The sequence below is a fragment of the Symbiopectobacterium sp. Eva_TO genome (genome assembly GCF_053848865.1).
The window spans coordinates 1-395,570 of record NZ_JBSPEY010000005.1; the positions used below are offsets into that span (position 1 = coordinate 1).

At 51.6% G+C, this 395,570-nt stretch carries 290 protein-coding genes, 9 tRNA genes, 134 pseudogenes, 1 riboswitch and 1 other annotated feature; of the genes and pseudogenes, 185 read left to right on the forward strand and 248 right to left on the reverse strand.

The genetic code is table 11. The features are described from left to right. The first annotated feature begins 232 nt into the window (after positions 1-232). Together ACWWJF_RS25385 and ACWWJF_RS25390 are read left to right on the forward strand one after the other, a co-directional pair. Complete coding sequence (locus ACWWJF_RS25385) at positions 233-403, forward strand: hypothetical protein (protein ID WP_455871286.1); 171 nt, start codon at positions 233-235, stop codon at positions 401-403. A 66-nt stretch (positions 404-469) separates the two neighbouring features. Then, positions 470-1,921: an aspartate:alanine antiporter gene (locus ACWWJF_RS25390; RefSeq protein WP_455871469.1), complete on the forward strand. Its 1,452-nt coding sequence runs from the start codon at positions 470-472 to the stop codon at positions 1,919-1,921. Between the two features lie 28 nt (positions 1,922-1,949). Here the strand turns inward: ACWWJF_RS25390 and ACWWJF_RS25395 are convergent. The 4 pseudogenes from ACWWJF_RS25395 to ACWWJF_RS25410 form a co-directional block, all read right to left on the reverse strand. Further along, positions 1,950-2,176 (reverse strand): annotated as a pseudogene (locus tag ACWWJF_RS25395) (transposase); the annotation flags it as partial. A 25-nt stretch (positions 2,177-2,201) separates the two neighbouring features. Continuing rightward, positions 2,202-3,369 (reverse strand): annotated as a pseudogene (locus ACWWJF_RS25400) (IS3 family transposase). Positions 3,370-3,443: 74 nt separating this feature from the next. Then, positions 3,444-3,974 (reverse strand): annotated as a pseudogene (locus ACWWJF_RS25405) (helix-turn-helix domain-containing protein); the annotation flags it as partial. Continuing rightward, positions 3,971-5,121 (reverse strand): annotated as a pseudogene (locus tag ACWWJF_RS25410) (IS256 family transposase). The pseudogenes ACWWJF_RS25410 and ACWWJF_RS25405, both read right to left, overlap by 4 nt. A gap of 284 nt (positions 5,122-5,405) precedes the next feature. Between ACWWJF_RS25410 and deoR the strand changes: the two are divergent. Beyond that, positions 5,406-6,179, forward strand: coding sequence for a DNA-binding transcriptional repressor DeoR (gene deoR, locus ACWWJF_RS25415; RefSeq protein ID WP_455868304.1), 774 nt, complete (start codon positions 5,406-5,408; stop codon positions 6,177-6,179). Here the strand turns inward: deoR and ACWWJF_RS25420 are convergent. The 7 genes and pseudogenes from ACWWJF_RS25420 to ACWWJF_RS25450 all read right to left on the reverse strand — a co-directional run. Further along, the gene (locus ACWWJF_RS25420) at positions 6,176-7,345 is read right to left on the reverse strand and encodes a serine hydrolase (RefSeq protein ID WP_455868371.1); all 1,170 of its coding nucleotides are present in this window, start codon (positions 7,343-7,345) and stop codon (positions 6,176-6,178) included. The genes deoR and ACWWJF_RS25420 overlap by 4 nt on opposite strands. 306 nt (positions 7,346-7,651) lie before the next feature. Continuing rightward, complete coding sequence (locus tag ACWWJF_RS25425; protein WP_455868303.1) at positions 7,652-8,311, reverse strand: methionine ABC transporter permease; 660 nt, start codon at positions 8,309-8,311, stop codon at positions 7,652-7,654. Then, positions 8,304-9,320, reverse strand: a complete 1,017-nt coding sequence (locus ACWWJF_RS25430) for a methionine ABC transporter ATP-binding protein (RefSeq protein ID WP_455868302.1) — start codon at positions 9,318-9,320, stop codon at positions 8,304-8,306. The genes ACWWJF_RS25425 and ACWWJF_RS25430 overlap by 8 nt, the downstream gene beginning before the upstream one ends. 84 nt (positions 9,321-9,404) lie before the next feature. Then, positions 9,405-10,256, reverse strand: a pseudogene (locus ACWWJF_RS25435) (MetQ/NlpA family ABC transporter substrate-binding protein). A gap of 573 nt (positions 10,257-10,829) precedes the next feature. After that, positions 10,830-11,218, reverse strand: a pseudogene (locus ACWWJF_RS25440) (transposase); the annotation flags it as partial. After that, positions 11,217-12,385, reverse strand: a protein-coding gene (locus ACWWJF_RS25445; RefSeq protein WP_455868301.1) for an IS3 family transposase whose coding sequence is annotated in 2 segments (ribosomal slippage) — positions 11,217-12,130 and positions 12,130-12,385 — 1,170 coding nt in all. Because the reading frame shifts where the segments join, the coding sequence is not laid out codon by codon here. The gene ACWWJF_RS25445 and the pseudogene ACWWJF_RS25440, both read right to left, overlap by 2 nt. A gap of 77 nt (positions 12,386-12,462) precedes the next feature. Then, a pseudogene (locus tag ACWWJF_RS25450) lies at positions 12,463-13,086 on the reverse strand (IS110 family RNA-guided transposase); the annotation flags it as partial. A 71-nt stretch (positions 13,087-13,157) separates the two neighbouring features. Here ACWWJF_RS25450 and ACWWJF_RS25455 point away from each other — a divergent pair. Further along, positions 13,158-13,730 (forward strand): annotated as a pseudogene (locus tag ACWWJF_RS25455) (glutathione S-transferase N-terminal domain-containing protein); the annotation flags it as partial. Between the two features lie 40 nt (positions 13,731-13,770). Here the strand turns inward: ACWWJF_RS25455 and ACWWJF_RS25460 are convergent. Then, positions 13,771-14,904 (reverse strand): PQQ-dependent sugar dehydrogenase, encoded by a 1,134-nt coding sequence (locus ACWWJF_RS25460; RefSeq protein WP_455868300.1) that lies wholly within the window; start codon positions 14,902-14,904, stop codon positions 13,771-13,773. A 231-nt stretch (positions 14,905-15,135) separates the two neighbouring features. Between ACWWJF_RS25460 and rimO (ACWWJF_RS25465) the strand changes: the two are divergent. The 3 genes and pseudogenes from rimO (ACWWJF_RS25465) to rimO (ACWWJF_RS25475) form a co-directional block, all read left to right on the forward strand. Then, positions 15,136-15,696, forward strand: a pseudogene (gene rimO, locus ACWWJF_RS25465) (30S ribosomal protein S12 methylthiotransferase RimO); the annotation flags it as partial. 124 nt (positions 15,697-15,820) lie between these two features. After that, entirely contained in the window at positions 15,821-17,152 is a 1,332-nt protein-coding gene (locus tag ACWWJF_RS25470) for an IS4 family transposase (RefSeq protein WP_455868299.1), read from the forward strand. A 2-nt stretch (positions 17,153-17,154) separates the two neighbouring features. After that, positions 17,155-17,286 (forward strand): annotated as a pseudogene (gene rimO, locus ACWWJF_RS25475) (30S ribosomal protein S12 methylthiotransferase RimO); the annotation flags it as partial. A 57-nt stretch (positions 17,287-17,343) separates the two neighbouring features. Here rimO (ACWWJF_RS25475) and ACWWJF_RS25480 read toward each other — a convergent pair. Further along, on the reverse strand, positions 17,344-18,378 hold the full coding sequence (locus tag ACWWJF_RS25480; protein ID WP_455868298.1) for an IS481 family transposase: 1,035 nt from the start codon (positions 18,376-18,378) through the stop codon (positions 17,344-17,346). 101 nt (positions 18,379-18,479) lie between these two features. Between ACWWJF_RS25480 and ACWWJF_RS25485 the strand changes: the two are divergent. Continuing rightward, positions 18,480-19,148 (forward strand): annotated as a pseudogene (locus ACWWJF_RS25485) (radical SAM protein); the annotation flags it as partial. Positions 19,149-19,479: 331 nt separating this feature from the next. Continuing rightward, positions 19,480-20,196: an outer membrane permeability protein SanA gene (gene sanA, locus ACWWJF_RS25490; protein ID WP_455871470.1), complete on the forward strand. Its 717-nt coding sequence runs from the start codon at positions 19,480-19,482 to the stop codon at positions 20,194-20,196. Positions 20,197-20,290: 94 nt separating this feature from the next. Here the strand turns inward: sanA and yeiB are convergent. The 3 genes and pseudogenes from yeiB to folE form a co-directional block, all read right to left on the reverse strand. After that, positions 20,291-21,330: pseudogene (yeiB, locus tag ACWWJF_RS25495) on the reverse strand (DUF418 domain-containing protein YeiB); the annotation flags it as partial. Between the two features lie 9 nt (positions 21,331-21,339). Further along, positions 21,340-22,671 (reverse strand): IS4 family transposase, encoded by a 1,332-nt coding sequence (locus ACWWJF_RS25500; protein ID WP_455869047.1) that lies wholly within the window; start codon positions 22,669-22,671, stop codon positions 21,340-21,342. 626 nt (positions 22,672-23,297) lie between these two features. Continuing rightward, the gene (folE, locus tag ACWWJF_RS25505; RefSeq protein WP_455871287.1) at positions 23,298-23,966 is read right to left on the reverse strand and encodes a GTP cyclohydrolase I FolE; all 669 of its coding nucleotides are present in this window, start codon (positions 23,964-23,966) and stop codon (positions 23,298-23,300) included. A gap of 649 nt (positions 23,967-24,615) precedes the next feature. Here folE and ACWWJF_RS25510 point away from each other — a divergent pair. Then, a protein-coding gene (locus tag ACWWJF_RS25510) for an IS1 family transposase (protein WP_455871288.1) occupies positions 24,616-25,310 on the forward strand; the annotation gives its coding sequence in 2 pieces (ribosomal slippage) (positions 24,616-24,859 and positions 24,859-25,310; 696 coding nt in all). 18 nt (positions 25,311-25,328) lie between these two features. Here ACWWJF_RS25510 and ACWWJF_RS25515 read toward each other — a convergent pair. Continuing rightward, positions 25,329-26,687: pseudogene (locus ACWWJF_RS25515) on the reverse strand (amino acid permease); the annotation flags it as partial. Positions 26,688-26,830: 143 nt separating this feature from the next. Continuing rightward, entirely contained in the window at positions 26,831-27,703 is an 873-nt protein-coding gene (gene yieE / locus ACWWJF_RS25520) for a DNA-binding transcriptional regulator YeiE (RefSeq protein WP_455871289.1), read from the reverse strand. A 114-nt stretch (positions 27,704-27,817) separates the two neighbouring features. Here yieE and ACWWJF_RS25525 point away from each other — a divergent pair, with 114 nt between their 5' ends. Then, entirely contained in the window at positions 27,818-28,879 is a 1,062-nt protein-coding gene (locus ACWWJF_RS25525) for a YeiH family protein (protein ID WP_455871290.1), read from the forward strand. A gap of 113 nt (positions 28,880-28,992) precedes the next feature. Beyond that, complete coding sequence (gene nfo, locus ACWWJF_RS25530) at positions 28,993-29,835, forward strand: deoxyribonuclease IV (protein ID WP_455871291.1); 843 nt, start codon at positions 28,993-28,995, stop codon at positions 29,833-29,835. Between the two features lie 57 nt (positions 29,836-29,892). Here nfo and fruA read toward each other — a convergent pair whose 3' ends face one another. The 4 genes from fruA to ACWWJF_RS25550 all read right to left on the reverse strand — a co-directional run bounded on the left by fruA (position 29,893) and on the right by ACWWJF_RS25550 (position 35,253). Then, positions 29,893-31,581: a PTS fructose transporter subunit IIBC gene (gene fruA, locus ACWWJF_RS25535; RefSeq protein WP_455871292.1), complete on the reverse strand. Its 1,689-nt coding sequence runs from the start codon at positions 31,579-31,581 to the stop codon at positions 29,893-29,895. Between the two features lie 3 nt (positions 31,582-31,584). Next, on the reverse strand, positions 31,585-32,538 hold the full coding sequence (gene fruK / locus ACWWJF_RS25540) for a 1-phosphofructokinase (protein WP_455871293.1): 954 nt from the start codon (positions 32,536-32,538) through the stop codon (positions 31,585-31,587). Then, positions 32,535-33,665, reverse strand: a complete 1,131-nt coding sequence (gene fruB, locus ACWWJF_RS25545; RefSeq protein WP_455871294.1) for a fused PTS fructose transporter subunit IIA/HPr protein — start codon at positions 33,663-33,665, stop codon at positions 32,535-32,537. The genes fruK and fruB overlap by 4 nt, the downstream gene beginning before the upstream one ends. A gap of 380 nt (positions 33,666-34,045) precedes the next feature. Continuing rightward, positions 34,046-35,253, reverse strand: a protein-coding gene (locus ACWWJF_RS25550; RefSeq protein WP_455870574.1) for an IS3 family transposase whose coding sequence is annotated in 2 segments (ribosomal slippage) — positions 34,046-34,932 and positions 34,932-35,253 — 1,209 coding nt in all. Because the reading frame shifts where the segments join, the coding sequence is not laid out codon by codon here. Positions 35,254-35,340: 87 nt separating this feature from the next. Here ACWWJF_RS25550 and ACWWJF_RS25555 point away from each other — a divergent pair. Continuing rightward, positions 35,341-36,204 (forward strand): annotated as a pseudogene (locus tag ACWWJF_RS25555) (IS3 family transposase); the annotation flags it as partial. 59 nt (positions 36,205-36,263) lie between these two features. On the opposite strand, the pseudogene ACWWJF_RS25560 reads toward ACWWJF_RS25555, so the two are convergent. Next, positions 36,264-36,815, reverse strand: a pseudogene (locus tag ACWWJF_RS25560) (integrase core domain-containing protein); the annotation flags it as partial. 126 nt (positions 36,816-36,941) lie between these two features. On the opposite strand from ACWWJF_RS25560, the gene ACWWJF_RS25565 reads away from it, so the two are divergent. After that, positions 36,942-38,273 carry an IS4 family transposase gene (locus ACWWJF_RS25565; protein WP_455869047.1) on the forward strand — a complete coding sequence of 444 codons (1,332 nt, stop codon included), beginning with the start codon at positions 36,942-36,944 and terminating at the stop codon, positions 38,271-38,273. Here the strand turns inward: ACWWJF_RS25565 and ACWWJF_RS25570 are convergent. Continuing rightward, a pseudogene (locus tag ACWWJF_RS25570) lies at positions 38,274-38,777 on the reverse strand (helix-turn-helix domain-containing protein); the annotation flags it as partial. Between the two features lie 146 nt (positions 38,778-38,923). Further along, positions 38,924-39,285, reverse strand: a pseudogene (locus tag ACWWJF_RS25575) (transposase); the annotation flags it as partial. A 173-nt stretch (positions 39,286-39,458) separates the two neighbouring features. On the opposite strand from ACWWJF_RS25575, the pseudogene ACWWJF_RS25580 reads away from it, so the two are divergent. Then, positions 39,459-39,641: pseudogene (locus ACWWJF_RS25580) on the forward strand (MFS transporter); the annotation flags it as partial. Here ACWWJF_RS25580 and ACWWJF_RS25585 read toward each other — a convergent pair. Next, a pseudogene (locus ACWWJF_RS25585) lies at positions 39,640-40,804 on the reverse strand (IS3 family transposase). The pseudogenes ACWWJF_RS25580 and ACWWJF_RS25585 sit on opposite strands and share 2 nt — an antisense overlap. Positions 40,805-40,962: 158 nt before the next feature. Here ACWWJF_RS25585 and mtr point away from each other — a divergent pair. From mtr to yejF, 9 genes and pseudogenes are all read left to right on the forward strand, one after another. Further along, the gene (gene mtr, locus ACWWJF_RS25590) at positions 40,963-42,213 is read left to right on the forward strand and encodes a tryptophan permease (RefSeq protein ID WP_455871295.1); all 1,251 of its coding nucleotides are present in this window, start codon (positions 40,963-40,965) and stop codon (positions 42,211-42,213) included. A gap of 131 nt (positions 42,214-42,344) precedes the next feature. After that, positions 42,345-42,917 carry an elongation factor P-like protein YeiP gene (gene yeiP, locus ACWWJF_RS25595; protein WP_455871296.1) on the forward strand — a complete coding sequence of 191 codons (573 nt, stop codon included), beginning with the start codon at positions 42,345-42,347 and terminating at the stop codon, positions 42,915-42,917. 75 nt (positions 42,918-42,992) lie between these two features. Then, a pseudogene (locus ACWWJF_RS25600) lies at positions 42,993-44,004 on the forward strand (CobW family GTP-binding protein). 9 nt (positions 44,005-44,013) lie between these two features. Further along, positions 44,014-44,715, forward strand: coding sequence for a phosphatase PAP2 family protein (locus ACWWJF_RS25605; protein ID WP_455871297.1), 702 nt, complete (start codon positions 44,014-44,016; stop codon positions 44,713-44,715). Between the two features lie 416 nt (positions 44,716-45,131). Then, a complete protein-coding gene (mepS, locus tag ACWWJF_RS25610) occupies positions 45,132-45,707 on the forward strand; it encodes a bifunctional murein DD-endopeptidase/murein LD-carboxypeptidase (RefSeq protein ID WP_455871298.1) in 576 nt (191 codons plus the stop codon). Between the two features lie 328 nt (positions 45,708-46,035). Continuing rightward, positions 46,036-47,844, forward strand: coding sequence for an extracellular solute-binding protein (locus ACWWJF_RS25615; protein ID WP_455871471.1), 1,809 nt, complete (start codon positions 46,036-46,038; stop codon positions 47,842-47,844). Positions 47,845-47,853: 9 nt separating this feature from the next. Beyond that, positions 47,854-48,948 (forward strand): microcin C ABC transporter permease YejB, encoded by a 1,095-nt coding sequence (locus ACWWJF_RS25620; protein ID WP_455871472.1) that lies wholly within the window; start codon positions 47,854-47,856, stop codon positions 48,946-48,948. Beyond that, positions 48,945-49,970, forward strand: coding sequence for an ABC transporter permease (locus ACWWJF_RS25625; RefSeq protein WP_455871299.1), 1,026 nt, complete (start codon positions 48,945-48,947; stop codon positions 49,968-49,970). Before ACWWJF_RS25620 ends, ACWWJF_RS25625 begins: the two co-directional genes overlap by 4 nt. Position 49,971: 1 nt before the next feature. Next, complete coding sequence (gene yejF / locus ACWWJF_RS25630) at positions 49,972-51,567, forward strand: microcin C ABC transporter ATP-binding protein YejF (protein WP_455871300.1); 1,596 nt, start codon at positions 49,972-49,974, stop codon at positions 51,565-51,567. A 36-nt stretch (positions 51,568-51,603) separates the two neighbouring features. Here the strand turns inward: yejF and ACWWJF_RS25635 are convergent, their stop codons facing one another. The 3 genes from ACWWJF_RS25635 to rsuA all read right to left on the reverse strand — a co-directional run bounded on the left by ACWWJF_RS25635 (position 51,604) and on the right by rsuA (position 54,478). Continuing rightward, a complete protein-coding gene (locus ACWWJF_RS25635) occupies positions 51,604-51,963 on the reverse strand; it encodes a YejG family protein (RefSeq protein ID WP_455871301.1) in 360 nt (119 codons plus the stop codon). 458 nt (positions 51,964-52,421) lie between these two features. Then, a complete protein-coding gene (locus ACWWJF_RS25640; protein WP_455871302.1) occupies positions 52,422-53,603 on the reverse strand; it encodes a Bcr/CflA family multidrug efflux MFS transporter in 1,182 nt (393 codons plus the stop codon). A 173-nt stretch (positions 53,604-53,776) separates the two neighbouring features. Further along, on the reverse strand, positions 53,777-54,478 hold the full coding sequence (gene rsuA / locus ACWWJF_RS25645) for a 16S rRNA pseudouridine(516) synthase RsuA (protein ID WP_455871303.1): 702 nt from the start codon (positions 54,476-54,478) through the stop codon (positions 53,777-53,779). Between the two features lie 227 nt (positions 54,479-54,705). Here rsuA and ACWWJF_RS25650 point away from each other — a divergent pair, with 227 nt between their 5' ends. From ACWWJF_RS25650 to rplY, 5 genes and pseudogenes are all read left to right on the forward strand, one after another. Beyond that, positions 54,706-54,945, forward strand: coding sequence for a YecH family metal-binding protein (locus ACWWJF_RS25650; protein ID WP_430358952.1), 240 nt, complete (start codon positions 54,706-54,708; stop codon positions 54,943-54,945). Positions 54,946-54,948: 3 nt separating this feature from the next. Beyond that, positions 54,949-55,269 (forward strand): annotated as a pseudogene (locus tag ACWWJF_RS25655) (DEAD/DEAH box helicase); the annotation flags it as partial. Positions 55,270-55,397: 128 nt separating this feature from the next. After that, complete coding sequence (locus ACWWJF_RS25660; protein ID WP_455868936.1) at positions 55,398-56,729, forward strand: IS4 family transposase; 1,332 nt, start codon at positions 55,398-55,400, stop codon at positions 56,727-56,729. Between the two features lie 4 nt (positions 56,730-56,733). Next, a complete protein-coding gene (locus ACWWJF_RS25665) occupies positions 56,734-58,188 on the forward strand; it encodes a DEAD/DEAH box helicase (protein ID WP_455871473.1) in 1,455 nt (484 codons plus the stop codon). A gap of 172 nt (positions 58,189-58,360) precedes the next feature. Further along, a complete protein-coding gene (gene rplY / locus ACWWJF_RS25670) occupies positions 58,361-58,645 on the forward strand; it encodes a 50S ribosomal protein L25 (RefSeq protein WP_455871304.1) in 285 nt (94 codons plus the stop codon). Between the two features lie 134 nt (positions 58,646-58,779). Here the strand turns inward: rplY and ACWWJF_RS25675 are convergent, their stop codons facing one another. Then, entirely contained in the window at positions 58,780-59,820 is a 1,041-nt protein-coding gene (locus ACWWJF_RS25675; protein WP_455868694.1) for an IS481 family transposase, read from the reverse strand. A gap of 133 nt (positions 59,821-59,953) precedes the next feature. After that, the gene (yejK, locus tag ACWWJF_RS25680; RefSeq protein ID WP_455871305.1) at positions 59,954-60,961 is read right to left on the reverse strand and encodes a nucleoid-associated protein YejK; all 1,008 of its coding nucleotides are present in this window, start codon (positions 60,959-60,961) and stop codon (positions 59,954-59,956) included. A gap of 166 nt (positions 60,962-61,127) precedes the next feature. On the opposite strand from yejK, the gene ACWWJF_RS25685 reads away from it, so the two are divergent. From ACWWJF_RS25685 to ACWWJF_RS25695, 3 genes are all read left to right on the forward strand, one after another. Continuing rightward, positions 61,128-61,355, forward strand: a complete 228-nt coding sequence (locus ACWWJF_RS25685; protein WP_291971954.1) for a YejL family protein — start codon at positions 61,128-61,130, stop codon at positions 61,353-61,355. A gap of 15 nt (positions 61,356-61,370) precedes the next feature. Continuing rightward, complete coding sequence (gene yejM, locus ACWWJF_RS25690; RefSeq protein WP_455871306.1) at positions 61,371-63,074, forward strand: LPS biosynthesis-modulating metalloenzyme YejM; 1,704 nt, start codon at positions 61,371-61,373, stop codon at positions 63,072-63,074. Positions 63,075-63,152: 78 nt separating this feature from the next. After that, positions 63,153-63,229 (forward strand) — tRNA-Pro (locus ACWWJF_RS25695). 151 nt (positions 63,230-63,380) lie between these two features. Here ACWWJF_RS25695 and ACWWJF_RS25700 read toward each other — a convergent pair. Together ACWWJF_RS25700 and ACWWJF_RS25705 are read right to left on the reverse strand one after the other, a co-directional pair. Continuing rightward, the gene (locus tag ACWWJF_RS25700) at positions 63,381-63,533 is read right to left on the reverse strand and encodes a YdgH/BhsA/McbA-like domain containing protein (protein WP_455871474.1); all 153 of its coding nucleotides are present in this window, start codon (positions 63,531-63,533) and stop codon (positions 63,381-63,383) included. Between the two features lie 22 nt (positions 63,534-63,555). Then, a pseudogene (locus ACWWJF_RS25705) lies at positions 63,556-64,250 on the reverse strand (IS1 family transposase). 44 nt (positions 64,251-64,294) lie between these two features. Between ACWWJF_RS25705 and ACWWJF_RS25710 the strand changes: the two are divergent. Continuing rightward, a complete protein-coding gene (locus tag ACWWJF_RS25710) occupies positions 64,295-64,579 on the forward strand; it encodes a hypothetical protein (RefSeq protein WP_455871307.1) in 285 nt (94 codons plus the stop codon). A gap of 44 nt (positions 64,580-64,623) precedes the next feature. Here the strand turns inward: ACWWJF_RS25710 and ACWWJF_RS25715 are convergent. The 3 pseudogenes from ACWWJF_RS25715 to ACWWJF_RS25725 form a co-directional block, all read right to left on the reverse strand. Beyond that, positions 64,624-65,450 (reverse strand): annotated as a pseudogene (locus tag ACWWJF_RS25715) (IS5 family transposase). A 393-nt stretch (positions 65,451-65,843) separates the two neighbouring features. Next, positions 65,844-66,678, reverse strand: a pseudogene (locus tag ACWWJF_RS25720) (IS5 family transposase). A 167-nt stretch (positions 66,679-66,845) separates the two neighbouring features. Then, positions 66,846-67,376, reverse strand: a pseudogene (locus ACWWJF_RS25725) (rhodanese family protein); the annotation flags it as partial. 121 nt (positions 67,377-67,497) lie between these two features. Here ACWWJF_RS25725 and ACWWJF_RS25730 point away from each other — a divergent pair. Next, positions 67,498-68,829, forward strand: a complete 1,332-nt coding sequence (locus tag ACWWJF_RS25730) for an IS4 family transposase (RefSeq protein WP_455871308.1) — start codon at positions 67,498-67,500, stop codon at positions 68,827-68,829. A 46-nt stretch (positions 68,830-68,875) separates the two neighbouring features. Here the strand turns inward: ACWWJF_RS25730 and ACWWJF_RS25735 are convergent, their stop codons facing one another. Continuing rightward, positions 68,876-69,178: an ArsR/SmtB family transcription factor gene (locus ACWWJF_RS25735; RefSeq protein ID WP_455871309.1), complete on the reverse strand. Its 303-nt coding sequence runs from the start codon at positions 69,176-69,178 to the stop codon at positions 68,876-68,878. A gap of 239 nt (positions 69,179-69,417) precedes the next feature. Here ACWWJF_RS25735 and ACWWJF_RS25740 point away from each other — a divergent pair, with 239 nt between their 5' ends. After that, positions 69,418-70,905 (forward strand): EmmdR/YeeO family multidrug/toxin efflux MATE transporter, encoded by a 1,488-nt coding sequence (locus ACWWJF_RS25740; protein ID WP_455871310.1) that lies wholly within the window; start codon positions 69,418-69,420, stop codon positions 70,903-70,905. 116 nt (positions 70,906-71,021) lie between these two features. Here ACWWJF_RS25740 and ACWWJF_RS25745 read toward each other — a convergent pair whose 3' ends face one another. Continuing rightward, positions 71,022-72,101, reverse strand: coding sequence for an MFS transporter (locus ACWWJF_RS25745; protein WP_455871311.1), 1,080 nt, complete (start codon positions 72,099-72,101; stop codon positions 71,022-71,024). Between the two features lie 77 nt (positions 72,102-72,178). Between ACWWJF_RS25745 and ACWWJF_RS25750 the strand changes: the two are divergent. Continuing rightward, positions 72,179-72,951 (forward strand): annotated as a pseudogene (locus tag ACWWJF_RS25750) (IS5 family transposase); the annotation flags it as partial. Positions 72,952-72,959: 8 nt separating this feature from the next. Here the strand turns inward: ACWWJF_RS25750 and ACWWJF_RS25755 are convergent. Continuing rightward, positions 72,960-74,167 (reverse strand): IS3 family transposase gene (locus ACWWJF_RS25755; RefSeq protein ID WP_455871475.1). Its coding sequence is split into 2 segments (ribosomal slippage): positions 72,960-73,846 and positions 73,846-74,167, totalling 1,209 coding nucleotides; the frame shifts between segments, so codons are not numbered across the junction. A gap of 91 nt (positions 74,168-74,258) precedes the next feature. Between ACWWJF_RS25755 and ACWWJF_RS25760 the strand changes: the two are divergent. After that, positions 74,259-74,375 (forward strand): annotated as a pseudogene (locus ACWWJF_RS25760) (IS5/IS1182 family transposase); the annotation flags it as partial. A 324-nt stretch (positions 74,376-74,699) separates the two neighbouring features. Here the strand turns inward: ACWWJF_RS25760 and ompX are convergent. Then, complete coding sequence (gene ompX / locus ACWWJF_RS25765; protein WP_455871312.1) at positions 74,700-75,209, reverse strand: outer membrane protein OmpX; 510 nt, start codon at positions 75,207-75,209, stop codon at positions 74,700-74,702. Between the two features lie 391 nt (positions 75,210-75,600). Here ompX and ACWWJF_RS25770 point away from each other — a divergent pair. The 4 genes and pseudogenes from ACWWJF_RS25770 to ACWWJF_RS25785 all read left to right on the forward strand — a co-directional run bounded on the left by ACWWJF_RS25770 (position 75,601) and on the right by ACWWJF_RS25785 (position 79,260). Next, positions 75,601-76,445 (forward strand): IS5 family transposase gene (locus tag ACWWJF_RS25770; RefSeq protein ID WP_455871313.1). Its coding sequence is split into 2 segments (ribosomal slippage): positions 75,601-75,946 and positions 75,946-76,445, totalling 846 coding nucleotides; the frame shifts between segments, so codons are not numbered across the junction. A gap of 91 nt (positions 76,446-76,536) precedes the next feature. Next, the gene (gene rhtA / locus ACWWJF_RS25775) at positions 76,537-77,418 is read left to right on the forward strand and encodes a threonine/homoserine exporter RhtA (protein ID WP_455871476.1); all 882 of its coding nucleotides are present in this window, start codon (positions 76,537-76,539) and stop codon (positions 77,416-77,418) included. Between the two features lie 427 nt (positions 77,419-77,845). Then, positions 77,846-78,100: pseudogene (dps, locus tag ACWWJF_RS25780) on the forward strand (DNA starvation/stationary phase protection protein Dps); the annotation flags it as partial. Between the two features lie 119 nt (positions 78,101-78,219). Beyond that, on the forward strand, positions 78,220-79,260 hold the full coding sequence (locus ACWWJF_RS25785) for an IS481 family transposase (protein WP_455868660.1): 1,041 nt from the start codon (positions 78,220-78,222) through the stop codon (positions 79,258-79,260). A gap of 77 nt (positions 79,261-79,337) precedes the next feature. On the opposite strand, the pseudogene ACWWJF_RS25790 reads toward ACWWJF_RS25785, so the two are convergent. Beyond that, a pseudogene (locus tag ACWWJF_RS25790) lies at positions 79,338-80,181 on the reverse strand (IS5 family transposase). Positions 80,182-80,260: 79 nt separating this feature from the next. Here ACWWJF_RS25790 and ACWWJF_RS25795 point away from each other — a divergent pair. The 3 genes and pseudogenes from ACWWJF_RS25795 to glnQ all read left to right on the forward strand — a co-directional run. Continuing rightward, a pseudogene (locus ACWWJF_RS25795) lies at positions 80,261-80,623 on the forward strand (transporter substrate-binding domain-containing protein); the annotation flags it as partial. A gap of 26 nt (positions 80,624-80,649) precedes the next feature. Next, on the forward strand, positions 80,650-81,309 hold the full coding sequence (gene glnP / locus ACWWJF_RS25800; protein WP_455871314.1) for a glutamine ABC transporter permease GlnP: 660 nt from the start codon (positions 80,650-80,652) through the stop codon (positions 81,307-81,309). Further along, on the forward strand, positions 81,306-82,028 hold the full coding sequence (glnQ, locus tag ACWWJF_RS25805) for a glutamine ABC transporter ATP-binding protein GlnQ (RefSeq protein WP_455871315.1): 723 nt from the start codon (positions 81,306-81,308) through the stop codon (positions 82,026-82,028). The genes glnP and glnQ overlap by 4 nt, the downstream gene beginning before the upstream one ends. A gap of 126 nt (positions 82,029-82,154) precedes the next feature. On the opposite strand, the gene ACWWJF_RS25810 is transcribed toward glnQ, so the two are convergent. From ACWWJF_RS25810 to ACWWJF_RS25835, 6 genes and pseudogenes are all read right to left on the reverse strand, one after another. Continuing rightward, a complete protein-coding gene (locus ACWWJF_RS25810) occupies positions 82,155-83,429 on the reverse strand; it encodes a M3 family metallopeptidase (protein WP_455871316.1) in 1,275 nt (424 codons plus the stop codon). A 72-nt stretch (positions 83,430-83,501) separates the two neighbouring features. Then, a pseudogene (locus ACWWJF_RS25815) lies at positions 83,502-83,936 on the reverse strand (ATP-binding protein); the annotation flags it as partial. Between the two features lie 166 nt (positions 83,937-84,102). Further along, a complete protein-coding gene (ybiB, locus tag ACWWJF_RS25820) occupies positions 84,103-85,071 on the reverse strand; it encodes a DNA-binding protein YbiB (RefSeq protein WP_455871317.1) in 969 nt (322 codons plus the stop codon). Positions 85,072-85,127: 56 nt separating this feature from the next. Then, positions 85,128-86,407 (reverse strand): annotated as a pseudogene (locus ACWWJF_RS25825) (helicase C-terminal domain-containing protein); the annotation flags it as partial. A gap of 67 nt (positions 86,408-86,474) precedes the next feature. Further along, positions 86,475-87,515, reverse strand: a complete 1,041-nt coding sequence (locus ACWWJF_RS25830; RefSeq protein ID WP_455868509.1) for an IS481 family transposase — start codon at positions 87,513-87,515, stop codon at positions 86,475-86,477. Between the two features lie 106 nt (positions 87,516-87,621). Further along, positions 87,622-88,382 (reverse strand): annotated as a pseudogene (locus tag ACWWJF_RS25835) (DEAD/DEAH box helicase); the annotation flags it as partial. Between the two features lie 181 nt (positions 88,383-88,563). Here ACWWJF_RS25835 and ACWWJF_RS25840 point away from each other — a divergent pair. Next, complete coding sequence (locus ACWWJF_RS25840) at positions 88,564-89,220, forward strand: AraC family ligand binding domain-containing protein (RefSeq protein WP_455871318.1); 657 nt, start codon at positions 88,564-88,566, stop codon at positions 89,218-89,220. A gap of 264 nt (positions 89,221-89,484) precedes the next feature. On the opposite strand, the gene ACWWJF_RS25845 is transcribed toward ACWWJF_RS25840, so the two are convergent. Then, a complete protein-coding gene (locus ACWWJF_RS25845) occupies positions 89,485-90,504 on the reverse strand; it encodes an IS110 family RNA-guided transposase (RefSeq protein ID WP_455871319.1) in 1,020 nt (339 codons plus the stop codon). 134 nt (positions 90,505-90,638) lie between these two features. Here ACWWJF_RS25845 and ACWWJF_RS25850 point away from each other — a divergent pair, with 134 nt between their 5' ends. Beyond that, positions 90,639-90,845, forward strand: a complete 207-nt coding sequence (locus ACWWJF_RS25850; RefSeq protein WP_455871320.1) for a helix-turn-helix domain-containing protein — start codon at positions 90,639-90,641, stop codon at positions 90,843-90,845. Between the two features lie 61 nt (positions 90,846-90,906). Then, entirely contained in the window at positions 90,907-91,548 is a 642-nt protein-coding gene (locus tag ACWWJF_RS25855; RefSeq protein ID WP_455871321.1) for a LysE family translocator, read from the forward strand. 191 nt (positions 91,549-91,739) lie between these two features. On the opposite strand, the pseudogene ACWWJF_RS25860 reads toward ACWWJF_RS25855, so the two are convergent. Next, positions 91,740-92,770: pseudogene (locus tag ACWWJF_RS25860) on the reverse strand (IS630 family transposase). 192 nt (positions 92,771-92,962) lie between these two features. Then, entirely contained in the window at positions 92,963-95,293 is a 2,331-nt protein-coding gene (bglX, locus tag ACWWJF_RS25865) for a beta-glucosidase BglX (RefSeq protein ID WP_455871322.1), read from the reverse strand. A 252-nt stretch (positions 95,294-95,545) separates the two neighbouring features. On the opposite strand from bglX, the gene ACWWJF_RS25870 reads away from it, so the two are divergent. After that, positions 95,546-96,232, forward strand: coding sequence for a glutathione S-transferase family protein (locus ACWWJF_RS25870; protein WP_455871323.1), 687 nt, complete (start codon positions 95,546-95,548; stop codon positions 96,230-96,232). Between the two features lie 72 nt (positions 96,233-96,304). On the opposite strand, the gene pbpG is transcribed toward ACWWJF_RS25870, so the two are convergent. From pbpG to ACWWJF_RS25885, 3 genes are all read right to left on the reverse strand, one after another. Beyond that, the gene (gene pbpG / locus ACWWJF_RS25875; protein WP_455871324.1) at positions 96,305-97,258 is read right to left on the reverse strand and encodes a D-alanyl-D-alanine endopeptidase; all 954 of its coding nucleotides are present in this window, start codon (positions 97,256-97,258) and stop codon (positions 96,305-96,307) included. Positions 97,259-97,461: 203 nt separating this feature from the next. Next, positions 97,462-97,860, reverse strand: coding sequence for an FAD-binding protein (locus tag ACWWJF_RS25880; protein ID WP_455871325.1), 399 nt, complete (start codon positions 97,858-97,860; stop codon positions 97,462-97,464). 13 nt (positions 97,861-97,873) lie between these two features. Beyond that, positions 97,874-98,718, reverse strand: a protein-coding gene (locus ACWWJF_RS25885) for an IS5 family transposase (RefSeq protein ID WP_455871326.1) whose coding sequence is annotated in 2 segments (ribosomal slippage) — positions 97,874-98,373 and positions 98,373-98,718 — 846 coding nt in all. Because the reading frame shifts where the segments join, the coding sequence is not laid out codon by codon here. Between the two features lie 237 nt (positions 98,719-98,955). Between ACWWJF_RS25885 and ACWWJF_RS25890 the strand changes: the two are divergent. Then, positions 98,956-99,960: pseudogene (locus ACWWJF_RS25890) on the forward strand (IS256 family transposase); the annotation flags it as partial. 50 nt (positions 99,961-100,010) lie between these two features. Here ACWWJF_RS25890 and ACWWJF_RS25895 read toward each other — a convergent pair. The 3 pseudogenes from ACWWJF_RS25895 to ACWWJF_RS25905 all read right to left on the reverse strand — a co-directional run. After that, a pseudogene (locus ACWWJF_RS25895) lies at positions 100,011-100,727 on the reverse strand (IS5 family transposase); the annotation flags it as partial. A gap of 265 nt (positions 100,728-100,992) precedes the next feature. Next, positions 100,993-101,998 (reverse strand): annotated as a pseudogene (locus ACWWJF_RS25900) (IS110 family RNA-guided transposase). A gap of 67 nt (positions 101,999-102,065) precedes the next feature. Next, positions 102,066-102,266, reverse strand: a pseudogene (locus ACWWJF_RS25905) (transposase); the annotation flags it as partial. A gap of 92 nt (positions 102,267-102,358) precedes the next feature. On the opposite strand from ACWWJF_RS25905, the gene ACWWJF_RS25910 reads away from it, so the two are divergent. After that, a complete protein-coding gene (locus tag ACWWJF_RS25910; protein ID WP_455871327.1) occupies positions 102,359-102,496 on the forward strand; it encodes a transposase DNA-binding-containing protein in 138 nt (45 codons plus the stop codon). Here ACWWJF_RS25910 and ACWWJF_RS25915 read toward each other — a convergent pair. The 19 genes and pseudogenes from ACWWJF_RS25915 to ACWWJF_RS26005 all read right to left on the reverse strand — a co-directional run bounded on the left by ACWWJF_RS25915 (position 102,461) and on the right by ACWWJF_RS26005 (position 116,427). Then, positions 102,461-103,792 carry an IS4 family transposase gene (locus tag ACWWJF_RS25915; RefSeq protein WP_455871328.1) on the reverse strand — a complete coding sequence of 444 codons (1,332 nt, stop codon included), beginning with the start codon at positions 103,790-103,792 and terminating at the stop codon, positions 102,461-102,463. The two genes, ACWWJF_RS25910 and ACWWJF_RS25915, sit on opposite strands and share 36 nt — an antisense overlap. 123 nt (positions 103,793-103,915) lie before the next feature. Beyond that, a pseudogene (locus ACWWJF_RS25920) lies at positions 103,916-104,206 on the reverse strand (S-methylmethionine permease); the annotation flags it as partial. A gap of 151 nt (positions 104,207-104,357) precedes the next feature. Next, positions 104,358-105,292, reverse strand: a pseudogene (gene dusC / locus ACWWJF_RS25925) (tRNA dihydrouridine(16) synthase DusC). A gap of 97 nt (positions 105,293-105,389) precedes the next feature. Further along, a complete protein-coding gene (locus ACWWJF_RS25930) occupies positions 105,390-106,778 on the reverse strand; it encodes an MFS transporter (RefSeq protein WP_455871329.1) in 1,389 nt (462 codons plus the stop codon). A 305-nt stretch (positions 106,779-107,083) separates the two neighbouring features. Continuing rightward, entirely contained in the window at positions 107,084-108,448 is a 1,365-nt protein-coding gene (gene rhlE, locus ACWWJF_RS25935) for an ATP-dependent RNA helicase RhlE (RefSeq protein ID WP_455871477.1), read from the reverse strand. A 197-nt stretch (positions 108,449-108,645) separates the two neighbouring features. After that, positions 108,646-109,443 carry an IucA/IucC family C-terminal-domain containing protein gene (locus tag ACWWJF_RS25940; RefSeq protein WP_455871330.1) on the reverse strand — a complete coding sequence of 266 codons (798 nt, stop codon included), beginning with the start codon at positions 109,441-109,443 and terminating at the stop codon, positions 108,646-108,648. Continuing rightward, on the reverse strand, positions 109,436-110,263 hold the full coding sequence (locus ACWWJF_RS25945) for an ABC transporter ATP-binding protein (protein ID WP_455871331.1): 828 nt from the start codon (positions 110,261-110,263) through the stop codon (positions 109,436-109,438). Before ACWWJF_RS25945 ends, ACWWJF_RS25940 begins: the two co-directional genes overlap by 8 nt. A 9-nt stretch (positions 110,264-110,272) precedes the next feature. Next, positions 110,273-110,470: an iron chelate uptake ABC transporter family permease subunit gene (locus ACWWJF_RS25950; RefSeq protein ID WP_455871332.1), complete on the reverse strand. Its 198-nt coding sequence runs from the start codon at positions 110,468-110,470 to the stop codon at positions 110,273-110,275. 26 nt (positions 110,471-110,496) lie between these two features. Continuing rightward, positions 110,497-110,586 carry a hypothetical protein gene (locus tag ACWWJF_RS25955; RefSeq protein ID WP_455871333.1) on the reverse strand — a complete coding sequence of 30 codons (90 nt, stop codon included), beginning with the start codon at positions 110,584-110,586 and terminating at the stop codon, positions 110,497-110,499. 70 nt (positions 110,587-110,656) lie between these two features. After that, positions 110,657-111,157 (reverse strand): annotated as a pseudogene (locus ACWWJF_RS25960) (IS5 family transposase); the annotation flags it as partial. Between the two features lie 179 nt (positions 111,158-111,336). Continuing rightward, positions 111,337-111,682: pseudogene (locus ACWWJF_RS25965) on the reverse strand (IS5 family transposase); the annotation flags it as partial. Positions 111,683-111,727: 45 nt separating this feature from the next. Further along, a complete protein-coding gene (locus tag ACWWJF_RS25970) occupies positions 111,728-112,120 on the reverse strand; it encodes an iron chelate uptake ABC transporter family permease subunit (protein WP_455871334.1) in 393 nt (130 codons plus the stop codon). Then, on the reverse strand, positions 112,113-112,409 hold the full coding sequence (locus ACWWJF_RS25975; protein WP_455871335.1) for an iron chelate uptake ABC transporter family permease subunit: 297 nt from the start codon (positions 112,407-112,409) through the stop codon (positions 112,113-112,115). Before ACWWJF_RS25975 ends, ACWWJF_RS25970 begins: the two co-directional genes overlap by 8 nt. Further along, the gene (locus tag ACWWJF_RS25980; protein ID WP_455871336.1) at positions 112,402-113,391 is read right to left on the reverse strand and encodes a FecCD family ABC transporter permease; all 990 of its coding nucleotides are present in this window, start codon (positions 113,389-113,391) and stop codon (positions 112,402-112,404) included. Before ACWWJF_RS25980 ends, ACWWJF_RS25975 begins: the two co-directional genes overlap by 8 nt. Then, on the reverse strand, positions 113,388-114,365 hold the full coding sequence (locus ACWWJF_RS25985) for an ABC transporter substrate-binding protein (protein WP_455871337.1): 978 nt from the start codon (positions 114,363-114,365) through the stop codon (positions 113,388-113,390). Before ACWWJF_RS25985 ends, ACWWJF_RS25980 begins: the two co-directional genes overlap by 4 nt. Further along, positions 114,355-114,561, reverse strand: a pseudogene (locus ACWWJF_RS25990) (TonB-dependent receptor); the annotation flags it as partial. The gene ACWWJF_RS25985 and the pseudogene ACWWJF_RS25990, both read right to left, overlap by 11 nt. Before the next feature lie 10 nt (positions 114,562-114,571). Continuing rightward, positions 114,572-115,416, reverse strand: a protein-coding gene (locus ACWWJF_RS25995; RefSeq protein WP_455871338.1) for an IS5 family transposase whose coding sequence is annotated in 2 segments (ribosomal slippage) — positions 114,572-115,071 and positions 115,071-115,416 — 846 coding nt in all. Because the reading frame shifts where the segments join, the coding sequence is not laid out codon by codon here. Between the two features lie 45 nt (positions 115,417-115,461). Next, positions 115,462-115,602, reverse strand: coding sequence for a hypothetical protein (locus tag ACWWJF_RS26000; protein WP_455871339.1), 141 nt, complete (start codon positions 115,600-115,602; stop codon positions 115,462-115,464). Between the two features lie 75 nt (positions 115,603-115,677). Beyond that, on the reverse strand, positions 115,678-116,427 hold the full coding sequence (locus ACWWJF_RS26005; protein WP_455871340.1) for a TonB-dependent receptor: 750 nt from the start codon (positions 116,425-116,427) through the stop codon (positions 115,678-115,680). A gap of 162 nt (positions 116,428-116,589) precedes the next feature. Between ACWWJF_RS26005 and ACWWJF_RS26010 the strand changes: the two genes are divergently transcribed. Next, entirely contained in the window at positions 116,590-117,921 is a 1,332-nt protein-coding gene (locus ACWWJF_RS26010) for an IS4 family transposase (RefSeq protein WP_455871341.1), read from the forward strand. A 6-nt stretch (positions 117,922-117,927) separates the two neighbouring features. On the opposite strand, the pseudogene ACWWJF_RS26015 reads toward ACWWJF_RS26010, so the two are convergent. Further along, a pseudogene (locus ACWWJF_RS26015) lies at positions 117,928-118,642 on the reverse strand (TonB-dependent receptor plug domain-containing protein); the annotation flags it as partial. 442 nt (positions 118,643-119,084) lie between these two features. On the opposite strand from ACWWJF_RS26015, the pseudogene ACWWJF_RS26020 reads away from it, so the two are divergent. From ACWWJF_RS26020 to ACWWJF_RS26060, 9 genes and pseudogenes are all read left to right on the forward strand, one after another. Next, positions 119,085-119,276: pseudogene (locus tag ACWWJF_RS26020) on the forward strand (TetR family transcriptional regulator); the annotation flags it as partial. Between the two features lie 94 nt (positions 119,277-119,370). Further along, positions 119,371-120,512, forward strand: a pseudogene (locus tag ACWWJF_RS26025) (IS3 family transposase); the annotation flags it as partial. A gap of 60 nt (positions 120,513-120,572) precedes the next feature. Continuing rightward, positions 120,573-121,741: pseudogene (locus ACWWJF_RS26030) on the forward strand (IS3 family transposase). Between the two features lie 127 nt (positions 121,742-121,868). Continuing rightward, a complete protein-coding gene (cecR, locus tag ACWWJF_RS26035; RefSeq protein ID WP_455871342.1) occupies positions 121,869-122,360 on the forward strand; it encodes a transcriptional regulator CecR in 492 nt (163 codons plus the stop codon). A 32-nt stretch (positions 122,361-122,392) separates the two neighbouring features. Next, positions 122,393-123,392 (forward strand): annotated as a pseudogene (gene hlyD, locus ACWWJF_RS26040) (secretion protein HlyD). Further along, positions 123,389-124,878: pseudogene (locus ACWWJF_RS26045) on the forward strand (ATP-binding cassette domain-containing protein); the annotation flags it as partial. The pseudogenes hlyD and ACWWJF_RS26045, both read left to right, overlap by 4 nt. 195 nt (positions 124,879-125,073) lie before the next feature. After that, positions 125,074-125,310 carry a hypothetical protein gene (locus ACWWJF_RS26050; RefSeq protein WP_455871343.1) on the forward strand — a complete coding sequence of 79 codons (237 nt, stop codon included), beginning with the start codon at positions 125,074-125,076 and terminating at the stop codon, positions 125,308-125,310. Beyond that, on the forward strand, positions 125,303-126,463 hold the full coding sequence (locus ACWWJF_RS26055) for an ABC transporter permease (protein WP_455871344.1): 1,161 nt from the start codon (positions 125,303-125,305) through the stop codon (positions 126,461-126,463). Before ACWWJF_RS26050 ends, ACWWJF_RS26055 begins: the two co-directional genes overlap by 8 nt. A 12-nt stretch (positions 126,464-126,475) precedes the next feature. Next, positions 126,476-127,582, forward strand: a complete 1,107-nt coding sequence (locus tag ACWWJF_RS26060; protein WP_455871345.1) for an ABC transporter permease — start codon at positions 126,476-126,478, stop codon at positions 127,580-127,582. A 23-nt stretch (positions 127,583-127,605) separates the two neighbouring features. Here ACWWJF_RS26060 and ACWWJF_RS26065 read toward each other — a convergent pair whose 3' ends face one another. The 9 genes and pseudogenes from ACWWJF_RS26065 to moaA form a co-directional block, all read right to left on the reverse strand. Then, positions 127,606-128,004, reverse strand: coding sequence for a type II TA system antitoxin MqsA family protein (locus ACWWJF_RS26065; protein WP_455871346.1), 399 nt, complete (start codon positions 128,002-128,004; stop codon positions 127,606-127,608). Position 128,005: 1 nt separating this feature from the next. After that, positions 128,006-128,159, reverse strand: a pseudogene (locus tag ACWWJF_RS26070) (type II toxin-antitoxin system MqsR family toxin); the annotation flags it as partial. A 160-nt stretch (positions 128,160-128,319) separates the two neighbouring features. Then, on the reverse strand, positions 128,320-129,030 hold the full coding sequence (locus ACWWJF_RS26075) for a Bax inhibitor-1/YccA family protein (protein WP_455871347.1): 711 nt from the start codon (positions 129,028-129,030) through the stop codon (positions 128,320-128,322). A 171-nt stretch (positions 129,031-129,201) separates the two neighbouring features. Then, positions 129,202-129,669, reverse strand: a complete 468-nt coding sequence (moaE, locus tag ACWWJF_RS26080) for a molybdopterin synthase catalytic subunit MoaE (protein WP_455871478.1) — start codon at positions 129,667-129,669, stop codon at positions 129,202-129,204. Between the two features lie 2 nt (positions 129,670-129,671). Beyond that, positions 129,672-129,917 (reverse strand): molybdopterin synthase sulfur carrier subunit, encoded by a 246-nt coding sequence (moaD, locus tag ACWWJF_RS26085; RefSeq protein WP_455871348.1) that lies wholly within the window; start codon positions 129,915-129,917, stop codon positions 129,672-129,674. Beyond that, complete coding sequence (gene moaC / locus ACWWJF_RS26090) at positions 129,914-130,399, reverse strand: cyclic pyranopterin monophosphate synthase MoaC (RefSeq protein ID WP_455871349.1); 486 nt, start codon at positions 130,397-130,399, stop codon at positions 129,914-129,916. The genes moaD and moaC overlap by 4 nt, the downstream gene beginning before the upstream one ends. A 16-nt stretch (positions 130,400-130,415) precedes the next feature. Beyond that, positions 130,416-131,260, reverse strand: a protein-coding gene (locus ACWWJF_RS26095) for an IS5 family transposase (protein ID WP_455871350.1) whose coding sequence is annotated in 2 segments (ribosomal slippage) — positions 130,416-130,915 and positions 130,915-131,260 — 846 coding nt in all. Because the reading frame shifts where the segments join, the coding sequence is not laid out codon by codon here. Between the two features lie 56 nt (positions 131,261-131,316). Continuing rightward, a complete protein-coding gene (moaB, locus tag ACWWJF_RS26100; protein ID WP_455871351.1) occupies positions 131,317-131,835 on the reverse strand; it encodes a molybdenum cofactor biosynthesis protein B in 519 nt (172 codons plus the stop codon). A gap of 40 nt (positions 131,836-131,875) precedes the next feature. Further along, positions 131,876-132,866: pseudogene (moaA, locus tag ACWWJF_RS26105) on the reverse strand (GTP 3',8-cyclase MoaA). After that, positions 132,854-133,003: riboswitch (molybdenum cofactor riboswitch) on the reverse strand. Its footprint overlaps the pseudogene before it by 13 nt. Before the next feature lie 84 nt (positions 133,004-133,087). Here moaA and ACWWJF_RS26110 point away from each other — a divergent pair. Then, a pseudogene (locus ACWWJF_RS26110) lies at positions 133,088-134,119 on the forward strand (IS630 family transposase). Between the two features lie 455 nt (positions 134,120-134,574). Continuing rightward, entirely contained in the window at positions 134,575-135,483 is a 909-nt protein-coding gene (locus tag ACWWJF_RS26115; RefSeq protein WP_455871352.1) for a gluconeogenesis factor YvcK family protein, read from the forward strand. An 18-nt stretch (positions 135,484-135,501) separates the two neighbouring features. Here ACWWJF_RS26115 and ACWWJF_RS26120 read toward each other — a convergent pair whose 3' ends face one another. Beyond that, entirely contained in the window at positions 135,502-135,936 is a 435-nt protein-coding gene (locus ACWWJF_RS26120; protein WP_455871353.1) for a glyoxalase, read from the reverse strand. Positions 135,937-136,109: 173 nt separating this feature from the next. Between ACWWJF_RS26120 and ACWWJF_RS26125 the strand changes: the two are divergent. Together ACWWJF_RS26125 and ACWWJF_RS26130 are read left to right on the forward strand one after the other, a co-directional pair. Continuing rightward, a pseudogene (locus ACWWJF_RS26125) lies at positions 136,110-137,270 on the forward strand (IS3 family transposase). A 3-nt stretch (positions 137,271-137,273) separates the two neighbouring features. Then, positions 137,274-137,561 (forward strand): annotated as a pseudogene (locus ACWWJF_RS26130) (integrase core domain-containing protein); the annotation flags it as partial. 39 nt (positions 137,562-137,600) lie between these two features. Here ACWWJF_RS26130 and uvrB read toward each other — a convergent pair. Then, a complete protein-coding gene (gene uvrB / locus ACWWJF_RS26135; protein WP_455871354.1) occupies positions 137,601-139,607 on the reverse strand; it encodes an excinuclease ABC subunit UvrB in 2,007 nt (668 codons plus the stop codon). Between the two features lie 981 nt (positions 139,608-140,588). On the opposite strand from uvrB, the gene ACWWJF_RS26140 reads away from it, so the two are divergent. Beyond that, positions 140,589-141,433 (forward strand): IS5 family transposase gene (locus tag ACWWJF_RS26140; RefSeq protein WP_455871355.1). Its coding sequence is split into 2 segments (ribosomal slippage): positions 140,589-140,934 and positions 140,934-141,433, totalling 846 coding nucleotides; the frame shifts between segments, so codons are not numbered across the junction. A gap of 33 nt (positions 141,434-141,466) precedes the next feature. On the opposite strand, the pseudogene ACWWJF_RS26145 reads toward ACWWJF_RS26140, so the two are convergent. The 6 genes and pseudogenes from ACWWJF_RS26145 to bioB form a co-directional block, all read right to left on the reverse strand. After that, a pseudogene (locus ACWWJF_RS26145) lies at positions 141,467-142,497 on the reverse strand (IS630 family transposase). Between the two features lie 124 nt (positions 142,498-142,621). Then, positions 142,622-143,272 carry a hypothetical protein gene (locus tag ACWWJF_RS26150; protein ID WP_455871356.1) on the reverse strand — a complete coding sequence of 217 codons (651 nt, stop codon included), beginning with the start codon at positions 143,270-143,272 and terminating at the stop codon, positions 142,622-142,624. A gap of 114 nt (positions 143,273-143,386) precedes the next feature. Next, complete coding sequence (gene bioD, locus ACWWJF_RS26155; protein WP_455871479.1) at positions 143,387-144,067, reverse strand: dethiobiotin synthase; 681 nt, start codon at positions 144,065-144,067, stop codon at positions 143,387-143,389. Then, the gene (bioC, locus tag ACWWJF_RS26160; protein WP_455871357.1) at positions 144,060-144,821 is read right to left on the reverse strand and encodes a malonyl-ACP O-methyltransferase BioC; all 762 of its coding nucleotides are present in this window, start codon (positions 144,819-144,821) and stop codon (positions 144,060-144,062) included. The genes bioD and bioC overlap by 8 nt, the downstream gene beginning before the upstream one ends. Next, positions 144,814-145,986 carry an 8-amino-7-oxononanoate synthase gene (gene bioF, locus ACWWJF_RS26165; protein ID WP_455871358.1) on the reverse strand — a complete coding sequence of 391 codons (1,173 nt, stop codon included), beginning with the start codon at positions 145,984-145,986 and terminating at the stop codon, positions 144,814-144,816. Before bioF ends, bioC begins: the two co-directional genes overlap by 8 nt. Positions 145,987-145,991: 5 nt before the next feature. Then, positions 145,992-147,029 carry a biotin synthase BioB gene (gene bioB, locus ACWWJF_RS26170; RefSeq protein WP_455871480.1) on the reverse strand — a complete coding sequence of 346 codons (1,038 nt, stop codon included), beginning with the start codon at positions 147,027-147,029 and terminating at the stop codon, positions 145,992-145,994. 195 nt (positions 147,030-147,224) lie between these two features. Between bioB and bioA the strand changes: the two are divergent. The 6 genes and pseudogenes from bioA to ACWWJF_RS26200 all read left to right on the forward strand — a co-directional run bounded on the left by bioA (position 147,225) and on the right by ACWWJF_RS26200 (position 153,719). Next, positions 147,225-148,447 (forward strand): annotated as a pseudogene (gene bioA, locus ACWWJF_RS26175) (adenosylmethionine--8-amino-7-oxononanoate transaminase). A 93-nt stretch (positions 148,448-148,540) separates the two neighbouring features. Then, positions 148,541-148,951: a CidA/LrgA family protein gene (locus ACWWJF_RS26180; RefSeq protein WP_455871359.1), complete on the forward strand. Its 411-nt coding sequence runs from the start codon at positions 148,541-148,543 to the stop codon at positions 148,949-148,951. After that, positions 148,951-149,448: pseudogene (locus tag ACWWJF_RS26185) on the forward strand (CidB/LrgB family autolysis modulator); the annotation flags it as partial. The gene ACWWJF_RS26180 and the pseudogene ACWWJF_RS26185, both read left to right, overlap by 1 nt. Before the next feature lie 72 nt (positions 149,449-149,520). Continuing rightward, a protein-coding gene (locus ACWWJF_RS26190) for an IS3 family transposase (RefSeq protein WP_455868400.1) occupies positions 149,521-150,689 on the forward strand; the annotation gives its coding sequence in 2 pieces (ribosomal slippage) (positions 149,521-149,776 and positions 149,776-150,689; 1,170 coding nt in all). Positions 150,690-150,954: 265 nt separating this feature from the next. Next, a pseudogene (gene cdd, locus ACWWJF_RS26195) lies at positions 150,955-151,841 on the forward strand (cytidine deaminase). A gap of 180 nt (positions 151,842-152,021) precedes the next feature. Beyond that, entirely contained in the window at positions 152,022-153,719 is a 1,698-nt protein-coding gene (locus tag ACWWJF_RS26200) for an NAD-dependent malic enzyme (protein ID WP_455871360.1), read from the forward strand. Positions 153,720-153,780: 61 nt separating this feature from the next. Here ACWWJF_RS26200 and gsiD read toward each other — a convergent pair. From gsiD to ACWWJF_RS26230, 6 genes and pseudogenes are all read right to left on the reverse strand, one after another. Then, positions 153,781-154,685: pseudogene (gene gsiD / locus ACWWJF_RS26205) on the reverse strand (glutathione ABC transporter permease GsiD). A gap of 9 nt (positions 154,686-154,694) precedes the next feature. Then, positions 154,695-154,850 carry an ABC transporter permease subunit gene (locus tag ACWWJF_RS26210; RefSeq protein WP_455871361.1) on the reverse strand — a complete coding sequence of 52 codons (156 nt, stop codon included), beginning with the start codon at positions 154,848-154,850 and terminating at the stop codon, positions 154,695-154,697. A 105-nt stretch (positions 154,851-154,955) separates the two neighbouring features. Beyond that, positions 154,956-155,495 (reverse strand): annotated as a pseudogene (locus ACWWJF_RS26215) (ABC transporter permease subunit); the annotation flags it as partial. A gap of 177 nt (positions 155,496-155,672) precedes the next feature. Further along, positions 155,673-155,975: pseudogene (locus ACWWJF_RS26220) on the reverse strand (glutathione ABC transporter permease GsiC); the annotation flags it as partial. Between the two features lie 137 nt (positions 155,976-156,112). Further along, positions 156,113-157,192, reverse strand: a pseudogene (gene gsiB, locus ACWWJF_RS26225) (glutathione ABC transporter substrate-binding protein GsiB); the annotation flags it as partial. 54 nt (positions 157,193-157,246) lie between these two features. Beyond that, complete coding sequence (locus tag ACWWJF_RS26230) at positions 157,247-158,578, reverse strand: IS4 family transposase (RefSeq protein WP_455871362.1); 1,332 nt, start codon at positions 158,576-158,578, stop codon at positions 157,247-157,249. Between the two features lie 107 nt (positions 158,579-158,685). Here ACWWJF_RS26230 and moeB point away from each other — a divergent pair. Next, positions 158,686-159,333, forward strand: a pseudogene (moeB, locus tag ACWWJF_RS26235) (molybdopterin-synthase adenylyltransferase MoeB); the annotation flags it as partial. A 191-nt stretch (positions 159,334-159,524) separates the two neighbouring features. Next, positions 159,525-160,124 (forward strand): nitroreductase family protein, encoded by a 600-nt coding sequence (locus ACWWJF_RS26240; RefSeq protein WP_455871363.1) that lies wholly within the window; start codon positions 159,525-159,527, stop codon positions 160,122-160,124. 45 nt (positions 160,125-160,169) lie between these two features. On the opposite strand, the gene ACWWJF_RS26245 is transcribed toward ACWWJF_RS26240, so the two are convergent. Both ACWWJF_RS26245 and modE read right to left on the reverse strand, forming a co-directional pair. Beyond that, positions 160,170-161,030 carry a lipid kinase gene (locus tag ACWWJF_RS26245; RefSeq protein ID WP_455871481.1) on the reverse strand — a complete coding sequence of 287 codons (861 nt, stop codon included), beginning with the start codon at positions 161,028-161,030 and terminating at the stop codon, positions 160,170-160,172. Between the two features lie 67 nt (positions 161,031-161,097). Further along, on the reverse strand, positions 161,098-161,889 hold the full coding sequence (gene modE, locus ACWWJF_RS26250; RefSeq protein ID WP_455871364.1) for a molybdenum-dependent transcriptional regulator: 792 nt from the start codon (positions 161,887-161,889) through the stop codon (positions 161,098-161,100). Positions 161,890-162,126: 237 nt separating this feature from the next. Here modE and ACWWJF_RS26255 point away from each other — a divergent pair, with 237 nt between their 5' ends. Beyond that, the gene (locus ACWWJF_RS26255; protein ID WP_455871365.1) at positions 162,127-162,276 is read left to right on the forward strand and encodes an AcrZ family multidrug efflux pump-associated protein; all 150 of its coding nucleotides are present in this window, start codon (positions 162,127-162,129) and stop codon (positions 162,274-162,276) included. A 28-nt stretch (positions 162,277-162,304) separates the two neighbouring features. Here the strand turns inward: ACWWJF_RS26255 and ACWWJF_RS26260 are convergent. Together ACWWJF_RS26260 and ACWWJF_RS26265 are read right to left on the reverse strand one after the other, a co-directional pair. Beyond that, positions 162,305-163,335 (reverse strand): annotated as a pseudogene (locus ACWWJF_RS26260) (IS630 family transposase). A 104-nt stretch (positions 163,336-163,439) separates the two neighbouring features. Beyond that, positions 163,440-164,030 (reverse strand): recombinase family protein, encoded by a 591-nt coding sequence (locus ACWWJF_RS26265; RefSeq protein ID WP_455871366.1) that lies wholly within the window; start codon positions 164,028-164,030, stop codon positions 163,440-163,442. 89 nt (positions 164,031-164,119) lie between these two features. On the opposite strand from ACWWJF_RS26265, the gene ACWWJF_RS26270 reads away from it, so the two are divergent. Beyond that, positions 164,120-164,788: a hypothetical protein gene (locus ACWWJF_RS26270; protein ID WP_455871367.1), complete on the forward strand. Its 669-nt coding sequence runs from the start codon at positions 164,120-164,122 to the stop codon at positions 164,786-164,788. On the opposite strand, the gene ACWWJF_RS26275 is transcribed toward ACWWJF_RS26270, so the two are convergent. Continuing rightward, complete coding sequence (locus ACWWJF_RS26275) at positions 164,705-165,313, reverse strand: tail fiber assembly protein (protein WP_455871482.1); 609 nt, start codon at positions 165,311-165,313, stop codon at positions 164,705-164,707. The two genes, ACWWJF_RS26270 and ACWWJF_RS26275, sit on opposite strands and share 84 nt — an antisense overlap. 302 nt (positions 165,314-165,615) lie before the next feature. After that, positions 165,616-165,909: a hypothetical protein gene (locus ACWWJF_RS26280; RefSeq protein WP_455871368.1), complete on the reverse strand. Its 294-nt coding sequence runs from the start codon at positions 165,907-165,909 to the stop codon at positions 165,616-165,618. 92 nt (positions 165,910-166,001) lie between these two features. On the opposite strand from ACWWJF_RS26280, the pseudogene ACWWJF_RS26285 reads away from it, so the two are divergent. The 4 pseudogenes from ACWWJF_RS26285 to ACWWJF_RS26300 all read left to right on the forward strand — a co-directional run. Continuing rightward, positions 166,002-166,253, forward strand: a pseudogene (locus tag ACWWJF_RS26285) (recombinase family protein); the annotation flags it as partial. A gap of 103 nt (positions 166,254-166,356) precedes the next feature. Continuing rightward, positions 166,357-166,845, forward strand: a pseudogene (locus tag ACWWJF_RS26290) (helix-turn-helix domain-containing protein); the annotation flags it as partial. A 180-nt stretch (positions 166,846-167,025) separates the two neighbouring features. Further along, positions 167,026-167,577 (forward strand): annotated as a pseudogene (locus tag ACWWJF_RS26295) (integrase core domain-containing protein); the annotation flags it as partial. Between the two features lie 58 nt (positions 167,578-167,635). Beyond that, a pseudogene (locus ACWWJF_RS26300) lies at positions 167,636-167,773 on the forward strand (recombinase family protein); the annotation flags it as partial. 1 nt (position 167,774) lies between these two features. Here ACWWJF_RS26300 and ACWWJF_RS26305 read toward each other — a convergent pair. The 6 genes and pseudogenes from ACWWJF_RS26305 to ACWWJF_RS26330 all read right to left on the reverse strand — a co-directional run bounded on the left by ACWWJF_RS26305 (position 167,775) and on the right by ACWWJF_RS26330 (position 173,046). Further along, a pseudogene (locus tag ACWWJF_RS26305) lies at positions 167,775-169,070 on the reverse strand (IS4 family transposase). A 15-nt stretch (positions 169,071-169,085) separates the two neighbouring features. After that, positions 169,086-170,164, reverse strand: a pseudogene (locus tag ACWWJF_RS26310) (IS3 family transposase); the annotation flags it as partial. Positions 170,165-170,278: 114 nt separating this feature from the next. Continuing rightward, positions 170,279-170,434, reverse strand: coding sequence for a hypothetical protein (locus ACWWJF_RS26315; RefSeq protein WP_455868661.1), 156 nt, complete (start codon positions 170,432-170,434; stop codon positions 170,279-170,281). 72 nt (positions 170,435-170,506) lie between these two features. Beyond that, positions 170,507-171,249, reverse strand: a pseudogene (locus tag ACWWJF_RS26320) (transposase); the annotation flags it as partial. A 181-nt stretch (positions 171,250-171,430) separates the two neighbouring features. After that, entirely contained in the window at positions 171,431-172,471 is a 1,041-nt protein-coding gene (locus ACWWJF_RS26325) for an IS481 family transposase (RefSeq protein WP_455871369.1), read from the reverse strand. Positions 172,472-172,626: 155 nt separating this feature from the next. Next, positions 172,627-173,046, reverse strand: a complete 420-nt coding sequence (locus tag ACWWJF_RS26330) for a hypothetical protein (RefSeq protein ID WP_455871483.1) — start codon at positions 173,044-173,046, stop codon at positions 172,627-172,629. Positions 173,047-173,286: 240 nt separating this feature from the next. Between ACWWJF_RS26330 and ACWWJF_RS26335 the strand changes: the two genes are divergently transcribed. The 4 genes and pseudogenes from ACWWJF_RS26335 to ACWWJF_RS26350 form a co-directional block, all read left to right on the forward strand. Next, positions 173,287-174,327 (forward strand): IS481 family transposase, encoded by a 1,041-nt coding sequence (locus tag ACWWJF_RS26335; protein ID WP_455871369.1) that lies wholly within the window; start codon positions 173,287-173,289, stop codon positions 174,325-174,327. A gap of 181 nt (positions 174,328-174,508) precedes the next feature. Next, positions 174,509-175,251: pseudogene (locus tag ACWWJF_RS26340) on the forward strand (transposase); the annotation flags it as partial. A 72-nt stretch (positions 175,252-175,323) separates the two neighbouring features. Then, a protein-coding gene (locus ACWWJF_RS26345; protein WP_455868400.1) for an IS3 family transposase occupies positions 175,324-176,492 on the forward strand; the annotation gives its coding sequence in 2 pieces (ribosomal slippage) (positions 175,324-175,579 and positions 175,579-176,492; 1,170 coding nt in all). A 13-nt stretch (positions 176,493-176,505) separates the two neighbouring features. Next, positions 176,506-176,865: pseudogene (locus ACWWJF_RS26350) on the forward strand (IS4 family transposase); the annotation flags it as partial. Between the two features lie 214 nt (positions 176,866-177,079). Here the strand turns inward: ACWWJF_RS26350 and ACWWJF_RS26355 are convergent. From ACWWJF_RS26355 to ACWWJF_RS26365, 3 genes and pseudogenes are all read right to left on the reverse strand, one after another. Next, the gene (locus tag ACWWJF_RS26355; RefSeq protein ID WP_455871484.1) at positions 177,080-178,099 is read right to left on the reverse strand and encodes an IS481 family transposase; all 1,020 of its coding nucleotides are present in this window, start codon (positions 178,097-178,099) and stop codon (positions 177,080-177,082) included. A 21-nt stretch (positions 178,100-178,120) separates the two neighbouring features. Next, positions 178,121-178,957, reverse strand: a pseudogene (locus tag ACWWJF_RS26360) (IS5 family transposase); the annotation flags it as partial. 180 nt (positions 178,958-179,137) lie between these two features. Next, a pseudogene (locus tag ACWWJF_RS26365) lies at positions 179,138-179,686 on the reverse strand (IS4/Tn5 family transposase DNA-binding protein); the annotation flags it as partial. A gap of 183 nt (positions 179,687-179,869) precedes the next feature. Here ACWWJF_RS26365 and ACWWJF_RS26370 point away from each other — a divergent pair. From ACWWJF_RS26370 to ACWWJF_RS26405, 8 genes and pseudogenes are all read left to right on the forward strand, one after another. Next, positions 179,870-180,004, forward strand: a pseudogene (locus ACWWJF_RS26370) (helix-turn-helix domain-containing protein); the annotation flags it as partial. Positions 180,005-180,096: 92 nt separating this feature from the next. Further along, positions 180,097-181,254, forward strand: a complete 1,158-nt coding sequence (locus ACWWJF_RS26375) for a tyrosine-type recombinase/integrase (RefSeq protein ID WP_455871370.1) — start codon at positions 180,097-180,099, stop codon at positions 181,252-181,254. 337 nt (positions 181,255-181,591) lie between these two features. Then, positions 181,592-181,702, forward strand: a pseudogene (locus ACWWJF_RS26380) (Arm DNA-binding domain-containing protein); the annotation flags it as partial. Positions 181,703-181,756: 54 nt separating this feature from the next. Continuing rightward, the gene (locus ACWWJF_RS26385) at positions 181,757-182,038 is read left to right on the forward strand and encodes a phage integrase central domain-containing protein (protein ID WP_455871371.1); all 282 of its coding nucleotides are present in this window, start codon (positions 181,757-181,759) and stop codon (positions 182,036-182,038) included. Between the two features lie 206 nt (positions 182,039-182,244). Further along, positions 182,245-182,844 (forward strand): annotated as a pseudogene (locus ACWWJF_RS26390) (site-specific integrase); the annotation flags it as partial. A gap of 31 nt (positions 182,845-182,875) precedes the next feature. Further along, positions 182,876-184,081, forward strand: a pseudogene (locus ACWWJF_RS26395) (IS3 family transposase). Positions 184,082-184,156: 75 nt separating this feature from the next. Then, the gene (locus ACWWJF_RS26400; RefSeq protein WP_455871372.1) at positions 184,157-185,545 is read left to right on the forward strand and encodes an MFS transporter; all 1,389 of its coding nucleotides are present in this window, start codon (positions 184,157-184,159) and stop codon (positions 185,543-185,545) included. Positions 185,546-186,471: 926 nt separating this feature from the next. Further along, the gene (locus ACWWJF_RS26405) at positions 186,472-188,376 is read left to right on the forward strand and encodes a collagenase (RefSeq protein ID WP_455871373.1); all 1,905 of its coding nucleotides are present in this window, start codon (positions 186,472-186,474) and stop codon (positions 188,374-188,376) included. 559 nt (positions 188,377-188,935) lie between these two features. On the opposite strand, the pseudogene ACWWJF_RS26410 reads toward ACWWJF_RS26405, so the two are convergent. Beyond that, positions 188,936-189,492 (reverse strand): annotated as a pseudogene (locus ACWWJF_RS26410) (IS5 family transposase); the annotation flags it as partial. 28 nt (positions 189,493-189,520) lie between these two features. Between ACWWJF_RS26410 and ACWWJF_RS26415 the strand changes: the two are divergent. Next, a pseudogene (locus tag ACWWJF_RS26415) lies at positions 189,521-189,646 on the forward strand (integrase); the annotation flags it as partial. Between the two features lie 96 nt (positions 189,647-189,742). Here the strand turns inward: ACWWJF_RS26415 and istB (ACWWJF_RS26420) are convergent. Together istB (ACWWJF_RS26420) and istA (ACWWJF_RS26425) are read right to left on the reverse strand one after the other, a co-directional pair. Continuing rightward, complete coding sequence (gene istB, locus ACWWJF_RS26420; RefSeq protein ID WP_455871374.1) at positions 189,743-190,498, reverse strand: IS21-like element helper ATPase IstB; 756 nt, start codon at positions 190,496-190,498, stop codon at positions 189,743-189,745. A gap of 14 nt (positions 190,499-190,512) precedes the next feature. Continuing rightward, on the reverse strand, positions 190,513-192,042 hold the full coding sequence (gene istA / locus ACWWJF_RS26425; RefSeq protein WP_455870264.1) for an IS21 family transposase: 1,530 nt from the start codon (positions 192,040-192,042) through the stop codon (positions 190,513-190,515). Between the two features lie 252 nt (positions 192,043-192,294). Here istA (ACWWJF_RS26425) and ACWWJF_RS26430 point away from each other — a divergent pair, with 252 nt between their 5' ends. The 6 genes and pseudogenes from ACWWJF_RS26430 (at position 192,295) to ACWWJF_RS26455 (ending at position 195,561) form a co-directional block, all read left to right on the forward strand. Further along, the gene (locus ACWWJF_RS26430; protein WP_455871375.1) at positions 192,295-192,849 is read left to right on the forward strand and encodes a tyrosine-type recombinase/integrase; all 555 of its coding nucleotides are present in this window, start codon (positions 192,295-192,297) and stop codon (positions 192,847-192,849) included. 98 nt (positions 192,850-192,947) lie between these two features. Then, a pseudogene (locus ACWWJF_RS26435) lies at positions 192,948-193,223 on the forward strand (tyrosine-type recombinase/integrase); the annotation flags it as partial. A 152-nt stretch (positions 193,224-193,375) separates the two neighbouring features. Further along, positions 193,376-193,693, forward strand: coding sequence for a helix-turn-helix transcriptional regulator (locus tag ACWWJF_RS26440; RefSeq protein ID WP_455871376.1), 318 nt, complete (start codon positions 193,376-193,378; stop codon positions 193,691-193,693). A 13-nt stretch (positions 193,694-193,706) separates the two neighbouring features. Further along, positions 193,707-194,471, forward strand: coding sequence for a hypothetical protein (locus ACWWJF_RS26445; RefSeq protein WP_455871377.1), 765 nt, complete (start codon positions 193,707-193,709; stop codon positions 194,469-194,471). A 303-nt stretch (positions 194,472-194,774) separates the two neighbouring features. Further along, positions 194,775-195,014 (forward strand): hypothetical protein, encoded by a 240-nt coding sequence (locus ACWWJF_RS26450; RefSeq protein ID WP_455871378.1) that lies wholly within the window; start codon positions 194,775-194,777, stop codon positions 195,012-195,014. Then, positions 195,007-195,561 carry an ORF6N domain-containing protein gene (locus ACWWJF_RS26455; RefSeq protein ID WP_455871379.1) on the forward strand — a complete coding sequence of 185 codons (555 nt, stop codon included), beginning with the start codon at positions 195,007-195,009 and terminating at the stop codon, positions 195,559-195,561. Before ACWWJF_RS26450 ends, ACWWJF_RS26455 begins: the two co-directional genes overlap by 8 nt. 39 nt (positions 195,562-195,600) lie before the next feature. On the opposite strand, the gene ACWWJF_RS26460 is transcribed toward ACWWJF_RS26455, so the two are convergent. Further along, positions 195,601-196,641 carry an IS481 family transposase gene (locus ACWWJF_RS26460; protein ID WP_455871380.1) on the reverse strand — a complete coding sequence of 347 codons (1,041 nt, stop codon included), beginning with the start codon at positions 196,639-196,641 and terminating at the stop codon, positions 195,601-195,603. Positions 196,642-196,842: 201 nt separating this feature from the next. On the opposite strand from ACWWJF_RS26460, the gene ACWWJF_RS26465 reads away from it, so the two are divergent. After that, entirely contained in the window at positions 196,843-197,775 is a 933-nt protein-coding gene (locus tag ACWWJF_RS26465; protein ID WP_455871381.1) for an Rpn family recombination-promoting nuclease/putative transposase, read from the forward strand. A 355-nt stretch (positions 197,776-198,130) separates the two neighbouring features. Here the strand turns inward: ACWWJF_RS26465 and ACWWJF_RS26470 are convergent, their stop codons facing one another. Together ACWWJF_RS26470 and ACWWJF_RS26475 are read right to left on the reverse strand one after the other, a co-directional pair. Next, positions 198,131-198,562, reverse strand: coding sequence for a transposase (locus ACWWJF_RS26470; RefSeq protein WP_455871382.1), 432 nt, complete (start codon positions 198,560-198,562; stop codon positions 198,131-198,133). A gap of 55 nt (positions 198,563-198,617) precedes the next feature. Then, positions 198,618-199,786 (reverse strand): IS3 family transposase gene (locus ACWWJF_RS26475; RefSeq protein ID WP_455871383.1). Its coding sequence is split into 2 segments (ribosomal slippage): positions 198,618-199,531 and positions 199,531-199,786, totalling 1,170 coding nucleotides; the frame shifts between segments, so codons are not numbered across the junction. Between the two features lie 133 nt (positions 199,787-199,919). Between ACWWJF_RS26475 and ACWWJF_RS26480 the strand changes: the two are divergent. After that, positions 199,920-200,774: pseudogene (locus tag ACWWJF_RS26480) on the forward strand (IS3 family transposase); the annotation flags it as partial. Between the two features lie 42 nt (positions 200,775-200,816). On the opposite strand, the pseudogene ACWWJF_RS26485 reads toward ACWWJF_RS26480, so the two are convergent. Beyond that, a pseudogene (locus ACWWJF_RS26485) lies at positions 200,817-201,434 on the reverse strand (Rpn family recombination-promoting nuclease/putative transposase); the annotation flags it as partial. A 207-nt stretch (positions 201,435-201,641) separates the two neighbouring features. Between ACWWJF_RS26485 and ACWWJF_RS26490 the strand changes: the two are divergent. Next, entirely contained in the window at positions 201,642-202,196 is a 555-nt protein-coding gene (locus ACWWJF_RS26490) for a metal-dependent hydrolase (protein WP_455871384.1), read from the forward strand. Positions 202,197-202,232: 36 nt separating this feature from the next. Here the strand turns inward: ACWWJF_RS26490 and ACWWJF_RS26495 are convergent, their stop codons facing one another. Beyond that, positions 202,233-203,156: an IS5 family transposase gene (locus tag ACWWJF_RS26495; protein ID WP_455868634.1), complete on the reverse strand. Its 924-nt coding sequence runs from the start codon at positions 203,154-203,156 to the stop codon at positions 202,233-202,235. A 60-nt stretch (positions 203,157-203,216) separates the two neighbouring features. Beyond that, a pseudogene (locus ACWWJF_RS26500) lies at positions 203,217-204,027 on the reverse strand (IS5 family transposase). Positions 204,028-204,429: 402 nt separating this feature from the next. Between ACWWJF_RS26500 and mltB the strand changes: the two are divergent. Further along, positions 204,430-205,575, forward strand: a complete 1,146-nt coding sequence (gene mltB / locus ACWWJF_RS26505) for a lytic murein transglycosylase B (protein ID WP_455871485.1) — start codon at positions 204,430-204,432, stop codon at positions 205,573-205,575. 3 nt (positions 205,576-205,578) lie between these two features. Here the strand turns inward: mltB and ACWWJF_RS26510 are convergent, their stop codons facing one another. From ACWWJF_RS26510 to ACWWJF_RS26520, 3 genes are all read right to left on the reverse strand, one after another. Beyond that, a complete protein-coding gene (locus ACWWJF_RS26510) occupies positions 205,579-205,938 on the reverse strand; it encodes a family 1 glycosylhydrolase (protein WP_455871385.1) in 360 nt (119 codons plus the stop codon). A gap of 110 nt (positions 205,939-206,048) precedes the next feature. Then, positions 206,049-207,200 (reverse strand): glycoside hydrolase family 1 protein, encoded by a 1,152-nt coding sequence (locus ACWWJF_RS26515; RefSeq protein ID WP_455871386.1) that lies wholly within the window; start codon positions 207,198-207,200, stop codon positions 206,049-206,051. 31 nt (positions 207,201-207,231) lie between these two features. Next, complete coding sequence (locus ACWWJF_RS26520) at positions 207,232-207,444, reverse strand: hypothetical protein (RefSeq protein WP_455871387.1); 213 nt, start codon at positions 207,442-207,444, stop codon at positions 207,232-207,234. On the opposite strand from ACWWJF_RS26520, the pseudogene ACWWJF_RS26525 reads away from it, so the two are divergent. Further along, positions 207,416-208,204, forward strand: a pseudogene (locus ACWWJF_RS26525) (helix-turn-helix domain-containing protein); the annotation flags it as partial. The gene ACWWJF_RS26520 and the pseudogene ACWWJF_RS26525 sit on opposite strands and share 29 nt — an antisense overlap. Positions 208,205-208,213: 9 nt before the next feature. On the opposite strand, the gene ACWWJF_RS26530 reads toward ACWWJF_RS26525, so the two are convergent. After that, positions 208,214-209,382, reverse strand: a protein-coding gene (locus ACWWJF_RS26530) for an IS3 family transposase (protein ID WP_455868400.1) whose coding sequence is annotated in 2 segments (ribosomal slippage) — positions 208,214-209,127 and positions 209,127-209,382 — 1,170 coding nt in all. Because the reading frame shifts where the segments join, the coding sequence is not laid out codon by codon here. 207 nt (positions 209,383-209,589) lie between these two features. On the opposite strand from ACWWJF_RS26530, the gene ACWWJF_RS26535 reads away from it, so the two are divergent. Beyond that, positions 209,590-210,930, forward strand: a complete 1,341-nt coding sequence (locus tag ACWWJF_RS26535; RefSeq protein ID WP_455871486.1) for an anaerobic C4-dicarboxylate transporter — start codon at positions 209,590-209,592, stop codon at positions 210,928-210,930. 63 nt (positions 210,931-210,993) lie between these two features. On the opposite strand, the gene gltP is transcribed toward ACWWJF_RS26535, so the two are convergent. Together gltP and ACWWJF_RS26545 are read right to left on the reverse strand one after the other, a co-directional pair. Continuing rightward, positions 210,994-212,313, reverse strand: coding sequence for a glutamate/aspartate:proton symporter GltP (gltP, locus tag ACWWJF_RS26540; protein WP_455871487.1), 1,320 nt, complete (start codon positions 212,311-212,313; stop codon positions 210,994-210,996). Between the two features lie 602 nt (positions 212,314-212,915). Continuing rightward, positions 212,916-213,788, reverse strand: a pseudogene (locus tag ACWWJF_RS26545) (LysR substrate-binding domain-containing protein); the annotation flags it as partial. Between the two features lie 91 nt (positions 213,789-213,879). On the opposite strand from ACWWJF_RS26545, the gene ACWWJF_RS26550 reads away from it, so the two are divergent. Further along, positions 213,880-215,087 (forward strand): IS3 family transposase gene (locus ACWWJF_RS26550; protein ID WP_455871488.1). Its coding sequence is split into 2 segments (ribosomal slippage): positions 213,880-214,201 and positions 214,201-215,087, totalling 1,209 coding nucleotides; the frame shifts between segments, so codons are not numbered across the junction. Positions 215,088-215,101: 14 nt separating this feature from the next. On the opposite strand, the pseudogene cbl reads toward ACWWJF_RS26550, so the two are convergent. Then, positions 215,102-215,221: pseudogene (gene cbl / locus ACWWJF_RS26555) on the reverse strand (HTH-type transcriptional regulator Cbl); the annotation flags it as partial. Positions 215,222-215,557: 336 nt separating this feature from the next. Here cbl and ACWWJF_RS26560 point away from each other — a divergent pair. The 4 genes from ACWWJF_RS26560 (at position 215,558) to ACWWJF_RS26575 (ending at position 219,783) form a co-directional block, all read left to right on the forward strand. After that, positions 215,558-216,237, forward strand: a protein-coding gene (locus tag ACWWJF_RS26560; RefSeq protein ID WP_455871388.1) for an IS1 family transposase whose coding sequence is annotated in 2 segments (ribosomal slippage) — positions 215,558-215,801 and positions 215,801-216,237 — 681 coding nt in all. Because the reading frame shifts where the segments join, the coding sequence is not laid out codon by codon here. Positions 216,238-216,525: 288 nt separating this feature from the next. Next, complete coding sequence (locus ACWWJF_RS26565) at positions 216,526-217,347, forward strand: AraC family ligand binding domain-containing protein (RefSeq protein WP_455871489.1); 822 nt, start codon at positions 216,526-216,528, stop codon at positions 217,345-217,347. 229 nt (positions 217,348-217,576) lie between these two features. After that, complete coding sequence (locus ACWWJF_RS26570) at positions 217,577-218,581, forward strand: IS110 family RNA-guided transposase (protein WP_455868344.1); 1,005 nt, start codon at positions 217,577-217,579, stop codon at positions 218,579-218,581. A gap of 263 nt (positions 218,582-218,844) precedes the next feature. Continuing rightward, complete coding sequence (locus ACWWJF_RS26575) at positions 218,845-219,783, forward strand: DMT family transporter (RefSeq protein ID WP_455871389.1); 939 nt, start codon at positions 218,845-218,847, stop codon at positions 219,781-219,783. 47 nt (positions 219,784-219,830) lie between these two features. Here ACWWJF_RS26575 and ACWWJF_RS26580 read toward each other — a convergent pair whose 3' ends face one another. The 9 genes from ACWWJF_RS26580 to hypC all read right to left on the reverse strand — a co-directional run bounded on the left by ACWWJF_RS26580 (position 219,831) and on the right by hypC (position 229,271). Then, entirely contained in the window at positions 219,831-220,331 is a 501-nt protein-coding gene (locus tag ACWWJF_RS26580; protein ID WP_455871390.1) for a TlpA family protein disulfide reductase, read from the reverse strand. Continuing rightward, a complete protein-coding gene (locus ACWWJF_RS26585) occupies positions 220,318-221,016 on the reverse strand; it encodes an ABC transporter ATP-binding protein (RefSeq protein ID WP_222160182.1) in 699 nt (232 codons plus the stop codon). The genes ACWWJF_RS26580 and ACWWJF_RS26585 overlap by 14 nt, the downstream gene beginning before the upstream one ends. A gap of 4 nt (positions 221,017-221,020) precedes the next feature. Then, positions 221,021-222,133 (reverse strand): FtsX-like permease family protein, encoded by a 1,113-nt coding sequence (locus tag ACWWJF_RS26590; RefSeq protein WP_264650817.1) that lies wholly within the window; start codon positions 222,131-222,133, stop codon positions 221,021-221,023. A 31-nt stretch (positions 222,134-222,164) separates the two neighbouring features. Continuing rightward, positions 222,165-223,469, reverse strand: coding sequence for an ABC transporter permease (locus tag ACWWJF_RS26595; RefSeq protein WP_455871391.1), 1,305 nt, complete (start codon positions 223,467-223,469; stop codon positions 222,165-222,167). 278 nt (positions 223,470-223,747) lie between these two features. After that, positions 223,748-224,767: an IS110 family RNA-guided transposase gene (locus tag ACWWJF_RS26600; RefSeq protein ID WP_455869238.1), complete on the reverse strand. Its 1,020-nt coding sequence runs from the start codon at positions 224,765-224,767 to the stop codon at positions 223,748-223,750. 143 nt (positions 224,768-224,910) lie between these two features. After that, a complete protein-coding gene (locus ACWWJF_RS26605) occupies positions 224,911-226,335 on the reverse strand; it encodes a Fe-S-containing protein (protein ID WP_455871392.1) in 1,425 nt (474 codons plus the stop codon). 81 nt (positions 226,336-226,416) lie between these two features. Further along, positions 226,417-226,947 (reverse strand): iron transporter, encoded by a 531-nt coding sequence (locus ACWWJF_RS26610; RefSeq protein ID WP_455871490.1) that lies wholly within the window; start codon positions 226,945-226,947, stop codon positions 226,417-226,419. A gap of 50 nt (positions 226,948-226,997) precedes the next feature. Continuing rightward, positions 226,998-228,917 (reverse strand): FTR1 family iron permease, encoded by a 1,920-nt coding sequence (locus tag ACWWJF_RS26615; RefSeq protein ID WP_455871491.1) that lies wholly within the window; start codon positions 228,915-228,917, stop codon positions 226,998-227,000. Between the two features lie 84 nt (positions 228,918-229,001). Continuing rightward, positions 229,002-229,271: a HypC/HybG/HupF family hydrogenase formation chaperone gene (hypC, locus tag ACWWJF_RS26620; protein ID WP_455871393.1), complete on the reverse strand. Its 270-nt coding sequence runs from the start codon at positions 229,269-229,271 to the stop codon at positions 229,002-229,004. 202 nt (positions 229,272-229,473) lie between these two features. On the opposite strand from hypC, the pseudogene ACWWJF_RS26625 reads away from it, so the two are divergent. The 4 genes and pseudogenes from ACWWJF_RS26625 to ymcF form a co-directional block, all read left to right on the forward strand. Next, positions 229,474-230,198 (forward strand): annotated as a pseudogene (locus ACWWJF_RS26625) (IS3 family transposase); the annotation flags it as partial. A 180-nt stretch (positions 230,199-230,378) separates the two neighbouring features. Further along, positions 230,379-230,822: pseudogene (locus ACWWJF_RS26630) on the forward strand (IS3 family transposase); the annotation flags it as partial. A gap of 366 nt (positions 230,823-231,188) precedes the next feature. Beyond that, positions 231,189-231,389 carry a transcription antiterminator/RNA stability regulator CspE gene (cspE, locus tag ACWWJF_RS26635; protein ID WP_455871394.1) on the forward strand — a complete coding sequence of 67 codons (201 nt, stop codon included), beginning with the start codon at positions 231,189-231,191 and terminating at the stop codon, positions 231,387-231,389. A 17-nt stretch (positions 231,390-231,406) separates the two neighbouring features. Then, positions 231,407-231,604 (forward strand): cold shock small protein YmcF, encoded by a 198-nt coding sequence (gene ymcF, locus ACWWJF_RS26640; RefSeq protein WP_455871492.1) that lies wholly within the window; start codon positions 231,407-231,409, stop codon positions 231,602-231,604. A 50-nt stretch (positions 231,605-231,654) separates the two neighbouring features. Here the strand turns inward: ymcF and ACWWJF_RS26645 are convergent. The 8 genes and pseudogenes from ACWWJF_RS26645 to ACWWJF_RS26680 all read right to left on the reverse strand — a co-directional run. Further along, a pseudogene (locus tag ACWWJF_RS26645) lies at positions 231,655-231,933 on the reverse strand (integrase core domain-containing protein); the annotation flags it as partial. Then, positions 231,934-232,968: an IS630 family transposase gene (locus ACWWJF_RS26650; RefSeq protein WP_455871493.1), complete on the reverse strand. Its 1,035-nt coding sequence runs from the start codon at positions 232,966-232,968 to the stop codon at positions 231,934-231,936. Between the two features lie 56 nt (positions 232,969-233,024). Then, a pseudogene (locus ACWWJF_RS26655) lies at positions 233,025-233,306 on the reverse strand (IS481 family transposase); the annotation flags it as partial. A 180-nt stretch (positions 233,307-233,486) separates the two neighbouring features. Next, a pseudogene (locus ACWWJF_RS26660) lies at positions 233,487-233,975 on the reverse strand (helix-turn-helix domain-containing protein); the annotation flags it as partial. A gap of 168 nt (positions 233,976-234,143) precedes the next feature. Further along, on the reverse strand, positions 234,144-235,475 hold the full coding sequence (locus ACWWJF_RS26665) for an IS4 family transposase (RefSeq protein ID WP_455871395.1): 1,332 nt from the start codon (positions 235,473-235,475) through the stop codon (positions 234,144-234,146). A gap of 124 nt (positions 235,476-235,599) precedes the next feature. Further along, positions 235,600-235,758, reverse strand: a pseudogene (locus tag ACWWJF_RS26670) (DUF542 domain-containing protein); the annotation flags it as partial. Between the two features lie 203 nt (positions 235,759-235,961). Further along, on the reverse strand, positions 235,962-236,192 hold the full coding sequence (locus tag ACWWJF_RS26675; RefSeq protein WP_455871396.1) for a hypothetical protein: 231 nt from the start codon (positions 236,190-236,192) through the stop codon (positions 235,962-235,964). 52 nt (positions 236,193-236,244) lie between these two features. Further along, positions 236,245-236,939 (reverse strand): IS1 family transposase gene (locus ACWWJF_RS26680; protein WP_455871397.1). Its coding sequence is split into 2 segments (ribosomal slippage): positions 236,245-236,696 and positions 236,696-236,939, totalling 696 coding nucleotides; the frame shifts between segments, so codons are not numbered across the junction. Positions 236,940-237,449: 510 nt separating this feature from the next. Here ACWWJF_RS26680 and ACWWJF_RS26685 point away from each other — a divergent pair. Next, on the forward strand, positions 237,450-238,076 hold the full coding sequence (locus ACWWJF_RS26685; RefSeq protein ID WP_455871398.1) for a response regulator transcription factor: 627 nt from the start codon (positions 237,450-237,452) through the stop codon (positions 238,074-238,076). Between the two features lie 93 nt (positions 238,077-238,169). On the opposite strand, the gene pgm is transcribed toward ACWWJF_RS26685, so the two are convergent. Together pgm and seqA are read right to left on the reverse strand one after the other, a co-directional pair. Then, entirely contained in the window at positions 238,170-239,813 is a 1,644-nt protein-coding gene (pgm, locus tag ACWWJF_RS26690; RefSeq protein WP_455871399.1) for a phosphoglucomutase (alpha-D-glucose-1,6-bisphosphate-dependent), read from the reverse strand. A 39-nt stretch (positions 239,814-239,852) separates the two neighbouring features. After that, positions 239,853-240,386 carry a replication initiation negative regulator SeqA gene (gene seqA, locus ACWWJF_RS26695; protein WP_455871400.1) on the reverse strand — a complete coding sequence of 178 codons (534 nt, stop codon included), beginning with the start codon at positions 240,384-240,386 and terminating at the stop codon, positions 239,853-239,855. Between the two features lie 221 nt (positions 240,387-240,607). Here seqA and ybfF point away from each other — a divergent pair, with 221 nt between their 5' ends. The 3 genes from ybfF (at position 240,608) to ACWWJF_RS26710 (ending at position 243,090) form a co-directional block, all read left to right on the forward strand. Then, positions 240,608-241,393, forward strand: a complete 786-nt coding sequence (gene ybfF / locus ACWWJF_RS26700) for an esterase (protein ID WP_455871401.1) — start codon at positions 240,608-240,610, stop codon at positions 241,391-241,393. Between the two features lie 174 nt (positions 241,394-241,567). After that, positions 241,568-241,864, forward strand: a complete 297-nt coding sequence (gene ybfE / locus ACWWJF_RS26705; protein WP_455871402.1) for a LexA regulated protein — start codon at positions 241,568-241,570, stop codon at positions 241,862-241,864. Between the two features lie 57 nt (positions 241,865-241,921). Continuing rightward, a protein-coding gene (locus ACWWJF_RS26710; protein ID WP_455868400.1) for an IS3 family transposase occupies positions 241,922-243,090 on the forward strand; the annotation gives its coding sequence in 2 pieces (ribosomal slippage) (positions 241,922-242,177 and positions 242,177-243,090; 1,170 coding nt in all). Between the two features lie 94 nt (positions 243,091-243,184). Here the strand turns inward: ACWWJF_RS26710 and ACWWJF_RS26715 are convergent. Continuing rightward, positions 243,185-245,038: pseudogene (locus ACWWJF_RS26715) on the reverse strand (methyl-accepting chemotaxis protein). Between the two features lie 314 nt (positions 245,039-245,352). Then, positions 245,353-246,047, reverse strand: a protein-coding gene (locus tag ACWWJF_RS26720) for an IS1 family transposase (protein WP_455871403.1) whose coding sequence is annotated in 2 segments (ribosomal slippage) — positions 245,353-245,807 and positions 245,807-246,047 — 696 coding nt in all. Because the reading frame shifts where the segments join, the coding sequence is not laid out codon by codon here. Between the two features lie 221 nt (positions 246,048-246,268). Here ACWWJF_RS26720 and fldA point away from each other — a divergent pair. Further along, entirely contained in the window at positions 246,269-246,796 is a 528-nt protein-coding gene (gene fldA / locus ACWWJF_RS26725) for a flavodoxin FldA (protein ID WP_455871404.1), read from the forward strand. A gap of 335 nt (positions 246,797-247,131) precedes the next feature. Continuing rightward, a complete protein-coding gene (gene fur, locus ACWWJF_RS26730; RefSeq protein ID WP_455871405.1) occupies positions 247,132-247,578 on the forward strand; it encodes a ferric iron uptake transcriptional regulator in 447 nt (148 codons plus the stop codon). Positions 247,579-247,654: 76 nt separating this feature from the next. Here the strand turns inward: fur and glnS are convergent, their stop codons facing one another. From glnS to ACWWJF_RS26750, 4 genes and pseudogenes are all read right to left on the reverse strand, one after another. Then, complete coding sequence (glnS, locus tag ACWWJF_RS26735) at positions 247,655-249,313, reverse strand: glutamine--tRNA ligase (RefSeq protein WP_455871406.1); 1,659 nt, start codon at positions 249,311-249,313, stop codon at positions 247,655-247,657. Positions 249,314-249,542: 229 nt separating this feature from the next. Next, positions 249,543-250,421: pseudogene (locus ACWWJF_RS26740) on the reverse strand (PTS transporter subunit EIIC); the annotation flags it as partial. Then, a pseudogene (locus ACWWJF_RS26745) lies at positions 250,415-251,108 on the reverse strand (IS1 family transposase). The pseudogenes ACWWJF_RS26740 and ACWWJF_RS26745, both read right to left, overlap by 7 nt. 57 nt (positions 251,109-251,165) lie before the next feature. Next, positions 251,166-251,814 (reverse strand): annotated as a pseudogene (locus ACWWJF_RS26750) (PTS transporter subunit EIIC); the annotation flags it as partial. Between the two features lie 302 nt (positions 251,815-252,116). On the opposite strand from ACWWJF_RS26750, the pseudogene nagB reads away from it, so the two are divergent. From nagB to ACWWJF_RS26810, 12 genes and pseudogenes are all read left to right on the forward strand, one after another. Next, a pseudogene (nagB, locus tag ACWWJF_RS26755) lies at positions 252,117-252,919 on the forward strand (glucosamine-6-phosphate deaminase). A 105-nt stretch (positions 252,920-253,024) separates the two neighbouring features. After that, positions 253,025-254,044: an IS110 family RNA-guided transposase gene (locus tag ACWWJF_RS26760; protein WP_455871407.1), complete on the forward strand. Its 1,020-nt coding sequence runs from the start codon at positions 253,025-253,027 to the stop codon at positions 254,042-254,044. Between the two features lie 346 nt (positions 254,045-254,390). Beyond that, positions 254,391-255,539, forward strand: a complete 1,149-nt coding sequence (gene nagA / locus ACWWJF_RS26765) for an N-acetylglucosamine-6-phosphate deacetylase (protein WP_455871408.1) — start codon at positions 254,391-254,393, stop codon at positions 255,537-255,539. Between the two features lie 77 nt (positions 255,540-255,616). Next, positions 255,617-256,840, forward strand: coding sequence for a DNA-binding transcriptional regulator NagC (gene nagC / locus ACWWJF_RS26770; RefSeq protein WP_455871409.1), 1,224 nt, complete (start codon positions 255,617-255,619; stop codon positions 256,838-256,840). A 280-nt stretch (positions 256,841-257,120) separates the two neighbouring features. Beyond that, positions 257,121-258,782, forward strand: a complete 1,662-nt coding sequence (gene asnB / locus ACWWJF_RS26775; protein ID WP_455871410.1) for an asparagine synthase B — start codon at positions 257,121-257,123, stop codon at positions 258,780-258,782. Positions 258,783-259,026: 244 nt separating this feature from the next. After that, positions 259,027-259,100, forward strand: a tRNA-Met gene (locus ACWWJF_RS26780). A 9-nt stretch (positions 259,101-259,109) separates the two neighbouring features. Further along, positions 259,110-259,194, forward strand: a tRNA-Leu gene (locus ACWWJF_RS26785). Between the two features lie 40 nt (positions 259,195-259,234). Next, positions 259,235-259,309, forward strand: a tRNA-Gln gene (locus ACWWJF_RS26790). A 152-nt stretch (positions 259,310-259,461) separates the two neighbouring features. Continuing rightward, positions 259,462-259,546: transfer RNA gene (locus ACWWJF_RS26795), tRNA-Leu, on the forward strand. A 40-nt stretch (positions 259,547-259,586) separates the two neighbouring features. After that, a tRNA-Gln gene (locus ACWWJF_RS26800) sits at positions 259,587-259,661 on the forward strand. A gap of 68 nt (positions 259,662-259,729) precedes the next feature. Next, positions 259,730-259,806, forward strand: a tRNA-Met gene (locus ACWWJF_RS26805). A gap of 6 nt (positions 259,807-259,812) precedes the next feature. Then, positions 259,813-259,887 (forward strand) — tRNA-Gln (locus ACWWJF_RS26810). Positions 259,888-260,247: 360 nt separating this feature from the next. Here the strand turns inward: ACWWJF_RS26810 and ACWWJF_RS26815 are convergent. From ACWWJF_RS26815 to ACWWJF_RS26825, 3 genes and pseudogenes are all read right to left on the reverse strand, one after another. Further along, positions 260,248-260,577, reverse strand: a complete 330-nt coding sequence (locus ACWWJF_RS26815) for an SMR family transporter (protein WP_455871411.1) — start codon at positions 260,575-260,577, stop codon at positions 260,248-260,250. Between the two features lie 76 nt (positions 260,578-260,653). Continuing rightward, positions 260,654-261,835: a 3-demethoxyubiquinol 3-hydroxylase gene (ubiF, locus tag ACWWJF_RS26820; RefSeq protein WP_455871412.1), complete on the reverse strand. Its 1,182-nt coding sequence runs from the start codon at positions 261,833-261,835 to the stop codon at positions 260,654-260,656. A gap of 29 nt (positions 261,836-261,864) precedes the next feature. After that, positions 261,865-263,196, reverse strand: a pseudogene (locus ACWWJF_RS26825) (IS4 family transposase). Between the two features lie 321 nt (positions 263,197-263,517). Here ACWWJF_RS26825 and miaB point away from each other — a divergent pair. The 5 genes from miaB (at position 263,518) to lnt (ending at position 269,541) form a co-directional block, all read left to right on the forward strand. Beyond that, positions 263,518-264,942: a tRNA (N6-isopentenyl adenosine(37)-C2)-methylthiotransferase MiaB gene (miaB, locus tag ACWWJF_RS26830; protein WP_438815206.1), complete on the forward strand. Its 1,425-nt coding sequence runs from the start codon at positions 263,518-263,520 to the stop codon at positions 264,940-264,942. A gap of 351 nt (positions 264,943-265,293) precedes the next feature. Continuing rightward, positions 265,294-266,364 (forward strand): PhoH family protein, encoded by a 1,071-nt coding sequence (locus ACWWJF_RS26835; protein ID WP_455871413.1) that lies wholly within the window; start codon positions 265,294-265,296, stop codon positions 266,362-266,364. Positions 266,365-266,372: 8 nt separating this feature from the next. Continuing rightward, positions 266,373-266,840 carry an rRNA maturation RNase YbeY gene (gene ybeY, locus ACWWJF_RS26840; RefSeq protein ID WP_455871414.1) on the forward strand — a complete coding sequence of 156 codons (468 nt, stop codon included), beginning with the start codon at positions 266,373-266,375 and terminating at the stop codon, positions 266,838-266,840. A 285-nt stretch (positions 266,841-267,125) separates the two neighbouring features. After that, positions 267,126-268,004 carry a CNNM family magnesium/cobalt transport protein CorC gene (gene corC, locus ACWWJF_RS26845; RefSeq protein WP_455871415.1) on the forward strand — a complete coding sequence of 293 codons (879 nt, stop codon included), beginning with the start codon at positions 267,126-267,128 and terminating at the stop codon, positions 268,002-268,004. Between the two features lie 7 nt (positions 268,005-268,011). Further along, positions 268,012-269,541 (forward strand): apolipoprotein N-acyltransferase, encoded by a 1,530-nt coding sequence (lnt, locus tag ACWWJF_RS26850; protein ID WP_455871494.1) that lies wholly within the window; start codon positions 268,012-268,014, stop codon positions 269,539-269,541. Positions 269,542-269,789: 248 nt separating this feature from the next. On the opposite strand, the pseudogene ACWWJF_RS26855 reads toward lnt, so the two are convergent. After that, positions 269,790-270,950, reverse strand: a pseudogene (locus tag ACWWJF_RS26855) (IS3 family transposase). 850 nt (positions 270,951-271,800) lie between these two features. Here ACWWJF_RS26855 and aas point away from each other — a divergent pair. The 5 genes and pseudogenes from aas to ACWWJF_RS26880 all read left to right on the forward strand — a co-directional run bounded on the left by aas (position 271,801) and on the right by ACWWJF_RS26880 (position 276,140). Further along, a complete protein-coding gene (gene aas / locus ACWWJF_RS26860; RefSeq protein ID WP_455871495.1) occupies positions 271,801-273,957 on the forward strand; it encodes a bifunctional acyl-ACP--phospholipid O-acyltransferase/long-chain-fatty-acid--ACP ligase in 2,157 nt (718 codons plus the stop codon). Beyond that, positions 273,954-274,151, forward strand: a pseudogene (locus ACWWJF_RS26865) (lysophospholipid transporter LplT); the annotation flags it as partial. The gene aas and the pseudogene ACWWJF_RS26865, both read left to right, overlap by 4 nt. Before the next feature lie 71 nt (positions 274,152-274,222). Continuing rightward, positions 274,223-274,477: pseudogene (locus tag ACWWJF_RS26870) on the forward strand (IS110 family transposase); the annotation flags it as partial. Between the two features lie 60 nt (positions 274,478-274,537). After that, positions 274,538-274,896, forward strand: a pseudogene (locus ACWWJF_RS26875) (IS1 family transposase); the annotation flags it as partial. Between the two features lie 75 nt (positions 274,897-274,971). After that, a protein-coding gene (locus ACWWJF_RS26880) for an IS3 family transposase (RefSeq protein ID WP_455868841.1) occupies positions 274,972-276,140 on the forward strand; the annotation gives its coding sequence in 2 pieces (ribosomal slippage) (positions 274,972-275,227 and positions 275,227-276,140; 1,170 coding nt in all). Positions 276,141-276,264: 124 nt separating this feature from the next. Here ACWWJF_RS26880 and ACWWJF_RS26885 read toward each other — a convergent pair. After that, positions 276,265-277,596 (reverse strand): IS4 family transposase, encoded by a 1,332-nt coding sequence (locus ACWWJF_RS26885; protein ID WP_455871416.1) that lies wholly within the window; start codon positions 277,594-277,596, stop codon positions 276,265-276,267. A gap of 110 nt (positions 277,597-277,706) precedes the next feature. Between ACWWJF_RS26885 and ACWWJF_RS26890 the strand changes: the two genes are divergently transcribed. Then, positions 277,707-278,258, forward strand: coding sequence for an AAA family ATPase (locus tag ACWWJF_RS26890; RefSeq protein ID WP_455871417.1), 552 nt, complete (start codon positions 277,707-277,709; stop codon positions 278,256-278,258). Positions 278,259-278,312: 54 nt separating this feature from the next. Here the strand turns inward: ACWWJF_RS26890 and fklB are convergent, their stop codons facing one another. Continuing rightward, positions 278,313-278,933: an FKBP-type peptidyl-prolyl cis-trans isomerase gene (gene fklB, locus ACWWJF_RS26895; protein ID WP_455871418.1), complete on the reverse strand. Its 621-nt coding sequence runs from the start codon at positions 278,931-278,933 to the stop codon at positions 278,313-278,315. A gap of 346 nt (positions 278,934-279,279) precedes the next feature. Between fklB and ACWWJF_RS26900 the strand changes: the two genes are divergently transcribed. Next, positions 279,280-279,936: a LysM-like peptidoglycan-binding domain-containing protein gene (locus ACWWJF_RS26900; protein ID WP_455871419.1), complete on the forward strand. Its 657-nt coding sequence runs from the start codon at positions 279,280-279,282 to the stop codon at positions 279,934-279,936. Between the two features lie 7 nt (positions 279,937-279,943). On the opposite strand, the gene ACWWJF_RS26905 is transcribed toward ACWWJF_RS26900, so the two are convergent. From ACWWJF_RS26905 to rpsF, 5 genes are all read right to left on the reverse strand, one after another. Beyond that, positions 279,944-280,321 (reverse strand): DUF488 domain-containing protein, encoded by a 378-nt coding sequence (locus ACWWJF_RS26905; RefSeq protein ID WP_455871420.1) that lies wholly within the window; start codon positions 280,319-280,321, stop codon positions 279,944-279,946. Between the two features lie 146 nt (positions 280,322-280,467). Continuing rightward, positions 280,468-280,917 (reverse strand): 50S ribosomal protein L9, encoded by a 450-nt coding sequence (gene rplI, locus ACWWJF_RS26910; RefSeq protein ID WP_455871421.1) that lies wholly within the window; start codon positions 280,915-280,917, stop codon positions 280,468-280,470. Positions 280,918-280,958: 41 nt separating this feature from the next. Beyond that, a complete protein-coding gene (rpsR, locus tag ACWWJF_RS26915; protein ID WP_000135199.1) occupies positions 280,959-281,186 on the reverse strand; it encodes a 30S ribosomal protein S18 in 228 nt (75 codons plus the stop codon). A gap of 4 nt (positions 281,187-281,190) precedes the next feature. Next, positions 281,191-281,511 carry a primosomal replication protein N gene (gene priB / locus ACWWJF_RS26920; RefSeq protein ID WP_222158074.1) on the reverse strand — a complete coding sequence of 107 codons (321 nt, stop codon included), beginning with the start codon at positions 281,509-281,511 and terminating at the stop codon, positions 281,191-281,193. Between the two features lie 5 nt (positions 281,512-281,516). Beyond that, the gene (gene rpsF, locus ACWWJF_RS26925; protein WP_455871422.1) at positions 281,517-281,909 is read right to left on the reverse strand and encodes a 30S ribosomal protein S6; all 393 of its coding nucleotides are present in this window, start codon (positions 281,907-281,909) and stop codon (positions 281,517-281,519) included. 369 nt (positions 281,910-282,278) lie between these two features. On the opposite strand from rpsF, the pseudogene ACWWJF_RS26930 reads away from it, so the two are divergent. Together ACWWJF_RS26930 and ACWWJF_RS26935 are read left to right on the forward strand one after the other, a co-directional pair. After that, positions 282,279-282,614, forward strand: a pseudogene (locus tag ACWWJF_RS26930) (glycoside hydrolase family 32 protein); the annotation flags it as partial. A 108-nt stretch (positions 282,615-282,722) separates the two neighbouring features. Beyond that, on the forward strand, positions 282,723-283,937 hold the full coding sequence (locus tag ACWWJF_RS26935; protein WP_455871423.1) for a glycoside hydrolase family 32 protein: 1,215 nt from the start codon (positions 282,723-282,725) through the stop codon (positions 283,935-283,937). 48 nt (positions 283,938-283,985) lie between these two features. Here ACWWJF_RS26935 and yjfP read toward each other — a convergent pair whose 3' ends face one another. After that, complete coding sequence (yjfP, locus tag ACWWJF_RS26940; RefSeq protein ID WP_455871496.1) at positions 283,986-284,768, reverse strand: esterase; 783 nt, start codon at positions 284,766-284,768, stop codon at positions 283,986-283,988. Between the two features lie 60 nt (positions 284,769-284,828). Beyond that, positions 284,829-285,269: pseudogene (locus ACWWJF_RS26945) on the reverse strand (IS3 family transposase); the annotation flags it as partial. A 59-nt stretch (positions 285,270-285,328) separates the two neighbouring features. On the opposite strand from ACWWJF_RS26945, the gene ACWWJF_RS26950 reads away from it, so the two are divergent. Beyond that, a protein-coding gene (locus ACWWJF_RS26950; RefSeq protein ID WP_455871424.1) for an IS5 family transposase occupies positions 285,329-286,173 on the forward strand; the annotation gives its coding sequence in 2 pieces (ribosomal slippage) (positions 285,329-285,674 and positions 285,674-286,173; 846 coding nt in all). An 11-nt stretch (positions 286,174-286,184) separates the two neighbouring features. Here ACWWJF_RS26950 and ACWWJF_RS26955 read toward each other — a convergent pair. Together ACWWJF_RS26955 and ACWWJF_RS26960 are read right to left on the reverse strand one after the other, a co-directional pair. Continuing rightward, positions 286,185-286,915: pseudogene (locus ACWWJF_RS26955) on the reverse strand (IS3 family transposase); the annotation flags it as partial. A gap of 68 nt (positions 286,916-286,983) precedes the next feature. Further along, entirely contained in the window at positions 286,984-287,265 is a 282-nt protein-coding gene (locus ACWWJF_RS26960) for a hypothetical protein (protein WP_455871425.1), read from the reverse strand. Between the two features lie 110 nt (positions 287,266-287,375). Here ACWWJF_RS26960 and ACWWJF_RS26965 point away from each other — a divergent pair, with 110 nt between their 5' ends. Together ACWWJF_RS26965 and ACWWJF_RS26970 are read left to right on the forward strand one after the other, a co-directional pair. Then, positions 287,376-288,707, forward strand: a complete 1,332-nt coding sequence (locus ACWWJF_RS26965) for an IS4 family transposase (protein ID WP_455871426.1) — start codon at positions 287,376-287,378, stop codon at positions 288,705-288,707. A 238-nt stretch (positions 288,708-288,945) separates the two neighbouring features. Further along, positions 288,946-290,096, forward strand: a protein-coding gene (locus tag ACWWJF_RS26970) for an IS3 family transposase (RefSeq protein ID WP_455871497.1) whose coding sequence is annotated in 2 segments (ribosomal slippage) — positions 288,946-289,210 and positions 289,210-290,096 — 1,152 coding nt in all. Because the reading frame shifts where the segments join, the coding sequence is not laid out codon by codon here. On the opposite strand, the gene ACWWJF_RS26975 is transcribed toward ACWWJF_RS26970, so the two are convergent. Together ACWWJF_RS26975 and ACWWJF_RS26980 are read right to left on the reverse strand one after the other, a co-directional pair. Continuing rightward, positions 290,093-290,380, reverse strand: a complete 288-nt coding sequence (locus ACWWJF_RS26975; protein WP_455871427.1) for a hypothetical protein — start codon at positions 290,378-290,380, stop codon at positions 290,093-290,095. The genes ACWWJF_RS26970 and ACWWJF_RS26975 overlap by 4 nt on opposite strands. A gap of 273 nt (positions 290,381-290,653) precedes the next feature. Beyond that, a pseudogene (locus tag ACWWJF_RS26980) lies at positions 290,654-291,499 on the reverse strand (IS5 family transposase). A gap of 296 nt (positions 291,500-291,795) precedes the next feature. Between ACWWJF_RS26980 and ACWWJF_RS26985 the strand changes: the two are divergent. Further along, positions 291,796-292,179 carry a YgiW/YdeI family stress tolerance OB fold protein gene (locus ACWWJF_RS26985; RefSeq protein ID WP_455871498.1) on the forward strand — a complete coding sequence of 128 codons (384 nt, stop codon included), beginning with the start codon at positions 291,796-291,798 and terminating at the stop codon, positions 292,177-292,179. A 99-nt stretch (positions 292,180-292,278) separates the two neighbouring features. Continuing rightward, entirely contained in the window at positions 292,279-292,587 is a 309-nt protein-coding gene (gene bsmA, locus ACWWJF_RS26990) for a biofilm peroxide resistance protein BsmA (protein WP_455871428.1), read from the forward strand. Positions 292,588-292,647: 60 nt separating this feature from the next. On the opposite strand, the gene ACWWJF_RS26995 is transcribed toward bsmA, so the two are convergent. From ACWWJF_RS26995 to ACWWJF_RS27015, 5 genes and pseudogenes are all read right to left on the reverse strand, one after another. Beyond that, a complete protein-coding gene (locus ACWWJF_RS26995; RefSeq protein ID WP_455868660.1) occupies positions 292,648-293,688 on the reverse strand; it encodes an IS481 family transposase in 1,041 nt (346 codons plus the stop codon). A 139-nt stretch (positions 293,689-293,827) separates the two neighbouring features. Next, complete coding sequence (gene rlmB, locus ACWWJF_RS27000) at positions 293,828-294,562, reverse strand: 23S rRNA (guanosine(2251)-2'-O)-methyltransferase RlmB (protein ID WP_455871429.1); 735 nt, start codon at positions 294,560-294,562, stop codon at positions 293,828-293,830. 61 nt (positions 294,563-294,623) lie between these two features. Continuing rightward, positions 294,624-297,072 (reverse strand): annotated as a pseudogene (rnr, locus tag ACWWJF_RS27005) (ribonuclease R). 41 nt (positions 297,073-297,113) lie between these two features. After that, positions 297,114-297,539 (reverse strand): nitric oxide-sensing transcriptional repressor NsrR, encoded by a 426-nt coding sequence (gene nsrR / locus ACWWJF_RS27010; RefSeq protein WP_438815307.1) that lies wholly within the window; start codon positions 297,537-297,539, stop codon positions 297,114-297,116. A 322-nt stretch (positions 297,540-297,861) separates the two neighbouring features. Further along, a pseudogene (locus ACWWJF_RS27015) lies at positions 297,862-298,478 on the reverse strand (IS1 family transposase); the annotation flags it as partial. Positions 298,479-298,597: 119 nt separating this feature from the next. On the opposite strand from ACWWJF_RS27015, the gene ACWWJF_RS27020 reads away from it, so the two are divergent. After that, positions 298,598-300,043 carry a phage terminase large subunit family protein gene (locus ACWWJF_RS27020; protein WP_455871430.1) on the forward strand — a complete coding sequence of 482 codons (1,446 nt, stop codon included), beginning with the start codon at positions 298,598-298,600 and terminating at the stop codon, positions 300,041-300,043. Between the two features lies 1 nt (position 300,044). Continuing rightward, a complete protein-coding gene (locus ACWWJF_RS27025; RefSeq protein WP_455871506.1) occupies positions 300,045-300,206 on the forward strand; it encodes a hypothetical protein in 162 nt (53 codons plus the stop codon). A gap of 3 nt (positions 300,207-300,209) precedes the next feature. Here the strand turns inward: ACWWJF_RS27025 and ACWWJF_RS27030 are convergent. From ACWWJF_RS27030 to ACWWJF_RS27045, 4 genes and pseudogenes are all read right to left on the reverse strand, one after another. Then, positions 300,210-301,372 (reverse strand): IS3 family transposase gene (locus ACWWJF_RS27030; RefSeq protein ID WP_455871499.1). Its coding sequence is split into 2 segments (ribosomal slippage): positions 300,210-301,132 and positions 301,132-301,372, totalling 1,164 coding nucleotides; the frame shifts between segments, so codons are not numbered across the junction. Beyond that, a pseudogene (locus tag ACWWJF_RS27035) lies at positions 301,297-302,169 on the reverse strand (IS4 family transposase); the annotation flags it as partial. The gene ACWWJF_RS27030 and the pseudogene ACWWJF_RS27035, both read right to left, overlap by 76 nt. A 114-nt stretch (positions 302,170-302,283) precedes the next feature. Further along, a complete protein-coding gene (locus ACWWJF_RS27040) occupies positions 302,284-302,808 on the reverse strand; it encodes an IS4/Tn5 family transposase DNA-binding protein (protein ID WP_455869660.1) in 525 nt (174 codons plus the stop codon). A 70-nt stretch (positions 302,809-302,878) separates the two neighbouring features. Beyond that, positions 302,879-303,031, reverse strand: a complete 153-nt coding sequence (locus tag ACWWJF_RS27045; protein ID WP_455868534.1) for a transposase — start codon at positions 303,029-303,031, stop codon at positions 302,879-302,881. A gap of 75 nt (positions 303,032-303,106) precedes the next feature. Here ACWWJF_RS27045 and ACWWJF_RS27050 point away from each other — a divergent pair. Then, positions 303,107-303,442: pseudogene (locus ACWWJF_RS27050) on the forward strand (portal protein); the annotation flags it as partial. A gap of 60 nt (positions 303,443-303,502) precedes the next feature. Here the strand turns inward: ACWWJF_RS27050 and ACWWJF_RS27055 are convergent. Then, the gene (locus ACWWJF_RS27055; RefSeq protein ID WP_455871431.1) at positions 303,503-304,543 is read right to left on the reverse strand and encodes an IS481 family transposase; all 1,041 of its coding nucleotides are present in this window, start codon (positions 304,541-304,543) and stop codon (positions 303,503-303,505) included. Between the two features lie 169 nt (positions 304,544-304,712). Then, a pseudogene (locus ACWWJF_RS27060) lies at positions 304,713-305,742 on the reverse strand (IS630 family transposase). A 153-nt stretch (positions 305,743-305,895) separates the two neighbouring features. Here ACWWJF_RS27060 and ACWWJF_RS27065 point away from each other — a divergent pair. The 3 genes and pseudogenes from ACWWJF_RS27065 to ACWWJF_RS27075 all read left to right on the forward strand — a co-directional run. Further along, entirely contained in the window at positions 305,896-306,579 is a 684-nt protein-coding gene (locus ACWWJF_RS27065; RefSeq protein ID WP_455871432.1) for a methyl-accepting chemotaxis protein, read from the forward strand. Between the two features lie 393 nt (positions 306,580-306,972). Next, positions 306,973-307,896 (forward strand): SPFH domain-containing protein, encoded by a 924-nt coding sequence (locus tag ACWWJF_RS27070; protein ID WP_455871433.1) that lies wholly within the window; start codon positions 306,973-306,975, stop codon positions 307,894-307,896. After that, positions 307,886-308,218: pseudogene (locus ACWWJF_RS27075) on the forward strand (NfeD family protein); the annotation flags it as partial. The gene ACWWJF_RS27070 and the pseudogene ACWWJF_RS27075, both read left to right, overlap by 11 nt. Positions 308,219-308,443: 225 nt before the next feature. On the opposite strand, the pseudogene ACWWJF_RS27080 reads toward ACWWJF_RS27075, so the two are convergent. Further along, positions 308,444-309,160: pseudogene (locus ACWWJF_RS27080) on the reverse strand (IS5 family transposase); the annotation flags it as partial. Between the two features lie 79 nt (positions 309,161-309,239). Here ACWWJF_RS27080 and ACWWJF_RS27085 point away from each other — a divergent pair. Then, positions 309,240-309,479 (forward strand): hypothetical protein, encoded by a 240-nt coding sequence (locus tag ACWWJF_RS27085; RefSeq protein ID WP_455868475.1) that lies wholly within the window; start codon positions 309,240-309,242, stop codon positions 309,477-309,479. Here ACWWJF_RS27085 and ACWWJF_RS27090 read toward each other — a convergent pair. The 5 genes and pseudogenes from ACWWJF_RS27090 to ACWWJF_RS27110 form a co-directional block, all read right to left on the reverse strand. Next, positions 309,426-310,064: pseudogene (locus ACWWJF_RS27090) on the reverse strand (IS110 family RNA-guided transposase); the annotation flags it as partial. The gene ACWWJF_RS27085 and the pseudogene ACWWJF_RS27090 overlap by 54 nt on opposite strands. A 37-nt stretch (positions 310,065-310,101) precedes the next feature. Beyond that, positions 310,102-311,309 (reverse strand): IS3 family transposase gene (locus ACWWJF_RS27095; protein WP_455871500.1). Its coding sequence is split into 2 segments (ribosomal slippage): positions 310,102-310,988 and positions 310,988-311,309, totalling 1,209 coding nucleotides; the frame shifts between segments, so codons are not numbered across the junction. A gap of 91 nt (positions 311,310-311,400) precedes the next feature. Continuing rightward, positions 311,401-311,781, reverse strand: a pseudogene (locus tag ACWWJF_RS27100) (IS110 family RNA-guided transposase); the annotation flags it as partial. Positions 311,782-311,846: 65 nt separating this feature from the next. Further along, a protein-coding gene (locus tag ACWWJF_RS27105) for an IS3 family transposase (RefSeq protein ID WP_455870461.1) occupies positions 311,847-313,015 on the reverse strand; the annotation gives its coding sequence in 2 pieces (ribosomal slippage) (positions 311,847-312,760 and positions 312,760-313,015; 1,170 coding nt in all). A gap of 86 nt (positions 313,016-313,101) precedes the next feature. Next, positions 313,102-313,305, reverse strand: a pseudogene (locus tag ACWWJF_RS27110) (transposase); the annotation flags it as partial. 39 nt (positions 313,306-313,344) lie between these two features. Between ACWWJF_RS27110 and ACWWJF_RS27115 the strand changes: the two are divergent. The 3 genes from ACWWJF_RS27115 (at position 313,345) to ybaK (ending at position 314,959) form a co-directional block, all read left to right on the forward strand. Continuing rightward, positions 313,345-313,521: an NfeD family protein gene (locus ACWWJF_RS27115; protein ID WP_455871434.1), complete on the forward strand. Its 177-nt coding sequence runs from the start codon at positions 313,345-313,347 to the stop codon at positions 313,519-313,521. A 114-nt stretch (positions 313,522-313,635) separates the two neighbouring features. Further along, on the forward strand, positions 313,636-314,451 hold the full coding sequence (locus ACWWJF_RS27120; protein WP_455871501.1) for a TraB/GumN family protein: 816 nt from the start codon (positions 313,636-313,638) through the stop codon (positions 314,449-314,451). A gap of 28 nt (positions 314,452-314,479) precedes the next feature. Beyond that, positions 314,480-314,959, forward strand: a complete 480-nt coding sequence (ybaK, locus tag ACWWJF_RS27125) for a Cys-tRNA(Pro)/Cys-tRNA(Cys) deacylase YbaK (RefSeq protein ID WP_455871435.1) — start codon at positions 314,480-314,482, stop codon at positions 314,957-314,959. 324 nt (positions 314,960-315,283) lie between these two features. Here the strand turns inward: ybaK and ACWWJF_RS27130 are convergent, their stop codons facing one another. The 4 genes and pseudogenes from ACWWJF_RS27130 to ACWWJF_RS27145 form a co-directional block, all read right to left on the reverse strand. Next, complete coding sequence (locus tag ACWWJF_RS27130; RefSeq protein ID WP_455871436.1) at positions 315,284-316,669, reverse strand: glycoside hydrolase family 28 protein; 1,386 nt, start codon at positions 316,667-316,669, stop codon at positions 315,284-315,286. A 225-nt stretch (positions 316,670-316,894) separates the two neighbouring features. Next, a pseudogene (ushA, locus tag ACWWJF_RS27135) lies at positions 316,895-318,031 on the reverse strand (bifunctional UDP-sugar hydrolase/5'-nucleotidase UshA); the annotation flags it as partial. Between the two features lie 32 nt (positions 318,032-318,063). After that, positions 318,064-319,271 (reverse strand): annotated as a pseudogene (locus tag ACWWJF_RS27140) (IS3 family transposase). An 87-nt stretch (positions 319,272-319,358) separates the two neighbouring features. Continuing rightward, positions 319,359-319,898 (reverse strand): annotated as a pseudogene (locus ACWWJF_RS27145) (metallophosphoesterase); the annotation flags it as partial. Between the two features lie 442 nt (positions 319,899-320,340). On the opposite strand from ACWWJF_RS27145, the gene ybaL reads away from it, so the two are divergent. Further along, positions 320,341-322,029 (forward strand): YbaL family putative K(+) efflux transporter, encoded by a 1,689-nt coding sequence (gene ybaL / locus ACWWJF_RS27150; protein WP_455871437.1) that lies wholly within the window; start codon positions 320,341-320,343, stop codon positions 322,027-322,029. 52 nt (positions 322,030-322,081) lie between these two features. On the opposite strand, the gene hemH is transcribed toward ybaL, so the two are convergent. Then, the gene (gene hemH / locus ACWWJF_RS27155) at positions 322,082-323,044 is read right to left on the reverse strand and encodes a ferrochelatase (protein WP_455871438.1); all 963 of its coding nucleotides are present in this window, start codon (positions 323,042-323,044) and stop codon (positions 322,082-322,084) included. Between the two features lie 652 nt (positions 323,045-323,696). Then, positions 323,697-324,865, reverse strand: a protein-coding gene (locus ACWWJF_RS27160) for an IS3 family transposase (RefSeq protein WP_455868400.1) whose coding sequence is annotated in 2 segments (ribosomal slippage) — positions 323,697-324,610 and positions 324,610-324,865 — 1,170 coding nt in all. Because the reading frame shifts where the segments join, the coding sequence is not laid out codon by codon here. Between the two features lie 197 nt (positions 324,866-325,062). Between ACWWJF_RS27160 and ACWWJF_RS27165 the strand changes: the two are divergent. The 4 genes and pseudogenes from ACWWJF_RS27165 to ACWWJF_RS27180 all read left to right on the forward strand — a co-directional run. Next, a pseudogene (locus ACWWJF_RS27165) lies at positions 325,063-325,266 on the forward strand (transposase); the annotation flags it as partial. 67 nt (positions 325,267-325,333) lie between these two features. Further along, positions 325,334-326,293, forward strand: coding sequence for an IS110 family RNA-guided transposase (locus ACWWJF_RS27170; RefSeq protein WP_455871502.1), 960 nt, complete (start codon positions 325,334-325,336; stop codon positions 326,291-326,293). A 70-nt stretch (positions 326,294-326,363) separates the two neighbouring features. Further along, positions 326,364-327,695: pseudogene (locus ACWWJF_RS27175) on the forward strand (IS4 family transposase). 89 nt (positions 327,696-327,784) lie between these two features. Then, positions 327,785-328,967: pseudogene (locus ACWWJF_RS27180) on the forward strand (IS3 family transposase). A gap of 183 nt (positions 328,968-329,150) precedes the next feature. Here the strand turns inward: ACWWJF_RS27180 and ACWWJF_RS27185 are convergent. Together ACWWJF_RS27185 and ACWWJF_RS27190 are read right to left on the reverse strand one after the other, a co-directional pair. Then, positions 329,151-329,980, reverse strand: a protein-coding gene (locus ACWWJF_RS27185) for an IS5 family transposase (protein ID WP_455871439.1) whose coding sequence is annotated in 2 segments (ribosomal slippage) — positions 329,151-329,635 and positions 329,635-329,980 — 831 coding nt in all. Because the reading frame shifts where the segments join, the coding sequence is not laid out codon by codon here. A 124-nt stretch (positions 329,981-330,104) separates the two neighbouring features. Continuing rightward, positions 330,105-330,344: a hypothetical protein gene (locus tag ACWWJF_RS27190; protein ID WP_455869101.1), complete on the reverse strand. Its 240-nt coding sequence runs from the start codon at positions 330,342-330,344 to the stop codon at positions 330,105-330,107. 76 nt (positions 330,345-330,420) lie between these two features. On the opposite strand from ACWWJF_RS27190, the pseudogene ACWWJF_RS27195 reads away from it, so the two are divergent. Beyond that, positions 330,421-331,140: pseudogene (locus ACWWJF_RS27195) on the forward strand (IS5 family transposase); the annotation flags it as partial. 395 nt (positions 331,141-331,535) lie between these two features. Here the strand turns inward: ACWWJF_RS27195 and yfaE are convergent. The 5 genes from yfaE to ACWWJF_RS27220 form a co-directional block, all read right to left on the reverse strand. Further along, a complete protein-coding gene (gene yfaE / locus ACWWJF_RS27200) occupies positions 331,536-331,796 on the reverse strand; it encodes a class I ribonucleotide reductase maintenance protein YfaE (protein ID WP_455871503.1) in 261 nt (86 codons plus the stop codon). Positions 331,797-331,800: 4 nt separating this feature from the next. After that, complete coding sequence (gene nrdB / locus ACWWJF_RS27205) at positions 331,801-332,931, reverse strand: class Ia ribonucleoside-diphosphate reductase subunit beta (RefSeq protein WP_455871440.1); 1,131 nt, start codon at positions 332,929-332,931, stop codon at positions 331,801-331,803. A gap of 86 nt (positions 332,932-333,017) precedes the next feature. Then, entirely contained in the window at positions 333,018-335,303 is a 2,286-nt protein-coding gene (nrdA, locus tag ACWWJF_RS27210) for a class 1a ribonucleoside-diphosphate reductase subunit alpha (protein WP_455871441.1), read from the reverse strand. 571 nt (positions 335,304-335,874) lie between these two features. Further along, entirely contained in the window at positions 335,875-336,597 is a 723-nt protein-coding gene (ubiG, locus tag ACWWJF_RS27215) for a bifunctional 2-polyprenyl-6-hydroxyphenol methylase/3-demethylubiquinol 3-O-methyltransferase UbiG (RefSeq protein WP_455871442.1), read from the reverse strand. Positions 336,598-336,709: 112 nt separating this feature from the next. After that, positions 336,710-337,878 (reverse strand): IS3 family transposase gene (locus ACWWJF_RS27220; protein ID WP_455868400.1). Its coding sequence is split into 2 segments (ribosomal slippage): positions 336,710-337,623 and positions 337,623-337,878, totalling 1,170 coding nucleotides; the frame shifts between segments, so codons are not numbered across the junction. A gap of 203 nt (positions 337,879-338,081) precedes the next feature. Here ACWWJF_RS27220 and gyrA point away from each other — a divergent pair. Then, positions 338,082-340,715: a DNA topoisomerase (ATP-hydrolyzing) subunit A gene (gene gyrA, locus ACWWJF_RS27225; protein ID WP_455871443.1), complete on the forward strand. Its 2,634-nt coding sequence runs from the start codon at positions 338,082-338,084 to the stop codon at positions 340,713-340,715. Positions 340,716-340,775: 60 nt separating this feature from the next. Here the strand turns inward: gyrA and ACWWJF_RS27230 are convergent, their stop codons facing one another. After that, a complete protein-coding gene (locus ACWWJF_RS27230) occupies positions 340,776-341,816 on the reverse strand; it encodes an IS481 family transposase (protein WP_455868660.1) in 1,041 nt (346 codons plus the stop codon). A 228-nt stretch (positions 341,817-342,044) separates the two neighbouring features. On the opposite strand from ACWWJF_RS27230, the gene rcsC reads away from it, so the two are divergent. Further along, positions 342,045-344,915 (forward strand): two-component system sensor histidine kinase RcsC, encoded by a 2,871-nt coding sequence (rcsC, locus tag ACWWJF_RS27235; RefSeq protein ID WP_455871444.1) that lies wholly within the window; start codon positions 342,045-342,047, stop codon positions 344,913-344,915. A gap of 78 nt (positions 344,916-344,993) precedes the next feature. Here rcsC and rcsB read toward each other — a convergent pair whose 3' ends face one another. Both rcsB and rcsD read right to left on the reverse strand, forming a co-directional pair. After that, positions 344,994-345,647 carry a response regulator transcription factor RcsB gene (gene rcsB, locus ACWWJF_RS27240; RefSeq protein WP_264627383.1) on the reverse strand — a complete coding sequence of 218 codons (654 nt, stop codon included), beginning with the start codon at positions 345,645-345,647 and terminating at the stop codon, positions 344,994-344,996. Positions 345,648-345,655: 8 nt separating this feature from the next. Beyond that, positions 345,656-348,316 (reverse strand): phosphotransferase RcsD, encoded by a 2,661-nt coding sequence (gene rcsD, locus ACWWJF_RS27245; RefSeq protein ID WP_455871445.1) that lies wholly within the window; start codon positions 348,314-348,316, stop codon positions 345,656-345,658. Positions 348,317-348,676: 360 nt separating this feature from the next. On the opposite strand from rcsD, the pseudogene ACWWJF_RS27250 reads away from it, so the two are divergent. After that, a pseudogene (locus ACWWJF_RS27250) lies at positions 348,677-349,882 on the forward strand (IS3 family transposase). On the opposite strand, the gene ACWWJF_RS27255 reads toward ACWWJF_RS27250, so the two are convergent. Continuing rightward, positions 349,846-350,088: a hypothetical protein gene (locus ACWWJF_RS27255; RefSeq protein ID WP_455871446.1), complete on the reverse strand. Its 243-nt coding sequence runs from the start codon at positions 350,086-350,088 to the stop codon at positions 349,846-349,848. The pseudogene ACWWJF_RS27250 and the gene ACWWJF_RS27255 overlap by 37 nt on opposite strands. 295 nt (positions 350,089-350,383) lie before the next feature. On the opposite strand from ACWWJF_RS27255, the gene ACWWJF_RS27260 reads away from it, so the two are divergent. Further along, positions 350,384-351,424: an IS481 family transposase gene (locus tag ACWWJF_RS27260; protein WP_455868660.1), complete on the forward strand. Its 1,041-nt coding sequence runs from the start codon at positions 350,384-350,386 to the stop codon at positions 351,422-351,424. Between the two features lie 222 nt (positions 351,425-351,646). Next, on the forward strand, positions 351,647-352,156 hold the full coding sequence (locus ACWWJF_RS27265) for a recombinase family protein (protein ID WP_455871447.1): 510 nt from the start codon (positions 351,647-351,649) through the stop codon (positions 352,154-352,156). A gap of 37 nt (positions 352,157-352,193) precedes the next feature. Here ACWWJF_RS27265 and ACWWJF_RS27270 read toward each other — a convergent pair. Continuing rightward, a protein-coding gene (locus tag ACWWJF_RS27270; RefSeq protein WP_455871448.1) for an IS3 family transposase occupies positions 352,194-353,413 on the reverse strand; the annotation gives its coding sequence in 2 pieces (ribosomal slippage) (positions 352,194-353,128 and positions 353,128-353,413; 1,221 coding nt in all). Next, positions 353,019-353,135: a sequence feature (AL1L pseudoknot), on the reverse strand. Its footprint overlaps the gene before it by 117 nt. 309 nt (positions 353,414-353,722) lie before the next feature. Next, a pseudogene (locus tag ACWWJF_RS27275) lies at positions 353,723-354,567 on the reverse strand (IS5 family transposase). 531 nt (positions 354,568-355,098) lie between these two features. Between ACWWJF_RS27275 and galE the strand changes: the two are divergent. The 3 genes from galE to ACWWJF_RS27290 all read left to right on the forward strand — a co-directional run bounded on the left by galE (position 355,099) and on the right by ACWWJF_RS27290 (position 357,737). After that, on the forward strand, positions 355,099-356,115 hold the full coding sequence (galE, locus tag ACWWJF_RS27280; RefSeq protein WP_455871449.1) for a UDP-glucose 4-epimerase GalE: 1,017 nt from the start codon (positions 355,099-355,101) through the stop codon (positions 356,113-356,115). A 19-nt stretch (positions 356,116-356,134) separates the two neighbouring features. After that, positions 356,135-357,178 (forward strand): galactose-1-epimerase, encoded by a 1,044-nt coding sequence (gene galM / locus ACWWJF_RS27285; RefSeq protein WP_455871450.1) that lies wholly within the window; start codon positions 356,135-356,137, stop codon positions 357,176-357,178. Between the two features lie 217 nt (positions 357,179-357,395). Continuing rightward, on the forward strand, positions 357,396-357,737 hold the full coding sequence (locus tag ACWWJF_RS27290) for a hypothetical protein (protein WP_455871451.1): 342 nt from the start codon (positions 357,396-357,398) through the stop codon (positions 357,735-357,737). A gap of 848 nt (positions 357,738-358,585) precedes the next feature. Here ACWWJF_RS27290 and ACWWJF_RS27295 read toward each other — a convergent pair. From ACWWJF_RS27295 to istA (ACWWJF_RS27395), 21 genes and pseudogenes are all read right to left on the reverse strand, one after another. After that, complete coding sequence (locus ACWWJF_RS27295; protein ID WP_455869202.1) at positions 358,586-360,253, reverse strand: terminase large subunit; 1,668 nt, start codon at positions 360,251-360,253, stop codon at positions 358,586-358,588. Then, positions 360,231-360,608, reverse strand: coding sequence for a phage terminase small subunit P27 family (locus ACWWJF_RS27300; protein ID WP_455869201.1), 378 nt, complete (start codon positions 360,606-360,608; stop codon positions 360,231-360,233). The genes ACWWJF_RS27295 and ACWWJF_RS27300 overlap by 23 nt, the downstream gene beginning before the upstream one ends. A 143-nt stretch (positions 360,609-360,751) precedes the next feature. Next, positions 360,752-361,210: an HNH endonuclease gene (locus tag ACWWJF_RS27305; protein WP_455869200.1), complete on the reverse strand. Its 459-nt coding sequence runs from the start codon at positions 361,208-361,210 to the stop codon at positions 360,752-360,754. Further along, positions 361,211-361,507 (reverse strand): head-tail connector protein, encoded by a 297-nt coding sequence (locus tag ACWWJF_RS27310; protein WP_455869199.1) that lies wholly within the window; start codon positions 361,505-361,507, stop codon positions 361,211-361,213. Beyond that, the gene (locus tag ACWWJF_RS27315) at positions 361,500-361,841 is read right to left on the reverse strand and encodes a phage head closure protein (protein ID WP_455869198.1); all 342 of its coding nucleotides are present in this window, start codon (positions 361,839-361,841) and stop codon (positions 361,500-361,502) included. Before ACWWJF_RS27315 ends, ACWWJF_RS27310 begins: the two co-directional genes overlap by 8 nt. Next, a complete protein-coding gene (locus ACWWJF_RS27320; protein ID WP_455869197.1) occupies positions 361,838-363,064 on the reverse strand; it encodes a phage portal protein in 1,227 nt (408 codons plus the stop codon). The genes ACWWJF_RS27315 and ACWWJF_RS27320 overlap by 4 nt, the downstream gene beginning before the upstream one ends. Continuing rightward, positions 363,049-363,600, reverse strand: coding sequence for an HK97 family phage prohead protease (locus ACWWJF_RS27325; RefSeq protein ID WP_455869196.1), 552 nt, complete (start codon positions 363,598-363,600; stop codon positions 363,049-363,051). The genes ACWWJF_RS27320 and ACWWJF_RS27325 overlap by 16 nt, the downstream gene beginning before the upstream one ends. A gap of 14 nt (positions 363,601-363,614) precedes the next feature. Further along, on the reverse strand, positions 363,615-364,805 hold the full coding sequence (locus ACWWJF_RS27330; protein WP_455869195.1) for a phage major capsid protein: 1,191 nt from the start codon (positions 364,803-364,805) through the stop codon (positions 363,615-363,617). A 497-nt stretch (positions 364,806-365,302) separates the two neighbouring features. Continuing rightward, positions 365,303-366,043: a hypothetical protein gene (locus tag ACWWJF_RS27335; protein ID WP_455869194.1), complete on the reverse strand. Its 741-nt coding sequence runs from the start codon at positions 366,041-366,043 to the stop codon at positions 365,303-365,305. Next, a complete protein-coding gene (locus ACWWJF_RS27340) occupies positions 366,000-366,215 on the reverse strand; it encodes a hypothetical protein (protein WP_455869193.1) in 216 nt (71 codons plus the stop codon). Before ACWWJF_RS27340 ends, ACWWJF_RS27335 begins: the two co-directional genes overlap by 44 nt. Before the next feature lie 77 nt (positions 366,216-366,292). Next, positions 366,293-367,315, reverse strand: a pseudogene (locus ACWWJF_RS27345) (helicase RepA family protein); the annotation flags it as partial. 162 nt (positions 367,316-367,477) lie between these two features. Further along, positions 367,478-368,317 (reverse strand): annotated as a pseudogene (locus ACWWJF_RS27350) (primase-helicase zinc-binding domain-containing protein); the annotation flags it as partial. Then, complete coding sequence (locus tag ACWWJF_RS27355) at positions 368,314-368,655, reverse strand: hypothetical protein (RefSeq protein ID WP_455870998.1); 342 nt, start codon at positions 368,653-368,655, stop codon at positions 368,314-368,316. The pseudogene ACWWJF_RS27350 and the gene ACWWJF_RS27355, both read right to left, overlap by 4 nt. Before the next feature lie 15 nt (positions 368,656-368,670). Beyond that, positions 368,671-369,249 (reverse strand): hypothetical protein, encoded by a 579-nt coding sequence (locus ACWWJF_RS27360; protein WP_455869192.1) that lies wholly within the window; start codon positions 369,247-369,249, stop codon positions 368,671-368,673. 183 nt (positions 369,250-369,432) lie between these two features. Next, positions 369,433-370,035 (reverse strand): ORF6N domain-containing protein, encoded by a 603-nt coding sequence (locus ACWWJF_RS27365; protein ID WP_455869191.1) that lies wholly within the window; start codon positions 370,033-370,035, stop codon positions 369,433-369,435. After that, on the reverse strand, positions 370,028-371,053 hold the full coding sequence (locus tag ACWWJF_RS27370; RefSeq protein WP_455869190.1) for a hypothetical protein: 1,026 nt from the start codon (positions 371,051-371,053) through the stop codon (positions 370,028-370,030). The genes ACWWJF_RS27365 and ACWWJF_RS27370 overlap by 8 nt, the downstream gene beginning before the upstream one ends. A 14-nt stretch (positions 371,054-371,067) precedes the next feature. Beyond that, a complete protein-coding gene (locus ACWWJF_RS27375; protein ID WP_455869189.1) occupies positions 371,068-371,478 on the reverse strand; it encodes a helix-turn-helix transcriptional regulator in 411 nt (136 codons plus the stop codon). Positions 371,479-371,528: 50 nt separating this feature from the next. Then, positions 371,529-372,740, reverse strand: a complete 1,212-nt coding sequence (locus ACWWJF_RS27380) for a tyrosine-type recombinase/integrase (RefSeq protein ID WP_455869188.1) — start codon at positions 372,738-372,740, stop codon at positions 371,529-371,531. Positions 372,741-372,898: 158 nt separating this feature from the next. After that, a pseudogene (locus ACWWJF_RS27385) lies at positions 372,899-373,084 on the reverse strand (glycogen/starch/alpha-glucan phosphorylase); the annotation flags it as partial. 98 nt (positions 373,085-373,182) lie between these two features. Continuing rightward, on the reverse strand, positions 373,183-373,938 hold the full coding sequence (istB, locus tag ACWWJF_RS27390) for an IS21-like element helper ATPase IstB (RefSeq protein WP_455868472.1): 756 nt from the start codon (positions 373,936-373,938) through the stop codon (positions 373,183-373,185). A gap of 14 nt (positions 373,939-373,952) precedes the next feature. Then, a complete protein-coding gene (gene istA, locus ACWWJF_RS27395) occupies positions 373,953-375,482 on the reverse strand; it encodes an IS21 family transposase (protein ID WP_455868471.1) in 1,530 nt (509 codons plus the stop codon). Between the two features lie 180 nt (positions 375,483-375,662). Between istA (ACWWJF_RS27395) and ACWWJF_RS27400 the strand changes: the two are divergent. Next, positions 375,663-375,800 (forward strand): annotated as a pseudogene (locus tag ACWWJF_RS27400) (alternative ribosome-rescue factor A); the annotation flags it as partial. Between the two features lie 45 nt (positions 375,801-375,845). On the opposite strand, the gene mscL reads toward ACWWJF_RS27400, so the two are convergent. The 9 genes and pseudogenes from mscL to ACWWJF_RS27445 form a co-directional block, all read right to left on the reverse strand. Further along, complete coding sequence (gene mscL, locus ACWWJF_RS27405; RefSeq protein WP_455871452.1) at positions 375,846-376,250, reverse strand: large-conductance mechanosensitive channel protein MscL; 405 nt, start codon at positions 376,248-376,250, stop codon at positions 375,846-375,848. A 119-nt stretch (positions 376,251-376,369) separates the two neighbouring features. Beyond that, complete coding sequence (gene trkA / locus ACWWJF_RS27410; RefSeq protein WP_455871453.1) at positions 376,370-377,746, reverse strand: Trk system potassium transporter TrkA; 1,377 nt, start codon at positions 377,744-377,746, stop codon at positions 376,370-376,372. 24 nt (positions 377,747-377,770) lie between these two features. Continuing rightward, positions 377,771-379,066: a 16S rRNA (cytosine(967)-C(5))-methyltransferase RsmB gene (gene rsmB, locus ACWWJF_RS27415; RefSeq protein WP_455871504.1), complete on the reverse strand. Its 1,296-nt coding sequence runs from the start codon at positions 379,064-379,066 to the stop codon at positions 377,771-377,773. A gap of 123 nt (positions 379,067-379,189) precedes the next feature. Then, a complete protein-coding gene (locus ACWWJF_RS27420) occupies positions 379,190-380,254 on the reverse strand; it encodes a phage integrase Arm DNA-binding domain-containing protein (RefSeq protein ID WP_455871454.1) in 1,065 nt (354 codons plus the stop codon). Then, positions 380,232-380,471 (reverse strand): excisionase, encoded by a 240-nt coding sequence (locus tag ACWWJF_RS27425; protein WP_455871455.1) that lies wholly within the window; start codon positions 380,469-380,471, stop codon positions 380,232-380,234. The genes ACWWJF_RS27420 and ACWWJF_RS27425 overlap by 23 nt, the downstream gene beginning before the upstream one ends. 319 nt (positions 380,472-380,790) lie before the next feature. Then, entirely contained in the window at positions 380,791-381,000 is a 210-nt protein-coding gene (locus ACWWJF_RS27430; protein WP_455871456.1) for a ParE family toxin-like protein, read from the reverse strand. A 183-nt stretch (positions 381,001-381,183) separates the two neighbouring features. Next, positions 381,184-382,352, reverse strand: a protein-coding gene (locus ACWWJF_RS27435) for an IS3 family transposase (RefSeq protein ID WP_455871457.1) whose coding sequence is annotated in 2 segments (ribosomal slippage) — positions 381,184-382,097 and positions 382,097-382,352 — 1,170 coding nt in all. Because the reading frame shifts where the segments join, the coding sequence is not laid out codon by codon here. 43 nt (positions 382,353-382,395) lie between these two features. Next, positions 382,396-383,016 (reverse strand): Rha family transcriptional regulator, encoded by a 621-nt coding sequence (locus tag ACWWJF_RS27440; protein ID WP_455871458.1) that lies wholly within the window; start codon positions 383,014-383,016, stop codon positions 382,396-382,398. 289 nt (positions 383,017-383,305) lie between these two features. After that, a pseudogene (locus ACWWJF_RS27445) lies at positions 383,306-383,611 on the reverse strand (Rha family transcriptional regulator); the annotation flags it as partial. A 113-nt stretch (positions 383,612-383,724) separates the two neighbouring features. Here ACWWJF_RS27445 and ACWWJF_RS27450 point away from each other — a divergent pair. Beyond that, entirely contained in the window at positions 383,725-383,910 is a 186-nt protein-coding gene (locus ACWWJF_RS27450) for a hypothetical protein (protein WP_455871507.1), read from the forward strand. A gap of 177 nt (positions 383,911-384,087) precedes the next feature. On the opposite strand, the gene ACWWJF_RS27455 is transcribed toward ACWWJF_RS27450, so the two are convergent. Beyond that, positions 384,088-384,840 (reverse strand): hypothetical protein, encoded by a 753-nt coding sequence (locus ACWWJF_RS27455; protein ID WP_455871459.1) that lies wholly within the window; start codon positions 384,838-384,840, stop codon positions 384,088-384,090. 470 nt (positions 384,841-385,310) lie between these two features. On the opposite strand from ACWWJF_RS27455, the gene ACWWJF_RS27460 reads away from it, so the two are divergent. Together ACWWJF_RS27460 and ACWWJF_RS27465 are read left to right on the forward strand one after the other, a co-directional pair. Continuing rightward, positions 385,311-386,234: an IS5 family transposase gene (locus tag ACWWJF_RS27460; RefSeq protein ID WP_455871460.1), complete on the forward strand. Its 924-nt coding sequence runs from the start codon at positions 385,311-385,313 to the stop codon at positions 386,232-386,234. A 469-nt stretch (positions 386,235-386,703) separates the two neighbouring features. Continuing rightward, on the forward strand, positions 386,704-387,144 hold the full coding sequence (locus ACWWJF_RS27465; protein WP_455871505.1) for a hypothetical protein: 441 nt from the start codon (positions 386,704-386,706) through the stop codon (positions 387,142-387,144). A 59-nt stretch (positions 387,145-387,203) separates the two neighbouring features. Here ACWWJF_RS27465 and ACWWJF_RS27470 read toward each other — a convergent pair whose 3' ends face one another. After that, positions 387,204-388,250 carry an IS481 family transposase gene (locus ACWWJF_RS27470; RefSeq protein ID WP_455871461.1) on the reverse strand — a complete coding sequence of 349 codons (1,047 nt, stop codon included), beginning with the start codon at positions 388,248-388,250 and terminating at the stop codon, positions 387,204-387,206. A gap of 116 nt (positions 388,251-388,366) precedes the next feature. Here ACWWJF_RS27470 and ACWWJF_RS27475 point away from each other — a divergent pair. Next, a tRNA-Lys gene (locus tag ACWWJF_RS27475) sits at positions 388,367-388,442 on the forward strand. Positions 388,443-388,501: 59 nt separating this feature from the next. On the opposite strand, the gene ACWWJF_RS27480 is transcribed toward ACWWJF_RS27475, so the two are convergent. The 8 genes and pseudogenes from ACWWJF_RS27480 to ACWWJF_RS27515 form a co-directional block, all read right to left on the reverse strand. Then, positions 388,502-389,077 carry a lambda exonuclease family protein gene (locus ACWWJF_RS27480; RefSeq protein ID WP_455871462.1) on the reverse strand — a complete coding sequence of 192 codons (576 nt, stop codon included), beginning with the start codon at positions 389,075-389,077 and terminating at the stop codon, positions 388,502-388,504. A gap of 163 nt (positions 389,078-389,240) precedes the next feature. Beyond that, positions 389,241-389,802 (reverse strand): annotated as a pseudogene (bet, locus tag ACWWJF_RS27485) (phage recombination protein Bet); the annotation flags it as partial. Then, on the reverse strand, positions 389,799-390,107 hold the full coding sequence (locus ACWWJF_RS27490) for a hypothetical protein (RefSeq protein ID WP_455868430.1): 309 nt from the start codon (positions 390,105-390,107) through the stop codon (positions 389,799-389,801). The gene ACWWJF_RS27490 and the pseudogene bet, both read right to left, overlap by 4 nt. Beyond that, positions 390,100-390,285: a hypothetical protein gene (locus tag ACWWJF_RS27495; protein WP_438816323.1), complete on the reverse strand. Its 186-nt coding sequence runs from the start codon at positions 390,283-390,285 to the stop codon at positions 390,100-390,102. Before ACWWJF_RS27495 ends, ACWWJF_RS27490 begins: the two co-directional genes overlap by 8 nt. A gap of 141 nt (positions 390,286-390,426) precedes the next feature. After that, on the reverse strand, positions 390,427-390,663 hold the full coding sequence (locus ACWWJF_RS27500; RefSeq protein ID WP_455868431.1) for a hypothetical protein: 237 nt from the start codon (positions 390,661-390,663) through the stop codon (positions 390,427-390,429). Next, the gene (locus ACWWJF_RS27505) at positions 390,660-390,863 is read right to left on the reverse strand and encodes a hypothetical protein (protein ID WP_455871463.1); all 204 of its coding nucleotides are present in this window, start codon (positions 390,861-390,863) and stop codon (positions 390,660-390,662) included. The genes ACWWJF_RS27500 and ACWWJF_RS27505 overlap by 4 nt, the downstream gene beginning before the upstream one ends. A gap of 106 nt (positions 390,864-390,969) precedes the next feature. After that, the gene (locus tag ACWWJF_RS27510) at positions 390,970-391,341 is read right to left on the reverse strand and encodes an antitermination protein (RefSeq protein ID WP_455868433.1); all 372 of its coding nucleotides are present in this window, start codon (positions 391,339-391,341) and stop codon (positions 390,970-390,972) included. Positions 391,342-391,865: 524 nt separating this feature from the next. After that, entirely contained in the window at positions 391,866-392,576 is a 711-nt protein-coding gene (locus tag ACWWJF_RS27515; protein ID WP_455871464.1) for an XRE family transcriptional regulator, read from the reverse strand. 128 nt (positions 392,577-392,704) lie between these two features. Between ACWWJF_RS27515 and ACWWJF_RS27520 the strand changes: the two genes are divergently transcribed. The 6 genes and pseudogenes from ACWWJF_RS27520 (at position 392,705) to ACWWJF_RS27545 (ending at position 395,427) form a co-directional block, all read left to right on the forward strand. Continuing rightward, positions 392,705-392,905, forward strand: a complete 201-nt coding sequence (locus tag ACWWJF_RS27520) for a transcriptional regulator (protein WP_455871465.1) — start codon at positions 392,705-392,707, stop codon at positions 392,903-392,905. 241 nt (positions 392,906-393,146) lie between these two features. After that, positions 393,147-393,479, forward strand: coding sequence for a hypothetical protein (locus tag ACWWJF_RS27525; RefSeq protein WP_455871466.1), 333 nt, complete (start codon positions 393,147-393,149; stop codon positions 393,477-393,479). A gap of 12 nt (positions 393,480-393,491) precedes the next feature. Next, positions 393,492-393,743, forward strand: a complete 252-nt coding sequence (locus ACWWJF_RS27530; protein WP_455871508.1) for a hypothetical protein — start codon at positions 393,492-393,494, stop codon at positions 393,741-393,743. Next, positions 393,730-394,627: pseudogene (locus ACWWJF_RS27535) on the forward strand (DNA replication protein). Before ACWWJF_RS27530 ends, ACWWJF_RS27535 begins: the two are co-directional and overlap by 14 nt. Continuing rightward, positions 394,611-395,141, forward strand: coding sequence for a DnaB-like helicase N-terminal domain-containing protein (locus ACWWJF_RS27540; RefSeq protein WP_455871467.1), 531 nt, complete (start codon positions 394,611-394,613; stop codon positions 395,139-395,141). The pseudogene ACWWJF_RS27535 and the gene ACWWJF_RS27540 overlap by 17 nt, the downstream one beginning before the upstream one ends. Positions 395,142-395,316: 175 nt before the next feature. Continuing rightward, on the forward strand, positions 395,317-395,427 hold the full coding sequence (locus tag ACWWJF_RS27545; protein WP_455871468.1) for a hypothetical protein: 111 nt from the start codon (positions 395,317-395,319) through the stop codon (positions 395,425-395,427). The last annotated feature ends 143 nt before the right edge of the window (positions 395,428-395,570 follow it).

A 395,570-nucleotide genomic window follows, 5' to 3' on the forward strand; every position in this document is an offset into this window, starting at 1 on the left:
AGGCTGGCTGTAACACAAACACCCAACTAAAAGCAGCACTCTTGCTACGCTTCAGGCAATTTATTTTCAGGAACGGATGGTACCTGTGCCGAATCACGCGCTTTCGCTGCCGGATTATTCACGACCTGTTCCGCCATTGCCCTAAAGTGAGTATTCTGAGTGAATGGCAATAAATTTAGCCCTTACCTTCATTAATATCAATAACTTACTAGTAAACAACACGTTACAGGCCATGAGTATAAACGTCGCTGAGTTGTTAAACGGGAATTACATACTGCTGTTATTTGTGGTGCTCTCATTGGGGCTGTGCCTGGGTAAAATACGGCTAGGCAGCGTTCAACTGGTTAATTCCATTGGTGTTTTAGTGGTGTCGTTATTATTAGGGCAGCAACATTTGCCATAAATACCGATGCGCTGAATCTTGGTTTTATGCTGTTTATTTTTTGCGTCGGTATCGAAGCGGGCCCTAATTTTTTCTCCATTTTTTTTCGTGACGGTAAAAAACTATTTCGCCCTGGCCTTAGTGTTAGTCAGCTCAGCGCTGGTGCTGGCACTGCTGTCGGGCAAGCTCTTCGGTTGGGATATCGGCCTGACAGCAGGCATGCTGGCGGGTGCAATGACGTCAACGCCCGTGCTGGTCGGAGCCGGAGATGCGCTGCGCAATGCTAACAGTGTCGACCCGCAGCTCAGCGTCGAGTTGGATCACCTGAGCCTTGGCTATGCGCTTACCTATCTGATCGGGCTGGTCAGCCTGATTTTTGGCGCGCGCTATCTGCCAAAACTGCAACATCAGGATCTGCCGACCAGCGCGCAACAAATCGCGCGCGAACGCGGTCTCGATCCCGACAGCCAACGTAAAGTGTATCTCCCCATTATCCGTGCTTATCGCGTCGGACCGGAACTGGTCGCCTGGGCTGACGGAAAAAATCTGCGCGAGTTGGGCATTTACCGGCAAACCGGCTGCTCCATTGAGCGTCTGCGCCGTAACGGCATTCTCGCCACGCCTGATGGGGATGCCACCTTGCAACTGGGTGATGAAATTGCGCTGGTGGGCTACCCGGATGCCCATGCTCGCCTCAATTCCAATTTCCGTGACGGCAAGGAAGTGTTCGATCGCGACCTGCTCGATATGCGCATCGTCACCGAAGAGATAGTGGTCAAAAATAACAACGGCGTCGGCAAACGTCTCAGCCAGCTAAAACTGACCGACCACGGCTGCTTTTTAAACCGAATCGTACGCAACCAGATCGAAATGCCCATTGATGATGGTGTGGTGCTGAACAAAGGGGATGTACTACAGGTGAGCGGCGATGCCCGGCGGGTGAAAAGCATCGCCGATCGCATCGGTTTTATTTCCATCCACAGTCAGGTTACCGATCTGCTCGCGTTCTGCGCCTTCTTTATCATCGGCATCATGGTCGGGCTTATCACCTTCCAGTTCCGTAACTTCAATTTTGCAATTGGCAGTGCAGCCGGGTTGCTGTTTGCCGGGATCATGCTGGGCTTCCTACGCGCTAACCACCCGACCTTTGGCTATATCCCGCAGGGTGCGCTGAATATGGTAAAAGAGTTTGGTCTCATGGTGTTTATGGCGGGCGTTGGCCTGAGCGCTGGCAGCACCATCGGCACCAGTTTTGGCTCCGTGGGCGTACAAATGTTGTTTGCAGGACTGGCGATCAGCCTGATCCCAGTGGTGATCTGTTTCCTGTTTGGTGCCTATGTGCTACGCATGAATCAGGCGCTGCTGTTTGGCGCCATTATGGGTGCGCGTACCTGTGCGCCCGCCATGGATATCATCAGTGATACCGCACGCAGTAATATCCCGGCGCTCGGCTATGCGGGCACTTATGCCATCGCCAACGTGTTGCTGACATTAGCCGGTTCGCTGATTGTCATTATCTGGCCTGAACTGCCGTTTTAAGGGTCTTCCCCGATCATGGTGGGAAGGCTCAGAACGCCATATCCAGCTTCCCGTAGTGGAACATCACTCCCAGCTTAAAGCGCTCCGGTTTCGGTATCCCCTGGCTTTTATCCTCAGCAGCCTGATCTTGCTGTTCAGTGCCTCCGCATTTCCGTTTGAGACTCTGTGTCGCATGGCATTCAGGATCCCGTACAGCCTTTTTCCTATCGTTTTCGCCGCGTTTTTCATCATGGGAACGTCACTGTTGGCCGCCAGCGCCAGCCATCTCTGCCTGTAGTGGTCAACTAATATTGGCCACCGCATTAGACTGTATGTAGAACAGTCGCTCAGATTCGTTTGGAGTTAAGCCGCCGTTATACCAGTGAGGCCGGATAGCGCTGTAATACCCCGTGATGTAGCGGATAATCGCGTCCTGGGCTTCGCTGAAGCTGTTGTAACCCTTTGTCGGCACCCATTCTGTCTTCAGGCTGCGGAAGAACCGCTCCATTGGCGCATTATCCCAGCAGTTACCCCGCCGACTCATACTCTGCTTTATCCGGCAGCGCCACAGGGCTTGCCGGTATTGACGGCTGGTATAGTGGCTGCCCTGGTCGCTGTGGAACATGACTCCTGTTGGTTGTCCCCGGAGTTCCCAGGCCATCTGCAACGCTTTAACTGTCAGCGCCGAGTCCGGCGACGTCGACATGGCCCAGCCCACCGGTTTGCGGGCGAACAGATCTAGCACCACCGCAAGGTAAGCCCAGCATTTGCCCGTCCAGATGTAGGTCACATCGCCGCACCAGACCTGATCCGGCGCGGTAACCGCGAACTGGCGGTTGAGATAGTTCGGTATTTCAACGTGTTCATTGCCGCCGCGTTTGTATTTGTGAGCCGGTCGCTGGCAGCTGGCGATACCCAGCTCCTTCATCAGCTTGCCAGCCAGCCAGCGCCCCATTTTGACACCAGAGCTGCCGGTGACGATGGTCGCGATACTTCGAGCGCCGGCAGAGCCGCCGCTGGCGTTCCAGGCTTCCATGACGCGACTACACTTAACCACGCGCTCACCGTCGGGTTCATTAGCGGAAGCCTGCCAGTGCCTGTAGCTGCTGCGATGTACCTCAAAAGTTTGGCACAACACCGTGACCGGTATCGCGCCCTCAGCCTGTCGACTACCGTGAACCGTTGAGTGAGTCCGACATTAAGAGCGCCGTAGCCTTTTTTAGGATTTCGTTCTCCATTTCAAGGCATTGGACTTTTTTCTTCATCTCACGCAGCTCGAGCTGTTCAGGGGTAAGAGGAAGTCCCGTTGGCGTTTTTCCCTGTCGTTCAAGGCGAAGCTTATTGACCCAGCGACTAATGGCAGAATGGCTGACATTAACCGCCTCTGCGGCCTTAACGTATGTGTAGCCGTGGTCGACAACCAGCTTTGCGGCTTCGAGCTTAAATTCCGCCGTAAAATGTTTACCCATGAGGTCACCTGTCGTGTTGATGAGGTGAGCATATCACCTCCGATCAGGTGGCCAGTATCAGTGTGCCACTACAGTCCATTGCGATCGGAGATCACCGTTATGTAACGATGCCCTTTTCTAAAGGCGACCTCATCCACATTCATATGACGGGAGGATAATGGCTTTTTTATCCGGGCAAGACCTCGCTTAACGGCCCGGATCATAATGCCGTCAACCGCATTCCAGCTGAGCTTAAGTTGTTTCCTGACAGCATCAACGGTGCTGATTTTCAGCCATGAGAGCACGAACGATTCGAACAGCAGCGTATACCGGCTGCCAGGCCCTGCCCACGGAACAGGCAACGTCTGGCAGCCATGCTCCGGACACATAATGCGGGGAACCTCTGCTTCAACCAGCGTGGTGAACTGGCAGGTATCGAGGTGCCGCCATTTACGATGACGGTGATCGTGAACAGAACAGGATTTACCGCAGGTCGGACAGGCTAACCGGGTGTTTTCAGCGATTCCCAAAGTGACAGAAACAGAACCGGCATTTTCATCGAGAGAAAGGGACCTTACCTGCCACGGAAGACCCTGTACATGATTCTGTGTAAATGCCTTTCTCAGTAGTGACCGTCCAGGCGGTCACCGAACTCGATAATAAAACGGCTCATTGCCATACGCCAGTCCCGCAGTGGCATCGTCCATTTCTGTTAGGCCGACTGAATTGCCAGCCACACCACCTTTTTCACTGCGTCGTCAGTCGGGAACACCTTGCGTTTTTTAATCGCATGCCGGATCACACTGTTCAGCGACTCGATGGCGTTGGTTGTGTAGATGACTTTGCGGATATCTGCCGGGTAAGCGAAGAACGTTGCCAGATTGCTCCAGTTCGTCTGCCAGCTCCGGCTTATCTGTGGATAGCGGCTGTCCCATGCGCTGGCGAATGCTTCCAGCGCCTGCTGGCCTGCTTCTTCCGTAGCGGCCTGATAGATGGCTTTCAGGTCGCGTGTGACGGCTTTGTAGTCCTTCCAAGAGACGAACCTCAGGCTGTTGCGTACCATGTGCACGATGCACCGCTGGATGCGGGCTTCCGGAGACACCGCGTTGATGGCGTCCTGGAAGCCTTTCAGACCGTCGACACAGGCGATGAGGATATCGTTCAGGCCGCGGTTTTTTAGTTCTGTCAGCACATTGAGCCAGAACTTCGCGCCCTCGTTTTCGGCCAGCCACATACCCAGCAGTTCTTTCTGGCCCTCGATGTTGATACCCAGTGCCAGGAACACGGATTTATTGATGACGCGACTGTCCTGTAGGACCTTCAGGATGATACAGTCAAGGTAAACAATGGGATAGACTGCATCCAGTGGACGATTTTGCCATTCAGTAACCTGTTCCATCACGGCGTCGGTGACCTTCGAGACCAGCGCCGGTGAGACATCCGCGTCATACAGCTCGTTGAACGCAGACGCTATCTCGCGGGTGGTCATCCCTCTGGCGTACAGGGACAGGATTTGGTTATCCATCCCGGTGATCCGGGTCTGGTTTTTCTTCACCAGTTGTGGTTCGAAGGAGCCATCACGATCGCGCGGAGTACGCAGTTCCAGCGGGCCATCGCCGGTGGTCACGGTGTTTGTGGAATAGCCGTTGCGGGAGTTGGCCCCCGGTTTGGGCTGATTTTCTTCAGCAGGCGATCGAATTGGCTGAGATCGCCAGGGGTTTTGAGATTTTTGGCCAGTTCGTTAGCCAGAGCCTGCAACTGTTTTTCGTCCATAAATTAACCTGTTTTTGATGTTGGATTGAACATATCAAAATCAGGCAATTACACAAATTTATGTACAGGGTCTATTCTTTAAATAAAACCGAACTTTTTCGCATGCAGGGCGTCTGAATAAGTGCCGCTGCTTTTCTTTGAAATCCCCTTATTGAGGAGCCCGTCGTTCCCGCCTTTTCAGGTTCAAGAATGATGGGCCTTTTCTTACCCACCAGACTTCTCTTTGCGACCCGATTCTATTGGATGATACTATTTAAGCCGAACTCACAAGGGATAACCACACGATGGAAACTCGGCGCGCAGCACGGATCAACAAACTGACTCAGGCATTGAAGAATGGCGATCGGCTGCACTTGAAACAAGCGGCAGAATTGTTGGGCGTATCCGAAATGACCGTGCGTCGCGACCTGAACGCCACGCCAGCCAGCGTGATTCTCTTGGGCGGCTACGTGGTTAACGATCCGCAGAGCAGCGCCATGGGTCACTACTTCGTGTCCGATCAGCAGAACCAGCAGGTGCCGGAGAAACGTGTGGCGGGCCGCCTGGCGGCACAACTGGTCGAGGCGGGCGACACCGTTTTTTTTGACTGCGGCACCACCCTGCCCTTTGTTATCGATGCCATCGATGAAGATCTGCCGTTTACCGCTGTCAGCTACTCCCTGAACACCTTTCTGGCGCTGCAAGCCAAACCCACTGCCAAAGTCATTTTGTGCGGCGGGGAATTCCACCCCGATAATGCGATTTTCACGCCGCTGACCCGACAGAGTGAACTGGACCCGATCTGCACCAACAAAGCGTTCATCTCGGCGGCAGGGGTCGATCTCAAGCAGGGAGCAACCTGTTTTAATTTTGCAGAGCTGGATATAAAACACCGGGCGATGGCGCTATCTCAGCGCACTATTCTGGTGGCCGACAGCAGCAAGTTTGGCCGGATACAGCCTGCCGCTATCGGCGCATTGACGCAGTTCGATACGCTGGTGACCGACTGCGCCCCGCAGGGCACCTATCAGGATTTCGCGCTCGACAACGGCATCATGCTGATCTATCCCGGCAGTTAAAACCAGCCGCCAAACCATTTGGTCAGGGTTAGCCATATCGCATCCCACAGTCGCCCGAACAGACCGGCTTCAGGAACGTCATCCAGCACCACCAGCGGTCGTTGGGCAATAACTTTGCCATCCAACTGGAAATCTACGGTACCGACTGCCTGGTTTTTCGCCAACGGAGCCTGTAGATGTGTCGACGTCAGAGTAAAACTGGCTTTCAGGTTGCGCATTTGCCCTTTAGGCACCGTCAGTGCGACATCGTCAGCAACCCCTAACCGTGCTTCACTCTGCGCACCGTACCAGACACGCTGTGTGGTAAACGTGGTATTGGCCTGAACTGGCGTGACTGTTTCGAAGAAGCGGAAACCCCATGTCAGCAGCTTTTCGCTATCGCGAAAACGAATGGCATCCGTTGGTGCGCCCAGGACCACAGAAATTAACCGCATGTTACCTTCCGTCGCGGATGCCACCAGATTGTGTCCAGCACCACTGGTATGCCCGGTTTTGATGCCGTCAACATTCAGGTTGCTGCTCCACAACAAACGGTTGCGGTTGGGCTGCTTAATGTTATTGAAGGTGAATTCTTTTTCTTTATGCAGGGCATACTCTTCCGGCACATCGCGAATCAACACCTGCCCCAGCAGCGCCATATCACTCGCCGTGCTGTACTGGCCAGCAGCATCCAGTCCGTGCACGGTGAGGAAGTGGGTATTGGTGAGGTTGAGTGATTTGACATAGGTGTTCATCAGGCTGACAAACGCATCCTGACTGCCCGCCACATAGTCGGCCAACGCAATGCTGGCATCATTGCCCGATTGGATAACGATGCCTTTATTCAGTTCCAAAACCGGAATTTTATCGCCGAGTTTCAAAAACATCAGCGACGATCCCCGCAGCACCGGATTACCCGTTGCCCAAGCATCTTTACCGACGGTAACCAGATCGTCTGGTTTAATTTTTTCCGTTTTTATCGTCTGACCGATAACGTAGCTTGCCATCATTTTCGTCAGGCTGGCGGGATCTAGTCGCTCATCCGCTCGCTGTTCCGCAAGAACCACGCCGCTGTGGTAATCCATGAGAATAAAGGCTTTAGCTTCGATCTGCGGCGCGGCAGGTGCCTGTTCGGCGTATACGTGTGGGGTTAGTGCCAGCCACAGCAGCGTTGCGCTGCATAGCATCAAGCGGGAGCACGCGGCCTTGGAAAATCGCGCCTGGGGGAAATGGGCCGTGGTGTTCATGCGTCCTCCATGTCGTAAGTCGTGCAGTTAATCTGATCAGATTTCGATATTCTTTGCAACGAATGGCAATAAGCTGTAAACGTTACCGCCCGCCGCCCGACAATGAAACGACCTACTCTGTAAAGATACTCAAAGAAATGAAAACGTCTAGAAAATACGCTGATTTATAAATACGTTATGAGAGTTTTCTCATGGAAGGAAGGGATAACCGGCAAGCGGCATGGACCGCTCGCCGGTAACAGAACGTTAGCGACGATCGCGTTTATCCGCACGCTTGGCAAACCAGTCACCCAGCATCTGCACCACTTGCACCAGAATAACCAGCGCTACCACGGTCACCACCATCACCTGCGTTTCATAGCGGTAATAACCAAAGCGGATCGCTAAATCACCGACGCCACCACCGCCCACAATACCCGCCATCGCGGAGTAGCCAATCAAGCTGACCAGGGTGATGGTCAGACCGCGCAACAAACCCGCCTTGGCTTCCGGCAGCAGTACGGTCGCAATAATACGCATTGGGCTGGCGCCGAACGCTTCGGCCGCTTCGACAATGCCGGGGTCGACTTCGCGCAGGGCGCTGTCCACCAGACGTGCATAAAACGCCATCGCCGCTACCGACATCGGCACCGATGCCGCCACCGGACCGATGGTGTTACCCAGCAAAATCTGGGTAAGCGGCAACAGCAACACCAGCAGGATGACAAACGGGATAGAGCGGATAATGTTGACCAAAATCGTGCTGCATAAATACACCGCACGGTTTTGCCAAAACAGGTTTCTGTCGGTGACAAAGATCAACAGACCCAAAGGTAGGCCTCCGACAATGGCGCACAGCGTCGCGATGCTGACCATCTGAAAGGTTTCGCCAAACGCAACGGTCAGGTCAAGCCAAAAATCACCCATGTAACACCTCCACACGCGCCGTGCGGGTCTGAACATAATGGATAGCGGCAGCCAGTTGCTCGCTATCCGTCGGGTGGGTCAATAACACCACCAGAATACCGAACGCACGGTTGCCAATATATTCAATCTTGCCGTGCAAGATGTTGACCGAAACGCCATAGCGCACTGCCACATCAGATAACACCGGCTGCTCGGCGGAATCGCCGATAAACAGGATTTTCAGCAACGTGCCTTGCAGCTCTTCTTTCAGGCGAGCGGGCAATTCCAGATTCAGCGTGTGGGAGACCAACTGTTGCGTGAACGGATGTTGCGGTGCAGCAAACACATCGGACACCTCACCTTCTTCCACTACGCGGCCTTGCGTCATTACCGCCATGCGATCGCACACCGTCTTGATGACGCTCATTTCATGAGAAATCAGCACAATGGTGATCCCCAGGCGCTGATTAATCTCTTTGAGCAGCAACAGGATGGCGGCAGAGGTTTCCAGATCGAGGGCCGAGGTCGGCTCATCGCACAGCAGCACTTCGGGATGGTTGGCAATCGCGCGTGCGATGCCGACGCGCTGTTTCTGCCCACCACTCAAACGGGAAGGATAGACATCCGCCTTATCGGACAATCCGACAAGGCTCAGCATTTCAGGCACGCGCTGGGCAATTTCCTGTGGAGATTTGCCCGCTGCTTTCAAACTGAACGCGACGTTTTCCGCCACGGTACGCGTCTGCATCAGATTGAAATGCTGAAAAATCATGCCAATGCCCTGACGAGCCCGGCGCAGCTCACTGCCGCTTAAATCACTGATCGTGACGCCATTCACCGTGACACTGCCGCTTGTCGGGCGTTGCAACAGGTTAATTGTACGCAACAGGGTACTTTTCCCCGCACCGCTGGTGCCCACAATCCCAAAAATTTCGCCCTGCTGGATACGCAAGCTGACGTTATCTACCGCCGCCGTTGCGCCCACTTTCCCCTGCGAAAAATTCACGCTAATCGCGTTGAGTTCTATCATCACCGATTATCTGTTTTATCCCGGCCAAAAACATTATCCCGGCCAAAGGCCGGGATAATAACACGCTATCGGACTTATACTGACTTACTGTGCGGCACGCGCCTTCATCCATTCTGGCTTCTGGAATTCACTGAACACGCTGCCCGGTGCGTTGATCGCAGCAGCATACTCCTCGGATTCCACTGCGGCTTTGATATCTTTGGCGAACGGCTTATCAATATCGTCCCCGCGCACGGCAATCACGTTTTTCAGGTTTTAGTCCAACGTTTCCAGCTTGAGCGCGGTGGACAGTTTCAGCCCAGCAGCAAACGCAAAGTTACCGTTAACCAGCGATGCGGTGACGCTATCCAGCGTGCGCGGCAGTTGGGCTGCTTCCAGCGGTTTGAATACCAGACCGCGTGGGTTATCAACAATATCTTTTTCTGATGCTTTAGTGGCATCAAGTTCCGGCTTGATGGTGATCAACCCGAGCGATTGCAAAAAACGCAGTCCGCGAGCCAGATTGGTCGCATCGTTGGACAACGTAATCACATCGCCTTTTTTCAACTCGTCCAGCGAGTGGATTTTTTTGGAGTAGAACCCCATGCTCGCCGTCGGCACGATGATCAACGTCTCCAGTTTCAAGCCCTTGTCAGCCGCAAACTTTTCCAGATAGAGCGAATGCTGGAACAGGTTGGCATCAATGCTGCCGTTTGCCAACGCCAAATTGGGCTGCACGTAGTCACTAAACTCACGTACCACCACTTTGTAGCCCTTTTTCTCAAGCTGCGGTTTGATGGTCAGATTTACCATGTCGCCATAAGGACCGGGTGCCACACCAAAGGTCAACGTCTGCGGATCGGTGCTGGCGAATGCCGTGGAAGTGCCCGCCACAAACGGCAGTGCCGAAAGAAGCGCTGCGCCCAGCAAAGCGCGAAAACGATGGGTCAAAGTCATTGTGGTTTCCCTGTTTTATATTGTGTACTGCATTATGAAAAATCCGCTTTGGGATGATAAAGATTAAATTGGCATATCTTTATGTCGGCGACACGTTAGCACAGGCAAGCCGGGATCAAAACAGCATGCTATTCAGGATGATAATTCCCTTTTCTTATCCCCCGCGCCGTTGAAAACCCGGTATAGTGGTTGGTGCTGTTGCTGCCGGGGCGTCAACGCGCGTCCTCCCATTCGCCATCAGAGGGTTATCATGCTTACTTTATGGGGCCGAGAGAATTCGAGTAATGTCAAAATCTATGGTCACCCCCATTTTTGCAACACTGATTTTTGACTAATGGTGGGCTTGCTTCAATCTATCCGGCGTCTCTGTGGGCGAGATGCCCGCGCCTCGATGAGTTCCGCGCCTGGTGAACCTGAAAAAGCCCTCGGCTTCAGTGAGCCATTTTTGTCGTCAGGTTTTTCAGCAGGCCGATATGCCTTTCATGTCATCAATAATCAGTCTTCGCAAAACCAGATAGGTAACTGCTGTTTAATTACTTAATAATCAGTCTGTTGATTTAGTTCTACATAACATCAGGCCTGATATTCATTGTGATTAGTTGTGATTGACCAGGCTATTCGCGCCAGTTTGTTTGCCAGAGCACAGGCGACAATATTTGAATGTTTGTTATCAAGTTGCCCCCGAACCCATTCAGCAAGCCTGCCCTGCTGATATTCAAGTCGCATCATGAACGAGCGGGCACATTGAACCAGAAGTTTGCGTAAATTTTTATCACCTCGTTTGCTTATCCCCAGCAGAGCGGTTTGCCTCCTGTGCTGTATTGTCGCGGTACAAGCCCTGTGGAAGCCGCAAAATCCCTGCTACATGAAAATTGTTTTCCATCGCCGAACTGTGATGAAAGTAAGCTGGCAGTAATCGGACCGACGCCTGGAATTGTCATAATTCGCTGTGTGTAGTGGTCAACTAATATTGGCCACCGCATTAGACTGTATGTAGAACAGTCGCTCAGATTCGTTTGGAGTTAAGCCGCCGTTATACCAGTGAGGCCGGATAGCGCTGTAATACCCCGTGATGTAGCGGATAATCGCGTCCTGGGCTTCGCTGAAGCTGTTGTAACCCTTTGTCGGCACCCATTCTGTCTTCAGGCTGCGGAAGAACCGCTCCATTGGCGCATTATCCCAGCAGTTACCCCGCCGACTCATACTCTGCTTTATCCGGCAGCGCCACAGGGCTTGCCGGTATTGACGGCTGGTATAGTGGCTGCCCTGGTCGCTGTGGAACATGACTCCTGTTGGTTGTCCCCGGAGTTCCCAGGCCATCTGCAACGCTTTAACTGTCAGCGCCGAGTCCGGCGACGTCGACATGGCCCAGCCCACCGGTTTGCGGGCGAACAGATCTAGCACCACCGCAAGGTAAGCCCAGCATTTGCCCGTCCAGATGTAGGTCACATCGCCGCACCAGACCTGATCCGGCGCGGTAACCGCGAACTGGCGGTTGAGATAGTTCGGTATTTCAACGTGTTCATTGCCGCCGCGTTTGTATTTGTGAGCCGGTCGCTGGCAGCTGGCGATACCCAGCTCCTTCATCAGCTTGCCAGCCAGCCAGCGCCCCATTTTGACACCGGAGCTGCCGGTGACGATGGTCGCGATACTTCGAGCGCCGGCAGAGCCGCCGCTGGCGTTCCAGGCTTCCATGACGCGGCTACACTTAACCACGCGCTCACCGTCGGGTTCATTAGCGGAAGCCTGCCAGTGCCTGTAGCTGCTGCGATGTACCTCAAAAGTTTGGCACAACGCCGTGACCAGGTATCGCGCCCTCAGCCTGTCGACTACCGTGAACCGTTGAGTGAGTCCGACATTAAGAGCGCCGTAGCCTTTTTTAGGATTTCGTTCTCCATTTCAAGGTATTGGACTTTTTTCTTCATCTCACGCAGCTCGAGCTGTTCAGGGGTAAGAGGAAGTCCCGTTGGCGTTTTTCCCTGTCGTTCAAGGCGAAGCTTATTGACCCAGCGACTAATGGCAGAATGGCTGACATTAACCGCCTCTGCGGCCTTAACGTATGTGTAGCCGTGGTCGACAACCAGCTTTGCGGCTTCGAGCTTAAATTCCGCCGTAAAATGTTTACCCATGAGGTCACCTGTCGTGTTGATGAGGTGAGCATATCACCTCCGCTCAGGTGGCTAGTATCAGTGTGCCACTACAGTGCAGTATCATCAGCTTTGATTGACTGATTTAATTCTGATTCCAGCGCTGTTATTTGCTCGACAAGGTAAAGATAGTGGGCATGTAACTTCATCAGCAGACGGCTCAGGTATGCGGGGATTTCGTGCTCAGCCAGCACCAGAGACAGTCGCTTTATTACCGCCTCGCCGATTGGCAGGCTTATCCCAAACTCCAGCAGAAAACCGTGGATCTGGTTAGTGGTTTTTACTTTATCTCTGATAAGAGATTCCCTGACCCGATGCAGTGCTCGCATCGCCTGCTGAACTTCCGTTTTCGGCTGAACAAAACGCATTGACGGCCGGGATGCGGCTTCACATATCGCCTCTGCATCAACAAAATCATTTTTATTGCCCTTGACAAACGGGCGCACAAATTGCGGAGAGATAAGTTTTGCTTCATGGCCGCTATCATTGATACGCCGCGCCATAAAGTGTGCACCGGCACAAGCTTCCATAACAACAACCGAGGGCGGGCACGTCGCCAAAAACTGCATTAGCTTTGTGCGCGTAAACTTCTTACGCAGAAGCGCTTTACCTGACTTATCCTGGCAATGAATATGAAAAGAATGTTTACCGAGATCGATACCAATAAGAGTAACGTTTTCCATGATGGCCTCTCCTGAAAGAAAAACACCCTGCCAGCGTACCGCTCACAGAGTGGGGGTGACCATCTCATTAAGTCCGCTGGCTCGCCGCAGAATTGGGGTTGAGTTATCAGCACATTCCAGCTGGCGGTCAGTTTGGCCGTAATCGCGAGGCGGATTATCTGGCGATGAACCCAAACGGGCTAATCCCCTGCCTGCAAGACTACGATCTGGTGTTGTGGGAATCCAATACCATCGTTCGTTATCTGGCCGCCAAATACGGTCAGCAGAGCCTGTATCTGGCCGATCACGGTCAGCGTGCCAATGCAGAAAAGTGGATGGACTGGGCAATATCGTTGGCCGTGCCGTTTGGCACCGTATTTATTGGCCTAGTGCGCACTGCGCCTGAACAGCGTGATGTTGCCCTGATTGCCAAACAGAAAGCAGAGTGCGAACGCCTGCTGGCTATCGCTGACGATGCACTCTCCCGTCAACCCTGGCTGCCCGGGCCGCCATTCGGTATTGGCGATATTCCTCTGGGATGTATCGCGTATGGCTGGTTTAACATGGACATCGAGCGCCCGTCATTGCCACATCTGGAACGCTGGTATCAGCAGTTGACCGCACGCCCCGCTTTCCGCGACACGGTCATGTTGCCGCTAACCTGATGCGACTTATCCGGCGCCATTCTCTAACGAAGTGCGCCGGTTATTTCAGCCCGACACGCAGCAATTTGCCATTGCTGTCATCGGTGAGCAGGTACAGGTAGCCATCCGGTCCCACCCTGACTTCGCGAATTCGTTCATTGCGATCCGCCAGCAAGCGCTCCTCAAACAGGATTCGATCACCCTCCAGCGTTAGGCGTATAAGGTTGCGCTCGGCCAACGTGCCGATAGACACCGAATTTTTCCACTGCGGGAAGCGCTCGTCCTGATAAAATGCCATACCGCTTATCCCTGGCGACTTTTCCCACACGTGCGCAGGATCGGCCATGCCCGGCACACAGGCTCCCTTCGCTTCCGGAATTTTCAGCCCAGAGTAGTTGATACCGTGCGTCGCCAATGGCCAACCGTAGTTTTTCCCGGCGGCGGGAAAGTTGATTTCATCGCCACCACGCGGACCATGCTCGTGCTCCCACAGGGTTCCGGTAAGCGGGTTAAAGGCCAGCCCCTGCGGATTACGATGGCCGTACGACCATATTTCGGGTCGCGCCCCGGCCTTGTTCACAAAGGGATTATCGACAGGGACTTTGCCTTCAGCCGTCAGTCGTACGATCTTCCCTTGCAGCTTATCCAGCGCCTGCGCGGTGGGTCGTTGGTTATTTTCACCGAGCGAGATAAACAGCATGTCGTTTTTATCGAAAGCCAACTTACCGCCAAAGTGATTACCGCTGGAGAGTTTGGGCTGTTGGCGGAAGAATACGGTGAACTGCTCCAAATGGCGATAATCCTCAGATAAACGCCCATAGCCCACGGCTGTACCCGCGTTGCCATCATCGCCCACTTCGGCAAAGCTCAGGTAAATACGACGGCTTTGTGCAAAATCCGGGGCTAAAGCGACTTCCAGCAAGCCTCTCTGAGATTTGGCAAATACCGCCGGTACGCCTTCAATCGGTGCAGAAAGCCCCTTTCCCTCCTGCCAGTGCCGCAATTGCCCGGCACGTTCAGTGATCAACATGCCATTATTTCCCGGCAAGAAGGCCAGTGACCAGGGGTGGTCCAGTTTATCTTGCAACTCGGTCACCGTAGGCTGTGCCGCCAGCAACGGCGTGGCCACAGTAAGCGCAAACAACAACAAACCGCGAGCAAGGGCAGTAACGATGCGGGTCAATGGAAACAGCATGGTAGGGCTCCTTGGCAAGGCATTTCACTAACTGTAGGCAGCGCGACCACGGCACGCAAAAAAAGCAGCGACGTTTTACTTTTCTTGACGTTAGCTCGTCCAGAACACGTAAATCGCGCACCTGATAGCACATGTCGCCACGTTCTCGCATTACCCCCACACTTAGCTGTATAATGTTTGCCGTAATGCCATTAAAATCCCGCGCTATTGATGCAAAGTGAGTAACGTTGAATGTCCCACACAAAAACACCTGCCGCCGCGCCGAAAGTCGGTTTTGTCAGTCTCGGTTGCCCGAAAAACCTGGTCGATTCCGAGCGTATCATGACCGAATTACGCAATGAGGGCTATCAGGTTGTGCCAACCTACGATGACGCCGAAGTGGTTATCGTCAATACCTGCGGTTTCATCGACAGCGCGGTGCAAGAGTCGCTGGAAGCCATTGGCGAAGCACTGAACGAAAACGGCAAAGTGATCGTTACCGGTTGCCTCGGTGCCAAAGAGAACCAAATCCGTGAAGTGCACCCGAAAGTGTTGGAAATCTCTGGGCCGCACAGCTATGAGCAGGTGATCTCGCATGTGCATCACTATGTTCCCAAACCGGCGCACGATCCCTTTACCAGTCTGGTCCCGGCGCAGGGCGTCAAGCTGACCCCCAAGCATTATGCCTATCTGAAAATTTCTGAAGGCTGCAACCATCGCTGCACCTTCTGCATCATTCCGTCGATGCGCGGAGATTTGGATAGCCGCCCCATTGGCAGCGTGCTGGATGAAGCCAAACGCCTGGTTGAAGCAACCTCGTTATACACAAGTCCGCAACGCCTTATATGCCAAGGGTTAGCGGGCTGAAATAGGCAGCCGGTGGGGTTGTAAATGAAGTGAAACCGACGTGTACTATCGCCATTTACGGCGCTGAAAAATGACACGGGATTCAGATGGCTGGGTACACCAAGAACTGGAAGGGGTAAATCTTGGTGACACGAGGCTAAATAAGCGTGCCAAAGGGCTTTTGATACGGCTGGCTGAGAATCCGCAAGCCAGCATTCCGCATGCGTGCCTCGGATGGTCTGAGACGCTGGGTGCTTACCGCTTCATGGAGAACCAAGCATTCGAATGGCGAGACATTCTGCAACCTCACTGGCAGCGTACGCAGGAAAGGATCCGAGAACACGAGGTTGTGCTGTGTATCCAAGACACTACCGAGCTTGACTTCAACGGGCAGCAAATCCAAGGCTTGGGTCCCTTGAACTACGAAGCCAGGCGTGGTCTGTACCTGCATCCGACCTACGCGGTCAGTCCGGATCGCGTGGGGTTGGGCGTACTGGATGCGTGGATGTGGGCAAGAGAGCCGAAGGATGCAGACGGAAAACGCGATGGGATCAAGGAGAGTACGCGCTGGCTCGAGGGATACGAGCGAGTTGCTGAACTCGCCTCGGAGTTGCCAAACACACGTCTGGTGTACTTAGCCGATCGCGAAGCGGATATCAAGGCGTTGATGCAGCTCGCTGATGACCTTGGCACTCCGGCTGACTGGTTGATCCGCTCGACTCATAATCGCAGTCTGGACTGTAATGAGAAGCTTTGGCAGAAGGTTGGAAAGACCGTGCCGGTGGGAGAAATCCAATTCGTTATGGCGGCTCGCGCGGGGCAGAAGGCGCGTACGGTGAAACAGGCGCTGCGCGTGAAGCGAGTGTCGCTGCGTTGCGGGTTGGCAGTGACTTGTGTGATAGCCAAGGAAATTGAGCCGCCAGCAGGCGTGAAGCCGGTCGAGTGGCGGTTGCTGAGCAATCGCGTACCTGAAGGACGAGAAGATATCGTGGAGCTGATCGACTGGTATCGGGCTAGATGGGAAATCGAGATGTTCTTCAATATGCTGAAGAACGGCTGCTGTGTCGAAGCGTTACAGTTATCGACCGTGGATCGCATTGAGCGGGCATTGGCGCTGTTCATGATCGTGGCATGGCGCATCGCCTATTTAATGCGTATGGGACGAACCTGTCCAGAGCTAGACGCAATGTTGTTCTTTGATTCCGACGAGACTCATGGAGCTTACCTACTGATGAACAAGCGTATGCCCAAGGGCCGCCCTAAGCTAAACGAAGTATTGCGCTTAGTTGCGCAACTCGGAGGCTTTCTTGCTCGAAAAGGCGACGGTGAACCAGGCGCAAAAACTATCTGGAAAGGCTTGCAGAAAGTAATGACGGCCGCCGAAACGCTACGCGCGCTCAGGCACGAACAGAGATGTGTATAACGAGGTGGGTTGAAGCGGGTGTGAAAGAGCTGCTGGTGATTTCTCAGGATACCTCGGCCTACGGTGCCGATGTGAAACAGCGCACTGGCTTCTGGAACGGACAACCGGTAAAAACCAGCATGGTCAGCTTATGTGTATTAGCTCAGACCTGATCTGACAGTTACCGGTTATTTATACAGGTGTCTGTCAGATTAAATCTGGTTCAGATTTTTTTCTGCCCAGACTCGTTTACCATCAAGTAACGTGGCCATTGGCGTACGCCCGCAGCACATTTTACCCTGATGAGTTCGCTCATTATTGTAATGCCACAACCAGTTGTCCAGATCCTTTTGTAGACTTTCTAGGTCCTCGTATAACGTCTTACGGAACGCAACCTGATAAAAATCCTGCAAAATAGTTTTATGGAAGCGCTCGCAGATACCGTTTGTCTGCGGAGACATCGTTTTCGTATGGTCTATATCGTTGATAGCCAAGTACAGCTGATAGTCATGTTGTTCCACTTTACCGCAGTACTCCGTCCCCCTGTCCGTCAGTATTCTTAGCATTGGCAGCCCCTGAGCTTCGTAGAACGGCAGCACGCGATCATTGAGCAGGTCGGCGGCAGAGATCGGTGCTTTACTCGTGTAAAGCTTGCAGTGCGCCACTTTCGAGTACGTATCCACGAACGTCTGCTGGTAGATACGGCCAACACCTTTCAGATTACCCACGTAGAAGGTGTCCTGCGACCCCAGATAACCCGGGTGAGCAGTCTCTATTTCACCACAGGCTTCGTCGTCGTGCGCCTTCTTCTCCAGTGCAGCGATTTGAGCATCAGTAAGTACGATGCCTTCTCTGGCAACTTTTTCCTCAAGTGCCTTCAGGCGCTTACGAAAGTTTTCCAGATCGTGTCGTTGCCAGATGGAGCGCACACCGCTGCCAGAAATGAAGACGCCTTTTTTACGCAGCTCATTACTGGTCCGGTGCTGGCCATGAGCCGGGAACTCAATGGCGTAATCAACAACCGCACGTTCAGTGGCTTCATCAGCACGGTTTTTCAGGTTGGGAACCCTGCGGTTTTGGTTAACCAGAGCGTCAATGCCGCCTTCTGCCGCCAGTTCCTGATAGCGATAAAACGTGTCGCGTGACACCCCCATGATTTTACAGGCTTTTGATACGTTACCGAGTTCTTCGGCGAGATTGAGCAGGCCGGCTTTGTGTTTGATGATGGGATTGTTAGTATGAAGCATGAGAGTTACCTCGTGTTTTGTATAAGGATTCGACACCCATATCAAAACCGGTAACTCTCAACCTTTCAAGGTCCAGTGTCAGATCAAGTCGCGACTAATACAGCTTATGTGAACAGCTTGCCTCACTGGGCGTGTGGGTGCGGTTGCACTATGTTTACCCCTATCCACACGTGGATGACGTGATCCCGTTGATGGCCGCAGGCAAGATCCTGCCCTATCTGGATATTCCATTGCAGCATGCCAGCCCGAAAATTCTCAAGCTGATGAAACGTCCCGGCGCGGTAGAACGCACGCTGGAGCGAATAAAACAGTGGCGCGCGATGTGTCCCGAGCTGACGCTGCGCTCCACCTTTATTGTCGTTTTTCCCGGTGAAACCGAAGAAGATTTCCAAATGCTGCTCGATTTTCTGAGCGAGGCACGGCTGGATCGCGTAGGTTGTTTCCAATACAGCCCGGTTGAAGGCGCAACGGCAAACGAACTGCCGGATCAAGTGCCGGAAGCGATCAAAGAAGAGCGTTTCCACCGCTTTATGGCGCTGCAACAGCGTATCTCCGCAGAGCGCTTGCAGGAGAAAATCGGCCGCACATTGCGCGTACTGATCGATGAAGTGGATAACGAAGGCGCGATTGGCCGCAGCATGGCCGACGCGCCGGAAATCGATGGCAGCGTCTACCTTAACGGCGAAACCAACATCAAAGTGGGCGATGTTGTTCAGGTGGTTATCGAACACGACGATGAATACGACCTGTGGGGCAGTCGGGTAAACTAACCGGGTCTTTTACAGCATAAACCGACCTGCTGACAGAATCACTTTACTCCTCGTCATCCTCGGCGAAAGCCGAGGATATCTGCGAGAATAAACGCGTTTCGTCTGTCAGGGATTCCCGCCTTCGCGGGAATGACAGAGATGGGTGCACTGTTTTAGCTAGGTTTCCCATCAACCTCTCCGGCTCGCTGGCCGTTTTTTTTTTTGCCTGCTTTTCGCGCATTCGCACAACAATCAATAATCGGCTATTACCTTGGCTATGGCTTGCTTACGCAAGACGGGTAAAGTAGCCTTTGTTCATGATCATTTTTCTCATTTTGATACCCGTATGAGCATATGGAAGCGCCTGATAGTCGGTTCAGGTATTGTTCTTTGCGTATCATTACTGTCAACATTCGCTCTGGACCGGTGGATTGGCTGGAAAACGGCCCCCTACATCTATGACGATTTAGCTGCACTGCCGGAGCGTCAAGTGGGAGTAGTGCTGGGCACGGCAAAATATTACCGTGTTGGCGCATTGAATCAGTACTACCTGTTCCGTATTCAGGGGGCTATCAATGCTTACAACGGTGGGAAAGTCAGCTATTTGCTGCTCAGCGGCGACAACGCGCTACAAAGTTATAATGAGCCGATGACCATGCGGCGCGATTTGATCGCGGCGGGCATTTCACCCAGCGACATTGTGCTTGATTACGCGGGGTTCCGCACGCTGGACTCCATTGTGCGCACGCGCAAAGTGTTTGATACCAACGATTTCACGATTATTACCCAACGCTTCCACTGTGAACGCGCGCTGTTTATCGCTATGTATATGGGCATTCAGGCACAGTGTTATGCGGTACCCTCACCGAAAAACATGATGACGATCCGGCTGCGTGAGGTGGGTGCACGACTAGGGACGCTGTTCGATCTCTACATTCTCAAACGCGAACCCCGCTTCCTTGGTCCATTGGTGCCTATCCCGGCAGAGCACAAAATTGCCAAGGATGAGCCTGATTATCCTGCTGTCCCCCCCCGAATTACTCAGTACGTTAGACAATCCACCCGCTGAAAAAGAGCATGACAGTAGCACCGACGCAAACGGCGCTAGCTCACCACAACAACCATAATGTGGGGCCACTATCAGACGAGGGTATCATGCCAGATTAGCGCGAAGGCCCGGCAACCAGCCTCGTTAAACGTCGCCATCCCCACTCCAGCGGACCTTGTTCGAAATTACGCAGCCAGTAGTGCGCCGCTAAACCGTTAATCAACCAGATAAACGGCACAATGCCCAGCAATTGCAAACGGTCGAACTGCATAAAACCGCCCCAGTGATAAAAGAATCGGGTGCAGATCAGCGTCTGCAACAGATAGCTACTCAACGCTATCCGTCCGATGTCTCCTATCCAGGAGGATACCCGCCATTGTCGTAACGTTGACCAATACCCGTAGCAGAGTGCCAGATAACCGATCGCCTGAATCGCCGCGGCAATATCGCGAGGAATTTGCAGCAACAGCCCTCTCCAGCGGTACTCCCAGGCAAGATGCCACTGCAACACCATGCCGACGGCATCAATCAACAATCCCCCTGCGATGAACCACAGCGCAACCTTGCGATAGTGCGCCGTACTGAATTCACCGCGCAGCCAACCGCTGCGCATCAACCCGGCCCCCAACAGCAACGAGCCTGCCAGCAGCCAACCGTATTGCACACCCAGCGACAATAAACTTTCGATCAGCAGATCCACACGATTGCGCCACGCTTCTACGCCCCCCAGTTGGAGCCAATAGGCCTCGTAGGCCATGTCTGCATCACCCGGCAACCAGTAACGCCCCGGCTCCGGGCTGAGAATCTGGCTTAACACCACCAGCATGCCAACGCCTACGGCGTACATTACCGCGCCCATACGTATCAGCATGCGGCTGCTATCCGCCTGTCGGATCATGGCGTAGCAGAGCAAGCCGATCAGGCCGTAATCCAGCAAAATATCGCCATCCCACAGAAAAACTCCGTGCAACAAGCCAATAAGCATCAACCAGAACAGACGCGCATGCCCCCAACGCGTACCTCGCGGCGGCAGCAGTTGTAAGCCTGCACCAAACAACAAGGCGAACAATGTCAGAAACTTCGCCTGCGCCAGCAGATCCATCACAGCCCAGGTAAGACACGCAGTGCGGGATAACCAGTGTAAGCAGGGTTAAGATCACCTCGTTATACACATCTCTGTTCGTGCCTGAGCGCGCGTAGCGTTTCGGCGGCCGTCATGACTTTCTGCAAGCCTTTCCAGATAGTTTTTGCGCCTGGTTCACCGTCGCCTTTTCGAGCAAGAAAGCCTCCGAGTTGCGCAACTAAGCGCAATACTTCGTTTAGCTTAGGGCGGCCCTTGGGCATACGCTTGTTCATCAGTAGGTAAGCTCCATGAGTCTCGTCGGAATCAAAGAACAACATTGCGTCTAGCTCTGGACAGGTTCGTCCCATACGCATTAAATAGGCGATGCGCCATGCCACGATCATGAACAGCGCCAATGCCCGCTCAATGCGATCCACGGTCGATAACTGTAACGCTTCGACACAGCAGCCGTTCTTCAGCACATTGAAGAACATCTCGATTTCCCATCTAGCCCGATACCAGTCGATCAGCTCCACGATATCTTCTCGTCCTTCAGGTACGCGATTGCTCAGCAACCGCCACTCGACCGGCTTCACGCCTGCTGGCGGCTCAATTTCCTTGGCTATCACACAAGTCACTGCCAACCCGCAACGCAGCGACACTCGCTTCACGCGCAGCGCCTGTTTCACCGTACGCGCCTTCTGCCCCGCGCGAGCCGCCATAACGAATTGGATTTCTCCCACCGGCACGGTCTTTCCAACCTTCTGCCAAAGCTTCTCATTACAGTCCAGACTGCGATTATGAGTCGAGCGGATCAACCAGTCAGCCGGAGTGCCAAGGTCATCAGCGAGCTGCATCAACGCCTTGATATCCGCTTCGCGATCGGCTAAGTACACCAGACGTGTGTTTGGCAACTCCGAGGCGAGTTCAGCAACTCGCTCGTATCCCTCGAGCCAGCGCGTACTCTCCTTGAGCCCATCGCGTTTTCCGTCTGCATCCTTCGGCTCTCTTGCCCACATCCACGCATCCAGTACGCCCAACCCCACGCGATCCGGACTGACCGCGTAGGTCGGATGCAGGTACAGACCACGCCTGGCTTCGTAGTTCAAGGGACCCAAGCCTTGGATTTGCTGCCCGTTGAAGTCAAGCTCGGTAGTGTCTTGGATACACAGCACAACCTCGTGTTCTCGGATCCTTTCCTGCGTACGCTGCCAGTGAGGTTGCAGAATGTCTCGCCATTCGAATGCTTGGTTCTCCATGAAGCGGTAAGCTCCCAGCGTCTCAGACCATCCGAGGCACGCATGCGGAATGCTGGCTTGCGGATTCTCAGCCAGCCGTATCAAAAGCCCTTTGGCACGCTTATTGAGCCTCGTGTCACCAAGATTTACCCCTTCCAGTTCTTGGTGTGCCCAGCCATCTGAATCCCGTGTCATTTTTCAGCGCCGTAAATGGCGATAGTACACGTCGGTTTCACTTCATTTACAACCCCACCGGCTGCCTATTTCAGCCCGCTAACCCTTGGCATATAAGGCGTTGCGGACTTGTGTATAACGAGGTGACTGAAGGCACGTCAGGAAAGCAAGACAAGCTCCGTGTCAGCGTGTGGCTATGTACCGTATTGCACCGTACAAACCGTATTCACCTTCCCATGGTAAAAATCCGGATGGGATAGACTGCCTACTTCAGACCATATCGTTATACACATCTTTTGGCCATTTTTTGAACAGGATGCTCAGAACCCCGTGAATTAAGGCATTCAAGCCATCCCATTGGCTTTTTGAGGTTCAAAATGCCACTCTGAGATAAACCCGTAACTCATTGATTAAACAGTGCGTTAGAAAGATGTGTATAACGATATGGGTTAAGATAGGCTGCTTTGGGCAGACCGAATGCGGTGATATTGAGCAATAAGATGCCCACAATACGGCAACGCCACGCACGAAATCCAACGTGGCGATACGGCGCGGCGATGACAGCGAGTGAGACTTCATAGGCGTTTGTGCCAATCCAATGGGACGCATGCCGCCGACAGCCACACCCGGTGGCTGCGGCACAACGATCAGTGCTGGTGGTGGCGCACGGCGCGCAAGAATTCCTGACGCGTATTCTGGCTCGATTTGAACAGACCACCCAGCGATGTGGTGGTCGTCGCACTGGTCGCATCACAAATACCGCGTGCCTTGACACAGTAGTGCACGGCATCAATCGATACTGCGACGTTGCTGGTGCCCAGCAGGGTTTGCAACGCGACAAGAATCTGCTGGGTCAAACGCTCTTGTACCTGCGGACGCTGTGCAAAAAACTGCACTATACGGTTGATCTTCGACAGGCCAATCACCCCTTCCTTCGGAATATAAGCGACGGTTGCCTTGCCATCGATGGTGACAAAATGGTGCTCACAGGTGCTGGTCAGTGTGATATCACGCACGGTAACCATTTCATCCACTTTCATTTTGTTTTCAATGATGGTGATTTTTGGAAAATTGGCATAGTCCAACCCGGCGAAAATTTCATCCACATACATTTTTGCGATGCGATGCGGCGTTTCTGCCAGGCTGTCATCTTGCAGATCGAGACTCAGCAGATTCATGATTTCGGTCATATGTTCGGCGATGCGCGCCTTGCGGGTAGCGGCATCCAGTAGCGCGCAGCGCAGCGGGGTTTCCAGACCGCGCGCCAGCAACGCTTCATGAACCAGCGCCGCTTCGCGACTCAACGTGGGGGTCATTCTCTTTCTTCTCCGGCAGGTGTGACATTCCAAGCGCGTTCACTCTAGTGGAGTGACGCAGGATTATCCAGGCTTTGTTGAATAATAGTGAGTCATGCTGTTTTGCCAAGCCACTTTTGGTAGAAAATGCTTGTCCCCTCAGGTGTACAGTTTTCTCATGAAGCCTAACTGCATGATTTTGCGTTGCGAGGATCCGTCGTTTCACTGGGCTGCCAGCATAAAATCTATTTATTCAACAAAGCCGATTATCCAGTGATTGTACTTAACGGGAGAGGAAAAGTGAAAGCATGATGATTTAGATTTAAAGCGGGTTGAAAGCAGAGTGTTAGCGCAAGACGAACCATGCCAGCGTGCTGATGTGAGTTGTTTTGCGCTAATTTTTTGTCCCATATATGCCCCATAGCCATCCTTGGCATTCACACCGAATTTTTACTCCATAACATGGCACATTACGTCACCGTACGACACGTGCACGGCACGCAGATCTTAGTGGTTGGAATCTGTGAACGATTGGTTTCATTGATGTGAATGAAGCGCCCGACATTACCACCGGACGCTATCATTTCAATTCACTACGGTGTTGCAGTAAACGGTAATGCCTTCAAATAGTTGGCTTTTGTGATATTCTGCCGCTATTTGAGGTTTCCACGTGGTTACTGTTTTTGTTCATTGCCCTCGCTGCCATTCAGATAAAGTTTATCGACATGGCCTTAGTCCAACTAAGCGCGAACACTTCCGGTGTCAGTGCTGTCGCCGTGTATTCCAGCTTACCTACCGCTATGAAGCGCGAAAGCCGGGAGTCAAAGAGCAGATCGTTGATATGGCCTTCAACGGTGCCGGTGTTCGCGATACCGCCAGAACGTTGAAAATCGGCATCAATACGGTCATCCGGGCTTTAAAAAGCTCTCTCCCCGCAGGATAACGTCTTCTCCCGTTGCTCACGCCGACGTCGCCCTTATCTGTGAACTTGATGAGCAATGGAGCTTCGTTGGCAGTAAGGCGCTACAGCACTGGCTCTGGTACGCTTACAATACCAAAACGGGCGGTGTTCTGGCCTACACTTTTGGCCCCCGAACCGATGAGACCTGCCGTGAATTGCTGGCTCTGTTGACACCGTTCAACATCGGCATGATTACCAGTGACAACTGGGGCAGCTATGCAAGAGAGGTTCCGAAGCAGAAACATCTGACTGGCAAGATCTTCACGCAACGCATAGAGCGCAATAACCTGACGCTCCGTACCCGCATTAAACGACTGGCGCGTAAAACGATTTGCTTCTCGCGCTCCGTCGAGATCCACGAAAAAGTCATCGGAGCCTTCATCGAAAAACACATGTTCTACTAATTGGAGTCATTACCCGGTGACGCCATACCAGTCAATGTTATCTTGCAAAAATGCCTGGTAGTTTTGTACCAGGGTGATCAGCAGACAAAGCACGAACGCGAAGATCGGCCCAATCGGAAAGAATCCCGAGCGGTATGGCAGCGCGTTAAGATCCAACCCTTGCTGCACATAGCCACGACGGAAACGATAGTGGCTAATTGCAATCCCCAGCCAGGCGATAAAACCGGTCATGCCGGAGGTATTCAGCAGCCAGGGGTAGACCGTTTGGTTACCAAACATCGAGGTCAGGAAACAGAGTCCCGCCACAACGGTGGTCGCATACAGCGCATTGCGCGGGACGCCGCCTTTCGAGAGTTTGGCAAACATACGCGGCGCTTTGCCTTCCTGCGCCAGAGTAAAGAGCATACGTGTTGAAGCGTACATTCCGGAGTTACCCGCAGAGAGCACCGCCGTCAGGATCACCGCATTCATAACCGCCGCCGCCGACAGCAACCCGTCATTCTGGAACACCAGCGTAAACGGGCTAACCGTAATGTCTTTTACATCATTACGCAGCAAGTTGTGGTCGGTATAAGGAATAATCAGGCTGATAATCAGAATGGCAAACACGTAGAACAGCAATATACGCCAGAACACCTGACGAATGGCACGTGGAATATTTTGCGCAGGATCTTTTGACTCACCCGCCGCTACGCCGATAAGCTCGGTCCCCTGGAAGGAGAAACCGACGATCATCGCCACGCCAATCATCGCGGAGAAGCCACCAGAAAAAGGCGCATCGCCAATTTGCCAGTTGTGCCAGCCTGCGTTCTCTTCACCGCGCAGAATGCCGACGATCATCAGCACACCAACGGCGATAAAGACCACGACGGTGACCACTTTGATCAGTGAGAACCAATATTCTGCCTCACCAAACCCTTTTACCGAGATGTAGTTAAGCAGAAACATCAATACTAAAAACAGGGCACTCCAGATCCAGCCGGAAACCTCGGGGAACCAGTAGCCCATCACCAATTGCGCCGCGACCAGATCGACAGCAATCGTCACCGCCCAGTTGTACCAGTAGTTCCATCCGAGCGCGAAGCCAAAGCCCTCTTCTACGTATTTGGCGCCATAAGTGGAAAACGAACCGGAGACGGGCATAAACGCGGCCAGTTCGCCCAGGCTGGTCATCAAAAAGTAGACCATCAGCCCGATAAGCGCATAGGAAAGCAGCGCCCCACCGGGGCCGGCCTGCGAAATGGTCGTGCCTGAAGCGACAAACAGTCCGGTGCCGATGGATCCGCCAATGGCAACCATGGTGAGATGCAGCGCTTTAAGCTCACGGCGCAGCGTAGGCGCGCCCTGAGATGTGCTATGTAATTGTTGCTGAGCCATAATATCCTGCGCTCTATCTAAAATGAGGCGGGATTGTAGCAAATCGTTTTCTACAGAATCGCTATCATTATCAAGTTATAAGAGAGCTTCATAACTGCCTCGCCATCATTAGCAATAAGAAAGTCGAATGGCCGCAGTCAACTCTACTTTGCTGGCTGACAGTATTCCAGAAAGCGTTGCAACACATTGGAAAGGTGTTTTTGTCTGTGGTGCACCAGATAAAGTGTGCGCACCAAGCGCGGTTGCTCCAGTTGCAACGCCACCACTGCTCCCGCAGCCAACTGATCGGCAATGACACGACGTGACAGGCAACTGATACCAATGCCGTGACGCACGGCATGCTTGATCGCCTCGGAGTTCCCCAACTCCATCACCAGTTTAAAATGGGGTAATTGTGCCAAGAGCTGGTGATCCAAGACTTCACGCGTGCCTGAGCCACGTTCACGCAAGATCCACGGTGCTTCTGCTAGCATCGGGACGGTAAGCGTCTGCTGTACGAGGGGATTCTCAGGGGCGCAAAAGACCACAAGTTCATCCTCCAGCCAGGGCTGCGTCACAAAATCCGGATGATGACAAGGCCCCTCGATAAAACCGAGATCGACGCTGAATTCCGACACCGCCGTCACCACATCCTGGGTGTTGCCCACGTGCAGCTCAAAAGGGATAGAGGGATAATCACGGCGATAGCGGGCAATCATGGCAGGCAACAGATAGTTACCAATGGTACTGCTGGCGAACACGCGTAACGCACCATTCTCTTGCTGGAACATTTTTTCTATCTCCAGCGACTGCTCCAGGATGGCCAACGCTTTTGGATAAAGCAATCGCCCATGCTCATTTACCACCAACCGCTTACCGACGCGATCGAACAGTTGTACGCCCAGTTGCGCTTCTAAATCCGACAACGCTGCGCTCACGGCAGACTGAGAAAGGGCCAGCATAACGGACGCTTGTGTGGTCGATCCGCTTTTCAGGACCTCTGCAAAAACTTCAAGTTGTCTTAACGTGATGTGCATAGTTAGCCCTTACCGGAAATAGCAATAGGTTATAAGCATATAATCAATTTCTCTTTTATGGCTACTCATCATAGGCTGTGTTCCAGGTTAGCTCGACTTCAAACAGGTATTACAATGGCATCTCTTTTTATAATTCAAGGTGATAAATCTATCCACCCGCTTTTACGCAAGCTACCTGGCCTGCTTTTTATTGCCCTTATGACCGCCGGGTTTCTGCAACTGGCCGCGCTCCCTTCGGTTGCCCACATGGGATTGGGTTCACTGACCCTTGCCATGGTGGGCGGCGCATTGATTGGCAACACGCTTTACCCACGCCTGCAACGCTACTGTGATGAGGGCGTTAATTGGTCAAAGCATCATCTGCTGCGTTTGGGCATTGTGCTATATGGTTTTCGTCTCAGCCTGCAACACATCGCTGCGCTGGGTATCAGCGGACTTGTTATTGATGCATTGATGCTGACATCCACTTTTCTTCTTGCCTGTTATCTCGGTAAAACCCTGCTTGGCCTTGATGACAAAACAGTATATCTCATCGGTGCAGGCAGCAGCATTTGCGGTGCCGCTGCGGTGCTTGCCACCGCGCCAACGGTCAAGGCAGAGGGCGACAGCGTCGCGATTGCTGTCGCCACCCTTGTCATCTTCGGCACTATCGCCATGTTTATTTATCCTTGTATCTATGCGCTGGCCGTGACTGGCGACTATTTGCCCATCTCGCCACAGATGTTCGGCGTTTATATTGGCTCTACCGTACATGAAGTGGCCCAGGTTGTAGCGGCAGGCCACAGCATTTCACCGCAGGTCGAAAACACCGCAGTGATTAGTAAGATGTTACGCGTCATGCTGTTGGCTCCATTTCTGATGCTGTTGGGGGGATTTCTGCAACGCCGCACCAGCAGCACAACAGAAAAAGCGCCAATGGCCTTCCCCTGGTTTGCCGTGGGTTTTATCGCCATAGCCGGGTTTAATTCGTTCCATTGGCTGCCGGATACCTGGTTAACCACCGTCAACCAGATCGATAATCTGTTATTGGCGATGGGCGCCTTGGGCGTGACAACCCGCCTCAGCGCCGTACGTCGTGCAGGTACCAAACCGTTGCTGCTGGCGCTATTACTGTTTATCTGGCTGATTGTTGGCGGTGCCACTATCAACCTTGGCATCACGGCGTTGTTGGCATAAATGCGCCTTTTGCGCGCCGCGCGGTTAGCATGTTGTTACGCTTTTTAGTTCAAGCGATCACCTTTGGTTAATAACAGTGGCATACTGTGCGCCAGAGCAATAAGGAGAACAGCATGAAATATGTAGGCGCACACGTCAGCGCTGCCGGCGGTGTGGATCAGGCGGTCATCAGAGCCCACGAACTTAAGGCAACCGCATTTGCCTTGTTCACCAAAAATCAGCGACAATGGCAGGCCGCACCGTTATCCGAAACGGTCATTGCGCAGTTCAAGGCCGCCTGCCAGCAGTATGGCTACCAACCGGGGCAGATCCTTCCGCACGACAGCTATCTGATCAACCTCGGTCACCCGGACACAGAGGCGTTGGAGAAATCACGCAGCGCTTTTATTGATGAAATGGCGCGTTGCCAACAATTGGGGCTGTCATTACTCAACTTTCACCCCGGCAGCCATTTAAAACAGATTGATGAGCGTGACTGTCTGGCACGCATTGCCGAGTCGATCAATATCGCTCTCAATGCCACTAAAGGCGTAACGGCAGTCATCGAAAACACCGCAGGCCAAGGCACCAACCTGGGATTCCGCTTTGAACATCTGGCGGCAATCATCGAGGACGTCGAGGATAAAACCCGCGTAGGGGTCTGCATTGATACCTGCCACGCCTTTGCCGGTGGTTATGATATCCGCACCGACGCCACCTGTGATGAGACCTTTGCCGAGTTCGATCGTACCGTGGGTTTTGGTTATCTGCGCGGCATGCACCTGAACGATGCCAAAAGTACCTTTAACAGCCGCGTCGATCGCCACCACAGTCTGGGTGCCGGAAACATCAGGCACACGCCCTTCCGCTATATCATGCGCGACCCGCGTTTTGACGGTATTCCCCTGATTCTTGAAACCGTGAATCCTGATATCTGGGCTGATGAAATTGCCTGGCTAAAGGCACAATCCGCATAAAAAAACGCCAGCCTTACGGCTGGCATTTATGCATTACGTTCAGTTTTTACTTACCGCTTACGCCGCTTTCACCAACTGTTCGTCAGGGCGTTTCAGCACGGCATACAGCAGACCCGCCACCGCAGTGCCCGCCAGAATCGCGAACAGGTAGCCCAGTACGGGCGTGATCGCTCCTGGAATCAACAACACAAACAGCCCGCCATGCGGTGCCATCAGGTGTGCGCCCACGGCCATCGACAGCGCCCCGGTAACAGCTCCGCCCAGAATACAGCACGGTAGTACGCGCATCGGGTCACGGGCAGCGTAAGGGATCGCCCCTTCAGAGATAAAGCACAGGCCGAGCACAAACGCTGCTTTACCACCTTCACGCTCGGACGCGCTGAATTTCTTCGCGGCCACCAACGTCGCAAGGCCCATCGCCAACGGAGGAACCATGCCTCCGGCCATAACGGCCGCCATCGGCGCGTAAATCTGGCTACTGAGCAGTGTGGTACCAAATACATAGGCCACCTTGTTCACCGGACCGCCCATGTCGGTACACATCATGCCGCCTAGGATTGCACCCAGAATCACTGCGTCAGCCGTGCCTATGGATTGCAACCAACTGGTCAAGCCCGTCAGGATCTTCGCCACCGGAGTACCTACCACGTAGATCATGATGAGGCCGGTAATGAGCGTCGCCACCAGCGGAATAATCAGTATCGGCTTCAGGGCTGACATGCTTTGCGGTAGCTTGACATGGTCGCTGAGCGCTTTCGCCAGGTAACCCGCCAGGAAGCCAGCTATAATGCCACCAAGGAACCCCGCGCCGGTACTCACGGCCAACATACCGCCGACCATCCCCGGTGCCAGACCGGGACGGTCAGCAATGGAGAATGCGATATAACCCGCCAACACCGGAACCATCAGAGCAAACGCGGAGCCGCCCCCGATCTTCATCAGGTGTGCAGCCAGCGTGCCTTCCTGTTTAAACGCCTCGATACCAAACACAAAAGAAAGCGCAATACATAAACCACCCGCCACCACCATCGGCAGCATATAGGACACGCCCGTCAGCAAATGGCAGTACGGTCCAGTGCCACCCTTTTTCTGTCCGGCACTGGCTGGTTGTGCACCGCTTTGCGCTGTTGGCTGGTAAACGGTAGCTTCCGCCTGCGCTTTATCCAGTTCCTGCGCCGTTTTTTTCAACGCAAGACCGGTTGAGGTGCGGTACATTTTTTTGCCGGCAAACTTCGACAGATCCATTTCAATATCCGCTGCCACGATAACCAGATCGGCCTGCTCGACTTCTTCCGACGTGATAGCGTTACCCGCGCCAACTGAGCCACGCGTTTCCACTTTCACCCACCAGCCGCGTTTTTTCGCTTCCTGCTCGATGGCTTCTGCCGCCATAAAGGTGTGAGCCACGCCGGTCGGGCACGCCGTCACCGCCACGATACGCGGCACTGAAGGTGCACTCACCGTAGCCGCCGCAGGGGCCTGATACGGCTCCGCCTTTGCTTTTGCCTGCGTCAGAAATTGTTCTGGCTGACTTGCTGCCAGTTCAACATCACCGACATACACCTTTTTGCCATTGAGCGCGCTGTCAGCAGACAGTGCACCGCCCAGGACTATCGCCAGTTCGCTTTCATCGATCTTGTCAGTCAGCGTCAGGTCCGCTTTCGCAGCCGCCGCGCCGAGCAGTTTTTTCACCAGGTGGCTTCTGGCAAGCCCCAGTGATTTATCTATTATCAGCAGCGTTTTCATGATCTATCTCTTGCTGTTAGTAATTAAGGGTTTCAGGTCGACCCGCGCCATCATCGCGGCCAACTGAGGTCGATCGGTAATGCCAACATTGCTTTGGCTTACGGCCAGCGCAGCCACTGCGGTTGCCAGTCGTAAGGTGTGTTCACTCGATTCACGCATTAACAGGCCATAAATCAATCCGCCGACCATGGAATCACCGGCACCTACGGTGCTGACAACATCGCAAGCCGGTGGCTTGGCCAACCAGGCATCCGAGGCATTAACCCACAGAGCACCTTCCGCCCCCAACGAGATTACCACATGAGCGATACATTGCTCACGCAGCGCATGGGCAGCGTCTACTACATCTTCCAGCGTGGGCAACTTGCGGCCAGCCCAGATTTCCAGCTCACGACGGTTGGGTTTCACCAACCAGGGCGCGGCTTTCAGCCCCGCTACCAGCGCCTCACGGCTGCTGTCGAAAATAATGCAAGGACATTGGGTCAGCAGACGTGACATCCAATCGGTAAACGCATCCGGATCGACGCCTGCGGGCAAGCTACCACTGACGGCAACCATGTCGAACTGCCCTAACCAACTGAGCGAGTCATTGACGAAGCGCTGCCAGTCTTGTTGTGTGACTTCGAACCCGGAGAAGTTGAGATCGGTCACTTCACCGGCCTTTTCTGTCAGCTTGACGTTGATACGCGTGCGACCGGGGACAACCTGAAAACGGTTGGTAATGCCCAGTTCGCTGAACAGTTGCTGAAAGCCGTCCTGATTGTCTTTGCCCAGAAATCCACCCACCGTGACGTCAATCCCGAGGTCTTTCAGCACTTTGGCAACATTAATACCTTTGCCTGCGGCGTGAAGACCCGCCGTTTGCACCAGGTTGACTTCACCCCGTTCAATTTCGGGGCAATATCCCACCAGGTCATACGCGGGATTCAGGGTAATGGTGGCAACTCGCCTGCTCATGCTGCGCCCTCTCCTAATCCAGAATTAATTGCTTCGCCAATCGCCGCCAATGCCTGTTCAGCATCGCTGCCCGCTGCGGTGAAACGCAGCTTATGGCCCTTTTTAACGCCCAGCGCCACCACCTTCATCAGGCTGCGCCCGTTGGCCGGCTTACCGGTACCATCAAGGTTGGTCACCGTGATCTCGCTGGTGAACTGCTTGATAACATTCACCAGCATGGTCCCCGGACGTGCGTGCAACCCGTGCTCGTTACGGATGGTGTAATCTGCGGTCAGCACATCGTTTTCTTCCGGTACGTCACTGGTCAGCAATGCCAGCAGCGTGGCAGCATCAGCATTCAGCAAGCGTTCAGCTTTCTGTGCGATCAATAGGTTGCTTAAATAATCGATAGGGGCCAACGCTTGTTCATCCGCAGCGGCAACCGTAATCAGCAGCGCCACCGGCTCGTCATAGGCGGTGAACGCGGTGACTGGGCGGCTTACAGCGACAGCACTCGCCAGATTGCCCTGTGCGTTATCGCTCAACCACACGCCTTGTCCCAGATAAAGCGGCTTCTGGCTGACGACCGCGCTGACAAACCCGGCATCAACGGCACCGATCCGCTGCAAACGACCCGCGTTCAGCGCTTGTAACGTCAGCAGGCTGTCCGTGGCAACGTCCAACGTGATCAACGAGGTATCAAAACGGAAATCCGCGCTCTGCTGCTCCCCCATCAGCAAACTGCGCAACTCTTCTGCTGACGCGGTTTTTGCCATACGCGCTGCAACGTTTTCGTCGCTCAGCACATGGGTTAGCTGACGCAATAACGCCAGATGTTCGTCCGAGCGAGCTGCGATGCCCAGCACCACATAGGCGGTCTCCTCTCCCCAGGCTATCCCCTGCGGAAATTGAAACACCTGAACACCGGTTTTCAGCACCAGATCGCGCGTATCAGTTGTGCCGTGTGGAATAGCAATACCACTACCTAAATAGGTCGACGTTTGCAGTTCACGCTGCAACATACCATCGACATACGCCGGGCTGACACACCCGGCAGCAGCCAGTGCGGCCGCCACTTGCTCGATAGCGTCCTGCTTATCGCTGGCAGCCGCACCCATATGAATATCTTGCTGTGATAACTGGAACATGACGCTCCTCTCCGCTTTTATTGAATCGTTTCAGCAAACAAATGAAGATATAAGGCCACGAATGGCAAACAATACAAAAAAAGGATTACTGAAACGTTTGACTGATTCTGGGCTTAATGTTGCTTTTATGCAAATATTCCACGTATTTCATGTGATGAATTTTTGACACCACGCACATTTTAGCTATTGAGCATGCTGAATTCATAGTAGAAAGTCGCACCAGCTGAAGGCTTGCTGAAGCAAAAAAGATGAAACACCTTTTCAGAAAGCGCACAGCCCGCGTAAAATACGCGCGCTGTGGTATCACTGTTTGCATTTTCTGACTCAAACGGCACTGACTCTCTGATCTTGACCCACCATCTCCGGACAGCTTTTGTATCTTAAGTTAACGATGCCCGCTGGCGCCGATATTCTCTTGGGGAGTTGTATCCCAGCGCACTGTGCGGATGGTTTTCATTGTAATGATTGAACGCCGCTGCAAGGTTCTTCAGCGCTGTTCGCACATCGGGTTTTGGCATGAAGGCGATGTAATCTTCCTTCATCGTCTTCACGAACCGTTCTGCCATGCCGTTACTCTGTGGACGGCTCACTGCTGTTGTGCAGGGCTCCAGATTCAGTTCTCTGGCGAACTTCCGCGTTTCATGCGCTGTGTACGCTGAACCATTATCCGTCAGCCATTGCACTGGTTTATCCGGCAGCGCGCTACCGAAGCGTTTTTCCACCGACCTCAGCATCACATCCTGCACGGTTGAACTGTCATAACCCCTGGTGCTCGCTGCCCAGTCTATGGCCTCCCGGTCGCAGCAGTCCAGTGCGAACGTCACCCGCAGCTTCTCGCCGTTGTCACAACCGAACTCGAAGCCATCTGAGCACCAGCGCATATCGCTCTCTGCTACCGCGATTTTGCCTTTATGCTCCCGCTTCGGACGTTCAGTTTTATCATGCAACAACAGCAGGTTATGCTCGCTCATTATCCTGTAAAGCCGTTTGGCGTTCACCGGTGGAAGTCCCTCTGCACGACGTTGCTTACGCAGGATACCCCACACTCGGCGGTAACCGTAACTGGGCATGTCGCTGATGATACGGAGGATGTCCGATAATATCTCAGCATCAGCTTCGTCATTACGCCGGTTGCTGCGCCTGTCCAGCCAGTCGGCAGAACGGTTAACCCGCAGTGACAGCTGCGCACGCGACACGCTCATGGCGCGGCTGACCAGAGCTATTCCCCGTCCTTTGGCAACAAGGGCGCGTGCGCTATCCATTTTCGCGACTGGCGGTACTCCACTGCTTCTTTGAGGATCTCAACTTCCATCGTCTTCTTACCCAGAAGGCGCTGTAGCTCCCGGACCTGCTTGAGGGCAGTCGCCAGCGCCGAAGCTGGAACCACTTCTTCTCCGGCCGCAACGGCGGTGAGGCTTCCTTCCTGGTATTGCTTCTTCCACTTAAACAAAAGGCTGGGCTGGATGCCATGCAGGCGGGCTACATGGGAGACGTTCATCCCCGGCTCCATTGTCTGCTGAATGATGGCGATTTTCTCTTGCGGAGTTTTACGCTTACGGACTTCTTGCCCTAACAGGATCCCGGTCATTTCAAAATTAGCATGATTGTTAGACATATATCTAAGCCTATCTCTTATCTGGAGATACAGCTACTGTCTGGTGTTACAGGGGGCTACATCATTGCCAAAGGACGGGGAATAGCTCTGGTCAGCCGCGCCATGAGCGTGTCGCGTGCGCAGCTGTCACTGCGGGTTAACCGTTCTGCCGACTGGCTGGACAGGCGCAGCAACCGGCGTAATGACGAAGCTGATGCTGAGATATTATCGGACATCCTCCGTATCATCAGCGACATGCCCAGTTACGGTTACCGCCGAGTGTGGGGTATCCTGCGTAAGCAACGTCGTGCAGAGGGACTTCCACCGGTGAACGCCAAACGGCTTTACAGGATAATGAGCGAGCATAACCTGCTGTTGTTGCATGATAAAACTGAACGTCCGAAGCGGGAGCATAAAGGCAAAATCGCGGTAGCAGAGAGCGATATGCGCTGGTGCTCAGATGGCTTCGAGTTCGGTTGTGACAACGGCGAGAAGCTGCGGGTGACGTTCGCACTGGACTGCTGCGACCGGGAGGCCATAGACTGGGCAGCGAGCACCAGGGGTTATGACAGTTCAACCGTGCAGGATGTGATGCTGAGGTCGGTGGAAAAACGCTTCGGTAGCGCGCTGCCGGATAAACCAGTGCAATGGCTGACGGATAATGGTTCAGCGTACACAGCGCATGAAACGCGGAAGTTCGCCAGAGAACTGAATCTGGAGCCCTGCACAACAGCAGTGAGCCGTCCACAGAGTAACGGCATGGCAGAACGGTTCGTGAAGACGATGAAGGAAGATTACATCGCCTTCATGCCAAAACCCGATGTGCGAACAGCGCTGAAGAACCTTGCAGCGGCGTTCAATCATTACAATGAAAACCATCCGCACAGTGCGCTGGGATACAACTCCCCAAGAGAATATCGGCGCCAGCGGGCATCGTTAACTTAAGTGTATTAGCTCAGACCTGATCTGACAGTTACCGGTTATTTATACAGGTGTCTGTCAGATTAAATCTGGTTCAGATTTTTTTCTGCCCAGACTCGTTTACCATCAAGTAACGTGGCCATTGGCGTACGCCCGCAGCACATTTTACCCTGATGAGTTCGCTCATTATTGTAATGCCACAACCAGTTGTCCAGATCCTTTTGTAGACTTTCTAGGTCCTCGTATAACGTCTTACGGAACGCAACCTGATAAAAATCCTGCAAAATAGTTTTATGGAAGCGCTCGCAGATACCGTTTGTCTGCGGAGACATCGCTTTCGTTTTCGTATGGTCTATATCGTTGATAGCCAAGTACAGCTGATAGTCATGTTGTTCCACTTTACCGCAGTACTCCGTCCCCCTGTCCGTCAGTATTCTTAGCATTGGCAGCCCCTGAGCTTCGTAGAACGGCAGCACGCGATCATTGAGCAGGTCGGCGGCAGAGATCGGTGCTTTACTCGTGTAAAGCTTGCAGTGCGCCACTTTCGAGTACGTATCCACGAACGTCTGCTGGTAGATACGGCCAACACCTTTCAGATTACCCACGTAGAAGGTGTCCTGCAACCCCAGATAACCCCACCTCGTTATACACAAGTCCGCAACGCCTTATATGCCAAGGGTTAGCGGGCTGAAATAGGCAGCCGGTGGGGTTGTAAATGAAGTGAAACCGACGTGTACTATCGCCATTTACGGCGCTGAAAAATGACACGGGATTCAGATGGCTGGGCACACCAAGAACTGGAAGGGGTAAATCTTGGTGACACGAGGCTCAATAAGCGTGCCAAAGGGCTTTTGATACGGCTGGCTGAGAATCCGCAAGCCAGCATTCCGCATGCGTGCCTCGGATGGTCTGAGACGCTGGGTGCTTACCGCTTCATGGAGAACCAAGCATTCGAATGGCGAGACATTCTGCAACCTCACTGGCAGCGTACGCAGGAAAGGATCCGAGAACACGAGGTTGTGCTGTGTATCCAAGACACTACCGAGCTTGACTTCAACGGGCAGCAAATCCAAGGCTTGGGTCCCTTGAACTACGAAGCCAGGCGTGGTCTGTACCTGCATCCGACCTACGCGGTCAGTCCGGATCGCGTGGGGTTGGGCGTACTGGATGCGTGGATGTGGGCAAGAGAGCCGAAGGATGCAGACGGAAAACGCGATGGGCTCAAGGAGAGTACGCGCTGGCTCGAGGGATACGAGCGAGTTGCTGAACTCGCCTCGGAGTTGCCAAACACACGTCTGGTGTACTTAGCCGATCGCGAAGCGGATATCAAGGCGTTGATGCAGCTCGCTGATGACCTTGGCACTCCGGCTGACTGGTTGATCCGCTCGACTCATAATCGCAGTCTGGACTGTAATGAGAAGCTTTGGCAGAAGGTTGGAAAGACCGTGCCGGTGGGAGAAATCCAATTCGTTATGGCGGCTCGCGCGGGGCAGAAGGCGCGTACGGTGAAACAGGCGCTGCGCGTGAAGCGAGTGTCGCTGCGTTGCGGGTTGGCAGTGACTTGTGTGATAGCCAAGGAAATTGAGCCGCCAGCAGGCGTGAAGCCGGTCGAGTGGCGGTTGCTGAGCAATCGCGTACCTGAAGGACGAGAAGATATCGTGGAGCTGATCGACTGGTATCGGGCTAGATGGGAAATCGAGATGTTCTTCAATGTGCTGAAGAACGGCTGCTGTGTCGAAGCGTTACAGTTATCGACCGTGGATCGCATTGAGCGGGCATTGGCGCTGTTCATGATCGTGGCATGGCGCATCGCCTATTTAATGCGTATGGGACGAACCTGTCCAGAGCTGGACGCAATGTTGTTCTTTGATTCCGACGAGACTCATGGAGCTTACCTACTGATGAACAAGCGTATGCCCAAGGGCCGCCCTAAGCTAAACGAAGTATTGCGCTTAGTTGCGCAACTCGGAGGCTTTCTTGCTCGAAAAGGCGACGGTGAACCAGGCGCAAAAACTATCTGGAAAGGCTTGCAGAAAGTCATGACGGCCGCCGAAACGCTACGCGCGCTCAGGCACGAACAGAGATGTGTATAACGAGGTGAGATAACCCGGGTGAGCAGTCTCTATTTCACCACAGGCTTCGTCGTCGTGCGCCTTCTTCTCCAGTGCAGCGATTTGAGCATCAGTAAGTACGATGCCTTCTCTGGCAACTTTTTCCTCAAGTGCCTTCAGGCGCTTACGAAAGTTTTCCAGATCGTGTCGTTGCCAGATGGAGCGCACACCGCTGCCAGAAATGAAGACGCCTTTTTTACGCAGCTCATTACTGGTCCGGTGCTGGCCATGAGCCGGGAACTCAATGGCGTAATCAACAACCGCACGTTCAGTGGCTTCATCAGCACGGTTTTTCAGGTTGGGAACCCGGCGGTTTTGGTTAACCAGAGCGTCAATGCCGCCTTCTGCCGCCAGTTCCTGATAGCGATAAAACGTGTCGCGTGACACACCCATGATTTTACAGGCTTTTGATACGTTACCGAGTTCTTCGGCGAGATTGAGCAGGCCGGCTTTGTGTTTGATGATGGGATTGTTAGTATGAAGCATGAGAGTTACCTCGTGTTTTGTATAAGGATTCGACACCCATATCAAAACCGGTAACTCTCAACCTTTCAAGGTCCAGTGTCAGATCAAGTCGCGACTAATACAACTTAAGATACAAAAGCTGTCCGGAGATGGTGGGTCAAGATCACCCGTCCTTTGGCAACAAGGGCGTGTGCGCTATCCATTTTCGCGACTGGCGGTACTCCACTGCTTCTTTGAGGATCTCAACTTCCATCGTCTTCTTACCCAGAAGGCGCTGTAGCTCCCGGACCTGCTTGAGGGCAGTCGCCAGCGCCGAAGCTGGAACCACTTCTTCTCCGGCCGCAACGGCGGTGAGGCTTCCTTCCTGGTATTGCTTCTTCCACTTAAACAAAAGGCTGGGCTGGATGCCATGCAGGCGGGCTACATGGGAGACGTTCATCCCCGGCTCCATTGTCTGCTGAATGATGGCGATTTTCTCTTGCGGAGTTTTACGCTTACGGACTTCTTGCCCTAACAGGATCCCGGTCATTTCAAAATTAGCATGATTGTTAGACATATATCTAAGCCTATCTCTTATCTGGAGATACAGCTACTGTCTGGTGTTACAGGGGGCTACATCACTCTCATCTTGCACGTTTTTTGCACGCGCGTATCTTCCATACGTTTTCTGACACACAAACGCACTGCCCTAGATTGTTAACTATGTCTATATTGAACTCCGTATTGCGGCGTCAGCCCGATCTGACCTCCTCTGCATTTCTGGTCATTGCTTTCCTGACCGGTATTGCCGTGGCATTGCAATTCCCAACGTTGAGCCTGTTCCTTTCGACCGAAGTAAAAGTAAACCCGCTGATGGTGGGGCTCTACTACACGGGTGTAGTGGTCAACTAATATTGGCCACCGCATTAGACTGTATGTAGAACAGTCGCTCAGATTCGTTTGGAGTTAAGCCGCCGTTATACCAGTGAGGCCGGATAGCGCTGTAATACCCCGTGATGTAGCGGATAATCGCGTCCTGGGCTTCGCTGAAGCTGTTGTAACCCTTTGTCGGCACCCATTCTGTCTTCAGGCTGCGGAAGAACCGCTCCATTGGCGCATTATCCCAGCAGTTACCCCGCCGACTCATACTCTGCTTTATCCGGCAGCGCCACAGGGCTTGCCGGTATTGACGGCTGGTATAGTGGCTGCCCTGGTCGCTGTGGAACATGACTCCTGTTGGTTGTCCCCGGAGTTCCCAGGCCATCTGCAACGCTTTAACTGTCAGCGCCGAGTCCGGCGACGTCGACATGGCCCAGCCCACCGGTTTGCGGGCGAACAGGTCTAGCACCACCGCAAGGTAAGCCCAGCATTTGCCCGTCCAGATGTAGGTCACATCGCCGCACCAGACCTGATCCGGCGCGGTAACCGCGAACTGGCGGTTGAGATAGTTCGGTATTTCAACGTCTTCATTGCCGCCGCGTTTGTATTTGTGAGCCGGTCGCTGGCAGCTGGCGATACCCAGCTCCTTCATCAGCTTGCCAGCCAGCGCCCCATTTTGACACCAGAGCTGCCGGTGACGATGGTCGCGATACTTCGAGCGCCGGCAGAGCCGCCGCTGGCGTTCCAGGCTTCCATGACGCGACTACACTTAACCACGCGCTCACCGTCGGGTTCATTAGCGGAAGCCTGCCAGTGCCTGTAGCTGCTGCGATGTACCTCAAAAGTTTGGCACAACGCCGTGACCGGGTATCGCGCCCTCAGCCTGTCGACTACCGTGAACCGTTGAGTGAGTCCGACATTAAGAGCGCCGTAGCCTTTTTTAGGATTTCGTTCTCCATTTCAAGGTATTGGACTTTTTTCTTCATCTCACGCAGCTCGAGCTGTTCAGGGGTAAGAGGAAGTCCCGTTGGCGTTTTTCCCTGTCGTTCAAGGCGAAGCTTATTGACCCAGCGACTAATGGCAGAATGGCTGACATTAACCGCCTCTGCGGCCTTAACGTATGTGTAGCCGTGGTCGACAACCAGCTTTGCGGCTTCGAGCTTAAATTCCGCCGTAAAATGTTTACCCATGAGGTCACCTGTCGTGTTGATGAGGTGAGCATATCACCTCCGATCAGGTGGCCAGTATCAGTGTGCCACTACACGTTTTACTGGCAGATCGACGATTTACTTAACCATAAGTTTTTTGCATCATTAAACTAGTACAATAACTTTACTTTGGAGCTGCAATGTCAGCCGACGTTTTTCCGCTTTCTCGTTCGCGCTCTGCCTTTGGCGGAGCCATGATCATTGCTGGCACTGCCGTAGGTGCAGGAATGTTTTCGATTCCGATCGTTACCGCCGGTGTCTGGTTTAGTGGCTCGGTGCTGTTGCTGGTTGCCACTTGGTTTTGCATGTTTGCCTCCGGACTGATGATCCTGGAAAGCAACCTGCACTACCCCGCCGGTGCCAACTTCCATACCATGGTGAAAGATCTGCTCGGGAAACACTGGAATACCCTGAACGGTCTGTCCGTGGCCTTTGTACTTTATATTTTAACCTATGCTTATATCTCAGCGGGTGGTTCAATCATCACGCACACGCTGGCAGATGTTTTTCCCATAGGGCACGCTACATCAGGGTTAATATTTTCTCTACTGGTTGCCTTTATTGTCTGGCTCTCCACGCGCGCCGTGGATCGGCTAACCACTCTTCTGATTGGCGGTATGGTGATTACTTTTGTGCTGTCAGTGAGCGACCTGCTCACTCAGGTCAACCACTCTCGTCTGTTGATGAGCGCGTCCGCGGATGCGCACTACTTTCCCTATGCACTGGCAGCGTTACCCTACCTGTTGGCCTCTTTTGGCTACCATGGCAATGTGCCCGGTTTGGTGAAGTACTATCACAAAGACGGGCGCACAGTGGCGCGCAGCCTGTTCTACGGCACCTTACTTTCACTGGCAATCTATTTACTGTGGCAGTATGTAATTCAAGGCAACATTCCACGTGAAGGATTTAAAGCCGTGGTCGCCGAGGGCGGCAACATCGGCAATTTACTTCAGCACATGGGCAACGCTGCGCAAAGTGCCTATCTAATCCCCTTGTTGAACGCCTTTTCTTATATGGCACTGGCCAGTTCGTTCCTCGGCGTATCCCTGGGACTGTTTGATTATATTCAAGACTCTTTTTCACTGGCAGATACACCACGAGGTCGAACACAGGCAGCCAGCATTACCTTTATTCCGCCAACGCTTGCCGCCTTGCTGTATCCGGATGGTTTTCTGCATGCCATCGGTTTCGCCGGGCTGGCGGCGACGCTGTGGGCAGTTATTATTCCCGCCTGTATGGTGGTCGCCGCCCGCAAGCGCTTTGCTCCTGATAGCACGACCTATCGTGCACCAGGTGGAATGTGGCTGGTGGTTCTCGTTCTGGCGTTTGGCGCCATTAACATCGTGGCGCACCTGCTTACACTATTGGGCGCTCTGCCGGTGTACGCCTGACCGACCTGCTATAAAATAGAACGACAGCGATGAATGCGCGAGAGGATGATAAAATGCCGCTTGCCTGAATTCAGCGGCGCGAGTAACGTGTCGCCACAAAAATGTCTTTTTCTTTATAACAGGGTTTTTTCATGGCAAGAGCGAACGAAATCAAACGTGGCATGGTGATCAATTACGGTGGCAAGCTGCTGTTGGTAAAGGATGTCGACATCCAAAGCCCCAGCGCTCGCGGTGCCAGCACGTTGTACAAAATGCGCTTCTCCGATGTACGTACCGGCCTGAAGGTTGAGGAACGTTTCAAGGGTGACGACATTCTCGATACCATCACCCTGACACGCCGTTTTGTCACTTTCTCCTATGTGGACGGTGATGAGTACGTCTTTATGGATGATGAAGATTATACGCAGTATATCTTCAAAAAAGAGCAAATTGAAGATGAACTGCTGTTTATACCGGAAGGCGGGATGCCGGGCATTCAGGTGCTGACCTGGGATGGACAAATCCTGGCGCTGGAACTGCCGCAAACGGTAGATTTGGAAATTGTAGAGACCGCACCAGGCATCAAAGGGGCTTCAGCCAGCGCCCGCAACAAACCGGCGACCATGAGCACCGGTCTGGTGGTTCAGGTGCCAGAATACCTGAGCGCAGGTGAAAACATTCGTATTCATATCGCCGAGCGTCGCTATATGGGCCGCGCCGACTAAGTCTCTCTCGCGCAGGTCATTGACTGACGCGCCTCTCGCCTCCCCCGTTTAATCGTATTTCCGGAGTCTGATGTGTTGACCAAAGTAAACCTGATCACTGGCTTTCTTGGCAGCGGCAAAACCACCACCATTCGCCACCTGCTGACACAAAAACCCGAAGATGAAGTGTGGGCGGTACTGGTCAATGAATTTGGTGAAATTGGCATCGACGGTGCGTTGTTGTCTGACAGCTGCGCTGTATTGAAAGAGATCCCCGGCGGTTGCATGTGCTGCGTGAACGGTCTGCCGATGCAGATTGGCCTGAATATGCTGCTGCAACAAAAGAAACCGCACCGCCTACTGATCGAACCGACCGGCTTAGGACATCCAAAGCAGATTCTTTCGTTGCTCACCGCTGAAAGTTATCAACCCTGGATCAGTTTGCAGGCATCACTTTGCCAGTTAGATGCACGGCAGTTACAGGACGCACGTTATAGTGAAAACGAAAACTTTCGCGATCAGTTAGCCGCGGCAGACATTATCGTTGCCAACAAGCAAGATACCTACAGCACAGACGACATCGCCGCGCTACAGCGTTGGCAGCAGGCCGAAGCAAGCGATCGCTCTATAGTGAGCGCCGCACAGGGTGAAATCGATGTGTCACTGCTTGATGAGCCACGCCGCAATACGCGCGAACTTCCTGATGGCGCGCACCATCATTCCCATGCTTCAGAACGTGGATTGGCCGCATTGCGCCTGCCAGGCGGCGAAGCCTGGCGCCGTGCACTCAATGAAGGGCAAGGTTACTTTGCCTGTGGCTGGATTTTCTCCCCAGAAACGCAGTTTTCCACGGCCGCACTGTTGGATTGGGTGCGGTCGACGCCGGTCGACCGCATTAAAAGGAGTGATGCGCATTCCCGAAGGTACATTGATTATCAATCGGCAGGGATTGGACCTGCATATTGAAACCAAACCGCTTCCCCCGCTAGACAGCCGAATTGAGTTAATTCACACCGCATCGGCACCGTGGAATCAGTTCCAAAGCCAGCTGTTGATTTCTCGTTTAAGTTTGCAGGAATGGGATAAAATTTTTTTCTTAATATTTTGATCTTGTTGCATGTCACAACGTCAGTTTTTCGCCATTCTACTGCTCAACGCAGCAGGTGTGGCGCTGTTCTTTTCCTGGTATCTTCCCGCTAATCACGGATTCTGGTTTACCCTCGACAGCGCCATCTTCTTCTACTTTAACCAGCACCTGGCAACCAGTTCGTTGCTGCTGTATATGGTCGCTATCACCAACAACCGCGCTTTCGATGCCTGTGCGCTCCTGGCGATGGGGTTACTTTATTTTTACCATTACCAGCGCGGGGATAGCACTGAACGCCAGCGTTTACTGATCATAGGTGTGGTCATGCTGATTACCGCCGTGGTGCTGAATCAGTTGGGCCACTTGCTGCCAGTACAGCACGCCAGCCCAACCTATTACTTTAGTGATATCAATCGGGTTGGCGAACTGACCGGCTGGCCGACTAAAGATGCCTCCCGCGACAGCTTCCCTGGCGACCATGGGATGATGCTGATGATTTACTCCGCTTTTATGCTGCGCTATTTTCCGCGCCGTTCATTTTTGATCTCATTGGTCATCGTGGTTGTTTTTACCGCACCGCGTGTCATGATCGGTGCCCACTGGTTTACAGACATCGCGGTGGGTTCCCTGTCTGTGGTTTTGGTGGCACTAAGCTGGTGGCTGATCTCGCCGGCCAGCGATGCAATGATTAATTTTTTGCATCGTTCATTACCAGCACGTTACCGTCGCTAAAACCCCCTCTTTAACGCACCGTCCCCCAACTACACCGGCATTCTGGCCTCAAGCGCCTGGATGCCGGGCTGCCATCTGGATGTCATCTGTTTGCGTTATGGTTACCGCGTTTTTTTAGGATAACTCCCATCCGCAAATTTACGATTTATTACATCATTAATTCTTATAAAGAATTTCCATAAAAAGGCTCGCAATCGCCGGAGCGTTAGGGTAGTCTCGGTAAAGTTTGAGTTTTACAGAACGCGGTTATTCTTGGAATGGAAGAAATTATGTGCGATTCCACACATTTTCATCCTCAAGTGGTTGGTCCAGGTAAAACTCTGTTTTAGTCTGACTCTCGTTTCGGCGTTTATATATGGCGTAGTTGCATACATGACGATGGTGGTCGTTAAGGAAATCAAGGGAACATAACGATAATGGTCAAATCTCAACCGAGCCTGAGATATATCTGGCGGGCAATTCCCGCGTTGGCGATGGCACTTGCGCTATCTGCCTGTACAAATACAGGATCTCATCAAGCACAAACTGATCGTTCTGCAATAAATGATAAAGACAGTCTTTTATTGCAGGCTTCTCAGGACGAATTTGAAGCCATGGTGCGTAACCTGGACATCAAATCCAAACTGATGGATCAATATGCCAGTTGGAAAGGTGTACGTTATCGTTTAGGCGGTGACAGCCGCAAAGGTATTGATTGTTCTGCCTTTGTTCAACGTACCTTCCGTGAACAATTTGGCATGGAACTCCCACGTTCGACTTATGAACAGCAAGAATCAGGCATTCAGGTTCAGCGCGGCAAACTTCGCCCCGGCGATTTGGTGCTGTTCCGGGCTGGTTCCACCGGTCGTCACGTTGGCATCTACATTGGTAATAACCAGTTTGTTCATGCCTCCACCCGTGCGGGTGTGATGATCTCCAGCATGGACGATGCCTACTGGAACAAACGTTATCAGGAAGGTCGCCGCATTTTCAGCAAAGGTGGCACCAGTTAACGGTATGACCAGTTAGTCACATTTCCCTTGATGTGCAAAACGAAACGAAAACAGAGAGCTGCTTAATCAGCGGCGTTTTTTTTATCATGATGAGGCATACACCAACCGCCGCGCTCCAGGCTGAACGTAACGCTTGATGAAAAGCTGTTCAACTCTCTGATATGAAGTAGGTTACGCGTAATTTTCATGGTAAAAAGGGACGGGCTGACCTATTACCCATAGGCGGCAACATCGGTTTGACCTATATTCAAGTGATCCAAATGAAAATCACTGCAACTTTGGTCTGATGCCAGATCATTGCACGGCTTTGCAGGAGAAACACAGCGCAATGCTAAAACGTGTGGCCACCCTGGCTTTGCTCGGTTCTCTTTGTTGGGGAGCCCTTGCCGACACCATCCAACAGAACACCTCGTTCGCCTTGTTGGGAGAGCCTAAATATCCCGAGGGATTCACGCATTTTGGTTACGTCAATCCTGACGCGCCCAAAGGGGGGTGCATCACGCTCAGCGCTCTGGGAACGTATGATAACTTCAACCGTTTTGCGTTACGCGGCGTGGCGGCTGAGCGTACCGAACGCCTGTACGATACGCTGTTTACTTCATCTGATGATGAGCCTGGTAGCTTTTACCCGCTGATTGCAATGCATGCACGCCATGCTGACGATTTTCGTTGGATGGAAGTGGAACTGAACCCCAAAGCCACGTATCACGACGGCTCACCGATTTTAGCCTCTGATGTGGCCTTCACCTTCACTATGTTTATGACGCAAGGGGTTCCACAGTTCCGCGTGGTGTACAAAGGCGTCACGGTGACCGCTATCGCGCCGCGCACCGTGCGGCTGGAAATGCCTGAGCCGGATAAAGAACGGCTGCTGGGACTGCTGACATTGCCCGTTATGCCTGAAAGTTTCTGGAAAAATCACAGTCTTGCCGATCCGTTGTCCTATCCCCCACCTGCCAGTGGCCCCTACCGCATCACCTCCTACCGCACCGGCCAATATGTGACCTACAAACGGGTACAAGACTATTGGGGTGCCGATCTGCCGGTGAATCGCGGTTTGAATAATTTCGACCAAATCCGTTACGACTACTATCTGGATGACAGTGTCGCGCTGGAAGCATTTAAAGCGGGCGCTTTCGATCTGCGTGTCGAAGAATCACCCAAGCTCTGGGCAACGCAGTATCAGGGCGGTAACTTCGCTCGGGGTTATATCGTCAAGCGCGATCGGACGAATCAAGCGGCGCAGGATACCCGCTGGCTGGTGTTCAATATTGAGCGTCCGCTGTTTCAGGATCGCCGCATCCGACAAGCCATTGGGCTTAATTTTGATTTTAACTGGATGAACAAGGCTTTCTATTACAACGCTTATCAGCGCGTTAACAGCCTGTTCCAAAACACAGAATATGCCGCGCAAGGTACTCCCAGCCCAGAGGAATTAAAATGGCTGGAACCGCTCAGGGACAAAATACCGCCTGAAGTCTTTGGCCCCAGCTTTCAACCACCAGAGAGTGATGGCAGCGGCTACGATCGCGCCCATTGGCAACAAGCCTTACAGTTGCTTGAGGATGCGGGCTGGGAATTGAAAAACCAGAAGTTGGTCAACCGCAAAACCGGACAACCGTTTACCTTCGAATTATTGCTCCCCAGCGCTGCCAACGTGCAGTACGTACTGCCGTTCCAGCAAAATCTCAAACGTTTGGGCATCGACATGAAGCTGCGCCTGATTGACAGCGGGCAGTTCATCAATCGTCTGCGTGCCCGGGATTTTGATATGCTCGCCCGCCTTTACCCGGCAAGAATTTATCCGGATGGCAACCTGAAATTTGGCTGGCATACCAAATACCTCGACTCAACCTATAACACGGCGGGCGTGAGCGATCCGGCCATTGATGCACTTATTGAGCAAATCGATGCGCATCAAGGCAATAAGGCGGAATTGCTGGTATTAGGCCGCGCGCTGGATCGGGTGGTGACCTGGAATCAATTTATGATCCCCATGTGGTATTCCAATCACGATCGCTACGCTTACTGGGATAAATTCGCCATGCCAGCAACCCGACCGGCCTATACGTTAGGGGTGGATAGCTGGTGGTACGATGCACAGCGGGCGCAGTCATTGCCGCCCGAACGCCGTTAAGGAGCCATGGTGGGAACCTATTTACTACGCCGACTTTTGCTGGTGATCCCCACGCTGTGGGCCATTATTACCATTAACTTTTTTATTGTACAGATAGCCCCAGGTGGACCGGTTGATCAGGCCATTGCCGCCATCGAAATGGGTAAGGGCAGCGGGTTTGGTGCCGGTGGCGGCATGGATGGGGCGATGGCGCGCAGCGGCGGTGGCACGCTGACCGTGGAAAATGCCTACCGTGGCGCTCGCGGGCTGGACCCAGAGGTGATTGAGGAAATCACCAAACGTTACGGGTTTGATAAGCCGATTCACGAGCGCTATTTCACTCTGCTGTGGAACTATGCCCGATTGGATTTTGGCGATAGCCTGTTTCGCGACTCCTCGGTGATGGAGCTTATCAAGCAGAGTATGCCGGTTTCTATCACGCTGGGATTATGGAGCACGCTGATCATTTATCTGGTCTCAATCCCGCTTGGCATCAAAAAGGCGGTCAAGAACGGTACACCGTTTGATACCTGGAGTAGTACCCTGATTATTGTCGGCTACGCTATCCCGGCGTTCTTGTTTGCCATCTTGCTGATTGTGCTGTTTGCCGGCGGCAGCTATCTGGACTGGTTCCCTCTGCGCGGACTGGTATCGAGTAATTTCGACACCCTGCCCTGGTACAGTAAAATCACCGATTACCTGTGGCACATCACGCTGCCCGTACTGGCAACGGTGATTGGCGGCTTTGCTACTCTGACCATGCTGACCAAAAACTCGTTTATGGACGAGATTCGCAAGCAATATGTGGTCACCGCACGTGCCAAAGGGCTGGACGAAAACAGCATTCTGTACCGCCATGTTTTCCGCAACGCCATGCTGCTGGTGATTGCCGGGTTCCCGGCGACCTTTATCAGCATGTTTTTCACCGGTTCGCTGCTGATTGAAGTGATGTTCTCACTCAACGGGCTGGGTCTGCTGGGTTATGATGCCACACTGCAACGCGACTACCCGGTGATGTTTGGTACGCTCTACATCTTCACGTTAATTGGTCTGCTGCTGAATATTGTCAGCGATATGACCTATACGCTGGTCGATCCGCGCATTGATTTTGAGGGACGCCAATGAGCCGAATCAGCCCAATAAATTTGGCGCGCTGGGCCCGTTTCCGCGCCAATCGCCGTGGCTACTGGTCACTGTGGATCTTTCTGGTGTTGTTTACCCTCAGCCTGTTCGCCGAACTGCTGGCCAATGACAAACCGCTGCTGGTGCGCTATGACAACCGTTTCTATACGCCATTGCTGGTGAATTACCCTGAAACCACCTTCGGCGGCCAGTTTGCCACCACCACGGATTTTCGCGATCCCTACGTGGCGGCGCGTATCGCGCAACATGGCTGGAGTATCTGGCCGCCGATCCGTTATCGCTACGATACCATTAACTATGCCACTACCCAGTCATTCCCCTCCCCGCCTTCCGGACTGAATTGGCTCGGCACAGACAGTCAGGGAAAAGATGTGGTAGCGCAAGTGCTGTACGGCTTTCGCATTTCCCTGCTGTTTGGGCTTTCACTGACCTTGTTCTCCAGCCTGATTGGCATTGTGGTTGGCGCAACGCAGGGTTACTACGGTGGCAGGCTCGATTTGTGGGGGCAGCGCTTTATCGAAGTTTGGTCGGGCATGCCGACCCTGTTCCTGATTATCTTGTTGTCCAGTGTTATCCAACCTGATTTCTGGTGGCTGCTGGGCATCACTATCCTGTTTGGTTGGATGAGCTTGGTGAGCGTGGTACGCGCCGAATTCCTGCGAACCCGTAATTTCGGCTACATTCGCGCGGCGCAGGCCATGGGGGTAAGCGATCGGGTAATCATGATGCGCAGTATGCTGCCTAACGCCATGGTCGCGACGTTAACGTTTCTGCCCTTTATTTTGTGCAGCTCAATCACTACCCTGACATCGCTCGATTTTCTGGGGTTTGGACTTCCAGTCGGCTCGCCGTCACTGGGGGCACTGCTGCTGGAGGGCAAGAACAATCTTCAGGCTCCCTGGCTCGGCATTACCGTATTTCTGGTGTTGGCAACCCTGTTGTCGTTACTGATTTTTATTGGCGAAGCGGTGCGCGACGCTTTTGATCCTAGCAAGGCACATTGATATGACCCCAACTCCGCTGTTACAGATTCAGGCTCTCAGCATCGCGTTTCACCAGGGTGAGCAGCTGCATCAAGTAGTGGATTCAGTATCCTTCAACGTCGAGCGCGGTGAAACGCTGGCGCTGGTGGGTGAATCCGGCTCGGGCAAGAGTGTCACTGCGCTGTCGGTGCTGCGTCTGCTGCCTTCTCCACCGGTTATCTATCCTCAAGGGGATATCCTGTTTGACGGCGAATCGCTGCTGCATGCGCCAGAAACACGGTTACGCGAACTGCGCGGCAACCGTATCGCCATGATCTTCCAGGAACCTATGGTGTCACTGAACCCGCTGCACAGCATTGAAAAGCAATTGATGGAAGTGTTGACGTTGCACCGTGCAATGACACGAGACGTTGCGCGCAGTGAAGTGCTTACCTGTTTGGACCGCGTTGGCATACGGCAGGCACAGACGCGCCTGAAAGACTTTCCTCATCAACTGTCGGGCGGTGAACGCCAGCGGGTGATGATCGCGATGGCCCTGCTGATGCAGCCAGATTTGCTGATTGCTGATGAGCCAACTACCGCGCTGGATGTCACCGTACAGGCACAAATCCTCACCTTGTTGCGTGAACTGAAACACGAGTTGGGTATGAGCCTGCTGTTCATCACGCATAACCTGAATATCGTCAAGCAACTGGCAGACAAGGTTGCCGTAATGCAGGGTGGGCGCTGCGTAGAACAAAATCGTTGCCGCGACCTCTTCGCCGCGCCGCAGCACAGCTACACACGACAGTTGCTGGATGCCGAACCCTCCGGTTCCGCGCTGCCTCTGCCGGATGATACGCCGACGCTGCTACGCGTAGAAAAACTCTCGATTTCATTTCCCATCAAGCGTGGCCTATTGCGCCGTACAGTGGCAGAAAAAACCGTCATCAATGGGTTGAATTTCACCTTACGTCGTGGCGAAAGTCTGGGACTGGTGGGGGAATCCGGTTCAGGGAAAAGTACTACAGGACTGGCATTGTTACGGCTCATCGCTTCACGCGGTAACATTGTTTTTGATGAACAACCGCTGCATCAATTTAATCGCCGTCAAATGTTACCACTGCGTAGCCAGATCCAGGTGGTGTTTCAGGATCCCAATTCGTCGTTGAATCCACGGCGCACCGCGCTGCAAATTATCGAAGAAGGGCTGGAAATGCACCAGAAGATGAGTGCCTCCGATCGAGAACAGCGGGTTATTGAGGTGATGCGCGAAGTCGGCCTTAATCCAGAATTTCGTCACCGCTACCCGTCTGAATTCTCCGGTGGCCAGCGGCAGCGTATTGCTATCGCCAGGGCGCTAGTGCTCGAACCCGCACTACTGATCCTTGACGAACCCACCTCGTCACTGGACAGAACCGTACAGACGCAGATTCTGACATTATTGAAAACCTTGCAGCAAAAACGCCAACTGGCTTATCTGTTCATTAGCCATGACCTACAGGTGGTGCGTGCGCTGTGCCATCAGGTTATCGTGCTGCGTCAAGGTGAGGTGGTAGAACAAGGGCGTTGTGAACAAGTTTTTTCCGCGCCTCAGAGCGCCTATACACAAGAACTGCTGCGTATGGCCACCCTATAGAGGCACACGCGCCATGTCATGGCAGAAGCATGGCGTTTAAAACGGATAGAGCGCACTCAGGGGTTCCGCGATGGCGACGCCCACATTTTTAAGACGACACAATGCTGTACTTTCATCATCACGGTGTAAAAACAGACAGGGTTCCCCTTCCCATTCCAACACGGCACAATCAATCTGAATTTCAGCCAGGGACTGGTTCAACTGACGTAAAATAACCCAGGCCATTTCACCGTCGTGGCTTAATAATTTAAAGCCAATCAGGTTGTTGTCCTCATCTCGTTCCCGCAGGGGAATAACGCTCAGCGGAATCGGTTCCACCTTGATACCAGCGAAGCCCGATAGCCAACGATAACTTTGCGGCAAACGATGCACTACCGAAAGTTGGAGAGTGTCCACTATTACTTTCCCTCAGGTATGATTATGGTGAACAAACGCAATGACATTGGCGTCAAAGAAAAAACGTTTACTCTTAGTGTCCGAATATGGCGGCACTGCTGGATGAGCATTTCTACAAGAACCCGCGTTGCAATAGTCATAAGTCACCCTTCTTAGCGAATGGAAATGATTGCAATACTGATTAATGCCACGTTGATCACATTTTAAGATTTTATAGGTTGCGCTATATTTAACGCTTTCCCTGCAATATCTCAACCCCTTTTATTTACATTGTTCACTTTTAAATCATACATTTTACATTTATAGAGCAACATTCCAAAAAAAGACAATGTGACATCGATAACACTTGACCGTGAACAAAAAGGAAAGATCAAAATAATGGAGCCCGACGTTGAAGGTCAGCAACGAGAGGGTTCCGTTTGCCGCATCACTGCGGCAAACGGAAAAAGAGGACGGAATCAGCGAGAGCGGGCTGCGTAACCGTAAAGCAGGAAGGCGGCAACGGAACAGAGTGACATGGAGACAATCATCGGCCAGGCGCTGGTAAAACTCACCAGTGACAGCAGGCTTCCGACCAGTGCGCCCATGCCAAAGCGTAGCGTGCCAGCCAGCGAGGACGCAGTGCCCGCCATATGCGGAAAATCATCCAGTATCACGGCCATGGCATTTGACATCACCATCGCAATACAGCCGACATAGATAGCCACTCCCAACACCAACGGCAAGAAGCCCAGATCCAACGCGTAGATAACCACCAATGCAATACCGACAGCGAACTGTATCATTAGCCCGATGCGAAACATCTGATTCGCGCCCAAGCGGCGCACCACACGGCTATTGGTGTAGGTGGTCAGGAACAGAAAGACCACGTTCAGGGCAAAGTAATAGCCGAAATGCTGCGGAGACACACCGTAGAGATCGATATAGACAAAAGGGCCAGCGCTTAAAAAAGAAAACATACCAGAAAACGAAAACCCGCTTGCCACCATGTAGCTAAAGACTTTTTTGTGGCGAAACAGCGAGGCGAAATTCCCGGCGGTGGTACGAAAATGGAACGGCTGGCGTTTTTCTACCGGCAACGACTCTTTGACAAAGCGCATCACCAGCACCGAGGCAATCAGTGACAGTCCGGCCAGCGTCCAGAAAATCGCATGCCAGCTAAACCATAGCAGCAACACGCCGCCCAACATCGGCGCCAACAGCGGTGCGACCGTCATGGCCAGCATCACAAATGACATCATGCGCGAAAATTCATCTTTGCCGAAGGTGTCACGCATCAGCGCATTAATAACCACCGCAGACGCAGCCGCAGACAAGCCGTGCAGCATCCGCAGCACGGTGAGCTGTTCAATGGTTTGCGCCAGCGCGCAGGCCACGCCAGCCAACATAAAGACCAGCGTTCCCCCCAGTATCACGGGTTTACGTCCCAGGCTGTCCGCCATCGGGCCGTAGAATAACTGACCGATAGCAAACCCCATGATGTAGCCGCTTAACGTCATCTGCACCTGGCCAGGTTCCACGCCGAACTCTTTGGCAATCACCGGCAGCGCCGGCAGATACATATCGATGGCAAACGGTGTCAGCATCGACAACAAGCCAAGAATAAAAATCAAGCCACTATGTGATGGCGCTTTCCCCACTGCATGTCTCCCAACGTGTTGCCCGCAAAACAAAAAAATTCACCGCAGCGGCAGGCCTCCACCACGGTGACGGTTGAAATAGGCTTGATGACCGGTTCAGCGGCGCATCGTGTTTACATCAGGTGGATGACGAGCGCATAACGCATACTGCATGCAGTATGGCGCAAATCGGCTCAATGCGGCAAAACGCTGTCCACTTCTTCTTCCGTCAATGCGCGATACTCGCCCGGCTCAAGCGTGTCATCCAGTGCAATGGCACCAATGCGCTCACGGTGTAACTCAACCACGCGATTTCCCACGGCGGCGAACATCCGTTTAACCTGGTGGTAGCGCCCCTCCCCGATGGTTAACCGGACCTGATGGTCATCCAGCTTTTCCAGTTGCGCGGGTTTGGTCAGCGATTTTTCACCGTGCAGTTGCACCCCCTGCTCAAACTGGTGTGCCGTATCCTCTGCCAGCGGCAGTTCGAGCGTGACCAGATAGGTTTTTTCACAGTGATGCTTGGGCGACGTAATGCGGTGCGACCATTGTCCATCGTCTGTCAGCAATACCAGCCCGGTGGTGTCAATATCCAGTCGACCCGCAGCATGCAGTTTGTGCGCAACTGGCTCATCGATAAAATAGAGAATGGTCGGGTGATCCGGATCTTCCGTTGAACACACGTACCCTTGCGGCTTGTTAAGCATGAAGTAGCGCGGGCCATTCTGCTGTACCAGCGCGTTGCCATCGAACTCAACCTGATGTTCAGGTGCCAATTTGAATGCGCCGCTTTTAACCACCTCACCATCAACGGTAACGCGCTGCGCACGCAGCTCCCGTGCTACCAATGCACGGCAGATCCCGAGTTGCTGGGATAAAAATTTGTCCAATCGCATGAGAAAATCAAGTGCCTGTCTGTGTTAAGGAAGGAAAATCATGTCGTAGTATAGCGAGTGATGACGATTGCTCCTAGAATGTCTGACGTTTTCCCCCATCTGTGATCATGGATACGCACAAAATGTGCGATTGCTTTTCATTAACCGTAGGCGAGGGTTCGCCCCTGGCGCATAAAAATATAGAATAAATACATCTTTTATTTTCAGGGTTATTACAGGAGCACACGATGTCATCTATTCACGGTCATGAAGTACTGCATATGATGCTGGATTCTGCCGAATCCTACACCACTGAGGGGCTGATTGCCGCCATTGAAGCGCGTTTCGGTGCCGACGCACGCTTTCATACCTGCTCCGCTGCCGACATGAGCGCGGCAATGCTGGTGGATTTTCTGGCAAACAAAGGCAAATTTATCCCACAGGACGCAGGGTTTAACACGGCAGCCAGCAAGATCTGCCAACACTAAGCCATGGCGTTCACCTTACGCCCCTATCAACAGGAGGCAGTTTTCGCCACACTGGCCTATTTTCGCCAACATCAACACCCTGCGCTGATCGTACTGCCCACCGGCGCAGGAAAGAGTCTGGTGATTGCCGAACTGGCGCGGTTAGCGCGAGGACGCGTGTTGGTGCTGGCGCATGTCAAAGAGCTGGTTGAACAGAATCACGCTAAATATTGCGCCTGGGGATTGGATGCCGACATTTTTGCTGCCGGACTTAACCAACGCCGCAGCGAAGGCAAAGTGGTGTTTGGCAGCGTGCAATCCGTGGCGCGAAATCTGCCTGCCTTTACCCACCTCGTTATACACAAGTCCGCAACGCCTTATATGCCAAGGGTTAGCGGGCTGAAATAGGCAGCCAGTGGGGTTGTAAATGAAGTGAAACCGACGTGTACTATCGCCATTTACGGCGCTGAAAAATGACACGGGATTCAGATGGCTGGGCACACCAAGAACTGGAAGGGGTAAATCTTGGTGACACGAGGCTCAATAAGCGTGCCAAAGGGCTTTTGATACGGCTGGCTGAGAATCCGCAAGCCAGCATTCCGCATGCGTGCCTCGGATGGTCTGAGACGCTGGGTGCTTACCGCTTCATGGAGAACCAAGCATTCGAATGGCGAGACATTCTGCAACCTCACTGGCAGCGTACGCAGGAAAGGATCCGAGAACACGAGGTTGTGCTGTGTATCCAAGACACTACCGAGCTTGACTTCAACGGGCAGCAAATCCAAGGCTTGGGTCCCTTGAACTACGAAGCCAGGCGTGGTCTGTATCTGCATCCGACCTACGCGGTCAGTCCGGATCGCGTGGGGTTGGGCGTACTGGATGCGTGGATGTGGGCAAGAGAGCCGAAGGATGCAGACGGAAAACGCGATGGGATCAAGGAGAGTACGCGCTGGCTCGAGGGATACGAGCGAGTTGCTGAACTCGCCTCGGAGTTGCCAAACACACGTCTGGTGTACTTAGCCGATCGCGAAGCGGATATCAAGGCGTTGATGCAGCTCGCTGATGACCTTGGCACTCCGGCTGACTGGTTGATCCGCTCGACTCATAATCGCAGTCTGGACTGTAATGAGAAGCTTTGGCAGAAGGTTGGAAAGACCGTGCCGGTGGGAGAAATCCAATTCGTTATGGCGGCTCGCGCGGGGCAGAAGGCGCGTACGGTGAAACAGGCGCTGCGCGTGAAGCGAGTGTCGCTGCGTTGCGGGTTGGCAGTGACTTGTGTGATAGCCAAGGAAATTGAGCCGCCAGCAGGCGTGAAGCCGGTCGAGTGGCGGTTGCTGAGCAATCGCGTACCTGAAGGACGAGAAGATATCGTGGAGCTGATCGACTGGTATCGGGCTAGATGGGAAATCGAGATGTTCTTCAATGTGCTGAAGAACGGCTGCTGTGTCGAAGCGTTACAGTTATCGACCGTGGATCGCATTGAGCGGGCATTGGCGCTGTTCATGATCGTGGCATGGCGCATCGCCTATTTAATGCGTATGGGACGAACCTGTCCAGAGCTAGACGCAATGTTGTTCTTTGATTCCGACGAGACTCATGGCGCTTACCTACTGATGAACAAGCGTATGCCCAAGGGCCGCCCTAAGCTAAACGAAGTATTGCGCTTAGTTGCGCAACTCGGAGGCTTTCTTGCTCGAAAAGGCGACGGTGAACCAGGCGCAAAAACTATCTGGAAAGGCTTGCAGAAAGTCATGACGGCCGCCGAAACGCTACGCGCGCTCAGGCACGAACAGAGATGTGTATAACGAGGTGGCCTTTACCCAGTTCTCGCTACTGATCATCGATGAATGTCACCGCATCAGCGATGACGATGACAGTCAATATCAGCAAATCATTACGCACCTGCGCGCACAAAACCCCGCACTGCGCCTGCTCGGCCTTACCGCAACGCCTTACCGCCTGGGCAAAGGCTGGATTTATCAATATCACTACCACGGCATGATTCGCAGTGATGAACAATGCCTGTTTCGCGACTGTATCTATGAACTCCCGCTGCGTTACATGATCAAACACGGCTTTCTGGTACCGCCGCAGCGCCTGGACATGCCAGTAGTGCAATACGATTTCAGCCGTTTGAGCGTGCAGCCCCACGGCCTGTTCAACGAAGCGGAAATCAACCGTGAATTACGACGGCAGCAGCGCGTGACGCCCCAGATTGTCAATCAGATAGTCAGCTACGGCACCGAGCGTAAAGGCGTAATGATCTTTGCGGCGACCGTGGAGCACGCCCGGGAAATACACGGTCTGTTGCCTTCAGAAAAAGCCGCTTTTATCAGCGGGGAAACCCCTGCCGCAGAACGCGATGCGCTGATCGCTGCCTTTAAGCAGCAACAGTTGCACTATCTGGTCAATGTGGCGGTGTTGACGACAGGCTTTGATGCGCCGCACGTTGACGTCATCGCTATTCTGCGCCCGACGGAATCCGTCAGCCTGTATCAGCAGATCGTTGGACGTGGCCTGCGCCTATCGCCAGAAAAAACGGATTGCCTGATTCTGGATTACGCAGGGAATCCCCATGATTTGTATATGCCGGAAGTAGGCAGCCATAAACCGCACAGCGGGAGCCAGCCGGTACAGGTGCTTTGCCCGCAGTGCGGTTTTGCCAACCTGTTTTGGGGAAAAACTACGGCGGAGGGTGATATCGTCGAACACTATGGTCGCCGCTGCCAGGGCTATGAAGAAGACGACAACGGTGTTCGAACGCAGTGCGATTACCGTTTCCGCTTTAAAGTATGCCCGGAATGTGGTGCCGAAAACGACATTGCCGCGCGCCGTTGCCACCAATGCGATCACATTATGGTCGATCCTGACGACATGCTAAAAGCCGCACTCAAGTTGAAATATGCCCTGGTGCTGCGCTGTAGCGGCATGCAGATGACGACCGGACAGGATGAGAAAGGTGAATGGCTAAAGATCACCTATGTTGATGAAGGCGGCGCGGACGTCAGCGAACGTTTTCGCCTGCATACGCCTGCCCAGCGCCGCGTATTTACTCAGCAGTTTTTACGGGTGCACCAACGTGCGCCGGGGCTAGTGCTGACATGGCAATCCGCACAGGATATCTTGCGCCAACAGGCCGCCCTGCGTGCGCCGGATTTTGTCGTGGCGCGACGCCAAGGCAAACAGCGGCAAGGCTTTTGGCAAGTGAGGGAAAAACTGTTTGATTATGAAGGCCATTTTCGCCGTGCCAATGAATTACGCTAGCTGGCGTAACACGGTTTCATTTGCCGCCACGCGGATATTCCGTTAGAATGCAGCCCGCTTTCGTCATGCAAAAGCAAATCTGTTCCATTGTGAATAACACATTCCATTGCGAATAACCTAACCTGTTGCTGGGTCGCCTGTAGCAGGTGTATTTTCTAAAATAGAGAAAATCATGATCACTATTAACGCAGAAGTACGTAAAGAGCAGGGTAAGGGTGCGAGCCGCCGCCTGCGCGCAGCCAGCAAATTCCCAGCCATCATCTACGGTGGTTCGGAAGCGCCGGTATCTATCGCTCTGGATCACGACAGCATTAAAAACCTGGAAGCTAAAGAAGGTTTTTACGGCGAAGTTCTGACCCTGGTTGTCGATGGTAAAGAAGAAAAAGTGAAAGTTCAGGCTGTTCAGCGTCACGCTTACAAGCCGAAACTGACTCACATCGACTTCGTTCGCGCTTAATCGTTTGGGGAAACCCGTAGGACGCTGCGAGTTTTCCTAGCAAGCAAGAATGTCGATAAGAAAAACGCCGCTTATGTGTATTAGCTCAAACCTGATCTGACAGTTACCGGTTATTTATACAGGTGTCTGTCAGATTAAATCTGGTTCAGATTTTTTTCTGCCCAGACTCGTTTACCATCAAGTAACGTGGCCATTGGCGTACGCCCGCAGCACATTTTACCCTGATGAGTTCGCTCATTATTGTAATGCCACAACCAGTTGTCCAGATCCTTTTGTAGACTTTCTAGGTCCTCGTATAACGTCTTACGGAACGCAACCTGATAAAAATCCTGCAAAATAGTTTTATGGAAGCGCTCGCAGATACCGTTTGTCTGCGGAGACATCGCTTTCGTTTTCGTATGGTCTATATCGTTGATAGCCAAGTACAGCTGATAGTCATGTTGTTCCACTTTACCGCAGTACTCCGTCCCCCTGTCCGTCAATATTCTTAGCATTGGCAGCCCCTGAGCTTCGTAGAACGGCAGCACGCGATCATTGAGCAGGTAGGCGGCAGAGATCGGTGCTTTACTCGTGTAAAGCTTGCAGTGCGCCACTTTCGAGTACGTATCCACGAACGTCTGCTGGTAGATACGGCCAACACCTTTCAGATTACCCACGTAGAAGGTGTCCTGCGACCCCAGATAACCCGGGTGAGCAGTCTCTATTTCACCACAGGCTTCGTCGTCGTGCGCCTTCTTCTCCAGTGCAGCGATTTGAGCATCAGTAAGTACGATGCCTTCTCTGGCAACTTTTTCCTCAAGTGCCTTCAGGCGCTTACGAAAGTTTTCCAGATCGTGTCGTTGCCAGATGGAGCGCACACCGCTGCCAGAAATGAAGACGCCTTTTTTACGCAGCTCATTACTGGTCCGGTGCTGGCCATGAGCCGGGAACTCAATGGCGTAATCAACAACCGCACGTTCAGTGGCTTCATCAGCACGGTTTTTCAGGTTGGGAACCCGGCGGTTTTGGTTAACCAGAGCGTCAATGCCGCCTTCTGCCGCCAGTTCCTGATAGCGATAAAACGTGTCGCGTGACACCCCCATGATTTTACAGGCTTTTGATACGTTACCGAGTTCTTCGGCGAGATTGAGCAGGCCGGCTTTGTGTTTGATGATGGGATTGTTAGTATGAAGCATGAGAGTTACCTCGTGTTTTGTATAAGGATTCGACACCCATATCAAAACCGGTAACTCTCAACCTTTCAAGGTCCAGTGTCAGATCAAGTCGCGACTAATACAGCTTATGCGGCGTTTTTCGTTTTCTGGTCGCTTATTTATCACCGCTGCTTAAACGGCGCTGTAGCTGATCGCGCAAATTCGGCGGCGTTCCTTTAATGGTAAGTGTGTCGGTTGTCGGATCCCAGAAGATACGCTCGCCCAGCAGCATGGCATCAAAGTTGATCGTCAACCCACCGCCACTGCCAGCAAACTTGGTCAGTTGGCGTAGCGTGCTGCGATCCGCCGGGAAACTCTCTTCCAATTCATAGCCCTGTTCTGAAAAAGCATGGAAGGTTTTCTCTCCCAACGGCGGTAGCTCCTGCGACAACGCAGCAACCTCTATCTCTTCCCCTGCCTGCAATTGTTCATTGCAATAGCTGTATACCTGCTGACGGTATTGCTGACGCTCGTTTTTATCCAACTGCGCATCGGCACAATAATCGTCTACCGCCTGCAACAGGCCGCGATTCTGCGCTTTGGCGTCAAGCCCCGCGCTGGCACCGAGGAAATCCATAAAGAAATCCGCGACCTTGCGCCCTACCCGCCCTTTCAGGAAGGTCAGATAGCGTTGAGATTCCGGGTTGGTTTCCCATTCTGTGAGATCGATACGCGCCACAATATCCGCATGGGGGATATCCAGATAGTGTGTGCTGCTGATATCCAACTGTTCATTGACGCGCATGCTGCTGCAACTGCTCAGCACTGCCACCAGCAGATACTCAACCGCCAGATAGCGGTATTGGCAGAACAGCACGATGCCCCCCTCCGCAAAGGGATATTTCGCCAGTTCATCACGCAACCGAGCGGTGGCCGCGCGACTAAACCCGAGGAAATCCTCCTCCCCTTTACGGCAGCCACGCAGTGCTTGGGCCAGTTCGCTCTGTTCCTCGAACACACCGTAGGCCTTGTTTTTCGCACTGTAGACGCGGTGCAACTCGGCCATCATCTCGTCAACGGCGGGGGTGGCATCCAATAACGAATCCCGTAACACCAACTCCAACGTTTGCTCATCACGTTTGACAAGCTGATGCAAGGCAATCTGGTCGATATCCAGACTCATGATAAACTCTCCTTTTGGCAAGGAGCGTATTCAAACACCAACGCAGGTCCCCTGCAAGAGAAAGCTTCCAGCCACCAGAGGTTGAGGCTAAAATGATAAAATTGCGGAAAACGTCAGGTCGTTACGGTAAGATATTCCCCTTTATCAGGTTGAGAATCGCCCTTTTATGGCACAATTATCCCGTTACAGTGACGAACTCGTCGAACAAGTGCTTTCCGAATTGGTAAGCGTATTGGAAAAACACCGTACCCCTACTGACCTCTCCTTGATGGTTTTGGGCAACATGGTCACCAATCTTATCAACACCAGCGTAGCACCGGAGCAGCGTCAGGTATTGGCTCGTTCTTTTGCTGATGCGTTGCAGGCATCCATCACTACCCATAACGCGCACTAACACCGACCAGAGGCTATGGTAAGCAACCGTCACAACTATCGCGAAAAAGTTTCCCAGATGATCAGTTGGGGGCATTGGTTCGCGCTATTTAACATCCTGTTGAGTCTGGGGGTGGGCAGCCGCTATCTGTTCGTGGCGGATTGGCCCTCGTCGTTACTTGGCCGTAGCTATGCCCTTGTCAGTTGGCTGGGGCATTTTAGTTTTATCGTTTTCGCCGTCTACCTATTGATTGTCTTTCCCTTGACGTTCGTGGTGATGCCGCAGCGTTTGCTGCGTTTTCTTTCCGCGGCGTTGGCAACCGCAGGTCTGACGCTGCTGTTGCTGGATATGGAGGTGTTTAGCCGCTTCCACCTGCACTTGAATCTCACCGTCTGGGAGTTGGTGATCAATCCAGAGCAAAGTGACCTGGCCCGTGACTGGCAACTGATGTTTATCGGCATCCCCGTGATTTTCATGGTTGAGATGCTGTTTGGCACCTGGTGCTGGCAAAAACTGCGTAGTCTGAACCGTCACCGCATTGGCATGCCGGTCGCCGCGGTATTTATCAGTGCGTTTTTCGCCTCACATATGATGTATATCTGGGCCGATGCCAACTTCTATCGACCTATCACCATGCAGCGCGCCACATTGCCGTTATCCTATCCGATGACTGCGCGACGATTTCTGGAAAAACACGGCCTGCTGGACGCTCAAGCGTATGAGCGACGCATTGCCCTACAGGGCAACCCTGAGGCGATTACGCTGGAATACCCACTGAACAATATTCAGTTCCGCGATGCCGGCAGCGGCTACAATCTGTTGATTGTGGTGGCAGATCAACTGCCGCTCACCCGTATGCCGCAGTTGATGCGTTTTGCAGAAGAGAACGTGCACTTCAGCAACCATTTCAATGTCAGCCAGAATGCCCAAAGCAGCCTGTTCAACCTGTTCTATGGCATCTCGACCACCTACATGGATGGGGTATTGAGTGCACGCACGCCATCAGCGTTAGTGAGTTCCCTGAACCAACAAGGCTATCAATTTGGTCTTTTCTCAAGCAACGGATTTGATAACCCGCTTTATCGCCAGGCACTGCTGTCAGACTTTTCGCTGTCAGTACCGGTAACTCAACGTGATGTTGATACCGTTCAACAGTGGCAGACGTGGCTGGAAACCGGTACGCAACCCACATCGCCGTGGTTCTCTTATATTGAGCTTGGCACCACTGGCACCCGAGCCCTAACGGATACTAAAGCCACCGATCAAAACATCAGCGCAATACTTAATACGTTGCAAAGCCAAGGTAAACTGGATAATACCGTCGTGATTATTACGGCAAAATCCAGCGAACAGGATAAAGGCAGCCGCTACCGTCGCTCACAGTGGCAGATCCCATTGGTGGTACATTGGCCGGGTACACCGGCGCAGAGCATCAGTAAAATGACGGATCAAAAAGACGTTATGGTCACGTTGATGCAGCGTTTGCTGCATGTCAAAACGTCCGCCACGGACTACTCGCAAGGGGAAGACCTGTTTGCGGCCCAGCGACGTAATAACTGGCTGGTGAACGGCAACCGCGGTGCGTTGATGATCACAACGCCAGAGCAGATCATCCAATTGGAAGCCAATGGCAGCTACGATGCCTACAACAGCGACGGTGAAAAATTGCGTGATGAAAAACCAAGTTTACCGCTGCTGTTACAGGTACTCACCAGCGAAAGGCGATTTATTGCCAACTAACTGCCTAAATCTAAAGCGATCGCGCCAGCAGGCTATTGCAATCGGTTCAGGAGACGGTAATATAGCGCCCCATAGCGTCGGCACGTAGCGCAGCCTGGTAGCGCACTGTCATGGGGTGTCAGGGGTCGGAGGTTCAAATCCTCTCGTGCCGACCAAACAATCCCAAGAAAACCAAGCTTTTGCGGTTGGTTTTTTTATGCTTGGAATTTGGCCGGGCAAGATGCCAGACGGCACACGTTGAACCTCCACGCACAAAAAAAGGAGCTTTCGCTCCCCTTTCTGGCAGATCAAAGCGCAATCTTGAAATCATTTGTACAGGATTTCGGTACCGCGCAGTTGATCGTTACCGGCTACAGAAACAATCTTGTACGAAGATGCGCCAGCTGCTTCCGCTTTTGCCGCTACCTGAGCTTCAAAGGCGCTCAGCGTTTCTGCACCGCTCACTTGCACAGTGCCAATGTCTTGCGGGTAATGACTCCAATTAGTAGAACATGTGTTTTTCGATAAACGCGCCGATGACTTTTTCGTGGATCTCGACGGAGTGCGAGAAGCAAATCGTTTTACGCGCCAGTCGTTTAATGCGGGTACGGAGCGTCAGGTTATTGCGCTCTATGCGTTGCGTGAAGATCTTGCCAGTCAGATGTTTCTGCTTCGGAACCTCTCTTGCATAGCTGCCCCAGTTGTCACTGGTAATCATGCCGATGTTGAACGGTGTCAACAGAGCCAGCAATTCACGGCAGGTCTCATCGGTTCGGGGGCCAAAAGTGTAGGCCAGAACACCGTCCGTTTTGGTATTGTAAGCGAACCAGAGCCAGTGCTGTAGCGCCTTACTGCCAACGAAGCTCCATTGCTCATCAAGTTCACAGATAAGGGCGATGTCGGCGTGAGCAACGGGAGAAGACGTTATCCTGCGGGGCGAGAGCTTTTTAAAGCCCGGATGACCGTATTGATGCCGATTTTCAACTTTCTGGCGGTATCGCGAACACCAGCACCGTTGAAGGCCATATCAACGATCTGCTCTTTGACTCACGGCTTTCGCGCTTCATAGCGGTAGGTAAGCTGGAATACACGGCGACAGCACTGACACCGGAAGCGTTCGCGCTTAGTTGGACTAAGGCCATGTCGATAAACTTTATCTGAATGGCAGCGAGGGCAATGAACAAAAACAGTAACCACGTGGAAACCTCAAATAGCGGCAGAATATCACAAAAGCCAACTATTTGAAGGAATTACCCGAAGATACTTTTCTGGTTAAAAAGTTTCTATCCACCTCCGCCGATAAGAATATCGCCATGGCCCACAAGGCCGGCAAAGGACCTCATCAAGCCTTGTACAAAACCCATTTCACCCACGCAGCACACGCCATCAGCGAATTTACCCTTAGCCTGCATGAAGGGGAAATGCTGATAGAAGATCGCACCTTGTTTCAGTGTGTTTCTATTGAGGGTAAAAATGTCGAACTGAAAGAGGTATTGGCGCCACGCGTCTCGATGAGAGCAGCGTAAAAATAGCGTCAATCTAGGCTTGTCCCTTAATTACATAACCTCTGTTAAAACAGGCGGATGCAGCCCCGTTTCAACATTGCCAGATAATTCCTCGCCGTTTTGTCGTAACGTGTCGCAATGCGACGGTATTCTTTCAGACGGCCAAAGCACCGCTCAACAACGTTCCGATTGCGGTAGGCGTCACGATCGAGCTTTGAACGACCATCCACCGCCATTTTTTCAGTGGATTTTCGGGAGATGACAGTTTTTATACCTCTGTTTTTCAGCTCGTTACGTAATACATGCCCGGAGTACGCCTTGTCAGCGAGTACCGCATGACCACGGCGTTTCATACTGCCGTTCTGGCGTTGAACACCAATACCGTCCAAAAGACGTAGTGCAAACTGACTTTCATGAGCCTGACCGGGGCTCAACACGATGTTTAACGGAAGACCACTTCCGTCTGTAGCCATATGGATTTTGGTGCCAAAACCACCTCGAGAGCGACCCAGCCCATTATCTCCGGTGATATCGGGATGTTTTTTTGAGCACCGGCAGCACATTTCAGCGCCCTGATATTGCTACCATCCAGCGCAGTCGCTGACCAGTCCAGGAGGCTATGGGCATCAAGTGATGAAAGTAACTTATTGAAAATAATGTTAATGACTCCCGATTTTGATCATCGGTTAAAGCGGTTATAAACGGTTTTCCATGGGCCGTATCGCTCAGGTAAATCACGCCATGGGGCACCAGAGCACAGCCCCCAGAACATGCCATTGATAATCATGCGATGCTCAGCCCATGGGCGTCCGGCCTGTGGTGTTGCTGGTTCAGCAGGGAGTAAGGGCTGGATGATAGCCCATGCTTCATCGGGAAGGTCGTAGCGAGCCATAGTTCAAAATGATGTAGAAACAAACAGTTAGTATAACTCATGGGATTAAGGGACACAGCCTAGCCTTACACCCTATGTCACTGACTTTTCTCGGCAAGCCGTGTCTGACCTGACGTAGCGCCAAAGCAAGATACCCGTCACAATCCAGAAAAAAAACTTCGTTTTATATTTTATGAACGGCGTTTTAAATTATATACTCCGCTCCGCCTTATAAGTAAGGTTCTAGGCTGTGTCCCTTAATTACATAACTTCTTGTAAAAGAGGTGGATGCAGCCCAGTTTAACCCATATCGTTATACACATCTTTCTAACGCACTGTTTAATCAATGAGTTACGGGTTTATCTCAGAGTGGCATTTTGAACCTCAAAAAGCCAATGGGATGGCTTGAATGCCTTAATTCACGGGGTTCTGAGCATCCTGTTCAAAAAATGGCCAAAAGATGTGTATAACGGATATGAGTTTAACCATCGACAGATAATTCCTCGCCGTTTTGTCATAACGTGTGGCAATACGGCGGTATTCTTTTAATCGGCCAAAACATCTTTCCACTACATTGCGATGACGGTAAGCGCCACTGGCGAACCGTGAGCGCCCGTCCGAAGCCATTTTTTCATTCGCTTTTCGGGGATGACTGCCTTTATCCCCTTTCGTTTCAGCTCGTTGCGTAGTGCATGCCCTGAATAAGCTTTGTCAGCCAGCACCGCATAACCACGACGCTTCATGCTGCCATTCTGGCGCTGAACACCAATACCGTCCAGAAGACGTAATGCGAACTGGCTTTCGTGAGCCTGTCCGGGGCTCAGCAGGATGTTTAACGGGAGACCACTTCCGCCTGTTGCCAGATGGATTTTGGTGCCAAAACCACCGCGAGAGCGACCAAGACCGTTATCTCCGGCGATATCGGGATGTTTTTTTGAGCACCAGCAGCACATTTCAGCGCCCGGATATTACTGCCATCCAGCGCCGTGGCAGACCTGTCAACGAGACCATGCGCATCAAGAGCAGAAAGTAACCTGTTGAAAATAATGTTAATCACACCCTATTTTGACCACCGATTAAAGCGGTTATATACGGTTTTCCACGGACCATATCGCTCAGGTAAATCACGCCATGGAGCACCTGAGCACAGAATCCAGAACATACCATTGATGATTTTACGATGCTCTGCCCATGGACGTCCGGCACGTGGTATTGCTGGTTCAGCAGGCAGTAAAGACTGGATGATCATCTATGCTTCATCGGGAAGGTCGTAGCGAGCCATAGTTCAATATACTGTGGAAACATACGGTTACTATAACTCAGGCAATTAAGGGACACAGCCTAGATACCTTTGCCCCGACTCCAGTCGGTTTTTTTTAGCTGAAATTGCCAGGGTTAGCACACCAGAGCACGGTTTCAGCCATTAAGGCCACTGCGCTTATTCCAAGGCATGTGCATCAGTAATCTGGCCATACCGCAAAATCCGCTGACACCGGCAAACACAAATCCTGCACCGATGAAACCGGCGACACTAAAAAAAGCCGGATGTAACGTGTACCCCAAGACAACACTTAGCAGTGTCAACCCGCCAGCAGCAATTTGTACCTGACGCATGACAGGCAGCGGTTGCGAGCGATCTACTTCAATCGGCAAACCCGCCTTTTTCCATGCGTTGAGCCCCCCTTCCAGCAAAAATGCGCGTTGATCGGGAACCAGTGTTGCTATCTGCTGTGCATACAGTTCGCAGCGCGCTCCCGATAAACAGTAAAAAATAACCGTTTTATTTGCAGGTAATGTTATTCCCGACGGCTCGCTGGCCAACTCCCCCAGCGAGTAAAGACGTGATTGCGGAATACGCTCACGCTGGAATTCTGCTATCTGGCGAATATCAACCATCAACGCCCCGTCAGCCTGGCGCTGCCGAGCCTCAACGGGGGAAAGATCACCTCGTTATACACAAGTCCGCAACGCCTTATATGCCAAGGGTTAGCGGGCTGAAATAGGCAGCCGGTGGGGTTGTAAATGAAGTGAAACCGACGTGTACTATCGCCATTTACGGCGCTAAAAAATGACACGGGATTCAGATGGCTGGGCACACCAAGAACTGGAAGGGGTAAATCTTGGTGACACGAGGCTCAATAAGCGTGCCAAAGGGCTTTTGATACGGCTGGCTGAGAATCCGCAAGCCAGCATTCCGCATGCGTGCCTCGGATGGTCTGAGACGCTGGGTGCTTACCGCTTCATGGAGAACCAAGCATTCGAATGGCGAGACATTCTGCAACCTCACTGGCAGCGTACGCAGGAAAGGATCCGAGAACACGAGGTTGTGCTGTGTATCCAAGACACTACCGAGCTTGACTTCAACGGGCAGCAAATCCAAGGCTTGGGTCCCTTGAACTACGAAGCCAGGCGTGGTCTGTACCTGCATCCGACCTACGCGGTCAGTCCGGATCGCGTGGGGTTGGGCGTACTGGATGCGTGGATGTGGGCAAGAGAGCCGAAGGATGCAGACGGAAAACGCGATGGGATCAAGGAGAGTACGCGCTGGCTCGAGGGATACGAGCGAGTTGCTGAACTCGCCTCGGAGTTGCCAAACACACGTCTGGTGTACTTAGCCGATCGCGAAGCGGATATCAAGGCGTTGATGCAGCTCGCTGATGACCTTGGCACTCCGGCTGACTGGTTGATCCGCTCGACTCATAATCGCAGTCTGGACTGTAATGAGAAGCTTTGGCAGAAGGTTGGAAAGACCGTGCCGGTGGGAGAAATCCAATTCGTTATGGCGGTTCGCGCGGGGCAGAAGGCGCGTACGGTGAAACAGGCGCTGCGCGTGAAGCGAGTGTCGCTGCGTTGCGGGTTGGCAGTGACTTGTGTGATAGCCAAGGAAATTGAGCCGCCAGCAGGCGTGAAGCCGGTCGAGTGGCGGTTGCTGAGCAATCGCGTACCTGAAGGACGAGAAGATATCGTGGAGCTGATCGACTGGTATCGGGCTAGATGGGAAATCGAGATGTTCTTCAATGTGCTGAAGAACGGCTGCTGTGTCGAAGCGTTACAGTTATCGACCGTGGATCGCATTGAGCGGGCATTGGCGCTGTTCATGATCGTGGCATGGCGCATCGCCTATTTAATGCGTATGGGACGAACCTGTCCAGAGCTGGACGCAATGTTGTTCTTTGATTCCGACGAGACTCATGGCGCTTACCTACTGATGAACAAGCGTATGCCCAAGGGCCGCCCTAAGCTAAACGAAGTATTGCGCTTAGTTGCGCAACTCGGAGGCTTTCTTGCTCGAAAAGGCGACGGTGAACCAGGCGCAAAAACTATCTGGAAAGGCTTGCAGAAAGTCATGACGGCCGCCGAAACGCTACGCGCGCTCAGGCACGAACAGAGATGTGTATAACGAGGTGGGGAAAGATAAGGTAGCGTTACCATGCTATTCCTCTCTTTCAAGGACAATAAATGTCTTTGAGCGTCGTGATAATGCGTTCCAGATCGTGGTTAGCAATCGCGTAATAGATGGTGGTGCCTTCGCGCTGAGCGATAACCAACCCTTCAGAACGCATACGCGCCAGATGCTGCGATGTGGCAGAAGGGCTTAAGCCGCAAACCTGCCCGAGTACGCCAGCGCTCACCTGGTGACGCTCTACCAACATACAAAGAATCAGTAAACGATTGGCATTCGCCATCGCCTTTAACAACAACGCAGCGTCATGGACACGCCGCTGCAATTCACTCACGGTATCCGGCATCGCTGATTATTTTAGAAAACCATTAATTAAGTAAATACTAAAATTACAATTAAAACAAATCAAGCGTTTTCTCTGAAAAGTGTGACAAGGGCTGGAGCATCTTTCGGTTGGCTGTTACTCTATTAAAATCGGTCCACTGTTTCAGATTTCTTCAGCACCTGACGTACTGTTGGGGGCGATCATTAGCCAGATCAACGTTTCCAGTAATAAAACAAGACACACTATCGCGACTTTGCGTGATGACACCAGCAGGTAGCGTTATCGCCACGTCGCTGTTGCTCAACCAGGCCTTATTCAGAATAATTTCAAAGCGGTGCATGAAAAACTTCTCTCGATTAGTCAATAGATATCACCAAACGGATTGGTACAAAAAACGGCACTCAAACCGTGTTCTGCTCTGGCGCGAGATCACACCGCTGGCCGTGCCCATTTTTATTGAGGGGCTATGCGTGGTGCTGATGGGGGTATTCAGCACCTTTCTTGTCAGTTGGTTGGGCAAGGAATCCATGGCCGCCGTGGGTCTGGCCGACAGTTTTAACATGCTCATCATCGCTTTCTTTACTGCTGTCGCACTGGGCACCGCGGTTGTACTGGCGTTCAGTCTGGGCCAACGTAATCGCAAACAGGCCCGTGCGGCAACGCGTCAGTCTATGTCTTTGCTGGTACTGGTCTCCTTTTTGTTGGTGCTGCTGATTGAATTGGCGGGTGAAGCCATTATTAATCTGATCGCCGGTTCAGCGGATCAGCATGTTAAAGCGTTGGCGCTGGTGTTTCTGCGGCAAACAGGGTGGAGCTACCCGGCAATGGCGATTGCCTTGGTCGGGTGTGGGGCGCTACGCGGGGCCGGTAATACCAAGCTGCCGATGTTCATAAACATCGGCATGAACATCTTGAACATTCTGATCAGTAGTGTGCTGATATACGGGATTTTTTCCTGGGATGGTCTGGGGTTCTATGGCGCAGGTATCGGCACGACGCTGTCACGCTATATCGGTGCGGTGTTTGTCATTCTTACGTTGATGCACGGCTTTAACGGTGCCCTGCGCATCCCGTTCAAATCCTATTTTGCGCCTTTCACTTACACGATTCTGTATGAAGTGTTAAGCATCGGTGTTCCTGCTAGCGTGGAATCCGTGATGTTTAATCTGGGCAAACTGATCACACAACGCTTTGTCGCCGGAATGGGCACAGAGGTCATCGCGGGTAATTTTATCGCCTTCTCTATCGCAGCACTGATCAACCTCCCCGGCAATGCCCTCGGGTCGACAGCAACGATCATCGTTGGAACACGCTTGGGTAAAGGGCAGATTTTTCAGTCGATTCGCCAGTTACAGTATATTTTTGTGCTTTCCAATATCGGCTTATGTATCATCGCCTTATCATCAATACCTTCGGCCAGTTTCTTGTCATCACTGTATACCAATGAGCCCGAAGTGATCGAGGTTGCCAAACAGTTGCTATGGTTGAACGCGCTTTGGGCAGCGGCCTGGGTAGTGCCTGCGGGCTTGAAGGGGGCAAAAGACGCCAGTTACACCATGTGGGTAGCCATGGCCAGTATGTGGGGATGCCACATTGTAGCAGGTTATATCCTCGGTATCTGGCTCGGTTTTGGCGTTATCGGCGTGTGGATGGGCATGTTCTTTGATTGGATCGTGCGCGGCCTGTTGTATTATCTCCGTATGGCCAGCGGCCGGTGGCTGTGGCGCTACCGACCTCCCACCGCTTAACACACGGTAGACATTATCGGCTTGACACTACAGTGCGCAGAAACCGGAACCGACGCGGAGTGCCTGAGGATTCGAGCACTGCCAGAGCCAAAATGGCAAGTAAGGCAGCGCTTACATTAGCGCCCGCGCGTTCTGTGAGTGCTTGATGGCCGAAAGCGAAATGCCATCACAATAAGCACGACAACGCCCCACGCCATGATCGTCCAGGCTTGCTCCAACCCTTCAGTGTGCTGTCGAATGACACCTGCGAGTGTAGGCATCACGCTTGCGAGGATATAGCCTCCGCCTTGAACAAATCCCATCAATCGATTTGTTTCTTGCACATTGGTTGCGTGATCGAGTGCAACAATTAGCGAAAGTGGAAACAGCGCCCCGATACCAATTCCGAGCAGAATCATCGCGACAAAAGCCAGGGACAGCGGTGCCACCAACAGCAGTATCATGCCTGACAGCAGTAACACCAGTATTGGCACCAGCAGCATACGTCGATCGGGAAAGCGGGAAATCAATGCGGAAACGGCCAACCCTGCACACACCTCGGTCAGCGTTAATCCCCCCAGCAAAAAGCCACTTTGCGCGGCACTCCACCCTAACTGCATGTAATAGGGTGGCAACCAGGCGAGCACCAGCGTATAAGCCCCCGTCCCTATCCCAAAGAACAGCATCAAGGTCCAATGTTGCAAACCGTGCGGCGCGGGATGATAAATCGCATTCTGCTCATGCTCCTCACGCGACGACGGCGCTTTGTACCAGACCAGCAGAGCGATAAATGCCACGCTCCCCCAACATGCCAACGCGCCAGACCAGCCAGCGATACCCGACAACGGTGAGGCCGTCGCCGCAGCAACGGCTGCCCCAGCCATAATCCCCGTAGTATAAAGTCCCATCAACAGACTGCTGCGCTGGAGAAAGAAGCGCTTGATAAACGACGGTACCAATGCCTGAATCAGCGCAATGCCTACACCGCCAAGCGCAGCACTCACCAAGAACCCAATGCGCGTATCCCAGGGAAAGCGCACCAGACAAGCAACCGTAATGATGGTAATGCCGAGCAGAATGCCGTGATACTCCCCCAGATGACATTGCAGCCAGCCGCCGTAAAGCTCGCAAATTCCCATTGCCAGGATGGGCAATGTGGTTAACAGGCCAGCCTGGCTGTCGTCCAAGCCAGTTGCCTGCTGAATTTGTTCAAGCAATGGGCCCACCACGGTTAGGCTGTGTCCCTTAATCCCATGAGTTACACTAACTGTTTGTTTCTAGATCATTTTTAACTATGGCTCGCTACGACCTTCCCGATGAAGCATGGGCTATCATCCAGCCCTTACTCCCTGCTGAACCAGCAACACCACAGGCCGGACGCCCATGGGCTGAGCATCGCATGATTATCAATGGCATGTTCTGGGGGCTGTGCTCTGGTGCCCCATGGCGTGATTTACCTGAGCGATACGGCCCATGGAAAACCGTTTATAACCGCTTTAACCGATGGTCAAAATCGGGAGTCATTAACATTATTTTCAATAAGTTACTTTCATCACTTGATGCCCATGGCCTCGTGGACTGGTCAGCGACTGCGCTGGATGGTAGCAATATCAGGGCGCTGAAATGTGCTGCCGGTGCTCAAAAAAACATCCCGATATCACCGGAGATAATGGGCTGGGTCGCTCTCGAGGTGGTTTTGGCACCAAAATCCATATGGCTACAGACGGAAGTGGTCTTCCGTTAAACATCGTGTTGAGCCCCGGTCAGGCTCATGAAAGTCAGTTTGCACTACGTCTTTTGGACGGTATTGGTGTTCAACGCCAGAACGGCAGTATGAAACGCCGTGGTCATGCGGTGCTGGCTGACAAGGCGTACTCCGGGCATATATTACGTAACGAGCTGAAAAACAGAGGTATAAAAACTGTCATCTCCCGAAAATCCACTGAAAAAATGGCGGTGGATGGTCGTTCAAAGCTCGATCGTGACGCCTACCGCAATCGGAACGTTGTTGAGCGGTGCTTTGGCCGTCTGAAAGAATTGATCTTGACCCACCATCTCCGGACAGCTTTTGTATCTTAAGTTAACGATGCCCGCTGGCGCCGATATTCTCTTGGGGAGTTGTATCCCAGCGCACTGTGCGGATGGTTTTCATTGTAATGATTGAACGCCGCTGCAAGATTCTTCAGCGCTGTTCGCACATCGGGTTTTGGCATGAAGGCGATGTAATCTTCCTTCATCGTCTTCACGAACCGTTCTGCCATGCCGTTACTCTGTGGACTGCTCACTGCTGTTGTGCAGGGCTCCAGATTCCGTTCTCTGGCGAACTTCCGCGTTTCATGCGCTGTGTACGCTGAACCATTATCCGTCAGCCATTGCACTGGTTTATCCGGCAGCGCGCTACCGAAGCGTTTTTCCACCGACCTCAGCATCACATCCTGCACGGTTGAACTGTCATAACCCCTGGTGCTCGCTGCCCAGTCTATGGCCTCCCGGTCGCAGCAGTCCAGTGCGAACGTCACCCGCAGCTTCTCGCCGTTGTCACAACCGAACTCGAAGCCATCTGAGCACCAGCGCATATCGCTCTCTGCTACCGCGATTTTGCCTTTATGCTCCCGCTTCGGACGTTCAGTTTTATCATGCAACAACAGCAGGTTATGCTCGCTCATTATCCTGTAAAGCCGTTTGGCGTTCACCGGTGGAAGTCCCTCTGCACGACGTTGCTTACGCAGGATACCCCACACTCGGCGGTAACCGTAACTGGGCATGTCGCTGATGATACGGAGGATGTCCGATAATATCTCAGCATCAGCTTCGTCATTACGCCGGTTGCTGCGCCTGTCCAGCCAGTCGGCAGAACGGTTAACCCGCAGTGACAGCTGCGCACGCGACACGCTCATGGCGCGGCTGACCAGAGCTATTCCCCGTCCTTTGGCAACAAGGGCGCGTGCGCTATCCATTTTCGCGACTGGCGGTACTCCACTGCTTCTTTGAGGATCTCAACTTCCATCGTCTTCTTACCCAGAAGGCGCTGTAGCTCCCGGACCTGCTTGAGGGCAGTCGCCAGCGCCGAAGCTGGAACCACTTCTTCTCCGGCCGCAACGGCGGTGAGGCTTCCTTCCTGGTATTGCTTCTTCCACTTAAACAAAAGGCTGGGCTGGATGCCATGCAGGCGGGCTAAATGGGAGACGTTCATCCCCGGCTCCATTGTCTGCTGAATGATGGCGATTTTCTCTTGCGGAGTTTTACGCTTACGGACTTCTTGCCCTAACAGGATCCCGGTCATTTCAAAATTAGCATGATTGTTAGACATATATCTAAGCCTATCTCTTATCTGGAGATACAGCTACTGTCTGGTGTTACAGGGGGCTACATCAGGCCGTCTGAAAGAATACCGTCGCATTGCGACACGTTACGACAAAACGGCGAGGAATTATCTGGCAATGTTGAAACTGGGCTGCATCCGCCTGTTTTACCAGAGGTTATGTAATTAAGGGACACAGCATAGAATCGGGCGCAGGTTTATTCCGAGCAGGAGAGTGGCGATAAAGAGAAATTGGCGTGAGTGCCTGGGGGAAGCGGGCATAAAATGATCCTGTGATGGCTATTTTAGCGCTGAGGGTTGTGTCATCAAAAATGCGACGGGTGCTTACTTTCTTAGCGCGTATTCTTGCATAAATTATCTTAACGTCAAGATAATAATCATCTACCCCCACACTACCGGTTCACTCCACAGACAAAAAAATCCGCCATGACGGCGGATTTTTATATGGCATCGTATTGCAGTTCAGAATCGATTTTCTGACCGCACAACACCCTTAGAAGCGGTAGCCTACGCCAACCGCCCAGGTGCCAACATCGACGCTACGGATACGGCTTTGCTCATAACCAACATCCAGGGCAACGTCCTGAATCGGGTTGAATTGCAAACCTGCACCGTAGGTGAAACCATAGTTATGGTTATTGTCGGTATCGTCTGCCGCATTGTAAGTGTATTTACCGTGGCTCAGGCCAATCACGCCATAGACGCTTGCCCAATCATTGATACGGTAAACCGGGCCCGCAGTAAAGCCCATGTATTGGCCTTTATTGTAGTAACCGTCGTTGGACTGGCTGTTTTCCAGATAGGTGAAGGAGCTGATTACGCCAACCTGGCTGTCATCAAACTCATAGCGGTATTTAAGGTTAAAACCTTTCGCTTTGTTCACCACGCCCTGGGCATCACCCTGAGCATATCCGGCGGATACGGTACTTTGGCCGGCGAATGCGGAACCTGCGTTTACTGCAAATACGCAAGCCAGTGCGGAAAGACACGCAAATTTTTTCATATACTGCCTCGAATTCATCTTATGAAAGAAGTTTAAGCAGACTTAATATAACAAAAAAACCTGATGTGCTGCGCATTAAATATTTATCAAACCGCTTATAGATGTAACAAAAATTTTCAATAAACACGTAACGGCATGATTTATAATCACTAAAAAATGCTGACCACGAAACTAAAATTAATTCCCACCCGACAGTAAAATACAGACAAATCTTAATGTTGCGTTCAGTTAATATACAGGCCGCAATTCATTCCACACCGTAAATAAATATATCGTAAATAAAAGTCAATTAAAGTAAGCGTAGTGCCGACAAATCATTTACACTGGATTAGGCTATGTCGCTTAATTGCCTGAGTTATAGTAACCGTATGTTTCCACAGTATATTGAACTATGGCTCGCTACGACCTTCCCGATGAAGCATGGATGATCATCCAGTCTTTACTGCCTGCTGAACCAGCAATACCACGTGCCGGACGTCCATGGGCAGAACATCGTAAAATCATCAATGGTATGTTCTGGATTCTGTGCTCAGGTGCTCCATGGCGTGATTTACCTGAGCGATATGGTCCGTGGAAAACCGTATATAACCGCTTTAATCGGTGGTCAAAATCGGATGTGATTAACATTATTTTCAACAGGTTACTTTCTGCTCTTGATGCGCATGGTCTCGTTGACTGGTCTGCCACGGCGCTGGATGGCAGTAATATCCGGGCGCTGAAATGTGCTGCCGGTGCTCAAAAAAACATCCCGATATCGCCGGAGATAACGATCTGGGTCGCTCTCGCGGTGGTTTTGGCACCAAAATCCATCTGGCAACAGACGGAAGTGGTCTCCCGTTAAACATCGTGTTGAGCCCCGGACAGGCTCACGAAAGCCAGTTCGCATTACGTCTTCTGGACGGTATTGGTGTTCAGCGCCACAATGGCAGCATGAAGCGTCGTGGTTATGCGGTGCTGGCTGACAAAGCTTATTCAGGGCATGCACTACGCAACGAGCTGAAACGAAAGGGGATAAAGGCAGTCATCCCCCGAAAAACGAATGAAAAAATGGCTTCGGACGGGCACTCACGGTTCGCCAGTGGCGCTTACCGTCATCGCAATGTAGTGGAAAGATGTTTTGGCCGATTAAAAGAATACCGCCGTATTGCCACACGTTACGACAAAACGGCGAGGAATTATCTGTCGATGTTGAAACTGGGCTGCATCCGCCTCTTTTACCAGAGGTTATGCAATTAAGGGACACAGCCTAGTGTGGAAAAAAACATAATTTATGGACGCCCTTTCTCACACCATCATGACTTCTTCCCTGTTTATCAAGGCCCAAAGGATGACCTTATCTGCTTTGCGCGGCTCGACGCTGTTGCCTGTTCTTCTTATCGTGATTGCGATGCTTTCCATCCAAAGTGGGGCCGCTTTAGCGAAAAACCTGTTTCCGCTGATAGGGGCTCCCGGCGTTACAGCGCTGCGCCTTGGGCTTGGAGCTCTGATTTTATGCATTGTTTTTAAACCGTGGCGCATGCGTATTCAGGGGAATCGATTACCGCTGCTGCTATACGGCCTGACCCTCGGTGGCATGAACTTTTTGTTTTATCTCTCTATTCGAACTGTTCCACTGGGTGTAGCGGTCGCGCTTGAATTTACCGGCCCGCTGGCCGTGGCCATATTTTCGTCGCGTAGGGCGCTTGATTTCCTTTGGATCCTTTTGGCACTAACTGGTATGTGGTTTCTATTACCGCTGGATAACGACATTGCCAACGTCGATATGCAAGGCGCGCTCTGCGCCATCGGCGCAGGTGCCTGCTGGGCGTTATATATCGTGTTCGGAAAAAGCGCAGGCGCTAACCATGGCCCGGCGACAGTGGCTATTGGCTCATTGGTTGCCGCTGTGGTGTTTTGCCCCCTGGGTGCTTATTTTGCAGATACTTCATTGCTCTCCCCAGCCATTCTGCCGCTTGGTATCGCCATCGCGATCCTCTCCACGGCACTACCCTACTCGTTGGAGATGATGGTACTGACCCGTCTCCCCGCCAAAACCTTCAGCACGTTGATGAGCATGGAACCCGCCATTGCCGCCCTATCCGGGATTCTGTTTCTCGGTGAGAACCTGTTGCTGACGCAATGGGTAGCGCTGTTTTGTATCATCGCCGCTTCCCTCGGTGCTACGCTCACAGCAAAACGAACACGCATCACTGATAGCGCCCAAAGCTGACACGCCCCCCTTCAGAATTCAATCGCGTTTCTTCTCTTGCAGGCGGCAGACTGCGGCAAGAGAAGGCCCCTTTCAGATATATTGCTTCGCAAATGACAGTGACGTCAGAATAGGCACAAGTTATTATAAGAGCTAAATAATTCTCATTCACTATCGTTATTTGCTATAATAATGACGTGGGATTTCTATAATAAAATCAGTCAAAAAGACATACACCTGCATAGTGCATGGGCAATTTCTATAATAGGTATTACCCATATCGTTATACACATCTTTTGGCCATTTTTTGAACAGGATGCTCAGAACCCCGTGAATTAAGGCATTCAAGCCATCCCATTGGCTTTTTGAGGTTCAAAATGCCACTCTGAGATAAACCCGTAACTCATTGATTAAACAGTGCGTTAGAAAGATGTGTATAACGATATGAGTACAACTGGGTGGCATCGCACTGGGTACAGTGCAGGTCATTAATAAAGAAACCTCGCTGAAAAGCTACCCGACCAATATCCACAGTGTACAGGATCATCTGAAAGCACTGGCGGAGCGTTACAGCGTTGTCGCAAACGAAATGCGCAGTGCTATTGCGAAAACAGAAGATGAAGACAGTGCGGATATGTTAACGGCAGCTTCTCGCGATCTGGATAAATTCCTGTGGTTTATCGAAGCCAACATCGCAGAATAACCGTGGCATTCTATAATTGTATTAGTCGCGACTTGATCTGACACTGGACCTTGAAAGGTTGAGAGTTACCGGTTTTGATATGGGTGTCGAATCCTTATACAAAACACGAGGTAACTCTCATGCTTCATACTAACAATCCCATCATCAAACACAAAGCCGGCCTGCTCAATCTCGCCGAAGAACTCGGTAACGTATCAAAAGCCTGTAAAATCATGGGGGTGTCACGCGACACGTTTTATCGCTATCAGGAACTGGCGGCAGAAGGCGGCATTGACGCTCTGGTTAACCAAAACCGCCGGGTTCCCAACCTGAAAAACCGTGCTGATGAAGCCACTGAACGTGCGGTTGTTGATTACGCCATTGAGTTCCCGGCTCATGGCCAGCACCGGACCAGTAATGAGCTGCGTAAAAAAGGCGTCTTCATTTCTGGCAGCGGTGTGCGCTCCATCTGGCAACGACACGATCTGGAAAACTTTCGTAAGCGCCTGAAGGCACTTGAGGAAAAAGTTGCCAGAGAAGGCATCGTACTTACTGATGCTCAAATCGCTGCACTGGAGAAGAAGGCGCACGACGACGAAGCCTGTGGTGAAATAGAGACTGCTCACCCGGGTTATCTGGGGTCGCAGGACACCTTCTACGTGGGTAATCTGAAAGGTGTTGGCCGTATCTACCAGCAGACGTTCGTGGATACGTACTCGAAAGTGGCGCACTGCAAGCTTTACACGAGTAAAGCACCGATCTCTGCCGCCGACCTGCTCAATGATCGCGTGCTGCCGTTCTACGAAGCTCAGGGGCTGCCAATGCTAAGAATACTGACGGACAGGGGGACGGAGTACTGCGGTAAAGTGGAACAACATGACTATCAGCTGTACTTGGCTATCAACGATATAGACCATACGAAAACGAAAGCGATGTCTCCGCAGACAAACGGTATCTGCGAGCGCTTCCATAAAACTATTTTGCAGGATTTTTATCAGGTTGCGTTCCGTAAGACGTTATACGAGGACCTAGAAAGTCTACAAAAGGATCTGGACAACTGGTTGTGGCATTACAATAATGAGCGAACTCATCAGGGTAAAATGTGCTGCGGGCGTACGCCAATGGCCACGTTACTTGATGGTAAACGAGTCTGGGCAGAAAAAAATCTGAACCAGATTTAATCTGACAGACACCTGTATAAATAACCGGTAACTGTCAGATCAGGTCTGAGCTAATACATAACACTAGGCTGTGTCCCTTAATTACATAACCTCTGGTAAAACAGGCGGATGCAGCCCAGTTTCAACATTGCCAGATAATTCCTCGCCGTTTTGTCGTAACGTGTCGCAATGCGACGGTATTCTTTCAGACGGCCAAAGCACCGCTCAACAACGTTCCGATTGCGGTAGGCGTCACGATCGAGCTTTGAACGACCATCCACCGCCATTTTTTCAGTGGATTTTCGGGGAATGACAGTTTTTATACCTCTTTTTTCAGCTCGTTACGTAATACATGCCCGGAGTACGCCTTGTCAGCCAGCACCGCATAACCACGGCGTTTCATACTGCCGTTCTGGCGTTGAACACCAATACCGTCCAAAAGACGTAGTGCAAACTGACTTTCATGAGCCTGACCGGGGCTCAACACGATGTTTAACGGAAGACCACTTCCGTCTGTAGCCATATGGATTTTGGTGCCAAAACCACCGCGAGAGCGACCCAGCCCATTATCTCCGGCGATATCGGGATGTTTTTTTGAGCACCGGCAGCACATTTCAGCGCCCTGATATTGCTACCATCCAGCGCAGTCGCTGACCAGTCCACGAGGCCATGGGCATCAAGTGATGAAAGTAACTTATTGAAAATAATGTTAATCACTCCCGATTTTGACCATCGGTTAAAACGGTTATAAACGGTTTTCCACGGACCATATCGCTCAGGTAAATCACGCCATGGGGCACCAGAGCACAGCCCCCAGAACATACCATTGATAATCATGCGATGCTCAGCCCATGGGCGTCCGGCCTGTAGTGTTGCTGGTTCAGCAGGGAGTAAGGGCTGGATGATAGCCCATGCTTCATCGGGAAGGTCGTAGCGAGCCATAGTTCAAAATGATGTAGAAACAAACAGTTACTATAATTCATGGGATTAAGGGACACAGCCTAGCATTCAGGGTGAACAGGATCTGACGGGCAAAGTAGTGGCAGTGAAAAGTGGTACCGGTTCAGTTGACTACGCCAAGGCCAATATCAAGACCAAAGAACTGCGCCAGTTCCCAAATATTGACAATGCTTACATGGAGTTAGGTGTCGGTCGTGCCGATGCGGTACTGCATGATACGCCGAATATCCTGTACTTCATCAAAACAGCAGGCAACGGTCAGTTTAAAGCGGTGGGTGATTCCATCAAGGCACAGCAATACGGTGTCGCCTTCCCGAAAGGCAGCGAACTGCGTGAAAAAGTGAATGCGGCATTGCAAACGCTGCGTGACAACGGCACCTATGCTGAAATTTATAAAAAATGGTTCGGCACTGAACCGAAATAATTGCCGTATCAGTCTGGAGAACGTTCATGCAGTTTGATTGGAGTGCCATCTGGCCTTCTCTGCCCCTTCTGTTAGAAGGGGCAAAAATGACCTTGCTGATTTCCGTGCTGGGTCTGCTGGGTGGCTTGGTTATCGGTGTCGTCGCAGGCTTTGCCCGCGTCTACGGGAGTTGGATTTCCAACAAGATCACGTTGGTGTTTATTGAAATCATCCGCGGTACACCGATTGTTGTACAAGTCATGTTTATTTACTTCGCCTTGCCGATGATCCTGACGTCGGTGCGTATCGATCCCTTCGCTGCTGCGATAGTCACCATCATGATCAACTCAGGTGCCTATATCGCGGAAATTACGCGCGGATCGGTATTGTCGATTCACAAAGGGTTTCGTGAGGCGGGTTTGGCACTGGGGTTATCAAAACGCGATACGCTACGCCATGTGATTGCACCGTTGGCGTTGCGCCGGATGTTACCGCCATTAGGCAACCAATGGATCATCAGTATCAAAGATACCTCGCTGTTCATCGTTATCGGCGTGGCGGAACTGACGCGTTCCGGGCAAGAAATCATTGCGGGCAATTTTCGCGCACTGGAAATCTGGAGTGCGGTTGCGGTAATTTACCTTGTCATTACCTTGGTACTGAGTTTCATTTTGCGTCAGTTGGAAAGAAAACTTAAGATTATATGATTGAATTCAAGAACGTTTATAAACACTTTGGTCAGACAAAGGTGTTGCATGACATCAATCTGAATATCAACCAGGGTGAAGTGGTGGTGATTATCGGCCCCTCAGGCTCCGGTAAATCCACGCTACTGCGCTGTATCAATAAGCTGGAAGAAATTACCAGCGGTGAGCTGATTGTCGACGGTCTGAAAGTGAACGATCCTAAAGTTGATGAGCGTCTTATCCGCCAGGAAGCGGGTATGGTGTTTCAACAATTTTATCTTTTCCCGCATCTGACCGTGCTGGAAAACGTAGCATTTGGTCCAATTCGCGTACGCGGAGCCAGCAAAGCGGAAGCCGAGAAGTTGGCACTGAAACTGTTGGCGAAAGTGGGTCTTTCTGAACGTGCGAATCACTTTCCGTCCGAACTTTCTGGTGGACAGCAGCAGCGCGTAGCAATCGCACGTGCACTCGCTGTCAAACCCAAACTGATGCTGTTTGATGAGCCAACCTCGGCACTCGATCCAGAATTACGTCACGAAGTACTGACAGTAATGAAAGATCTTGCGGACGAAGGCATGACCATGGTCATCGTTACGCACGAAGTGGGATTCGCTCATAAAGTCGCTTCACGGTTGATTTTCATTGATAAAGGCCGTATCGCCCAAGATGGCGACCCTGAAGAGCTGATCACCAATCCTCCCAGTGAGCGGTTGCGTGAGTTCTTGCAGCGTGTCTCCTGATACTGTCGCAAGAGTGCATTAAAAAAGGGGAGCACCTTACCGGGCTCCCCTTCTCTTTGTCACCGCCCCTTGCGTTGCCCACCGAAATCACCACGCGTCGGCCAGACACGCACCCGGTTTAGAGACTTACGCTGTATAAGGATATTCGCGTTCAATGAACGCCGCAAACGCCTCACACATCGCACTATCGCCATCCCGATTGTCTGCCAATATACGAGTACCATCGACAATACGAATGTGGGCATTCAAATCGGCATCAGCCACAGGTTGCGGATGCTGGGCAGCATGCAAGATAGCCGCTTGCGCCTGCTGCCACGCCTGCTCAATCGTCAAATTACAGGCCTCGGCCAGATACGCCGGATTGAACCCTTCGCCTGTCAAACTGCGCAGCGTGTCATCATGGCTGAAGCTGTTGCCAGGACGCCAGTAATGCAGAGCCAGATCCGGGCCAATGGCTGGGTTATCCGTAAGATAGCCATCGCGCTTAAGAAAGAAATGCCGCGTCTGCTCTACCGCCATCAGCGCCAGCAGATAACCTTGGTAGGAACAGGCTGATTCCATTGATAAAAGATGCGGGATGGCAATGGTAGGACGTGGGCTACCGCCAATGCCTAAAATACGCTGCTCGATGTCACGCGCCAGTTGTGTAATCGCTGCTGGCGTGCGTGCATCTTCATCCATGCTGTAAAGCTGCCATTCAAAGTAAGGCACCAGCAAAATGTGGCGCTCGTTAAAGGCACGCATTGGTTGACGCACAGCGATATCAGCTTTGATCAAGGCATCAGAGAGGACTTCGCCCTGGCGATTCTTAGCATAGCGCTTTAACCAGTCAGCGTCGTGCAGCAGGCTGTCGCAAAACATGGATTGCGTTTCCGCATATGCCATCGATGTAGGCGGGAATTCCTGCGAGAAGCAAGGTGCATTCTGACGAATATTGGCAAAATGCGCCGCATGACCACCTTCATGAAACAGGGTATTGATACCCGTAGCACCGCTGCCCACTTGATCAGGTTTAGCCAAACTGGTGAAATTGATTTTTGCTGGCAACCACTGCCCTTCCTGTACAAAGGGCGGAACCGGACCGTGCATAAAGCCATTTTCATACTTGTCTTTGCGCACCAGCAAGTCCAGTTGCATCTCTGCACCATTGAACCCGATGTCCAGTCGCTTAAAGCTGTTAATCCAGCGTTCTAACGAGGCCGAGAAAGGAAAGTAGGGATCCAGTTGGCGGGTGACATCTCCTGCACTGGCATAACGAATATTCCACGGTTGCAGCGCATTATCCCCTTTCTCGCTCGCCAGTGCGGCCAGACTGCGTGCATTCGCATCGCGCGTTTGCTCTTCAAAACGGTCCAGGATGGCAAACAACTGCTCAGTGCGTATTCGCATGCGATCGATCATCGATTCGCATCTAAGGTCGATCACGTTTTCGCATCGTAATCGATCACCCGGGAACCTAACTTTTTTATCGTTTTAGCGTGTTTCTTCTGCGCTTTCCACTGCCAGGCTATTTTTCCTTAATGATTCTCCCTGAAGCTCCACTCTGTGAGAGTTGTGGATCAGCCGATCCAGGAAGGCATCTGCCGCCGTCGGGTTTTCCATCACTCCGTACCATTGCTCCACCGGCAACTGGCTGATAAGGATCGTGCTGGTTTGCCCATATCGCTCTTCCGTTATTTCCAGCAAGTCATTGCATTGCCGCGTTGTGATAACTTCAAGACCAAGGTCGTCCAAGATAAGAAACTCTATTTTTTGAAGCTGTTTCAGTTGCTTAAGCCAGCTGCCGTCCAGTCGGCCCTGCTCAAGCTGATCCAGCAGCCGACCCATGCGCCAGTATTGAACGCTTCTCTTTTGCCGGCACGCCTGCTCGCCCAGGGCACAACCTACCCAGCTTTTTCCGCTTGTAGTGGCCAATATTAGTTGACCACTACATTGACCCCAGAGTCGATCAAAACGTCCGTCAGTAAACATCAAGCCACCTTGCTGCTCTCACTTACCACAGAAGTCAGGCTTAAAAAGGCGTTCTTAATCCTACCTTTTGAAATGATGACGTCAGATTTTACGTGCGGGCATTTTAGCCAAACCGTTTGCTAATGGTCGCCACCGCTTGTTCCATGGTAGGAGACATACCGCCAGCAACCAAACAGCAAGCAAGTTGCAAACGCAGGGCATAAGGTACTGCAATTTCCCCCGCCAGGCACTGCGCTGTCCAACGCGCAGTCGTCGCTACATCCCGGGCAATCGGCAACTTATCCGGTGCTACAACAATATCCTTACGCTGTTGTAGCACTACGCTGTGTTGCCCCCGAATAAACTGAATTTCAGGACATCGCTGCGGATTCGCATAGACCTCACCTTCCCTGCCGTGCATCAGCAACGCTCTGGTATCGATATCAAGGAAAAACTGATTAAGCCGAGTGACGTATTCCGGATGTGAGACGCTGGTCAAACGCAATGCCTCTTGCTCGCCAAACGGCGTCAACAATTTAGCCAGCGTATGACTGATATTGCGCACGCCCATGCGCCAGCGCAGTTGCAACTGTTTATCCAAGGCAGGACTCAGGACTGAAATCGGAATAAATACCGGGAACCCGTCATCAATCAATGACTGCGCCGCCTTGGCGCTACTCGCACTTTTCACCCCGAGCGCTTGCAAAATTTCCGCGCTGGTTACCCGCGTCGGGTCATTTTCAACGCCTTGAACCACCACTGGAAAGCCCAATTTAACCAGCAATAACGCCAGCAACGGCGTCAGATTGGGCTGGCGCCGCGCACCGTTGTAGCTGGGGATGACAATAGGCATCGGGCGACCCGCAGGCGCGTGCAAGCGCAATACCTGCTCGCTGGCTGCCTGATAGAAACCGCGCAGCTCTGCTTCACCTTCCCCTTTGATTCGCAAGGCAATCAGTACACCGCCCAGTTCCAGATCGGGCACATCACCTTGCAGCATATGACGATATAGCGAGTAGGCAGCGTCCTGATCCAAATCACGTGCGTGATTTTTCCCCCGCCCGATCTCTTTGATGATGGTGGTAAAGTCCATGCGTTCTCCCGCGAAAAAGACGATCGATCTCTTTCTGCAAAAATAGCATGTTTATATCAGGCTGGCACATCACGTTGTTCAATGGGGAATACCGGCAACGCCACCAACAGTTGCGCACCGTATCCCTTGGTCAACAAGCGTCTATCATAGATAACGATTTCACCAAAACAGGTGTTACTGCGAATCAAACGCCCAACCTGCTGGATCAGGTTAAATGAAGCGGCAGGCAGGCTTTGCACCACAAAGGGATGGCGTTTCTGACTTTTTAACCACTCCCCTTCGGTCAGGAGCACCGGGCTGTCAATCGGGGAAAGGCAATCTTATGAATATGCACTTGCGACAGCAGTTCACCTTTCAAATCCAGCCCTTCGGCAAAAGATTGCAAACCAACCAGTACGCTGACGTCGCCCGCCTCCACGCGTTGTCGGTGCAACGCAATCAGGCGCGAACGCGGCTGATCCCCTTGTACCAGCAGCATTAAGAGCAAATCGGTGACCTGTGAGAGAAACTGCTGCATCGATCTTTGGCTGGCGAACAACACCAGAATCCCTTTGTGCCCCTGCTGGGACAATGATTGGCGGAAAAAACGCGCCATTTCGGCAATATGTGGCACTTCATTTTCCAGCAAGGGTTCACAGTGCATTTTTGGGATCACCAGCTTGCCCTGCTGACAGTGGTTGAAAGGCGAATCCAGCGTGATAAAACGATCTCCCTCTTCTTCATCCAGGCCAGAGAGTTCTTTCAGCCGCTGGTAACTGTTCAGGGAGCGTGAGGTCGCGGAGGTCAGAACCACGTGCGAAACATTGCGCCACAGCAGTCGGTCGAGCTGGTCACAGACGCGTATTCCCGCACAGTGCAACGATAGCCGCCACTTCCCTTCGCGATATTCCCGATGCAGCCATTTAGATACCGGTGCGTTGGATACTTTCTCCAGCGCGGCCAAATGCCAGAGTTGCGTTTTACTCTCCAGATAACCCATGGCGCGGCTCATGCGCAAAAGCGCCTGATGAACCCGTACCAAATCGTGCTTGCCGGTTTTCTCCCCGAGATCGTGAAACAGGTATTCGGTTAAGCCGCGCAGGCCATCCGTTAGCTTATGCAGGCCGACAAACACCTGCCGCATCTCTTCCGGCATAACCCCCATCGGGAAGCGATATTCGCTTTCTTGTCCTTCCCCCTGGAGAAACAGCTCACTCATGGCAACAAATGCGGCGTTCTGCTCAATCATCTCCTCAATATGTGCCGTCAACCGTTCAGGGTTAGTCAGACGCGGCGGCGATTTTGGCGGGAACTGCGCCATACAGGTTGCCACCAGTTGGATCACACTGTCCATCTGCGCTTTAACTGTATTAGCTCAGACCTGATCTGACAGTTACCGGTTATTTATACAGGTGTCTGTCAGATTAAATCTGGTTCAGATTTTTTTCTGCCCAGACTCGTTTACCATCAAGTAACGTGGCCATTGGCGTACGCCCGCAGCACATTTTACCCTGATGAGTTCGCTCATTATTGTAATGCCACAACCAGTTGTCCAGATCCTTTTGTAGACTTTCTAGGTCCTCGTATAACGTCTTACGGAACGCAACCTGATAAAAATCCTGCAAAATAGTTTTATGGAAGCGCTCGCAGATACCGTTTGTCTGCGGAGACATCGCTTTCGTTTTCGTATGGTCTATATCGTTGATAGCCAAGTACAGCTGATAGTCATGTTGTTCCACTTTACCGCAGTACTCCGTCCCCCTGTCCGTCAGTATTCTTAGCATTGGCAGCCCCTGAGCTTCGTAGAACGGCAGCACGCGATCATTGAGCAGGTCGGCGGCAGAGATCGGTGCTTTACTCGTGTAAAGCTTGCAGTGCGCCACTTTCGAGTACGTATCCACGAACGTCTGCTGGTAGATACGGCCAACACCTTTCAGATTACCCACGTAGAAGGTGTCCTGCGACCCCAGATAACCCGGGTGAGCAGTCTCTATTTCACCACAGGCTTCGTCGTCGTGCGCCTTCTTCTCCAGTGCAGCGATTTGAGCATCAGTAAGTACTATGCCTTCTCTGGCAACTTTTTCCTCAAGTGCCTTCAGGCGCTTACGAAAGTTTTCCAGATCGTGTCGTTGCCAAATGGAGCGCACACCGCTGCCAGAAATGAAGACGCCTTTTTTACGCAGCTGATTACTGGTCCGGTGCTGGCCATGAGCCGGGAACTCAATGGCGTAATCAACAACCGCACGTTCAGTGGCTTCATCAGCACGGTTTTTCAGGTTGGGAACCCGGCGGTTTTGGTTAACCAGAGCGTCAATGCCGCCTTCTGCCGCCAGTTCCTGATAGCGATAAAACGTGTCGCGTGACACCCCCATGATTTTACAGGCTTTTGATACGTTACCGAGTTCTTCGGCGAGATTGAGCAGGCCGACTTTGTGTTTGATGATGGGATTGTTAGTATGAAGCATGAGAGTTACCTCGTGTTTTGTATAAGGATTCGACACCCATATCAAAACCGGTAACTCTCAACCTTTCAAGGTCCAGTGTCAGATCAAGTCGCGACTAATACACTTTAACATACGCTGGGGTAATGTTCCCCACCATTTCCAGCGAATCGCGCGCCACATCTGGCACGTGATGCCCTTCATCCAGCACCAACAGCAGATCTTTCGCGGCAGGCAGCACCGAATCGCTTTCCATCGCCGCCATCACCAGGCGTGATTGCTCACCACAACTTCTGTATTTTCAATCTCACGACGGGCGATAAAGAATGGACAGTCACGGTAATAGTGACAATTTTTACCCAGACAGTAGGCTTTATCGGTACTGAACTTACGCCACAAAGCATCGTCGATCGTCAGGCTGTAATGGTCGCGCATCCCGTCCCATTCATACCCTTGAAACGCTTTCGCCATCTTGAGACACGCCCCGCGCTCTTCTTTGCTGGCTGGCTCCAGTTCATCACTGAGAAATGCCAGCAAATCCCCTTGCGCGGTCTCGGAGGTCAACGCCGCCAGATTGCGCGGGCAGAGATAACGCGCCCGGCCAAAAGCGGCGGTGAAGGTGAGCTCAGGGATGAATTTTTTCAGCAGCGGCAGGTCTTTGGTGACAATCTGATCCTGCAACGCGATGTTGGCGGTGCTGATCACCAGCGTCTTGCTCTCTGCGCGCGCAATCGCAATGCCGGGAATCAGGTAGGACAAGGTTTTACCCACGCCGGTGGGTGCCTCGATAACCACGTGACGCGGGTACTCACCGGCCAGGGTTTTCGCCACTTCTGCGATCATCTGTCGCTGTGGAGCCCGGGAGATAAAATCAGGAATATGTTGTTGCAGCGCCTTATACTACTGGTCGATTTGCTGCTTGATTGTGGGAGTAAGCGCCATGCCATCTCAATGTCTGTCCAATTCTGCGACTATTGTCCCACAGACAGTGGCAAACGTCAGCCGTCATTCCCCTCGACAAACCTGCATGCAGCCAGTAGGGTAAAGCAAATCGTGATAAAGAGTCTTTTCCATGTCTGCGGTGTACCGCGTCAAACAAACGTATTGGTTTTCTCCGCGCCTGCCTCAGGTTGAATGCCGTTCGACCTGGTGTAGCAGTCAGGGGTATAAAACCCATTCGCACACCCAGCTCTCCCTCGGCCTGGTCGTGGCGGGCAGCACCGTCTGCCACTATCGAGGAGCAGAACATCTGTTGCGCGCCGGTGATATGGTGTTGATCGACCCGCATGCGCCGCACAGCAGTACCCCACTGCCCGGACAGACGCGCAGCTATCATATGTTTTACCTCGACGCGGCCTGGTGCCAGGCGCTTTTGGCCGAACAGTACGGGCAGCCGGTAGCCGCGCTCCATTGCCACCCCGTGCGCGTGCAAGATCACGCCCTGTTTAGCGATGGACTGCAACTGCTCAACAGCCTCTATCGCCACGATATAACCAGCGCGACACCACAGTTGAACACGCTGGTGTCCAGGCTGTTGTCGCGTTACTGCTCTGCACAACAGCCACTCGCGGAGCAATCCACCACGCGCTATATGCGCCAGCGCCTGCTCAGCAATTTGCAAACATCGCCGTCGCTGACCACGCTGGCACAGGAGCTGCACCTGCGCCGAGAAACGCTGGTACGACATTTCCGTGAAGATACCGGCATCACGCCCATGACTTTTATATGAACGCATCCCGTTTGCAAGGCATCCATTATTTTGACATTGACGGGTAGGTTGCAGCTTTATATCCGGCTTTTTTGCAGCCATAAAGCTGCGAGCCACTATGTAATCCGCTGACTCACGCCTCATTTCCTTAGCGAGCTTTAAGCTCAAAAAATCATTCAGGTTTAGCGAGTCCCGGTCTTACCTGTCTTTGTCATCACGCTGGCCACCAGAGCAACCTTTTTGCATTCACCCTTTTTAAGAGTAAATAGTTATCGGTATCAGCGATTAATAGGGCCTGATACTGACATGATTTTTATCGTACTTACGCTCATGGGCGGCTAGCGCCCACACAGTTCGCGCCAGCTTATTTGCCATCGCCACGATAGCCACACCGGTCGGACGCCGTTTTTTAAGTTCCGTTATCCATGGCCCAGGCTCTTTAGCAACTAACGAAGCGGCTCTTGCCCCATGGATAAACAGCGTTCGCAGATAGGTGTCACCACGTTTGCTTATCCCCAGCAGCCGAACTTTCCCCGCGGAACCCGTCTGCTTCGGCACCAGACCGACATAAGCAGCGAACTGTCTGCCGGATTTAAACGCTGAGGCTTCCCCCATGGTGGCAACTGCCGCTGTGGCGATTAACGGCCCCACGCCGGGAATTTCCATCAGCCGTTTACAGGTTTCGTTCTGCCGGGCCACGCTGTTAAGCTGTTTTTCAAGGCCATCTATCAGCATGTCCAGCTCATTCAGTCTGTTGTACTGGTCTTCCAGCACGGTGATGAGATACGGCGGCAGCTTCGTTTTCAGCCGCTCCAGTGCAGCCGGTAGCTCCCTGTCCATCGCTGCCCGACCTTTATGGATGATTTCGCCAAACTCCAGTAATGTTCCGTGCAGCGCGTTAATCTGTGCAGTTCTGAACTTCACCTGTTGTCTGCGTGAACGGTGCAGAACCAGTACCGATTGCTGTTCTTCCGTTTTTACGGCTATCGCCTTGCCTGGCTGCTGTACCGCCATCCAGATAGCGCGGGCATCCATGACATCATTCTTGTTGCCCATGACGAACGCCTTGACGAACCGTCCCTGCATCAGCCGGACTTTATGCCCCAGCTTTTCCAGTTCCCGGGCCCAGTGCTGAGAGCCTCCACAGGCCTCCATGCCAATCAGGCAAGGCTCCCGGTTACTGAAGAACGTCAGAAAATCCTTGCTGCGCAGCTGCTTGTCCACCACTTCACCTGTGTGCTCATTGACGAAGTGAACCTGAATCAGATGCTTTGCGATATCAACGCCAACCGGTGTATATTTCATGCTGTGGAGTCTCCAGTCTGAGGGAGCTTTATGCATCCCGTATTGGGCACCATGATGCCGGAAATCTGCGAGGCTCCACACCTGCCGACTTCACTCTTTCAACCATCATTCTGCTCCGCGCTTAAAGAGGTGGGATGCGTTCATTACATTTCCTTAATAATGCGCGTATTGAATATGCCAAAACACTGATTAAGCAAGGCGTACCGCTGGCCGATGCCGGATACCAAAGCGGCTTTAGCGATCAAAGTCATTTTCACAAAATCTTTGTGCTGCACACGGCGGCGACACCGGGGCAATATCAGCAAGCGAGTGGATCTCCGTCTGCCACGATCACTATTTGACAATCATTAGCTCAACAAGCTCACTAGACTTGGCCTCGTTTATTTCGTTGAGGTCATTGTTATGGTTATTAATACCCTGTTTCCTACCCATTTCCCCGCGCTCGCCTTAGCACATTTTGTCGCCTTGCTCAGCCCCGGCCCTGACTTCTTCTTGCTAGCGGCCTACGCGTTGCGCCACCGCCTGCGCGGCAGTATCGGAATTTGTATCGGCATCGCGCTAGGCAACGGCTGCTATATCCTGCTAGCCATTATGGGCGGTGCGGCCATTCAGCAAATGCCACAGATTTTTGTTCTGCTGCAACTCGCAGGGGCGCTGTATCTGCTGTGGATCGGCTCACAGCTAGTGCGCAGTTCGGCACGAACCACCGCGCTAGCGGTCACAGAGACGCAGCGCGTACCTTCACTGGTACATCAGTTGCTGCTCGGTCTGGGTTCTTCGTTGCTTAACCCCAAAAATATGCTGTTTTATATCAGCCTGATGGTCAGTATTCTTGGCCCATCCGTCACCCTGACACAACAAGCCGTCAGTGGCGGGTGGATGTTCAGTGTGGTATTACTGTGGGATATCGCATTAGCAGCGACGATAGGTCAACAACGGATACAAGAGACGTTGCAACGCTACCTTTATCTGATTGAACTCGGTGCAGGCGCTATATTGATGCTGTTTGGCGGTTATCTGTTGCTGGGTTTATGGCTGGGCTGACACGGTTAATCGTGTAGGCAGCTTGTTTCATACGCGATAGGCTTTATAATTTATGGCGATTAACAAAAGGATAGCTCTATGAACCTCGGCAAAATCGCCATGATCGGCGTGTTCTCATTGATGACGTTAGGCGGGATTAGCGGTCTGATGCTGGTCGGCTATATCATTCTAAATAGCTGTTCCTAATACCGCTACACTTTTGCCTGTCCATGTTTTCCACTGGGAAACGGGCTGACGGTTTCCATGAAGCGGCGAACCTTGTTCAGTCACTGCCACATTGAACAGCATTGATGATTGCGGGTAATGGTTTCATCCAACGCCTGCCATAACCGCTCTACATGATTTACCCATGGTGAGTACACCGGCTGATAAATAACCCTGAATTTCGGGTTTTCTTCCAGCCAGCGCTGCGTCTCCCGGCTTTTGTGAATAATGTAGTTATCAACTATCAGCGTGAGCGTTTTTGCCCGTCTGTACGTTGCTCTCAGATGCTCTAACATACTGATAAAAAACACGAACTTTTACTGTTTCCTCCAACATCGCTGACTTTTCCCGTCCCGCTGTGTAATGCACCCGCCAGATAATATTTCTCGTTCTGGCCCGGCGTCACGATGCGTTTCTGCTTCCCGCGAACCTGCCAGTCCGCGCCAATTTTGGGATTCAGATGAATATCCACTTCGTCTTCGTAAAAGACGGGATGTTCCGCGCTGCATTGTTCCAGCGCCATCGCGATGGCCTCCATTTTTTCTTCCTTATGCGGGTCGCGGATACGCAGCGTAGGAGCTGCGCGTCGCCACACCAGACCGGCAGAAGGCAGCCAACGGCGCACCGTGGAAGCATGCAACTGACAACCGGTTATCTCATTGATTTTTATTGCTAGCAGTTCCGTGCTCCAGCGCGAACGCTGATAGCCAAAATCATGAAGGGAACGCTTTACGAGCTGGATTAACAGTGCGCAGATCTGTTCAAACGGCCAGCGACGGCCACGACCGGGCCGCAGAGATTTGAGGCCTTCAATGCCGTACAGGGTGAGCCAGTTAATCCATCTGCCGATTGACGAACGGGCGCAGCAAAGCATTCTGGCGACATCGCTCACGCGCTCGCCCCGGTGCAACATCAGGATGGCGGTCAGCCTGCGGGCGTGATTCTTGTCACGCGTTTTATGGAGAGTTTTCTTCATCAGGCGTCGTTCGTTACGGGGTATCGGTGCTATGCTCGACATCGCTCAGTCCGGTTGATGATTTGGGATCTTTATCGATTGATCAGATCGCTCAACTCGGACTGAGTTCCCTTCAGGTGATCTACTATTCGGAACAGTTATTTAGTTCACGGCGGTTGATACCACCGCGCCAGCGATGCCGTTAGTGAAGGCGATCCCCGGTATAGGCCGAGGATCGTTAGTACGCGACGGATGTCAGAGCAACGTAAAGCTCTGTTGTTTCACACGTTGTGAATCCAGACCAATAAATACCTCAAACTTGCCCCGTTCGACAACCTGCTGCATTTGCGCATTGTAGAACTTCAGGTCATCTTCAGAGATAGTGAAGCTGATAACGCGGCTTTCACCCGGTTGCAGCATCACTTTCTCATAGCCACGCAGTTCCTTGACCGGACGACTGATAGACGCGACGACATCGTGCAGGTACAGCTGCACCACGGTTTCGCCTGCCCGCTTGCCGGTGTTTGTGACCGTTACGCTCGCTTTCACGCTGCCGTAACGTTTCATCAGCGGACTGGACATGCTCACATCCGACACGCTGAAGGTGGTATAACTCAAGCCGTAGCCAAACGGATACAGTGGGCCATTGGCTTCGTCATAGTAATGCGAGGTGTACTTGCCGGGATTCTCCGGCGTATATGGACGGCCAGTTGGCAAATGGTTGTAATAAATTGGGATTTGTCCAACGGAACGCGGGAAGGACATCGGCAACTTGCCTGACGGGTTATAATCACCAAACAGCACATCGGCGATCGCATTGCCCCCTTCCGTACCGCTAAACCAGGTTTCCAGCAGCGCATCCGCTTGCTGATCTTCGCGCACCAGCGCCAGTGGGCGACCGTTCATCAACACCAGCACCAACGGCTTGCCGGTGGCTTTGAGCGCGGCGATAAGATCGCGCTGGCTCTGCGGTAAATCAATCTTGGAACGGCTGGAAGCCTCATGGGCCATACCGGCTGCTTCACCGACGACCGCAACTACTACATCAGATTTCTTCGCCACCGCCACCGCTTCATCAATCATCTCTTGCGGCGAACGCGGGTCAACCTGTACCGCATCTTCGTATTGATTCAGGAAATCGATAATGCCTTTGTGATTACTGACATTAGCGCCTTTGGCATAAAATACCGTCGCGTCATTACCCACCGCAGTGCGAATACCGCGATACACGGTCACCGTTTGGCGCGCTAATCCGGCCGCAGACCAACTGCCCATGGTATCTCGCTTGCTGTCCGCCAACGGCCCCACCACCGCAATCACACCCGATTTTTTTAGCGGCAGAGTGTTGAGTCGGTTTTTCAACAACACCAGGCTGCGTTTGGCAACATCACGCGCCTCGGCACGGTGTAAGCGGCTTTCCGCATTGGTATCCACCGGATCGCTGCTGGCAGCGCCAAGCATGCGGTAAGGATCGGCAAACAGTCCCATGTCATACTTCACGTTCAGCACCTGGCGGCAAGCCTCATCCAGTTCTTGCATGGTGATAGCACCGTTTTTCACCAACTCAGGCAGGTACTTCACAAAGTACTCATCGCTCATGCTCATCGCGATGCCAGATTTTAGAGCAATGCGCGACGCGTCACGCGGATCGCTCGCTACACCGTGTTTCATCAGTTCTTTAATCGCACCGTGATCGGTGATGGTAATACCTTGGAATTTCCACTTATCGCGCAGTAAATCTTTCAACAACCAGCGATTTGCCGTTGCAGGCACACCATTGATGGAGTTCAGAGCGACCATCACACCGCCACTGCCGGCATCAATTGCCGCTTTATAGGGCGGCAAATAATCCTGAAACATACGCTGGGGACTCATGTCCACGGTGTTGTAATCGCGTCCGCCTTCCACCGCACCATAGAGGGCAAAATGTTTGACACTGGTCATCAGTGAATGTCTGTCGGTCGGTGCTTCGCCTTGAAACGCTTTCACCACCACGCGCGCAATTTGGCTGGTCAGCCAGGTGTCTTCCCCAAAGCCTTCCGATACCCGTCCCCAGCGAGGATCGCGGGTGATATCGACCATCGGCGCCCAGGTCATGTTTAGCCCATCTTCGGTGGCTTCATAAGCGGAGACGCGTGCGCTTTTTGCAATGTTGTTCATGTCCCAGGAAGAGGCTAACCCCAGCGCAATCGGGAAAATGGTTCGATGACCGTGCACCACATCGTAGGCAAAAAACAGCGGAATTTTCAGACGACTCAGTTCCATCACCTGATCCTGCATCGCTCGAATGTCCTGACGCGTTACCGTGTTGAAAATCGCGCCCACCTGCCCGTCTCTGATCATCTCGCGGATCACGTGTTTCGGGTTATCAGTTCCCACACTGATCAGGCGTAACTGCCCAATTTTTTCGTCGGTGGTCATTTTACGCAGCAGATCGGAGACAAAGGCATCACGCTGCGCCTGATGGGCTGCATTACTTTGTGCTGCATTGCTTTGTGCCGCAACAGGTACCGTGTTGGTCAGTTGCGCCCCGGCCGGAGAGCAGGCCAGGCCAATCGCAATCGTCAAAGAGGTAAGCAATTTCATTCGTTATTCTAGCCCAAGCATGCCGCACTCCACGTCATCGGGGAGCGCCTGTGAGGTTTGAAAATGACGTCAGTAACGTCGTCAAAATATCCAGCGCGTAATCATAATGTATTTGTTCTGATTGTCTTTAGTAAAAACTGAAAGAATTACGCAATTCTGCGCCATCTCTCATCTGCCGCGTGTCATTAGGCACATTTCATGATACTCCTACTAATATCTCGCACCGCTAAACTACCTGGAGCCTCACTAACGATGTATCAACTGCATATCGCCAATAAAAACTATTCCTCCTGGTCGCTGCGCCCCTGGGTATTGATGACCGCACTCGATATTCCTTTTACCGAACAGCTGACGCCGTTTAGCGCAGGTGCAGTACAAACCGCCTTCAAAGCCTTTTCTTCGACGGCAAAAGTGCCATGTCTGGTTGATGATAATCAGGTGGTGTGGGATTCGCTGGCGATTATTGAATATCTGGCTGAACGCCATCGCGGCGTGTGGCCCGAAGAGAATACGGCTCGTAACTGGGCCCGTTGTGCGTCAGCGGAAATGCACTCGGGGTTTACCGCGTTGCGCAACCAGTGTGCAATGAGCTGTGGTGTACGCGTAGCGATACCGGAACTGTCAGCGGCATTGCACGATGAGTTAGCCCGCCTTGATGTACTCTGGACAGAAGGCCTTACGCGTTTTGGCGGGCCGTTTTTAGCAGGGAATACCTTCAGCGCCGTGGATGCCTTTTTCGCGCCGGTGGTATTTCGCATTCAAACGTATAATTTACCGGTTTCATCCGCCGTGAATGGCTACTGCCAACACCTGTTAGGGCAACCCGCTATGCAACGTTGGTATACCAGCGCGTTAGCTGAAACCTGGCGCGAACCGGCGCACGAAGATGAAGTCACGGATAACGGCAAGCGTGTGGTGATAGAGGATTTTCGCGCCTGACGGCGAGGAACTGAACCCCGACGGAAAAGGTGTCCGTCAGGGGTTGCTACAAAGCGGCAGCGTTAAAACCCGTTATTCAATATCTGTTGTAACCCGTGCCACTTGACCCGGTGCACGTGAGGCTAGCGCTTTTTGCTTTTTATAGCTTAACGCGGCATCCGGTACTGCGGTTATTTGTCCGGTTTCCATCCAGCGGCTCAGACGGTTGGCATCTGCAAAGTGGGTATATTTACCGAATGCGTCCAGTACGACCAGCGCTACCGGTTTCTGATTGATCACGGTACGCATTACCAGACAATGGCCCGCCTGATTAGTAAACCCGGTTTTGGTCAACTGAATATTCCAGTCATTTTTGTAGACCAGATGATTGGTATTGCGAAACGGCAGGCTATAGCCCGGGTTGGTAAAGGTGGCGGTTTTCTCCTGCCTGGTGCTCAACTGGCTCAGCAGCGGATATTGCTTGCTGGCAATCAGCAATTTGACCAGATCGCGCGCGGTAGAGACGTTGTTAATTGACAGCCCCGTCGGTTCCACATAGCGGGTGTGCGTCATACCCAATGCTTTGGCCTTGGCGTTCATCGCGGCGATAAACGCCTGATAGCCTCCCGGATAGTGATGTGCCAGACTGGCAGCGGCGCGGTTTTCGGAAGACATCAGTGCCAGCAGCAGCATGTCACGGCGGCTGATCTGACTGTTCAGGCGAACGCGAGAATAAACCCCCTTCATTTCCGGCGTGTGGCTGATATCAACCGAGATCACTTCATCCAACGGCAAATTCGCATCAAGCACCACCAGCGCCGTCATCAGTTTGGTGACAGAGGCGATAGGAACCACCACATCCGGATTAGCGGAATAAAGCACTTTATTATCACGCAGATCGACCACCATCGCACTGCCTGAGGCGATCTCCTGATGTGTACTGTCAATAGCTGGCGCAGCCGTTTTCGCCAATACCGAGGGGGTGAATGTCATAGGTGCGGACAGCAGCAGCAATGCAAGCAGAGAAAACTTATGTTTTTTAATCATTATTCAACGTCTTAAATAAATAACGGTTACGGTATTGGTAACAACCCGGGCATTATAAGTTAGCGCTCGCCGCTACGCACTGCACAGAAGAAAAAGCTTTTGTGACAAAGTTTAACAGCGAGTATTCTTCCTGCTTAGGCGCTGAACGCAACAACACACAATAACGCCTGTGAACTACGTCACAGGCGCTGCGTTGTTGATGCTTATTTACCGGCTTTAATTTCTTTTACGGCTTCATCAGCCCCGATACGGCCAAAGGTCACGATATCCGCCAGTGAGTTACCGCCCAGGCGATTGGCACCGTGTACCCCACCCGCCGCTTCACCCGCCGCAAACAGGTTCGGTATCACCTTGCCTTGGTTATCGATTACCTGCGCTTTGCTGTTGATGGCGATACCGCCCATGGTGTGGTGGATGCCCGGTGTCACTTCAATGGCGTAATATTTCCCGGTATCCAACGCTTGCTTAAAGCTTTCACGGCCAAATTCAGTGTCTTTCTTCGCTTTCGCATAGCCAGTATAGGCCGCGAGCATTGCAGACAACTGTTTGGGATCTATCTTGATGGCCGTGGCAAGTGCCTCAACAGAATCACCTTCGAACACTAGGCTGTGTCCCTTAATTACATAACCTCTGGTAAAACAGGCGGATGCAGCCCAGTTTCAACATTGCCAGATAATTCCTCGCCGTTTTGTCGTAACGTGTCGCAATGCGACGGTATTCTTTCAGACGGCCAAAGCACCGCTCAACAACGTTCCGATTGCGGTAGGCGTCACGATCGAGCTTTGAACGACCATCCACCGCCATTTTTTCAGTGGATTTTCGGGGGATGACAGTTTTTATACCTCTGTTTTTCAGCTCGTTACGTAATACATGCCCGGAGTACGCCTTGTCAGCGAGTACCGCATGACCACGGCGTTTCATACTGCCGTTATGGCGTTGAACACCAATACCGTCCAAAAGACGTAGTGCAAACTGACTTTCATGAGCCTGACCGGGGCTCAACACGATGTTTAACGGAAGACCACTTCCGTCTGTAGCCAGATGGATTTTGGTGCCAAAACCACCTCGAGAGCGACCCAGCCCATTATCTCCAGTGATATCGGGATGTTTTTTTGAGCACCGGCAGCACATTTCAGCGCCCTGATATTGCTACCATCCAGCGCAGTCGCTGACCAGTCCACGAGGCCATGGGCATCAAGTGATGAAAGTAACTTATTAAAAATAATGTTAATGACTCCCGATTTTGACCATCGGTTAAAGCGGTTATAAACGGTTTTCCATGGGCCGTATCGCTCAGGTAAATCACGCCATGGGGCACCAGAGCACAGCACCCAGAACATGCCATTGATAATCATGCGATGCTCAGCCCATGGGCGTCCGGCCTGTGGTGTTGCTGGTTCAGCAGGGAGTAAGGGCTGGATGATAGCCCATGCTTCATCGGGAAGGTCGTAGCGAGCCATAGTTCAAAATGATGTAGAAAAAAAAGTTATTATAACTCATGGGATTAATGGACGCAGCCTAGTTTCTGTTTAAAATAGGTGTCAATGGTTTTATTCTGTTTAACCAGAGCGTCATTAAATATCACGTAAGCATGAGCATTGGGTTGTTTTAAAATGTTTTGCGAAGACCCTGTACATAAATTTGTGTAATTGCCTGATTTTGATATGTTCAATCCAACATCAAAAACAGGCTAATTTATGGACGAAAAACAGTTGCAGGCTCTGGCTAACGAACTGGCCAAAAATCTCAAAACCCCTGACGCTCTCAGCCAATTCGATCGCCTGCTGAAGAAAATCAGCGTTGAGGCTGCTCTCAACGCCGAAATGTCCCACCATCTGGGCTACGATAAAAATCAGCCCAAACCGGGGGCCAACTCCCGCAACGGCTATTCCACAAACACCGTGACCACCGGCGATGGCCCTCTGGAACTACGTACTCCGCGCGATCGTGATGGCTCCTTCGAACCACAACTGGTGAAGAAAAACCAGACCCGGATCACCGGGATGGATAACCAAATCCTGTCCCTGTACGCCAGAGGGATGACCACCCGCGAGATAGCGTCTGCGTTCAACGAGCTGTATGACGCGGATGTCTCACCGGCGCTGCTCTCGAAGGTCACCGATGCCGTGATGGAACAGGTTACTGAATGGCAAAATCGTCCACTGGATGCAGTCTATCCCATTGTTTACCTTGACTGTATCATCCTGAAGGTCCGGCAGGACAGTCGCGTCATCAATAAATCCGTGTTCCTGGCACTGGGTATCAACATCGAGGGCCAGAAAGAACTGCTGGGTATGTGGCTGGCCGAAAACGAGGGCGCGAAGTTCTGGCTCAATGTGCTGACAGAACTAAAAAACCGCGACCTGAACGATATCCTCATCGCCTGTGTCGACGGTCTGAAAGGCTTCCCGGACGCCATAAACGCGGTGTATCCGGAAGCCCGCATCCAGCTGTGCATCGTGCACATGGTACGCAACAGCCTGAGGTTCGTCTCTTGGAAGGACTACAAAGCCGTCACACGCGACCTGAAAGCCATCTATCAGGCCGCTACGGAAGAAGCAGGCCAGCAGGCGCTGGAAGCATTCGCCAGCGCATGGGACAGCCGCTATCCACAGATAGGCCGGAGCTGGCAGACGAACTGGAGCAATCTGGCAACGTTCTTCGCTTACCCGGCAGATATCCGCAAAGTCATCTACACAACGGCTTTGTTGAATAAATCAGAACTTGTAACGACTGTGCCCCAGGTCGATTGTTACGTGATGCGAATACTGTTCGGCATTCCTAATAGCGTGATCCGGTTAAGCGCTTTGACCATCGCCATGGCTTCACCCACCTGAGCATCGTAGTCACGCAGACTTAGATGACCACCCAGAAGCGTTTTGAACCGGAACATGGCCGTTTCAGCCACTGAGCGTCGGTGATAGCCCACTTTCTTTTTCCAGGTATCGTTGCTGCCGCTCAGGCGCTGATTTGCAACAGCGTGGTTACGCTCGTGGTAGTGGTCCGGCCAATATTGCGCCCCCCTTCGCGGCGGGATAAGCGGCCTTATTTTCTTCCTCAGCAGAGCATCATGGCAGTAACCTGTATCGTAAGCGCCGTCAGCCGATGCCTCTCTGATTTTCCGGTGGGTCTGGTTTATCAGTGCCGGTAGAGCCTGGGCATCAGTCGTACCACTGAGCGACAAATCCGCACAGATAATCTCATGCGTCGCACTGTCTACTGCCAGATGCAGCTTACGCCACACCCTGCGTCTGTCAGCACCATGCTGCCGGACTTTCCATTCGCCTTCGCCAAAGACCTTCAGGCCGGTTCCATCAATGACCAGATGTGAGATTTCACCACGGGTTGGCGTTTTTATGCTGATGTTCACTGTCTTTGCTCGCTTGCTGAGCAGCGAATAGTCTGGACAATGCAGCGACAATTTAATCAGTTTAAAAATCGAGTCAACAAAACCCTGTAAAGCCCTCAATGAATCTATGGTCACCCCCATTTTTGCAACACTGATCTTTGATTAATGGTGGGCTTGCTTAAATCTATCCGGCGTCTTTATGGCCAAGGATGCCCGCGCCACGATGAGTTTCGCACCTGATATTCCTAAAAAGACCATCGGCTTCATTGAGCCATTTTCATTTTTTGGTTTTATATCAGGCCGTCAGGCCGTTCATGTCATCAATAATCAGTCTTCGCAAAACCAGATGGGTAATTTCGTTAAATTGCTGACTGTTAGACCAGCATTACTGTTCAAACACGGTATTTCGTGTCGTTATTGCCCCAAGCTATTCGAGCTAATTTATTTGCTAATGCACAGCACACAACGCAAGAATGTTTCCTGCCCAACTGAGACCTTACCCAATCAGCTAATCTCCCTGATTGATGGTCAATTCTTAGGATAAATACCCGCGCACATTGAACAAGCAATCGGCGAAGGTTTTTATCTCCACGCTTGCTAATACCCAGCAGAGTATTCTTCCCTCCAGTACTGTATTGGCGGGGTACAAGACCGGTGGAAGCGGCAAAATTACGACTGTTTTCATATTGCTTGCCATCGCCTAACTGTGATGACAAAACGCTGGCTGTTATCGGTCCAACACCAGGGATGGTCATTAAATGCTGGCCAGTTTCATCTAGAGAGAGTGCCTGCCCAAGTTCTCTTTCGAGCTCTGCTATCTGCCCAACCAAATATTGGTAATGATCGTGTAATCGAAGCAGCAACTGTGCCAGATAAGGTGGCAAGTCATTATCAGCCAGAACAGCTGAAAGCCTTTTGATTACCGCAATACCTTTCGGCATGCTGATACCAAACTCCAGTAAAAAAGCATGCATTTGGTTAGTCGTTTTAACGTTGTCTCTGACCAACGACTCCCTGACGCGATGCAAGGCTCGCATAGCCTGCTGAGCCTCAGTTCTTGGCTGCACAAACCGCATGGAAGGGCGTGATCCGGCTTCGCATATTGCTTCGGCATCAACGAAATCGTTCTTGTTGCTCTTGACAAAAGGGCGGACAAACTGCGGAGAGATCAACTTTACTTCATGCCCCAGCTCACTGATCCGACGAGCCATAAAATGGGCACCGGCGCAGGCTTCCATTACAACGGTAGTAGGTGTACACGTAGCCAGAAACTCGATGAGTTTGGTGCGGGTAAACTTTTTCCGCAGTAATGCCTTGCCTGATTTATCCTGACAATGAATGTGAAAAGAATGTTTGCCGAGATCGATACCAATAAGCGTGACGTTTTGCATGATGGCCTTCTCCATAAAGAAACACCCTGTCAGCGTACCGCTCACAGGGTGGGGGTGACCATCTCATTAGGCCAAACACGCGTTTCATCATCAGGACTGTGGTGATGGCCATATCTGAGTAGTGGAGCGGTCATCCACGCCGTTCAGTAGTCGTTTTTTCCGTCCATGCAGCAATGGCTGATTCATCTAGCCATACGGTTAGAGAACCGCGCTGCTTGAGGGCCTTGTTATAGGACACCTCGTTATACACAAGTCCGCAACGCCTTATATGCCAAGGGTTAGCGGGCTGAAATAGGCAGCCGGTGGGGTTGTAAATGAAGTGAAACCGACGTGTACTATCGCCATTTACGGCGCTGAAAAATGACACGGGATTCAGATGGCTGGGCACACCAAGAACTGGAAGGGGTAAATCTTGGTGACACGAGGCTCAATAAGCGCGCCAAAGGGCTTTTGATCACCTCGTTATACACATCTCTGTTCGTGCCTGAGCGCGCGTAGCGTTTCGGCGGCCGTCATGACTTTCTGCAAGCCTTTCCAGATAGTTTTTGCGCCTGGTTCACCGTCGCCTTTTCGAGCAAGAAAGCCTCCGAGTTGCGCAACTAAGCGCAATACTTCGTTTAGCTTAGGGCGGCCCTTGGGCATACGCTTGTTCATCAGTAGGTAAGCGCCATGAGTCTCGTCGGAATCAAAGAACAACATTGCGTCTAGCTCTGGACAGGTTCGCCCCATACGCATTAAATAGGCGATGCGCCATGCCACGATCATGAACAGCGCCAATGCCCGCTCAATGCGATCCACGGTCGATAACTGTAACGCTTCGACACAGCAGCCGTTCTTCAGCACATTGAAGAACATCTCGATTTCCCATCTAGCCCGATACCAGTCGATCAGCTCCACGATATCTTCTCGTCCTTCAGGTACGCGATTGCTCAGCAACCGCCACTCGACCGGCTTCACGCCTGCTGGCGGCTCAATTTCCTTGGCTATCACACAAGTCACTGCCAACCCGCAACGCAGCGACACTCGCTTCACGCGCAGCGCCTGTTTCACCGTACGCGCCTTCTGCCCCGCGCGAGCCGCCATAACGAATTGGATTTCTCCCACCGGCACGGTCTTTCCAACCTTCTGCCAAAGCTTCTCATTACAGTCCAGACTGCGATTATGAGTCGAGCGGATCAACCAGTCAGCCGGAGTGCCAAGGTCATCAGCGAGCTGCATCAACGCCTTGATATCCGCTTCGCGATCGGCTAAGTACACCAGACGTGTGTTTGGCAACTCCGAGGCGAGTTCAGCAACTCGCTCGTATCCCTCGAGCCAGCGCGTACTCTCCTTGAGCCCATCGCGTTTTCCGTCTGCATCCTTCGGCTCTCTTGCCCACATCCACGCACCCAGTACGCCCAACCCCACGCGATCCGGACTGACCGCGTAGGTCGGATGCAGGTACAGACCACGCCTGGCTTCGTAGTTCAAGGGACCCAAGCCTTGGATTTGCTGCCCGTTGAAGTCAAGCTCGGTAGTGTCTTGGATACACAGCACAACCTCGTGTTCTCGGATCCTTTCCTGCGTACGCTGCCAGTGAGGTTGCAGAATGTCTCGCCATTCGAATGCTTGGTTCTCCATGAAGCGGTAAGCACCCAGCGTCTCAGACCATCCGAGGCACGCATGCGGAATGCTGGCTTGCGGATTCTCAGCCAGCCGTATCAAAAGCCCTTTGGCACGCTTATTGAGCCTCGTGTCACCAAGATTTACCCCTTCCAGTTCTTGGTGTCCCCAGCCATCTGAATCCCGTGTCATTTTTCAGCGCCGTAAATGGCGATAGTACACGTCGGTTTCACTTCATTTACAACCCCACCGGCTGCCTATTTCAGCCCGCTAACCCTTGGCATATAAGGCGTTGCGGACTTGTGTATAACGAGGTGGGCTGAGGTAGAGTGATGCATAAACGTGAAACGCTCCGGTTTCCGGCATCGCCACCGACAATTCCCCCAATGACAGCATCACCAGATACACCACTACCGCACCAATCAGATAGGCCAACAGCGTGCCCGCAGCACCCGTGGTGGAAATAATATAGCCGGTATTAAAAAACAGCCCAGTGCCAATAACGCCGCCCAATGAAAGCATGATCAGATGGCGCACCTTCATTGCACGTTTAAAGGTACCTGATTGCGCTGGGATTTCCGGAGTGGGTATTCTGAGCTGCTGCATGCGTTCCCTTATACGTATAGACGTCTAAACTTCCAAAATAGTCGTGTTATACCGCTCCGTCAAGAGGAAAGCAATTGAATATCCGTAAAGTGATTGATATAGGGAGAAAAAACCAACAGCGATGATATGAAAACAGTCAATACACGCTGCATCAGACCAGTGCGGCGATGGTTCGCCCAATGGCATCTGACGTGGTAAGAGTTCGAATTTGGCGAAACAGATCGTCGGCCTCAACATAAGCTTTGCGTAAATAACCGAGCCACTGCTTGGTGCGCGCCACGTGATAGATGCCAGTATCCCCCTGCTTCTCGAGCTGGGTGTAGCGCTGCAACAACGCGACCACCTCGGGCCAGGGCAGCGGCGGTGCATTGTATTTAATCACTTTACTCAGGTTGGGGACATTAAGCGCACCGCGCCCAATCATAATGTCCTGACACCCGGTAGCCGCGATACAATCCTGAGCGCTTTGCCAGTCCCAGACTTCGCCGTTCGCCACACCGGGATCGATAAGCGCTTACGAATTTCACCAATGGCCGCCCAGTTAATGCGCTCCGCTTTGTATCCGTCTTCTTTGGTGCGTCCATGAACCACCAACTCGGTGGCGCCCGCTTGCTGAACCGCATCTGCAATTTCAAATTGACGATCGCCTGAATCCCAGCCTAACCGAATTTTCACCGTCACTGGGAGATGGCGCGGCACCGCCTCACGCATGGCTTTCGCTCCCTGATAGATCAATTCAGGATCTTTTAGCAACGTGGCGCCGCCGCCGCTGCCGTTCACCAGTTTTGACGGGCAGCCACAATTGAGGTCAACCCCGTAGGAACCGAGCTCCACCGCGCGCGCTGCGTTCTCCGCCAGCCATTGCGGATACTGTCCCAGCAATTGAATGCGCACTTGCGTGCCGGAAGGCGTCCGGCTGGCATGATGCAATTCAGGGCAAAGGCGGTAGAAGGATTTGACAGGCAGCAGCGTATCTACCACACGTAAAAACTCGGTGATACACAGATCGTACTCATTGATGTCGGTCAGCAGTTCCCGCACCAAAGCATCGAGAACGCCTTCCATCGGCGCAAGAAGGATACGCATAACGCCATTAAGCTCATCAGGACGCCGCACGGCGCACCAGTTAAATCAGCCCGCCATGGTACTGAGGCGGGCAGGAAAAGCAAGCGTTACGCTGTCGCTAGCCTTTATCCGCGACCGAGGGATTGAAGGCCTGACGCGTAAAACTCAGCAGACATGCCAACGCCGCCGTGCCGCACCCCATATAAAGCGCATAGTAACGGCCCTGCATATCAAATCGCGCCAGCAACATGCCCACCAGCGCAGTGCCGCTGGACTGCCCTATCAGGCGCGCGGTGCCCAGCATGCCGCCTGCGGCACCGCTGCCTTGGCGCGGTGCCGACGTGACCAACAGGCGATTATTGGGCGACTGAAATAACCCGAACCCCGCGCCGCACAGAGCCATGCGCCAGACAATACCGGCCATGGTGGTGACGGGAGAAAGCTGGCTCAATGCCAACATCCCAACGGCGAGTAGCAGCAAGCCAACACCGCCCAGTATGGCGGGCGACATCCGATCGGAAAGCTTTCCTGCCACCATAGCCATAACGCCAGTTGCCAACGGCCAGGGCGTAATCATTAGCCCCACTTCGGCCGGCGTCAGTGCCAGTTCATGGTGAAACAGAAACGGCAGAGAAACAAAGGCCAGCATTTGCGTGGTGAAGGAAGCGATTGAGGTCGCCAGCGACAAACTGAACACCGGAATGCGCAGTAAATCAAACGGAAACAGCGGTGCTGTGGCAGACGCTTCCCGGCGCACCAACAGTAAGGTAGCGACCAGTGCCAACGCCAGTTGTCCACCGATCAGCACGGCATTGCTTTTATGACCGATGCTCTCAATGGCGGTAATGGCCAAACCTATAATCAGAGCGCTCAATATAGCGCTCACACCATCAAACGGCTGCTGGCTACGATCGTTATCCGGTAGACTGCGCATTGCCAACAGAATGGCCGCGAGGCCAAGGGGCAGATTGATGGCAAACAGCCACGGCCAGGTGGCGATGGATAAAATCCCCCCTACCAGCGTTGGCCCCACGGTGGCGGCCATAGCCACCACCAGCGAGTTAATACCAATTGCACCGCCCAGCTTGGCGCGCGGCACGATGTAACGGATTAACGCGGTGTTCACGCTCATCAGTCCTGCTGCACCGATGCCCTGCACCACGCGCGCCAACGTTAACAACGGCATGCTGTTCGCCAACATGCAGGCCAGAGACGACAGGATAAACAGGGTTAACCCGTACATATACACCGTACGATAGCCGTAAATTTCGCCCAAGCGCGCGAACGGGATCAGGCATACCAACACCGCCAACTGATAACCGTTGACAATCCAGATCGCGCTGGCCGCGCTAATGTTGAAATCCGTAGCAATAACCGGCAACGCCACATTGGCGACCACAGCATCCATCACTGCCAGCGTAATGCTGATGGCAATGGTCAACATGGCATAGTGGCGCTGCGGAGTCGGCAGACCATCTTCAGTGATACCGGGAGCGGCTGTTCTCATTATTCAGTCTTTATTCGGGCAAAGCGCGTCGGCTTGCGGATGAAGGCGAGTTAAGCAGCTTACTGATAATCCAGAGTAATGGGAAGCCTGTGAGAAGAGAGAAGGCTATGTCATGCAAAGCTATGCAACAGAGCGACAGCGCCCCTTGAAGTTCTGACAAACCCACCTAAAACAGTCATCCCCGCGCAAGCGGGAATCTCTGGCAGATGAAAAACCTGCGTTGGTTTAACAGAGATCCCCGGCTTTCGCCGAGGATGACGAGGGGCGAGTAGAGGGGAATAGCAGTTCCCCTGCGAAAAGCGGTATTACTCGCTTCTGGCGCGCGCCGGGCGACGCTGACCGTTACCCTGCGGGCGCGATGCGGCTGGTTTACCCTGGCCGCCACGGCGTTGTTCTCCAGAAGGAGAACCTTCGCCACTGCGCTGGCGGCGCGGTGCCGTACTGTAGCGTTCACTACCTGAACGATCGCCGCCACGCGGCGCACCGCGCTGGCTTTGGCGCCCATTTTGAATCGGCTCTGCCTTGATATTCGGATCAGGCTCAAAGCCCGGCAGTGCAATGCGTGGAATTTCGCGTTTCAGCAGTCGCTCGATATCGCGCAACAGCTTATGCTCATCGACACACACCAGCGACAGCGCTTCACCGGTAGATTCCGCGCGACCAGTACGACCAATGCGGTGCACGTAGTCTTCCGGCACGTTGGGCAGCTCATAGTTCACCACATGCGGCAGTTGGTCGATATCCAGACCGCGCGCAGCGATATCCGTTGCCACCAGCACCCGAATCGACCCTTCCTTGAAATTCGCTAACGCACGGGTACGAGCACCCTGGCTCTTGTTGCCATGGATAGCCGCGGCGGTAATGCCATCTTTGCCCAATTGCTCAGCCAGATGGTTAGCACCGTGCTTGGTGCGGGTAAACACCAGCACCTGCTGCCAGTTCTCTTTGCCGATCAGCAAAGAGAGCAGCTCGCGCTTGCGTTTTTTATCGACAAAGTGCACGTTCTGGGTCACCAGCTCCGATGGCGTATTGCGACGCACCACTTCGACCAACGCAGGTCGTGTCAGCAGCGTATTGGCCAGCGCCTTGATCTCATCCGAGAAGGTGGCTGAAAACAGTAGGTTTTGGCGTTTGGCGGGCAGTTTTGCCAGCACACGGCGAATGTCGTGGATAAAGCCCATGTCCAGCATGCGATCCGCTTCATCCAGCACCAGGATTTCGATACGAGAAAGGTCAACGGCATTCTGGTGTTCCAAATCCAGCAGACGTCCCGGCGTTGCCACCAGAATGTCGACGCCACCGCGCAGTTTCATCATCTGTGGGTTGATGCTAACACCGCCGAACACCACCAGCGAGCGTAAGCGCAGGTACTTGCTGTATGCCTGCACGTTTTCACCAATCTGAGCGGCCAGTTCACGGGTCGGTGTCAGGATCAATGCACGCACCGGGCGACGGCCTTTAACGTCACTGGGCTTGGCGCTTAGCAGTTGCAACAGCGGCAGGGTAAAGCCAGCGGTTTTACCGGTGCCCGTTTGCGCGCTGGCCATCAAATCCTGACCCGACAACACCACGGGAATCGCCTGGCGTTGTACCGGCGTAGGTTCACGATAGCCCTGTTCTTCAACAGCACGGAGAATATCGGCGCTCAGGCCGAGAGATGCAAAAGACATAAGAGAAAACAACTCCAGATCCACCCTGACCGAGCCAAAGCCGGTGCAGTTTCCAGGGGGAACATCAGGCGGGTTTGCTGAGCCACCATCAACCAAGGAATAACGACGTGAGCAACAACCACAATGAACGGGCACAAACTACGGTGCATAAGGTCGCTAGTGTAACAGAGATTTCACTTTCCTGATATGCCATCCGATTAGCGCTTATTCCTAAAAGGTAGCCGATGCGATTTATTGGGCATCAGCAAAGGACAGACTTGACAGAACTCCTGCGGCTGAGAGGCCTTATAGTAAAAACAGCAGGTACGACGAAAGCGGATCCACTCACCGTTCGCCGACACCCAGGTTAGCGGGCGAAAATAGACGGTAAGCGGATTGGCGTCCAATCCAAACAGTGCACCAGGAGCCTCGTGAACCACATAGTAAAAATCCTGTTTTACACGCGCTTCTGTCGCCGCATCAGAGGTTTGCATCCGATGTTCAAACAGTGAAAACAGCCGTACAGCGGTATTCTCCCACAAAATCCGTGACGAGAGGCCTGATGCCGCTGAGAGCACATGCCACAACGGCGTCAAATGTTGCGCAAATACGCCACGTAGCAGGGCATCACGCCAACTCGCGCGATCCAAATCCGAATGGGGCGTTGAGAGCGATAAATCGTCCATCACCATATGCGACTGCCAAAGATGTCCATCATGACGCGTATCCAACAGGCAGTTCGTCAGCGCCATGTTTAGCCCTTTGTTGTACATCGATAAGGGATAAAAGGCAGCCGCTGTAGTAAGAAAAGCCACGCGTTTGCTTAACAACGACGCGGTAATACCCAGCGAGGGGGCACCCAATCGTGGAGCAAGCTGTTGCAACATACGCTGGCAAGACGCCGGGAGTGTCGATACTGGCACCGCGCTGCTGAACGGATATTCCGACGTCGCAATCAGGTTAAAACGAGCGGCGAGATGTGCCCGTTCTTCGGCGTGAAAGGAAAGATCACGCATCGCACACGCTTTGCTGTTTCGGCGCATAACGCACCAGTGGAATACAGAGCGGCGTACCGAACACCGGGTCAGCGATGATGCGGCTATCGAGGTCGAACACCTTTTTAATCAGCGTTTCCGTCAGGATCGCCTGCGGCGCGCCTTGCGCAAATACGCCTCGCTGGTGAACCGCCACCATGTGATGTCCATAACGGCATGCCAGATTCAAATCGTGCAGTACCATGACGATGGTTTTACTGTGTTGTTCGTTGAGCTCTCGCAGCAAATCGAGCACCTCAATCTGATGCGCCAAATCGAGATAGGTGGTTGGCTCATCCAGCAGCAAAATATCCGTATCCTGCGCCAACGTCATAGCGATCCACACCCGCTGACGTTGTCCGCCCGACAGCGTATCCAACACCCGCTCGCCCAGAGCTGTCAGCCCGGTACTGTTCAGCGCCTGCTGCACTTTTTCTTCGTCCTGCGTCGACCACTGGCGTAGCCAACTTTGGTGAGGGTAGCGCCCCATAGCAACCAGTTGACGCACGGTTATGCCCTCTGGAGCGATCGGTGTCTGCGGCAAAATTGACAGCTTACGTGCGATGGCGTGGGTTGATTGGTGATGAATATCCGCACCGTTGAGCATGACACAGCCTGAGGTTGGCGAGAGCAGACGGGCAAAGGCTTTTAGCAAGGTGCTTTTGCCACATCCGTTGCTTCCGACAAATACCGTGATGCACCCGGCTGGCACCTGCAAATCCAGATGTTCAATAATCAGCTGCCGGTCATATTGCAACGTCAGTGCACGTCCTGAGAGCGGGAAAGGGTTTGGTGAATTCATCGTTATGCCTTAATGATGACGTTGCCGGATCAGTAAATAGAGAAAAAAAGGACTGCCCAACGCAGAAATAAAAATGCCTGCTGGCAAATCCAACGGTAAAAAGAGCGTACGTCCCACCCAATCTGCCACCACGACCAAATTGGCACCGATCAGTACCGTTGCCAGCGCACTGCCAACAAAGGCTCGACCCACCAGACGTTTCGCCATATGGGGGGCAATCAACCCCACGAAGCCTATCGCCCCGCATGGGCGATCGCGGTACCGGCCAGCGCAACACTCAGCAACAGCAATGCGCTACGCCGCCGCTCCAGCGCGGCACCCACACTCGTGGCAACATCGTCGTCCAACTCATGGATCGGTACATGGCGCGCCAGCAATACTAGGCTGTGTTCCTTAATTACATAACCTCTGGTAAAACAGGCGGATGCAGCCCAGTTTCAACATTGCCAGATAATTCCTCGCCGTTTTGTCGTAACGTGTCGCAATGCGACGGTATTCTTTCAGACGACCAAAGCACCGCTCAACAACGTTCCGATTGCGGTAAGCGTCACGATCGAGCTTTGAACGACCATCCACCGCCATTTTTTCAGTGGATTTTCGGGGGATGACAGTTTTTATACCTCTGTTTTTCAGCTCGTTACGTAATACATGCCCGGAGTACGCCTTGTCAGCGAGTACCGCATGACCACGGCGTTTCATACTGCCGTTCTGGCGTTGAACACCAATACCGTCCAAAAGACGTAGTGCAAACTGACTTTCATGAGCCTGACCGGGGCTCAACACGATGTTTAACGGAAGACCACTTCCGTCTGTAGCCATATGGATTTTGGTGCCAAAACCACCTCGAGAGCGACCCAGACCATTATCTCCGGTGATATCGGGATGTTTTTTTGAGCACCGGCAGGGCTTTGTTGAATAATAGGGAATCGTGCTGTTTTACTATGCCCATTTTGGTAGAAAATGCTTATCACCTCAGGCATTCCGTTTTCTCATGATGCTTAACTGCATGATTTTACGTTGCTGGAAACAATCGTTTTACTGGGCTGGTAGCATAAAATCTGTTTATTCAACAAAGCCCACCGGCAGCACATTTCAGCGCCCTGATATTGCTACCATCCAGCGCAGTCGCTGACCAGTCCACGAGGCCATGGGCATCAAGTGATGAAAGTAACTTATTGAAAATAATGTTAATGACTCCCGATTTTGACCATCGGTCAAAGCGGTTATAAACGGTTTTCCATGGGCCGTATCGCTCAGGTAAATCACGCCATGGGGCACCAGGCACAGCACCCAGAACATGCCATTGATAATCATGCGATGCTCAGCCCATGGGCGTCCGGCCTGTGGTGTTGCTGGTTCAGCAGGGAGTAAGGGCTGGATGATAGCCCATGCTTCATCGGGAAGGTCGTAGCGAGCCATAGTTCAAAATGATGTAGAAACAAACAGTTATTATAACTCATGGGATTAAGGGACACAGCCTAATAGCGGCGCGACTAGCGCCAGCCATCCAGTCAGAGACGTTACATCCTGCCAGTTAGCGCCGTAAACACTGCCGGTCAGCCAGATGTATGACGAGAGTGTGGTATTGAATGGGCTAAGCAGCAGCAACCCCGTCGCCACTGCCCCCATCAAGGCGGAGATTCCTACCCCGACCAATACCAGACGGTAAGGTGATACACCATGTCGCCAGGTCAGCAGGTAGATCAGCAGCGCCGTTCCCCAGGCTCCCGCAATAGCCGCCAACGGCATCCATTGCTGCCCGAGCATACCCGCGCCGAAAGAGAGAAAAGCGACGGCTGCGGCAGACGCGCCGCTGGTAACCCCCAGCAGATCGGGCGATGCTAACGGATTACGCACCAGACTCTGTAATATCAGCCCCGAAAGCGCTAATGCCCCCCACCATAAGCGCCAACACGACGCGAGGTAGCCGCAGTTCCCAGAGGATAAAGGCGTTACCTTCGATAGTCTGGTGCGGTGCCAACAGTATGTGCATCACCTCCCGCGGAGAGAGCGGCACAACACTTCGCGATAGCACCAAGAGTATCGTCACCAGCGTTACACCGAGCAGTGCAAGATTCCAGAGACACGCGCGGCTATCCACCCGACGAGACAACATGCCGATACGTAGCGAGTAAACGTTAGCCATGACGCGCCTCCCGCCGAACCAACGCAATAAAATAAGGGGCCCCCAGCACAGCGGTCATGACTCCCAGCGGCAGTTCATGCGGTAAAATCGCCACGCGTGCCACCATATCCGCCCAAAGTAGCAGACAAGCGCCCAGCAAGGCGCTAGCGGGGATCAGCCAACGGTGGTCGTGGGAACACAACCGACGGGCCATGTGTGGCACAATAAAACCAATGAAACCGATGTTGCCCGCAATAGCCACCGCACTGCCCGCCAACGCAATCACACACACGCCCATCAGTCCGCGAATCCATGCGGTACGCACTCCTAACCCGCGTGCCATGTCATCACCCGCAACCAAAATATTAATATGCGGTGCCAGTACCCTGCTGAATACCAACCCCACAACTACATAGGGAAGCAAGGGCATCAGCAGATCGCTCTCACGTCCAGCCACCGAGCCGGCCAGCCAAAACAGTACGCTGTCCAATCCGTCCTGATTGATCACCAACATCGCTTGGGTAAACGAGAGGAAAAGTGCCGTGATCGCCGCCCCTGCCAGCAGAATTTTCACAGGGCTTGTAGACCCACGACCCAACGAGCCGATGCCGAACACCAATCCCCCCGCGACTGCCGCACCGAGAAACCCGGACCACACCAATGTCGCCAGTGATGCAGCACCTATCCACACGCTGCTCAGGACGATAAAGAAGATCGCCCCGGCATTGACGCCGAATAATCCCGGAGAGGCCAGTGGATTGCGCGTCATCGCCTGCATCAGCACCCCGGCAACGGCCAGACTGGCGCCGACCGTCAGGGCCATCAAAGTGCGTGTCAGACGCGTGGTCTGCACCAGAATATGTTCAATTTGTGTCGCATCCGGGTGAAGCCATGCAGCCAGTACCACGCGCGGCGCGATCGGTTGCGCCCCGACCATCAGGCTGGCAAAGCAGGAGATGATCAACAGCAGCCCCCCGCCACATAACACCCACACAGGCCTCATGGCTTTGTCTCCGTAGGCAGTAGGCGTTGTGTGATCTCATCCAATATCCGGTTCGCACCTAAAATGCCTCCCGACAAACTCCAGGCCACACTGTCCACGGTGTAGACTTGCTCGCGTTGTGGGGCCGTCAGGCGTTGCCACAATGGGTGCACTGTCCAGGTGCGGTAAAGTTGCGTAACCGCCGGTTTTTCCGAGCGCATAAAGACAAAAAACAGATCGGCGTCCAGCACCGGCAAACTCTCTGGCGTACTCAGTTTGCGCATCACGCTGAGCGAATCTGCCTGCATTCCCGGCCAGATAAATCCCACTTTCGATAGTACTGAGCCGGCAAAGCTGCGTGCTAAATATTGACGAATATGGTCATCACGAAACTCAATCAGGGAAACACGGAGTGGCCACTGAGAACCATAATGAGCACGCAGGCGGTCGCGCAATACCGACACTCGCCCCTGCCAGGCGGTGAGCAAACCCTGTGCTTGCGTCTCCCTGCCCAGCGCCTGCCCCACCAGTTGTACCGTACGTTTGAATTCAAACACATCCTCCATCGCCACCGTGGGAGCGATCTGCGACAACAAGGTATACACCCGTTCATGGCGAAAACGTGATGCAATGATCAGGTCGGGTTTAAGCAATGCGATGGCTTCCAAATTCGGCTGCGTTTCCAACCCGACATGGGGCACATCACCTAACGCGCTACGCAAATAGCGATACGTCGGTTTTTCAATCCAGGAATCCACGACACCTACCGGCGTTATCCCCAACGCGACAGCCGTATCCGTTGCCCCCTGAAACAGGGTAACCACCCGTTTAGGCTGCCCGTTAATCACGGTTACGCCAAGCGCGTGTGACACCTGACGCGCCCAGCCTGTTGTAACCTGTAACGACAGGAACAGCAGCACCAACCATAACATCAGGTATCTTCCCATCCCGCAGCCACGGACCACGAGATGGGATAAGTGACACTTAGAAATCAATGGAGTAACCCAATGTCACGGTACGTCCACGCCCGGAGAAATAGCGGGTATTGGCCGCAGTCCCCAGTCCCACTGACTGCGAATAGTAGGTGATGTACTGTTTATCCAGCAGGTTAGCAACCGCCAGATTCACACGACCATAAGGCAGTTTGTAGCCGACGGCGGCATCCACCAGCAGATAAACGTCGAACCCTAGGCTGTGTCCCTTAATTACATAACCTCTGGTAAAACAGGCGGATGCAGCCCAGTTTCAACATTGCCAGATAATTCCTCGCCGTTTTGTCGTAACGTGTCGCAATGCGACGGTATTCTTTCAGACGACCAAAGCACCGCTCAACAACGTTCCGATTGCGGTAGGCGTCACGATCGAGCTTTGAACGACCATCCACCGCCATTTTTTCAGTGGATTTTCGGGGGATGACAGTTTTTATACCTCTGTTTTTCCGCTCGTTACGTAATACATGCCCGGAGTACGCCTTGTCAGCGAGTACCGCATGACCACGGCGTTTCATACTGCCGTTCTGGCGTTGAACACCAATACCGTCCAAAAGACGTAGTGCAAACTGACTTTCATGAGCCTGACCGGGGCTCAACACGATGTTTAACGGAAGACCACTTCCGTCTGTAGCCATATGGATTTTGGTGCCAAAACCACCGCGAGAGCGACCCAGACCATTATCTCCGGTGATATCGGGATGTTTTTTTGAGCACCGGCAGCACATTTCAGCGCCCGGATATTGCTACCATACAGCGCAGTCGCTGACCAGTCCACGAGGCCATGGGCATCAAGTGATGAAAGTAACTTATTGAAAATAATGTTAATGACTCCCGATTTTGACCATCGGTTAAAGCGATTATAAACGGTTTTCCATGGGCCGTATCGCTCAGGTAAATCACGCCATGGGGCACCAGAGCACAGCCCCCAGAACATGCCATTGATAATCATGCGATGCTCAGCCCATGGGCGTCCGGCCTGTGGTGTTGCTGGTTCAGCAGGGAGTAAGGGCTGGATGATAGCCCATGCTTCATCGGGAAGGTCGTAGCGAGCCATAGTTAAAAATGATGTAGAAACAAACAGTTAGTATAACTCATGGGATTAAGGAACACAGCCTAGTCCGGTATCATCAAAACTGCGGCTGAAGGCATAGTTGCCTTGGACAAACGTGTTCACCTTCTCCGTCCAACTTGCCGACCAACTGGCAATCACCCGATCCAGCGCGATATTCAGGCCAGTCATCTTTTTATCCAGTTTGCCATCACCATTGCTGTCGCGCTTACCTTCGGTATGGGCATAGGAAAGATTGACTTTATGCTACTCATTAATCTTATAACCGCTTCGGACCTCAACCCCTTGCACGCGGGTTTTCTCACGCTTGGAAACGAAATCGTCATCGCTGTTAAGCGTAACGGAATCCCCCAGTTTCGCGCTGGAACGGAAATAGCTGGCTTCAAAATCAACAGCCCCCTGCTGCACCCGTAAACCCGCCTCAATATTTTTGGTAACCACCGGTTTGACGTTATTCGCTCGGCTCAGATCGACACCTTCGGTGTCAATATCGCGCAGTGCACGTCCGACATCAGGCATGCCAAACCCTTCCGAGTAGTTGGTGTATTCGATTTCCGGCACATAGGTGCGTTTGGTCAGATAGAGATCCTGCTTGTTCTTATCGAGCAACACATCAAAACCCGCCGTCACTTTCAACGTATCTTCCAGAAGGTCGTCACGGGTGAGTGCGAGTTTTGCCCCAAGTTTGGAGGATACCGCGCGAGATTGATCGTACAGCGTTTTGTTGGGCGCGATGGTCGTGTCCTGAAACGATTGCGAATTGGTGGCACCTAACAGCGCTTCATACTCCTGGCTGAATAACAACGTCGAGAGTTTGAACCCCGCAAGATTGTTGTGCTCGTAAGTAAAACCCGTGCTCCACACACTGTTAAACGGCGCATCGCCCGGTGGCGTACCGCGCGCGGAGGTGGTCGGAATACCTTGCGCACGCACGCCATCGACGCTCAGGTAGTCATTTTCTCCGCTAATGTGGTAACGGTTGACACTCAATTGCACGCGCTAATCGTCATTAAGTCAGTACCCTACCTTGGCCCACCTCGTTATACACAAGTCCGCAACGCCTTATATGCCAAGGGTTAGCGGGCTGAAATAGGCAGCCGGTGGGGTTGTAAATGAAGTGAAACCGACGTGTACTATCGCCATTTACGGCGCTGAAAAATGACACGGGATTCAGATGGCTGGGCACACCAAGAACTGGAAGGGGTAAATCTTGGTGACACGAGGCTCAATAAGCGTGCCAAAGGGCTTTTGATACGGCTGGCTGAGAATCCGCAAGCCAGCATTCCGCATGCGTGCCTCGGATGGTCTGAGACGCTGGGTGCTTACCGCTTCATGGAGAACCAAGCATTCGAATGGCGAGACATTCTGCAACCTCACTGGCAGCGTACGCAGGAAAGGATCCGAGAACACGAGGTTGTGCTGTGTATCCAAGACACTACCGAGCTTGACTTCAACGGGCAGCAAATCCAAGGCTTGGGTCCCTTGAACTACGAAGCCAGGCGTGGTCTGTACCTGCATCCGACCTACGCGGTCAGTCCGGATCGCGTGGGGTTGGGCGTACTGGATGCGTGGATGTGGGCAAGAGAGCCGAAGGATGCAGACGGAAAACGCGATGGGCTCAAGGAGAGTACGCGCTGGCTCGAGGGATACGAGCGAGTTGCTGAACTCGCCTCGGAGTTGCCAAACACACGTCTGGTGTACTTAGCCGATCGCGAAGCGGATATCAAGGCGTTGATGCAGCTCGCTGATGACCTTGGCACTCCGGCTGACTGGTTGATCCGCTCGACTCATAATCGCAGTCTGGACTGTAATGAGAAGCTTTGGCAGAAGGTTGGAAAGACCGTGCCGGTGGGAGAAATCCAATTCGTTATGGCGGCTCGCGCGGGGCAGAAGGCGCGTACGGTGAAACAGGCGCTGCGCGTGAAGCGAGTGTCGCTGCGTTGCGGGTTGGCAGTGACTTGTGTGATAGCCAAGGAAATTGAGCCGCCAGCAGGCGTGAAGCCGGTCGAGTGGCGGTTGCTGAGCAATCGCGTACCTGAAGGACGAGAAGATATCGTGGAGCTGATCGACTGGTATCGGGCTAGATGGGAAATCGAGATGTTCTTCAATGTGCTGAAGAACGGCTGCTGTGTCGAAGCGTTACAGTTATCGACCGTGGATCGCATTGAGCGGGCATTGGCGCTGTTCATGATCGTGGCATGGCGCATCGCCTATTTAATGCGTATGGGACGAACCTGTCCAGAGCTAGACGCAATGTTGTTCTTTGATTCCGACGAGACTCATGGCGCTTACCTACTGATGAACAAGCGTATGCCCAAGGGCCGCCCTAAGCTAAACGAAGTATTGCGCTTAGTTGCGCAACTCGGAGGCTTTCTTGCTCGAAAAGGCGACGGTGAACCAGGCGCAAAAACTATCTGGAAAGGCTTGCAGAAAGTCATGACGGCCACCGAAACGCTACGCGCGCTCAGGCACGAACAGAGATGTGTATAACGAGGTGACCTTGGCCAACACATCGTAAGCGCGGGAATCCATGGTATCGCCCTGGGTATTATCCACACCGATGGCCCGGCCGTTACCATCAAGGTAAAGCCCTTGATTTTCATATCCCAGAGACACTAAGTAATCGAGTTTATCCACGCGACCATCGACGCGGTAAGTGGTTTTATAGCTGGCCGTTTCGCCCCGGATTTTCTCTGTGGGCAGAGTGGTTTGCACGGAAACATGCCGATTGAACGCCCCGTTTTCCGGGCGACGAGTGATCAGGTTAATAACGCCGCCAGTCGCCCCCCAAACCATTCGTGGCATTGGCCCCGTGAATAACCTCAATCCGCTCGATCATGGAAAAATCGATGGTATGCATTTCATGTCCGGTGGGGCGTAGCGGATTCGATTGTGGAATGCCATCGACCAAAATCAACGCCGACCGACCACGGAAGGTTTCACCGCTGCCGCTCATTTTTTGTCGGCTAGGAGAAAAGGCAGGCAACAAGTTACTCAACACTTGCGATGAATCCGATGTTACGCGCAACTGTTGCTCAATTTGCTGACGGTTGATAATGGTTACCATCTGTGGTGCTTTAGGCTGTTCCACGTTGGAACGCGACGCGCTGACCACCATTTCATCATTTCCTGCGGTTCGATTTGTACCTTCTGCATAAGCACATTGCGATACCCCCCAGACCCACGGCGCTGCCGCCAACAACATGCTCATCCGAATCACGCGCTCCTCCTGTTTTCACCTGGTAATGACACGCCGGGAACCCACATGGCCCGGCATAAAAAAATCCGCCCAACGCCACTCCGATTAGGAATGGCGTTGGCGGACAGAATTCATTGCTAGTGCACGGCCGGCCTTAAGCAGCCAGACCGTTGATGTTTACGCACTATAGATAATAAGATTGTTAATGGTAATTATTAACATTCAATAATAGTAATAACAAGTTTTACGCTATATTTTCGTTACACTAACAATCACATCTTTTTCATTACAAATTAAAGGGATATAGAAAATGTTTGTCGTCTGAAATCACCAATGCGGTACGCGCATCTGTCTAGAAGAAACAATCGCACCGATTAACTGAGAATCAGATCACATAAAAAACCCCAAAAACCACTAAATTTAATCATACGATTGATTGAATGGGGCTTATGCCATGCTTTTCCCGGCAACGTCGCCTACACGAGGCGACCACACCAAGCAACGACTGTTACAGGCAGCCCTTGAGGTGTTTGGCGAGTTTGGCCTGCAAGCCGCCACCACGCGCGACATTGCCCGCCATGCCGGGCAGAATATTGCCGCTATCACCTATCATTTTCACTCCAAAGAGGGGTTATATCGCGCGGTGGTGATGTAGCCCCCTGTAACACCAGACAGTAGCTGTATCTCCAGATATAAGAGATAGGCTTAGATATATGTCTAACAATCATGCTAATTTTGAAATGACCGGGATCCTGTTAGGGCAAGAAGTCCGTAAGCGTAAAACTCCGCAAGAGAAAATCGCCATCATTCAGCAGACAATGGAGCCGGGGATGAACGTCTCCCATGTAGCCCGCCTGCATGGCATCCAGCCCAGCCTTTTGTTTAAGTGGAAGAAGCAATACCAGGAAGGAAGCCTCACCGCCGTTGCGGCCGGAGAAAAAGTGGTTCCAGCTTCGGCGCTGGCGACTGCCCTCAAGCAGGTCCGGGAGCTACAGCGCCTTCTGGGTAAGAAGACGATGGAAGTTGAGATCCTCAAAGAAGCAGTGGAGTACGGCCAGTCGCGAAAATGGATAGCGCACGCGCCCTTGTTGCCAAAGGACAGGGAATAGCTCTGGTCAGCCGCGCCATGAGCGTGTCGCGTGCGCAGCTGTCACTGCGGGTTAACCGTTCTGCCGACTGGCTGGACAGGCGCAGCAACCGGCGTAATGACGAAGCTGATGCTGAGATATTATCGGACATCCTCCGTATCATCAGCGACATGCCCAGTTACGGTTACCGCCGAGTGTGGGGTATCCTGCGTAAGCAACGTCGTGCAGAGGGACTTCCACCGGTGAACGCCAAACGGCTTTACAGGATAATGAGCGAGCATAACCTGCTGTTGTTGCACGATAAAACTGAACGTCCGAAGCGGGAGCATAAAGGCAAAATCGCGGTAGCAGAGAGCGATATGCGCTGGTGCTCAGATGGCTTCGAGTTCGGTTGTGACAACGGCGAGAAGCTGCGGGTGACGTTCGCACTGGACTGCTGCGACCGGGAGGCCATAGACTGGGCAGCGAGCACCAGGGGTTATGACAGTTCAACCGTGCAGGATGTGATGCTGAGGTCGGTGGAAAAACGCTTCGGTAGCGCGCTGCCGGATAAACCAGTGCAATGGCTGACGGATAATGGTTCAGCGTACACAGCGCATGAAACGCGGAAGTTCGCCAGAGAACTGAATCTGGAGCCCTGCACAACAGCAGTGAGCCGTCCACAGAGTAACGGCATGGCAGAACGGTTCGTGAAGACGATGAAGGAAGATTACATCGCCTTCATGCCAAAACCCGATGTGCGAACAGCGCTGAAGAATCTTGCAGCGGCGTTCAATCATTATGTAGTGGCACACTGATACTGGCCACCTGATCGGAGGTGATATGTTCACCTCATCAACACGACAGGTGACCTCATGGGTAAACATTTTACGGCGGAATTTAAGCTCGAAGCCGCAAAGCTGGTTGTCGACCACGGCTACACATACGTTAAGGCCGCAGAGGCGGTTAATGTCAGCCATTCTGCCATTAGTCGCTGGGTCAATAAGCTTCGCCTTGAACGACAGGGAAAAACGCCAACGGGACTTCCTCTTACCCCTGAACAGCTCGAGCTGCGTGAGATGAAGAAAAAAGTCTAATGCCTTGAAATGGAGAACGAAATCCTAAAAAAGGCTACGGCGCTCTTAATGTCGGACTCACTCAACGGTTCACGGTAGTCGACAGGCTGAGGGCGCGATACCCGGTCACGGCGTTGTGCCAAACTTTTGAGGTACATCGCAGCAGCTACAGGCACTGGCAGGCTTCCGCTAATGAACCCGACGGTGAGCGCGTGGTTAAGTGTAGTCGCGTCATGGAAGCCTGGAACGCCAGCGGCGGCTCTGCCGGCGCTCGAAGTATCGCGACCATCGTCACCGGCAGCTCTGGTGTCAAAATGGGGCGCTGGCTGGCTGGCAAGCTGATGAAGGAGCTGGGTATCGCCAGCTGCCAGCGACCGGCTCACAAATACAAACGCGGCGGCAATGAACACGTTGAAATACCGAACTATCTCAACCGCCAGTTCGCGGTTACCGCGCCGGATCAGGTCTGGTGCGGCGATGTGACCTACATCTGGACGGGCAAATGCTGGGCTTACCTTGCGGTGGTGCTAGACCTGTTCGCCCGCAAACCGGTGGGCTGGGCCATGTCGACGTCGCCGGACTCGGCGCTGACAGTTAAAGCGTTGCAGATGGCCTGGGAACTCCGGGGACAACCAACAGGAGTCATGTTCCACAGCGACCAGGGCAGCCACTATACCAGCCGTCAATACCGGCAAGCCCTGTGGCGCTGCCGGATAAAGCAGAGTATGAGTCGGCGGGGTAACTGCTGGGATAATGCGCCAATGGAGCGGTTCTTCCGCAGCCTGAAGACAGAATGGGTGCCGACAAAGGGTTACAACAGCTTCAGCGAAGCCCAGGACGCGATTATCCGCTACATCACGGGGTATTACAGCGCTATCCGGCCTCACTGGTATAACGGCGGCTTAACTCCAAACGAATCTGAGCGACTGTTCTACATACAGTCTAATGCGGTGGCCAATATTAGTTGACCACTACATTACAATGAAAACCATCCGCACAGTGCGCTGGGATACAACTCCCCAAGAGAATATCGGCGCCAGCGGGCATCGTTAACTTAAGATACAAAAGCTGTCCGGAGATGGTGGGTCAAGATCAGTGGCAAGCGCTATTGCCGATGAAGTGGCGCACACCTATCTCCCTTTGCGCATAGAAATTACCGAGTACCTGCAACAGCCCGCAGGCACGCCAGAGCGTTACATGGCGTATTTGCAAAAACTGGTGCTGAACTTTACCCGGCTGATGACCAGCCCGGAAACGTTGCACTTCAGCCGCTTTATGTCGCGCGAACAGTTATCACCGACAGATGCCTATCCGCTGATGCACAAGCGCATTATCGCGCCCATGCATCAGTTGATGACGCAACTGGTCGCTGGCTACACCGGGCTAGACAGCAACGATCGTAGAACCGTTATCCACGCCCATGCGCTGATCGGTGAAGCGCTGGCATTCCGCTTTGCCCGGGAAACCATACGACTACGAGCAGGCTGGGACGACATTGGTTTAGAACAGAGTCTGGTGATTAACGACGTGGTGACACAACACATAGCGCTGGTGCTTGACGGCCTGAGAACCACACAACAGCGCTGATGCTTTTAGCCGGTCAAAAAGTGAAGCCTTCCATGAATAAAGTTAAATCGCGCGTGACCATTCTGGTGCTTTTACTGCTGGCAGCCGCACTCTACGCGGGCTGGGCGCACTATGCACGCCGTGACACGCCCATTAAACTGTACGGTAATGTGGATATTCGTACGGTGAATCTGGCGTTTCGCGTCAGTGGACGTCTGGCAACCTTGCAGGTGGATGAGGGGAACAGCGTTAAGGCAGGACAGGCAATCGCTGCGCTGGATACTGCACCACACCACAATGCGCTGCGCCAGGCTGACGCCAACGTTGCCAGCGCGGCGGCTCAACTGGCACTGCTTCAGGAAGGTTATCGGCGTGAAGAGGTTGCTCAAGTGCGTTCTCAAGTGGACCAAGCGCAGTCCGCCTATGAGTACGCCGACAAATTCTATCAACGCCAGCAAGGCATGTGGAGCAAGGGTGCCGTAGCACAAAATACGTTAGACGATGCCCGTTCGGCGCGTCAACAGGCACTTGCTACGCTGCAAGCTGCTAAAGAGAAATTGAGCCAGTTCGAAAGCGACAACCGTCCGCAAGAGATTGCCGCCGCCGAGGCGGCACTGGCACAGGCGCAAGCAGTACAGGCACAGGCCATTCTCGATCTGAGCGATACCACGCTTACCGCCCCTTCTGATGGCGTGATCCTCACCCGTGCCGCAGAAGCAGGCAGCATGCTCAGCGCGGGAGGTACCGTATTTACGCTCTCGTTAACCCGTCCGGTGTGGATTCGTGCCTACATTGATGAGCCACAGCTTGGGCACGCGAAACCAGGACGACAAGTGCTGATTTATACGGACAGCCGCCCAGACAGCCCCTACCACGGCACGGTCGGATTTGTGTCCCCCAAGCGCAGAATTCACCCCCAAAAGCGTAGAAACCCCGGCGCTGCGTACCGATCTGGTTTATCGGCTACGTATCATCGTGAACGATGCGGACGACCTGCTGCGCCAAGGGATGCCGGTGACGTTGCGCTTTGCTACTGATAGCGTAACGCCATGAACAGTCCCATGCCACGCATTACGCTGGATGGGGTAGAAAAAACCTTCCCTGACAGCACCACGCCCGCGCTGAAACCGCTGACCGCCACGCTTGATGCGGGTGCGGTTATCGGCTTAGTGGGGCCTGAGGGCGCGGGTAAGACCACGCTGATTCGTATGCTGGCCGGTCTGTTAACACCGAGCAGCGGGACTCTGCGCGTGATGGGGCTCGATCCGGTACAGGATGACCGGCAATTGCACGCCATCCTTGGTTATATGCCGCAGAAATTTGGGCTGTATGAAGACCTGAGCGTGATGGAAAACCTGACGTTTTACGCCGACCTGCGCGACATTACCGGCACACAGCGTCAGGAAATCTTTGAACGCTTGCTGACGTTTACCGACCTCGCGCGCTTTACCACGCGTCTGGCGGGAAAACTTTCTGGCGGCATGAAGCAGAAGCTGGGGCTGGCCTGTACCCTGCTGGGCCAGCCTAACGTACTCTTGCTGGATGAGCCGGGCGTCGGGGTTGACCCCATCTCACGACGCGAGCTGTGGCGCATGGTGCACGAACTCGCTGACGACGGTATGCTGATCCTGTGGAGCACGTCTTATCTCGATGAGGCAGAGCAGTGTCGTGATGTGCTGCTGCTGAATAACGGCGAATTGCTGTATCGCGGCGCGCCGCAAGATCTTACCGCCACCATGGCCGGTCGCTGCGTGCTGGCACATGCCGATGGCGTTGCACACCGCACGCTGCTGCAACAGGCATTGCAGCACCCCGCCGTCAGTGACGGCGTCATTCAAGGCAAATATGTGCGTCTGATGCTGAAGGCAGGCGCAACCCCGTCCAGCCTGTGTGACACACTGCCGCTGACGCCGGACGACATCGAAGCGACAGCCCCCGCTTTGAGGATGCCTTTATCGACCTGTTAGGCGGTGGCCCCAAGGGGGATTCCTCACTGGCACGCATTATGCCGTTCATTCCCGATGATGGCGATGACAAGGTGATCGAAGCCCGTCATCTGACCAAAAAATTTGGTGAATTTATCGCAACCGAGCGGGTCGATTTTACCGTGCGCCGCGGCGAGATTTTCGGGCTGCTCGGCCCCAATGGTGCAGGGAAATCAACCACCTTCAAGATGATGTGCGCGTTGCTCACGCCCAGTGAAGGCCATGCGCGCGTGCTGGGCATGGATCTTAAAATCAGCTCCGGCAAAGCGCGTCAGCATCTGGGCTATATGGCACAGAAATTTTCTCTGTACGGTAACCTGACGGTAGAACAAAACCTGCGCTTTTTCTCTGGCGTCTACGGTCTACGTGGCCGCCAACAACGCGAGAAAGTCGCGGCAATGACGCAGGCATTCAACTTTGCGCCGATAAGCCGACAAACGCCGGACGCCTTACCGCTTGGATTCAAACAGCGCTTAGCTCTGGCCTGCGCCTTAATGCACGAGCCGGATATTCTGTTTCTTGACGAACCCATCTCTGGCGTCGATCCCCTCACCCCATATCGTTATACACATCTTTTGGCCATTTTTTGAACAGGATGCTCAGAACCCCGTGAATTAAGGCATTCAAGCCATCCCATTGGCTTTTTGAGGTTCAAAATGCCACTCTGAGATAAACCCGTAACTCATTGATTAAACAGTGCGTTAGAAAGATGTGTATAACGATATGCCCTCACCCGCCGGGAGTTCTGGATGCACATCAACGGGATGGTCAGCCGGGGCGTGACTGTCATGGTGACCACTCACTTTATGGATGAGGCGGAATATTGCGATCGTATCGGCCTGGTTTATCGCGGCAAGCTGATTGCCAGCGGCACACCCGATGCCTTAAAGCAGCAGGCGGTTACGCCAGACATGCCCGATCCCAGCATGGAGCAGGCGTTTATCGCCTTGATTCAGTCCTACGACACGGAGAATGCCCATGACTAATGCCAACAGCAACCCCGTGTCGGACAGCACCGCCTTTTCCTGGCGACGCTTGCGGGCATTGTGTCGCAAAGAGAGCAAGCAGATTGTGCGCGATCCCAGCAGCAGTCTGATCGCCTTTGTCATCCCATTAATGCTGTTGTTTATTTTTGGCTATGGCATCAACCTCGACTCCAGTCGCTTACACGTCGGTATCCTGCTGGAAGAGCAGAGTGAAGCGGCGCGCGATTTAGCCCAAACCTTTGCCGCTTCACCCTATATTGAACCGACCATCAGCCGCGACCGCCAAACATTGATCCAGTTGATGCAAGCGGGGCGTATTCGCGGTTTGATCACCATTCCTGGCAATTTCGCCGAGCAATTGTCACAACCCGGAGGACTGGCCTCGATACAGGTGATCACTGACGGCAGTGAGCCTAATACCGCCAATTTCGTTTCCGGCTATGTGCAAGGGGTTTGGAAGGTCTGGCAGGAACAGCGTGCGTTGGCTCAGGGGGGCTCTTTTACGCAACCCATTGAGGTACAACTGCGCTATTGGTTCAACCCGGCAGCAATCAGCCAACACTTTATCATTCCCGGTGCCATCACCATTATCATGACCGTCATTGGTGCCATTCTGACCTCATTAGTGATTGCCCGAGAATGGGAGCGCGGCACCATGGAAGCACTGCTGTCAACGCAGGTTACGCGTGCAGAGCTGCTACTGGCCAAGTTAATCCCCTACTATGGCTTGGGCATGATAGCCATGGTGCTGTGCATGGTGGTGGCCGTCTTCGTGCTGCATGTTCCCTACCGTGGATCGCTCTGGATACTGTTTGGCATAAGCAGTCTGTTTCTTGCCTGTACCCTCGGTATGGGACTGCTGATTTCCACCCTGACACGCAACCAGTTCAATGCGGCGATGGTAGCGCTGAACGCTGCATTCTTGCCGGCGGTCATGCTCTCCGGGTTTATCTTTGAAATTGACAGCATGCCGGCGCTGGTACGCGCCGTCTCTTACATCATTCCCGCACGCTATTTCGTCAGTACGCTGCAAAGCTTATTCCTCACGGGTAACGTGGTCAGCATCTTGCTGGTCAATCTGGGCTTTTTAAGCCTTGCCACGCTGTTTTTCATCGGGCTGACCGCGTTAAAAACGCGGCGCAGATTGGATTAGGGAGGGATCGCAATGTTTTACCGCTTATGGACGCTGATCGTCAAAGAGCTACAATCGCTGCTGCGCGAACCGCAAACTCTCAGCCTGCTGGTTCTCCCGGTAGTGCTTCAGGTTTCTCTGTTCCCATTCGCCGCAACGCTGGATGTCACCAATGCCACCATCGCGATTTATAGCGAAGACAGTGGACCGGCATCGATTGAACTGACACAGCGCATCGCCAACGCGCGCACCTTCTCTCAGGTATTAACGCTGCGCAGCTCGCAGGCCATCGCGCCAACTATCGACAACCAGAAGGCGTTATTGCTGGTACTATTTCCGCCCGACTTCTCCCGCGACCTTGCCAACGGCAACAGTACCCCGCTTCAGGTCATTCTGGATGGACGGCGTTCTAACAGCGCGCAAATTGCGGCAAATGATATACAGCAGATAGTTCAGGAATATGAACGGGAGCTGATGGTGGGAACAACGCGAAACAACCAGAGCGAACTGGTGGTGCGTCACTGGTATAACCCGAATCTGAACTACAAGTGGTTTGTGGTGCCTTCGCTTATCGCCATGATCACTACCATCGGCGTATTGATTGTGACGGCGCTCTCTGTAGCGCGCGAGCGTGAACAGGGTACACTCGACCAGTTGCTGGTATCGCCGCTGGCAACCTGGCAAATTTTTATTGGTAAAGCGGTACCGGCGCTGATTGTCGCTACCGGTCAGGCTACCATCGTGCTGCTGGCAGGGATCTTCGCTTACCAGATTCCATTTGCTGGCTCACTGCTACTGTTTTATGCGGCGATGCTGCTGTACGGCTTGTCTCTGGTGGGATTTGGTTTACTGATTTCGTCGCTGTGCGCCACGCAGCAGCAAGCGTTCATCGGTGTGTTTGTTTTTCTGATGCCCGCCATCCTGCTCTCAGGCTATGTCTCTCCGGTGGAAAACATGCCGCTATGGTTACAGAATCTGACCTGGGTGAACCCCATCCGCCATTTTACTGACATCACCAAGCAGATTTACCTCAAAGGGGCCGATTTCAGAGTGGTATGGCACAGCCTGTGGCCACTGCTAGCTATCACTGCGACTACCGGCAGCGCGGCCTACGGGTTGTTCAGGCGAAAGATGTCGTAAAGCACCATCGGTTTTTGCTCAACTCAACCACAAATCTCATTGAGTAACTCTGGGTGGCGATCGAGAAGTTTCAGCAATTTCACCGTAGAAGGATGGGGCTGCGATTTTCCCGCTTCATTCCGGTAAAATGCGTTATCACCGCCACCAAATATCCGCCCGGCTTCTCGTTGCGATAATTCGAGTTTCTTTCGCACGTTCATGATATACGCCGGTTTGACCGTATCATTAATAATCGAATTCTTAAACTCGACCACTTTCGCCATGTACTCGGCCGACTCGGCTTTGTCCATCACAACTTCAGCACACTTAGGGCAATGCAACGCACGGATTTGCTGCAAAATCGTTTTTTTGCCACGCCATGAATAGGGAACATCTTTTACACGTTGTTCCATTTCGGCATCGCCACACTGAGGACATTTCATTCTACTTCTCCTTAAATAAGACGATGAGTACATCATCGATGTACCGTCACTTTTATATAACACCTGATACCCTTTATCGTCGGGCGGTACACATCCTGCCACACCGTATGATCGTGGTATGTAGTCATACTCTTGTAAAAATCCTGACAGGTCAGCGATTATTACTGCACACATGCCATCAAAAAATAATTACCAAGTAGGTTTTACAAGTTTCAACATCAACCATGCGGTAATGGCCAGGTTGCGCCCAAAAAAAACCCGCACGTTCTACGTGCGGGGCTATATACCCGTCATACTTCAAATTGCAGATGCGTATTAGCGGCGGTTGCCGAAAATGCGCAGCAGCATCAGGAACAGGTTGATAAAGTCCAGGTAAAGCGTCAATGCACCCACGATGGCATATTTGCGAAAACTGTCGCGGTCGTCAGCAGAGAGCTGCTCACCGATATTTTTCAGTTTTTGCGTGTCGTAGGCCGTCAAACCCACAAACACTACCACGCCGATATAGGTCACAGCCCACATCAAGGCATCGCTTTTCAACCAGATATTGACCAACCATGCCAGCACGATACCGATCAGGCCCATAAACAGCATGCTGCCCAGGCCGCTCAGGTCGCGTTTGGTGGTGTAACCATACAGGCTCATGGCACCGAACATCCCTGCCGTAATGACAAAGGTGCTGGCGATCGATTGCCCTGAATAGAGGATAAAGATGCTGGAGAGCGTCAATCCGGTCAACGCCGAATAGAGCATAAACAGCCCTGTCGCCACGCTACCGCTCAAGCGCTGCACCATACCGGAAATCACGAACACCAACCCCAACTGAGCAATGATCAGTCCGAAAAAGGTAATCCGGCTGGAAAAAACGAAACTCATTATCGCGGGGGATTGCGCCGCATACCAGGAAACAAACGCCGTCAGCAATAAACCGCAGGTCATCCAGCCATAAACCTGCGCCATATAAGCCTGAAGGCCGCTATTAGCGCATTCGACTATCGAAGCGCCTGAACGAGGGAACCGATACATGATACTACCCTTACGTTGCTGTCTGGCACCGCAGACAGAGATTGTGACTCGGGCGTGCATCGCCCACCATTGACAAGTGTATCACATGACGCAGTGTCGCATGTGGCGAAAATCACGCCAGCTTCAACGACCATTAATCAAATGAAAGAGGTGAAAACCAGCGAGCGTCAATTACCAACGTTCATCAGCGGCATGGTCACTGTCACGCGCATCCACCCAGCGATCGCCCTCCGACGTCGCTTCCCGTTTCCAGAATGGCGCACGGGTTTTCAGGTAATCCATAATAAATTGCGCAGCGTCAAAGGCCGCCTGACGGTGTGCGGCGCTCACGCCCACAAATACGATTTCATCGCCGGGATAGAGCGGTCCAACGCGGTGGATCACATAGACACGCGGTAGTGTCCAGCGTTCTCTGGCTTGCTCAACGATCTCCGCCAACGCTTTCTCAGTCATCCCCGGATAGTGTTCCAGCGTCAATGCACTCACATCGGAAGCCAGATTATGGTTGCGCACTTTACCGGTGAACGTGACCACAGCACCGTCTTCGTCACATTGAGCCAGCCACTGATAGGCCAGCCCCACGTCAAACAGCGCAGTGCCGACCTCAATCCGGGTTTCTGATTGTGGGTTCACTGGCATCATCAGCCTCCGGTTACCGGTGGAAAAAACGCCACTTCATCACCATCGCGTAGCGGGTGTGAAAGCTCGACCAACGTCTGGTTCACGGCTGTCAACAATTTGCCGGACTCCAACGCCAGCGCCCAGCGTTCACCGCGTGTGACCAACGTCTGGCGCAAATCCTCCACGCAGGAAAATTCCGCAGGAAGACTCAGCGAATCCGTTTGCGTCAGTTCACGAACCTGCGCGAAAAACAACACGTTAATCATTGCCCCTCCGCCTGAAAATCGCCGGATTTGCCACCGCTTTTTGCCAGCAAACGCACCGGGCCGATAACCATGTTTTTCTGCACCGCTTTGCACATGTCATAAATGGTCAACGCAGCTACCGAGGCAGCGGTCAGCGCTTCCATCTCCACCCCTGTTTTGCCGGTTAAACGGCACAGCGATTCGATGCGCACCCGGTTGTGCTCAGGCTCGGCTGTCAGCTCAACGGCAACTTTGCTTAACAGCAGAGGATGGCACAGAGGAATCAGTTCCCAAGTGAGTTTAGCTGCCTGAATCCCGGCAATGCGCGCGGTGGCGAACACGTCACCTTTGTGGTGCTGCCCATTGATAATCATCGACAGTGTTTGCGCTGACAGCGTGACGAACGCTTCCGCACGCGCTTCGCGCACCGTTTCGGCTTTTGCTGACACATCCACCATGGTGGCTTCGCCGGCGGCATTAATATGGGTGAACTGAGATGACATGATTAGGCTGTGTCCCTTAATTACATAACCTCTGGTAAAACAGGCGGATGCAGCCCAGTTTCAACATTGCCAGATAATTCCTCGCCGTTTTGTCGTAACGTGTCGCAATGCGACGGTATTCTTTCAGACGGCCAAAGCACCGCTCAACAACGTTCCGATTGCGGTAGGCGTCACGATCGAGCTTTGAACGACCATCCACCGCCATTTTTTCAGTGGATTTTCGGGGGATGACAGTTTTTATACCTCTTTTTTTCAGCTCGTTACGTAATACATGCCCGGAGTACGCCTTGTCAGCCAGCACCGCATGACCACGGCGTTTCATACTGCCGTTCTGGCGTTGAACACCAATACCGTCCAAAAGACGTAGTGCAAACTGACTTTCATGAGCCTGACCGGGGCTCAACACGATGTTTAACGGAAGACCACTTCCGTCTGTAGCCATATGGATTTTGGTGCCAAAACCACCTCGAGAGCGACCCAGACCATTATCTCCGGTGATATCGGGATGTTTTTTTGAGCACCGGCAGCACATTTCAGCGCCCTGATATTGCTACCATCCAGCGCAGTCGCTGACCAGTCCACGAGACCATGGGCATCAAGTGATGAAAGTAACTTATTGAAAATAATGTTAATGACTCCCGATTTTGACCATCGGTTAAAGCGGTTATAAACGGTTTTCCATGGGCCGTATCGCTCAGGTAAATCACGCCATGGGGCACCAGAACACAGCACCCAGAACATGCCATTGATAATCATGCGATGCTCAGCCCATGGGCGTCCGGCCTGTGGTGTTGCTGGTTCATCAGGGAGTAAGGGCTGGATGATAGCCCATGCTTCATCGGGAAGGTCGTAGCGAGCCATAGTTCAAAATGATGTAGAAAAAAATTATTATAAATCATTGTATTAATGGACACAGCCTAATTCGATTTCTTTAAATGGGTGAAAAAATTGCACGGTTTTTGCCGGGCATCCAACTGTTCCTGAATGATACGTTCCCAGGCGGTGCGACACGCACGTGTCGAGCCGGGCACGGCAAAAATAACCGTTTGGTTTGCCAGACCCGCAACAGCACGGGACTGAATGGTGGCGGTGCCGATATCCTCATAGGAGACCATGCGAAACAGTTCACCAAAACCGTCAATTGAGCGATCGAACAGCGGGGAGATGGCTTCTGGCGTGACATCGCCAGTGGTGAAACCAGTGCCACCATTGATCAGAATCACCTGCACCGTCTCGCTGGCAATCCAGGCGGTAACCTGCGCCTGAATCTGGTAGCGGTTCTCTTTGACAATGGCGCTGGCCACTATCTGGTGCCCGGCCTCTTGTGCCGCTTCGCGCAAATAGTCACCTGAGGTATCATCTTGCGCGGTACGACGCGCAGAAACGGTCAATACTGTAATTTGCAGCGGAATGAAGTCATCACTGACCTTGCTCATATCACACACCTCTTAACACGGAAAATCGCAAGAGTAGCTATCAGCCAACGATAAAAGAAAGGTTCTGCGTTATGCCGCTGTTGCCATCATGCAGGAAGTGGGTCTGTTTTTTCAGCGATAACCCACCCGCAATACGCAGCGCCAGATCGTCCATTTGACTATCCTCCGCCAACAGGTCGCGCAAGGGAATGCCCTGCTCGCCGAAGAGGCACAGGTGCAGGTTACCCACAGCGGACACGCGCAGACGGTTGCAGCTCAGGCAAAAATCTTTTTCGTAGGGCATGATAAGGCCGATTTCGCCCTGATAATCATCGTGCCGAAACACCTGGGCTGGCTCATCACTGCGGCCGCGCGGCGCCAGTTGCCAGCCCTGAGCCAACAATTTGTCGCGAATGACCGTTCCGGGCAGATGGTGACGGGCAAACAGCTCCCTTCCCTCTCCGGTTTCCATCAGTTCGATAAAACGCAGTTGGATGGGCCGGTCCTTGATCCAGTGCAGAAACGCATTCAGTTGATTATCGTTCACGTCACGCATCAGCACGGTATTCACTTTAACCTTGGCAAAACCGCAGTCAAAGGCAGCATCGATCCCGGCCATCACCTGATGAAACTTATCCTGCCCGGTGATCGCATGGAACTGACGCGCATCCAGACTATCGACACTAACATTCAGCGCCGTTAGCCCGGCATCACGCCATACTGCCACATCGCGCGCCAGCCGATAGCCATTGGTGGTCACCGCCAGGGTTTTGATCGAAGGATTTTCTCGGATGGCAGCTAAAATCTCGACAAAGTCACGTCTTAACGAAGGTTCTCCCCCCGGTTAAACGCACTTTTTCCGTACCGAGCGCAGCAAAAGCGCGGCTGACCCGACGGATCTAATCCAGAGAGAGAGAACGCTTGGTGGGTGCGCCAGAAGGCTGATAGCCATCAGGCAAACAGTAGGTGCAACGAAAGTTGCATACATCTGTGATCGAAAGGCGCAAATAATAAAACTTGTGCGCAAACGCATCCGTCAATTGACTTAGCATAAACACCTTTCCAAATTCGGGAAGCGCGGGCATTTCTCCCCTGCACCCTGGTGACCTCAAGGGTCACGGCCAGAGCACCGTATGACGCAGTCACTGCCACATCACTTAGGCACAAAGGCTAAATAACTGTTCCGAATAGTAGATCACCTGAAGGGAACTCAGTCCGAGTTGAGCGATCTGATCAATCGATAAAGATCCCAAATCATCAACCGGACTGAGCGATGTCGAGCATAGCACCGATACCCCGTAACGAACGACGCCTGATGAAGAAAACTCTCCATAAAACGCGTGACAAGAATCACGCCCGCAGGCTGACCGCCATCCTGATGTTGCACCGGGGCGAGCGCGTGAGCGATGTCGCCAGAATGCTTTGCTGCGCCCGTTCGTCAATCGGCAGATGGATTAACTGGTTTACCCTGTACGGCATTGAAGGCCTCAAATCTCTGCGGCCCGGTCGTGGCCGTCGCTGGCCGTTTGAACAGATCTGCGCACTGTTAATCCAGCTCGTAAAGCGTTCCCCTCATGATTTTGGCTATCAGCGTTCGCGCTGGAGCACGGAACTGCTAGCGATAAAAATCAATGAGATAACCGGTTGCCAGTTGCATGCTTCCACGGTGCGCCGTTGGCTGCCTTCTGCCGGTCTGGTGTGGCGACGCGCAGCTCCTACGCTGCGTATCCGCGACCCGCATAAGGAAGAAAAAATGGAGGCCATCGCGATGGCGCTGGAACAATGCAGCGCGGAACATCCCGTCTTTTACGAAGACGAAGTGGATATTCATCTGAATCCCAAAATTGGCGCGGACTGGCAGGTTCGCGGGAAGCAGAAACGCATCGTGACGCCGGGCCAGAACGAGAAATATTATCTGGCGGGTGCATTACACAGCGGGACGGGAAAAGTCAGCGATGTTGGAGGAAGCAGTAAAAGTTCGTGTTTGTTTATCAGTATGTTAGAGCATCTAAGAGCAACGTACAGACGGGCAAAAACGCTCACGCTGATAGTTGATAACTACATTATTCACAAAAGCCGGGAGACGCAGCGCTGGCTGGAAGAAAACCCGAAATTCAGGGTTATTTATCAGCCGGTGTACTCACCATGGGTAAATCATGTAGAGCGGTTATGGCAGGCGTTGCATGAAACCATTACCCGCAATCATCAATGCTGTTCAATGTGGCAGTGACTGAACAAGGTTCGCCGCTTCATGGAAACCGTCAGCCCGTTTCCCAGTGGAAAACATGGACAGGCAAAAGTGTAGCGGTATTAGGAACAGCTATTTAGGAGTCTGATTTCATCAAAGAAGAGTCTAACGTTACTCACGCATTACGTCACCCCAACATTCGTTATATATTTATTTATACATCTGATATATAAAGCTTTTCTCTTCCACAGGCTTTCAGCATAGTCGAAAAGAGGGGCTTTGTTGAATAATAGGGAATCGTGCCGTTTTACTATGCCCATGTTGGTAGAAAATGCTTATCACCTCAGGCATTCCGTTTTCTCATGATGCTTAACTGCATGATTTTACGTTGCTGGAAACAATCGTTTTACTGGGCTGGTAGCATAAAATCTGTTTATTCAACAAAGCCGAAAAGAGGCGTAAAAAATTGTCGTAAATCATCCTGAGGCAAAGATTTTTGGTTTTTTTCGCCTTTATGAGAGAAATCAGCTACCTTAGCCACGTGAATTCCCCCTCTTTTGCAAAAGGTCTCTATGCGCAATCGCACGTTAGCCGATCTCGACAAGGTTGTCGCGCTGGGTGGCGGGCACGGCCTTGGTCGCGTCATGTCATCACTTTCCTCATTGGGTTCACGACTCACCGGCATTGTGACGACCACCGATAACGGCGGTTCGACGGGAAGGATCCGCCGCGCAGAGGGTGGCATCGCCTGGGGGGACATGCGCAACTGCCTGAACCAACTGATCACCAGCCCGAGTGTGGCCTCCGCCATGTTTGAATATCGCTTCACCGGTAGCGGTGAACTCGCTGGACACAATCTGGGCAATCTGATGCTTAAAGCGTTGGATCATCTGAGCGTATGGCCGCTGGAAGCCATTAACCTGATTCGTGGACTGCTGAAAGTGGATGCGGTACTGATCCCGATGTCAGAACATCCTGTCGATCTGGTTGCTACCGACACGGGAGGAAACCAGATCTACGGTGAGGTGCAAATAGACAATCTGAATGCCCTACCACAGGAGTTGCAACTCCATCCCGTGGTCAAGGCGACGCAGGAAGCGATTGATGCCATCGACCATGCCGATGTGATCCTGATTGGTCCAGGCAGCTTTCTGACCAGCCTGATGCCTTTGCTGTTGCTGGACGATCTGGCGCGAGCCCTGCGCCGCACGCCAGCGCAGATGGTCTATATCGGCAATCTGGGACGAGAACTCAATCAGGCCGCTGCCCATATGACACTGGCACAAAAGCTCGCCATGATCGAAAACAAGGTGGGGCGTAAAGTGGTGGATGCGGTTATCGTGAGTCCACACACCTCGGTGCAGGGCATCAACGATCGTCTCATCGTACAGCAGCCATTAAGCGCGGCCGACGTGCCGCACCATCACGATCGCGAACTGTTGCGCCAGGCGCTGGAAATTACCCTGCAACGTCTAGGCTAACCGAACTACAGCCTAGGGCTATTCCCCGCGCAGCCACGGCGTATGGGTAACGCCAACCAGAATGCCTTCCGGGCTAAGGAAACGCGTCACCCACTGCCCCCACGGTTCGAGTCGGTTATCTACCAGCAAGGTATATCCCGCCCGTTTAACCGCCGCCGTGGCGGCCACCATATCAGCAACCTCAAACTCCAACCAGGTTTGCGGCACGGTGACGTCATCCGGCCAATGCTCAGTGCCGAAGCAGGATTGAATCGCCTGCACCAACGGCCACAGCGCGAAGTGCTTCACTCCATCGAGCGTATCGGCGACCAGATAATCGCTCGACTCCCCCAACGGTTTAAGCGGCAAATGTAGCGAGTCCAGATAGAGCGATCGACTGGACACCGCGTCCGCAGCGATCGGGCCGAAGCCCGCGATAAACAGTACATCTACATAGGGTATAGAAAATGTCATGTCGGCTCCTGGCGCGAAGGGAAATCAGGATACGGCGATAAATCGCTCACGTAATGTGTATTAGTCGCGACTTGATCTGACACTGGACCTTGAAAGGTTGTGTAGTGGCACACTGATACTGGCCACCTGAGCGGAGGTGATATGCTCACCTCATCAACACGACAGGTGACCTCATGGGTAAACATTTTACGGCGGAATTTAAGCTCGAAGCCGCAAAGCTGGTTGTCGACCACGGCTACACATACGTTAAGGCCGCAGAGGCGGTTAATGTCAGCCATTAGTCGCTGGGTCAATAAGCTTCGCCTTGAACGACAGGGAAAAACGCCAACGGGACTTCCTCTTACCCCTGAACAGCTCGAGCTGCGTGAGATGAAGAAAAAAGTCCAATGCCTTGAAATGGAGAACGAAATCCTAAAAAAGGCTACGGCGCTCTTAATGTCGGACTCACTCAACGGTTCACGGTAGTCGACAGGCTGAGGGCGCGATACCCGGTCACGGCGTTGTGCCAAACTTTTGAGGTACATCGCAGCAGCTACAGGCACTGGCAGGCTTCCGCTAATGAACCCGACGGTGAGCGCGTGGTTAAGTGTAGCCGCGTCATGGAAGCCTGGAACGCCAGCGGCGGCTCTGCCGGCGCTCGAAGTATCGCGACCATCGTCACCGGCAGCTCCGGTGTCAAAATGGGGCGCTGGCTGGCTGGCAAGCTGATGAAGGAGCTGGGTATCGCCAGCTGCCAGCGACCGGCTCACAAATACAAACGCGGCGGCAATGAACACGTTGAAATACCGAACTATCTCAACCGCCAGTTCGCGGTTACCGCGCCGGATCAGGTCTGGTGCGGCGATGTGACCTACATCTGGACGGGCAAATGCTGGGCTTACCTTGCGGTGGTGCTAGATCTGTTCGCCCGCAAACCGGTGGGCTGGGCCATGTCGACGTCGCCGGACTCGGCGCTGACAGTTAAAGCGTTGCAGATGGCCTGGGAACTCCGGGGACAACCAACAGGAGTCATGTTCCACAGCGACCAGGGCAGCCACTATACCAGCCGTCAATACCGGCAAGCCCTGTGGCGCTGCCGGATAAAGCAGAGTATGAGTCGGCGGGGTAACTGCTGGGATAATGCGCCAATGGAGCGGTTCTTCCGCAGCCTGAAGACAGAATGGGTGCCGACAAAGGGTTACAACAGCTTCAGCGAAGCCCAGGACGCGATTATCCGCTACATCACGGGGTATTACAGCGCTATCCGGCCTCACTGGTATAACGGCGGCTTAACTCCAAACGAATCTGAGCGACTGTTCTACATACAGTCTAATGCGGTGGCCAATATTAGTTGACCACTACATATCAACGATATAGACCATACGAAAACGAAAGCGATGTCTCCGCAGACAAACGGTATCTGCGAGCGCTTCCATAAAACTATTTTGCAGGATTTTTATCAGGTTGCGTTCCGTAAGACGTTATACGAGGACCTAGAAAGTCTACAAAAGGATCTGGACAACTGGTTGTGGCATTACAATAATGAGCGAACTCATCAGGGTAAAATGTGCTGCGGGCGTACGCCAATGGCCACGTTACTTGATGGTAAACGAGTCTGGGCAGAAAAAAATCTGAACCAGATTTAATCTGACAGACACCTGTATAAATAACCGGTAACTGTCAGATCAGGTCTGAGCTAATACACGTAATGCATGAATCTGGTCACGCAATGCAGTAGCTTCTTCGAACTCCAAATTCTGCGCATGCTTCATCATTTGGCCTTCCAGTTCACGAATCTTTTGCTCCAACGCTTTTGGCGTCAGTGCATGATATTCTGCGGCAGGTTCAGCGGCTTTACGACCGGTACGCCCTTTGCCTTTCGGCGTCGGTTGCCCCAATTGCAAAATATCGTCGATTTTCTTGTTAAGCCCGGTAGGCACAATCCCGTGCACTTCGTTGTACGCTTGCTGCTTCTCGCGTCGCCGCTCCGTTTCCTGAATGGCGCGCTGCATTGATGGCGTAATCTTGTCGCCATACAGGATGGCTTTACCATTAAGGTTACGTGCGGCACGGCCGATGGTCTGAATCAAGGAGCGTTCCGAACGCAGGAAACCCTCTTTATCAGCGTCCAAAATAGCCACCAGCGACACTTCTGGCATGTCCAACCCTTCCCTGAGCAGGTTGATACCCACCAGCACATCAAATTCGCCCAGTCGCAGGTCGCGGATGATTTCAACGCGCTCGACGGTATCGATGTCCGAGTACAGATAACGCACGCGCTCACCGTGTTCTTCCAGGTATTCGGTGAGATCTTCCGCCATACGTTTGGTTAAGGTGGTGACCAGCACGCGCTCGTTCAACGCAACGCGTTTGCGGATTTCAGACAACAAATCGTCCACCTGCGTCGCAACCGGACGCACTTCCAGTAGCGGGTCAAGCAGTCCCGTAGGCCGCACCACCTGATCGACGACATCACTGCCGGAATGTTCCAGTTCGTAATTGCCGGGTGTCGCCGAAACATAGATGGTTTGCGGTGCGAGCGCTTGAAACTCCTCAAACTTCATCGGCCTGTTGTCCAACGCTGACGGAAGCCGAAAACCATATTCGACCAGCGTTTCTTTACGCGCCCGGTCACCGCGGTACATGCCGCCCAATTGCGGGATCGTTACGTGGGATTCATCGATCACCAACAATCCATCGGCAGGCAGGTAGTCAAATAGCGTTGGCGGCGGCTCACCCGGCCCGCGTCCAGAAAGATAGCGCGAATAGTTTTCGATACCGGAGCAATAACCGAGTTCATTCATCATCTCAAGATCGAATTGCGTACGCTGTGTCAGCCGCTGTTCTTCCAGAAGTTTATTTTTTTCCAACAATACTTTGCGACGCTCAGCGAGATCCACCTTGATATCTTCCATCGCCTGAAGAATACGCTCACGCGGGGTGACATAGTGGGTTTTCGGGTAGATGGTATAGCGCGGCACTGTTTGTGACTGCTGGCCAGTAAGCGGATCGAACAGCGTCAGGCGTTCAACTTCTTCATCGAACAGCTCAACGCGCAACGCGATCTCATCGGATTCCGCCGGAAAAATATCAATCACTTCGCCGCGCACACGGAAAGTACCACGCGTAAAGGCCTGATCGTTACGCGAATATTGCAGTTCGGTCAGTCGGCGCAAAATCGAGCGCTGATCGATAATCATGCCTACCGTCAGGTGCAGCATCATTTTCAGATAGAGATCTGGATCGCCCAACCCGTAAATAGCCGAGACCGACGCGACCACCACCACATCGCGCCGCTCCAGCAGCGCTTTGGTGGCTGACAGGCGCATCTGTTCAATATGCTCGTTAACCGACGCGTCTTTCTCGATAAAAGTGTCCGAGCTAGGTACATAGGCCTCGGGCTGGTAGTAATCATAGTAAGAGACGAAATACTCAACCGCGTTATCAGGGAAAAACGCTTTCATCTCACCATAGAGTTGCGCCGCCAGGGTTTTGTTGGGCGCCAACACCATGGTGGGGCGGTTAAGATCCGCAATCACGTTGGCAATGGTAAAGGTTTTTCCCGAACCGGTTACCCCCAGCAACGTCTGATGCACCAACCCCGCCTCAAGCCCCTCTTCCAGCAGACGGATCGCTTCAGGCTGATCGCCTGAGGGGGTAAACTCGGAGTGCAGTTTAAAAGGTTTGCTCATGAACAACCTGCCAGAAAGTGGACCAAGCGTCGCGAAACCAGGCAACGCACAGTAACATTCAACAATAGTGTGAGGCGACAAGCATAGCACTAACAGTGCGCCTCAGAAATTCGTTTACCCACAGTATACTGGATATAAAAACAGCATCCAGTCATTTGTTGGCGAAAATGATGCGCGGAGTAAATCATCGGCCAGCGTAGGGCATTGGAAAGAGGAAAGCGAGCGCAAAAAGCGCTAACACAGCGTTACGCATTTATCCAGTTAAAAATGTGCTATTTATCCCCAGAATGCGTATTTGTCATAACAAAGTGGTTAGACCTGTGCTGTAAAAATATGCAACCGTCAGTCGGAGATAAACCGAGACTTGATTTTAATTAAATTACTGATTTATATCAATTAAATAAAAAAGCAGAGAATCACATCAACTCAACCAAAACCCGCGCCAATTCTCGCTTGCCACCGTTTTTCTAAACCTAATGCACATGGTTATCCACAGAAGTAGTGGATAACTCCCACAAGCCCGCATGCCTGCTGCTTTAGTGAAATATCTTATCGTTATGGGGTTGAGGGAAATCAGAATTTTTTTAGCGTTTTTGCAAGGATTTCACTTATGCATGGCTTTTAAACATTTTGCACAAAAAATCGTCTTGGCGCACAAACTGGCGAGTCGAAGCAAGAGACGCCAACTGAGAACAGAGTGGCAGGCATGGAGAGAATTTTACGAAGAAATAGTGTTCAACACTATCAACCAAGAGCCTATCCCAGATAGGCGTAATTGACGCGACCCGTCTGCGCTCTGCACAGTGCTCGAAATCCTCGCGCACTCGGTGTACGCTCCAGTTTCTACGCACTACTCGCGATCGCATCAATGATAGGCTCTCAATATGCTATTGAATAGAATCAGGCAGGTCAGAATGGCTAGTCTGTGTCCCTTAATCCCATGAGTTATACTAACTGTTTGTTTCTACATCATTTTGAACTATGGCTCGCTACGACCTTCCCGATGAAGCATGGGCTATCATCCAGCCCTTACTCCCTGCTGAACCAGCAACACCACAGGCCGGACGCCCATGGGCTGAGCATCGCATGATTATCAATGGCATGTTCTGGGGGCTGTGCTCTGGTGCCCCATGGCGTGATTTACCTGAGCGATACGGCCCATGGAAAACCGTTTATAACCGCTTTAACCGATGGTCAAAATCGGGAGTCATTAACATTATTTTCAATAAGTTACTTTCATCACTTGATGCCCATAGCCTCCTGGACTGGTCAGCGACTGCGCAGGATGGTAGCAATATCAGGGCGCTGAAATGTGCTGCCGGTGCTCAAAAAAACATCCCGATATCACCGGAGATAATGGGCTGGGTCGCTCTCGAGGTGGTTTTGGCACCAAAATCCATATGGCTACAGACGGAAGTGGTCTTCCGTTAAACATCGTGTTGAGCCCCGGTCAGGCTCATGAAAGTCAGTTTGCACTACGTCTTTTGGACGGTATTGGTGTTCAACGCCAGAACGGCAGTATGAAACGCCGTGGTCATGCGGTACTCGCTGACAAGACGTACTCCGGGCATGTATTACGTAACGAGCTGAAAAACAGAGGTATAAAAACTGTCATCCCCCGAAAATCCACTGAAAAAATGGCGGTGGATGGTCGTTCAAAGCTCGATCGTGACGCCTACCGCAATCGGAACGTTGTTGGGCGGTGCTTTGGCCGTCTGAAAGAATACCGTCGCATTGCGACACGTTACGACAAAACGGCGAGGAATTATCTGGCAATGTTGAAACTGGGCTGCATCCGCCTGTTTTACCAGAGGTTATGTAATTAAGGGACACAGCCTAAATAGCTGTTCCTAATACCGCTACACTTTTGCCTGTCCATGTTTTCCACTGGGAAACGGGCTGACGGTTTCCATGAAGCGGCGAACCTTGTTCAGTCACTGCCACATTGAACAGCATTGATGATTGCGGGTAATGGTTTCATCCAACGCCTGCCATAACCGCTCTACATGATTTACCCATGGTGAGTACACCTGCTGATAAATAACCCTGAATTTCGGGTTTTCTTCCAGCCAGCGCTGCGTCTCCCGGCTTTTGTGAATAATGTAGTTATCAACTATCAGCGTGAGCGTTTTTGCCCGTCTGTACGTTGCTCTCAGATGCTCTAACATACTGATAAAAAACACGAACTTTTACTGTTTCCTCCAACATCGCTGACTTTTCCCGTCCCGCTGTGTAATGCACCCGCCAGATAATATTTCTCGTTCTGGCCCGGCGTCACGATGCGTTTCTGCTTCCCGCGAACCTGCCAGTCCGCGCCAATTTTGGGATTCAGATGAATATCCACTTCGTCTTCGTAAAAGACGGGATGTTCCGCGCTGCATTGTTCCAGCGCCATCGCGATGGCCTCCATTTTTTCTTCCTTATGCGGGTCGCGGATACGCAGCGTAGGAGCTGCGCGTCGCCACACCAGACCGGCAGAAGGCAGCCAACGGCGCACCGTGGAAGCATGCAACTGACAACCGGTTATCTCATTGATTTTTATTGCTAGCAGTTCCGTGCTCCAGCGCGAACGCTGATAGCCAAAATCATGAAGGGAACGCTTTACGAGCTGGATTAACAGTGCGCAGATCTGTTCAAACGGCCAGCGACGGCCACGACCGGGCCGCAGAGATTTGAGGCCTTCAATGCCGTACAGGGTGAGCCAGTTAATCCATCTGCCGATTGACGAACGGGCGCAGCAAAGCATTCTGGCGACATCGCTCACGCGCTCGCCCCGGTGCAACATCAGGATGGCGGTCAGCCTGCGGGCGTGATTCTTGTCACGCGTTTTATGGAGAGTTTTCTTCATCAGGCGTCGTTCGTTACGGGGTATCGGTGCTATGCTCGACATCGCTCAGTCCGGTTGATGATTTGGGATCTTTATCGATTGATCAGATCGCTCAACTCGGACTGAGTTCCCTTCAGGTGATCTACTATTCGGAACAGTTATTTAGGTCAGCGCCATCCTGACTCGATTAAGAAAAAATCCCGCCTTCCCGAATGATATCGCTCATCTCAGCTTCAATATCTTGTAAGTACATATTTTTAATTATATCACTATCGAGATCGGCAAACCTTGTATTAGACACGCAAAGCGTTTTAAAATGATTAGAGACATCGCCATCATAACGATGATAGTTATAATCATAATAATAATAATCACTATCATCATCAGACTCAAAGTCAATTACATTCTCTTTATCAATGGTGTTTAACGCGTCCGCATCCTGCTTCCACTGTGTTGCAACTTGAAATTTAAACTTATCACCAGGAATCTCCCCTGTTGCCATATTTTTACCTTTACTGACTGTCACGGTGACCATACCGTTCTCATTATTATTACCCGGTAGGGTAAAGGTCACTTTATTACCCTGAATGTCATCCAGAGTAATAACCCCTGTTTTTGAACATTCATTCATGGCTTCTGGGGAGTTTATGAGCCGCATAATATTATTATCAATCTGATGATATAACGCCTTATTATCCCTTCGTACACCGCCGAAAGTGAAAAAATTAATAATATATTCCAGCAATCCCTTAGGAGATACAGCCTTATTTATCTCATCCTGATTTACCTCACCAGCGGCACATGCTGTAATATTGTATAATGAACTTATGCTAGCCATCATAATTCCCTTATCTGATAAAAAATACTTAACGAATAGGCGCACATTATTGTCAGACGGTTATATATCAGTAAGAAGGTTAATGCCGTATTTTTTGTTTCAGACAATAACGTGTCACACTGGCAGCAATCCAATATCCAGATACGTGCTCAAATCCTGCGTATAGTGTGCATTGACGTAGGGAATTTCGCCGAGCAGCGGCGCGGAAAGATGACGTTGCAGCGTATCCAGATAGTCTTGATGCCAGCGTCCGGTCGGTTGAATATCGTTAGCAATCCACCCCGCCAGCGTCAATCCTGCCTGCGTAACAGCCTGAGCCGTCAGTAACGCGTGATTGATGCAGCCCAATTTGATGCCCACCACCAGAATCACCGGCAATTGCTCGTGCTGTACCCAGTCGGCATACGTCTGCTGCACAGTCAGTGGCGTGAACCAGCCCCCCGCGCCTTCCACCAGCACCCAATCAGCCTTTTCGGTCAAGGCCGCCAGACCGCGCGACATCACCTCGAAATCGATGGGCTGCTGCTCAACCCGGCTCACGATATGCGGCGAGGTTGGCTCAAAAAACACCAAAGGATTGACCTCATCGTAAGTAAGCGACACGCTGCTGCACGCTTGCAAATGGCAAGCATCTTCATTACGAATGCCCTGTGGGGTCATATCTGCACCGGAAGCTACCGGCTTATAGCCCGCACAGCGATACCCTGCCCGTGCAGCAGTCTGTAGCAATGCGCCGCTGGCGATGGTTTTGCCCACTTCTGTGTCTGTTCCGGTAATAAACCAACGTTTAGTCACGATAAATAATTCCATAAACCAAATGATAACTGAGGGGAAAGCCGCCCGGTGCAGCAGGATAAACCTGCGCCAGCGCTTGTAACCGCCGCCGGGTAAGCAAACCGCGCGAACGATCGCCATGTAGCAAGGTGGCGCCAATCCCTTTCAACGAGTGCATCACATCTCTTACGGTCGCAAAGCGGTAGCTCAGCGTGTGCGGGTGGAGCCGATGACGATAAGGGCGACAGGCATCGGCGATTTGTGCCAACGGCAAAAAATCATTGACGCGTTTTGATCCATCCAAGCTCAGCCATGCTTGCGCCAGTTCGCCGAGGGAACCGTCAACCAGCGTAGAAAACACCACCACACCGCCGGGACGCGTGGCCCGATAACAGGCCGCAATCGCACGCGGCAGATCTTCGCACCATTGCACCGCCAGATTGCTGAAGCAAAGATCGATGCTGGCATCCGCTAACGGCAAATGTTCAATATCCCCTTGTACGTAAGCATCAGCACTGTGTTCAGTCACAGCCTGTTGCAACATGCCAGCAGAAAGATCCAAGGCGATCACCTGTTTACCCAGCGCGCGCCAGCGTTGACTGAAATGACCGGTGCCGCAGCCCGCATCCAGTATCCGTTGTCCGGCAAGCGGTAGCGCCAAGGTCATCAGATGCTCACCGCTGGTGCGTTGCAGTTCGGCAAATCGGGTGTAGCGCTGTGCCGCACGACCAAAAGCCTGCGCAATGGCCCGCTTGTTATGCAATTCATTATTCATTGACACCCTCTCCTTGCTCATACGCCACCGAGTGCAAAGCGGCAAGCAGACGGGCGATGTCATCATCCGTGTGGCTGGCAGTCAGCGTAATACGCAGCCGCGCACTACCGGGCGGCACGGTGGGCGGGCGCATCGCACTGACCCAGAGTCCCTGTTCACGCAGACGTTGTGCCACACGCAACGCGGCAGCATTGTCGCCGACAATCAACGGTTGAATGGCACTGTGGGACGGCATCAAGGTAAAAGGCAAATCCCCAGCTCCGGCGCGAAACTGAGCAATATGGCGGCCTAGCCTGTCACGTAGCGCGTCACCCTGCTGAATACAGGACAACGCCGCGCGTAATGCGCAAGCCTGGGCCGGTGGCATGCTGGTGCTGTAGATCAGATGACGGGCAAACTGCAAAAAATAGTCGGCCACCGATTCGCTGCACAACAGTGCAGCTCCGCTCACGCCAAACGCCTTGCCGAACGTCACGACCAGCAATTCGGGTTTTATCCCCTGTTGCCAGCAACTGCCACGGCCCTGCTGACCGCACACGCCTATCCCGTGTGCATCATCCACCATCAGCCAGGCGCCGTGCGCCTGCGTCAACGCATGCAGTGCCCCCAGCGGTGCGCTGTCACCGTCCATACTGAAAATACCTTCCGTGACGGCAAGGGTTTCGCCCGGGCAATCCCCTCCCAACAGGCGTTGCAGCGCTGCCGGCTGATTGTGCGCAAAGCGCCGCAGAGTGGCCGGTGACTGGGCGGCAGCTTCCAGTAATGACGCATGACTGAGTTTGTCCGCCAGAATGCGATCTTGTCCCTGCATCAGGGCGGCAACCATCGCTTGATTCGCAGCATAACCGGAGACAAACAGCAGCGCACGCGGGTAACCCAGCCATTGCGCCACTTCACCCTCCAACACCGCATGCGCATCGGTATACCCTGTGACATGCCCTGAACCGCCGCTGCCCACGCCATAGCGCGTTGCACCGGTTTGCCAGGCCTCAATAATGGCTGGATACTGGCTTAAGCCCAGATAGTCATTGCTGGAGAAATTCAGGTAGCGCTGCCCTTGCTGCGTCAACCAACGCCCACCGCCCTGATTAACAATACGTGAGCGATAAGCATCTTGCTCACGGCGCGCGATCAGCGCCGTATCTATGCGTTTTTGCCATCCCATAAGTGTTACACGGCAGCGTTATAGAACTGTTCAGTATCGGCTTCCAGCACCTGCTGCGCCAGCCGCATCTGCTGTTGGTTGTCACCGGCCTCCGTTTCCGTTTGCTGAGGATTGAGACCCAGTTTGCGAAACAGGATCAAATCCTTGTCTTCTTTCGGATTGGGGGTGGTCAGCAGCTTGCAGCCATAAAAAATGGAGTTGGCACCAGCCATAAAACACATGGCCTGGGTCTGCTCGCTCATCTGTTCGCGACCCGCAGACAGGCGCACGTGGGAGGTGGGCATCATGATGCGAGCGACGGCGATAGTGCGGATAAAATCGAAAGGTTCAACATCGTCGTTATTTTCCAGCGGCGTACCTTTTACTTTCACCAGCATATTGATCGGCACGCTTTCCGGCGGCGTCGGCAGGTTTGCCAGTTGCACCAACAATCCGGCACGATCACGCACCGTTTCCCCTAATCCGACAATGCCGCCGGAGCAGACTTTAATTCCCGCGTGGCGCACTTTGTCCAGCGTATCCAGTCGTTCCTGATAGGTACGGGTGGTGATGATGTTGCCGTAGAACTCCGGCGAGGTGTCCAGGTTATGGTTATAGAAATCCAGCCCGGCGTCAGCCAGTCGTTCTGCCTGATCGCCGTGTAACGAGCCTAACGTCATGCAGGTTTCCATCCCCATTTCCTTGACGCCTTTCACCATCTGTTCCAGATAAGGCATATCGCGCTCATGGGGATTTTTCCAGGCGGCGCCCATACAGAAACGGGTTGAGCCTGCCGCTTTAGCCTGACGCGCGGAATCCAGCACCTGCTCGACCTGCATCAATCGCTCCGCTTCCAGCCCGGTGCGATAACGCGCACTCTGCGGGCAATATTTGCAATCCTCCGGGCAGGCACCAGTTTTGATGGAGAGCAGTGTGCTGACCTGCACCTGACGCGGATCGAAATGCTGACGATGCACCTGCTGCGCCTCAAACATCAACTCTAAAAACGGTTTATCAAACAGTTGTTGCGCTTGCTCCAGCGTCCAATGAATACGTTCTGCCATATGGTTGGCCTCTTTGTTCGACAGGGTGTCATGCCGCCAGTGTGACATGAAAATGTGGCGTAAGTGTAAATGACAATGCTATACTGTCAACCAAATGAGTGTTAATTTAGTCTACAACACGGTTTATTGATAATATTGCTTTCGAACGCAGACCTGGAATTTGATCAACGCCATATCTGGCATCCTTACACCTCAATGACACACCCCCTTCCCTGTTATCCGGTGGTAGCGGCACACGGGTATCACCTGCAACTGGACGATGGGAGAGAACTGGTGGATGGCATGTCTTCCTGGTGGGCGGCGATCCACGGCTATAACCACCCGCGTCTGAACCAGGCCTTGCAGCAGCAAATAGCTCAAATGTCGCATGTGATGTTTGGCGGAATTACCCACCCTCAAGCCATCGAGTTATGCCAACGGCTGGTCACTATTACGCCTGCCCCGTTGGAGTGTGTGTTTCTGGCCGATTCCGGTTCGGTGGCCGTGGAAGTGGCGCTCAAAATGGCGCTGCAATATTGGCAGGCGAGCGTCGGGCGCACTTTTTGACCCTGCGTCACGGCTATCATGGCGACACCTTTGGTGCGATGTCGGTGTGTGACCCGCACAATGCCATGCACAGCCTCTATCAGGGATATCTGCCTGAACACCTGTTTGCCGATGCACCACGCAGCCGCTTTGATGGCGAGTGGTATGAATCTGATATCCAGTCGCTACGCGATATGCTGGAAACGCACGGTCATGATATCGCCGCCGTTATCCTTGAACCGGTGGTTCAGGGCGCAGGCGGAATGCGTATCTACCACCCCACCTACCTCAAGCGCGTGCGCGAGTTGTGCGATAACTACGGTATCTTATTGATAGCAGACGAAATAGCGACCGGATTTGGCCGCACGGGGACGCTGTTTGCCTGTGAACATGCCGATATAGCCCCCGACATTCTCTGTCTGGGTAAAGCGCTGACCGGAGGATACCTGACGCTGTCAGCTACCTTGACCACGCGTAACGTCGCAGACACCATCAGCAACGGCGAAGCGGGTTGTTTTATGCATGGCCCGACTTTTATGGCTAACCCATTGGCCTGTGCCGCCGCCAATGCCAGTCTTGAACTGCTGGCAGACGGGGAATGGCAGCCACAGGTGATGGCAATTGAGCGCCAATTGCGCGCTGAATTACTGCCATTACTGGATGCCGCGTTGGTGGAGGACGTGCGCGTTCTGGGCGCGATTGGCGTACTGGAAACCACACGACCTGTGAACGTGGCACGCGTGCAGCGCTTTTTTGTCGAGCTCGGTGTGTGGATCCGGCCTTTTGGTAAGCTGCTGTATGTGATGCCGCCCTATATTATCTCGCAACAGGCCTTAACACGCTTGACCCGCGCACTGCGTGACGCCGTACAGCGACCTGAATTGTTTCAATAACGGCGGGGAAAGTCAGCGGGAAAAACCTGTGATCTGTGGCACACCAAATTGATTAGCGCTATGATAATCGCCTCAGCTTATCAGGAACTTCCCATGCGTAATACGACAATCCTTTGCGAGCAGTATTTACGCGCTTTCGCACTTATTTATCTGTGTCTGTTCGCAGGTAATGCGATATCCGCGTTACTCCCGCTGACTATTCCCGGCAGCATTATCGGTATGCTTATCCTCTTTGCTCTGCTGGCTTCGCAGATCCTTCCTGCGCCTTGGGTAAAGCCCGGCTGCCATTTGATGATTCGCTACATGGCGCTGCTGTTTGTGCCTATCGGCGTGGGCGTCATGAATTACTATGATCTGCTGAGCAAGCAGTTTGGCCCCATCGTGGTGTCCTGTCTGATCAGTACGCTGGTGGTAATGCTGGTCGTCGGTTTTTGCACGCAGTTGATGCAACGCGAACACATCATCACCACGCACGAAACACCCGATGAGGAAGGGAAAAAATAATGTTGTCCAACATCTGGTGGTCATTACCCCTGACATTGCTGACCTTCTTCGCGGCGCGCAAGTTGTCGATAAAATGCAAAATGCCACTGCTAAACCCACTGCTTGTGTCGATGGCTATCCTGATCCCGGTATTACTGCTGCTCAATATCCCTTACGAAAACTACTTCGCAGGCAGTAAAGTGCTGAACGATCTGTTGCAGCCCGCCGTGGTGGCGTTAGCGTTTCCGCTCTATGAACAGCTTCATCAGATCCGTGCGCGTTGGAAATCCATCATCAGCGTCTGCTTTATCGGCAGTATGGCGGCTATTATTTCCGGTACGCTCATTGCGCTGTGGCTTGGTGCCACGCCCGAGATCGCCGCATCGGTGCTGCCTAAATCGGTAACCACGCCCATCGCCATGGCAGTCGCAAGCACCATCGGCGGCATTCACGCCATCAGCGCGGTCTGTGTGATTTTTGTCGGCATCCTTGGTGCGGTCTTCGGGCACACCCTGTTTGTAGTGGCACACTGATACTGGCCACCTGAGCGGAGGTGATATGCTCACCTCATCAACACGACAGGTGACCTCATGGGTAAACATTTTACGGCGGAATTTAAGCTCGAAGCCGCAAAGCTGGTTGTCGACCACGGCTACACATACGTTAAGGCCGCAGAGGCGGTTAATGTCAGCCATTCTGCCATTAGTCGCTGGGTCAATAAGCTTCGCCTTGAACGACAGGGAAAAACGCCAACAGGACTTCCTCTTACCCCTGAACAGCTCGAGCTGCGTGAGATGAAGAAAAAAGTCCAATGCCTTGAAATGGAGAACGAAATCCTAAAAAAGGCTACGGCGCTCTTAATGTCGGGCTCACTCAACGGTTCACGGTAGTCGACAGGCTGAGGGCGCGATACCCGGTCACGGCGTTGTGCCAAACTTTTGAGGTACATCGCAGCAGCTACAGGCACTGGCAGGCTTCCGCTAATGAACCCGACGGTGAGCGCGTGGTTAAGTGTAGCCGCGTCATGGAAGCCTGGAACGCCAGCGGCGGCTCTGCCGGCGCTCGAAGTATCGCGACCATCGTCACCGGCAGCTCCGGTGTCAAAATGGGGCGCTGGCTGGCTGGCAAGCTGATGAAGGAGCTGGGTATCGCCAGCTGCCAGCGACCGGCTCACAAATACAAACGCGGCGGCAATGAACACGTTGAAATACCGAACTATCTCAACCGCCAGTTCGCGGTTACCGCGCCGGATCAGGTCTGGTGCGGCGATGTGACCTACATCTGGACGGGCAAATGCTGGGCTTACCTTGCGGTGGTGCTAGATCTGTTCGCCCGCAAACCGGTGGGCTGGGCCATGTCGACGTCGCCGGACTCGGCGCTGACAGTTAAAGCGTTGCAGATGGCCTGGGAACTCCGGGGACAACCAACAGGAGTCATGTTCCACAGCGACCAGGGCAGCCACTATACCAGCCGTCAATACCGGCAAGCCCTGTGGCGCTGCCGGATAAAGCAGAGTATGAGTCGGCGGGGTAACTGCTGGGATAATGCGCCAATGGAGCGGTTCTTCCGCAGCCTGAAGACAGAATGGGTGCCGACAAAGGGTTACAACAGCTTCAGCGAAGCCCAGGACGCGATTATCCGCTACATCACGGGGTATTACAGCGCTATCCGGCCTCACTGGTATAACGGCGGCTTAACTCCAAACGAATCTGAGCGACTGTTCTACATACAGTCTAATGCGGTGGCCAATATTAGTTGACCACTACATTTGCGGAATCATGACCTCGCTGATTGCGCCTTTTATCTTTCCGCTGCTGGTACAACTGTTTCACTAGCGAGACAGATGATGCAGACGGCGCGATAATCGCCGCGCCGTTGCATTCTGCTCGACAATTTGAGATATATCACGCAGAATGCATCTTAATTTCAATAAGTTCACGTTCGACGAGATAATGATCACGATTTATTGATAGGCTACTTTTTACCCTGACAACAAACAATAATGGCAAAAAGAGTACATCGCTATGCATCCACGATATCACGCCCCTTTTGCACAATTTTCTGACACACTGCAACACGCCTTGCTACCAATACTTGAACGTCCTGACTTTGTCGGGATGTTGCTTGCTGACGACGTAACGACCCTTTGTACCCAATGCGATCTGACGCCAGAGACGTTAGCCTACGCCTTACTCCCCCTTGCGGCTGCCTGCGCCATTGCCCCTATTTCTCAATTTCAAGTGGGTGCCGTTGCTCAGGGCGAAAGTGGCAACCTCTACTTTGGTGCCAACATGGAGTTCACTGCCGTGCCGTTACAACAAACGCTGCACGCAGAGCAGAGCGCCATAGCCCATGCCTGGCTGCGCCAGGAGCTCGGTTTGACCAGTATCACGGTGAACTACACGCCCTGCGGGCACTGCCGTCAGTTTATGAATGAACTGAACCGGGCGAACACGCTGCATATCCACCTGCCGGGGCGCGAACCCGCGCAGTTGCACCACTATTTACCCGACGCTTTGGACCGCAGAATCTGAATATCACCACGCTGTTGATGGACCCGGTCAATCACGGACGCACCCTGCTCGATGCCGATCTGCTGGCGCAGACCGCGTTGGACGCCGCAAACCGTAGCCATGCGCCTTACAGCAATGCACTGAGCGGCGTCGCGCTGGAAATCGATCGCGGCACAGTGTATACCGGGCGCTACGCAGAGAATGCCGCGTTCAACCCCAGTCTGCCGCCGCTTCAGGTGGCATTGAACCTGATGAATCTGGCCGGTGAAGATATTCACAGTGTGCGCCGCGCGGCGCTGGTTGAGCCGCGCAATACCACCATCAGTCAGTGGGTGATGTTGCAAATTATTCTGGCGGAAGACGGGTGTACCGACGTACAGCAGCACTTTATCGACTGATACAGCGCACAAAAATGATGGATGAACCGGGGAGCATTGACAAAATATTGTGACGCAAGTCATGTGTAACTATTTTAATTAACATTTTCTGTACATATTTTGTGGGTAATTTAAGATCCGCGCTGTCATGTCGTGTCATTACCTAAATTCGTTTCTGTTACCCGAAGAGTAAGAAAAGTCATGGAATTAGAATACGAAAGCAAACGCGCCCTCTACATCCCTTATGCTGGCCCCATTCTGTTGGAATTCCCTTTGCTGAACAAAGGTAGCGCCTTCACCAATGAAGAGCGTGCCAACTTCAACCTGCATGGCCTGTTGCCTGAAGCCGTGGAGACCATTGAAGAACAGGCAGAACGTGCCTGGCGTCAGTATCAGGAATTCAAAAATGATATGGAGAAGCACGTCTACCTGCGTAACATTCAGGATACTAACGAGACGCTGTTTTACCGCCTGCTGGACGCACACCTGACCGAAATGATGCCGATCATCTACACCCCAACGGTCGGTCAGGCGTGCGAACACTTCTCAGATATTTACCGTCGTGCTCGCGGCTTGTTTATCTCCTATCCGAACCGTGAAAACATCGATGACATGCTGCAAAACGCCACCAAGCAGAACGTGAAGGTGATCGTGGTCACCGACGGTGAGCGTATCCTTGGCCTGGGCGACCAGGGCATCGGTGGCATGGGGATCCCTATCGGTAAACTGTCGCTCTACACCGCCTGTGGCGGCATCAGCCCGGCTTATACCTTGCCCGTCGTGCTGGATGTGGGCACCAACAACCCGCAGCGCCTGAACGATCCACTCTATATGGGCTGGCGCCACCCACGCATTACTGGCGAAGAGTACGATGACTTCGTAGAAGAATTTATTCAGGCAGTAAAACGCCGCTGGCCGAACGTGTTGTTGCAATTTGAAGACTTTGCGCAAAGCAATGCCACGCCGCTGTTAAACCGTTACCGCGATGAAATCTGCTGCTTTAACGACGACATTCAAGGCACCGCCGCCGTGGCGTTGGGCAGCCTGATTGCCGCCAGCCGTGCTGCTGGCACACAACTGCGCGATCAGACGGTCACCTTCCTGGGTGCCGGTTCCGCCGGTTGCGGTATCGCCGAGCAAATTATCGCACAGATGAAATCTGAAGGTCTGAGCGAAGAAGAAGCGCGTGCCCGCGTGTTTATGGTGGATCGCTTCGGTCTGCTGACCGACAAACTGCCGAACCTGCTCGATTTCCAGAGCAAGCTGGTGCAGAAGAGTGAATTGCTGATCGAGTGGGACGTTGCCAGTGACGCTATCTCACTGCTGGAAGTGGTGCGCAACGCCAAGCCGACTATCCTGATTGGCGTTTCTGGTCAGCCGGGTCTGTTCACGGAAGAGATCATTCGTGAAATGCACACCCACTGCGCACGTCCTATCGTGATGCCGCTTTCCAACCCGACCTCCCGTGAGGAAGCGCGTCCGGAAGATATTATCCGCTGGACCGACGGTGCAGCACTGGTCGCAACCGGAAGTCCGTTTGCGCCGGTTAAGCACAAGGACACGCTGTTCCCGATTGCTCAATGCAACAACTCCTATATCTTCCCCGGTATTGGCTTAGGCGTGTTGGCTTGTGGTGCCAAACGCATTACCGATGGCATGCTGATGGCCGCCAGCCGCGCATTGGCAGACTGTTCACCGCTTGCCAACAACGGTGAAGGTGCCTTGTTGCCTGACCTGAAAGACATCCAGGATGTGTCTCGCCGTATCGCGATGGACGTAGCAAAAGCCGCGCAGTTGCAGGGAGTGGCAGAAGTGACTTCCAGCGATACGCTGGCGAAGGCCATTACGCACAACTTCTGGCAACCGCAATACCGCAGCTATAAACGCACCTCGTTCTAAGCGTTTCTGTCACCTGAAACACAACGGCCCCGATAATGGGGCCGTTTTTATTTGTGTTGAGCTACGGGCGTAATTTGGGGTCGAGCGCATCGCGCAAACCATCCCCTAGCAAATTAAACGCCAGCACGGTCAGGAAAATCGCCAAACTGGGAAACAACGCCACATGCGGTGCCATTACCATATCAGCCCGCGCCTCATTGAGCATCGCCCCCACTCTGGCGTCGAAGGCTGCGCCCCGAGGCCAAGAAAAGAGAGGCTAGCCGCCGTAATGATCGACATGCCCACACGCATCGAAAAATAGACCACAATCGACGAAAAGGTGCCGGGAAGAATGTGCCGCAACAAAATGGTGCGGTCAGATGCGCCCAGGCTACGCGCCGATTCCACGTACGTTTGCTGTTTCAACACCAAGGTATTACCACGCACCAGACGCGCAAAGGCCGGAATGCTGAAAATCGCCACGGCGACAATCACATTGGGCATACCGCTGCCCATCACCGCCACCACGGCAATCGCCAACAGAATCCCCGGAAAGGCAAACAGCACGTCACACAAGCGCATAATCAGCCGATCCCAGATCCCTTCATAGTAACCGGCCACCAGCCCCAGCAATGTACCGATGATCATGCCCACCTCCACGGACAAGATGCCTGCCGCCAGCGAAATACGCGCGCCGAGCAGAATACGGCTGAAGATATCGCGACCCAGCGCATCAACGCCGAGCCAATGCAGCGAAGAGGGTCCCTCGTTCAAACGGTCATAATCGAAATAATTTTCCGCATCGAACGTAGCCAGATAAGGCGCAAGTAGCGCTACGACGATCAGTAGCAGCACAAACACGCCCGCCATCACGGCGGTGCGCTGCAACAAAAAACGTCGCCAAAACTCACCGAGCGGAGTGCGGATGGTGGTTTCCCGCAGCAGCGGCAGCGTTGCCAGCACGGCCTTACGTCGCCAATGTTTCATCGCGGTTCCTTATCGATAGCGAATTGACGGGTTGATTGCCGCATAAAGCACATCCACCAGCAGGTTAATGACAATAAACTCCAGTGAGAACAACAGCACCAATCCCTGAATCACGGAGTAATCGCGCATCTCCACCGCGTCCACCAACAAGCGCCCTAACCCCATATCGTTATACACATCTTTCTAACGCACTGTTTAATCAATGAGTTACGGGTTTATCTCAGAGTGGCATTTTGAACCTCAAAAAGCCAATGGGATGGCTTGAATGCCTTAATTCACGGGGTTCTGAGCATCCTGTTCAAAAAATGGCCAAAAGATGTGTATAACGATATGCCCTAACCCCGGCCAGTTGAACACTTTTTCCACCACGATAGACCCGCCCAGCAAAAAGCCAAACTGAAGGCCCATCATCGTCACCACCGGGATCAGCGCATTGCGCAAACCATGTTTGGTTATGACCAAAAATTTGCGGACCCCTTTGGCACGTGCGGTGCGCATGTAATCTTCTTGCAGCACATCGGCAAAGGAGGCGCGCGTGAAACGCGCCATCACGGCCGCAACGGCAGCGCCTAGGGTTATTGAGGGCAAAATATAGTGACGCCAGCTCTCCGCTCCGACGGTGGGTAACCAACCCAGCTCAACGGAAAACACCTGCATCAACAGCATCCCCAACGCAAACGATGGAAATGACAGACCGGATACCGCCAGCGTCATCCCCAGACGGTCAGGACAGCGATTGCGCCAGATAGCGGAAATCATGCCGATGCTCATGCCGAAGATAACGGCCCACACCATGCTGGTTAAGGTCATATCGTTATACACATCTTTTGGCCATTTTTTGAACAGGATGCTCAGAACCCCGTGAATTAAGGCATTCAAGCCATCCCATTGGCTTTTTGAGGTTCAAAATGCCACTCTGAGATAAACCCGTAACTCATTGATTAAACAGTGCGTTAGAAAGATGTGTATAACGATATGGGTTAAGGTAAGCCAAAGCGTCGGCAGAAAGCGGATGGCAATCTCATTGGCGACCGGGCGTTTAGAGGCCATCGAGGTGCCCAGATCGCCTTGCAACACATGGGTAAAAAATCGCCAGAATTGTTCGTAGAGCGGTCTATCCAAACCTAAATCCTGCCGAACCATGGCAATCACGGCAGCATCAGCCTCACGCCCCGCCATCAGGCGCGCAGGATCGCCTGGCAGCAGGTGTACAAACATAAACACCACGACCAGCACAATCAGCAAGGTGGGGATCATGCCCAGCAGCCGTTTGAGGAAGTAATTCAGCATAACAACATGATTATCCTTCTTGTTTCATTGTCTGGCATGGCGTTCTCTGCTCCCTGTTTTACACGCGGCGGCAACACGGAAATTACCAGGTTCTCAGCCGCGTCTATCACGCGGCTGAGAAAAAAAACCTGCATCACTTATTGCGCCAAATCAGCCTCATCAAAACTGAATGCGGTATCAGGCATCACGTAGAACCCACTCAGTTTCTTGTTGTTAGCTGAAACCAGCTGTTCCGTCACCAAAAACGCCCAAGGAGCATCCGCCCAGATTTTGTCCTGCGCGTCTTTGTACAGTTTTTCCTTCTGCGCGCGATCGTTGGTCTTCAACGCATTCGCCAGATCGGCATCCACTTGCTCGCTGCTGTAAAATGCCGTATTAAACAGAGCCGGCGGCCAGGACGCTGTGGCAAACAGCGGTGTCAGCGCCCAATCGGCTTCCCCGGTTGAGGCAGACCAGCCGGTGTAGAGCAGGCGCACACCGGTTTCCTTCACTCCCTTGCCTTCCACTTCGGCGGCACGCTGCCCGGCATCCATCGCCGTAACCTGCACTTTAATCCCTACCTGCGCCAGCTGCTGCTGGGTAAATTGCAGTACTTTCTGTGCCGTACTGTGGTTATGTGATGCCCACAGTGTGGTCGTAAATCCTTCCGGGTAGCCCGCTTCTTTCAACAGTTCACGCGCTTTTGCCGGATCATAAGGCCACGGTTGATACTGCTGCGCAAAATCGATGCTCTTTGGCAAAGGTCCCTGTGACGGAACCGCGTAACCGGAGAATGCTACCTTGATCAGCGCGTCTTTGTTGATGGCGTAGTTAATCGCCTGCCGCACCTTGATATTGTCAAACGGCTTTTGTGTGACGTTAAAGCTGATATAACGGTGCAAAATAGAGGGCGATATCACCACCGCCAACTGGTCATTTTTCTCCAGCACCTTGGCTTGCTCAAACGGCACCGGGAAAGCGAACTGCGCTTCACCCGTCTGGAGCAGCGAGGCACGCGTGTTGTTATCCACCACCGGACGCCAGGTAATACTGTCGAGCTTGGGCAGCCCCGCACGCCAATAACCGGAGAATTTCTCCACTTTCACATAGTCCGTCTGGTTCCAGGTGACAAACTTTTAAGGGCCGGTGCCCACTGGGTGAAAACCAATCTCCTTGCCATATTGCTGCAACGCGGCAGGCGAAATAATCACCGCCGCAGGGTGTGCCCACCTCGTTATACACAAGTCCGCAACGCCTTATATGCCAAGGGTTAGCGGGCTGAAATCACCTCGTTATACACATCTCTGTTCGTGCCTGAGCGCGCGTAGCGTTTCGGCGGCCGTCATGACTTTCTGCAAGCCTTTCCAGATAGTTTTTGCGCCTGGTTCACCGTCGCCTTTTCGAGCAAGAAAGCCTCCGAGTTGCGCAACTAAGCGCAATACTTCGTTTAGCTTAGGGCGGCCCTTGGGCATACGCTTGTTCATCAGTAGGTAAGCTCCATGAGTCTCGTCGGAATCAAAGAACAACATTGCGTCCAGCTCTGGACAGGTTCGTTCCATACGCATTAAATAGGCGATGCGCCATGCCACGATCATGAACAGCGCCAATGCCCGCTCAATGCGATCCACGGTCGATAACTGTAACGCTTCGACACAGCAGCCGTTCTTCAGCACATTGAAGAACATCTCGATTTCCCATCTAGCCCGATACCAGTCGATCAGCTCCACGATATCTTCTCGTCCTTCAGGTACGCGATTGCTCAGCAACCGCCACTCGACCGGCTTCACGCCTGCTGGCGGCTCAATTTCCTTGGCTATCACACAAGTCACTGCCAACCCGCAACGCAGCGACACTCGCTTCACGCGCAGCGCCTGTTTCACCGTACGCGCCTTCTGCCCCGCGCGAGCCGCCATAACGAATTGGATTTCTCCCACCGGCACGGTCTTTCCAACCTTCTGCCAAAGCTTCTCATTACAGTCCAGACTGCGATTATGAGTCGAGCGGATCAACCAGTCAGCCGGAGTGCCAAGGTCATCAGCGAGCTGCATCAACGCCTTGATATCCGCTTCGCGATCGGCTAAGTACACCAGACGTGTGTTTGGCAACTCCGAGGCGAGTTCAGCAACTCGCTCGTATCCCTCGAGCCAGCGCGTACTCTCCTTGAGCCCATCGCGTTTTCCGTCTGCATCCTTCGGCTCTCTTGCCCACATCCACGCATCCAGTACGCCCAACCCCACGCGATCCGGACTGACCGCGTAGGTCGGATGCAGGTACAGACCACGCCTGGCTTCGTAGTTCAAGGGACCCAAGCCTTGGATTTGCTGCCCGTTGAAGTCAAGCTCGGTAGTGTCTTGGATACACAGCACAACCTCGTGTTCTCGGATCCTTTCCTGCGTACGCTGCCAGTGAGGTTGCAGAATGTCTCGCCATTCGAATGCTTGGTTCTCCATGAAGCGGTAAGCACCCAGCGTCTCAGACCATCCGAGGCACGCATGCGGAATGCTGGCTTGCGGATTCTCAGCCAGCCGTATCAAAAGCCCTTTGGCACGCTTATTGAGCCTCGTGTCACCAAGATTTACCCCTTCCAGTTCTTGGTGTGCCCAGCCATCTGAATCCCGTATCATTTTTCAGCGCCGTAAATGGCGATAGTACACGTCGGTTTCACTTCATTTACAACCCCACCGGCTGCCTATTTCAGCCCGCTAACCCTTGGCATATAAGGCGTTGCGGACTTGTGTATAACGAGGTGGGCTTGGGTTGTGCCGCAGCACAGTACCTGGCAGCGGCGGGCACAGGACATTTGACGCTGCTGGATTTTGACACCGTTGCGCTTTCCAACCTGCAACGCCAGGTTTTGCAACGCGATGCACGTATCGATATGGCGAAGGTCACCTCTGCGGCTACGGAGCTGGCCGCGATTAATCCCCATATTTCACTCGAGTGCATTAACGACGATCTGGCGGATAAAGCCTTACAGGCGCTGGTAAACCGCCATCAGGTGGTACTGGATTGCACCGACAACGTAGCGATACGCGATCGTCTTAACCGCTTTTGTTTTCACAGCAAAACGCCGCTGGTTTCTGGTGCCGCAATTCGCATGGAAGGCCAGATCAGCGTGTTTACCTACGGTGAACAAGAGCCCTGCTACCGCTGCCTGAGCCGACTGTTTGGTGAAAACGCGTTAACCTGCGCCGAAGCTGGGGTAATGTCCCCGCTGGTTGGTATCATTGGTGCCTTACAGGCGATGGAGACGATCAAACTGCTGGCGCATTTTGGCGAACCGGCCGTCGGTCGGTTGGTATTGTATGAAGCCATGACCACACAGTTTCGCACGATTACGCTACCCAAAAGTCCACACTGTGAGGTGTGCGGACACTGATCTGGCTGCGGTAGCGCTGGATCCCCCCATAGGTTGAGCACATTTTTGCTTAGCAGCTATTCTTCTATTGTATATTGTATTGAGTTATCAGACTTGAACCTGTCACCCAAGGGTGCCAGAGTATCACGGGTATTTTGCGTCAAGGTTGCGAAATAACATCCTGATGAGGAATGATTAGAGGGGAATAACGCATGAGCAACGCATTTTTGCAGGCTATCAAGGTTCGCCGTTCCATCTACGCCATCGGTTCACATCTGCCGATTTCTGAAGAGAAAATCACCGAGATCGTCACTACAGCAGTCAAGCAGAGCCCGTCATCTTTCAACTCGCAAAGCTCTCGCGCCGTGATTCTGTTCGGCGCGCAGCATAAGAAACTGTGGGATATCGTCAAACATCAGCTCCAAAAAATCGTGCCTGCGGATGCTTTTGAGTCCACCGAAAAAAAACTGGCCTCATTTGCTGCGGGTGCCGGGACCGTGCTGTTCTTTGAAGATACTGACGTGATCGAGACGTTGCAAAAGCAGTTCTCGCTTTATGCAGACAACTTCCCTATCTGGTCTGAACACGGCACCGGTATCGCGCAGTTCGCCGTCTGGACCGCCTTGGCACAAGAAAACGTCGGTGCATCACTACAGCACTACAACCCGCTGATTGATGACGATGTGAAAAAAGCGTGGAATTTGCCCGCGCAGTGGAAACTGCGGGCGCAGTTACCGTTCGGCTCCATTGAGCAACCTGCCGGAGAGAAAACCTATATTGATGACGAAATCCGTTTTCGCGTTTTCAAATAAGGAATAAACCGCACAAACGTTCAGGGGCGTATTTACGCCTCTGAATCAGCGCGGAGCAAACACCTCAATGGCTTTCTGTTCAATGGTAAAATATGCCGGAGTGCGGCCAATCAGTTCACCATCCGCGTTGATATCGTGTGGTCGCCGGGTGTTCAGTATCAACTCTGTCGTGGAAAAAGCCCGCACCTGACGCCAACGCCCTTGAGGGCCATGGCGTAGAGATGGGATCAACGCAACCATCTGCCACCAATGGGTCACTTCAAGGCTGTAGACATCAAGCAGCCCGTCATCTGGCGCGGCACGCTCTTCTACCGCCATACCGCCACCATAAAAACGCCCGTTACCCACTGAGATTTTTATCGTTCTGACACGTTCGGCCATGCCTTCATGAACAATTTCCGCACGAAATGGCCGACTTTGGCGCAACAGCTTACAGGCAGCCAGCGCATAGCCAAGCGTTCCCCAGCGTTTTTTGGATTCAGCCGTCAGTTCACGCGCCAAAGCAGCAGAAAAACCGATACTGGACACGTTAAAGAACAGGTGACCGTTCACCTTTCCTAAATCTACAGCTCGACGGTGACCAGCAACGATAACAGAAATGGCATTTTTCAGATCGAAGGGGATACCCAGCGTGCGAGCAAAATCATTGGCCGTTCCCAGCGGAAGCACTCCCAGCGGCAATCCTGTCGCCACCAAGCCCGAAGCGGCCGCGTTCAGGCTGCCGTCGCCGCCCCCGACGATGACACTATCGACGCGATCGGCATAATGCTCGATCAATTCGCTGTAAGTCATCGTTAGGTCTACGTTGGGAACGATCACCCGCAGTCCCTGCGCCGTCAGCTGAGCCAGCACCTCTTTGCGTGCGCAGTCGCCCTTCCTTGATTTTTCAGCAAGTAATACTCTCAGAAATAAAGGGCATTGCCGTCATTGTCAAGCCGTTCGTATGGCGATTCCTGTCACGGGAGTTCAGCGATCAGCACAAGGTCGCGACAATCGCACGATCGGCATTAAAGCAGGCTGTCACCGCCATTCCCACGCGCAGTTTTTGCTGTGTAACCTGCTCGTTTGGCACCGTGGCGCAGAGTGTCTCGCCGCTTGCCAGTGCGATCAGCACTTCGCTGCTATCCTGTCCCGTTTCCAGCGATGACAGTGTGCCAGTCAGCTCGTTATCGGATTGCGGCCGTGTTGCTACGGCATCGTATACCGCAATCCAGGGCGCTTTAATCAACACCAGCACTTCTTTACCTTCATTGAGCCCCAATCGCTCGGCGCTCTGTTGGGTCAGTAATACATTCACCGCCGTCTTTCCATCGGCCAGCAGTACGCTCAGATGCTGCTGAACCGCGTCCCGACTGCGGGCTTGCACCGTACCAAAGAATTGGTTGCGGGCGCTGGTTTGCAGTGAAAAACGCGCGATGGCGGCCAGCAGGCTGTCCAGCGGCAAATTATCATCTTGCAGAACGTCAAACGCCTTTTGCTGTATTTGTGCCAGCAAATCATAGAGCTGAATCAATCGTTCGCCATAACGCGTCAGCGTGGCCCCACCGCAGCCTTTACCGCCGGTCATGCGCTCTACAATGGTCTGCTCTGCCAGTTGATTCATTTCGTTGATGGCATCCCAGGCGCTTTTGTAGCTGATACCTGCGAGTTTGGCACCTTGGCTAATGGAACCGGTGTGACGAATCTGTTTGATCAGCTCAATGCGTCGTGGGTCGGCAAAAAGACGTTGTTGTAATTTGAGTGTCAGAAGGATTTCAGCTTGCATGGTCACGGTCCAGGGAGATTAAAAAAGACAAAACCGAACGTGCGTGACGTTCGGTACAGCGCTATTGTCGCGCGTTTGAGCGGTGCGGGCAAACCGCACAAATGGTCACATTAATTCTTACAGTTACGGTACACTATTCACCATCACCCGTAATGATTTTTCGTTGCGGTACGTTGAGATTCGCGATGAATGTCGCGTGTATTGAGAAACGGACCGTTAGCGATAAGTGAGGTAAGCATGTTGGATTTGCTCAAAAGTCTGCTGTTTGCAGTTGCCATGGTGCCTATGATGATGGCGATCATCCTCGGTGCTATCTACGGTTTAGGCGAAGTATTTAATATCTTTTCCCGTATTGGCCATGCCGATGAACGCGTTGTAAGAAAGTAACCCCACTAAATAGCTGTTCCTAATACCGCTACACTTTTGCCTGTCCATGTTTTCCACTGGGAAACGGGCTGACAGTTTCCATGAAGCGGCGAACCTTGTTCAGTAACTGCCACATTGAACAGCATTGATGATTGCGGGTAATGGTTTCATGCAACGCCTGCCATAACCGCTCTACATGATTTACCCATGGTGAGTACACCGGCTGATAAATAACCCTGAATTTCGGGTTTTCTTCCAGCCAGCGCTGCGTCTCCCGGCTTTTGTGAATAATGTAGTTATCAACTATCAGCGTGAGCGTTTTTGCCCGTCTGTACGTTGCTCTCAAATGCTCTAAAATACTGATAAAAAACACGAAATTTTACTGTTTCCTCCAACATAGCTGACTTTTCCCGTCCCGCTGTGTAATGCACCCGACAGATAATATTTCTCGTTCTGGCCCGGCGTCACGATGCGTTTCTGCTTCCCGCGAACCTGCCAGTCCGCGCCAATTTTGGGATTCAGATGAATATCCACTTCGTCTTCGTAAAAGACGGGATGTTCCGCGCTGCATTGTTCCAGCGCCATCGCGATGGCCTCCATTTTTTCTTCCTTATGCGGGTCGCGGATACGCAGCGTAGGAGCTGCGCGTCGCCACACCAGACCGGCAGAAGGCCGCCAACGGCGCACCGTGGAAGCATGCAACTGGCAACCGGTTATCTCATTGATTTTTATCGCTAGCAGTTCCGTGCTCCAACGCGAACGCTGATAGCCAAAATCATGAGGGGAACGCTTTACGAGCTGGATTAACAGTGCGCAGATCTGTTCAAACGGCCAGCGACGGCCACGACCGGGCCGCAGAGATTTGAGGCCTTCAATGCCGTACAGGGTGAGCCAGTTAATCCATCTGCCGATTGACGAACGGGCGCAGCAAAGCATTCTGGCGACATCGCTCACGCGCTCGCCCCGGTGCAACATCAGGATGGCGGTCAGCCTGCGGGCGTGATTCTTGTCACGCGTTTTATGGATAGTTTTCTTCATCAGGCGTCGTTCGTTACGGGGTATCGGTGCTATGCTCGACATCGCTCAGTCCGGTTGATGATGATGCGGCGTGCGGTATTTGAAGCCAAAACGTGCGATAAATGGCAGGCTACTTTTCTTTCCATCAGTGCAACGAAATTACACTGTCATTTTTCATCAGAGGCACTTTGGTCTGTTTGAGTGGTACGATCAACGGGACAATATTTGTAGATGCTGGTCAATGAAACACCATACAGTAATGCAAGCTGTTTTCTGCTATGACCATTCGCCAATAATTTTTGAGCTTCCTGTTGCTGTGCAAAAGATAGCGACTGAGGTCTGCCGCCAATACGTCCCCTAATTATTGCTGCTGCTAAACCTGCCTTAGTACGCTCAACAATCAGTTCTCGCTCCATCTGTGCCAACGCGCTCATCACATGAAAGAAAAAACGGCCAGCGGACGTAGAGGTATCAATGGCATCCGTCAAACTATGAAAATGAATGCCTTCATCTTCCAGTTTGGATATTAAAGTAATCAAATGTTTAATGCTGCGACCCAGTCTATCCAACTTCCAGACGACTAAGGTGTCACCCGATTTCAGTGCATTTAACGCGCGTTTTAATCCGGGTCTCTGGTCTGTTTTTCCGCTGATTTTATCCTCAAAAATCTGCTCACAATTTGTACAAATGAGTGATTTTCGCTGTAAATCGGTGTTTTGGTCATTTTTTGACACCCTCATATAGCCTATTTTTGCCATTTTAGCCCCTTATCCTCCCTCTGAAAGCTTTGTTATCACTGGTTTTGGTCAAAATCTTAGCTAAATTGTCGAGTTAAAAAAACCTTGGTTTGTTAGAAACGGTAGATTGTGCAAAAAATGCACTGGATAAACGGACTGGAGGAACGGTCAATGGCGACATTATTTCACAGGGTGGTGTACTCTCACTGAAGGGGGATGATCGCAAGCATCTGGGTATTCATAATCAGGATGGTAGCGTTCGCATGTGGCTCTACAAAGACAAGGGCGGCGATGGCGTTCGACTAAACAACGGCAATGACGGTGGTGGTGAGTACGTTTTCCATAAAGACGGTGGTTTTCGTGCCCCTTCTTCGGTGTATGCCGGAGCTGCAAGGATAGCCCATGACGGCAATATCTACGGTAGCATGTGGGGCAATCAATGGCTGAACATTTACCTGAGAAATACCTTCCAGCCCAAAGGGGCCTACGGCCAACCGAATACGGCGAAGCGCGAGGTCAACGGATGGTGGAAATGCGGGGATACGGGGTTAATTATCCAGTGGGCGAGATACGGAAAAGACAAAGGGTCAGGGACATACGATTTCCCGCTGCCCATAAAGTTTTCCACCACAGGATTGTTCTGTATCGGCTATGCTGGCGCGGCGATAAACTTCTGGGCCTATGAGCAGTCCCAGTCAGCCCATCTGGTCGATAACGCGACCGTCAGGGTGACAGTGGATAACAGTCTTGAAACCGTGGTTCTGGCGATTGGTTTCTGAAGGAGGATCTGGCCAGTCGATATCCGTGGCTGCGCTGATATCGACACGGTTTAGCAGCACACGGTATTTTTTCCAGACCAGCAGTGCCGCTTTTTCGGCTTCTGTCGCCATGTCAATGTCTACCGCATCCTGCAACGGCGCTATAAATTTTCCTGCCTGTTCAAGTAGATAATCGCGTTTATGAGTCGCTTGCTCCCTGAGTTCATCTGCTGTATAAACGCGTGGAACAACCTCACCATCGATAAAACACCATTTTCGGTTAGGGGCCATCTCTTTAGGCCATTCTGATACTTCTGCTATGCTGCATCCTTCGGGACAGAAACCGCTGATATCGTAGCCCATCGAGCGTATAACTCCATCGGCTTCATACTCGACTTTCATCGTATCGGGCTGAAAGCTTTTCTGGCACTCATACCAGTCTTGATCATCTTCCGAGATAAGGAAAATCGCCCCAACAGCGTATTCTAGCGCTTTTTTATCAACATAATCAGTGTGATAGCGCTTAAAGTTTTTAATATTTTTCATCACATAAACCACACATTTATCCAGTTACCATTAACGTTTTTTTGTAGGATACGGCGCTGAACGAAATCTACATAGTTATCACCATTACCGTTATAGACACCAGTAATCACATAATGAGGTTCATCCCGATAGCCTGGCCCCTTCCATACCTGAACCCATATCGTTATACACATCTTTTGGCCATTTTTTGAACAGGATGCTCAGAACCCCGTGAATTAAGGCATTCAAGCCATCCCATTGGCTTTTTGAGGTTCAAAATGCCACTCTGAGATAAACCCGTAACTCATTGATTAAACAGTGCGTTAGAAAGATGTGTATAACGATATGACCTGAACCTCCTGCATATGCCCCAATCGAATATCTTTTACGAACGTAGTATTGACATAATCCCAAGTAGCGCGACCATTGACTTTGTTATCCACCCAGCCGCCTAAAGTCCCGCCCCAAACGGGTCCTGTCACATCACCGTTTTCGTGAAAGGTTGCGGTTCTGCCGCCCCACGAAATGGTTAAATTTTTACCGAGAGTGACACGTCCGGTGACAGTTCCACCCGTGCGTTTATCTAGTGCATTTTTTGCACAATCTACCGTTTCCAACAAACCAAGGTTTTATTGAATAGGAAATTTAGCTAATATTTTGCCCAAAACCAGCGATGACAAGGCTTTCAGAGGGAGAATAAGAGGCTAAAATGGCAAAAATAGGCTATATAAGGGTGTCAAAAAATGACCAAAACACCGATTTACAGCGAAAATAACTCATTTGTGCAAATTGTGACCAGATTTTTGAGGATAAAATCAGTGGAAAAACAGACCAGAGACCTGGATTAAAACGCGCGTTAAATTGCTTAAAAACGGGCAATACGTTAGTTGTTTGGAAACTCGATAGACTGGGGCGCAGCATCAAACATTTAATCGGCTTAATCTCTGAACTGGAAGATAAAGTGTATTAGTCGCGACTTGATCTGACACTGGACCTTGAAAGGTTGAGAGTTACCGGTTTTGATATGGGTGTCGAATCCTTATACAAAACACGAGGTAACTCTCATGCTTCATACTAACAATCCCATCATCAAACACAAAGCCGGCCTGCTCAATCTCGCCGAAGAACTCGGTAACGTATCAAAAGCCTGTAAAATCATGGGGGTGTCACGCGACACGTTTTATCGCTATCAGGAACTGGCGGCAGAAGGCGGCATTGACGCTCTGGTTAACCAAAACCGCCGGGTTCCCAACCTGAAAAACCGTGCTGATGAAGCCACTGAACGTGCGGTTGTTGATTACGCCATTGAGTTCCCGGCTCATGGCCAGCACCGGACCAGTAATGAGCTGCGTAAAAAAGGCGTCTTCATTTCTGGCAGCGGTGTGCGCTCCATCTGGCAACGACACGATCTGGAAAACTTTCGTAAGCGCCTGAAGGCACTTGAGGAAAAAGTTGCCAGAGAAGGCATCGTACTTACTGATGCTCAAATCGCTGCACTGGAGAAGAAGGCGCACGACGACGAAGCCTGTGGTGAAATAGAGACTGCTCACCCGGGTTATCTGCATATCGTTATACACATCTTTTGGCCATTTTTTGAACAGGATGCTCAGAACCCCGTGAATTAAGGCATTCAAGCCATCCCATTGGCTTTTTGAGGTTCAAAATGCCACTCTGAGATAAACCCGTAACTCATTGATTAAACAGTGCGTTAGAAAGATGTGTATAACGATATGGGTTATCTGGGGTCGCAGGACACCTTCTACGTGGGTAATCTGAAAGGTGTTGGCCGTATCTACCAGCAGACGTTCGTGGATACGTACTCGAAAGTGGCGCACTGCAAGCTTTACACGAGTAAAGCACCGATCTCTGCCGCCGACCTGCTCAATGATCGCGTGCTGCCGTTCTACGAAGCTCAGGGGCTGCCAATGCTAAGAATACTGACGGACAGGGGGACGGAGTACTGCGGTAAAGTGGAACAACATGACTATCAGCTGTACTTGGCTATCAACGATATAGACCATACGAAAACGAAAGCGATGTCTCCGCAGACAAACGGTATCTGCGAGCGCTTCCATAAAACTATTTTGCAGGATTTTTATCAGGTTGCGTTCCGTAAGACGTTATACGAGGACCTAGAAAGTCTACAAAAGGATCTGGACAACTGGTTGTGGCATTACAATAATGAGCGAACTCATCAGGGTAAAATGTGCTGCGGGCGTACGCCAATGGCCACGTTACTTGATGGTAAACGAGTCTGGGCAGAAAAAAATCTGAACCAGATTTAATCTGACAGACACCTGTATAAATAACCGGTAACTGTCAGATCAGGTCTGAGCTAATACAGATAAAGGCATTCATTTTCATAGTTTGACGGATTCTATCGATACCTCTTCGTCAGCAGGTCGTTTTTTCTTTCATGTGATGAGTGCGTTGGCACAAATGGAGCGGGAACTGATTGTTGAGCGTACTCAGGCTCACCTCGTTATACACATCTCTGTTCGTGCCTGAGCGCGCGTAGCGTTTCGGCGGCCGTCATGACTTTCTGCAAGCCTTTCCAGATAGTTTTTGCGCCTGGTTCACCGTCGCCTTTTCGAGCAAGAAAGCCTCCGAGTTGCGCAACTAAGCGCAATACTTCGTTTAGCTTAGGGCGGCCCTTGGGCATACGCTTGTTCATCAGTAGGTAAGCTCCATGAGTCTCGTCGGAATCAAAGAACAACATTGCGTCTAGCTCTGGACAGGTTCGTCCCATACGCATTAAATAGGCGATGCGCCATGCCACGATCATGAACAGCGCCAATGCCCGCTCAATGCGATCCACGGTCGATAACTGTAACGCTTCGACACAGCAGCCGTTCTTCAGCACATTGAAGAACATCTCGATTTCCCATCTAGCCCGATACCAGTCGATCAGCTCCACGATATCTTCTCGTCCTTCAGGTACGCGATTGCTCAGCAACCGCCACTCGACCGGCTTCACGCCTGCTGGCGGCTCAATTTCCTTGGCTATCACACAAGTCACTGCCAACCCGCAACGCAGCGACACTCACTTCACGCGCAGCGCCTGTTTCACCGTACGCGCCTTCTGCCCCGCGCGAGCCGCCATAACGAATTGGATTTCTCCCACCGGCACGGTCTTTCCAACCTTCTGCCAAAGCTTCTCATTACAGTCCAGACTGCGATTATGAGTCGAGCGGATCAACCAGTCAGCCGGAGTGCCAAGGTCATCAGCGAGCTGCATCAACGCCTTGATATCCGCTTCGCGATCGGCTAAGTACACCAGACGTGTGTTTGGCAACTCCGAGGCGAGTTCAGCAACTCGCTCGTATCCCTCGAGCCAGCGCGTACTCTCCTTGAGCCCATCGCGTTTTCCGTCTGCATCCTTCGGCTCTCTTGCCCACATCCACGCATCCAGTACGCCCAACCCCACGCGATCCGGACTGACCGCGTAGGTCGGATGCAGGTACAGACCACGCCTGGCTTCGTAGTTCAAGGGACCCAAGCCTTGGATTTGCTGCCCGTTGAAGTCAAGCTCGGTAGTGTCTTGGATACACAGCACAACCTCGTGTTCTCGGATCCTTTCCTGCGTACGCTGCCAGTGAGGTTGCAGAATGTCTCGCCATTCGAATGCTTGGTTCTCCATGAAGCGGTAAGCACCCAGCGTCTCAGACCATCCGAGGCACGCATGAGGAATGCTGGCTTGCGGATTCTCAGCCAGCCGTATCAAAAGCCCTTTGGCACGCTTATTGAGCCTCGTGTCACCAAGATTTACCCCTTCCAGTTCTTGGTGTAGTGGTCAACTAATATTGGCCACCGCATTAGACTGTATGTAGAACAGTCGCTCAGATTCGTTTGGAGTTAAGCCGCCGTTATACCAGTGAGGCCGGATAGCGCTGTAATACCCCGTGATGTAGCGGATAATCGCGTCCTGGGCTTCGCTGAAGCTGTTGTAACCCTTTGTCGGCACCCATTCTGTCTTCAGGCTGCGGAAGAACCGCTCCATTGGCGCATTATCCCAGCAGTTACCCCGCCGACTCATACTCTGCTTTATCCGGCAGCGCCACAGGGCTTGCCGGTATTGACGGCTGGTATAGTGGCTGCCCTGGTCGCTGTGGAACATGACTCCTGTTGGTTGTCCCCGGAGTTCCCAGGCCATCTGCAACGCTTTAACTGTCAGCGCCGAGTCCGGCGACGTCGACATGGCCCAGCCCACCGGTTTGCGGGCGAACAGATCTAGCACCACCGCAAGGTAAGCCCAGCATTTGCCCGTCCAGATGTAGGTCACATCGCCGCACCAGACCTGATCCGGCGCGGTAACCGCGAACTGGCGGTTGAGATAGTTCGGTATTTCAACGTGTTCATTGCCGCCGCGTTTGTATTTGTGAGCCGGTCGCTGGCAGCTGGCGATACCCAGCTCCTTCATCAGCTTGCCAGCCAGCCAGCGCCCCATTTTGACACCGGAGCTGCCGGTGACGATGGTCGCGATACTTCGAGCGCCGGCAGAGCCGCCGCTGGCGTTCCAGGCTTCCATGACGCGGCTACACTTAACCACGCGCTCACCGTCGGGTTCATTAGCGGAAGCCTGCCAGTGCCTGTAGCTGCTGCGATGTACCTCAAAAGTTTGGCACAACGCCGTGACCGGGTATCGCGCCCTCAGCCTGTCGACTACCGTGAACCGTTGAGTGAGTCCGACATTAAGAGCGCCGTAGCCTTTTTTAGGATTTCGTTCTCCATTTCAAGGCATTGGACTTTTTTCTTCATCTCACGCAGCTCGAGCTGTTCAGGGGTAAGAGGAAGTCCCGTTGGCGTTTTTCCCTGTCGTTCAAGGCGAAGCTTATTGACCCAGCGACTAATGGCAGAATGGCTGACATTAACCCATATCGTTATACACATCTTTCTAACGCACTGTTTAATCAATGAGTTACGGGTTTATCTCAGAGTGGCATTTTGAACCTCAAAAAGCCAATGGGATGGCTTGAATGCCTTAATTCACGGGGTTCTGAGCATCCTGTTCAAAAAATGGCCAAAAGATGTGTATAACGATATGACATTAACCGCCTCTGCGGCCTTAACGTATGTGTAGCCGTGGTCGACAACCAGCTTTGCGGCTTCGAGCTTAAATTCCGCCGTAAAATGTTTACCCATGAGGTCACCTGTCGTGTTGATGAGGTGAGCATATCACCTCCGATCAGGTGGCCAGTATAAGTGTGCCACTACACAACCGAACTCGAAGCCATCTGAGCACCAGCGCATATCGCTCTCTGCTACCGCGATTTTGCCTTTATGCTCCCGCTTCGGACGTTCAGTTTTATCATGAAACAACAGCAGGTTATGCTCGCTCATTATCCTGTAAAGCCGTTTGGCGTTCACCGGTGGAAGTCCCTCTGCACGACGTTGCTTACGCAGGATACCCCACACTCGGCGGTAACCGTAACTGGGCATGTCACTGATGATACGGAGGATGTCCGATAATATCTCAGCATCAGCTTCGTCATTACGCCGGTTGCTGCGCCTGTCCAGCCAGTCGGCAGAACGGTTAACCCGCAGTGACAGCTGCGCACGCGACACGCTCATGGCGCGGCTGACCAGAGCTATTCCCCGTCCTTTGGCAACAAGGGCGCGTGCGCTATCCATTTTCGCGACTGGCGGTACTCCACTGCTTCTTTGAGGATCTCAACTTCCATCGTCTTCTTACCCAGAAGGCGCTGTAGCTCCCGGACCTGCTTGAGGGCAGTCGCCAGCGCCGAAGCTGGAACCACTTCTTCTGCGGCCGCAACGGCGGTGAGGCTTCCTTCCTGGTATTGCTTCTTCCACTTAAACAAAAGGCTGGGCTGGATGCCATGCAGGCGGGCTACATGGGAGACGTTCATCCCCGGCTCCATTGTCTGCTGAATGATGGCGATTTTCTCTTGCGGAGTTTTACGCTTACGGACTTCTTGCCCTAACAGGATCCCGGTCATTTCAAAATTTGCATGATTGTTAGACATATATCTAAGCCTATCTCTTATCTGGAGATACAGCGACTGTCTGGTGTTACAGGGGGCTACATCATGCGTAATTCATGGGGTGCTCCTGTGATTATATGTATTAGCTCAGACCTGATCTGACAGTTACCGGTTATTTATACAGGTGTCTGTCAAATTAAATCTGGTTCAGATTTTTTTCTGCCCAGACTCGTTTACCATCAAGTAACGTGGCCATTGGCGTACGCCCGCAGCACATTTTACCCTGATGAGTTCGCTCATTATTGTAATGCCACAACCAGTTGTCCAGATCCTTTTGTAGACTTTCTAGGTCCTCGTATAACTTCTTACGGAACGCAACCTGATAAAAATCCTGCAAAATAGTTTTATGGAAGCGCTCGCAGATACCGTTTGTCTGCGGAGACATCGCTTTCGTTTTCGTATGGTCTATATCGTTGATAGCCAAGTACAGCTGATAGTCATGTTGTTCCACTTTACCGCAGTACTCCGTCCCCCTGTCCGTCAGTATTCTTAGCATTGGCAGCCCCTGAGCTTCGTAGAACGGCAGCACGCGATCATTGAGCAGGTCGGCGGCAGAGATCGGTGCTTTACTCGTGTAAAGCTTGCAGTGCGCCACTTTCGAGTACGTATCCACGAACGTCTGCTGGTAGATACGGCCAACACCTTTCAGATTACCCACGTAGAAGGTGTCCTGCGACCCCAGATAACCCGGGTGAGCAGTCTCTATTTCACCACAGGCTTCGTCGTCGTGCGCCTTCTTCTCCAGTGCAGCGATTTGAGCATCAGTAAGTACGATGCCTTCTCTGGCAACTTTTTCCTCAAGTGCCTTCAGGCGCTTACGAAAGTTTTCCAGATCGTGTCGTTGCCAGATGGAGCGCACACCGCTGCCAGAAATGAAGACGCCTTTTTTACGCAGCTGATTACTGGTCCGGTGCTGGCCATGAGCCGGGAACTCAATGGCGTAATCAACAACCGCACGTTCAGTGGCTTCATCAGCACGGTTTTTCAGGTTGGGAACCCGGCGGTTTTGGTTAACCAGAGCGTCAATGCCGCCTTCTGCCGCCAGTTCCTGATAGCGATAAAACGTGTCGCTTGACACCCCCATGATTTTACAGGCTTTTGATACGTTACCGAGTTCTTCGGCGAGATTGAGCAGGCCGGCTTTGTGTTTGATGATGGGATTGTTAGTATGAAGCATGAGAGTTACCTCGTGTTTTGTATAAGGATTCGACACCCATATCAAAACCGGTAACTCTCAACCTTTCAAGGTCCAGTGTCAGATCAAGTCGCGACTAATACAGATTAAGAGTCCACTGCTCTACCAACTGAGCTAACAACCCTGAGACAAATTAATTAAAGGGCTGTGACGAGAAAAGCTTTCACAACCAGAGAGATAATACCCAAAACTCCAGCACTCAGCATCCAGCGAATTAACTTCTGTTCTGAGCGGATACCCGCCATCTCAAGCTGTAAATCCTTGCGGACTAAAGATATCTGAGCTTCAGTTTTCTCGAAGCGAGCCTGCATCTGAGCTTCGTTCTTCTCGAAACGAGCATCAATATCCTTACGGACATCGGCTATCTCTGCGGATAGATCCTTACGGACATCAGCTATATCACGCTTCACTTCGGCAATATCAGCCTTGGTAGCCACATCCGCCACTTCGTGAGACTTACGTACGACGAGCGAGATCGCCTTGGCCTGCTGACTGGTAAGCCCGGCGGTTTGAAGCTCTTCTGACGCCTGCAATGTATCAAATGCAACCTGGCCCATGGGAAATCCTCCTGTGTTAAGCCAAGTGTAAGCGATCTGACCGCCAATCTGCAAAATTTTACCCGTTAGCCCTCTGATAACCACATCCGTTTAATTATGGATAAATTGTTATGACCAAAATCACCAAAACACAACTTGTGTATTAGTCGCGACTTGATCTGACACTGGACCTTGAAAGGTTGAGAGTTACCGGTTTTGATATGGGTGTCGAATCCTTATACAAAACACGAGGTAACTCTCATGCTTCATACTAACAATCCCATCATCAAACACAAAGCCGGCCTGCTCAATCTCGCCGAAGAACTCGGTAACGTATCAAAAGCCTGTAAAATCATGGGGGTGTCAAGCGACACGTTTTATCGCTATCAGGAACTGGCGGCAGAAGGCGGCATTGACGCTCTGGTTAACCAAAACCGCCGGGTTCCCAACCTGAAAAACCGTGCTGATGAAGCCACTGAACGTGCGGTTGTTGATTACGCCATTGAGTTCCCGGCTCATGGCCAGCACCGGACCAGTAATCAGCTGCGTAAAAAAGGCGTCTTCATTTCTGGCAGCGGTGTGCGCTCCATCTGGCAACGACACGATCTGGAAAACTTTCGTAAGCGCCTGAAGGCACTTGAGGAAAAAGTTGCCAGAGAAGGCATCGTACTTACTGATGCTCAAATCGCTGCACTGGAGAAGAAGGCGCACGACGACGAAGCCTGTGGTGAAATAGAGACTGCTCACCCGGGTTATCTGGGGTCGCAGGACACCTTCTACGTGGGTAATCTGAAAGGTGTTGGCCGTATCTACCAGCAGACGTTCGTGGATACGTACTCGAAAGTGGCGCACTGCAAGCTTTACACGAGTAAAGCACCGATCTCTGCCGCCGACCTGCTCAATGATCGCGTGCTGCCGTTCTACGAAGCTCAGGGGCTGCCAATGCTAAGAATACTGACGGACAGGGGGACGGAGTACTGCGGTAAAGTGGAACAACATGACTATCAGCTGTACTTGGCTATCAACGATATAGACCATACGAAAACGAAAGCGATGTCTCCGCAGACAAACGGTATCTGCGAGCGCTTCCATAAAACTATTTTGCAGGATTTTTATCAGGTTGCGTTCCGTAAGAAGTTATACGAGGACCTAGAAAGTCTACAAAAGGATCTGGACAACTGGTTGTGGCATTACAATAATGAGCGAACTCATCAGGGTAAAATGTGCTGCGGGCGTACGCCAATGGCCACGTTACTTGATGGTAAACGAGTCTGGGCAGAAAAAAATCTGAACCAGATTTAATTTGACAGACACCTGTATAAATAACCGGTAACTGTCAGATCAGGTCTGAGCTAATACATATAATCACAGGAGCACCCCATGAATTACGCATGATGTAGCCCCCTGTAACACCAGACAGTCGCTGTATCTCCAGATAAGAGATAGGCTTAGATATATGTCTAACAATCATGCAAATTTTGAAATGACCGGGATCCTGTTAGGGCAAGAAGTCCGTAAGCGTAAAACTCCGCAAGAGAAAATCGCCATCATTCAGCAGACAATGGAGCCGGGGATGAACGTCTCCCATGTAGCCCGCCTGCATGGCATCCAGCCCAGCCTTTTGTTTAAGTGGAAGAAGCAATACCAGGAAGGAAGCCTCACCGCCGTTGCGGCCGCAGAAGAAGTGGTTCCAGCTTCGGCGCTGGCGACTGCCCTCAAGCAGGTCCGGGAGCTACAGCGCCTTCTGGGTAAGAAGACGATGGAAGTTGAGATCCTCAAAGAAGCAGTGGAGTACCGCCAGTCGCGAAAATGGATAGCGCACGCGCCCTTGTTGCCAAAGGACGGGGAATAGCTCTGGTCAGCCGCGCCATGAGCGTGTCGCGTGCGCAGCTGTCACTGCGGGTTAACCGTTCTGCCGACTGGCTGGACAGGCGCAGCAACCGGCGTAATGACGAAGCTGATGCTGAGATATTATCGGACATCCTCCGTATCATCAGTGACATGCCCAGTTACGGTTACCGCCGAGTGTGGGGTATCCTGCGTAAGCAACGTCGTGCAGAGGGACTTCCACCGGTGAACGCCAAACGGCTTTACAGGATAATGAGCGAGCATAACCTGCTGTTGTTTCATGATAAAACTGAACGTCCGAAGCGGGAGCATAAAGGCAAAATCGCGGTAGCAGAGAGCGATATGCGCTGGTGCTCAGATGGCTTCGAGTTCGGTTGTGTAGTGGCACACTTATACTGGCCACCTGATCGGAGGTGATATGCTCACCTCATCAACACGACAGGTGACCTCATGGGTAAACATTTTACGGCGGAATTTAAGCTCGAAGCCGCAAAGCTGGTTGTCGACCACGGCTACACATACGTTAAGGCCGCAGAGGCGGTTAATGTCAGCCATTCTGCCATTAGTCGCTGGGTCAATAAGCTTCGCCTTGAACGACAGGGAAAAACGCCAACGGGACTTCCTCTTACCCCTGAACAGCTCGAGCTGCGTGAGATGAAGAAAAAAGTCCAATGCCTTGAAATGGAGAACGAAATCCTAAAAAAGGCTACGGCGCTCTTAATGTCGGACTCACTCAACGGTTCACGGTAGTCGACAGGCTGAGGGCGCGATACCCGGTCACGGCGTTGTGCCAAACTTTTGAGGTACATCGCAGCAGCTACAGGCACTGGCAGGCTTCCGCTAATGAACCCGACGGTGAGCGCGTGGTTAAGTGTAGCCGCGTCATGGAAGCCTGGAACGCCAGCGGCGGCTCTGCCGGCGCTCGAAGTATCGCGACCATCGTCACCGGCAGCTCCGGTGTCAAAATGGGGCGCTGGCTGGCTGGCAAGCTGATGAAGGAGCTGGGTATCGCCAGCTGCCAGCGACCGGCTCACAAATACAAACGCGGCGGCAATGAACACGTTGAAATACCGAACTATCTCAACCGCCAGTTCGCGGTTACCGCGCCGGATCAGGTCTGGTGCGGCGATGTGACCTACATCTGGACGGGCAAATGCTGGGCTTACCTTGCGGTGGTGCTAGATCTGTTCGCCCGCAAACCGGTGGGCTGGGCCATGTCGACGTCGCCGGACTCGGCGCTGACAGTTAAAGCGTTGCAGATGGCCTGGGAACTCCGGGGACAACCAACAGGAGTCATGTTCCACAGCGACCAGGGCAGCCACTATACCAGCCGTCAATACCGGCAAGCCCTGTGGCGCTGCCGGATAAAGCAGAGTATGAGTCGGCGGGGTAACTGCTGGGATAATGCGCCAATGGAGCGGTTCTTCCGCAGCCTGAAGACAGAATGGGTGCCGACAAAGGGTTACAACAGCTTCAGCGAAGCCCAGGACGCGATTATCCGCTACATCACGGGGTATTACAGCGCTATCCGGCCTCACTGGTATAACGGCGGCTTAACTCCAAACGAATCTGAGCGACTGTTCTACATACAGTCTAATGCGGTGGCCAATATTAGTTGACCACTACAGCTGTGTCGAAGCGTTACAGTTATCGACCGTGGATCGCATTGAGCGGGCATTGGCGCTGTTCATGATCGTGGCATGGCGCATCGCCTATTTAATGCGTATGGGACGAACCTGTCCAGAGCTGGACGCAATGTTGTTCTTTGATTCCGACGAGACTCATGGAGCTTACCTACTGATGAACAAGCGTATGCCCAAGGGCCGCCCTAAGCTAAACGAAGTATTGCGCTTAGTTGCGCAACTCGGAGGCATTCTTGCTCGAAAAGGCGACGGTGAACCAGGCGCAAAAACTATCTGGAAAGGCTTGCAGAAAGTCATGACGGCCGCCGAAACGCTACGCGCGCTCAGGCACGAACAGAGATGTGTATAACGAGGTGGGTTAAAGAAGCTACACGCCAATTGGCACAGAGACTTCTTGCTAATGGCGTAGATCGTTCTGTTATTAAGATATCTACCAACCTAACAGATGATGAACTAGATAAACTATGAGGCAAGAAGCTAGCTTGCCTCTAGCTTATAGATAAATTGTATTAGCTCAGACCTGATCTGACAGTTACCGGTTATTTATACAGGTGTCTGTCAGATTAAATCTGGTTCAGATTTTTTTCTGCCCAGACTCGTTTACCATCAAGTAACGTGGCCATTGGCGTACGCCCGCAGCACATTTTACCCTGATGAGTTCGCTCATTATTGTAATGCCACAACCAGTTGTCCAGATCCTTTTGTAGACTTTCTAGGTCCTCGTATAACGTCTTACGGAACGCAACCTGATAAAAATCCTGCAAAATAGTTTTATGGAAGCGCTCGCAGATACCGTTTGTCTGCGGAGACATCGCTTTCGTTTTCGTATGGTCTATATCGTTGATAGCCAAGTACAGCTGATAGTCATGTTGTTCCACTTTACCGCAGTACTCCGTCCCCCTGTCCGTCAGTATTCTTAGCATTGGCAGCCCCTGAGCTTCGTAGAACGGCAGCACGCGATCATTGAGCAGGTCGGCGGCAGAGATCGGTGCTTTACTCGTGTAAAGCTTGCAGTGCGCCACTTTCGAGTACGTATCCACGAACGTCTGCTGGTAGATACGGCCAACACCTTTCAGATTACCCACGTAGAAGGTGTCCTGCGACCCCAGATAACCCGGGTGAGCAGTCTCTATTTCACCACAGGCTTCGTCGTCGTGCGCCTTCTTCTCCAGTGCAGCGATTTGAGCATCAGTAAGTACGATGCCTTCTCTGGCAACTTTTTCCTCAAGTGCCTTCAGGCGCTTACGAAAGTTTTCCAGATCGTGTCGTTGCCAGATGGAGCGCACACCGCTGCCAGAAATGAAGACGCCTTTTTTACGCAGCTCATTACTGGTCCGGTGCTGGCCATGAGCCGGGAACTCAATGGCGTAATCAACAACCGCACGTTCAGTGGCTTCATCAGCACGGTTTTTCAGGTTGGGAACCCGGCGGTTTTGGTTAACCAGAGCGTCAATGCCGCCTTCTGCCGCCAGTTCCTGATAGCGATAAAACGTGTCGCGTGACACCCCCATGATTTTACAGGCTTTTGATACGTTACCGAGTTCTTCGGCGAGATTGAGCAGGCCGGCTTTGTGTTTGATGATGGGATTGTTAGGCTGTGTCCCTTAATTACATAACCTCTGGTAAAACAGGTGGATGCAGCCCAGTTTCAACATTGCCAGATAATTCCTCGCCGTTTTGTCGTAACGTGTCGCAATGCGACGGTATTCTTTCAGACGGCCAAAGCACCGTTCAACAACGTTCCGATTGCGGTAGGCGTCACGATCGAGCTTTGAACGACCATCCACCGCCATTTTTTCAGTGGATTTCCGGGGATAACAGTTTTTATACCTCTGTTTTTCAGCTCGTTATGTAATACATGCCCGGAGTACGCCTTGTCAGCGAGTACCGCATGACCACGGCGTTTCATACTGCCGTTATGGCGTTGAACACCAATACCGTCCAAAAGACGTAGTGCAAACTGACTTTCATGAGCCTGACCGGGGCTCAACACGATGTTTAACGGAAGACCACTTCCGTCTGTAGCCATATGGATTTTGGTGCCAAAACCACCTCGAGAGCGACCCAGCCCATTATCTCCGGTGATATCGGGATGTTTTTTTGAGCACCGGCAGCACATTTCAGCGCCCTGATATTGCTACCATCCAGCGCAGTCGCTGACCAGTCCACGAGGCCATGGGCATCAAGTGATGAAAGTAACTTATTGAAAATAAGGTTAATGACTCCCGATTTTGACCATCGGTTAAAGCGGTTATAAACGGTTTTCCATGGGCCGTATCGCTCAGGTAAATCACGCCATGGGGCACCAGAGCACAGCCCCAGAACATGCCATTGATAATCATGCGATGCTCAGCCCATGGGCGTCCGGCCTGTGGTGTTGCTGGTTCAGCAGGGAGTAAGGGCTGGATGATAGCCCATGCTTCATCGGGAAGGTCGTAGCGAGTCGTAGTTCAAAATGATGTAGAAACAAACAGTTAATATAACTCATGGGATTAAGGGACACAGCCTAGTATGAAGCATGAGAGTTACCTCGTGTTTTGTATAAGGATTCGACACCCATATCAAAACCGGTAACTCTCAACCTTTCAAGGTCCAGTGTCAGATCAAGTCGCGACTAATACAGCTAAGTACACCAGACGTGTGTTTGGCAACTCCGAGGCGAGTTCAGCAACTCGCTCGTATCCCTCGAGCCAGCGCGTACTCTCCTTGAGCCCATCGCGTTTTCCGTCTGCATCCTTCGGCTCTCTTGCCCACATCCACGCATCCAGTACGCCCAACCCCACGCGATCCGGACTGACCGCGTAGGTCGGATGCAGGTACAGACCACGCCTGGCTTCGTAGTTCAAGGGACCCAAGCCTTGGATTTGCTGCCCGTTGAAGTCAAGCTCGGTAGTGTCTTGGATACACAGCACAACCTCGTGTTCTCGGATCCTTTCCTGCGTACGCTGCCAGTGAGGTTGCAGAATGTCTCGCCATTCGAATGCTTGGTTCTCCATGAAGCGGTAAGCACCCAGCGTCTCAGACCATCCGAGGCACGCATGCGGAATGCTGGCTTGCGGATTCTCAGCCAGCCGTATCAAAAGCCCTTTGGCGCGCTTATTGAGCCTCGTGTCACCAAGATTTACCCCTTCCAGTTCTTGGTGTGCCCAGCCATCTGAATCCCGTGTCATTTTTCAGCGCCGTAAATGGCGATAGTACACGTCGGTTTCACTTCATTTACAACCCCACCGGCTGCCTATTTCAGCCCGCTAACCCTTGGCATATAAGGCGTTGCGGACTTGTGTATAACGAGGTGGACTGCACCACCTCATAACACAGGGCGTAGCGGTTTGATTTAAGTAGAGGTAACCATCATGCAAGCGTATCCATTTACGTTAAGCGAAGCATGTACATTTCTTGGTATTTCACGACCAACAGCGAATAGCTGGATTCGCTCTGGACGGCTCGTCGCCACGCGCAAAGATCCTTCCAAATCTAAATCGCCCTATCTCATTACTCGGCAAGCATGTCTTGCGGCACTTAACAATCCGATGCACACTGTCGCCGTGAGCGCGGTTGATGCACATGAGGAGAAAAAAACATGTCATTATTCCGCAGAGGTAACGTCTGGTACGGTAACTACACGACGCCGGGCGGCAAGCGCATTAAAGAATCTCTTGGAACAACGGACAGAAAACAAGCTCAGGAGTTCCACGACCGTCGAAAAGCTGAACTATGGCGGATAGAGAAATTAGGCGACTTTCCTGATGTTACTTTCGATGAGGCTTGTCTGCGCTGGCTTGAAGAAAAATCACATAAGAAATCCCTTGATGCCGACAAGGGACGTATTGGATTCTGGCTTATGCATTTTACAGGTGTTTTACTTAAAAATATCACGGAGGCGAAAATTTATTCAGCTGTGAGTAAGATGACGAATAGAAAATCTGAAGCACGTTGGCATCAGAAAGCAGCAACGATGAGTAAAAAAGGGATTGACATTGGTGACTATACGCCAGAGCCGGTTTGTACTTCAACAAAAGCCAAGCACCTTGCTTTGATGAAATCTATCATGCGGGTAGCTGAGCGTGAATGGAAGTGGATAGAAAAATCACCTGTTATCAAGGTTCCACAAGAAAAAAATAAGCGGGTACGATGGCTCGACCCCGTAGAAGCCAAAAGGCTAATTAAAGAATGTCCTGAACCTCTTAAGTCTATCGTAGAATTCGCGTTATCAACAGGTCTTCGCCGTTCTAACATTGTCAACTTAAAATGGCAGCAGATAGATATGCAGCGGAAGGTTGCATGGGTGCATCCGGAGGATAGTAAATCAGGGCGTGCTATCGGGGTTGCGTTGAATGATATGGCATGTGCAGTACTGAGACGGCAAATAGGACATCATCATAATTTGGTGTTCGTCCATACAACCGCAGTTAAAAGAAATGATGGTACGACCACATCATCTGTACGAAAAATGCGCGTTGATTCAAACACGGCTTGGAGAGCAGCACTGAGACGTGCAGGAATCGAAAACTTCCGGTTTCATGATCTGCGTCACACATGGGCAAGCTGGTTAGTCCAGTCAGGGGTGCCTCTGTCTGCATTGCAAGAAATGGGGGGCTGGGAAAGCATAGAAATGGTACAGCGGTATGCGCACTTAGCGCCAAACCATCTAACAGTACATGCACAACAAATTGATGCGATTTTTAGCGATGGCGTCCCAAATCCGTCCCACTGTGAAAAGGTGGCTATTGAAAAATAGCCTAAGTAATTGATTTTATTGGTGCGCCCTGTAGGATTCGAACCTACGACCTACGGCTTAGAAGGGCGATAACTTCTGATTTTAACTCATAACAGATGATTTCATTCAGTTTCAACTTGCTGTAATAAAAAGAATTTTACATGTTGTATGATTTCACTTTATAACATAGTATTTCACCATAACGACACCCGTGAGAGCACCCGTAATGGCAGGAATATTACTCACTGACAGCAAGATCAAAGGTATTAAACCAAAAGAGCAAGCGTATTACGTATGGCAGTCATCAGCCACCAGAGGTACAGGGCGCTTGGGTCTGAAAATTTAGCCTTCCGGCAGAAAGATTTTTGTTTACAAGTACCATAAAGATGGTGCTCGAAAATTCCTTTCACTGGGAGATTATCCCACGGTAACCCTCGCAGAAGCAACCGCAAAAGCCCTCACCGCCTCTGCCAATATCACCGCGCCAGAAACGTCTATTGCTGAACACGCCACTATAAAACAATTGTTTGACGATTACATAACCACTCAAAAAAAACAAGGTAATCGCTCTTATGACAAAACAAAAAACAGACTCAACCAAGTGTTAACCAGTAAGTACATTGATCCTGCTACACCCGCTAAGGAAATAACACCTGTTCAGATCAAGCGTGTTCTTGCAGAGTTTATAGAACGTGGAGCAAACGCCGGAGCAAATAAGATTAGAGCTAACCTTCATGCCGTATTCAATTTTGGGTTATTCGCGGATAACGATCCGGCCAACATTAACGAAAAAACCATTTACTAGTTTGACCGAAATCCAGTCAGTGTCATTCCACGGCTTTGTTGAATAAACAGATTTTATGCTACCAGCCCAGTAAAACGATTGTTTCCAGCAACGTAAAATCATGCAGTTAAGCATCATGAGAAAACGGAATGCCTGAGGTGATAAGCATTTTCTACCAAAATGGGCATAGTAAAACAGCACGATTCCCTATTATTCAACAAAGCCTCATTCCACCGCAAAAACGGGTAGATAAGGCGCTTGATCGTTTTTTGTCATGGGACGAACTCAGCGAACTATTAAGATTGTTCTCAGTAACGGAATCAGCTTGCCCCATTCATCCAGACTTCGCTCAATTGACCCTGCTGTGTATCTTTAGTGGCGGGCAGTGCCCTTGGGAAATAATGACCAATACTCGTGATCAATGGGATGAAAAAAATAAAACCCTTACAGTACCGCCTCACATATCAAAAAATAGTGATTTCCACATTATCCCTCTGAATCAAAGCGCCACTGAGATTCTGAAACGGCAGAGAAAAAAATATCCAGACGCGCTGTTTATTTTTCCGGGCAATACAAAAGAAGGGCATTTGCTGTCCGCTGAGTACAGTAAACAACTCCGTAAATTCTGTAAATTAACCGGTTTTAATAAATTCATCCCCAGAGATATTCGCCGTACCTTCAAAACCTTGGCAGGAGATATGGGCATTAGTGCAGAAATGCGTGATAGACTTCAAAATCACAAAAGTCCTGGCGTGTCAGCAAAACATTACGATAGGTATGATTACCTAAGAGAAAAACGAGAAATAATTGAACAGTGGGAAATGTAGTGGCACACTGATACTGGCCACCTGATCGGAGGTGATATGCTCACCTCATCAACACGACAGGTGACCTCATGGGTAAACATTTTACGGCGGAATTTAAGCTCGAAGCCGCAAAGCTGGTTGTCGACCACGGCTACACATACGTTAAGGCCGCAGAGGCGGTTAATGTCAGCCATTCTGCCATTAGTCGCTGGGTCAATAAGCTTCGCCTTGAACGACAGGGAAAAACGCCAACGGGACTTCCTCTTACCCCTGAACAGCTCGAGCTGCGTGAGATGAAGAAAAAAGTCCAATGCCTTGAAATGGAGAACGAAATCCTAAAAAAGGCTACGGCGCTCTTAATGTCGGACTCACTCAACGGTTCACGGTAGTCGACAGGCTGAGGGCGCGATACCCGGTCACGGCGTTGTGCCAAACTTTTGAGGTACATCGCAGCAGCTACAGGCACTGGCAGGCTTCCGCTAATGAACCCGACGGTGAGCGCGTGGTTAAGTGTAGCCGCGTCATGGAAGCCTGGAACGCCAGCGGCGGCTCTGCCGGCGCTCGAAGTATCGCGACCATCGTCACCGGCAGCTCCGGTGTCAAAATGGGGCGCTGGCTGGCTGGCAAGCTGATGAAGGAGCTGGGTATCGCCAGCTGCCAGCGACCGGCTCACAAATACAAACGCGGCGGCAATGAACACGTTGAAATACCGAACTATCTCAACCGCCAGTTCGCGGTTACCGCGCCGGATCAGGTCTGGTGCGGCGATGTGACCTACATCTGGACGGGCAAATGCTGGGCTTACCTTGCGGTGGTGCTAGATCTGTTCGCCCGCAAACCGGTGGGCTGGGCCATGTCGACGTCGCCGGACTTGGCGCTGACAGTTAAAGCGTTGCAGATGGCCTGGGAACTCCGGGGACAACCAACAGGAGTCATGTTCCACAGCGACCAGGGCAGCCACTATACCAGCCGTCAATACCGGCAAGCCCTGTGGCGCAGCCGGATAAAGCAGAGTATGAGTCGGCGGGGTAACTGCTGGGATAATGCGCCAATGGAGCGGTTCTTCCGCAGCCTGAAGACAGAATGGGTGCCGACAAAGGGTTACAACAGCTTCAGCGAAGCCCAGGACGCGATTATCCGCTACATCACGGGGTATTACAGCGCTATCCGGCCTCACTGGTATAACGGCGGCTTAACTCCAAACGAATCTGAGCGACTGTTCTACATACAGTCTAATGCGGTGGCCAATATTAGTTGACCACTACAAATAGATTAGAAATATAGGGCCTTATACCGCTAGGAATACTCTTTTGCGGATACAAAAGGAGCAAGTATGCAATCAGTAAAAGTAGGTATCACTGCTATACAACAACTGGATTCATCCCCCCTAACAAAAAATCAAAAATCCCTTATATGTATGCTTACTATTGGAAATATTCTCGAATTTTTTGATTTATTTCTAGTCGGTTTTGTCATTACGCTGCTTATGCAAGATCAACGGTGGTCATTAAGCACAATACAGTCAGGTTTAATCCTCGCTGGAGCAGGACTTGGAACTGTCATCGGCGCAATTTTTTTGGGGTGGCTTGCTGATAAATATGGCCGTAAGAAATCATTTTTCTCATGTATTTTATTACTTGTAATATTTACCGGACTGGCTGCGCTAACGCCTGAAAATAATTGGTTATTTTTGTCAATCATGCGAGTTTGCGTAGGTATAGCCGTTGGCGGGCTTAATGTGACTACTGTGCCTTATGTTCAAGAATTTGTACCTTCTAAAAAAAGAGGGTTATTTACTGGTCTGACTTCAGCATTTGTACCGTTAGGTCTATTTCTTGGATCATTCGCAACTCGTTATCTGGCTGAACCGCTTGGTTGGAGAGGACTTTTAATTATTGGTTGTCTTCCTGCTATTTTATTGGCATGGATAAAATTCATTCCAGAATCACCAAGATATTTAGTATCTAAAGGACGTTTTCAGGATGCCCGTGAAGCTTACGCCTGGGCGATGAATATCCCTGTAACTAAAGTGGGGCATTTACCTGAAGATATATCGATTAGCAAAAAGTCTTATCTAAATATAATAAGACACTATCCAAAACAACTTGCTATTGTCGCTATTGGTTCATTCTCTTTTATACTTGGAAGTTTCGCTATTCAGTCATGGGGACAGATATTATTGAATCATGTTTTCCATTTTAGTTTTAATGTTGTAGCAAATTTATTCATGATACTTTCTTTAGGGGATTTAGTTGGTCGATTATTTTCAGCATGGCTTTCCGATTATCTTGGAAGGCGTCGAACACTCTTTTTATTCGGTCTTATTGGTGCGCTTGGATGTATGATTGCAGCACTGTCTGTAAAGATCAGCACAATCGTGCATTTTTTAAATTTGAATATGATATCTTCAGGCTGGATTTTCTTTGTTGGCACTCTTATTGCTATGATGTTTGGCGATGGTGCATTTGGAATTATCAATGCATTTGGCGGAGAAATGTTCTCTAGTCAGGTACGCTCGACCTGCCTTGGACTTGGTTATGGTGTAGGTTCTACCGCTAAAATTATTGGTCCTGTTTTTCTCGGCGGTCTCATCGATGGCAAAAATTTTTCTGAAAATGTCGTGTTCGTACCTTTCCTCATATTTGCGTTTATTTTTTTTATCGGTTCTATCGTTTATCTGTTTGCTCGCGAAACTCGCAATATCCAGCTTGAGGCTATGTAATTGATATCAATCTGTGACTCAGATTTGTTAGTATATCATAGATATGAATTTGATCACTTAGAAGCAATATCTTATGTAAAAGTCGATTTCAAATCAGATTATTACGTACCAATTGCCATATATTCTGTATAGAATCGGCTTTGTTGAATAAACAGATTTTATGCTACCAGCCCAGTAAAACGATTGTTTCCAGCAACGTAAAATCATGCAGTTAAGCATCATGAGAAAACGGAATGCCTGAGGTGATAAGCATTTTCTACCAAAATGGGCATAGTAAAACAGCACGATTCCCTATTATTCAACAAAGCCCCTTTCTGTGAAAGGTGAGCCACTTTTTATCAATATAGGTCAGATAGAAGAAAAATTTTTTTCGTACAGAATAACATATGATAATAAGTATTATATCATTGCAATGACAATTTTCAGACAAACTATCTTATTTATACCATTTAGGGTAAGTAACTCTACTCCTGTGACCCTTTTATACCGTTTAGTTTTTATCATGACTTGGTTTTTAATTATTTAACAAAGTATCCACAATAACAAAAATAAGGTATTTAGCTGATTTTGTGAGGGTTGTTTACATTAAATAATGGGCTAAGAAGAAAGAAGTGAATTATTGATTTCAAACAAGAGATGAGTATGGAACTGTTTAAATTCAGTGATTATTACAAATAGACTTGGTTGCATCTACTAGTAAATATCGAAATTCATCGATACGCCTTATGCTTTGCGCTGTTTTCTCACTATCAAATAGTGGGTCCTGTTGGTTTATATATAAATCAATTAACGTTAATAAGGAGTGTTCAGTAAATATTGGTTCTAAATTTAACTTATGACTTGCAAATAGATTTATGCATAATTGCTATAGATGCTATATCGCTATGATTTATTAGTTTTTTGTAATTAAATGGAGATTGTTGTTTATGTCAGTAAATTTAAGTGGTGTCGGTTATAATAATCATTCAAATGTTTTCTTCGATGAGGTGAATAATGTAAAAAATAAACAAAATGAAGCTGTTTTAGAAAAAAAAAGACATTCACATGTCGAAAATGAAACTGGAAAAAATATCCCATTAACATATTTAAATCCTCTTCAAAGTAAAGTGAGGTTTACCGTACTAGAAAAAAAAATAATAGAGGATCTTCATGATGAAAAAGAGTTGTTCTTAAAGACAAGTTATCAACACTCTAAAAAAACATTAATAGCCTCAATTAAAATTATTAATAAGTTAATGCTCGAGCCGGAGATAAACAAACGCGATCTTGGTTTGTTGTCAAAATATATTGAAAGTTTTTATCATAGAGTTGATACATCCGGTCCATATTGGAAAAAAGAAAATAATATTGTGTCTAGAACATTAAGCAAAATAGGAGACTATCTTGCTAAGACATATAATAATCTTCATGGTATATCAAATGAACCGGATAAAGAATTATCAGGTTTAACAAGTTCTTGGGTAGCAGCGATGATAGAGATGACCAAGAATAATTCCCAAGGGGATAATTCCACTATAAATTATAAAAATTTCAACGCAATATTGGAGTATCATGTTTTAAACCAAGAAAAACTATTGAACAATTATGAATTTTCTGTTAATACAGGGAAATTACTAAATTTAATTTATCATATAAGACCGGGGACACTCGATAGTCAGATATTATCTAAGAGTAAGGATGCGATAGAGAGAAATTTATTGAAACTTGTCAGTCAATCTTTAAATATTGTCAATTCAAAAAAAAACAATTTCCCTCTTTATCACATTCGTTGTGCCTTGGATGTATTGTCATCCATCATCAATTCTGAGAAGAGAAACAATCCTAAAATTAGCTTTGAAACACAAAAAAATATTGATTTTAATTTAAATAATATATTAAAGAAATATAATTCCTTACCAGCCAAAAGTGAATTGCGTGAGGAAATTAATGTTGTTTTGACTAAATTTCTAGAAGATACCGGGAGAAGTTTTGAAAAGAATGACTCGTCTATATTTTCTGGTTTTTTGAAACCTATTTTAGAAAAAGAATTCATTCCCCATGATTTCAAACTTAATAGCGGATATAGAATAAAATCTTCTTATCATTTTAATAATGAAGAGAAAAATAAACTAAATGTTATAGCAACTAAAGTTCTAAAAATTTTTCATGAATCATTCGGGGAAAAAAGTGTAAGAGATGATTATTCAAAACCATTGGAAATTATAGTGATGAAGAATAAAGATCACTACCATCGATATGGTAACTATCCTTTCCGTATAGACACAAATAATGGAGGTATTTATATTGAAGGGAATTCTAACAATCCTAATAATCAACCACGTATTTTTGTTTATATGAAAGACAATAATATTCATAATTTTGGACATGAAATTGTTCATTATCTTGATGGTAAATATAATAAGTATGGTGATGCTAATATGTTTCCTTCAGAGGAAATTACATGGTGGAGCGAAGGTCTGGCAGAGTATATATCGCATGGAAAAAAAAATGAATATGCAGAAAGTGTTTTAATGAATTGCCCGCCAGAAAATAGACCTAGCTTAAGACAAATAATTGATATAGATGGGTTTTCTGCTAATGGTCATAGTGAGAGATTATACGCCTGGCCATATTTTGTGCAAAAATTTCTCGATAGTTCACCACAACTGCGTTCTGTTCGTGGTGAATTAGTTCGCTCCCTAAGACAAGAAATTGGATCCAGCGGTGATAAACCTTCTTATTCTAGAGTTTTAAAAAACTTTGGACAAAAATACAATGAGGAGTTTTATTATTGGCTAAATCAACAGTCTAACCATTCAATAAACATAAATAGATATTCTAATCGTGGATGATTTGATTCAATGATTAAATAGAATGTTAAATAAATGATATTTTAGGTTGTGTCTCTCTGCCGCGTAATTACATGTTAAAAAGAGTGACGCAACCTAATTACGATACTTCAAAGTGATTTTTTTGAACAACAGCGCTCCCGCTATTTTTGATTTCTAAGACTTCATTGCAGAATTCAGCAAATGTCTTTCTCTTATAGGCGTTAGTTATTGATTTTCTGCTAAAAATCAACCGGCATGTTATATCGTCGAGTATAAAGCACCGAAGGAATAAGTGAAAACAACCAACTTAGTAGGATCTGAACCATGAACAAATGAAGAATTGGGTATTCGTTATAACCCCAATATTCATCGGTAATGGTGAGATGAGTCAGAATGAGGACTCCGGGAATTGTGCTGGTATATAGACTTTCATAAGCCGTGTTCGGCGAACATTGTTTGAACGCTTATTCCTAAATTTTGCGCGATAAGTGGTGATTTAGAAAACTCAGCAGCATAATTAACTATCTCTGTTTATTGTTTTTTTTGTGAAAGCAAAGCGATAGGTAATAGGCTGTGTCCCTTAATTACATAACCTCTGGTAAAACAGGCGGATGCAGCCCAGTTTCAACATTGCCAGATAATTCCTCGCCGTTTTGTCGTAACGTGTCGCAATGCGACGGTATTCTTTCAGACGGCCAAAGCACCGCTCAACAACGTTCCGATTGCGGTAGGCGTCACGATCGAGCTTTGAACGACCATCCACCGCCATTTTTTCAGTGGATTTTCGGGGGATGACAGTTTTTATACCTCTGTTTTTCAGCTCGTTACGTAATACATGCCCGGAGTACGCCTTGTCAGCGAGTACCGCATGACCACGGCGTTTCATACTGCCGTTCTGGCGTTGAACACCAATACCGTCCAAAAGACGTAGTGCAAACTGACTTTCATGAGCCTGACCGGGGCTCAACACGATGTTTAACGGAAGACCACTTCCGTCTGTAGCCATATGGATTTTGGTGCCAAAACCACCTCGAGAGCGACCCAGCCCATTATCTCCGGTGATATCGGGATGTTTTTTTGAGCACCGGCAGCACATTTCAGCGCCCTGATATTGCTACCATCCAGCGCAGTCGCTGTGTAGTGGCCAATATTAGTTGACCACTACAAATCGCTAAAGCCTGTAACAGTCAAAGATGCAATTGAGTATTGGATAAAACATTACGCAACGGACAATCGCACAGATGTTGATAAACAGTTATTACAATTAAAAAAGCATATCTACCCTTACATTGCGTATTCGCATGCGATCGATCATCGATTCGCATCTAAGGTCGATCACGTTTTCGCATCGTAATCGATCACCCGGGAACCTAACTTTTTTATCGTTTTAGCGTGTTTCTTCTGCGCTTTCCACTGCCAGGCTATTTTTCCTTAATGATTCTCCCTGAAGCTCCAATCTGTGAGAGTTGTGGATCAGCCGATCCAGGAAGGCATCTGCCGCCGTCGGGTTTTCCATCACTCCGTACCATTGCTCCACCGGCAACTGGCTGATAAGGATCGTGCTGGTTTGCCCATATCGCTCTTCCGTTATTTCCAGCAAGTCATTGCATTGCCGCGTTGTGATAACTTCAAGACCAAGGTCGTCCAAGATAAGAAACTCTATTTTTTGAAGCTGTTTCAGTTGCTTAAGCCAGCTGCCGTCCAGTCGGCCCTGCTCAAGCTGATCCAGCAGCCGACCCATGCGCCAGTATTGAACGCTTCTCTTTTGCCGGCACGCCTGCTCGCCCAGGGCACAACCTACCCAGCTTTTTCCGCTGCCAGTTGGCCCTGTTATCAGGATATTCTTGCTGTGGGTGATGTAATGCCCGTTCAGAAGCTCGCGCATCTGTTCGGCCTTTAACCCTCGGGAGACCGGATAGTACATACCCTCAGGGGTTGCACCGTGGCGCAACCGTGCCTGCTTTCTCAACCGCCCAACACGGCTGTTTTCACGATTCAGTAGCTCTTCTTCGACAAGTAACCCCAGGCGTTCTGCGAACCCCAGCTCATTGTATGTACCAGGTGCCTCACGCTGGCGTATCATGCCATCGGCCATTGCCGACAGCTTCAGCGTTCTAAGTTTGGTTAGCAGGTCATCAGTCATAACGACTCCCTTTTTCAGTGGTAATATTTTGGACCACGCAGATTCTCGTGCTCCAGTGGAAGCTGTAACTCTCTATTTCCTTTAACTGTTTCTCCGATGCCCTCCCTGTTGTGACGCAGCAGATTCTCGATAAAACGCCTTTCCGGATGGTTCAGCCCGCAGGCCTTGTCACAGGCTTTTTCCAGCCGTTCGGCACCGTATTTTTTCTGGAGCGACAGTAGGCCGAGAACAGCCCGATAAGCCTGCTCAGGATGATTCTTCGCGTTTAGCATCGCTTCCACCACCTGCCGGGTCGCCTTGCCGGTTCTCGCGGCATTATCCAGCAGCTTTTCAGGTGTCCAGCTGCTGTGCCCGCGGTGATTGACCGGCATGTGTGCCGGATTCGTGCTGTGGCTGTACTGCCGATCGCTGCGAGGGTGCTGAGCCACGCAGCGGCCCTTATGCCAGACCTGGACCAACGTCTGACCCGCTTTTACCGACAGCCTTTCACCAACCAGCTCATGGGGAACGGAGTACCAGTGGCGGTCGTATTCGACGTGATAGTCAGGAGCGACCTTCACCGCACGGTATTCGGTGTATTCATAGGGCATGGCTGGCAACGGCTGCAGGCACGGCGCATCGAGCAGCGCAAAGCGCTGCGCTCGGCTCTGGCCCCCATAACCTTTTATTGGCCGGTTATTCAGCTCGGTCATCAGCTCACTGAGCCTGACGTTGAGCGCATGCATCGTATGGAAGGTTTCATTGCGTATTCGCGCCAGGAGCCACCTTTCGACCAGCAGGACGCCGTTTTCCACTTTGGCCTTGTCTTTCGGTTTGTAGGGTCTGGCTGGCATCACTACCGTGCTGTAATGCGAGGCCAAAGACTGATAGCTGTCGTTGATGACCGGCTCGTAGCGATCTGCTTTGCTCACCGCGCTACGCAGATTATCGGGTACCAGCAGGGCTGGAACGCCGCCGAGGAAGGTCAGGCAGTGGCTGTTAGCATTCAGCCAGCTCATCATGTCCTGACCGGGGCAGGCTTCTGCATAGGTATAATTTGACGCTCCCATGACAGCGACGAAGATGGCGACCCGGCGCACATTTCCCGTATCGGGGTCGGATACCGGCACCGTGGGCCCGCAGAAGTCGATGAACAGCTTCTCACCGGCACGGTGGGTCTGGCGCATCGAGCGTTTCTGGCATTTCTTCCATTGGCGATAACAACGGCAGAACTGAGAGTAGCCCAGCGCCATTTCTCCGGTTTCGGTGCTGTATTCTATCCACAACAGCTGCCTGGTAACCCCTGGCCGTCTTAGCTCGGTATCGATATACAGCCAGTCTGGCGCGATAAGCTCCGAGGTGCGCATTCTGCGGGTGGGGAACAGCATCTTTTCCAGTTTTTCTGGCAAGAGCGCATCAGGCAATGGCCACGACAGCGATGCGGCGGTAAAACGGGAGAGCACCTCATAAACTGTGGAAGGGCTGACCCTAAGAGCAGCGGCGATGGTGCGATTAGACTGGTTGCACTCAAATTTGAGTTTGAAGATCTGAAGACAAGTCTCCATGGGACTCCTGCTTTTTCTCTTTCTGGCCATCGTTATCTCCATTTCAGTAGAAACTGCGAACGGAGAGGAGGTTAGAAGAGTTAAGTCCCGGAGTGATCGATACGACGCGAATCAGTGATCGACCTTAGATGCGAAATCGTGATCGATTGTCATGCGAATCACTGATCGATCACGATGCGAATATGCACTTACATTGGGGATATGGCTTTATCGGACTGTGAAACTCGCTATTGGCTACAATGTTTCGACCGAATGAAAAAAACGGTTCCGGTAAGCGCGGGAAAACTTCTTCAATTATGTAAGCAAGTTCTTAAATTTTGCCGTGTACGTCGATATGCCGTTAGCAATGCTCTTGATGATTTAGTCGTATCTGATGTTGGTCAGAAAGAGTCAAAGCGCGACAGAGTATTAACTGATATAGAAGTCGGTCAGCTATGGAATGCTATAAATAATACAAATTCCTTCCAGCCTTATTATTCAGCTTGGTTAAGAATATTAATAGTATTTGGCTGTAGAGGTACTGAGGCTAGATTGTCACGTTGGGATGAATGGGATTTTGATAACTGGTTATGGAAAGTCCCCAAGGGGCATAGCAAAAACGATGCTCCAATAATAAGACCAATACCAGAAAAAATCCGGCCATATATGAAAAAGTTGAGAGCCTGTAATCTAAAAACAGGATATTTATTGGGAGAAATGAAAAACCGACCAGCAGTTAGCGTATGGGGGGCTTTGTTGAATAAACAGATTTTATGCTACCAGCCCAGTAAAACGATTGTTTCCAGCAACGTAAAATCATGCAGTTAAGCATCATGAGAAAACGGAATGCCTGAGGTGATAAGCATTTTCTACCAAAATGCGCATAGTAAAACAGCACGATTCCCTATTATTCAACAAAGCCCGTATGGGGCTGTAGGGTATGGAAGACTTTAAATCACAATACCCCATGGACGCCTCACGACCTACGCCGAACGTTGGCAACCAAGATGAATGACATGGGTGTAGCTCCACATATCGTAGAGCAGCTTCTAGGCCATGCTATGCCGGGGGTGATGGGTATTTACAACCGGAGTCAGTACCTACCGGAAAAGCTCGATGCGCTCAATATGTGGGTAGATAGATTAGATGAATTGGCTAAAAAACACCCATTTATCACCTCCGAGAATAAAAAGTCAGGCTGACGAGAAAATATTTTAAACTTTTTTTCGTACAAGCATTGATGCGTCTAGAAACACCAGGAAGCATCAGGAGACATCAAATAAAATACCAAGTGAGAGTTATCCACAAACTAGCTCTCACACCTCCTATTTACTTTCCAAATTGAGGCGCTACCATGCTATCAAAACACTATTCTCAAAGAGGAAATGAAATGTCCAATAAATATGTCTATCCCACAGAAGAAGAACGCAAATTAATTTTGGATGAATTAAATGAACCCTATGACCGTCTGGTTCGCGAGGATGAGCGTAAACGCATTACATCGCTATCTCGTTCTTCGGTACACCGCATGGAATTAAAAGGGCGCTTCCCTGCTCGTCGTGCATTAACAGAAAAACATTGCGCGTGGCTGCTGAGTGATTTAATGCATTGGATGCGTAATATTCCTGAAGTTGAAAACGTGCATAACCCGTACGCCAACGCTCATAAATAATTAAGGTCTCCCAATGTTAACGATAATTTCCGGTAATAACCGGAACGGGTATCCCTACGCCTTAAATAAAGTGAGCGATATATTCCAGTGCGGCATTCCTCCGATTGAAACGGAGGGATTAATTGACTTGGGGAAGGCCAGCCAGAAAGAAGCCTTCTCCTTGGCTGGCTCATTGAGCTTAATATTTAGCTCAATCAAAGCGACAGCAACGGGCAGCGCCGGGGTCACTGTATCGATGACCTCCGGGAATTCAGTAGGTTACGGTAAATGGGAACCATGTTCTAGTTTAGCCAAAGTGAGGAAGTGTAATTTTATCAAGTGGTTAAATGATGATTCCGGCTCCCACTTTTCGCCAGAATCGGCGAAAACCCTCGTGAGTGCAAAATCTCGCCACCACCAGATCCCCATGCCGGAGGTCACTGTGACCTCTCGCAATACAATCAATGGTTTAGCATACACTCATATGGTGGGGGTCTGTGCAGACAACCTATTGAATATCAAGCCTGAATCGGCATTTGTGCAGACGACAGGCAAAGAAAAAGGGCCACGTCCGGCCCTTCTTTCAACGCTTATAATTTCTAGCCCTAGAAATTCACAGGGATTAGAACACAATTGGCTCTTGCAAGCTACCGGCAATCTGTCCTATAGTCGTCATCAGCACCCAAATAAAACGGGTGCCGGGCTTCGACTCCCGAGTACTAGAGCGGATATAAGCCATATCGTTATACACATCTTTTGGCCATTTTTTGAACAGGATGCTCAGAACCCCGTGAATTAAGGCATTCAAGCCATCCCATTGGCTTTTTGAGGTTCAAAATGCCACTCTGAGATAAACCCGTAACTCATTGATTAAACAGTGCGTTAGAACGATGTGTATAACGATATGGATATAAGCCGCTTAAACGTGCGGTTTTTTTACGTCCGTTTCCAGCGTTGTACCTCTATAATGGCGGGGTGTAACGGGGGAGCGTCCGCGCTCGCCGGGTTCTCTAGTACCGGTAGTCGAACCCTGTTACGTCTCGCCACCCCGCTTCGACTCGGGGAGCGAGATTCGCAAGAATCTACTAGAGAGGCCGCAACTATGGCTACCGCCCAAACTCGCCCCGATTTTATTGATACCTACTGGATTATCCCCGAATACTCCACCACGCCCTACGGCAAAGTGTCGCTCACACGCCAAGATCGCCGCACCTTCATCGCCCTGTTCAAAGACAGCCGCCTGATATGGGCTGGGCGTCAACCCGTGCAAGGAAGGGTCAACATCACCCCACCTTCAACCATAACGGAAATCGTTACAGTTCAGGAGGTGGCACATGTCTAACTTCGTCGCCATCCAGAACACCGCTATGCCGGTAGTCGAGTACCAAGGTAAGCGCGTCGTCACCTTCGCCATGATTGACAAAGTGCATGGTCGCCCTAAAGGGACGGCAAAGCGGGCATTCAATGTTCATCGGTCACATTTTGTTTGTGATGAAGATTATGTGCTCATTCCAGCATCTCTAAAAAACGTTTTACGTTCTTTTGGGATTTCTGTGCCTAACCGTGGGCTAACCGCTCTCACCGAGTCCGGGTATTTGATGCTAGTGAAATCATTTCGCGATGATCTTTCATGGGACGTACAGAAGCAACTGGTCAATATCTACTTCCGCCGCAACACCTTAGGCGAACTCCGTCACGTTGAGATACCCAGCCTCGAAGAGTTGCGCGAGATGGCAGAAGAGAAAGCCCAGCATATTGTCGCCAAGGCTGAAAAGGAATCCTCTCACGGGCACGGTAAACCCGGAAGTGCCGCCATGACATTACGCCGCAAGGAATTAAAGCAGATACGCCCGGCAATCAGGACATTAATTGTATTAGCTCAGACCTGATCTGACAGTTACTAGTTATTTATACAGGTGTCTGTCAGATTAAATCTGGTTCAGATTTTTTTCTGCCCAGACTCGTTTACCATCAAGTAACGTGGCCATTGGCGTACGCCCGCAGCACATTTTACCCTGATGAGTTCGCTCATTATTGTAATGCCACAACCAGTTGTCCAGATCCTTTTGTAGACTTTCTAGGTCCTCGTATAACGTCTTACGGAACGCAACCTGATAAAAATCCTGCAAAATAGTTTTATGGAAGCGCTCGCAGATACCGTTTGTCTGCGGAGACATCGCTTTCGTTTTCGTATGGTCTATATCGTTGATAGCCAAGTACAGCTGATAGTCATGTTGTTCCACTTTACCGCAGTACTCCGTCCCCCTGTCCGTCAGTATTCTTAGCATTGGCAGCCCCTGAGCTTCGTAGAACGGCAGCACGCGATCATTGAGCAGGTCGGCGGCAGAGATCGGTGCTTTACTCGTGTAAAGCTTGCAGTGCGCCACTTTCGAGTACGTATCCACGAACGTCTGCTGGTAGATACGGCCAACACCTTTCAGATTACCCACGTAGAAGGTGTCCTGCGACCCCAGATAACCCAGGTGAGCAGTCTCTATTTCACCACAGGCTTCGTCGTCGTGCGCCTTCTTCTCCAGTGCAGCGATTTGAGCATCAGTAAGTACGATGCCTTCTCTGGCAACTTTTTCCTCAAGTTCCTTCAGGCGCTTACGAAAGTTTTCCAGATCGTGTCGTTGCCAGATGGAGCGCACACCGCTGCCAGAAATGAAGACGCCTTTTTTACGCAGCTCATTACTGGTCCGGTGCTGGCCATGAGCCGGGAACTCAATGGCGTAATCAACAACCGTACGTTCAGTGGCTTCATCAGCACGGTTTTTCAGGTTGGGAACCCGGCGGTTTTGGTTAACCAGAGCGTCAATGCCGCCTTCTGCCGCCAGTTCCTGATAGCGATAAAACGTGTCGCGTGACACACCCATGATTTTACAGGCTTTTGATACGTTACCGAGTTCTTCGGCGAGATTGAGCAGGCCGGCTTTGTGTTTGATGATGGGATTGTTAGTATGAAGCATGAGAGTTACCTCGTGTTTTGTATAAGGATTCGACACCCATATCAAAACCGGTAACTCTCAACCTTTCAAGGTCCAGTGTCAGATCAAGTCGCGACTAATACAAATAATTTATAAAATTATGATTGTTTATCACAAATTTACTTGGTGATTATATACATTGTTTCAATGGTTAAATTTTGATGGTCACGATATACTGCCCCAATGACAAAATCTTCATTATCCCAACATGATTCACTGTTCAAAAAGTTCCTTGGCGATATTGCTGTAGCTAGAGACTTTTTGGAGGTACATTTGCCACCTCATCTTCGAGAGCTCTGCGATTTCAGCACTCTTGCTATGGAGTCCGGCAGCTTTATCGAAGACGACTTGCGCACCCAGTGTTCAGATATGCTTTACTCGATAAAGACTATGACGGGCCACGGTGGTTACGTTTATTGTCTTGTCGAGCACCAGAGCCGCCCTGAAAAACTAATGGCGTTTCGCCTGATGCGGTATGCGGTGGCAGCGATGCAGCGGCATATTGAGCAAGGTAACAACACCTTGCCGGTAGTCATCCCGATCTTGTTCTATCAAGGCGCTACGTCACCTTATCCTTATAGCACGCACTTCCTGGACTGTTTTGCTGATCCAGGATTGGCAGCTACAGTGTATCAGCAAGCATTCCCACTGGTTGATATTACCACGATACCGGATGAGGAGATCCTGACCCACCGACGAGTCGCACTCCTGCAACTTGTACAAAAGCACATCCGAACGCGCGATATGTTGGAACTTGCCGTAGAATTAGCTACTCTAATAGAAAAATGGCAGTATTCCAAAGAACAATGCAAGAGTTTATTATATTATATAGCTAAAGCAGGGAATACAATTGATGGCGAGGGATTCATCCGAACCCTTGCGGAAAAAGCACCGACTTACCGAGAGGATTTTATGACGATTGCAGAACAGCTTGAGGCTAAAGGCCGCGAGAAAGGCAAACATGAAGGCTACCAGCTAGGCCGACAGGATGGGGTTAACGAAGGCAAGCAAGAAGCTACTCGCCAACTGGCAAGACAGCTTCTATCTGATGGTGTAGCGAGAGAAAATATTAAACGCTATACCAGTCTTTCAGATAGTGAACTAGATAAACTATGAGAAAGAAGCTATACTCAAAATACTTTAAGATACAGTCGTTTATACAGTAGAAGGCGTGAGGAGTCAGGCTATCTAGTTTCCCCTATTCCTACATCTTAAAGTTGATTGAGTGTGTTTTTATTTGAATATTAAAAAATAAACAAAAATTAATATTGCTATATTAAGTATGTGGTTTATTACTTTTTTAATTATTTGTATTAGTCGCGACTAATACACCTGAGGCCGCATGAAATAGAGATCACAGTCGGTGAGATTTGCTGTTTTTTTCAGCACAAGAGGGAGTGAAATCATTATTCGTGGGCTAATCGACTGATTTTTGAACGACTTTGCTGAATTCAGGCAGCTCTTCCCTGCATTACATCACGTAACGCATTCGCGCTATTTCCACTGCGTTAGCAACCAGATCCTTTGTTGCCAGCCCATACAAGACCCGCTGATAGACCATTTTTCCGCCACACAAAATACATTTAAACGGGTCCGTATTGAGCAGTGCTTGGCTGAGGCTGGAAAATGTCACTACTTTTACAGGTTTGTTTTCTTCCTGACTCAGTGCCTTTTTTACCTTCGGCAATAATGTTCTAACCACTCGGTTCGCCAGAAAACCAAAGTACCGCACCATCCGAAAGTGTTTTTCCGGGATATGCTTAATCAGTCGTAAAATCAACTCACGTTGTGGTAATTCCAAATTTTCATGATGATTTGTGCGATGGTTAAGAAAACGTAGAGTTATACGGGAGCCGCCGTCATAGTGGGCCAAACGACAACCTGATACCGCTGGCTTTTTCAAATAGCGTCCCAGATATTTTGCAGTCCGCCACGCATTTTTTGTCGGTTTGTAGTGGTCAACTAATATTGGCCACCGCATTAGACTGTATGTAGAACAGTCGCTCAGATTCGTTTGGAGTTAAGCCGCCGTTATACCAGTGAGGCCGGATAGCGCTGTAATACCCCGTGATGTAGCGGATAATCGCGTCCTGGGCTTCGCTGAAGCTGTTGTAACCCTTTGTCGGCACCCATTCTGTCTTCAGGCTGCGGAAGAACCGCTCCATTGGCGCATTATCCCAGCAGTTACCCCGCCGACTCATACTCTGCTTTATCCGGCAGCGCCACAGGGCTTGCCGGTATTGACGGCTGGTATAGTGGCTGCCCTGGTCGCTGTGGAACATGACTCCTGTTAGTTGTCCCCGGAGTTCCCAGGCCATCTGCAACGCTTTAACTGTCAGCGCCGAGTCCGGCGACGTCGACATGGCCCAGCCCACCGGTTTGCGGGCGAACAGATTTAGCACCACCGCAAGGTAAGCCCAGCATTTGCCCGTCCAGATGTAGGTCACATCGCCGCACCAGACCTGATCCGGCGCGGTAACCGCGAACTGGCGGTTGAGATAGTTCGGTATTTCAACGTGTTCATTGCCGCCGCGTTTGTATTTGTGAGCCGGTCGCTGGCAGCTGGCGATACCCAGCTCCTTCATCAGCTTGCCAGCCAGCCAGCGCCCCATTTTGACACCGGAGCTGCCGGTGACGATGGTCGCGATACTTCGAGCGCCGGCAGAGCCGCCGCTGGCGTTCCAGGCTTCCATGACGCGGCTACACTTAACCACGCGCTCACCGTCGGGTTCATTAGCGGAAGCCTGCCAGTGCCTGTAGCTGCTGCGATGTACCTCAAAAGTTTGGCACAACGCCGTGACCGGGTATCGCGCCCTCAGCCTGTCGACTACCGTGAACCGTTGAGTGAGTCCGACATTAAGAGCGCCGTAGCCTTTTTTAGGATTTCGTTCTCCATTTCAAGGCATTGGACTTTTTTCTTCATCTCACGCAGCTCGAGCTGTTCAGGGGTAAGAGGAAGTCCCGTTGGCGTTTTTCCCTGTCGTTCAAGGCGAAGCTTATTGACCCAGCGACTAATGGCAGAATGGCTGACATTAACCGCCTCTGCGGCCTTAACGTATGTGTAGCCGTGGTCGACAACCAGCTTTGCGGCTTCGAGCTTAAATTCCGCCGTAAAATGTTTACCCATGAGGTCACCTGTCGTGTTGATGAGGTGAGCATATCACCTCCGATCAGGTGGCCAGTATCAGTGTGCCACTACAATGCGAAAACGTGATCGACCTTAGATGCGAATCGATGATCGATCGCATGCGAATACGCACAAAGGACGGGGAATCGCTCTGGTCAGCCGCGCCATGAGCGTGTCGCGTGCGCAGCTGTCACTGCGGGTTAACCGTTCTGCCGACTGGCTGGACAGGCGCAGCAACCGGCGTAATGACGAAGCTGATGCTGAGATATTATCGGACATCCTCCGTATCATCAGCGACATGCCCAGTTACGGTTACCGCCGAGTGTGGGGTATCCTGCGTAAGCAACGTCGTGCAGAGGGACTTCCACCGGTGAACGCCAAACGGCTTTACAGGATAATGAGCGAGCATAACCTGCTGTTGTTGCATGATAAAACTGAACGTCCGAAGCGGGAGCATAAAGGCAAAATCGCGGTAGCAGAGAGCGATATGTGCTGGTGCTCAGATGGCTTCGAGTTCGGTTGTGACAACGGCGAGAAGCTGCGGGTGACGTTCGCACTGGACTGCTGCGACCGGGAGGCCATAGACTGGGCAGCGAGCACCAGGGGTTATGACCGTTCAACCGTGCAGGATGTGATGCTGAGGTCGGTGGAAAAACGCTTCGGTAGCGCGCTGCCGGATAAACCAGTGCAATGGCTGACGGATAATGGTTCAGCGCACACAGCGCATGAAACGCGGAAGTTCGCCAGAGAACTGAATCTGGAGCCCTGCACAACAGCAGTGAGCCGTCCACAGAGTAACGGCATGGCAGAACGCATCGTGAAGACGATGAAGGAAGATTACATCGCCTTCATGCCAAAACCCGATGTGCGAACAGCGCTGAAGAATCTTGCAGCGGCGTTCAATCATTACAATGAAAACCATCCGCACAGTGCGCTGGGATACAACTCCCCAAGAGAATATCGGCGCCAGCGGGCATCGTTAACTTAAGATACAAAAGCTGTCCGGAGATGGTGGGTCAAGATCACATTGTTCTTTGGAATACTGCCACTTTTCTATTAGAGTTGCTAACTCTGCGGCAAGTTCCAACATATCTCGCGTTCTGATGTGCTTTTGTACGAGTTGCAGGAGTGCTACTCGGCGGTGCGTTAGGATCTCCTCATCCGGTATCGTGGTAATATCAACTAGCGGAAATGCTTGCCTATAGACTGATTCGGCCAGTTCAGGGTCAGCAAAGCAATCGAACCATTTTGTGCTGTAGGGGTAGGGTGATGTGGTGCCATGATAAAACAGGAGGGGGATTACGACAGGCAAAGAGTCATTGCCTTGTTCAAGATGCCGCTGCATGGCTGCCACACTGTACCGTAAAAGCCTGAATGCCATTAGCTTTTCAGGGCGGCTCTGGTGCTCGACTACTGTGTATATATAACCTTTCCCCGAATTCGTCTGCACAGAGTAAAGCATATCTGAACACTGGGTACGCAAGTCATCTTCGATAAAGCTACCTGATTCCATTGCAAGAGTGCTGAAATCGCAGCGCTCTCGAAGATGAGGTGGCAAATGCACTTCCAGAAAGTTCCGAGCTACAGCAATATCGCCAAGAAACTTTTTGAACAGTGAATCATGTTGGGATAGTGAGGATTTTTTCATGAGTGTAGTATACCGCGTTAAGGGGATAGTCTACCATTGAAATTACTGAACCTCTAATAAGCCGGATCGCTTCTGATGGATGTTAGCAACAGCTATCTAGCATTGACTGAGTTTTTAACTTAGTAAACTGTTGATTGTTGAATTATTTTAGCTGCATAATGCACACAAATAAATAATCATATTTAAATATAACTATGTGTGGTTACTATGACTGCTGGCGGGCATTTTATCTTTGCTTTAGCAAGCGCTATTTTTGCGAAGAAATTGGAGTTATCACCAGCATTAGCTCAAGGGAGCTGGGGGCATATCATTATTGGCGGAATATTAACCTGCCTGCTGCCAGATATCGATCACCCCAAGTCTTTTTTAGGCCAGCGATTAAAATGGCTTTCGATACCCATTGCCAAAGTGTTCGGTCATAGAGGTATTACTCACAGTTTTCTGGCTATTGTAGGGTGCGGCATATTTCTTTCTTCAGACTTGTTGTCACGAATTATCATTCCGATACCGGTAGATTTTGTCCATGCCATGGTCGTTGGTTATATTAGCCACGTTGTAGCTGATATGTTAACACCAGCAGGAATACCGTTACTATGGCCATATCGTCGACGTTTCTGTATGCCAATATTGAACCCCAGTAAATATCCTAAGTGGGAACGAATATTTTGTGTATTGGTACTTGTATGTACGGTTCTGTATCCCTTTGACATATTAATAAGTAATAAATTATTGGTTACTGATTCTATAGGCTTTGTTGAATAAATCAGAACTTGTAACGACTGTGCCCCAGGTCGATTGTTACGTGATGCGAATACTGTTCGGCATTCCTAATAGCGTGATCCGGTTAAGCGCTTTGACCATCGCCATGGCTTCACCCACCTGAGCATCGTAGTCACGCAGACTTAGATGACCACCCAGAAGCGTTTTGAACCGGAACATGGCCGTTTCAGCCACTGAGCGTCGGTGATAGCCCACTTTCTTTTTCCAGGTATCGTTGCTGCCGCTCAGGCGCTGATTTGCAACAGCGTGGTTACGCTCGTGGTAGTGGTCCGGCCAATATTGCGCCCCCCTTCGCGGCGGGATAAGCGGCCTTATTTTCTTCCTCAGCAGAGCATCATGGCAGTAACCTGTATCGTAAGCGCCGTCAGCCGATGCCTCTCTGATTTTCCGGTGGGTCTGGTTTATCAGTGCCGGTAGAGCCTGGGCATCAGTCGTACCACTGAGCGACAAATCCGCACAGATAATCTCATGCGTCGCACTGTCTACTGCCAGATGCAGCTTACGCCACACCCTGCGTCTGTCGGCACCATGCTGCCGGACTTTCCATTCGCCTTCGCCAAAGACCTTCAGGCCGGTTCCATCAATGACCAGATGTGAGATTTCACCACGGGTTGGCGTTTTTATGCTGATGTTCACTGTCTTTGCTCGCTTGCTGAGCAGCGAATAGTCTGGACAATGCAGCGACAATTTAATCAGTTTAAAAATCGAGTCAACAAAACCCTGTAAAGCCCTCAATGAAAGGCCAAACACGCGTTTCATCATCAGGACTGTGGTGATGGCCATATCTGAGTAGTGGAGCGGTCGTCCACGCCGTTCAGTAGTCGTTTTTTCCGTCCATGCAGCAATGGCTGATTCATCTAGCCATACGGTTAGAGAACCGCGCTGCTTGAGGGCCTTGTTATAGGAGGGCCAGTTAGTGATTTTAAAATTTTGTTTTGCCATGGAGACCTGATGTTGAAACAACTATGGTGATCTGATCCGATGATTAACCAAACTTTCTATTTATTCAACAAAGCCCATTGCCAGATAATTCCTCGCCGTTTTGTCGTAACGTGTCGCAATGCGACGGTATTCTTTCAGACGGCCAAAGCACCGCTCAACAACGTTCCGATTGCGGTAGGCGTCACGATCGAGCTTTGAACGACCATCCACCGCCATTTTTTCAGTGGATTTTCGGGGGATGACAGTTTTTATACCTCTTTTTTTCAGCTCGTTACGTAATACATGCCCGGAGTACGCCTTGTCAGCGAGTACCGCATGACCACGGCGTTTCATACTGCCGTTCTGGCGTTGAACACCAATACCGTCCAAAAGACGTAGTGCAAACTGACTTTCATGAGCCTGACCGGGGCTCAACACGATGTTTAACGGAAGACCACTTCCGTCTGTAGCCATATGGATTTTGGTGCCAAAACCACCTCGAGAGCGACCCAGCCCATTATCTCCGGTGATATCGGGATGTTTTTTTGAGCACCGGCAGCACATTTCAGCGCCCTGATATTGCTACCATCCAGCGCAGTCGCTGACCAGTCCACGAGGCCATGGGCATCAAGTGATGAAAGTAACTTATTGAAAATAATGTTAATGACTCCCGATTTTGACCATCGGTTAAAGCGGTTATAAACGGTTTTCCATGGGCCGTATCGCTCAGGTAAATCACGCCATGGGGCACCAGGCACAGCACCCAGAACATGCCATTGATAATCATGCGATGCTCAGCCCATGGGCGTCCGGCCTGTGGTGTTGCTGGTTCAGCAGGGAGTAAGGGCTGGATGATAGCCCATGCTTCATCGGGAAGGTCGTAGCGAGCCATAGTTCAAAATGATGTAGAAACAAACAGTTAGTATAACTCATGGGATTAAGGGACACAGCCTAGTGTTCCATAGTATGTTAGTGAAAAACCCCGGCAAATGTTGCCGGGGTTTTATGTTGCTGACAAATTTGCCTAAAACGGCGATTCCATCTTCATCCGTCAATCCTGCCCATTTTCGTCATTCCCGCGAAGGCGGGAATCTCGCGCAGAAGAGACGCGTTTATTCATGCAGAGATCCCCGGCTTTCGCCGAGGATTACCATGAATAAAGCGGCTTTATCATCAGTCTGAGACCACGACAGACAAAGCACCGCGCTGTTTCATTTCGATATTTCTGTTTTTTCATACCGAGCTTTGGCTTACCATAGATGTATCCTATCATTTGGCGTTAAATGGCTTTCTGATGCGTTATTTGGCTGTTGTGTTACCCCTGCTGCTGGCTGCCTGTAGCAGCCATACCCCTGCACCCTCGGCGGCTGAGCCTGCCAACCAATCGCCGGTATCCGGTGGCTTTTTATTGCAACCTGAGCATACCGGACCACTGCAACAAGGCGATTTTGCATTCAACAAAGAAACTGACCGTTTTGTTGCCCGCATGGTGCAAGAACACGGGTTCGATCGCCAGCAATTGCACGATGTTCTGATACAGGCCAAAAAGCTCGATTGGGTGATCCGTTTGATGGATCAGCAAGCGTCGGTCTCTTCCGGTGGACCTCCAACCCCAAACGGTGCCTGGGTGCGCTATCGCAGCAAATTCATTACGCCGGATAACGTACAAAATGGGGTGATGTTCTGGAATCAGTACAGCGATGCCTTACAACGCGCCTGGCAAACCTATGGCGTGCCGCCCGAGATCATCGTCGGCATTATTGGCGTGGAAACCCGCTGGGGACGAGTGATGGGAAAAACCCGCATTATCGACGCTTTGGCCACGCTGGCATTTGCCTATCCGCGCCGTGCCGACTATTTTGCCGGTGAGCTGGAAACCTTCCTGCTGATGGCGCGAAAAGAGGGGGACGATCCGCTCTCTCTCAAAGGCTCCTATGCGGGTGCCATGGGTTACGGTCAGTTTATGCCATCGTCGTTTAAGCAGTATGCCGTCGATTTTAACGGTGACGGACATATCAACTTGTGGGATCCGGTTGATGCTATCGGCAGTGTGGCCAACTACTTCAAGGCACACGGCTGGACCGCCGGTGCCGAGGTGGCGATCCCGACACAAGGGCAGGTACCCAACACCTGGGACAGTGGTTTCAAAACGCGTTATCCGGTGGCGACGCTAACGGCGGCCGGATTGCGTACTGCCCAGCCGCTGATTGGGTATACTGAGGTCAGTTTGCTGCGTTTGGATATGGGTAACCAATTCCAATACTGGTTCGGCTTGCCGAATTTCTACACCATCACCCGCTACAACCACAGCGTCCACTATGCCATGGCCGTGTGGCAACTGGGGCTGGCGGTTAAGCAGGCCAGCCAGGGCAACGCCGTACAGGCGATGCCCGCTCGCCTGCCAACCAGTGGGACGCAACCCAGCCTCCGTTGGGAATAAACCTCACTCAGGGGCGTTGCCGTTATTGCAGATCAACGCCTGATACCAGCAGAAGCTGTCCTTCTTGATACGCGTTAACGGGGTGGGATCGAACTCACCCCGATCGATATAGACAAACCCATAGCGCTTCTTGAAACCATCGCTCGAACTGAGCACATCAATAAAGGTCCAGGGGTTATAGGAAAGAACCTGCGCGCCGTCCTGAATGACGAGACGCATCTGCTCGATATGATCGCGAATATAGGCAATGCGATAGTCGTCGTGCACCTGACCGTCTGCTGTGAGTTCATCACGTGTACCCAACCCATTCTCTGTCACCATCAGCGGTAGTCGATAGTGTTCGTGCAGTTCACGGAAGGCCAAACGAAAGCCGATCGGGGGCTTTGTTGAATAATAGGGAATCGTGCTGTTTTACTATGCCCATTTTGGTAGAAAATGCTTATCACCTCAGGCATTCCGTTTTCTCATGATGCTTAACTGCATGATTTTACGTTGCTGGAAACAATCGTTTTACTGGGCTGGTAGCATAAAATCTGTTTATTCAACAAAGCCCCGATCGGGTCGATCTGCCAGCCATATTCTGTCGCCTTCAGGTAGGGGTTCTTTTCGCGCTGATAGTAACCGGGGACTACGGATGCCAAACGATCGCCTGTTTGGTCTTTGATGCGTTCAATTTCCTGTGCGGTGATGTCTGCCGGACAGGCACTGGCAACGTTGGTGCGATAGTAGTTAAAGGCGATGAAATCCGACGCATGCTGCCGCAGGTAGTCAAAATCACCGTCTTCCACCTGCGGATACCAGCCGTGCTGTTGTAAAAATACGGTGTAGTAACCGGGATAGTCGCCATAGCAATGTACGTGCAGCATGGCGTGGTTGCGCAGATCGTGGTTCTGACGCGCGGCTAAAACATCTTCAGGGCGCGGTGATGCCGGGTAGATAGGCACATAGGAAACCGCCGGACCAATCTTCGCCTGTGGCAGCAGTTCATGACAGGCTTCAATCGCCTTGGCGGTCGCCAGAAACATGTGGTGGTTCATCTGATAGCGACGGCGATCGGCCTCGTTGGCATCCAGACCCTGCAATCCCATGAGTACATCCACGGACAGCATCAGGTTCTGTTCGTTGATGGTCAGCCAGTATTTCACCCGATCGCCAAAGGCGCGAAACAACGTGCGCGCATATTTCTCGAAATCGGCGATCGATTCGCGCGCCAGCCAGCCACCGTAGTTTTTATTCAATCCTTCCGGAAAGTCGAAATGGTACAGGGTGACGATGGGCTCAATGTGGTGGTGGCGTAATTCATCGATCAGTGTCATATAAAAATCAATCCCTGCCTGATTTGGTTCGGTTTTATCGCCATTGGGGAAAATCCGGGTCCAGGCGATGGAAAAACGGTAGGAACGCAGGCCCAACTCGGCCATCAAGGCGATATCTTCCCGCCAGTGGGTGTAGTGTCCACTGGCGACTTTGGTGTCGGCCTGTAGATGAGATTTCAACAACGCGCGCGTGTCCGCCTTGGAAAGCCCTTTTCCATCATCCAGATAGCCACCTTCTACCTGAAAAGCGGAGGTGGCTGCGCCCCACAGAAAGTCAGTCGGAAAGTCAGTTTTTATCTTGTTCAGCATGCAATCACCTTGGTGTATGAGTAGAAAACGATCATGAATAAATGTGTTCCTGCACGATGCGGCTTTTTACCGCCTGAGCCTGATACAGCGCCACGTTATCGGTCTGCGGTAAGAAGCGCCGCGTGTGTTGATGACGGGCGATCTGTTGATGGGCTTGCGCGTAGCTGCGGTAGTGTTGCAGCGTGACCACGGTAGAGATCCAGGCACCCGCTGCCGTGGCGTTATCTTCGAGCGCCACCACCAAACACAAAGCCGGCCTGCTCAATCTCGCCGAAGAACTCGGTAACGTATCAAAAGCCTGTAAAATCATGGGGGTGTCACGCGACACGTTTTATCGCTATCAGGAACTGGCGGCAGAAGGCGGCATTGACGCTCTGGTTAACCAAAACCGCCGGGTTCCCAACCTGAAAAACCGTGCTGATGAAGCCACTGAACGTGCGGTTGTTGATTACGCCATTGAGTTCCCGGCTCATGGCCAGCACCGGACCAGTAATGAGCTGCGTAAAAAAGGCGTCTTCATTTCTGGCAGCGGTGTGCGCTCCATCTGGCAACGACACGATCTGGAAAACTTTCGTAAGCGCCTGAAGGCACTTGAGGAAAAAGTTGCCAGAGAAGGCATTGTACTTACTGATGCTCAAATCGCTGCACTGGAGAAGAAGGCGCACGACGACGAAGCCTGTGGTGAAATAGAGACTGCTCACCCGGGTTATCTGGGGTCGCAGGACACCTTCTACGTGGGTAATCTGAAAGGTGTTGGCCGTATCTACCAGCAGACGTTCGTGGATACGTACTCGAAAGTGGCGCACTGCAAGCTTTACACGAGTAAAGCACCGATCTCTGCCGCCGACCTGCTCAATGATCGCGTGCTGCCGTTCTACGAAGCCCAGGGGCTGCCAATGCTAAGAATACTGACGGACAGGGGGACGGAGTACTGCGGTAAGGTGGAACAACATGACTATCAGCTGTACTTGGCTATCAACGATATAGACCATACGAAAACGAAAGTGTAGTGGTCAACTAATATTGGCCACCGCATTAGACTGTATGTAGAACAGTCGCTCAGATTCGTTTGGAGTTAAGCCGCCGTTATACCAGTGAGGCCGGATAGCGCTGTAATACCCCGTGATGTAGCGGATAATCGCGTCCTGGGCTTCGCTGAAGCTGTTGTAACCCTTTGTCGGCACCCATTCTGTCTTCAGGCTGCGGAAGAACCGCTCCATTGGCGCATTATCCCAGCAGTTACCCCGCCGACTCATACTCTGCTTTATCCGGCAGCGCCACAGGGCTTGCCGGTATTGACGGCTGGTATAGTGGCTGCCCTGGTCGCTGTGGAACATGACTCCTGTTGGTTGTCCCCGGAGTTCCCAGGCCATCTGCAACGCTTTAACTGTCAGCGCCGAGTCCGGCGACGTCGACATGGCCCAGCCCACCGGTTTGCGGGCGAACAGGTCTAGCACCACCGCAAGGTAAGCCCAGCATTTGCCCGTCCAGATGTAGGTCACATCGCCGCACCAGACCTGATCCGGCGCGGTAACCGCGAACTGGCGGTTGAGATAGTTCGGTATTTCAACGTGTTCATTGCCGCCGCGTTTGTATTTGTGAGCCGGTCGCTGGCAGCTGGCGATACCCAGCTCCTTCATCAGCTTGCCAGCCAGCCAGCGCCCCATTTTGACACCAGAGCTGCCGGTGACGATGGTCGCGATACTTCGAGCGCCGGCAGAGCCGCCGCTGGCGTTCCAGGCTTCCATGACGCGACTACACTTAACCACGCGCTCACCGTCGGGTTCATTAGCGGAAGCCTGCCAGTGCCTGTAGCTGCTGCGATGTACCTCAAAAGTTTGGCACAACGCCGTGACCGGGTATCGCGCCCTCAGCCTGTCGACTACCGTGAACCGTTGAGTGAGTCCGACATTAAGAGCGCCGTAGCCTTTTTTAGGATTTCGTTCTCCATTTCAAGGCATTGGACTTTTTTCTTCATCTCACGCAGCTCGAGCTGTTCAGGGGTAAGAGGAAGTCCCGTTGGCGTTTTTCCCTGTCGTTCAAGGCGAAGCTTATTGACCCAGCGACTAATGGCAGAATGGCTGACATTAACCGCCTCTGCGGCCTTAACGTATGTGTAGCCGTGGTCGACAACCAGCTTTGCGGCTTCGAGCTTAAATTCCGCCGTAAAATGTTTACCCATGAGGTCACCTGTCGTGTTGATGAGGTGAGCATATCACCTCCGATCAGGTGGCCAGTATCAGTGTGCCACTACAATGTGCTGCGGGCGTACGCCAATGGCCACGTTACTTGATGGTAAACGAGTCTGGGCAGAAAAAAATCTGAACCAGATTTAATCTGACAGACACCTGTATAAATAACCGGTAACTGTCAGATCAGGTCTGAGCTAATACATTTTATCATTCAATTCGTGATCGTTCTGATCTGCCTTTTTTACGGGGCAAGAAAAGGCGGTATAGCACTCGGCCTGCTCGGCGGTATCGGGCTGGTTATTCTGGTCTTTGTATTTAAACTCAAACCCGGCACGCCGCCCGTCGACGTTATGCTGGTGATTATCGCGGTGGTTGCTGCTTCCGCCACCCTCCAGGCCTCTGGTGGGTTGGATGTGATGTTGCAAATTGCAGAACGTCTGCTGCGCCGTAACCCGAAATACGTTTCTATCATCGCACCGTTTGTCACCTGTATCCTGACCATTCTTTGCGGTACCGGCCATGTGGTGTATACCATTCTGCCGATTATTTATGATGTCGCCATCAAAAATAATATCCGTCCGGAACGCCCCATGGCAGCCAGTTCGATCGGCGCACAAACGGGAATTATCGCCAGCCCGGTTTCCGTGGCGGTGGTTTCGTTATTAGCCATGCTGGGGAATTTTACTTTTAACGGTCGCCATCTGGAATTTCTCGATCTGCTGGCCATTACCATTCCGTCAACGCTGTTAGGTATTCTGGCAATTGGTATTTTCAGTTGGTTCCGCGGTAAAGATCTGGATAAAGATGAAGACTTCCAGAAATTCATCTCCGTGCCAGAAAACAAGCATTACGTTTACGGTGATACCGCTACGCTGCTGGATAAAAAACTGCCCAAGAGCAACTGGGTTGCCATGTGGCTCTTCCTGGCAGCCATTGCTGCGGTAGCGATTCTCGGTGCCGATGCGGACTTGCGCCCAAGCTTTGGCGGTAAACCGCTTTCCATGGTGCTGGTCATCCAGATGTTCATGCTGTTTGCGGGTGCAGTGATTATCATTGCCACTAAAACCAATCCGGCCAATATCTCCAAAAACGAGGTCTTCCGCTCTGGGATGATCGCCATCGTTGCGGTGTATGGGATAGCCTGGATGGCAGAGACCATGTTCGGTGCGCACCTGGATCAAATCAAGGCCACGCTGGGCACGCTGGTGAAAGAGTACCCGTGGGCTTATGCGTTGATCTTGCTACTGGTGTCGAAGTTTGTTAACTCGCAGGCGGCAGTACTGGCAGCGATCGTGCCGGTAGCGTTAGCCATCGGTGTGGATCCGGCATATATCGTCGCCTCAGCGCCCGCCTGCTATGGCTACTATATTCTGCCTACCTACCCAAGCGATCTGGCTGCCATCCAGTTCGACCGCTCCGGTACCACCAAGATTGGGCGCTTCGTTATCAACCACAGCTTTATTCTGCCGGGGTTGATTGGCGTATCCACATCCTGTGTGTTTGTCTGGGTATTTGCCGCCATGTACGGCTTCCTCTAATTCTTGCCATAAAAAACCGCCCGGTTCTCGGGCGGTTTTTTTATTGTCTTTCCAACGCGTTAATCAGACCTTGCTCTGTACCAGCCGTGAATCAGTGCCCTTGATTTCGCGCTCGTAGGCGCGGGCTTTCTCTTCATCAAACTGCCCTTCCCACTTCGCAACGACCAGTACGGCAAGCGCGTTGCCCACTACGTTCAGCGCCGTGCGCGCCATGTCCATGATGCGATCCACGCCAGCAATAAAGGCCAACCCCTCCAGCGGAATTCCCACGCTGCCCAAGGTTGCCAACAGCACCACAAACGAGACACCCGGCACACCGGCAATCCCTTTGGAGGTCAGCATCAGGGTTAACACCAGTACAATCTCCTGCCACAGAGAGAGATCAATGCCATAGAGTTGGGCAATGAAAATAGCGGCGATACTTTGGTACAGCGTAGAGCCGTCCAGGTTAAACGAGTAGCCCGTCGGCACCACAAAACTGGTGATCGATTTTGGCGCGCCGTAGGCTTCCATCTTTTCAATGATGCGCGGCAACACGGTTTCTGAACTGGCGGTGGAGTAGGCCAAGATCAGTTCATCTTTCAAAATACGGATCAGCATAGTGACACGCAGACGGCACAAGCGTGCTACCACCCCTAATACCACCAGCGCGAAGAACAGAATGGCGACATACACTAGAATCACCAGGTTGGCGAGCGGCCACAGCGAAGCAAAACCGAAGTTGGCAACCGTCAGTGAAATCAACGCAAACACCCCAACCGGCGCGTAACGCATGATCATGTGCGTGACTTTAAACATGGTTTCCGATATGCCGCGAAACACGTTCAACAACGGATCGCGGTGCGCTTTGGGCAGCGACGACAGTCCCAGCCCGAACAGGACGGAGAAGAAGATAATCGGCAACATATCGCCTTTGGCAATCGCCGCAAAAATGTTGGGTGGGATGAACGACAGCACGGTCACCACCAAACTGTGCGACCCACTCTGCACCTGTTCGGTGGTGTTTTGGTACTGAGAAATGTCCACCGTGGTCAATGATGACATATCAATGCCGTGACCGGGTTGGAACAGGTTTGCCAGCGTAATGCCAAGAATAATGGCAAAGGTGGTGATCACCTCAAAATAGACAATGGTCTTAAGACCAATACGCCCCAACTTCTTGGCATCCCCAACCCCGGCGATGCCCACGATCAGCGTGGCAATCACAATCGGTACCACGATCATTTTGATTAGCCGGATAAAAATATCACCGGCGGGACTCAAAATGTTACTGATAAGCCACTGGCGGTCATTGGGGCTTTCATGCAATACGGCACCAACAAGGATGCCAAGGAACAACGCAATAAGGATTTGCCAGGCTAGGCTGATTTTGATTGATTTCATAGTGAATTCCATTGCAAGAACACCCGGTGCCGCGAACGTACGGCCACAGCGCCTCTCTTCCGGTTGAACGGCGCACAAGGGTGGCTGAGATAAAATGCGACCAATGTGAATGCTGAGACAGTACATCTTGATAACCCTTGGTACGGCGCACACGTTTGAATACGGCCCGTAATAGCGCTGAATGGATTGACAAGTGACTGTATCTGAAAGCAAAACATCAGACATACGTTATTGTTATGACCGGGGATAATACTATCCCATTTCCGTGAGATCAAGCAGGCAAACAGCGTCAAAAGTCACAGTTATGTCAAAAAAATATGATAAAACACTGAAAAGCACGTGAAAAAAGCAGTTATTCACCACGCTAAAGAAAAGATAAAGAAGATATGTCAGACTGAGGTAAATGCAGCAGCAGGATGCATAACGGCCACGAATAGCGATTCACTTGATCGATATCAAGCAAACCGATCCCTGTAGGCGTTATTGGCGCAGCCAGTTTGATCACGTACAGCGCGCAGAAACCGTAGCGCACACGGAGTACGTGAGGATTTCGAGCACTACCGGGTTAAAATGGTAAGTAAAATAGCCTAGTGGAATAGGCGCTAAATCTGGTAGTCGATAACCGACTCTGCGTTATCCGAAAAGACTTTATCTTTGATCTCATCCAGCGAGAGTTCGCTGTTGCACAGTTGCAAGAATTTCCAGGCATAGTTGCGCTGTAGCTGGCTTTTATTCAGCCCAATCCACACCGTGTTCCCTTCAAACAGATGCTCGGCATTCAAGCGTACCAGCCCTTTATCACGCGCCGGCTCGTAGGAGTGATCGGCAACAATCCCCACCCCTAAACCCAATTCAACGTAAGTTTTAATCACATCCGAATCCTGCGCACTCAGGGCGATATCTGGCATCATGCCTGCCGCCAGAAAAGCGCGATCGACGCGAGAACGCCCGGTAATCCCTTGTCGATAAGTGATCAGCGGCAGTTTGCTGAGCATATCCAGCGTCACCGTTGGCACGTCTATCAGGGGATGCTGCTGGGGCACCAGGATAGCGTGATGCCAGCGGTTATAGGGAAATGCCGCCAGCGTGGCGTCATTCATCAGTTGCTCACTGGCAATGCCGATATCTGCTTCACCGGAGTGCAGCATGGCAACTATATCGTCCGGCGCACCCTGGTTAAGCACCAGGCGCACTTGCGGATAGATGGCACGAAACTCTTTAATCACATTGGGCAGGCTTTAGCGCGCCTGGGTGTGCGTGGTGGCAATCACCAGTTGACCCACATCGTTATTGGTGAACACATTAGCCAGACGACAAATGTTGTTGGCATCATTCAAAATACGTTCCGCGACCACCAGTAATTCTTTGCCTGGCTCGGTCATGCCAAGCAGTCGTTTTCCGCGGCGAATAAAGATTTCGATGCCCAGTTATTCTTCCAGTTCTCGGATATGGCGACTCACACCCGACTGAGACGTTGATGTAGCCCCCTGTAACACCAGACAGTAGCTGTATCTCCAGATAAGAGATAGGCTTAGATATATGTCTAACAATCATGCTAATTTTGAAATGACCGGGATCCTGTTAGGGCAAGAAGTCCGTAAGCGTAAAACTCCGCAAGAGAAAATCGCCATCATTCAGCAGACAATGGAGCCGGGGATGAACGTCTCCCATGTAGCCCGCCTGCATGGCATCCAGCCCAGCCTTTTGTTTAAGTGGAAGAAGCAATACCAGGAAGGAAGCCTCACCGCCGTTGCGGCCGGAGAAGAAGTGGTTCCAGCTTCGGCGCTGGCGACTGCCATCAAGCAGGTCCGGGAGCTACAGCGCCTTCTGGGTAAGAAGACGATGGAAGTTGAGATCCTCAAAGAAGCAGTGGAGTACCGCCAGTCGCGAAAATGGATAGCGCACGCGCCCTTGTTGCCAAAGGACGGGGAATAGCTCTGGTCAGCCGCGCCATGAGCGTGTCGCGTGCGCAGCTGTCACTGCGGGTTAACCGTTCTGCCGACTGGCTGGACAGGCGCAGCAACCGGCGTAATGACGAAGCTGATGCTGAGATATTATCGGACATCCTCCGTATCATCAGTGACATGCCCAGTTACGGTTACCGCCGAGTGTGGGGTATCCTGGGTAAGCAACGTCGTGCAGAGGGACTTCCACCGGTGAACGCCAAACGGCTTTACAGGATAATGAGCGAGCATAACCTGCTGTTGTTGCATGATAAAACTGAACGTCCGAAGCGGGAGCATAAAGGCAAAATCGCGGTAGCAGAGAGCGATATGCGCTGGTGCTCAGATGGCTTCGAGTTCGGTTGTGACAACGGCGAGAAGCTGCGGGTGACGTTCGCACTGGACTGCTGCGACCGGGAGGCCATAGACTGGGCAGCGAGCACCAGGGGTTATGACAGTTCAACCGTGCAGGATGTGATGCTGAGGTCGGTGGAAAAACGCTTCGGTAGCGCGCTGCCGGATAAACCAGTGCAATGGCTGACGGATAATGGTTCAGCGTACACAGCGCATGAAACGCGGAAGTTCGCCAGAGAACTGAATCTGGAGCCCTGCACAACAGCAGTGAGCCGTCCACAAAGTAACGGCATGGCAGAACGGTTCGTGAAGGCGATGAAGGAAGATTACATCGCCTTCATGCCAAAACCCGATGTGCGAACAGCGCTGAAGAACCTTGCAGCGGCGTTCAATCATTACAATGAAAACCATCCGCACAGTGCGCTGGGATACAACTCCCCAAGAGAATATCGGCGCCAGCGGGCATCGTTAACTTAAGATACAAAAGCTGTCCGGAGATGGTGGGTCAAGATCACACCCGACTGAGACGTAAACAGCGAATTGGCGACTTCCGTCAGATTATAGTTACGCCGTGCCGATTCTCGAATAATCTTCAGTTGTTGAAAATTCACGTTGTTCTCCATCTCTACATCGTTTTACCCTAACGTCATATAGATACGGGGGAAAAAATGCTGCGACAAATAAGCAATCGGATGGTGTTATATTATTTTCTACTAAGAAAATAAGCAGTGGCCATCTGAGCAACATTCTTTGATGCATAAAGAAACAAAAATATTAATAATCAATGAATTAAAATAATCACTTTTTATGTGGACTTAATTTCTTTCGCGGTTCGATAAATCTTTTTGTTACGATTTAGATAAATCCGGTCTTATTCCTTCAAAAATACGGTAATGCCTTCAAATATTTGGCTTTTGTGATATTCTGCCGCTATTTGAGGTTTCCACGTGGTTACTGTTTTTGTTCATTGCCCTCGCTGCCATTCAGATAAAGTTTATCGACATGGCCTTAGTCCAACTAAGCGCGAACGCTTCCGGTGTCAGTGCTGTCGCCGTGTATTCCAGCTTACCTACCGCTATGAAGCGCGAAAGCCGGGAGTCAAAGAGCAGATCGTTGATATGGCCTTCAACGGTGCCGGTGTTCGCGATACCGCCAGAACGTTGAAAATCGGCATCAATACGGTCATCCGGGCTTTAAAAAGCTCTCGCCCCGCAGGATAACGTCTTCTCCCGTTGCTCACGCCGACGTCGCCCTTATCTGTGAACTTGATGAGCAATGGAGCTTCGTTGGCAGTCAGGCGCTACAGCACTGGCTCTGGTACGCTTACAATACCAAAACGGGCGGTGTTCTGGCCTACACTTTTGGCCCCCGAACCGATGAGACCTGCCGTGAATTGCTGGCTCTGTTGACACCGTTCAACATCGGCATGATTACCAGTGACAACTGGGGCAGCTATGCAAGAGAAGTTCCGAAGCAGAAACATCTGACTGGCAAGATCTTCACGCAACGCATAGAGCGCAATAACCTGACGCTCCGTACCCGCATTAAACGACTGGCGCGTAAAACGATTTGCTTCTCGCGCTCCGTCGAGATCCACGAAAAAGTCATCGGAGCCTGGCTTTGTTGAATAAACAGATTTTATGCTACCAGCCCAGTAATACGATTGTTTCCAGCAACGTAAAATCATGCAGTTAAGCATCATGAGAAAACGGAATGCCTGAGGTGATAAGCATTTTCTACCAAAATGGGCATAGTAAAACAGCACGATTCCCTATTATTCAACAAGGCCTAGGAGCCTTCATCGAAAAACACATGTTCTACTAATTGGAGTCATTACCAAAAATACGTCATGGACCTGCTCATGAATAACGCCCCTCTCTCGCTGTTGGATAAAAAAGAAGGCGTCGCTCGCGAGATGTTCCAAGGTCCATTGGATCGCGCGCAATTTCGTCATGTGCCGCAGCAACCCGGCGTTGAATTATATCAGGCGCACATTGCCCGCTGTGCTTTTGAACCCCATACCCATGACGCCTTTGGTATCGGCACTATCGACTTTGGTGCCGAGCAGTTTCGCTATCGGGGGACTCAGCACGTGGCAGCGCAGGATACGCTGGTGTTAATGAATCCAGATGAACTGCATACCGGGCAGGCTGTCGGCGAGGAAGGATGGCATTATCGCATGATCTATATAGATCCCACACAGTTGCAGGCGATCTCCGGTGAGCAAGGCTGGTGGTTTAGCGATGTGGTACGGCATGACCCACTGGCAGCCCGCCAACTTTCTGCGCTGTTGGCCGCACTGTGGCGTGCTCACGACCCGCTGGCTTGTGACAGCTTGATGCTGAGCATCATCGATCTTTTTCGTCCCTTTGCCCGCGTAGCACAGCCGTTACAAACGCAAGGTCTGTCGCGCTTTGACGAAGTGAAACACTACCTTAACGATAACTTTGCTCAAGCCATCACGCTTAACGAGTTGGCCGCCGTCGCATCCCTCAGCCCTTATCATTTTCAGCGGCGCTTTAAAGCGCACTATCACGTCACCCCACACCAAATGCTGATGGCGATTCGTTTACAGCTGGCCAAACAGTTGCTGTGCCACGGCATGCCCGCCGCACAGGTGGCGGCGGAGGTTGGGCTGACGGCTCAAGCCCATCTGACGCGCACCTTTGCCCAGCGTTATGGCACTACGCCAGTTCTCTATCAAAAACAGGTTATGCCGCACGGCCGCCGCCGCTAAAAAAAGCGCAATATCCTACAATATGTTATCCGGCTTACCGGTTAGGCTTCCCGTGATACGACAACACAAGGGCTTTGCCCTTCAAGCATAAATGGGTAACGGGTGTGATATGTTAAGCGGTATCGTTTTCTCCCTGACGGCGGGTTTGATGTGGGGGCTTAATGAGATGGTCACCCCCACTCTGTGAGCGGTACGCTGGCAGGGTGTTTTTCTTTCAGGAGAGGCCATCATGCAAAACGTTACTCTTATTGGTATCGATCTCGGTAAACATTCTTTTCATATTCATTGCCAGGATAAGTCAGGTAAAGCGCTTCTGCGTAAGAAGTTTACGCGCACAAAGCTAATGCAGTTTTTGGCGACGTGCCCGCCCTCGGTTGTTGTTATGGAAGCTTGTGCCGGTGCACACTTTATGGCGCGGCGTATCAATGATAGCGGCCATGAAGCAAAACTTATCTCTCCGCAATTTGTGCGCCCGTTTGTCAAGGGCAATAAAAATGATTTTGTTGATGCAGAGGCGATATGTGAAGCCGCATCCCGGCCGTCAATGCGTTTTGTTCAGCCGAAAACGGAGGTTCAGCAGGCGATGCGAGCACTGCATCGGGTCAGGGAATCTCTTATCAGAGATAAAGTAAAAACCACTAACCAGATCCACGGTTTTCTGCTGGAGTTTGGGATAAGCCTGCCAATCGGCGAGGCGGTAATAAAGCGACTGTCTCTGGTGCTGGCTGAGCACGAAATCCCCGCATACATGAGCCGTCTGCTGATGAAGTTACATGCCCACTATCTTTACCTTGTCGAGCAAATAACAGCGCTGGAATCAGAATTAAATCAGTCAATCAAAGCTGATGATACTGCACAGCGAATTATGACAATTCCAGGCGTCGGCCCGATTACTGCCAGCTTACTTTCATCACAGTTCGGCGATGGAAAACAATTTTCATGTAGCAGGGATTTTGCGGCTTCCACAGGGCTTGTACCGCGACAATACAGCACAGGAGGCAAACCGACTCTGCTGGGGATAAGCAAACGAGGTGATAAAAATTTACGCAAACTTCTGGTTCAATGTGCCCGCTCGTTCATGATGCGACTTGAATATCAGCAGGGCAGGCTTGCTGAATGGGTTCGGGGGCAACTCGATAACAAACATTCAAATATTGTCGCCTGTGCTCTGGCAAACAAACTGGCGCGAATAGCCTGGTCAATCACAACTAATCACAATGAATATCAGGCCTGATGTTATGTAGAACTAAATCAACAGACTGATTATTAAGTAATTAAACAGCAGTTACCTATCTGGTTTTGCGAAGACTGATTATTGATGACATGAACGGCATATCGGCCTGCTGAAAAACCTGACGACAAAAATGGCTCACTGAAGCCGAGGGCTTTTTCAGGTTCACCAGGCGCGGAACTCATCGAGGCGCGGGCATCTCGCCCACAGAGACGCCGGATAGATTGAAGCAAGCCCACCATTAGTCAAAAATCAGTGTTGCAAAAATGGGGGTGACCATAGATTTTGTGAGCCCGTTGATGGTGCCGGAATACCCTGCCGCGTTGCAGTCTGCGGGCCGTTATGTGGCGTTTGGGCTGATAGCGCTGCCATTGGCATGGGCTGACAGGAAACGTCTGCGTCGGTTGAGCCGTGCGGACTGGATCGAAGCGCTGAAGCTTTCAGCGGTGGGTAATCTGCTCTATTACTTTTTTCTTGCCAGCGCTATTCAGCGTACCGGCGCTCCCGTCTCTACCATGATTATCGGCACGCTGCCGGTGGTGATTGCCGTTACCGCTAATCTGCTGTACGGGCGACAGGAAGGCATGCTCTCCTGGTGGCGATTAACGCCACCGCTGCTGCTGATTTTGCTTGGGCTGTTATGCGTGAATCTGGCAGAATTGAGCGCTCAGGATCAGCAGGTCGATATGGAGCGTTATCTGAGTGGGCTCGGCATGGCGATTATCGCGGTCATCTGCTGGACCTGGTATCCGCTGCGTAATGCACGCTGGCTGCGCCGTAATCTGGATAAAAAATCCACCACTTGGGCCACCGCACAAGGGATGGTGACGTTACCCATGGCCTTGCTGACCTATGTGATTGTCAGCGGACAACTTGCCCTGACCAAACCGGACTTTTCCCTACCGTTTGGCCCGCGCCCACTGGTGTTTATTGGCTTAATGCTGGCGATTGGGTTGCTCTGCTCCTGGCTTGGCACCTTCTGCTGGAATCAGGCCAGTCAACGTCTGCCGACGGTGCTGGTTGGACCATTGATCGTATTCGAAACGCTGGCCGGGCTGACCTACACCTTTATGCTGCGTCAGGCGTGGCTACCGCTGCTGACACTGTGCGGCATCTTCTGTTTGTTGGTGGGTGTGGTGGGTGCCATGCGTATCAAACCAAAACCTGTCGTGGTGAAGGAGGATACGGCAGTGCAGGAAAAATAAACCTGAAGGCGGCGCAGAGTTCCCCCTGCGCCACGAGCTAAAGGGGATCAAGCCCCGGTGGCGAGTTGTTTGAACAGCGCCGTTAACTGTTGCTCATTGCGTGCACCTTCATGCTGGGCTGTCACTTTACCCGACGCGTCAATCACGAACGAGGTTGGTGTACCCACCACCTGATAGCGTTCCTTGGTAATGCCCAGTTGGTCACGAATGACCGGGTAGCTAATGTGCTGCTGCGCCAACAGTGCAGCAATATCCACCCCATCAGGATCGGTATTCACCGCGACCACCACCACGTTATCCGCGTAGGTTTTGCTCAGTTTCTCCAACGTGGCCATCTCTGCCAGACAACCACCACAGCCGGAAGACCAAAAGTTGAGATAAATCTGTTTGCCCTGCCAGTGCGCCAATTCCACCTGTTGTCCGGCCAGATCGTAGGCCGCCAGCGCAGGTGCACGTGCGCCAACCTGCACCTGCTCTTCTTTGCAGCCCGACAGCAGTGCCAGCGCGCCCATCAGACACCCTAGCGTTATCAGTTTACGCCACTGCATGTTGTTGAACCTCCTCGCTCAGGTACTTGCCGTGCTGCAAGCGGATAATACGATCGGCAAAACGCCCCAGTTCCGGGTTGTGCGTCACCATGACAATGGTACGTCCCTGATGATGCAGATCCTGCAACAGCGCCAGCACACGCTGTTCGTTCTCTTCATCCAGATTACCGGTCGGTTCATCGGCAAAAATCACCGGCGGCTCATTCACCAGCGCGCGAGCAATACAGACGCGCTGCTGTTCCCCACCGGAAAGCTGACTCGGCAGGTGATCGGTTCGGTGCTCCAGCCCGACCTGCGCCAGCACCTGGCGCGCCGCGGTTTCATCCACCACGCTATGGTAATGCTGTGCCAGCATCACGTTTTCCAGCGCAGTGAGAAACGGGATCAGGTGGAACTGCTGAAACACCAGCCCGATTTTGTCCGCGCGAAAGCGTCGGCGTCCTTCTTCATCCAGCGCCGCAGCATCGACGCCATCCAGCAGCACCTGCCCTTCCGTCACGGTATCGAGGCAGGTCAGGATATTCATCAGCGTAGTTTTCCCCGAGCCGGATGCGCCCATGATGGCGACAAATTCACCGCGCTGAATACGGATATTGATGTTTTCCAGCGCAGTGACCTGCCCGAAGCGTTTGTACAGTTGGCGGGTTTCAATCACCGCCTCTTGCGGGTTATGTGCAACACCCATTGAATCACTCCCCTTTTAACACTTTTGCGGGCTCGACGTGGATCGCGCGCCTGGTAGGAAACACAGCGGCAGCGGCGGCCACCAGCAAGGACAGCAGCAGCGTCAACGGCAGCACCGGCGCACGCAGCGAAATGCTGGCATTGAACACCGTCAGTCCCAGCACCTGTGCCAACAGATAACCGAGCAGGCAACCACACACCACCGCCGCAAGCGCAATCACACCGGTTTCGGCCAGCATCTGGCGTACGATATCTTTACCGCTCGCGCCCAACGCTTTCTGCAACGCAAACTCTTTGGCACGCTCACCGACAATCGCCATCAAGGTGGTGTTCACACACAGAGAAGAAAGCACCAGAATAACGGCAGAAACCAGTCCCATCAGCCCTTTAATCTTGTCCAGTACCTGTCCTTCCGAGGCGGACACCTTCAGGATAGGCCGGATCTCGAGGTCAGGATATTGTTGTTGCAGGCTGGCGGCAAAGCGATCCACCTGCCCCAGATCGTTGCTGACACTCAACAGGGCGTTACTGATGGTGCCTTCCTTTTGCAACCATTTTTGCGCCAGTTCCAGATTCACAATCAGCATATTATCGGTAGCGTCACCGGCTTCAACAATCCCTTTGATACGCAGGCGCTGACGCTCGCTGCCATCGATCAGCGTAACATTATCGCCGACTTTGACATGCAGTCGTTCCGCCAGCTTGACGCCGATCATCGCGTTACGATCGTCAAACTTGACGCCAATCCAGTCGCCAGTTACCTGCCAGTAGGGAGAGAGTTGGCGCAGCGCATCAAACCACACGCCCATCAACACCACTTTTTCCAACTCGGTGCGCGCCATACCGTACAAATACGGGCTGGCGGCATTGATTAACCCCGGTGGGGCGTTATCGAGAATCGGCTGAAAGCCGCTTTGTGCCAGGGAGCCGCCGTGTGCCGGACCAATATAAAAGTTGGCACCAAAGGTACGCAGCTCCTGGCTCATTTTGGCGTTGATATCAAAGTACACTGCCGACATGGCGGTAACGATGGCGGCACCGACCGTCAGTGCGGCAAACACCACGCTGACACGCTGCATGCGCAAGCGCAATGCGCGAATCACCAGTCGCCAGAACATACTGCCGATCCTACGCTCTGAACCCGAGTGTTTAACGGCGATACAGCACCTCCACCGGGTAGAGTCGGGCAATACGCCGCGCCGGGAACCAGGTGCCTATAACGGCAATCAGCATGGCGATCACCAGTACACACGGGATCACCACCCAAGCGAAACTGAGCGGTACGCCGAACAGCATCAAGCCAATCGCACGCGCCAATCCCCAACCTGCGATACACCCTAATGCGCCGCCGAGCAAGCCGCTCATCGCCGCTTCAAGATAGAACAGCAGCATGATCTGCCACTGCCGTGCGCCGAGCGCTTTCATCAAACCGATTTCCTTGGAGCGTTCCATGATGGTACTGGTCATCAAGGACGCGATGCCCATGGCGGCAGCGACCAGTGCGGCAAAAGTCACCACGCCCAGCAGCAACTGAATCTTGTCGATCACCACACCTTCTGATGCCGCCACCTGCCAGATAGGCCGAACCACCGATCCTGATATGGCTTCTTCCAACTGGTGGGCAATCGACGACACGTAAGCGGTGCAATACCACAGGTCATACTCTTCCGCGTTGAGCGCTTCGAGATTCTCCCGTGCCCGGCGTGACAACTCGTTTTCCGGCACCGTCAGTGCAGACACACGCACGGCCTGAATCTTTCCTTCCAGTCCCAGCATGTTCTGCACCGCTGCCAGCGGCATCACCAGGCGGTTCTCTTCATCGCCACCGCTGGCAAGAATGCCGCTGATACGCACATCCAGCGAGCGTTCAGGCCCTTGCAAACGTAACGTTTGCCCCACCTGCCAGCCGTTTTGCTGTGCCAATTGTTTTCCCGCCAGCACGTCAATCCCCTGCCAGCTCTGCAAGGCGCTTTCGCTCACCGGTTCAGTAGGCCAATTGCCGGTCACCTGCCAGTAAGGGCTGACGCTCTGTTGTCCGGTGTGGTAATCCTCTTCATCCGGGATGGTGATCGGCTGAGAAAAGAAGGTGCCGAGCACGGAAATGTGCTTACCGGCAACGATCACATCCCCGCTGAGCAACGGTGCAAAGCCGACGATATTGTTACGCCAAAAGATATCTTTGATGTTGGGTAGTTCTGATTCATCAAGAAACTCTTCACTGGCCAGCGGATTGCTGTTTTCACCAAAGAGCGCAGGCAGCGCCGCCTGACCGGCGGGTTCCACCAGAATATTGGCACCGTAGGATTTCAGCTCGCGCGCCATTTTGTCGCCAATATCGATCGATACCGCCAGCAGCGCTGAGATCAACCCGGCAGCCAGAAACACCGTCAATACCGCCAGCGATTTGCGCCGCACATTGCGACTCCATGACTGACGTAGCATGCGCCATAACATGATTATTTATATGAACGCATCCCGTTTGCAAGGCATCCATTATTTTGACATTGACGGGTAGGTTGCAGCTTTATATCCGGCTTTTTTGCAGCCATAAAGCTGCGAGCCCCTATGTAATCCGCTGACTCACGCCTCATTTCCTTAGCGAGCTTTAAGCTCAAAAAATCATTCAGGTTTAGCGAGTCCCGGTCTTACCTGTCTTTGTCATCACGCTGGCCACCAGAGCAACCTTTTTGCATTCACCCTTTTTAAGAGTAAATAGTTATCGGTATCAGCGATTAATAGGGCCTGATACTGACATGATTTTTATCGTACTTACGCTCATGGGCGGCTAGCGCCCACACAGTTCGCGCCAGCTTATTTGCCATCGCCACGATAGCCACACCGGTCGGACGCCGTTTTTTAAGTTCCGTTATCCATGGCCCAGGCTCTTTAGCAACTAACGAAGCGGCTCTTGCCCCATGGATAAACAGCGTTCGCAGATAGGTGTCACCACGTTTGCTTATCCCCAGCAGCCGAACTTTCCCCCCGGAACCCGTCTGCTTCGGCACCAGACCGACATAAGCAGCGAACTGTCTGCCGGATTTAAACGCTGAGGCTTCCCCCATGGTGGCAACTGCCGCTGTGGCGATTAACGGCCCCACGCCGGGAATTTCCATCAGCCGTTTACAGGTTTCGTTCTGCCGGGCCACGCTGTTAAGCTGTTTTTCAAGGCCATCTATCAGCATGTCCAGCTCATTCAGTCTGTTGTACTGGTCTTCCAGCACGGTGATGAGATACGGCGGCAGCTTCGTTTTCAGCCGCTCCAGTGCAGCCGGTAGCTCCCTGTCCATCGCTGCCCGACCTTTATGGATGGTTTCGCCAAACTCCAGTAATGTTCCGTGCAGCGCGTTAATCTGTGCAGTTCTGAACTTCACCAGTTGTCTGCGTGAACGGTGCAGAACCAGTACCGATTGCTGTTCTTCCGTTTTTACGGCTATCGCCTTGCCTGGCTGCTGTACCGCCATCCAGATAGCGCGGGCATCCATGACATCATTCTTGTTGCCCATGACGAACGCCTTGACGAACCGTCCCTGCATCAGCCGGACTTTATGCCCCAGCTTTTCCAGTTCCCGGGCCCAGTGCTGAGAGCCTCCACAGGCCTCCATGCCAATCAGGCAAGGCTCCCGGTTACTGAAGAACGTCAGAAAATCCTTGCTGCGCAGCTGCTTGTCCACCACTTCACCTGTGTGCTCATTGACGAAGTGAACCTGAATCAGATGCTTTGCGATATCAACGCCAACCGGTGTATATTTCATGCTGTGGAGTCTCCAGTCTGAGGGAGCTTTATGCATCCCGTATTGGGCACCATGATGCCGGAAATCTGCGAGGCTCCACACCTGCCGACTTCACTCTTTCAACCATCATTCTGCTCCGCGCTTAAAGAGGTGGGATGCGTTCATTACATTTCCTCCTCGTCCGCTGCGGCGTTATCCGTCGCAGACTCGGTATTACCCGCTGGGTGTGCTGTCACAAAGCTGCGGGGATTGTCACGGAACTTGTTGTAGTTGGCTTCCGATGCAAAGAAGTAGGTCTTCCCGGCATAGCGGTATTTGTGCTCGGCTTTCAGGTTGGTCAGCTTGCTGCCGTCAACCGGATCCACCACATCCATGGAAACCACCGTGGTGAAGTAGTTCGCTCCCACCGCCAGCGACGCGTAGCTGATCACCAGTTCGTTGTCATCGTTGCTCCAGCCTTCAATCGGTACCGGGTTACATCCACCGGCTTTACCGATGGAAGGAATAAAGATCCGCACACCGCAAGCCACACAAATCACCTGATTGCCTTCCATCACGTAACCCTGATCGCCACACAGCAGACAAGCATCAAACACCACGCCAAGGCGAAGTCGGTCGGGATAGCGGTTAATCACAAAGAAGCGAACGGCTTTGCCGTCATCAGCAATCCAGACAAAACGGTGCAGTTTGCCGTCACGCACCTGCTCGATAGGAATATGCACTTTGCCATCCGGGCCCAGTGTTACGGGTTGCGCTTCCGATAAGCGCGGAGGCTGCGATGCCACTTTGTCCAAATAAAGCTGCCCCAGCGCCACCACCAGCAGCGCCAGCAACGCGGCGGTAAAGGTCCGGCGTGTATTCCGGTAATCAGCCGTTGCCTTGCGCTTGGCTATAGCCTCATCGGTTGCCTGCATCTGCTGACGGGTTTTCAGCAACGGCAACATGAAACCGGCCGATAGCAGCGCCAACAGCAGTGCGCAGAAATAGTTAAGCGCCGCGCCGTTATTGGTGACGCGCGCCACAAAGCTCAGGCGCGGTTTGGTCAAACCCAGCGCTTGCAGCTTCATCAACAGTAACATCAGACCGCCGCTCAGCGGCAGCACCAGCAATGCCACCAGCAGCAGCAGTAGCGGCCAGCGCAGACGCGGTAAACGCCGCACCATCATGCTGCACAGCACAGCACTAAAAGCGACCCAACCAAAGGCCAGAATCACCGCGCTGATATTTAACAGTAAATCGGTGTTCACCACATGAGTGGTAGTCAGTGCCGTCAGATTGGGATCGTAGCCCCAATGCACGGCGGCCCCGATGATCAATACCCCCTGCCAGAGGTAGCCGAGTTTGCTACTCTGCGTGAATTGGCTCAGTAAAAACAGCGCCAGCGCGACCAGTTGAATCAGGGTAAAGATGAGTTGAACGGTTTGACTGGAAGGCAGGCGAATTCCCACCAACGTACCGACCAGCAACGCCAGTAGCGTGGTCCACACTAGCGGGCGAAGACGAGGAGCAGAACGGTGACTCCAGTGGAGCCCTAACAGCAGTGCAACACTTAAAAACGCTTGTAGCACGGTAACAAAAAAATGAATCATAACGCACACTCAGGCGAAGCCCCCCGCGCCCAGGGCGGCAGGGGGAGTTTCCGTAACGGCCTTACGCAATTCAGGATCGAATTATTTGTCCAGACCAACGTATTTGAAGTCATAGCTGACATCAAACGGTTTCCACCAGCGGCCAACACCGGTTTCGCCATCGGTATGGCGGTGCATGCCGGCTTTTGACGGTGGCTCAATGTGGTAGGTCACTTTGTAGTTACCTACGCCCATCATTTTGATGTTGGCACCGTAGTGCGGGCCATCGCTCGCCACCATCGGCATGAAGGTCCCTTCCTGTTTGGCACCGGTATCGGTGTTCACCAGGGTGTAAGCGATGGTCAGGTACGGAATCCATTCGCCTGCGCCGAAACCGTTTTTGTTACCTTCCACAGCGTGGATATCGGCCTCCAGGTGAATATCGGATTTAGCCGCTGGCAGACCCATGCCGCGCGGTTCCATGTCAATTGGCTGCAAGTAGAGCGCAGCGATCTCCAGTTCGTTAATGGTGATCGGCTCGCCAGCCGGATGTTCGGTAAACGCGAACGCGGCAGGTGCCGTTAATACTCCGGCAATAATCGCGCTGGCAATCAAACTTTTTTGCATCTTCATCAAACCCATCCTCATATCATCAATATCATGTTGTTTTTGATTTTTGCTTATCATTGCTTCCCGTATTCGAACGTCTCAGCGCGCTGACGCATAATCCACAGCGCAGCCAGAGCAGCGAACACCAATACGACTTGCGGTATCAGCGTTTCGACGTAGGGGTAGATCCCCAATACGCTGATTTCCGGAACCCACGTCAACAGCGTCGGCTCAAACAGCTTGCCTTCAATTAACTCCAGTACCCCTTTACCGACGAACACAAACGCCATCAGGTACATAAAACAGCCGGTAAACATGAAGAAGGGTTTCAGCGGCAGTTTGACTACGGTAAAGCGCATCACCAGATAAGCGATAAGCAATATCACGCAACCAATCAGGAAGCCTGCCAAAATATAGAGGTGCCCCGCCACGTTGCTGGCATCCCCCACTAACGCAAAGTAGAACAGTACCGTTTCCGCGCCTTCGCGGTACACCGCCAGGAAGCTGGTCAGCCACAAACCGATTACCGAACCGCTGCTCAGGGAGTGCGACAGCTTTCCTTCCAGATACGCTTTCCAATGTCGGGCTTCGACTTTCGACAGTAGCCAATAGCTCATGCTGAACAACATCACCACCGCAATCAGCATGGTGAACCCTTCCAGCAATTCACGGCTGGCACCGGAATTACTGAACAACATCTGGAACAACACGGCGGTCAATACGCTGCACACCAGTGCCACATACACCGACTGGCGGATCAACAGCAGCTTGTCATGGTGATTGTTTTTCACCAGATAGGCGACGATGGCCGCCACGATCAGCAGCGCCTCCAGCCCTTCGCGCACGATGATCAACAGACTGTAAATCAGCAGGCTCCAGTGAGTTTCGCTGCCACTGCCCAGCATAGTGACCGCGTTAGCCAAGTCCTGTTGCATCGCATCGGCCTGCGCATGCAGCTCAGAAACCGGCTGTCCGGCGCTCATCATACTGACCATACGGGTGAAGTAGCCTTCCAGCTTGGATTTGAATGCGGAATCACGCGAGCCGACTTTGTTCTCCATACCGCTGGCTTCAAACAGATCGAAGTAGGCATCCTGCACCGCCATAATGGCCGGTTTTGCCTGCCCGCTTTCATACTGCGCAATCGCCGCTGCGATAGCCTGGTTGATGTTATTCACTACGCTGGCCCAGTCCGCATACGGGACGTCAGCGCCAGCGATACCGCTATCCGGTGCCGCTGATACCGGCTGGTCGTCACGGGTGGTGGGCAAGCCCGGTAGCACATCTTCGATATCTTGCAACAGCGTGGTGACCCGATAAGCCACTTCGCTCATTTGATCCGGCTGAGCGGTCAGCGCAATCAGTGCGCTGAATTGCTGGTTGATCGAGGCAGCTTGCTGCGAAGAGCGGTTTTGGCGCATCGACATTTCCATCTCGGAGTTTTTAAATCCCTGATAGTGTGCCAGCTGTACGCTTTGACTGGCTTTCTGATAGTCGCCCGCCTGATAGTCAGCCACTGCTTGTGCCAACCCATCGTCAATGGTTTTGAAACTTTGCTGCCAGTAGAGGGCGATATCGCTGTTGCCATAAGCCCCGTGCTGCTCCTGCGCCACTAATTTGTGACCGTCAGTCAACACCGGCAACACGCTATCCAACTCGCCTTTCAGCCAGTTCACCTTGGCCTGAATGTCGGCTTGCGGCTTACCTTCGCCAATCATGCGGCGAATTTCACCAAAGGTGGCTTCCAGTTGATAGCTTTTCTGCGCGGAGATGTTGATACGAATCGGCCCTTCCAGGTTCTCAAACACCTCGAAGTAGGCCATCTGGACTTCGGTACGGGCTTCATCCGGCTTCTGCTGCTGGTAGAGTTCAGCGGTCTTATCCAGGCGGCCCTGAATATCATGGATGAAGGTGCTATAATCCGTTGCGGCTAACACCGACAAACTGGAGAACATAAAAAACAGTACAGTCAAACATTTCTGCCAAATAGACATAAGTACGATGGTCATCGACAATGAGAGTTATTTTCATTATCACGTTTTAACATTTACATTTCTTAACGTAAATCACAAAAGGGCTCACTGTTTCAGAAATATTGTAACATCGTGCTCTACCTCTTCCATTTGGTGCAGTTCTGCCAGCGTGTCGAACGCTTCCTGTTCATCCAGCCGACTCATGGCAAATCCGACGTGTACCAACACCCAACTGCCGATCAGGCTGGCAACCTCAACGCCATCCGCCACCAGCGCAACATTCACTTCACGCTTAACGCCGCATACATCTACCCACGCTGTATCCTGCACGTTGTCGGCCAGTGCGATGACCTTTCCGGGAATGCCGAGACACATGATAATGATCCTTTTTAAGTAGTACGGGCTGCGGTGTATTCGATTTAGCAAGATTCAGGCCAACGACACCATCAATGCTTTCATTGATCCTTTCGCAATACTCACCGATATACCCTGTCATTGTAGTGGTGTAGTGGCACACTGATACTGGCCACCTGATCGGAGGTGATATGCTCACCTCATCAACACGACAGGTGACCTCATGGGTAAACATTTTACGGCGGAATTTAAGCTCGAAGCCGCAAAGCTGGTTGTCGACCACGGCTACACATACGTTAAGGCCGCAGAGGCGGTTAATGTCAGCCATTCTGCCATTAGTCGCTGGGTCAATAAGCTTCGCCTTGAACGACAGGGAAAAACGCCAACGGGACTTCCTCTTACCCCTGAACAGCTCGAGCTGCGTGAGATGAAGAAAAAAGTCCAATGCCTTGAAATGGAGAACGAAATCCTAAAAAAGGCTACGGCGCTCTTAATGTCGGACTCACTCAACGGTTCACGGTAGTCGACAGGCTGAGGGCGCGATACCCGGTCACGGCGTTGTGCCAAACTTTTGAGGTACATCGCAGCAGCTACAGGCACTGGCAGGCTTCCGCTAATGAACCCGACGGTGAGCGCGTGGTTAAGTGTAGTCGCGTCATGGAAGCCTGGAACGCCAGCGGCGGCTCTGCCGGCGCTCGAAGTATCGCGACCATCGTCACCGGCAGCTCTGGTGTCAAAATGGGGCGCTGGCTGGCTGGCAAGCTGATGAAGGAGCTGGGTATCGCCAGCTGCCAGCGACCGGCTCACAAATACAAACGCGGCGGCAATGAACACGTTGAAATACCGAACTATCTCAACCGCCAGTTCGCGGTTACCGCGCCGGATCAGGTCTGGTGCGGCGATGTGACCTACATCTGGACGGGCAAATGCTGGGCTTACCTTGCGGTGGTGCTAGACCCATATCGTTATACACATCTTTCTAACGCACTGTTTAATCAATGAGTTACGGGTTTATCTCAGAGTGGCATTTTGAACCTCAAAAAGCCAATGGGATGGCTTGAATGCCTTAATTCACGGGGTTCTGAGCATCCTGTTCAAAAAATGGCCAAAAGATGTGTATAACGATATGTGCTAGACCTGTTCGCCCGCAAACCGGTGGGCTGGGCCATGTCGACGTCGCCGGACTCGGCGCTGACAGTTAAAGCGTTGCAGATGGCCTGGGAACTCCGGGGACAACCAACAGGAGTCATGTTCCACAGCGACCAGGGCAGCCACTATACCAGCCGTCAATACCGGCAAGCCCTGTGGCGCTGCCGGATAAAGCAGAGTATGAGTCGGCGGGGTAACTGCTGGGATAATGCGCCAATGGAGCGGTTCTTCCGCAGCCTGAAGACAGAATGGGTGCCGACAAAGGGTTACAACAGCTTCAGCGAAGCCCAGGACGCGATTATCCGCTACATCACGGGGTATTACAGCGCTATCCGGCCTCACTGGTATAACGGCGGCTTAACTCCAAACGAATCTGAGCGACTGTTCTACATACAGTCTAATGCGGTGGCCAATATTAGTTGACCACTACACTTAATATTTTATTTGTGATGGATATTCATGCTGAGTTGTCGAGGCATATCTTGTTGAACAAACATTTTCTATGCAACCTTCGCGCTCGCGTTGCATGTGCCATCGCCAGAGCGCAAAACAGGATTTCTTGATACCACTTGCAATGCCAGGCATTTTGTGCGTTAATAAACGCGTCGGTTTGATAAGCAGACATGATCAACTCAGTTTACTAAAGCAGTTCTCACATCTAAGTGCTATCTAAGAGTTATCCTCGATACCCCTTCTTTTTGAGTTTCATCTTTACGCTCTGATTCCATCCTGTTCTCAAGCCCTATTCGCCGAAAGGCTCATTAAGAAGGTAATAGATATGTCTACAAAATGACTGGTTTAGTAAAATGGTTCAACGCAGAGAAGGGTTTTGGCTTCATTTCCCCGACTGACGGTAGCAAAGATGTTTTTGTTCATTTTTCTGCAATTCAGAGCAACGCATTCCGCACTCTGGATGAAGGTCAGAAAGTTGAATTTTCGATTGAAAATGGCCCCAAAGGCCCAGCAGCCGCGAACGTGGTTGCGCTGTAAGTAAGGATAGGTTCGTTATTTCTACATTATTTTTAAAATGTCCGTGTTGTCACGGTTCCCAATACAGAACGTCGCATTTTGACGTTTCACCGTGGAACCCGCATGGCGCGAAATGCATTTTTTGCAAATCCGTCATGCAAGTGGAAAGCAACAGCGCCATGCACACAGGACAGCTAATAAAAACGCCAACATCATTGGCACATTATTTGTATTAGCTCAGACCTGATCTGACAGTTACCGGTTATTTATACAGGTGTCTGTCAGATTAAATCTGGTTCAGATTTTTTTCTGCCCAGACTCGTTTACCATCAAGTAACGTGGCCATTGGCGTACGCCCGCAGCACATTTTACCCTGATGAGTTCGCTCATTATTGTAATGCCACAACCAGTTGTCCAGATCCTTTTGTAGACTTTCTAGGTCCTCGTATAACGTCTTACGGAACGCAACCTGATAAAAATCCTGCAAAATAGTTTTATGGAAGTGCTCGCAGATACCGTTTGTCTGCGGAGACATCGCTTTCGTTTTCGTATGGTCTATACTCGATTAACTTGAAGTTGCATTTTTCAGCGTCTGGAAGTTGTCATTAATCCTGCGCGACAAGCCCCCTGCCAGTCCCGGTAATATATTGCGGAAGAAGTGGTGTATTTCCTGCCGAAACGCCTTTGGTGAAGCGAAGTAGCGGTTGTTTCTCACCTTTTCATTCATCACTTTCCACAGTCTTTCTATCGGGTTCAGATTCGGGCTGTAAGGCGGCAGATAGTGGAGGTCGATATTCATCACATATGCCCACTTTTTCACCAGCTCCGCCCGGTGGTAACCCGCTCCGTCGAGTATGATATGCACCTTCTGTCTTATCGGGTAAGTTTCCCGGATGGCGATAAAAAAGCGGGCGATATTGAGACTGTTGATGCTGTCGTACTCCCGAACCACCGTGCTGCCGATGTCGTTCAGGTTCAGGGCTCCCATGATGTTCAGACGGGTACGACTACCGGTGGTTTCCACTGGCTGAGATTTTTTCCCCGCAGGCATCCAGCCATATGCCAGTTTTGTTCCCTGTGTCGGGTGGACGCCATCGATGAACAGGATGGGTTCATCGTCACCGGCTTTTTGTTTCAGCTCGTTGTAGGTTTCCACAAACGCCTGCTGCGCTGCTGCACTGAATTTATGTGGGATACCGACAGGCTTTCGATAACTGAAGCCGTTGCGGTGCAGCCATTTAGTCATTCCCGGAACGGTGTAGCGGATACCCCACCAATCAACAACCTGTTCAATGATAGCCTGTGTAGTGGGAAGAAGGTTGTTCGTCAGAGATGTGGTGAGTTCAGCGGTTTGCTCTTCGCTGAGATGACTATCAGAGCCGCCATTCTCAGGCGCAAGTTTCTCACCCTTTAGCCAATCATTTAGATGACGGCGTACCGTGGTTTCGTGAATAAGTTGCGATTGTGCAATCATTCCTGGCGTCCAGCCATCGGCAGACAATAGGACACACCGTATCCGATCGCGCACATGATGGTCACGACTTGTTTGGTGAAGATTCCTTAACTTTTTTTTCTGCTCTTCAGTGGGATGAATGTTCATAACCATGAAATGGGTATTGTTCATGGAAAATCAAGCATCTTCAATGATTACGAGTATATATCGTTGATAGCCAAGTACAGCTGATAGTCATGTTGTTCCACTTTACCGCAGTACTCCGTCCCCCTGTCCGTCAGTATTCTTAGCATTGGCAGCCCCTGAGCTTCGTAGAACGGCAGCACGCGATCATTGAGCAGGTCGGCGGCAGAGATCGGTGCTTTACTCGTGTAAAGCTTGCAGTGCGCCACTTTCGAGTACGTATCCACGAACGTCTGCTGGTAGATACGGCCAACACCTTTCAGATTACCCACGTAGAAGGTGTCCTGCGACCCCAGATAACCCCATATCGTTATACACATCTTTCTAACGCACTGTTTAATCAATGAGTTACGGGTTTATCTCAGAGTGGCATTTTGAACCTCAAAAAGCCAATGGGATGGCTTGAATGCCTTAATTCACGGGGTTCTGAGCATCCTGTTCAAAAAATGGCCAAAAGATGTGTATAACGATATGAGATAACCCGGGTGAGCAGTCTCTATTTCACCACAGGCTTCGTCGTCGTGCGCCTTCTTCTCCAGTGCAGCGATTTGAGCATCAGTAAGTACAATGCCTTCTCTGGCAACTTTTTCCTCAAGTGCCTTCAGGCGCTTACGAAAGTTTTCCAGATCGTGTCGTTGCCAGATGGAGCGCACACCGCTGCCAGAAATGAAGACGCCTTTTTTACGCAGCTCATTACTGGTCCGGTGCTGGCCATGAGCCGGGAACTCAATGGCGTAATCAACAACCGCACGTTCAGTGGCTTCATCAGCACGGTTTTTCAGGTTGGGAACCCGGCGGTTTTGGTTAACCAGAGCGTCAATGCCGCCTTCTGCCGCCAGTTCCTGATAGCGATAAAACGTGTCGCGTGACACCCCCATGATTTTACAGGCTTTTGATACGTTACCGAGTTCTTCGGCGAGATTGAGCAGGCCGGCTTTGTGTTTGATGATGGGATTGTTAGTATGAAGCATGAGAGTTACCTCGTGTTTTGTATAAGGATTCGACACCCATATCAAAACCGGTAACTCTCAACCTTTCAAGGTCCAGTGTCAGATCAAGTCGCGACTAATACACATTATTCCTGATAATTTCAGAATAAAAACCTCTGTATAAATGAAACCACACCTAGGCTCACCTCGTTATACACATCTCTGTTCGTGCCTGAGCGCGCGTAGCGTTTCGGCGGCCGCCATGACTTTCTGCAAGCCTTTCCTGATAGTTTTTGCGCCTGGTTCACCGTCGCCTTTTCGAGCAAGAAAGCCTCCCAGTTGCGCAACTAAGCGCAATACTTCGTTTAGCTTAGGGCGGCCCTTGGGCATACGCTTGTTCATCAGTAGGTAAGCTCCATGAGTCTCGTCGGAATCAAAGAACAACATTGCGTCCAGCTCTGGACAGGTTCGTCCCATACGCATTAAATAGGCGATGCGCCATGCCACGATCATGAACAGCGCCAATGCCCGCTCAATGCGATCCACGGTCGATAACTGTAACGCTTCGACACAGCAGCCGTTCTTCAGCACATTGAAGAACATCTCGATTTCCCATCTAGCCCGATACCAGTCGATCAGCTCCACGATATCTTCTCGTCCTTCAGGTACGCGATTGCTCAGCAACCGCCACTCGACCGGCTTCACGCCTGCTGGCGGCTCAATTTCCTTGGCTATCACACAAGTCACTGCCAACCCGCAACGCAGCGACACTCGCTTCACGCGCAGCGCCTGTTTCACCGTACGCGCCTTCTGCCCCGCGCGAGCCGCCATAACGAATTGGATTTCTCCCACCGGCACGGTCTTTCCAACCTTCTGCCAAAGCTTCTCATTACAGTCCAGACTGCGATTATGAGTCGAGCGGATCAACCAGTCAGCCGGAGTGCCAAGGTCATCAGCGAGCTGCATCAACGCCTTGATATCCGCTTCGCGATCGGCTAAGTACACCAGACGTGTGTTTGGCAACTCCGAGGCGAGTTCAGCAACTCGCTCGTATCCCTCGAGCCAGCGCGTACTCTCCTTGAGCCCATCGCGTTTTCCGTCTGCATCCTTCGGCTCTCTTGCCCACATCCACGCATCCAGTACGCCCAACCCCACGCGATCCGGACTGACCGCGTAGGTCGGATGCAGGTACAGACCACGCCTGGCTTCGTAGTTCAAAGGACCCAAGCCTTGGATTTGCTGCCCGTTGAAGTCAAGCTCGGTAGTGTCTTGGATACACAGCACAACCTCGTGTTCTCGGATCCTTTCCTGCGTACGCTGCCAGTGAGGTTGCAGAATGTCTCGCCATTCGAATGCTTGGTTCTCCATGAAGCGGTAAGCACCCAGCGTCTCAGACCATCCGAGGCACGCATGCGGAATGCTGGCTTGCGGATTCTCAGCCAGCCGTATCAAAAGCCCTTTGGCACGCTTATTGAGCCTCGTGTCACCAAGATTTACCCCTTCCAGTTCTTGGTGTGCCCAGCCATCTGAATCCCGTGTCATTTTTCAGCGCCGTAAATGGCGATAGTACACGTCGGTTTCACTTCATTTACAACCCCACCGGCTGCCTATTTCAGCCCGCTAACCCTTGGCATATAAGGCGTTGCGGACTTGTGTATAACGAGGTGGCTTCAAGTGCCTCGATATCCAGCTCCAGTTTGTTGGCAGCACGCAGCAGCGTTTGTTTGCCGCCGCAGCAAAAATCGAGATTAAATTCACGGAAAAGTACAGTAGCGCGAGGAATGGCGATGGCCAGTTCCCCCAGTGTACGATCGCGGTAATGCATGATAAGACCCTCAGCGGCAAAAACAATAAGATGTATTTTAAATACATCTTATTGTGATGGATATAGCTAAAAAGAGGTACGCAGAGGGGGTCATTTAGGGTTAAATTTAACTGGGTGATACCCAGACCAGAGCTGTTGCTTTTCTGGTTCCTTCGGTAGCGTTTTCCGCACAAAACTCCTGCCCGTATTGGTGAGTAAGCGGTTCAGATCAATCTGGGTATTGCCTTCGCTTTTGAACGCGTGGTTAAACTTTTTTCTTCAATCGATTCTGGACTTAACGAATCGACATAACCAGAAAACGTTTTCGTCTCTCGTTTGAAAGCGTTGGCAATTTGTTGACCCAAAGGGTTTGATCCATCTGCTGAGTAACAGGAAATGACGCGGATGTACTGATAAAGCGCCAGCGTTTCTGCTCGGTAATGATAGTCATACATGTACTTTAGATCTGCACCATCAACCCTATCCAGTTTTCGGTAATGACTCCAATTAGTAGAACATGTGTTTTTCGATGAAGGCTCCGATAACTTTTTCGTGGATCTCGACGGAGCGCGAGAAGCAAATCGTTTTACGCGCCAGTCGTTTAATGCGGGTACGGAGCGTCAGGTTATTGCGCTCTATGCGTTGCGTGAAGATCTTGCCAGTCAGATGTTTCTGCTTCGGAACCTCTCTTGCATAGCTGCCCCAGTTGTCACTGGTAATCATGCCGATGTTGAACGGTGTCAACAGAGCCAGCAATTCACGGCAGGTCTCATCGGTTCGGGGGCCAAAAGTGTAGGCCAGAACACCGCCCGTTTTGGTATTGTAAGCGTACCAGAGCCAGTGCTGTAGCGCCTGACTGCCAACGAAGCTCCATTGCTCATCAAGTTCACAGATAAGGGCGACGTCGGCGTGAGCAACGGGAGAAGACGTTATCCTGCGGGGCGAGAGCTTTTTAAAGCCCGGATGACCGTATTGATGCCGATTTTCAACGTTCTGGCGGTATCGCGAACACCGGCACCGTTGAAGGCCATATCAACGATCTGCTCTTTGACTCCCGGCTTTCGCGCTTCATAGCGGTAGGTAAGCTGGAATACACGGCGACAGCACTGACACCGGAAGCGTTCGCGCTTAGTTGGACTAAGGCTATGTCGATAAACTTTATCTGAATGGCAGCGAGGGCAATGAACAAAAACAGTAACCACGTGGAAACCTCAAATAGCGGCAGAATATCACAAAAGCCAACTATTTGAAGGCATTACCCGATTACCATTGAAAACCTCAATGAATACCTTTCACTTTTATCTCTTCAGAAAAAGAAAAGGCACATCATAGAACAAAAAGGATATAAATCTCACAACCGTTTTCATTTTAAGAAAATGATTACTATTCATATGTTTTGCTACGGATGTCGCACGGTTACAATGAGTGTAATTTCAAAGGATAACAGTTACACAACGACTAAACGAAAAAAATGGACATTAGAGAAAACCATGCTATTAAATATTAATACAAGGGGCTAGAGACCAAGAGGAAGATTAATCTGCAAACATAAATTTTCATAAAACCAGATAATAAAATAAACACAAGGAAGTTTTTACATCAATCATTTATTAACTCACCATCGATGAATGTATTCACCCTACATAGAATCCAGGTGCATTTGCCCATGCAGACATTTTTTCGGGAACAACCGGTTAAATAGGTACTAGACGATGGAAAGAACTGTTGTACTCCTTCATTTTGATCGCTATTTTACTGTCGCCCTTGGATACCTCATCCATCAATGGTTCCATACCCAAAAACTTGAGGTAAATATTCAATATACCACTGAGCAACTTGAGCAAGCGGATATTATTTTCACCACAGCGACTCAGCACGCACCGCGCTGGTGGCGTCAATTTAGCCGAAAACGGCGTGCTACCTTACTTTTCTTGCTGGTAAAGCAGAAGAACACGCTCTGCTGTGGTTATGAAGACGGACAGTTGGCGCTAGGCGATCCACCAGAAACGCTGTCCGCGTTGTTAAATACCTTTGTTGCCAGCCCTTTACCGTCTGGGATTCCATCCCACGTACAGCAATATAATATCGTGCAGTGCCTCAGTCCACGCGAGCGGGAGGTATTATGGGGCTACAAACAGGGACTAAATAACATTAAAATCAGTGAGCTATCCGGAATATCAATTAAAGCCATCAGCGCATACCGTAATCACGCGATGCAGAAGTTGATGCTGAAAAACCATGCAGATCTCCACGAGTGGTTACACAGTATCGCCGCCGAGAACCTTTCCTGCTATTTCAAGCAGAAAAGACAAAGGACGCACAGGGCGTCCTCAGTCTGATGGCAAAGTCACTTTACCCCTTGTCATCTTCGGTGAAAGCCTGGAATGACGGTGGGTGTAGTGCTGTTTGTCAGCGGCCCCCTAAAGGAACGCTTATTTGGCATTTGCCAGCACGGCGCTGACAATATCTACCGCTTCTTTCTCAATGCGCGCGCGATGCTCCGCGCCCAGGAAACTTTCGCAGTAAATCTTGTAGGCTTCTTCCGTGCCCGATGGACGCGCTGCAAACCAGCCGTTATCCGTCATCACTTTCAATCCGCCAATAGAGGCACCGTTACCCGGAGCAGCCGTCAAACGTGCCGTGATCGGATCGCCAGCCAACGTACTGGCAGCAACCTGTTCAGGTGATAAGCGCGACAGCGCCGCTTTTTGCGCGTGAGTCGCAGAGGCTTGAATACGGTTGTAACTCGGCGCACCAAAACGGGCCGCCAGCGCATCATAGTGTTGCTGCGGATTTTTACCGGTTACCGCAGTGATCTCAGCCGCCAGCAGACACATGATGATGCCATCTTTATCCGTTGACCATGGCGTGCCATCGAAGCGCAGGAAGGATGCGCCCGCACTCTCTTCACCGCCGAAACCAAAGCTGCCATCGAATAAACCATCAACAAACCATTTGAACCCGACCGGCACTTCCACCAGTTTACGCCCAAGGCAGGCCACCACACGGTCTATCATGGCGCTGGAAACCAGAGTCTTGCCGACAGCAACAGATTGCCCCCACTGCGGACGATGACGGAACAGGTAGTCGATAGCAACCGCCAGATAGTGATTCGGGTTCATCAGACCCGCGGGCGTCACAATGCCGTGGCGGTCATAATCAGGATCGTTGGCAAAGGCCAGATCAAATTTGTCACGCAGTACCAGTAATCCCGCCATCGCTGACTCTGAAGAGCAGTCCATGCGGATAACGCCGTCATGATCCAAGGTCATAAAGCGGAACGTCTGATCGACCGCATCGTTGACCAAGTGTAAATTCAACTTGTAGTGCTCTGCGATGCGCTGCCAGTAGGCAATGCCTGAACCACCCAACGGATCGACACCCAGTGTCAGCCCTGCCTTCTGAATGGCGGGGATATCCACGACCTCACGCAATCCCTCGACATAAGGTTGCACCAGATCTTGCTCATGCACATGACCGCTCTGCCAGGCTTTGTCCAGCGTCAGGCGTTTTACTGCTTTTAACCCATCAGCTAAGAGGGCGTTGGCACGTTTTTCGATAACGCTGGTGACATTGGTATCAGCGGGCCCGCCATTGGGCGGATTATATTTAATACCGCCATCTTCCGGTGGGTTGTGAGACGGAGTAATCACAATCCCGTCGGCCTGCGCATTGCCTTTGCGATTATGCACCAGAATGGCATTGGAGATAGCGGGCGTCGGAGTAAAGCCATTGTCCTGCTGCACCACCACTTCAACGCCGTTCGCTGCCAACACTTCCAGCACTGAGATAAAAGCCGGTTCCGACAGCGCGTGGGTGTCTTTACCCACAAAACAGGGGCCGGTGATCCCTTGCTTTTTGCGTTCTTCGGCAATCACCTGAGCGATAGCCAGAATATGCGCCTCATTAAAACTGTGGCGCGCCGCGCTGCCGCGGTGACCCGATGTCCCGAACTTCACTACATGTGCGGCGTTATCCACATCGGGGCGTAATACATAATACTGTGACGTTAATTGCGCTACATTAATCAAATCACTTTGCCGGGTGGGTTGTCCGGCTCTGGGGTGATTAGCCATCGGCGTTCTCCCTGACGCTATTCGTTAAGACGCTATTTGCTAAATAGTACCGCACACTTTTTCGACAAGCTCCGTGGGGAACTGCATCGATTGCATGATTTGCTCAACCATGCTGCGTTTGCGATCCGTATTGGTATTGGTGATGACCCAGTAAGGCGTACCCTGAATATGCTTGGGTTTGGTATGGACGCCATGCTGAAGCAGTGTGTGTTCGTCGCCGGCAAAATAAACGCGCGTGCGGCCATGAAGCTGCTCGGTTGCCGCAGAAAAAGCGTTCGGTTCGAGGCAATATAAGGCGGAGAGCACCAGCATAAAGCGATTGATGGCTTTACTTTGCGCGGCGTATTCATCGGACAACAACAGTTCACGCACAGCCCTTACACCATCACGCGGTTTTGTGGCTACGCTCGCTGGCGTCTGCGCTTTCGTTGTGGCCGTTTCAGAAGCGGCGACCACCTGCCCTGCCCGGAAATTCAACATCCGACGCAGAATATCCGAGGCGCTTTCACCAATGTGCTGCGTGTGGCTGGCAATATAACGATACAGCTCTTCGTCGACCTCAATAGTTTTCATCTTTATCCAGTACTGTTTTTACTCTAATTAATAGGCAAGAAGTATATAGGCGAATCAATACCACCGAACAGCGGCATTACACAAACAATATCGAAAGTCAGACGATCCCCCATCTGCTCCCTCGCCCCATTACCTGTAACCTGCAAAAAGCATAGTCTTCATTTTCCACAGGGCAACATCATCGGCAGCAGTCATGATACCCTAAGCGCCTGTGTCTCTGAATGAACTTCACCATGAAATTGAATTATCGCTTGCAAAATGCGCAACAACCCACGCATGCACTGCCCATCGTATTGATTCACGGTCTGTTTGGTAATCTGGATAACCAGGGCATTCTGGCGCGAGACCTGCAAAAGCAGCACGATGTCATTCAGGTCGACTTACGCAACCACGGATTATCACCACGCACGTCGGAAATGAACTACCCGGCCATGGCAGGCGATGTGAAAGCATTACTGGATACATTAAGCATCGATAACGCCATTATCATCGGACACTCCATGGGAGGAAAAACCGCTATGGCGTTAAGCGCACAGATCCCTGATCGTATTGAGAAGATCGTCGCCATTGATATTGCGCCGGTGGATTACCAACTGCGTCGCCACGATGACGTTTTTGCAGCCCTGCGTGCGGTTACCGCGGCAGGCGTCACCACGCGCACCGAAGCCGCGGCTATCATGCGTCATCACCTCAGGGAAGAAGGCGTCGTGCAATTTCTACTGAAATCCTTTCAGCAGGGAGAGTGGCGTTTTAATGTCCCGGTGCTGTGGGAGCAGTATGAGCACATTGTCGGCTGGGAAACCGTACCCGCCTGGCATAAACCCATCCTGTTCATTCGCGGTGCGGCATCCCCTTATCTGGACGACCGCTATCGGGAAACGCTTTTGCAGCAGTTTCCCAATGCCAAAGCGCATGTGATTGCAGGCAGCGGCCACTGGGTTCATGCAGAAAAGCCCGATGCTGTTCTGCGCGCTATTCACCGTTTCCTTGAAGAGCCCCCCGCATAATCCGTAGCGATCGGCGGCAGTTACCCATTGTCACCGCCAGCCTCGCTAGGGTATGATGGTGCCCGCAGTAGAGGGACGGCTGAATCAGCCTTATGCACAGTAACCACATCATCAGAATGTCACGCTTAACCGAGACGTGCATTTTGGTCAGACTTCCTTGCAGCAGCACTACCTATGGCAAAAGAACAAACGGACCGTACCACGTTGGATCTGTTCGCGGATGAACGTCGGCCAGGTCGTCCCAAAACCAACCCGCTTTCACGCGACGAACAGCTTCGTATTAATAAGCGCAATCAATTGCGTCGTGACAAGGTGCGGGGCTTGCGCCGCATCGAATTGAAAATTAATGAGGAAGCCGTGGAAGCACTCAATAGCCTGGCTGAAATGCAGAACATCAGCCGTAGTGAGCTCATTGAACGCATGTTGCTGGCGCAACTGGCGGAAAAAGGCCTTTCTGTAGTGGCACACTGATACTGGCCACCTGATCGGAGGTGATATGCTCACCTCATCAACACGACAGGTGACCTCATGGGTAAACATTTTACGGCGGAATTTAAGCTCGAAGCCGCAAAGCTGGTTGTCGACCACGGCTACACATACGTTAAGGCCGCAGAGGCGGTTAATGTCAGCCATTCTGCCATTAGTCGCTGGGTCAATAAGCTTCGCCTTGAACGACAGGGAAAAACGCCAACGGGACTTCCTCTTACCCCTGAACAGCTCGAGCTGCGTGAGATGAAGAAAAAAGTCCAATGCCTTGAAATGGAGAACGAAATCCTAAAAAAGGCTACGGCGCTCTTAATGTCGGACTCACTCAACGGTTCACGGTAGTCGACAGGCTGAGGGCGCGATACCCGGTCACGGCGTTGTGCCAAACTTTTGAGGTACATCGCAGCAGCTACAGGCACTGGCAGGCTTCCGCTAATGAACCCGACGGTGAGCGCGTGGTTAAGTGTAGTCGCGTCATGGAAGCCTGGAACGCCAGCGGCGGCTCTGCCGGCGCTCGAAGTATCGCGACCATCGTCACCGGCAGCTCTGGTGTCAAAATGGGGCGCTGGCTGGCTGGCAAGCTGATGAAGGAGCTGGGTATCGCCAGCTGCCAGCGACCGGCTCACAAATACAAACGCGGCGGCAATGAACACGTTGAAATACCGAACTATCTCAACCGCCAGTTCGCGGTTACCGCGCCGGATCAGGTCTGGTGCGGCGATGTGACCTACATCTGGACGGGCAAATGCTGGGCTTACCTTGCGGTGGTGCTAGACCTGTTCGCCCGCAAACCGGTGGGCTGGGCCATGTCGACCTCGCCGGACTCGGCGCTGACAGTTAAAGCGTTGCAGATGGCCTGGGAACTCCGGGGACAACCAACAGGAGTCATGTTCCACAGCGACCAGGGCAGCCACTATACCAGCCGTCAATACCGGCAAGCCCTGTGGCGCTGCCGGATAAAGCAGAGTATGAGTCGGCGGGGTAACTGCTGGGATAATGCGCCAATGGAGCGGTTCTTCCGCAGCCTGAAGACAGAATGGGTGCCGACAAAGGGTTACAACAGCTTCAGCGAAGCCCAGGACGCGATTATCCGCTACATCACGGGGTATTACAGCGCTATCCGGCCTCACTGGTATAACGGCGGCTTAACTCCAAACGAATCTGAGCGACTGTTCTACATACAGTCTAATGCGGTGGCCAATATTAGTTGACCACTACATTTCATCCTGACACATTGATTTCCGGCGTCATCCATGACGCCCAGTTTCCCTCCCTGGCAACGACATTAACGGATAGACCGCCCAGTTAAAATTGTTCCCAGTTATCATTTCCCGGTGGCAACGCCTTTTTTGCTGCGGTACCACTGCCAGCACGCGCCAAGGTGGCAACCGGCGCCTCCACAGGAGCGGCCACGGGCACGACGGATTCAGACAGTTGGAACACCGCCACAGTCCGGTTAAGCACCGCAGCCTGCTCTTCCAACGACAGTGCTGCAGCAGACGCCTGCTCCACCAGTGCCGCATTCTGCTGCGTCACACTGTCCATTTCCGCTACTGCTTGTCCGACCTGTGCAATACCTTTGCTTTGTTCACCGGAAGCCGAGGCAATTTCCCCCATGATGTCCGTCACATTGGTCACGGCACGCACAATGTCACTCATGGTAACACCCGCATCTTAAACCAGCTGCGAGCCAGTACCCACACAGTGTGCTGATTCAGCGATCAATCCCTCTATCTCTTTCGCCGCCTGCGCACTGCGCTGCGCCAGGCTGCGCATTTCACCAGCAACCACCGCAAAACCACGCCCTTGCTCACCGGCCCGCGCAGCTTCAACAGCGGCGTTAAGCGCCAGAATGTTAGTCTGGAAGGCAATACCATTGATCACCGTGGTGATCTCAGCAATACGTTTTGAGCTTCCCGAAATCTCCGCCATGGTTTTCACCACGTTATCGACGATCTCCCCCCCTTTTCGTGCCGTATTGGACGCTTGTAATGCCAATTGGCTCGCGTGATTGGCGTTTTCCGCATTCTGTTTAACAGTTGCCGTCAACTGCTCCATGCTGGCCTCTGTCTCTTCCAGTGCAGAAGCCTGATGTTCAGTAAGCGATGAGAAGTCGTTATTACCGGAAGCAATCTCGGAGGCACCAAGGTAGATGGCATCCGTGCTGGAACGAATTGTACTGACTGTCGTCGCCAGACTGGTTTGCATATCCCGTAATAGAGGCAACAAACGCCCCACGCAGTTACGACCAAAATCATGAATCGGTTTGCCGAGTTGTCCGGAGGCGATAGCACTGAAGTGTTCGCGCAACGTATCGAGTGGTTTAACCAAACAGGCCACGAGATAGCGATCGGTGAAAAACAGCAGCAACAACTCGACAACCAGTCCCGTCAGCAAAATATTTTGACCAATGGCGGTAATTTGCTGAAAGCGTGCGCCCGCTGCGGCGAATTTATCAGAGCCTGCCTTGTTAAAAGCGTTGACTGAGGCTCCAAATTGACGACTGAGCGCTGGCACCGTTTCCTTGGCATAGCGTTGATATTCATCCAAAGCATTGGCCTGCGCCTTTTGAAACATCGGATCAACGCCCTGGGTAATCAGGTTACCCCAATCGCGCACCACCGCTTCAGCCAGCGCGGCATCCAACCCCGCGTGATCGAGGCTGCTAAAGGTAGCCAGATCGGATTTCAGATTATTCAATGCCGTCAACGCTGACGCCTGCTCTTTATCCGCCAGTGTGTTTTCACCACTGCGACGCCAATCCACTACTCGTGCCAAACGGGTTACCATGCGAAAATATTGATCGTTGCCCTGATTGACTAAATTCATGTTATGAACCAGTAAGGTACTGGTCTGTGAAGTAGTGGTCATCTCTTTGAAGGAGAAAATGGGCTTTGTTGAATAAACAGATTTTATGCTACCAGCCCAGTAAAACGATTGTTTCCAGCAACGTAAAATCATGCAGTTAAGCATCATGAGAAAACGGAATGCCTGAGGTGATAAGCATTTTCTACCAAAATGGGCATAGTAAAACAGCACGATTCCCTATTATTCAACAAAGCCGAGAAAATGGTGTAGACGGCCCCCCCAAAGTACACAGAAAACCCCTAGAACCCATAACATTGCCGTTCTGATGGCGATGTTTCTCAAAAATTGCATAAGCAAGCTCCAGATATAAAATAACGTGCGGTAGGGTTATTATTTTTAAAAAAATCATCAGGTTTAAAACAATCCCCAAAAGGGGAAAACGCGCGATGCTTTACGCCTGCAAGCACACGGCGAACCTGCTACTTTCATCGTCAATATTAAAAGAATATTTAGTAGTTTCCCTCCGTGATCTACAGCACACTGTCACTAAAAATTAGTAATTAGTTCTACTTTTCAAAAAGATAGGAAAACAGACACTAACAATGTCGCAGCTAAAGTAATTAAAAAAACTGGCGAAATGGTGAAAAAGAAGGTAATGACTCCAATTAGTAGAACATGTGTTTTTCGATGAAGGCTCCGATGACTTTTTCGTGGATCTCGACGGAGCGCGAGAAGCAAATCGTTTTACGCGCCAGTCGTTTAATGCGGGTACGGAGCGTCAGGTTATTGCGCTCTATGCGTTGCGTGAAGATCTTGCCAGTCAGATGTTTCTGCTTCGGAACCTCTCTTGCATAGCTACCCCAGTTGTCACTGGTAATCATGCCGATGTTGAACGGTGTCAACAGAGCCAGCAATTCACGGCAGGTCTCATCGGTTCGGGGGCCAAAAGTGTAGGCCAGAACACCGCCCGTTTTGGTATTGTAAGCGTACCAGAGCCAGTGCTGTAGCGCCTTACTGCCAACGAAGCTCCATTGCTCATCAAGTTCACAGATAAGGGCGACGTCGGCGTGAGCAACGGGAGAAGACGTTATCCTGCGGGGCGAGAGCTTTTTAAAGCCCAGATGACCGTATTGATGCCGATTTTCAACGTTCTGGCGGTATCGCGAACACCGGCACCGTTGAAGGCCATATCAACGATCTGCTCTTTGACTCCCGGCCTTCGCGCTTCATAGCGGTAGGTAAGCTGGAATACACGGCGACAGCACTGACACCGGAAGCGTTCGCGCTTAGTTGGACTAAGGCCATGTCGATAAACTTTATCTGAATGGCCGCGAGGGCAATGAACAAAAACAGTAACCACGTGGAAACCTCAAATAGCGGCAGAATATCACAAAAGCCAACTATTTGAAGGCATTACCAAAAAGAACTACCGAATAAATATCCTTATTTAATAGCGGTTATTTCCGCTTTGCGCCAGGGGAAAGATACAAGTTTCTCCCACCCCCTGCGTCTGATATTATTACTTGATATGTAGGTGATAAACCGCACCATACCATTAAGAATAAAGAGGTTATTTTATCCATGGCACTCATAGGCATTTTCTTTGGCAGTGACACCGGCAATACCGAAAACATTGCCAAGACAATCCAACAGCAACTGGGCAGTGATGTTGCAGAGGTTCATGACATCGCTAAGAGCAGCAAAGAAGATATTGAAGCATTTGATATCCTGCTGCTTGGTATTCCGACCTGGTACTATGGTGAGGCCCAGTGTGATTGGGACGATTTCTTTACCACATTGGAAAAAATTGATTTCAATGGAAAAATCGTTGCCTTGTTTGGCTGTGGCGACCAAGAAGATTACGCAGAATACTTTTGTGACGCGATGGGAACGCTGCGCGACATTATTGAACCGCGCGGGGCAACTATTGTCGGCAACTGGTCAACCGAAGGTTACTATTTCGAAGCGTCTAAAGGGCTGGCAGACGATAACCACTTCATCGGTCTGGCCATTGATGAAGATCGTCAACCTGAACTGACCAGTGAACGCGTGAGTGCCTGGGTCAAACAAATCAGCGAAGAGCTCAACCTGAAAGCACTGGTAGGTTAATCGCCCCTGTTTTACACAGAAGCCCTGATAGCAATGTCAGGGCTTTATTAATAGATAAAACCGATTAAATTAATAGAAACATTTTTTTAACTTCCCGGTCTAACCCTGTACAATAGTACCCATCGGTTTTGTACGTTTATCAATTTTCTCCATTTTACAACAAGAGATTGCGCGCGAATGCACACCTTCTTTATGGAGACGGTATTGTTAACATCCCATGGTTTTCATTTTTAATGCGCGGTTCTATAATTGAGACGCCATTACAATTTTTGAGCCGACCGATGTCATAGGCTTAATTGCCCCCATCGACGAGAAAGTAACAGGACTAAACCCGCATGACTGACAATAACACCGCATTAAAGAAGGCCGGCTTGAAAGTCACTCTGCCAAGACTGAAGATTCTGGAAGTGTTGCAGGATCCGGAGTGTCATCACGTCAGCGCGGAAGATTTGTATAAAAAACTGATAGATATGGGCGAAGAGATCGGTCTGGCTACAGTTTATCGCGTGCTTAACCAGTTTGATGATGCCGGTATTGTCACCCGTCATAATTTTGAAGGTGGTAAGTCAGTGTTCGAGCTGACACAGCAACACCACCATGACCATCTTATTTGCCTGGATTGCGGACGCGTTATTGAATTCCGTGATGAATCTATCGAAACGCGCCAGCGCGAAATCGCAGACAGACACGATATTAAACTGACTAACCACAGTTTGTACTTGTATGGCCATTGCAGTACGGGCGACTGCCGAGAAGAAGAAACGCTCCACGACCCGAAATAAGTCAGGCTTTTTTCTGATTGATATCATAAAAAAACCGCCCACAGGCGGTTTTTTTCATTGCAGTCAAACACCCGTTTTAACCAACCCACGTATCACGCAGGCCTACCGTACGGTTAAAAACCAAATGTGTTTCGCTTGAATAACGGCGATCGGCACAAAAATACCCTTCACGTTCAAACTGATAGGCTTTTTCCACTTCAGCCTTTACCAAACTAGGTTCAACAAAGCCCTGAACCACTTTTAGCGAATCCGGGTTAATCGTTGCAAGGAAGTCATCCGCAGCACCTGGGTTTGGTACGCTGAACAGGCGATCGTAAAGGCGGAATTCAGCCGGCAGTGCATGTGCGGCAGAGACCCAATGGACAACGCCCTTCACTTTACGCCCGTCAGCCGGATCTTTACTCAAGGTTTCGGCATCATAGGTGCAATACAGCGTGGAGATAACACCCTGCTGATCTTTCTCAACGCGTTCCGCCTTGATGACATACGCATTGCGCAAGCGCACTTCTTTACCCAGCACCAGACGCTTGTACTGTTTGTTAGCTTCTTCACGGAAATCGGCACGATCGATATAAATCTCGCGGCTGAACCGCACCTGCCGCGTCCCCATTTCCGGGTTATTCGGATGATTCGGCATGGAAACCCACTCTTCGTGGCCTTCTGGCAGATTTTCGATAATCACTTTCACCGGATCCAAAACTGCCATGGCGCGCGGCGCATGCTCATTAAGATCGTCACGAATACAGGATTCCAACGCCGCCATTTCGACATTATTGTCCTGTTTGGTCACACCGATACGACGACAAAATTCGCGCACAGAAGCGGCAGTGTAGCCACGGCGACGCAGGCCGGAAATGGTTGGCATGCGGGGATCGTCCCACCCTTCAACCACTTTCTCCGTCACTAACTGATTCAGTTTGCGTTTGGACATCACCGCATATTCCAGGTTCAAGCGCGAGAATTCATACTGGCGCGGATGGCAAGGAATAGTGATATTGTCCAACACCCAATCGTACAGGCGACGGTTATCTTGGAACTCCAGCGTGCACAGTGAGTGTGTAATCCCTTCCAACGCATCGGAAATGCAATGCGTGAAATCGTACATGGGATAAATGCACCACTTTTTCCCGGTCTGGTGATGTTCGGCGAATTTGATACGGTACAGAACCGGATCGCGCATCACGATGAACGGTGATGCCATGTCTATCTTGGCACGCAGGCACGCAGTGCCCTCAGCAAATCCACCATTACGCATTTTTTCAAACAGGTTCAGGTTTTCCTGAACGCTGCGATCGCGGTAAGGGCTGTTTTTACCGGGGGAAGTCAGCGTGCCACGGTATTCGCGGATCTGCTCGGGAGAGAGTTCATCCACATAGGCCAGCCCTTTGCCGATCAGTTCGACCGCATACAGATGCAACTGGTCAAAATAATCAGAAGAATAGCGAATCTCTCCGCTCCAGGAGAACCCCAACCATTGCACATCCTGCTTGATGGACTCGACGTACTCGATATCCTCTTTCACCGGGTTGGTATCATCAAAACGCAGATTACACTGACCGTTATAATCTTTCGCCACCCCGAAATTGAGGCAAATGGACTTGGCATGACCGATATGCAAGTAGCCATTGGGTTCCGGCGGAAAACGGGTTTGTACCAGGCTGTGTTTTCCAGACGCCAGATCTTCATCAATGATCTGACGGATAAAGTTGGTTGGGCGGGCTTCTGCCTCACTCATGCTTGATTCCTCGATGCAAAACGACACATAACCCGCAATGGTCCAACAAGCTACGGCAGGACACAACTGTTACTTGCACTAAATCTTATAAAATACACAGAAAGAAGCAAAACTGCCGACGATTACGCATGAGGTAACCAAAAGCAGGCGTACTTTAGTACCAACGGCGAAAAAAATACGGTGTGAGGAAAGCCCCACGCCGCACTATTTAACGCTGACAATACAATGATTATTGCCCGTTTTGGATTTGCTTTAAGGCCGTCGCGATCGCTTCTGCCTGCGTCCCCACGACAATTTGCACATTCTGTTTATTCAAGCGGATAACTCCCGCCGCTCCCAAGCGTTTTGCCTGAGCCTCATACACTTGCGCAGAATCCACCACATTCAGCCGCAGACGTGTGATACACGCATCGATCCCGACCAGATTGGCTTTACCGCCCAGCGCCGCCAAATATCCCTGAGCCAGAGACGTCGTATCATTCACCTTCTTTTCTGCAACGCTTTGATTTAACGTGAAACCATCCGCCTCACTGCCGTCGACCGACAGCTCGCGCCCCGGCGTTAGCAAGTTGAAACGGTTGATAGTAAAACGGAACGTTGCATAGTAAATAACAAAGAACACCAGCCCTTGCGGAATCAGCATATACCACTGGGTTGCCAGCGGGTTACGCGACGAGAGAGCCATATCGACCAACCCGGCGCTAAAACCAAAGCCCGCAATCCAATGCATACTTGCGGCAATGAACACCGAGATCCCGGTCAACACGGCATGCAGCACATACAGCACGGGCGCTACGAACATAAACGAAAACTCAAGCGGCTCGGTGATCCCGGTAAAGAAAGCGGCAAACGCGGCGGCCATCATAATCCCAGCCACTTTGCTTTTGTTTTCCGGGCGCGAGCAGTGATAAATCGCTAATGCCGCCCCCGGTAAACCAAACATCATGATGGGGAAGAACCCCGCCTGATAACACCCCGTGATACCAACAACCGCTTTACCCGCATCAATGGACTGCTGCCAGCGGAGGAAGTTTGGAATATCGTTAATGCCTGCTACATCAAACCAAAATACCGAGTTCAACGCGTGGGTAATGACTCCAATTAGTAGAACATGTGTTTTTCGATGAAGGCTCCGATGACTTTTTCGTGGATCTCGACGGAGCGCGAGAAGCAAATCGTTTTACGCGCCAGTCGTTTAATGCGGGTACGGAGCGTCAGGTTATTGCGCTCTATGCGTTGCGTGAAGATCTTGCCAGTCAGATGTTTCTGCTTCGGAACCTCTCTTGCATAGCTGCCCCAGTTGTCACTGGTAATCATGCGATGTTGAACGGTGTCAACAGAGCCAGCAATTCACGGCAGGTCTCATCGGTTCGGGGGCCAAAAGTGTAGGCCAGAACACCGCCCGTTTTGGTATTGTAAGCGTACCAGAGCCAGTGCTGTAGCGCCTGACTGCCAACGAAGCTCCATTGCTCATCAAGTTCACAGATAAGGGCGACGTCGGCGTGAGCAACGGGAGAAGACGTTATCCTGCGGGGCGAGAGCTTTTTAAAGCCCGGATGACCGTATTGATGCCGATTTTCAACGTTCTGGCGGTATCGCGAACACCGGCACCGTTGAAGGCCATATCAACGATCTGCTCTTTGACTCCCGGCTTTCGCGCTTCATAGCGGTAGGTAAACTGGAATACACGGCGACAGCACTGACACCGGAAGCGTTCGCGCTTAGTTGGACTAAGGCCATGTCGATAAACTTTATCTGAATGGCAGCGAGGCCAATGAACAAAAACAGTAACCACGTGGAAACCTCAAATAGCGGCAGAATATCACAAAAGCCAACTATTTGAAGGCATTACCAACGCGTGGTGCAACCCAACAGGAATAAGCAGGCGGTTGAAGAATGCGTACACGCCCGCCCCCACCGAACCCAACTGCTGGATATGTTCGCCCAGCGTAACCAATGCACTAAAAATCACTGGCCAGACATTCATCAAAATGAAGGCAACAACGATCATCAGGAACGAGGTCAAGATCGGTACCAGCCGACGCCCGCTAAAAAACGAGAATGCTTCGGGCAATTTGACATGGCTGTAACGGTTGTAGAGTTCAGCTGAAATAATACCAACCAGAATACCAATAAACTGGTTTTGGATTTTGCTGAATGCCGCAGGCACTTCCGCCAGCGGGATATACTGGATCATCGAAACGGCTGCGGGAGAGCACAACGTGGTCAGTACCAGATAACCGACGAACCCGGTTAACGCTGTCGCCCCATCTTTATCCTTGGACATTCCATAAGCAATGCCTACCGCAAACAGCCCCCCCATGTTTTCAATGATTGCGGCACCGGATTTGATCAGTAACGCTGCCAGCGCACTCTCACTCCCCCCAACCATTGGGATCGATCCAGTACCCTATCCCCATGAGAATCGCTGCGGCTGGCAACGTCGCCACTGGCACCATCAGCGCTCGTCCTACCCTTTGCAAATAGCTAAGAACACTCACATTATCCTCTCTCTCCCGCCAGGGGATACCAAACTGCCCGTTAAACCCATTCACAGCAGCCATTCCATACCAGGCGGCTTGTGCTTGAAGTGTAAAAAAAATAATTCGCCACGCAAATTAAACCCTGACATTTTGTGATATAATGCGCAAAAAACCTGCATATTAAATCATTATACCTGTCAATCCCCTCATCTTATTTCAAGATAAAAAAACAGGCTAGACTAACTAATAACCTATCTTTATCATCCAGGCAGTAGCAAATCGGTTCACTGGTTTTGGAACGCTTATCCGGAGATTTATGTATGAGACTTATTCCCGTAACCACATCAGAGCAGGTAGGCAAATGGGCAGCACGACATGACATATTGTGCAGCGCATCAATGCCTTTAATCCCAGCGCTGAGCGCCCTTTTGTGTTAGGCCTGCCAACAGGCAGCTCACCGTTAGAAGCTTATAAAGCGCTTATCGTGATGCACAACGCGGGGCTGGTCAGTTTTAAGCACGTGGTGACATTTAATATGGATGAATATGTCGGTCTGCCGGCCGCACATCCGCAAAGTTATCACACGTTCATGTATGAGAATTTCTTCAATCACGTTGATATTCCGCAGGAAAATATTAACCTGTTGAACGGTAACGCTCCAGATGTGGTGGCCGAATGCCAACGTTATGAAGATAAAATGGCCTCCTATGGCAAGATTCACCTGTTTATGGGGGGAGTAGGTAATGACGGGCATATTGCGTTTAATGAACCCGCCTCATCCTTAGCCTCCCGTACGCGGATCAAGACGTTGACCGAAGAAACCCGCACCGCTAATTCCCGTTTCTTCGAGGGTGATGTGTCTCAGGTTCCCAAATATGCGCTTACCGTCGGCGCCGGCACCCTGTTAGATGCTGAGGAAGTGATGATTTTGGTGTCTGGCCGTAACAAGGCACAAGCGTTACAGGCTGCCGTAGAGGGCAATGTAAATCACATGTGGACCATCAGTTGTCTGCAACTGCATGCCAAGGCAATCATTGTTTGCGATGAGCCCTCTACCATGGAGTTGAAAGTAAATGTAATGAACGCATCCCACCTCTTTAAGCTTAAGCGCGGAGCAGAATGATGGTTGAAAGAGTGAAGTCGGCAGGTGTGGAGCCTCGCAGATTTCCGGCATCATGGTGCCCAATACGGGATGCATAAAGCTCCCTCAGACTGGAGACTCCACAGCATGAAATATACACCGGTTGGCGTTGATATCGCAAAGCATCTGATTCAGGTTCACTTCGTCAATGAGCACACAGGTGAAGTGGTGGACAAGCAGCTGCGCAGCAAGGATTTTCTGACGTTCTTCAGTAACCGGGAGCCTTGCCTGATTGGCATGGAGGCCTGTGGAGGCTCTCAGCTCTGGGCCCGGGAACTGGAAAAGCTGGGGCATAAAGTCCGGCTGATGCAGGGACGGTTCGTCAAGGCGTTCGTCATGGGCAACAAGAATGATGTCATGGATGCCCGCGCTATCTGGATGGCGGTACAGCAGCCAGGCAAGGCGATAGCCGTAAAAACGGAAGAACAGCAATCGGTACTGGTTCTGCACCGTTCACGCAGACAACTAGTGAAGTTCAGAACTGCACAGATTAACGCGCTGCACGGAACATTACTGGAGTTTGGCGAAACCATCCATAAAGGTCGGGCAGCGATGGACAGGGAGCTACCGGCTGCACTGGAGCGGCTGAAAACGAAGCTGCCGCCGTATCTCATCACCGTGCTGGAAGACCAGTACAACAGACTGAATGAGCTGGACATGCTGATAGATGGCCTTGAAAAACAGCTTAACAGCGTGGCCCGGCAGAACGAAACCTGTAAACGGCTGATGGAAATTCCCGGCGTGGGGCCGTTAATCGCCACAGCGGCAGTTGCCACCATGGGGGAAGCCTCAGCGTTTAAATCCGGCAGACAGTTCGCTGCTTATGTCGGTCTGGTGCCGAAGCAGACGGGTTCCGGGGGGAAAGTTCGGCTGCTGGGGATAAGCAAACGTGGTGACACCTATCTGCGAACGCTGTTTATCCATGGGGCAAGAGCCGCTTCGTTAGTTGCTAAAGAGCCTGGGCCATGGATAACGGAACTTAAAAAACGGCGTCCGACCGGTGTGGCTATCGTGGCGATGGCAAATAAGCTGGCGCGAACTGTGTGGGCGCTAGCCGCCCATGAGCGTAAGTACGATAAAAATCATGTCAGTATCAGGCCCTATTAATCGCTGATACCGATAACTATTTACTCTTAAAAAGGGTGAATGCAAAAAGGTTGCTCTGGTGGCCAGCGTGATGACAAAGACAGGTAAGACCGGGACTCGCTAAACCTGAATGATTTTTTGAGCTTAAAGCTCGCTAAGGAAATGAGGCGTGAGTCAGCGGATTACATAGGGGCTCGCAGCTTTATGGCTGCAAAAAAGCCGGATATAAAGCTGCAACCTACCCGTCAATGTCAAAATAATGGATGCCTTGCAAACGGGATGCGTTCATATAAAAACCATGAAATACTTCCACAAGTTGGAAGCTGAAAGCATTATCGGTCTTTAATCTGTAAGCCGGGAGTTCAAGATGTATGCGTTAACCCATTGTCGTATCTATACCGGGCACCAAATACTGGATGACCATGCTATCGTTATCAACGATGACACGATCGAAAGCGTGTGTCCCGAATCCGATCTTCCCGCCCCCCTGCCACGCCGCGATCTGAATGGTGCCTCGGTGGCCCCCGGCTTTATCGATTTACAGCTTAACGGCTGCGGTGGCGTCCAGTTCAATGACAGCCTTGATGCCATTTCCATTGCTACGCTAGAAACCATGCAGCAGGCCAATCACCGCTCTGGCTGCACCAGTTTTCTCCCTACGCTTATCACCTCAAGTGATGCCTTTATCAAGCACGCGGTTGAAACCATGCGCGCTTATCTCGCATTACACGCCAATCAGGCACTCGGCCTACATATTGAAGGACCGTGGCTGAATGTGGTGAAAAAAGGTACGCACGATGCCCGACTGATCCGTGCGCCAGAGCAACAGTTGGTTGACTATCTTTGCGCCAATGCGGACATGATTGGTCAAATCACGCTGGCACCGGAAAAGGTGCCACCCGCCATGATTCGACAGCTTAGCCAGGCAGGGATTGTGGTTTCGGCCGGGCATTCAAATGCCACCTGGCAGGAAGCGAAACGCGGGTTTGCTGCCGGTATTCACTTTGCCACACACCTGTTTAATGCCATGCCGTATATTAGCGGACGCGAGCCGGGTTTGGTGGGCGCTATTTATGACGCCCCAGAGATCTACTGCGGCATCATTGCCGACGGCATGCACGTTGATTGGGTCAATATCCGCAACAGCAAACGGATCAAAGGCGAGAAACTCGTGCTGGTCACTGACGCCACGGCCCCGGCAGGTGCTGATATCGATAGGTTCACTTTTGCCGGTAAAACCATATACTACCGTGATGGGTTGTGCGTGGATGATAACGGCACGCTGAGCGGTTCGGCACTGACAATGATCGATGCCGTCAAAAACAGCGTGAAACATGTCGGTATTGCGCTAGATGAAGCGCTGCGCATGGCAAGCCTTTACCCAGCGCGCGCCATGCATCTGGACGATCGGTTAGGCAGTATCGAAAGTGGAAAAATCGCCAACCTGACAGTATTTGATGATGGGTACCACGTCCTTAATACCTTCGTGAATGGCAATAGCGTCTATACGCGATAACACGTGTAGCACACGCTTAGGCTATCTGAGGTAGGGGGATATAAAACGAGGCCGAAAAGATAAGCGAGCGTTCAAGAATGACGACAGGCGGACAAGCACAAATAGGGAATGTTGATCTGGTTAAGCAGTTAAATAGTGCCGTTGTCTATCGTCTGATTGATCAACAAGGCCCCATTTCCCGCATTCAGATAGCCGAATTCAGTCAGTTAGCCCCTGCCAGCGTCACGAAAATCACGCGTCAGTTGTTGGAACGCGGGCTGATAAAAGAAGTTGATCAACAGGCCTCTACCGGCGGACGGCGTGCCATTTCCATCATTTGTGAAACACGGCCTTTTCACGCGATCGCAGTGCGTCTGGGCCGTCATGGTGCCACGATTGCGCTCTACGATCTTCAGGGTAAATCGCTTAGCGATGCCCACTACCCGTTGACAGAAAGTACACAGGATATGCTGGAAGCCTCGTTGTTTGACGCGATCAGCGACTTTATCGCCATCAATCAACGCCGTATTCGGGAACTGATCGCTATCTCGGTCGTGCTCCCCGGCTTGGTCGATCCCTCGGCGGGAATTGTGCATTACATGCCGCATATTAGTGTCGATAACTGGCCGCTAGTACAGTTGCTACAACAGCGCTTCAAGGTCACGTGCTTTGTCGGCCATGATATTCGGAGCCTGACGCTGGCTGAACACTATTTTGGTGCAACTCACGACTACCCAGACTCTATTCTGGTCCGCGTTCACCGAGGCACCGGTGCGGGCATTTTGGTCAACGGGCAAATATTCCTCGGTAGCAACGGCAACGTGGGCGAAATCGGGCATATTCAAATCGACCCACTTGGCGAACGCTGCCACTGCGGCAACTTTGGCTGTCTGGAAACGGTGGTGTCCAACGGTGCGATAGAGCAACGTGTCGCTCACCTTCTGTCACAAGGTTACAGCAGCAAACTGACACGCGAAGAGTGCACCATCACCGCCATCTGCAAAGCCGCTAACCGGGGTGATACGCTGGCACAAGATGTGCTCGAGCATGCAGGTAAATATTTAGGCAAAGCGCTTGCCATCGCCATCAACCTGTTCAATCCGCAAAAGGTAGTGATTGCGGGCGAGATCACCGATTCCGAGAAAATTCTGCTGCCTGCTATTCAACGCTGCGTTAACACCCAGGTACTGAAAGAATTTCGTCAGCACCTGCCGATTGAAGTCTCCACATTGAACCACCTCTCTCCCATTGGGGCTTTCGCGCTGGTAAAACGTGCCATGCTTAACGGTGTGCTGTTACAGCATTTACTGGAACCCTCTTGATAGTGGACGTTTGCGGGATTATGAAATCTGCAAAAATTCGCCCTCAATAGCGACACTGATTATCATTTTTTCATAAACGAGCCTTTCGCATTGAATAAAACACATGCCAAAGGCTTTTTTCATTAAATGATATTGAATTCAAGTGGCATTTTGATGCTAAATCATTGTCATTGGTACAGCAGAAGGCAACGCGAACCGTTGTGGCATTGTCCCACTCAAGGTTGCTGACGCCCTAACCGTGTTATTTCACTTCAGACAGGTGAGCAAGAGGGAGTTCTTTATGTGTTCTATTTTTGGTGTGTTGGATATCAAAACCGATCCGGTTGAATTGCGTAAAAAAGCGCTGGAGTTGTCTCGACTGATGCGCCACCGCGGCCCGGACTGGTCTGGTATTTATGCCAATGAAAAAGCGATTTTGGCTCACGAACGTCTCTCCATCGTTGACGTCAACACCGGTGCCCAACCGCTCTACAACCAGGCACACACCCATATTCTGGCTGTCAACGGTGAAATCTATAACCATCAAGCATTGCGCCAGCAGTACAGCGACCGTTATGCCTTCCAGACCGGTTCTGACTGCGAAGTCATTCTGGCACTGTACCAGGAAAAAGGGCCGGAATTCTTAGATGACCTGCGCGGCATGTTCGCTTTTGCCCTGTATGACAGTGAAAAAGACGCTTACCTGATTGGTCGTGACCATTTGGGCATTATTCCCCTGTATATGGGTTACGACGAACACGGCAACCTGTACGTGGCCTCGGAAATGAAAGCGCTGGTGCCGGTATGCCGCACCATCAAGGAATTCCCGGCAGGCTGCTACCTGTGGAGCAAAGACGGCGAAATTCGTGAATACTACCGTCGTGACTGGTTCGACTACGATGCCGTCAAAGACAACGTAACCGACAAAGAAGCGCTGCGTGAAGCGTTGGAAGAATCGGTGAAAAGCCACCTGATGTCCGATGTGCCTTACGGCGTACTGCTTTCTGGCGGTCTGGACTCTTCCGTCATTTCCGCGATCACCAAGAAATTTGCCGCACGCCGCGTGGAAGACGACGAACGCAGCGAAGCCTGGTGGCCGCAACTGCACTCTTTCGCCGTTGGCCTGGAAGGTGCGCCGGATCTGAAAGCCGCGCAAGAAGTGGCCGAGCATTTGGGCACCGTGCACCACGAAATTCACTTCACCGTGCAAGAAGGGCTGGATGCTATTCGCGATGTGATTTATCACATCGAAACCTATGACGTAACCACCATTCGTGCGTCTACCCCGATGTATCTGATGTCACGTAAAATCAAAGCGATGGGCATCAAAATGGTGCTGTCCGGTGAAGGCTCTGATGAAGTGTTCGGTGGTTATCTGTACTTCCACAAAGCGCCTAACGCCAAAGAACTGCACGAAGAAACGGTACGTAAACTGCTCGCGCTGCATCAATACGATTGCGCGCGTGCCAACAAGGCCATGTCTGCCTGGGGCGTGGAAGCGCGTGTGCCGTTCCTGGATAAAAAATTCCTGGATGTAGCAATGCGCATCAACCCTCAGGACAAAATGTGCGGAAACGGGAAAATGGAGAAACACATTCTGCGTGAATGTTTTGAATCCTACCTGCCACACAGCGTCGCTTGGCGTCAGAAAGAGCAGTTCTCTGATGGCGTGGGGTATAGCTGGATCGACACGTTGAAAGAGGTGGCGGCAAAACAGGTTTCTGACCAGCAACTGGAAACCGCCCACTTCCGTTTCCCGTACAACACGCCAACGTCCAAAGAAGGCTACCTGTACCGTGAAATCTTCGAAGAGCTGTTCCCGGTACCAAGTGCCGCAGAATGCGTGCCTGGAGGCCCTTCTGTTGCCTGTTCTTCGGCAAAAGCGATCGAATGGGATGAATCCTTCAAAAAGATGGACGATCCATCAGGTCGTGCTGTTGGCGTTCACCAATCAGCGTATTGAGCGTAGCCGTTATAGAACATTGCCTTATGGTGATTGACTCGAATAAAAACGGGCCCTTTATGGGCCCGTTTTTTTCATTTTGTCGCAGGAAAACCTGTTTTATTGTCGCTTTTCTCATCATACTGTTCACAACCCAAACAAACGAACCGTCACAGGCGTTTTTAGGGAAAAAATGTGTTGACGCAATTCTGCCAACTACGCATAATGCGCCCCGCAACGCCGATGAAGGTGACGTGGAAAAGATGGCTACGTAGCTCAGCTGGTTAGAGCACAGCACTCATAATGCTGGGGTCACAGGTTCGATTCCCCTCGTAACCATCTTTTCTTGCGGGAGTGGCGAAATTGGTAAACGCACCAGATTTAGGTTCTGGCGCCGCAAGGTGTGCGAGTTCAAGTCTCGCCTCCCGCACCATTCCTTCACGGTTGTTAAGCAACAAGGCATGTTAGGGTATTGGGGTATAGCCAAGCGGTAAGGCACCGGTTTTTGATACCGGCATTCCCTGGTTCGAATCCAGGTACCCCAGCCATGTAATTGATGCTATGTGATTGAAGTTAAAAGTTTTTGTTGAAAAGCAAAAAACCAAGATGTACTATTTGGCTACGTAGCTCAACTGGTTAGAGCACAGCACTCATAATTCTGGGGTCACAGGTTCGATTCCCGTCGTAACCATCTTTTCTTGCGGGAGTGGCGAAATTGGTAGACGCACCAGATTTAGGTTCTGGCGCCGCAAGGTGTGCGAGTTCAAGTCTCGCCTCCCGCACCATTCCTTCACGGTTGTTAAGCAACAAGGCATGTTAGGGTATTGGGGTATCGCCAAGCGGTAAGGCACCGGTTTTTGATACCGGCATTCCCTGGTTCGAATCCAGGTACCCCAGCCATGTAATTGACGTTATGTGATTGAAGTTAAAGGTTTTTGTTGAAAAGCAAAAACCAAGATGTACTATTTGGCTACGTAGCTCAGCTGGTTAGAGCACAGCACTCATAATGCTGGGGTCACAGGTTCGATTCCCGTCGTAGCCACCACATTTTTGGGGTATCGCCAAGCGGTAAGGCAGTGGATTCTGATTCCACCATTCCGAGGTTCGAATCCTCGTACCCCAGCCAAAAAAACGCTGGTAACACAGCGAGAAACAGGGCGACAGTCGAAAGACGTCGCCCTGTTTGCTTTTATGCGTTATTCAATAGAACGCAACCGCATACTAACGACTAAAGAGTAAAAAGCGGTCCTGATTAACACCATTAACGCACAGTAAACAGGCAAAAAAGAACCCAACTGCGCAGTTGGGTTCTTTTGCTTACCAAGGTTGATGGCCTCAGCACAGCGCGACAATTGTTACTAACGAATTGAGTCTATCTTCTCCATCGGGCTATGACAACATCACCAGAGAGACGATCATAGCAAGCACGTTAAACCGCGAATCAACAAGCGAAGAGCACTTCGGCTCCCCTATAAAAGATAGCGTTTCAATGCGCCACCGACTTGGAAAACAGGTTAATCACAATCACGCCCAGGATAATCAGCAACATCCCCAGTATCGCAGGCAAATCGAGCTTCTGTCCGTAAAATAGCCAACTCACCGTTGCAATCAGCACAATCCCAACCCCAGACCAGATGGCATAAATGATGCCAGTCGGTAACGTGCGCATCGTCAGAGAAAGGCAATAGAACGACACGCCATAAAAGATCACAGTAATAATGCTGGGCATTAAACGACTAAAGCCATCCGAAAGTTTGAGCGCCGAGGTGGCGATCACTTCCGCCGCAATGGCGAGAGAAAGAAACAGATACGTCATAAACAACCGCTACCTTAAAAAATTGCGCCCGAGCGCCTTAGAAATCGACAACCGTCACCACACTAACACCAACAGGTTACACACCGATGGCATATTTCAGCGCCAGCGTTTTAAGATGTCCTGCACGCTCAGCAGCCAGCAATGCCATGTTTCGGGCAAAGGTCAATGGTGGTAAACGATTACTGAACGCGTTATAAAATAGGTCCATGCCATTTTGCATTAACAAATTATCAGCCTTACGCCGACGCTGATAACGCAGCAAAACGGCTTCACTGTACCAGCACTCCCCTGCATCCCGCGCGCCAGTCACAACATCAATCAACGCGTCCGCGTCACGATAGCCGAGATTCACGCCCTGCCCTGCGAGTGGATTAATGGTATGGGCGGCGTCCCCCACCAAGGCAACCCCTTCAGCCACATAACGTTGTGCATGACGACGCACCAGTGGGAACGCTCCGGCGGCAACCGACTTCACGGGCCCCAAACGTGTGGGGAAAGTTTCTGCAATTGCGTTATCCAACTGTGGTAACGACAGTGATTGAAGCTGACGAATACGGCGCGGGCTGTCATACCACGCCAACGCGCCCCATGATCCAAACAGCGGTAAAAATGCACGCGGTCCCTGAGGCGTAAACTGCTGCCAGGTACAATCCTGCTGAGGTTGCTGGGTATCCACGGCAATCAACAGACACGATTGCCGGTACTGCCATCCATTGATGCCGATACCCGCCCACTGGCGCACACGCGAGTTCGCGCCATCCGCACCAAGCACCAAAGGCGCACTCAATGTCTCACCGCTATCCAGCACGATCTGCCAGCACGCAGGCGTGCGAACCATGCTGCGTATCTGCGCGGGGCAACGAATATCACACCGCTGCTGCTCAGCCAGGCATTGCCACAATGCCAGTTGCAATACCCGGTTTTCCACCATAAATCCCAATTCGGGCAGGTGCAGGTCGGCGGCGCTAAAGGCAACCCGTGCATCATCCCATTCCCAGGTTTCCAACCGGCGATAAGGCGCACAGCGCATCTGCTCAACGCCCGACCATGCACCCAACGACTTTAACAGTGAAACAGACGCATATCCCAGCGCTGAAACCCGAATATCCGGCGCACTGTCGTCCATAAAGGCGGCAGGAGCGGCCTGCTCCAACACCGCGACCTGAAAACCGTTGCGCGCGAGCCCGAGCGCGACTGCGGCACCGACCATCCCGCCACCGATCACGATGGCATCATACCGTTGATTTATTCCGTTCATCGTGCCTAAACCGACTCAAACTCACCTCGTTATACACATCTCTGTTCGTGCCTGAGCGCGCGTAGCGTTTCGGCGGCCGTCATGACTTTCTGCAAGCCTTTCCTGATAGTTTTTGCGCCTGGTTCACCGTCGCCTTTTCGAGCAAGAAAGCCTCCCAGTTGCGCAACTAAGCGCAATACTTCGTTTAGCTTAGGGCGGCCCTTGGGCATACGCTTGTTCATCAGTAGGTAAGCGCCATCAGTCTCGTCGGAATCAAAGAACAACATTGCGTCCAGCTCTGGACAGGTTCGTCCCATACGCATTAAATAGGCGATGCGCCATGCCACGATCATGAACAGCGCCAATGCCCGCTCAATGCGATCCACGGTCGATAACTGTAACGCTTCGACACAGCAGCCGTTCTTCAGCACATTGAAGAACATCTCGATTTCCCATCTAGCCCGATACCAGTCGATCAGCTCCACGATATCTTCTCGTCCTTCAGGTACGCGATTGCTCAGCAACCGCCACTCGACCGGCTTCACGCCTGCTGGCGGCTCAATTTCCTTGGCTATCACACAAGTCACTGCCAACCCGCAACGCAGCGACACTCGCTTCACGCGCAGCGCCTGTTTCACCGTACGCGCCTTCTGCCCCGCGCGAGCCGCCATAACGAATTGGATTTATCCCACCGGCACGGTCTTTCCAACCTTCTGCCAAAGCTTCTCATTACAGTCCAGACTGCGATTATGAGTCGAGCGGATCAACCAGTCAGCCGGAGTGCCAAGGTCATCAGCGAGCTGCATCAACGCCTTGATATCCGCTTCGCGATCGGCTAAGTACACCAGACGTGTGTTTGGCAACTCCGAGGCGAGTTCAGCAACTCGCTCGTATCCCTCGAGCCAGCGCGTACTCTCCTTGAGCCCATCGCGTTTTCCGTCTGCATCCTTCGGCTCTCTTGCCCACATCCACGCATCCAGTACGCCCAACCCCACGCGATCCGGACTGACCGCGTAGGTCGGATGCAGGTACAGACCACGCCTGGCTTCGTAGTTCAAGGGACCCAAGCCTTGGATTTGCTGCCCGTTGAAGTCAAGCTCGGTAGTGTCTTGGATACACAGCACAACCTCGTGTTCTCGGATCCTTTCCTGCGTACGCTGCCAGTGAGGTTGCAGAATGTCTCGCCATTCGAATGCTTGGTTCTCCATGAAGCGGTAAGCACCCAGCGTCTCAGACCATCCGAGGCACGCATGCGGAATGCTGGCTTGCGGATTCTCAGCCAGCCGTATCAAAAGCCCTTTGGCACGCTTATTGAGCCTCGTGTCACCAAGATTTACCCCTTCCAGTTCTTGGTGTGCCCAGCCATCTGAATCCCGTGTCATTTTTCAGCGCCGTAAATGGCGATAGTACACGTCGGTTTCACTTCATTTACAACCCCACCGGCTGCCTATTTCAGCCCGCTAACCCTTGGCATATAAGGCGTTGCGGACTTGTGTATAACGAGGTGACTCAAACTGTGTGACTGATAGGCACAGTGTACTGGATTTTCGACAACCGCGTTGACTCTGCGAAAAAACGCTCAACAAATTTCGCGCTCTGGTCACAACCGCAGCAAAAGATTACAATACGTGCCCCGTCCGTATTTCCGGGCATCTATGATTTGGTAATACGCTTTTTCACCCGCACTGAGTAATGACAAGTCGATGACAAAGAAACTGCACATTAAAACCTGGGGCTGTCAGATGAATGAATACGATTCATCCAAGATGGCTGACCTGCTGGAAAGTACACACGGTTATGAGCTGACCGAGGTGGCCGAAGAGGCTGACGTTCTGCTGCTGAATACCTGTTCTATCCGTGAAAAGGCACAGGAAAAAGTTTTCCATCAACTTGGCCGCTGGAGAGCGCTGAAAGAGAACAACCCCGATCTGATTATTGGTGTGGGCGGCTGTGTTGCTTCTCAGGAAGGCGAGCATATTCGCGAACGCGCCAGCTATGTCGATCTGATTTTTGGCCCGCAAACGCTGCACCGCCTGCCAGAAATGATTAACCACGTGCAGGGCACACATAGCCCGGTGGTGGATATCAGCTTCCCGGAAGTCGAAAAATTTGACCGGCTGCCGGAACCTCGTGCCGAAGGGCCGACGGCGTTTGTTTCCATCATGGAAGGGTGTAACAAATACTGCTCATTTTGCGTGGTGCCTTATACGCGCGGTGAAGAAGTCAGTCGCCCCTGTGACGACGTCTTATATGAAATTGCGCAGTTGGCCGCACAAGGGGTACGCGAAGTTAACCTGTTGGGTCAAAACGTCAACGCCTATCGTGGTGAAAATTTTGATGGCAGTATCTGCTCGTTTGCCGATTTGCTGCGTCTGGTAGCCGCAATAGACGGTATCGACCGTCTCCGTTTTATCACCAGTCACCCGATTGAGTTTACCGACGATATCATCAGCGTCTACGAAGATACGCCTGAACTGGTGAGCTTCCTTCATCTGCCAGTACAGAGCGGTTCCGATCGTATTCTGACCATGATGAAGCGCCGCCATACCGCGCTGGAATACAAAGCTATCATTCGTAAACTGCGCAGCGCACGACCGGATATTCATATCAGTTCCGACTTTATCATCGGCTTCCCCGGTGAAACCCAGGAAGATTTCGAACAAACCATGAAACTGATTGGTGACGTCAATTTTGATATGAGCTTTAGCTTTATCTACTCTGCGCGTCCGGGGACCCCCGCCGCAGACATGGTTGATGATGTCAGCGAAGAAGAGAAAAAGCAGCGCCTGTATATTCTGCAAGAACGTATCAGCCAGCAAGCGATGCAGTTCAGCCGCCGTATGTTAGGCAGCATCCAACGCATTCTGGTGGAAGGTACATCGCGCAAAAGCGTGATGGAACTGTCAGGTCGCACAGAAAATAACCGTGTGGTTAACTTCGAAGGCACCCCGGATATGATTGGTAAGTTCGTTGATGTTGAAATTGTCGACGTTCGTCCTAATTCACTGCGCGGTGTGGTTGTCAAAACCGAAGACCAGATGGGTCTGCGCATCAACGAATCTCCAGCCTCCGTGATTGCACGAACCCGCAAAGAGAACGATATCGGCGTTGGTCTCTACCAGCCTTGATGGATAAGCCGCACGGGCGATGCACTCGCCCGTGCACTTGCCCGCCGCGCGCCATCATATAGCCTAAATAATTCGAGTTGCAGGACAAAACGTTTACGTTTTGAACAGCGCTTGCGCTGGCCCGCTGGGTGAATCTCAGGGATGAGATTCATTTATCCCAATGAGCTTACCCAGGTAAGTGATTCGGGTGAGTGAACGCCGCCAACGCTTCTGCTACTTGAAGTATGACGGGTATGAACATATTGCCACTTGCACCTTTCCCTATTACCGATAAATAATTCAATCATCATCTCGTCCCTTATTGTTCTGATCACTCATGATGACGAGCGTTGATATACCAAGAGGAATAATTTGAACGTTACGATAAAAGAGATTGCCCTCGAACCTGCTGATAATAAACGCCTGCTTAATCTGTGCGGCCCCTTTGATAGTAATATCAAACAGTTGGAGCGCCGTCTCGGAATCGAAATCAACCGTCGAGACAATAAATTCAAACTGGTCGGAAAAGGCCTGTGTATTGAAGCGGCGGCAAATATTCTGCAACGTCTTTATCTTGATACCGCGCCCGTGCGTGGTGTGGAAGGGGATATTGACCCCGAGCAGATTCATCTGGCAATAAAAGAATCAGGCGTGCTGGAGCAAAGCGCCGAGAGCGTGCCGGATTTTGGCAAGGCGATCAACATCCGCACCAAACGCGGCATCATTAAGCCGCGTACCCCCAATCAGGCGCAGTATATCGCCAACATCCTCGATCATGATATTACCTTCGGCGTGGGCCCTGCGGGAACGGGGAAAACCTATCTGGCAGTCGCTGCGGCGGTGGATGCGCTCGAGCGTCAGGATATCCGCCGCATTTTGTTAACGCGCCCGGCCGTTGAAGCGGGAGAAAAACTCGGCTTTCTGCCCGGCGATTTGAGCCAAAAGGTCGATCCTTATCTGCGCCCACTCTACGATGCGTTATTCGAAATGCTGGGGTTTGAGCGCGTGGAAAAACTCATTGAGCGCAACGTGATTGAAGTAGCGCCATTGGCCTATATGCGCGGTCGCACGCTGAATGACGCCTTTATTATCCTCGATGAGAGCCAGAACACCACGATCGAACAGATGAAGATGTTCCTGACCCGTATTGGCTTCAACTCCAAAGCCGTCATCACCGGCGACATCACCCAGATTGACCTGCCACGCAATATCAAATCGGGGCTGCGCCACGCGATTGACGTGTTGGCCGATGTGGAAGAGATCAGTTTTAACTTCTTTCACAGTGAAGATGTGGTGCGCCACCCTGTGGTCGCACGCATCGTCAACGCTTATGAAGCCTGGGAAGAAGCCGACCAGAAACGCCGTGCCGCGCAGGCCGAAGAGCGCAAACGAGAAACACAAGCAGCCAGTGCACCCGCGGTATCAGAGGTGGGTGATAAGTAGGAGTCACAATGAGTCAGGTTATTCTCGATTTACAAATCGCCAGCAACAATACAGCAGGGCTGCCGAGCGAACAGGATTTTCAGCGTTGGCTGGAGGCGGTACTGCCGCAGTTTCAGCCAGAAGCGGAAGTGACCATTCGTATCGTTGATAAAGCGGAAAGCCACGAACTGAATCACACCTATCGCGGCAAAGACAAACCTACCAACGTACTCTCCTTTCCGTTTGAAGCACCGCCGGAAGTCGAGCTGCCGTTATTGGGCGATCTGATTATTTGCCGCCAGGTGGTGGAGCAGGAAGCCATTGAACAGCAAATAACCGCAGACGCCCACTGGGCACATATGGTGATACACGGTTGTCTGCATCTGCTGGGTTATGATCACATCGAGGATGACGAAGCAGAAGAGATGGAAGCGTTGGAAACCGAGATTATGCAACAAATGGGCTATGCTGACCCTTATCTGTCCGAGAAAGAGTAAGTCCACGTGGCGGCAACTTGAAGTATGACGGGTATATTCTGTTATTATGAAAAATACAGTAGATTACCGTAGACCCTGATATTGCTTTTGATGGCGCATTTTTCGCTATGATGCCATCTTCGTCATCATAGCTTAACGGCGTTATGGTTAAATATAACGCCACGCGCGGTAATCACCGTGCACCTTTATGTCAACCCGCCCGCGCGCCTGATGATCTTACAGCGCATGCCTCTTTTGCGTGGTTCATGATGATTGACTAACCAGAGAGACAGTAAATAGAACGCCATGAGCGACGACCATTCTCAAAACAGCGATAGCCCCAGTCCCAAGAAAGGATTCTTCTCACTGATCCTTAACCAGCTTTTTCATGGTGAACCCAAGGATCGCAGTGACCTCCTCGCCTTTATCCGTGATTCCGAACAAAACGATCTGATCGATCCAGACACCCGCGACATGCTCGAAGGGGTAATGGATATCGGGGAACAGCGCGTGCGGGATATCATGATACCCCGTTCGCAGATGATCACACTGAAGCACAACCAAACGCTGGAAGAGTGTCTGGATGTGATTATCGAATCAGCGCACTCGCGTTTTCCGGTGATCAGTGAAGACAAGGACCACATTGAAGGCATCCTGATGGCCAAGGATCTGCTGCCGTTTATGCGCAGCGATGCCGAGCCGTTCAGCATGGAGCAGGTGCTTCGTCCTGCAGTCGTGGTGCCGGAAAGCAAACGCGTGGACCGCATGCTGCACGAGTTCCGTTCGCTGCGTTATCACATGGCTATCGTCATCGATGAGTTTGGCGGTGTATCTGGGCTGGTCACCATCGAAGATATTCTCGAGCTGATCGTTGGCGAAATTGAAGATGAGTACGACGAAGAAGAAGATCGCGATATCCGTCAACTGAACCGACACACTTATACCGTGCGCGCGCTAACACTGATTGAAGATTTCAACGAGGTGTTTGGCACCCAGTTCAGCGATGAAGAAGTGGACACCATCGGCGGACTAGTGATGCAAGCCTTCGGCCATCTGCCTGCGCGTGGTGAAACCATCGACATCAACGGTTACCTGTTCAAAGTTGCCATGGCGGACAGCCGACGTATTATTCAGACTCATGTCAGAATCCCTGACGAAGCGCCTCAACCAACACTGGAACCTTAATTCGACAATGTCTGTCATGTCTGTTTTACGACGCCAGCGGGTGCGCATCCTGCTTGCGCTGTTCTGCGGTGCCTGGGGCACCTTGGCGTTTTCACCGTTTGATTTCTGGCCTGCCGCGCTGGTTTCGCTGTGTGGATTGCAAGCCCTGACGCTGAACAGAACCTGGCGGCAATCCGCCGCCATTGGTTTTAGCTGGGGCTTTGGCCTGTTTGGCAGCGGAGTGAACTGGGTGTACGTCAGTATCGCCGAGTTCGGCGGCATGCCGGAAGCCATTAACGTGTTTCTGGTGGTACTGCTCGCGCTCTATCTGTCGCTTTACCCCGCGCTCTTCTCGGGGCTGTTAACGCGCATTTGGCCACGAACGACGCTGGTGCGTCTGATCGTGGTCGCGCCGGTCCTGTGGCAGTTCACTGAGTGGTTGCGCGGTTGGGTACTCACCGGCTTTCCCTGGCTGCAATTTGGCTATAGTCAGATTGACGGGCCGCTGCAAGGCCTGGCGCCGCTGCTTGGCGTTGATGGTATCAATCTCTTGTTGGTCATCATTGCCGGCCTGCTGGTGTTCGGTACCACACGACGCAAAACCATCCCGCTTTACTGCGCCATCGCGCTACTGCTTCTGCCTTGGCCGTTGAAGTTTATCCATTGGTTCACGCCTCAACCAGATCGCGCGGTCAACGTCGCGCTGGTGCAAGGCAATATTGCCCAGGCACAAAAATGGGATCCCAATGCGCTGCAACAGATTCTGAACATCTACCGGGATGCCACGCTGCCTTATCTGGATAAAGCGCCGATCGTTATCTGGCCAGAATCGGCCATCCCTGATGTAGAAACGCGTCAGCAAGCGTATTTGCAGCATATCGATGAGCTACTGCGCGCGCACAACAGCAGCCTGGTCACGGGGGTTGTGGATGCACGCCGCCGCACAAACGAGCAGGTTGACTTCTACAACAGCATTATCGTGCTGGGTGGCAACGAACCGTACCGTTACCCCAGCGCAAACCGCTACAACAAGAATCATCTGGTGCCGTTTGGTGAATTCGTTCCGCTGGAAACGCTGCTCCGTCCGTTAGTGCCGTTCTTCGATCTGCCGATGTCTTCGTTCAGCCATGGCCCTTACCAACAGCCTCAGCTCTTGGTTAATGGTATACGGATGACGGCCACGGTCTGCTATGAAATTATTCTCGGGCAGCAAGTTCGCGATAACTTCCGGCCTGATACCGATATGCTGCTGACCATCTCCAACGATGCCTGGTTTGGTCGTTCTATCGGCCCATGGCAACATTTCCAGATGGCCCGCATGCGTGCTCTTGAGTTAGGGCGTCCGCTGCTACGTGCGACCAACAATGGCGTGACCGCCGTTATCGGCCCACAGGGTGAAATCAGTGCCGAACTGCCGCAGTTTACGCGCAAGGTGCTGCTCACCAAGGTGACGCCAACCACCGGCATCACCCCTTATGCACGCTTTGGTGCCTGGCCAATGTGGATCATTCTCGCCGTGCTGGCCGGTGTAGCCTGCGTCGCGCGTCTGCGTCGTTAACACAATAACCGGCAGGCGCGACCTGCCGGTTTCCCGTCAATATCGACCATACCTTCGTGTAATACCCGCCATCTCCTATTTGCATAATTGGCACATCATTTGCTTATTATTCATTGAATAACAGAGTGTAACGGGATGATTCCGTTGTTTGTTCTCTGAAAACCAGCGAAAAGCACCCTAATGGGGCAATCAGCGCACCAAAATAGTGCTAAACGATTTTAGTGCAGTGATTTAGTGCAGTGTAGTGGTCAACTAATATTGGCCACCGCATTAGACTGTATGTAGAACAGTCGCTCAGATTCGTTTGGAGTTAAGCCGCCGTTATACCAGTGAAGCCGGATAGCGCTGTAATACCCCGTGATGTAGCGGATAATCGCGTCCTGGGCTTCGCTGAAGCTGTTGTAACCCTTTGTCGGCACCCATTCTGTCTTCAGGCTGCGGAAGAACCGCTCCATTGGCGCATTATCCCAGCAGTTACCCCGCCGACTCATACTCTGCTTTATCCGGCAGCGCCACAGGGCTTGCCGGTATTGACGGCTGGTATAGTGGCTGCCCTGGTCGCTGTGGAACATGACTCCTGTTGGTTGTCCCCGGAGTTCCCAGGCCATCTGCAACGCTTTAACTGTCAGCGCCGAGTCCGGCGACGTCGACATGGCCCAGCCCACCGGTTTGCGGGCGAACAGATCTAGCACCACCGCAAGGTAAGCCCTGCATTTGCCCGTCCAGATGTAGGTCACATCGCCGCACCAGACCTGATCCGGCGCGGTAACCGCGAACTGGCGGTTGAGATAGTTCGGTATTTCAACGTGTTCATTGCCGCCGCGTTTGTATTTGTGAGCCGGTCGCTGGCAGCTGGCGATACCCAGCTCCTTCATCAGCTTGCCAGCCAGCCAGCGCCCCATTTTGACACCGGAGCTGCCGGTGACGATGGTCGCGATACTTCGAGCGCCGGCAGAGCCGCCGCTGGCGTTCCAGGCTTCCATGACGCGGCTACACTTAACCACGCGCTCACCGTCGGGTTCATTAGCGGAAGCCTGCCAGTGCCTGTAGCTGCTGCGATGTACCTCAAAAGTTTGGCACAACGCCGTGACCGGGTATCGCGCCCTCAGCCTGTCGACTACCGTGAACCGTTGAGTGAGTCCGACATTAAGAGCGCCGTAGCCTTTTTTAGGATTTCGTTCTCCATTTCAAGGCATTGGACTTTTTTCTTCATCTCACGCAGCTCGAGCTGTTCAGGGGTAAGAGGAAGTCCCGTTGGCGTTTTTCCCTGTCGTTCAAGGCGAAGCTTATTGACCCAGCGACTAATGGCTGACATTAACCGCCTCTGCGGCCTTAACGTATGTGTAGCCGTGGTCGACAACCAGCTTTGCGGCTTCGAGCTTAAATTCCGCCGTAAAATGTTTACCCATGAGGTCACCTGTCGTGTTGATGAGGTGAGCATATCACCTCCGCTCAGGTGGCCAGTATCAGTGTGCCACTACAGTATACCCCGGAGACCAACATGACCAGAGAAAAAAGGATCAGCAAGCCGAATCCCCCAGCGAGCCTGGTGCCAATCTTATAATTCTTCATTATTTTCCATAACCTTTATACGATTTTATGAACTTGCCCGATGCAAGCGTGATTGATAGTAGCGCGTGAGTGGGAAACAATTCCGTTGAAAAAAGCGCCTAAATACATGTTATTTGTGTGGTTATTTGTTCCTGTAAAATGCAGTGCTGTTTTCCCTTACGAGGACAACTGTATCCAGAAATCCACCGAGCAACGCCAGATAGCTATCGGCAAACAGGGCCGCTCAGCGTGAGATGTAGATCACGTTTTAGACCGGAAGGGGATTTTTATCACAATATGGGATGCCGACTTTACATGACTCGGCAGAAATTTACAGTTGGTTGCACTTAGAGCAGATTTCTTGCGATTGTCCACTGGCCTCATTAGGGGGGAGTCTCTAGAGTAGACGATCCCAGAGGTATTGATTGGTGGTAAATAGATGGACTCTGTCGAGTAAATCGCAGAAGTACATTGAACCATGAAATTGCACCAACCTACGCGGATGCGTAGGTTTTTTTTTGCCTGTCGTTTGCTCCCCCCCTTTTCCATTTTCTCTCGTTATTTCTGCATCATGCGTGTGGCGCAGTTGCCCTGACACTCTTGGGCCAGCTATAGTAGTTTATATGTCCCACCGTTTTTATGTGGTCGTTTAACTGTGAAGGGCCAGTTTGCTTCCCGCACGCTGATGGCCTGACTATGGGAGAAGGAATGATATACACCCTGCTGCGCTGGCTGTTCCAGCGCCTGTATCGCATACGGATTGAAGGCGATAGTGCGGTATTCAAACAATCAAAACTGCTGATTACGCCAAATCATCAATCCTTTTTAGACGGTGTGCTGTTGGCGCTGTTTTTGCCGATTAAGCCAGTGTTTGCCGTCTATTCCAGTATCAGCGATCGCTGGTTTATGCGTTTCCTGAAATCCTATATCGATTTTGTGCCGCTCGACCCGACCAAACCGTTGGCAATCAAGGGGCTTATCAAAGTGATTGAGCAGGGCCGCCCGGTGGTGGTGTTCCCCGAAGGGCGTATCACCGTTACCGGCTCCCTGATGAAGATCTACAGCGGTGCAGCTTTCGTCGCAGCAAAATCGGGAGCTACGCTGGTGCCGGTGCGCATCGAAAGTATTGCGTTCAGCCCATTTGGTCGCCTTAAAGGTACGTTTAAGCAACGCCTTTTCCCTCAGGTCACTCTCTCTTATTTGCCGCCGACCACATTACCGATGCCGGTAGCGGGCAGCGCGCGTGAACGGCGCGAACTGGCCGGTGAACACTTGCACCGTATCATGATGGCCGCGCGTATGGAAATGCGCCCGCGCCAGACGCTGTATCAGGCATTTCTCTCTGCCTGCCAACGCTATGGCTACAGCTCGCCGTCCATTGCGGATATCGCCTTCAGTGAAGACAGTTATCAGGGGTTGCTGAAAAAGTCCCTCGGCGTTGGCCGCATCCTGCAACGTTTTACCCGAGAAAAAGAGCACGTCGGCCTGCTGCTGCCCAATGCCACGGTGACGGCGGCTGCTATTCTCGGCGCCTCGTTGCGCGCCCGCGTGCCTGCCATGCTGAATTACACGGCGGGGGCAAAGGGTATCAAGAGCGCGATGCTGGCGGCGGAAATCAAAACCATTTTCACCTCACGCCAGTTTCTGGAAAAAGGGAAACTGACCCACCTGCCGGAGCAGGTGAAAGAGGCCAACTGGGTTTATCTGGAAGATTTAAAGGGCACGGTAACCCTGGCCGACAAAGCGTGGATTTTATTCCACCTGTTGTTTCCGGTGCTAGCTATGGTGCCGCATCAACCTGATGATGCTGCGATGATCCTGTTTACTTCCGGTTCTGAAGGCAACCCGAAAGGCGTGGTGCATTCTCACGCCAGTCTGCTGGCAAACGTCGAGCAGATTCGCACCGTGGCGGATTTTACCTCGCGCGATCGCTTTATGTCGGCTCTGCCGCTGTTCCACGCCTTTGGCTTGACCGTGGGTTTATTTACCCCGTTGCTGACCGGCGCGCGGGTTTTCCTTTACCCCAGTCCGCTGCATTACCGCATCGTTCCGGAGCTGGTTTACGATCAGAATTGTACCGTACTGTTTGGCACCTCTACCTTCCTTGGACACTACGCGCGCGTGGCGCACCCTTATGATTTTGCTCGCTTGCGCTACGTGGTTGCCGGGGCTGAGAAGCTGTCTGAGAACGTGCGTAACGTCTGGCAGGATAAATTCGGTATCCGCATCCTTGAAGGCTATGGCGTTACCGAATGTGCGCCGGTGGTGGCGATCAACGTTCCGATGGCCGCAAAGGTGCATACCGTAGGGCGCTTGCTGCCAGAGATTGAATCCCGGCTGATTCCAGTGCCGGGCATCGAACGCGGTGGCCGGTTGCAATTGCGTGGTCCCAATGTGATGAAGGGCTACCTGCGGGTAGAAAATCCTGGCGTGCTGGAGCGCCCGGCGGCGGAAAATGTCGAGGGTGAACGGCAGGAGGGGTGGTATGACACCGGCGATATTGTCGATGTGGATGCGCAGGGCTTTTGTACCATCGTTGGCCGGGTGAAGCGCTTTGCCAAGCTGGCCGGAGAAATGGTGTCGTTGGAGAGCGTGGAGCAGTTGGCGCTGCTCGTTTCTGCGGACAAACAGCATGCTGCCAGCGCGAAAAGCGACAACAGTAAAGGGGAAGCGCTGGTGCTGTTTACCACTGACAGTACGCTGACCCGCGAGCGTTTGTTGGTGCAGGCGCGTAGCAGCGGGGTGCCGGAATTGGCGGTGCCGCGTGATATTCGCGTGCTTAAAGCGCTGCCTCTGTTGGGCAGCGGCAAACCGGATTTCGTAACGCTGCGCCAGATGGCAGAGCAGCCGGAGGGTGCACAATGAGTTTGCAGGAAGGTGCCGTGCCGCCGTTGCTGTCGCGCAGTATGAATGCGGTCATCGTTGCGCAGTTTTTCTCTGCCTTTGGCGATAATGCGCTGCTGTTTGCCACGCTGGCGCTGATCAAATCGTTGCTCTATCCCGAGCGGAGCCAGTCGGTGCTGCAAATGGGATTTGTGGCGGCCTATATCGTACTGGCCCTAATGAGATGGTCACCCCCACTCTGTGAGCGGTACGCTGGCAGGGTGTTTTTCTTTCAGGAGAGGCCATCATGGAAAACGTTACTCTTATTGGTATCGATCTCGGTAAACATTCTTTTCATATTCATTGCCAGGATAAGTCAGGTAAAGCGCTTCTGCGTAAGAAGTTTACGCGCACAAAGCTAATGCCGTTTTTGGCGACGTGCCCGCCCTCGGTTGTTGTTATGCAAGCTTGTGCCGGTGCACACTTTATGGCGCGGCGTATCAATGATAGCGGCCATGAAGCAAAACTTATCTCTCCGCAATTTGTGCGCCCGTTTGTCAAGGGGGTAATGCCTTCAAATAGTTGGCTTTTGTGATATTCTGCCGCTATTTGAGGTTTCCACGTGGTTACTGTTTTTGTTCATTGCCCTCGCTGCCATTCAGATAAAGTTTATCGACATGGCCTTAGTCCAACTAAGCGCGAACGCTTCCGGTGTCAGTGCTGTCGCCGTGTATTCCAGCTTACCTACCGCTATGAAGCGCGAAAGCCGGGAGTCAAAGAGCAGATCGTTGATATGGCCTTCAACGGCGCCGGTGTTCGCGATACCGCCAGGACGTTGAAAATCGGCATCAATACGGTCATCCGGGCTTTAAAAAGCTCTCGCCCCGCAGGATAACGTCTTCTCCCGTTGCTCACGCCGACGTCGCCCTTATCTGTGAACTTGATGAGCAATGGAGCTTCGTTGGCAGTAAGGCGCTACAATGTGTAGTGGCACACTGATACTGGCCACCTGAGCGGAGGTGATATGCTCACCTCATCAACACGACAGGTGACCTCATGGGTAAACATTTTACGGCGGAATTTAAGCTCGAAGCCGCAAAGCTGGTTGTCGACCACGGCTACACATACGTTAAGGCCGCAGAGGCGGTTAATGTCAGCCATTCTGCCATTAGTCGCTGGGTCAATAAGCTTCGCCTTGAACGACAGGGAAAAACGCCAACGGGACTTCCTCTTACCCCTGAACAGCTCGAGCTGCGTGAGATGAAGAAAAAAGTCCAATGCCTTGAAATGGAGAACGAAATCCTAAAAAAGGCTACGGCGCTCTTAATGTCGGACTCACTCAACGGTTCACGGTAGTCGACAGGCTGAGGGCGCGATACCCGGTCACGGCGTTGTGCCAAACTTTTGAGGTACATCGCAGCAGCTACAGGCACTGGCAGGCTTCCGCTAATGAACCCGACGGTGAGCGCGTGGTTAAGTGTAGCCGCGTCATGGAAGCCTGGAACGCCAGCGGCGGCTCTGCCGGCGCTCGAAGTATCGCGACCATCGTCACCGGCAGCTCCGGTGTCAAAATGGGGCGCTGGCTGGCTGGCAAGCTGATGAAGGAGCTGGGTATCGCCAGCTGCCAGCGACCGGCTCACAAATACAAACGCGGCGGCAATGAACACGTTGAAATACCGAACTATCTCAACCGCCAGTTCGCGGTTACCGCGCCGGATCAGGTCTGGTGCGGCGATGTGACCTACATCTGGACGGGCAAATGCTGGGCTTACCTTGCGGTGGTGCTAGATCTGTTCGCCCGCAAACCGGTGGGCTGGGCCATGTCGACGTCGCCGGACTCGGCGCTGACAGTTAAAGCGTTGCAGATGGCCTGGGAACTCCGGGGACAACCAACAGGAGCCATGTTCCACAGCGACCAGGGCAGCCACTATACCAGCCGTCAATACCGGCAAGCCCTGTGGCGCTGCCGGATAAAGCAGAGTATGAGTCGGCGGGGTAACTGCTGGGATAATGCGCCAATGGAGCGGTTCTTCCGCAGCCTGAAGACAGAATGGGTGCCGACAAAGGGTTACAACAGCTTCAGCGAAGCCCAGGACGCGATTATCCGCTACATCACGGGGTATTACAGCGCTATCCGGCCTCACTGGTATAACGGCGGCTTAACTCCAAACGAATCTGAGCGACTGTTCTACATACAGTCTAATGCGGTGGCCAATATTAGTTGACCACTACAGATTGACCTCTTCCCTTTATTCAGCACCAGCGTAAAGTAACGTTTTCGGACCTTCTTCTCCTTCAAAAGAGATCAAATGTCGCCAAAAAGCAGGATACATATCTTAGGTCACCTCGTTATACACATCTCTGTTCGTGCCTGAGCGCGCGTAGCGTTTCGGCGGCCGTCATGACTTTCTGCAAGCCTTTCCAGATAGTTTTTGCGCCTGGTTCACCGTCGCCTTTTCGAGCAAGAAAGCCTCCGAGTTGCGCAACTAAGCGCAATACTTCGTTTAGCTTAGGGCGGCCCTTGGGCATACGCTTGTTCATCAGTAGGTAAGCGCCATGAGTCTCGTCGGAATCAAAGAACAACATTGCGTCTAGCTCTGGACAGGTTCGTCCCATACGCATTAAATAGGCGATGCGCCATGCCACGATCATGAACAGCGCCAATGCCCGCTCAATGCGATCCACGGTCGATAACTGTAACGCTTCGACACAGCAGCCGTTCTTCAGCACATTGAAGAACATCTCGATTTCCCATCTAGCCCGATACCAGTCGATCAGCTCCACGATATCTTCTCGTCCTTCAGGTACGCGATTGCTCAGCAACCGCCACTCGACCGGCTTCACGCCTGCTGGCGGCTCAATTTCCTTGGCTATCACACAAGTCACTGCCAACCCGCAACGCAGCGACACTCGCTTCACGCGCAGCGCCTGTTTCACCGTACGCGCCTTCTGCCCCGCGCGAGCCGCCATAACGAATTGGATTTCTCCCACCGGCACGGTCTTTCCAACCTTCTGCCAAAGCTTATCATTACAGTCCAGACTGCGATTATGAGTCGAGCGGATCAACCAGTCAGCCGGAGTGCCAAGGTCATCAGCGAGCTGCATCAACGCCTTGATATCCGCTTCGCGATCGGCTAAGTACACCAGACGTGTGTTTGGCAACTCCGAGGCGAGTTCAGCAACTCGCTCGTATCCCTCGAGCCAGCGCGTACTCTCCTTGAGCCCATCGCGTTTTCCGTCTGCATCCTTCGGCTCTCTTGCCCACATCCACGCATCCAGTACGCCCAACCCCACGCGATCCGGACTGACCGCGTAGGTCGGATGCAGATACAGACCACGCCTGGCTTCGTAGTTCAAGGGACCCAAGCCTTGGATTTGCTGCCCGTTGAAGTCAAGCTCGGTAGTGTCTTGGATACACAGCACAACCTCGTGTTCTCGGATCCTTTCCTGCGTACGCTGCCAGTGAGGTTGCAGAATGTCTCGCCATTCGAATGCTTGGTTCTCCATGAAGCGGTAAGCACCCAGCGTCTCAGACCATCCGAGGCACGCATGCGGAATGCTGGCTTGCGGATTCTCAGCCAGCCGTATCAAAAGCCCTTTGGCACGCTTATTGAGCCTCGTGTCACCAAGATTTACCCCTTCCAGTTCTTGGTGTGCCCAGCCATCTGAATCCCGTGTCATTTTTCAGCGCCGTAAATGGCGATAGTACACGTCGGTTTCACTTCATTTACAACCCCACTGGCTGCCTATTTCAGCCCGCTAACCCTTGGCATATAAGGCGTTGCGGACTTGTGTATAACGAGGTGATCTTAGGTGCCTCGGGCTCCGGCACAACGTCCATTGCCAAATGCCTCGCCGAGCGAGTGGGTTATCAACACCTCGATACCGATGATTTTTATTGGCGCGACACATCCCCTCCCTATACGGTGGCAAACGGACCGCAAGAAAGGCAGTTACAACTCGCTAGCGCACTGAAAACACACGAACAATGGATTCTCAGCGGCTCGCTGTGTGGCTGGGGAGATATCTTTATCCCGAGCTTTGAACTCGTTATCTACGTCTATGTTAAGAATGAAAAACGCCTTGAACGGCTCAAGCAAAGAGAACAAATGCGATTTGGGGACGACATTTTGCTCGGAGGCGAGCAGCATGGACGATATCAGGCGTTTATTGAATGGGCGGCAGGTTATGAAACCACGGTGGATGTTAGTCGAAACGCACTTCGGCACAAACAGTGGTTGGAGAAGATCCTCTGCCCTGTCATCCACATCATGAATGAAAGCACCGTTGACGAAGCCGTGAGCGATATAGTGTCACAGTGGGCGTTGAACCCGCCCGTTTGAACCGTCTTTATCAGCGTTTGCAGGGAGCATCATTCAACGCCCCCCGCACCTGCATTAGAGGATTTCCAGCAGTTCGACTTCAAAAATCAGTGCGCTGAACGGAGGAATGGATGCGCCTGCGCCACGTTCGCCATACGCCAGGTTATGCGGAATATAGAGTTCCCATTTGGAACCGACCGGCATCAGCGTCAGCGCTTCAATCCAGCCAGGAATAACGCCGCTCACCGGAAGCTCTGCCGGCTGCCCGCGTTGCACGGAGCTGTCAAACACGCTGCCATCGATCAGGCGGCCCGTATAGTGCACACGCACGCGATCTTGACGTGCGGGGATCGCCCCTTCCCCCTGGGTCAACACGCGGAATTGCAAACCGGACTCAGTCTGGTTGACGCCGTCTTTACCGGCATTGTCTGCCAAGAAATTTTGACCTTCAACGGCCAACGCTTGCTGGCGCTCACGGCGCACCGCATCAGCACGTTCATGAATTTCACGCAGCGCGCGATGTACAACATCCACAGGCACGGCGGGCGGATTGCCTGCCAGTGCATCACGCAGACCTGCCACCAGGGCTTCAGGGATCAACTCTTCCAGGCCAGATTCTTGCAACTGTTGACCAACCTGCAAACCAATACCGTAACTGGCCTGCGCCTCAACGCTCTCGTAAGAAGGGGGGCTCATGGATGTTCCTCATTGTGTAAAAAAATGAAAACGCAGCATAACAGCGCTGGACGGCAGGGTAAAATCTTCTGTGTGATCGTTATACCCGTCATACTTCACGTTGCAGAGACGTTGGCAGCGCGCAGATACCGCGAAAGTCGGCGCACAGTCGAGAAAATCGACTCTACCAGTATGAAAGGCGAGCGAATACCATGCCCTATTCTATACTAAGGGTTCCACTTTCTCTCAAATTTGTTACCTTAAGCATCAACACGTTAGCGATTATGACTCTTGTATTACTTTCGTTGGCGCGTTACCTATATACTGGGCAGCTTTACAGGTTGCTATCGTTGCAAGAGAGGTCACCATGGGCAGAATCGCGCCCAGGAAACGAGTAGCCCCCGCAAGGGATTATCAAGCGCTGATTCGCAGCGTTCTTCCGCGTTTGCCTTTGGCTCGAGCCGAAAAACAGCGTAATGCGCCCTCTCTCCTTCTGTCAGCACTGCTTGAACGTGTGCGTGATCTATTGAGAGGACTGTGGCATCACCCTGACAGCTACCACTGGATGGATCCGTTGCCGACCTTCCACCGCCGTGCGATTCTGATTGCCTTCGCACTGCTGCTGATCGCACTACTGTGGCCCTATTCGCCGCCAACGTCGCGGACTCCGTCATCTGCCACACCCATCACACTCAATGAATCAGCGCCAATGCACGCTAACCTCGCAGACAGCACGCCAGCCCCGGTAGAGACAGCCGCGCCAGCCTGGCAGACTTACCCGATTGCCGCAGGACAAACGCTGGCGCAGCTGTTCAGGGATAATAACCTGCCCGTCAACGACGTTTTCGCAATGGCCCAGGCGGAAGGAAGAGATAAGCCACTGAGCAACCTGCGTGCCGGGCAACAGGTCAAACTGCGGCTCAATGCGCAGGGAATGGTGTCTGAGTTGGAGATTGAAACAGCGGATGGCCAGCGGGTGCACTTCACGCGCCAATCCGATGGCGTATTTCTTCGCACGCGTTAAGGTCTGTTCAGACGTTACACTGCGCGAGCAGAAAATCCCGTAGTACCTGCGCATGATTGCGCTGTGGATCTTTGCTGCCATAGAGCAATGTGATTTCACCCGAGCACGCAAGTGCCGACGTAATGATCTGCCAATGGCGTTGTTGTGCCAGTTCGGCGCGATACTGCGCAACAAAAGCGTCCCACGCGTCTGGCGCTGCGTGGAATGCCTGACGCAGTGCTGTGCTGGGCGCAACCTCTTTAAGCCACTGCGCGCCTTCCAGTCGCTCTTTTCGAACACCGCGTGGCAAGAGCCGGTCCACCAGAAACGTGGGGTGCGCAAAAGGCCCTTGCACATCATAAACCCGCTGTAAATGAATGTGCGGTACATCAGTGGCTGCGGACATAGCGATAACCTCCAGTCATAAACTAGGTTAGCATACGCCCAATTACCTTTGCAGTGCTTACTGATAGCCCATAAAACGCAAAACGCCGACCTGAAGGTCGGCGTTTCACGCATAACGCTCAGCGCCCGAAGGCACCGTGGCATTGCTTATTCAGCAACAACCAGCACGTTCAGCGTAGCGAACACATCGCTGTGAACCTGGAAGCTCACTTCGTGGTCGCCCAGTGTACGCAGTACACCGTTCGGCAGGCGAACTTCGTTTTTAGCGATAGCAACGCCAGCAGCGGTGACAGCATCAGCGATGTCACGCGTACCGATAGAACCGAACAGTTTGCCTTCGTAGCCCGCTTTGGACGCGAGGGTAACAGTACCCAGTTCAGTTAGTTGCGCAGCACGCGCTTGAGCAGCAGCCAGAACGTCAGCCAGTTTGGCTTCCAGTTCTGCGCGACGCGCTTCGAAGAACTCAACGTTTTTCTTGGTTGCCGGCACAGCTTTGCCCTGCGGAACCAGGAAGTTACGAGCATAGCCCGCTTTAACGTTTACCTGATCACCCAGGCTGCCCAGGTTTGCTACTTTATCAAGCAGAATAACTTGCATTACCTTATCCTCTCAAAGTCTCGTTAGTGGACTGTGGCCGATTACTGATGACGATCAGTGTACGGCAACAAAGACAGGTAGCGCGCGCGCTTGATAGCACGGGCCAGTTGACGCTGATACTTGGCACGAGTACCGGTGATACGGCTCGGGACAATTTTACCACTTTCAGTGATGTAGTTTTTCAGCGTTGCGATATCTTTATAGTCGATCTCTTGAACGCCTTCCGCGGTGAAACGGCAGAACTTGCGACGACGGAAATAACGTGCCATTTGGCTAGTCTCCAGAATCTATCAATTCAATCTGCTCGGCATGTAACACCAGTTTGTTCAGCCCATTGCGCCCTTGATGGCTGCAAATAAAGCCCTGAACCCTGATGTGCATACCGACCGTTATACTGTGGGTAATTGCTTGCGACTCACGTCCGCTGACAATCACGGGCATACGACACCATGCTTGCCGACGAAGTCCGGCTTCCTCCTGTACCGAGCGGTGCTCAAGCACAAACTGGCAGTGAGGAATGCCCGACGGGCTGACCTTTCGTACCGGTGCCTTGCATATCATGCCAGACAGTTCCAGACGATTAGCGGTCGCCACGGCAATTACTCTTCAGAATCCCCAGCTTCAGCATCATCACCGGCTTCAGCGTATTCATCACGACGCTCACGGTGTTCGTCTTTCGCTTTCACCATCGGAGACGCTTCAGTTACAGCGTGTTTGGTACGCATAACCATGCTGCGGATAACGGCATCGTTGAAGCGGAAGTTAGTTTCCAGCTCATCGATCACTTCCTGCGGAGCTTCAACGTTCAGCAGAACGTAGTGTGCCTTGTGCAGTTTGTTGATCGGGTAAGCCAGCTGACGGCGGCCCCAGTCCTCCAGACGGTGGATTTTGCCTTCTGCACCAGTGATAGCACCAGTGTAGCGCTCGATCATGCCCGGAACCTGTTCGCTTTGGTCAGGATGGACCATAAATACGATTTCGTAATGACGCATCGAATAGCTCCTTACGGATTTTTCAGCCTCCTGTCAGGGTCAGCCGCGGCCCATGGAAGCAAGGAACAACGTGTGTGTATGCGGCTGAAAAAATGACGCATCAGTATACTTACCCCCGTTAATAAGCGCAAGGCGTTCTCTCACCGTTTTGTCATGAGCTCCTGTGCCGCTTTTGAGAAACCAAACTTACAAAAATCAATACAAATAACGTATTATTAACGAGTTAGCGCCAATAATCGTGATATATCTCTCAGTTATCCGACACGACTGTTTGCCAGTATCAGTGTCAACGTCGACAATTTTTATCATCCAATCCGGGCGGCTCTCTCCAGCGGAACCGTTGTTCAGCAACGATGACAGGTGAATGCCATGATAAAAAACCAAACGCTTCACGATGCTAGTCAGGCCCAGCGCCTGCTGGAAAAGCAGCGAAAAGCGCGTTTTTACCCGGCTTTCCATCTCGCTCCCCCCACGGGCTGGATGAACGATCCGAACGGGTTGGCGTACTGTGATGGCCGCTATCATGTGTTTTATCAACACCATCCTTATGATGAACACTGGGGCCCCATGCATTGGGGGCACATGACAAGCCACGATCTGGTGCACTGGCAGCATCACCCCATTGCGTTGGCACCCGGGGACGCTTTCGACAGGGACGGTTGTTTTTCCGGTTGCGCCGTGAATGACAATGGTGTGCTTACGCTTATCTATACCCATATCGTTATACACATCTTTCTAACGCACTGTTTAATCAATGAGTTACGGGTTTATCTCAGAGTAGCATTTTGAACCTCAAAAAGCCAATGGGATGGCTTGAATGCCTTAATTCACGGGGTTCTGAGCATCCTGTTCAAAAAATGGCCAAAAGATGTGTATAACGATATGATCTATACCGGTCACGTGTGGTTACAGGGTGTTGGTAATGACGGCGCAATCCGCCAGGTACAATGCATTGCTACCAGCGAAGATGGCCTCCATTTCACTAAGCATGGTGTGATAGTCACCCCACCCGACGGCATCATGCATTTCCGCGACCCCAAGGTCTGGAAGCAAAATGGCCGCTGGTTTATGGTGGTTGGCTCGCGTGATGCCAATGATCGGGGTCAGGTATTGCTCTACAGCGGCACCTCTCTGTTCCAATGGCGTCTGGAAGGGGTGCTGGCTAAAGCCGATCGCTGGTTGGGCTATATGTGGGAGTGCCCGGATTTCTTCCCGCTTGGGGATAAATACCTGCTGATGTTTTCACCACAGGGCATGACGCCCGAAGGCTATCGCTACCGTAATCGCTTTCAGAGCGGCTATATTTTGGGACGCTGGCAGCCGGGCCATCCTTTTACGCTTGAGCAGCATTTTCAGGAATTGGATTCCGGTCACGATTTCTATGCACCACAATCTTTCGTCACTACAGATGGGCGCCGCTTGCTGTTCGGCTGGATGGATATGTGGGAGTCCGAAAGACCCACTCAGGCCGATGGCTGGGCCGGATGCCTCACGCTGCCGAGCGAACTGTCGCTGGATGCGCAAGGGCGCGTCAGAATGATGCCAGTGCGTGAACTGCAAGCACTCCGCCGGGAAGCGCATACCCTACCCGCTTTTTCGCTGAAAAACCAACGACGCAGGCTGGGGATCAGCGCACTTCAGGCAGAAATTCACATGACGTGGAATATTCAAAAAAGCCAGGCGGAACGCTTCGGCATCGAGATTGCCGTCAGCGACGATCGGCGCTACGTCACCCGGTTTTATGTCGATACGCAGTCTCGTCGTTTGGTGTTGGATCGCAGTCAATCCGGACTGGGCGTCGGCGGCTATCGCAGTGTGGCACTGCCCGATGGCGACACGCTTGATCTGCGGATTTTTATCGATCGTTCCTCAGTGGAAGTCTTTGTCAATCAAGGGGAAACCTGTCTCACCAGCCGTATTTATCCACCAACAGAAGGACGCGGCATCGCGCTTTATGCCGAAAATGGGGTGGCGTACTGCCAGACCTTTACCCACTGGCAGATGGCATCCATCTATCCTGAGCAGTAATCACGCCGCGTCAACGGGATACGTCAGGCAGTACCGGCTATCGTCGCATCAGGCTATCCGCGTCTCGCTCAATGGCACAGAGGCAAAATGCCGGGCAAAGAAGCGGCCGCCCGCCGTTAGCGCTAACGGGGTGATGCGGTGCCCCACGTCACGTTCCGTCAGGTAGGTGACGTTATGGTGCTGATTATCCGCTTTCAGTGCCGCATACAAGCGCGCGCTATCGGCAGCGGGCACCACGTCATCAGCATCGCCATGCCACAGCAATAGCGGGCGATCTGCTAACGCAGACAGCCGGTCGGTGACATCATAATTGACCAGCGTTTGCGCCAACTGGCGCAGCAGATCGTCAGACCCCGGACTTCCTGCAGGGACCGGAGGGAAAAGCGAGCGCGACAGCGCAGAAAAATATCCAGACCCCATAAACGCCGCGACGGCTGAAATCCACGGATAGCGCGCCATGCTGGCCAACGCGGTCATGCCCCCGAGCGATGCGCCCGCAACGCCAATTTTCTCATCCGCAATCCACCCGCGCTGGCGCGCGGCATCCACCAACCCCGGCAGTTCTTGCACGTTAAATTGCAGAATATCCCAGAAATGGCGTAAACGGCGGGCCTCATCACCGTCATAACGCGCGCCGTGCATCGCCGCGTCAGGCAAAATAACACGAAACCCCACTTGTGCTAACGCATAGCCAAAATAGGCGTATACTTCCTTGGACGAGGTATAGTCATGAAAAAAGAATATCGTCGGTAACGGATATGCCTGCTGACCGCTGGGGGTCGCATACAGGACATCAATCCCGTTCAGGGTATCTGGCGAAATTTCTACCATGTGGGTTCTCTCTCTTTTTTCTTTCCGCACATCGTTAAGCATAAACTCGGGTTGTAGTGGTCAACTAATATTGGCCACCGCATTAGACTGTATGTAGAACAGTCGCTCAGATTCGTTTGGAGTTAAGCCGCCGTTATACCAGTGAGGCCGGATAGCGCTGTAATACCCCGTGATGTAGCGGATAATCGCGTCCTGGGCTTCGCTGAAGCTGTTGTAACCCTTTGTCGGCACCCATTCTGTCTTCAGGCTGCGGAAGAACCGCTCCATTGGCGCATTATCCCAGCAGTTACCCCGCCGACTCATACTCTGCTTTATCCGGCAGCGCCACAGGGCTTGCCGGTATTGACGGCTGGTATAGTGGCTGCCCTGGTCGCTGTGGAACATGACTCCTGTTGGTTGTCCCCGGAGTTCCCAGGCCATCTGCAACGCTTTAACTGTCAGCGCCGAGTCCGGCGACGTCGACATGGCCCAGCCCACCGGTTTGCGGGCGAACAGATCTAGGCTGTGTCCCTTAATCCCATGAGTTATACTAACTATTTGTTTCTACATCATTTTGAACTATGGCTCGCTACGACCTTCCCGATGAAGCATGGGCTATCATCCAGCCCTTACTCCCTGCTGAACCAGCAACACCACAGGCCGGACGCCAATGGGCTGAGCATCGCATGATTATCAATGGCATGTTCTGGGTGCTGTGCTCTGGTGCCCCATGGCGTGATTTACCTGAGCGATACGGCCCATGGAAAACCGTTTATAACCGCTTTAACCGATGGTCAAAATCGGGAGTCATTAACATTATTTTCAATAAGTTACTTTCATCACTTGATGCCCATGGCCTCGTGGACTGGTCAGCGACTGCGCTGGATGGTAGCAATATCAGGGCGCTGAAATGTGCTGCCGGTGCTCAAAAAAACATCCCGATATCACCGGAGATAATGGGCTGGGTCGCTCTCGAGGTGGTTTTGGCACCAAAATCCATATGGCTACAGACGGAAGTGGTCTTCCGTTAAACATCGTGTTGAGCCCCGGTCAGGCTCATGAAAGTCAGTTTGCACTACGTCTTTTGGACGGTATTGGTGTTCAACGCCAGAACGGCAGTATGAAACGCCGTGGTCATGCGGTGCTGGCTGACAAGGCGTACTCCGGGCATGTATTACGTAACGAGCTGAAAAACAGAGGTATAAAAACTGTCATCCCCCGAAAATCCACTGAAAAAATGGCGGTGGATGGTCGTTCAAAGCTCGATCGTGACGCCTACCGCAATCGGAACGTTGTTGAACGGTGCTTTGGCCGTCTGAAAGAATACCGTCGCATTGCGACACGTTACGACAAAACGGCGAGGAATTATCTGGCAATGTTGAAACTGGGCTGCATCCGCCTGTTTTACCAGAGGCTATGTAATTAAGGGACACAGCCTAGCACCACCGCAAGGTAAGCCCAGCATTTGCCCGTCCAGATGTAGGTCACATCGCCGCACCAGACCTGATCCGGCGCGGTAACCGCGAACTGGCGGTTGAGATAGTTCGGTATTTCAACGTGTTCATTGCCGCCGCGTTTGTATTTGTGAGCCGGTCGCTGGCAGCTGGCGATACCCAGCTCCTTCATCAGCTTGCCAGCCAGCCAGCGCCCCATTTTGACACCGGAGCTGCCGGTGACGATGGTCGCGATACTTCGAGCGCCGGCAGAGCCGCCGCTGGCGTTCCAGGCTTCCATGACGCGGCTACACTTAACCACGCGCTCACCGTCGGGTTCATTAGCGGAAGCCTGCCAGTGCCTGTAGCTGCTGCGATGTACCTCAAAAGTTTGGCACAACGCCGTAACCGGGTATCGCGCCCTCAGCCTGTCGACTACCGTGAACCGTTGAGTGAGTCCGACATTAAGAGCGCCGTAGCCTTTTTTAGGATTTCGTTCTCCATTTCAAGGCATTGGACTTTTTTCTTCATCTCACGCAGCTCGAGCTGTTCAGGGGTAAGAGGAAGTCCCGTTGGCGTTTTTCCCTGTCGTTCAAGGCGAAGCTTATTGACCCAGCGACTAATGGCAGAATGGCTGACATTAACCGCCTCTGCGGCCTTAACGTATGTGTAGCCGTGGTCGACAACCAGCTTTGCGGCTTCGAGCTTAAATTCCGCCGTAAAATGTTTACCCATGAGGTCACCTGTCGTGTTGATGAGGTGAGCATATCACCTCCGCTCAGGTGGCCAGTATCAGTGTGCCACTACAGCCAGTATGCGGAGTGTTGAATAGCATGTTGACGTGATTCCTGCGCATATTTTTTCATCAATGATTGCGCTGTGGCCTTCTTGCGCCTGGGCGCAAAATGCGGAGGAGTTTCATTCAGATACTGTTTGACGTAGCTGATGTGGCTGAATTTCGCCAGCCGTCGGCGGGCTGCGCGTCCCAGCTTTTGATAGCTAAGGAGAAACGGTGTCTCTTTTCCCCCCAGCCCCAGCAATAACATATCGATAACCATCCAGGTGTAGGCCACCTCGTTATACACAAGTCCGCAACGCCTTATATGCCAAGGGTTAGCGGGCTGAAATAGGCAGCCGGTGGGGTTGTAAATGAAGTGAAACCGACGTGTACTATCGCCATTTACGGCGCTGAAAAATGACACGGGATTCAGATGGCTGGGCACACCAAGAACTGGAAGGGGTAAATCTTGGTGACACGAGGCTCAATAAGCGTGCCAAAGGGCTTTTGATACGGCTGGCTGAGAATCCGCAAGCCAGCATTCCGCATGCGTGCCTCGGATGGTCTGAGACGCTGGGAGCTTACCGCTTCATGGAGAACCAAGCATTCGAATGGCGAGACATTCTGCAACCTCACTGGCAGCGTACGCAGGAAAGGATCCGAGAACACGAGGTTGTGCTGTGTATCCAAGACACTACCGAGCTTGACTTCAACGGGCAGCAAATCCAAGGCTTGGGTCCCTTGAACTACGAAGCCAGGCGTGGTCTGTACCTGCATCCGACCTACGCGGTCAGTCCGGATCGCGTGGGGTTGGGCGTACTGGATGCGTGGATGTGGGCAAGAGAGCCGAAGGATGCAGACGGAAAACGCGATGGGATCAAGGAGAGTACGCGCTGGCTCGAGGGATACGAGCGAGTTGCTGAACTCGCCTCGGAGTTGCCAAACACACGTCTGGTGTACTTAGCCGATCGCGAAGCGGATATCAAGGCGTTGATGCAGCTCGCTGATGACCTTGGCACTCCGGCTGACTGGTTGATCCGCTCGACTCATAATCGCAGTCTGGACTGTAATGAGAAGCTTTGGCAGAAGGTTGGAAAGACCGTGCCGGTGGGAGAAATCCAATTCGTTATGGCGGCTCGCGCGGGGCAGAAGGCGCGTACGGTGAAACAGGCGCTGCGCGTGAAGCGAGTGTCGCTGCGTTGCGGGTTGGCAGTGACTTGTGTGATAGCCAAGGAAATTGAGCCGCCAGCAGGCGCGAAGCCGGTCGAGTGGCGGTTGCTGAGCAATCGCGTACCTGAAGGACGAGAAGATATCGTGGAGCTGATCGACTGGTATCGGGCTAGATGGGAAATCGAGATGTTCTTCAATGTGCTGAAGAACGGCTGCTGTGTCGAAGCGTTACAGTTATCGACCGTGGATCGCATTGAGCGGGCATTGGCGCTGTTCATGATCGTGGCATGGCGCATCGCCTATTTAATGCGTATGGGACGAACCTGTCCAGAGCTGGACGCAATGTTGTTCTTTGATTCCGACGAGACTCATGGCGCTTACCTACTGATGAACAAGCGTATGCCCAAGGGCCGCCCTAAGCTAAACGAAGTATTGCGCTTAGTTGCGCAACTGGGAGGCTTTCTTGCTCGAAAAGGCGACGGTGAACCAGGCGCAAAAACTATCTGGAAAGGCTTGCAGAAAGTCATGACGGCCGCCGAAACGCTACGCGCGCTCAGGCACGAACAGAGATGTGTATAACGAGTTGGGTGTAGGCGGGTCCTCGTGTTTTAATGTCTGGCAAGGGAAAACGCAAAAATTCATCACTCAATATGGCAATGACATGAGACTTTGATGTAGCCCCCTGTAACACCAGACAGTAGCTGTATCTCCAGATAAGAGATAGGCTTAGATATTGTCTAACAATCATGCTAATTTTGAAATGACCGGGATCCTGTTAGGGCAAGAAGTCCGTAAGCGTAAAACTCCGTAAGAGAAAATCGCCATCATTCAGCAGACAATGGAGCCGGGGATGAACGTCTCCCATGTAGCCCGCCTGCATGGCATCCAGCCCAGCCTTTTGTTTAAGTGGAAGAAGCAATACCAGGAAGGAAGCCTCACCGCCGTTGCGGCCGGAGAAGAAGTGGTTCCAGCTTCGGCGCTGGCGACTGCCCTCAAGCAGGTCCGGGAGCTACAGCGCCTTCTGGGTAAGAAGACGATGGAAGTTGAGATCCTCAAAGAAGCAGTGGAGTACCGCCAGTCGCGAAAATGGATAGCGCACGCGCCCTTGTTGCCAAAGGACGGGGAATAGCTCTGGTCAGCCGCGCCATGAGCGTGTCGCGTGCGCAGCTGTCACTGCGGGTTAACCGTTCTGCCGACTGGCTGGACAGGCGCAGCAACCGGCGTAATGACGAAGCTGATACTGAGATATTATCGGACATCCTCCGTATCATCAGCGACATGCCCAGTTACGGTTACCGCCGAGTGTGGGGTATCCTGCGTAAGCAACGTCGTGCAGAGGGACTTCCACCGGTGAACGCCAAACGGCTTTACAGGATAATGAGCGAGCATAACCTGCTGTTGTTGCATGATAAAACTGAACGTCCGAAGCGGGAGCATAAAGGCAAAATCGCGGTAGCAGAGAGCGATATGCGCTGGTGCTCAGATGGCTTCGAGTTCGGTTGTGACAACGGCGAGAAGCTGCGGGTGACGTTCGCACTGGACTGCTGCGACCGGGAGGCCATAGACTGGGCAGCGAGCACCAGGGGTTATGACAGTTCAACCGTGCAGGATGTGATGCTGAGGTCGGTGGAAAAACGCTTCGGTAGCGCGCTGCCGGATAAACCAGTGCAATGGCTGACGGATAATGGTTCAGCGTACACAGCGCATGAAACGCGGAAGTTCGCCAGAGAACGGAATCTGGAGCCCTGCACAACAGCAGTGAGCAGTCCACAGAGTAACGGCATGGCAGAACGGTTCGTGAAGACGATGAAGGAAGATTACATCGCCTTCATGCCAAAACCCGATGTGCGAACAGCGCTGAAGAACCTTGCAGCGGCGTTCAATCATTACAATGAAAACCATCCGCACAGTGCGCTGGGATACAACTCCCCAAGAGAATATCGGCGCCAGCGGGCATCGTTAACTTAAGAGACAAAAGCTGTCCGGAGATGGTGGGTCAAGATCACAATGACATGAGACTTATCCGCCGCTGGTAATTTAGCGCGGTCATACATCAGGTTAAAACGAGAGATCGGTGAGGAAGGATGCTTGGTATTGCGCCGCGCTCTTATGGCGCGATCCGCATGCCTTTCCTTTGAGGTCTGAAACTGACGCAAATAATCCGCCAGCGCCGTATGCTCAGCGTCTGAAAGCACCTCAACTTGCGAATACACCTCCGGGTTCACGTCAGCAAGCGCGCTGGCGTGTTCCACCGACTCGGACGCTAGCGGCAAAAGCGCCAATGCGCTATCGCGATATCCGGCGGGAGGTAAATAGGGTGAAAATGTTCCAACGTGGGCAGTGCCAGGATACAAATCGATAGGCAGCCTCTCAGGTTCATCCTGGTATCGCGAGCAAAAAGTGGCGATCCCGGTAGCCCCTGCCCGACACGCCATTTCGCCCAATAGCAGAAGTCCCCCCAGTAGCAACGTTTTTTTAACACGTGATGCTCCTGTATTTGCCTGCGTGTTACTAGGCTGTGTCCCTTAATTACATAACCTCTGGTAAAACAGGCGGATGCAGCCCAGTTTCAACATTGCCAGATAATTCCTCGCCGTTTTGTCGTAACGTGTCGCAATGCGACGGTATTCTTTCAGACGGCCAAAGCACCGCTCAACAACGTTCCGATTGCGGTAGGCGTCACGATCGAGCTTTGAACGACCATCCACCGCCATTTTTTCAGTGGATTTTCGGGGGGATGACAGTTTTTATACCTCTGTTTTTCAGCTCGTTACGTAATACATGCCCGGAGTACGCCTTGTCAGCCAGCACCGCATGACCACGGCGTTTCATACTGCCGTTCTGGCGTTGAACACCAATACCGTCCAAAAGACGTAGTGCAAACTGACTTTCATGAGCCTGACCGGGGCTCAACACGATGTTTAACGGAAAACCACTTCCGTCTGTAGCCATATGGATTTTGGTGCCAAAACCACCTCGAGAGCGACCCAGCCCATTATCTCCGGTGATATCGGGATGTTTTTTTGAGCACCGGCAGCACATTTCAGCGCCCTGATATTGCTACCATCCAGCGCAGTCGCTGACCAGTCCAGGAGGCTATGGGCATCAAGTGATGAAAGTAACTTATTGAAAATAATGTTAATGACTCCCGATTTTGACCATCGGTTAAAGCGGTTATAAACGGTTTTCCATGGGCCGTATCGCTCAGGTAAATCACGCCATGGGGCACCAGAGCACAGCACCCAGAACATGCCATTGATAATCATGCGATGCTCAGCCCATGGGCGTCCAGCCTGTGGTGTTGCTGGTTCAGCAGGGAGTGAGGGCTGAATGATAGCCCATGCTTCATCGGGAAGGTCGTAGCGAGCCATAGTTCAAAATGATGTAGAAACAAACAGTTAGTATAACTCATGGGATTAAGGGACACAGCCTAGGCTTGAATGCCTTGTAACAACGTCATGGAAAGAGACCTTTCTAAAAGGGTTAAAAAAGACGAGTGAAAAAAAGGTGGGATGATAAATCAAATAATAAACAGCATTTTACAGAAAACACCCTTGTTATAAGACACAATAAAACCGCTAAAAGACAGAATAAAGCGTTTCATTTCTTGAGAATAAGAGCACAACCATCCACACTTCTCTCAGACCATAACCTCAAGGACATCATGATTAAGAGAACGTTTATCGCCCTTTTATTAGGTGCCGTTTCTGTTGGTGCGGTTGCGCGACAAGGGGGATTTGTCGCACCGAACAGCGCAGGCACTACGACTGGCGGATTTAAAGGCCCGGAGCCCGGTTTGACCACCGTAGAACAGGCTAAAACGCTCAGGGACGATGCCTGGGTGGTATTGGAAGGTCATCTGGTGCGGCAGTTAGGACATAAACTGTACGAGTTTCGCGACAGCTCTGGCACCGTGAATGTTGATATCGATGACAAACGCTGGGTAGGGCAAACCGTCACGCCCAATGACAAAATACGTATCGAAGGCGAAGTAGATAAAGACTGGAATAGCGTAGAGATCGACGTTAAATCAGTACATCTGGTGAAATAGCGCGTCACCACCGAGGGGCTTGACGCCCCTGTTCACTCAGGGCAAGCTGCGCTACACTGCGGAACACCACGCCCCCCTTTTTAATGTTGCAAGGAACTTATGACTGCTCTCACGCGGTTCATCATCTTTTCCCTCACGACGCTGCTGTGCGCCTGTAGTACTTTTCAAGGCAAGCCAATGCCACTGCCGCCGCCAACACAGCAGGCGCAGCTTATCGTCTATGCCCAAACCAGCACCTTAGAGAAAATGGGATCGATATCGATCAACGTGCGAGGCAGTAGCGACGACGCCGATCGTGCCATTCAACAAAAAGCTGACGCTTACGGCGCACGCTATTACACCATCACGTTGAAGCAAGAGCACGAATTGACCAACATGTGGACATCACGCGCCGTGCTATATCGCTAAGCTGTATTAGCTCAGACCTGATCTGACAGTTACCGGTTATTTATACAGGTATCTGTCAGATTAAATCTGGTTCAGATTTTTTTCTGCCCAGACTCGTTTACCATCAAGTAACGTGGCCATTGGCGTACGCCCGCAGCACATTTTACCCTGATGAGTTCGCTCATTATTGTAATGCCACAACCAGTTGTCCAGATCCTTTTGTAGACTTTCTAGGTCCTCGTATAACGTCTTACGGAACGCAACCTGATAAAAATCCTGCAAAATAGTTTTATGGAAGCGCTCGCAGATACCGTTTGTCTGCGGAGACATCGCTTTCGTTTTCGTATGGTCTATATCGTTGATAGCCAAGTACAGCTGATAGTCATGTTGTTCCACTTTACCGCAGTACTCCGTCCCCCTGTCCGTCAGTATTCTTAGCATTGGCAGCCCCTGAGCTTCGTAGAACGGCAGCACGCGATCATTGAGCAGGTCGGCGGCAGAGATCGGTGCTTTACTCGTGTAAAGCTTGCAGTGCGCCACTTTCGAGTACGTATCCACGAACGTCTGCTGGTAGATACGGCCAACACCTTTCAGATTACCCACGTAGAAGGTGTCCTGCGACCCCAGATAACCCGGGTGAGCAGTCTCTATTTCACCACAGGCTTCGTCGTCGTGCGCCTTCTTCTCCAGTGCAGCGATTTGAGCATCAGTAAGTACGATGCCTTCTCTGGCAACTTTTTCCTCAAGTGCCTTCAGGCGCTTACGAAAGTTTTCCAGATCGTGTCGTTGCCAGATGGAGCGCACACCGCTGCCAGAAATGAAGACGCCTTTTTTACGCAGCTCATTACTGGTCCGGTGCTGGCCATGAGCCGGGAACTCAATGGCGTAATCAACAACCGCACGTTCAGTGGCTTCATCAGCACGGTTTTTCAGGTTGGGAACCCGGCGGTTTTGGTTAACCAGAGCGTCAATGCCGCCTTCTGCCGCCAGTTCCTGATAGCGATAAAACGTGTCGCGTGACACCCCCATGATTTTACAGGCTTTTGATACGTTACCGAGTTCTTCGGCGAGATTGAGCAGGCCGGCTTTGTGTTTGATGATGGGATTGTTAGTATGAAGCATGAGAGTTACCTCGTGTTTTGTATAAGGATTCGACACCCATATCAAAACCGGTAACTCTCAACCTTTCAAGGTCCAGTGTCAGATCAAGTCGCGACTAATACAGCTAAGCAGACGCGTTGATGCACAAAACAGAGGATGGTTACGCCAGACGCTGTCTCACCGCTTCAAACAGACAAACACCGGTAGCAACCGAAACGTTAAGCGACGAAACGCTACCGACCATCGGGATGCTGATCAACTCATCGCAGTGTTCACGCGTCAAACGACGCATCCCTTCCCCTTCCCCGCCCATAACCAGCGCCAGCGGTCCAGTCAGCTTGCTTTGATAGAGCGTGTGGTCGTTTTCACCCGCGGTTCCGACGATCCACACTTGATTTTCCTGCAACAGGCGCAGCGTGCGCGCCAGATTGGTCACGCGGATCAAAGGCACATTTTCCGCCGCCCCGCAGGCCACTTTTTTCGCGGTGGCGTTGAGTTGCGCAGAACGATCGCGCGGCACAATGATCGCATGCACCCCGGCGGCATCCGCGTTACGCAAGCACGCACCGAGGTTGTGAGGATCGGTAACGCCATCCAGTACCAACAAAAACGGCTGTGCTACGCTTGCCAGCAGATCCGGCAGATCGTTTTCCTGATACTGACGCCCCTCTTTGACGCGCGCCACGATCCCCTGATGCACGGCCCCTTCAACCTTGCTATCCAGCCATTGACGATTCGCTACCTGAATCACAATGCCATTAGCTTCCAAGGCCGCGATCACCGGTTGCAAGCGGCGATCCTCACGCCCTTTAAGGATGAAGACTTCCAGAAAACGCTGTGGATCGCGTTCTAACAGGGCGTTGACTGCGTGGATACCGTAAATAATTTCGCTCATTGATACTCTTCAAACGTGGTGTGTTAACGAACGGCGGAAGCTCCGCCGTTCGCTGCGGGCATTACTGTGCCGCGTTCTTTTTACTGGCGCGTTTCGCCTTGGCGGCGGCGGCGATTTTACGCGTTTTTTCGGCGTTTTTCTGCGCCTTGTCGGTCTTTTTCTTCGCCTTGGCCTTTGCTTTCACCTTATCGGGCGCAGCCTTTTTCCCTGCTCTATCGTCCTTGCGAAACGCACTGTCAGGCTCAAAATTAGCCGGTTTTTTACCACCGCGCCTCACGGCGCTCCGGTTTTTTCGCCTTGTCGCGTGCAGTCTTGCCTTCACCGCGCACTTTGCGTGTGCTGGAGAGCAGAGAGAAATCGATATTGCGTTCGTCCATATTGACCGCTTCCACGCGAATTTCGACTTCATCACCAAGACGATAGACCTGCCCGCTCGATTCACCGATCAAGCGTTGACCCACATTGTCATAACGGTAGTAGTCGTTATCCAGCGTCGAGACATGCACCAGACCATCGATAAACAGATCGTTGAGACGCACAAAGAAGCCAAAGCCGGTCACGCTGGAAATAATCCCGGTAAAAGATTCACCGACGTGATCCTGCATAAAGTCACATTTCAACCAGTCGGCGACATCGCGCGTGGCTTCATCCGCCCGCCGCTCAGTCAGCGAACAGTGCATGCCCAGTTGTAGCATCTCATTAAGATCGCTGTGCCAACCGCCAGTCGGCGTCCAACGTTCACGACGATCGCTCAGCAAATACTTGATGCCACGGTGCAGCGACAGATCGGGGTAGCGGCGAATCGGCGACGTAAAGTGACCGTATGATGTCAGCGCCAGACCAAAGTGACCGCGATTTTCCGGATCGTAAATTGCCTGTTTCATGGAGCGCAGCATCATGGTTTGCAGCATTTCATGGTCCGGGCGATCCGCCACCAGCGTCATCAGTTCTGCATAATCTTTAGGTTCCGGCTTCATACCGCCTTTCAGCGTCAAACCAAGCTCTCCCAGCACGCTGCGCAGTGCCAGCACATGGTCTTCACTCGGGCGATCGTGCACCCGGAACAGTGCAGGCTCCTGATTTTTCTCAACGAATCTGGCCGCCGAGATATTAGCCAGAATCATGCACTCTTCAATCAGTTTGTGCGCATCGTTACGCACCATCGATTCCACGCGTTCGATACGGCGTTCCGCGTTGAAGATAAACTTCGCTTCTTCGGTTTCAAAGGCGATGCCGCCGCGTTCTTCACGCGCTGTTTCCAACACCTGATACATCTTGTGCAGCTCTTCCAATCCGCCTACCAGCGGCTGGTAATGCGCACGCAGTTCCGCATCGCCTTGCAACATATGCCACACCTTGGTGTAGGTCAGGCGCGCATGGGAACGCATCACGGCTTCGTAGAATTTGTATGTCGTCAGCTTGCCGGTCGCTGAAATGGTCATCTCGCACACCATACACAGCCGATCCACGTCCGGGTTCAACGAACACAGGCCGTTCGACAACACTTCCGGCAGCATCGGCACCACTTGCGAAGGAAAATAGACCGAGGTGCCGCGCGCCCGCGCTTCATGATCCAGCGGCGTATTGGGACGCACGTAATAGCTAACATCAGCAATGGCAACCCACAGACGCCAGCCGCCACCGCGTTTTTTCTCGCAGTAGACCGCATCGTCAAAATCGCGCGCGTCTTCACCGTCAATCGTCACCAGCGGCAGCGAACGCAGATCGACGCGCCCTTTTTTCGCACTTTCCGGCACCTGTTCGTTGAAATCTTTGATCTGTTCTTCGACCTGTTTCGACCAGGTGTGCGGGATATCGTGGGTGCGCAGTGCGATATCCACCGCCATGCCGGTACCCATTTTATCGCCCAGGATCTCAACAATCTTCCCGATGGCTTTGGTACGCCGCGTGGGACGCTGCGTTAACTCAACCACCACCATGTAGCCCATACGGGCACCGTTGATGTTCTGTTGCGGAATAAGAATATCGAAGCTCAGGCGGCTGTCATCCGGCACCACAAATCCCATACCGCCATCAAGGAAGTAGCGACCGACAATCTGCCCGGTACGCGGTTCCAGAACCCGCACGATACGGCCCTCACGCCGCCCTTTGCGATCGGCACCCAGCGGTTGCGCCAGCACCACATCGCCATGCATAGTGCGTTTCATCTCTTCAGCCGACAGGTACAAGTCGTCCTTGCGCCCTTCTACACGCAGGAAACCAAAACCATCGCGGTGGCCGATCACCGTGCCACGCAGCAAATCCAGTTTTTCCGGCAACGCATAGCACTGGCGGCGGGTAAACACCAGTTGACCGTCACGCTCCATCGCGCGCAAACGACGGCGCAGCGCTTCTTGCTGCTCTTCCGTAATGAGTTCCAAATCGGCAGCCAGTTCATCGCGGCTAATGGGCGTATTGCGTTTTTCGATGTGAGCCAGAATGTATTCGCGGCTGGGGATGGGTGATTCGTATTTTTCTGCTTCTCGTTCCAGGAATGGATCTTGGGACATTGCGGTTCCTCCGTTGTCTTCAGCTGAAGGCTGAACGGACTTCATTCAACCAACAATAATTTATAAAGCGGCGGGTTCTCTTTCACCATATCGGCCAACGTATGTTGGTCCAGTTCGGAGAGAAAGCGCTGAACGCCCTCTTGCAGCACCCCTTTTAAGCGGCATGCCGGCGTGATGTGGCAAAAATCATGGTTGCAGTTGACCAGAGACAGCGGTTCCAGCGCGCGTACCACATCGCCAATGCGAATGGTTTGCGCTGGCTTGCCCAAACGGATGCCACCATTTTTACCGCGCACTGCCATCACAAAGCCAGCCCGACTAAGTTGATTGATAATTTTGACCATATGATTACGAGAGACGCCATACACTTGCGTCACTTCAGTAATGTTCGTCATCTTCCCTTCAGGCAGTGATGCCATGTAGATCAGCGCGCGTAATCCGTAATCCGTAAAACTGGTTAACTGCACAGAAACCTCGGATACCCTCGGGTATCGGTAGGAACGTCGTATCAATGTTCATCGCAACAATGCTCATCACAACAGCGTTCGTCAAATCATCAAAGCTCATGCCAACAGCACACTACTGCGTTTCTACAGCCTGAGCCGCAACGCCGCAGAAAGAAAATACGCCACTAACATGAACGGAAAATAACATAAGAGCCAGATTTACTAGCAATAATAAACCAGTCGCAAATGATCCGGCGAATTATTTAGCATATTCCCTGGATTTGAACGTCGGTTCTGCCTTTTTCCCTGCTAAAAGACATCCCCCATTTGGTAATGACTCCAATTAGTAGAACATGTGTTTTTCGATGAAGGCTCCGATGACTTTTTCGTGGATCTCGACGGAGAGCGAGAAGCAAATCGTTTTACGCGCCAGTCGTTTAATGCGGGTACGGAGCGTCAGGTTATTGCGCTCTATGCGTTGCGTGAAGATCTTGCCAGTCAGATGTTTCTGCTTCGGAACCTCTCTTGCATAGCTGCCCCAGTTGTCACTGGTAATCATGCCGATGTTGAACGGTGTCAACAGAGCCAGCAATTCACGGCAGGTCTCATCGGTTCGGGGGCCAAAAGTGTAGGCCAGAACACCGCCCGTTTTGGTATTGTAAGAGTACCAGAGCCAGTGCTGTAGCGCCTGACTGCCAACGAAGCTCCATTGCTCATCAAGTTCACAGATAAGGGCGACGTCGGCGTGAGCAACGGGAGAAGACGTTATCCTGCGGGGCGAGAGCTTTTTAAAGCCCGGATGACCGTATTGATGCCGATTTTCAACGTTCTGGCGGTATCGCGAACACCGGCACCGTTGAAGGCCATATCAACGATCTGCTCTTTGACTCCCTGCTTTCGCGCTTCATAGCGGTAGGTAAGCTGGAATACACGGCGACAGCAGTGACACCGGAAGCGTTCATGGTACACGGCAAAAGTGGCCCCGCGGCGTTATGGCGACCGCATCCAGCACGACCAAAAGATAACGATAACCGACCTGACCGATGAAGAGTTAGACAGGCGCTTGCAGGAGTTAACCAATGCACAATCTGGATCGGGAGCAAAAGATTGAGCTATTGCGACTACTGGAAGATAAGCAACGCCGGGCCAAGGTTTATCGTTACCGCACCTACTACGACACTCGCTATCCGTGGCAAAAGAAGTTCATCGCATTAAGCATCGAATATTCTCAAGTTGCCCTCATCGCTGCTAACCGCGTCGGCAAGACTGATACGGCAACATATATCGATTCTGTACACGCAATGGGTGACTACCCTGATGGTTGGGCAGGTTACAGGTTTGATCACGCTCCGCTGATATGGTGCCTCGGCTACTCAGGTGAAAAGTGCCGCGACCTTCTTCAAACGCCAATCATCGGGCGTAAGACTGATAATGGATGGGAAGGTGGGTTAATACCCGGCGAGTTAATCATTGGCACCGAGCCAATGACAGGAACGCCAAACGCGGTAAGAACCGTATACGTTCAGCACAAATCAGGCGGCACGGCAAAGATACAGTTTTGGTCATATTCCCAAGGTCAGCACGCACTGATGGGTGATAGCGTTGATTGGTTCCACATCGATGAAGAACCAAAAGACCCAACCATTTACCCGCAGGTTTTAACCCGTACAGCGACCGGTGATAGAGGCCGCGGCGGGAGAGGCATTCTCACATTCACACCCGAGAATGGGCGAACAGATTTGGTTATCGGCTTCATGGATACACCATCCGCTGCGCAAACGTGCATGAATGTAGGCTGGGATGATGCGCCGCACCTTAGCGAGAAAGTTAAAGAGGATTTACTTGCCTCATTCCCGCCTCATCAGCGTGACATGCGAACCAAAGGCATTCCAATGTTGGGGCATGGGCGAATTTATGATTTCAGAGAGGAGTTGATCACCTGCGACCCGTTCCCAATTCCAGATCACTGGATGGTGATTGATGGCATGGACTTTGGCTGGGATCACCCTCAGGCACGTGTAAGACTGGCGTGGGATGCAGACGAAGATAAGTTCTACATAACCCGCGCATACAAAGCGTCTCAAACCTCACCCGGTGAAGCATGGTTCGCTACTAAAGCGTGGGCCGCTGGCGCTCCTACTGCGTGGCCTAGCGATGGGTTGCAGACAGAGAAAGGCAGTGGCATTCAGCAAAAGGCATATTACGAAGAGGCCGGATTCGACATGTTAACCGAACGGGCAACATGGCCTGATGGCGGAAACTCCGTTGAGGCTGAACTGTTCGAACTGTACGACCTGATGAGGCAAGGCAGACTAAAAGTGTTTCGTGGGCTGCGTGACTGGTTCGAGGAATACAACTTCTATCATCGTGACGAGAAAGGGAAGATCGTGAAAATACGCGATGACCTACTCGACGCCACGCGATACGCATACATGATGAGGCGATTTGCTATCCGTCACGGCGATATCAACAAACCAACCACCGACGACTATTCAAACTATTCAATCCCCTGCGGGGTAGGCTGATATGGCAGATAAAAAACAATCAACTGACAAATTGGCTAAGTGGCACGTTCAGGCCAGAACTAACTTTGATAAAGCGTGGTCTGGCAGTCAGAAGGTTCGCGAGAAGATTGTCGAAGCGCAACGGTTTGTCCGTGTCGCAGGCGCACAGTGGGAAGGCTTGTAGTGGTCAACTAATATTGGCCACCGCATTAGACTGTATGTAGAACAGTCGCTCAGATTCGTTTGGAGTTAAGCCGCCGTTATACCAGTGAGGCCGGATAGCGCTGTAATACCCCGTGATGTAGCGGATAATCGCGTCCTGGGCTTCGCTGAAGCTGTTGTAACCCTTTGTCGGCACCCATTCTGTCTTCAGGCTGCGGAAGAACCGCTCCATTGGCGCATTATCCCAGCAGTTACCCCGCCGACTCATACTCTGCTTTATCCGGCAGCGCCACAGGGCTTGCCGGTATTGACGGCTGGTATAGTGGCTGCCCTGGTCGCTGTGGAACATGACTCCTGTTGGTTGTCCCCGGAGTTCCCAGGCCATCTGCAACGCTTTAACTGTCAGCGCCGAGTCCGGCGACGTCGACATGGCCCAGCCCACCGGTTTGCGGGCGAACAGATCTAGCACCACCGCAAGGTAAGCCCAGCATTTGCCCGTCCAGATGTAGGTCACATCGCCGCACCAGACCTGATCCGGCGCGGTAACCGCGAACTGGCGGTTGAGATAGTTCGGTATTTCAACGTGTTCATTGCCGCCGCGTTTGTATTTGTGAGCCGGTCGCTGGCAGCTGGCGATACCCAGCTCCTTCATCAGCTTGCCAGCCAGCCAGCGCCCCATTTTGACACCGGAGCTGCCGGTGACGATGGTCGCGATACTTCGAGCGCCGGCAGAGCCGCCGCTGGCGTTCCAGGCTTCCATGACGCGGCTACACTTAACCACGCGCTCACCGTCGGGTTCATTAGCGGAAGCCTGCCAGTGCCTGTAGCTGCTGCGATGTACCTCAAAAGTTTGGCACAACGCCGTGACCGGGTATCGCGCCCTCAGCCTGTCGACTACCGTGAACCGTTGAGTGAGTCCGACATTAAGAGCGCCGTAGCCTTTTTTAGGATTTCGTTCTCCATTTCAAGGCATTGGACTTTTTTCTTCATCTCACGCAGCTCGAGCTGTTCAGGGGTAAGAGGAAGTCCCGTTGGCGTTTTTCCCTGTCGTTCAAGGCGAAGCTTATTGACCCAGCGACTAATGGCAGAATGGCTGACATTAACCCACCTCGTTATACACATCTCTGTTCGTGCCTGAGCGCGCGTAGCGTTTCGGCGGCCGTCATGACTTTCTGCAAGCCTTTCCAGATAGTTTTTGCGCCTGGTTCACCGTCGCCTTTTCGAGCAAGAAAGCCTCCGAGTTGCGCAACTAAGCGCAATACTTCGTTTAGCTTAGGGCGGCCCTTGGGCATACGCTTGTTCATCAGTAGGTAAGCGCCATGAGTCTCGTCGGAATCAAAGAACAACATTGCGTCTAGCTCTGGACAGGTTCGTCCCATACGCATTAAATAGGCGATGCGCCATGCCACGATCATGAACAGCGCCAATGCCCGCTCAATGCGATCCACGGTCGATAACTGTAACGCTTCGACACAGCAGCCGTTCTTCAGCACATTGAAGAACATCTCGATTTCCCATCTAGCCCGATACCAGTCGATCAGCTCCACGATATCTTCTCGTCCTTCAGGTACGCGATTGCTCAGCAACCGCCACTCGACCGGCTTCACGCCTGCTGGCGGCTCAATTTCCTTGGCTATCACACAAGTCACTGCCAACCCGCAACGCAGCGACACTCGCTTCACGCGCAGCGCCTGTTTCACCGTACGCGCCTTCTGCCCCGCGCGAGCCGCCATAACGAATTGGATTTCTCCCACCGGCACGGTCTTTCCAACCTTCTGCCAAAGCTTCTCATTACAGTCCAGACTGCGATTATGAGTCGAGCGGATCAACCAGTCAGCCGGAGTGCCAAGGTCATCAGCGAGCTGCATCAACGCCTTGATATCCGCTTCGCGATCGGCTAAGTACACCAGACGTGTGTTTGGCAACTCCGAGGCGAGTTCAGCAACTCGCTCGTATCCCTCGAGCCAGCGCGTACTCTCCTTGAGCCATATCGTTATACACATCTTTCTAACGCACTGTTTAATCAATGAGTTACGGGTTTATCTCAGAGTGGCATTTTGAACCTCAAAAAGCCAATGGGATGGCTTGAATGCCTTAATTCACGGGGTTCTGAGCATCCTGTTCAAAAAATGGCCAAAAGATGTGTATAACGATATGTCCTTGAGCCCATCGCGTTTTCCGTCTGCATCCTTCGGCTCTCTTGCCCACATCCACGCATCCAGTACGCCCAACCCCACGCGATCCGGACTGACCGCGTAGGTCGGATGCAGATACAGACCACGCCTGGCTTCGTAGTTCAAGGGACCCAAGCCTTGGATTTGCTGCCCGTTGAAGTCAAGCTCGGTAGTGTCTTGGATACACAGCACAACCTCGTGTTCTCGGATCCTTTCCTGCGTACGCTGCCAGTGAGGTTGCAGAATGTCTCGCCATTCGAATGCTTGGTTCTCCATGAAGCGGTAAGCACCCAGCGTCTCAGACCATCCGAGGCACGCATGCGGAATGCTGGCTTGCGGATTCTCAGCCAGCCGTATCAAAAGCCCTTTGGCACGCTTATTGAGCCTCGTGTCACCAAGATTTACCCCTTCCAGTTCTTGGTGTGCCCAGCCATCTGAATCCCGTGTCATTTTTCAGCGCCGTAAATGGCGATAGTACACGTCGGTTTCACTTCATTTACAACCCCACTGGCTGCCTATTTCAGCCCGCTAACCCTTGGCATATAAGGCGTTGCGGACTTGTGTATAACGAGGTGACATTAACCGCCTCTGCGGCCTTAACGTATGTGTAGCCGTGGTCGACAACCAGCTTTGCGGCTTCGAGCTTAAATTCCGCCGTAAAATGTTTACCCATGAGGTCACCTGTCGTGTTGATGAGGTGAGCATATCACCTCCGCTCAGGTGGCCAGTATCAGTGTGCCACTACAGCTCGACGAATGCCGGATATTCATTAGAAGAAGGACGATTCGAGCACTACCCACGGTTTGAACTTAACAAGGTTGCGCGAGAGTGCGACCGCATTATCAGCGAGTACCGACAGAACCGTATCAGTGTCAGATTCAGGCCGAAAGATGGGCAAGCATCGGAAGAACTCGCGGAGAAGATGAACGGCAAGTTCCGCGCTGATTACTCGGAAACGTCAGGCGGCGAGGCGTGTGATAACGCATTCGACGATGCTGTAGTTGGCGGGTTCGGTTGTTTCCGCATGAGTGCTGACTATGAAGAAGAAATGGATCCGTCAAACGAGCAGCGCCGTATTAGTTTATTTGTATTAGCTCAGACCTGATCTGACAGTTACCGGTTATTTATACAGGTGTCTGTCAGATTAAATCTGGTTCAGATTTTTTTCTGCCCAGACTCGTTTACCATCAAGTAACGTGGCCATTGGCGTACGCCCGCAGCACATTTTACCCTGATGAGTTAGCTCATTATTGTAATGCCACAACCAGTTGTCCAGATCCTTTTGTAGACTTTCTAGGTCCTCGTATAACGTCTTACGGAACGCAACCTGATAGAAATCCTGCAAAATAGTTTTATGGAAGCGCTCGCAGATACCGTTTGTCTGCGGAGACATCGCTTTCGTTTTCGTATGGTCTATATCGTTGATAGCCAAGTACAGCTGATAGTCATGTTGTTCCACTTTACCGCAGTACTCCGTCCCCCTGTCCGTCAGTATTCTTAGCATTGGCAGCCCCTGAGCTTCGTAGAACGGCAGCACGCGATCATTGAGCAGGTCGGCGGCAGAGATCGGTGCTTTACTCGTGTAAAGCTTGCAGTGCGCCACTTTCGAGTACGTATCCACGAACGTCTGCTGGTAGATACGGCCAACACCTTTCAGATTACCCACGTAGAAGGTGTCCTGCGACCCCAGATAACCCGGGTGAGCAGTCTCTATTTCACCACAGGCTTCGTCGTCGTGCGCCTTCTTCTCCAGTGCAGTGATTTGAGCATCAGTAAGTACGATGCCTTCTCTGGCAACTTTTTCTTCAAGTGCCTTCAGGCGCTTACGAAAGTTTTCCAGATCGTGTCGTTGCCAGATGGAGCGCACACCGCTGCCAGAAATGAAGACGCCTTTTTTACGCAGCTCATTACTGGTCCGGTGCTGGCCATGAGCCGGGAACTCAATGGCGTAATCAACAACCGCACGTTCAGTGGCTTCATCAGCACGGTTTTTCAGGTTGGGAACCCGGCGGTTTTGGTTAACCAGAGCGTCAATGCCGCCTTCTGCCGCCAGTTCCTGATAGCGATAAAACGTGTCGCGTGACACCCCCATGATTTTACAGGCTTTTGATACGTTACCGAGTTCTTCGGCGAGATTGAGCAGGCCGGCTTTGTGTTTGATGATGGGATTGTTAGTATGAAGCATGAGAGTTACCTCGTGTTTTGTATAAGGATTCGACACCCATATCAAAGCCGGTAACTCTCAACCTTTCAAGGTCCAGTGTCAGATCAAGTCGCGACTAATACAGTTTATTGCCTGTTTACGACGCGGCGACGTGCGTGTTTTTTGACCTAAATAGCTGTTCCTAATACCGCTACACTTTTGCCTGTCCATGTTTTCCACTGGGAAACGGGCTGACGGTTTCCATGAAGCGGCGAACCTTGTTCAGTAACTGCCACATTGAACAGCATTGATGATTGCGGGTAATGGTTTCATCCAACGCCTGCCATAACCGCTCTACATGATTTACCCATGGTGAGTACACCGGCTGATAAATAACCCTGAATTTCGAGTTTTCTTCCAGCCAGCGCTGCGTCTCCCGGCTTTTGTGAATAATGTAGTTATCAACTATCAGCGTGAGCGTTTTTGCCCGTCTGTACGTTGCTCTCAGATGCTCTAACATACTGATAAAAAAACGAACTTTTACTGCTTCCTCCAACATCGCTGACTTTTCCCGTCCCGCTGTGTAATGCACCCGCCAGATAATATTTCTCGTTCTGGCCCGGCGTCACGATGCGTTTCTGCTTCCCGCTAACCTGCCAGTCCGCGCCAATTTTGGGATTCAGATGAATATCCACTTCGTCTTCGTAAAAGACGGGATGTTCCGCGCTGCATTGTTCCAGCGCCATCGCGATGGCCTCCATTTTTTCTTCCTTATGCGGGTCGCGGATACGCAGCGTAGGAGCTGCGCGTCGCCACACCAGACCGGCAGAAGGCCGCCAACGGCGCACCGTGGAAGCATGCAACTGGCAACCGGTTATCTCATTGATTTTTATCGCTAGCAGTTCCGTGCTCCAGCGCGAACGCTGATAGCCAAAATCATGAGGGGAACGCTTTACGAGCTGGATTAACAGTGCGCAGATCTGTTCAAACGGCCAGCGACGGCCACGACCGGGCCGCAGAGATTTGAGGCCTTCAATGCCGTACAGGGTGAGCCAGTTAATCCATCTGCCGATTGACGAACGGGCGCAGCAAAGCATTCTGGCGACATCGCTCACGCGCTCGCCCCGGTGCAACATCAGGATGGCGGTCAGCCTGCGGGCGTGATTCTTGTCACGCGTTTTATGGAGAGTTTTCTTCATCAGGCGTCGTTCGTTACGGGGTATCGGTGCTATGCTCGACATCGCTCAGTCCGGTTGATGATTTGGGATCTTTATCGATTGATCAGATCGCTCAACTCGGACTGAGTTCCCTTCAGGTGATCTACTATTCGGAACAGTTATTTAGCGGCTACCGTTAAAAACACCGCAGAAAATACTCAACAGGCCAATACGCTGGTGAACGATGCCGCCCTGGAGATGAAAAACAGCGGCAGCAAAATGTCTGATGCCGCGAGCAAAATGCATGAAATCCGTGATTCTGCCAACCACATGGTAGAAATCATCGCCCTGATCGACGGCATTGCTTTCCAAACCAATATATTGGCGCTCAATGCCGCTGTTGAAGCAGCGCGTGCGGGTGAACAGGGTCGCGGCTTTGCCGTGGTGGCCAGCGAAGTGCGTAGCCTCGCGCAGCGTAGTGCCGCCGCCGCAAAAGAGATCAAAGCGCTGATCGACGATGCCGTGCACACCACACAACAAGGAATGGAACTGCTGGAAGGTGCCGAAGCCTCAATGAAAAACCTGAGCGCCAACGCCTCTCACATGAGCAGCATTATGTCGGAAATTGCGCACTCCAGCCGAGAACAAAGCGTCGGGCTCGATCAGGTCAACATTGGTGTCGGGCAGCTTGATGTATCAACACAGCAAAACGCATCGCTGGTGGAAGAAGTCTCTGCGGCTGCACAATCACTGCAAAATCAAGCGCAACGCCTGACGGATGCCGTCGCCGTGTTTGTCATTACACCGACCAGTTCAATGACAGTGACGTCCCCTACAACAACCGCTAAAACACCGTTACTGGCTGCTGCAAGTACAGATTCCACCACAACATCGTCAAATGATAACTGGACCACCTTTTAATTCAAGCTCTTGCCGGGGCGTACTAGCGCCCCTGCTTACCTCACCTCTCGTTTTTGCTATTTTCAGATAATACGCCAATGACAACGCGCGATTACGCCTGCGAAAAGATGGGCTTTATGCCATATCGTTATACACATCTTTCTAACGCACTGTTTAATCAATGAGTTACGGGTTTATCTCAGAGTGGCATTTTGAACCTCAAAAAGCCAATGGGATGGCTTGAATGCCTTAATTCACGGGGTTCTGAGCATCCTGTTCAAAAAATGGCCAAAAGATGTGTATAACGATATGGCTTTATGCACCGACGGCGCTAGAATAGCCTTTTCAGGATGAAGAAAAATATAGTTTTATTTCAATAAATTATTTTTAAAACTACCTTTGGAGGTGAAAACCATGCTGAGTGTCATTCCCGTATTGATATTTGTTGCACTGGTTATTGTATGGTCAGGGATCAAGATCGTGCCGCAAGGCTATCAGTGGACAGTAGAACGTTTTGGCCGCTACACCAAGACACTGATGCCGGGGTTAAACCTGGTGGTACCGTTCATGGATCGCATTGGTCGCAAAATCAATATGATGGAGCAGGTACTTGAGATTCCCTCCCAGGAAGTGATTTCCAAAGACAACGCCAACGTGACGATTGATGCCATCTGCTTTATTCAGGTAGTGGAAGCGGCACGTGCGGCTTATGAGGTCAGTTCACTCGAATTGGCGATCAAAAACCTGACCATGACCAACATCCGTACCGTACTGGGTTCTATGGAACTGGATGAAATGCTGTCGCAGCGTGACAGCATCAACACCCGCCTGCTGCATATTGTCGATGAAGCCACTGGCCCGTGGGGCATAAAAATCACCCGTATTGAGATCCGCGATGTGCGCCCACCCGCCGAACTGATCGCCTCGATGAACGCCCAGATGAAAGCCGAACGAACCAAACGTGCCGACATTCTTGAAGCGGAAGGGGTGCGTCAGGCTGCCATTCTTAAAGCGGAAGGTGAAAAGCAGTCGCAAATTTTAAAAGCTGAAGGGGAGCGTCAATCCGCGTTCCTGGAAGCAGAAGCTCGTGAAAGAGCCGCAGAAGCAGAAGCACGCGCCACCCAGATGGTCTCTGATGCTATTGACTCCGGTAATATTCAGGCCATCAACTACTTTGTGGCACAAAAATATACCGATGTATTGAAAGAGATTGGTTCTGCCGACAACAGCAAAGTTATCATGATGCCCCTGGATGCCAGCAATCTGATGGGCTCTATTGGCGGTATCGCCGAGTTGATTAAAGATAGCGGAAACGCCCGGAGCCAGAATGGACGTTGAACTGCTGGCTGAGAATGCCCACTGGGTGTGGCTCTCGCTCGGTGGTCTACTACTGGCGGCTGAGATGCTTGGGGCCAGCGGTTATTTACTGTGGAGCTGCGTGTCTGCCGTTATCATTGGTTTGTTAACCTGGGTATTACCGCTGCCTTGGGCGTGGCAGGGAACGTTATTTGCCGTGCTGACCATCATCATCGCGCTGCTATGGTGGTACTGGCTGCGTAGCCGTTCACGCCGGATAGCAGATGCCACACTGCTGAACCAACGCAGTCGGCAACGGATAGGAGTGCGTGCCACTATCACCGAAGCGGTTGAGGATGGCTTTGTTGAATAAATCAGAACTTGTAACGACTGTGCCCCATATCGTTATACACATCTTTCTAACGCACTGTTTAATCAATGAGTTACGGGTTTATCTCAGAGTGGCATTTTGAACCTCAAAAAGCCAATGGGATGGCTTGAATGCCTTAATTCACGGGGTTCTGAGCATCCTGTTCAAAAAATGGCCAAAAGATGTGTATAACGATATGACTGTGCCCCAGGTCGATTGTTACGTGATGCGAATACTGTTCGGCATTTCTAATAGCGTGATCCGGTTAAGCGCTTTGACCATCGCCATGGCTTCACCCACCTGAGCATCGTAGTCACGCAGACTTAGATGACCACCCAGAAGCGTTTTGAACCGGAACATGGCCGTTTCAGCCACTGAGCGTCGGTGATAGCCCACTTTCTTTTTCCAGGTATCGTTGCTGCCGCTCAGGCGCTGATTTGCAACAGCGTGGTTACGCTCGTGGTAGTGGTCCGGCCAATATTGCGCCCCCCTTCGCGGCGGGATAAGCGGCCTTATTTTCTTCCTCAGCAGAGCATCATGGCAGTAACCTGTATCGTAAGCGCCGTCAGCCGATGCCTCTCTGATTTTCCGGTGGGTCTGGTTTATCAGTGCCGGTAGAGCCTGGGCATCAGTCGTACCACTGAGCGACAAATCCGCACAGATAATCTCATGCGTCGCACTGTCTACTGCCAGATGCAGCTTACGCCACACCCTGCGTCTGTCGGCACCATGCTGCCGGACTTTCCATTCGCCTTCGCCAAAGACCTTCAGGCCGGTTCCATCAATGACCAGATGTGAGATTTCACCACGGGTTGGCGTTTTTATGCTGATGTTCACTGTCTTTGCTCGCTTGCTGAGCAGCGAATAGTCTGGACAATGCAGCGACAATTTAATCAGTTTAAAAATCGAGTCAACAAAACCCTGTAAAGCCCTCAATGAATCTATGGTCACCCCCATTTTTGCAACACTGATCTTTGATTAATGGTGGGCTTGCTTAAATCTATCCGGCGTCTTTATGGCCAAGGATGCCCGCGCCACGATGAGTTTCGCACCTGATATTCCTAAAAAGGCCATCGGCTTCATTGAGCCATTTTCATTTTTTGGTTTTATATCAGGCCGTCAGGCCGTTCATGTCATCAATAATCAGTCTTCGCAAAACCAGATGGGTAACTTCGTTAAATTGCTGACTGTTAGACCAGCATTACTGTTCAAACACGGTATTTCGTGTCGTTATTGCCCAAGCTATTCGAGCTAATTTATTTGCTAATGCACAGCACACAACGCAAGAATGTTTCCTGCCCAACTGAGACCTTACCCAATCAGCTAATCTCCCTGATTGATGGTCAATTCTTAGGATAAATACCCGCGCACATTGAACAAGCAATCGGCGAAGGTTTTTATCTCCACGCTTGCTAATACCCAGCAGAGTATTCTTCCCTCCAGTACTGTATTGGCGGGGTACAAGACCGGTGGAAGCGGCAAAATTACGACTGTTTTCATATTGCTTGCCATCGCCTAACTGTGATGACAAAACGCTGGCTGTTATCGGTCCAACACCAGGGATGGTCATTAAATGCTGGCCAGTTTCATCTAGAGAGAGTGCCTGCCCAAGTTCTCTTTCGAGCTCTGCTATCTGCCCAACCAAATATTGGTAATGATCGTGTAATCGAAGCAGCAACTGTGCCAGATAAGGTGGCAAGTCATTATCAGCCAGAACAGCTGAAAGCCTTTTGATTACCGCAATACCTTTCGGCATGCTGAGACCAAACTCCAGTAAAAAAGCATGCATTTGGTTAGTCGTTTTAACGTTGTCTCTGACCAACGACTCCCTGACGCGATGTGATCTTGACCCACCATCTCCGGACAGCTTTTGTATCTTAAGTTAACGATGCCCGCTGGCGCCGATATTCTCTTGGGGAGTTGTATCCCAGCGCACTGTGCGGATGGTTTTCATTGTAATGATTGAACGCCGCTGCAAGATTCTTCAGCGCTGTTCGCACATCGGGTTTTGGCATGAAGGCGATGTAATCTTCCTTCATCGTCTTCACGAACCGTTCTGCCATGCCGTTACTATGTGGACGGCTCACTGCTGTTGTGCAGGGCTCCAGATTCAGTTCTCTGGCGAACTTCCGCGTTTCATGCGCTGTGTACGCTGAACCATTATCCGTCAGCCATTGCACTGGTTTATCCGGCAGCGCGCTACCGAAGCGTTTTTCCACCGACCTCAGCATCACATCCTGCACGGTTGAACTGTCATAACCCCTGGTGCTCGCTGCCCAGTCTATGGCCTCCCGGTCGCAGCAGTCCAGTGCGAACGTCACCCGCAGCTTCTCGCCGTTGTCACAACCGAACTCGAAGCCATCTGAGCACCAGCGCATATCGCTCTCTGCTACCGCGATTTTGCCTTTATGCTCCCGCTTCGGACGTTCAGTTTTATCATGCAACAACAGCAGGTTATGCTCGCTCATTATCCTGTAAAGCCGTTTGGCGTTCACCGGTGGAAATCCCTCTGCACGACGTTGCTTACGCAGGATACCCCACACTCGGCGGTAACCGTAACTGGGCATGTCGCTGATGATACGGAGGATGTCCGATAATATCTCAGCATCAGCTTCGTCATTACGCCGGTTGCTGCGCCTGTCCAGCCAGTCGGCAGAACGGTTAACCCGCAGTGACAGCTGCGCACGCGACACGCTCATGGCGCGGCTGACCAGAGCTATTCCCCGTCCTTTGGCAACAAGGGCGCGTGCGCTATCCATTTTCGCGACTGGCGGTACTCCACTGCTTCTTTGAGGATCTCAACTTCCATCGTCTTCTTACCCAGAAGGCGCTGTAGCTCCCGGACCTGCTTGAGGGCAGTCGCCAGCGCCGAAGCTGGAACCACTTCTTCTCCGGCCGCAACGGCGGTGAGGCTTCCTTCCTGGTATTGCTTCTTCCACTTAAACAAAAGGCTGGGCTGGATGCCATGCAGGCGGGCTACATGGGAGACGTTCATCCCCGGCTCCATTGTCTGCTGAATGATGGCGATTTTCTCTTGCGGAGTTTTACGCTTACGGACTTCTTGCCCTAACAGGATCCCGGTCATTTCAAAATTAGCATGATTGTTAGACATATATCTAAGCCTATCTCTTATCTGGAGATACAGCTACTGTCTGGTGTTACAGGGGGCTACATCACTCCCTGACGCGATGCAAGGCTCGCATAGCCTGCTGAGCCTCAGTTCTTGGCTGCACAAACCGCATGGAAGGGCGTGATCCGGCTTCGCATATTGCTTCGGCATCAACGAAATCGTTCTTGTTGCTCTTGACAAAAGGGCGGACAAACTGCGGAGAGATCAACTTTACTTCATGCCCCAGCTCACTGATCCGACGAGCCATAAAATGGGCACCGGCGCAGGCTTCCATTACAACGGTAGTAGGTGTACACGTAGCCAGAAACTCGATGAGTTTGGTGCGGGTAAACTTTTTCCGCAGTAATGCCTTGCCTGATTTATCCTGACAATGAATGTGAAAAGAATGTTTGCCGAGATCGATACCAATAAGCGTGACGTTTTGCATGATGGCCTTCTCCATAAAGAAACACCCTGTCAGCGTACCGCTCACAGGGTGGGGGTGTGTAGTGGTCAACTAATATTGGCCACCGCATTAGACTGTATGTAGAACAGTCGCTCAGATTCGTTTGGAGTTAAGCCGCCGTTATACCAGTGAGGCCGGATAGCGCTGTAATACCCCGTGATGTAGCGGATAATCGCGTCCTGGGCTTCGCTGAAGCTGTTGTAACCCTTTGTCGGCACCCATTCTGTCTTCAGGCTGCGGAAGAACCGCTCCATTGGCGCATTATCCCAGCAGTTACCCCGCCGACTCATACTCTGCTTTATCCGGCAGCGCCACAGGGCTTGCCGGTATTGACGGCTGGTATAGTGGCTGCCCTGGTCGCTGTGGAACATGACTCCTGTTGGTTGTCCCCGGAGTTCCCAGGCCATCTGCAACGCTTTAACTGTCAGCGCCGAGTCCGGCGACGTCGACATGGCCCAGCCCACCGGTTTGCGGGCGAACAGATCTAGCACCACCGCAAGGTAAGCCCAGCATTTGCCCGTCCAGATGTAGGTCACATCGCCGCACCAGACCTGATCCGGCGCGGTAACCGCGAACTGGCGGTTGAGATAGTTCGGTATTTCAACGTGTTCATTGCCGCCGCGTTTGTATTTGTGAGCCGGTCGCTGGCAGCTGGCGATACCCAGCTCCTTCATCAGCTTGCCAGCCAGCCAGTGCCCCATTTTGACACCGGAGCTGCCGGTGACGATGGTCGCGATACTTCGAGCGCCGGCAGAGCCGCCGCTGGCGTTCCAGGCTTCCATGACGCGGCTACACTTAACCACGCGCTCACCGTCGGGTTCATTAGCGGAAGCCTGCCAGTGCCTGTAGCTGCTGCGATGTACCTCAAAAGTTTGGCACAACGCCGTGACCGGGTATCGCGCCCTCAGCCTGTCGACTACCGTGAACCGTTGAGTGAGTCCGACATTAAGAGCGCCGTAGCCTTTTTTAGGATTTCGTTCTCCATTTCAAGGCATTGGACTTTTTTCTTCATCTCACGCAGCTCGAGCTGTTCAGGGGTAAGAGGAAGTCCCGTTGGCGTTTTTCCCTGTCGTTCAAGGCGAAGCTTATTGACCCAGCGACTAATGGCAGAATGGCTGACATTAACCGCCTCTGCGGCCTTAACGTATGTGTAGCCGTGGTCGACAACCAGCTTTGCGGCTTCGAGCTTAAATTCCGCCGTAAAATGTTTACCCATGAGGTCACCTGTCGTGTTGATGAGGTGAGCATATCACCTCCGATCAGGTGGCCAGTATCAGTGTGCCACTACAGTGACCATCTCATTAGGCCAAACACGCGTTTCATCATCAGGACTGTGGTGATGGCCATATCTGAGTAGTGGAGCGGTCGTCCACGCCGTTCAGTAGTCGTTTTTTCCGTCCATGCAGCAATGGCTGATTCATCTAGCCATACGGTTAGAGAACCGCGCTGCTTGAGGGCATTGTTATAGGAGGGCCAGTTAGTGATTTTAAAATTTTGTTTTGCCATGGAGACCTGATGTTGAAACAACTATGGTGATCTGATCCGATGATTACCCAAACTTTCTATTTATTCAACAAAGCCGTTGAGGATGGCATCGGCCGTGCCAGAATCGGTGACAGCACCTGGCGGATCAAAACCGATGAAGCTCTGCCCGTCGGCACTACCGTAGAAGTGATTGCCGTTGACGGCATTACGCTACACGTCCGTGCCCTCAAGGTTTAACCGCCCTTCCCGACTATCCCCAACAGTAACACGGTTGGGGATTTTTCATCCTTATGGAAGTATCCTCGCGCGGCACAAGCGGTTAGCATGAGCGTTTGTGGTTGATGGAGATAAATCATGACGTTACTGCGCCAACTGGCCACGTGGTTGGGATTAATTTCCCCGGTCGCCTATGCCTACCCCGCACTGGATGTTTCGCTGACAAACGGCGGACGCCTGCATTTGGTGGGCAGTATCCATATGGGCAGCGAAGCCATGTCTCCGTTGCCGGAGGTGTTGCTGCAACAATTGCAGCAGTCTACTGCACTGGTGGTAGAAGCCGATATCTCCGATATGGGTTCGCCGTTGCAGGAAGAGTACGAGCCAATTCCACTGGCGGAGCGCCTGGATCCAGAACGCTATCAGCTTTTCCAGCAGCACAGTGAGGCACTGGCACTTAACCTGAACCGCTTTGAGCATTTGCCCGCCTGGCACGCGGCGCTGACGCTCCAGGCGATGCAAGCGCAATCGCTCGGCCTACGTCCTCACTATGGCATCGATTATCAATTGATTCAGGCCGCCAAAGCGGCAAACATTCCGGTGATTGAACTTGAAGGTCAGCAAGAACAGCTCGCCATGCTGCGACAATTGCCGCAGGGGGGTGTAGCATTACTGGAAGATACGCTGGATCACTGGCACGTTAATGCGCGTCTGCTTCAGGTGATGACCGGCTGGTGGCTGGAAGGACCGCCAGCAAAATCCGCTGCCGCTATGCCGGCGACGTTCAGCCACGCCTTGTCCGAGGTATTGATGCGTCAACGTAATACCCGCTGGCGCGATCAGTTACAAGCACTGCCGAGCGGACATTATGTCGTGGCTGTCGGTGCGTTGCATCTGTACGGCGACAATAGCCTGCCTTCCCTGCTACAACATGTTAATGCAAAGCAATAACGACGGGATTGATTAAGGAACGAGCACCATGACACCCGCAGTAAAACTTCTGGAAAAAAATAAGATCGCTTTCCAACTTCACAGCTACGACCATGATCCAAACGAAACCAATTTTGGCGAAGAAGCCGCGCGTAAGCTGGGGTTGAATAAAGAGCAGGTGTACAAAACCCTGCTGGTATCGCTGAACGGCGATGCCAAACACTTAGCCGTTGCCATCACCCCAGTCTCCGGGCAGTTGGATTTAAAGAAGGTGGCGCGAGCCTTTAGTGCCAAAAAAGCGGATATGGCCGACCCTATGCTGGCTCAGCGGGTTACGGGCTATCTGGTAGGCGGTATCAGCCCGTTAGGACAGAAAAAATTGCTGCCAACCGCCATCGATGAACCGGCGCAGCTCTTCCCGGTGATTTACGTTTCCGGTGGCAAGCGCGGACTGGATATCGGGCTTGCGCCCACCGATTTGGCGAAACTGCTGAAAGCGTCATTTAGTGATATTGCCAAACGGGATTAATTTTTTGATGTTGTATGGCGTGAAAAATAACGCTGAGGTACACGAGACCACCGGTTGAGCGGCAGGATCCCGCGCAAGTCAGCGCCGCGTCTGACAAAAATGCCGAGAGCATTTTTGAACGCTGCTAGCAGCGGCCCCACCAGGGCGAGTCTCATGGATGAGACGAGTTTTCCACGAAAAGCTTGGCTCGAATTTATGGGAGATGTGTCATCGTAATCAAGTGTGGCCAACGCCTCCACAGCGTGAAGTATGAAGCGTAAAAGAAGCTGATGGCAGAGGACTCCACGGCCAGTGTGTCCCCTGCCACCGCTTCAGAACGGGTAATTAATCGATCTTAGCCCCTTTTTCAACCAACAACGTCGGCCCTTGCTTCACGTTGAGGGTTAAGCCTTTGGTTTGCACTTCAGCGTTACGCACGCGGATCCCTTGATCGGCATCGATACGCACGTTGTCAAAATGGAAACCGCTCAAGGGTGCTTCGGGTACACCAATGATGTACGCAGCAGCTTTGCTTTTGCCGGCTGATTCCAGGTTTTCGATCGTCACATTGCTAAAATGCGGCGTCTTATATTTATCAAACGGCTGTTTGGCATCGGTATCTGGCGGGTAAATTTGTTCACCCATGGTGAAACCGCCTTCTGCCAGCAGTTTGTCCACTTCGGCTTGCACAATGGGAGCCGCCTTGTAGTAGCCAGCAAACACCAGAGGAATATCGACATCAACCATTTTGGTGTTGCGATAAGTGATGTTTTTCACCTCACCGCCTTTACCGCGCAGCGTCTTGATACGAATACCGTACATCGAACCTTCGAACTGGTTATTTTCCACCAGCACATTGTTCACGCCGCCGGAGGTTTCGCTGCCGATAGAAATACCGCGCCCTTGACGCAATACGTTGTTCGCAATGTAGATATTGTCGACGACGCCTTCAGGGAAACGCTCATTGGGCTTCTCGGCTTTGATGGCAATATGGTCGTCGTTACAGTCGATAAAGTTATTGGTGATACGAATGTTCTGGCTGTCGATAGGATCGATGGCATCGGTGTTCGGTGCGTGCCAAGGCGACAGAATTTTTGTGTTGTTGACGTTAACGTCATGCGCGTAGCGCATCACCACGTGGAAACTCGGTGAGTGCGTCAGGGTAACGCCATCCACCAGCACGTTGCTGGAACAAGTAATGTAGATCAAACTCGGACGATCGGTGCCCCCCTTCTTACCCGTGGCACGAATATTGGCACGCCAGCGCTCCCACCACACGGCACCTTGACCATCAATGGTACCTTCACCGGTGATAGCGACGTTCTTGGCATCAGCAACGCTGATAAACGGCAACCAGCCATTTTCCGCCTCAGCGTATTTGGTCTGCTCCGTAGCACGATAGGCTGCTTCTTCAGTCGAAGCCACAATGGTGGCGTTCTTCGCCAGGTTCAGACGCACATTGCTTTTCAGGAACAGTGGGTTGACCAGATAGTTACCTTCCGGCACCAGCACCGTACCGCCGCCTGCGGCCGCACAATCATCGATAGCGCGTTGGAATGAATCCGTATTCAGTGCAATTTGCAAGCGATGACCTTCCGCGCCATATTGCGTGACATCGCACACTTTGCCATTATCTGTAAAAGTGACAACGGCAGGTAGGGCTGCGGCACCCGCCTGAGAACTGACCGCAATACATGCGCCAAGCAATGACAAAACAAACCCCTTCTTCATTCCAAAACCCTATATTGAAAATATGTTTTAATAAAATATCAAAGTCTTTTCAAAAAGACAACAACAGATCACGTTTGTGATGCTGAGCGCGCTAAAAATGTTATCGCTAACATTTAACTGTTACGTCCATCACAAAAGAGCAATCCTCAATTGATGAGCGATGGAAATAAAAAAAGAGGGCTTACCTATCTGTAAGCCCTCTTTAATGTTAGCGCGACCATTTCATCAACGGTATTGGATTTCGCCTTTTGGCGCATAGGCCGCTGCATCAAGCGGTGAATGCTGCTCGATATACTGCTTCAGTACCTCGGCATCAACAAAACCGGTGTTGACGTAGGTCGGCAATCCATCCAGACGCGGATAACCATCACCGCCCATCGCATTGAAGTTCAGCGTGGCCATACGGTAGGTTTTATCCGCCTGCAACGGTTCACCCTTGATTTTCACATCCTGAACACATTGTCCATCGGCCACCAGGCTGACGTTCAGGAACTGGGCGTAGGCACCGGAATCCACTTTCTTGTTCGCCACCGCAGCCAGGTATTTCTCAACCTCGCTGCCTTTCATATCGACATAAACCAAGGTATTGGCGAACGGTTGTACTTTCAGCACCGTTTTATAGGTGATATCACCGGGCTGAATGGAATCGCGTATCCCACCACCGCTCATCACGGCAAAATCGGCATTGGCACGTTCGCGCTGGGCGGATAACAGCAGATGTCCCAGATTGGTTTGATAGAAGCGCACCTGTTTGCGATCGCCATCCAGCGTGCCATTGACGCTTCCCACCTTCACATCCAGCTGTGCCTGACCTTTTTCCTGGAACGGCGTCAGCATTTTCACCACGCCATCATCCTGTTTGATCTCCTGGGTATAATAGACGCGTTCGGTGCCGCCACCGGTCTTCTCCACCTTTTTCTTCAGGTTGACCGGAATAAGTTGGTAATGGGCCAGCGTCAGCGCGCCATTTTTGAACGTGAAATCAGCGCGCCCAACATATTTACCCCATTAGTGAGCCTGCACGATCCAGGTACCATTTTGCCGATCCGGCGCACAGGGTGTACCCGGTACATAATCTACCTGCTTCTTGTTTTCACTCGCGATACAGACCGGGTCCTGTGAGTGACCACCCACAATCATGTCCAGATAGCCTGCCGGCAGGCTACGCGCCATTTAGACATCCCCTGGCGCATTGGAGCCGTGCTGACCATCGTCATAGTGTCCCATATGGGTTGCAGCGATAATCACGTCGGGCTTTTCGGTGCGACGCAGTTGATCGACCACCGATTTCACTTCCGTCGACGGCCTGCGAAACTCGATATCGGTGAAAAATTCCGGATTACCTAATTTTGCTGTGTGATCTTGACCCACCATCTCCGGACAGCTTTTGTCTCTTAAGTTAACGATGCCCGCTGGCGCCGATATTCTCTTGGGGAGTTGTATCCCAGCGCACTGTGCGGATGGTTTTCATTGTAATGATTGAACGCCGCTGCAAGGTTCTTCAGCGCTGTTCGCACATCGGGTTTTGGCATGAAGGCGATGTAATCTTCCTTCATCGTCTTCACGAACCGTTCTGCCATGCCGTTACTCTGTGGACTGCTCACTGCTGTTGTTCAGGGCTCCAGATTCAGTTCTCTGGCGAACTTCCGCGTTTCATGCGCTGTGTACGCTGAACCATTATCCGTCAGCCATTGCACTGGTTTATCCGGCAGCGCGCTACCGAAGCGTTTTTCCACCGACCTCAGCATCACATCCTGCACGGTTGAACTGTCATAACCCCTGGTGCTCGCTGCCCAGTCTATGGCCTCCCGGTCGCAGCAGTCCAGTGCGAACGTCACCCGCAGCTTCTCGCCGTTGTCACAACCGAACTCGAAGCCATCTGAGCACCAGCGCATATCGCTCTCTGCTACCGCGATTTTGCCTTTATGCTCCCGCTTCGGACGTTCAGTTTTATCATGCAACAACAGCAGGTTATGCTCGCTCATTATCCTGTAAAGCCGTTTGGCGTTCACCGGTGGAAGTCCCTCTGCACGACGTTGCTTACGCAGGATACCCCACACTCGGCGGTAACCGTAACTGGGCATGTCGCTGATGATACGGAGGATGTCCGATAATATCTCAGCATCAGCTTCGTCATTACGCCGGTTGCTGCGCCTGTCCAGCCAGTCGGCAGAACGGTTAACCCGCAGTGACAGCTGCGCACGCGACACGCTCATGGCGCGGCTGACCAGAGCTATTCCCCGTCCTTTGGCAACAAGGGCGCGTGCGCTATCCATTTTCGCGACTGGCGGTACTCCACTGCTTCTTTGAGGATCTCAACTTCCATCGTCTTCTTACCCAGAAGGCGCTGTAGCTCCCGGACCTGCTTGAGGGCAGTCGCCAGCGCCGAAGCTGGAACCACTTCTTCTGCGGCCGCAACGGCGGTGAGGCTTCCTTCCTGGTATTGCTTCTTCCACTTAAACAAAAGGCTGGGCTGGATGCCATGCAGGCGGGCTACATGGGAGACGTTCATCCCCGGCTCCATTGTCTGCTGAATGATGGCGATTTTCTCTTGCGGAGTTTTACGCTTACGGACTTCTTGCCCTAACAGGATCCCGGTCATTTCAAAATTAGCATGATTGTTAGACATATATCTAAGCCTATCTCTTATCTGGAGATACAGCTACTGTCTGGTGTTACAGGGGGCTACATCACCTAATTTTGCTGTGTCATCAGTGGTCAAACCGATAACCGCAATCTTAATACCTTGCTTATCAAACAGCGCATAGGGTTTGAACAGACGCTGTTGTGTACTCTTTTGATAGATGTTGGCGGACAGCAACGGGAATGTTGCCCACTTCTCCTGCTGGCGCAGTACCGAGAGCGGATTATCAAACTCATGGTTGCCAAGCGCCATGGCATCATAGCCCACCATATTCATGCCGCGAAAATCGGGCTCTGCATCCTGCAAGTCAGATTCAGGCACCCCGGTGTTGATATCCCCGCCGGACAGCAGCAGCACGCTGCCGCCTTTAGCGGCCACTTCCTGACGAATCTGATCCACCAGCGTTTTTTGCGCTGCCAACCCATATTCGCCGTATTCGTTATGCCAGAAATGGCCGTGGTGATCGTTGGTGTGGAGGATGGTGATGTCATAGGTTTTATCTTTTTCCCACGCCAACGCCCCTGCCGAGGTAAAAACCAGCGACATCGCAATAGCACGTCCTAACGCTTTCGTTGCAAAACGCATGGAAATTCTCCGTTAAATAAACAACTCTTGTTAAAATAATGCGATAGCAGCCCTCTGCCTATCCTGGTCTTAGTCAGGTACGCGCAGATTGAGATCTCCCTCCAGAATAGCGCACTTTTACTCAACGCTCGATTTCATTTGCATCCTGTGACCTGTATCACAAGAAAAACCGGCATTGCGCGCATGAATCACAAGAGAAAGCTGATGAAAATGCGGCATAACAGACATGAGAAAGTATCTTCATGAGAGCAATAACGTTGGTTTATCAATGCTTATCTGACGAAAGCATCATGAAATCTATGTTAGACTTAGATTCAATGAGTAAACGAAGATTTTTACTAGAATACCCTCATTTTCCCAAGCAGGATTTCTTCAAATGAAATAGAATTTGTTCAAGAAGTCTGCTCATGAACGTTTTTCAACAATGGTAAAAGGAGTCGGGATGCATGCAACCACACCACTAATATCCACCATTGCCGTAGGGCTGGTCCTCGCGTTCTTGCTGGGGATTCTGGCCAATCGACTACGCATATCCCCTTTAGTCGGCTATCTGGTCGCAGGGGTTCTGGTGGGGCCGTTTACCCCAGGTTTTGTCGCGGATACCGCGTTAGCACCTGAATTGGCTGAACTTGGGGTTATTCTGCTGATGTTTGGTGTCGGCCTGCATTTCTCGCTTAAAGATCTCATGACGGTGAAATCCATCGCTATTCCCGGTGCCATTGCACAAATCGCCGTTGCCACGATGCTAGGGATGGGCCTTTCCACCCTGCTCGGCTGGAGTCTGGCAAGCGGATTGGTGTTTGGGCTGTGCTTATCCACTGCCAGTACCGTAGTGCTGCTGCGCGCATTAGAAGAACGGCAACTGATTGACAGCCAGCGCGGAAAAATCGCCATTGGCTGGTTGATCGTAGAAGATTTGGCGATGGTGTTGACGCTGGTATTGCTGCCCGCGTTCCGTGACATGATAGGCGCTGAGCATGCTGATACCGGTAAGCTGATTCGCGACCTGGCTTGGACCATCGGCAAAGTGGTTGCTTTTATCACGCTGATGATTGTGGTGGGCCGTCGCCTAGTGCCTTGGGTGTTGGCAAAAAGCGCCGCTACCGGCTCACGGGAACTGTTCACCCTCGCCGTATTGGCGATGGCTCTCGGCATCGCTTTCGGTGCCGTGAAGCTGTTTGATGTTTCATTCGCGCTGGGAGCCTTCTTTGCGGGTGTGGTGCTGAACGAATCAGAACTCAGTCAACGCGCCGCCCACGATACACTGCCACTGCGTGACGCCTTCGCCGTACTGTTTTTTGTTTCGGTGGGCATGCTGTTCGATCCGATGATTCTGGTGAACGAACCGATGGCCGTCATCATTACGTTGGCCATTATCGTGTTCGGTAAATCAGCGGCCGCTTTTGTACTGGTACGGCTGTTCGGCCACTCCAAACGTACCGCACTGACTATCTCGACCAGCCTGGCGCAAATTGGCGAGTTCGCCTTTATCTTGGCGGGCCTTGGCGTTGTGCTCGGTCTCTTGTCTGAGCAAGGGCGCAATCTGGTGCTGGCAGGGGCGATTCTGTCGATTATGATCAACCCGTTGCTTTTTACTCTGCTGGAACGCTATTTGGAGAAAACAGAGACCATTGATGAGCAGATCGTGGAAGAAGCCATCGAAGAAGAGAAGCAAATTCCGGTTGATATGTGTAATCACGCCCTATTGGTCGGTTATGGCCGTGTTGGCAGCCTGATCGGTGCCAAGCTGCATCAGGAAGGCATTCCTATTGTGGTCATCGAGAATTCGCGTGCGCGGGTAGATGCTCTGCGCGAGCAAGGCATCAAGGCCGTACTGGGGAACGCGACTAAAGTGGAAATCATGGAGTTGGCTCGATTGGATTGCGCCCGCTGGCTGCTGCTGACCATTCCTAACGGCTATGAGGCAGGAGAAATTGTTGCGGCAGCGCGTGAAAAACGCCCGGATCTGGAGATCATTGCGCGCGCACATTATGACGATGAAGTCAGCTATATCACCGAACACGGTGCCAATCAAGTGGTGATGGGTGAACGCGAAATCGCCAACAGCATGATTACCCTGCTACAGCTTGAGCAGGTAAAAGCTGAAGAACTAAAAGAGTGCCCGATTTGATACCAATGCGCAGCGGTAACCCCGCTGCGCTCTTTTAGCAGTACTGTTTTAACTACTCGTCACGCACCAGCGCTTCGAACAAATCAATGTGCCGCGCATCATCATTTAACGCCGGAATATAAGCAAACTGTTTACCGCCAGCATGCAGGAAAATCTCCCGGTTCTGTTCCTGAATTTCTTCCAACGTTTCCAGACAATCGGCTGCAAACCCAGGGCAAATAACCTGAATGCGTTTGATCCCCTGCGCAGGTAATCCCTTTAATGTTTCATCCGTATAAGGGGTGAGCCAAGGTTCACGGCCAAAACGTGATTGGAATGTCATTTGCGCCTGTTCCGGTGCCAGCCCCAATGCAGCGATCAGCGCCTGTGCCGTCGCCTGACAGCGCAGAGGATAGTCATCCCCCTCCGTAACATAACGCACCGGAATGCCATGGAACGATATCACTAAGCGGTCTGGCACGCCGTGCAGTGCAAATGACGCTTCCACACGCTGCTTTAGCGCATCGATATAGACCGGGTGCGTCGCATAGTCGCGGATGAAACGGATACCGGGCACCTGGCGGCGCGTGCGCAGTGCATCGGCCAGCCCATCCCATACCGCACCGGTGGTAGAGCAGGAGTATTGCGGATAGAGCGGCAGCACCACCAGTTGAGTGACACCTTGCGACAACAGGCTATCCAGCGCCGACAGCAAGCTCGGCGAACCATAGCTCATGCCAAGCGCCACCGGAATATCGTCGCCTAAACGGGCGGAGAGCGCGCATTCCTGACGTCGACTGAATGCCAACAGCGGAGAACCGTCAACCGTCCAGATAGACTGATAGAGTTTGGCGACACGGGGAGAACGAAAAGGCAGGATCACGCCATTCAACAGCGGCCACCAGAGCCAGCGCGGCGTATCTACGACGCGTTTATCACTAAGAAACTGTGCCAGATAGCGTTTCAACGCCTGCGGCGTCGGGGCTTCGGGCGTCCCCAGATTCACTATCAGTACGCCCAATTTTTGTTGACTCATCGTCTGCCCTCATAAAAGGCTGCCTGTCGTATACATGTCGTACACCTAGCAGCGGTTATCGTTACCAGCGCTGAGTGTAGCGAAAATGTTGCCCGGACGGGATAGGGAAAACGATGTTATTACCGATACTTGCCATCGAAAGGATAGATAGCGCCATGGGTGAGCACAGGCGTATCGGCCGGGTTCTCTTTCAGGTAGAAGTGCCATGTAGAGTTTGTTAAGCTGCAAATAAGGTATTAAAAAACAGGGTTTCATGTTCAGCCAAGGATGCATAAAGAACAATGACAATAATTGAGTCAGTGAAAACTGTAATTGAATTTTTTCTGGCAATACTGTCTGTTTTATCGTTATTCAAAGATCCATCAATATTTTATTATTTGAATGATAACAAAGCAGCGGTAGCTGTCTCATTGTTACTTTATGTGGCGATCACCACCGCCTATTACCGCGTCAAAAAGTGAAAACCAGGAAAGTGGTCTATTACGTCAATATGCATGATGTTTATCATTGGCTGTTTTGCACTCTTTTATGATCCTTACCCTGCCCCGTCATTGCTCACGATCTCCGGTTTTTACAAAGAGAAAGATGGGCAATACGTCAACAATGCGACAGATGAAAACGCTAAAAAATTAATAACGGCGATTTGTAGTGGTCAACTAATATTGGCCACCGCATTAGACTGTATGTAGAACAGTCGCTCAGATTCGTTTGGAGTTAAGCCGCCGTTATACCAGTGAGGCCGGATAGCGCTGTAATACCCCGTGATGTAGCGGATAATCGCGTCCTGGGCTTCGCTGAAGCTGTTGTAACCCTTTGTCGGCACCCATTCTGTCTTCAGGCTGCGGAAGAACCGCTCCATTGGCGCATTATCCCAGCAGTTACCCCGCCGACTCATACTCTGCTTTATCCGGCAGCGCCACAGGGCTTGCCGGTATTGACGGCTGGTATAGTGGCTGCCCTGGTCGCTGTGGAACATGACTCCTGTTGGTTGTCCCCGGAGTTCCCAGGCCATCTGCAACGCTTTAACTGTCAGCGCCGAGTCCGGCGACGTCGACATGGCCCAGCCCACCGGTTTGCGGGCGAACAGATCTAGCACCACCGCAAGGTAAGCCCAGCATTTGCCCGTCCAGATGTAGGTCACATCGCCGCACCAGACCTGATCCGGCGCGGTAACCGCGAACTGGCGGTTGAGATAGTTCGGTATTTCAACGTGTTCATTGCCGCCGCGTTTGTATTTGTGAGCCGGTCGCTGGCAGCTGGCGATACCCAGCTCCTTCATCAGCTTGCCAGCCAGCCAGCGCCCCATTTTGACACCAGAGCTGCCGGTGACGATGGTCGCGATACTTCGAGCGCCGGCAGAGCCGCCGCTGGCGTTCCAGGCTTCCATGACGCGACTACACTTAACCACGCGCTCACCGTCGGGTTCATTAGCGGAAGCCTGCCAGTGCCTGTAGCTGCTGCGATGTACCTCAAAAGTTTGGCACAACGCCGTGACCGGGTATCGCGCCCTCAGCCTGTCGACTACCGTGAACCGTTGAGTGAGTCCGACATTAAGAGCGCCGTAGCCTTTTTTAGGATTTCGTTCTCCATTTCAAGGCATTGGACTTTTTTCTTCATCTCACGCAGCTCGAGCTGTTCAGGGGTAAGAGGAAGTCCCGTTGGCGTTTTTCCCTGTCGTTCAAGGCGAAGCTTATTGACCCAGCGACTAATGGCAGAATGGCTGACATTAACCGCCTCTGCGGCCTTAACGTATGTGTAGCCGTGGTCGACAACCAGCTTTGCGGCTTCGAGCTTAAATTCCGCCGTAAAATGTTTACCCATGAGGTCACCTGTCGTGTTGATGAGGTGAGCATATCACCTCCGATCAGGTGGCCAGTATCAGTGTGCCACTACACACCCAGGATGCCCTTTCCGAGGTACACTACGCGATAAAAGCAGAGTACGGCTTTGTTGAATAAATAGAAAGTTTGGGTAATCATCGGATCAGATCACCATAGTTGTTTCAACATCAGGTCTCCATGGCAAAACAAAATTTTAAAATCACTAACTGGCCCTCCTATAACAAGGTCCTCAAGCAGCGCGGTTCTCTAACCGTATGGCTAGATGAATCAGCCATTGCTGCATGGACGGAAAAAACGACTACTGAACGGCGTGGACGACCGCTCCACTACTCAGATATGGCCATCACCACAGTCCTGATGATGAAACGCGTGTTTGGCCTAATGAGATGGTCACCCCCACCCTGTGAGCGGTACGCTGACAGGGTGTTTCTTTATGGAGAAGGCCATCATGCAAAACGTCACGCTTATTGGTATCGATCTCGGCAAACATTCTTTTCACATTCATTGTCAGGATAAATCAGGCAAGGCATTACTGCGGAAAAAGTTTACCCGCACCAAACTCATCGAGTTTCTGGCTACGTGTACACCTACTACCGTTGTAATGGAAGCCTGCGCCGGTGCCCATTTTATGGCTCGTCGGATCAGTGAGCTGGGGCATGAAGTAAAGTTGATCTCTCCGCAGTTTGTCCGCCCTTTTGTCAAGAGCAACAAGAACGATTTCGTTGATGCCGAAGCAATATGCGAAGCCGGATCACGCCCTTCCATGCGGTTTGTGCAGCCAAGAACTGAGGCTCAGCAGGCTATGCGAGCCTTGCATCGCGTCAGAGAGTCGTTGGTCAGAGACAACGTTAAAACGACTAACCAAATGCATGCTTTTTTACTGGAGTTTGGTCTCAGCATGCCGAAAGGTATTGCGGTAATCAAAAGGCTTTCAGCTGTTCTGGCTGATAATGACTTGCCACCTTATCTGGCACAGTTGCTGCTTCGATTACACGATCATTACCAATATTTGGTTGGGCAGATAGCAGAGCTCGAAAGAGAACTTGGGCAGGCACTCTCTCTAGATGAAACTGGCCAGCATTTAATGACCATCCCTGGTGTTGGACCGATAACAGCCAGCGTTTTGTCATCACAGTTAGGCGATGGCAAGCAATATGAAAACAGTCGTAATTTTGCCGCTTCCACCGGTCTTGTACCCCGCCAATACAGTACTGGAGGGAAGAATACTCTGCTGGGTATTAGCAAGCGTGGAGATAAAAACCTTCGCCGATTGCTTGTTCAATGTGCGCGGGTATTTATCCTAAGAATTGACCATCAATCAGGGAGATTAGCTGATTGGGTAAGGTCTCAGTTCACCTCGTTATACACAAGTCCGCAACGCCTTATATGCCAAGGGTTAGCGGGCTGAAATAGGCAGCCGGTGGGGTTGTAAATGAAGTGAAACCGACGTGTACTATCGCCATTTACGGCGCTGAAAAATGACACGGGATTCAGATGGCTGGGCACACCAAGAACTGGAAGGGGTAAATCTTGGTGACACGAGGCTCAATAAGCGTGCCAAAGGGCTTTTGATACGGCTGGCTGAGAATCCGCAAGCCAGCATTCCGCATGCGTGCCTCGGATGGTCTGAGACGCTGGGTGCTTACCGCTTCATGGAGAACCAAGCATTCGAATGGCGAGACATTCTGCAACCTCACTGGCAGCGTACGCAGGAAAGGATCCGAGAACACGAGGTTGTGCTGTGTATCCAAGACACTACCGAGCTTGACTTCAACGGGCAGCAAATCCAAGGCTTGGGTCCCTTGAACTACGAAGCCAGGCGTGGTCTGTACCTGCATCCGACCTACGCGGTCAGTCCGGATCGCGTGGGGTTGGGCGTACTGGATGCGTGGATGTGGGCAAGAGAGCCGAAGGATGCAGACGGAAAACGCGATGGGCTCAAGGAGAGTACGCGCTGGCTCGAGGGATACGAGCGAGTTGCTGAACTCGCCTCGGAGTTGCCAAACACACGTCTGGTGTACTTAGCCGATCGCGAAGCGGATATCAAGGCGTTGATGCAGCTCGCTGATGACCTTGGCACTCCGGCTGACTGGTTGATCCGCTCGACTCATAATCGCAGTCTGGACTGTAATGAGAAGCTTTGGCAGAAGGTTGGAAAGACCGTGCCGGTGGGATAAATCCAATTCGTTATGGCGGCTCGCGCGGGGCAGAAGGCGCGTACGGTGAAACAGGCGCTGCGCGTGAAGCGAGTGTCGCTGCGTTGCGGGTTGGCAGTGACTTGTGTGATAGCCAAGGAAATTGAGCCGCCAGCAGGCGTGAAGCCGGTCGAGTGGCGGTTGCTGAGCAATCGCGTACCTGAAGGACGAGAAGATATCGTGGAGCTGATCGACTGGTATCGGGCTAGATGGGAAATCGAGATGTTCTTCAATGTGCTGAAGAACGGCTGCTGTGTCGAAGCGTTACAGTTATCGACCGTGGATCGCATTGAGCGGGCATTGGCGCTGTTCATGATCGTGGCATGGCGCATCGCCTATTTAATGCGTATGGGACGAACCTGTCCAGAGCTGGACGCAATGTTGTTCTTTGATTCCGACGAGACTCATGGCGCTTACCTACTGATGAACAAGCGTATGCCCAAGGGCCGCCCTAAGCTAAACGAAGTATTGCGCTTAGTTGCGCAACTGGGAGGCTTTCTTGCTCGAAAAGGCGACGGTGAACCAGGCGCAAAAACTATCTGGAAAGGCTTGCAGAAAGTCATGACGGCCGCCGAAACGCTACGCGCGCTCAGGCACGAACAGAGATGTGTATAACGAGGTGGTCTCAGTTTGTAGTGGCACACTGATACTGGCCACCTGATCGGAGGTGATATGCTCACCTCATCAACACGACAGGTGACCTCATGGGTAAACATTTTACGGCGGAATTTAAGCTCGAAGCCGCAAAGCTGGTTGTCGACCACGGCTACACATACGTTAAGGCCGCAGAGGCGGTTAATGTCAGCCATTCTGCCATTAGTCGCTGGGTCAATAAGCTTCGCCTTGAACGACAGGGAAAAACGCCAACGGGACTTCCTCTTACCCCTGAACAGCTCGAGCTGCGTGAGATGAAGAAAAAAGTCCAATGCCTTGAAATGGAGAACGAAATCCTAAAAAAGGCTACGGCGCTCTTAATGTCGGACTCACTCAACGGTTCACGGTAGTCGACAGGCTGAGGGCGCGATACCCGGTCACGGCGTTGTGCCAAACTTTTGAGGTACATCGCAGCAGCTACAGGCACTGGCAGGCTTCCGCTAATGAACCCGACGGTGAGCGCGTGGTTAAGTGTAGTCGCGTCATGGAAGCCTGGAACGCCAGCGGCGGCTCTGCCGGCGCTCGAAGTATCGCGACCATCGTCACCGGCAGCTCTGGTGTCAAAATGGGGCGCTGGCTGGCAAGCTGATGAAGGAGCTGGGTATCGCCAGCTGCCAGCGACCGGCTCACAAATACAAACGCGGCGGCAATGAACACGTTGAAATACCGAACTATCTCAACCGCCAGTTCGCGGTTACCGCGCCGGATCAGGTCTGGTGCGGCGATGTGACCTACATCTGGACGGGCAAATGCTGGGCTTACCTTGCGGTGGTGCTAGACCTGTTCGCCCGCAAACCGGTGGGCTGGGCCATGTCGACATCGCCGGACTCGGCGCTGACAGTTAAAGCGTTGCAGATGGCCTGGGAACTCCGGGGACAACCAACAGGAGTCATGTTCCACAGCGACCAGGGCAGCCACTATACCAGCCGTCAATACCGGCAAGCCCTGTGGCGCTGCCGGATAAAGCAGAGTATGAGTCGGCGGGGTAACTGCTGGGATAATGCGCCAATGGAGCGGTTCTTCCGCAGCCTGAAGACAGAATGGGTGCCGACAAAGGGTTACAACAGCTTCAGCGAAGCCCAGGACGCGATTATCCGCTACATCACGGGGTATTACAGCGCTATCCGGCCTCACTGGTATAACGGCGGCTTAACTCCAAACGAATCTGAGCGACTGTTCTACATACAGTCTAATGCGGTGGCCAATATTAGGCTGTGTCCCTTAATTGCATAACTTCTTGTAAAAGAGGCGGATGCAGCCCAGTTTAACCCATATCGTTATACACATCTTTTGGCCATTTTTTGAACAGGATGCTCAGAACCCCGTGAATTAAGGCATTCAAGCCATCCCATTGGCTTTTTGAGGTTCAAAATGCCACTCTGAGATAAACCCGTAACTCATTGATTAAACAGTGCGTTAGAACGATGTGTATAACGATATGAGTTTAACCATCGACAGATAATTCCTCGCCGTTTTGTCATAACGTGTGGCAATACGGCGGTATTCTTTTAATCGGCCAAAACATCTTTCCACTACATTGCGATGACGGTAAGCGCCACTGGCGAACCGTGAGCGCCCGTCCGAAGCCATTTTTTCATTCGTTTTTCGGGGGATGACTGCCTTTATCCCCTTTCGTTTCAGCTCGTTGCGTAGTGCATGCCCTGAATAAGCTTTGTCAGCCAGCACCGCATAACCACGACGCTTCATGCTGCCATTCTGGCGCTGAACACCAATACCGTCCAGAAGACGTAATGCGAACTGGCTTTCGTGAGCCTGTCCGGGGCTCAGCAGGATGTTTAACGGGAGACCACTTCCGTCTGTTGCCAGATGGATTTTGGTGCCAAAACCACCGCGAGAGCGACCCAGACCGTTATCTCCGGCGATATCGGGATGTTTTTTTGAGCACCGGCAGCACATTTCAGCGCCCGGATATTACTGCCATCCAGCGCCGTGGCAGACCAGTCAACGAGACCATGCGCATCAAGAGCAGAAAGTAACCTGTTGAAAATAATGTTAATCACACCCGATTTTGACCACCGATTAAAGCGGTTATATACGGTTTTCCACGGACCATATCGCTCAGGTAAATCACGCCATGGAGCACCTGAGCACAGAATCCAGAACATACCATTGATGATTTTACGATGTTCTGCCCATGGACGTCCGGCACGTGGTATTGCTGGTTCAGCAGGCAGTAAAGAGTGGATGATCATCCATGCTTCATCGGGAAGGTCGTAGCGAGCCATAGTTCAATATACTGTGGAAACATACGGTTACTATAACTCAGGCAATTAAGGGACACAGCCTAGTTGACCACTACAGTTGGGCAGGAAACATTCTTGCGTTGTGTGCTGTGCATTAGCAAATAAATTAGCTCGAATAGCTTGGGCAATAACGACACGAAATACCGTGTTTGAACAGTAATGCTGGTCTAACAGTCAGCAATTTAACGAAGTTACCCATCTGGTTTTGCGAAGACTGATTATTGATGACATGAACGGCCTGACGGCCTGATATAAAACCAAAAAATGAAAATGGCTCAATGAAGCCGATGGTCTTTTTAGGAATATCAGGTGCGAAACTCATCGTGGCGCGGGCATCCTTGGCCATAAAGACGCCGGATAGATTTAAGCAAGCCCTCCATTAATCAAAGATCAGTGTTGCAAAAATGGGGGTGACCATAGATTCATTGAGGGCTTTACAGGGTTTTGTTGACTCGATTTTTAAACTGATTAAATTGTCGCTGCATTGTCCAGACTATTCGCTGCTCAGCAAGCGAGCAAAGGCAGTGAACATCAGCATAAAAACGCCAACCCGTGGTGAAATCTCACATCTGGTCATTGATGGAACCGGCCTGAAGGTCTTTGGCGAAGGCGAATGGAAAGTCCGGCAGCATGGTGCCGACAGACGCAGGGTGTGGCGTAAGCTGCATCTGGCAGTAGACAGTGCGACGCATGAGATTATCTGTGCGGATTTGTCGCTCAGTGGTACGACTGATGCCCAGGCTCTACCGGCACTGATAAACCAGACCCACCGGAAAATCAGAGAGGCATCGGCTGACGGCGCTTACGATACAGGTTACTGCCATGATGCTCTGCTGAGGAAGAAAATAAGGCCGCTTATCCCGCCGCGAAGGGGGGCGCAATATTGGCCGGACCACTACCACGAGCGTAACCACGCTGTTGCAAATCAGCGCCTGAGCGGCAGCAACGATACCTGGAAAAAGAAAGTGGGCTATCACCGACGCTCAGTGGCTGAAACGGCCATGTTCCGGTTCAAAACGCTTCTGGGTGGTCATCTAAGTCTGCGTGACTACGATGCTCAGGTGGGTGAAGCCATGGCGATGGTCAAAGCGCTTAACCGGATCACGCTATTAGGAATGCCGAACAGTATTCGCATCACGTAACAATCGACCTGGAGCACAGTCGTTACAAGTTCTGATTTATTCAACAAAGCCTAAAATAGGGCGAAATGCTGGTGCCGATCGCCATCGGGATAATTCGCGTCAACGGAAAATGGTACAAAAAAGCCGGCATTGGGCCGGGTTAGCGCCGTTATTGGTTTCGACAGTCTCCTTCGAGAGACATGCAAAAAATATGCCGTTTTTTAATCCATAGTTTTTATTTATAATTAATTTATTACTGAGGCGCGAATGTCAATTCTGAGCAAAAAGTTGCGCAGACCTCGTGAATCATTTGCAAACCTTGCGCAGAATGCGCAGTTATATTGAAGAGGTAATGCCGCGGGCTCATGATCGTCATAGAACCCATATTTTAGCATTGCACCGGGTATACCGAACGCTCACAGCTCTAACTCAATATCATTCACTGGCATGCAGCAGCACGGCAAGATTTCGTCTTGCTGTACACAGGCAAGGGGTGTTTGGCGATAGGCGACGCGCCCTTTCACCAACCGTAAGCGGCAGGCACCGCAATAACCCGAGCGGCACTGATATTCCACGGGTACGCAGTGTTGTTCAAGCACGTCGAGTAACGAGGTGGCGCTGTCGTTGTTGGCAAGCTGCGCGCCAGAGACGCGCAGTGTTATGGTTGAGTTGCTCATCAACTTAGAGCTGGAAATCACTCAGGTCGTCGGCGTTGATTTCAGAATCAATTTGGCCGACCAGATAAGAACTCACTTCCACTTCTTGCGGAGCAACCTGCACGTTGTCAGAGACCAGCCAGGCATTAATCCACGGGATCGGATTAGTACGCGTTTGGAACGGCAATGGTAACCCCACCGCCTGCATGCGGATATTGGTGATGTATTCAACGTACTGGCAGAGAATGTCTTTGTTCAGGCCAATCATCGAGCCGTCGCGGAACAGGTATTCCGCCCACTCTTTCTCCTGCTGTGCCGCCAGCACAAACAGGTCGTAGCATTCCTGTTGGCACTCTTCGGCGATTTGTGCCATTTCCGGATCGTCCTGGCCGGAACGCATCAGATTCAGCATATGCTGAGTACCGGTCAGGTGCAGCGCTTCATCGCGGGCGATCAGTTTGATGATTTTGGCGTTGCCTTCCATCAGTTCGCGTTCGGCAAAGGCGAATGAGCAGGCGAAACTGACATAAAAACGGATGGCTTCGAGCGCGTTGACGCTCATCAGGCACAGATAAAGCTGTTTCTTCAAGGCATGCAGATTAACGGTGACCGTTTTACCGTTCACCTGATGCGTGCCTTCACCTAGCAGGTGATGATAGCTGGTCAGTTCGATCAGATCGTCATAGAAAGAAGAGATATCTTTTGCACGTTTCAGAATCTCTTCATTGGTGACGATATCATCGAACACCAGTGCCGGATCGTTGACAATATTGCGGATGATATGGGTATAGGAACGGGAATGGATGGTTTCTGAAAATGCCCAGGTTTCTATCCAGGTTTCCAACTCTGGGATGGATATCAGCGGTAACAATGCGACGTTCGGGCTGCGTCCTTGAATGGAGTCCAGCAGCGTTTGGTATTTCAGATTGCTGATGAAGATGTGTTTTTCATGTTCCGGTAGCGCCTGATAGTCAATGCGATCGCGAGACACATCCACCTCTTCTGGACGCCAGAAAAAGGAGAGCTGTTTCTCGATCAGCTTCTCGAATATTTCATATTTTTGCTGATCGTAACGCGCTACGTTAACGGACTGACCAAAAAACATCGGTTCCAGAAGCTGATCGTTTTTATTCTGTGAGAAGGTGGTATAAGCCATAGGGCTGTATCTCCAAAAAGGGACAGGAGGCAGTTAACTGTCCCCTGAAAAAACTAACATAAACAATACCCTATGCGGGAAGCGGTTTAAATCTTACAGGCACCGCCTTCGCAACCGTCATCCTGCGCATCGGCCAGGATATCTTCCTGTGCGTCTTCTGCACCGTCACGGGTGTTTTGATAATACAGCGTTTTCAACCCGAACTTATAGGCGGTAAGCAAGTCAGTCAGCAACTGTTTCATCGGCACTTTTCCTGACGGGAAGCGCGCCGGATCGTAGTTGGTGTTGGCAGAAATAGCCTGATCGACAAACTTTTGCATCAGCCCAACCAGTTGCAGGTAGCCGTCATTGTTCGGCATTTCCCACAGTAATTCGTAGGCATCCTTCAGGGTTTCGTAATCCGGCACCACCTGGCGCAAAATGCCGTCTTTTGACGCCTTGATACTGATGTGACCGCGTGGTGGTTCAATACCGTTGGTGGCGTTGGAAATTTGTGACGAGGTTTCCGACGGCATCAACGCAGAGAGCGTGGAGTTACGCAGACCGTGTGTTTTGATACTGTCGCGCAGTGCTTCCCAATCGTAATGCAACGGTTCGCTGCAAATGCCGTCCAGATCGCGCTTGTAGGTGTCAATAGGCAGCACGCCACGGGCATAGGTAGTTTGGTCAAACCACGGACAGGCACCTTGTTCGCGCGCCAGCTCGTTTGAGGCTTGCAGCAGGTAGTACTGAATGGCTTCGAAGGTCTTGTGCGTCAGATTGTTGGCACTGCCATCAGAGTAGCGCACGCCGTTTTTCGCCAGATAGTAGGCAAAGTTGATAACGCCGATGCCGAGCGTGCGGCGGCCCATAGCACCACGTTTGGCGGCCAGAATAGGGTAATCTTGATAGTCCAGCAGGGCGTCCAGCGCGCGTACAGCCAGACGCGCCAAATTTTCCAAATCATCCAGGCTATTCAATGCGCCAAGGTTGAACGCGGAGAGGGTGCAGAGCGCGATCTCCCCTTTTTCATCGTTGACGTCTTCCAGAGGGTGGGTTGGCAGCGCAATTTCCAGGCACAGGTTGGACTGACGCACCGATGCGATGGTCGGTTCAAACGGGCTGTGGGTGTTGCAATGATCGACATGCTGAATGTAGATACGGCCTGTAGAGGCGCGTTCTTGCATCATTAGCGAGAACAGATCGACCGCTTTCATGGATTTCTTGCGGATGCTGTCGTCTTTTTCATACTGCTGATATAAGCGTTCGAACTCATCCTGATCGGAGAAAAACGCGTCATACAGGCCGGGTACGTCAGAAGGGCTGAACAGGGTGATTTCTTGTCCTTTAACCAGACGCTGATACATCAGCTTGTTCAACTGCACGCCGTAATCGAGGTGACGCACGCGGTTGCCTTCCACGCCACGGTTGTTCTTTAGCACCAGCAGGCTTTCCACTTCCAGATGCCACAGCGGGTAAAACAACGTTGCCGCTCCGCCGCGCACACCGCCCTGTGAGCAGGATTTCACTGCGGTCTGGAAATGTTTATAGAAAGGAATACAGCCAGTATGGAACGCTTCACCACCGCGAATCGGGCTACCCAGCGCACGGATACGACCGGCGTTAATGCCGATACCGGCACGCTGTGAAACGTATTTCACGATAGCACTGGAGGTGGCGTTAATGGAATCCAGGCTGTCGCCGCACTCAATCAACACGCAGGAGCTGAACTGACGCGTCGGGGTACGCACGCCGGACATGATCGGCGTTGGCAACGAAATATTGAAGGTAGAAATCGCATCATAGAAGCGTTTGACGTAATCCAGGCGCGTTTCGCGCGGGTAACCGGAGAACAGGCAGGCAGCCACCAGTACATACAGAAACTGGGCGCTTTCGTAGATGTCACCGGTGACGCGGTTTTGCACCAGATATTTCCCTTCCAACTGCTTGACCGCAGCGTAAGAGAAGGTCATGTCGCGCCAGTGATCGATGAAAGCGTCCATCTGAGCGAACTCTTCTGGCGTGTAGTCCTGTAATAAGTGGGTATCGTATTTGCCCAGTTCTACCATTTTGGTGACGTGATCGAACAACGCTGGTGGTTCAAACTGGCCGTAGGCTTTTTTACGCAAGTGGAAAATGGCCAAACGTGCGGCCAGATATTGGTAGTCCGGGCTGTCGCGTGAAATCAGATCGGCGGCAGCTTTAATAATGGTTTCATGGATATCGGCGGTCTTGATGCCGTCATAAAACTGAATGTGGGAGCGCAGTTCGACTTGAGACACTGACACATTGTGCAGGCCTTCCGCTGCCCAGGTAATCACCCGGTGAATCTTGTCCAGATTGATGCGTTCTTTGCTGCCATCGCGTTTGGTTACTAGCAGGCTCTGGTTCATGTGGTGTAGTACCTATCCGTTTTTCCCAATGCTATAGCGTTTTCCCCGATCGAAAACGCACATGACAGTCTAGTGCTGCGGTGTGTAGGGTAAACACTACATATAGGGGTTTTGGTTTTGAATGATAACAAGATAGTGAGAATTTTCGGCTATTGCAAGTGAACAAAACACACTGAAATTGTGGATAACATGGGGAGGAATTGTTACACACTGGCTAAACGCCTGTAGTGTTGCGGCCTTAACTTTTGTCAATGGATGGGGATAAAAAAATGATTGATTGCCGCTTTTTTCTGCGTACTGAAAATTCTTAATTTGATCAACGTCTAAGGTTATGACGGTAGAAGGAATGGCAGATTGGCGACGATATCACCACTCTGCGTTTGAAACGCTGATTGAAACTGCCGACAATCTCGCTTTACCCCTTGTCATCCTCGGCGAAAGCTGGGGATCTTTGCGAGAATAAACGCGTTTCCTCTGCATGAGATTCCCGCCTTCATGGGAATGGCCGCGGTGGGCGAGAATGACGGTGAGAGTCGCTGGCTGTCAGCAACGTCAGCCAGCCAACGCGGACTTATTCAGCATCGCGCTGCGTATGCAGCATATAGTTCACGTCCACATTAGGACCGAGCGTAAAACGATCGCGCAGCGGGTTATAGTGCAGACCGATGATGTGCTGTTCCGCCAGCGAGGTGCCGTCCACCCAATTCAGCAACTCCGCCGGGCGAATAAATTTCTTCGCGTCATGAGTGCCCTTCGGCAACATTTTCAGCACGTATTCGGCACCGAAAATCATCAATAGCCAGGCTTTGGCATTACGGTTGATAGTCGAGAAGAACGCGTGTCCGCCTGGTTTGACCAAGGCTGCACAGGCGCGCACCACCGATTGCGGGTCTGGCACATGTTCCAGCATCTCCATACAAGTCACCACGTCATAGCGCCCGGCGTGCGCCGCTGCGTGAGACTCCACGGTTTCCTGCACATACTGCACGCTGACGCCGCTCTCCAGCGCATGCAGCCGGGCAACCTGCAACGGTTCGGCACCCATGTCTAATCCGGTAACCTCTGCACCTTCGCGCGCCATGCTCTCCGCCAGAATGCCGCCACCACAGCCGACATCCAGCACCTGCTTGCCAAACAGCCCATCGGCGCGGCGTGCGATGTAGTCAAGTCGCAGCGGGTTGATGCGGTGCAGCGGTTTGAATTCACCTTCCAGAGCCCACCAGCGTGAGGCAACGGCTTCAAACTTGGCTATTTCATCATGATCGACATTCTGCGTCTGTGTTTCTGCGTTCATGCGGTATACAACCTTTTGTTATTCTCATCTGCGGTGAGTATATCGGGTGTAGGCAGGATGTAGTAGCGATTCTCCTTTTTGCCTCGGCGATGCAAAAGGCGGTGTGTAGTGGTCAACTAATATTGGCCACCGCATTAGACTGTATGTAGAACAGTCGCTCAGATTCGTTTGGAGTTAAGCCGCCGTTATACCAGTGAGGCCGGATAGCGCTGTAATACCCCGTGATGTAGCGGATAATCGCGTCCTGGGCTTCGCTGAAGCTGTTGTAACCCTTTGTCGGCACCCATTCTGTCTTCAGGCTGCGGAAGAACCGCTCCATTGGCGCATTATCCCAGCAGTTACCCCGCCGACTCATACTCTGCTTTATCCGGCAGCGCCACAGGGCTTGCCGGTATTGACGGCTGGTATAGTGGCTGCCCTGGTCGCTGTGGAACATGACTCCTGTTGGTTGTCCCCGGAGTTCCCAGGCCATCTGCAACGCTTTAACTGTCAGCGCCGAGTCCGGCGACGTCGACATGGCCCAGCCCACCGGTTTGCGGGCGAACAGGTCTAGCACCACCGCAAGGTAAGCCCAGCATTTGCCCGTCCAGATGTAGGTCACATCGCCGCACCAGACCTGATCCGGCGCGGTAACCGCGAACTGGCGGTTGAGATAGTTCGGTATTTCAACGTGTTCATTGCCGCCGCGTTTGTATTTGTGAGCCGGTCGCTGGCAGCTGGCGATACCCAGCTCCTTCATCAGCTTGCCAGCCAGCCAGCGCCCCATTTTGACACCAGAGCTGCCGGTGACGATGGTCGCGATACTTCGAGCGCCGGCAGAGCCGCCGCTGGCGTTCCAGGCTTCCATGACGCGACTACACTTAACCACGCGCTCACCGTCGGGTTCATTAGCGGAAGCCTGCCAGTGCCTGTAGCTGCTGCGATGTACCTCAAAAGTTTGGCACAACGCCGTGACCGGGTATCGCGCCCTCAGCCTGTCGACTACCGTGAACCGTTGAGTGAGTCCGACATTAAGAGCGCCGTAGCCTTTTTTAGGATTTCGTTCTCCATTTCAAGGCATTGGACTTTTTTCTTCATCTCACGCAGCTCGAGCTGTTCAGGGGTAAGAGGAAGTCCCGTTGGCGTTTTTCCCTGTCGTTCAAGGCGAAGCTTATTGACCCAGCGACTAATGGCAGAATGGCTGACATTAACCGCCTCTGCGGCCTTAACGTATGTGTAGCCGTGGTCGACAACCAGCTTTGCGGCTTCGAGCTTAAATTCCGCCGTAAAATGTTTACCCATGAGGTCACCTGTCGTGTTGATGAGGTGAGCATATCACCTCCGCTCAGGTGGCCAGTATCAGTGTGCCACTACAGTGAATGAAAGAAAAGCGTCATTACTCGTGCGCGACTCGTGCGCGTATTTTCCCTGTAAGGTGGGTTTTGTGCTATCATTTTTCACCTTTTGAACTCGGGTTGATGCATTAATAGAGGGATAGCGGCTCCATGAGCGACCTTGCCAGAGAAATAACACCGGTCAATATCGAAGATGAGTTGAAAAACTCCTATCTGGACTATGCCATGTCAGTTATTGTCGGGCGTGCCTTGCCTGATGTTCGTGACGGCTTGAAACCCGTGCACCGACGCGTGCTGTACGCGATGAGCGTGCTGGGAAATGACTGGAACAAACCCTATAAAAAATCGGCCCGTGTGGTCGGCGATGTTATCGGTAAATACCACCCGCACGGTGATTCCGCCGTGTATGAAACCATCGTGCGCATGGCGCAACCTTTCTCCCTGCGCTACATGCTGGTGGATGGTCAGGGCAACTTCGGGTCGATAGATGGCGACTCGGCGGCGGCCATGCGTTATACCGAAATTCGCATGTCGAAAATCGCCCACGAGCTTCTGTCGGATCTGGAAAAAGAGACGGTCGATTTTGTGCCCAACTACGATGGCACAGAACAGATCCCCGATGTAATGCCGACGCGTATTCCTAACCTGTTGGTGAACGGTTCTTCCGGTATTGCCGTGGGGATGGCGACCAACATCCCGCCCCACAACCTGACGGAAGTGATCGACGGCTGCCTGGCGTATATCGACGACGAAAACATCAGCCTGGAAGGGTTGATGGCGCATATCAAAGGGCCGGATTTCCCGACTGCGGCGATCATCAACGGCAGACGCGGCATTGAAGAGGCGTACCGTACCGGGCGCGGCAAAATTTACATCCGCGCACGCGCCGAAGTGGAAGTGGATGACAAAAATGGTCGTGAGACCATTATCGTGCACGAGATTCCCTATCAGGTTAACAAAGCGCGACTGATTGAAAAAATCGCCGAGTTGGTGAAAGAGAAACGCGTCGAAGGCATCAGCGCATTGCGCGATGAGTCCGATAAAGACGGCATGCGTATCGTGATTGAGATCAAACGCGATGCTGTGGGTGAAGTGGTACTGAATAACCTCTACTCGCTGACTCAGCTTCAGGTCTCGTTCGGCATCAACATGGTGGCACTGCATCAGGGCCAGCCGAAGATCATGCCGCTCAAGGACATTCTGGTTGCCTTTGTTCGTCACCGTCGTGAAGTGGTGACGCGCAGAACCATTTTTGAACTGCGCAAAGCGCGCGAGCGTGCCCATATTTTAGAAGGCCTGGCGGTTGCGCTGGCAAATATCGATCCGATCATTGAAGCGATCCGCAATGCACCAACGCCGGCAGAAGCCAAGGCGGCATTGATTGCTCAAGCCTGGGATCTGGGCAACGTTGCGGCGATGCTGGAGCGTGCTGGTAATGATGCTGCGCGTCCTGACTGGCTGGAGCCGGAATTTGGGATTCGTGACGGTAAATACCACCTGACTGAGCAGCAGGCTCAGGCGATTCTGGATCTGCGGTTGCAAAAACTGACCGGTCTGGAACACGAAAAGCTGCTGGATGAATACAAAGAGTTGTTGTTGCAGATCGCCGAACTGCTGCGCATTCTGACCAGCCCCGAGCGTTTGATGGAAGTCATTCGTGAAGAGCTGGAAGCGATCAAGACACAGTACAGCGATGCGCGTCGCACGGAAATCACGGCCAACAGCGCTGACATCAATATCGAAGACCTGATCAATCAGGAAGATGTGGTGGTTACGCTTTCCCATCAGGGTTATGTCAAATACCAGCCGCTGAGCGACTATGAAGCGCAGCGTCGTGGGGGCAAAGGCAAGTCAGCTGCACGCATCAAGGAAGAAGATTTTATCGACCGTCTGCTGGTGGCTAACACCCATGACACGATCCTCTGCTTCTCCAGCCGTGGCCGTCTCTACTGGCTGAAGGTGTACCAATTGCCGGAAGCAAGCCGTGGTGCGCGTGGGCGTCCTATCGTCAACCTGTTGCCGTTGGAGCCGGAAGAGCGTATTACTGCCATTCTGCCGGTGCGTGAATACGAAGAAGGCCAAAACGTGTTTATGGCGACCGCCAGCGGTACGGTGAAGAAAACGGCGCTGACCGAGTTTAGCAATCCACGTTCGAAAGGGATTATTGCCGTTAACCTCAATGAGAGCGACGAACTGATCGGCGTTGATTTGACGGACGGTGAGAACGAAGTGATGCTGTTCTCTGCGGAAGGTAAGGTGGTGCGCTTCTCCGAAGCGGCTGTGCGTGCTATGGGACGTACCGCTACCGGTGTACGCGGTATCAACCTTCAGGGTGACGATCGCGTGGTGTCTCTGATCGTGCCGCGCGGTGAAGGTGATATCCTTACTGTCACGCAAAACGGCTTCGGTAAGCGTACTGCTGTGAGTGAATATCCGACCAAGTCTCGTGCGACCAAAGGCGTTATCTCTATTAAAGTGAGCGAGCGTAACGGTAAGGTTGTTGGTGCGGTGCAGGTCGATGAACTGGATCAGATCATGATGATCACGGATGCCGGTACGTTGGTGCGCACCCGTGTCTCTGAAGTCAGCATCGTAGGCCGTAACACCCAGGGCGTGACGCTTATCCGCACTGCGGAAGACGAAAACGTGGTAGGGCTGCAACGTGTTGCTGAGCCGGTCGAAGATGAAGAGCTCGACAGCGTGGTAAGCGCGCCGGGTGAAGTCGCCGAAGAAGACGGCATTGATGATGCTGAAACCGACGACGATGTGGCTGACGACGAATAATCTGTATTAGCTCAGACCTGATCTGACAGTTACCGGTTATTTATACAGGTGTCTGTCAGATTAAATCTGGTTCAGATTTTTTTCTGCCCAGACTCGTTTACCATCAAGTAACGTGGCCATTGGCGTACGCCCGCAGCACATTTTACCCTGATGAGTTCGCTCATTATTGTAATGCCACAACCAGTTGTCCAGATCCTTTTGTAGACTTTCTAGGTCCTCGTATAACGTCTTACGGAACGCAACCTGATAAAAATCCTGCAAAATAGTTTTATGGAAGCGCTCGCAGATACCGTTTGTCTGCGGAGACATCGCTTTCGTTTTCGTATGGTCTATATCGTTGATAGCCAAGTACAGCTGATAGTCATGTTGTTCCACTTTACCGCAGTACTCCGTCCCCCTGTCCGTCAGTATTCTTAGCATTGGCAGCCCCTGAGCTTCGTAGAACGGCAGCACGCGATCATTGAGCAGGTCGGCGGCAGAGATCGGTGCTTTACTCGTGTAAAGCTTGCAGTGCGCCACTTTCGAGTACGTATCCACGAACGTCTGCTGGTAGATACGGCCAACACCTTTCAGATTACCCACGTAGAAGGTGTCCTGCGACCCCAGATAACCCGGGTGAGCAGTCTCTATTTCACCACAGGCTTCGTCGTCGTGCGCCTTCTTCTCCAGTGCAGCGATTTGAGCATCAGTAAGTACGATGCCTTCTCTGGCAACTTTTTCCTCAAGTGCCTTCAGGCGCTTACGAAAGTTTTCCAGATCGTGTCGTTGCCAGATGGAGCGCACACCGCTGCCAGAAATGAAGACGCCTTTTTTACGCAGCTCATTACTGGTCCGGTGCTGGCCATGAGCCGGGAACTCAATGGCGTAATCAACAACCGCACGTTCAGTGGCTTCATCAGCACGGTTTTTCAGGTTGGGAACCCGGCGGTTTTGGTTAACCAGTGCGTCAATGCCGCCTTCTGCCGCCAGTTCCTGATAGCGATAAAACGTGTCGCGTGACACCCCCATGATTTTACAGGCTTTTGATACGTTACCGAGTTCTTCGGCGAGATTGAGCAGGCCGGCTTTGTGTTTGATGATGGGATTGTTAGTATGAAGCATGAGAGTTACCTCGTGTTTTGTATAAGGATTCGACACCCATATCAAAACCGGTAACTCTCAACCTTTCAAGGTCCAGTGTCAGATCAAGTCGCGACTAATACAAATAATCGCGTGCTACACCAATGAAACAAAAGCCAGCACCTCAGATGCTGGCTTTTTTTATGCGCTCTCGGTACTGTATCGACACGCCTTTCCCCTGCAACCATTTACCTACTTGATGGAATAAATTTGAAATACCTCGCTTCATTTCACACGACGCTGAAAATTTCCCGCTACCTGTTCAGGGTGCTGGCGATGATGTTATGGATGCTGGGGGCGCTAATTTCCATCTTCTATTTCAGCAAGGTGCTCAACGATAAAGAAGCTGAGTTGCGCCTGGAATATAACCAGAGCTACGATCAGTCGCAGGAGTATATTCGTCGCACCACGGACATCGTGCGGGAATTACGCTATGTGGCTGTCAGCCATGTCAACACCGCGCACGCGCACGCTACGCCGTCTTCCGCCAATACCCTGCGTACACCGCTGCTTTCGCTCTATCCCTTAACCGCAGGTGCAGACTGTCAGGCTATCTATCAGCCCCAAAAAGGGCAGTTGGATGCCGTCAGCGCTTTTTTTACCGATTGGCAGGATAACTTCTCCACGGTATACGATCTGAACCGGGTGTTTTTTGTCGATGGTGCCTGGCAGTGCATGATGGATTTCGGTATCCGCAATCAGGCACTGGATCGCGATAATTTGTTGCAGAACCTGCAAGAACGTTTTGCCGATAAAAAGCATGCGACGCAAGGCGAATGGCGCGATGAAACGGTGTATTGGATAACCCCGGCCTCCGATCCCGATATCAGCTATCTGTATGCCATTACACCGATTTATAAAGGGGATCGTCTGGAAACCCTGATGGGCATCGAGCAAACCATCCGTCTGGATGATTTTGTTGCCGCAGGCAAATTTACGGTCGGTGCCAAGCTGCTCGATCAGTTCAATCAGCCGTTGCTGCAATTTACCGATAAAGAGCGCAATGGCTCTATGACGTCCAGCTACCCGAACGATCGCACCTATTTTGGTTATGTGGACGGTTACGACGAAATTATCCTGAAGAAAGCCTTACCGCCAACCACCTTTAATATCGTCTATTTTATGCCGTTCAGCGTGCTGCTCTCGCAGTTAAACGCGCTGATTATCAACATCGTGTTGTTAAACCTGCTCTCTGCGCTGGTGCTGTTTATTCTCGCCTGGACATTCGAACGCAAGATGTTTCTGCCTGCGCAAATTAACGCTTTTCAGTTGGAAGAGAACGAGCAGTTTAACCGTAAAATAGTGGCCTCTGCGCCGGTAGGCATCTGTATTTTGCGCATCAGCGACGGCACTAACCTGCTTAGCAACGAACTGGCGCATAACTACCTGAATTTGTTAACCCATGAAGACCGGCTCAAGATCACGCGCATTATCTGTGAACAGCAATCAAAATATGTCTATGTGGTTACCAGCAGGAACCATCACCTGCAAATCAGTTTCGTTCATTCTCGCTATCGTAATGAAAATGTCGCGATTTGCGTGCTCTCCGATGTGAGCGCACGGGTGAAGATGGAAGAGTCTCTGCAAGAAATGGCCAATGCGGCTGAACAGGCGAGCCAGTCTAAATCGATGTTTTTGGCCACAGTCAGCCATGAACTGCGCACGCCGCTGTACGGGATTATCGGTAATCTGGATTTGCTCCGTACCAAAAGCCTGTCGAAAGATGCGAATCGATTAGCGGCAGCGATGCAGAACTCCTCAGCACTGCTGCTCAAAATCATCAGCGATATTCTCGACTTTTCCAAGATAGAGTCGGAACAGCTTAAAATTGAACCCGCTATTTTTACCCCACAGGAAGTGGTCAGCCACATTACCAGCAACTATCTGCCGCTGGTGGTGCGAAAAAATCTGACGCTCTACTGCTTTATCGATCCGTCGGTGCCGGCAACGTTGTCGGGTGATCCAGTACGTTTGCAGCAGGTGCTCTCTAATCTGGTGAGCAATGCGATTAAATTTACCGATACCGGCTGCATTATTTTTCAGGTGTGTTGCACTGACGGCTATCTCGAATTTTGGGTACGGGATACTGGCGTGGGGATTAATCCTCGCGAGGCGCTCAAGCTGTTTGATCCCTTTTTCCAGGCGGGTAGCGGCGTTCAGCGCCATTTTCAAGGGACCGGGTTGGGGTTAGCCATCTGTGAAAAGCTGGTGAACCTGATGGATGGCGACATGTCACTGATATCGGAACCCGGGCTGGGCAGTCAGTTTGGCATTCGTATTCCGCTCTATCAGGCACATTACGACGTCCCGACGGTCAGCGATGCACTCAGACAGAAAACCTGCTGGCTGAGGATGCGTAATGCCAGCCTTGAGCACAACGCGCTCAGTTTACTGCAACAATATGGTCTCTCTGTGGCCCGTTATTCTGACCAGACTGTTCATGAGGACGACATCGTCATCAGCGATTACCAGCAGGCTACGCCGCCGCTTTCGCGCTGGAGCGTGCTGTTTAGTCACGTGCACATCGGCAGTGCGCAGGAGAGTGAGGCAGGGCGCTGGGTCATCAGTACCGCCGGATTGCCGGATTTGCCAGCGCTGCTGGAACGCCTGTGCCGTAACAAAGACGGAGAAGAGGGGGCGCTGGCCGTGCCGAGTACACGTGCCCAAACGCACTATAACCTGGTGGACAATAGCGATATATTGATTCTGGTGGTGGACGATCATCCGATCAACCGTCGTTTGCTCGCCGATCAGCTTGGATCGTTGGGTTATCAGGTCATTACCGCTAATGACGGCGTGGATGCGTTAAGCACGCTGGCAAAGCAAACGGCTGATATTGTGCTGACCGATGTCAACATGCTGAATATGGATGGCTATACGCTGACGCGCACCCTGCGCGCGCAACGCTGGGAAGCGCCCGTGATTGGCGTCACCGCCAACGCACTCGCGGAAGAACGACAACGTTGTTTGTCGGCGGGGATGGACAACTGTTTATCGAAACCGGTTACGTTGGATGTATTGCAACAGTGTTTGGCGCAGTACTGTCTTCAAGTGCGTGAACAGCGGAGTAGCGCAACGTAGGAGAGTTAGTGGTAACATTCGTCGTTCCTGGGTCAGCAGGAACGACGGGGTGAGCGCGTGAAAGTGAGAGCTCAGCGCTTACGCACTTTCTCCCGGTTCGGCTCCGTTGATGGAAGAGAGGTATTTCAGCAAGGCAATATCGTTATCAACACCCAGCTTGGTCATGGCAGATTTTTTCTGGCTACTGATGGTTTTGATGCTGCGGTTCAGCTTTTTAGCAATTTCCGTCACCAGAAAGCCTTCTGCAAACAGGCGCAGCACTTCGCTCTCTTTCGGTGACAGGCGCTTGTCGCCGTAACCGCTGGCGCTGATTTTTTCCAGCACCTTGGCAACGCTATCCGGGGTGAATTTCTTGCCCTTTTGCAAGGCAGCCAGCGCTTTGGGCAAATCGGTCGGTGCCCCTTGCTTCAATACAATACCTTCGATATCAAGATCCAACACCGCGCTTAAAATGGCGGGGTTGTTGTTCATTGTCAGCACAATGATCGCCAGATGGGGGAAATGGCGTTTGATGTATTTGATCAGCGTGATGCCATCACCGTATTTATCGCCTGGCATGGATAAATCGGTAATTAAAACGTTGGCATCCAATTTCGGCAGGTGATTGATCAGCGATGTTGAGTCTTCAAACTCGCCCACCACGTTAACCCACTCAATTTGTTCAAGCGATTTTTTAATGCCAAAAAGGACAATCGGATGGTCGTCAGCGATAATTACGTTTAAATTACTCATCGTTTTATTTACTCGTCTTGTTGGCCATTAGGCTGCAATAATACACGGACAAGTTCGTCGATCTCATCAATATCGTGTTTGATTTCTTCACTCGCCTGTTCGGTAATATGCCGCTCAAGTTGTTCACACAATTGTTTGCCAGGGTGCAAGTTTAGCATAGCAAACACCCCCTTAAGTCGATGCGCCGTTTGTGCCAGCGTTGAAAAGTCGCTTGTTTCTGCATCAGTATACAGTTTGACAATGTCGTCGGGTACCGTTTCAACGAACAGCGAAAAATAGTCGCTGGCTTTTAGTTGCCGGGCGTATTCGTGAATATCCGTTGGCGCAGCATCCTGCGTAGCGACCTCAAATTGTTGCTCAATCAAGGTCAATACGGCATCTTGCAGCAGCTGACTGATATTAAAATTGGTGCGTAATCGACGCGGCGCCAGTAAGGTCACTTGGGTATCCTCACCGTTCACCAGCAGCGTTTTATCCGCCATTTTTGCTTCATCATCGACAATACGCAGATCGAACTCCTGGGGCATCTGGCGCTCATCGGCGTTGACACATTCGGCCCCCCAACTACTGAGCAGGTGCTGCACGATCAGACGTACCTCATTGGCGGTGATGTCTAACAGCACAGTCATGTCTTCCAGCAGTTTTTCGTCTTCATCTGCACTGTTGGTGCTGGCGGGCAACGTGACCGTCAACTGATAGTGCGTGCCGAGATCTTGTTTACAGGAGATACTCAACTCGCCGCCAAGCTTACGCGCGAGTTGATGGCACAGGAACAGTGCAAATCCCGAATTTTGTTGGGAGCGATCCGCCGATGGCACCGTTAGCCAGGGGTGGCGCAGATTATCCAGTTCTGCCGCTGACATGCGGGTGCCAGTATCGCTGAGCCGGATAGCGAGTTTGTCCGCCTGCTCGGCATCAGCTTCCAGCGTGAGCGTTATCTTGCCGTAATCCGTATTGGTGATGGCGTAATCGAGCAGCAGCAGCAGCGCTTTTCGCAGCATGGCCATGTCGCCCACATACAAACGTTGTGGTTCTAAGCGGTAGTGATGAAACAGGTGCAGCCCTTTTTGGGAAAGGCGCGGCAGGCTCGCAAGCAGCAAGCTATCCATCATCGCAAGGGGAGAAAAGGGCACCACGTCCGGTTGCCATGTGTCGCTCCCGAGCCGGTCATGGAGTGCAATATTATCCAGTAGCGCGATCGTTTGTGCCGCTTCATCTGAGGGTTTACGTAACAATCTGGTGCGAATATCGTCATCCGCTGTTTGTGCCAGGGACAGCAAATGTTGCTGTAAAGCCTGCATTGGCGTATGCAGCTCCTGACGAAGATTGGTTAACAGCCGTTGGCGCGCCAGCACGTTTTTGTCATATTCGCGCTGCGCCAATTGCATCTTTTTATGCACCAGGATTTCTTTATCCTGCTCGCGAATCAGAAACAGATTGTGCTCTGGCATCTGCGGGTGGCTGAACTGCAAAATCTCGTACATCTCGTTGTTGATGGTTGCCTGCACCACGCCCTGATGCTCGCGCGCCATCGCGGCGATTTTCTCCAAACTCAGGTGGGGCAACAGATGCTCGGCAATGGCGTTTTGTACCACCACGCGGTTGGCAGAAAAATCATAAACCAGAATGCCAATCGGAACGCGTTTAACGATCTCCTGATAAAGCGCCTGCTGTTTCCGCAAGCGCGGTGACGGATCGTCGCGCGCATCGCGGTTGGGCTGACGCCACAGGTAGAACCCAGTCAGGGTTAGCGCCAGCAGCGCCAGATTTAGCAGCAGCAACCAGATATTATTACGCTCCATATCGGCAGCGAATTGCCGCAGAGGTAACTGATAAACGATATTCACCGGCGCGTTAACCAGCGGTGCGGCCACCTCTAACAGCGAACCGTTTAGCTGAACGCGGGTCGTATCCTCGTTATTGGTAAATGCTTCACTGCTGGTTCCCACGGTGTCCGCGCGCAGGATGAAATTGTCGCGCGACAGCGTATGTGGAATCAGATCGTTGATGGGCAAATCAAAGGCAATGATGGTCGCCAGATGGCCCGGCTGGTTGAAGGTGGTGCGCAGTGTAAAATAGTAGTCATTATAAAAGCGCAGCTTGCGGATGGGAGAGAAGCTCTCGCGTTCATCAAGCGCGTTTGACTGTTGCAGCATCTCCGTGCGTCGGGCTTCGGCAATCGCGGTGATATAGCTGCCGCGAAACTGTGCGGAAATGTCTTTCAGTATCTGCGTGGAAATCATGCTCAGGCTGTTATCTACACCGTTGAGGTAGTACATGGAGTAGATATCGCTCTCGGCACCCCACATGATATCGAGATAACGTGAAATCTTGCGCACCGCGCTCAGCGTTGATTTATCGTGCTGACCAAAGATGAGCGCATCGGTTTTCTGGCCGTTTTTTTCCACATAGAACACATCCGGCAGCAGACTGATGGCATTGGCGCTATCTTCCCCGCCAGCGGCCGCGTCGTTGTTCAGATTGCTATAGATTTGGTAAGTGAAAAAGCGGTAGATATCGATACGCTTTTGCATCCAAAGCGCGAGGGTGTTGAGCGTAGATTTCTTCTCTGCCAACCAATTGTTCACGATATTGTAGCTCAGCGTGCCGGTTGTCAGCAGTAGCAACAGGGCGAACAAGGTAAGGTAGCGAAGCAGACTCGCAGGCATGATAACAGTTCCTACTTGGCAGAGCGTAAGATAATAAAATGAAATGAATTGACCTTAGTCAGCAACAAATAAGGGCAACCTGCTCCTTGTGCGGTCTCTTTTGTCTCCGCGTTCTTGATTTGGCATTGCGCTTCTCGCGTTACTTTGCCCATGTTCCACGCACCACCTTCTCTTTGTCCGGCTCCCTTTTTATCATAACTTCCTCACTGAATCGAAATTTCTGATGTAGCCCCCTGTAACACCAGACAGTAGCTGTATCTCCAGATAAGAGATAGGCTTAGATATATGTCTAACAATCATGCTAATTTTGAAATGACCGGGATCTGTAGTGGCACACTGATACTGGCCACCTGAGCGGAGGTGATATGCTCACCTCATCAACACGACAGGTGACCTCATGGGTAAACATTTTACGGCGGAATTTAAGCTCGAAGCCGCAAAGCTGGTTGTCGACCACGGCTACACATACGTTAAGGCCGCAGAGGCGGTTAATGTCAGCCATTCTGCCATTAGTCGCTGGGTCAATAAGCTTCGCCTTGAACGACAGGGAAAAACGCCAACGGGACTTCCTCTTACCCCTGAACAGCTCGAGCTGCGTGAGATGAAGAAAAAAGTCCAATGCCTTGAAATGGAGAACGAAATCCTAAAAAAGGCTACGGCGCTCTTAATGTCGGACTCACTCAACGGTTCACGGTAGTCGACAGGCTGAGGGCGCGATACCCGGTCACGGCGTTGTGCCAAACTTTTGAGGTACATCGCAGCAGCTACAGGCACTGGCAGGCTTCCGCTAATGAACCCGACGGTGAGCGCGTGGTTAAGTGTAGCCGCGTCATGGAAGCCTGGAACGCCAGCGGCGGCTCTGCCGGCGCTCGAAGTATCGCGACCATCGTCACCGGCAGCTCCGGTGTCAAAATGGGGCACTGGCTGGCTGGCAAGCTGATGAAGGAGCTGGGTATCGCCAGCTGCCAGCGACCGGCTCACAAATACAAACGCGGCGGCAATGAACACGTTGAAATACCGAACTATCTCAACCGCCAGTTCGCGGTTACCGCGCCGGATCAGGTCTGGTGCGGCGATGTGACCTACATCTGGACGGGCAAATGCTGGGCTTACCTTGCGGTGGTGCTAGAGCTGTTCGCCCGCAAACCGGTGGGCTGGGCCATGTCGACGTCGCCGGACTCGGCGCTGACAGTTAAAGCGTTGCAGATGGCCTGGGAACTCCGGGGACAACCAACAGGAGTCATGTTCCACAGCGACCAGGGCAGCCACTATACCAGCCGTCAATACCGGCAAGCCTTGTGGCGCTGCCGGATAAAGCAGAGTATGAGTCGGCGGGGTAACTGCTGGGATAATGCGCCAATGGAGCGGTTCTTCCGCAGCCTGAAGACAGAATGGGTGCCGACAAAGGGTTACAACAGCTTCAGCGAAGCCCAGGACGCGATTATCCGCTACATCACGGGGTATTACAGCGCTATCCGGCCTCACTGGTATAACGGCGGCTTAACTCCAAACGAATCTGAGCGACTGTTCTACATACAGTCTAATGCGGTGGCCAATATTAGTTGACCACTACAGTGTGCCACTACAAACAGCATCTTTTCCAGTTTTTCTGGCAAGAGCGCATCAGGCAATGGCCACGACAGCGATGCGGCGGTAAAACGGGAGAGCACCTCATAAACTGTGGAAGGGCTGACCCTAAGAGCAGCGGCGATGGTGCGATTAGACTGGTTGCACTCAAATTTGAGTTTGAAGATCTGAAGACAAGTCTCCATGGGACTCCTGCTTTTTCTCTTTCTGGCCATCGTTATCTCCATTTCAGTAGAAACTGCGAACGGAGAGGAGGTTAGAAGAGTTAAGTCCCGGAGTGATCGATACGACGCGAATCAGTGATCGACCTTAGATGCGAAATCGTGATCGATTGTCATGCGAATCACTGATCGATCACGATGCGAATATGCAATAATGTGTATTAGTCGCGACTTGATCTGACACTGGACCTTGAAAGGTTGAGAGTTACCGGTTTTGATATGGGTGTCGAATACTTATACAAAACACGAGGTAACTCTCATGCTTCATACTAACAATCCCATCATCAAACACAAAGCCGGCCTGCTCAATCTCGCCGAAGAACTCGGTAACGTATCAAAAGCCTGTAAAATCATGGGGGTGTCACGCGACACGTTTTATCGCTATCAGGAACTGGCGGCAGAAGGCGGCATTGACGCTCTGGTTAACCAAAACCGCCGGGTTCCCAACCTGAAAAACCGTGCTGATGAAGCCACTGAACGTGCGGTTGTTGATTACGCCATTGAGTTCCCGGCTCATGGCCAGCACCGGACCAGTAATGAGCTGCGTAAAAAAGGCGTCTTCATTTCTGGCAGCGGTGTGCGCTCCATCTGGCAACGACACGATCTGGAAAACTTTCGTAAGCGCCTGAAGGCACTTGAGGAAAAAGTTGCCAGAGAAGGCATCGTACTTACTGATGCTCAAATCGCTGCACTGGAGAAGAAGGCGCACGACGACGAAGCCTGTGGTGAAATAGAGACTGCTCACCCGGGTTATCTGGGGTCGCAGGACACCTTCTACGTGGGTAATCTGAAAGGTGTTGGCCGTATCTACCAGCAGACGTTCGTGGATACGTACTCGAAAGTGGCGCACTGCAAGCTTTACACGAGTAAAGCACCGATCTCTGCCGCCGACCTGCTCAATGATCGCGTGCTGCCGTTCTACGAAGCTCAGGGGCTGCCAATGCTAAGAATACTGACGGACAGGGGGACGGAATACTGCGGTAAAGTGGAACAACATGACTATCAGCTGTACTTGGCTATCAACGATATAGACCATACGAAAACGAAAGCGATGTCTCCGCAGACAAACGGTATCTGCGAGCGCTTCCATAAAACTATTTTGCAGGATTTTTATCAGGTTGCGTTCCGTAAGACGTTATACGAGGACCTAGAAAGTCTACAAAAGGATCTGGACAACTGGTTGTGGCATTACAATAATGAGCGAACTCATCAGGGTAAAATGTGCTGCGGGCGTACGCCAATGGCCACGTTACTTGATGGTAAACGAGTCTGGGCAGAAAAAAATCTGAACCAGATTTAATCTGACAGACACCTGTATAAATAACCGGTAACTGTCAGATCAGGTCTGAGCTAATACAAATAATGTCGCCATTGACCGTTCCGCCAGTCCGTTTATCCAGTGCGTTTTTTGCACAATCCATAGTTTCCAACAAACCAAGGTTTTTTTAACTCGACAATTTAGCTAAGATTTTGACCAAAACCAGTGATAACAAAGCTTTCAGAGGGAGGGTAAGGGGCTAAAATGGCAAAAATAGGCTATATGAGGGTGTCAAAAAATGACCAAAACACCGATTTACAGCGAAAATCACTCATTTGTACAAATTGTGAGCAGATTTTTGAGGATAAAATCAGCGGAAAAACAGACCAGAGACCCGGATTAAAACGCGCGTTAAATGCACTGAAATCGGGTGACACCTTAGTCGTCTGGAAGTTGGATAGACTGGGTCGCAGCATTAAACATTTGATTAATTTAATATCCAAACTGGAAGATGAAGGCATTCATTTTCATAGTTTGACGGATGCCATTGATACCTCTACGTCCGCTGGCCGTTTTTTCTTTCATGTGATGAGCGCGTTGGCACAGATGGAGCGAGAACTGATTGTTGAGCGTACTAAGGCAGGTTTAGCAGCAGCAAGAATTAGGGGACGTATTGGCGGCAGACCTCAGTCGCTATCTTTTGCACAGCAACAGGAAGCTCAAAAATTATTGGCGAATGGTCATAGCAGAAAACAGCTTGCATTACTGTATTGAATAACCCCGAGTTTATTAGAGAGTAATTTTGGCAATACTACGCCGCTTCCTCTGATGCTAATTGCGAAGCGTAATAGTTCATTTCGGCTTCAGTAGGAGGGATGTAACCCAGCCGCCCGAGCAGCCTTCTGTTGTTGTACCAGTCCACCCAGTCCAGCGTGGCCAACTCCACTTCCGTCCGGTTTTTCCAGCTCCCGCGGTGGATCACCTCCGTTTTGTACACCCCGTTGATACTCTCTGCCATCGCATTATCGTAGGAGTCGCCGGTAGTGCCGACTGACGCCAGGATTTCAGCATCCTTCAGGCGCTTTGAATACGCTAATGAAACATATTGTGAGCCTCGGTCTGAGTGATGGATCACCCCTTTCCCGGGGCGACGAGCCCAAAGCGCCTGCTCCAGCGCATCCAGCACCAGAGATGTCTCCATCGACGTTGAGACCCGCCAGCCGACAATAACGCCGGCGAACACATCGACGATAAAGGCCACATAAACGAAGCCCTGCGCCGTGCTGACATAGGTGAAGTCCGCCACCCAAAGCTGATTGGGCCGCTCCGCCATGAAGCGCCGGTTCACCAGGTCATCCGGCGTAGCCGCATCTTTATCGTTGCACGTGGTTTTAACGCCTTTACCGCGGCGGATACCGACCAGTCCCATCGCCCGCATCAGGCGCTCTACCGTGCATCGCGCGACTTTGACGCCTTCGCGCCGAAGCTGGAGCCAGACTTTCTTCACACCATAAAGCCGTTTATTTTCGTCGTAGACGCGTTCAATCTCCCGGCCAAGCTCTTCATCACGGCGCTGGCGGACGCTACGTAATTCCGGGTTCTGCTGTCGCTTTCGCTGCCAGTAATAATACGTTGCTGGGGCAATATGCAGTTCCTGACATACCGGCTCGACCCCATGCTGTTCCATCAGCGGCACCGTTAACGACGCTATTTCTTGCAGTGGCGGTCGAGCTCCGCCTGGGCAAAATATGCTGACGCCTGTCGTAGAATATCGTTGCTGCGGCGAAGCTCACGGTTCTCGCGCTCCAGCTCCTTAAGCCGCTGACGTTCATCCGCGCTGAGGCTGTTTTTCACCGCCAGCCGCTGTTCATGTTGTTTGATCCACAGACGCAGCGTCTCGGGTATGCAGCCAATTTTTGGTGCAATGGACTGGATCGCTTTCCATTGCGAAGCATGCTCATGCTGAGTTTCCAGCACCAGATTAACTGCCCGTTTACGGACTTTCGGAGAGTAACGTTTGGTCGTTGTCATAGAGACCTCCACTTTTAAAGTATAGCCTCTAATTTATCCGGGGTGATTCATTTCAAAATTAGCATGATTGTTAGACATATATCTAAGCCTATCTCTTATCTGGAGATACAGCTACTGTCTGGTGTTACAGGGGGCTACATCATTACCAAAGAAATCAACAAAATTCCGCTCTTTGTTGAGAGAGGTAACAACAAGTGAATTATTATAGTAATATTTACCCTACCAGAGCAGTAGCATACCCCCTTACCAAATGCGATTTTATACGATTCAAAACTCAAAAAAATGTTTTAACATACTAGGCTGTGTCCCTTAATTACATAACCTCTGGTAAAACAGGCGGATGCAGCCCAGTTTCAACATTGCCAGATAATTCCTCGCCGTTTTGTCGTAACGTGTCGCAATGCGACGGTATTCTTTCAGACGGCCAAAGCACCGCTCAACAACGTTCCGATTGCGGTAGGCGTCACGATCGAGCTTTGAACGACCATCCACCGCCATTTTTTCAGTGGATTTTCGGGGGATGACAGTTTTTATACCTCTGTTTTTCAGCTCGTTACGTAATACATGCCCGGAGTACGCCTTGTCAGCGAGTACCGCATGACCACGGCGTTTCATACTGCCGTTCTGGCGTTGAACACCAATACCGTCCAAAAGACGTAGTGCAAACTGACTTTCATGAGCCTGACCGGGGCTCAACACGATGTTTAACGGAAGACCACTTCCGTCTGTAGCCATATGGATTTTGGTGCCAAAACCACCTCGAGAGCGACCCTGCCCATTATCTCCGGTGATATCGGGATGTTTTTTTGAGCACCGGCAGCACATTTCAGCGCCCTGATATTGCTACCATCCAGCGCAGTCGCTGACCAGTCCAGGAGGCCATGGGCATCAAGTGATGAAAGTAACTTATTGAAAATAAGGTTAATGACTCCCGATTTTGACCATCGGTTAAAGCGGTTATAAACGGTTTTCCATGGGCCGTATCGCTCAGGTAAATCACGCCATGGGGCACCAGAGCACAGCCCCCAGAACATGCCATTGATAATCATGCGATGCTCAGCCCATGGGCGTCCGGCCTGTGGTGTTGCTGGTTAAGCAGGGAGTAAGGGCTGGATGATAGCCCATGCTTCATCGGGAAGGTCGTAGCGAGCCATAGTTAAAATGATGTAGAAACAAACAGTTAGTATAACTCATGGGATTAAGGGACACAGCCTAGTGTAAGCAATACTTCACTCATCAAAAAATATGTGTATCCTCGTTACACAGGTATTTTATGTAGAATCTGTGTAATCGAAGGAAAACCAAACTGATAAGATTTTGGGAGCCATCCTCTTCACTTACACCAGGGACCCTTTTGCATTTTCACGCGCGCTTCGGCGCGCCGCTTCATTTTTCATCACGCTTTGTCGTTCATCATCAAGTACCCCTTCCCCAGCAGATATGGTATTTTTCCCCTGCCTGCACGGCGCAGAAGGTAATGTTTCTTATTGATGGATCAAAGGGATAGCGATAGCACGCTGGTATAACGCCAATATTTGATGGATTTTTCAGGTGTGAAACGGATTATTCTCCTCGGCAAGATTGATGAAAAACCTCATGATTTCAGCGAATATCTTCGTTGCAGATCACCTTTTCCCCCCCACAGGCTATGCTAGTTTTATTCAACATTGGTCATCGAGGTTCTTATGAATGTTTTAGTGACAGGTGGTAGCGGTTACATCGGCAGCCATACCTGTGTTCAGCTTTTAGAAGCCGGGCATCAACCGATTATTCTGGACAACCTGTGCAACAGTAAAGCCAGCGTGGTGGAAACCCTTACCCGTCTCACCGGAAAGGCAGTGCCCTTTTATCAAGGTGATATTCGCGATAGCGTTTTATTAGACCGTATTTTCGCCACTGAAAACATCGATGCCGTGATCCATTTTGCTGCGCTAAAAGCAGTCGCAGAATCTGTCAGCAAGCCTGTTGAATACTATGACAATAACATCTATGGCACCCTGACGCTGGTTAAAGCAATGGAAAAAGCGGGCGTTAAAAACCTGATTTTTAGTTCCTCTGCAACGGTCTATGGCGATCAGCCACGTATCCCTTATCAGGAAAGCTTTCCCACCGGTATGCCCGCCATCCCTTACGGGCGCAGCAAGTTGATCGTGGAGCAGATCCTGACAGATTTACAGAAAGCGCATCCGGAGTGGAGCATTGCCTTATTACGCTATTTTAATCCGGTTGGGGCACACCCTTCAGGAGATATGGGCGAAGATCCGCAAGGCATCCCTAACAATTTGATGCCCTTTATCGCGCAAGTCGCCGTTGGTCGCCGAGAATCGCTGTCTGTCTTCGGTAATGACTACCCGACGGAAGATGGCACCTGCGTCAGAGATTACATTCATGTCGTCGATCTGGCCGACGGTCACGTGGCAGCAATGAAAGCACTTCATCAACGCCCGGGAGTACATATTTACAATCTGGGGGCAGGTGTCGGCTACAGTGTATTGAACGTCGTGCAAGCATTTAGTCAGGCATGCGGTCAACCGCTGCCCTATCACTTCGCCCCGCGCCGCGAGGGCGATCTTCCCGCCTATTGGGCCGATCCGGAAAAAGCGGCCAATGAACTCCACTGGCGCGTTACCCGGACGTTAGCGCAAATGGCGGAGGATACCTGGCGCTGGCAATCCAAACATCCCAATGGCTATCCCGACTGATCCCCTGAGGAGCAGGTGTATGCTGAACGAAAAAAGTGCTGAAATGGCCCCAGATGGCCAGCCTTTTATGCTGACTACGCTACAGAACCGTGCAGGAATGCGCGTTATGTTGATGGATTGGGGCGCAACCTGGCTTTCTTGTCAGGTCCCTCTGCCGGAGGGAGAAGTGCGTGAAGTACTGCTCGGCTGCACGACACCTGCGGATTATCCGCGCCAACAGGCCTATCTTGGCGCGTCTATCGGGCGCTATGCCAACCGCATCGACCACGCCCGTTTACAGCGAAACGGCGCAACCTACACACTGACACCCAATCAGGGCAAACACCAGTTGCACGGTGGACCCGATGGGTTTCACGCGCGTCGCTGGCGCATTGTGCAGCAGGATGCTACGCAAGTAACGTATCTGCTGGTCTCGCCAGATGGCGATCAGGGCTACCCGGGGCAAATGACCGCACATGCACGCTATCGGTTAACCGAACACAATGCGCTGGAAATTGAGTATTCCGCGCTGACAGAGAAAACCTGTCCGGTATGCCTGACTAACCACGCCTATTTCAATCTGGATGGACATACCAGCGATGTGCGTCACCACCGTTTACAACTGTTCGCCGATCATTATTTACCGGTGAACAGTGAGGGGATCCCCGTTGACGGCCTTGCTCTGGTAAACAACACGGGTCTGGATTTCCGCCAGCCCAAAAAGCTATTGCAGGATTTTTTGCACGACGCCGATCAGAAAGCGGTTAGCGGCTATGACCACGCTTATCTGCTGCATCGGACCTGCGGCTCCAGCGAATGCCCGGCGGCAAACCTGTGGTCTGCGGATGAGAAAGTGATGATGAACGTCTTCACCAGCGCTCCAGCCTTGCAGCTTTACAGTGGGAACTTTCTCGCGGGGACCCCCGCCCGAGAAGGCACTCTGTATGACAACTTCGCCGGAGTGGCGCTGGAAAGTGAATTTTTGCCAGACAGCCCAAATCACCCGGACTGGCCACAGCCAGACTGTTGGCTGAAACCCGGTAAGCAGTACTGCTCGTTGACAAGTTATCAATTCTTTACATAACGCCACCAAAACAGACTGGGCAAGCTTTTGCACGGTAAATTTATGTCAAGAGCGTGCGCAGCGAACAATTCACGCTTTCGCTTACGCAAAATTTATTGTTATATGTAGGGCTATTCGACTACTCCGTAGGAAACTCCGCATGTTTGGGTTGCCTTTCAGACAATTACCGCAACGCAAGCGCCTTCTATTGGCGTTTGGTGTGGTTGTCTGTTGGCTGATGCTTAATACCCAACTGGCGTTGGCAGCTCATCTGTGCGATGTTCAACCGGTGGTCCAGACCACGCAGGTGGTCAGTCACCACGGCATGAACATGACGCAGGCCTCTCACCACGCCTCAGTCATGGTGAAAGCGCTGCTGTGTGATAAACACTGCACGCCGGATACCGCGCAAAAGACCGCCTCGCCGCTGCACTTGGATGCGATAGCGCATGATACGAGCACGTTGCTCGTGTTGGCGAATGATACCAACATCCCTGATCAACACACGTGGTTAACCCCACCGCGAACCGTGCCACCGGCTGAGATCGTATGGAGGGTTATCATAAATATAAAAAAATAGATTAAAAATAGTAATTTATTTAATTTAAAATCCAAAAATTCTAAATATGTTATACATAGTTTTATCCAAAATAGCCTGAACAAATATGCAGAAAAGTGAACGAATCTGAATGCCTAAATCAGCCTGGGAGAGGGCAAAAATCGAAACAGGGAGATGTCTGGCACATCGGCGACGACATAAAAACAGGGGAAAAAATGAAGCTCAGGTAGGCCAGCCAGAGAAGAAGCTTTTCCTTAAGTGAATGAGGTAGCAGATAGGCGACTCTCCACATCGTCCATTTCGTCCATTTTCAGTTCTCCTGCGAATTCGGGGGTTTTGCTGTACCACCTGTACCACTTTCTCCAAAGCCAGATGTGGCAAGGCTTTGCGGTGGTACAGGTAGCGTTTTTGAGCTGTGCCAATCTGTACCAGCCTGTACCATGTGTACCCAGCAACTGTGCCACTTTCCGGCAGCACGTAGCCCAAACTCCTCATGCTAGCCAGAGAAAAAGCTTTCTTCTTGGCTGGCTATCCCGGCAACATACATTCCCTGCTCGGCATAACACCTACAAAAATTTCGTAGGTTCTGGGAGGCTCTACAGAAGGTTGGTTGTTTTATGAACTACGAAAATTTTGTAGTTATCCTCTAAGCTAGTGACTAAAAGTCACGCACAAAGTTTGAGTATGCCTCAGGGGTAGCATTTGAAATGTGACCCTTTGGACGATGCACACCCGGTGCGCAGACTTATCCTGCAAATTTGCAGCATCTCCACCTTTACACTCCCCGATTTTGGGGAGCTCAGATTTTGAGCGATGCGATAATCGTCGCACCGGTATAAACCCCGGGATTTTCCCGTAGTTTAAGCCCCTCACACCCCACTAAACGCTTCAAGTCGCTGCTTCTGCTCATCACTTAACGAGTAGGCAAATTCCTCATGCTCGGCCTGTAGTGTCCCGAATGCCATCAGGAACGCGATCGCCGGGTCTATCTTGTTGGCGGATTTCTTCTTGTTCGGCTTGATATTGGCGTTGGCGTCGCTCTCCATCACCACGTTCCCCATCGCCCATGCCAGCACCGGATCCCCGTTGTGCCGGATAATCTGGCGGTTAACGAATACCTCTGCTGACTTGGCCACCGGACTGAATCGCATATAGGTTTGGGGGAATGGCTCCACGTCGAGCCCTGCGCCCTGTAGCTGGGTTCTCAGGTGGGTAGCGTTCCATGTGTCAAAGCCAATCAGCCGGATAGTAAATCGTTCACTGTCCTTGAGGATGTCATCGCGTATGCGGTCATAGTCGATGCAGTCCCCCTTCGTGGTGCGTATCCAGCCCGCTTTGGCCCACTGGCGATAGATAGCCCGGTTCTTGTTGGCGACGTTCTCAAGCTGCGCTTCCGGCAGGTAATGGCGAGTCAGTAGCAAGATTTCATTTTCACCGGGGAAGGCGTAGCACACGCTGGTTATATCGCCTGTAGAGGACAAATCCAGTCCGGCATAGCAATCTCTCCCTTTAAGGCTCTCTTCGCTGTGATCGGCTTTACAGGCTTCCCATGCGCCCGTACCCATCCACGGCGTAGCCCCTTGGCACCAGAGGTTAAAACGCTTGGTCAGCATCTCCACCCACTGCGAGGGAATACCTCTAGCTTTCTGTATCGTGTCAACCAGCGCCGCCTTATCGACGGACACGCCCAGATTGGGATTGGCCTTTATCCATTGATCCGGATCGCCTACTTCGTTTTCGTCGTCGAGTTCATAAATCAGCGCAAACAGGGATTCATTCATTTCTTCACCCGCCAATATCTGGCAACAGTAGTCGTAATGCTGTTTACAGGCGGAAACGACGTTGCTTCCGGCAGTGGTGATAGCGAACAGCAGTCCCTCGGGACGTGCGCCCATGCCCAACTCAAGGGCTGAATAAACGGCGTTATCCGGGTGGAGGTGGTATTCATCCACGATAGCGAGGCTTGGGTTCGTTCCCTCGATGGTGGCGGCCTTGGCAGCCAGCGGCTTAAGCAGACTATTTGATTTCGGGTAAATCAGTTTATGCTGCTGGATAGTAAGCCGCTTTCTCAGTGCCGGGGAAATTAGGCTCATCTGGCGAGCATCATCAAACACAATCCGGGCTTGGTCTCGGCTCACCGCCGCCGTGTAGATATCGTGCTGCCCCGGCTCCATGACGAGGAAGTAGTTAGCCAGTATTGCTGCCAGTGTCGATTTAGCATTCTTGCGCGGTACTTGAATGTAGGCGCTACGGTATTTACGTCTGCCTGTCTCTGCATCCTTGAAGCCAAGGATATTGGCGAGGGCAAATTGCTGCCACGGCGCAAGATGAATCGGTTGGCCTCGAAGCGGCCCCTTGACATGGGGGCAAAGGGTGGAAAACGCAATAAAGCGCCCTACAGCCTCTGTATCGAAGCCGTAAAGGGGGTTACGCAGGTCCTTAAAGTACCTTTCAACAGCCTCTTTAAGGCGTTTACAAGCGGGAATATTGCCATTTCTGACCCCCTCGGCGTATTTATGCCATGCATTTTCTGGCATTCAATAATTTCTCAATGTCATCTTCTTCCTCGATTTCTACCGGATTACGGCGACGAGATACGGGGTCAAAGCCCAGCAGGGAGGCCATTTTTATCATGGTTTTTTCTGCTTCAGCCTTGGCGCTTAATGCGGGGTTCCGGCTTTCGCTGCCCTGACTGTTGGCAATGCTAAACCCGCGCTCTGCAAGGTCTGCAACGGCTTTCCTGTAGATTGAGTAGTTGACGCAGTAGAGTTCAAGGCTACTCCAATCGGTTGGATTAAGATCGCCACGTTCAGCTACAAAACGGGCCTTGGCTTTCCACTCTGTTGCCGCTATCTCGTCGAGGTAGTCAGGTGCTTTAGGTGATCTTTTCATAGTGTTTTGTTTCTTAAGGTATTTTTATTTTCTAAAAAATGGGCGCGCATAAAAATTTGAGGAGGCGGGTGGTCCCAGAACGGTAGGGGCCTTGTCCTCAAAACTCCCCCCACCTATCTATTTTATATTTATAAGCATTTGATCTAATTATTTTTAATGCCATTAAGGTTATACTCGTGTATCCAGTCATTACGATGGGCGGCCTTCTCTTCCTGTTCGCGGAACATGCCCGCCTTGCGCTGTGCTTTGGTCTGCGGGTCTTTCGTCATTGTCTTGCGGGAGTGGCAACTCATGCATAGCGCCTGATGGTTATCTTTCCACCAGAACAGCACATCACTGCCACCATCGACCGGAATGATATGGTCAACTATCTTCGCGGGGGTATAAATCCCTTTGCTCTCGCACATCACACAAAGCGGATGCTCTTTGATATATATCAATCGGTACTTCGCCCATTGGCTGGAGTAGCCACGCTGGGTATGCGTTCCCCGGCGCTTATCCTGTAGGCGTCTGGCTGCCTGCTTATGCAGCTCACACTTGCCAGACTTCACACGCTTAAAGCAGCCCGGCTCTGTGCATCTTCTTAATGGTTGGTATGGCATTCAATAAATTCCTACGTCACGGTAATAATTCCATAGGCTCTTTGTGGTAAACGGTAACTCGCTGGCTTTGTCGCCTGCTCTCACTGCTTCCCGGTTCTCGTACCAGAAGCCTATCAGTAGAAGGCATCCCACCTTTAGCGCCGGAGTAAATTTCATCCCATCGCTGAACTGCTTGCCGATATGCTTCTGGCAGACATCTAGCGCGGCCTCGATATACCCTTGTATCAGGGGGTCTTCGTCGTCTTTATCAATGCGACAGTGCAGTTTCACTTCTGCCAGCGTAATCAGTTCAGCCACGTTTCACGCCTCCCTTACACAGCAACTCAAGACGGGTGCCTTTATCGTCTGGGATCGGCGGACCGATAATATCCAGCATTTTTCCGGCAAACGGCCCGGTTAGGCACAGCAATCGTGACGCTGCAGATACATCACGGCGGTGACGCATCCACACACGTATTGTCGCCTCGGCAGATACCGCGCCTGCCGCTACACGTTCACGCCCGTTAATACCTGTTACCTGCGCCCATACCGTAGCTGTATCACGCCACGTTTTAATGGGCTGACCGCCCGCATCCCGATAGGAGGTAAAATGTTGAATTGTCACCCGGTGACGTAATCCGCCCGCTCTCATGGGGTCGTCTCCTGCTTCACCTTCACTTCCTGCTGCCATGCCTGACTGAACTCATCGCCACCTTCACGAGGTGATAACCCTTCACGCTCACGGGCTTCATTGGGACTCATCACCCCGGATTTAATCGCGGTCTCGTAACTTTGAAATCGTTCTTGCGGGTTCGAGCGCAGCAGGTCAGCAGAATCAAATTCAATTTGATAGCGCACATGGGGTATGCTGGACTCCACCAGTAGCGCCGCCTTGATTTGCTGCTCAAAGTTGGTCAGCCACGGGCGGATTGTCATGGTCAGAAAGGCACGGCTGGCTTCGCTAAAGTTGCTGTAGGTGCTGTTGCTGTACTCTTGCAGAAAAATAGGACTCACATTGAACATGCGCCCGACGTCCTCAATCGTCATGCGACGGGAGGCAAGCCATTCCGCATCCTGATTGCTCATGCCCAGTTTTTCGTACTGCATGTTGCCTTCGAGAATGGGCGTTTTACCCGCATTCCTCGCCCCCTTGTAGCGCTCCAGCGCCTCAAGCGCCTTGACGCCTTTAACGCCGTCGAGCCAGTCACCCGATTTGATAATCCCCGCCGCCATCATCCCATCTTTCATGATGCTGGCACCGTGGCGCTGTTGGGCCAGTCCAAGCCCCAGCGTTTCCCTGCATTGTGTTATGGGTGAGCGCCCCATAAAGCCGTCATCAGTGGCATACCTGAGGTGCAGTACTTCATGTTGTAAGTAAGTTCTCGACTTACCGCTATATGGCTCTGTAACGGTATAGGCGTAACGATGGTCGCCAATCTGGTTCACCGTCACGGCTTGCGGCGGGTAAGGGTGTAAGCTTTTGGGCTGTCCGTCCTTTCCCCACTCAATGACGGCATAGGCGTTACCGTTCAGCAGACAGTGGCGCATCAGCGTCCGCTTGAACTGGTAGGCCGTCTGGCAGTCGTTGGGGGCTTCGTTCAGCAGGTAATCAACCGGGTGGTCACTGAGCCATTCCCGCGCCTCCTGCCCGTCATGGTGCGTGACCCGGTACAGGTAGCAGGGCATGGCTGCGACGGCTTCGCTAATCACCGTCACGGCATTCATCACAGCGGGTAGCGATTCCGCCGTGGTCGGCGATACATATTCCCCGGAAGCAGAGTTAGGAACACCGGCCAGAGAGAGAAACTCATCTATCGTCAGACTGCGGGCTTCGCTCTTACGTTTGAAGGGCCACATGTTCACACCGCCACCCATTGCAGCCAGCGGCGGCGGTTATCGGCTACATTTTTAGCTGATTGATGCAGTGACCTTCTGGCTATCTCAACGGCGCTTTCAGGATAGGCGGGGAGGCTGGTTATAGTAATTTCCTTTAGCTCAGCGCGTTGCACGGTTCTCACGTGGGGTTTACGGGCAATATTCCAATAGTCTTTTAGCGCACGAAAGCCAAAGCTCATCCCAGTAATGTCACCACGCTCTACCATCGTCAGCACATCCCGGCCTAACTGCGTATCCGGGGGATTCAGGGCGAAGTGCAGCCCGGTTTCATCTTCATGCAATGCCAGCGTGCCGGAAGCCGTTCTGCCCAATAAGCTCTTGGGGTCATGCTCCCAGAGCGCCAAGACATCCTGACCCGCCGCCAGATGGTCACGGAAGGCATAGGGGGCGAACTGTTCAACAAATTCATCGAACAGCACATGTGAACAGCTATTCCACTTCACCGCATACCCGGTCAACGCTTGGTCTTTCCGGGTAAGGGTGGCTGTGCGGATTTCGATATCATGGGTATTCATTGAGTGAGTCACCCTTAACCACCCGTTCCGCCGCTTCCTGCCGCTTTGATTTCCAGCACTTTGATAGCGTTGGAGTCAACCAGCCCGCCGCCGAGGTACTTGCTGGTATGCAGCTTGAAGAAGTTCGGCTCGGTGATCGCATCTGGACGGGTACGGGTGCCGGTCTCGTGGTCAACGATGGTATAGCCGCGCTTGAAGTCGCCTACCGCCAATACCGCCTTGCCCGCTGCCGCATCCGGCATGTACTCAAGGTAATGCACGGGATGACCTAACAACATATCCGGGTCGCCTGCCTGCATCCGGTCGCGCCAAATGTAATCGCCGTTGCTGTTTTTCAGCTTTTGCAGCGTCGCGGCGGTATTGGAATTCATTACCCATACGGCATTTTTGCGGTATTGCTTCTTCAGCTTGAATATCAGGTCGATTAACTCGTCAGCCGTTGGTGCAGCGCCGGCAGTGACCAGCTTTTCCAGCTTGCCGAAAGCCCGCTCTTTATCGTTCTTGGCTTCACGGGTATAGGCCAGAAATCCCTTGGCTTTTTTGTCGCCATCACCCGTAACCAAATCTGTTTCTTCGGTCTCGGTAAAGGTGTCGGCGATTTCCTCAGTCAGCCAAGAGAGAATATCGACATCGCTAAAATCAAGAATTTCCTGCGTGGTCTTGGGGTAGGCATAGATTGGGAAGAGCTTGATGCTAACCTCTTCCAGCTTCGGAGACGCAGTTTCGTCACGTTTCTTACCTTCTTCTCCGTGAGTTACCGCTGCGCCTCCAACGGACACGAGTTTTTTATATTCGTTGCTGTGAACCCGCTTGACCGTACAAATCTGACGCATCTCGGAGTTATCCATCAGGCGGCGCATAATCTGTTTGTCGAGTTCAGGAATAACCGTATAGCCACCATCGGCTGGCGTACTGGTTGATAATGAACGAGTATCGCCGGTCATCACGTAGTGGCGTAATTCTGCGTTGGTAAGCGGCTGGCTCACCGGGGTAGTGATATCAGTCTTGGCGCGTGTTTCCTCGACAATGGCTTCATAGCGGGCAATATCGGTATTCAGGGAATCAGCCTGTGAACGTAATTCATCAAACTGTTTCGCTTCTTCGTCATTCAGGCTGCGTTTTTCCTGTTCAGATTGCGTTAATAGGGTTCGCATCTGTTCAGCAATAGCCGTTTTTTGCTGGCGTAATTCAATTAATTTTTTCATGGCATCTCTGTCTGTTTGGGAATAAACCTGCAACACCATAAAAAAGCGCAGCGGTTACTGTGTGAAGGATAACCGCCGCTACCACAAAAAGTATTGCAAGAACTTAGTTATGTCTGAACAGGAAATATTTTACACCTGTAGAATGCAGAAATAAATATAATCACTGATGCTCTTCTTTAAAGTGAACGAAAATAAACGGCCACGAACGAATATGAAAAGTATTTATTTATCTAGAGGCAATTATTTTTATCGTCAGCGCTCGTAAATATTTTCCTTTTGTACGGATTTATCCATTTCAAGGGTGATATTAGCCATCGCAAGACAGCCTTCAACAAAACCCTCAGCAGCCTGTAGCCGCTTGATGAGCGTTGTCCGTATCTCCTGTTAGTGAGGTGCTCAATCATGTATCCCGGCGTCGTCTGTAAGCTGGGTAGGCCAGCCAGAGAAGAGGCTTTTCCTTTGGCTGGCGTATTGGCTTAGCTGAAGTGCAAACATCATTAAGTTTTTACTTTCGATTTATCTACCACACCGTAAACGGCTTTCCAGTCAATATTAAATACAGCATTACGTTTATTGGCAGGTTTGAAGTCATACCCAGCTATCATCATGGCAACAATGAAGGCCATATTGGTTATGTAGCAAGATATTTCATTTTTTTCTTCATAGTATTGCTCGACTACATGCTTAAACCAGTACGACGAATGTTCTTTACAGGCTATTCTCGTCACTTTGGCGTGGTATAAACCCGTATCTTTTAACCATTCGATACAGCAACTAACTTGCTTAATAAAGAATGGTGTGCAAGGGTTCTCATGTTCATGCCAGCATTCATGCGCCAATAACCCATCGTATCCAGCATGATAATAATTAGCCCTAATTTGAGTTATCGCATGTCTAACTTCAATTTCAATATCCTTTGTATCACGCTCAATACCTTGAGGATAATAGCCTGACATTCCTTCCCCGATGCAACGTTTACCGCTGAATGGCCATTGCTTCCTCATAGCCTCGGTTGAAGCATTGCCATCTGTCCTGTTTTTTTGTGCTTCTGTCCATTGTGACGCATATTCATTGAATCCAATCTTATGCCCCTGCCGGAACCAATGAGCAATCATCACCAGTGTACGGGAAAGGCTATCAATATCCCCTCTGCATTCGCAATGTAGGACAAAACTCTTGAGAGCCTCTCTTTCTCTATGGCTCATTGATTGGGCCTGTTCCGGGTAACGCATTAACATTTTCTACTCTCCTTTTATCTGTAAACTGCTTATAGCGATAGAGCTGCTCTACCCACCTACTACCCACTTTTTTACCCACTTTTTCGATTACCCACTTTTTTACCCACTGACTTTTTGGCCCATAAAAAACAATTAAAATCAATACCTTATAAATTACCCACTTTTTCCACATATAGGCGAGAAAAGTGGGTAAATTTGTTAATTAAATGTTAAATCTACCCACAGCTACCCACTTTTTTACCCACTTTTTTAGCTCTGGTCTTTTTTAATGACAGGGTGTAAATCGTCACCTTCCACACGTACCAATCCCTCATTTTCGAGTTTTGTAAGCCAGCGACGGAAATGCTTAATATCTATTCCCATTGCTTTCATGTCGTCGCGCACTAAGGCTGCCGTGCATGGATCTTTAAGTGACGTTCTTGAGCGTATGCATTGCCATAGTGCCGTATGGTTATCTGTCTTGTTGCTAACCGTACCTGATAATGGATCTTCCTCCTTCGGCTCACGCGGCTTATCAATCACGGTTAGAGAGGTCACAAGCTCGCCGTCGCTATCGGTGAATAGCTCGACTACGCGCAGGTCATAAGCCTTGGCCTCTGGCTCCTCTGCGTCCTTCATCTTGGTGCAGTCAATGATTAAGGCGTCTCCTTTCCCCTCACGGCTGATTTTAAATTCAGCATCCAGCGCAGCGCGGAAAGCACTTGAACCCCGCGCACCTTTCGACTCATCCTTGCCGGAATGGTGAATAACCAGAATTGTTGCACCCGTTTGTTTTTTAAGCTCATCGCAACCGCGAACAAAAGCGCCCATATCTTTAGCATCGTTCTCATCAGAGCCACCAAAGCAACGTGCTAGGGTGTCGAGAATAATCAAGCGAACAGGTTTGCCGGTTTCAGCCTCTACCTGTTTGGCTGCAATCGCCATTTCCTTGATTTCCATCGGTGCGGCGGGGAATATCGGCGTATTTACGAGGTAAAGATTATTAGCCTCCTGACCATGTACGATTTCCCATGCTTTAATGCGACGAGGTACACCAATACCACCTTCACCAACTACATACATTACAGCCCCATGCGCGACACGGTGTTCTCCCCAATCTTTACCCGTTGCGACATGACAGGCCCATGAACCAGCAAGAAAGCTCTTATAAGAGCCGCTAGGCCCGTAAATACTGCATAATGAATGGGCGGGAATAAGTCCCTTAACCACATAATCAAGCTGGGTATCAAATCCGGCAGATCCTACGCTCATTGGCAACCTCGTTTTACGTTCAGGATGAATAACCTTAACGTTATCGTGTACCTGTCCGAGAGTCTGCACATTGCCATATTCATTTTTCATTTTTTTATCCTCAACGTGATTCATTATTTTGATTACCGGAACTACGGTACTTGCCACAAAAGCCCGCTGTAGCGCCTCTACGCCGTTCTGCTGGCGGTAATCGTTCCAGTCGGCCTTATGGTCAGTTGGCGGCACGGCAAACAGGCAAGAAGCGGCACGTGCGGCTTCCTCGGCGGCGAGCTTGCCCACGTTCTCACCCTCCGGGGTCACATCGTTATCTCCAGCGATAATGATCGGCGTTTGGGGCAAGCGCTCTCGCACCGCCTGAGCGACGGATAGCAAATTCCCCGCATCAATGGCTGCCAGTATGACCTCAGCGCCCACCACATCGAGACTCAACGCAGTGGCATAGCCCTCGGCAATCACCACGGAATCGGGGTTGTCGGGGATATCACCGACGGGAATAAAGGCCCCTTTCTTTTTTGTGCCCGCGAGCAGGCGTTTCTCTCCAGTGGGCCGTATGGTCTGAGCGCCGGTTACCGTACCCGCCATCGTGCGCAGTACCAGCAGCAGCGAACCATCCTTGAGTAGCGGATGGGGGCCTTGCAGCCCCTTATTGTTGAGATAGACGGACTCGCCCATATGGGTAGCTTTCATCAAAGCCGCCACCCGTTCAGCTATCGGGCGCAGAGGCTTCTCTTTGGCTGGCTTCTTCTCCGGCAGTGGTATTGCCATCACCTCAGCCACCATTGTGGCAGCCTCGGGTGCAGTGCATTTCTTGACCTTCATCACTAAATCCAGCCCTGTACCCGCCCCACAGTGTGAGCAAAAGTAAGTGCCTCTCCCTTCCTTGTCGTCAAAGCGATAACGGGTATTGCCACCACAGTGAGGGCATTCGCCCTCCTTGGAATGGGTGGAAATGTCGAGGCGCTGCAAGATGGCTTCCCAATGCCCGTTGGCCTTGAGGCGGATATCATCGACAAAAGTGGTCATACCAACGCCCTCCCTGCGATGCTTGCGCCCATGTCTTTTTTCATGCTCTCCCAGAGTTCGCGCCCGTAAGCGGTCAGCCGCTTGCCCTTGATGCAGCGCTTAAGCAGGTCAATAGCGAGAGGCTCCCAGCGGTGATAATTAAGTTTCAAGGCGCTCAATCCGTAAGCGTCTATCAGGTCACGCACCCCGGACACACCGCCGATAATGTCAACGAGGATGTCCTGCCCGCCGGCGCTCACGGTAAACCAGTCGCCACCGTTCTCTTTTTTTATCGCGGCATACACCGCCGCCGCATACTGGTTAGCCAGCGCATTAAGGCGGAAGTTTTTTGTTACCAGTGCCATATTTCCCCCTCAGTGTGCGGTTGGCGCTTCCGGCATCCCGGATTTGTTGATTTGCTGAATGAAGCCATCATGCAACTCGGATAGCACCTCACGCCCCATATCGGAGAGGCCACCGTTTTCACCACGCATGGAGGCATAGAACCGGATGGCGTTCATCATTCCCTGTTCAGAGCCGTATTTTTCAATCAGCGCCCCTTCGATGTTGTTAGCCATCGCGAAACGCTCAGCCGCCAGATACAGGTTAATCGCGCCATACTCGCCCTGATAAACCGCACATTCCTTGAACTCGCCCGGACGCCATTCAACGGTAACGGTGCCATTGGCTTCGCGTTGCTCACGGTTGAAGGCGTAGGCAATCAGCCAGCGCCACATCAGTAGCGCATCCTCACTTGTATAGTCGTAACCCGACTCTCCCCACTTCACGGCGATGGTCAGTGCAAAATCTAGGTCGTCATCCCACTCACCAGCGTCAAGGCGCGTCATGGCATCGGCGTAGGGGATGAGGTCTACATGCTCGTACAGGCGCTCAGCGGTGTGTTGCGAGATGTTGATACCGTCCGGGGTATTCTCGACGTGATAGCGGCTCATGCGGCATCCTCCATCACAGCAGCCAACGTGCGGCTAACTTCACAGTTGAGGTCACAAGCTATACTGAGTAAGTCGATAAGAACCGGAGATACTTTCTCATCATTAGCCTTATCAAGAATGACTTCATACAGTGAACATGCCGCACTTGCCCGGTATGCGGCGGTATCGAGAGGGATAGGAGCGTTACGCATGTGCCACCTCCTTGGCAAAGTCGCCCAAATCACAGATAGATATCTGATGCAGGTCAATTAATGTCCTGATTGCCGGACGTATCTGCTTTAATTCCTTGCGGCGTAATGTCATGGCAGCACTTCCGGGCTTACCGTGACCGAAGGAAGATTCTTTCTCGGCCTTGGCAACGATGTGCTGGGCTTTCTCCGGTGGCATCTCGCGCAACTCTTCGAGGCTGGGGATCTCTACGTGGCGGAGTTCGCCTAAGGTGTTGCGGCGGAAGTAGGCATCTACCATCTGGCGCTGTACATCCCAAGAGAGGTCATCACCGAAAGGTTTCACCAGTAATAAATAACCGGGTTCTGTAATGAGGATCCCCTTCGGTGTGCGAGGCGGAAATACACCTTTCAGCGACTCGGGGTCTTTAAGACCCCAAGTGAGCTCGAAGAAGTCTTTTCCCTCAACAAAGCGGGATTTATTGCGGTTGAATGTCCGTTTCGCGGCTCCCTTCTTGCGCCCATGAGCCTTATCAATCATGGCGAAGGTGACGACGCGCTTACCTTGGTACTCGACTACCGGCATAGCGGTGTTCTGGATGGCAACGAAGTTAGACATGTGCCACCTCCTGAACTGTAACGATTTCCGTTATGGTTGAGGTTGAAGGTGGGGTGATTTTGACCCTTCCTTGCACAGGTTGACGACCAGCCCATATCAGGCGGCTGTCTTTGAACAGGGCGATGAAGGTGCGGCGATCTTGACGGGTAAACGACACTTTGCCGTAGGGCACAGTTGAGTATTCGGGGATAATCCAGTAGATATCAATAAACTCGGGGCGAGTTTGGGTGGTAGCAACCATAGCGGTGGCCTCTTCTGTAAGGTTTTGCAACCTCACCGCCTCGATGTCAAACGAGGTGGCGAGACGTATCGGGGTTGACATACCGGCACAGAAGAAACCAGCGAGCCCGAAGGCTCCCCCGTTACGTCCCACCATTATAGGGGCGCAACGCAGGCTTCGGACGCAAAAAAACCGCTGTTTGAAGCGGCTTATGTCCGCTTCTGTATTCAGGATGTCAAACCCGGCTGCCCATTTAGGGGCAACGCTACGACTATAGGACAGATTGCCAGTAGCTTGCAAGTGCGAATTTTGGTATAATTCCTTCGATTCCTCACAAGTAATCAACTGCATGACTCGAAGGGCCTGACGGGGCCCTTTTTCTTTGCCTGTCGTCTGCACAAATCCTGAATATGCTTTGTTATTCAGTAGGTTATCTGCACATACCCCCACCATATGAGTGTATGCTAAGCCATTGATTGTATTGCTAGAGGTCACTGTGACCTCCGGCATGGGGATCTGGTGGTGGCGAGATTTTGCACTCGCCGATTTTGGCGAGCTCAAATGGAAGACGTAATCATCATTTAACCACTTGATAAAATTACACTTCCTCACTTTGGCTAAACTAAATATTAAGCTCAATGAGCCAGCCAAGGAGAAGGCTTCTTTCTGGCTGGCATATCCCAAGTCTGCTAATCCCTCCGTTTCAATCGGAGGAATGCCGCACTGGAATATATCGCCCACTTTATTTAAGGCGCAGGGATACCCGTTCCGGTTATTACCGGAAATTATCGTTAACATGGTTAGACCTTATTTTAATTAGCGGTAGATTGCTTGTTTTTGCTTAAATCCCTGACAGGCGGATCTTGCATCCAGTGCAACACTTCGCTCAAGCGCCACGCATTCGAGGTTGCGCCAAGTTTAATACGTTTGGGAAATCGTCCTTCCTGTTCCCATTTCCAAGCACTGATTTTTCCTATCGCGGTAAGCTTATGCCTTTCATCTTCACGAATAAAACGTTCGTAGGGTTCGTTGACGGAATTAAGCAACTTTCGGCGTTCTTCATCCGTGGGGTAAACGTATTTATGAGCCACGCTATCATCTCCATGCTTCAGTATTTTTAAGTATGTTTTCAGAGTTAGATAAGAAAGTAAACAGGGCGGAGAAGCGGTTATTCTTCTCCACACTGGAATAGGACATTCAGATTTATTTCTCTCTATTTCCATCCATTTATTTTTGACATGGAAATATTTTCAATAAATAAAATTACGTTTGGCTACCGTTTAATTAATCCATCCGGTAGCACACTCTTTTCTGCCAGTTCATCAAGTCTGTCCATCCACCGATTTAGCGCGCCCAGTTTCTCCGGCAGGTACTGACTCCGGTTATAAATACCCATGACTCCCGGCATAGCATGGCCTAGAAGCTGCTCTACCACATGCGGAGCCACACCCATATCATTGAGTTTGGTTGCCAGCGTCCGGCGCAGGTCGTGCGCTGTCCAGTGTTCATCATGTTTAAGTTTCTTGGATATTCTTGAACCCATTTCGGCTACTGTAGAATTCTTCTTAAGTTCGCCAAGTAAATACCCGGTTCGTAAATTATGGGCGCGCAATATCTCAATACATGGTCGTATCTTTTCGGGTATAGGTCTAATTATAGGCGTCTCAGTTTTGCTATGCTCTTTAGGAACAGTCCATAACCCGTTATCTAAATCCCATTCATCCCAACGGGATAATCTAGCCTCTCCGCTTCGACAGCCAAAAACAATTAATATCTTTATCCATTCAGAATAGTAAGGGAGAAGGTCGTTATCATTGTTTATGAACTTCCATAATTGCCCGATTTCTGTATCAGTTAACACCCTGTCTCTTTTTCCTGATGTTTTTCCAACATCCCCTATGGTTAAGTCATCTAGCGCATTACTTATGGCATATCGACGAACACGGCAAAATTTTAACACTTGTTTGCTTAACTGAAATACTGCTCCGGCAGTTACAGGCATATGATTTATACGGTCAAAACACTCTAACCAATAACGAGTTTCACAGTCGGATAACGCCATGTTACCGATATAGGGATAAATATGCTTTTTTAATTGTTGCATCTTGCCATCAATGCTACTCACTCTACCCATAGCATAATGCTTTTCCCAATACTCAATTGCATCCTTAACTGTTACAGGTTTTAGCGATTCCTGTTTCTTGAGCTTAAGCTGGCGCTTGGGGTCTTTGCCATCAGATAGCCATGTCCGGCACTCGTCGCGCTTCTCCCTCGCCTTCTTCAGACTCATATCGGGATAGCGTCCCAACGTCACGCGCTGAAGTACCCCATTGTTGCGATAGGTGAATGTCCAGCTAATGCCGCCGACTGGTGACACTCTCACGCTAAGGCCTGCTCCATCAGCAAAGAACTCAGGCTTATCACGAGTCGTCCCCATCAGATTTTTAAGCCGCTTGTCAGACAGTTTGTTCAGATCTCCGCCCACTACACACCTCAATGTTTTACGCGAAAGTTTATACACATTTTACTGTAAGAAGGTGAATAAAAGGAAATAAGAATGAAAGGTTAAATCTTAAAAAATCTTATTAATCATGATATTTATGTGAGAAAGCTGAAGGAGATTGAAGGGTTGTGAACGATAAATGAAATTCTATGGAGCAAATTCAGGTGCTGGCGTTTGTACTCATGCAAGCGTTTGATCTGCACGTCAAACAGGGCGTGAGGGTCCAGTTTTATCCCCAGATTCTGGCTTACCCAGTTTGTCAGATTTTCTTTATTTTGCTGCTTGATGGCGCGATAACGCGCCCGAAACGCACTGTCATCGGCGTAATGCGTATTCGCATGCGATCGATCATCGATTCGCATCTAAGGTCGATCACGTTTTCGCATCGTAATCGATCACCCGGGAACCTAACTTTTTTATCGTTTTAGCGTGTTTCTTCTGCGCTTTCCACTGCCAGGCTATTTTTCCTTAATGATTCTCCCTGAAGCTCCACTCTGTGAGAGTTGTGGATCAGCCGATCCAGGAAGGCATCTGCCGCCGTCGGGTTTTCCATCACTCCGTACCATTGCTCCACCGGCAACTGGCTGATAAGGATCGTGCTGGTTTGCCCATATCGCTCTTCCGTTATTTCCAGCAAGTCATTGCATTGCCGCGTTGTGATAACTTCAAGACCAAGGTCGTCCAAGATAAGAAACTCTATTTTTTGAAGCTGTTTCAGTTGTTTAAGCCAGCTGCCGTCCAGTCGGCCCTGCTCAAGCTGATCCAGCAGCCGACCCATGCGCCAGTATTGAACGCTTCTCTTTTGCCGGCACGCCTGCTCGCCCAGGGCACAACCTACCCAGCTTTTTCCGCTGCCAGTTGGCCCTGTTATCAGGATATTCTTGCTGTGGGTGATGTAATGCCCGTTCAGAAGCTCGCGCATCTGTTCGGCCTTTAACCCTCGGGAGACCGGATAGTACATACCCTCAGGGGTTGCACCGTGGCGCAACCGTGCCTGCTTTCTCAACCGCCCAACACGGCTGTTTTCACGATTCAGTAGCTCTTCTTCGACAAGTAACCCCAGGCGTTCTGCGAACCCCAGCTCATTGTATGTACCAGGTGCCTCACGCTGGCGTATCATGCCATCGGCCATTGCCGACAGCTTCAGCGTTCTAAGTTTGGTTAGCAGGTCATCAGTCATAACGACTCCCTTTTTCAGTGGTAATATTTTGGACCACGCAGATTCTCGTGCTCCAGTGGAAGCTGTAACTCTCTATTTCCTTTAACTGTTTCTCCGATGCCCTCCCTGTTGTGACGCAGCAGATTCTCGATAAAACGCCTTTCCGGATGGTTCAGCCCGCAGGCCTTGTCACAGGCTTTTTCCAGCCGTTCGGCACCGTATTTTTTCTGGAGCGACAGTAGGCCGAGAACAGCCCGATAAGCCTGCTCAGGATGATTCTTCGCGTTTAGCATCGCTTCCACCACCTGCCGGGTCGCCTTGCCGGTTCTCGCGGCATTATCCAGCAGCTTTTCAGGTGTCCAGCTGCTGTGCCCGCGGTGATTGACCGGCATGTGTGCCGGATTCGTGCTGTGGCTGTACTGCCGATCGCTGCGAGGGTGCTGAGCCACGCAGCGGCCCTTATGCCAGACCTGGACCAACGTCTGACCCGCTTTTACCGACAGCCTTTCACCAACCAGCTCATGGGGAACGGAGTACCAGTGGCGGTCGTATTCGACGTGATAGTCAGGAGCGACCTTCACCGCACGGTATTCGGTGTATTCATAGGGCATGGCTGGCAACGGCTGCAGGCACGGCGCATCGAGCAGCGCAAAGCGCTGCGCTCGGCTCTGGCCCCCATAACCTTTCATTGGCCGGTTATTCAGCTCGGTCATCAGCTCACTGAGCCTGACGTTGAGCGCATGCATCGTATGGAAGGTTTCATTGCGTATTCGCGCCAGGAGCCACCTTTCGACCAGCAGGACGCCGTTTTCCACTTTGGCCTTGTCTTTCGGTTTGTAGGGTCTGGCTGGCATCACTACCGTGCTGTAATGCGAGGCCAAAGACTGATAGCTGTCGTTGATGACCGGCTCGTAGCGATCTGCTTTGCTCACCGCGCTACGCAGATTATCGGGTACCAGCAGGGCTGGAACGCCGCCGAGGAAGGTCAGGCAGTGGCTGTTAGCATTCAGCCAGCTCATCATGTCCTGACCGGGGCAGGCTTCTGCATAGGTATAATTTGACGCTCCCATGACAGCGACGAAGATGGCGACCCGGCGCACATTTCCCGTATCGGGGTCGGATACCGGCACCGTGGGCCCGCAGAAGTCGATGAACAGCTTCTCACCGGCACGGTGGGTCTGGCGCATCGAGCGTTTCTGGCATTTCTTCCATTGGCGATAACAACGGCAGAACTGAGAGTAGCCCAGCGCCATTTCTCCGGTTTCGGTGCTGTATTCTATCCACAACAGCTGCCTGGTAACCCCTGGCCGTCTTAGCTCGGTATCGATATACAGCCAGTCTGGCGCGATAAGCTCCGAGGTGCGCATTCTGCGGGTGGGGAACAGCATCTTTTCCAGTTTTTCTGGCAAGAGCGCATCAGGCAATGGCCACGACAGCGATGCGGCGGTAAAACGGGAGAGCACCTCATAAACTGTGGAAGGGCTGACCCTAAGAGCAGCGGCGATGGTGCGATTAGACTGGTTGCACTCAAATTTGAGTTTGAAGATCTGAAGACAAGTCTCCATGGGACTCCTGCTTTTTCTCTTTCTGGCCATCGTTATCTCCATTTCAGTAGAAACTGCGAACGGAGAGGAGGTTAGAAGAGTTAAGTCCCGGAGTGATCGATACGACGCGAATCAGTGATCGACCTTAGATGCGAAATCGTGATCGATTGTCATGCGAATCACTGATCGATCACGATGCGAATATGCACTTATCAGCACAAGAAAGGCAAGATCCAAGACAATGCGCTGGAAGCATTGTTGCATGACCCCTTGTTCCGACAACGCGTTGAGAAGAACAAGAAAGGTAAAGGCAGCTACTGTCGCAAAGGCAAACAGGGTAAAGGCCTCTCACTTTATGGCTGTACAGGATTTCGTTGAACGGCGCTACGCTTTCGGCTGCTGATCTTTTAGCAAATCGCGAATCTCTGTTAACAGCGTCGCTTCAGCGCTCGGTTTTGCCGGTGCTTTCTCTTCTTTACGGCGCAGATTATTCATCACTTTGATTGCCATAAAAATGGCGAACGCGACGATGACAAAATCAAAAATATTTTGCAGGAAGAGGCCGTAGCGCAGCACCACGGCAGGAATATCCCCCTGCGCGTCGCGAAGCACCAGTTCGAAATGTTTGAAATCGATGCCGCCCAGCAGTAACCCCAGTGGCGGCATAATGATATCAGCCACGAGCGAGGAGACGATCTTGCCAAATGCTGCGCCGATAATGACACCCACCGCCAAATCTACCACGTTGCCGCGCATCGCGAATTCGCGAAACTCTTTTAGCATACTCATGATCCAACTCCTTGATAAAATGAACATCTAAATTTTAACACAGCGTTACATAATTGCCAGCAGTGATAATCAGTGAAACTGAAAGGAAAGTGCCGCCTAAGGCGGCAGGCTTAGCGTTGTTACAAGAAGAACGGGCTGGGTTGGAACAGGCGTTCCACTTCAGGGACAAACTTTTTGTCCGTCAGGAACATGATCACATGATCCCCTTGTTCTATCTTCATATTGTCATTGGCGATAATGACATCATCACCGCGCACAATCGCACCGATCAAAGTGCCTGGCGGCAATTTGATATCTTCAATCATTCGGCCAACCACTTTTGACGTGCCTTCATCCCCGTGAGCAATGGCCTCAATGGCTTCCGCCACGCCGCGTCGTAATGATGAGACGCTGACAATATCCGCTTTACGCACATGGCCGAGCAGTGCGGAAATCGTTGCTTGCTGTGGTGAAATGGCAACATCGATAACGCTGCCTTGGACCAGATCGACATAGGCGCGTCGTTGGATCAGTACCATGGCTTTTTTTGCCCCCATGCGTTTGGCCAGCATGGCGGACATGATGTTCGCTTCATCGTCGTTGGTAATGGCAATAAACACATCGATTTGTTCGACATGCTCCTGTGCCAGCAACTCCTGATCGGAAGCGTCGCCGTGAAACACAATAGTGTCTTGCAGCAGTTCAGCCAGGGCGATCGCACGCTCTTCGTTCTTTTCGATCAGTTTAACGCTGTAGTCTTTTTCCAGCTTATGCGCCAACCCCGCGCCGACGTTACCACCGCCGACAATCATGATGCGCTTGTAGGGCTTTTCCAAGCGCTGGAGTTCGCTCATTACGGCGCGAATGTGCTGGGAAGCGGCAACAAAGAACACTTCATCGCCCGCTTCGATAATGGTTGAACCCTGCGGGCGGATCGGCTTGTCGTGGCGAAAGATCGCGGCTACGCGGGTTTCGATGTGCGGCATATGCTCACGCAGCGCGGAGAGCGCATTACCGATCAGCGGACCACCGTAGTAAGCATTCACTGCGGCGATACTCACTTTCCCTTCGGCGAAGTTCACTACCTGTAGCGCGCCGGGATACTCGATCAGCTTGTAGATATTGTCGATGACCAACTGTTCTGGTGAGATCAAATGGTCGATAGGCACCGCTTCTGCCTGAAACAGTTGCTCACCGGCGCGCACGTATTCTGCGGAGCGAATACGTGCGATGCGATTTGGCGTATTAAACAGCGAGTAGGCGACCTGGCAGGCCACCATATTGGTTTCATCCGAGTTCGTGACGGCAACCAGCATGTCTGCATCTTCGGCGCCAGCTTCACGCAGAACGCGCGGGTGGGAGGCGTAGCCAGCAACGACGCGCAAATCGAATTTATCCTGCAACTGCCGCAGTCGGGCGGTGTCAGTATCAACGACAGTGATGTCGTTGTTTTCTCCGGAGAGCGTTTCTGCCAGCGTACCGCCCACCTGACCTGCACCAAGAATAATGATTTTCATGATCTGTGCCCGTTGCCGTTGCTATCAGCCAATGCTCTTAACCAACTTAGCATAAAAGAACCCATCGCCATCCTCTGCCGCCGGTAACTTTTGCAAACCAGGGTGTTGCGCATTGCCCGTTTCCACCAGTTCGGCATCCGCATGGCGTGTCAGAAAGGCCCGCATTTGCTGCTGATTCTCTTCCGGTAAGATCGAGCAGGTGGCATAAACTAACGTGCCGCCTGCTTTCAGCCGTGGCCAGATATCCTCCAGAATCTCCTGCTGCAACAGTGCCAGTTCGGCGATATCGCTGTCGCGCCGCAGCCACTTGATATCAGGATGACGGCGAATCACGCCGGTAGCGGAGCAGGGGGCATCGAGCAGAATACGATCAAACTGTTGCTCACCACACCAGGCCGCAGGCTCGCGCCCATCGCCTTGCCTCACGTCTGCGTGAAGATTAAGGCGTTGCAGATTCTCTTTTACCCGAGCGAGCCGCTGTGGGTCCACATCGACCGCCAATACCTTAGCGTGAGGCGCTGCTTCCAGAATATGGGTGGTTTTCCCACCCGGTGCAGCACACAGATCGAGAATATGTTCATTGTCCTGCGGCGCTAACCAGCGCACGCAACCTTGTGCAGAGACATCCTGCACGGTAACCCAGCCTTGCGCGAAGCCGGGCAGCAGGCTTACGGCACAAGGCTCGTTCAGCATGATGGCTTCGTCCTGTTCAGGATGTGGCTGAGCGGCGATACCGGCTTCAGTCAGCAGTGCCAAATAGTGTTCCCGTGTGTGGTGCAAACGGTTGACGCGCAGCCACATCGGGGGACGCTGGTTGTTGGCCTCAACAATCTGCTGCCACTGCTGCGGATAGGCTTTCTTGAGGCGCGCTAACAGCCACTCGGGGTGAGCGAAACGCGACGCATGGTTAGCCGCGCGTTCATCCAGCTCGGCCTGCTGGCGTTGGAATTGGCGCAGTACGCCGTTAATCAACCCTTTGAGCTGTGGGCGCTTGAGTGCAATAGCACCGTTAACCGTTTCAGACAGCGCGGCATGGGCCGGGATGCGCGTGTGAGCGAGTTGATAGATGCCCACCATGATCAGGTAGTGCAACGTGCGCTGCTTCCCGGTCAGCGTTTTTGCCATCAACTGCTGAATTATCCACTCTAACTGTAGCAACACGCGTAATACGCCGAAGCACAGCTCTTGCAACAGGGCACGATCCTTTTCTGAGATATCACGCTGATACTGTGGCAGTAGTGAACTTAGCGACTGGCCTTTATCGAGCACCTGGCCGATAACGTTCGCGGCGATGGCGCGCAGATTGTATGTTGTTTTCATGGATAGTGATTGTCTGAAACGGTAGCGCGCCTGCCATAACAGCAGACGCGGTAAATTTTTCATATTTAAACTCAATACGTTATTGTTAATCAATCGAAATTAGTCGAAATTCGATCGAAATAATCATATTTCTGTCCATTCCGCACCTCTTACATCTCGGTACTTATCTGTCATCTCTGATGACTTGTGACCTAACAGTTTTTGAGCATAATCTTTCCCTTTTTCCTCGGTATACAAGCGTGCTGCCAAGCTTCTGATTTCGTGAAAGGAAGGAGCAGTGCCATTCCAGGTTAATCCAGAAGCACAGCGGGCCTTCATGAACGCTTCGGAAATTGTTTTCCTGGCAAACATACTATGTTTTTCATCAGCTACAATATGGGAAGCACCATGATTTAATGTTTTAAACTGCCTCAGCACATCAGAAAGAGAAATATTCAGGCATTCAAGCCTGGTTTTTTCGGAGATAGCTAACATCACGCCCGTTTTCTCTTGCTTGATGTAAAGTCGTCCGTCTTTGAAATCCTCCCAACGTAGCGCCTGTATGTCACCTAAACGTTGTCCTGTGACCAAAGCAAGGTCAAGAGAGGGGCCAGCCCATGCAGGTAATTTCTCCGCTGCCTTACGGATAATTTTCCATTCATCAAGGGTTATGCGCTCCCGCTGAATCTCTACACGTTGGTTTCGGGTAGCTTCGGCAGGATTGTGCGATATAACCCCATCTGCAATGGCCTCACGAAATAAGTCAATAACCTCCTTCCTTAATTTATTCGCCATCGTTGTTTTTCCAGCTTTGACCCACTTATTCAGAAAGGTGGCAACATCTTTTGTTTGCACTTGCTGAATAGAAAACTCGCCCATATGTTCATTGATAGCTTTCAAATATGTCTTATGCTCGCTCATCGTTTTCGGCTTGAGTTTTCTGCCGTCGAGTATCGTCAGATAGCGTTCAGTCCATTCACTCACTGTAGTCACCTGTGTGCCGTTGATGCGGTCAACGAGCGGTGATTGTTTTGATGAGCCATAAATTGCCATATTGGCAGCGATGGCTTGCGTAATGGCCTCCTGTCGATGGCGGCCCAGGCCATATTCTTTTCCTGTGCGTGGGTCACGGTAGCAAAAATAGCCGCCATTGCGCGGTTGCAGGTTTGGCGGCAAATCGCGGTTCTTATGGCTTCTCCGGCGTGCCATGTCTTATCCTCGATAACAGGGCGGGATGAAGGTAACTTGATGAGCGAAGGTTTTTGTTCTGGGTGAGCTTGCAGGCATTTTCCTCAACCAGATACTCGCGCCCATCTCGTATCGGTGCGGGGAAAATCATTCCGCTCCTGACCAGTCGCCTGACGGTTTCCATACAACGCGGACGGGGTTGCCGCCGATTCCACTCGGATAAGGTGATGTATGCCATTATTTACCTCTGCTAAAATTAAGCCGCTGCGCCATTTGTCATGGTGGCAGGGGGAATTTGTGAATCTCAGAAACGGTACAGTGAAGGTTGCCGACAGGGTGTGCTGGTGAAGGTGATTTCAGGCTGCCGTGCAACCGCCTTGATTAACGGGCTGGAACAGGTCGTGGAGGTTTGCCTTGCTGCCCGGGGATACCGATAAGCCTTCTGTATCCGCTTCTCAGCCATTGAACCCATTTATCCAAGTGGGTTTCTTGCGGGTGATAGCTCCCCATGAGGGCAGCATGACCCGCGAATGCATAATTCATGGGTGCTCCTGTTTTTAGATTGTTATTTGGGTGTCGTATTTTGCATGGCTCATGGTCTTCCAACTCAGGCCGTTATCTTTGGATAACATGCGCCAGTAGAGGGAGAGTCGTATTGATAAATAACCGCTTCGTTGGATGCGTCTTGCATGGATAAGTCCTTCACGGTATAAGCGCTTAAATCGCTTCTCACGCTCTCTTATCCTGTTAGGTATTTTAGGTTTCATTCGTAGCTCCTCTTACGATGCAAGGCTGACGTGCTTCTGGTGGGTAAAATCGCCGTTCCAGTTGAGTTTCATGGGCACTTTGCCACGACGGTATAAGTCATAGATGCGCTCAGCGCCTTTGCGAAGGAGTACCGGCTGGTGCTTAATGAAGTCATCGGACCCATGAACGCTAATCTGTAGTGGTCAACTAATATTGGCCACCGCATTAGACTGTATGTAGAACAGTCGCTCAGATTCGTTTGGAGTTAAGCCGCCGTTATACCAGTGAGGCCGGATAGCGCTGTAATACCCCGTGATGTAGCGGATAATCGCGTCCTGGGCTTCGCTGAAGCTGTTGTAACCCTTTGTCGGCACCCATTCTGTCTTCAGGCTGCGGAAGAACCGCTCCATTGGCGCATTATCCCAGCAGTTACCCCGCCGACTCATACTCTGCTTTATCCGGCAGCGCCACAGGGCTTGCCGGTATTGACGGCTGGTATAGTGGCTGCCCTGGTCGCTGTGGAACATGACTCCTGTTGGTTGTCCCCGGAGTTCCCAGGCCATCTGCAACGCTTTAACTGTCAGCGCCGAGTCCGGCGACGTCGACATGGCCCAGCCCACCGGTTTGCGGGCGAACAGATCTAGCACCACCGCAAGGTAAGCCCAGCATTTGCCCGTCCAGATGTAGGTCACATCGCGGCACCAGACCTGATCCGGCGCGGTAACCGCGAACTGGCGGTTGAGATAGTTCGGTATTTCAACGTGTTCATTGCCGCCGCGTTTGTATTTGTGAGCCGGTCGCTGGCAGCTGGCGATACCCAGCTCCTTCATCAGCTTGCCAGCCAGCCAGCGCCCCATGTTGACACCGGAGCTGCCGGTGACGATGGTCGCGATACTTCGAGCGCCGGCAGAGCCGCCGCTGGCGTTCCAGGCTTCCATGACGCGGCTACACTTAACCACGCGCTCACCGTCGGGTTCATTAGCGGAAGCCTGCCAGTGCCTGTAGCTGCTGCGATGTACCTCAAAAGTTTGGCACAACGCCGTGACCGGGTATCGCGCCCTCAGCCTGTCGACTACCGTGAACCGTTGAGTGAGTCCGACATTAAGAGCGCCGTAGCCTTTTTTAGGATTTCGTTCTCCATTTCAAGGCATTGGACTTTTTTCTTCATCTCACGCAGCTCGAGCTGTTCAGGGGTAAGAGGAAGTCCCGTTGGCGTTTTTCCCTGTCGTTCAAGGCGAAGCTTATTGACCCAGCGACTAATGGCAGAATGGCTGACATTAACCGCCTCTGCGGCCTTAACGTATGTGTAGCCGTGGTCGACAACCAGCTTTGCGGCTTCGAGCTTAAATTCCGCCGTAAAATGTTTACCCATGAGGTCACCTGTCGTGTTGATGAGGTGAGCATATCACCTCCGCTCAGGTGGCCAGTATCAGTGTGCCACTACAAATCAGATGCTGGTGCTCAGTCAGGTATTTGTCGCGAGAGTACGACGTGGCGCGCCAACGGATGCCAGATTTGCTTTCGTTGTAGAGCCAATGACGCTCTGCTAACCACTGGTTCACTTTCTGGGTGTTAACACCGTTGAGCATTTTGCAGAACTGGGTAGGGGTCATGCCCTCCTTGAACAAGCTCTTGAGGTCGTGGATTTCGGCCTCCTGTTCTTTGTTGACCAGTACCAATGCAGCTTCACTCTTTTTCGATTCCAGCAGGGCCTCCAAAGCTGAGATGTAGTTTTCCGGCAATGCTGGTTGGCTTGCCAGTTTTTCGAGGTCATGCCAGTGTTTGATAACGCGCATACGGTGAACAGCGCTATAGCCGGTAAGCAAGCATTCGGTATGGTCACGGTCGAGAAGATACTCAGTCTGCTGGCGATTCATGGAGTCCAGATTGATGTGCGCAAATTTGCTCACATCTCCCTGTAGGTCAAAAATCATTCGTTCAATGTCGCGTTTTACATCTGGATGGCGCTTTTCTGTCAGCTCCGCAATCTCGCGGCTGGACATGGTTAATGCTTGTGCAATGGTTAAATTTTGCATGAGTAAACCTCTCACAAGTCAATGTGATTAATGGAACCCCGGCACGATACCGGGGCGGGATTAGTGATTAGTGAATGCGTCTGGCGCTGAGTTTTTCTAGCGCGTCGGGAATTTCGACAAAGCTCGTGGGCCTGTAACCCAGATCCGTTGCGATCCCCGCTGCGATAGAACGGAATGAGTTGGCTTTTCCGACGAATGCAAGCTTGCCGCCAAGCAGGTCATCCCAGATGGTGACTTGTACCCGGTAGCGGCAATCAGGAGTTTTGTGGCGGGTTGGCGCTGGCTGAACAGCGGAAGATAATCTGGCCTCCATGCGGTTAAACTCCGCTATGTAAGCTTCCTTGAACGCTGCTGCCTTTTTGCCTGTGAAACCCATGACGAGGAAGACGAAACCGTCTTTAGTCATGGTATACATCGGGAGTTTTCGGCCTGTACTGTCGGTATATTCACTTGACACAAAATTGTGTTCAGTGAATCCTGGGGAGCAATCTAAGTTGCGAATCTTGTCCAGAACGCGTTCGTGGCGCTTATCAAAGTAATCAGCAACATCTTTAGATGTGGTAACAGCTTTACCGTTATGGATAGTTACTTTGGGTGTAGTAAGGGATTGCTGAAGGGTCATGATGACCTCCAATTGTAGTGGCACACTGATACTGGCCACCTGAGCGGAGGTGATATGCTCACCTCATCAACACGACAGGTGACCTCATGGGTAAACATTTTACGGCGGAATTTAAGCTCGAAGCCGCAAAGCTGGTTGTCGACCACGGCTACACATACGTTAAGGCCGCAGAGGCGGTTAATGTCAGCCATATTAGAGGCGAAGATGACTCATTTTTGACGGGGAAGGCATTTTCTCCTGCATCCGCTTCAATAATGACTGAGGAGGTATGAAGCTTAAGATGACCTGCCACTGCGAGAAGTGGCGTAAATGCTATTATTATGAAAGACAGCATGATGCCATGTTTATTTTTCATTTATGAGATCCCTACGATATGAACGTAAATTTTCGTCTTTTTAAATAAGGCAGCGAGAGCTTGCTGCCTTAATATTAATAATTAGCAGATTGTATTAAATGTAGAAAATAGTGAAGGTACTTGAACCTTCAAAGGTAATTTCGTCTGTGAAGTCTCTTTGTGTTTCATCATAATAAAAATACGGTTTTGGTATGACATCAACAGTAAAGGTTTTTGCTTTATCTGTGAGTCCTGGAGTCCCACTTTTAGAAGTATATGTCCAATATTTAGATAAATCAGAGCTTCCTATAAGGCGTCTTTTTATCCAGTCAAGTGTGCTGGTTTTGGCGTCACTAAGTGTGATGCCGCTTGTATATGTGCGACTATCATCTGCACTGGTTGCATTTTTGAACTCAAAAAAATACCCTCCAATTTTAGCGCCTGAGTTGAGTCCTGATAATGGTTTAAAGCCAAATGAATTGGACAGGTCCTGTCCCGCTATATCTGTACCAATAAGATTCCAGGGTGCAAAACTTTTGTAATTATCGGTAACTTTAAATCCGGCAGAAGCCAAGCTATTACAAGTGATAGTTAATGTGGCTTTTTTTTCGTTAGGGTATACAGCTACGTCTTTATTCAATTTTCGTCCAAGAAAAGTCGAGCCACTTATTTTTGTCTCATGCGCTTCTGTAAAAACGTTACCTAAATCAATGACTGGATTATCAAAAGATACGTGGCAAGTGGTTGGAAGATATTTTCCCTTGATGGTTAAATTAGCATTATCTCCAGCCAATGCATTAAAAGAAGATAATGTCAAACTCAGCAAGGAAACAGTAGTCAGTGTTTCTTTATAACTATTAACTCTCATTTTATCACCTTGTAATTAAACCTGTATTGATTACAGCATTAGCCCAGAGAAACTCATCCAGATGTTCTGGATGTCATCATTATCGGATAACAAATGCTGCACATTAATAATGTGTTTATGTATGCGTAAATAGTTCGTTATTACCTCCTTGCATGCCAAGTTAACATTCACAATAAGCAAAATGCCTAAATGGTTCAGCTCTAATAGAACCTTGCATTTGCTGAAAGGAACTTACTCAACCCAAACAAAAAGGTAAATAAAATAAATTCGATCATTTCGATCGGATTTATTGATCTTTGTTTTTTTTGTTTTTTATCAAAAATATATCATTCAAGGCGAGTGTATAAATTTAAAACATAACGAATAATCTTAATTCGTATCAATATAGTAAAGTGGGCTTTGTTGAATAAATAGAAAGTTTGGTTAATCATCGGATCAGATCACCATAGTTGTTTCAACATCAGGTCTCCATGGCAAAACAAAATTTTAAAATCACTAACTGGCCCTCCTATAACAATGCCCTCAAGCAGCGCGGTTCTCTAACCGTATGGCTAGATGAATCAGCCATTGCTGCATGGACGGAAAAAACGACTACTGAACGGCGTGGACGACCGCTCCACTACTCAGATATGGCCATCACCACAGTCCTGATGATGAAACGCGTGTTTGGCCTTTCATTGAGGGCTTTACAGGGTTTTGTTGACTCGATTTTTAAACTGACTAAATTGTCGCTGCATTGTCCAGACTATTCGCTGCTCAGCAAGCGAGCAAAGACAGTGAACATCAGCATAAAAACGCCAACCCGTGGTGAAATCTCACATCTGGTCATTGATGGAACCGGCCTGAAGGTCTTTGGCGAAGGCGAATGGAAAGTCCGGCAGCATGGTGCCGACAGACGCAGGGTGTGGCATAAGCTGCATCTGGCAGTAGACAGTGCGACGCATGAGATTATCTGTGCGGATTTGTCGCTCAGTGGTACGACTGATGCCCAGGCTCTACCGGCACTGATAAACCAGACCCACCGGAAAATCAGAGAGGCATCGGCTGACGGCGTTTACGATACAGGTTACTGCCATGATGCTCTGCTGAGGAAGAAAATAAGGCCGCTTATCCCGCCGCGAAGGGGGGCGCAATATTGGCCGGACCACTACCAGGAGCGTAACCACGCTGTTGCAAATCAGCGCCTGAGCGGCAGCAACGATACCTGGAAAAAGAAAGTGGGCTATCACCGACGCTCAGTGGCTGAAACGGCCATGTTCCGGTTCAAAACGCTTCTGGGTGGTCATCTAAGTCTGCGTGACTACGATGCTCAGGTGGGTGAAGCCATGGCGATGGTCAAAGCGCTTAACCGGATCACGCTATTAGGAATGCCGAACAGTATTCGCATCACGTAACAATCGACCCGATGGGGCACAGTCGTTACAAGTTCTGATTTATTCAACAAAGCCAGTAAAGTGATGAAACGGTAAAAGATAAAATCTGTAATTTTGAGAAAAATAGGTCTTATTAATCGTGTATTACATGATTGGAAATGCATTGATTGCGCTGGATATTAACTTATGCTCAAAGCATTATTTGATATACAACTGTAAATATATTATCTCACTGATATTACTTTAGTAAAAGCAGACGGCCACTGAGATTCGGTTGCCTTTCCCTGCGCCACGGCGGCACGGTGTAAATCACTCAGGCAGTAACGTCCGAAAGCATCCTGACGGACGACGGTATTTTCAATGACAACTAAGTTAGACATAACGATTCCTCCATAATGAAACGGATGTGGTTATCAGAGGGCTAACGGGTAAAATTTTGCAGATTGGCGGTCAGATCGCTTACACTTGGCTTAACACAGGAGGATTTCCCATGGGCCAAGTCGCATTTGATACATTACAAGCATCAGAAGAGCTTGAAACTGCTGGCATCTCTAGAGAACAGGCTAGGGCGATTTCGCTCGTTGTGCGCAAGTCTCATGAGGTGGCAGATGTGGCTACCAAGGCTGATATCGCTGAGGTAAATCGTAATGTCGCCGATGTCCGTAAGGACTTATCCGCAGAAATAGCCGATGTCCGTAAGGACCTGTCCGCAGAGATAGCCGATGTCCGTAATGATATGGCTCATCGCTTCGAGAAGAGCGAGGCGCAGATATCTGACGTTCGTAAGGATATGCAATTAGTCCGCAAGGATTTACAGCTTGAAATGGCGGGTATCCGCTCAGAGCAGAAGTTAATTCGCTGGATGCTGAGTGCTGGAATTTTGGGTATTCTCTCTCTGGTTGTGAAAGCTTTTCTCGTTACAGCCCTTTAATTAATTTGTATTAGCTCAGACCTGATCTGACAGTTACCGGTTATTTATACAGGTGTCTGTCAGATTAAATCTGGTTCAAATTTTTTTTCTGCCCAGACTCGTTTACCATCAAGTAACGTGGCCATTGGCGTACGCCCGCAGCACATTTTACCCTGATGAGTTCGCTCATTATTGTAATGCCACAACCAGTTGTCCAGATCCTTTTGTAGACTTTCTAGGTCCTCGTATAACGTCTTACGGAACGCAACCTGATAAAAATCCTGCAAAATAGTTTTATGGAAGCGCTCGCAGATACCGTTTGTCTGCGGAGACATCGCTTTCGTTTTCGTATGGTCTATATCGTTGATAGCCAAGTACAGCTGATAGTCATGTTGTTCCACTTTACCGCAGTACTCCGTCCCCCTGTCGGTCAGTATTCTTAGCATTGGCAGCCCCTGAGCTTCGTAGAACGGCAGCACGCGATCATTGAGCAGGTCGGCGGCAGAGATCGGTGCTTTACTCGTGTAAAGCTTGCAGTGCGCCACTTTCGAGTACGTATCCACGAACGTCTGCTGGTAGATACGGCCAACACCTTTCAGATTACCCACGTAGAAGGTGTCCTGCGACCCCAGATAACCCGGGTGAGCAGTCTCTATTTCACCACAGGCTTCGTCGTCGTGCGCCTTCTTCTCCAGTGCAGCGATTTGAGCATCAGTAAGTACGATGCCTTCTCTGGCAACTTTTTCCTCAAGTGCCTTCAGGCGCTTACGAAAGTTTTCCAGATCGTGTCGTTGCCAAATGGAGCGCACACCGCTGCCAGAAATGAAGACGCCTTTTTTACGCAGCTGATTACTGGTCCGGTGCTGGCCATGAGCCGGGAACTCAATGGCGTAATCAACAACCGCACGTTCAGTGGCTTCATCAGCACGGTTTTTCAGGTTGGGAACCCGGCGGTTTTGGTTAACCAGAGCGTCAATGCCGCCTTCTGCCGCCAGTTCCTGATAGCGATAAAACGTGTCGCGTGACACCCCCATGATTTTACAGGCTTTTGATACGTTACCGAGTTCTTCGGCGAGATTGAGCAGGCCGACTTTGTGTTTGATGATGGGATTGTTAGTATGAAGCATGAGAGTTACCTCGTGTTTTGTATAAGGATTCGACACCCATATCAAAACCGGTAACTCTCAACCTTTCAAGGTCCAGTGTCAGATCAAGTCGCGACTAATACAATTAATTTGTCTCAGGGTTGTTAGCTCAGTTGGTAGAGCAGTGGACTCTTAATCCATCTGTCGCAGGTTCGAATCCTGCACAACCCACCATGCTACCCCTTGGGTCAGGTGGAACCTGATTGTGTAGCTTCCCGACGACGTACGTGAACTCATGCTGCTACCCTGGCCAAATGTCTAATAACCTCAAGTTCTCTTTCAAGCTCAGCCAGAAACTGGGTTAACGCTTCCTCTATTTCAGCAACCCGTTTATCGTCCTGATGAATTCTCAACTGGTAATAGGCAAGGTCTGGCGGTAGCCTGTCGTCATAGCTGACAAAATCACACCATTTCCTGCCCGTACACATCATTTGCGCATGCATCTGTAGGATGTATTGCTGTTTTGGTTTACCTGTCTTGATGGTCTCTAAATGCGTCCATGTATTGGGGCACTTGATTTCAATCAGACCATCGCACCCTACCAGTCCGTCAGGCGATGCGCCAAATCCTGCAATGTCAGGGTGAAGGATAAAGCCGACCTCGTTCACTTCTGCGTCAAACTGGTTAAGCAGGTACATCTCCCGCGCTACCGGTTCAAGTTCAGTGCCGCGCTGCATGGCGGCGTTTGAGTAACTTTCTTCCACCTTTCCGGTTAGGCGCTGGCATATAAGCTCTGCCATGTAGTTCTGGCGGCTGGCGGTCACGTTGCCGCACCGGGCGGCAAACCATTCATCACTCCGCTGTTGCATGATTTACCTCGCTATATTCTGCATCGACGGGAATGCTTTCCTTGATACGCTCTTTTTCTGCATTGCCGATAATCTGGCGTTCTTCCTGAGTGAGGCTCTTCCATGTCTCCGCGAAAACTTCCATGCTTAGCTGTGCCGCTTCTTCGCACCGGGCAATGAGTGCAGGGCGGCGCTCGTCTGTTTGTTGTCCAACAACAACGCTTGCCGGGCTGCTTTCGATGATCCGTTCTGCTTCGTCGCTGTCGTAAATGCCAGCAAACCCAAATTCCATGCGTGCACACTGAATAAGTGACTTGTGGCGCAGCATACGGGTGGGGTGTGATTGCCACGGCTGGGTATTGCGCTTACACTCGCCCATGTATTCGGTTACTACAGTGGGGTGTTTGCGATCTTTGCGGTAAATCTTGCAGGTGCAAGCCCCCTCTTCCTTGTCGTAGCCGAATTCCATTCCGTCGAACTGAGGATGTTCGTTAATGATCCGCGCCCAACCATCGACACCAACAACCGGAACAATGCAGCCCTTATCAGGGAATGCGTAAATCTCTTTCGTCCACGGGTTAAGCCCGTACTGGTTGGCAACGATAAGTAGGGCGGTAAATTGCTCGTCCGTGACGTTACCCCCCCTTGAACGCCGTATTCTTAAGGGTATCCATCAAATCCGTATCCTGCTCCATACCGAGACGCTCAGCCAGTTTTCCAGCCATTGTTGCTAATGCTGTGTTCATGCTGCATCCTCCGTGCTGTTCTGCCTGTCATAAATCCAAAAAGCCCGCTCCACCTTCACGCGATGGAAAATGGCGTCGAATACTCGCTGACTCTCGGCTTCCTGATAATCAACATCGCTGTCTTCCATGTACTCACAGGCTTGCTCTGTGTAAGCGTCGGGCCAATGCTTTCTGAGCGGATCACGAAACCTTTCGATAGACTTCTCCGCCAATTGCTCAGCCTCTGCGTAACAGTCCTCTGTTATTTCAGGCGGCATTTCTTCCATGATTTTCCGAATGGCCTGTATCTTTGATGGATTAAGCATTGGGGTTCCCCTTCTGATTAACCGTTGCAATAAGCTGCTCGAATAACCGTTGCAGCCAGCTTTTGTTTTTGAAGCTCTGGCCCGTGACGATATTTGAGCGGTGATGTTCGATTGACCGAATCGGGTCAAATTTAATTTCAGGACGCACGATGGGTGCGCCCGCGATAGCAAGTTCCATCGTGGCTTTCCTTGATTTGGATTGATGTATAATTTTGCCGACGAATATCGGCGCGGGTATAAAGAGGCAGTTCTGTGTTATCTATTATCAGTGTGATGTTGATTGCGGCGATAAGCGGATGATGGGAATTCTGAAAGTGTTTCAGTCATACACTAGCGTTAATTTTTTCACCTGCTTTTTAAGCCACTTATTTTCTTCCGTCAGATAGAAAATAGTTGACTTATATACTCTTGTCTCATTGTCATCACAAGGGAGGATGTCAATGCTCATCAAATAATGTGAATCATTAATATTATTGCTGCCGTTGGTGACAGCGACCATGTCACCGAAATCAGGGTGATTGAAGGTCGTGATATGAGGTTTATTAAGTTGCATCATTCAATTCTCCATTGGCTATCAAAATATTTTCGCTTTTCCCAATCTTCCCGACATTCTTTGCAGCAGAAATTACCCTCGGTTGGCTCTTCGCAATTATAGCAGCGCCCGTTAACCGGTAATTCCTTCTCTCGATGATTGGTGATCAGGTGTTGGCGAAAGGTTTCTTCGCTCTGGCTAGCTATATCTACATCATCTGCCATAACGCTATTTAATGCTCCTCAATCGTTTAATGACTTCCGGGTATTGTCCGTTAGCTGTGTTTGAAATAACGCCATATTTTCCAAGCAGCACGACCCAGCCTAAAATTCAATGAACGAGCCGTGATGTATATGTCTGTCTTGCCTTGGCGGTAATGCCATACTCCGTTTTCGGTTTGCTGTACCAGATGCGATGGTTAAGACGTCTGGTAATATCGTACTTTTCAGCGAAACGGTTAATTTGCTCTCTGAACTTGTCCAGTAAGCCGAAATTAATCCGTGGTGCACGTTTGCGCTTGAAGGCCAATTCGATTCGGTTAAGCGCCTTGCGTTTTTCTGGCTTCTGCCCCAATGCCTTGTCGATACGGGATGACACCAGTTCACGCCGGATGGCTTCTGCCTTGCGTCTCGCATGACGGCGAATAGCGGCGTTGGTTTTGTTAACAGGATTAACGGATTTACGGTAAATGATAGTAGCCATGCTCCCCTCCAACAGATGGTTTTGGTGGTGTGGTGAACGGTTATAGTCCTGGTGTTGGCTATAATTTTTATTCAGCCCACCACACCCCAAAAACATCTGGGCAAAGGTTCGGCACGTTGTCGGTGCCTTCCGTAGAGCGCGAGGCTCGTTTTGAAAGAGCATGTATTTGAAATATGCCCCAACCGCCGTCATGTTCCTGTGCCTCGGGCTGGCTACTTACGCTCAGGCAATCGGCGGGTAACTCGAGGTCTTGCATGCCGGGGTATTGCCGTTGCGGGTTGGTGTCCCACCGTCTGGCTGAAGGCTGTCTGGTGGGGTGATGGAGGTTATTAAACACCGTGAATACACTACTGTCAACATTATGTTTATATATTTCGTGTGTCTTTGTTTACTCGATTGACCTAGAAGAGTTTTTCTAGCTGAGAGGAAGATACGTGAAGGTAGGAGCCACATTTGCTTCTGATGTGGCTTGTATTGTGACTAGATAGAAAACTATGGGAGTTAGTGAGGGAAGTGCAAGTTGCTTACCAAAGGCGAGAAGTCCAAAATACCCGACCAATAATATCTACTTCTTGTTCATTAAACTCCTCATCAGGGTACTCTAAACGATTAAAGCTACGTACTACAATTTTTCCCTTGGGGCGCATGTACAGTTGTTTGATTCGCTTTAATCCATCGATGTTTATTGCATACACATCACCGTCATGAATATGTTTATTATTGCAATCAATTGCAACACAAGTCCCATCAGGGATGAATGGCTCCATGCTATTTCCATGGGTTGTGAAGCATACAACGCCATACCCTGAAGAATTAGCTCCCACTCTTCTTAATGTTGATTTTGAAAATCTTAATAAAAAACCGTTGTAATCAACATTTTCAAAACAACCGTCACCAGCGGCTAGTTCTATGTCTTTATAGAACGGAATCTCTACCTCATCATTGTTCAAAGGTGTTTTTCGATCCCATGAGCAGATGCTGCCCCATTCATCTTCTGGTGGCAGTTCAGGATTATTGTTACTTGCAGCTTTAGCAGACCCTTTTCCGTTGAGTAACCAATCTAGAGAGTATCCAAATAGAGTGCTTAATTTTTGAGCTGACTCTCGGCTTATGGCATTTCTTTTCAACCAGTTATGTAGAGTTTGTGGGGATACGTTTAATTTTTCAGCAAAGGCTCGCTGATTTAAGCCTTCCTGCATCATCACATGCTTTAATCGTTTAGTAATATTATTCATAGCTAGGTTCTCCGCAAGTACAGAGTAAACTTTTAGTTGATTTTATCAATAACCATGGTGTTGACGTAGAGGTATTGGTGATATAAACTTGGTGTTTACGTAAGAACTAGACTCAACAGGGAGATATTTTGTTAACTCCATTAGATAAAGCAGTGCTTGCCGTAGGAGGCAGGCAAAAAACTCTTGCGGAACGCTTAGATATTTCTGCCCAAGCTGTATCTCAGATTAAAAAGAGAGGTGGTGTCCTCCCCAAAAAACGCATGAAAGACCTATTGGTTATTACTGGATTGAACATAGAAGAACTGTATCCAGATGTTTTTAATCACTAAAGGCATGAACCCCACCGGTCATTAAATGGATTTTTCAGCCTAACCAGTAGCACCGCTCTTTACAACGGACACTCGTCCTACGGAAGCCACCGACAACGTGGCGAACTCAACATCCCACAGTAACAAACTCACTGTGACTGCCTCACGGCTTCGTCACGTCTGTTGATTACCAAATTACAGGTGCCGTGTATCTACACGCGCATCCGATAACCTATTTTTTTCAACAAGGAAATTATCACAAATGGAACAGGCAAAAACACGCAAAAATTCTGCGGTTGAGTTCATTAGCCGTCACCTCGTTACAGCAGCATATCAGGCCATTGTCCGAGTACGCCAGACCAACATCGCAAAAATGCTCGGTGTCGCCGATTCAACCGTCCTGCGCCGCTCAGAGAAGCTCACCGAGATGATGGATATCTTAGCCGCCAGTGGTGTGCAGGATTTTGTCTTCGAGGGCGAGAAGAAGATGCCGCTGGATGAATACCGCTATCTGCTTCGTTCAGCGATGGAATTTGCGAAGTATCAACTGGAAGCGGCTGAATCTGTATCAGGCGACGAATGCCTTGCTGCATAGGAGGGGAACATGATGCAAGCACAAAAGAAAAAGCCGAACAGTGCGCGAACACTTTTTCGGCGTAAGAAAACAAAAAACCTATTGAATTCACGAGAGATTATGGCAAGAAATAACCGGAATTTCAAGCAGAAAGAGGAACGTGTGCATCCCGATTCACCTGATGGATTAGTTGTCGCTGCCGTCAATAACAAGCCGTTCGCTGAGCGGCTCATCAATGTGTTCAGACTGGCTAAATCGAGGGTGAAAAAAGATGAGCGTCGTTAGTTTAGCCGAAGCAAGAGAGGCCAGAAGGCCGCAGGAGTCGCCAAGAAATGGCGGTAAGGGGTTTGCCTTGCTGCACCGTAAAATCATGGATACGCCGTTCTACAAAGATCCAGAGGCGTCGCATTTATGGATTCACCTGCTACTGAGAGCCAATTACGAACCAACGGTTGTACAAACTGAGAATGGTGATGTGTTGTGCCAACGAGGACAGTTCATTAGCGGAAGAAACTCTCTGGCGTTCGAAACAGGCATTGGGTCTAACAGGGTTCAGTATCTTCTCAGAAAGTACCAAAAATTGGGGATGATCAGCACTCAGAGCAATAAGAAATTCACCGTTTTTACCGTCATAAAATACGATGAATATCAGCAATTTTCTGTACCAACAGATTACCAACAAATTACCAACGCAAAACCAGTGGTATCAACGCCTACGGCGGAGGTTGTACCAACAGATTACCAACAAATTACCACAGAGAAAGAATTAAATAATAACTCATTAGATAAATCTAATGAGTGTGCATCAGCAGCAGAAAATCAGGAGGAAAAAAAGCCCTCGTTATTCTGCCAAGACGTTGTTGATGCCTACCACGAAATTCTTCCAGAAGCGCCAAGCATTCGGCTGCTAAGCGAGAAGCGTAAAAACCTGATCCGCACCTTCTGGAAGAAGGCCGGGTTATCACTCGCAAGCTGGACAACAAGCCATTCACTATCGAAGCGTGGCGGGAGTATCTCGGATACATCTCGCTAAACTGCCGCTGGATGCTGGAAAGCCGACCTAACCAGAAAACCGGGACCACATGGCGCAAGCGTGATTTCGAGTTTACCTCAACGACAACACGTACCTGAAAGTCAGGGAAGGGGGCCATGATGACAATGACCGCTGATTACCTTGTCCCGCCAAGCAGCATTGAAGCTGAGCAATCGGTTATCGGTGGGCTGCTGCTGGACGCACAAAGCGACCGTGCTCAGAAGGTTTTTTCCTTCCTGAAGCCGGATGCGTTTTACAACCGGCAGCATGCTGTAATCTACCGTGCCATGCAGGGCATGAACACCGGGCGAAAGACGTTAGACCTGCTGACGTTATCTGAACAGTTGGAAAGCTCTGGTGACCTTGAGCACATCGGCGGGTTTGCGTATCTGGCAGAAACGCAGCGTTCAACGCCAAGTGCGGCAAACATCGTAACCTACGCCAATGTGGTACGTGAGAAAGCCATGGAGCGCTACGCCATTGAGCAAGCCAACAAAGCGTTGGAAATCCTCTACGCGCGCAACGGAATGACCACCGCTGAAAAGTTGGAACAGTTTCAGGCGCTGGCGATGCAGTTGGATGCTAAGACGAAATCAGGCGTAACAAGGTGTGCGGTTCCGTTCGCTGATGCGTTTGGAGCGCTGGGCTAACGTTGTTGAAAAGCGATTAACCAGGGATCCATCAGCGATTGGGTTGACGACAGGGATTAATCTCTGGATGACATGCTGGAGCCGAAGCGGGTAGTGAGGGTTTCTTTTTTGTTGTTGGGGCAAGGCCAAAAATGGGAAAACGACCCTGTACACACAAATTGCACTTAACTGCGCGATGAATGAAAAGCTGCCAACAATCGCATTTAGTCTTGAGATGCCAGAGGAACAGATTGTTGAAAAATCAGTATCTCAGGCATCTGTGTGTGTTCATCAAATTTTATCTTGATGGGTATGACGATAGCCATTTGCGTTAGCTCTAGTCAAGGGCGCAGAGGTTGCCGAGAGTAATAACCTGTTTATCGATGACGCCCCGGGCTTACCACTGTGCTCACATCGTTGCAGAAAGTCGCCGTATCAAGCGTGAGCGTG

Bases quoted from the DNA above. Each gene is read 5' to 3' on its own strand.
- ACWWJF_RS25385 (WP_455871286.1), top strand. From the start codon at position 233: ATGAGTATAAACGTCGCTGAGTTGTTAAACGGGAATTACATACTGCTG.
- deoR (WP_455868304.1), top strand. From the start codon at position 5,406: ATGGAAACTCGGCGCGCAGCACGGATCAACAAACTGACTCAGGCATTG.
- ACWWJF_RS25420 (WP_455868371.1), bottom strand. From the start codon at position 7,345: ATGCTATGCAGCGCAACGCTGCTGTGGCTGGCACTAACCCCACACGTA.
- ACWWJF_RS25425 (WP_455868303.1), bottom strand. From the start codon at position 8,311: ATGGGTGATTTTTGGCTTGACCTGACCGTTGCGTTTGGCGAAACCTTT.
- ACWWJF_RS25430 (WP_455868302.1), bottom strand. From the start codon at position 9,320: ATGATAGAACTCAACGCGATTAGCGTGAATTTTTCGCAGGGGAAAGTG.
- ACWWJF_RS25460 (WP_455868300.1), bottom strand. From the start codon at position 14,904: ATGCTGTTTCCATTGACCCGCATCGTTACTGCCCTTGCTCGCGGTTTG.
- ACWWJF_RS25470 (WP_455868299.1), top strand. From the start codon at position 15,821: ATGACACGGGATTCAGATGGCTGGGTACACCAAGAACTGGAAGGGGTA.
- ACWWJF_RS25480 (WP_455868298.1), bottom strand. From the start codon at position 18,378: ATGCTTCATACTAACAATCCCATCATCAAACACAAAGCCGGCCTGCTC.
- ACWWJF_RS25500 (WP_455869047.1), bottom strand. From the start codon at position 22,671: ATGACACGGGATTCAGATGGCTGGGCACACCAAGAACTGGAAGGGGTA.
- folE (WP_455871287.1), bottom strand. From the start codon at position 23,966: ATGACCCCCACGTTGAGTCGCGAAGCGGCGCTGGTTCATGAAGCGTTG.
- yieE (WP_455871289.1), bottom strand. From the start codon at position 27,703: ATGCACATCACGTTAAGACAACTTGAAGTTTTTGCAGAGGTCCTGAAA.
- ACWWJF_RS25525 (WP_455871290.1), top strand. From the start codon at position 27,818: ATGGCATCTCTTTTTATAATTCAAGGTGATAAATCTATCCACCCGCTT.
- nfo (WP_455871291.1), top strand. From the start codon at position 28,993: ATGAAATATGTAGGCGCACACGTCAGCGCTGCCGGCGGTGTGGATCAG.
- fruA (WP_455871292.1), bottom strand. From the start codon at position 31,581: ATGAAAACGCTGCTGATAATAGATAAATCACTGGGGCTTGCCAGAAGC.
- fruK (WP_455871293.1), bottom strand. From the start codon at position 32,538: ATGAGCAGGCGAGTTGCCACCATTACCCTGAATCCCGCGTATGACCTG.
- fruB (WP_455871294.1), bottom strand. From the start codon at position 33,665: ATGTTCCAGTTATCACAGCAAGATATTCATATGGGTGCGGCTGCCAGC.
- ACWWJF_RS25565 (WP_455869047.1), top strand. From the start codon at position 36,942: ATGACACGGGATTCAGATGGCTGGGCACACCAAGAACTGGAAGGGGTA.
- mtr (WP_455871295.1), top strand. From the start codon at position 40,963: ATGTCAGCCGACGTTTTTCCGCTTTCTCGTTCGCGCTCTGCCTTTGGC.
- yeiP (WP_455871296.1), top strand. From the start codon at position 42,345: ATGGCAAGAGCGAACGAAATCAAACGTGGCATGGTGATCAATTACGGT.
- ACWWJF_RS25605 (WP_455871297.1), top strand. From the start codon at position 44,014: ATGTCACAACGTCAGTTTTTCGCCATTCTACTGCTCAACGCAGCAGGT.
- mepS (WP_455871298.1), top strand. From the start codon at position 45,132: ATGGTCAAATCTCAACCGAGCCTGAGATATATCTGGCGGGCAATTCCC.
- ACWWJF_RS25615 (WP_455871471.1), top strand. From the start codon at position 46,036: ATGCTAAAACGTGTGGCCACCCTGGCTTTGCTCGGTTCTCTTTGTTGG.
- ACWWJF_RS25625 (WP_455871299.1), top strand. From the start codon at position 48,945: ATGAGCCGAATCAGCCCAATAAATTTGGCGCGCTGGGCCCGTTTCCGC.
- yejF (WP_455871300.1), top strand. From the start codon at position 49,972: ATGACCCCAACTCCGCTGTTACAGATTCAGGCTCTCAGCATCGCGTTT.
- rsuA (WP_455871303.1), bottom strand. From the start codon at position 54,478: ATGCGATTGGACAAATTTTTATCCCAGCAACTCGGGATCTGCCGTGCA.
- ACWWJF_RS25650 (WP_430358952.1), top strand. From the start codon at position 54,706: ATGTCATCTATTCACGGTCATGAAGTACTGCATATGATGCTGGATTCT.
- ACWWJF_RS25660 (WP_455868936.1), top strand. From the start codon at position 55,398: ATGACACGGGATTCAGATGGCTGGGCACACCAAGAACTGGAAGGGGTA.
- rplY (WP_455871304.1), top strand. From the start codon at position 58,361: ATGATCACTATTAACGCAGAAGTACGTAAAGAGCAGGGTAAGGGTGCG.
- ACWWJF_RS25675 (WP_455868694.1), bottom strand. From the start codon at position 59,820: ATGCTTCATACTAACAATCCCATCATCAAACACAAAGCCGGCCTGCTC.
- yejK (WP_455871305.1), bottom strand. From the start codon at position 60,961: ATGAGTCTGGATATCGACCAGATTGCCTTGCATCAGCTTGTCAAACGT.
- ACWWJF_RS25685 (WP_291971954.1), top strand. From the start codon at position 61,128: ATGGCACAATTATCCCGTTACAGTGACGAACTCGTCGAACAAGTGCTT.
- yejM (WP_455871306.1), top strand. From the start codon at position 61,371: ATGGTAAGCAACCGTCACAACTATCGCGAAAAAGTTTCCCAGATGATC.
- ACWWJF_RS25730 (WP_455871308.1), top strand. From the start codon at position 67,498: ATGACACGGGATTCAGATGGCTGGGCACACCAAGAACTGGAAGGGGTA.
- ACWWJF_RS25735 (WP_455871309.1), bottom strand. From the start codon at position 69,178: ATGCCGGATACCGTGAGTGAATTGCAGCGGCGTGTCCATGACGCTGCG.
- ACWWJF_RS25740 (WP_455871310.1), top strand. From the start codon at position 69,418: ATGACACCAGCAGGTAGCGTTATCGCCACGTCGCTGTTGCTCAACCAG.
- ompX (WP_455871312.1), bottom strand. From the start codon at position 75,209: ATGAAAAAATTTGCGTGTCTTTCCGCACTGGCTTGCGTATTTGCAGTA.
- rhtA (WP_455871476.1), top strand. From the start codon at position 76,537: ATGACCTTATCTGCTTTGCGCGGCTCGACGCTGTTGCCTGTTCTTCTT.
- ACWWJF_RS25785 (WP_455868660.1), top strand. From the start codon at position 78,220: ATGCTTCATACTAACAATCCCATCATCAAACACAAAGCCGGCCTGCTC.
- glnP (WP_455871314.1), top strand. From the start codon at position 80,650: ATGCAGTTTGATTGGAGTGCCATCTGGCCTTCTCTGCCCCTTCTGTTA.
- glnQ (WP_455871315.1), top strand. From the start codon at position 81,306: ATGATTGAATTCAAGAACGTTTATAAACACTTTGGTCAGACAAAGGTG.
- ACWWJF_RS25810 (WP_455871316.1), bottom strand. From the start codon at position 83,429: ATGATCGATCGCATGCGAATACGCACTGAGCAGTTGTTTGCCATCCTG.
- ybiB (WP_455871317.1), bottom strand. From the start codon at position 85,071: ATGGACTTTACCACCATCATCAAAGAGATCGGGCGGGGGAAAAATCAC.
- ACWWJF_RS25830 (WP_455868509.1), bottom strand. From the start codon at position 87,515: ATGCTTCATACTAACAATCCCATCATCAAACACAAAGTCGGCCTGCTC.
- ACWWJF_RS25840 (WP_455871318.1), top strand. From the start codon at position 88,564: ATGTCTGCGGTGTACCGCGTCAAACAAACGTATTGGTTTTCTCCGCGC.
- ACWWJF_RS25845 (WP_455871319.1), bottom strand. From the start codon at position 90,504: ATGAAATATACACCGGTTGGCGTTGATATCGCAAAGCATCTGATTCAG.
- ACWWJF_RS25850 (WP_455871320.1), top strand. From the start codon at position 90,639: ATGCGTTCATTACATTTCCTTAATAATGCGCGTATTGAATATGCCAAA.
- ACWWJF_RS25855 (WP_455871321.1), top strand. From the start codon at position 90,907: ATGGTTATTAATACCCTGTTTCCTACCCATTTCCCCGCGCTCGCCTTA.
- bglX (WP_455871322.1), bottom strand. From the start codon at position 95,293: ATGAAATTGCTTACCTCTTTGACGATTGCGATTGGCCTGGCCTGCTCT.
- ACWWJF_RS25870 (WP_455871323.1), top strand. From the start codon at position 95,546: ATGTATCAACTGCATATCGCCAATAAAAACTATTCCTCCTGGTCGCTG.
- pbpG (WP_455871324.1), bottom strand. From the start codon at position 97,258: ATGATTAAAAAACATAAGTTTTCTCTGCTTGCATTGCTGCTGCTGTCC.
- ACWWJF_RS25910 (WP_455871327.1), top strand. From the start codon at position 102,359: ATGACACGGGATTCAGATGGCTGGGCACACCAAGAACTGGAAGGGGTA.
- ACWWJF_RS25915 (WP_455871328.1), bottom strand. From the start codon at position 103,792: ATGACACGGGATTCAGATGGCTGGGGACACCAAGAACTGGAAGGGGTA.
- ACWWJF_RS25930 (WP_455871329.1), bottom strand. From the start codon at position 106,778: ATGAGAACAGCCGCTCCCGGTATCACTGAAGATGGTCTGCCGACTCCG.
- rhlE (WP_455871477.1), bottom strand. From the start codon at position 108,448: ATGTCTTTTGCATCTCTCGGCCTGAGCGCCGATATTCTCCGTGCTGTT.
- ACWWJF_RS25940 (WP_455871330.1), bottom strand. From the start codon at position 109,443: ATGCGTGATCTTTCCTTTCACGCCGAAGAACGGGCACATCTCGCCGCT.
- ACWWJF_RS25945 (WP_455871331.1), bottom strand. From the start codon at position 110,263: ATGAATTCACCAAACCCTTTCCCGCTCTCAGGACGTGCACTGACGTTG.
- ACWWJF_RS25950 (WP_455871332.1), bottom strand. From the start codon at position 110,470: ATGGCGAAACGTCTGGTGGGTCGAGCCTTTGTTGGCAGTGCGCTGGCA.
- ACWWJF_RS25975 (WP_455871335.1), bottom strand. From the start codon at position 112,409: ATGGCTAACGTTTACTCGCTACGTATCGGCATGTTGTCTCGTCGGGTG.
- ACWWJF_RS25980 (WP_455871336.1), bottom strand. From the start codon at position 113,391: ATGAGGCCTGTGTGGGTGTTATGTGGCGGGGGGCTGCTGTTGATCATC.
- ACWWJF_RS26000 (WP_455871339.1), bottom strand. From the start codon at position 115,602: ATGACTGGCCTGAATATCGCGCTGGATCGGGTGATTGCCAGTTGGTCG.
- ACWWJF_RS26010 (WP_455871341.1), top strand. From the start codon at position 116,590: ATGACACGGGATTCAGATGGCTGGGCACACCAAGAACTGGAAGGGGTA.
- ACWWJF_RS26050 (WP_455871343.1), top strand. From the start codon at position 125,074: ATGCACATCAACGGGATGGTCAGCCGGGGCGTGACTGTCATGGTGACC.
- ACWWJF_RS26055 (WP_455871344.1), top strand. From the start codon at position 125,303: ATGACTAATGCCAACAGCAACCCCGTGTCGGACAGCACCGCCTTTTCC.
- ACWWJF_RS26060 (WP_455871345.1), top strand. From the start codon at position 126,476: ATGTTTTACCGCTTATGGACGCTGATCGTCAAAGAGCTACAATCGCTG.
- ACWWJF_RS26065 (WP_455871346.1), bottom strand. From the start codon at position 128,004: ATGAAATGTCCTCAGTGTGGCGATGCCGAAATGGAACAACGTGTAAAA.
- ACWWJF_RS26075 (WP_455871347.1), bottom strand. From the start codon at position 129,030: ATGTATCGGTTCCCTCGTTCAGGCGCTTCGATAGTCGAATGCGCTAAT.
- moaE (WP_455871478.1), bottom strand. From the start codon at position 129,669: ATGCCAGTGAACCCACAATCAGAAACCCGGATTGAGGTCGGCACTGCG.
- moaD (WP_455871348.1), bottom strand. From the start codon at position 129,917: ATGATTAACGTGTTGTTTTTCGCGCAGGTTCGTGAACTGACGCAAACG.
- moaC (WP_455871349.1), bottom strand. From the start codon at position 130,399: ATGTCATCTCAGTTCACCCATATTAATGCCGCCGGCGAAGCCACCATG.
- moaB (WP_455871351.1), bottom strand. From the start codon at position 131,835: ATGAGCAAGGTCAGTGATGACTTCATTCCGCTGCAAATTACAGTATTG.
- ACWWJF_RS26115 (WP_455871352.1), top strand. From the start codon at position 134,575: ATGCGCAATCGCACGTTAGCCGATCTCGACAAGGTTGTCGCGCTGGGT.
- ACWWJF_RS26120 (WP_455871353.1), bottom strand. From the start codon at position 135,936: ATGACATTTTCTATACCCTATGTAGATGTACTGTTTATCGCGGGCTTC.
- uvrB (WP_455871354.1), bottom strand. From the start codon at position 139,607: ATGAGCAAACCTTTTAAACTGCACTCCGAGTTTACCCCCTCAGGCGAT.
- ACWWJF_RS26150 (WP_455871356.1), bottom strand. From the start codon at position 143,272: ATGGCTAGCATAAGTTCATTATACAATATTACAGCATGTGCCGCTGGT.
- bioC (WP_455871357.1), bottom strand. From the start codon at position 144,821: ATGAATAATGAATTGCATAACAAGCGGGCCATTGCGCAGGCTTTTGGT.
- bioF (WP_455871358.1), bottom strand. From the start codon at position 145,986: ATGGGATGGCAAAAACGCATAGATACGGCGCTGATCGCGCGCCGTGAG.
- bioB (WP_455871480.1), bottom strand. From the start codon at position 147,029: ATGGCAGAACGTATTCATTGGACGCTGGAGCAAGCGCAACAACTGTTT.
- ACWWJF_RS26180 (WP_455871359.1), top strand. From the start codon at position 148,541: ATGCGTAATACGACAATCCTTTGCGAGCAGTATTTACGCGCTTTCGCA.
- ACWWJF_RS26200 (WP_455871360.1), top strand. From the start codon at position 152,022: ATGGAATTAGAATACGAAAGCAAACGCGCCCTCTACATCCCTTATGCT.
- ACWWJF_RS26210 (WP_455871361.1), bottom strand. From the start codon at position 154,850: ATGGGGTTAGGGCGCTTGTTGGTGGACGCGGTGGAGATGCGCGATTAC.
- ACWWJF_RS26230 (WP_455871362.1), bottom strand. From the start codon at position 158,578: ATGATACGGGATTCAGATGGCTGGGCACACCAAGAACTGGAAGGGGTA.
- ACWWJF_RS26240 (WP_455871363.1), top strand. From the start codon at position 159,525: ATGAGCAACGCATTTTTGCAGGCTATCAAGGTTCGCCGTTCCATCTAC.
- modE (WP_455871364.1), bottom strand. From the start codon at position 161,889: ATGCAAGCTGAAATCCTTCTGACACTCAAATTACAACAACGTCTTTTT.
- ACWWJF_RS26255 (WP_455871365.1), top strand. From the start codon at position 162,127: ATGTTGGATTTGCTCAAAAGTCTGCTGTTTGCAGTTGCCATGGTGCCT.
- ACWWJF_RS26265 (WP_455871366.1), bottom strand. From the start codon at position 164,030: ATGGCAAAAATAGGCTATATGAGGGTGTCAAAAAATGACCAAAACACC.
- ACWWJF_RS26275 (WP_455871482.1), bottom strand. From the start codon at position 165,313: ATGAAAAATATTAAAAACTTTAAGCGCTATCACACTGATTATGTTGAT.
- ACWWJF_RS26315 (WP_455868661.1), bottom strand. From the start codon at position 170,434: ATGGGTAAACATTTTACGGCGGAATTTAAGCTCGAAGCCGCAAAGCTG.
- ACWWJF_RS26325 (WP_455871369.1), bottom strand. From the start codon at position 172,471: ATGCTTCATACTAACAATCCCATCATCAAACACAAAGCCGGCCTGCTC.
- ACWWJF_RS26330 (WP_455871483.1), bottom strand. From the start codon at position 173,046: ATGGGCCAGGTTGCATTTGATACATTGCAGGCGTCAGAAGAGCTTCAA.
- ACWWJF_RS26335 (WP_455871369.1), top strand. From the start codon at position 173,287: ATGCTTCATACTAACAATCCCATCATCAAACACAAAGCCGGCCTGCTC.
- ACWWJF_RS26375 (WP_455871370.1), top strand. From the start codon at position 180,097: ATGTCATTATTCCGCAGAGGTAACGTCTGGTACGGTAACTACACGACG.
- ACWWJF_RS26400 (WP_455871372.1), top strand. From the start codon at position 184,157: ATGCAATCAGTAAAAGTAGGTATCACTGCTATACAACAACTGGATTCA.
- ACWWJF_RS26405 (WP_455871373.1), top strand. From the start codon at position 186,472: ATGTCAGTAAATTTAAGTGGTGTCGGTTATAATAATCATTCAAATGTT.
- istB (WP_455871374.1), bottom strand. From the start codon at position 190,498: ATGACTGATGACCTGCTAACCAAACTTAGAACGCTGAAGCTGTCGGCA.
- istA (WP_455870264.1), bottom strand. From the start codon at position 192,042: ATGGAGACTTGTCTTCAGATCTTCAAACTCAAATTTGAGTGCAACCAG.
- ACWWJF_RS26430 (WP_455871375.1), top strand. From the start codon at position 192,295: ATGAAAAAAACGGTTCCGGTAAGCGCGGGAAAACTTCTTCAATTATGT.
- ACWWJF_RS26440 (WP_455871376.1), top strand. From the start codon at position 193,376: ATGCTATCAAAACACTATTCTCAAAGAGGAAATGAAATGTCCAATAAA.
- ACWWJF_RS26445 (WP_455871377.1), top strand. From the start codon at position 193,707: ATGTTAACGATAATTTCCGGTAATAACCGGAACGGGTATCCCTACGCC.
- ACWWJF_RS26450 (WP_455871378.1), top strand. From the start codon at position 194,775: ATGGCTACCGCCCAAACTCGCCCCGATTTTATTGATACCTACTGGATT.
- ACWWJF_RS26455 (WP_455871379.1), top strand. From the start codon at position 195,007: ATGTCTAACTTCGTCGCCATCCAGAACACCGCTATGCCGGTAGTCGAG.
- ACWWJF_RS26460 (WP_455871380.1), bottom strand. From the start codon at position 196,641: ATGCTTCATACTAACAATCCCATCATCAAACACAAAGCCGGCCTGCTC.
- ACWWJF_RS26465 (WP_455871381.1), top strand. From the start codon at position 196,843: ATGACAAAATCTTCATTATCCCAACATGATTCACTGTTCAAAAAGTTC.
- ACWWJF_RS26490 (WP_455871384.1), top strand. From the start codon at position 201,642: ATGACTGCTGGCGGGCATTTTATCTTTGCTTTAGCAAGCGCTATTTTT.
- ACWWJF_RS26495 (WP_455868634.1), bottom strand. From the start codon at position 203,156: ATGGCAAAACAAAATTTTAAAATCACTAACTGGCCCTCCTATAACAAG.
- mltB (WP_455871485.1), top strand. From the start codon at position 204,430: ATGCGTTATTTGGCTGTTGTGTTACCCCTGCTGCTGGCTGCCTGTAGC.
- ACWWJF_RS26515 (WP_455871386.1), bottom strand. From the start codon at position 207,200: ATGCTGAACAAGATAAAAACTGACTTTCCGACTGACTTTCTGTGGGGC.
- gltP (WP_455871487.1), bottom strand. From the start codon at position 212,313: ATGAAATCAATCAAAATCAGCCTAGCCTGGCAAATCCTTATTGCGTTG.
- ACWWJF_RS26565 (WP_455871489.1), top strand. From the start codon at position 216,526: ATGTTCCAAGGTCCATTGGATCGCGCGCAATTTCGTCATGTGCCGCAG.
- ACWWJF_RS26570 (WP_455868344.1), top strand. From the start codon at position 217,577: ATGCAAAACGTTACTCTTATTGGTATCGATCTCGGTAAACATTCTTTT.
- ACWWJF_RS26575 (WP_455871389.1), top strand. From the start codon at position 218,845: ATGGGGGTGACCATAGATTTTGTGAGCCCGTTGATGGTGCCGGAATAC.
- ACWWJF_RS26580 (WP_455871390.1), bottom strand. From the start codon at position 220,331: ATGCAGTGGCGTAAACTGATAACGCTAGGGTGTCTGATGGGCGCGCTG.
- ACWWJF_RS26585 (WP_222160182.1), bottom strand. From the start codon at position 221,016: ATGGGTGTTGCACATAACCCGCAAGAGGCGGTGATTGAAACCCGCCAA.
- ACWWJF_RS26590 (WP_264650817.1), bottom strand. From the start codon at position 222,133: ATGTTCTGGCGACTGGTGATTCGCGCATTGCGCTTGCGCATGCAGCGT.
- ACWWJF_RS26595 (WP_455871391.1), bottom strand. From the start codon at position 223,469: ATGTTATGGCGCATGCTACGTCAGTCATGGAGTCGCAATGTGCGGCGC.
- ACWWJF_RS26600 (WP_455869238.1), bottom strand. From the start codon at position 224,767: ATGAAATATACACCGGTTGGCGTTGATATCGCAAAGCATCTGATTCAG.
- ACWWJF_RS26605 (WP_455871392.1), bottom strand. From the start codon at position 226,335: ATGATTCATTTTTTTGTTACCGTGCTACAAGCGTTTTTAAGTGTTGCA.
- ACWWJF_RS26610 (WP_455871490.1), bottom strand. From the start codon at position 226,947: ATGAAGATGCAAAAAAGTTTGATTGCCAGCGCGATTATTGCCGGAGTA.
- ACWWJF_RS26615 (WP_455871491.1), bottom strand. From the start codon at position 228,917: ATGTCTATTTGGCAGAAATGTTTGACTGTACTGTTTTTTATGTTCTCC.
- hypC (WP_455871393.1), bottom strand. From the start codon at position 229,271: ATGTGTCTCGGCATTCCCGGAAAGGTCATCGCACTGGCCGACAACGTG.
- cspE (WP_455871394.1), top strand. From the start codon at position 231,189: ATGACTGGTTTAGTAAAATGGTTCAACGCAGAGAAGGGTTTTGGCTTC.
- ACWWJF_RS26650 (WP_455871493.1), bottom strand. From the start codon at position 232,968: ATGAACATTCATCCCACTGAAGAGCAGAAAAAAAAGTTAAGGAATCTT.
- ACWWJF_RS26665 (WP_455871395.1), bottom strand. From the start codon at position 235,475: ATGACACGGGATTCAGATGGCTGGGCACACCAAGAACTGGAAGGGGTA.
- ACWWJF_RS26675 (WP_455871396.1), bottom strand. From the start codon at position 236,192: ATGTATGACTATCATTACCGAGCAGAAACGCTGGCGCTTTATCAGTAC.
- ACWWJF_RS26685 (WP_455871398.1), top strand. From the start codon at position 237,450: ATGGAAAGAACTGTTGTACTCCTTCATTTTGATCGCTATTTTACTGTC.
- pgm (WP_455871399.1), bottom strand. From the start codon at position 239,813: ATGGCTAATCACCCCAGAGCCGGACAACCCACCCGGCAAAGTGATTTG.
- seqA (WP_455871400.1), bottom strand. From the start codon at position 240,386: ATGAAAACTATTGAGGTCGACGAAGAGCTGTATCGTTATATTGCCAGC.
- ybfF (WP_455871401.1), top strand. From the start codon at position 240,608: ATGAACTTCACCATGAAATTGAATTATCGCTTGCAAAATGCGCAACAA.
- ybfE (WP_455871402.1), top strand. From the start codon at position 241,568: ATGGCAAAAGAACAAACGGACCGTACCACGTTGGATCTGTTCGCGGAT.
- fldA (WP_455871404.1), top strand. From the start codon at position 246,269: ATGGCACTCATAGGCATTTTCTTTGGCAGTGACACCGGCAATACCGAA.
- fur (WP_455871405.1), top strand. From the start codon at position 247,132: ATGACTGACAATAACACCGCATTAAAGAAGGCCGGCTTGAAAGTCACT.
- glnS (WP_455871406.1), bottom strand. From the start codon at position 249,313: ATGAGTGAGGCAGAAGCCCGCCCAACCAACTTTATCCGTCAGATCATT.
- ACWWJF_RS26760 (WP_455871407.1), top strand. From the start codon at position 253,025: ATGAAATATACACCGGTTGGCGTTGATATCGCAAAGCATCTGATTCAG.
- nagA (WP_455871408.1), top strand. From the start codon at position 254,391: ATGTATGCGTTAACCCATTGTCGTATCTATACCGGGCACCAAATACTG.
- nagC (WP_455871409.1), top strand. From the start codon at position 255,617: ATGACGACAGGCGGACAAGCACAAATAGGGAATGTTGATCTGGTTAAG.
- asnB (WP_455871410.1), top strand. From the start codon at position 257,121: ATGTGTTCTATTTTTGGTGTGTTGGATATCAAAACCGATCCGGTTGAA.
- ACWWJF_RS26815 (WP_455871411.1), bottom strand. From the start codon at position 260,577: ATGACGTATCTGTTTCTTTCTCTCGCCATTGCGGCGGAAGTGATCGCC.
- ubiF (WP_455871412.1), bottom strand. From the start codon at position 261,835: ATGAACGGAATAAATCAACGGTATGATGCCATCGTGATCGGTGGCGGG.
- miaB (WP_438815206.1), top strand. From the start codon at position 263,518: ATGACAAAGAAACTGCACATTAAAACCTGGGGCTGTCAGATGAATGAA.
- ybeY (WP_455871414.1), top strand. From the start codon at position 266,373: ATGAGTCAGGTTATTCTCGATTTACAAATCGCCAGCAACAATACAGCA.
- corC (WP_455871415.1), top strand. From the start codon at position 267,126: ATGAGCGACGACCATTCTCAAAACAGCGATAGCCCCAGTCCCAAGAAA.
- lnt (WP_455871494.1), top strand. From the start codon at position 268,012: ATGTCTGTCATGTCTGTTTTACGACGCCAGCGGGTGCGCATCCTGCTT.
- aas (WP_455871495.1), top strand. From the start codon at position 271,801: ATGATATACACCCTGCTGCGCTGGCTGTTCCAGCGCCTGTATCGCATA.
- ACWWJF_RS26885 (WP_455871416.1), bottom strand. From the start codon at position 277,596: ATGACACGGGATTCAGATGGCTGGGCACACCAAGAACTGGAAGGGGTA.
- fklB (WP_455871418.1), bottom strand. From the start codon at position 278,933: ATGAGCCCCCCTTCTTACGAGAGCGTTGAGGCGCAGGCCAGTTACGGT.
- ACWWJF_RS26900 (WP_455871419.1), top strand. From the start codon at position 279,280: ATGGGCAGAATCGCGCCCAGGAAACGAGTAGCCCCCGCAAGGGATTAT.
- ACWWJF_RS26905 (WP_455871420.1), bottom strand. From the start codon at position 280,321: ATGTCCGCAGCCACTGATGTACCGCACATTCATTTACAGCGGGTTTAT.
- rplI (WP_455871421.1), bottom strand. From the start codon at position 280,917: ATGCAAGTTATTCTGCTTGATAAAGTAGCAAACCTGGGCAGCCTGGGT.
- rpsR (WP_000135199.1), bottom strand. From the start codon at position 281,186: ATGGCACGTTATTTCCGTCGTCGCAAGTTCTGCCGTTTCACCGCGGAA.
- rpsF (WP_455871422.1), bottom strand. From the start codon at position 281,909: ATGCGTCATTACGAAATCGTATTTATGGTCCATCCTGACCAAAGCGAA.
- yjfP (WP_455871496.1), bottom strand. From the start codon at position 284,768: ATGGTAGAAATTTCGCCAGATACCCTGAACGGGATTGATGTCCTGTAT.
- ACWWJF_RS26965 (WP_455871426.1), top strand. From the start codon at position 287,376: ATGACACGGGATTCAGATGGCTGGGCACACCAAGAACTGGAAGGGGTA.
- bsmA (WP_455871428.1), top strand. From the start codon at position 292,279: ATGACTGCTCTCACGCGGTTCATCATCTTTTCCCTCACGACGCTGCTG.
- ACWWJF_RS26995 (WP_455868660.1), bottom strand. From the start codon at position 293,688: ATGCTTCATACTAACAATCCCATCATCAAACACAAAGCCGGCCTGCTC.
- rlmB (WP_455871429.1), bottom strand. From the start codon at position 294,562: ATGAGCGAAATTATTTACGGTATCCACGCAGTCAACGCCCTGTTAGAA.
- ACWWJF_RS27020 (WP_455871430.1), top strand. From the start codon at position 298,598: ATGCACAATCTGGATCGGGAGCAAAAGATTGAGCTATTGCGACTACTG.
- ACWWJF_RS27025 (WP_455871506.1), top strand. From the start codon at position 300,045: ATGGCAGATAAAAAACAATCAACTGACAAATTGGCTAAGTGGCACGTT.
- ACWWJF_RS27040 (WP_455869660.1), bottom strand. From the start codon at position 302,808: ATGACACGGGATTCAGATGGCTGGGCACACCAAGAACTGGAAGGGGTA.
- ACWWJF_RS27045 (WP_455868534.1), bottom strand. From the start codon at position 303,031: ATGGGTAAACATTTTACGGCGGAATTTAAGCTCGAAGCCGCAAAGCTG.
- ACWWJF_RS27055 (WP_455871431.1), bottom strand. From the start codon at position 304,543: ATGCTTCATACTAACAATCCCATCATCAAACACAAAGCCGGCCTGCTC.
- ACWWJF_RS27070 (WP_455871433.1), top strand. From the start codon at position 306,973: ATGCTGAGTGTCATTCCCGTATTGATATTTGTTGCACTGGTTATTGTA.
- ACWWJF_RS27085 (WP_455868475.1), top strand. From the start codon at position 309,240: ATGGCCAAGGATGCCCGCGCCACGATGAGTTTCGCACCTGATATTCCT.
- ACWWJF_RS27115 (WP_455871434.1), top strand. From the start codon at position 313,345: ATGATTACCCAAACTTTCTATTTATTCAACAAAGCCGTTGAGGATGGC.
- ybaK (WP_455871435.1), top strand. From the start codon at position 314,480: ATGACACCCGCAGTAAAACTTCTGGAAAAAAATAAGATCGCTTTCCAA.
- ACWWJF_RS27130 (WP_455871436.1), bottom strand. From the start codon at position 316,669: ATGAAGAAGGGGTTTGTTTTGTCATTGCTTGGCGCATGTATTGCGGTC.
- ybaL (WP_455871437.1), top strand. From the start codon at position 320,341: ATGCATGCAACCACACCACTAATATCCACCATTGCCGTAGGGCTGGTC.
- hemH (WP_455871438.1), bottom strand. From the start codon at position 323,044: ATGAGTCAACAAAAATTGGGCGTACTGATAGTGAATCTGGGGACGCCC.
- ACWWJF_RS27170 (WP_455871502.1), top strand. From the start codon at position 325,334: ATGCAAAACGTCACGCTTATTGGTATCGATCTCGGCAAACATTCTTTT.
- ACWWJF_RS27190 (WP_455869101.1), bottom strand. From the start codon at position 330,344: ATGGCCAAGGATGCCCGCGCCACGATGAGTTTCGCACCTGATATTCCT.
- yfaE (WP_455871503.1), bottom strand. From the start codon at position 331,796: ATGAGCAACTCAACCATAACACTGCGCGTCTCTGGCGCGCAGCTTGCC.
- nrdB (WP_455871440.1), bottom strand. From the start codon at position 332,931: ATGGCTTATACCACCTTCTCACAGAATAAAAACGATCAGCTTCTGGAA.
- nrdA (WP_455871441.1), bottom strand. From the start codon at position 335,303: ATGAACCAGAGCCTGCTAGTAACCAAACGCGATGGCAGCAAAGAACGC.
- ubiG (WP_455871442.1), bottom strand. From the start codon at position 336,597: ATGAACGCAGAAACACAGACGCAGAATGTCGATCATGATGAAATAGCC.
- gyrA (WP_455871443.1), top strand. From the start codon at position 338,082: ATGAGCGACCTTGCCAGAGAAATAACACCGGTCAATATCGAAGATGAG.
- ACWWJF_RS27230 (WP_455868660.1), bottom strand. From the start codon at position 341,816: ATGCTTCATACTAACAATCCCATCATCAAACACAAAGCCGGCCTGCTC.
- rcsB (WP_264627383.1), bottom strand. From the start codon at position 345,647: ATGAGTAATTTAAACGTAATTATCGCTGACGACCATCCGATTGTCCTT.
- rcsD (WP_455871445.1), bottom strand. From the start codon at position 348,316: ATGCCTGCGAGTCTGCTTCGCTACCTTACCTTGTTCGCCCTGTTGCTA.
- ACWWJF_RS27255 (WP_455871446.1), bottom strand. From the start codon at position 350,088: ATGGAGACTTGTCTTCAGATCTTCAAACTCAAATTTGAGTGCAACCAG.
- ACWWJF_RS27260 (WP_455868660.1), top strand. From the start codon at position 350,384: ATGCTTCATACTAACAATCCCATCATCAAACACAAAGCCGGCCTGCTC.
- ACWWJF_RS27265 (WP_455871447.1), top strand. From the start codon at position 351,647: ATGGCAAAAATAGGCTATATGAGGGTGTCAAAAAATGACCAAAACACC.
- galE (WP_455871449.1), top strand. From the start codon at position 355,099: ATGAATGTTTTAGTGACAGGTGGTAGCGGTTACATCGGCAGCCATACC.
- galM (WP_455871450.1), top strand. From the start codon at position 356,135: ATGCTGAACGAAAAAAGTGCTGAAATGGCCCCAGATGGCCAGCCTTTT.
- ACWWJF_RS27290 (WP_455871451.1), top strand. From the start codon at position 357,396: ATGCTTAATACCCAACTGGCGTTGGCAGCTCATCTGTGCGATGTTCAA.
- ACWWJF_RS27295 (WP_455869202.1), bottom strand. From the start codon at position 360,253: ATGCCAGAAAATGCATGGCATAAATACGCCGAGGGGGTCAGAAATGGC.
- ACWWJF_RS27300 (WP_455869201.1), bottom strand. From the start codon at position 360,608: ATGAAAAGATCACCTAAAGCACCTGACTACCTCGACGAGATAGCGGCA.
- ACWWJF_RS27305 (WP_455869200.1), bottom strand. From the start codon at position 361,210: ATGCCATACCAACCATTAAGAAGATGCACAGAGCCGGGCTGCTTTAAG.
- ACWWJF_RS27315 (WP_455869198.1), bottom strand. From the start codon at position 361,841: ATGAGAGCGGGCGGATTACGTCACCGGGTGACAATTCAACATTTTACC.
- ACWWJF_RS27320 (WP_455869197.1), bottom strand. From the start codon at position 363,064: ATGGGTGGCGGTGTGAACATGTGGCCCTTCAAACGTAAGAGCGAAGCC.
- ACWWJF_RS27325 (WP_455869196.1), bottom strand. From the start codon at position 363,600: ATGAATACCCATGATATCGAAATCCGCACAGCCACCCTTACCCGGAAA.
- ACWWJF_RS27330 (WP_455869195.1), bottom strand. From the start codon at position 364,805: ATGAAAAAATTAATTGAATTACGCCAGCAAAAAACGGCTATTGCTGAA.
- ACWWJF_RS27335 (WP_455869194.1), bottom strand. From the start codon at position 366,043: ATGTTAATGCGTTACCCGGAACAGGCCCAATCAATGAGCCATAGAGAA.
- ACWWJF_RS27340 (WP_455869193.1), bottom strand. From the start codon at position 366,215: ATGTGGAAAAAGTGGGTAATTTATAAGGTATTGATTTTAATTGTTTTT.
- ACWWJF_RS27360 (WP_455869192.1), bottom strand. From the start codon at position 369,249: ATGAGCCGCTATCACGTCGAGAATACCCCGGACGGTATCAACATCTCG.
- ACWWJF_RS27365 (WP_455869191.1), bottom strand. From the start codon at position 370,035: ATGTCTAACTTCGTTGCCATCCAGAACACCGCTATGCCGGTAGTCGAG.
- ACWWJF_RS27370 (WP_455869190.1), bottom strand. From the start codon at position 371,053: ATGTTAACGATAATTTCCGGTAATAACCGGAACGGGTATCCCTGCGCC.
- ACWWJF_RS27375 (WP_455869189.1), bottom strand. From the start codon at position 371,478: ATGGAAATAGAGAGAAATAAATCTGAATGTCCTATTCCAGTGTGGAGA.
- istB (WP_455868472.1), bottom strand. From the start codon at position 373,938: ATGACTGATGACCTGCTAACCAAACTTAGAACGCTGAAGCTGTCGGCA.
- istA (WP_455868471.1), bottom strand. From the start codon at position 375,482: ATGGAGACTTGTCTTCAGATCTTCAAACTCAAATTTGAGTGCAACCAG.
- mscL (WP_455871452.1), bottom strand. From the start codon at position 376,250: ATGAGTATGCTAAAAGAGTTTCGCGAATTCGCGATGCGCGGCAACGTG.
- trkA (WP_455871453.1), bottom strand. From the start codon at position 377,746: ATGAAAATCATTATTCTTGGTGCAGGTCAGGTGGGCGGTACGCTGGCA.
- rsmB (WP_455871504.1), bottom strand. From the start codon at position 379,066: ATGAAAACAACATACAATCTGCGCGCCATCGCCGCGAACGTTATCGGC.
- ACWWJF_RS27420 (WP_455871454.1), bottom strand. From the start codon at position 380,254: ATGGCACGCCGGAGAAGCCATAAGAACCGCGATTTGCCGCCAAACCTG.
- ACWWJF_RS27425 (WP_455871455.1), bottom strand. From the start codon at position 380,471: ATGGCATACATCACCTTATCCGAGTGGAATCGGCGGCAACCCCGTCCG.
- ACWWJF_RS27430 (WP_455871456.1), bottom strand. From the start codon at position 381,000: ATGAAACCTAAAATACCTAACAGGATAAGAGAGCGTGAGAAGCGATTT.
- ACWWJF_RS27440 (WP_455871458.1), bottom strand. From the start codon at position 383,016: ATGCAAAATTTAACCATTGCACAAGCATTAACCATGTCCAGCCGCGAG.
- ACWWJF_RS27450 (WP_455871507.1), top strand. From the start codon at position 383,725: ATGGGTAAACATTTTACGGCGGAATTTAAGCTCGAAGCCGCAAAGCTG.
- ACWWJF_RS27455 (WP_455871459.1), bottom strand. From the start codon at position 384,840: ATGAGAGTTAATAGTTATAAAGAAACACTGACTACTGTTTCCTTGCTG.
- ACWWJF_RS27460 (WP_455871460.1), top strand. From the start codon at position 385,311: ATGGCAAAACAAAATTTTAAAATCACTAACTGGCCCTCCTATAACAAT.
- ACWWJF_RS27465 (WP_455871505.1), top strand. From the start codon at position 386,704: ATGGGCCAAGTCGCATTTGATACATTACAAGCATCAGAAGAGCTTGAA.
- ACWWJF_RS27470 (WP_455871461.1), bottom strand. From the start codon at position 388,250: ATGCTTCATACTAACAATCCCATCATCAAACACAAAGTCGGCCTGCTC.
- ACWWJF_RS27480 (WP_455871462.1), bottom strand. From the start codon at position 389,077: ATGCAACAGCGGAGTGATGAATGGTTTGCCGCCCGGTGCGGCAACGTG.
- ACWWJF_RS27490 (WP_455868430.1), bottom strand. From the start codon at position 390,107: ATGCTTAATCCATCAAAGATACAGGCCATTCGGAAAATCATGGAAGAA.
- ACWWJF_RS27495 (WP_438816323.1), bottom strand. From the start codon at position 390,285: ATGGAACTTGCTATCGCGGGCGCACCCATCGTGCGTCCTGAAATTAAA.
- ACWWJF_RS27500 (WP_455868431.1), bottom strand. From the start codon at position 390,663: ATGATGCAACTTAATAAACCTCATATCACGACCTTCAATCACCCTGAT.
- ACWWJF_RS27505 (WP_455871463.1), bottom strand. From the start codon at position 390,863: ATGGCAGATGATGTAGATATAGCTAGCCAGAGCGAAGAAACCTTTCGC.
- ACWWJF_RS27510 (WP_455868433.1), bottom strand. From the start codon at position 391,341: ATGGCTACTATCATTTACCGTAAATCCGTTAATCCTGTTAACAAAACC.
- ACWWJF_RS27515 (WP_455871464.1), bottom strand. From the start codon at position 392,576: ATGAATAATATTACTAAACGATTAAAGCATGTGATGATGCAGGAAGGC.
- ACWWJF_RS27525 (WP_455871466.1), top strand. From the start codon at position 393,147: ATGGAACAGGCAAAAACACGCAAAAATTCTGCGGTTGAGTTCATTAGC.
- ACWWJF_RS27530 (WP_455871508.1), top strand. From the start codon at position 393,492: ATGCAAGCACAAAAGAAAAAGCCGAACAGTGCGCGAACACTTTTTCGG.
- ACWWJF_RS27540 (WP_455871467.1), top strand. From the start codon at position 394,611: ATGACAATGACCGCTGATTACCTTGTCCCGCCAAGCAGCATTGAAGCT.
- ACWWJF_RS27545 (WP_455871468.1), top strand. From the start codon at position 395,317: ATGAATGAAAAGCTGCCAACAATCGCATTTAGTCTTGAGATGCCAGAG.